The sequence below is a fragment of the Paenibacillus sp. AN1007 genome (genome assembly GCF_040702995.1).
Taxonomy (GTDB): Bacteria; Bacillota; Bacilli; order Paenibacillales; family Paenibacillaceae; genus Paenibacillus.
Map to the genome: position 1 here is coordinate 3014358 of NZ_CP159992.1, position 461373 is coordinate 3475730.

Annotated in this window: 433 protein-coding genes, 6 pseudogenes and 1 other annotated feature (2 of these 440 running past the window's edge); of the genes and pseudogenes, 52 read left to right on the plus strand and 387 right to left on the minus strand. The window is 46.9% G+C overall.

Going from position 1 to position 461373, the window contains the following annotated elements; all coding sequences use genetic code 11:
• The 4 genes from nagZ to ABXS70_RS13230 all read right to left on the minus strand — a co-directional run.
• Window positions 1-820, minus strand: partial view of a beta-N-acetylhexosaminidase gene (gene nagZ / locus ABXS70_RS13215; RefSeq protein WP_342555804.1) — the 5' portion only. 530 nt of this gene lie to the left of the window's left edge; the window shows 820 of its 1350 coding nt (coding positions 1-820); it begins with the start codon at window positions 818-820; the stop codon falls past the left edge of the window.
• A 664-nt stretch (window positions 821-1484) separates the two neighbouring features.
• Complete coding sequence (locus ABXS70_RS13220) at window positions 1485-2588, minus strand: NADH:flavin oxidoreductase (RefSeq protein WP_342555803.1); 1104 nt, start codon at window positions 2586-2588, stop codon at window positions 1485-1487.
• A 320-nt stretch (window positions 2589-2908) separates the two neighbouring features.
• Entirely contained in the window at window positions 2909-4222 is a 1314-nt protein-coding gene (locus ABXS70_RS13225) for a hypothetical protein (protein WP_366296250.1), read from the minus strand.
• Window positions 4223-4393: 171 nt separating this feature from the next.
• Window positions 4394-5443, minus strand: coding sequence for a 2,3-butanediol dehydrogenase (locus ABXS70_RS13230; RefSeq protein ID WP_366296252.1), 1050 nt, complete (start codon window positions 5441-5443; stop codon window positions 4394-4396).
• A 372-nt stretch (window positions 5444-5815) separates the two neighbouring features.
• Here ABXS70_RS13230 and ABXS70_RS13235 point away from each other — a divergent pair, with 372 nt between their 5' ends.
• The gene (locus ABXS70_RS13235) at window positions 5816-6841 is read left to right on the plus strand and encodes a LacI family DNA-binding transcriptional regulator (RefSeq protein WP_342555800.1); all 1026 of its coding nucleotides are present in this window, start codon (window positions 5816-5818) and stop codon (window positions 6839-6841) included.
• A 110-nt stretch (window positions 6842-6951) separates the two neighbouring features.
• Here ABXS70_RS13235 and ABXS70_RS13240 read toward each other — a convergent pair whose 3' ends face one another.
• Entirely contained in the window at window positions 6952-7428 is a 477-nt protein-coding gene (locus tag ABXS70_RS13240) for an SRPBCC family protein (protein ID WP_342555799.1), read from the minus strand.
• 54 nt (window positions 7429-7482) lie between these two features.
• A complete protein-coding gene (locus tag ABXS70_RS13245; protein WP_342555798.1) occupies window positions 7483-8070 on the minus strand; it encodes a TetR/AcrR family transcriptional regulator in 588 nt (195 codons plus the stop codon).
• Between the two features lie 279 nt (window positions 8071-8349).
• Between ABXS70_RS13245 and ABXS70_RS13250 the strand changes: the two genes are divergently transcribed.
• Window positions 8350-9600 carry an MFS transporter gene (locus ABXS70_RS13250; protein WP_366296255.1) on the plus strand — a complete coding sequence of 417 codons (1251 nt, stop codon included), beginning with the start codon at window positions 8350-8352 and terminating at the stop codon, window positions 9598-9600.
• Window positions 9601-9665: 65 nt separating this feature from the next.
• Here ABXS70_RS13250 and ABXS70_RS13255 read toward each other — a convergent pair whose 3' ends face one another.
• The 8 genes from ABXS70_RS13255 to ABXS70_RS13290 form a co-directional block, all read right to left on the minus strand.
• Window positions 9666-10772, minus strand: coding sequence for an HD domain-containing protein (locus ABXS70_RS13255; RefSeq protein ID WP_342555796.1), 1107 nt, complete (start codon window positions 10770-10772; stop codon window positions 9666-9668).
• 382 nt (window positions 10773-11154) lie between these two features.
• Window positions 11155-12990, minus strand: a complete 1836-nt coding sequence (locus ABXS70_RS13260; protein ID WP_342555795.1) for a UbiD family decarboxylase — start codon at window positions 12988-12990, stop codon at window positions 11155-11157.
• Between the two features lie 272 nt (window positions 12991-13262).
• Window positions 13263-15215, minus strand: a complete 1953-nt coding sequence (locus tag ABXS70_RS13265) for an S-layer homology domain-containing protein (RefSeq protein WP_366296257.1) — start codon at window positions 15213-15215, stop codon at window positions 13263-13265.
• Window positions 15216-15294: 79 nt separating this feature from the next.
• Window positions 15295-16347 carry a dockerin type I repeat-containing protein gene (locus tag ABXS70_RS13270; protein ID WP_366296259.1) on the minus strand — a complete coding sequence of 351 codons (1053 nt, stop codon included), beginning with the start codon at window positions 16345-16347 and terminating at the stop codon, window positions 15295-15297.
• Window positions 16348-16546: 199 nt separating this feature from the next.
• Window positions 16547-17839: an amidohydrolase gene (locus ABXS70_RS13275; protein ID WP_366296261.1), complete on the minus strand. Its 1293-nt coding sequence runs from the start codon at window positions 17837-17839 to the stop codon at window positions 16547-16549.
• Between the two features lie 76 nt (window positions 17840-17915).
• Window positions 17916-18212 (minus strand): hypothetical protein, encoded by a 297-nt coding sequence (locus tag ABXS70_RS13280; RefSeq protein WP_366296263.1) that lies wholly within the window; start codon window positions 18210-18212, stop codon window positions 17916-17918.
• A 71-nt stretch (window positions 18213-18283) separates the two neighbouring features.
• On the minus strand, window positions 18284-19387 hold the full coding sequence (locus tag ABXS70_RS13285; protein ID WP_366296265.1) for a saccharopine dehydrogenase NADP-binding domain-containing protein: 1104 nt from the start codon (window positions 19385-19387) through the stop codon (window positions 18284-18286).
• The gene (locus ABXS70_RS13290; protein ID WP_366296267.1) at window positions 19371-20159 is read right to left on the minus strand and encodes a class I SAM-dependent methyltransferase; all 789 of its coding nucleotides are present in this window, start codon (window positions 20157-20159) and stop codon (window positions 19371-19373) included. Before ABXS70_RS13290 ends, ABXS70_RS13285 begins: the two co-directional genes overlap by 17 nt.
• Before the next feature lie 130 nt (window positions 20160-20289).
• Between ABXS70_RS13290 and ABXS70_RS13295 the strand changes: the two genes are divergently transcribed.
• A complete protein-coding gene (locus ABXS70_RS13295) occupies window positions 20290-21405 on the plus strand; it encodes a helix-turn-helix transcriptional regulator (protein ID WP_366296269.1) in 1116 nt (371 codons plus the stop codon).
• Window positions 21406-21629: 224 nt separating this feature from the next.
• Here the strand turns inward: ABXS70_RS13295 and ABXS70_RS13300 are convergent, their stop codons facing one another.
• The 4 genes from ABXS70_RS13300 to ABXS70_RS13315 all read right to left on the minus strand — a co-directional run bounded on the left by ABXS70_RS13300 (window position 21630) and on the right by ABXS70_RS13315 (window position 25594).
• Window positions 21630-22310 carry an MBL fold metallo-hydrolase gene (locus ABXS70_RS13300; protein WP_366296271.1) on the minus strand — a complete coding sequence of 227 codons (681 nt, stop codon included), beginning with the start codon at window positions 22308-22310 and terminating at the stop codon, window positions 21630-21632.
• Window positions 22311-22728: 418 nt separating this feature from the next.
• On the minus strand, window positions 22729-23589 hold the full coding sequence (yidC, locus tag ABXS70_RS13305; protein WP_366296273.1) for a membrane protein insertase YidC: 861 nt from the start codon (window positions 23587-23589) through the stop codon (window positions 22729-22731).
• On the minus strand, window positions 23526-23876 hold the full coding sequence (locus ABXS70_RS13310) for a hypothetical protein (protein ID WP_342555785.1): 351 nt from the start codon (window positions 23874-23876) through the stop codon (window positions 23526-23528). Before ABXS70_RS13310 ends, yidC begins: the two co-directional genes overlap by 64 nt.
• Window positions 23877-23980: 104 nt before the next feature.
• A complete protein-coding gene (locus tag ABXS70_RS13315; protein WP_366296275.1) occupies window positions 23981-25594 on the minus strand; it encodes a DUF4173 domain-containing protein in 1614 nt (537 codons plus the stop codon).
• A 134-nt stretch (window positions 25595-25728) separates the two neighbouring features.
• Between ABXS70_RS13315 and ABXS70_RS13320 the strand changes: the two genes are divergently transcribed.
• Window positions 25729-27522 carry an ABC transporter substrate-binding protein gene (locus ABXS70_RS13320; protein ID WP_342555783.1) on the plus strand — a complete coding sequence of 598 codons (1794 nt, stop codon included), beginning with the start codon at window positions 25729-25731 and terminating at the stop codon, window positions 27520-27522.
• A 34-nt stretch (window positions 27523-27556) separates the two neighbouring features.
• Here the strand turns inward: ABXS70_RS13320 and ABXS70_RS13325 are convergent, their stop codons facing one another.
• Window positions 27557-28933, minus strand: a complete 1377-nt coding sequence (locus tag ABXS70_RS13325; RefSeq protein ID WP_366296277.1) for an FtsW/RodA/SpoVE family cell cycle protein — start codon at window positions 28931-28933, stop codon at window positions 27557-27559.
• Window positions 28933-29268: a helix-turn-helix transcriptional regulator gene (locus ABXS70_RS13330; protein ID WP_342555781.1), complete on the minus strand. Its 336-nt coding sequence runs from the start codon at window positions 29266-29268 to the stop codon at window positions 28933-28935. Before ABXS70_RS13330 ends, ABXS70_RS13325 begins: the two co-directional genes overlap by 1 nt.
• 249 nt (window positions 29269-29517) lie before the next feature.
• On the opposite strand from ABXS70_RS13330, the gene ABXS70_RS13335 reads away from it, so the two are divergent.
• Window positions 29518-30108: an AAA family ATPase gene (locus tag ABXS70_RS13335; protein ID WP_342555780.1), complete on the plus strand. Its 591-nt coding sequence runs from the start codon at window positions 29518-29520 to the stop codon at window positions 30106-30108.
• Window positions 30109-30740: 632 nt separating this feature from the next.
• Here ABXS70_RS13335 and ABXS70_RS13340 read toward each other — a convergent pair.
• From ABXS70_RS13340 to ABXS70_RS13360, 5 genes are all read right to left on the minus strand, one after another.
• Window positions 30741-32435 carry a hypothetical protein gene (locus tag ABXS70_RS13340; RefSeq protein WP_366296279.1) on the minus strand — a complete coding sequence of 565 codons (1695 nt, stop codon included), beginning with the start codon at window positions 32433-32435 and terminating at the stop codon, window positions 30741-30743.
• Window positions 32436-32591: 156 nt separating this feature from the next.
• On the minus strand, window positions 32592-33815 hold the full coding sequence (locus ABXS70_RS13345) for an MFS transporter (RefSeq protein ID WP_366296281.1): 1224 nt from the start codon (window positions 33813-33815) through the stop codon (window positions 32592-32594).
• A 49-nt stretch (window positions 33816-33864) separates the two neighbouring features.
• Window positions 33865-34941 (minus strand): ROK family protein, encoded by a 1077-nt coding sequence (locus ABXS70_RS13350; RefSeq protein ID WP_342555776.1) that lies wholly within the window; start codon window positions 34939-34941, stop codon window positions 33865-33867.
• 229 nt (window positions 34942-35170) lie between these two features.
• Window positions 35171-36550 (minus strand): ROK family transcriptional regulator, encoded by a 1380-nt coding sequence (locus ABXS70_RS13355; RefSeq protein WP_366296283.1) that lies wholly within the window; start codon window positions 36548-36550, stop codon window positions 35171-35173.
• 267 nt (window positions 36551-36817) lie between these two features.
• Window positions 36818-37657 carry a YitT family protein gene (locus ABXS70_RS13360; RefSeq protein WP_342555774.1) on the minus strand — a complete coding sequence of 280 codons (840 nt, stop codon included), beginning with the start codon at window positions 37655-37657 and terminating at the stop codon, window positions 36818-36820.
• Between the two features lie 436 nt (window positions 37658-38093).
• Here ABXS70_RS13360 and ABXS70_RS13365 point away from each other — a divergent pair, with 436 nt between their 5' ends.
• The 3 genes from ABXS70_RS13365 to ABXS70_RS13375 all read left to right on the plus strand — a co-directional run bounded on the left by ABXS70_RS13365 (window position 38094) and on the right by ABXS70_RS13375 (window position 40994).
• Window positions 38094-39152 carry a fatty acid desaturase gene (locus ABXS70_RS13365; protein ID WP_342555773.1) on the plus strand — a complete coding sequence of 353 codons (1059 nt, stop codon included), beginning with the start codon at window positions 38094-38096 and terminating at the stop codon, window positions 39150-39152.
• A gap of 97 nt (window positions 39153-39249) precedes the next feature.
• Complete coding sequence (locus ABXS70_RS13370; RefSeq protein WP_366296646.1) at window positions 39250-40398, plus strand: sensor histidine kinase; 1149 nt, start codon at window positions 39250-39252, stop codon at window positions 40396-40398.
• The gene (locus tag ABXS70_RS13375) at window positions 40395-40994 is read left to right on the plus strand and encodes a response regulator transcription factor (protein WP_154984201.1); all 600 of its coding nucleotides are present in this window, start codon (window positions 40395-40397) and stop codon (window positions 40992-40994) included. The genes ABXS70_RS13370 and ABXS70_RS13375 overlap by 4 nt, the downstream gene beginning before the upstream one ends.
• Before the next feature lie 124 nt (window positions 40995-41118).
• Here ABXS70_RS13375 and ABXS70_RS13380 read toward each other — a convergent pair whose 3' ends face one another.
• From ABXS70_RS13380 to ABXS70_RS13410, 7 genes are all read right to left on the minus strand, one after another.
• Complete coding sequence (locus ABXS70_RS13380) at window positions 41119-42006, minus strand: hypothetical protein (RefSeq protein WP_366296286.1); 888 nt, start codon at window positions 42004-42006, stop codon at window positions 41119-41121.
• 51 nt (window positions 42007-42057) lie between these two features.
• Window positions 42058-42798, minus strand: coding sequence for a polysaccharide deacetylase family protein (locus ABXS70_RS13385; RefSeq protein ID WP_366296288.1), 741 nt, complete (start codon window positions 42796-42798; stop codon window positions 42058-42060).
• 487 nt (window positions 42799-43285) lie between these two features.
• Window positions 43286-43789: a ferritin gene (locus tag ABXS70_RS13390; RefSeq protein ID WP_342555770.1), complete on the minus strand. Its 504-nt coding sequence runs from the start codon at window positions 43787-43789 to the stop codon at window positions 43286-43288.
• Window positions 43790-43958: 169 nt separating this feature from the next.
• Window positions 43959-44078 (minus strand): dihydroorotate dehydrogenase, encoded by a 120-nt coding sequence (locus tag ABXS70_RS13395; RefSeq protein WP_111272660.1) that lies wholly within the window; start codon window positions 44076-44078, stop codon window positions 43959-43961.
• Window positions 44079-44182: 104 nt separating this feature from the next.
• Window positions 44183-44440, minus strand: coding sequence for a YolD-like family protein (locus ABXS70_RS13400; protein WP_090920584.1), 258 nt, complete (start codon window positions 44438-44440; stop codon window positions 44183-44185).
• A gap of 156 nt (window positions 44441-44596) precedes the next feature.
• Window positions 44597-46306, minus strand: a complete 1710-nt coding sequence (locus ABXS70_RS13405) for a DUF11 domain-containing protein (RefSeq protein WP_342555769.1) — start codon at window positions 46304-46306, stop codon at window positions 44597-44599.
• A complete protein-coding gene (locus ABXS70_RS13410; RefSeq protein ID WP_366296291.1) occupies window positions 46303-53079 on the minus strand; it encodes a hypothetical protein in 6777 nt (2258 codons plus the stop codon). Before ABXS70_RS13410 ends, ABXS70_RS13405 begins: the two co-directional genes overlap by 4 nt.
• Before the next feature lie 189 nt (window positions 53080-53268).
• On the opposite strand from ABXS70_RS13410, the gene ABXS70_RS13415 reads away from it, so the two are divergent.
• Window positions 53269-54387, plus strand: a complete 1119-nt coding sequence (locus tag ABXS70_RS13415; RefSeq protein ID WP_342555767.1) for a GGDEF domain-containing protein — start codon at window positions 53269-53271, stop codon at window positions 54385-54387.
• 117 nt (window positions 54388-54504) lie between these two features.
• Here the strand turns inward: ABXS70_RS13415 and ABXS70_RS13420 are convergent, their stop codons facing one another.
• Both ABXS70_RS13420 and ABXS70_RS13425 read right to left on the minus strand, forming a co-directional pair.
• On the minus strand, window positions 54505-55026 hold the full coding sequence (locus ABXS70_RS13420; protein WP_366296294.1) for a hypothetical protein: 522 nt from the start codon (window positions 55024-55026) through the stop codon (window positions 54505-54507).
• A gap of 82 nt (window positions 55027-55108) precedes the next feature.
• Window positions 55109-56749 carry a diguanylate cyclase gene (locus ABXS70_RS13425; protein ID WP_366296296.1) on the minus strand — a complete coding sequence of 547 codons (1641 nt, stop codon included), beginning with the start codon at window positions 56747-56749 and terminating at the stop codon, window positions 55109-55111.
• A 308-nt stretch (window positions 56750-57057) separates the two neighbouring features.
• On the opposite strand from ABXS70_RS13425, the gene ABXS70_RS13430 reads away from it, so the two are divergent.
• The 6 genes from ABXS70_RS13430 to mnhG are packed head-to-tail and all read left to right on the plus strand — an operon-like array spanning window position 57058 to window position 62966.
• A complete protein-coding gene (locus ABXS70_RS13430; protein WP_366296298.1) occupies window positions 57058-60012 on the plus strand; it encodes a Na+/H+ antiporter subunit A in 2955 nt (984 codons plus the stop codon).
• 1 nt (window position 60013) lies between these two features.
• Entirely contained in the window at window positions 60014-60352 is a 339-nt protein-coding gene (locus ABXS70_RS13435; protein ID WP_342555763.1) for a Na(+)/H(+) antiporter subunit C, read from the plus strand.
• Window positions 60345-61823, plus strand: a complete 1479-nt coding sequence (locus ABXS70_RS13440; RefSeq protein ID WP_342555762.1) for a Na+/H+ antiporter subunit D — start codon at window positions 60345-60347, stop codon at window positions 61821-61823. The genes ABXS70_RS13435 and ABXS70_RS13440 overlap by 8 nt, the downstream gene beginning before the upstream one ends.
• Window positions 61824-61829: 6 nt before the next feature.
• Window positions 61830-62306, plus strand: coding sequence for a Na+/H+ antiporter subunit E (locus ABXS70_RS13445; protein WP_342555761.1), 477 nt, complete (start codon window positions 61830-61832; stop codon window positions 62304-62306).
• Window positions 62306-62590: a Na(+)/H(+) antiporter subunit F1 gene (locus ABXS70_RS13450; RefSeq protein ID WP_110896037.1), complete on the plus strand. Its 285-nt coding sequence runs from the start codon at window positions 62306-62308 to the stop codon at window positions 62588-62590. Before ABXS70_RS13445 ends, ABXS70_RS13450 begins: the two co-directional genes overlap by 1 nt.
• Window positions 62574-62966: a monovalent cation/H(+) antiporter subunit G gene (gene mnhG, locus ABXS70_RS13455; RefSeq protein WP_342555760.1), complete on the plus strand. Its 393-nt coding sequence runs from the start codon at window positions 62574-62576 to the stop codon at window positions 62964-62966. The genes ABXS70_RS13450 and mnhG overlap by 17 nt, the downstream gene beginning before the upstream one ends.
• Window positions 62967-63338: 372 nt before the next feature.
• On the opposite strand, the gene ABXS70_RS13460 is transcribed toward mnhG, so the two are convergent.
• From ABXS70_RS13460 to ABXS70_RS13485, 6 genes are all read right to left on the minus strand, one after another.
• Window positions 63339-64514 carry a GDSL-type esterase/lipase family protein gene (locus tag ABXS70_RS13460; RefSeq protein ID WP_366296301.1) on the minus strand — a complete coding sequence of 392 codons (1176 nt, stop codon included), beginning with the start codon at window positions 64512-64514 and terminating at the stop codon, window positions 63339-63341.
• 65 nt (window positions 64515-64579) lie between these two features.
• Complete coding sequence (locus ABXS70_RS13465; protein WP_342555758.1) at window positions 64580-65599, minus strand: alpha/beta hydrolase family protein; 1020 nt, start codon at window positions 65597-65599, stop codon at window positions 64580-64582.
• 117 nt (window positions 65600-65716) lie between these two features.
• Window positions 65717-66469: a hypothetical protein gene (locus ABXS70_RS13470; RefSeq protein WP_342555757.1), complete on the minus strand. Its 753-nt coding sequence runs from the start codon at window positions 66467-66469 to the stop codon at window positions 65717-65719.
• Window positions 66470-66499: 30 nt separating this feature from the next.
• Complete coding sequence (locus tag ABXS70_RS13475; protein WP_366296304.1) at window positions 66500-67426, minus strand: ABC transporter ATP-binding protein; 927 nt, start codon at window positions 67424-67426, stop codon at window positions 66500-66502.
• 250 nt (window positions 67427-67676) lie between these two features.
• The gene (locus ABXS70_RS13480) at window positions 67677-69830 is read right to left on the minus strand and encodes an MMPL family transporter (RefSeq protein WP_366296306.1); all 2154 of its coding nucleotides are present in this window, start codon (window positions 69828-69830) and stop codon (window positions 67677-67679) included.
• Window positions 69831-70010: 180 nt separating this feature from the next.
• Window positions 70011-70631 carry a flavin reductase family protein gene (locus ABXS70_RS13485; RefSeq protein WP_366296308.1) on the minus strand — a complete coding sequence of 207 codons (621 nt, stop codon included), beginning with the start codon at window positions 70629-70631 and terminating at the stop codon, window positions 70011-70013.
• Window positions 70632-70794: 163 nt separating this feature from the next.
• On the opposite strand from ABXS70_RS13485, the gene ABXS70_RS13490 reads away from it, so the two are divergent.
• Entirely contained in the window at window positions 70795-71424 is a 630-nt protein-coding gene (locus ABXS70_RS13490) for a hypothetical protein (protein ID WP_342555753.1), read from the plus strand.
• Window positions 71425-71532: 108 nt separating this feature from the next.
• Here ABXS70_RS13490 and ABXS70_RS13495 read toward each other — a convergent pair whose 3' ends face one another.
• On the minus strand, window positions 71533-72768 hold the full coding sequence (locus tag ABXS70_RS13495) for a multidrug effflux MFS transporter (protein WP_342555752.1): 1236 nt from the start codon (window positions 72766-72768) through the stop codon (window positions 71533-71535).
• A gap of 41 nt (window positions 72769-72809) precedes the next feature.
• Window positions 72810-73556: a GTP pyrophosphokinase family protein gene (locus ABXS70_RS13500; RefSeq protein WP_184191058.1), complete on the minus strand. Its 747-nt coding sequence runs from the start codon at window positions 73554-73556 to the stop codon at window positions 72810-72812.
• Between the two features lie 230 nt (window positions 73557-73786).
• Between ABXS70_RS13500 and ABXS70_RS13505 the strand changes: the two genes are divergently transcribed.
• Window positions 73787-74518 carry a YoaK family protein gene (locus tag ABXS70_RS13505; RefSeq protein ID WP_342555751.1) on the plus strand — a complete coding sequence of 244 codons (732 nt, stop codon included), beginning with the start codon at window positions 73787-73789 and terminating at the stop codon, window positions 74516-74518.
• 54 nt (window positions 74519-74572) lie between these two features.
• Here ABXS70_RS13505 and ABXS70_RS13510 read toward each other — a convergent pair whose 3' ends face one another.
• On the minus strand, window positions 74573-75475 hold the full coding sequence (locus tag ABXS70_RS13510; protein ID WP_366296311.1) for a LysR family transcriptional regulator: 903 nt from the start codon (window positions 75473-75475) through the stop codon (window positions 74573-74575).
• A gap of 174 nt (window positions 75476-75649) precedes the next feature.
• On the opposite strand from ABXS70_RS13510, the gene ABXS70_RS13515 reads away from it, so the two are divergent.
• Both ABXS70_RS13515 and ABXS70_RS13520 read left to right on the plus strand, forming a co-directional pair.
• On the plus strand, window positions 75650-76360 hold the full coding sequence (locus ABXS70_RS13515; RefSeq protein WP_366296313.1) for an O-methyltransferase: 711 nt from the start codon (window positions 75650-75652) through the stop codon (window positions 76358-76360).
• Window positions 76361-76437: 77 nt separating this feature from the next.
• Entirely contained in the window at window positions 76438-77739 is a 1302-nt protein-coding gene (locus tag ABXS70_RS13520) for an MFS transporter (RefSeq protein WP_342555748.1), read from the plus strand.
• A gap of 101 nt (window positions 77740-77840) precedes the next feature.
• On the opposite strand, the gene ABXS70_RS13525 is transcribed toward ABXS70_RS13520, so the two are convergent.
• The 14 genes from ABXS70_RS13525 to ABXS70_RS13590 form a co-directional block, all read right to left on the minus strand.
• Window positions 77841-78107, minus strand: a complete 267-nt coding sequence (locus tag ABXS70_RS13525) for a YkgJ family cysteine cluster protein (protein WP_342555747.1) — start codon at window positions 78105-78107, stop codon at window positions 77841-77843.
• Between the two features lie 19 nt (window positions 78108-78126).
• Entirely contained in the window at window positions 78127-78981 is an 855-nt protein-coding gene (locus ABXS70_RS13530; protein ID WP_342555746.1) for a chemotaxis protein, read from the minus strand.
• Window positions 78982-79215: 234 nt separating this feature from the next.
• Window positions 79216-81219, minus strand: a complete 2004-nt coding sequence (treP, locus tag ABXS70_RS13535; protein ID WP_342555745.1) for a PTS system trehalose-specific EIIBC component — start codon at window positions 81217-81219, stop codon at window positions 79216-79218.
• Window positions 81220-81247: 28 nt separating this feature from the next.
• Complete coding sequence (treC, locus tag ABXS70_RS13540; protein ID WP_342555744.1) at window positions 81248-82969, minus strand: alpha,alpha-phosphotrehalase; 1722 nt, start codon at window positions 82967-82969, stop codon at window positions 81248-81250.
• 301 nt (window positions 82970-83270) lie between these two features.
• Window positions 83271-84626 (minus strand): C4-dicarboxylate transporter DctA, encoded by a 1356-nt coding sequence (dctA, locus tag ABXS70_RS13545; RefSeq protein WP_342555743.1) that lies wholly within the window; start codon window positions 84624-84626, stop codon window positions 83271-83273.
• 239 nt (window positions 84627-84865) lie between these two features.
• On the minus strand, window positions 84866-85558 hold the full coding sequence (locus ABXS70_RS13550) for a metal-dependent hydrolase (protein ID WP_342555742.1): 693 nt from the start codon (window positions 85556-85558) through the stop codon (window positions 84866-84868).
• Window positions 85559-85695: 137 nt separating this feature from the next.
• Entirely contained in the window at window positions 85696-87399 is a 1704-nt protein-coding gene (locus tag ABXS70_RS13555; RefSeq protein WP_342555741.1) for an alpha-glucosidase, read from the minus strand.
• A gap of 132 nt (window positions 87400-87531) precedes the next feature.
• Window positions 87532-87990 carry a VanZ family protein gene (locus tag ABXS70_RS13560; RefSeq protein ID WP_342555740.1) on the minus strand — a complete coding sequence of 153 codons (459 nt, stop codon included), beginning with the start codon at window positions 87988-87990 and terminating at the stop codon, window positions 87532-87534.
• A gap of 45 nt (window positions 87991-88035) precedes the next feature.
• Window positions 88036-88902, minus strand: a complete 867-nt coding sequence (locus ABXS70_RS13565; protein WP_342555739.1) for an effector binding domain-containing protein — start codon at window positions 88900-88902, stop codon at window positions 88036-88038.
• Between the two features lie 280 nt (window positions 88903-89182).
• Window positions 89183-91615, minus strand: a complete 2433-nt coding sequence (locus ABXS70_RS13570; protein ID WP_342555738.1) for a glycogen/starch/alpha-glucan phosphorylase — start codon at window positions 91613-91615, stop codon at window positions 89183-89185.
• A 337-nt stretch (window positions 91616-91952) separates the two neighbouring features.
• The gene (glgD, locus tag ABXS70_RS13575) at window positions 91953-93056 is read right to left on the minus strand and encodes a glucose-1-phosphate adenylyltransferase subunit GlgD (RefSeq protein WP_342555736.1); all 1104 of its coding nucleotides are present in this window, start codon (window positions 93054-93056) and stop codon (window positions 91953-91955) included.
• A gap of 113 nt (window positions 93057-93169) precedes the next feature.
• The gene (locus ABXS70_RS13580) at window positions 93170-94333 is read right to left on the minus strand and encodes a glucose-1-phosphate adenylyltransferase (protein WP_342556316.1); all 1164 of its coding nucleotides are present in this window, start codon (window positions 94331-94333) and stop codon (window positions 93170-93172) included.
• Between the two features lie 626 nt (window positions 94334-94959).
• Window positions 94960-96111: an iron-containing alcohol dehydrogenase gene (locus ABXS70_RS13585; protein WP_366296318.1), complete on the minus strand. Its 1152-nt coding sequence runs from the start codon at window positions 96109-96111 to the stop codon at window positions 94960-94962.
• A 318-nt stretch (window positions 96112-96429) separates the two neighbouring features.
• Entirely contained in the window at window positions 96430-98124 is a 1695-nt protein-coding gene (locus ABXS70_RS13590; protein WP_342555734.1) for a M3 family oligoendopeptidase, read from the minus strand.
• A 677-nt stretch (window positions 98125-98801) separates the two neighbouring features.
• Here ABXS70_RS13590 and ABXS70_RS13595 point away from each other — a divergent pair.
• Together ABXS70_RS13595 and ABXS70_RS13600 are read left to right on the plus strand one after the other, a co-directional pair.
• Window positions 98802-99557: a hypothetical protein gene (locus tag ABXS70_RS13595; protein ID WP_342555733.1), complete on the plus strand. Its 756-nt coding sequence runs from the start codon at window positions 98802-98804 to the stop codon at window positions 99555-99557.
• 121 nt (window positions 99558-99678) lie between these two features.
• Window positions 99679-99891: a hypothetical protein gene (locus ABXS70_RS13600; RefSeq protein WP_342555732.1), complete on the plus strand. Its 213-nt coding sequence runs from the start codon at window positions 99679-99681 to the stop codon at window positions 99889-99891.
• Between the two features lie 113 nt (window positions 99892-100004).
• On the opposite strand, the gene ABXS70_RS13605 is transcribed toward ABXS70_RS13600, so the two are convergent.
• Window positions 100005-102752, minus strand: a complete 2748-nt coding sequence (locus ABXS70_RS13605) for a PAS domain S-box protein (RefSeq protein ID WP_366296321.1) — start codon at window positions 102750-102752, stop codon at window positions 100005-100007.
• Window positions 102753-103057: 305 nt separating this feature from the next.
• Here ABXS70_RS13605 and ABXS70_RS13610 point away from each other — a divergent pair, with 305 nt between their 5' ends.
• Window positions 103058-103882, plus strand: coding sequence for a protein-glutamine gamma-glutamyltransferase (locus ABXS70_RS13610; RefSeq protein ID WP_366296323.1), 825 nt, complete (start codon window positions 103058-103060; stop codon window positions 103880-103882).
• 180 nt (window positions 103883-104062) lie between these two features.
• On the opposite strand, the gene infC is transcribed toward ABXS70_RS13610, so the two are convergent.
• The 7 genes from infC to ABXS70_RS13645 form a co-directional block, all read right to left on the minus strand.
• Entirely contained in the window at window positions 104063-104554 is a 492-nt protein-coding gene (infC, locus tag ABXS70_RS13615) for a translation initiation factor IF-3 (RefSeq protein WP_366296649.1), read from the minus strand.
• Window positions 104555-104720: 166 nt separating this feature from the next.
• The gene (locus tag ABXS70_RS13620) at window positions 104721-105653 is read right to left on the minus strand and encodes a manganese-dependent inorganic pyrophosphatase (protein WP_366296325.1); all 933 of its coding nucleotides are present in this window, start codon (window positions 105651-105653) and stop codon (window positions 104721-104723) included.
• Between the two features lie 198 nt (window positions 105654-105851).
• A complete protein-coding gene (locus ABXS70_RS13625) occupies window positions 105852-106175 on the minus strand; it encodes a (2Fe-2S) ferredoxin domain-containing protein (RefSeq protein ID WP_342555728.1) in 324 nt (107 codons plus the stop codon).
• A gap of 118 nt (window positions 106176-106293) precedes the next feature.
• On the minus strand, window positions 106294-107040 hold the full coding sequence (locus tag ABXS70_RS13630) for a metallophosphoesterase family protein (protein ID WP_366296327.1): 747 nt from the start codon (window positions 107038-107040) through the stop codon (window positions 106294-106296).
• 126 nt (window positions 107041-107166) lie between these two features.
• Window positions 107167-108174: an LLM class flavin-dependent oxidoreductase gene (locus ABXS70_RS13635; protein WP_366296329.1), complete on the minus strand. Its 1008-nt coding sequence runs from the start codon at window positions 108172-108174 to the stop codon at window positions 107167-107169.
• A 194-nt stretch (window positions 108175-108368) separates the two neighbouring features.
• Window positions 108369-110315, minus strand: coding sequence for an LTA synthase family protein (locus ABXS70_RS13640; protein ID WP_366296331.1), 1947 nt, complete (start codon window positions 110313-110315; stop codon window positions 108369-108371).
• 190 nt (window positions 110316-110505) lie between these two features.
• On the minus strand, window positions 110506-112638 hold the full coding sequence (locus ABXS70_RS13645) for a putative PEP-binding protein (protein WP_366296333.1): 2133 nt from the start codon (window positions 112636-112638) through the stop codon (window positions 110506-110508).
• Window positions 112639-113170: 532 nt separating this feature from the next.
• Here ABXS70_RS13645 and ABXS70_RS13650 point away from each other — a divergent pair.
• Complete coding sequence (locus ABXS70_RS13650; RefSeq protein ID WP_366296335.1) at window positions 113171-113989, plus strand: hypothetical protein; 819 nt, start codon at window positions 113171-113173, stop codon at window positions 113987-113989.
• A 304-nt stretch (window positions 113990-114293) separates the two neighbouring features.
• Here ABXS70_RS13650 and ABXS70_RS13655 read toward each other — a convergent pair whose 3' ends face one another.
• The 19 genes and pseudogenes from ABXS70_RS13655 to ABXS70_RS13745 form a co-directional block, all read right to left on the minus strand.
• A complete protein-coding gene (locus ABXS70_RS13655) occupies window positions 114294-115880 on the minus strand; it encodes an FAD-dependent oxidoreductase (protein WP_366296336.1) in 1587 nt (528 codons plus the stop codon).
• Window positions 115873-116826, minus strand: a complete 954-nt coding sequence (locus ABXS70_RS13660; protein WP_366296338.1) for an ROK family protein — start codon at window positions 116824-116826, stop codon at window positions 115873-115875. Before ABXS70_RS13660 ends, ABXS70_RS13655 begins: the two co-directional genes overlap by 8 nt.
• 226 nt (window positions 116827-117052) lie before the next feature.
• Window positions 117053-117886: a MurR/RpiR family transcriptional regulator gene (locus ABXS70_RS13665; RefSeq protein ID WP_342555720.1), complete on the minus strand. Its 834-nt coding sequence runs from the start codon at window positions 117884-117886 to the stop codon at window positions 117053-117055.
• Window positions 117873-118580: an N-acetylmannosamine-6-phosphate 2-epimerase gene (locus ABXS70_RS13670; RefSeq protein ID WP_342556314.1), complete on the minus strand. Its 708-nt coding sequence runs from the start codon at window positions 118578-118580 to the stop codon at window positions 117873-117875. The genes ABXS70_RS13665 and ABXS70_RS13670 overlap by 14 nt, the downstream gene beginning before the upstream one ends.
• Before the next feature lie 38 nt (window positions 118581-118618).
• Complete coding sequence (locus ABXS70_RS13675) at window positions 118619-120148, minus strand: DUF4127 family protein (protein ID WP_342555719.1); 1530 nt, start codon at window positions 120146-120148, stop codon at window positions 118619-118621.
• Complete coding sequence (locus ABXS70_RS13680) at window positions 120135-121841, minus strand: beta-N-acetylglucosaminidase domain-containing protein (RefSeq protein WP_342555718.1); 1707 nt, start codon at window positions 121839-121841, stop codon at window positions 120135-120137. The genes ABXS70_RS13675 and ABXS70_RS13680 overlap by 14 nt, the downstream gene beginning before the upstream one ends.
• Window positions 121842-121859: 18 nt before the next feature.
• Window positions 121860-122678 carry a carbohydrate ABC transporter permease gene (locus ABXS70_RS13685; RefSeq protein ID WP_342556313.1) on the minus strand — a complete coding sequence of 273 codons (819 nt, stop codon included), beginning with the start codon at window positions 122676-122678 and terminating at the stop codon, window positions 121860-121862.
• Complete coding sequence (locus ABXS70_RS13690; RefSeq protein ID WP_342555717.1) at window positions 122678-123559, minus strand: sugar ABC transporter permease; 882 nt, start codon at window positions 123557-123559, stop codon at window positions 122678-122680. Before ABXS70_RS13690 ends, ABXS70_RS13685 begins: the two co-directional genes overlap by 1 nt.
• Window positions 123560-123695: 136 nt before the next feature.
• Window positions 123696-124997 (minus strand): sugar ABC transporter substrate-binding protein, encoded by a 1302-nt coding sequence (locus ABXS70_RS13695; RefSeq protein WP_342555716.1) that lies wholly within the window; start codon window positions 124995-124997, stop codon window positions 123696-123698.
• A gap of 782 nt (window positions 124998-125779) precedes the next feature.
• Window positions 125780-127450, minus strand: a complete 1671-nt coding sequence (locus tag ABXS70_RS13700; RefSeq protein ID WP_342555715.1) for a helix-turn-helix domain-containing protein — start codon at window positions 127448-127450, stop codon at window positions 125780-125782.
• 110 nt (window positions 127451-127560) lie between these two features.
• Window positions 127561-128550, minus strand: a complete 990-nt coding sequence (locus ABXS70_RS13705) for an ABC transporter substrate-binding protein (protein WP_342555714.1) — start codon at window positions 128548-128550, stop codon at window positions 127561-127563.
• A 177-nt stretch (window positions 128551-128727) separates the two neighbouring features.
• The gene (locus tag ABXS70_RS13710) at window positions 128728-129108 is read right to left on the minus strand and encodes a hypothetical protein (RefSeq protein ID WP_342555713.1); all 381 of its coding nucleotides are present in this window, start codon (window positions 129106-129108) and stop codon (window positions 128728-128730) included.
• Window positions 129105-129290 carry a hypothetical protein gene (locus ABXS70_RS13715; RefSeq protein WP_342555712.1) on the minus strand — a complete coding sequence of 62 codons (186 nt, stop codon included), beginning with the start codon at window positions 129288-129290 and terminating at the stop codon, window positions 129105-129107. Before ABXS70_RS13715 ends, ABXS70_RS13710 begins: the two co-directional genes overlap by 4 nt.
• 12 nt (window positions 129291-129302) lie before the next feature.
• Entirely contained in the window at window positions 129303-129899 is a 597-nt protein-coding gene (locus ABXS70_RS13720) for a histidine phosphatase family protein (protein ID WP_342555711.1), read from the minus strand.
• Window positions 129896-132131 (minus strand): annotated as a pseudogene (locus ABXS70_RS13725) (class I SAM-dependent methyltransferase). The gene ABXS70_RS13720 and the pseudogene ABXS70_RS13725 overlap by 4 nt, the downstream one beginning before the upstream one ends.
• A gap of 21 nt (window positions 132132-132152) precedes the next feature.
• Entirely contained in the window at window positions 132153-132986 is an 834-nt protein-coding gene (locus ABXS70_RS13730; protein ID WP_342555709.1) for an aminoglycoside phosphotransferase family protein, read from the minus strand.
• 184 nt (window positions 132987-133170) lie between these two features.
• The gene (locus ABXS70_RS13735) at window positions 133171-133767 is read right to left on the minus strand and encodes a GNAT family N-acetyltransferase (protein ID WP_366296344.1); all 597 of its coding nucleotides are present in this window, start codon (window positions 133765-133767) and stop codon (window positions 133171-133173) included.
• A 6-nt stretch (window positions 133768-133773) separates the two neighbouring features.
• The gene (locus tag ABXS70_RS13740; RefSeq protein ID WP_342555707.1) at window positions 133774-134226 is read right to left on the minus strand and encodes a RidA family protein; all 453 of its coding nucleotides are present in this window, start codon (window positions 134224-134226) and stop codon (window positions 133774-133776) included.
• A gap of 146 nt (window positions 134227-134372) precedes the next feature.
• Window positions 134373-135254 (minus strand): AraC family transcriptional regulator, encoded by an 882-nt coding sequence (locus tag ABXS70_RS13745; protein WP_366296346.1) that lies wholly within the window; start codon window positions 135252-135254, stop codon window positions 134373-134375.
• Between the two features lie 124 nt (window positions 135255-135378).
• Between ABXS70_RS13745 and ABXS70_RS13750 the strand changes: the two genes are divergently transcribed.
• Together ABXS70_RS13750 and ABXS70_RS13755 are read left to right on the plus strand one after the other, a co-directional pair.
• Window positions 135379-136668, plus strand: a complete 1290-nt coding sequence (locus ABXS70_RS13750; RefSeq protein WP_342555705.1) for a Gfo/Idh/MocA family oxidoreductase — start codon at window positions 135379-135381, stop codon at window positions 136666-136668.
• A gap of 268 nt (window positions 136669-136936) precedes the next feature.
• On the plus strand, window positions 136937-137362 hold the full coding sequence (locus ABXS70_RS13755; protein WP_342555704.1) for a hypothetical protein: 426 nt from the start codon (window positions 136937-136939) through the stop codon (window positions 137360-137362).
• Window positions 137363-137541: 179 nt separating this feature from the next.
• On the opposite strand, the gene ABXS70_RS13760 is transcribed toward ABXS70_RS13755, so the two are convergent.
• The 12 genes from ABXS70_RS13760 to ABXS70_RS13815 all read right to left on the minus strand — a co-directional run bounded on the left by ABXS70_RS13760 (window position 137542) and on the right by ABXS70_RS13815 (window position 152765).
• Complete coding sequence (locus ABXS70_RS13760) at window positions 137542-140715, minus strand: bifunctional cytochrome P450/NADPH--P450 reductase (protein ID WP_366296349.1); 3174 nt, start codon at window positions 140713-140715, stop codon at window positions 137542-137544.
• Between the two features lie 413 nt (window positions 140716-141128).
• A complete protein-coding gene (locus ABXS70_RS13765) occupies window positions 141129-141854 on the minus strand; it encodes an LUD domain-containing protein (RefSeq protein ID WP_366296351.1) in 726 nt (241 codons plus the stop codon).
• On the minus strand, window positions 141844-143361 hold the full coding sequence (locus ABXS70_RS13770) for a LutB/LldF family L-lactate oxidation iron-sulfur protein (protein WP_366296353.1): 1518 nt from the start codon (window positions 143359-143361) through the stop codon (window positions 141844-141846). Before ABXS70_RS13770 ends, ABXS70_RS13765 begins: the two co-directional genes overlap by 11 nt.
• Window positions 143358-144086: a (Fe-S)-binding protein gene (locus tag ABXS70_RS13775; protein ID WP_342555700.1), complete on the minus strand. Its 729-nt coding sequence runs from the start codon at window positions 144084-144086 to the stop codon at window positions 143358-143360. Before ABXS70_RS13775 ends, ABXS70_RS13770 begins: the two co-directional genes overlap by 4 nt.
• A gap of 141 nt (window positions 144087-144227) precedes the next feature.
• Window positions 144228-144989, minus strand: a complete 762-nt coding sequence (locus tag ABXS70_RS13780) for a DeoR/GlpR family DNA-binding transcription regulator (protein WP_366296355.1) — start codon at window positions 144987-144989, stop codon at window positions 144228-144230.
• A gap of 2 nt (window positions 144990-144991) precedes the next feature.
• The gene (locus ABXS70_RS13785; RefSeq protein ID WP_366296357.1) at window positions 144992-146488 is read right to left on the minus strand and encodes a rhamnulokinase family protein; all 1497 of its coding nucleotides are present in this window, start codon (window positions 146486-146488) and stop codon (window positions 144992-144994) included.
• A 283-nt stretch (window positions 146489-146771) separates the two neighbouring features.
• Window positions 146772-147296 (minus strand): DUF2500 domain-containing protein, encoded by a 525-nt coding sequence (locus ABXS70_RS13790; RefSeq protein ID WP_366296359.1) that lies wholly within the window; start codon window positions 147294-147296, stop codon window positions 146772-146774.
• Window positions 147297-147404: 108 nt separating this feature from the next.
• The gene (gene pepF / locus ABXS70_RS13795; RefSeq protein ID WP_366296361.1) at window positions 147405-149207 is read right to left on the minus strand and encodes an oligoendopeptidase F; all 1803 of its coding nucleotides are present in this window, start codon (window positions 149205-149207) and stop codon (window positions 147405-147407) included.
• Window positions 149208-149387: 180 nt separating this feature from the next.
• Window positions 149388-149750 carry a helix-turn-helix domain-containing protein gene (locus tag ABXS70_RS13800; RefSeq protein WP_366296363.1) on the minus strand — a complete coding sequence of 121 codons (363 nt, stop codon included), beginning with the start codon at window positions 149748-149750 and terminating at the stop codon, window positions 149388-149390.
• A 313-nt stretch (window positions 149751-150063) separates the two neighbouring features.
• Window positions 150064-150627: a 6-phospho-3-hexuloisomerase gene (gene hxlB / locus ABXS70_RS13805; protein ID WP_342555694.1), complete on the minus strand. Its 564-nt coding sequence runs from the start codon at window positions 150625-150627 to the stop codon at window positions 150064-150066.
• A gap of 4 nt (window positions 150628-150631) precedes the next feature.
• Window positions 150632-151264, minus strand: coding sequence for a 3-hexulose-6-phosphate synthase (hxlA, locus tag ABXS70_RS13810; RefSeq protein WP_111269405.1), 633 nt, complete (start codon window positions 151262-151264; stop codon window positions 150632-150634).
• Window positions 151265-151682: 418 nt separating this feature from the next.
• Window positions 151683-152765: a lactonase family protein gene (locus tag ABXS70_RS13815; RefSeq protein ID WP_366296366.1), complete on the minus strand. Its 1083-nt coding sequence runs from the start codon at window positions 152763-152765 to the stop codon at window positions 151683-151685.
• A gap of 222 nt (window positions 152766-152987) precedes the next feature.
• Between ABXS70_RS13815 and ABXS70_RS13820 the strand changes: the two genes are divergently transcribed.
• Entirely contained in the window at window positions 152988-153917 is a 930-nt protein-coding gene (locus tag ABXS70_RS13820) for an AEC family transporter (RefSeq protein ID WP_366296368.1), read from the plus strand.
• Here the strand turns inward: ABXS70_RS13820 and ABXS70_RS13825 are convergent.
• From ABXS70_RS13825 to ABXS70_RS13845, 5 genes and pseudogenes are all read right to left on the minus strand, one after another.
• Window positions 153895-154492, minus strand: a pseudogene (locus ABXS70_RS13825) (DUF2062 domain-containing protein). The gene ABXS70_RS13820 and the pseudogene ABXS70_RS13825 overlap by 23 nt on opposite strands.
• Before the next feature lie 57 nt (window positions 154493-154549).
• Window positions 154550-155008, minus strand: coding sequence for an OsmC family protein (locus ABXS70_RS13830; protein ID WP_342556312.1), 459 nt, complete (start codon window positions 155006-155008; stop codon window positions 154550-154552).
• A gap of 284 nt (window positions 155009-155292) precedes the next feature.
• Window positions 155293-156060: a DeoR/GlpR family DNA-binding transcription regulator gene (locus ABXS70_RS13835; RefSeq protein WP_366296651.1), complete on the minus strand. Its 768-nt coding sequence runs from the start codon at window positions 156058-156060 to the stop codon at window positions 155293-155295.
• 156 nt (window positions 156061-156216) lie between these two features.
• Window positions 156217-157347 (minus strand): NADH-dependent flavin oxidoreductase, encoded by a 1131-nt coding sequence (locus tag ABXS70_RS13840; protein WP_342555687.1) that lies wholly within the window; start codon window positions 157345-157347, stop codon window positions 156217-156219.
• Between the two features lie 251 nt (window positions 157348-157598).
• The gene (locus tag ABXS70_RS13845) at window positions 157599-158276 is read right to left on the minus strand and encodes an SOS response-associated peptidase (protein ID WP_342556310.1); all 678 of its coding nucleotides are present in this window, start codon (window positions 158274-158276) and stop codon (window positions 157599-157601) included.
• 225 nt (window positions 158277-158501) lie between these two features.
• Here ABXS70_RS13845 and ABXS70_RS13850 point away from each other — a divergent pair, with 225 nt between their 5' ends.
• Complete coding sequence (locus ABXS70_RS13850; protein ID WP_342555686.1) at window positions 158502-159023, plus strand: hypothetical protein; 522 nt, start codon at window positions 158502-158504, stop codon at window positions 159021-159023.
• 61 nt (window positions 159024-159084) lie between these two features.
• Complete coding sequence (locus ABXS70_RS13855) at window positions 159085-159750, plus strand: hypothetical protein (RefSeq protein WP_342555685.1); 666 nt, start codon at window positions 159085-159087, stop codon at window positions 159748-159750.
• A 136-nt stretch (window positions 159751-159886) separates the two neighbouring features.
• Here the strand turns inward: ABXS70_RS13855 and ABXS70_RS13860 are convergent, their stop codons facing one another.
• The 6 genes from ABXS70_RS13860 to ABXS70_RS13885 all read right to left on the minus strand — a co-directional run bounded on the left by ABXS70_RS13860 (window position 159887) and on the right by ABXS70_RS13885 (window position 167436).
• Window positions 159887-160927 (minus strand): ATP-binding protein, encoded by a 1041-nt coding sequence (locus ABXS70_RS13860; protein WP_342555684.1) that lies wholly within the window; start codon window positions 160925-160927, stop codon window positions 159887-159889.
• Window positions 160924-161625, minus strand: a complete 702-nt coding sequence (locus ABXS70_RS13865; RefSeq protein WP_366296371.1) for a response regulator transcription factor — start codon at window positions 161623-161625, stop codon at window positions 160924-160926. Before ABXS70_RS13865 ends, ABXS70_RS13860 begins: the two co-directional genes overlap by 4 nt.
• A gap of 126 nt (window positions 161626-161751) precedes the next feature.
• A complete protein-coding gene (locus ABXS70_RS13870; protein ID WP_366296373.1) occupies window positions 161752-162297 on the minus strand; it encodes a stalk domain-containing protein in 546 nt (181 codons plus the stop codon).
• Window positions 162298-162495: 198 nt separating this feature from the next.
• Window positions 162496-165051, minus strand: a complete 2556-nt coding sequence (locus ABXS70_RS13875; RefSeq protein ID WP_342555681.1) for a glycoside hydrolase family 2 protein — start codon at window positions 165049-165051, stop codon at window positions 162496-162498.
• 240 nt (window positions 165052-165291) lie between these two features.
• Window positions 165292-166428: a LacI family DNA-binding transcriptional regulator gene (locus ABXS70_RS13880; RefSeq protein WP_366296375.1), complete on the minus strand. Its 1137-nt coding sequence runs from the start codon at window positions 166426-166428 to the stop codon at window positions 165292-165294.
• A 96-nt stretch (window positions 166429-166524) separates the two neighbouring features.
• Complete coding sequence (locus ABXS70_RS13885; RefSeq protein ID WP_342555679.1) at window positions 166525-167436, minus strand: DMT family transporter; 912 nt, start codon at window positions 167434-167436, stop codon at window positions 166525-166527.
• A 180-nt stretch (window positions 167437-167616) separates the two neighbouring features.
• On the opposite strand from ABXS70_RS13885, the gene ABXS70_RS13890 reads away from it, so the two are divergent.
• A complete protein-coding gene (locus ABXS70_RS13890; RefSeq protein ID WP_342555678.1) occupies window positions 167617-168507 on the plus strand; it encodes a LysR substrate-binding domain-containing protein in 891 nt (296 codons plus the stop codon).
• 53 nt (window positions 168508-168560) lie between these two features.
• Here the strand turns inward: ABXS70_RS13890 and ABXS70_RS13895 are convergent, their stop codons facing one another.
• The 4 genes from ABXS70_RS13895 to ABXS70_RS13910 form a co-directional block, all read right to left on the minus strand.
• Window positions 168561-169043 (minus strand): tetratricopeptide repeat protein, encoded by a 483-nt coding sequence (locus ABXS70_RS13895; RefSeq protein ID WP_342555677.1) that lies wholly within the window; start codon window positions 169041-169043, stop codon window positions 168561-168563.
• 171 nt (window positions 169044-169214) lie between these two features.
• The gene (gene cyoE / locus ABXS70_RS13900) at window positions 169215-170072 is read right to left on the minus strand and encodes a heme o synthase (RefSeq protein ID WP_342555676.1); all 858 of its coding nucleotides are present in this window, start codon (window positions 170070-170072) and stop codon (window positions 169215-169217) included.
• Between the two features lie 165 nt (window positions 170073-170237).
• Window positions 170238-170804: a hypothetical protein gene (locus ABXS70_RS13905; RefSeq protein ID WP_342555675.1), complete on the minus strand. Its 567-nt coding sequence runs from the start codon at window positions 170802-170804 to the stop codon at window positions 170238-170240.
• A 332-nt stretch (window positions 170805-171136) separates the two neighbouring features.
• Window positions 171137-171490 (minus strand): DUF3243 domain-containing protein, encoded by a 354-nt coding sequence (locus tag ABXS70_RS13910; protein WP_342555674.1) that lies wholly within the window; start codon window positions 171488-171490, stop codon window positions 171137-171139.
• 264 nt (window positions 171491-171754) lie between these two features.
• On the opposite strand from ABXS70_RS13910, the gene ABXS70_RS13915 reads away from it, so the two are divergent.
• A complete protein-coding gene (locus tag ABXS70_RS13915; RefSeq protein WP_342555673.1) occupies window positions 171755-171964 on the plus strand; it encodes a hypothetical protein in 210 nt (69 codons plus the stop codon).
• Window positions 171965-172066: 102 nt separating this feature from the next.
• Here the strand turns inward: ABXS70_RS13915 and ABXS70_RS13920 are convergent, their stop codons facing one another.
• The 27 genes and pseudogenes from ABXS70_RS13920 to ABXS70_RS14050 all read right to left on the minus strand — a co-directional run bounded on the left by ABXS70_RS13920 (window position 172067) and on the right by ABXS70_RS14050 (window position 194441).
• Complete coding sequence (locus tag ABXS70_RS13920; protein WP_342555672.1) at window positions 172067-172981, minus strand: NAD(P)/FAD-dependent oxidoreductase; 915 nt, start codon at window positions 172979-172981, stop codon at window positions 172067-172069.
• A gap of 205 nt (window positions 172982-173186) precedes the next feature.
• Window positions 173187-174785 (minus strand): S-layer homology domain-containing protein, encoded by a 1599-nt coding sequence (locus ABXS70_RS13925; RefSeq protein WP_366296380.1) that lies wholly within the window; start codon window positions 174783-174785, stop codon window positions 173187-173189.
• Between the two features lie 164 nt (window positions 174786-174949).
• Complete coding sequence (locus ABXS70_RS13930; protein ID WP_366296382.1) at window positions 174950-175549, minus strand: nitroreductase family protein; 600 nt, start codon at window positions 175547-175549, stop codon at window positions 174950-174952.
• 154 nt (window positions 175550-175703) lie between these two features.
• Window positions 175704-175952, minus strand: a complete 249-nt coding sequence (locus tag ABXS70_RS13935; RefSeq protein WP_342555669.1) for a hypothetical protein — start codon at window positions 175950-175952, stop codon at window positions 175704-175706.
• 216 nt (window positions 175953-176168) lie between these two features.
• Window positions 176169-177017, minus strand: coding sequence for an AraC family transcriptional regulator (locus ABXS70_RS13940; protein WP_342556309.1), 849 nt, complete (start codon window positions 177015-177017; stop codon window positions 176169-176171).
• An 84-nt stretch (window positions 177018-177101) separates the two neighbouring features.
• A complete protein-coding gene (locus ABXS70_RS13945) occupies window positions 177102-177650 on the minus strand; it encodes a glutathione peroxidase (RefSeq protein WP_366296384.1) in 549 nt (182 codons plus the stop codon).
• 85 nt (window positions 177651-177735) lie between these two features.
• Window positions 177736-178590, minus strand: a complete 855-nt coding sequence (locus ABXS70_RS13950; RefSeq protein WP_366296386.1) for an aminoglycoside phosphotransferase family protein — start codon at window positions 178588-178590, stop codon at window positions 177736-177738.
• A gap of 36 nt (window positions 178591-178626) precedes the next feature.
• Window positions 178627-178884 carry a hypothetical protein gene (locus ABXS70_RS13955; protein ID WP_342555666.1) on the minus strand — a complete coding sequence of 86 codons (258 nt, stop codon included), beginning with the start codon at window positions 178882-178884 and terminating at the stop codon, window positions 178627-178629.
• Window positions 178885-178967: 83 nt separating this feature from the next.
• Window positions 178968-179342: a hypothetical protein gene (locus ABXS70_RS13960; protein WP_366296388.1), complete on the minus strand. Its 375-nt coding sequence runs from the start codon at window positions 179340-179342 to the stop codon at window positions 178968-178970.
• 215 nt (window positions 179343-179557) lie between these two features.
• On the minus strand, window positions 179558-180097 hold the full coding sequence (locus tag ABXS70_RS13965) for a GNAT family protein (RefSeq protein WP_366296390.1): 540 nt from the start codon (window positions 180095-180097) through the stop codon (window positions 179558-179560).
• 219 nt (window positions 180098-180316) lie between these two features.
• Window positions 180317-181519 (minus strand): glycoside hydrolase family 5 protein, encoded by a 1203-nt coding sequence (locus ABXS70_RS13970; RefSeq protein ID WP_366296392.1) that lies wholly within the window; start codon window positions 181517-181519, stop codon window positions 180317-180319.
• Between the two features lie 230 nt (window positions 181520-181749).
• Window positions 181750-182787 carry an alpha/beta hydrolase gene (locus ABXS70_RS13975; protein ID WP_342555662.1) on the minus strand — a complete coding sequence of 346 codons (1038 nt, stop codon included), beginning with the start codon at window positions 182785-182787 and terminating at the stop codon, window positions 181750-181752.
• Between the two features lie 11 nt (window positions 182788-182798).
• The gene (locus tag ABXS70_RS13980) at window positions 182799-183434 is read right to left on the minus strand and encodes a hypothetical protein (RefSeq protein ID WP_342555661.1); all 636 of its coding nucleotides are present in this window, start codon (window positions 183432-183434) and stop codon (window positions 182799-182801) included.
• Window positions 183434-184009, minus strand: coding sequence for a GNAT family protein (locus ABXS70_RS13985; protein WP_342555660.1), 576 nt, complete (start codon window positions 184007-184009; stop codon window positions 183434-183436). Before ABXS70_RS13985 ends, ABXS70_RS13980 begins: the two co-directional genes overlap by 1 nt.
• 42 nt (window positions 184010-184051) lie before the next feature.
• Window positions 184052-184519 carry a GNAT family N-acetyltransferase gene (locus tag ABXS70_RS13990; protein ID WP_342555659.1) on the minus strand — a complete coding sequence of 156 codons (468 nt, stop codon included), beginning with the start codon at window positions 184517-184519 and terminating at the stop codon, window positions 184052-184054.
• Between the two features lie 66 nt (window positions 184520-184585).
• Window positions 184586-185080, minus strand: a complete 495-nt coding sequence (locus ABXS70_RS13995; protein WP_342555658.1) for a GNAT family N-acetyltransferase — start codon at window positions 185078-185080, stop codon at window positions 184586-184588.
• Window positions 185081-185105: 25 nt separating this feature from the next.
• Complete coding sequence (locus tag ABXS70_RS14000; RefSeq protein WP_342555657.1) at window positions 185106-185462, minus strand: NIPSNAP family protein; 357 nt, start codon at window positions 185460-185462, stop codon at window positions 185106-185108.
• A gap of 182 nt (window positions 185463-185644) precedes the next feature.
• Window positions 185645-186723: pseudogene (locus tag ABXS70_RS14005) on the minus strand (transposase).
• Between the two features lie 5 nt (window positions 186724-186728).
• A pseudogene (gene tnpA / locus ABXS70_RS14010) lies at window positions 186729-187111 on the minus strand (IS200/IS605 family transposase).
• Between the two features lie 409 nt (window positions 187112-187520).
• Window positions 187521-187988 carry a DUF2691 family protein gene (locus ABXS70_RS14015; protein ID WP_342555655.1) on the minus strand — a complete coding sequence of 156 codons (468 nt, stop codon included), beginning with the start codon at window positions 187986-187988 and terminating at the stop codon, window positions 187521-187523.
• Between the two features lie 23 nt (window positions 187989-188011).
• Window positions 188012-188539 (minus strand): AAA family ATPase, encoded by a 528-nt coding sequence (locus ABXS70_RS14020; protein ID WP_366296396.1) that lies wholly within the window; start codon window positions 188537-188539, stop codon window positions 188012-188014.
• 99 nt (window positions 188540-188638) lie between these two features.
• On the minus strand, window positions 188639-189688 hold the full coding sequence (locus tag ABXS70_RS14025; RefSeq protein ID WP_366296398.1) for an ABC transporter substrate-binding protein: 1050 nt from the start codon (window positions 189686-189688) through the stop codon (window positions 188639-188641).
• Window positions 189689-189725: 37 nt separating this feature from the next.
• A complete protein-coding gene (gene yjfF, locus ABXS70_RS14030; RefSeq protein WP_342555652.1) occupies window positions 189726-190700 on the minus strand; it encodes a galactofuranose ABC transporter, permease protein YjfF in 975 nt (324 codons plus the stop codon).
• Complete coding sequence (locus tag ABXS70_RS14035) at window positions 190690-191733, minus strand: ABC transporter permease (protein ID WP_366296400.1); 1044 nt, start codon at window positions 191731-191733, stop codon at window positions 190690-190692. Before ABXS70_RS14035 ends, yjfF begins: the two co-directional genes overlap by 11 nt.
• A gap of 4 nt (window positions 191734-191737) precedes the next feature.
• A complete protein-coding gene (locus ABXS70_RS14040) occupies window positions 191738-193270 on the minus strand; it encodes a sugar ABC transporter ATP-binding protein (RefSeq protein WP_342555650.1) in 1533 nt (510 codons plus the stop codon).
• Window positions 193271-193416: 146 nt separating this feature from the next.
• Window positions 193417-194289 (minus strand): ABC transporter substrate-binding protein, encoded by an 873-nt coding sequence (locus ABXS70_RS14045; protein ID WP_366296653.1) that lies wholly within the window; start codon window positions 194287-194289, stop codon window positions 193417-193419.
• Window positions 194190-194441: a hypothetical protein gene (locus ABXS70_RS14050; RefSeq protein ID WP_366296402.1), complete on the minus strand. Its 252-nt coding sequence runs from the start codon at window positions 194439-194441 to the stop codon at window positions 194190-194192. Before ABXS70_RS14050 ends, ABXS70_RS14045 begins: the two co-directional genes overlap by 100 nt.
• A 244-nt stretch (window positions 194442-194685) precedes the next feature.
• Here ABXS70_RS14050 and ABXS70_RS14055 point away from each other — a divergent pair, with 244 nt between their 5' ends.
• Genes ABXS70_RS14055 through ABXS70_RS14065 form a run of 3 tightly spaced genes read left to right on the plus strand, consistent with a single transcriptional unit; the run spans window position 194686 to window position 199075 of the window.
• Entirely contained in the window at window positions 194686-196500 is a 1815-nt protein-coding gene (locus ABXS70_RS14055; protein ID WP_342555648.1) for a sensor histidine kinase, read from the plus strand.
• Between the two features lie 5 nt (window positions 196501-196505).
• Window positions 196506-198092 (plus strand): response regulator, encoded by a 1587-nt coding sequence (locus tag ABXS70_RS14060; protein ID WP_342556308.1) that lies wholly within the window; start codon window positions 196506-196508, stop codon window positions 198090-198092.
• Window positions 198089-199075, plus strand: a complete 987-nt coding sequence (locus ABXS70_RS14065; protein ID WP_342555647.1) for a substrate-binding domain-containing protein — start codon at window positions 198089-198091, stop codon at window positions 199073-199075. Before ABXS70_RS14060 ends, ABXS70_RS14065 begins: the two co-directional genes overlap by 4 nt.
• 91 nt (window positions 199076-199166) lie before the next feature.
• Here the strand turns inward: ABXS70_RS14065 and ABXS70_RS14070 are convergent, their stop codons facing one another.
• The 12 genes from ABXS70_RS14070 to ABXS70_RS14125 all read right to left on the minus strand — a co-directional run bounded on the left by ABXS70_RS14070 (window position 199167) and on the right by ABXS70_RS14125 (window position 211379).
• The gene (locus ABXS70_RS14070) at window positions 199167-200243 is read right to left on the minus strand and encodes a glycoside hydrolase family 88 protein (protein WP_342555646.1); all 1077 of its coding nucleotides are present in this window, start codon (window positions 200241-200243) and stop codon (window positions 199167-199169) included.
• Between the two features lie 35 nt (window positions 200244-200278).
• Window positions 200279-202834: a hypothetical protein gene (locus ABXS70_RS14075; protein WP_342555645.1), complete on the minus strand. Its 2556-nt coding sequence runs from the start codon at window positions 202832-202834 to the stop codon at window positions 200279-200281.
• A 5-nt stretch (window positions 202835-202839) separates the two neighbouring features.
• Window positions 202840-203664 (minus strand): carbohydrate ABC transporter permease, encoded by an 825-nt coding sequence (locus ABXS70_RS14080; RefSeq protein WP_342555644.1) that lies wholly within the window; start codon window positions 203662-203664, stop codon window positions 202840-202842.
• On the minus strand, window positions 203664-204569 hold the full coding sequence (locus tag ABXS70_RS14085; protein WP_342555643.1) for a sugar ABC transporter permease: 906 nt from the start codon (window positions 204567-204569) through the stop codon (window positions 203664-203666). The genes ABXS70_RS14080 and ABXS70_RS14085 overlap by 1 nt, the downstream gene beginning before the upstream one ends.
• A 134-nt stretch (window positions 204570-204703) precedes the next feature.
• The gene (locus ABXS70_RS14090; protein ID WP_342555642.1) at window positions 204704-205975 is read right to left on the minus strand and encodes a sugar ABC transporter substrate-binding protein; all 1272 of its coding nucleotides are present in this window, start codon (window positions 205973-205975) and stop codon (window positions 204704-204706) included.
• A 22-nt stretch (window positions 205976-205997) separates the two neighbouring features.
• A complete protein-coding gene (locus ABXS70_RS14095; RefSeq protein WP_342555641.1) occupies window positions 205998-206879 on the minus strand; it encodes an AraC family transcriptional regulator in 882 nt (293 codons plus the stop codon).
• A 296-nt stretch (window positions 206880-207175) separates the two neighbouring features.
• A complete protein-coding gene (locus tag ABXS70_RS14100) occupies window positions 207176-207739 on the minus strand; it encodes a GNAT family protein (RefSeq protein WP_342555640.1) in 564 nt (187 codons plus the stop codon).
• A 5-nt stretch (window positions 207740-207744) separates the two neighbouring features.
• Window positions 207745-208029, minus strand: a complete 285-nt coding sequence (locus ABXS70_RS14105) for a hypothetical protein (RefSeq protein WP_342555639.1) — start codon at window positions 208027-208029, stop codon at window positions 207745-207747.
• Window positions 208030-208101: 72 nt separating this feature from the next.
• Window positions 208102-208554, minus strand: coding sequence for a GNAT family N-acetyltransferase (locus ABXS70_RS14110; RefSeq protein ID WP_342555638.1), 453 nt, complete (start codon window positions 208552-208554; stop codon window positions 208102-208104).
• 212 nt (window positions 208555-208766) lie between these two features.
• On the minus strand, window positions 208767-209714 hold the full coding sequence (locus tag ABXS70_RS14115; protein ID WP_366296407.1) for a hypothetical protein: 948 nt from the start codon (window positions 209712-209714) through the stop codon (window positions 208767-208769).
• Between the two features lie 14 nt (window positions 209715-209728).
• A complete protein-coding gene (locus ABXS70_RS14120; RefSeq protein WP_342555636.1) occupies window positions 209729-210553 on the minus strand; it encodes a methyltransferase domain-containing protein in 825 nt (274 codons plus the stop codon).
• Window positions 210554-210602: 49 nt separating this feature from the next.
• Complete coding sequence (locus tag ABXS70_RS14125; protein ID WP_366296409.1) at window positions 210603-211379, minus strand: methyltransferase domain-containing protein; 777 nt, start codon at window positions 211377-211379, stop codon at window positions 210603-210605.
• 152 nt (window positions 211380-211531) lie between these two features.
• Here ABXS70_RS14125 and ABXS70_RS14130 point away from each other — a divergent pair, with 152 nt between their 5' ends.
• The 3 genes from ABXS70_RS14130 to ABXS70_RS14140 all read left to right on the plus strand — a co-directional run bounded on the left by ABXS70_RS14130 (window position 211532) and on the right by ABXS70_RS14140 (window position 213508).
• Window positions 211532-211981 carry a DUF1569 domain-containing protein gene (locus ABXS70_RS14130; RefSeq protein WP_366296411.1) on the plus strand — a complete coding sequence of 150 codons (450 nt, stop codon included), beginning with the start codon at window positions 211532-211534 and terminating at the stop codon, window positions 211979-211981.
• Window positions 211982-212257: 276 nt separating this feature from the next.
• Entirely contained in the window at window positions 212258-213106 is an 849-nt protein-coding gene (locus ABXS70_RS14135) for an AraC family transcriptional regulator (RefSeq protein WP_366296413.1), read from the plus strand.
• A 90-nt stretch (window positions 213107-213196) separates the two neighbouring features.
• A complete protein-coding gene (locus ABXS70_RS14140; RefSeq protein WP_342556307.1) occupies window positions 213197-213508 on the plus strand; it encodes a cupin domain-containing protein in 312 nt (103 codons plus the stop codon).
• Between the two features lie 205 nt (window positions 213509-213713).
• On the opposite strand, the gene ABXS70_RS14145 is transcribed toward ABXS70_RS14140, so the two are convergent.
• The 47 genes and pseudogenes from ABXS70_RS14145 to ABXS70_RS14375 all read right to left on the minus strand — a co-directional run bounded on the left by ABXS70_RS14145 (window position 213714) and on the right by ABXS70_RS14375 (window position 252643).
• Window positions 213714-215261 carry a glycoside hydrolase gene (locus ABXS70_RS14145; protein WP_342555632.1) on the minus strand — a complete coding sequence of 516 codons (1548 nt, stop codon included), beginning with the start codon at window positions 215259-215261 and terminating at the stop codon, window positions 213714-213716.
• 180 nt (window positions 215262-215441) lie between these two features.
• Window positions 215442-216455 carry a carbohydrate ABC transporter permease gene (locus tag ABXS70_RS14150; protein WP_342555631.1) on the minus strand — a complete coding sequence of 338 codons (1014 nt, stop codon included), beginning with the start codon at window positions 216453-216455 and terminating at the stop codon, window positions 215442-215444.
• Window positions 216456-216486: 31 nt separating this feature from the next.
• A complete protein-coding gene (locus tag ABXS70_RS14155) occupies window positions 216487-217386 on the minus strand; it encodes a sugar ABC transporter permease (protein ID WP_342555630.1) in 900 nt (299 codons plus the stop codon).
• The gene (locus tag ABXS70_RS14160; RefSeq protein WP_342555629.1) at window positions 217383-220055 is read right to left on the minus strand and encodes a DUF5696 domain-containing protein; all 2673 of its coding nucleotides are present in this window, start codon (window positions 220053-220055) and stop codon (window positions 217383-217385) included. The genes ABXS70_RS14155 and ABXS70_RS14160 overlap by 4 nt, the downstream gene beginning before the upstream one ends.
• 22 nt (window positions 220056-220077) lie before the next feature.
• Entirely contained in the window at window positions 220078-220701 is a 624-nt protein-coding gene (locus ABXS70_RS14165; protein ID WP_342555628.1) for a Yip1 family protein, read from the minus strand.
• The gene (locus ABXS70_RS14170; RefSeq protein WP_366296416.1) at window positions 220688-222127 is read right to left on the minus strand and encodes a gluconolactonase; all 1440 of its coding nucleotides are present in this window, start codon (window positions 222125-222127) and stop codon (window positions 220688-220690) included. Before ABXS70_RS14170 ends, ABXS70_RS14165 begins: the two co-directional genes overlap by 14 nt.
• 17 nt (window positions 222128-222144) lie before the next feature.
• Entirely contained in the window at window positions 222145-223008 is an 864-nt protein-coding gene (locus ABXS70_RS14175; RefSeq protein WP_342555626.1) for a carbohydrate ABC transporter permease, read from the minus strand.
• Between the two features lie 3 nt (window positions 223009-223011).
• Window positions 223012-223917 carry a sugar ABC transporter permease gene (locus tag ABXS70_RS14180; RefSeq protein WP_342556306.1) on the minus strand — a complete coding sequence of 302 codons (906 nt, stop codon included), beginning with the start codon at window positions 223915-223917 and terminating at the stop codon, window positions 223012-223014.
• Between the two features lie 72 nt (window positions 223918-223989).
• Window positions 223990-226902, minus strand: a complete 2913-nt coding sequence (locus ABXS70_RS14185; RefSeq protein WP_366296418.1) for an extracellular solute-binding protein — start codon at window positions 226900-226902, stop codon at window positions 223990-223992.
• Between the two features lie 256 nt (window positions 226903-227158).
• A complete protein-coding gene (locus ABXS70_RS14190) occupies window positions 227159-228550 on the minus strand; it encodes an extracellular solute-binding protein (protein ID WP_342556305.1) in 1392 nt (463 codons plus the stop codon).
• A gap of 41 nt (window positions 228551-228591) precedes the next feature.
• Window positions 228592-229980, minus strand: coding sequence for an extracellular solute-binding protein (locus tag ABXS70_RS14195; protein ID WP_342555624.1), 1389 nt, complete (start codon window positions 229978-229980; stop codon window positions 228592-228594).
• 385 nt (window positions 229981-230365) lie between these two features.
• Complete coding sequence (locus ABXS70_RS14200) at window positions 230366-230950, minus strand: HAD-IA family hydrolase (protein ID WP_342555623.1); 585 nt, start codon at window positions 230948-230950, stop codon at window positions 230366-230368.
• Between the two features lie 114 nt (window positions 230951-231064).
• Complete coding sequence (locus ABXS70_RS14205) at window positions 231065-232006, minus strand: acetamidase/formamidase family protein (RefSeq protein ID WP_342555622.1); 942 nt, start codon at window positions 232004-232006, stop codon at window positions 231065-231067.
• 79 nt (window positions 232007-232085) lie between these two features.
• Window positions 232086-232565, minus strand: coding sequence for a DinB family protein (locus ABXS70_RS14210; RefSeq protein WP_342555621.1), 480 nt, complete (start codon window positions 232563-232565; stop codon window positions 232086-232088).
• A gap of 148 nt (window positions 232566-232713) precedes the next feature.
• The gene (locus ABXS70_RS14215; protein ID WP_342555620.1) at window positions 232714-233187 is read right to left on the minus strand and encodes a DUF5662 family protein; all 474 of its coding nucleotides are present in this window, start codon (window positions 233185-233187) and stop codon (window positions 232714-232716) included.
• 24 nt (window positions 233188-233211) lie between these two features.
• A complete protein-coding gene (locus tag ABXS70_RS14220) occupies window positions 233212-233739 on the minus strand; it encodes a DUF6886 family protein (protein ID WP_342555619.1) in 528 nt (175 codons plus the stop codon).
• A gap of 19 nt (window positions 233740-233758) precedes the next feature.
• Complete coding sequence (locus tag ABXS70_RS14225; protein WP_342555618.1) at window positions 233759-234292, minus strand: hypothetical protein; 534 nt, start codon at window positions 234290-234292, stop codon at window positions 233759-233761.
• A gap of 36 nt (window positions 234293-234328) precedes the next feature.
• Window positions 234329-234886 (minus strand): hypothetical protein, encoded by a 558-nt coding sequence (locus ABXS70_RS14230; RefSeq protein WP_342555617.1) that lies wholly within the window; start codon window positions 234884-234886, stop codon window positions 234329-234331.
• A gap of 109 nt (window positions 234887-234995) precedes the next feature.
• Window positions 234996-235517 (minus strand): AAA family ATPase, encoded by a 522-nt coding sequence (locus ABXS70_RS14235; RefSeq protein ID WP_342555616.1) that lies wholly within the window; start codon window positions 235515-235517, stop codon window positions 234996-234998.
• Between the two features lie 136 nt (window positions 235518-235653).
• A complete protein-coding gene (locus ABXS70_RS14240; protein ID WP_342555615.1) occupies window positions 235654-236382 on the minus strand; it encodes a metallophosphoesterase family protein in 729 nt (242 codons plus the stop codon).
• Window positions 236383-236450: 68 nt separating this feature from the next.
• Window positions 236451-237047, minus strand: coding sequence for a class I SAM-dependent methyltransferase (locus ABXS70_RS14245; RefSeq protein ID WP_342555614.1), 597 nt, complete (start codon window positions 237045-237047; stop codon window positions 236451-236453).
• Between the two features lie 51 nt (window positions 237048-237098).
• Window positions 237099-237404 (minus strand): hypothetical protein, encoded by a 306-nt coding sequence (locus ABXS70_RS14250; protein ID WP_342555613.1) that lies wholly within the window; start codon window positions 237402-237404, stop codon window positions 237099-237101.
• Window positions 237401-237946, minus strand: a complete 546-nt coding sequence (locus ABXS70_RS14255) for an AAA family ATPase (RefSeq protein ID WP_342555612.1) — start codon at window positions 237944-237946, stop codon at window positions 237401-237403. The genes ABXS70_RS14250 and ABXS70_RS14255 overlap by 4 nt, the downstream gene beginning before the upstream one ends.
• Before the next feature lie 14 nt (window positions 237947-237960).
• Window positions 237961-238407, minus strand: coding sequence for a GNAT family N-acetyltransferase (locus tag ABXS70_RS14260; protein WP_342555611.1), 447 nt, complete (start codon window positions 238405-238407; stop codon window positions 237961-237963).
• Window positions 238408-238431: 24 nt separating this feature from the next.
• Window positions 238432-238968, minus strand: coding sequence for a helicase (locus tag ABXS70_RS14265; RefSeq protein ID WP_342555610.1), 537 nt, complete (start codon window positions 238966-238968; stop codon window positions 238432-238434).
• A 51-nt stretch (window positions 238969-239019) separates the two neighbouring features.
• Window positions 239020-239556: a YfiT family bacillithiol transferase gene (locus ABXS70_RS14270; RefSeq protein ID WP_366296424.1), complete on the minus strand. Its 537-nt coding sequence runs from the start codon at window positions 239554-239556 to the stop codon at window positions 239020-239022.
• Window positions 239557-239719: 163 nt separating this feature from the next.
• Entirely contained in the window at window positions 239720-240007 is a 288-nt protein-coding gene (locus ABXS70_RS14275) for a hypothetical protein (protein WP_342555608.1), read from the minus strand.
• A 132-nt stretch (window positions 240008-240139) separates the two neighbouring features.
• Window positions 240140-240676 (minus strand): DNA topology modulation protein FlaR, encoded by a 537-nt coding sequence (locus ABXS70_RS14280; protein WP_342555607.1) that lies wholly within the window; start codon window positions 240674-240676, stop codon window positions 240140-240142.
• Between the two features lie 75 nt (window positions 240677-240751).
• Window positions 240752-240931: pseudogene (locus ABXS70_RS14285) on the minus strand (hypothetical protein); the annotation flags it as partial.
• Between the two features lie 59 nt (window positions 240932-240990).
• On the minus strand, window positions 240991-241443 hold the full coding sequence (locus ABXS70_RS14290) for a GNAT family N-acetyltransferase (RefSeq protein ID WP_366296427.1): 453 nt from the start codon (window positions 241441-241443) through the stop codon (window positions 240991-240993).
• Window positions 241444-241503: 60 nt separating this feature from the next.
• The gene (locus tag ABXS70_RS14295) at window positions 241504-242013 is read right to left on the minus strand and encodes a DUF4937 domain-containing protein (RefSeq protein WP_342555605.1); all 510 of its coding nucleotides are present in this window, start codon (window positions 242011-242013) and stop codon (window positions 241504-241506) included.
• A gap of 72 nt (window positions 242014-242085) precedes the next feature.
• The gene (locus ABXS70_RS14300; protein ID WP_342555604.1) at window positions 242086-242565 is read right to left on the minus strand and encodes a GNAT family N-acetyltransferase; all 480 of its coding nucleotides are present in this window, start codon (window positions 242563-242565) and stop codon (window positions 242086-242088) included.
• A 249-nt stretch (window positions 242566-242814) separates the two neighbouring features.
• Window positions 242815-243543: an ABC transporter permease gene (locus ABXS70_RS14305; RefSeq protein WP_366296429.1), complete on the minus strand. Its 729-nt coding sequence runs from the start codon at window positions 243541-243543 to the stop codon at window positions 242815-242817.
• Between the two features lie 10 nt (window positions 243544-243553).
• On the minus strand, window positions 243554-244297 hold the full coding sequence (locus ABXS70_RS14310; RefSeq protein ID WP_342555602.1) for an ABC transporter permease: 744 nt from the start codon (window positions 244295-244297) through the stop codon (window positions 243554-243556).
• A complete protein-coding gene (locus ABXS70_RS14315) occupies window positions 244284-245207 on the minus strand; it encodes an ATP-binding cassette domain-containing protein (RefSeq protein ID WP_342555601.1) in 924 nt (307 codons plus the stop codon). The genes ABXS70_RS14310 and ABXS70_RS14315 overlap by 14 nt, the downstream gene beginning before the upstream one ends.
• 98 nt (window positions 245208-245305) lie before the next feature.
• Window positions 245306-246229 (minus strand): HAMP domain-containing sensor histidine kinase, encoded by a 924-nt coding sequence (locus ABXS70_RS14320; protein ID WP_342555600.1) that lies wholly within the window; start codon window positions 246227-246229, stop codon window positions 245306-245308.
• 2 nt (window positions 246230-246231) lie between these two features.
• Entirely contained in the window at window positions 246232-246930 is a 699-nt protein-coding gene (locus tag ABXS70_RS14325) for a response regulator transcription factor (protein WP_342555599.1), read from the minus strand.
• Window positions 246906-247607, minus strand: coding sequence for a chloramphenicol acetyltransferase (locus ABXS70_RS14330; protein ID WP_366296432.1), 702 nt, complete (start codon window positions 247605-247607; stop codon window positions 246906-246908). The genes ABXS70_RS14325 and ABXS70_RS14330 overlap by 25 nt, the downstream gene beginning before the upstream one ends.
• Window positions 247608-247640: 33 nt before the next feature.
• Window positions 247641-248096, minus strand: coding sequence for a hypothetical protein (locus tag ABXS70_RS14335; protein ID WP_342555597.1), 456 nt, complete (start codon window positions 248094-248096; stop codon window positions 247641-247643).
• Window positions 248071-249114 (minus strand): aminoglycoside phosphotransferase family protein, encoded by a 1044-nt coding sequence (locus ABXS70_RS14340; protein ID WP_342555596.1) that lies wholly within the window; start codon window positions 249112-249114, stop codon window positions 248071-248073. Before ABXS70_RS14340 ends, ABXS70_RS14335 begins: the two co-directional genes overlap by 26 nt.
• 97 nt (window positions 249115-249211) lie before the next feature.
• Window positions 249212-249652 carry a hypothetical protein gene (locus tag ABXS70_RS14345; RefSeq protein WP_366296434.1) on the minus strand — a complete coding sequence of 147 codons (441 nt, stop codon included), beginning with the start codon at window positions 249650-249652 and terminating at the stop codon, window positions 249212-249214.
• 40 nt (window positions 249653-249692) lie between these two features.
• Entirely contained in the window at window positions 249693-250223 is a 531-nt protein-coding gene (locus ABXS70_RS14350; RefSeq protein ID WP_366296436.1) for a hypothetical protein, read from the minus strand.
• Window positions 250216-250359: an NUDIX domain-containing protein gene (locus ABXS70_RS14355; protein WP_366296656.1), complete on the minus strand. Its 144-nt coding sequence runs from the start codon at window positions 250357-250359 to the stop codon at window positions 250216-250218. Before ABXS70_RS14355 ends, ABXS70_RS14350 begins: the two co-directional genes overlap by 8 nt.
• Before the next feature lie 37 nt (window positions 250360-250396).
• Window positions 250397-250801, minus strand: coding sequence for a DUF4259 domain-containing protein (locus ABXS70_RS14360; protein ID WP_366296438.1), 405 nt, complete (start codon window positions 250799-250801; stop codon window positions 250397-250399).
• Window positions 250802-250864: 63 nt separating this feature from the next.
• Window positions 250865-251476 (minus strand): Type 1 glutamine amidotransferase-like domain-containing protein, encoded by a 612-nt coding sequence (locus tag ABXS70_RS14365; protein WP_366296440.1) that lies wholly within the window; start codon window positions 251474-251476, stop codon window positions 250865-250867.
• Between the two features lie 130 nt (window positions 251477-251606).
• Window positions 251607-252107, minus strand: a complete 501-nt coding sequence (locus tag ABXS70_RS14370; RefSeq protein ID WP_366296441.1) for a 2,4'-dihydroxyacetophenone dioxygenase family protein — start codon at window positions 252105-252107, stop codon at window positions 251607-251609.
• 59 nt (window positions 252108-252166) lie between these two features.
• Window positions 252167-252643: a GNAT family N-acetyltransferase gene (locus ABXS70_RS14375; protein WP_366296442.1), complete on the minus strand. Its 477-nt coding sequence runs from the start codon at window positions 252641-252643 to the stop codon at window positions 252167-252169.
• Between the two features lie 489 nt (window positions 252644-253132).
• On the opposite strand from ABXS70_RS14375, the gene ABXS70_RS14380 reads away from it, so the two are divergent.
• The gene (locus ABXS70_RS14380; protein WP_342555590.1) at window positions 253133-253693 is read left to right on the plus strand and encodes a hypothetical protein; all 561 of its coding nucleotides are present in this window, start codon (window positions 253133-253135) and stop codon (window positions 253691-253693) included.
• 255 nt (window positions 253694-253948) lie between these two features.
• On the opposite strand, the gene ABXS70_RS14385 is transcribed toward ABXS70_RS14380, so the two are convergent.
• The 12 genes from ABXS70_RS14385 to ABXS70_RS14440 form a co-directional block, all read right to left on the minus strand.
• On the minus strand, window positions 253949-254455 hold the full coding sequence (locus ABXS70_RS14385; RefSeq protein ID WP_366296444.1) for a DinB family protein: 507 nt from the start codon (window positions 254453-254455) through the stop codon (window positions 253949-253951).
• 183 nt (window positions 254456-254638) lie between these two features.
• On the minus strand, window positions 254639-255643 hold the full coding sequence (locus ABXS70_RS14390; protein WP_366296446.1) for a phosphotransferase: 1005 nt from the start codon (window positions 255641-255643) through the stop codon (window positions 254639-254641).
• Window positions 255644-255837: 194 nt separating this feature from the next.
• Complete coding sequence (locus ABXS70_RS14395; protein ID WP_366296448.1) at window positions 255838-256008, minus strand: hypothetical protein; 171 nt, start codon at window positions 256006-256008, stop codon at window positions 255838-255840.
• A 3-nt stretch (window positions 256009-256011) separates the two neighbouring features.
• Window positions 256012-256284: a hypothetical protein gene (locus ABXS70_RS14400; RefSeq protein WP_366296450.1), complete on the minus strand. Its 273-nt coding sequence runs from the start codon at window positions 256282-256284 to the stop codon at window positions 256012-256014.
• 241 nt (window positions 256285-256525) lie between these two features.
• Window positions 256526-257065, minus strand: a complete 540-nt coding sequence (locus ABXS70_RS14405; protein ID WP_366296452.1) for a hypothetical protein — start codon at window positions 257063-257065, stop codon at window positions 256526-256528.
• Window positions 257066-257393: 328 nt separating this feature from the next.
• Entirely contained in the window at window positions 257394-257981 is a 588-nt protein-coding gene (locus ABXS70_RS14410; RefSeq protein ID WP_366296454.1) for a YdcF family protein, read from the minus strand.
• Between the two features lie 178 nt (window positions 257982-258159).
• Window positions 258160-258537: a retropepsin-like aspartic protease gene (locus ABXS70_RS14415; protein WP_342554822.1), complete on the minus strand. Its 378-nt coding sequence runs from the start codon at window positions 258535-258537 to the stop codon at window positions 258160-258162.
• Complete coding sequence (locus tag ABXS70_RS14420; protein ID WP_342554821.1) at window positions 258538-258780, minus strand: hypothetical protein; 243 nt, start codon at window positions 258778-258780, stop codon at window positions 258538-258540.
• 405 nt (window positions 258781-259185) lie between these two features.
• Window positions 259186-259278: a putative holin-like toxin gene (locus tag ABXS70_RS14425; protein ID WP_007431380.1), complete on the minus strand. Its 93-nt coding sequence runs from the start codon at window positions 259276-259278 to the stop codon at window positions 259186-259188.
• Window positions 259279-259580: 302 nt separating this feature from the next.
• The gene (locus ABXS70_RS14430) at window positions 259581-260138 is read right to left on the minus strand and encodes a shikimate kinase (RefSeq protein WP_154886303.1); all 558 of its coding nucleotides are present in this window, start codon (window positions 260136-260138) and stop codon (window positions 259581-259583) included.
• A 1037-nt stretch (window positions 260139-261175) separates the two neighbouring features.
• Window positions 261176-261847, minus strand: a complete 672-nt coding sequence (locus ABXS70_RS14435) for a hypothetical protein (RefSeq protein ID WP_366296457.1) — start codon at window positions 261845-261847, stop codon at window positions 261176-261178.
• A 205-nt stretch (window positions 261848-262052) separates the two neighbouring features.
• On the minus strand, window positions 262053-262256 hold the full coding sequence (locus ABXS70_RS14440; RefSeq protein WP_211085345.1) for a helix-turn-helix transcriptional regulator: 204 nt from the start codon (window positions 262254-262256) through the stop codon (window positions 262053-262055).
• A gap of 171 nt (window positions 262257-262427) precedes the next feature.
• On the opposite strand from ABXS70_RS14440, the gene ABXS70_RS14445 reads away from it, so the two are divergent.
• Entirely contained in the window at window positions 262428-262715 is a 288-nt protein-coding gene (locus ABXS70_RS14445) for a hypothetical protein (protein ID WP_366296459.1), read from the plus strand.
• Window positions 262716-262977: 262 nt separating this feature from the next.
• Here the strand turns inward: ABXS70_RS14445 and ABXS70_RS14450 are convergent, their stop codons facing one another.
• The 9 genes from ABXS70_RS14450 to ABXS70_RS14490 all read right to left on the minus strand — a co-directional run bounded on the left by ABXS70_RS14450 (window position 262978) and on the right by ABXS70_RS14490 (window position 270795).
• Complete coding sequence (locus ABXS70_RS14450; protein ID WP_366296461.1) at window positions 262978-264099, minus strand: DUF4062 domain-containing protein; 1122 nt, start codon at window positions 264097-264099, stop codon at window positions 262978-262980.
• 193 nt (window positions 264100-264292) lie between these two features.
• The gene (locus tag ABXS70_RS14455) at window positions 264293-264727 is read right to left on the minus strand and encodes a DUF1643 domain-containing protein (RefSeq protein ID WP_366296463.1); all 435 of its coding nucleotides are present in this window, start codon (window positions 264725-264727) and stop codon (window positions 264293-264295) included.
• Between the two features lie 222 nt (window positions 264728-264949).
• The gene (locus ABXS70_RS14460; RefSeq protein ID WP_366296465.1) at window positions 264950-265288 is read right to left on the minus strand and encodes a hypothetical protein; all 339 of its coding nucleotides are present in this window, start codon (window positions 265286-265288) and stop codon (window positions 264950-264952) included.
• 376 nt (window positions 265289-265664) lie between these two features.
• Window positions 265665-266762, minus strand: coding sequence for a Gfo/Idh/MocA family oxidoreductase (locus ABXS70_RS14465; protein WP_342555578.1), 1098 nt, complete (start codon window positions 266760-266762; stop codon window positions 265665-265667).
• Window positions 266763-267038: 276 nt separating this feature from the next.
• Complete coding sequence (locus ABXS70_RS14470; protein ID WP_366296467.1) at window positions 267039-268211, minus strand: Gfo/Idh/MocA family oxidoreductase; 1173 nt, start codon at window positions 268209-268211, stop codon at window positions 267039-267041.
• A complete protein-coding gene (locus ABXS70_RS14475; protein WP_366296469.1) occupies window positions 268208-269128 on the minus strand; it encodes a sugar phosphate isomerase/epimerase family protein in 921 nt (306 codons plus the stop codon). Before ABXS70_RS14475 ends, ABXS70_RS14470 begins: the two co-directional genes overlap by 4 nt.
• Before the next feature lie 282 nt (window positions 269129-269410).
• Window positions 269411-269908 carry a metallophosphoesterase gene (locus ABXS70_RS14480; RefSeq protein WP_366296471.1) on the minus strand — a complete coding sequence of 166 codons (498 nt, stop codon included), beginning with the start codon at window positions 269906-269908 and terminating at the stop codon, window positions 269411-269413.
• A 17-nt stretch (window positions 269909-269925) separates the two neighbouring features.
• Window positions 269926-270375 (minus strand): Rrf2 family transcriptional regulator, encoded by a 450-nt coding sequence (locus ABXS70_RS14485; protein WP_342555574.1) that lies wholly within the window; start codon window positions 270373-270375, stop codon window positions 269926-269928.
• A 42-nt stretch (window positions 270376-270417) separates the two neighbouring features.
• Window positions 270418-270795, minus strand: coding sequence for a DivIVA domain-containing protein (locus ABXS70_RS14490; RefSeq protein WP_342555573.1), 378 nt, complete (start codon window positions 270793-270795; stop codon window positions 270418-270420).
• A 201-nt stretch (window positions 270796-270996) separates the two neighbouring features.
• Between ABXS70_RS14490 and ABXS70_RS14495 the strand changes: the two genes are divergently transcribed.
• Complete coding sequence (locus tag ABXS70_RS14495) at window positions 270997-271563, plus strand: TraR/DksA C4-type zinc finger protein (RefSeq protein ID WP_342555572.1); 567 nt, start codon at window positions 270997-270999, stop codon at window positions 271561-271563.
• Window positions 271564-271830: 267 nt separating this feature from the next.
• Here ABXS70_RS14495 and ABXS70_RS14500 read toward each other — a convergent pair whose 3' ends face one another.
• The 5 genes from ABXS70_RS14500 to ABXS70_RS14520 form a co-directional block, all read right to left on the minus strand.
• Window positions 271831-272553, minus strand: coding sequence for a helix-turn-helix domain-containing protein (locus ABXS70_RS14500; RefSeq protein WP_342555571.1), 723 nt, complete (start codon window positions 272551-272553; stop codon window positions 271831-271833).
• 89 nt (window positions 272554-272642) lie between these two features.
• A complete protein-coding gene (locus ABXS70_RS14505) occupies window positions 272643-273899 on the minus strand; it encodes an MFS transporter (protein ID WP_366296474.1) in 1257 nt (418 codons plus the stop codon).
• 339 nt (window positions 273900-274238) lie between these two features.
• Complete coding sequence (locus tag ABXS70_RS14510; RefSeq protein ID WP_342555569.1) at window positions 274239-275258, minus strand: Gfo/Idh/MocA family oxidoreductase; 1020 nt, start codon at window positions 275256-275258, stop codon at window positions 274239-274241.
• 2 nt (window positions 275259-275260) lie between these two features.
• Window positions 275261-275635 (minus strand): helix-turn-helix transcriptional regulator, encoded by a 375-nt coding sequence (locus ABXS70_RS14515; protein WP_090921036.1) that lies wholly within the window; start codon window positions 275633-275635, stop codon window positions 275261-275263.
• A gap of 228 nt (window positions 275636-275863) precedes the next feature.
• Window positions 275864-277036, minus strand: coding sequence for an acyltransferase (locus ABXS70_RS14520; RefSeq protein WP_366296477.1), 1173 nt, complete (start codon window positions 277034-277036; stop codon window positions 275864-275866).
• A gap of 85 nt (window positions 277037-277121) precedes the next feature.
• On the opposite strand from ABXS70_RS14520, the gene ABXS70_RS14525 reads away from it, so the two are divergent.
• Window positions 277122-277499: a DUF202 domain-containing protein gene (locus ABXS70_RS14525; protein WP_366296479.1), complete on the plus strand. Its 378-nt coding sequence runs from the start codon at window positions 277122-277124 to the stop codon at window positions 277497-277499.
• A 327-nt stretch (window positions 277500-277826) separates the two neighbouring features.
• Here the strand turns inward: ABXS70_RS14525 and ABXS70_RS14530 are convergent, their stop codons facing one another.
• The 11 genes from ABXS70_RS14530 to ABXS70_RS14580 form a co-directional block, all read right to left on the minus strand.
• Window positions 277827-278429, minus strand: coding sequence for a general stress protein (locus ABXS70_RS14530; RefSeq protein ID WP_342555566.1), 603 nt, complete (start codon window positions 278427-278429; stop codon window positions 277827-277829).
• A gap of 287 nt (window positions 278430-278716) precedes the next feature.
• Window positions 278717-281239: an ATP-dependent helicase HrpB gene (gene hrpB, locus ABXS70_RS14535; protein WP_366296481.1), complete on the minus strand. Its 2523-nt coding sequence runs from the start codon at window positions 281237-281239 to the stop codon at window positions 278717-278719.
• Window positions 281240-281465: 226 nt separating this feature from the next.
• Entirely contained in the window at window positions 281466-282272 is an 807-nt protein-coding gene (locus ABXS70_RS14540) for an SDR family NAD(P)-dependent oxidoreductase (protein ID WP_342555565.1), read from the minus strand.
• A gap of 187 nt (window positions 282273-282459) precedes the next feature.
• Window positions 282460-283302, minus strand: a complete 843-nt coding sequence (locus ABXS70_RS14545) for a hypothetical protein (protein ID WP_342555564.1) — start codon at window positions 283300-283302, stop codon at window positions 282460-282462.
• Between the two features lie 10 nt (window positions 283303-283312).
• Window positions 283313-284065 carry a vWA domain-containing protein gene (locus ABXS70_RS14550; RefSeq protein WP_342555563.1) on the minus strand — a complete coding sequence of 251 codons (753 nt, stop codon included), beginning with the start codon at window positions 284063-284065 and terminating at the stop codon, window positions 283313-283315.
• 34 nt (window positions 284066-284099) lie between these two features.
• On the minus strand, window positions 284100-286154 hold the full coding sequence (locus tag ABXS70_RS14555) for a hypothetical protein (protein ID WP_342555562.1): 2055 nt from the start codon (window positions 286152-286154) through the stop codon (window positions 284100-284102).
• Window positions 286155-286309: 155 nt separating this feature from the next.
• Window positions 286310-286585 carry a WXG100 family type VII secretion target gene (locus ABXS70_RS14560; RefSeq protein WP_342555561.1) on the minus strand — a complete coding sequence of 92 codons (276 nt, stop codon included), beginning with the start codon at window positions 286583-286585 and terminating at the stop codon, window positions 286310-286312.
• A gap of 184 nt (window positions 286586-286769) precedes the next feature.
• Window positions 286770-287318 carry a WXG100 family type VII secretion target gene (locus tag ABXS70_RS14565; protein ID WP_342555560.1) on the minus strand — a complete coding sequence of 183 codons (549 nt, stop codon included), beginning with the start codon at window positions 287316-287318 and terminating at the stop codon, window positions 286770-286772.
• Between the two features lie 6 nt (window positions 287319-287324).
• Window positions 287325-288155, minus strand: a complete 831-nt coding sequence (locus ABXS70_RS14570) for a hypothetical protein (RefSeq protein ID WP_342555559.1) — start codon at window positions 288153-288155, stop codon at window positions 287325-287327.
• A 16-nt stretch (window positions 288156-288171) separates the two neighbouring features.
• On the minus strand, window positions 288172-292176 hold the full coding sequence (gene essC, locus ABXS70_RS14575) for a type VII secretion protein EssC (RefSeq protein ID WP_342555558.1): 4005 nt from the start codon (window positions 292174-292176) through the stop codon (window positions 288172-288174).
• A 53-nt stretch (window positions 292177-292229) separates the two neighbouring features.
• Window positions 292230-292550, minus strand: coding sequence for a hypothetical protein (locus ABXS70_RS14580; protein ID WP_111268942.1), 321 nt, complete (start codon window positions 292548-292550; stop codon window positions 292230-292232).
• A 420-nt stretch (window positions 292551-292970) separates the two neighbouring features.
• Here ABXS70_RS14580 and ABXS70_RS14585 point away from each other — a divergent pair, with 420 nt between their 5' ends.
• Window positions 292971-293210: a hypothetical protein gene (locus tag ABXS70_RS14585; protein WP_110892980.1), complete on the plus strand. Its 240-nt coding sequence runs from the start codon at window positions 292971-292973 to the stop codon at window positions 293208-293210.
• A 186-nt stretch (window positions 293211-293396) separates the two neighbouring features.
• Here the strand turns inward: ABXS70_RS14585 and ABXS70_RS14590 are convergent, their stop codons facing one another.
• The 6 genes from ABXS70_RS14590 to ABXS70_RS14615 all read right to left on the minus strand — a co-directional run bounded on the left by ABXS70_RS14590 (window position 293397) and on the right by ABXS70_RS14615 (window position 298583).
• Window positions 293397-293546 (minus strand): hypothetical protein, encoded by a 150-nt coding sequence (locus ABXS70_RS14590; protein ID WP_342555557.1) that lies wholly within the window; start codon window positions 293544-293546, stop codon window positions 293397-293399.
• Window positions 293547-293792: 246 nt separating this feature from the next.
• Window positions 293793-295274 (minus strand): aldehyde dehydrogenase family protein, encoded by a 1482-nt coding sequence (locus tag ABXS70_RS14595; protein ID WP_366296486.1) that lies wholly within the window; start codon window positions 295272-295274, stop codon window positions 293793-293795.
• A gap of 96 nt (window positions 295275-295370) precedes the next feature.
• Window positions 295371-295889 carry a GNAT family N-acetyltransferase gene (locus ABXS70_RS14600; protein ID WP_342555555.1) on the minus strand — a complete coding sequence of 173 codons (519 nt, stop codon included), beginning with the start codon at window positions 295887-295889 and terminating at the stop codon, window positions 295371-295373.
• Between the two features lie 64 nt (window positions 295890-295953).
• Window positions 295954-296292 carry a L,D-transpeptidase gene (locus tag ABXS70_RS14605; protein WP_342555554.1) on the minus strand — a complete coding sequence of 113 codons (339 nt, stop codon included), beginning with the start codon at window positions 296290-296292 and terminating at the stop codon, window positions 295954-295956.
• A gap of 57 nt (window positions 296293-296349) precedes the next feature.
• On the minus strand, window positions 296350-297474 hold the full coding sequence (rsgA, locus tag ABXS70_RS14610) for a ribosome small subunit-dependent GTPase A (protein WP_342555553.1): 1125 nt from the start codon (window positions 297472-297474) through the stop codon (window positions 296350-296352).
• A gap of 515 nt (window positions 297475-297989) precedes the next feature.
• Complete coding sequence (locus ABXS70_RS14615) at window positions 297990-298583, minus strand: metalloregulator ArsR/SmtB family transcription factor (RefSeq protein ID WP_342555552.1); 594 nt, start codon at window positions 298581-298583, stop codon at window positions 297990-297992.
• A gap of 180 nt (window positions 298584-298763) precedes the next feature.
• Between ABXS70_RS14615 and ABXS70_RS14620 the strand changes: the two genes are divergently transcribed.
• From ABXS70_RS14620 to ABXS70_RS14630, 3 genes are all read left to right on the plus strand, one after another.
• Window positions 298764-299783, plus strand: coding sequence for a YpdA family putative bacillithiol disulfide reductase (locus ABXS70_RS14620; protein WP_366296489.1), 1020 nt, complete (start codon window positions 298764-298766; stop codon window positions 299781-299783).
• A gap of 5 nt (window positions 299784-299788) precedes the next feature.
• Window positions 299789-300232 (plus strand): DUF441 domain-containing protein, encoded by a 444-nt coding sequence (locus ABXS70_RS14625; RefSeq protein ID WP_366296491.1) that lies wholly within the window; start codon window positions 299789-299791, stop codon window positions 300230-300232.
• 183 nt (window positions 300233-300415) lie between these two features.
• Window positions 300416-300928, plus strand: coding sequence for an ADP-heptose synthase (locus ABXS70_RS14630; protein ID WP_366296493.1), 513 nt, complete (start codon window positions 300416-300418; stop codon window positions 300926-300928).
• 97 nt (window positions 300929-301025) lie between these two features.
• Here the strand turns inward: ABXS70_RS14630 and ABXS70_RS14635 are convergent, their stop codons facing one another.
• Together ABXS70_RS14635 and ABXS70_RS14640 are read right to left on the minus strand one after the other, a co-directional pair.
• Window positions 301026-301481 carry an NUDIX domain-containing protein gene (locus tag ABXS70_RS14635; RefSeq protein WP_342555548.1) on the minus strand — a complete coding sequence of 152 codons (456 nt, stop codon included), beginning with the start codon at window positions 301479-301481 and terminating at the stop codon, window positions 301026-301028.
• Between the two features lie 104 nt (window positions 301482-301585).
• Window positions 301586-301885 (minus strand): HesB/YadR/YfhF family protein, encoded by a 300-nt coding sequence (locus ABXS70_RS14640; RefSeq protein ID WP_342555547.1) that lies wholly within the window; start codon window positions 301883-301885, stop codon window positions 301586-301588.
• Between the two features lie 485 nt (window positions 301886-302370).
• Here ABXS70_RS14640 and ABXS70_RS14645 point away from each other — a divergent pair, with 485 nt between their 5' ends.
• Window positions 302371-304116, plus strand: a complete 1746-nt coding sequence (locus ABXS70_RS14645; RefSeq protein ID WP_342555546.1) for an ABC transporter transmembrane domain-containing protein — start codon at window positions 302371-302373, stop codon at window positions 304114-304116.
• A gap of 12 nt (window positions 304117-304128) precedes the next feature.
• The gene (locus tag ABXS70_RS14650) at window positions 304129-306222 is read left to right on the plus strand and encodes an ABC transporter ATP-binding protein (protein WP_342555545.1); all 2094 of its coding nucleotides are present in this window, start codon (window positions 304129-304131) and stop codon (window positions 306220-306222) included.
• A 160-nt stretch (window positions 306223-306382) separates the two neighbouring features.
• Here the strand turns inward: ABXS70_RS14650 and ABXS70_RS14655 are convergent, their stop codons facing one another.
• From ABXS70_RS14655 to ABXS70_RS14675, 5 genes are all read right to left on the minus strand, one after another.
• Window positions 306383-307015 carry a YdcF family protein gene (locus ABXS70_RS14655; protein WP_366288793.1) on the minus strand — a complete coding sequence of 211 codons (633 nt, stop codon included), beginning with the start codon at window positions 307013-307015 and terminating at the stop codon, window positions 306383-306385.
• Window positions 307015-307557 (minus strand): hypothetical protein, encoded by a 543-nt coding sequence (locus ABXS70_RS14660; protein ID WP_342555543.1) that lies wholly within the window; start codon window positions 307555-307557, stop codon window positions 307015-307017. Before ABXS70_RS14660 ends, ABXS70_RS14655 begins: the two co-directional genes overlap by 1 nt.
• A gap of 142 nt (window positions 307558-307699) precedes the next feature.
• Complete coding sequence (argS, locus tag ABXS70_RS14665; protein ID WP_342556303.1) at window positions 307700-309478, minus strand: arginine--tRNA ligase; 1779 nt, start codon at window positions 309476-309478, stop codon at window positions 307700-307702.
• 74 nt (window positions 309479-309552) lie between these two features.
• Window positions 309553-309841: a binding site (T-box leader), on the minus strand.
• Window positions 309842-310084: 243 nt separating this feature from the next.
• Entirely contained in the window at window positions 310085-310420 is a 336-nt protein-coding gene (locus ABXS70_RS14670; protein WP_342555542.1) for a four-helix bundle copper-binding protein, read from the minus strand.
• Between the two features lie 67 nt (window positions 310421-310487).
• Window positions 310488-311585 carry a GTP-binding protein gene (locus ABXS70_RS14675; RefSeq protein WP_342555541.1) on the minus strand — a complete coding sequence of 366 codons (1098 nt, stop codon included), beginning with the start codon at window positions 311583-311585 and terminating at the stop codon, window positions 310488-310490.
• A 182-nt stretch (window positions 311586-311767) separates the two neighbouring features.
• Between ABXS70_RS14675 and ABXS70_RS14680 the strand changes: the two genes are divergently transcribed.
• The gene (locus tag ABXS70_RS14680) at window positions 311768-312286 is read left to right on the plus strand and encodes a molybdenum cofactor biosynthesis protein B (protein WP_342555540.1); all 519 of its coding nucleotides are present in this window, start codon (window positions 311768-311770) and stop codon (window positions 312284-312286) included.
• A 38-nt stretch (window positions 312287-312324) separates the two neighbouring features.
• On the opposite strand, the gene ABXS70_RS14685 is transcribed toward ABXS70_RS14680, so the two are convergent.
• The 106 genes from ABXS70_RS14685 to ABXS70_RS15210 all read right to left on the minus strand — a co-directional run bounded on the left by ABXS70_RS14685 (window position 312325) and on the right by ABXS70_RS15210 (window position 423180).
• Entirely contained in the window at window positions 312325-312927 is a 603-nt protein-coding gene (locus tag ABXS70_RS14685; protein ID WP_366288798.1) for a hypothetical protein, read from the minus strand.
• An 88-nt stretch (window positions 312928-313015) separates the two neighbouring features.
• Window positions 313016-314023 (minus strand): acryloyl-CoA reductase, encoded by a 1008-nt coding sequence (locus tag ABXS70_RS14690; protein ID WP_342555538.1) that lies wholly within the window; start codon window positions 314021-314023, stop codon window positions 313016-313018.
• A 14-nt stretch (window positions 314024-314037) separates the two neighbouring features.
• Window positions 314038-314685, minus strand: a complete 648-nt coding sequence (locus tag ABXS70_RS14695) for a hypothetical protein (protein WP_342555537.1) — start codon at window positions 314683-314685, stop codon at window positions 314038-314040.
• 391 nt (window positions 314686-315076) lie between these two features.
• On the minus strand, window positions 315077-316531 hold the full coding sequence (locus tag ABXS70_RS14700; RefSeq protein WP_342555536.1) for a nicotinate phosphoribosyltransferase: 1455 nt from the start codon (window positions 316529-316531) through the stop codon (window positions 315077-315079).
• A gap of 92 nt (window positions 316532-316623) precedes the next feature.
• Complete coding sequence (locus tag ABXS70_RS14705; RefSeq protein WP_342555535.1) at window positions 316624-317181, minus strand: isochorismatase family cysteine hydrolase; 558 nt, start codon at window positions 317179-317181, stop codon at window positions 316624-316626.
• A 119-nt stretch (window positions 317182-317300) separates the two neighbouring features.
• Window positions 317301-318110 carry an NUDIX domain-containing protein gene (locus ABXS70_RS14710; protein WP_342555534.1) on the minus strand — a complete coding sequence of 270 codons (810 nt, stop codon included), beginning with the start codon at window positions 318108-318110 and terminating at the stop codon, window positions 317301-317303.
• A gap of 84 nt (window positions 318111-318194) precedes the next feature.
• The gene (locus tag ABXS70_RS14715; protein WP_342555533.1) at window positions 318195-318599 is read right to left on the minus strand and encodes a PaaI family thioesterase; all 405 of its coding nucleotides are present in this window, start codon (window positions 318597-318599) and stop codon (window positions 318195-318197) included.
• Between the two features lie 248 nt (window positions 318600-318847).
• Window positions 318848-319297 carry a YlbF family regulator gene (locus tag ABXS70_RS14720; RefSeq protein ID WP_342555532.1) on the minus strand — a complete coding sequence of 150 codons (450 nt, stop codon included), beginning with the start codon at window positions 319295-319297 and terminating at the stop codon, window positions 318848-318850.
• Window positions 319298-319580: 283 nt separating this feature from the next.
• A complete protein-coding gene (gene miaB / locus ABXS70_RS14725; RefSeq protein WP_342555531.1) occupies window positions 319581-321137 on the minus strand; it encodes a tRNA (N6-isopentenyl adenosine(37)-C2)-methylthiotransferase MiaB in 1557 nt (518 codons plus the stop codon).
• A gap of 316 nt (window positions 321138-321453) precedes the next feature.
• On the minus strand, window positions 321454-322026 hold the full coding sequence (locus ABXS70_RS14730) for a phosphate propanoyltransferase (protein WP_110893030.1): 573 nt from the start codon (window positions 322024-322026) through the stop codon (window positions 321454-321456).
• Between the two features lie 226 nt (window positions 322027-322252).
• Window positions 322253-323254, minus strand: coding sequence for a dipeptidase (locus ABXS70_RS14735; RefSeq protein ID WP_342555530.1), 1002 nt, complete (start codon window positions 323252-323254; stop codon window positions 322253-322255).
• 118 nt (window positions 323255-323372) lie between these two features.
• Window positions 323373-323633 (minus strand): stage V sporulation protein S, encoded by a 261-nt coding sequence (locus tag ABXS70_RS14740; protein WP_007430104.1) that lies wholly within the window; start codon window positions 323631-323633, stop codon window positions 323373-323375.
• A 117-nt stretch (window positions 323634-323750) separates the two neighbouring features.
• Window positions 323751-324545 (minus strand): TIGR00282 family metallophosphoesterase, encoded by a 795-nt coding sequence (locus ABXS70_RS14745; RefSeq protein WP_342555529.1) that lies wholly within the window; start codon window positions 324543-324545, stop codon window positions 323751-323753.
• Between the two features lie 80 nt (window positions 324546-324625).
• Window positions 324626-326167 carry a ribonuclease Y gene (rny, locus tag ABXS70_RS14750; protein WP_342555528.1) on the minus strand — a complete coding sequence of 514 codons (1542 nt, stop codon included), beginning with the start codon at window positions 326165-326167 and terminating at the stop codon, window positions 324626-324628.
• A 308-nt stretch (window positions 326168-326475) separates the two neighbouring features.
• On the minus strand, window positions 326476-327240 hold the full coding sequence (locus ABXS70_RS14755; protein WP_342555527.1) for a RecX family transcriptional regulator: 765 nt from the start codon (window positions 327238-327240) through the stop codon (window positions 326476-326478).
• 203 nt (window positions 327241-327443) lie between these two features.
• The gene (recA, locus tag ABXS70_RS14760) at window positions 327444-328508 is read right to left on the minus strand and encodes a recombinase RecA (protein WP_342555526.1); all 1065 of its coding nucleotides are present in this window, start codon (window positions 328506-328508) and stop codon (window positions 327444-327446) included.
• Window positions 328509-328747: 239 nt separating this feature from the next.
• Window positions 328748-330004 (minus strand): competence/damage-inducible protein A, encoded by a 1257-nt coding sequence (locus ABXS70_RS14765; RefSeq protein ID WP_342555525.1) that lies wholly within the window; start codon window positions 330002-330004, stop codon window positions 328748-328750.
• A 109-nt stretch (window positions 330005-330113) separates the two neighbouring features.
• Window positions 330114-330701 (minus strand): CDP-diacylglycerol--glycerol-3-phosphate 3-phosphatidyltransferase, encoded by a 588-nt coding sequence (pgsA, locus tag ABXS70_RS14770; protein WP_342555524.1) that lies wholly within the window; start codon window positions 330699-330701, stop codon window positions 330114-330116.
• A 316-nt stretch (window positions 330702-331017) separates the two neighbouring features.
• Window positions 331018-331509 (minus strand): YajQ family cyclic di-GMP-binding protein, encoded by a 492-nt coding sequence (locus ABXS70_RS14775; RefSeq protein ID WP_342555523.1) that lies wholly within the window; start codon window positions 331507-331509, stop codon window positions 331018-331020.
• A gap of 150 nt (window positions 331510-331659) precedes the next feature.
• Entirely contained in the window at window positions 331660-331824 is a 165-nt protein-coding gene (locus ABXS70_RS14780; protein ID WP_167375816.1) for a hypothetical protein, read from the minus strand.
• Between the two features lie 73 nt (window positions 331825-331897).
• On the minus strand, window positions 331898-332989 hold the full coding sequence (locus ABXS70_RS14785; RefSeq protein ID WP_342555522.1) for a RodZ family helix-turn-helix domain-containing protein: 1092 nt from the start codon (window positions 332987-332989) through the stop codon (window positions 331898-331900).
• 66 nt (window positions 332990-333055) lie between these two features.
• A complete protein-coding gene (locus ABXS70_RS14790) occupies window positions 333056-333823 on the minus strand; it encodes a DUF3388 domain-containing protein (protein WP_342555521.1) in 768 nt (255 codons plus the stop codon).
• A 197-nt stretch (window positions 333824-334020) separates the two neighbouring features.
• Window positions 334021-334284 (minus strand): DUF3243 domain-containing protein, encoded by a 264-nt coding sequence (locus ABXS70_RS14795; RefSeq protein WP_110893047.1) that lies wholly within the window; start codon window positions 334282-334284, stop codon window positions 334021-334023.
• A 178-nt stretch (window positions 334285-334462) separates the two neighbouring features.
• A complete protein-coding gene (fabG, locus tag ABXS70_RS14800; RefSeq protein ID WP_342555520.1) occupies window positions 334463-335212 on the minus strand; it encodes a 3-oxoacyl-ACP reductase FabG in 750 nt (249 codons plus the stop codon).
• A 70-nt stretch (window positions 335213-335282) separates the two neighbouring features.
• On the minus strand, window positions 335283-336563 hold the full coding sequence (locus ABXS70_RS14805; RefSeq protein WP_366288816.1) for a pitrilysin family protein: 1281 nt from the start codon (window positions 336561-336563) through the stop codon (window positions 335283-335285).
• A 2-nt stretch (window positions 336564-336565) separates the two neighbouring features.
• Complete coding sequence (locus ABXS70_RS14810) at window positions 336566-337846, minus strand: pitrilysin family protein (protein WP_366288819.1); 1281 nt, start codon at window positions 337844-337846, stop codon at window positions 336566-336568.
• A gap of 130 nt (window positions 337847-337976) precedes the next feature.
• The gene (sleB, locus tag ABXS70_RS14815) at window positions 337977-338807 is read right to left on the minus strand and encodes a spore cortex-lytic enzyme (RefSeq protein WP_342555517.1); all 831 of its coding nucleotides are present in this window, start codon (window positions 338805-338807) and stop codon (window positions 337977-337979) included.
• A 177-nt stretch (window positions 338808-338984) separates the two neighbouring features.
• A complete protein-coding gene (locus tag ABXS70_RS14820; protein ID WP_366288822.1) occupies window positions 338985-341753 on the minus strand; it encodes a DNA translocase FtsK in 2769 nt (922 codons plus the stop codon).
• 90 nt (window positions 341754-341843) lie between these two features.
• Window positions 341844-342077, minus strand: coding sequence for a YlzJ-like family protein (locus ABXS70_RS14825; RefSeq protein WP_342555515.1), 234 nt, complete (start codon window positions 342075-342077; stop codon window positions 341844-341846).
• On the minus strand, window positions 342074-342847 hold the full coding sequence (locus ABXS70_RS14830; protein ID WP_366288826.1) for an ATP-dependent Clp protease proteolytic subunit: 774 nt from the start codon (window positions 342845-342847) through the stop codon (window positions 342074-342076). The genes ABXS70_RS14825 and ABXS70_RS14830 overlap by 4 nt, the downstream gene beginning before the upstream one ends.
• 236 nt (window positions 342848-343083) lie before the next feature.
• A complete protein-coding gene (locus ABXS70_RS14835) occupies window positions 343084-344766 on the minus strand; it encodes a ribonuclease J (protein ID WP_342555513.1) in 1683 nt (560 codons plus the stop codon).
• Window positions 344767-345245: 479 nt separating this feature from the next.
• Window positions 345246-346124, minus strand: coding sequence for a 4-hydroxy-tetrahydrodipicolinate synthase (gene dapA, locus ABXS70_RS14840; protein WP_366288829.1), 879 nt, complete (start codon window positions 346122-346124; stop codon window positions 345246-345248).
• Between the two features lie 48 nt (window positions 346125-346172).
• On the minus strand, window positions 346173-347390 hold the full coding sequence (gene dapG / locus ABXS70_RS14845; protein ID WP_342555511.1) for an aspartate kinase: 1218 nt from the start codon (window positions 347388-347390) through the stop codon (window positions 346173-346175).
• Between the two features lie 301 nt (window positions 347391-347691).
• A complete protein-coding gene (locus tag ABXS70_RS14850; protein WP_342555510.1) occupies window positions 347692-348288 on the minus strand; it encodes a dipicolinate synthase subunit B in 597 nt (198 codons plus the stop codon).
• On the minus strand, window positions 348285-349184 hold the full coding sequence (gene dpsA / locus ABXS70_RS14855) for a dipicolinate synthase subunit DpsA (RefSeq protein ID WP_342555509.1): 900 nt from the start codon (window positions 349182-349184) through the stop codon (window positions 348285-348287). Before dpsA ends, ABXS70_RS14850 begins: the two co-directional genes overlap by 4 nt.
• A gap of 180 nt (window positions 349185-349364) precedes the next feature.
• The gene (gene dut, locus ABXS70_RS14860) at window positions 349365-349817 is read right to left on the minus strand and encodes a dUTP diphosphatase (protein ID WP_366288834.1); all 453 of its coding nucleotides are present in this window, start codon (window positions 349815-349817) and stop codon (window positions 349365-349367) included.
• Window positions 349774-351054: a pitrilysin family protein gene (locus ABXS70_RS14865; RefSeq protein ID WP_366288837.1), complete on the minus strand. Its 1281-nt coding sequence runs from the start codon at window positions 351052-351054 to the stop codon at window positions 349774-349776. The genes dut and ABXS70_RS14865 overlap by 44 nt, the downstream gene beginning before the upstream one ends.
• Window positions 351055-351154: 100 nt before the next feature.
• The gene (locus ABXS70_RS14870) at window positions 351155-352150 is read right to left on the minus strand and encodes a polysaccharide deacetylase family protein (RefSeq protein ID WP_342555506.1); all 996 of its coding nucleotides are present in this window, start codon (window positions 352148-352150) and stop codon (window positions 351155-351157) included.
• Between the two features lie 173 nt (window positions 352151-352323).
• Window positions 352324-354426, minus strand: a complete 2103-nt coding sequence (gene pnp, locus ABXS70_RS14875; RefSeq protein WP_123064492.1) for a polyribonucleotide nucleotidyltransferase — start codon at window positions 354424-354426, stop codon at window positions 352324-352326.
• A gap of 260 nt (window positions 354427-354686) precedes the next feature.
• Window positions 354687-354956, minus strand: a complete 270-nt coding sequence (gene rpsO, locus ABXS70_RS14880; RefSeq protein ID WP_056700672.1) for a 30S ribosomal protein S15 — start codon at window positions 354954-354956, stop codon at window positions 354687-354689.
• 157 nt (window positions 354957-355113) lie between these two features.
• The gene (locus tag ABXS70_RS14885; protein WP_366296658.1) at window positions 355114-356040 is read right to left on the minus strand and encodes a bifunctional riboflavin kinase/FAD synthetase; all 927 of its coding nucleotides are present in this window, start codon (window positions 356038-356040) and stop codon (window positions 355114-355116) included.
• Window positions 356041-356122: 82 nt separating this feature from the next.
• The gene (gene truB, locus ABXS70_RS14890; protein ID WP_342555505.1) at window positions 356123-357046 is read right to left on the minus strand and encodes a tRNA pseudouridine(55) synthase TruB; all 924 of its coding nucleotides are present in this window, start codon (window positions 357044-357046) and stop codon (window positions 356123-356125) included.
• Window positions 357040-358017, minus strand: coding sequence for a bifunctional oligoribonuclease/PAP phosphatase NrnA (locus ABXS70_RS14895; protein ID WP_342555504.1), 978 nt, complete (start codon window positions 358015-358017; stop codon window positions 357040-357042). Before ABXS70_RS14895 ends, truB begins: the two co-directional genes overlap by 7 nt.
• A gap of 19 nt (window positions 358018-358036) precedes the next feature.
• Window positions 358037-358402, minus strand: a complete 366-nt coding sequence (gene rbfA / locus ABXS70_RS14900; RefSeq protein WP_342555503.1) for a 30S ribosome-binding factor RbfA — start codon at window positions 358400-358402, stop codon at window positions 358037-358039.
• 25 nt (window positions 358403-358427) lie between these two features.
• A complete protein-coding gene (gene infB, locus ABXS70_RS14905; RefSeq protein WP_342555502.1) occupies window positions 358428-361007 on the minus strand; it encodes a translation initiation factor IF-2 in 2580 nt (859 codons plus the stop codon).
• Window positions 361000-361329: a ribosomal L7Ae/L30e/S12e/Gadd45 family protein gene (locus tag ABXS70_RS14910; protein ID WP_342555501.1), complete on the minus strand. Its 330-nt coding sequence runs from the start codon at window positions 361327-361329 to the stop codon at window positions 361000-361002. Before ABXS70_RS14910 ends, infB begins: the two co-directional genes overlap by 8 nt.
• Window positions 361322-361630, minus strand: a complete 309-nt coding sequence (locus tag ABXS70_RS14915) for a YlxR family protein (protein WP_342555500.1) — start codon at window positions 361628-361630, stop codon at window positions 361322-361324. The genes ABXS70_RS14910 and ABXS70_RS14915 overlap by 8 nt, the downstream gene beginning before the upstream one ends.
• 25 nt (window positions 361631-361655) lie before the next feature.
• Window positions 361656-362753: a transcription termination factor NusA gene (gene nusA / locus ABXS70_RS14920; RefSeq protein ID WP_090923835.1), complete on the minus strand. Its 1098-nt coding sequence runs from the start codon at window positions 362751-362753 to the stop codon at window positions 361656-361658.
• A 123-nt stretch (window positions 362754-362876) separates the two neighbouring features.
• Window positions 362877-363338 carry a ribosome maturation factor RimP gene (gene rimP, locus ABXS70_RS14925; protein ID WP_342555499.1) on the minus strand — a complete coding sequence of 154 codons (462 nt, stop codon included), beginning with the start codon at window positions 363336-363338 and terminating at the stop codon, window positions 362877-362879.
• A 260-nt stretch (window positions 363339-363598) separates the two neighbouring features.
• On the minus strand, window positions 363599-367921 hold the full coding sequence (locus tag ABXS70_RS14930) for a PolC-type DNA polymerase III (RefSeq protein WP_366288848.1): 4323 nt from the start codon (window positions 367919-367921) through the stop codon (window positions 363599-363601).
• A 151-nt stretch (window positions 367922-368072) separates the two neighbouring features.
• Window positions 368073-369527: a proline--tRNA ligase gene (gene proS, locus ABXS70_RS14935; RefSeq protein ID WP_342555497.1), complete on the minus strand. Its 1455-nt coding sequence runs from the start codon at window positions 369525-369527 to the stop codon at window positions 368073-368075.
• Between the two features lie 62 nt (window positions 369528-369589).
• On the minus strand, window positions 369590-370825 hold the full coding sequence (gene rseP / locus ABXS70_RS14940) for an RIP metalloprotease RseP (protein WP_342556301.1): 1236 nt from the start codon (window positions 370823-370825) through the stop codon (window positions 369590-369592).
• 123 nt (window positions 370826-370948) lie between these two features.
• Window positions 370949-373885, minus strand: coding sequence for a type 2 lanthipeptide synthetase LanM family protein (locus tag ABXS70_RS14945; RefSeq protein WP_366288851.1), 2937 nt, complete (start codon window positions 373883-373885; stop codon window positions 370949-370951).
• A 194-nt stretch (window positions 373886-374079) separates the two neighbouring features.
• The gene (locus ABXS70_RS14950) at window positions 374080-374301 is read right to left on the minus strand and encodes a hypothetical protein (protein ID WP_342555495.1); all 222 of its coding nucleotides are present in this window, start codon (window positions 374299-374301) and stop codon (window positions 374080-374082) included.
• Window positions 374302-374394: 93 nt separating this feature from the next.
• Window positions 374395-375543, minus strand: a complete 1149-nt coding sequence (locus tag ABXS70_RS14955; RefSeq protein WP_342555494.1) for a 1-deoxy-D-xylulose-5-phosphate reductoisomerase — start codon at window positions 375541-375543, stop codon at window positions 374395-374397.
• Window positions 375544-375616: 73 nt separating this feature from the next.
• Complete coding sequence (locus ABXS70_RS14960; RefSeq protein ID WP_342555493.1) at window positions 375617-376411, minus strand: phosphatidate cytidylyltransferase; 795 nt, start codon at window positions 376409-376411, stop codon at window positions 375617-375619.
• A gap of 16 nt (window positions 376412-376427) precedes the next feature.
• Window positions 376428-377195 (minus strand): isoprenyl transferase, encoded by a 768-nt coding sequence (locus ABXS70_RS14965; RefSeq protein WP_342555492.1) that lies wholly within the window; start codon window positions 377193-377195, stop codon window positions 376428-376430.
• Between the two features lie 89 nt (window positions 377196-377284).
• Entirely contained in the window at window positions 377285-377839 is a 555-nt protein-coding gene (gene frr / locus ABXS70_RS14970) for a ribosome recycling factor (RefSeq protein ID WP_342555491.1), read from the minus strand.
• Window positions 377839-378567: a UMP kinase gene (gene pyrH, locus ABXS70_RS14975; RefSeq protein WP_342555490.1), complete on the minus strand. Its 729-nt coding sequence runs from the start codon at window positions 378565-378567 to the stop codon at window positions 377839-377841. Before pyrH ends, frr begins: the two co-directional genes overlap by 1 nt.
• A gap of 233 nt (window positions 378568-378800) precedes the next feature.
• On the minus strand, window positions 378801-379451 hold the full coding sequence (tsf, locus tag ABXS70_RS14980) for a translation elongation factor Ts (RefSeq protein ID WP_342555489.1): 651 nt from the start codon (window positions 379449-379451) through the stop codon (window positions 378801-378803).
• 117 nt (window positions 379452-379568) lie between these two features.
• A complete protein-coding gene (gene rpsB / locus ABXS70_RS14985) occupies window positions 379569-380267 on the minus strand; it encodes a 30S ribosomal protein S2 (protein WP_024630243.1) in 699 nt (232 codons plus the stop codon).
• A gap of 223 nt (window positions 380268-380490) precedes the next feature.
• A complete protein-coding gene (locus ABXS70_RS14990; RefSeq protein WP_342555488.1) occupies window positions 380491-381117 on the minus strand; it encodes a hypothetical protein in 627 nt (208 codons plus the stop codon).
• 2 nt (window positions 381118-381119) lie between these two features.
• On the minus strand, window positions 381120-381710 hold the full coding sequence (locus ABXS70_RS14995) for a hypothetical protein (RefSeq protein WP_342555487.1): 591 nt from the start codon (window positions 381708-381710) through the stop codon (window positions 381120-381122).
• Window positions 381711-381773: 63 nt separating this feature from the next.
• Window positions 381774-382088, minus strand: coding sequence for a hypothetical protein (locus tag ABXS70_RS15000; protein WP_342555486.1), 315 nt, complete (start codon window positions 382086-382088; stop codon window positions 381774-381776).
• A gap of 51 nt (window positions 382089-382139) precedes the next feature.
• Window positions 382140-383549, minus strand: a complete 1410-nt coding sequence (locus tag ABXS70_RS15005; protein ID WP_342555485.1) for a FapA family protein — start codon at window positions 383547-383549, stop codon at window positions 382140-382142.
• 60 nt (window positions 383550-383609) lie between these two features.
• A complete protein-coding gene (locus ABXS70_RS15010) occupies window positions 383610-384398 on the minus strand; it encodes a FliA/WhiG family RNA polymerase sigma factor (protein ID WP_342555484.1) in 789 nt (262 codons plus the stop codon).
• 15 nt (window positions 384399-384413) lie between these two features.
• Window positions 384414-384854 (minus strand): hypothetical protein, encoded by a 441-nt coding sequence (locus tag ABXS70_RS15015; protein WP_342555483.1) that lies wholly within the window; start codon window positions 384852-384854, stop codon window positions 384414-384416.
• A gap of 4 nt (window positions 384855-384858) precedes the next feature.
• Window positions 384859-385356, minus strand: a complete 498-nt coding sequence (locus tag ABXS70_RS15020; RefSeq protein ID WP_342555482.1) for a chemotaxis protein CheD — start codon at window positions 385354-385356, stop codon at window positions 384859-384861.
• The gene (locus ABXS70_RS15025) at window positions 385349-385969 is read right to left on the minus strand and encodes a chemotaxis protein CheC (RefSeq protein ID WP_366296660.1); all 621 of its coding nucleotides are present in this window, start codon (window positions 385967-385969) and stop codon (window positions 385349-385351) included. Before ABXS70_RS15025 ends, ABXS70_RS15020 begins: the two co-directional genes overlap by 8 nt.
• Window positions 385970-385979: 10 nt before the next feature.
• A complete protein-coding gene (locus ABXS70_RS15030; RefSeq protein WP_342555481.1) occupies window positions 385980-386441 on the minus strand; it encodes a chemotaxis protein CheW in 462 nt (153 codons plus the stop codon).
• Window positions 386442-386483: 42 nt separating this feature from the next.
• Window positions 386484-388562 carry a chemotaxis protein CheA gene (locus ABXS70_RS15035; protein ID WP_342555480.1) on the minus strand — a complete coding sequence of 693 codons (2079 nt, stop codon included), beginning with the start codon at window positions 388560-388562 and terminating at the stop codon, window positions 386484-386486.
• A gap of 32 nt (window positions 388563-388594) precedes the next feature.
• A complete protein-coding gene (cheB, locus tag ABXS70_RS15040) occupies window positions 388595-390055 on the minus strand; it encodes a chemotaxis-specific protein-glutamate methyltransferase CheB (protein WP_366288864.1) in 1461 nt (486 codons plus the stop codon).
• A 32-nt stretch (window positions 390056-390087) separates the two neighbouring features.
• Window positions 390088-390975: a MinD/ParA family protein gene (locus ABXS70_RS15045; RefSeq protein ID WP_342555478.1), complete on the minus strand. Its 888-nt coding sequence runs from the start codon at window positions 390973-390975 to the stop codon at window positions 390088-390090.
• On the minus strand, window positions 390972-392336 hold the full coding sequence (gene flhF / locus ABXS70_RS15050) for a flagellar biosynthesis protein FlhF (RefSeq protein ID WP_366288867.1): 1365 nt from the start codon (window positions 392334-392336) through the stop codon (window positions 390972-390974). The genes ABXS70_RS15045 and flhF overlap by 4 nt, the downstream gene beginning before the upstream one ends.
• The gene (flhA, locus tag ABXS70_RS15055; RefSeq protein ID WP_342555476.1) at window positions 392333-394366 is read right to left on the minus strand and encodes a flagellar biosynthesis protein FlhA; all 2034 of its coding nucleotides are present in this window, start codon (window positions 394364-394366) and stop codon (window positions 392333-392335) included. Before flhA ends, flhF begins: the two co-directional genes overlap by 4 nt.
• Before the next feature lie 24 nt (window positions 394367-394390).
• Window positions 394391-395500, minus strand: a complete 1110-nt coding sequence (gene flhB / locus ABXS70_RS15060) for a flagellar biosynthesis protein FlhB (protein WP_342555475.1) — start codon at window positions 395498-395500, stop codon at window positions 394391-394393.
• A complete protein-coding gene (gene fliR, locus ABXS70_RS15065; RefSeq protein ID WP_342555474.1) occupies window positions 395497-396285 on the minus strand; it encodes a flagellar biosynthetic protein FliR in 789 nt (262 codons plus the stop codon). The genes flhB and fliR overlap by 4 nt, the downstream gene beginning before the upstream one ends.
• A 10-nt stretch (window positions 396286-396295) precedes the next feature.
• Entirely contained in the window at window positions 396296-396565 is a 270-nt protein-coding gene (gene fliQ / locus ABXS70_RS15070; RefSeq protein WP_342555473.1) for a flagellar biosynthesis protein FliQ, read from the minus strand.
• Between the two features lie 25 nt (window positions 396566-396590).
• Window positions 396591-397346, minus strand: coding sequence for a flagellar type III secretion system pore protein FliP (fliP, locus tag ABXS70_RS15075; RefSeq protein ID WP_342555472.1), 756 nt, complete (start codon window positions 397344-397346; stop codon window positions 396591-396593).
• Window positions 397343-397879 (minus strand): flagellar biosynthetic protein FliO, encoded by a 537-nt coding sequence (locus tag ABXS70_RS15080; RefSeq protein ID WP_342556299.1) that lies wholly within the window; start codon window positions 397877-397879, stop codon window positions 397343-397345. The genes fliP and ABXS70_RS15080 overlap by 4 nt, the downstream gene beginning before the upstream one ends.
• Window positions 397880-397890: 11 nt before the next feature.
• Window positions 397891-398256: a response regulator gene (locus ABXS70_RS15085; protein WP_090923862.1), complete on the minus strand. Its 366-nt coding sequence runs from the start codon at window positions 398254-398256 to the stop codon at window positions 397891-397893.
• Window positions 398257-398284: 28 nt separating this feature from the next.
• Window positions 398285-399625: a flagellar motor switch phosphatase FliY gene (fliY, locus tag ABXS70_RS15090; protein ID WP_366288874.1), complete on the minus strand. Its 1341-nt coding sequence runs from the start codon at window positions 399623-399625 to the stop codon at window positions 398285-398287.
• Complete coding sequence (gene fliM, locus ABXS70_RS15095) at window positions 399615-400613, minus strand: flagellar motor switch protein FliM (protein WP_342555470.1); 999 nt, start codon at window positions 400611-400613, stop codon at window positions 399615-399617. The genes fliY and fliM overlap by 11 nt, the downstream gene beginning before the upstream one ends.
• Before the next feature lie 39 nt (window positions 400614-400652).
• Window positions 400653-401111, minus strand: coding sequence for a flagellar basal body-associated FliL family protein (locus ABXS70_RS15100; RefSeq protein WP_342555469.1), 459 nt, complete (start codon window positions 401109-401111; stop codon window positions 400653-400655).
• Window positions 401111-401332 carry a flagellar FlbD family protein gene (locus tag ABXS70_RS15105; RefSeq protein WP_056700597.1) on the minus strand — a complete coding sequence of 74 codons (222 nt, stop codon included), beginning with the start codon at window positions 401330-401332 and terminating at the stop codon, window positions 401111-401113. Before ABXS70_RS15105 ends, ABXS70_RS15100 begins: the two co-directional genes overlap by 1 nt.
• A 66-nt stretch (window positions 401333-401398) precedes the next feature.
• Window positions 401399-402217, minus strand: coding sequence for a flagellar basal body rod protein FlgG (gene flgG / locus ABXS70_RS15110; RefSeq protein ID WP_342555468.1), 819 nt, complete (start codon window positions 402215-402217; stop codon window positions 401399-401401).
• 81 nt (window positions 402218-402298) lie between these two features.
• Window positions 402299-402682 carry a TIGR02530 family flagellar biosynthesis protein gene (locus ABXS70_RS15115; RefSeq protein ID WP_342555467.1) on the minus strand — a complete coding sequence of 128 codons (384 nt, stop codon included), beginning with the start codon at window positions 402680-402682 and terminating at the stop codon, window positions 402299-402301.
• A complete protein-coding gene (locus tag ABXS70_RS15120) occupies window positions 402679-403245 on the minus strand; it encodes a flagellar hook capping FlgD N-terminal domain-containing protein (protein ID WP_342555466.1) in 567 nt (188 codons plus the stop codon). Before ABXS70_RS15120 ends, ABXS70_RS15115 begins: the two co-directional genes overlap by 4 nt.
• Window positions 403246-403264: 19 nt before the next feature.
• A complete protein-coding gene (locus ABXS70_RS15125) occupies window positions 403265-404638 on the minus strand; it encodes a flagellar hook-length control protein FliK (protein ID WP_366288880.1) in 1374 nt (457 codons plus the stop codon).
• Between the two features lie 37 nt (window positions 404639-404675).
• Window positions 404676-405614: a kinesin gene (locus ABXS70_RS15130; RefSeq protein WP_342555464.1), complete on the minus strand. Its 939-nt coding sequence runs from the start codon at window positions 405612-405614 to the stop codon at window positions 404676-404678.
• A gap of 43 nt (window positions 405615-405657) precedes the next feature.
• A complete protein-coding gene (gene fliJ / locus ABXS70_RS15135; RefSeq protein WP_366288882.1) occupies window positions 405658-406110 on the minus strand; it encodes a flagellar export protein FliJ in 453 nt (150 codons plus the stop codon).
• Window positions 406111-406121: 11 nt separating this feature from the next.
• A complete protein-coding gene (gene fliI / locus ABXS70_RS15140) occupies window positions 406122-407441 on the minus strand; it encodes a flagellar protein export ATPase FliI (RefSeq protein ID WP_342555462.1) in 1320 nt (439 codons plus the stop codon).
• Window positions 407428-408285 (minus strand): FliH/SctL family protein, encoded by an 858-nt coding sequence (locus ABXS70_RS15145; protein WP_342555461.1) that lies wholly within the window; start codon window positions 408283-408285, stop codon window positions 407428-407430. The genes fliI and ABXS70_RS15145 overlap by 14 nt, the downstream gene beginning before the upstream one ends.
• On the minus strand, window positions 408278-409294 hold the full coding sequence (gene fliG, locus ABXS70_RS15150; protein ID WP_342555460.1) for a flagellar motor switch protein FliG: 1017 nt from the start codon (window positions 409292-409294) through the stop codon (window positions 408278-408280). The genes ABXS70_RS15145 and fliG overlap by 8 nt, the downstream gene beginning before the upstream one ends.
• A gap of 11 nt (window positions 409295-409305) precedes the next feature.
• Complete coding sequence (gene fliF / locus ABXS70_RS15155) at window positions 409306-410892, minus strand: flagellar basal-body MS-ring/collar protein FliF (RefSeq protein WP_342555459.1); 1587 nt, start codon at window positions 410890-410892, stop codon at window positions 409306-409308.
• A gap of 131 nt (window positions 410893-411023) precedes the next feature.
• Window positions 411024-411335 (minus strand): flagellar hook-basal body complex protein FliE, encoded by a 312-nt coding sequence (fliE, locus tag ABXS70_RS15160; RefSeq protein WP_342555458.1) that lies wholly within the window; start codon window positions 411333-411335, stop codon window positions 411024-411026.
• Window positions 411336-411389: 54 nt separating this feature from the next.
• Complete coding sequence (gene flgC / locus ABXS70_RS15165; protein ID WP_342555457.1) at window positions 411390-411842, minus strand: flagellar basal body rod protein FlgC; 453 nt, start codon at window positions 411840-411842, stop codon at window positions 411390-411392.
• Window positions 411843-411847: 5 nt separating this feature from the next.
• The gene (gene flgB / locus ABXS70_RS15170; protein WP_342555456.1) at window positions 411848-412255 is read right to left on the minus strand and encodes a flagellar basal body rod protein FlgB; all 408 of its coding nucleotides are present in this window, start codon (window positions 412253-412255) and stop codon (window positions 411848-411850) included.
• Window positions 412256-413256: 1001 nt separating this feature from the next.
• Window positions 413257-414663 carry an ATP-dependent protease ATPase subunit HslU gene (hslU, locus tag ABXS70_RS15175; protein ID WP_342555455.1) on the minus strand — a complete coding sequence of 469 codons (1407 nt, stop codon included), beginning with the start codon at window positions 414661-414663 and terminating at the stop codon, window positions 413257-413259.
• Between the two features lie 114 nt (window positions 414664-414777).
• On the minus strand, window positions 414778-415320 hold the full coding sequence (gene hslV / locus ABXS70_RS15180) for an ATP-dependent protease subunit HslV (protein WP_111269998.1): 543 nt from the start codon (window positions 415318-415320) through the stop codon (window positions 414778-414780).
• Window positions 415321-415346: 26 nt separating this feature from the next.
• Window positions 415347-416684 carry an FADH(2)-oxidizing methylenetetrahydrofolate--tRNA-(uracil(54)-C(5))-methyltransferase TrmFO gene (trmFO, locus tag ABXS70_RS15185; RefSeq protein ID WP_342555454.1) on the minus strand — a complete coding sequence of 446 codons (1338 nt, stop codon included), beginning with the start codon at window positions 416682-416684 and terminating at the stop codon, window positions 415347-415349.
• Window positions 416685-416706: 22 nt separating this feature from the next.
• Complete coding sequence (gene topA / locus ABXS70_RS15190) at window positions 416707-418806, minus strand: type I DNA topoisomerase (RefSeq protein ID WP_342555453.1); 2100 nt, start codon at window positions 418804-418806, stop codon at window positions 416707-416709.
• Window positions 418807-418951: 145 nt separating this feature from the next.
• Window positions 418952-420082, minus strand: coding sequence for a DNA-processing protein DprA (dprA, locus tag ABXS70_RS15195; RefSeq protein ID WP_366288893.1), 1131 nt, complete (start codon window positions 420080-420082; stop codon window positions 418952-418954).
• A 244-nt stretch (window positions 420083-420326) separates the two neighbouring features.
• A complete protein-coding gene (gene sucD / locus ABXS70_RS15200; RefSeq protein ID WP_090923883.1) occupies window positions 420327-421256 on the minus strand; it encodes a succinate--CoA ligase subunit alpha in 930 nt (309 codons plus the stop codon).
• 63 nt (window positions 421257-421319) lie between these two features.
• Window positions 421320-422480 carry an ADP-forming succinate--CoA ligase subunit beta gene (gene sucC, locus ABXS70_RS15205; RefSeq protein WP_342555451.1) on the minus strand — a complete coding sequence of 387 codons (1161 nt, stop codon included), beginning with the start codon at window positions 422478-422480 and terminating at the stop codon, window positions 421320-421322.
• A 244-nt stretch (window positions 422481-422724) separates the two neighbouring features.
• A complete protein-coding gene (locus ABXS70_RS15210; protein ID WP_342555450.1) occupies window positions 422725-423180 on the minus strand; it encodes a MarR family transcriptional regulator in 456 nt (151 codons plus the stop codon).
• 487 nt (window positions 423181-423667) lie between these two features.
• Between ABXS70_RS15210 and ABXS70_RS15215 the strand changes: the two are divergent.
• Window positions 423668-425291, plus strand: a pseudogene (locus ABXS70_RS15215) (YifB family Mg chelatase-like AAA ATPase).
• A 471-nt stretch (window positions 425292-425762) separates the two neighbouring features.
• Here ABXS70_RS15215 and ABXS70_RS15220 read toward each other — a convergent pair.
• The 8 genes from ABXS70_RS15220 to rplS form a co-directional block, all read right to left on the minus strand.
• Entirely contained in the window at window positions 425763-426314 is a 552-nt protein-coding gene (locus ABXS70_RS15220; protein WP_342555448.1) for a nitroreductase, read from the minus strand.
• 165 nt (window positions 426315-426479) lie between these two features.
• Window positions 426480-426878 carry a YraN family protein gene (locus tag ABXS70_RS15225; protein ID WP_366288899.1) on the minus strand — a complete coding sequence of 133 codons (399 nt, stop codon included), beginning with the start codon at window positions 426876-426878 and terminating at the stop codon, window positions 426480-426482.
• Window positions 426872-427183 (minus strand): EscU/YscU/HrcU family type III secretion system export apparatus switch protein, encoded by a 312-nt coding sequence (locus tag ABXS70_RS15230; protein ID WP_342555446.1) that lies wholly within the window; start codon window positions 427181-427183, stop codon window positions 426872-426874. Before ABXS70_RS15230 ends, ABXS70_RS15225 begins: the two co-directional genes overlap by 7 nt.
• Window positions 427180-429183: a DNA ligase gene (locus tag ABXS70_RS15235; RefSeq protein WP_366288902.1), complete on the minus strand. Its 2004-nt coding sequence runs from the start codon at window positions 429181-429183 to the stop codon at window positions 427180-427182. Before ABXS70_RS15235 ends, ABXS70_RS15230 begins: the two co-directional genes overlap by 4 nt.
• Before the next feature lie 30 nt (window positions 429184-429213).
• On the minus strand, window positions 429214-429918 hold the full coding sequence (locus tag ABXS70_RS15240; protein WP_342555443.1) for a ribonuclease HII: 705 nt from the start codon (window positions 429916-429918) through the stop codon (window positions 429214-429216).
• Window positions 429919-430333: 415 nt separating this feature from the next.
• Window positions 430334-431197 carry a ribosome biogenesis GTPase YlqF gene (gene ylqF / locus ABXS70_RS15245; protein ID WP_110893198.1) on the minus strand — a complete coding sequence of 288 codons (864 nt, stop codon included), beginning with the start codon at window positions 431195-431197 and terminating at the stop codon, window positions 430334-430336.
• Between the two features lie 35 nt (window positions 431198-431232).
• Complete coding sequence (lepB, locus tag ABXS70_RS15250; RefSeq protein WP_342555442.1) at window positions 431233-431853, minus strand: signal peptidase I; 621 nt, start codon at window positions 431851-431853, stop codon at window positions 431233-431235.
• Between the two features lie 299 nt (window positions 431854-432152).
• The gene (gene rplS, locus ABXS70_RS15255; RefSeq protein WP_024630190.1) at window positions 432153-432494 is read right to left on the minus strand and encodes a 50S ribosomal protein L19; all 342 of its coding nucleotides are present in this window, start codon (window positions 432492-432494) and stop codon (window positions 432153-432155) included.
• Window positions 432495-432842: 348 nt separating this feature from the next.
• Between rplS and ABXS70_RS15260 the strand changes: the two genes are divergently transcribed.
• Complete coding sequence (locus tag ABXS70_RS15260; RefSeq protein WP_366288907.1) at window positions 432843-433796, plus strand: polysaccharide deacetylase family protein; 954 nt, start codon at window positions 432843-432845, stop codon at window positions 433794-433796.
• Window positions 433797-434074: 278 nt separating this feature from the next.
• On the opposite strand, the gene trmD is transcribed toward ABXS70_RS15260, so the two are convergent.
• The 19 genes from trmD to ABXS70_RS15355 all read right to left on the minus strand — a co-directional run bounded on the left by trmD (window position 434075) and on the right by ABXS70_RS15355 (window position 452119).
• Window positions 434075-434836: a tRNA (guanosine(37)-N1)-methyltransferase TrmD gene (gene trmD / locus ABXS70_RS15265; protein ID WP_342555440.1), complete on the minus strand. Its 762-nt coding sequence runs from the start codon at window positions 434834-434836 to the stop codon at window positions 434075-434077.
• A gap of 1 nt (window position 434837) precedes the next feature.
• Window positions 434838-435350, minus strand: coding sequence for a ribosome maturation factor RimM (gene rimM / locus ABXS70_RS15270; RefSeq protein WP_342555439.1), 513 nt, complete (start codon window positions 435348-435350; stop codon window positions 434838-434840).
• A gap of 292 nt (window positions 435351-435642) precedes the next feature.
• Complete coding sequence (locus ABXS70_RS15275; RefSeq protein WP_024630185.1) at window positions 435643-435873, minus strand: KH domain-containing protein; 231 nt, start codon at window positions 435871-435873, stop codon at window positions 435643-435645.
• 23 nt (window positions 435874-435896) lie between these two features.
• The gene (rpsP, locus tag ABXS70_RS15280; RefSeq protein ID WP_056700527.1) at window positions 435897-436169 is read right to left on the minus strand and encodes a 30S ribosomal protein S16; all 273 of its coding nucleotides are present in this window, start codon (window positions 436167-436169) and stop codon (window positions 435897-435899) included.
• 54 nt (window positions 436170-436223) lie between these two features.
• Window positions 436224-437600 carry a signal recognition particle protein gene (gene ffh / locus ABXS70_RS15285; RefSeq protein WP_342555438.1) on the minus strand — a complete coding sequence of 459 codons (1377 nt, stop codon included), beginning with the start codon at window positions 437598-437600 and terminating at the stop codon, window positions 436224-436226.
• Window positions 437601-437667: 67 nt separating this feature from the next.
• Window positions 437668-438018, minus strand: a complete 351-nt coding sequence (locus tag ABXS70_RS15290) for a putative DNA-binding protein (protein ID WP_342555437.1) — start codon at window positions 438016-438018, stop codon at window positions 437668-437670.
• A gap of 291 nt (window positions 438019-438309) precedes the next feature.
• On the minus strand, window positions 438310-438957 hold the full coding sequence (locus ABXS70_RS15295; protein WP_366288914.1) for a hemolysin III family protein: 648 nt from the start codon (window positions 438955-438957) through the stop codon (window positions 438310-438312).
• 148 nt (window positions 438958-439105) lie between these two features.
• Complete coding sequence (gene ftsY / locus ABXS70_RS15300) at window positions 439106-440113, minus strand: signal recognition particle-docking protein FtsY (RefSeq protein WP_366288917.1); 1008 nt, start codon at window positions 440111-440113, stop codon at window positions 439106-439108.
• An 89-nt stretch (window positions 440114-440202) separates the two neighbouring features.
• Window positions 440203-443772 carry a chromosome segregation protein SMC gene (gene smc / locus ABXS70_RS15305; RefSeq protein WP_366288920.1) on the minus strand — a complete coding sequence of 1190 codons (3570 nt, stop codon included), beginning with the start codon at window positions 443770-443772 and terminating at the stop codon, window positions 440203-440205.
• 189 nt (window positions 443773-443961) lie between these two features.
• Entirely contained in the window at window positions 443962-444660 is a 699-nt protein-coding gene (gene rnc / locus ABXS70_RS15310; protein WP_342555433.1) for a ribonuclease III, read from the minus strand.
• A 13-nt stretch (window positions 444661-444673) separates the two neighbouring features.
• Window positions 444674-445912 (minus strand): beta-ketoacyl-ACP synthase II, encoded by a 1239-nt coding sequence (gene fabF / locus ABXS70_RS15315; RefSeq protein WP_342555432.1) that lies wholly within the window; start codon window positions 445910-445912, stop codon window positions 444674-444676.
• A gap of 176 nt (window positions 445913-446088) precedes the next feature.
• Entirely contained in the window at window positions 446089-446322 is a 234-nt protein-coding gene (acpP, locus tag ABXS70_RS15320; RefSeq protein ID WP_024630176.1) for an acyl carrier protein, read from the minus strand.
• 150 nt (window positions 446323-446472) lie between these two features.
• A complete protein-coding gene (fabG, locus tag ABXS70_RS15325) occupies window positions 446473-447222 on the minus strand; it encodes a 3-oxoacyl-[acyl-carrier-protein] reductase (RefSeq protein WP_342555431.1) in 750 nt (249 codons plus the stop codon).
• Between the two features lie 256 nt (window positions 447223-447478).
• Complete coding sequence (fabD, locus tag ABXS70_RS15330; protein ID WP_342555430.1) at window positions 447479-448417, minus strand: ACP S-malonyltransferase; 939 nt, start codon at window positions 448415-448417, stop codon at window positions 447479-447481.
• A gap of 25 nt (window positions 448418-448442) precedes the next feature.
• A complete protein-coding gene (locus ABXS70_RS15335) occupies window positions 448443-449432 on the minus strand; it encodes a beta-ketoacyl-ACP synthase III (protein WP_342555429.1) in 990 nt (329 codons plus the stop codon).
• Between the two features lie 8 nt (window positions 449433-449440).
• On the minus strand, window positions 449441-450436 hold the full coding sequence (plsX, locus tag ABXS70_RS15340) for a phosphate acyltransferase PlsX (protein ID WP_342555428.1): 996 nt from the start codon (window positions 450434-450436) through the stop codon (window positions 449441-449443).
• Window positions 450433-450981, minus strand: coding sequence for a transcription factor FapR (gene fapR / locus ABXS70_RS15345; RefSeq protein WP_240036837.1), 549 nt, complete (start codon window positions 450979-450981; stop codon window positions 450433-450435). Before fapR ends, plsX begins: the two co-directional genes overlap by 4 nt.
• 392 nt (window positions 450982-451373) lie before the next feature.
• A complete protein-coding gene (gene rpmF / locus ABXS70_RS15350) occupies window positions 451374-451547 on the minus strand; it encodes a 50S ribosomal protein L32 (protein WP_090923906.1) in 174 nt (57 codons plus the stop codon).
• A gap of 65 nt (window positions 451548-451612) precedes the next feature.
• Window positions 451613-452119, minus strand: coding sequence for a DUF177 domain-containing protein (locus ABXS70_RS15355; RefSeq protein ID WP_342555427.1), 507 nt, complete (start codon window positions 452117-452119; stop codon window positions 451613-451615).
• A gap of 497 nt (window positions 452120-452616) precedes the next feature.
• Between ABXS70_RS15355 and hmpA the strand changes: the two genes are divergently transcribed.
• Both hmpA and ABXS70_RS15365 read left to right on the plus strand, forming a co-directional pair.
• The gene (gene hmpA, locus ABXS70_RS15360) at window positions 452617-453852 is read left to right on the plus strand and encodes an NO-inducible flavohemoprotein (RefSeq protein WP_366288929.1); all 1236 of its coding nucleotides are present in this window, start codon (window positions 452617-452619) and stop codon (window positions 453850-453852) included.
• A 477-nt stretch (window positions 453853-454329) separates the two neighbouring features.
• Window positions 454330-455574: a nucleotidyltransferase gene (locus ABXS70_RS15365; protein WP_366288932.1), complete on the plus strand. Its 1245-nt coding sequence runs from the start codon at window positions 454330-454332 to the stop codon at window positions 455572-455574.
• A 190-nt stretch (window positions 455575-455764) separates the two neighbouring features.
• Here ABXS70_RS15365 and ABXS70_RS15370 read toward each other — a convergent pair whose 3' ends face one another.
• Window positions 455765-456805 (minus strand): SepM family pheromone-processing serine protease, encoded by a 1041-nt coding sequence (locus ABXS70_RS15370; protein WP_366288935.1) that lies wholly within the window; start codon window positions 456803-456805, stop codon window positions 455765-455767.
• A gap of 247 nt (window positions 456806-457052) precedes the next feature.
• Between ABXS70_RS15370 and ABXS70_RS15375 the strand changes: the two genes are divergently transcribed.
• Window positions 457053-458384: a nucleoside recognition domain-containing protein gene (locus ABXS70_RS15375; protein ID WP_366288938.1), complete on the plus strand. Its 1332-nt coding sequence runs from the start codon at window positions 457053-457055 to the stop codon at window positions 458382-458384.
• On the opposite strand, the gene coaD is transcribed toward ABXS70_RS15375, so the two are convergent.
• From coaD to ABXS70_RS15405, 6 genes are all read right to left on the minus strand, one after another.
• The gene (coaD, locus tag ABXS70_RS15380; RefSeq protein ID WP_342556298.1) at window positions 458350-458868 is read right to left on the minus strand and encodes a pantetheine-phosphate adenylyltransferase; all 519 of its coding nucleotides are present in this window, start codon (window positions 458866-458868) and stop codon (window positions 458350-458352) included. The two genes, ABXS70_RS15375 and coaD, sit on opposite strands and share 35 nt — an antisense overlap.
• 1 nt (window position 458869) lies before the next feature.
• The gene (rsmD, locus tag ABXS70_RS15385; RefSeq protein WP_342555422.1) at window positions 458870-459478 is read right to left on the minus strand and encodes a 16S rRNA (guanine(966)-N(2))-methyltransferase RsmD; all 609 of its coding nucleotides are present in this window, start codon (window positions 459476-459478) and stop codon (window positions 458870-458872) included.
• A 379-nt stretch (window positions 459479-459857) separates the two neighbouring features.
• A complete protein-coding gene (locus ABXS70_RS15390) occupies window positions 459858-460208 on the minus strand; it encodes a hypothetical protein (RefSeq protein ID WP_342555421.1) in 351 nt (116 codons plus the stop codon).
• Between the two features lie 247 nt (window positions 460209-460455).
• Window positions 460456-460899: a hypothetical protein gene (locus ABXS70_RS15395; protein WP_342555420.1), complete on the minus strand. Its 444-nt coding sequence runs from the start codon at window positions 460897-460899 to the stop codon at window positions 460456-460458.
• A gap of 25 nt (window positions 460900-460924) precedes the next feature.
• Complete coding sequence (locus ABXS70_RS15400; RefSeq protein ID WP_366288943.1) at window positions 460925-461212, minus strand: hypothetical protein; 288 nt, start codon at window positions 461210-461212, stop codon at window positions 460925-460927.
• A 97-nt stretch (window positions 461213-461309) separates the two neighbouring features.
• On the minus strand, window positions 461310-461373 hold the 3' end of the coding sequence (locus ABXS70_RS15405) for a hypothetical protein (protein ID WP_342555418.1). It continues 242 nt past the right edge of the window; only the last 64 of its 306 coding nucleotides appear in the window; its start codon lies beyond the right edge, outside the window — the gene reads right to left on this strand; the stop codon is at window positions 461310-461312.

Consider the following 461373-nt stretch of genomic DNA (forward strand, 5'->3'; position numbering starts at 1 on the left):
CTACTGAAGTATCACCGTGACCAGGGAAATGTTTCACTACCGGGATAACGCCTTCACTACGCAGGCCCTTCATCTCGGCAATCCCCATACGTGTAACAAGGTCAGCCGTAGTGCCGAAGGATCGATCCCCGATGACTGGATTCTTCGGATTACTGTTAATATCCAGTACAGGAGCAAAATCAACATTAAAACCCGCAAGTTTGATCTGTCTCGCCAGCAGTGTGCCCATCTCCTCAGCAAGTGCTGTATCATTCGTTTTGCCTACTTTTCGATTAGATGGAATGGACTCGACCGTGTCTGGCATTCGGCTTACCTTGCCGCCCTCTTGATCGACACTCATCAGGATGGGAACCGGATTATGCCCATTCGTCTGTTTGATCGATTGTACAAAAGCAGCCGTTCCCTGAAGCGTTGTTACGTTGCTCGCGTAGAAAATAATGCCGCCAATCTTCTGGTCAGCAATCATTTGTTTCGCCTGCTCATCCAGCGCCGTTCCCTGCACACCAGCAAGAATCATCTGACCCACTTTTTCTTCCAGCGTTAGCTGCTGCAGCTTCTTCTTTACCGGGTCTGTTTCGTCCTGGCTTGCTTCCTGCTGAGCTTCTTCTTCCCCCTCATCCTCAGAGGGAGCCGTATTCTCATCACGATTCTCTGAGGCTGTATTCGGACTCGTGTTAGACCCGTTACTAGAGCCTGCTTCAGGTACTGGTTTCGAGGCCTGTCCACATGCCGCCAATACGAGAATGACCGCTGTAAGCAGCACCAGCACCGGTAATAATTTGCTCTGTCGTTTAAAGCGTACATTTCTATATCCGTTCAAAGGATATTCCGCCTCCTCATCTATTGTGCATTATAGCGATTTTTCAGTTTTCCGTTTGTTTGGCCTAACCTTACCATAAGGTTAGTGATTTTCAAAATAAGTCTCAGGATCCAAACTTTTTCTGTCACTTCGTATTGAGGTGTGGTAGATATATTCGTTTTAACGTGAGCGAGTGCAGCTGTAGCACAATATCAAAATGATGCGCGGCATGGAAGTTTATTATTGTGAATTTTTCATATGTTGAAATAATCATCTATAGGTAGAATCAGCAGCAGTTACGCAAGTTACAAATTTAAAAATCAATTAAAAAAGCCGCCTTGCGGCGGCTTCATTGTGACATCTTACAAATGACTTTATTTACCATTTCAATAACTTTTATTAAGGTTTTGATACGTTTGTTTTGTGATTTTTATACGTTTGCTTTAAAATTTTCGTTGTGGCTGGTTATGGATTAAAGTAATCTTTTTGAATTTTCTTTTATGAATTTTTCATATGTTGAATTTTTAGGGTGTGTCTGAAAACGCTGAGGAAGCCAATTTTGCCGAATTTTCGTTCCCAGCCAGGAAGTTTACTGCAGGCGTGCCGGGGCACGTCAAGGGAAACTGACGCCGCAGGGGGCGAAAAGGGGGTAAAAGATGCACTTCAGCGGGCTTCAAGACACGCCCTAGTATAATTTCGATAACACTTCATTGGAGAACGGAATGATATCCGAGGTCCGCCCCTCCTGAACCTTGAGCGGCCATTCGGGATCACTAAGGAGTACACGTCCAAGCGCAATCAGATCAAATTCCCCACGCTCCAGCTTCTCATTCAACAAATCGAGATGTGCATCACCTGTTCCCTTGTTTTCAGCCGATCGCTCCACAAACTCCGACTCAAGGCCTACGGAGCCAACTGAAATAGCTGGTTTACCGGTGATTTTCCGGGTCCAGCCAGCAAGGTTAAGATCAGATCCTTCGAATTCCGGAAGCCAGAATCGGCGTGTGGAACAGTGGAATATGTCTACACCAGCAGCACTGAGCGGCTGCAGGAACTGTTTCAGCTCCTCTGGCGATTCGGCTAACTTAGCCTCGTAACTTCCCATTTTCCATTGTGAGAAACGAAGAATAATCGGGAAATCGGGTCCTACAGCAGCTCGGCAGGCTTCAATGACATCCACTGCAAACTGTGTTCGGCGTACCAGATCACCGCCATATTTGTCAGACCTGCGATTCGTCTGTGCCCAGAAAAATTGGTCAATCAAATATCCGTGAGCACCGTGAAGCTCAATGCCGTCAAATCCAATTCGTTTGGCATCAGCCGCCGCATGGGCGTACGCTTGTATTAGCTCTTGAATCTCCGCTTCAGTTAACGGTTCATATGCCGCTTCACCAGCCATGCTGATTCCGGATGGACTTACCGGCTGAGCATCTGCATTAGGCAGGTCTCCTGAGCGCCGCGCGGTGCCGACATGCCAGAGCTGAGGCATAATTTTTCCGCCTGCATCGTGGACAGCCTTGACAACTTCACTCCACCCCTGCAGTGCCTGCTCTCCATAGAAAAGCGGAATGCTCTCGCCACTTACCGAGGACGGATGGTTTATGCCCGTGCCTTCCGTAATAATAAGTCCCACGCCGCCAGCCGCTCTCCGGCGGTAATATTCAGCCACATCGGGCCCGGGTACACCGTTCGGTGAGAATCCACGTGTCATCGGTGCCATAACAATTCGGTTCGGCAAGGTAAGCTTGTCGGAAGTGAACGGTTCGAATAAAGATAAAGGTATGTTCATGATTTAGTCTCCTTTGCATTGGAAAGTAGATATTTCGCACTTACCTTGAGATGCAGCATGCTGTAATGAATCCGGCAAATCTCGGCCGCCTAGGACTGTCATGAGTCGTTTCTTTATCCATTTTATAGATTATTATTTTTATTTTCAAACAAATTTCTCACATGAACTTAGGCAAAAAAAAGAACAGCCTTGTAAAAGCCGCTGTCCATTGACCTCGATACTGCAAACTGCTCTGCATTTTATGCATATCGTCTGCATCTCTCCTGGTCACCAACAATGTGGATGCAGCATATAATATAATCCATAATCTTCCTGAATATTTAATTTGATTTTGCGGGAATATCATACCGATTGACCCGCAGCAGCTTTCCAGAAGAAGCAGAACCTACATCGGGGTCCGTTCCCAGACCAAAGTAAAAATCACCATCATGCTCTTCAAATGATTTGGCGTAGGTATCCTGTGTAAAACGTAAGATTTCATCCCATGCTGTTAGATCGCTTGTTTGATAAACCCGGTTCACATACACATTCGCCTGCTTCCGTGTATACGTCAGCACATACACCTTGTCGCTGCGCACGAGAAGATCCGTCGGCAGTGCATTGGCATCTGGCAGATTGACCCTTCTTGCCTGATTGATATCTGTCATCACATTTAATGATTTGGGCAGCAGCTGGCTGTCATTAAAGACACCACCCGCAATATACACCAGCTTATTATTGAAATTAATATTTTTGCCGATTTTATTGTACGGCACCGTACCTTGCTGATACGTCAACCCAGGGAGCATTTTACTGCCATAGATGACCACGTCTCTTTTTTCCAAGCGTTCATTAATCTCCAGAATATTCGTCTTGTCATTCCACAGTTTATTGGCAGGATACATCATGGCAGAAGCATACAATTTGCCTTGGATTTCAAAAAGCGTGTACGCTCTGAACCCAAATGTGTTGATCGTGGCAAAATGCTGCCAGCTCTCCCCTTCATTATGCGAGATTAGAACGGTTGGTTTCGTTTCCGTACCAAGTGCGGCAAACATTTTCCCTTTATAATATGCGAGATCATAGACGTGCACTCCTTTAGGCAGGTTGCGATACTTGGTCCACACTTCCCCATCCAGCCGGTAAAAGTTTCCCCAGTCCCAGCTCTCGCCATCGGAGTCATGGCCGGGAATATAGAGCTTTCCATTCATTACTTTAAAGAGATCAATCTGTTCTTCATCCACATACTTTCTCGTTGAAGGTACTATACTCGGGTTACTGTTAGTCACCGCCTGTGTCTCAAACTGGGCATTCGCAGTATCAAAATAGATGACAGGAATTGGCCCTGCGTTTTGTGCGGGTCCTACATTACTGCTGTTCCCATGACCCAGATAGATTTTACCGTTGTAGAGCTGCATGTCCCAGACGTTGTTGGCGTAAGGCGATTTCTTAAAAGGTTTTCCGAGCAGCTCCAGTCTATGGGTTACATCCACCGATTGGAACGGGGCGTTAGACACCTGGACAGTCCCTCGATCCGCTGTCTCAGGTCTTGCTGCCGGTGTGTTCGTTTTAGGCTTCGAGTTCCCCGTAAACATCCAGCCAGCACCAGCGACAAGAGCCAGTAAGATCGCTGTCCATGTAACTTTCCTTTGCATGTCCACATCCTCCTTTAACATGTTAGCCTGAAATCATTTGAAAACGATACAAATTGTATCTTTTTATAGTATGTAAAAGGTGCTTACACTGCAACAAATTTCGCCCTTTTTAAGCAAAAAAAAGTAGACTCTCACATCCGAAGATATGATGTCTACTATAATAATGAAGATCTACTCTGCTTTAACCAGGATTTTCACCTGATTTTTCTCTTTCAACAGCGCTTCGAATCCATGTTCTACGACCTCATCCAGCACAATTCGTTTGGTCACCAGCTTGTCCGCAGGGAAAAATCCTTTTTCCATCAACCGAATGACAGCCGGGAACACATCACGATAACCGATGATACCATTCACAGTACGTTCTTTCATTACGATCGAGTTCGGCTGAATCGGAGCTTCCTGTTCGAAAATACTTACAATCATCAGCTCGCCGCCGATGCATGTTGAGTCAATAGCCTGCTGCAGCACACGTGGAACTCCGGTTACTTCATAAGCCACATTCACACCGCCATGGGTACGCTTGTGAATCTCCTCAACCACATTACATTCGGTTGGGTCAATCACAACTGCACCCAGCTCTTCTGCTTTAGCTTTGCGTTCCGGTGACAGTTCGACAACATAAATATCTGAAGCACCGGATGCTTTAAGCGCCTCGATCACCAGCAGTCCAATTGGTCCTGCACCGAATACCGCTGCAGTATCGCCAACGTTCAGCTTGCTTTGGCGTACTGCGTGAAGGGCTACTGCAGAAGGTTCAACGAGAGCACCCTGCTCGTAAGAAATTGAATCCGAAATCGCATGAACCATGTTCTCATCGGCTGTCACGTACTCGGAGAAACCGCCTCCGCCTCCGGCCAGACCCAAAAATCCCATCTTGTCACAGAGATTGTATCTGCCCTGTTTACAAGCCTCACAATGACCACATGCATAAATTGGCTCCACAACTACACGGTCCCCCGCTTGAAAACGACTTACCCCTTCACCCACTTCAACAATTTGCCCGGAGAATTCATGCCCCATCACAATCGGTGCTTTCTCCCCTGTTAGCGGATGCGGATCTTGAGCAGGGATAAAAATAGGTCCAGCTGTATATTCGTGCAGATCGCTGCCGCAGATGCCGCACCATTCCACTTTTATTTTCACCTTGCCCTGTTCAGGTTGAGGTTCAGTAATATGTTCCAGACGAAGATCTTTAACACCATGCCAACGCAATGCTTTCATTTCATTCATCTCCCAAATGATTATTACGTGTATATTCGGAAACGTTTCCGTAAATTAAATATGTCACATTTGAGATACCCTGTCAAACATATTTCTCCAGAAATATGTCGATCAAGTGAGTATTATTGCGCTGCAGCCTATTGTTAAATCAAAATTTAAACAGTATATAACAAAAATCTTGCATATAATCGTTCATTTTTAATGATTTATTAGGAAATTAAACATAAAAATGCATAAAATTACATGAATTTCAGTCCGTTGACGAGCTGCAGGCCTGCTCCAATGGTATAATCAAGTTATATGCCTACCTTACAAAACATACATCAGTCGAAAATACGGAATCGTTTCCGATGAAGTGAGGTCAACTATAACGTGAGTAAAGATCAGAAAATCACAATTAAAGATGTCGCTGAACGTGCTGGGGTGGGAATTGCGACGGTATCACGAGCGATTAATAATTCGGACGGGATCAGCAGCGCAACACGGGAAAAGGTGATGCAGGCTATCGAAGAGCTGGGATTTGTGCCAAACACTTCAGCCCAGAGTCTGAAGATCCGCCAAACACACCAAATTGCACTTGTTGTTCCAGACATCCGAAATGCAATCATTCCCGAAATCTCTTGGTCTGTTGAACAGACCGCGAAACAGCATGGATACCATGTTGTACAGATTAATACGGCAGGCAATGCCAGGACTGAGCTTGAAACGATACGTAACGTCAAGAAATTACACGTAGACGGTCTCATTTTTATGCCACTAGCATATCCCAAAACGCTGCCTGGATTAATCGACAAGGCTCCCCTCCCCATCTCCATCATTAACTACGGGAAAAAACTGGAGCCGGGCATCAAAGCGGATATCGTCTCCTTATCACAGCCTGAAGGGAAACTGGTCATGGATCATCTGTTCAAAATCGGAAGAACTCGGATCGCTTATGCCGGAGCCCCGAAAGATATCATCGAAGAACGTTATCGCGCTTATGAACAGGCTGTTGGACATGTGGATATTTCGCTTGTGTATTTCGGCGAAGATTTCTCACTAGCGACAGGAGCAAGTGCGGCGGACTATTTCTACGGACTCACACATATGCCGGATGCTGTTTATGCGATTAATGACATGGTCGCGATTGGACTTGTAAACCGCTTCAAAGCACTGGGTGTGCGCGTTCCCGAAGACGTCGCTGTGGTGGGGGTGGATAACAATCAGTGGACGACCGTTTCATCGCCTCAGATCAGCTCTGTATCAATCATGGGGGAGGAGGTTGCCCGGCTCGCGACTGAACTGCTGCTCAAGCGAATTCGCGAGATGAGCACTGTGGATTATGAACATATCCAGTTTGAGCCGCGCCTGATTGTGCGTGAGTCCAGCGTAGCCATGATCCGCTCTTCTTCAAGCTAGACAATCCAGCTTATACTGCTAAAAGGTGCTCACCAGGTCTTACCTGTGCGAGCACCTTCTTTGGTTTAACTCTATATTTTCATCATTGTTTCATTCTTGCTTCAATTTCTCTATGAATCTTTGTTTCTCACACACTGTTCCAGCATCACTTTGAGTTTAGCATTACGACTTTCCAGAAAAGCCTTCATGTATCTTTTTAATACAAGCCGTTCTGCTGCCCAGCCAAGAAATCCGAGCGGTGCTTCAAAGCGGAGTGTATCTGTCATACAGGTCCCCTTCTCCCCACAACTGCTGAAATGATGTTCATGCCGCATGCTTTTAAACGCTCCACGCTTCATCTCATCAACAAACAGAAAAGGCCGCTCGTAGGCAGTAATCCGTGATGTCAATCTCTGTCTTATGCCAAAATGCACGGCTTCGAACGTTACCGTATCTCCTGACCCAATTCGTCCGCTGGTTACCCCGGCAACAGCTCGTTCTCTTGTATGCTTCCATACCGTCTGTGTATGAACCTCAATGTCACGAGCCAGATCAAAACAATCTTCAATGGGAGCATAAATTTTCGTCACAGTAGTCACTTCGACCATCAGCTGTTACGCCTCCGCTCTTTACGAGTTGAATGGTTAAATTCGCGTTAGCCGTTAAAACGGGCCCATCACGGCTAATGATGCTTGGATGCTCTGCTCAATAAACGAACGCTCCGGCCCTGACTTCATCAACACCGTTAACCCAATCATGGAAACTACCAACGATTGGGCCATAAGCCCCGTGTCTGCATTACCTGCCAACTCTCCGCTCCGCTGGCCTTTTTCAAGAGCCTCTCTGAAAATAACCGCTAAATACATCTGATGCTCACGTGTTAAAACAGCAAATTTGGGATCATGTGGAGCGAGTTCAACCATCGTGTTGATACAAAAACAACCGTGACTGGGTCTGTTTCCATTACCTTCTGATGCAATCTGTTCAAATATTCCCCTAAAAGCCTTCTTTACAGAGTCACCCTGAGTAAGCTTTGCTCTTATTTGTGCTGCATGTGCAGACGTATACCTTCGCAGCACACGTTCAAACAAATCTTTTTTATCGCCAAAAGCTGCATACAAGCTGGGCCGTTGAATCCCCATTGCCGTCGTTAAATCCGTTAAGGACGCTGCCTCAAACCCTTTGATCCAGAATACGTGCATAGCAGCATCAAGTGCTTCATCTGTATTGAACTCCCTTTTCCTAACCATAACACCGCCCCTTTATTTATCGAACAGTATAGATTTATTCTAACTCAACAATGTAAAAAAGTCCAAACGGAAAGGCTCTTTTTTAATATCAGTCTAAAAGATAAAATTATATTTATAGTAAATTTCCATGCTACAAGCGCCTTGATCTTACATACGATCCTTCTTCCGAATTGTCCATCAAGTTCAAACTTTCGAGACTATTGACAATCCATTTCAAAAAATATATTGTTAATCCCGATTATATTATACTGATCAGTACATTAAAGAGAGGAGATACCAATGCACACATCACATCAACATTTACAAGCATCCAATCAAAAGAAAGAGGGCATGACCAGCGCACTCGCTTGGGTTATTGCCGTATGCAGCGGTTTATCTGTCGCAAATATCTATTACGCGCAGCCCTTGCTGGATTCCATTGCCCTTGAATTCGGACTGTCTACTGCTTCAATCGGTTCTGTGATCACGGTTACTCAGATTTGCTACGCCCTAGGTTTGCTGCTGCTTGTTCCGCTAGGAGATATCGTCGATCGTCGAAAACTGATCATTATACAGATGCTTTTCTCGGCTTTGGCTTTAATCTTTGCTGCAGCTTCTGATTCGTATCCCTTACTGCTAATAGGGCTTGCAATCGTTGGATTGTTAGCTGTAATCACACAAACATTTGTTGCTTATGCCGCCCATTTATCGGCCGATTCCGAGCGAGGTACGATGGTCGGCCGAGTCACCAGCGGTATTGTGATTGGCATTCTGCTCGCGCGAACTGTGGCAGGTTCCATGAATGACTGGCTGGGCTGGAGATCGGTTTATCTATTATCTGCGAGCCTTACTTTGATAAGCATACTGGTATTAATACGCATACTCCCTCACCGACCCGTCACAGACAACAAAATAAGCTATTTTCAATTACTTGGCTCCACCCTGCGGCTGTATACATCGTTACGCGTGCTTCGCGTTCGCGGTTTACTTGCCATGCTGATATTTATGGCATTCAGTATCCTTTGGACTGCCATGGTGCTGCCGCTCAGTGCCCCTCCATTATCTTTGTCACACACATTCATAGGTGCCTTTGGACTTGCAGGCGCTGCGGGCGCCTTGGCTGCGGCTAAAGCAGGCAAACAAGCAGACCGAGGTTACGGGCAGGTGACTACCGGAGTTTCCCTTGTCATTTTGATATTATCCTGGATACCGATCGGATTGTTACATACGTCTCTATGGTTTCTAATCCTCGGTGTTATCCTGCTTGACCTTGCTGTGCAGGCAGTACATGTCACGAATCAGAGTTTGATCTATCAAGTCCGTCCCGAAGCTCAGAGCCGATTGACGGCATCGTATATGATCTTTTATTCGATTGGGAGTGCGGTTGGTTCTATCACTTCTACCCATGTCTACGCCTGGTCAGGCTGGACAGGTGTTTGCTGGTTGGGTGCGGCTGTTAGTACAGCAGCTCTACTGTTATGGATTGTCGATCGTCAGTTCGATCGCTCCCTTCAATCCAGGGTTAACCATAATCACCGTAACAACATGTGATTCCACTAAAAAACGAACCCCTTATCGAATGACGAGAGGTTCGTTTCCTATGACTTTTTTGCGGTTCAAATGAGCAGTTCATTAATGGAGAGGGTGCGCTCTTTGGACAGATCCCGATATTCTTCCGACTCGACTTTAATCAGCGGTTTGAAGATATCTGATGCATTGTTCATCACAATAACACCTTTTTCTCCATTGCTGAGCAGCACTTGTTTGCCAATAAAGTTAGGCAGCAGATGCTGCATTAACGCCTGAACCGGTTTCTCATTTAATTTGCCAAATCCCATGCTGTAGATATCTCTGAGGTTGTTAATCAGATTCGGATTGCTCGCGCCATGATTACCGGATCGCATACCTATGTATATATCTGCCACGGACACAATTTGGGTATACGGATGAATCTCACCTTTTCCAAGCTGCATCGGAAAGCCTGAACCGTCTTCCCGTTCATGATGCTGCAGAGCGACCAGAGCTGTGGCCTCATCAGTCATCGAGTTTTTAATGATCTCGTGCCCATAGATGGTGTGACGCTGCAGTTCAAGCTGTTCATCCGCCGTCAAAGGTTCTGTTTTATTGCGAATCCGGTGTGAAACTTTACACTTTCCGATATCGTGCAGGTAACCTCCGCGGCTGATCAAGTAACTTTCTGACTGGGAATATCCCATCCAACTTGCGATATAAAAGGATAAAAGACCTACCTGAATGGAATGGGTGTAATTATTAACGTCATCCCGTTCCAGCATCATCAGGAGATGCACAACATCCTTCTGCTCATCAAGACCTTCGACCATAGGCTGCAGGGCATCATCCACCATTGTGGCATTAAACTTGCCTACCGTCAGCGCTTCCAGAAATGCATTTTGATAATTATGTACAGTTTGAAGGAATTGAGATTTCATCTCTTCTTCAGGAGGTTGTTCTTTACTGCTTGTGCCGTTTGTACTGCTGCTTGATCCCTGTGTCTGTTTCATTGAAGCAGCAAAAAATTCGGCTTCTGTAATGCCTTCGTCACGCAGTTCAATATCTACGTAATCTACACGATGCTGCATAAGCAGGGTGATATCATCGCTTCGAATGACAGTCCCCTTTCCGAGAATGTGCAGCCCTGCATCACTAAACGTATCCGCTGTCAGACGGTCTCCGTCCTGCAGGTTCATAATATGGATTCTCAATCGGAACTCCCCCTGGACAATTGTTTATAGTTAACAGCCCCGGATGGATCGGAGCCAAGACATACTTCTACTTCTTATATCGTTTGAATTCCAACTATTTTACATAGTCCAAATGACCTTAATCATTTAGGCAAATATGAACATCTAAGACTTTATTCTTATAATAAAAATGTTTGTTTGTCCCGGTTTCTGTACGGAATACATTATTTCAACCTACTTCAACATCTTCTATATACCGTTTTCTATAAAAAAGGAAGCCCATGCTGCTGATGGACTTCCTTGTCTTCATGTTCCATTTATACTCGTTCTTCATCTGTCTTATCCACCATGTAAAAAACGACATCCTATCGACGAGATGCTCTCCCTCGACAACAAAATACCGCTAGAGTTTAATGGATTCCAGACTTGCACCCTTCGCGAAAAAGCGTTCGATAGCCTTCTCAACAGATGCATCGGGAACAAGCGGCGGTGCCTGATGTGGTTTGACCCGCGCGTCAATAATGATCTGATCACAGCCCCAGTGTTTGTGATGATAACTGCTGTTCACACCATACATGTCGTGTGACGGGTTACTGCGCGTAAACGCAGCCCACAAGAAATTGCTCAGGTTGGCGCTCAGGAACGAACTGTCGTCACATACAATAATCATCGGACAACTTTCCAGTCCTCCACGTTCCTGCAACAGCTCCGTGAAGTCTTTCATTTCCTGTGCCGTATTTGCATAATTCGTAAAGGCAGCTGTCTGAATCGAAACCATACCCGGCATGATCAGCTGCGGATTGTCATAACCTTGAATACTTTTCAGCGCTTCCGGCACTTCCGTACACAGTTCACGAATTTTGTCACCATAAGCCGCCATAACAACCTTACTGCCGCTGTTCAGTCCGGTTCCCGAGTAATCCAGTGTATCAATCGTCGTATTCGTATAGAAATGAATGTCCCGCTGCAGGTTCATTCGCTCCAGAATATAAGTGAGGAATTCAACTTCTTTATGAGTGTCAAGCGGCTGCTTGTCTTCAGCAGTGATAAACAGATACTTCGCCAAACTGAGCTGTCCGGTTCCCAAAATACGGTTTGCAATGGTCAGCAGCTCGGTTGGCTGTTTCACATCCGTGTAAGGTGTATAACGCTCGCTGCCGATCGCAAACAGCAGTGGATGAACTCCGGCAGCATCAACGGCATGGACTTCCTTTACACCTGGAATTTCCTGTTTGATGGCGTCTCCCGTTATCTCATGAATCAGATCCCCGAATGCCGTGTCCTCTTGCGGCGGACGTCCCACAACCGTAAACGGCCAGATCGCATTGGGCTTGGCATACACTTTATGCACACGCATCAACGGGAATTCATGAGTCAGGCTGTAATACCCCAAATGGTCGCCAAACGGACCTTCAGGCTTCGTTTCGCCGGGATAGATCTCACCCGTTATAACAAAATCAGCATCATTGCTGATACAGTATCCATCCTTATAGCTGTATCTGAAGCGTCGGCCAGCGAGCAGACCTGCAAAGGTCATCTCGCTCAGACCTTCCGGGAGCGGCATCACGGCGGACAGCGTGTGTGCCGGCGGTCCGCCGATGAAAATGCTGACTTTCAGGGGTTCTCCTTTTTTCACCGCTTTGGCTTGATGGATGCCAATACCGCGATGAATCTGATAATGAAGCCCGATTTCTTTGTTCATCTCATAGTCGTTGCCGCTGAGCTGCACACGATACATTCCCAGATTGGAATTCATAATACCCGGTTTGTCGGGGTCTTCTGAATACACCTGTGGAAGCGTTATAAATGCTCCGCCATCCATCGGCCAGTGTTTAATCAGCGGCAGGTCAGAAATCCGGATCTCCTGTGCCGTTACAGGTAGGCTGATGGATTCCTGCTTAGGCAGCGCCTGCCACGCCGCAAGACCTGTACGAATATGTTTGAATGGCGTCTTAAGTGCCTTCATCGGGTCGTCTCGTACAGCCATAACCCGCTGCACACCTTCCAGTGTCTCGCGGAACATGAACTTGCTTCGTTCAACCGTGCCGAACAGATTGGAAACGGCTTTGAACCTGGAACCTTTTACATTCTCAAATAACAGCGCCGGTCCCTTCGCCGCGTGCACTTTCATATGAATTGCCGCCATCTCCAGATTGGGATCAACCTCTTCCTTGACCCTGATCAGATGACCATGCTGCTCCAGATCGTTAATGCAATCTTCCATATTTGAATATTTCATCGGATGGCTCCATTCTGTGTATACTAAATTCAAAGGATTATGTTCATATATTCACATAGACGCTTGACATGAAATACAGCAAAAACATATGTAATCCACTGCTGAACCTTGTCTGTAAAAAATCATCGGGGCGCCTCTTCTATTTTATCAAATGATCTGTCATGAAACAAAGCATTAGTTTAAACTCGAAGCTGCACGCCATCGCAAATATAAAAAACACCTGTCTTCCGTTTAACGATTAGGTTAAACGAAAGGCAGGTGTTTCATTTGGTCTAGATCAATCCGGCTTTGGCTAACAAACGTTTAACTATAGCTGCGGTCTGCGCGCGGCTAACGTCGGCGTCCGCCATCAGTTTGCCGTCTGCACCCTGCACCAGACCTTGTTTAATAGCCGATGCTGCCGGCTCTGCAGCCCACGCCTGAACTTTACTGCCGTCACTGTACGCACCAAGCAGTGCTGCCGTTTCGGAAGCATCCGCTTTGGCCAAGTCTACCAGCTTCATTGCACGTGAAACGATGGTCATCGCTTCAGCACGGGAAATCTCGCTGTTTGGACGGAAGCTGTTATCCGTGTAACCGGAGATCAGTCCGTACGAAACTGCCGTTTGAACTTCATTTTCATACCAGCTGTCGGAACTCACGTCTGTAAATGTTGTCGTTACGTCATTTTCCGGGGAATGCAGGCCCAGACCTCTCAGCAGTACAGCTGTGAATTCTGCACGGGTAATGCTGCGATCCGGTGCAAATGTATGATCCCCTTGCCCTTCTACGACCAGACGGGAAGCCAGATCTTCAACATCGGTACGGCTCCAGTGGCTGGAAATATCACTGAATGTGGTTGGATGGTAGATCAAAGCGTAGGTGCTGTTCGTCAAACTGTTGATGACTGCAGCATCGTTCACTTCACCTTTGATTACTTTGGTCGGCACATGCAGCATCGTTCCATCCGCCTGAAGCACAACTCCCGTTGTAATCTTGGAGCCATCTGTATCTTTAGGCAGCGTAATGGAACGTTCAACATACGCATTGAAACGATTTACGTCAACCTGCTGTCCGTTGTATACGGCTTTGACTTCGAAGTCTACGGGAGCGCCAACTACAGTGGTATTGCTCATTTTACTCGCTGCCGCTTCAAGTACCGCTTTCTTCGTATCACTGCTTGGAGCAATCGTAATCTGAATGGTTACGTCTTCCAAGGGAGCCGAGCCGCCAAGCTGTTTTACAACTTGATCAACTTTGATCTGGCTTGCTGGCAGGGTATATGTTCCTGTATCTGTCTGGATAATAACTTCAGCGTTACTGTCTTCCATAGTTTTAATTAATTTACCGTTCAATTCCCCTACGACTGCGTTAGTGCCAGTCCCCGTAACCGGGAGCAAGACGCTGCGCAGTCCACTGCCCACCTGATTGATCACTTTGTTATTATCCACATGAATCGTGGTCGTCACCTTATTCCCTGATGTGGAAGTAGAAGCGGTTGCGGACTGTTCCTTTTTCTGCCCATTCACATAAATATCTACTCCTTTGGCTGCCGCCGGAGTGGAAGATGTGGTTGGTGCAGAAGACGACACAGGTGAGGACACAGAAGATCCCCCGCCAGAAGAACTGCCCGTGTCAGGTGTCGAAGGTGAACCGGAATTGCCGCCACCCGAGCTTGCTGCTGTAATCGTGATTGTTCCTCCTAACATTTCAGAAGGTGGACTCTCATCTATCGTGTTAACACGCCAGTGCTCGCTGTCCGCTTGGTTAACGGTAAGCTTTGTTTTGCCTGGCACAGCACTGCTTTTCGCCTGAATCTCCAGATCAAACATTTGCTCGCCCGTATCAATGAGATGATTGTTTCCTGTTAAATCAACCCAGATAATGCGCACCCAGCCTTCTTCGTTATTAATATAGTATTGGAATTCAGGCGTCGTTTCTTCCTCAGGAGAAGATGCGATGGTGCTGTACGTTCTAGGTGTAATGCGTACAACTTCTAAAGCAGCTTTATCAAAATCAATCTGCATATTATATGCTTTTACCGGATATTCCGCCTCTTTCAGCGTTACTGGCAAATGGACCGTTTTCCCCGCTTGTACGCTTACATCGGAAAATTCAACTTGAGAGTTCTTGGCAGTATAAGCACCAGCTAAACCAGGCGCAACAAGCGATGATAATAACGTCAGCATGATCAGACCTGACATTGTTTTTCTCATTTTTGGACGTTTCTTTTGGGGTTGAAGCATGTAATAACCTCCATATCTAAATTCGGGTGACTGACAAATTTAATGAGTAATTATAAACAGTGACATAAATATGTTCAGATCATGGCGGAGGTGGTGGACCCTCTACAGCTTGTGTTCCACGAATTACTAAAGTTTTCCCCTCTAACTGCTGATTCAAGTACGAGCGTGGTGTTACCTTGAGAATGAGATATTGATGTTCGTCTATGTCTCTTATCGTGTACTTATCCGAGGTTGCTCCTTGAATGATTTCTTCCCCATTGCCAAGCTCATCTGTGGCTGTGTACCACTGGTACTTCGTATTAGGTGGGTAATTAATAGGATTGTATCCATCAATGTCCAGATGTGTATATGTGCCAGTAATGGTCTGCTGGGTTTGCATAGTGCCTTCTAATTTGCCGTTGAACGCATAAGGAGCATCATATACCTGCTGGAAAGTCAGCACATAGCTGTTATCCTTCGCTCCAAGGGCCCCGCTGACATATCCTTTCAGTAACGCATTCATATCTTCCGCCGCAGGTTGACCGTTCCGATCGATGTCTGCCTGATTCATTTCAACATATGAATAACCACGACGGGACGTCATATCACGCAGATATCTGAACAGCAGCGCTGCATCGGCAGAATCAACCTTGTCGTCCCCGTTTAAATCCCCTTTTTTACTGATATAGAGTTCGATGTTATCTGTAACGGGTTCGAAAACCGGATCTAATGCCTCAGACAACCGATACTGCGCTTTTAACTCGATCTTGATATGACCACTGCGGAAGGGAACAACAACCAGTTTATTTTCATCATTTACATATGCTCGAGCCACTGTAGTATCATTTGAAATGGCGCTAAGTTGAGTAAACTGATCGGTCGGGAAATGAGTGCTCAAATCAATCATGACTGTGTTATCTCCTGCTTCAATGGCTGCAGAAGGTACCAGAGATGGATCCGATGTATAACTTAACCATTCGATACCATCATTAAGTACCGGGCGGGAAATTTTGATTAAGGGTTCAATTTCTCCTGCTTGAACCTGAGGAAGCGCGCCGACTGCGGGCAGGGCAATGCCAAGACTGAGTGCGGCCAGCATGCTTTTTTTCAATATCGGCTTTAATTGCTTATGTTTATTTTTTTTCCCCTTCAATTCATGTTCCTCCTCGTGTATATCTCATATTTGAACAATTACAGACTGAGTATAACGTTCTATTCTGAACCGATTCTGAACAGGTCTTACGAACTACTCCCAGTTGTAAATCGACAAAAAACGCCATGGGATAAGCTCCCACGGCGTTTTGATCCTTAAAAAATTCCCATTTTATATTATATTCAAGAAAAAAATATTTTCAAATGCCTTCAACAATGCGTTTTGCACGCACATTTACCTCACGATACAGCTCATCCTCATCAATCGTCAGCAGCTTTCTGTCCTTCATCAGCACCTGTCCATCAACAATTGTCGTATGCACATCTGCCCCGTTAACACTATAGGCCAGCAGTGCCTCTACATCATGTATTGGCTTCAGATGAGGTTTGGCGAGATCAATCAGAATCAAATCAGCTTTGTATCCGGGAGCCAGCATACCTGCTTCATCCTGAAGCGCCAGCAGTTCTGCACTGCCCCGGGTTGCCATCCGGAGCGCCCGAGGAGCAGGCATACGCGTCGGATCGCCGTAGTCCAGCTTTTGCAGCCAGCATGCCGCCTTAATCTCTTCAAACATATCGAGTGTTGTCGTACTGCCTGCGCCATCTGTCCCGATTCCTACCGTAATCCCTTCAGCCGTCATCGCTTCAACCGGTGCAGTGCCGCATCCAAGTTTCAGGTTGCTGACCGGATTATGAGCTGCACCGCCGCGCATACCTTTCAGTCTGCTAATGTCAGCGGCATTCAGATGAACCGCATGAGCCAGCAGCACATGCGACTGTTCAAACATGCCTGCCTCCTCCAAATATTCGGTCGGAGTCATGCCATAACGGCTGCGTATTTTCTCCACTTCTTCTTTCGTTTCCGCCAGATGGATGTGGAGCGGTACATTCTGCTGAACGGCCATAGCAATCACTTCACGCAGCGGTTCAATTGGACACGTATAAGGAGAGTGCGGCCCGTACATCGTTGTAATTCGTCCATTCGCCGCACCGGACCAGCGCTGCACCAGATCGATCGCTTCCTGCAGCCTGCGTCCTCCATCATCCTCCATAAAAACCATGCCGCGTGTCAGTGATGCACGGATTCCCGTCTCGGTGACCGCTTCGGCAATTTCATTCATATGAATGTACATATCCGCAAATGATGTCGTTCCTGAACGGATCATCTCCGCAATGGATAATTTTGCTCCCCAATAGATATCTTCGGGTGTCATTCGGGCTTCAGCAGGCAGCATTTTACGCTCCAGCCAGTCCATGAGCTTCAGGTCATCGGAAAAACCTCGCAGCAGGCTCATGGGCGAATGCTGGTGGGCATTAATCAGACCAGGCATCGCGAGTTTGTTCCGACCATCCATCACATCATCCCCCGGCTGGGGTCGGATATGGGCAGCAATCTGCACAATCCGATTTCCTTCAATACGAATATCACCCGTAAAGGGGGCTTCGGTTTCCTGCATTGTTAGAATCGTTGCTTGTTGAATTAAAATACTCATAATTATACACAGCTCCTCTGGATTGGATGTAGTTCTTCCAATACCAGCGTAAGCCTTTACGCAGCGGCAAGGTCAATCATTTTAATCGACCGGCAATCGCCACTTGGTGAAAGGTTTGGATGAACGGTCCGGGATCAATCTCCACCATATACGGATATACTCCTGTACTCGTATGCAGATAGAAAAATCCACCCTTATCCCCCATTCGGCGGAAAGACATATCGAACACTTCTGTGATCAGAAACTCCCTGTACCTTGTCACGATCCGATCTGCATAAAGGGTCATGGTTCGGGCATTCCTCTCGACTTCCTGTGCAAGACCAGTCACCTCTCGCTGTACTCTGTAATAAGGCAGTACGGCGATCGCGTCCATGTTATCCCTCCAATCATGCATTGATTACTAGTTTCATCATAGCAGATTGCAGTCTCAAGACAAAAATGACTTTAGGTAATCTTGATCATCACCTTTAACGGCTCGGAAAGTTCCTCCTGAATTTCCTGCAAGGAAAAACACTGCTCCACATGGTATACACCCGGTGCCTGGGAATGGCGGTATATACGCTTCGCCACAGCTGCAGCCACCTCTGCTGTCACAGCGGCTTCCTTTTCCCCAACCACGAGCTGTTCCACGCTCATTCGCTCTCCGTTTTTCCAGCCCGCCGCATCTACTTTCACCGCAAACATCGGCTCGCCACCCGGAACCAGCATAAAAGCCTTCACCACAGCGTTACGAATCCAGCCGAAACGCAGCAGCTTCAACAGCCCTGCTCGTCTGGCAATCGACAGTGTACGGGTTATCCAGCGAGAATCCAGACATAGTCGGGTTGACACCGTGGGAATGTGAAGCGTCTGAGCAGCCGCCAATTGATCCGAAAAAGCAAATCGATAGGCAGGCCGCCGCCCTAATTCCCCACCAAAATCAATCCATTTCCCATCGCTCAGGCTCTGTACTCTCGTCAGCTGCCCTTGCTGCATAACGTCATATGAAGTGTTCATCTGATCCACGGTCCATTCTAAGGCGGCTTTGCCGTGTTTCTCCCCGAGTCCCAGCATCACCGTAATGTTCGCTTCTTCCGTCTTATCCATATGCATGGATGCTTCTCGGACGAGCAGGTTCGTTATACCAGGAGACAATCCGACACTAAGAATTGCTGTTGATCCGGAAGATTGCATTGTTGAATGCAGCCGTTCAACCTGCTTCAAAAAATCACCCTTGGCCGAAATATCGATATAATCTGTTCCAGCCTTCGCACAGCTTTCGACGAACCGTGTGTCGTTCTGGTCCACACACATAATGACAAGTTTCACGTTTCGCAGCACTGCAGGGTCTACTGCTTTCATGATATCCAGCCGCATTGGCTTCACAGCTCCACCTGTCTGGCGGCTGAACTTCTCGGCTCGCTCCAAGCGTGTACCCGCTGCCCACACTTTGCCGGGAAATACCTGTGCGAGCTGCGTGCAGACCATCTGTCCCACCTGACCATATCCACCAATGACCCAGATCTGATCCTTCATGCTGCCTTGTTTCATCTCAGTCTCTGATCGCATAATAAGCCTCCACCCATAAAGCTCCGAAATATCGGGTGATCTGAGAAAAACCACACTCCGCAAGCAGCTGCTCCAAGGTTTCAGATGACACCGGATCGGATTGCTGACCAAGAGAAGCGGCAAACCACTCCCATTCTTCAGCAAGCACACCCGCCTGCAGCATATAATCCTTCCACGCCTGCATCATGACCGCATAGGCTGGAGAAGCAGGGTTTGCATTTACCGCTGCAATAATTAGAGGTGAACCGGGTTTGAGCCTTTTGGCCAGATGCCTGAGAAACGTTTTTTTCGCTTCCAGTCCATGAATAAAATGCAGCATCAACATGCTCGTCGCCCCATCGTACATCAAGTCCACTGGCAGTTGTTCCATCGTTACGGGGAGTAGTTTGACTTTGTTCGTAATACCGGCTTCTTCTGCCCGTTTCTCTGCCAGCGTTAACATCCGGGGAGAAGTATCCATGCCTGTCAGCTGCCAATCGGGATGTCTCGTGCCAAGCAGACTAACCTCTTTGCCCCCTCCAGCTCCTGTAATAAGTATATTAATACTGTTGTTATGGGCTATGGATGCTGTAAGAAGCTTTTCCATCAGATCGTGCATGTGGGCATAACCTGGGATTTTAAGAGCTATGGATTGTTCGTATCGATCGACATCTGCAGTATCCCAGCTGTTTACGGCCGAATTCACCTGATTTCCCGTCTCGATTCGATCCGCTGCTGCACTCTCTTTATGTTTTGGCGTACCATTCCATCTATTGTCCAAGCTGTCGCTCATTGTTACTGCACCCCTCTGTTATGAAGTAAGACTTGACTGTCTATTCGTCTAATTTCATTATAGAAGGATACACACAGGCGACCATCCCACAAGTTTGGGATATAGAGCACTTGGAGAGGAGTTAACTCGTTTGGCTGGTTTATACGGACAACAACATGTACATCGAATAACTTCACTTGAAAAGGGAACCTGGACGTCCCGCTCTTACAGGGAAGCTGTGCTCAGGCACCTGCAGCCCGTCATTCCTTATGATGCATACTGTTTTACCACAGTGGACCCCTCCACACTGCTCTCTACAGGCGCGGTGACGGAAGATGGAGTCGAAGCCATTCATGATCAACTATTTATTAACGAATACATGGAAGAGGATATTCATAAATACGCAGATCTGGTCCAATCCGATCAGCATACAGCCATCTTATATGCCTCCGTTCACAGCAATCCCGAATCCAGTGTACGTTATAAAAACATTCTGCTTCCCGCAGGGTTCGGTGATGAAATGCGCACGGTTTTTATCAGTAACGACTCCTGCTGGGGATACCTGACACTATACCGCAAAGCCGATCGGCCGGCATTTACAGAGCAGGAACGTTCCCAATTAGAAGAATGGACCTATTCTATTGCGAAAATGCTGAGAATAACCAGTTTGACGTTGATTGAAGAAATGAAGCGTGAAAGCCCTGCGGAACCAGGTATCCTGCTCGCATCGAATGCATTGAAACTCGTGTCCCTCAATACGTCTGCCGAATATTGGATTTCGCAGCTGCGTTTGATGGAGGGGATCTCACCGAATACTTTGCCGCGTCCCGTGCGAGCCGTGGCCTCCCATTTGTTGAGTCAGCTGCAGCTTGAACAGTCTGCAGCTTGCAAATCGTTATGTGCGTCCCCTTCTAAAGTGTGCATCCAGCTTCCGGATGGCCGGTATTTGATGCTGCAGGCAAGCCATCTGAAGCAGCTTGACGGATCTGATCAGATCGCGGTTATGCTTAACCAGGCGATGCCTCAGGAACTGCTCTCCGTCCTTGCAGAATGTCACGGTTTATCCCCACGGGAACGGGAAGTGTTAGGATATGTACTGCGCAGCTATTCTTCGAAGGAAATTGCCGCAGCTATGTATATATCCACCTATACCGTGCAGGATCATCTAAAATCGATTTTTGACAAGACGGGTGTATCCTCACGCCGGGAGCTTATATGGTATTTTGTATCTCGATTTCAGTTGACGGATGAACTAACGATAGGCTAGCGATGGGTTTTAACCTTTAAATCCGCTTTGTATTATGTACTTGCAGCCCAAATATCCTCTTGACGCAAAACGCAGTGTGCTGCATGGACTGCGTTTTATGTAAGAGGATTTTGACTGAACGGTGCTGAGCTTCAGATGCTGAGCTTCTAATGCTGATTGTATTATGAACCTTGAATGGAGAACATAGATACAATCTGTTTGCTCGTATATCACGTCCCCTTTTTTCAGACAAAACTTTTGGCGTCAGGCTGATTTTTTCTCATACGAAAAGCCACGAACTGTTCTTCATCAAAAATATTAAAATAGATGTTTCTTTCCAGAACAAGATAGAGTTTCTGCCCGGGTTCAACTCCAAACGAATGTGCCGGGTATACATGTACAGATGGATGGACTCGATTCCGTATGGTTTGCAAACTGTGATACATAAGTGCCGGGTCACCTCCGCGTTCAGAGCATATGCCGCATCCTTCTGCAAACAATGTATCTCCTGTAAAAATACAATTTTTCAATGAAAAACAGATAGAACCTGGTGTATGACCAGGCGTGTGTATGCAGGAAATCAGCGTGCTGCCTAATAAAATAGTATCCTGATCCTTGACAGCATGTAAATTCGCACACTGGTAATTGAAAAATTCAATTTCTGCAGCACCCATATACACTTTAGGATCAAAGCGATCCAATAAAGCCTGTACAAGATGTACATGATCAGGATGGGAGTGAGTCAGCAAAATGTGTGTAAGCTCCGCGCTTTCCGCTTCAAGAATATTGAGAATAGACGCCAGATCCCACGAAGGATCAATAACGGCCGCCTCTTGAGTGTGTGCATCAATAACAATGTAGCTATAATTAATAAAGCCTCCATAACTTGATTTAATAGGGTACACTTTGTATTCACTGGTTGTCATATGCAGTTCTCCTTAGTAGGTAAATGGGATAATTATATAGAGCCACGGATAACCCTCAGTGTCAGGCGTCTCTGGTGAAAACAACTCTGCCAGTGCTGCTGTTATGTACATGAATGAAAACTGAGATTGGATCAGCCTACCGATTAACAGATAAATAGTAGAGATGTGAAGAATTCGTTTTCAGAACAAGAAAATGATCGCTATATTCCTAAAATATTTCTACCAAAAACTTCTAAATAAAATGGTAATTGATGCATAAAATTTTGTCAACAAAACCCAAAAAATTATTTTTTTTCATTTTTCTTTTATTATCTCATTCTCAGGGTCAGGACAAAAGAAAACACCCTGTAAGCAGACGTTATATCCGCTTCACAGGGTGTGATGTTTAATTCATGCAGAACAATCGGTATCGCCAGTCTTAAGACTTGACAGGTTTGACAGACTTGACCTTCATCGCTTCTGAAGAAGCCGTATCCTGAGGATGCTCTAGGGGATACAATTTACGGAACAGCAGCGTCTGTAATACCAGAAATGATCCCCCAACCGTCCAATACAGAGGCATCGCTGCCGGCGCCGATAAAGAGAAAAATGCCATCATGAGCGGGGAAATGTATCCCATAATCGCAAACTGTTTGCGCTGTTCAGGAGCCATATTGGCTTGTGATACCTTAGCCTGAATCAGATAAATAACCGCAACGACAATGGCCAGCACATAATCAGGCGCACCGAGCTTAAACCACAAAAAGGAATGAGATGACAGTTCAGGCGTCAGCCGGATGGCTGTGTATATGCCCGACAATATCGGGAGTTGTATAAGCAGCGGCAGGCAGCCGATATTCAGCGGGTTGAATTTATGCTTTTTATACAGCGCCATCGTTTCTTCGGACTGTTTCTGCCGATTAGCCGCATCATTCTTACCCTCGTATTTTTTCTTGAGTGCATCCAGTTCAGGTTTCATTGCGTTCATGATCACGCGCGTTCCCTGCTGGGATTTGGCCTGGCGCATCATCAGCGGCAGTAGAGCGAGACGAATGGCTAATGTAATCATAATAATCGCAGCACCGTAACTTCCGTGAAATAGAGCGGCAATATGCTGAATCAGGTATGACAGTGGGAAAACGATGTAGTGATTAAAGAATCCCGGCGTCGATGAATTAATCTCCGATACATTGTTACTGCACCCGGCAAGCAGCATGACTGCGAAGAAGATTGCAGTCAGGCCATAGATCCGTCCCCTGCCAGATGTAAGTGTGAACCCCTTGTTTGTCTTATGTTCCATATAGATCCTCCTCGTTGATTGGTTGATTCCAGTCTCAACGAGGAATGACAATCTGGTTCGTCTTCATCCGGTGCTTCTTTTCGTCTGACCATGCGGCTCCCATTATCCGTCCTGTACTGCCTGTGCAGGTCTACAGCCGGGAATACGGGTTCAATTCCGTTTCCAGCGCCGCTCCCCATCCAATACTCCGTCATACCGCAGTGAAGATGCGCAATATAAGCGTAACTGACGGTAAAGATCAAACCAATGGAGAAGATATACGGAAGCAGCTCATGTAATTCAAACAAGAGATTCACCCCCTTCATACGTTTATTTTTACATTATAGCACTTACATATTCGGTTTGCACAAAGGAACTCACTGCAAATCAAAACTTCCGTTAATTCCCTTCTTCATTCGGACAATTCCAGCCGGGCCCTATATCTCGCTGCATTAAAAGAAAACCAAGCTGCACCATCCGCATGCAGATCCAGATACTTTTTACGCTCCACTAGATTTGTTTTCAATTCCGGGTAATCATTTTCCGCAAAATCCTGCAGTAAAGGCAGGGCATCAGCAGATAAACTTGCCAGATAAGCAGCATCAATACTTCCGGTTTGATGATACCGTTCGATGTTCAGCTCCGCTATTCGGATATCCATCCCGATATAGTTGATGACTGTATACGCTGTCAGCCCAAGCACAATATAACAGCGAATCAGGGGCAGCTTGGTGCAGCGAATTCGCAGTGCAGCAATGACTAACAAAAGAGCCAGAAAAATCATAAATGCATGTACAAGGAATCGGATGTACGTATATCCGTAAGCCTGTTCGTACAAGTTCAGACGCACAAAGGCGGAACTTAACATCACGGCAGAGCAGCAGACCAGAATCAGGAGCAGCGCCTGCTGTACGATTACACCTTTTTTGCCTTTTGCATGTGTATACTGCAGTACAACGACCAGCATAAGAAAGTTTAGACTCGTAACCAGAATCAGTTCAGTAAAGCCGTTTCTTGCATACTCGGCGTAAGACAAATCCACCGGAAGATGTCCTTCCCCCGTCCCGAACAAGTATGAAAACTGTACGAGTACAAACAAAATATAAACACTGTTCATGACGGTTAATATCGTTCCCGTAATTACCGGATCGAGCCGGAACGGCTCGCTGTCCGGCGAAGTCTGAATCCGAGAATCCACCGGCGTAAAGGCTGGTGTAATTTTCCTCTCCGAATCCGGGTTCGACGTCAACGGCTCGGCAGCGGGATGAAGCGGCGTTAGCGGGGAGGCTGTACTATTTTTCCAATGCGCATTCTCCCGCTTCTCCGCTTCATACTGCATCGGATGCACATATCCCCACACGTAACTGAAAAATAAAACTCCTGCGACAATAATCCAGATGATTCTTGGCAGCATGGGAGTAACCGCAATTTGATCCAGCCACTCCGGAAAGCCTGATAAGTACTCATTGAAGATACCGTCCGCAGAAGACAATAAAGTCAGAACCACGAGCAGCATAGGTACAGAGGCAAGCAGCCCGATCAGCACTTTGAGTACAACCGCTTTTTGGGTTTTATCCATTTTACGGCCCCCGGCCTGCACCATCATCGACCCGATCGTTCCCCAGTGCCGGATGGTTTGCGGAAGGGCATGGTCTATCGCTGTACCGATCAAACCAATCTCCCACCATGCTCTCTTCTTCCTGCCCATTACATACGTTAGATGCATCATAATCAGCCCCGGAATAACCATAAAGTTAAGCACTTGAAACAGAACATTATCGAACAGAAGATATGTCAGCGATAACAGCAGAATAACAGCTGCGATCCAGGCATCAAAAATCGTCAAAGCTCTCATGCGGTCTTTGGCAAACGTGTACATGAAGCAGTAAAACAAGATGACAAAGATCGGGTACGATACCCCGATATGGAAGTCGTAAAACAAATACTGATGCACGATTGCAAGCAAAAAAGCACTGGTTAAGGTAATGAACGCACGTTGCGGCGAAGACATTATTTTATCAATCATGGGAAATACCTCCATTAATCTATCTACGTTTTATTCTAGGTGATAAAATAGGAATATAAATAGAAAGATTGATCGATAAATTTTCTTATTTTAGATCTTGTACCGGATTCGGTCATCAAGGAGGAAGCTTTTAGATGAAACTTCATCAGCAGTATCTGCAGCTGCACAGCCAGTTGGGAGATACATCAGCACATACAATTACACTGGCGGAGCTTGCTGTACTGCTTGACTGTACCCACCGCAACACCCTCACTATAATTAAAAAAATGGCTGCTCTTGGCTGGATCCATTGGCATTCCCAGCGAGGACGCGGACGGCGTTCGACCTTGTCCCTGCTTGTTCCGGCAGATCAAATCGCCGCTGAATATATGATGGGGGCCATGAATCGCCGCGAGTTACAGGAAGCTGCCGATCAAGTTCGGGCTTTTTCTAATTCTACGTCGATGCATCATGCTCTGAACCAGTGGCTGCTTGGATACTCAGGTCATCATACTGAAGCTGGAGCCAACAATGAGCCAATTGACACGCTGCGTTTACCTGTACGTCAGCAGCTTCATGCGCTTGACCCGCTTTATATTAATCTGCTTGCTGAATCTTTTGTAACAAGCCATGTGTTTGATGGACTTGTTCAGCGGGATGAACACGGACAGATTATGCCCGCCCTGGCGCATACATGGGATGTTTCACATGACCGTCAAACATGGATTTTCCATTTGCGTAAGGGGGTTTATTTTCACGATGGGAAGCCTCTTACGGCTTCAGATGTCGTTCATACGTTTGAGCGTCTGCAGTCCACGAAACGACGAACACTGTACCGTGAGGTTGTTCAACAGATTCACTTGGTCGAAGTGTTAGGTCCCTTGGCTGTACGTTTCCGTTTAGAAAAACCTCAGGAATTGTTTTTGTCTTTTCTCTCGACAAGTCGGGCAGTCATCGTGGCTTCCCCCAATGGCGCTGACATGGCTGTAAAACAGGTTGATCTGATCCAGCCAATGACCAAACCCGTCGGTACAGGGCCTTTTAAAGTAAGTGTATGGGATAATCATCTGTGCAGGCTCGAAGCCTATCCAAGTTACTTTCAAGGCAGAGCTCTCATTGACCGAGTAGATATTTTGCAAATCCCTTGGGGAACGCCAGAGATAGAACGTCGTAAGGATCAACCTCCGGAAGCGGAGGAACATGTGGAATCCCCCTTCTTCCATCTCGTTCATAATCCGTCCAAAAAAGCAGGCACAGACTGGACACAAGCAAGTTCGGGGGTAACCGTTACGAAACTGCTTACGTGTAATACACGAAAAACCGGACCGTTAAACGATCCGGGAGTACGAGCGTATTTGCAGCAGTGCATCCAGCTGGCGAAAGAAAATGTTTCGAAGACAAGTAACGAAGAGAGCGATTCAGATATGGACTCCAATGTACTTGTTCGTGCAATCCCAATTTATGAAGGGGGCATTCCGTTAGACATCGCTACGATTCCACAGTATCGGCTGGACGCGGAGCAGCTGGCACTGGCTCTGGATCAAGCCGGTTTCTCCTGCACCATACGCACAGGCGGCATGGAGCAGTTCAAAGGAGATTGGCGTCTTGATTCTGATCTGATCCTCTTCTCTCTGATTCAGGATCGGGATGTGGAACTTCGCAGATATGATCTGTACGCCACACTGTCCGAACATCTGCAAACCCAGTCTAAGAAACAGGTACGACTCATGCTGCAAACCGCCGCTGTGACTGCACATGCCGCAGACCGAAAGCAAACGCTTGACGACATTCAACGCTATCTGATCCGAGAACATCTCATGTTCAGCTTGTCTCAAAAGCCTGTCGAAACAGCATATCTGCCTTCCGTGCGCGGACTATCGTTCAACAGCCAGGGGTGGGTTAACCTGCGTCACATCTGGTTCCCTTCTGAGAATGTCCAAATGTGGTAATCGATCGTGAACTTTCAGTTTATTTGTTCGATTATCATCTAGGTAAAATCATGCGCTCTCCAGTGTGATTACGTGTGCGACTGCCGCTTAACAATACTGTATCCTTGCGGCGGTAAACACCGAGAAGCAATCCGATCATGGCGTATTCAAGTATCACATGAGACGAGTATCCAATAAGAGGGAATCTAATACTCAAAATGGGCATGATTCCAGTAACGGCAGCAGCGGAATAGATGAGTTGAAGCGCAAGGACTGCCGTTACAGAAACGACGATAATTGAACCAAACGTTTCTTGGATGCGCGGCAGCATTTTAATCATCGTTCTAACAAGCCAGACGATGCCTACAATGAGCAGCACGCATGCTGACCAGCCAAACACTTCAACCAGCATTACGCCTGGAAAATCGAGATAATAATACCTAAAAGGAGAATTTTGTGGAATCGTTATGCCATTTCCCCACCAGCCTGCTGTTCTGACAATATCAATAATCGCGTTATTCGCGTAACCTTCTCCCTTCGAGGCATTATCCAGATTAAATAGAACAGATAACCTTTCGAATCGTCGGTACTCGTCTGTTAACAGGAATATAAGAACTGCCGCGACTCCGCAAGAACATGCAGCGATTACAGTGTACAGCCACTTTCTCGTAACCCAACCAAACAGCAGTAAAGCTGTGAAGCCGAATAAAGATAATCGAACCCAATCTGAGATTTGATAGATGAGCACCATAGGTAAAGCTGCTAGTGCAGTATAAGTACATATCATTTGCTTACTCGGAACCAGACGAAATCGATCCATCATGATTGCGCCGATTGCCAGCGGAAGTATCCAAAGGGCAGATGTAGTCACATCAATGGAAATGCCAAACGGTAAAAATAAGAATCGATTCGATCCGCCGTAAGCCTCTGCTAACATCGGGGTAATCCATAACATGACATTGATCAGAATATAAATCGGCCATGCCCATTTAATCCATTTACGATAATCAAAAAAGATGAAGAACAGCATGGTCATTATCCCCACACTTGTGTACATTAAATGAGTAGATGAATAATCAAACCCCAAGCCTAATGAGCTGTTGGTATAAATCCAGGTCAAAACCATGCCAATGACACCCATCATAATCACTGCAGCCAGCAATCTCCAGTGCATCCGGTGACGGTGAAGCTTATTCATCCTTTTGCCTAACTCGGCCGGATCACCCATCTGTTGAACAGCATAAGCTGCTGCTTCGTCGGGTTTATATCCTTCCTGCTTCTTATCACGTATCATCTCTTCCAAATGGCTGCCCAGCTCTTCACGAAGATCGTTATGTACTTCCTTCACCTTCACCTGACCGCAGATTTGATCCAGATATTCCTTAATCTGACTGTGTTTCTCATTCTGTTCTTCATGCTTGTTCTGGTTCATCAGGTTAAACCTCCTTCCCCGATCACACGATCTACAGCGCGGCGAAATAGAGACCACTCAGCTTTTTTGTGCTGCAGTGCCTGTATCCCCTGTTCCCGAATAGCGTAATATTTTCGTTTTCTGCCCTCCACTTCAGCCCAATAGGCCTCTACCCATCCTTCGATCTCCATCGCATGCAGTATAGGATACAATGTGCCTTCCTTCAAACTGAATACGCCTTCCGACTGGCGGTGCAGCTCTTTAATCAATTCATAGCCGTACATGGGCTGTGCTTGCAGCAGGGTCAGGATTAGCGTCTCTGTACTGCCTTTGATCATTTGTTTATTGATCTGCAAAAGTTTACCTCCTTTAAACTGCATGTAAGTATCTACATCAGATTTCACGTTTATATACCTTGGAAACCTATGCATAGTTAATCTAGGTATGATACTACCTTATTCATCCTTTTATGTCCAGCCTTTGGTTAATTAATTATGTTAAAATAATACTATCTTCGTTTGCTTCTCACGCGTATGAACCGTATTCATCTCGACAATCTTGGCAGTGTACAGATCGTTATCACGAATTAAAGGAGAACTACAAGTATGAGCAAAAGTAAACTTATTTTCTTTCTCGGCGGAGCGGGAAGCGGCAAAACTACGCTTGCCAAAGCGCTCTCCCGCAAATATAAAGCAGCCTTTCTAGACATGGATATCCTGCTTCGTCCTGCCGCGGAGGCCATTATGACGTTACAGGGACTTGATCCGTCAGATCGGGATTCGCCCGAGTATAAACGTTTGTGCCGTGATCTTGGATATCGCATCACCATGGATGCAGCGCTGGATAATGTGGATCTTGGTGTGGATACGATCGTCGTTGGGCCCTTCACCAAGGAGATTGAAACACCCGAGTGGATCGAGCAGGAGCTGTCTCGGATCGGGCGTTCACTTGGTAACACCGACGTTCGAGTGGCATATATTTATTTGCAGGACGAAGCGCAGTATTATAAGCGTATCACAGCCAGACATTCTCCATTAGATGAATGGAAACTTGCAAACTGGGACACCTTTATTACTTCTCTTGCTCGAAAAAAAGTAACCTGGCCGCTCCCGGCGTCATCCATTGCGTATATTGACAACTCTAGTGACAATCCTGCCGTGGCATTTGCTGAACTGGAACGACGAATATATGAGTGAAAGAACGATTCCTTTTATGATCATCTTGGTGCGTTTGCGGCAGTTCGTGTGAAGATACAGCGGGAAGGATGTCAGGTGCGCGGCGTCCAAACTCTAACGATTCAGAGAAGCCTTGTTTAGGCTTTTTTAGAGGATTTAAAGCTCTAACGATTTCACATAACGCTATTTTCCAAAAAACGGCCTAAATACCACTCAAAAGTCACTGTAACAGTGAAATAAGGTATCTGGAGATCGTTAGATTTTTATGTCATTTAATATGGAGGAAATAACGCTTCTGGGAATCGTTAGTGATTCGCCCCCTTGATATTGGACACCAGCTAGCTCGTTCTCAGATTGATTGGCGCAATATAACGCAAGCGATTTGGGATCAGAGGCTTCGCTCTGTATACTACCTCCCGTTTTCAATGTTACGGGGTACGAGGATGAAAAACTACAAAAAGAAAAGGATCGGTCTCATCCAACCTGTGAGGCTGACGATATCGATCCTGTTAGGCCCTGCTCTGCACCTCTGCCATTTTGTATTTAACATAACTTCATATCACTTTTCTTTGCTTTACTTTACTTTACTTCATTTCACTTAACATCAATTTATTTTCTTGCAGCAAATCACTTCCCGCACTTCCATGATCATTCTAGTCGCTGATTCCCAGTTCAAATCTCATCCGATTCTCGGACTTACCCGGGACATAACGGTAAATAATTTCAGCATAATCGGTATACATCAGCATGGTTGGTTCCGGTGCTTCTGCCTTCACCGTACAAGTCAGTCCCGGCAGCTCCCAGCGCTCTGGTTGTATATCCTGATGACGAATAGATGGTCCTTTGATTTCGAAATATACCTCAATCTCTTCCGCTGTATCCAGCTGCACATCAATGTTCAATGAGTCCGGTGTTACCTCTGCTTCAAATGTAATTCCACGCAAATGACTGTTCCAATCCCCGCCAGTTTCGCGCCGAATAAGACGCAGATAATAACGCTCTCCCGTCTCTGTCTGCCAATGAATGGTCGCCGGATGCATCTGACCGTTCGTATTACGGCTGCCTGACATCGCACCCATCATTCGATTTTCGCCAATCCAGGCCGAAGCCGTGCACAGATTTCGATTTGCTTTTGGATCATCGCGTTCACATAATTCCAGGAACTGTTTCTGCACAAGGCGATCTCCTTGATGAGCTTGGAAATACGGCACAGCCTCGGCAGGAACATCAATGCCAAGCAGCGCGATCATCGGGTCATGCCCCGATTCGCAATTCATCCCGGTTAAATGTTCGTACCCTTTTCCCAGCAAAAGATAGAGAAACACACCGATCGAACTGTGCTCCCGCATCTCCATATCATATGCCCGTGCGAATGGACCTGATAAATTCTCCAGCTTCGCATTGTAATACAGCGCGATATTATTCCACAATCCATGCTCAAGCCGATGAGCGATTTCAGTCATGCGCTCCGTGAATGCATACCTCCTGAACATGCCAAGTACAGCCAAATCAACCCCGTAGTAGGTCGTTGTATTAAATTCGGCAAACGTGCCGCCATACTGCTCGAATTCATGCAGCAAACCTTCGGCCTGTTCATCCGCATGCTGCATCCAGTCGGCACGCTTCAATCGATGTCCATAGTAATGGGTGATGAAGATATGCATCAGTTCAATGTTCGTGTTCATCGGGATTGCATCGGATAATCTGCGGTCCACGGAGCCTTGAACGGCACGTTCCATCGCTTCATCCATTCGCTGAATAAGTGCATCCGGCAGAAGCTCCGAAAATGCTGCGGAAGCAATGGCACACACACATGCGATGAACTCGCGCCAGTTTGGATCATAGCTAATCCAGACCGGAGGCAAAACCCCATGGACGGACGCATAAAACAGCTGTCTTAATTGTTTGACATCTGCTTCTTCCTTCAACAAATTATTTTCTTCCTGCAGCTTATGAATGAACGCTTCCGACACCTTCTCAAAGGTGCGTTCCAGGAAATATGCTGTTCCTGGGGCAAATGATTTCCACGCATAATGACCGGCGGGCGGATGCTCGTCAGTCGACTGGGTTGCGAAAGTTCCGTGATAGATTTCTTCGGGAGCATCATATTGGTAGTCAAGTACTTTATGAAGCACACGGACAGCTCGTTCGACATCACCAGACTTTTGACGAATCAGCAGTCCGAGCGCATAATGTGCGCTGCCTCGTGTGCCGTGTGCCGATGATTCCTCCCCAGAACTGCGGAGCAGGCCAAACTCTTCATCATAAAATCGGTCCATCATGTCCATCGACTGCATGACCAGATGCTGCTGTTCTTCCGACATCTTCTTGACCATGGGTTGTGTCATATTCTGAGACCTCCTGTAACGTTACCTTTTAGAGTATGATTGCCTGCCGTTACAACTGCCGTTATTTTTTTGTTGAAATCCAGCATTCATGCATAATATCTCTACTATCTTCCCGTTTACCCTGCTCTTCTCTCTGAACATTAGTTCTTGCCATGACTAAAGGAGTGGGTAAACCCTCCGCTGTTCTTTGGCCTGTCTGCTGACCATATACAAAATAACTGCACCCATCGCGGCACTAATGGTACAAGCCAAATACATGACCGACGGTCCCCCTGTGTCCAGTAAATAACCGTTAAGCATGCTGCCCACGATACCGCCAAGTCCTGCAAACACCATATTAAACAAACTTTGCCCCGTTGCCTGCATTTCACGTCCGGTGACGGAAGCCACATATTCTACAGCCGCGATATAGAAAAATCCAAAGGATAACCCGTGCAGCACCTGAACGCCGATCATCACTTCCGGACTAGGCCACAGCCATTGAATTCCCCAGCGCAGCACATAGGCACCAGCCGCAAGCAGCATGGTTCGCTCATGCCCCCACTTGCGAAGCACATACGCGGCTGCCAGCATCGATGGAACATTCGTGATGGACGCAATTAGAAGAGCTGTCCCCGTCCAAGCAGCCGACCCGCCAGCCATCTGAAATGAAATAACAAAAAACGAGTTAAACGCCGTCAGCGTTTGATTTACCAGGAAACAACCGGTAAGAAAGAGAAGGAACGTACGATTACGAAGCAGTCCTGCCAAACCTACAGAGAACGTTACAGAAGACGAGGAGATGCTCGTCTGTTTGGGGAGAGTGCCCGCCAATAAAGCACTTAAAATATTGAAAAAAAGAAAAGGAAGCCATAACATATGGATTGAAAACTGGGACAGATACATTCCTGCAGCAAATCCGCCAAGCCCTGTCCCCAGGCTTCCAAACAACCGGATCATCCCGTAAGAGGTATTTGCCGCTCTTGCTGCCGTTACCGCATAGGAATCCGCTGCAGGGATTTGTGTGACTTGAAATACAGTGCATAATGTATAAATCAGAATCAATATAATATACACCTGAATATTATAAAAGTAGGCTAGTGCCGCCGGAACAAGCAGGCTGATTACGAGTACAAGACGCGTCTTTTGGAATTTATCCACCAAAACCCCCCAGATTGGCTGGAGAATGACGGATATTAATGTTCCAAAAGCCATAATAAAACCGGTATCTTTACTGGAAAAGCCCTGTGAAACCAAAATCGGATTGATATAAGGGTTAAAGATGCCTCCAGCAAGTCCCATGAACAGATACAGGCCCTGCAATTTAATTAATACGGCTTTTGCTTCATTATCATCGGCTTTTCTTTTTTTAGTATCAGCCTTCATATGTCTATCTCTCATCCGAATCTCCATCCTTCTATTTCGGTGTCTCTGCGTTCGGACCCTACCTCTATCTATCCGTCTGCTTCAGGCTGCGTCTAATGGACGCCAGTGCTCCGATTGCCCCTGCCCTATTACCAAGCTCAGCAATGACAATTTGCACCGGAAGTACAATATAACGTTTCAGTCTGGACTGAACTTCATTTAGATAAAAGCTCGGATTGGACGCAGCGACACCTCCGCCCAGCACAATAATCGACGGGTTCAGCAGCGCCGTAATATTGGCAAGTCCTCTTGCCATGTAGCGCATAGGAAGTTCCAGAATCTCAAGGGCTGTCACATCACCTGCTTCAGCTGCCTTAAAGACATGTCTTGCTTCAATCTGATCCGCCTGTCCTCCGGCGAGGCTCCATATCAGAGATAACGGGTTTCCTTTGCCTGATGTAAAATAACTCCTCGCGTGCTCCGTAATTCCCGTACCAGACGTAACTTGCTCAAACACTCCGAACGCATCGCCATCTGCTGCATATTCGGAAGTCAATCCTTCGTCTCCTGCAATGAAGTGTCCGATCTCACCCGCAGCTCCGTTCTGTCCGCTGTATAACGCTCCATTCAGAACCAGCGCAGCACCAATCCCTGTACCCACAGTTACCATTACACTATGACGATGCCCTTTCGCCGCACCCTGATCCACCTCTCCCATAGCTGCCATGTTTACATCGTTATCCAACACGATACCGCCGCTGTAATACTTTGCAATAACAGGACGGATGTCTTCTTCCGGCCATTGAAAAGCAGGTGCATTGCGCATCACACCTTCATCCTGCAGTACGACACCCGGGAATCCCAGTCCTACGCCAGCCAGCTGTTCCCACGGACATCCAATGTCTTCGCAGAATGTTTTTAATTCAGCAAACAGCCAGCGAAAAAACGATTCCGGTTGATCGGCGGCCTGGGTTTGCAGTTTGCGTTCGTGAATTTCTCCCCCCTCCTTCTGAGTGGACAGCAGCATCAGCGTTTTGGTACCGCCGATGTCCACACCTGCAGTCCATGAAGTCTGCAGCTCCATCCTTTCAACCTGCGCGTTTTCAGTGATGTTAGCGTCTAACTGCTGACCAGCTGCACTTCCATGATCTTTATTTGTCATTCCGATTCCTCCTTGGCGAATATCTTTTTTGGCCCACCTTTTAAAACGCTTTGAGAATGCTCGCTTTGTTCGATATAACCTGGAGAGTGGACGTAAAAGAGCTTATTGGCGTCTATTAAAACCATCTAAGGCACCTACAACATACAGTACCAGTGGTGACTACGGGGTTACTACGAATTAATTTGGACTTGCTTCTTACCTCTATTTCTTACTTTCTACCTCTTACCTTTTACCTCGATTCTACAAGCGCTTCCTGCTGCAGATTCTGCAATGTCTGCTGCAGTGCCACCTGCACAGCACCTGTGACAACTGCCCGTTCTCCAAGAGCGGAACAGATCAACTTCGGCTGCACTGGAAATTGCTCCCCAGCCATTTGCCTTAACAAAGGCAGCAATACATCCCCGTTCCCGCCAATTCCGCCGCCCAGCACGATCAGTTCAGGAGCAAGCACCGTGCTGATCTGTCGCAGTGCCGAAGCAATCGTCCGACTGTACTGCTTCATTACTTCCACGGCCTGAACTTCTCCACTGCGCGCGGCTTCAAAGATCACTTCCGGCGTCAGCAGGGTATCCGAAGTGTCCGATGTATCCAGATTATCTGGCGTCTCAAAACCTGCAGCTGACGAGTTCTCTATATCTGATCTAACAAATGTCTCCAGCCCATAATGCTTCGCCAGATGCATCAGTCCCTCTGCTGACAATACATCTTCCAGGCGTCGGCCATCCTCCAGCAGCATCTCGGCTACTTCACCCGTTAATCCGCTTAGACCATGAAGCAGTTGGCCCCGAACCATGATACCCGCACCTGTTCCAGCCCCAATCGAGAAAAAAACAAACAGTGGCGAGTCTGTCGCCGCGCCGCTCCTGTACTCACCAAGCGCAGCAAGATTGACGTCATTATCCAGAATGACATCGCATGGAAAAGCTTGAGCCAACGCATCGCGCGAGAAACTCTGTTCCAAGCCTGCAAGCGGGTCTACAATCCGGCTAATTTGTCCCGATCCCGGCAGGACAACACCAGGAATCCCAAACCCGATACAGCGAAGATCACCCCACTGCAGATCATTCTCCTGCAGCAGCTGCCCCACATAGCTGTACAGCAGGTGAAGTACAGACTTTTCACACGTTTGAGATGATTCTGACGTTTGGTACATCTCCTCCGCTGCTGCCTCTCCATTGAACTGATTTAATCCAGGTTCTGGACTTGGATATCGTTTCGACTTCGATTCTAACTCTCGTTCTGACTCTGATTCCGGCTCTTCCTTCTTTTCCGGAACAATCGGCGGGTAGACTGCATACGCCGTAATCTGTCCGCTCAGGTCTGATAGAGCAATCCGAATCCGTGTGGCTCCAATATCAACACCGCAGACATAATAAGCTTTTTCATTGAATTGAATAAGCGTAGCCTTGCGGCCTTGGGCATTATCAGCCCTGCCCGTCTCTTTCACCAGATTCCGCTCGATCAGATGTTCGACCGCGGATGACACCGTTGGTTTGCTGAGTCCTGTCTGACGGCTGATGTCCGCTCTTGACATGCTGCCTTGAGTAATCAGGGCATCCATAATCAGATTTTCGTTCAAATTGCGGATATATTGCGGCGTGCCAGCCATTGGATCACCTCCATTTTATAGTTTTTATAGTTAGTTAAGTTTCTTAACGAATTAAATTCAATATATCATTCACTTCGGAGTGTGTACAGCTTCTTTTCTGCCAAAACCTATCTTCATCCTGCCATCTGCAGCCGCGACCTATGAGATACGATAATCACTGAAGATCACTTTCATGGTGTAATGAAAAAACGACATACTTCATAAAAGCAAAGGACGAAGCAGTAATCTTGCTCTGCTTCGTCCCTGAACCGCGGCTCTATGGAAATGTTAAGACTTCGAAAGCTCGATAAAGCCTTCTCCGAATACGTCACGTACATCATGGATCGTGATAAATGCGATCTCATCTTCTGCCCGCACAATTTTTTTCAGCATCGGTACCTCTTGTTTACTGATAACAATATACAAAATCTCTTTTGGATTCTTAGTATAGTAACCATGCCCCGATAGAACGGTTACTCCGCGGTCCATCTTTTCAATAACCTGCTTCGCAATCTGATCCTGTTTGGATGAGATAATCATCACGGCTTTTTTGGGATTCAGTCCTTCAATAATAAACTCCATCATTTTTGTACCGACAAAGAGCAGCACAATTGTACACATCAAACCCTGTGGTCCAATAATAAAGTACGACGAGAATGCCACAATTAGGTCAAAAAACAGCAATCCATAGCTGATATTCCAGTCCAGATATTTGTTCGCAAGCCGCGCCAAAATAACCGTGCCTGCTGTGGTCCCTCCCACTCTGACAATCAAACCAATGCCCAGACCGGCGAACACCCCTGCAAAGATTGTATTAACCCACAGCTCATCTGAAGCAATGCTCCAGCTTTCTGTCAGGTGCAGGAACAGGGAATTAAAGATAACCGCTATAATTGTGTACACCGTCGTTGTTCGATCAAGAAACTTGTAACCTACAATTAACAAAAGACCATTAAGAATCAGGTTCATAAGCCCCGGGGACCAGTGGAACAAGTAATACAGAATGATGGTAATTCCTGTTACGCCGCCCTCTGCGAGATCATTCGGGATGACAAACAAGTTAACCGCCAGTGCAAACAGAAAGGCACCAGCCATAAGAAATAAAATATCCGTAATTCTTTTTTTCATGCAGCGCTCCACCCTATTCATCCAGAATTAAACTCTTACTTATCTAACCTTCGAATAAAATATTTGTGATCTAACTTCATTTAAATAAATCTGTTACTCAGCTTCATCTAAACGCACTGTCATATACACTCAAGGTTAGATTCTACCACGCTCTTCGCAAAATTTGTATACATAATACAAATTGTTGCATCATTTGTACAAAGGAAATTTGTAACCTCCCTCTTTTCGCAGCTCCGTATCATGAATTCTAAGCTATTAACCATGACAAATGTCATGGTCCATTATTGATATTTATCATTACAACAGGCTGACGTTTATGACTTACGATCAAGAACGCTTTCTTTTACAATGATAAAAACGCTTCCCAAAAGGAGAGTCCTGCCGGGAATCGCAAGATACATCTATTACCGTTGTATCGAATTAAGGAGGAACATACATGAGCAGAAGCAAAGAAATGGCTCTGAAAAAAGAAGTCACCCCTTTTGAAAAAAATGATCTCAAACTAAGCATTCGTCAACTAATCAATACATTGCTCCCGCTCTTCTTATTGTGGGCAGCCGCCTACTACAGCTTATCGATATCCTACTGGCTTACGTTTCCGATCGCACTTGTGGCCTCAGGATTTGTCCTGCGCACGTTTATTATTTTCCATGACTGCTGTCACGGATCATTCTTCAAGAGCAAACGGGCCAACGATATTCTCGGCACCATTACCGGTGTGCTAACTCTAACTCCCTACCAGCAGTGGAAGGCTGAACATTCCATTCACCATGCGACAAGCGGCAATCTGGACAAACGCGGTGTAGGTGACATCTGGGTCATGACCGTGGATGAATATAAGTCTGCCACACCATGGATGCGTCTCTTCTATCGTGTATACCGGAATCCGGTTATCATGTTTGGCATCGGGCCGATCTATGTATTCCTGCTTGCTTACCGCTTTAACCGCAAAGCGGCAAGACGTAAAGAACGAATCAATACCCATTTAACAACCGTTTTAATTATTGCGCTGTATGGCTTCATGTGCTGGCTGATTGGCTGGCAGGCCTTTGTTATGGTGCAGGCACCTGTATTTTTCTTCTCCGGTTTCTTCGGCATCTGGCTGTTCTATGTCCAGCATCAATTTGAAGAGACGTATTTCGAACACGAAGATGAGTGGAGCTATGTGAAAGCAGCCGTAGAGGGCAGCTCCTATTACAAACTGCCCAAACTGCTGCAGTGGGTCAGCGGAAATATCGGATTCCATCATGTGCATCACTTGAGTCCGCGTGTACCCAATTACTATCTGGAGGAAGCACATAATGCAACACCGCCTCTGCAGAAGGCAACAACGATTACGCTTCGTTCCAGCCTGGTTGCGCTTCGTTTCCGTCTGTGGGATGAGGACAGCAAACAGTTTATCAGTTTCAAAGACCTGCGTCGTAATACACGCAAAAGCTACGTTCCGAACCCAATTCGTGTAACTAATCAAGCGAGTCTGACAGAGAAGCCTTAGGCTCTGTCAGATTCGTTTTCTTGTATTCAGACGATAGTCATGCTACAGTCAGGCTAAAAGCTTATTACTATTGTAATGATTCAAGGAGGAGAATAATATCCAGAAGTGGTCACAGCTTTTTTATAAAAATACAGGCTTGAATCCGTACGTATGGCTCGTCTTTTTTATTCTGCCCTTCTATTACATCTCTCAATATTCTCAATTATGGACAATGGTGACCGGCATTATTATCATCCTTGTATTCTTTGTCTGTTATCTGCTGGCCTTCATCACCAAAGGATGGCAGGTCTACATGTGGATCGGACTGCTGATCGCTATATCCATAACGATGACGATTGCATATGATTATGCTTATTTCTCATTATTCCTAGCTTTTTTTATTGGCAATATAAAAAATAAAGCCGGTTTCTTCACACTCTATTCGGTGAATCTTGGTGCAAGCTTCCTGACGGTCAATTATGGTTTTATCAATCAAAATTCCATGCTGCTTAGTCAGTTTCCATTTGTCTTTATCAGTCTGATGGCTTCTATCCTACTTCCGATCAGCACGTACAACAAAAACAAACGGGAACAGCTGGAAGGCCAGCTGGAAAGTGCCAATAAAAGACTGGATGATCTGGTCAAAATGGAAGAAAGGCAGCGGATCGCAAGGGATCTTCACGACACACTCGGACAGAAACTCTCTCTGATCGGGCTCAAAACCGATCTTGCCAAACGCCTGCTTCGCAAAAATCCGGACCAAGCCATCGTTGAACTGAACGAACTTCGACAAACAGCAAGTACAGCTCTCAAAGAAGTTCGCGAGATGGTTACGACGATGCGTGGAACGCAGCTGGTCGATGAGCTGTTCCGGGCGGAACAAATTCTGAAAGCTGCTTCCATTGAATTTATTTTAAAGGGCAGCTCGAAGCTGCAGGACACCTCTCAGTTGAATGAAAATGTGCTTGGTATGTGTCTGAAAGAAGCGGTCACCAATGTAGTGAAACACAGTCAGGCCTCGGTATGCACCATTACAATAGAAGAAACCCCTTCCCATAATGTTTTAACGGTCCATGATAACGGGATAGGTATCGAAGGTACGCGCAAGCAGGACCGCCGGGGAACCGGAATTCTCGGTATGAAAGAACGACTGGAATTCGTAAACGGATGTATGGACATTCGAACAGGTGCACAGCTGGAAGGCACAGCAGTAGTCATTCATGTACCCAAGCTGGTACGCAAACCTATGAAGGAGGCCGAAGAATGATCAGAATCGTCATTGCCGAAGATCAGCGTATGATGTTAGGCGCATTATCATCCCTGCTGAATCTGGAGGAGGATATGGAGGTTGTCGGACAAGCCAGCAATGGCCAGGAAGCCCTTGCACTTGTGCAGCAGCATGCCCCTGACATCTGTTTAATGGATATTGAAATGCCTGTGAAGAGCGGGCTGGAAGCTGCTGAGGAACTTAAGGGCATGAACTGTAAAGTCATTATCCTTACCACGTTTGCCAGAACCGGATATTTCGAAAGGGCACTCAAAGGGGGAGTTCGGGGATATCTGCTGAAAGACAGCCCGATTGAAGAACTGGCTGAGGCAATCCGCCAAGTGATGAATGGAAGACGTATCTTCGCTCCCGATCTGGTGGATGAAGCTTATGTGGAGGAAAACCCGTTAACTGAACGGGAACATGCCGTGCTCGGTCTCATGGCTGATGGAAAAAACACAAAAGAAATCGCTGGTCATTTGTTCATTACTACAGGGACTGTGCGGAATTACATTTCCATCATCCTGAATAAGTTAAACGCGAGCAACCGCATAGAAGCGATCACCCGATCTAAGGAAAAGGGATGGTTTAAGTAAGCGGAACGGAAAGATGCTGTAACGAATAGTAAGCTGAGCAGCAGCGATACCCGTTATAGATAACAAAAAAGCTTGGTCCAGGAGTCACTCCCCTGTGCCAAGCTTTTTGTGTTACTCACCTGAATTATTTTACCGACACAACCATCTGCAGTGCATCCAGCGGTACCTGCTCCGTTTTCAGCTGATGAATTTGCTTGCCGTCCTGCCATGAGATGGTCACGCGAACCGTTTTGCCCCCACTGGCATACTCCACGTTAACATATCCTTTGTCTTTAGGAGCAGACAGCATATGTGTCTCCAGGTAGTCGACCATTTTCTTCGCGATCCCCGGGTTATTCATCTGATCTTCGGAGACGGAGCGAATTTGCATCGTCCACCGACCTTCCTGCCACGTCAGGTACTGACTTCCAGCGGCCCCTTCAACCATACCTTTAATACCGTGTCCAAGATCAACCGTCATATCCTCTGGAAAGTTGTCCAGATTCGTTTCCGGAAAGATATCCGTTTGATTCGGATTGGAATATGTTTTCACCTCGTAGCTGGCGAGCCAAGGCACTTTACTATTTGATTTGGTTAGTGATGGATCATTTAACCCAGCAGGTTTGGAAGCCTTGTAGAAGTTCACAAGAAATGCATCGGATGTGTTTGTCGTAATCACCGCGCCCAAATATCGGTCTTTGGGTAGTGGAAAAGAAGTTGGCAGCACAGCGCCGGACATCTTCAACTCACTGCGTACCGACTTAACAACGTCATTGACATCGGATAACTCTGGATGGGAATTACTTCCGTTTGAGTTCGATCCGGCTGTCTCTGTGCTCCCTGACGCGCCCGAATCCCCTGAATCAGAAGCAGCGGTATTCCCTTTTTCGGCCTGAGTAGAATCTCCGGCTGCTGCTGGGGGTGTGCTTCCGGCGGCAGATGTCTGATTCGAGTTTGTTCCTCCGCAGCCAGCCAGAGCAAGCAGAACAGCCGTCGTCACCGGAATCGTCATCCATAATGTGTGTTTTTTCATGATGTGCACCTCCTGAGTTAGAACTGAACTCGTTGTAACGTTAATACAATGTTACCGCTTGTCATTCCAGAAATTCACCGGCTGTACACTCTTCGTTAAAATCTCGAATTGATATCCTTCAGCCTTCAGTGTTTTCAACACTTGAGGCAGTACTTTCAATGTCGCTTCCTGATCATGCATCAGCACGATCGGAGTAATCCCGTTTTTGTTCACCTTGTGAACCTGCGACATCACGTTGTTGTACACTTTCTGATGATCTTTTTTGTATTTCCAATCCAGGGAATCGACGTTCCAGTCCCACAAATGGAATCCGCCTTGACCGAGAAGCGCATTGCGATAGGCCGTCTTGAGATATGGCTTGCTGCCATATGGCGTACGCACAAGACTCGTTTTAACTCCCGCAGCTTTGTTCAGGCTCTCATTAGCCTGCTGCATTTCTTTTAATCCACTATAAGCTGTTTTGTAAAATTTACTAACCTCATGTGTTACACCGTGCAGGCCAAGACCATGTCCTTCCTTTACAATACGCTGCGTGCTTTTTTTATATTGTTCCATATGAGGTCCGAGCATGAAAAATGTAGCTTTGACTTTATATTGATCCAAAATATCGAGAAGCTCTCCGGTATGAGCTGAAGGACCGTCATCAAATGTCAAGTAGATGATCTTGGCGTTAGCCTTGCTGACCGATTTCTCCTTGGATGATGCAGCCGAGGCAGAATGCGGCATGAATAACAGTGGAAACAAAAGTAAGATGGCAAGTGTGGTAAGTAATGATTTACGAATGTGCAGCATAATAATAGTCTCCCTTATGTGTGTTTTTCCCCGGGTGTGTGTAATCGTTTCTACTCGTATCCCATGGCGATTAATTTTAATAGTATCAGAGACACGACCAGCTCTTCTCGCTTCAAAGGCTACGGTAGAGTTACACTTTTGTCAGATAAACTTAAAAATTAAAACGATTTTGATAGATTTGATCTTGTGTATGCGCCCGTAAGAATAGATCAATTCTGACATATACTCTATTACCCTATTTTAGCATTTTGATAGACTTCTATTTATTTTCATTCAGCACAGCAAAAAAAGCCTGCACGTATGCAGGCTTTCTTCCGTGAAGCCGCGACCTGAAGGGACGATGACCATTTTCTCAAACGCCCTCGCTGCTCTTCTTTAAATATTGCAGCTGGTATACGGTATGTACTGTTAATGAAGCATCCGGTTATCGAGTTATTAAGCTGTGCCAAAACCGTAACAGCCATGATATTCGGAAGTTCTGCTCTCCTTACTCCGCAGGAGCCGTAAATGAACGTTTGCCGAACTCTGCATCCAGCATGTAGAAAGCGTTGCTGTCATTTTCGATACGGCGGAGCTTTTGAATGATATTATCAAACAGAGCTTCCTCTTCGACCTGCTCATCAATGAACCACTTCAAGAAATACATTGTAGCGTGTTCACGCTCATTCAATGCGATATCCGCCAGGGCGTAGAACTTCTTCGTGTTCTGCTGCTCATGCGCATAACCGTGTTCAAATACATCCAGCATAGAGCTGTATTCGTTCTTCGGTTCAGGCATCGCCGCAAGGGTAGCGCGGTGTCCGCGATCATTCAGGAACTTATAAATTTTCATACCATGGAAACGCTCTTCTTCCGCCTGCACGATGAAGAAGTTGGCAAATCCATCCAGACTTTTGCTGGAACAATATGCAGCCATCGCCATGTAGACATGAGCGGAATAAAACTCAAAGTTCATCTGCTCGTTCAACGACGCAGTCAGTTCTTGACTCATGAAAAGCACCTCTTTCTTTCTGTGGGAATGCTTTTATTTTAACATAATATGAAAGCCGCTTGCACCCGCTTTTCTACATCATTCGTCAAGGATTGACGAGAACACGCTGGAATAAAAAAAGCTCTGCCGTGAAGGCAGAGCTTCTTTTCATCATTTCGGGTAGAAATGATTATACCAAGAACGCTTTGGAGATGATTACCAACAGGATGAACAGAACCAGAATCGCGCCTACGGAAGTAAAACCACCATAGCCGTAACCTCTTGTTTCTCCACCTACAACTTCGCTCATTGACTGTACCTCCTCTGCAACAGGTATGGGTTATCTTATGCAGAGAAGGATACTTTGACAGGGCGAATGCCCTATTGTTTAAATCCTGTTTACCTATTTTTTAATCAGTAACGCGGCGACTGCACCTGCATAATATCCATAAATGGCACTTTCGCCGTGAATTCTTCTTCCGTATGCTCTACATGAACAAGACGCGTGCGGGAATCCATCTTTACAATAATCCCCTGCACCTGCTCTTCTTTGCCCCAGACCGTGAGCAGCACTTCTGAGCGTTCATGAAAAGCCTCTACTAATTGGTTCCCCAGTTCCTCCAGTTCAAACTCATCCCGTGTGGGTCTTTTTGCAACTTTTGCTTTCGCCAATGCGGCTGCCTCCTCTACTACGACGTCCCGATTCCACGGTTGTGTGCCGAGTGCATATTCAATCAGTATACCATTCATTTACGTTTGTGTAATGTCATGACACCTTTTTTCGGTAAAAACATTCGTATGTTTCCACTTGTATTCGCTCTCCATCCCCTACTCATCCTGGTCTTCTACCAGAATGCTGTATTCATTGGACCTGGTCTCTCCAGAACGCTTTTGTTCGTTCCACTCATACGTGTAGAGAGCCGTCAAATATCCCTGCTGTATACCGGTTTGTTCAGGGGCCAGCTGCACAAGGTAAGCAAGCTCCTTTTCCGAATTCGGACCCAGCTCGCCGATGTGAAGATACCTTGGTGTGGAATATTCCGGAACGTTCAGCTGCATCTGACCGTCCTCCTGTCCCACCCATTTGGCACCCTGAGGCAGAATATTCCCTACCTGCACGCGTGCAGGCAGCGAACCCGTGTTGCTGACCCTTACATTGAAAGTGACTGTTCCTCCCTGCTCTACAATGGCAGGAAAAACCTCCACATAAACGTGAATAACAGGTGCTCTGAATTCCAGAACAGCTTCATTCGAAACAAGTCTTCTCTGAACTACGCGAGAGTCCGGCAGGCGGAATGTATAGAGCAGTACCGCCCGATTCACGTAACTGCGCTGAAAATTATTAACTTCACCCTCTGTACCCGCTGCCCCTGCAAGTTGGGCTTCAAATTGAATATGCAGCTCCGAGCGGGCAGTTAATGTACCCAGATCTATCACTGTGTTCGGGTTTGTGCCTGGACGTTTAACTCCGTTCCAGCTGAGGCTTCCTTCAACAAAGAGCAGCGAGCTGGGAAGGACATCCTGAAGTTTTGCATCCACCGCATAATGACTTTGATTAGACAGAGTAATATGATATCGTACCCGTTCTCCAGGTGCCGCCGCTGCAGGCGCCACCGTTTTGACAATCGATATCCGAGGTTCAACAATAACCAATGTGACTTCGTTCGAATCAACCGTTTCCTGGGCGCCGGCTGTAGCTGTAAAATATCTCAACACAGCCGTACTTGTTAATTGATCCCCCACCTGACCACCTGTGACCTGTACCCGATACTGTACGCGAATAACACGACCTGGTCCAATGTCTCCAAGATCAATTCCAGCATCCGGTGTGACCTGCGGTGCGAACATATCGTTAATCGTCACACTCGCCGGAATAAAAATAACACCTGCTGGCAAAGCCACGATCAACACAGCATCTGCTGCCGCAGCAAAACCCGGATTATTCACAAGAACCGTATACATTAATATATCTCCGGCAAATGTGTGAGTTCGGTCTACTTGAAGACTCACTTCGAGCCGCGATGTTTCGATGTGCACTTCAACCATGTTGGATCTCTCTGAGCCGCTAACCGTTCTGCCTTCTGTAGTAACAAACTCATAATTCACCTCTGCCTGGTTCAGCAGCTTGAGTGCAGATGGAACCCGCACAATAACGACCTGAAAGTGATAGTTCAGCACCGCACCCGGTGCAACTTCTGCAGGAGGCAGCCCCTGTACTGGAGAGACTCCCGGCAGGGGAATGCCGTCACGAAGTACACTGTTCGGTAGAAGTGATGTCTCCGAGGAGATCGGGTCCACTACACGGACAACGGCCGTGCGGTTTCCCGTATTTATAATTTCAATCTGGTACGTCAGAGATTGACCCAGAACGGCTGTTGTTACACTGCATCTTTTGCTTACTTTAATTCGAGGGCCGATCCATGGCGTGACGACCGTGTTGGAATATGCCACCTGTTCCAGTTCAGTCGTACCCGAGCTGAATCGAACCAGTGACTGATTCTTTAACCAGTGGGACAACGTACCTGGAATCTCGCTCATATCACCACAACCTCTACATTAAATGTAACGGTGGTTGAAGCTCCGGCAGCAATGGAACCCAGCGTAATTCCCGTATTCGGATTACCTGTCGGTCTCGCCACGCCGTTAACTACGACACTTCCCGGTACAAATACAGTACCCGCTGGCACAGGGTCAACCATGACCACATTGTTCACCGTTTCTATACCGCTGTTGGTCACCACTACGGTATATGTGATTACATCGCCCACGACAGCATCGATGGCACTGGTGCTTTTAACAACAACCACATTTGGAGCAGATACAGGAATAATCAGTACGTTGGACGATACCGTTCCCGTCAATACGCGTCCGTCTGGCGGACTGAATGTATAGTTCGCGACAGCCTGGTTGCTCAGCTGCTGGTTTTGAGGCAGTGAATCGACAGTAACGCCCAGAGTGACGGTTACATTCACAGAGCCACCAGGAGGAATGCTGCCTACAACGATGCCTGCTTCGGGATTGGCACCAGGCTGCGGTATACCATCGATCAGTACACTGTTCGGGAGCAGCACAGCACCAGCTGGAATGTTATCGGTTAAGGTAAGATTCGCAACCAGATTGCCGCTGTTATTGATCGTAAAGGAGTACACAATATCGTCACCGATGGTCGCATTCGATGTGCTGGCTGTTTTGGCTACCGTAATAATCGGCTGGTAGATCGGAGTAACAATCGTATTGGAATACGCTGCACCAGAGAACACACCCGATGTGAAGCTTACAGAAGATTGACTGCTGACTTGCGGCGGCGTTGGAAGTGAGTTGACACGTACAGCATATGAAACGGCGATGGACTCTCCAGGAGCCAGTGTACCGAGTGCAATACCTAGTGCAGGGTTCGCCGAAGCACGCGGTGTACCGTTAACCAATACACTTCCTGTAACAAAGGTGGTTGCAGGGTCGATTGGATCGGTCAGGACAATGTTGTTCACCGGGTCAATACCGCTGTTGGTCACCACCATCTCATAAACAATCGTATCGCCTACGACCGCATCTGTAGAAGTTGTTGTTTTTACAACAGTCACATTCGGTGCAGAGACCTGAATAATCAGTGCATTCGATGTAATGCTCCCCCCAAGTGTTCTTCCGTCCGGCAGCGTATACGTATACGCAGCTGATGCCTGATTGGTAATGGACTGGCTTACTGGGAGTGTTGTGATAACAATGGAAAATGTCACGATCGTCGTGGTGGATACCACGCCAAGTGAAATACCTGAAGCAGGATCAACGCCTGGTGCTGATGCTCCGTTAATAATGACACTATTAGGTACAAACTCTGTACCCGCAGGAATGGTATCGGTCAGTGTTACAGAAGCACCATAGTTTCCGGTATTCGTTACAGCAATACTGTAAATGACGGTATCCCCCACCGTGGCAATAGCTTGATCTCCTGTTTTGACTGCTGCCAGAATAGGTTGATATACCGGGGTCGAGACCGTGTTAGAGAACGTAGTGGCAGAAAACGCTCCGGATGTAAAACTCACTGTGGATTGATTGTTTAACGCAGCACTCGACGGCAGACTTGTAACTCTTACGCTGAATACAACCGTAACTGTCGCCCCAGGTGCAATGGAGCCCAGTGTAATCCCCGTAGAAGGGTTGGCATTAGGACGCAGCACGCCATCCACAAAAACACCGCTTGGCGCAAGTACTGTACTTGCTGGCAAAGCATCCGTAAATATGACATTGCTGACATTCGCAATGCCATTGTTCGTTACTGCAATGCTGTACGTTACGATATCCCCTACGGATGCTGCTGTAGAAGTGGTTGACTTGACAACAGCCACGTCAGGTGCAGACACAGGGATCGTCAGCACATTGGAAAGTACGGATCGAGTGATACTTCTTCCATCCGGCAGAGTGAACGATAGCGCAACTGAAGCCTGATTGACAAGCTGCTGCGGACTAGGGAGCGTTTCAATCACAACGGAAAAAGTGATGGTTGTGGTTGCTCCGGCTGCAACCGTTCCGGCAGGAATTCCCGCCGCAGGACTTGCAGCTGGCAGGGGCTGACCGTTAACAATGACGCTGTTCGGCACAAGTGCGGTACCCGCTGGCAGATTGTCTGTCAGATTAATCTGTGCTCCGAAATTCCCCTGATTGCTCACACTGATCGTATAACTGACCGTATCCCCAACGGTAGCATTCTGTGTGCTGGCTGTTTTCTGGGCTGTTAATACGGGCTGAAACACCGGAGTTAACACGGTATTAGAGAACGTTGTACCCGAAAATGTGCCGGAGGTGAATGTAATGGTTGAGCGATTGCTCAGCTGATTGTTCGGAGGAATGTCGTTAACAATGATGCTAAACGTAACGGCTGCCGTCCCGCCTGGTGCAAGCGTCCCCAGCGGTATTCCGCCCGATGGACTGGCCGCCGGTTGTGATACACCGTTCACCGTCACACTACCTGAAACAAATGAAGCACCGGATGGGATAGGATCAGAAAACTGCACACTGTTCACAGGTGCGATACCGCTGTTAGTGACCAGTACGGAATAAACGACCGTGTCACCTACGGTTGCGGCTGTAGATGCTGTGCTTTTTACCACACTTACGTTAGGCGATGAAACGGGAAAAGTAAGTGTGTTTGAAGTCGCCGTGCCAGTCAACGTTCGACCGTCAGGCGGTGTAAAGGTAAAGGTGGATGATGCAAAATTACTGAGCTGCTGTGGAGATGGCAGAGAATCCACAACTACAGCAAACGTGACAACCGCTGTGCCTCCCGCCGCTACAGTACCTACCGGAATGCCAGTGCCGGGCGTAACTCCCGGCTGCGGCACACCCGAAACCACCACACTGTTGGGCACAAAGGTCGTCGCAGCCGGGATCGTATCCGTGACAGTAACATTCGCCTGAAGGTTACCCGCATTACTCACCGTTATGGTATACACGACAGTATCACCGACAGTCGCATTTATCGTGTTTGCTGTTTTAACAAGAGCAATCTGCGGCTGTATGACAGGGGTCTGGGTTGTATTCGAAGATGATGATCCCGAAAATGAACCGGAAGTAAAGCTGACCGTCGACTGATTGTTAATCTGGGAAGGAATCGGCATAGTTATCCTCACCTCAAAAGTTACGGTTACTTCAGCTCCCGGGGCCAAAGTACCGATTGGAATGCCGGCGGTCGGATTGGAGAGCGGTGATGCAGTGCCGTTCACCAGGACACTTCCGGGTATAAATGGGGTGTTCGAAGGCAGTGAATCAATAAATATGACATTGTTGACCGCGACTGTTCCGTTATTTCGAATCAAAGAAGTATAACGGATTACATCCCCGACCACCCCATAATCAGCATTATCACTTTTAACGATGCTGACATTGGGCAGGGATACAGGGATCGCGACCGTATTGGATGAAACAAAACCTGCAATGACCCTTCCGCTTGGTAGCGTGTAGCTGTATGAGGCAGCAGCTTGGTTAATCAACTGTCTTGGATCTGGCAGACTTGTAACAGTTGCAAGGAAAGACACCGTCACAGATGCTCCGGCAGCCAAGGACCCGAGACTGATTCCCGAATTGGGACTTACCCCCGGAGCCGGGTTTCCATTAATCAAGACACTGTTTGTAACAAATACAGCTCCTGCAGGAACAGGATCGGTCAATGTAACCAATGCCGTAATATTACCTGTGTTGGTGAGTTGAACATTGTAATTAAATGTGTCTCCGACAGTCAGACTCGATGTACTCGCGGACTTCAATGCTTGAATGACCGGTTGGTAGATGGGGGTGTTCACCGTCACCGATGAAGACACACCGTTGAAACTGCCGGAAGTAAAAGCAGCGCTTGCCCTGTTGCTCACTACACCTGATGCTGGAACAGCAGTGACCCGCGTCTGATAAGTTACCGTGACACTGGAGGAATTGCTCAAGGTCCCCAGGGCGATGCCTGCGACCGGACTGGCATTACTCTGCACCACTCCGCCCACTGTGACCGTCCCCGCTATGAATTCAGATCCTGATGATGGTGTGTCGGAGAGCACCAGATTTTGCACAGCACCCCCGCCGGCATTTGTGATGACTACCCTGTACGTGAGTGCATCTCCGACTGTGCCATCTGTCGTGTTGACCGTTTTGGATACAGTAATATTGGGCGCGGAAGCAGGGATGCGAATGATATTGGAAACCGAGCTGCCGGATAAATTCCGCCCGCTTGGAAGCTGATAGGTGTATGCGGCAGTCCCCTGATTCTCTAATACAGGTGGAGAAGGAATTGTAGTCAGAGTGGCTCGGAATATAACGGTTGCGCTTCCTCCGGGCGCAATACTTCCCAGTGTAATCCCGGTCAAAGGACTCGTTCCTGGTCTTGGAGTGCCATTAACGGTTACCGAATCAGGTACAAAAGTCAGACCCGCAGGAATGGTATCTGTCACATTGACTTGTGCAGCAAGATTTCCGGTATTGCTGACCACGAGTGTGTAGGCAAGCTGATCCCCCTGTGTTGCGTTGGTTTGGCTTGCCGATTTCACAATGTTAATCACAGGCTGGTACACAGGTGTTGTTACTGCGTTAGAGTTCGAAATGCCCGTGAATGCTCCGGAACTGTACGAGACCGAGGCTCGGTTAAGCAGCGAGCCTCCCGCTGGTAGAGACTGCACACTGACCTGAAACGTCACCGCTGCGGAGGTCCCGGCATTGATGGTTCCCAGCGCAATTCCACTTGCCGGATTAGCTGAGGGTACACTTGTACCCCGAACCGTTACGCTTCCAGGCACAAAACTCAGCCCTGACGGAAGACTATCCGTCAGAATTACACTGCTGATCGGTTGTATGCCTCCGTTCGTTGTGACCACCGAATACGTAAAGGTCTCTCCAACTGCGGCATCCGTAACTGTGGCTGTCTTCAGAACAGTAACATTAGGCAGCGTTACCGGAATGGTCAGTGTATTCGATGCCGCTGTCCCCGTAATCGTCCGTCCGTCTGGCGAGTTAAACGAGTAAGTAGCGGAAGCCTGGTCAACCAATGTCGGCGGTGTAGGCAGGCTGGTCACCAGTACCTGAAACGTAATTGTGGTTACACTTCCCGCAGCCAGTGTACCCAAATTAACCCCTGCAGCCGGGTTAGCTCCTGCAATAACCGTTCCATTGACACGAAAGCTGCCAGCGACATACGTACTTCCAGCGGGAATATTATCACTAATAGTGACATTTGCTCCTACATTTCCTCCGTTAGTCACCTGAAGCGTATAGGTCACCTGATCGCCCACTGTAGCATTCGTTGAGTTGGCAGATTTCACAATGGACAGGTTGGGTGAGTATACAGTAAGTGCTGCGTTATTCGAAGGAATAACACCACTAATGACGGGACCCCCGGCAACACTTTGAAACGTAAATGCTGCATTCGCGGAATTGACGAGCTGCAGAATACCTGCATCATTTGTAATCTGGGCACGGTAGGTGACGACCACACTGCTGTTCAGATTCAAAGAACCTAAGGGTATACCTGATGTCACATCCAGCGTGGGCCTAGACACCCCGCCTACCGTAATGCTGCCAGGCACAAACGTTAGGCCTGTCGGCAGCGTATCCGACAGCACTACACTGGCCGCACTTGCCGAGCCGCCATTGGTAATTGTTGCTGTGTACGTCACAATATCTCCGGCCACAGCCCCGGTAGCCGTAAAAGATTTCGCAACAGTAATCCGTGGCGCATTAATGTCCACTTGTATGGCGTTGGCATTGACGATATATGCATCACCGGATGTAGTAAGAGTTAACACTGCCGAAGACTGGTTGTTGATCAACCTGGCAGACACATCCACATTGGTGATATCCCAGCCCTGACGCCCTCCGACAATATTTGTTCCGGGTGCTCCATTGATCTGATTGCGGGTTCCAAACGTACCTGTAGTATTGAGCGCGCCTGTATCGCCATTAATTTGTGACGCAAAAAAGTTAGCCGCCAGATTATTCGGTCCGGAGAGTGCGACTGAGGTAGCTGAAGTCGGCCCAAACAACGCCTGATCCCCTGTCCGATTCGCATCCCCCTCCTGCGCACTGAACAGGGCTCTGCCACCCAGCGCTCCGGATATCGGCGTTGCAAAACCTGTAAGCGTAGTTACTACGGGCGCCGAAGAGGCTTGAACCAGTACCCCGCCCGCACGCAGGGACATATTCCGAAAAGGCAGATTTCCATTTTGGTAGATAACGCCCAATGTCCAGCCTGCATGATTAGCTGTTGAATCATTGGTGATGACGATCGTGCCTACGACTCCACCTGTGATATATGTACCTGCTCCTCCGTTTTGTACAAGGGTGGTGACGTTAGCCGACCGCACATATCCTGCTGCGTTGTTGCCAAGATCGAACTGATTATATGTGGCTGGGTCTGGCGTGACACTGAATGTTCCCGCAGGGGTCGTAAACGAAACCGGATTGTTGATTGCCGAACTGAGGTTAACCGTTCCATTAATATAACTCCCGCCCCAGATCAGCTCCGCATACAGAACTGTACTGCCTGCTGGCAGAACCAGAATTGCTGCTGAACTATTGCTCTGGTAAAGACTGGTTGTTCCCGCAGGATACGTCCCGTATGTCAAAGCTGTATTCGTGGTTGTAAATCCTCCGATACTGTCCAGAGTTCCTGGTACTCCTGCCGTATCGGAACGGCTTAGTCCAAGTGTGTTACCCGTAAACGTAATTGCCCCTGTAGCGTTGACGGTGGAACGAACGACAAGAGGAATGAAATTCACCTGCCCTTCAGCAAAATAATACTCCGGCACGGCAGTAGAGCTTGTTGTTAGTCTATGAAGCATCGCCCATAAATTTGTATGTCCACATCCGAAAGTTTGGTTGTCCTGTGGGTTTGGGTAACCTGTGGATGATTATGTAAGGTTAATTATCATACTTCACATTTTATCGCTTGCGTTTTGCCGATTGTATCTTATAATCAACTTATACGAGAGTTGTCTGTCGTATCATTTTGATGCAGTCAGCGGTGATATATGAACAATACATCAGAACAAAACAACTATATTCCAAGTGAGTATGAGATCAAACATTCCAAATGGATACGTAAAATGCTTCATGCGTACTGGGTTGTTATCGTTTCTCATTTTTTAATTCAGATTGGTTGTTATCTTTTTCTTAAATATGATCTCGCCCCCCTGGATTTTATAGTAAACGTCCTATTTTGGCCCACGGCTATAGCTGCGTTTTGCATCTTGTTTGCCAGCTATGTGGATCGAAAATTTCCTTCCTACTCGTTCTATACCATGTCAATAACCAGTACAGTGATCGCCTGGACCACTATCCATGTCAATTACGACATTCGGATTATGCTCGCCATATGCCTGCTGCCGATCTTTGCCTCTGTGCTGTTTTTTGACCGAAAGCGTCTGTGGTTTGTTTTCGGGCTGCAGATGGCAGGATATGGTCTGCTTTTGTTCGATTCGGCCTACCGAGCCTATCTGAACTCGTTCGACATGGTTTCAATTCCGGCCTTTTTGGTTATTGCAACGTATGTTGCACAGATCATTGTGACCAGCGGCGTCGAAGTGCTGGAAGATCTGCAGGCCAGTATGAATGCCGAAAATGACCTTATTGTCAAGAATGCGATTATCGCCAAACAGTCAAAAACAGACGGACTAACCAACCTATATAATCAAAGCTCCTTCAAAGATTATTATGAGAAGGCACTTGAATATGCGCATAATGGGATGAGCCTGCATCTGGCACTGATTGATATTGATGATTTCAAAATAATCAATGATACGTATGGTCACCGCGTTGGTGACATTATATTGGAGAAGGTGTCTTTGATTATTCAGGAGAGTATTACAGCGAGTGACATTGCTGCACGGTATGGCGGAGAAGAATTCGCTTTGTTAATGTTTGAACAATCCTTTGAGGAGGCCTATGGTCTGGTCGAACACATCCGGCAAAAGATTGCACTTATCAGGCATCTTGAACTCGGTGGATCTTCCATAACAGTAAGTATTGGTCTCAAAGGCTACCGTCTTAATCTGAGCAAAGACAAGTTGTTTGAAGAGGTAGATGCCTGCTTGTATGCGGCCAAACGTACGGGTAAAAATAAAACCGTAACATCAATGGTTTCAGCTTGATTCGATCCATCATCATTCCAGGAAATAAAGTTGTGCTGTATCCGATTTACCCGGGTCTACAGCACAACTTTTCTGTTTGCAGCGATCCGCTTTTTCCTCTGGATTCGCCTTTTTCCACTAATCTGCCCACTCCCAGCGGTGACGATATTGTTCCAACCTTGGGTGCATCTCTCCGGGTTGACCGTCAATGATAAGCCGCAGCTCCTTAATCCAGTCTGTGAAAGAGTCAAAGGAAGCCCATTGATTGGCCATCGCCGCAGTCATATATAGAAAAAGAGGTGCAGGGTATTCGGCTTGAATATGCCTAAGTGCTGTGTCCATGGGAGTATACTTTTTACGTTTCCCTTCCAGACCCTCTACACGGATCATGGAAGAGGACTGATCTCGCCGCCATTCATGAAGACGGTCCTCCCTTTTGTAATACGGCTGTACCGCATCTCGGCTCATTCGTCTCACTGTGCTCTCGTGTAACGGAAACAGCACCAGCTGTGCAAAAGCTCGCGCGTCCATGATCACCGCTGCTCGTTCAAGCTGCTCGTCCGTCACATGCTCAAACGAATCATAGAAGACCAGTGTGCCTTTACGGCTGGGCGCAGCAGGTTCATAACCATAAGGTACATTCGTGTATTTTCCAGTCAATTGAAATCCCGCCCTCCGTTCAAACAGCGTTTGAACAAAATCTGAAGCTCGCTGAATTGAATAGTCACCGCTTTAGTATATGCTAAGGTGTCTCATCCAACTCGGAATAAAAGGTCACTCTGTTCTTGCCCGCACGTTTGGAACGGTAGAGTGCCTCATCGGCCATTCGTATAATATCACTTGGATTGGTACTATTGGTCGGATACTCGGCTCCGCCAATACTGCACCCGATGTGAACCCGTTCGTATTCGATAATAAAGGGTTTATTCAGACTTTGAATCACGTCTTGGGCATACTGGATCGCTTCCTGCCGTGGATCATCTAAAGCAGAGCGAAGTACGATCAGGAATTCGTCACCGCCAAGTCGGACCGTAATGCCATGCTCATGACTCAGAGCGGTAAGACGTTGAGCTACTTTTTGAAGCAGTATATCTCCGGTCTGATGCCCAAGCGTATCATTCACACTCTTGAAACCATCCAGATCCAGATAGAGAAAAGTAAGTGTGTGATCCTCACTTTCCATTTCAAGTGACTCCTCAAGATACACTTCAAGCGCTGTACGATTCTTCAATCCGGTAAGCTGATCATAATGTGCCAAATTTTGCATAACAACCAGTTCCGAGTCCTTATCCAGAATGGAAGATAACATGTTGCGCAGCGAACGTGACAATGCTTCAATCTCCGTTATGCCTTTATTCTCAGGGATATCTACATTCTCTCCAGCACCGAGACGGTCTGCAACTCTGGTCAGCCGAACCAGCGGGGCCGAGATCTTTCTGGATAGAAGCCAGCCAATCAGTGCAAACAGCAGTGTCACAATGAAACCTGAACATATGTTAAACCACATCAGATCCATAACAGAAGCAAATGCAGTCGATTGGACCTGTCGAATAACGATCGTCCACCCTAGTCCCGGATAATCTTTATACCCCTGACTATACGCAAATCCAGTAACATAATCTTTTCCATCCGGCCACTTCTCGCTTGACCAGCCGATTTTGCTCTTATGGCCTTCACCTATTCGATCCAATTCAAGGGGTTTACCTAACCAATCTTTGGGGCCGAGCAGAACCGTGTGCTCTTTCCTGCTAACGATAAAGAATTCAAGATCCTTCTCATCCCGTTCTAACGGAACGAGCACGGAGGACTCGACCTCCTTGGCCCATGCCCAGCTGAGATGTGCTGCTAATACACCACGAATCTGACCGCGGCTGTCCAATAGCGGAAAGCTGATATCCACGAACTGCAGCGGCTCGCCGGACGGGTTGGGCAGCAGTTTGGCCAGCAGCACCGCATTATGTACATCTCCAATAAATTTACCCTTGATTCCCTCCTGAAACACAGGCCGTTCGGACAAATTTTTCCCCAAAAGAATGCCATCGGTAGCTGCGAGCACTTTTCCTTTGGGGTCGATGAATCCAACCCAGGAGAATGAGGGAAAGCTATTCTGGAGCTGATCCAGCAGAATCTGGATATCTGCAGGTTTAAATTGATCATTCAAGGATGCCATGCTGCCCAGAAGATCCATTTCACCTGACCGGGCATACATGAAACGATCCAGCTTGTCTGCTGCCTGTGCGGCTGTACTCTCCAGTGAATGGCCGATTTCGGTTTCCACAGCGTCGAATGATTTTTGACTGAAAAGGGATCCGATTGTCAATATAACTAACAAGGATAATACTGCAAAAATGACGGTAAGCACCGTTCTAAGTTTGAATGACATACAACCTCCTGCATATACGGTGAACCGCTCTAACCATTTTACCAGTCAACTTCTGTTTGATGCAAAAAGGGAAAAACAGCTCTATCTTCTGTTGAACTAATATCGGTATTTTTCACTGCTTTATTAATATATGTATCCATACAATTTCGGGCCAAAACAGCACCGAGTTTCTTCCATTCAAAGAATAGTCACGATTCTGTATATACAAACTTGGGTTATGAATATAGAGAGCAAGCATATCCTTAGGGGATTGCGCCTGTATGTCACAGAGAGAACGACGAGAAAATAAACATTGGGGGTGTAATTATTTGAGCCTGCTTCACGCTGCTGTTATTTTGCCTTTTGCAGCTGGCATCTTTCTGTCCCTGCTGCACAGACTATTCAGTAAAATTCATCTGGGATGGCTGGTACTGCTTGTACCGGCATCGTTATTCGTTTATTTTGCAAATCTGATTCCTGCTGTATCCCAGCGCCAACCGGTATCCGGTCAGATCCCATGGATTCCTTCCTTGGACATCGGATTTAATCTATATCTGGACGGACTGAGCTTGCTGTTAACGCTTCTGATTAGCGGGATCGGTGTACTTGTCGTCTTTTACTCCATTTTTTATATGAGCAAAACAGAGGCACTGAACCGCTTCTACCTCTATCTGTTAATGTTCATGGGAGCGATGCTTGGCGTCGTATTGTCAGACAATATGATTGTACTGTATGCCTTCTGGGAGCTCACAAGTATTACTTCATTTTTGTTAATCGCCTTTCACTACAAGCGCAAAGCTTCAACATCCGGCGCACAAAAATCATTCCTGATTACCGTCTTTGGCGGGTTTGCCATGCTGGCCGGATTCATGCTGATGTATCTGATGACAGGCACCTTCAGCATCCGTGCAACCATTATGGAATGGGGACAGATTCAGGATAGTTCGTTGTTCCTGCCCGCCCTTGTTCTGATTCTGATTGGAGCGTTCACGAAATCGGCACAATTCCCGTTTCACATCTGGCTTCCCGATGCCATGGAAGCTCCAACACCTGTTAGTGCGTACCTGCACTCTGCCACCATGGTCAAAGCTGGACTGTACGTGGTTGCCCGCTTCACACCCATCTTTGGTGGTCAGGGATTATGGTTCTGGTTGGTAACCGGAGTGGGACTGCTCACATTGAGTTACGGATCATTTCTAGCTGTGAAGAAAAATGATCTCAAAGCCATTCTTGCCTATTCAACCATCTCTCAACTGGGTCTGATTATGTCCCTATTCGGGGTCGGATCTGCTGCTCTCTATTTCGGATATGGCGAATCCTCGGCATTGTATACCGCAGCAATCACGGCTGCGCTGCTCCATCTATTCAATCACGGGACATTCAAAGCCGCACTGTTTATGGTTGCCGGCATTGTCGATCACGAGACAGGCACAAGGGACATCCGCAAACTTGGCGGACTGGCAGCATTCATGCCGATCACGTTCAGCCTGGCTCTCATCGGCTCACTCGCCATGGCAGGTATCCCGCCTTTTAACGGATTTATCAGTAAGGAATTGTTCTTTCAAGCCATGGTACAAAGCACAGATCTCCGTATCTTTGGCTTAGGTTCATGGAGTATCCTGCTCCCTGTTATCGCGTGGCTGGCCAGTATATTTACCCTGATCTACGCTCTCATTTTCGTGTTCAAAACATTCCTCGGTCGTAGCCGAAATGAGCTTCCAGCCGAGAAATTACATGAAGCGCCTGCCGGTCTGCTCATTCCACCGATCATTCTGGGAACTCTCGTCATCACATTTGGACTCTTTCCAGACCTCCTGTCGGGGTCGCTGATCGAACCGGCGATGGCAGCCGTTCTTCCTTCCCTCGTGAATGGAGATGAACGCTTTGATGTACATTTCTCTTTATGGCATGGCTGGACTCCCGAATTGTTCATGACCATCGGTGTTGTTGTACTCGGTGTCATGCTTTACAAGCTGCTGCCACGATGGAGGAATATTTATGAGCACTATCCACAGGGATTGACGATCAACAACATGTACCATGTTGTTCTGGACAACGTACAGCACTATGCACGCAGGTGGACCGAAGCTTATATGAATGGCTCCGTTCGTAATTACCTGGTTTATATTTTTTCCTTCACAGTCGCTTTGCTGGTCTACGCATTTTTCCGCTCTGGAGAAAATATTACCTGGAATGTACAGGATCATGCACCTTACTCGTTCTATGAAGTGGTGCTGCTGATTACATTGATTGCAGCTGCTGTCTCTATCCCTTTTGCCAAGAACCGGTTATCTGCCGTCATTATGACCGGCGCTGTCGGTTATCTGGTTACGTTGCTGTTCGTCCTGTTCCGTGCACCAGATTTGGCACTGACACAGATGATCGTAGAGACCGTCTCCGTAGCGCTGTTCCTGCTCTGTTTCTACCATCTGCCTGAGTTACAGCGTGGGAAGTCAAGTCCCCGTTATATAACGGTCAATATGATTGTAGCCATTTCTGTCGGAGTGGTGATGACCATGGTTGCTCTTGCTGCCAGCGGTACAGCTTCACTCGACAGCATATCCGCTTTCTTTCTTCAGGAAGCATACAGTTCAGCAGGCGGGAAAAACGTCGTGAATGTGCTCCTGGTTGACTTCCGCGGCTACGATACGATGCTGGAGATTATGGTTCTTGGTGTGGCCTCTCTATCCATCTATTCCATGATCAATCTGAACCTCGAAGCCAAAGATCTCGGAGCCAGACTGAAATTCCGTAAGAAAGAAGAAAAACAAGACGAAGAAGCCGAACTCGATGACGAGGCAGACAACACCAAAAAATACGGAAACCGCGAGCGCAGTACATTGTCTTGGGACACGGTACCCCTGCAGAGTAATGATGTGCTCCTGCAAACGACGACAAAAGTGGTTGTATTTATCATCCTGACCTTCGCGATGCATCTGTTCTTTGCCGGACACCATAATCCAGGCGGAGGATTTATTGGCGGCCTCGTCACAGCAGCAGCCCTTGTGCTTATCGCTCTTGCCTTCAGTACAGATACGATACGCAAAGCGCTGCCCATCGATTTCCGAAGTTTGACAGCCATCGGTTTGGGCATAGCCCTGCTCACTGGTGCAGGTTCATTCCTGTTCGGTGTTCCATTCCTCAGCCAGACATTCGGATATTTCGAACTTCCACTGCTGGGTGAGACGGAACTTGCCACAGCGATGCTGTTCGATCTTGGCGTATATCTCGCTGTTCTGGGCGTCACCATGACTATCATTTTACAGATCGGGGAGGATCGTTGATATGGAAATTTTGATGTGTGTGGCCGTAGGCATTTTGTTCGCGGTTGCCGTCTTTCTCATCTTGTCACGGAGCCTGCTCCGCATCGTGCTTGGCATGTCCATTCTGACACACGGGGTGCATCTGCTGTTAATTACTATGTCTCGTCTCAAAACCGGTGCTCCTCCATTACTCGGAGAAATGGCTGAGAAATATGTTGATCCGCTGCCTCAGGCCCTAATTCTGACGTCAATTGTTATCAATTTTGGCCTGACTGCTTTCTTCTTTGTTCTGTCTTATCGTTCTTATCTGAAGCTGAAGACGGACGATATGGAAGAAGTAAGGAGGCGCCCATATGAATAATCTTGTCGTGCTGCCGATCCTGCTTCCACTGATCACCGGGGTTCTTGCCCTGCTGTTCTTCCGGAGAGTATATATACAGCGTTTCGTGAGTGTTGTCGGGCTGTTGGCTGCGGCTGCGGCCTCTACGATACTTATCATTCGTGTAGCTCAATCTGGCGTTCTGACGCTGAATATGGGCGGCTGGTCAGCTCCTTACGGCATCGTGCTTGTTGCCGACATGGTCGCAGCTCTGCTTGTGGTGGCTGCATCCATTATTGCGCTGGCCTGCCTGCTCTATGCGTTTCGAAGCATCAACAAGGAACGGGAGCAGCATCATTTTTATCCATTTTTTCATTTTCTGATTGCAGGTGTGAATGCCTCTTTTCTCACCGGTGACTTGTTCAACTTGTTTGTCAGCTTTGAACTGATGCTGATCTCCTCCTATGCACTTATCGTGCTTGGGGGAACGGAAAGACAGCTGCGCGAGACGATCAAATATGTATTGATTAATATAGTATCCTCCGCTTTATTTGTAGCTTCAATAGGCTTTCTCTATTCGATCACAGGTACGCTGAACATGGCCGACTTGTCGGTTCGAATTGCGGAAGTCGGTCAGAGCGGAGTTGTCACGCTGATTGCCGTCCTTTTCCTCATCGTATTCAGTATTAAAGCCGGTTTATTTCTATTCTTCTGGTTGTCCGGCTCTTATGCAGCACCGCCCGCTGTTGTTACTGCACTGTTCGCAGGTCTGCTCACCAAAGTTGGCCTGTATGCCATTGTGCGGACCTTTACTCTGATTTTCTATCATGATCCGGACTTCTTCCATGCCTTGATTGGCTGGATGGCTGGTGCAACGATGGTTCTGGGGGTGGTTGGTGCGATCTCGTATCGTGATGTGAACAAGATTCTGATCTATAACGTCGTGGCTGGTGTTGGATTCGTTGCATTCGGAATGGCCGCGGCCAGCCGTACTGCGCTGGAAGGGCTGCTGTTCTATATGCTGCATGATATGCTGATCAAAACGCTTCTTTTCCTGCTCGGGGGTGCTCTAATTGCCGTAGCGGGTACATCGAGACTCGACAACATGGGTGGACTGATCCAGCGTTATCCGGTGCTGGGGTGGATGTTTTTCATCAGCGCACTTGCACTTGCGGGCCTGCCTCCATTCAGTGGATTCCCCGGAAAACTGCTGCTTTTTGAAGGCGGCCTGGAGGCTGGATTATATGGTTTAACCGGTATAGCCGTGCTCTCAAGTCTGCTCATGCTGTATTCTGTACTCCGCATCTTCATTCAGGCATTTTGGGGTGAGCCTCCTGCGGGTATGGCCAGACGTCCTTACGCGGTGAACGGCCTGCTGATTCCTGCCGGAATTTTGTTTGCATTCATCATCGTCATGGGCCTGGGCGCTGAGGGCATGTTCCAGCTGACTTCCCGCGCTGGCGATATTCTGCTGCATCCCAATATTTATATTGATGCCGTATTGAAGGAGTAGATGTCTATGGCCTTTCAAATTGTACTCAATCTTATCATTGCCTTTGTCTGGATGTTTCTAAATAATGCCTGGAACGGTATTGGTTTTCTGATTGGATATATGCTCGGGCTGCTGTTGATCGGAGGTATGCGCCGTTTCTTCCCGCAGCGCTTTTACATTGTTCGGGTCTGGGCGATCCTTAAGCTAATTATGCTGCTGTTTAAAGAACTCGTTCGAGCAAGCATCGGGGTTATTCGCGAGATTATCAAACCTAAGCTCGACATTCGTCCAGGCATTTTCACCTATCGAACCCAATTATCCTCAGATTGGGAAGTGACCCTGCTCTGTCTAATGATCTCATTGACACCAGGATCGCTGCCCCTCGAAATCTCGGGCAATCAGCGTAAGCTTTTTATACACGCACTGGACATCAAAGATGAAGAAAAACTGAGAAATGACATCCAGAATACCTTTGAAAAAGCAATCATGGAGGTGACACGTTAATGTTATCCTCACTGCTGTTTATCTCGCTGCTCATTCTATCTTTGGCGATTCTGGCCTGCTTGTACCGGGTTCTTCGCGGACCTTCCATGGCCGACCGCATTACCGCACTCGATACGATCGGTATCAATGTCATCGCCATTGTAGCCGTACTTTCCATGATGCTGCAGACACAAGCATATTTGGATATTATTTTGCTGATCGGCATTCTCGCTTTTCTAAGCACGGTGGCATTTGCACGCTATATCGAACGAGGGGCGGTGTTTAAAAATGAAGGAGATCGTTAGCGGAACGGCTGAAACAGCGATTGGTGTGCTTGTACTGCTTGGTGCCCTGCTCAGCGCTCTTAGTGCATTCGGACTCCTTCGCCTGCCTGACGTATACTTGCGTGCTCACGCTGCCACCAAAAGCATGACGCTTGGCGTGTTTTGTGTACTGAGTGGTGCATTTTTCTTCTTTTGGTACTTTGACAACTATATCAGTGCCCGCCTGCTGCTCGGTATTCTGTTTGTGTTCATCACAGCGCCTGTAGCCGGACATCTGAATGGCCGAGCTGCTTACCGAACCGATGTGCCTCTGTGGGAGCAAAGTGTGCAGGACGAACTCGAACCGCTGTTAAAAGGGAAAAAGATGAATCACGAAGCGAAGGACATGATGGAATAGCTTATATAAATTGATTAAACGGTTTACACGGAACACTCCGATGACAGAATAACCTTCCGACCGCTGTTATCCACAGATTTTTTTGATTCCCTTTCCAAAGGGGAAAATCCGGGGATAAAGGCGAAGTGTATGCTTCCGATGTTAGCTTTCTTTCAGAAAGCTTTTAGCTTCGCTTGTTCAGGTTTTTTCTGTCCTCTCCGTTAATTTGTAAAAAATAATTCAACTTATATCGTGGCAAATATAAAGTGAAACAACATACCCCGGAGGATGTATCGCTTCTTTAGCGACTTTCCTCCGGGGTATTTCTGATACCATTTCATTGGGTTAGTATACTCCGATTCAGCTCAAAAGTATCGACTCGTCATTCTTTTCTCAAAAGCCGTTTAAACCTTGGCGTTTCAAATCCGCAGCCACAATGCGAGCAAGCTGCGCAGCTCCCTGACGATTCGGGTGCAGGCTGTCGCCATTCATATACAGTGCCAACGTTGCAGCCGGACCAATAGAAGTAAAGTATGCAGAGCTTAACTTGTTCAAGTCCATGAGAGTTACACCCTCTTCTTGTGCCAACGCACGTGTAGAGGCATTATACCAGCGGTTCTCCGCTTGATGCACATTTGCCGAGTTAAAGTCTGTGGCCCGGCCCTGAGGTGTAGAGAGAACCACCGTGGCTCCTTTACTCTTCGCCTGACGAACCATATCCCGCATAATTTCCTTGAATTGTGCTTCTGTTGTATTGTTTTTGGCATTGGTATCGTTAATTCCAAGCTGCAGTATGAAGTAATCACCCGGTTTGATATACTTCAGAATGGCTTCCATCTGTCCGTCATTACGGAATCCTCTGGCAATCTGCCCGCCTGTCGCCATATTACGAACCTGGAAGGTCGCATTATTCACATAAGATGGGAGCATCTGTCCCCAGCCTCCCTGCACGCTGCTGCCAAGCGGATAATAATTGCACACCGTCGAATCTCCGCCGATATAGATTGTGCGATTGGTCACGGGCTGGTTGGACAGTTTTCTTATTTCAAGTGCACTAAGCGTAAACGCGGTGCCCTCCTTGCCCTCGGTGATCAGCAGATTTAGCTGTCCGTCGGTCACCGGAATCTGAAATTGATCTGATGCTCCGTTTCCCGTCATATTCATGATCTGGTAGACCCCCTCTGCCGCTACACTGGCTCTGGAGGTATTACCCAGAATCACTTTGACCTCATACAACCCATTCGGCAGATCAACATTAAAGGTGTTATCACTTTTTGTTCCAAACTTCAGGAATTGAACTGCATCACTACGAACACCACTGCCTGAAGCGGAAACATTCCTCATATTAGCAGGTGTGTTGAAACCAAAACCCTTTGAAGGGGTATAGGCGGTTGAGGCAGACACTCCGATATATCCGTTCTCTACTGCTCCAGCACCAAAATCAAATTTGTAGTGATCCGATGCAGCCTCGGCTATCTCTCCTTGATCACCGCCAAATCCAACTGCAAGCGTACATGCAGCAAGTACAGTACATAACATTATCCGTAAAGAAGTTGACCATTTCATCATCAAGCACTCCTCTCGAATTAAAATGACACGATTTGTACCCCTAAGGACCCTGATTGAGATAAAAATTATAAGACTTGCTGCAGCCAGTCATAGGCTCTTGCACCGCTAATCTCATGTCCTCCTGCAAAATAATCGGCATCCAGTGCCTGTCCAGCATCCGCATGTGTGTAGATCTTTTTCAAGCGTTCGTGAGCCTCCTGCGCCGAATGAAGTGGAAACACAAGGTCTTCACTCCCAATCTCCAGAAAAAGAGGTCTTGGAGCAATCAGACCGATGATATCCGGCAGCTCGGCTTCCTGTAAAATCCCCGGGATATAGTTATCAAGACAATGATTGCGATCCAGTATACTCCCGTGGAAAGTGCTTGCATAGCCGCTAACAACAGCAGCTTTACATCGTTCATCCAGAGCAGCCGTGAAAGCTGTAACCAATCCGCCGCCCGAAATACCCATACTTCCGATTCGCTCTGTGTCCACTTCCGGACGCGTCAGCAAATAATCCAGTACACGTCTGGTTTCATATACACGATGTCCTGCAAGAGTGTGACCTGACATAAGCAGATGCGCAGCGATCTTGGTGCATGAGCTTGTCCCTGGTGGCGCTTCACGGTCCTCCTCCAACCTTCGATCACCAAAACCCAGCAGTTCCGGCGCCGCAACGATGTAACCCCGCTTCACGAGAGCTAACGCGAAATCTTTGTGTAATCCTGGCTCTCCCTTACGCGGTGAACCATCCGGCTCCAAACCACAGATTTCCCGGCTTCCGTACCCATGGCCATGACAAGCAATAACAGCGGGTATCTCCTTGTAGGTAGCGCTTACATTTTGGGGTGTCAGAATATACACAGGCATACGCAACCCTGCATAGGTTGTAATTTCAATCCTTTCCCGGATGTACCCATCACATACGTTATGCTCCAGTACGACAGGATTTAATGCTGCTGTCACCGTCGGAGAACCACCTAGTCGCTCTTGTACATGTGTGCGCAATTCTTGCTGCCATAACGCCAAAGGCTGCTCCGCGTCATAGGCAGAACGACCCCGAAGATTGGTTTGCTGCTGCAGATAAGCTTCGATATCGGACATCGTCCAGTATCCCTCCTGTATGTGCTGGTATAATACAAATCTAGAATTGAAATATTTGGTAACCTCACTCTATTATAGTACTAGAAGTAAACTCCCCACCACCTTTAGTTTATGACTTCAGACCACTTTTTCAACTTTAAAACACCGTGTCAGCAGGCTTGAAAGAAGTAAAGTTATGACCAGTACGCCGGCACTAAGTAAAGCATAGCGGAAGTCCAGGAAACTGAAATCCATCCGTAAATAGTTGACTGCTGGAAATGCGGCGACGATGCCAACCAAAATCATAACTCTATACATCTTCAGCACCATTTCACTCCCATTAGTGGCCCACACAACAGCATTGGCAAGGTAGAGAAATGCACCGATGCACAGTAATATGGTTAAACCGGAAGAAAAAAAATGGACTGATCCTATAGATCTGAACCCCAAAGCGGTAAATACAAACCAGATGAGAACACCATTAATCAATGCCATCGCGACCACACGAATGAATGCAAATAACCACACAGCAAGCATGATTTTATTAGGCTTCGACACTACTGCCAGCAGAAAACTCAGATTTTTTTCGGCCTTTTCTTTGGTAAAGAACTGCAGTACGTGTGGAATGCCTACATAAAGTGCAAACACTAGTGCAGACGATAGGAAACCGACCGCCATTATAGAATTTGTAAAGATCAAACGATGCTCCTGGCTTTTATTTAACTGATGCAGCAGCGGAATCATCCCATCGATAGACAGGCCCAGATCAGCTTCTATCTCCCCCAGCTGACCTAACGTAAACACAAAAAATATGCCGAACATCAACGCCTGCATCGTCAAAGATCTCTTCCAATTCAGGGTTTTTATATCTTTCCTTAATAATGCGAGCAAGAATAGCCCCTCCCTCTCCAGCAGATTACTTTAAACTTTAGTTTTGACGGCAGCTTGTTTGGTTTCCCTATAGAAATCCTCCAGCGAGCCTTTCTCCTTGAAAAACTCTTTTACTTCAATACCCTCCTGCAGGAGCAGCTGCAGCGGCTGTTTAATAAGCTCTGGCTGGATTACCAAGGTTACAGATTGCTCATCGTGACTCAGGACTTGGATTCCAACCATATTATGAAGAACATTTACCGCCTCATCTGGTCGACTGCATACAGCGATATAACGTTCGGTAACCCCGCTTATGGTCCCCAGTGTCTGATCTGCCACGATCCGGCCTTGATGAATCATCATAACGTGATCGGCAATTTTCTCTAAATCAAACAAATCATGAGAACTGATAAAAATTGAGGTTCCCTGCTTCAAACAGATTTCTTTCAGTTGATCCCGCAAAAATATTTTGGAATCCGGATCAAGTCCCGTAAATGGTTCATCAAGAACGAGCAGCTCGGGCTCATGCAGTAACTCACGTATAATCATCAATTTTTGTTTCATACCCTTGGAAAACCGTGCTGCCTTTAAAGTGGATTTCAGTTCAAAATGCTGAGCAAGGCTGCTGAATCGCTCTGCAATTGTCTCCTTGCGCATCCCGCGAAGACGTCCAAAAAACAACACATTCTCCCAAGCTGACATTTCCCCGTATAGTCCGCCCTCATCAAACACCACACCAAAACGGTTCCTGCTCTTCTGGGTCATATTATAGGCAGGTTCTCCGAACATACTGCACATTCCCCTTGTTGGAGGATAAAGGCCTGTAATGCATCGGATCGTTGACGTTTTGCCTGCTCCATTTTCTCCAATTAAGGCGCTAATCTGTGCCGGACGGATTGCCATGTCAACATGATCAAGTACAGGTCTGCCCTGCAGGCTCAGACTTAATCCACGTAATTCAACAACTGAAGATACCATGATTCCCCTCCTAACATTACAATAATAAGCAAATCATAGATTAAATAGGTTCGTGTTTTATGTAATATACATCACTTTTTTACTGAATAAGTTAAATATTGAAGTTAGTGATGTCTGTTTCAAAATGTCCGTTGAACTAAAAAGGATATTCCTGACCCGTGTACATGCAGCGGGCTGTGGAATATCCGTTCTTTTTAACATAAGCTTTGGAATGGATTCAATCTCAACATGTTTTTCCAGGTGAAGAACATTACTTCTGGCCTGGCAGCCACCAGTTCCACCTACCCATCAATTTCATTAAGGACGGGACAAGCACAAGACGGATTAAAGTAACATCAATGAACACGGCGGCCGTGATTCCGATCCCCAGCTGCCTCACTCCTTCAACTTCAGCAAAAGCAAAAGGGACGGTTACTGCGAGTAAAATACCTGCAGCAGATGTAATTAGACGGCCTGTTGAAGATAGGCCCTGCTGCACAGCCTTGTCACTGTCGCCAGTTCGTCTGTAAACTTCCTGAATTCGGCTTAACATAAATACGCCGTAATCCATCGATATGCCAAATACCAGTCCAGCAATGAACACAGGAATCATTACAGCTACAGGTGACGGTTCCACTCCCAAATGCCCTTCGTTAAATACCCATACCAGTATGCCAAAAGAAGCAGCGAGACTGAGCAGATTCATTACGATTGCTTTCACCGGAATCAGCATGGAACGGAATGCGAGCAGCAGCACCAGATAATTGCTCACGACTACAAATACAAGCACTTTAGGCAGCTGCTGATACATTTCATGCATGATCTCATCCTGATTGACCGCTTCCCCGCCATAACGGATCGGAATACCTTCGAGTCCGCCTGTTAAATCATTGGATCTCGTCTGCCGCAGCCAATCTCTCATCTCAGCCGAACCCGGTTCTCCGTATACGCCCACTGTTAATCGAATGAAAGAAGCAGCGTTAACCTGCGGCAAATGAATGCTAACGACTTTGGAGTTCTGTTGAAGCTCCTCTGCTTTGCGTTCAGCCTTTTTCCGGTGAACGGCCGTTAATGGTACTTCTTTTTCTCCAATGAGGATTTCGACCATAGAAACCCGATCCTGACCAAAACTGCGCTGCAGCTGCTCAGCTGCCTGACGTGACTCCATTCTGGATGGCAGCGAAGAAGCATCCGGAACAGATAGCTCCATCCGAGCCACCGGGGAGACACACCATAACAGAATCATCGTGCCTGTAAGTCCCATCCACACGGGACGTCTCATAATCATTGCGGACCAGCGATGCCAGAAACTTCGTTCAAGCCTATTATGATCTGCTGATTGTTCTGAAGCGCTGGCGTTTGTTAATTCCTCTCCAAATATTCGGCGCGCGCCCAGTGAAAGAACAGAAGGTAATAACGTCATGTTAAGCAGAAAAGCCAGCAGCAGCGCAATCATCGCACCAATAGATACACTGAGAAACATCGGCAGTCTGATCCAGAACAGCCCGAGCAGACCAAGGAACACACAGGCAGCCGAGAAGAGGACAGCCCGGCCCGCTGTGCGAAAGGTTTGGTCCAGAAGCTGACGCTGCTTAACTACACTTCTCGAGCCCCCTATCCCTGTCTGGCCTCCATTTCGCTTAAGTTCTTCTCTATACCTGCTCAAAATAATTAGTGCAAAATCGATGCTGAGTGCCATTCCCACCATCGGAATAACATTAATAATAAAATTGGACAACTCCAGGTAATGACCAAGAAAAGCCGTTACTCCCATCGCTGTAATTACTGAACCAATGCCCATCATCACTGCGATCCATGCTGCATACCAACCTCTGAATGCAAAGCACAGAACCATTAGAGCAATGGGAAGCCCAACAACCTCTGCACGTTCCAAATCCCGAAAGCTCAAGTCATTTACATCCTGCTGCACGACGGCTTTCCCTGTCAGGTGTATGGTTCCCGGAAGGTGAGCATGCTCGTCCCGTATAAGAAGTTCACGCAGCTGCTCCAGCGAAGGGCCTATTCGATAAGACTCGATATTCATATGAATCAGCGCGTAGGCCTGATCTTCACGCAGCATCATTCCCTGTGTATGAGCATCCAGTGGAGAAATAATCGACGATATGGCTGGCAGATTCTGAACTGCCGTGAGACGTTCTTTGATCCACTGCCTGAACGCCGTCAATGAAGTATCGGGATACTTCTGAAACAGCAGTATGACCGGATCAGACGGGGAATTAAATTCCTGCTCCAATATCCGCTCTACTGCTTGTGCCTGTCCCTGAGCAAGCTTTAGTCCGTGATCCTGTACAATGTCAGGCAGCTTCCATGCCCAGGCCCCTGCCACCCCAATGACAAACACCCAGAAGAGAATAATAAACCGCGAATATCGGCTGATAAAGGCAGCTAGGCTTCGGTACCCCATACCCCAAGCTCCTCTGCATATATATTGGAATTCTTGTTCCTTAATCATAGAGCGACATGTTCATTGTGTAGTACAAGTCTATTCAGATCCGGACATGATTATGTTTACAACGAAACAAAGACGAGCCATCCATACCCTGTAGGCATGGGATGCTCGTCTTACTCGATTGGCGGTCCTGATTTATTCTGGTCGGATTACGGTGAAGCGGTCTCCCAGTTTCGCATAATCGTTACCTGCCAGACGGCTGACCGGCTTCAGTTCATCCATCAGTATATAACCTTTGTCTGCGGGATAAACCTGTTTACTAAAATGATACTGCACAATGCGCACCAGCAGCAGATCGCTTACAGGGATACCTGCATCATTCGAGATCGGAATATGCTGATACAGTTTGCATTCCATTCGGATAAGAGCTTCCTGAACACCGGGTACAGAAACCATTGAACTAGGCACCGTAGTAAGTCTAGTTCGTTCCAGCTCACTTTCATGGGGCAGCAAAAGAGCTGCCGTTTCGTTTACCTCTTCAATAATACTCTCGTCACAGATGTGTACAACCAGTTCCTGGTGGGCAAGTACATTGCGAGCAGTATCTTTCATGACCCCATTTTTACGTCCAACCGAGATGGACAGCAGCGGGGGATCCGAGCTGACCACATTAAAGAAGCTGAACGGAGCTGCGTTAATGACACCATCATGATCTGACAGCGTAGTTACAAAGGCAATCGGACGCGGCACTATAGAACCGCTCATTAATTTATAATTATCTTTAGCCGAGAGTTCTTCCGGATTTAGTGAATACATATGTAAGTCCCCTTTTCTGCTCGCATGAAGTTCATTCCACTTTCCCTTATTTATATATTTCATCGTTATTATATCATCCCTTTTCGCTGAATCACACATAGGCGAATGCCATCATATGCTGTTTGCAGAATAAGATAAGATGACAGGAAGGATGTATCTGAACATGAATAACGTATATTCCCCTACAGGTTATTATGATGATCGCTATACAGGTTACGGAGATCAACGCTCTATTCAATTCCCTCCATTCTTTCCCGGTGGGGGCACTCTTCCGGGAGGGCAGACTCCGCCAGGCATCCCTGGAAGCCCCGGCTCGTATCCTCCTTTCATTCCAGGCGTGGGAACACCTCCGGGTCCTTATTTTCCGGGCGGTATTCCGGGCCCCGTTCCGGGTTCAACTCAAGGTGTACCTGCCCAGCTGGCTCAAGGGAATCTGCCATCCCTGCTCAGTGCCTACCCGCGCCCGGTTGGTCAGCCGCCAGCCGAAATGTTGTTCTTATATAACCTGATCAAAAGCAGCCCCGGCCTGCTGCCTCTTTTCCTTCAGCAGCAGCCTCAAAGCCTGACTCAAGCAGTTCAATTTGCGCAGACCGGCGCTGCCGCTCCACGTGACCAGGAGCAGCGTCTACTCCCCAATTTCTGTTATAACCGCTGGTCCCTCGTGTTTACGTATAATGATGTGTATTTGATGTGGCCTGCCATTAACCTCTTTGGTTTTGTCGTTGGCTACTTCTATCCATTCCAGACACCAGGAATTCTGTTGAATACCCAGATTTTATTTGCCCTCTGCTAGAGGCGACGCTCCACTTTTCCATGTTTTCTGTCCTGTTAAACAAAACACTGCCCGCACTCGGAAACTATGCTTCCATGCGGGCAGTTCGTGGTTATACCAAAAAACGTACTATGCAGATGTGTAGTTGTCCAGTTTGGACTTGCTTCTGCCAATCATGATGAAATATAGGAGTAAAGCCCCTAGGTCAGCACATGCGATCACAATTCCCATGGGTACAGCCGTATGATCGCCCCCAAGACCAACGAGGGGAGCGACAAGTCCGCCGAACAGAAAGGTCATGACACCAATGAGCGCTGATGCACTTCCTGCGGATTTGGCCTGATCCGCCATAGCTAATGCAAACGAAGCCGTATTAATCAGACCGACACTGGAAACCACCAAAAATAAGGGAATCAACACCGAAACCAGTCCGCCACCTGCCAGGATAGCAATAAGAAGGGATGTTCCTCCTGCAGCTGCTGTAATCAGTCCCGCAATTAACAGCCGGGTCTCCGACACTTTCCCAGCGAGGCGACCAGCGATCTGACTGGCGAGGATGATGCCAAGCCCATTAATCGCAAAACATATACTGAACAGTTGAGGTGAGACCCCGTATATTTTCTGAAGCACAAACGGTGATCCCGATATGTAGGCGAACATTCCTGCCGAAGCAAACCCTTGTGTGAGCGCATAACCCATAAACCGGCGATCCCTGGCCATTCTGCCAAATGTCAGTAAAGTCTGCTGCAGTCCCCCACTCGATCTTTTGGGTGCGGGAAGTGTCTCTCCCAGACCAAAGATAACCGCAAGAAGTGCCAGCACACCGATAAAGCCCAGTAAAATAAATACGCCCCGCCATGACGTATACGTAAGTATTTGTCCACCTATTATCGGTGCTGCGATGGGAGCCACTCCGTTAATAAGCATCAACAGAGAGAAGAAGCGGGTTAGTTCAGGTCCTTCGTACACGTCCCTGACCACCGCACGTGAGATGACAATGCCTGCTGCCCCTGCGAGTCCTTGAATGAAGCGCAGTACAACAAAGGAGCTCATGGATGGGCTGACAAGACATAATGCGGACGCGATCGTGTAGAGCAGCAGTCCAGCAATCAGCGGTGTTCTGCGGCCTCGTACGTCACTTAAAGGTCCTGCCAGCAGCTGTCCAAGCGCAAGGCCGATCATACATGCTGTCAAACTGAGCTGAGCATATGAAGCGGACGAGCCGAATTCATCCGCCAGCGTTGGCAGGGCGGGCAGATACATATCCAGAGACAGTGGTCCGAATGCCGAAAGTGTCCCTAGAATCAATGCCATCCTGATTCGGGGCGCAGCATGAGTGTGTAATGAAGCTGGTGTACTTTTCATTTAAAAAACATTTCCTTCATATTGCATACCGTTTCCGCTCCTTAATTCTCTCCATCTCCAAGCAGTCTCAGCAGATTGTTCGGCAGCGTAAACTGTTGATTATTAATAATAATCCGGCGCAGCTCCTCTTCATCCCGTTCGTTCTCGGCGTCCTTGATCTCCTGAATCTCGCGGTGAAGCCGTTCCATCTGGTGATCCAATGCATTAGCTGAGTCCGCCGCATTTTTCAATTCTCTTGTCAAATGTTCGGGAACATCTTTGTTGTATTTATAAAAAATTTTATGTTCCAAACTAGCCCAGAAATCCATGGCAATGGTCCGAATCTGAATCTCCACACAGGCACGTTCCTCGCCATTAGACATGTATACCGGAACTTCAACGAGCAGATGAAGGCTCTGATAACCGTTTGGCTTCGGATTTTGGATGTAATCTTTCACTTCAAGTACACGCAGATCGCTCTGATTGCACAGCATATCCTTGATCCGATAAATGTCGGAGATAAAAGAACAGGTAATTCGCACACCGGCGATATCCTTAATATTTTGTTTGATGCTTTCAAACGTCAGCTCGTGATTTTTGCGGAACATTTTGTTCATAATGCTCTCGGGGGACTTCAATCTCGACTTGGTATGCTCAATCGGACTGTAGTCGTGCAGGGACTGAAATTCCTCTTTCAGCACTTCTATTTTAGTTTCCATCTGATCCAGAGCAAATTTATAGATCATCATAAAGCGTGTGATTTCGTATTTGAATTTCTTGAACTGATCAATCGGATGCGGAGCATTCATCATTGGTTTCTTCCTTTCTTTTGACACGTCTTGAGTTTGTTCCTTGAAGTTCACTGCTGCATAAGGACACGGGCCTCAGCGCATCTCTTCTATCCCATTATAAAACATCTGAAACTAATAAACGAATTTTGGGCGTGAAGCGCACGGCTTCTTTTCATTTTCATTTTGATGAGAGCGTGACGATGGCTGTATACTGGAGGAGTTATGTTTGCCTGAAAGGACTGAAAAATATGAAGCAAAATCATCTGCAAAAATACGCTATGCTGCTGCTCTGTATGTCTGCCGGTATGGTCGATGTGATCGGATACCTCGGCCTTGGGCATGTACTCACAGCCAATATGACAGGGAACATCGTGCTGCTCGGGATCGCAATTGCCCGCGCTCAAGAATTTGTTGTACTGCGGGCCATGCTTGCACTTATTGGTTTTATAGCAGGAAATGCTATCGCGGCGCATATGATTGGACATGTCAAAACAAAAAATGGCTGGTCTTCCCGGGTCACCGCCGTCTTCACCGCAGAAAGCGTACTGCTTCTGCTGTTTGCTGTTATTATGGTCGGCCCGTTCTCCGGGCAATTATCTTATCTGTTAATTGTCATGCTGGCAATTGCTATGGGTATGCAGACAACAGCAGCTCGCCGAATCGGCATTGCGGGCATCTCCACTACCGTGCTGACTAATAATCTGGCAGCCGTTATTGAAGATATTACAAGCATTTTGCACCGTTTGAGGCATGCGGATATCCGCTCCCTGCTTAAAGCTTTGTCTCTGGATTCCTATCTTCGTGCAGGCGCAGTCGTGATATATCTTGGAGGTGTTATTTTGGCAGCCCTGCTGTTCCATCACATCCCGATGATCGCTGTCTGGGTGCCTGTTCTGGTCACTGCTGGTGTAACACTTCAGGCTCGCTTTGCTTCCCGGGCTACGACGGAGCACGCGCGTCACAATTCAGATGAGAAATAAGAGGCGCTGGGAAACGCTGAACATATGAATGTGCTCCTTCTGGCGAAGTCGTCCTTATTCATCGTGAATCGCAAGTGCCTCCTGTTTGATCCATTGAACCAGCTGCCCCGCTGCTGGCGACAGACTCTCTCCTGCCCGTGTACAGATCGCGATAACATTCTCCAGCCGAACATCTTGTACGAAGACACGGGCGAGTTTGCGCTGCTGAACGTCTTCTCTCACGACGAGAGAGGAGATGAAATTAGCTCCATATCCTGCCTTAACTGCACTAATTGTTTCATTCAATCCGTTAAACTGAAGCGCAATTCGCGGAGATGGCAGATTGCTGCTTGTGCACAAAGCAGCAAGCCGTTCACGCGTTGCGCTGCCTTTCTCTCGCATAATGAATGGTTCTGCTACCATCTCGCGCAGTTCGATTTTTTGATCTGCATATGGATGGTCTGGATGTACCACAAACCACATTTCATCCTCAAACAGCTTATCCCAATGCACGCCAGGATGGCTGATTCCGCTGCCTCCATAGATTGCAATTTCAGCCTCGTAAGACAGCAGTTGATCAAAAGCCGTCTGTGTATTGGTTGTGCTCACCACAAGCTCCACATCTTCATGGGCCTGTTTGAAACGGGCGATCCAGCTTGGCAGTAAAAAATTGGAGGGCAAATACGTTGCGGATAGGCGAATCAGACCTTTCCTGCCCTCCCTCATATCCTCTACTGCTTGCTCTACTTCCTGCTCCAGCATAAACATACGCTCGGCATATTCCATTAATTGTTTACCGACATCGGTAAGGACCAGTTTTCGCCCTTCCGATCCAAACAGCTTCATATCAAGTTCACGTTCAAATCGCTTAACCTGTGAAGATACCGCGGGCTGGCTGATGTTCAGTTCCTCCGCAGCCCGGGTTACTCCGCCATACCTTACGATGGCATGAAACAATCGCAGACCGTGCAAATTCATATGTTCTCACCTCTTCTGCTTACTGAATACAGCTTACCAATTTTGACTTCCCATCAATACACATAACTTAATTATATATTAACATAAAATATATATATTTTATTTATGCATTAGTTCCGTCTATAGTTGAATTACAAGAAAGCCCAATTCAGCTGATGGAAAGGAAGATGCTTGATGAGTCATTTGAACAACAGCAATACTGCACAATCCGCAATATGGGGGCAAGTCGATGATTATATGAATACACTGCTCATCCCGAATGACCCCATTTTGCAGGATGCCTTACAGGCCAATGCAGAGGCAGGATTACCGTCTCACGATGTCACACCGAATCAAGGAAAATTCCTTCAACTGCTGCTTCAGATCCAGGGAGCTTCCCGTGTACTTGAAATCGGAACATTAGGAGGATACAGTACGATCTGGATGGCCAGAGCCCTGCCCGAGCATGGACGAATCGTTTCCATTGAATCTGAACCCAAACACGCGGAGGTTGCACAAGCCAATCTAACCCGTGCGGGACTTATGCATAAGGTGGATCTGCGTACAGGTCCCGCACTTACGACCCTCCCCGATCTTCAAGAAGACTACCCTGAACTTTTTGATCTGATTTTCATTGATGCCGACAAACCCAGCAATCCGGATTACCTGAGATGGGCACTGCGCTTGACTCGCCCCGGCAGCTTGATTATCGGGGATAACATTGTAAGGGACGGTGAAGTGATCCGTTCGCACAGTGAGGATGCAAGAGTCCAAGGGGTTAGAACCTTTCTTGAATGTATCGGGAGTCACCCCAAGCTTGAAGCCACTGCACTGCAAACCGTGGGCAGCAAAGGATATGATGGATTTGTGATTGCTCGTGTAAAAGATATACCTGTAACAAAATAAACAGTGGTCAATTCTTCCGAAAATCTGCCTTTCCTGTTAAACTGGTATCACTGCAAAGGCAGACTGGAGGGAATCACTTGAGAGCTTTACGACAGATCCATGTTGAGATTCGCGGGTGGTCCCGCAATATTCAACTCTTCTTTCTGGCAAGTCTGCTGTATCAGATCGGAAACGGCATGTTCTCGGTTCTTTACAATCTTTACATTCAAGGCCTGGGGTACGATGACACCATGAATGGTCAGATTGTCAGTATCCAATCGCTAGCTACAGCAATCATGTTCATCCCTATTGGATTCAGCGGTGACAAATTCAGCCGCAAAAAGTTGTTGATTATAGGGGCATTATTCAGCGGCGCTTTTCTAATCGGGCGTTCCTTCGATTATGCCGCAAGCGGATTAATCTGGTTTGCCGTATTTTCCGGCCTGTTCGCTGGTGTATTTCAAGTGCTTGCCATCCCTTATCTGGCAGAGAACGTTAAAAAAAGCCAGCGCCTCAAAATGTTCAGCTATTATTCATCTCTCGTGCTGGCTTCACAAGTTCTTGGCAGTCTAGGCGGCGGCGTACTTGCAGACCTGCTTCATTCCGCCGGCATGGCCAAAGTCACCAGTCTGCAAACGGTTCTGTTTATGGGCGGCGCTGCGACACTTGCCGCATTTATTCCACTGCTGTTTGTAACCGAGAATCCGGTGTCTCAGACGGACGCAAATAAAGGGAGTACGGCAGAAGATGCATCGCTTCAAACCAGACATGCTGTACATGCACCATCCTCAGATCCTGACACGCTCCTAAAAAAAAGAGATACCAAGCTGATTGGTCAGTTTGTAATAACGCAGCTGCTCATCGGATTAGGCTCGGGCCTCGTTGTGCCTTATCTTAACCTGTATTTCACAAACCGCTTTGCGGTATCTTTGAGCGGCATGAGTCTGCTCATCGCACTCGGTCAAATTATGACTATTGTTTCGATGCTGATTGGTCCCACTTTAGCTGCCAAAGTTGGTAGTGTACGGGCTGTAGTCATTTTCCAAGTATTATCGCTTCCATTCCTGTTGTTAACCGGATTTACAAACCTGCTTATTATTGCATCCATCAGCTTTTTGTTCAGACAGGCACTCATGAATGCAGCCAACCCGATTCAATCCGCCATATTGGTGGACCGGATTTCGGATAGACGCCGAGGGATTGCCAACTCCATGATGCAGACCTCATTTATGATTGGCTGGGCCACGATGGGACCCGTGCAGTCTTATCTGGTTACCACATACGGCACGTATTGGGGATATGCTGTCACCTTCAGTATTACAGGCAGTCTTTACGTGATTTCTTCGTTAATGTACTTCTTCATGTTAAAGGAACCCCGGCCTGTGGCTGTACGGCAGTAAAATAAACATACAAAAAGAGCATCCTCCCATGCATGCATGGACTGGATGCTCTTTTTGTGCTCTATTTGTACTTTTATAAATTCGTTTTGCATATACCGTTGTTACCTAACCTCGCTTGGAGCGGTTTGCTCTTCCATTCGGGTCAAAATATCAAATGCTTCCTGATCGCTAAGGCCGCACATATCTTCAGCAGCCTGCAGTTCGCTGCATACAGCGGGGCGGTCTTCTCGCCCAAATATACCGCATCGGTTTTCCTCCGTCAGCTGTACACAGCGTATGCCTGCGGGTTTGCCTTCGGGCATGCCGGGAATGGGCGATGATATGGAAATGGCAATACAACATGCGGCGCATCCAGCTCTGCATTCCATGATGATCCTCCTCTGTGCGTTACATTGAACGGTTCACCCAAGTCCACGTCCTTGCCAGACCTTGTGCTATTCTACGATTCATGCTTTTACTGGTAAAGTAGCCTCCGTGACTCAGTGGATTCCAGCTGGTTACCGGACCGCCCACATGCACTTCAATATCTTCTTTTACCGCAGACGCATAGGCCGGGTCAATGGGACGCAGCGGATAACCTAAAATATCGTTACGTTCATAAAAGTTGATCCATTCCCCCTCCAATCCCGAGAAAGTTCGAGCCGCCTGAGAAGAGGGGACCTGAATTGGACTGCTGAAGTCATGATAACGCAGACTCCACAGCGGCAGGGTTGTACCAAAGGAGTAGAAGTTCGTCAGTGTATCCCCGCGCTCCAATGCCGAAGTGCTGTCAATAATGGCAGGTGTGCGGCTGGATGAAGGATACTGCAGGTCATAAAAGAAGTTGCTTGCGATGACAGCACCGAGACTGTGTGCGATGACACAAAGCGGCGTCTCTGGCCCATTGCGTCTGGAAAGCTCATGCATCGCCCGGTTTAACGTTTGATGCACCGCATCATATAGATGGCCCTGGTTCTCCACAGGCTGATAGGCAACGGCATCGGCGAGATAGTGTATGACAAAACGGCGCAGCGCCTGATAATTCAATCCCTGTGAACGTACCAGCTGTTGGAACAGAGCCTCTTCCCGCTCCTCGAACACATCGGCCCAGAACACGGGTTCTATATCCAGCATCTGTTTGGCGGCTCCCGGCAGCACCATTACACGATCCATTTCTCTGCTTAAACAAGTCATAAGCTTGTCAGCATAATTTTCTTTTTGCATACCCAGTCCATGAATGACCATCACCGCTACCCGAATCATGCCCTTCCTCCTTATCAATCGAATAGGAACGCTCCTTGTACAATTGCTATGGTTTACTTACAGCATGACAGATGTTTACATCAGGGCTGGCTGCCTCACAATGGGTGAATCGCATAAATTGCAATAACTTAGTTGATTTAACTATTTTATCTGATACGCCTGGAAAATAACACCTGCAAACAGCAAAAGAAGCTGCAGGTTGCGCAGCCTCTTGCTTGACATTCAATATATCCTTTAACCTTTCAAATGGATCTTCAGTACACCGTTCCGATTGGAAGTAACCTCTCCCGTCATCACTTCAACCCGTTCGACCATCTCTTGACCATCCGGGATAATAACGGGTGTGATGACTGGGAATCCTGCATCCTCAATCACTTTACGATCGAACTCAAGCAGCTTCTGTCCTGCTCTTACACGATCGCCCGTATTTACGAACATGGAGAAACCTTCGCCTTTAAGTGATACCGTATTAATGCCGACGTGAATTAATACTTGAAGTCCGCTCGCATGTTCCAGAATAACGGCGTGTTTGCTCTTGATAACATGGGCTACTTGTGCGTCAAATGGGGCGACGACCTGATTGCCGGAAGGTTCAATCGCTATACCTTCCCCCATCTGTTTTTCGGCAAAGGCCGGGTCGGGAACTTGTTCCAGCGGCACCGCCTCACCTGTTAATGGCGCCATGACTTCGAGTATATTAACACGAGAAGCCGATGACTTGGGGTTGGTAGAGCTGGCTGCAGACATGTCTTTGGATTTAGCGTCAGTAGAAGCAGCCTTCTGACTTTGGATTTCGGCGGACTCTCCGTTCGCCTCAAGCCGGTCTTCTTTTCTCAGCTTCGCCCGCCCAAAAACGACCGTCAGCAGAAATGGCACAACCAGGACAATGGCCATACCGATGAAGAAAACACCCCATTTATCCGGGAAAATAGACAGGAATCCAGGCACGCCGCCTACACCGATAGAGGTTGCTTGCACGTTATTCATCGTAAGCAGCACACCACCGATGGCAGAACCGATCATACCGAAGATAAACGGATATCGATAACGGATATTTACACCAAAGATCGCCGGCTCGGTTACCCCCAGAAAAGCGGATACGGAAGAGGTTGCCGCGAGCCCTCGCATTTTTTTCTCACGCAGCACCAGCATCATCGCAAGCGCCGCAGAACCCTGTGCAATGTTGGACAGAGCCAGCATCGGCCACAGGAATGTACCACCTTGACTGCCGATCAGCTGTACGTCTACCGCCAGGAATGTGTGGTGCATCCCCGTAATAACGAGCAGTGCATACAAACCACCATAGATCAAACCGCCCAGCGCAGCATAAGAATTATAGACATAGATCAGGCCGGAGGTGATGGCGTTTGCAATTGCAAATGTTACCGGACCGATAATCGTAAAGGCCAGAAAACCGGTAATCAATAATGTAACGGGAGCGACTACCAGCAGTTTGATAGAATCATGCACACGTTTGTTCAGGAAAATCTCCATCTTGGCCAGCAGATATGCCGATACCAGTACAGGCAGCACCTGACCCTGATAACCGATTTTCTCAATCTCCCAGCCAAACAGATTCCAGGTCGGAACCGTACCTTTGTTCACCGCATCAGCGTAACCATAGGCACTCAGCAGATCGGGATGTACAAGAATCAGGCCCAGCACAATCCCGAGCAGCGGACTGCCTCCGAATCGTGTCACGGCTGACCAACCGATCAAAGCTGGCAGGAAGGTAAAGGCAGTGCTCGCAATCGTATTAATAATGGATGCGAGATCTTTCCAAGCCGGGTACACATCCACTAATGATTTTCCATCAAAGAAAATGCCTGGCCCAGTCAAAATATTGTTAATCCCGAGCAGCAAACCCGCTGTAATGATTGCCGGCAGAATCGGAATAAATATGTCCGAAAGTGTCTTGATTGCACGCTGCAGCGGGTTTTGCTTTTTGCCTGCAGCTGCTTTTACATCATCTTTGGAGGAACGCTCTCCTCCCGTAATCTGAATCATCTCATCGTATACTTTATCCACAAGCCCAGGGCCGATGACCACCTGAAATTGACCTTGAGAGGAGAATTGCCCTTTGACCAACTCGTTCTGATCAAGCAGCTCTGTATCCACTTTGTCCTCGTCATATAAAGCAAACCGCAGCCGTGTTACACAGTGTGTTGCTGCTTCAATATTCTCTTTGCCTCCGACCGCCCGGACGATCTCCTCAACCTGTTTTTTATCGATTGCCATAGTGTCACTTCCTATTTATAAAATGGAATTAGTCCTGCTGCTGTACCAGCCACATATAGGACGCGTACGGACTTAGCGAAATCTCCTGCGTCAATTCAGGCTTGGCATCGGTATTTCCAATAAGCAGTTCAGGTATTTTACCTGCAATATGATCATTCCAGACTGCATCAGGCAGCTGGAACACGGTATCCTGTTTACGGAAGTTTGATACGACAATTAACGTCTCGCTGCCGTTAGAACGTGCATATGCAAACACCTCCGGGTGAGCCTCATCCAGGCGTTCATACAAGCCGTCCGTCAGGACATCTACCTCTTTACGCAGAGCAATCAGCTTCCGGTAGTGATGATAGATCGAATTCGGATCGGCCATCTGTGCTTCCACATGAATGTACGGATACCTCTCATCCACCTTGAGCCATGGTGTTCCCGTCGTAAATCCGGCGCTCGCGCTTCCGTCCCACTGCATCGGTGTCCGTGAATTATCACGGGAACGCTCTTTTACGATCTGGAACGCTTCCTCAGCAGATTTACCACGCTCTTCCTGAAGCAGCCGATACATGTTCGTTGACTCAATATCGCGGAACTCGCTGATATCATGCCAAACCGGGTTTGGCATACCAATCTCCTCGCCCTGGTAGACATAAGGGGTACCCTGCAATCCATGCAGCGTTGTCGCCAGCATCTTGGCGCTCTCGGACCGATAATCGCCATCGTCAGCGAAACGGGATAACGCACGGGGCTGGTCATGGTTGTTTAAAAACAGTGCGTTCCATCCGCCCCCGGCCTGCATCCCCGTCTGCCAATCGCTGAACAGCTTCTTCATCTCTTCAAAATCGTACGGCATCAGTTCCCACTTCTGCCCGTTCGGATAATCTACCTTCAGGTGATGGAAGTTAAACGTCATCGAGAATTCTCGTGAAGCCGGATTCGAATACCGTATACAGTGCTCCAGCGTTGTCGATGACATTTCGCCTACAGTGACCATGTTGTAAGGTCCAAACACCTCTTCGTACATTTCAGTAATGTACTCATGCACGCGCGGTCCATCCGTGTAATACCTGCGCCCATCGCCCGGAGGCACGCTGCCGTCGTCGTTCGGAAAACGCTGGTCTTTGGAGATCAGGTTGATGACGTCCATACGGAAGCCATCCACTCCTTTTTCCGCCCAGAACTTGATCATATCTCGTACGGCCCTGCGAACCTCTTCATTTTCCCAGTTAAGGTCTGCTTGTGTTTTATCAAACAGCGTCAGAAAATACTGCCCGGTTTGTTCATCATACTGCCATGCCGGGCCGCCGAATTTGGATTGCCAGTTGTTTGGTACACCGCCGTCCGGCGCAGGGTCCCTCCAGATATAGTAATCCCGATACGGATTATCTTTCGACGATCGGGACTGCTTGAACCATTCATGCTCAGTGGAGGAATGATTGACAACGATATCAATCATGAGCTTCATATCACGCGCTTTTAATGCCGCAACCAATGCATCGAAATCTTCCATCGTGCCGTAGTCCGGATTAATTCGGTAGTAATCCGCCACGTCGTATCCGTTATCCCGCTGCGGCGAGACGTATACCGGCTGCAGCCACACGATGTCGATACCCAGATGCTGCAGATAATCTAGCTTCTCGGTTAGACCGCGAATGTCCCCCGTCCCCGATCCGGTTGTATCGTTGAAGCTCTTCGGATACACCTGATACACCGTAGACTTCTTCCACCACGATGACGGCTCTATATTGTTTAAATCCATGTTAACGCCTCCAATATGCTGTATTGCTCTAACCAGACTCCTCGGCTATTTTCATCATCTATATTACATAACTAAACATGTATATACAAGTTGAATCTAAAAAATGATTGTCCTATTTATTTTCTATGTACACACTGCACTTCGTTTCTTCTACTCATTCCCCATTAAAGGTTTCGCTGTAACATTTATTTTCGGAGTTCTATTTTGCAAACTCCATGATATCTGTATTAGATAGCCAAAAAAACCGTCTGTTCCTCCATACTGAGATGGGAAAACAAACGGTTATGTTTAAGGTCTTTCTTTATAATACCTCGGGCGCCAACAAGCTTTGGCCTTGTTTCTCCCGACCATTTAACTTTAATGCAGACTGTGCTGCCTTTTCTTCTGCTTCCAGTTCAGCGGCGCTAATCTCGCCGGAGAGCACAGCACGCATCCGTTTCTGATCCAGCAGACCTTCCCACTTCGCAACCACAAAAGCTGCCGCGCAGTTCCCCATCAGGTTAGTGAAAACACGCATCGTATCCATAAAGCGGTCTGCTCCAAGCAGCAGAGCCACTGCTGCTACCGGAAATGCATTCACTGCTGCCGCCGTAGCTGACAGAGCAAGAAAAGCTGAACCGGGAACACCCGCCATGCCTTTCGAGCTTAACATCAGCACCAGCAGAATGGTGATCTCCTGCCCCAAGGTCAGATCAATACCGACAGCCTGAGCAACAAAAACCGTCGCTAACGATAGATAGATGGAAGCTCCATCCAGATTAAATGAGTATCCCGTAGGCACCACCAGCCCAACTACTGCACGGTCACACCCCGCCTTAGTCAGCTTGTCCATCATGCGCGGCATCACAACTTCTGAAGAGCCTGTTCCAATCGCAAGCATCACTTCCGAACGAGTGTATCGGACAAACTGCATAAAGTTCAATCCCGTAATCCACCAGGCTGCCAGCGCTAACAGCAGCAGGAACAATAGAGCCGCACCGTAACAAGCCAATATTAGCAGTCCAAAGGACGAAAGGGTTGAAGCCCCGTACGCCCCTATGGTGTAGGCCATTGCACCAAAAGCGCCTACCGGGGCAAGCTTCATAATGTAACCGATCATCCGGAACACAATACCAAGCAGCTGCTCCACCAGATTCAGTACATTTTCCTTGGCCTTACTCTCCGTGGCTGCCAAGGCAACCCCGAACAGACAGGCAACAAGCAGCACTTGCAGCAGGGCATTCTGAGCAAAGGCATCCACGACACTTGTTGGAATAATGTTCATAATAAAATCAACCGTGTGCGGAAGCTCGGACCCCTTCGTTTTGGCTTCAATTCCGCTGGCGTCAATGCTGGCAGGGTCTACATTCATTCCCGCCCCTGGACGAAGCAGATTGGCTGTGCATAAACCAAGCACAAGTGCAACCGTTGTGGCAAGCTCGAACCACAGAATCGCTTTAAGCCCAATTCGACCTACAGACTTTAGATCGCCCATTTTGGCGATACCTGTAACAATGACCATAAAAATTAACGGTGCAATCAGCATCTTGATTAATTTGATAAAGCCTGTACCCAAGGGCTGCAAGAGACTCCCCAGATCGGGCCACAGAATACCTACTCCAATACCGATGATTACTGCTGCAATGATCTGAAAAAATAAAGATTTCACAAATGTCATGAACGCTCCCCCGTTTGCAATCGTTTCGGATGTCCGGTTGGTTTCCGTGTAACTTTTTATATCATTGCTGTCTTTGCAGCTACAATGTCATTCCATTCATTTTGTGATGATGACCAAAATTGCGCTCAAAATTGAATACTCAGCACAAAAAAAGCGAATGACGCATCATATTTCTTGACGCATCATTCGCCTTTTATATTTTTTATGATTATGAAACCTGCCTTAAATCCGCTTCCTTCTTACAGGGAGATGGAGTCGCCAGGTGCGAGCACGCGGCCCTCCAGTCCTTTCGCAGCCAGCTGCTGCACAAACTGCTCTGCATCCTGGCGAATCGCAGGGAAGGTATCATAATGTACGGGAATGGTCAGCTTGGCATTAAACCACTCTGCCGCCTGCAGTGCGTCTTCGGGTCCCATCGTATAGTGTCCGCCGATCGGCAGGAAAGCAACATCAATGTTATGACGATCCCCGATCATTTTCATATCACCGAAGAGACTGGTGTCTCCGGCATGCAGCACCGTTTTGCCACCAATATCAATGATGAATCCGGCAGGCAAACCTGCGTACATAATCCGCTGTTCCTCTTCCAGTACGATACCGGATGTGTGGAACGCCTGAATCATCTTTGCCTTGGCAAATTCAAGATCCACCGTACCGCCCATATTCATGCCAATGGTATCCAGTCCTTTCCACGACATATATGTGGCCAATTCCACGATTGCCACCACTTTGGCATCATTGGCTTTCGCAATCGGTTCGGCATCCAGAATGTGGTCCATATGTGCATGTGTTAGCAGAACCACATCTGTCTTGATCTCCTCCGGTTTGGTTACCGCAAGTTCATTGCCTCGCAGAAAAGGGTCAATAATAAGTGACTTTTCTTCCGTGCCCAGCTGTACACTGGAGTGTCCGTGGTACGTAATATTCAACAATTCGGGTCCCTCCTGACATCTGAATGATTTATTCCTGCTTTAAATTGATTATAATTCAGAACGCTCTGCGAGCGCAAAACTGTCACTTGCTGCTGCTCGAATGCCGATGAATAACCTGTCATCTCGCTGCAAACAGCCTACTCACCGCTCTCGCATTTCCTGCAGTATACCCTAGCTTCGTATGGCTGCAGCAAAATGGCACCTTCATCCGTAGAATAACGTCTGCTCACATTGCCAATCATTAATTTGGCTTGTTTTTCATTCCAACCTTCCGGCCAATTCATCTCGGGCTCATGACTGCTGAAATTCATCAGAATCAACCACTGCTCTTCCTCCAGTGTGCGTGTATAGGCGTAAATTTCCGGATCATCCGGCAAAAGCAGCTCGTACGCGCCATAGATCAGTGCCTGATTTTGTTTGCGCAGGGATATCAATTTACGATAATAATGGAGAATGGAATGTGGATCAACTTCGGCTTCAGCCACATTGATATCCGTATAATTGTGATTCACTTCGATCCAAGGCTCGCCATCGGTAAAACCGGCATGCTTTGAATCATCCCACTGCATAGGAGTGCGTGCATTATCCCGGCTCTTCAGCCAGATTGCCTCCATCACTTCATGCTTGGATTTCCCCTGACCAATATAGTGGTTGTAATAATTTTTGGTCTCAATATCCCTGTACTGGCCAATGTCAGGGAACGCCACGTTGGTCATGCCAATCTCTTCCCCCTGATAGATGTACGGCGTGCCTTCCAGCGTTAACATCCAGGTTGCCAGCATCTGTGCAGAACGCACTCTGTACTTACCGTCATCTCCAAAACGAGACACAGGACGCGGCTGATCATGATTCCCCATATAATTGGCGTTCCAGCCTCTGCCGTGAAGTACCGTCTGCCAGCGGCTCATAATCTCTTTCAGTTCTGTCAGCTTCCATGGCTTGTAATTCCACTTGCCAATGCCCGAAGACTCGGCATCGATAAACATATGCTCAAACTGGAACACCATGTTTAATTCATCCCGATCTGTACCTACATAAGCCAAGGCCTGCTCGGGTCCAAGTCCTGATGTTTCACCAACTGTCATCGGCCCATAAGGCTTGAGGATCATGTTATTCAGCTTGCGAAGGATGGAATGCACCTGCTCCAGATTTGAAAACAGCTCATACGCCTGCACGACAGGCAGGTTATTCGGATTATGGGCATTCGGCAGTCCATCAGCCTTGGCGATATGGGCTACTGCGTCAAAGCGGAAACCATCCACCCCTTTTTGCAGCCACCAATGCACCATCTCATACATCTCCTCCGCCATCTCCGGATTATTCCAGTTCAGATCGGGTTGATGCTCCGAGTATAAGTGCAGATAATATTCGTTCGTTTCGGGATCATGCTTCCACACTGAACCGCCAAAATAAGACTCCCAGTTGTTCGGTACCTGCCCGTTTTTACCCGTGCGCCAGATATAATAGTCACGCCTAGCATTCGTCTTGGAGGAACGAGATTCAGCAAACCAGGCATGTTCATCCGAAGTATGATTCAGCACAAGATCCATCATGATCTTGAGTCCACGTTTATGCGCTTCCGCAAGCAGGCGATCAAAATCCTCCATCGTGCCGTACTTTCGTAAAATAGCGTAATAATCACGGATATCATATCCGTTATCATGGCCGGGTGAATCATAGATCGGACACAGCCAGATCACATCCACGCCGAGGCTTTGCAAATAATCGAGCTTATCATAAATCCCCTGCAAATCACCGTATCCGTCTCCGTCAGCATCCTTGAAGCTGCTCGGATAGATCTGATAGACTACGCTTTCCTTCCACCAAACGATAACGTCCACCTCGCTTTCCTTTCTTGTGAAGCATTTCACCCGTTAATATGTTTTATCCGAAAAGAAACCCTTATAAACACCTGAGCCTGGGTTTTATGCAAAAACACAAAAAGACTCGTAAGCCTCAATCGCACCACGCGATCAGCTTCGAGTCTTTCCTCCCAAACCTGTAAATCGTCGAAATCCGCCAAATCCTATCCAGGCTCCAGCGGTATTGAGAATGATATCATCCACATCAAATGTTCCCACGCGTGTAATGAGCTGTAACGTTTCCACAAGCAGCAGGATGAGAACAACGATGGACGTCAACTTGGCCCAGGAACGATATCTGCGAAACAGCCACGGAATCCAGATGCCCAGCGGAATAAATAACACGATATTTCCAAACAGATTTTTGACCCAGGTATCCGTCGTGAAATGTTCTCTATGCCAGATCAGCGGGCCGATGGTCTCCATAGGTACGAGATTATACTGATAATTCAAGCCTTGTGACCTTCCCCTGAAAAAAAGAAGACTGCACATGATCAGCGCGTATATCACCGCTAATGTTATCATCACTGCACGCATCCGCTTGGAGTGAAGCCAGTCTCTTCTGCTCACGCATGATCCCTCCGACCTTATTTTCCGCCAAGTGAGCGGTAAGGTCTATTTTATAGGGATGTAGATCTTCATGTCCAGCCGCTCGGGCGTTGACTTCCACACATCGGTGACCTCAAAGTCCGGCCCTTCCCGGCGCTCGTATTTGGATGAAGGCAGCCAGCTGCCATAGATCATTTTGCGTACGTCCTGCTCGGAGCCTTCGGTTGTAAATTCCGCGTACAATCCGCCCGGAATCTCCAGACGAGTATATCCCGGCTCCAGCAAATCCCCATTTGCTGCGCTTTCTTCCCCGATAATAAACGAAAATACGCCATCGTCTTGGAAATGATCCGCGGCACCATAGGCCATATCCGGGCGAATCCGGTCTGGAATGCGCATGAACTTCTGTTCACGTCCAAACTCATCATAGAATCCAGGAACGTCCGCATAATGCTGATCATCATTGAGATTCGTCTTATATTCGTAACCGATAATTTGAATCGGCTCCAGCGTTACCATTCGCGGTGGGTTCATATGTAACGCTGTACCAAGCTGTGAACGGTATGCATTAAAGTCAATGCTCCGCTGCATCCGGGACTCGGCATCGGGCTGCTCTGTTTTACGAAACCGGGCGGGGGTGGTTCCAAAATGGATATCAAATGCCCGGGTAAATGCTTCCTGCGACTGATAACCATAGTTCAATGCAATCTCCAGTACACCCTTCGCTGTATTCCGCAAAGCAGAAGCTGCCTCCGTTAATCTCCGCCTGCGCACGTATTCCAATACAGTAAAGCCTGTAATCGCTTGAAACAAACGCTGGAAATGAAAAGCCGAGAAACTCGCTGCCGCTGACACATCGCTGATGTTGAAAGGCTCCTGCAGATGCTCTTCCAAGTGCTCAATCGCAAGTTGAATGCGTGAATAATGATCCATAATGGTCGTCTCCTGTTCATATGTAAGATACGTACTCTTTGCTTCTCTGTTTCTTCTCTTAGTATGACGGAGAAACGGCTTTGTTTTTTGATCTCGGGTGCGGACTTGATGTGTTAAAATGCTTTGGTTTCCTACGAAAACAAAAAAATCTTGTTCAAAGCCGCGCCCTGCAGCAATCCTAACTCACTGCAGGGCGCAGACATTGGAACAAGAGAGAAAATTTCTAAAGGTGCAGCGGGTCTTTGCGCGTACCGGCCTTCATGCTCACAACTTCTGTATACTAACCATTCCAGTGTCCGGACACGGGATGGATGCCCCAGATATCGGTGGCATACTCACTAATTGTTCGGTCACTAGAGAAGATACCTGAATGTGCCGTGTTGAGCACAGCTTTTCGGGTCCAGCCCGAGACATTACGGTATGCTTGATCAATTGCTGCATGTGCATCGGCATAGGCCGCAAAATCACGCAGTACAAAGTATTCGTCTCCATGGGCGAGCAGCGAATCATAAATATCCCAGAACTCCCCGTCTCGATCACAGAATGCCCCTGGATGTATTAACTGCTCCACTACCTGACGAATTCGTTCATCCTGATCGACGATTTCATTGGGTCTGTAGCTGCCGTTACGATAATATTCCATGACCTCATCCGCACGCAGACCATAGATGAACATATTTTCTTCACCTACCTGCTCCGCCATCTCGACGTTTGCTCCATCCATCGTACCAATCGTCAGCGCGCCATTCATCATGAATTTCATATTTCCCGTACCCGACGCCTCTTTACCCGCTGTTGAGATCTGCTCACTCACATCGGCTGCAGGGATAATCTTCTCTGCAAGGGAAACAGAATAGTTTTCCAGGAAAAAGACTTTCAATCGGTCATTTACCGCTGTATCCCGATTCACCGTGTCTGCCACCGTATTAATCAGTTTAATAATTTTTTTAGCAAAATAATAACTCGGGGCTGCTTTCGCTCCAAAGATGAACGTACGCGGTACCATATCAAACGAAGCGTCACTTTTCAGCCTGTTATACAGGTGCATGACATGTAAAATGTTCAGCAGCTGTCTTTTGTACCCATGCAGCCTTTTCACCTGTACGTCAAACACCGAATCAGGATCAATTGCCGTGCCGGTATGATCGAGAATGTAAGAAGCCAGACGGTTTTTATTATCCCGTTTGATCGCACGGAACTGTTCCTGGAATGCGGACTGATCGGCATACTCGGCCAGCTTCTCCAGCTTGCCAGGTTCCGTGATCCATTCATTCCCGATCGTTTCGGTAATGAGATCCGACAGTTTCGGGTTGGCATGCATTAACCACCGGCGATGGGTAATACCATTGGTTTTATTGTTAAAGCGTTCAGGATATAAAGCATAGAACGGCGCCATCTCCCGTTCTTTCAAAATCTCGGTATGCAGTGCGGCCACGCCGTTAACGCTGTGACTGCCTACGATAGCAAGATGGGCCATGCGGACCTGATCGTTTGCTACAATCGCCATATGCTCGATGCGATTCGAATCACCCGGGTAACGATCCAGCAGCAGCGCGCAGAAGCGTTTATTAATCTCTTCAATAATCATATAAATACGCGGCAGCAGCTTGCTGATCATGGCCACAGGCCACTTTTCCAGCGCCTCGCTCAGTGTAGTGTGATTCGTGTAAGATACGGTTCGCGTGGTAATGTCCCAAGCTTCATCCCAGCCGCAGCCCTTATCATCCATCAGAATACGCATGAGTTCGGGGATAACCAGCGTAGGGTGAGTGTCATTGATATGAAACGCCACTTTATCCGGCAGACGATCATACGGCAGCCCCAGCTTGTTAAATGTGCGCAAAGCACTCTGCACGCCAGCCGAGCACATAAAGTACTGCTGCTTCAAACGCAGCAGCTTACCTTCATACTGGGAGTCATCGGGATAAAGGAATTCAGAGATGGATTCAACCGAGCGGCTGTAATCCAGGTACCCGTAATAATTGGAAGGGGTATCCAATGACGTTTCACGTTTCGGCTCCGCACTCCACAGCCGCAGCGTATTAACATGAGGCTGACCATACCCGATAACCGGCACGTCATACGGTACGGCTACAACGGATTCTGCATCCTTCGTGACAAAATGGTAGTGTCCGTCCTGTTCATAGGCTTCGACGCGGCCCCAGAACTGCACTTCTACCTTTTTGTCGGGACGCCGCACTTCCCACTCATTGCCTTTTTCCAGCCAGTTATCCGGCAGCTCTACCTGATTGCCATTGATAATTTTCTGCTCGAACAGACCGTATTTGTAGCGGATACCGCAGCCATGTCCCGCATAACCGAGTGAGGCCAAAGAGTCCAGGAAACAGGCAGCAAGCCTTCCCAGTCCTCCATTACCCAGTCCAGCATCCGCTTCCTGTTCCTCAATACACTCCAGCGAAAAGCCAAGTTCCGCAAGACTGTCGCGAACCAGTTCCAGTTCGTTCACATTGAGCAAATTATTGCCGAGCAGACGTCCAATCAGAAACTCCAGCGAGAAGTAATACACCTGTTTATCCTGACGCTGCTTGAATCCCTGATTCGAGGCCGCCCAATCCTGACCCACATATTCACGAATCATACTGCCGAGTACATGGTACACGTCATCCTGCGTAGCTTCTTCAATTGGTTTGCCCAGTTTGCTGACGAGATTGCGTTGAAAGATCGACTTGAACGTTTCCTTGTTGTCAAACAAAAGTAGGTTCCTCCCGGTGAAACCCTGCGGGTTGAGGGCGGTTCGTGATGCTAAGAACTCAGTACTCAGGCGTTTCAGCAACGTGACCGTTTCGGTTACGAATCATTCTTTCGATCGCTGTTGTCTCTCCATTTCCTCATCACCCTTCACAAGGTAGAAATGGAGAGACAAAGGCGAGCGCTTCGCTTCTTCAGAATTGATTTCGTCCCCTGCACTACGCTGCACGTTAGCAAGAACGCGAGTCATGAGTTACTTCTAATGCATAAGAACCTGAAAACGAACCCGCAGGATTTTATTTTTTTATATCGTTATAGAAAATATCGGACGAATTTCTGCTTTAAATAATAGTGCTTTTCGCCAAAATATACGGATTGGACGGGTCGCCGATTAACGTCTGTCCGCCAGTCAGCTTCACGTCTTTATCCAAAATGACGTTCTCCAGCACCGTGCCTTCGCCAATATAACATTTCTGCATAATGATTGATCCCTTAATCTTAGCACCCTTCGCTACATGGACACCCCGGAACAGGATGCTGTCCTGTACCTCACCGCCTACGATGCAGCCGTTGGCAAGCAGCGAGTGTTTGACATCGGCCGATTCCAGGTACTTGGCAGGCGCTTCGTATTTAATCTTGGTCTGCACAGGATCTTCTTTGAACAGCTGTTCGTACTGTCCTGCATGGAGCAGGTCCATGCTGTTGCGATAGTAGCTGTCAACGGAATTGATCACCGCGTGATATCCTTCGTAAGCGTACGCTGCGATTTTCAAACCGCCCGGATTTCTCTGAATTGCGTCACGGAAGAAATGACTTTCCCCATGCTCAATGCATCGCTGCACCTGTTTGAGGAACAGTTCTTTTTCCATAATGAAAATCTCTGTATATATATTCGTGTGGTCCGCACATTGGTGAATTTCCACCACATTTCCATCCTCGTCATGGTCCACTTTAATGCAGGTGTCGTGTTCAGGCAGGAGTTGGTCTACCTTTTTGCAAACCAGTGTCACGTCGGCTCCTTTACTTATATGATACCGATAGACATCCTGAAGATCAGCTTTGGTCACATGCCGGCTGCCTGCGTGCACGACGTACTGCCCTGCGCCTCTATGGAAGAAGTCCAGATTGTTATGAAAATGCTGCAGGTCACCCTGTGACGTATCGGTCGGGTCGTTCCAGTCCGGTGGAAGGATAAACATGCCTCCGTGTCTGCGGTCCAGATCCCATGGCTTTCCATCTCCCAGATGGTCCATCAGTGAACGGTACTTACGGCGGACAAAGACGCCAATACTTTCAATACCCGCATTCATCATGTTGGACAGTACAAAATCAATCAGACGATAACGCCCGGCATACGGTACCGCGGCACCGCAGCGAAAGTACGTCAATTCCTTCAATTCTTCAAGCTCATGGTCAAGGTTAATTACTCCAATCAATGATTTCATCGCGCGCACCGTCCTTTTGAACCATATTGGAAAAACATAAAGTCGCATCTGCACAAAATGACTGAGGGACCTACGGATAACCTTAAATCAACCTTATTCCTTGAAAACACCATCTAATTCGTGATTCCTTGACGAAGCTGACGTTCCAATTCCTCCTGATCCACCAGTAAAATATCACTTTCGTCTCCCGGTGCAGGCGCAATCCGTGTTCCATCGGGAATCACTAAGCCTTCAGAGATGATCGATTTGTGAATAGATACGTTTTGGCCAATTTTGACCCTCGGCATCACAACCGAATCGATGACTGCACTGTTCTCTCCAACCTCGGTTCCATAGAACAGGACGGAATGATTGACTTCTCCATGTACGATGCTGCCCTCACTGATAATGCAGTTGCGCACCTTGGCGGATGGCGATATATATTGAGCGGGCTGGTTCGGATTGCGGGTAAAAATACGCCAGTTCGGATCATTAAGATTCAGGGGTGTCTCCTCGTCGAGCAAATCCATATTGGATTCCCACAGACTGCGAATCGTTCCAACGTCTTTCCAGTACCCCTCAAAAGGATAGGCGAATAATGATTTTTCATTTTCCAGCAGCAGGGGAATGATGTCTTTACCAAAATCGTAAGAGGTGGATGCCTGCTGTTCGTCCTGAATCAGGAATCGTTTCAGCACATCCCATTTGAAGAGATAGATGCCCATGGAAGCAAGCGTGCTTCGGGGCTGTGAAGGCTTTTCTTCGAATTCATAGATGCTGTAGTCCTCATGGGTATTCAGAATACCAAAGCGGCTTGCTTCTTCCAGGGTCACATCAATAACTGAAATGGTGCAGTCGGCATCTTTTTCCTTGTGATATTGAAGCATCTTGTCATAGTTCATCTTATAGATATGATCACCGGATAGAATCAGCACATGTTCGGGATCGAATTGTTCAATAAAATTCAGGTTGCGGTAAATGGCATCAGCTGTACCCCGGTACCAGTTACTTCCATCTTCCCGTTCATGAGGAGGAAGTACGTATACCCCGCCATTTTTGCGGTCCAGGTCCCAGTCACTGCCAATACCGATGTAAGAATGCAGAACAAGCGGTTCGTATTGCGTTAATACCCCAACGGTGTCGATCCCCGAGTTCGAGCAGTTGCTCAGCGGAAAATCAATAATACGGTATGTTCCTCCAAAATAAACAGCGGGTTTCGCCAGTGATTTCGTCAAACCCTTCAAGCGTTTACCCTGCCCCCCAGCGAGCAGCATTGCGACAACCTCTTTTTTTGCCATCATTACAGCCTCCTCCACGTGCATTCATTCTGATTCATCAGAGCCCATAATCGATATGCTGTTGTAAAACACGGCTGTCTTGATTAAGAGCATGCTGTACAGATGTGTAACGGAACAAGACATCACTCATATGTAACCGGACGTCTTTCGTAAGCAATAACTGGAATAGTGAGCTGGTCTTGCTGTCAAACCACGATGATGATTGTGTTGATGGACTGGATAATACAGATCATGCAGATGGTGTTGATGCTGTAATTCGCGTTGGTTATTCGGACTTCACTTGCATTGAAGACTGTTCAGTGGGTGCAAATAAACAATCCTATTACCCATTAAACAGGAATTCGATCGGGGAATCTTGCGGTAACGGCGACATCGAAATGTTTTAGGGCGCAGTACGTTTGAATCGTACTTTTTTTGCCCAGCCGCTGTTCTTTTAATCTATTCGATAAATAGGAATTAAAATCCTTTTGGTAATAATATGGTAAAATATTGCGGGAGGCAGGATCGGTTTATCCCATGCAAAAAGGCCGGATTTCTCCGGCTCCAAGCTTCATGCATTTATCAAGACAGGTTGGGAGCAGCTCCCGTAATTCAGTATGCATCCATTCCAAGTCATAAGCGATCATCTAGATAATTTTACGGAATAGCTCCATCACTTCATCCTTGGATGGCTGATACGGATTGCCCGGTGCACAGGCATCCTTCATCGCATTGCTTGCAAGCAGCTCCACATCCGGATTTTGCACGCCGAGCTCGGACAGCTTCTCAGGAATACCTACTTCCTTCGTCAGTTCTCGAATCGCTGCGATAACATAATCAGCACATTCCTTGTCCGTGCGTTCCTTCACGTCCATACCAATCGCTTTGGCGATATGACGGAATTTGTCCGGCACATGTTTGGCGTTCATTTCTTCCACATAAGGCAGCAGCATCGCGTTGCATACTCCATGCGGCAGGTCGTACACCCCGCCCAGTTGATGCGCCATCGCATGAACATATCCGAGACCCGCATTATTGAAAGCGATGCCTCCCAAGAAGCACGCATATGTCATATATTCTCTGGCTTCCAGATCCGTGCCATCCTTCACCGCTCTTGGCAAATATTCAAAGATCAACTTGACCGCAGCTGCAGCTGTTGCACTTGTAACCGTAAAACCGCCAGGTGTAACCATCGCTTCCACCGCATGGGTTAACGCATCCATGCCCGTAGCCGCGGTCAGACTGGCAGGTTTGCTCAGCATCAGCTCGGGGTCATTCACCGACAGATCAACAAGACAATTTCGGTCTACCATTACCATCTTCACTCTTCGCTCCTCATCTGTAATGACGTAGTTCATCGTCACTTCGCTTGATGTCCCTGCAGTTGTATTGACAGCGACAAGCGGTACCGATTTAACCTTCGATTTATGCAGTCCTTCATATTCACGGATATGCCCACCGTTTGCAGCAACGATACCTATCGCCTTTGCTGCATCCTGCGGTGAACCTCCGCCTATCGATATAATGGCGTCACAGCCATGGTCTTGGAATACTTGTAATCCTTCATGCACATTAAGGCAAGTCGGATTCGGCTGTACCTCATCATATACGACATAATCTAACCCTGCTTTTCGCAGAGCAGACAATACACACTCAGCAGTGCCTGACGTAACCAGTGTCTGATCCGTAACAACAAGCGCCTTGCGTATACCCATCTGTTCAATCAATGGAGCTGCATCCTGCAAACATCCTCTGCCCATTAAATTCACGGGTGGAACATAATATGCATGTGTTGCCATCTGAACCAGCCTCCTGTAACCCTGATTTACTCCTTTTATTGTAACTGAATCCGTTTCCAGCTATAGTGAAATAAATCACAATTACTCTGATAAATGTTACAATGTTCCTTGGTGTTACAAAGATGTTCCGATTTCATCTGATTATTTTGCGTTTAATTTCGTGTGGATGCTGCTTCGTTAATCTGTTAACTTTCTGTACAAATAGCAAAAAGACGACTCGGATACCCGTAGGTACAAGCCGTCTCACATTTCTTGATTTTAATAGTGTTTACACCTCATAAGAGAATCATTCCGGACTGCGTTCCCTTGTCTTCCTGCTTACAAGGCTTTGTCGTTCACACCATCAAGCCATGCTTCAATCTCGCCAATTACGGACGACACACATCCGTCTTCAAACGGCGACTTCAAACCCGCAAGCTCTACCAGACCTGTGAAGGACAGGCTGCCGCCTGCTCTGCACAATGTCAGATAATCTGCCCATGCTGATTTCATATCTGCATTACTGCGTTTCCAGAACTGGAATGCACAGATTTGTGCCAGCGTGTAGTCGATGTAATAAAATGGTGATGAGAAGATATGGCCCTGTTTGTGCCAAAATCCGCCCTGCTCCAAATATGCATTGTCTTTGTAGTTGATGTGCGGCAGGTAGATCTTCTCAATGTTACGCCAAGCCTGTTTGCGTTCCGTCGGTGTCGCATCCGGATTCGCATAGACAAAATGCTGGAATTCATCCACAGCTACCCCGTATGGAATGAACAGCAGTGCTGAGGACAGATGATCGAACTTATATTTATCTGTATCTTCCTTGAAGAAAAGTTCCATCCACGGCCATGTGAAAAACTCCATGCTCATCGAATGAATCTCTGCAGACTCAAAGGTCGGCCAGTTGTATTCCGGCACAGCAAAATTACGGCTCTCATACACTTGGAAAGCATGTCCCGCTTCATGTGTCAACACGTCAATGTCACCCGACGTACCGTTAAAATTAGAGAAAATAAACGGCACTTTATAATCGTTCAGGAATGTGCAGTATCCGCCGCCCTGCTTGCCTTTTTTGCTAACCAGATCCATCAGCTCATTCTCGGTCATCATCTGGAAGAACTCATCGGTCTCTGGTGAAAGTTCGGCATACATCCGTTTCCCATTCTCAACAATCCAATCCGGATCACCTTTAGGTGTCGGGTTGCCTGTCTTGAAGCTGAAGCCCTGATCGTAAAAATAGAGCGTATCCACACCAATCCGGCTGCGCTGACGTTCTCTGAGTTTGGTAGCAGCAGGTACGATGTAATCGCGGACTTGAGCACGGAAATTAGCTACCATCTCCGCGTTATAATCTGTACGGTTCATACGGTCATAACCCAGCTCTACATAGCTTGCATAACCCAGCTTCTTCGCAATCTGTGTACGCACCTTCACTAATTCATCGTAAATGCGGTCAAATTCTGCTTCGTGCTCAGCCATGAACGTGTAGCGTGCCTTCGAAGCGCGTTCCCGCATGGATCGGTCTGTGGACAGCTCAAACGGGTGGAGCTGAGGCAGTGTGCGCTCTTCCCCTTCAAACGGGATTTTGGCTGAAGCAATCAGCTGGTTGTATTCCGTCGAAAGTTTATTCTCCTTCTGGAGATCTTCAATGATCTCCGGGCTGAATGTTTTCAAAGAAAGGTCAGCGAGCTGGAACAGTTGGGTCCCCCACTTTTGCTCCAGTTCTTCACGAAACTTGGAGTTCACCAGTGCACGATAATAGTCGGTAATATATTCCTGAACAACAGGCTGACTTTCATCCAGGAACTCATTCTCTGCCTTATAGAACTCATCATTCGTATCAATCGAATGACGGATGTAGACCAGCTGTGCCTTCGTTTCAAAATCACTGCGCAGTGCATTGATCTTGTCCATGAATTCGCTCTGCTCTTCCACTGAATTCGCTGCTTCGAATCCCTTCAGCAGTTCACCGAAAGAGGTTTTGATATGTTCCAGATCGGGACGTGTATACGTATATTCGCTAAACTTCATTTATGTACACCCTTTCCTGTTTGACAAATTTCGGGCAATACCCGAGAAGCTATCCCCTATTATACAAAAGTAAAGCCTAAAAATCCCAACTTTACGAAAAATATTTGTCCATCGGTCAAATGGTTTCAAATAAGAACTGAACAGTTTACATCATTACGTGAGAGATCTAAATTTCCAAAAAAATAATAAAGCTGAACTAGACCAATACAAATAAGCCCGCTCCGCAGCAGCGAAGCCAGCTTATAGGCTTGTCTAATTTTCAAGTGTTTACAACAGGTTCGAAGATTAATGTTTATCCTCGTCAACGATCTTATAGAACCAGCCCATTCCAATCATACCCACAACCATAATAACAGCCAGAATAATAATATAAGTCATGAATGTACCCCCCTTGCCCGTATATTCATCTCTTTATCAGTTTACACGCGGAATAGCTGTTTGAATTGACCGAACATTGACAAAAATACGACATCTTTAATTTAAATCAAGGATATATGTCATATTGAATTGCTATTTTCAATTGTTTTTCACCAGATCATATGCTTGTTATGTCACCATCTGCCGTGCATTATACTTCATGTTAGCATCTGCAGATGTTCCGTTGTATACTATAATTCGGATTGGATGGATATGGGTAAACATAATTACAGCAGACATACACAGAAAGGCAGGAAACCATGTCAACTCGCATTCCTATACGTCAATTATTGCTCTCCTCTATGCTTGCCTTGATGCTCTTCATTTTATCCGCCTGTGCGGATGGAGAAGCTCATGTCACCGTAAATATGAACGGAACGGTAGACCTGAATCTCAATCTGAGTGTCACTGATGCAGCGCTTGGCAAGATTGGACAAGATAACCTTATGCCCCTGCTGGCTCAAAGTTTGGAACGAAATAACTTTAAAACGGAAGTTACGAAGCAGGGTGATCGAAACGTGCTGCAGGCAGCAAACCATTACGAAAAAGGCAGTATGACCGGATTTAACACTTCGAATATGCCTCCGGGAATCCGATTCGAACAATCCACGATTCCAGGGTTTTTCACCTCAAAAATGCATATTACTGCCGAGGCTGACCTTATGGAATCCATGCCGGATGGGGATATTAAAGAACAGATCAACAATGTCCCATCTTTTCTCAAACGGCTTTTGCTGAAGGATATGAATTTTGATTTCAAGTTGTCCCTCCCGATCAAAGCCGAAGATTCCAATGCAGATCAAGTACAGGACGGCGGTAAAACGCTGATCTGGAACATTGCTCCCCTGCAAAAAAATAAGATGGATCTCACGGTACAGATTCCGAATATCCGCAATATCCTGCTGGTCGCCGTCATCGGTCTTGTGCTGATCCTGGCACTGATCATCTGGTTCTTCGTTCGGCGCAGACGGACCAAAAAACAGCAACATCCGGGTTCGCATCGTAAAAATACATGACACTCCGCGGACAGTTGGATTTGTGACTTGCCAAACCGTGTTATGGATAGTAGAATACATCCGTACTGTGTGAACGGTTAACATGAAGATTGAGCAAAAGTTAAAGAGGTGAACAAGTTTCATGAATATTCGGGAATGCTCCCTGCCTGGTATCGGGGTAAAGTACCAATTTCATACAAAAGGCGGCAATCAGTTAGTCATCATCAAACATGAGGACGGACACCGGGAATTATATTCCGTGAATCCGCAGGATAACGAAGATCTCACGCTAATTGCCGAATTGGAAGATGATGAGTGTGTAACCCTCTCAGGGTTAATTGGTGGATGGTCTTAACTTCAAAAAAACCTTTATCTCGATGGAGATAAAGGTTTTTTTGAACAAATTTGTAATTCAACATAAACGCTCTACCCTGGTCAAGGGAGAAACCCCTGCTTTTTGTTCCGTTGTCATTTCACCCGCTGAGAATGAATGAAAGGTATCCACGTGTTCAAGACACGAATAATTTCTGCTGAATGGAAAGGTTTACTTATAAAGTCCTGCATTCCACACTGCAAACAAGCTTCCCGGTCACGATCCCCTGCAAAGGCAGTAATCGCAGCAATGACAGGAATCTCGGGATGCGTTTTTCTGATTTCACGAGTTGCTTCAATTCCGTCCATTACGGGCATCTGAACATCCATGAAGATCAGATCATACGGCGTGTTCGCCAGAGAATCTAGAGCCTGTGCCCCATTCCCCACGACATCGCATGCGCCTCCGAATCTGCGCAGCATCTCCTCCAGCAGATGACTGTTGACAGCTTGATCCTCGGCGATTAATATTCGAATCCCGCTTGCAAGATGGTTGCGATCCGGCAGCTCCCCTGCTGCGGCGACCACATGTTCTGCATCTGTAGTTTCTTCGTTCCACTTCTCTAACACAAGGGTGAACTGAAATTCCGCTCCCTTGCCGATCTCACTCTGAACACCGATCGCTCCGCCCATTAATTCTACCAGTTTTTTGCTGATCGCTAGACCCAGCCCCGTCCCTCCGAATTTACGATTAATCGATGGATCCAGCTGCGAGAAGGACTGAAATAACTGATGCTGTTTATCCAGAGCAATGCCTATACCTGTATCCTTCACCTTGAACGACAGCATCAGATGATCTGGACCATGCTCTGGTGAATGATTCATTTCCGCACTGATCGTAACGCTTCCTTTTTCGGTGAATTTAACAGCGTTGCCGACCAGATTGATAAGAATCTGACGAATTCTTGTCTCATCTCCACCTACACGTTCAGGAATCTGCGATGAGATTTCGCTAAAAAGTTCAATGTTCTTCTCCGAGGCTTTAATGGAAAACAGCTCGATTACACTGTTCAGCAAGTCCCGAATATCTACAGGCCCCTGCTCCAGATCCATCCTGCCTGCTTCAATTTTACTGAAATCCAGAATTTCATTCAAAATGTAGAGCAGCGACTCTCCGCTATCAATCATGATTTCTGCGAATCCCCGCTGTTCCTCATTCAGCTCTGTTTCCATTAACAGATGTGCCATTCCCATAATCCCGTTTAACGGTGTACGCAGTTCATGGCTCATAATGGCAAGAAACTCCGATTTCGCACGGTCTGCATGCTCTGCAGCTTCCTTCGCACGAATAATTTCTTTTACCGACGTCATATCACGGAAAACCAACACAGCCCCGCGTGTTTTCCCTTGATCCATAATCGGCTTGAGCTGGAATTCAGCAAGAAAGCTCGACCCGTCCTGACGCCAGAATACCGATTCTGTACGCGGCAGTGCTCTTCCTTCGCGAACCGCCTGCAAAATAGGTGTTCCTTTGGCAGGGTAGGGTATGCCTTCGCTCTGCATCTGAACCATCATTTTTTCCAAAGATTTGCCGTTCATCTCGCTTGGACAGATATTCATTATCTCTGCCGCCGCAGGGTTGGCGAAATTGACGTATCCATCCAGATTCAGTCCGATTACCCCTTCAGACATCCCATTCAAAATCAATGCTCTTTCATAACTCAAATTTTCAATTTCTTCTACATAACGTTTAGCTGCGGTTACATCACTTGTGATGCCGTAAACACCGACCACTTTGTCTTCCAGCAAAATGGGTACATTAATGACACTAGCCTCGATGCGCTGCCCGTTTTTGTGAATCATACCAATCTCGTAGCTCTGGGCTGCACCCTTTACCGACTCCTCAAAGTGATACCGTGTCTTCTCCAGATCCACCGGATCAATCAGATGGTCAAAAGATCCGTTTAACAATTCATCCTTACTATGTCCTGTTAACTGTTCCTGTCCTATATTTGCTTTCAACAAATTCCCGTCCAAATCTAAAGAAGCTACTCCCAGCGGGTTGCAGTCGAACAAAGACTTGTACTCCTGTAAACTTAACTGCTGCTGTTTGCTATCTGTAATATCACGCGTAACCGCAACCATCTCCTGCAAACTGCCCGACTCATCACACACATAATGCGTCAATGTATCTGCCCATACTACAGACCCGTCTTTATGCAGCAGTCGATAACTGATTCGCTCAGGAGTGAGTCCTTCCGTCTGGCCGCGAATATAAGCCTGCACCATCGGGATATCTTCCGGATGAATACAGAACATTCCAGAGCGTCCGAGCATCTCTTCAGGTTCGTAACCGAGCATTTTTCTGCTGGCATCCGATACATATTTGAACGTGCGCTCGGCATCTGCTTCGTGAATGGCAATCAGATCCATGGAGGATTCCGCCAGAATGCGTGAAATACGACTGCTTTCTTCCAGCTGCTTACGCTGTTCAAGGAGTCGTTGTTCGGCTTCTTTTTGCTTGGTAATATCGGCGGCCTGTACAAGCAGGTACAGAGGCTCCCCTAATGTCTCATCCCTTACAATGCAGGCTCTGATCGTGGCCCACAGCAGCGTGCCATCTTTTCGCTTCAGACGCACCTCCGTCTCATACATCGGCTGTTCACCGTTTGTCATTTCCCAAAAATTGCTGCGAAACTCCTCGTACCTGAGATCTTCTTCATAAATCATATGTACAATTGAAGTGTGCAGCAGTTCTTCCTCTGTTGATCCAAGCATCTCGCAAAAGGCCGGATTCAACTGCACCCAAAGTCCATTAACGTGAGAAGCGACAGCAATGCCGATCGGCGCATGTGTGTATAATTGTTCGAACAGAGACCGGCTCTGAGTGATGGAGTTCGACACTACATATCCTCCTTTATCAAAAGTAAGATTGCTTTAATGAGAATATAAGATTCACTATGAGAATGTAAGATTTCTTTAATGAAAAAATGGTGAATGCTGCTCTCATCATAATGTTACTCGTATGAACAGATCAACCTGAACATAACTTTATCTTATAGAGTAGTACCCCAAATGTCACGATAGTTAAACAATGCATCCACACTGCTTCTTACGAAACGAATACAAAATGTTGGACCGCAGTTGATGTGTTTGGATTTCACAGCGTTTTCATATGTAATGTTAATGATGAACGGAGGTTATGCCCCATGATTATTGTTGCGAATCAACCGATTCAGCTGTCGCCCTCCGAATGGTCTGCATTTGAATGGCACTGGTTACAGCAGCTTCAGAATCGCCCGGCACCATATGTGTATCAATCCATGGAACATCTGCATTTTGAATGGAACTTACGTGAATCTCTCGTAGACGCTGCCGAAGGATTGAATCGAAGCGGAGTCAGCTTTGCCTCATTCGAAGACTCCAGGTGCAACCCTGCCTGCTGGAACCGTAATGCAGAAGGCGGATTTGAACTGAGGCCGGATGTAACTCCCGCAGAGGGTATTCGAGATATATGGAGGAACGGGCGTTTATATGCATTTGAGTGCGCAACCGCTGCCGTCATTGTACTGTACGGTGGAGTACTTGGAAGTATCCGTGAAGAAGCTTTTAATTCATTATTTCGCAACCTCCTGCTGTTTGACTGGCATTACGATAGCGATCTGCGTTTGACCGAAAAGAACGGGAAGGAGACGGCACTGCCGGGGGACGTGCTTTATTTCAAAAATCCCGATGTCTCTCCGGAAACCCCCGAATGGCAGGGTGAGAATACAATTATGCTGCGTGAGAACGGGTACTACGGACACGGCATTGGCATTGCAAGTGGTCAGGAGATTATCCATACCTTAAACCAGTTTCGTTTTCCGGGAAGTCGGAACACTGCGTATTTAATGGATATGGTTATATATCCGGACTTCCTCTACTTGTCCCGTTATGCCAAAGACCGACCTGACAGCAATCCAGACGTATCAACACCAGTGCTCCCTGGGCAGCTGTACGTCAGAGTGGGCGGAAGCCGTTATCTCCGTACTTGAATTGTACAGAAAAAGCCCAATAGAAAGCAGCGATGAAGCTGTCTTGATATTGGGCTTGCTTCTATATGAAGGTAGGGACTGCTCTATGCCAAGTATCCATGTTGAATGTCGTCCCGACCACTCTGACTTCCCACCGCGTATGTTCGCAGCAAAAAAAAACGGAGCTGCTCCATTTAAATCTCAGTCAAGCGGGTCAAGCTGCACAACAACCTGCTTGCCGCTAACCTGTACTCCCGTTGATCTTCTGCCGTGCTCTTTCAGTGCGCTGCACAATGCTTCTGCCCAAGCTTTGCCTGCTTCTCCCTCTTTCGCTCCATGAACTTGAATGACAAACTTCACGGAGTCCCCCTTTTTCAGAATCCGCTCTGCCTGTGATTGCTTGACATCCCGATCATGATCTTCCATCTCCAGATGAAGCCGAATTTCCTTCACTTTTCGTTTCTCCGGTGCTTTGCCTGCTTTTTTCTTCGCCTGCTGTGCTTCTTCACGAGCGGCACCGGCACCGATCAATTTACATGGAGGGGGACTTGTCATAAGCGAAATACAGACCAAATCCACTTTGTACTGCCTGGCCAGAGCCAATGCTTCCTTTGTCGGCATGACTCCCAAATCTTCTCCGTTCAGACCGGTGAGCTGCACCTCGGCTGCCTTAATTTTTTCATTTTTAATCATTTGAGCCATAACTTTTCCTCCTTAACATGAAAAGCCTGTCCTGATCACGCAAGATCAGAGCAGGCTTAAGTGAGGTACTCTATATTCATACATACGTTAAAACGTTAGATTACATTAAAGAAACGAGGCTTTCCTATAGATAATATCAGAGAACCTAACTCTCGAATTACAAAGTGTTAAATGCCTCTGTCAGAACTGGTACGATCTGCGATTTGCGGGATACAACGCCTTTGAGCAGTGCCTTGTTGTCTGCCAGTGTTACGTTATAGGCTTTCTCTACCGCTTTTGTAGAAGCACCATAAGCCAGTGCAACAGAATCGTTGTTCAAGATGTCGGTAACAACAAATACGAACAGATCAAGACCTTTACTGGAAATAATAGCTTCAATCGCTGCTTCAAGTTCTGGCTGTTTGACAAGCACATCATTGACGTCAACCGCATTCACCTGTGCAATTTCAACCTTCGCCGTACCCATAGCAAATTCCTTCGCATCCAGGGAGATCAGTTCAGCAATCGTTTTCTGACTTAGATCCGCTCCGGCTTTCAGCATATCCAGACCGTAACTGTCTGCATCTACGCCAGCAATGGCAGCCAGTTCACGAGCTGCAGCCACATCCTGCTCTGTGCATGTTGGAGATTTGAACAGCAAGGAATCCGAAATAATGGCGGACAGCATCAGACCTGCGATCGGTGCGCTGATTTCGATACCGTTCTCTTTGTACATTTTATTCAAAATGGTTGCCGTACATCCTACCGGCTCGGCACGGAAATACAAAGGCTGGCTTGTCTCGAAATTGGCAATACGGTGATGGTCAATAACTTCAACAACCGTCACGTCTTCAATATCACTTACGCTTTGCTGGCGTTCGTTGTGATCCACCAGAATGACTTTATTCACTTCGTTAGCCGCTGTTTTGATCAGACGCGGTGCTTCAACTTTGAATTGATCCAGTGCAAACTGCGTTTCGCCGTTCACTTCGCCCAGGCGCACCGCTTCCACTTCCTGGCCCAGCTTACTTTTCAGGTCTGCGTACGCGATTGCTGAACAGATCGTGTCTGTATCCGGGTTTTTGTGGCCGAAAATTAATGCTTTTTCCATATTCATAGCCCTCCGTCAATTCGAGTTTAAGTTCAATTCTACCCTTGTTTGAATCATACCTTACTGATTATAGCGCTTATACGTCTTAATTCCAATCCCTTTACAGCGAATTAATTATTCATCATGCAAAGAGCAGTTTTCTAAGCGGTAACCACCGGGAAGAGTATACGTCGTTCGCTGCATTCATCCATGTCTATTCTAATTTGCAGTTGTATTAGCTACATTTGCAATTAGATGTTTGCCCAGTTTATCACCTTTACACAGCGCCTGAACAAGCTCGCGGCCTGATTCCGGGGTCATTTTACCGTACCAGTCTCCCTGCGGATACACAATCGTTACACATCCGTCATCACAGCGACCGTTGCATTTTGTACGTGTTGTATGAATGAATCCTCCAGCCTGCTGTTTTGCAATTTCGTCCCGCACCGCCTGAGTGACTTCTTCGCCCTCATTACGCATACATGTTCCACCGTTACATAGTAAAATGTGGTGCTGCAGTTGATCCAGATTATAGATAGCCAAACTCGCTTCATTCCTCTCACATCAATAGGATATGTATCTTCATATGATTGCACAGTGCTGCATTACAACTTTATAAATTAGCACATCGATCCAGGTTCGTGCAACGGATAACTTTAAACTACATCTCCGGGTTCAGCGTATACTGTCCCCTTTTCACAAAAAACGTCCGCAAACAACCTTTATCATCGATCTCCAGCAGGTTTAACTGCGCACCATAAGCACATCCGCCATCTATGCCAATCTTGTCTCCTCGCGGGTCCATCCAGACGCCAGACTCCTCATGCAGATGCTGCACAGGGGTATGTCCAAAAACAACCATTTCCTGAAGCGCTGTAGGTCTGCTGTAAAAAGGTTCACGAATCCAGATGAAATCCTGTTCAGATTGGTTTCTCCAATCCGCTTGGTCGGGGTTGATCCCGGCATGCACAAAGATATAGCCAGGAATTTCATAGTACAGCGGAAGCTCGTCCAGAAATTGAAGATGATTGTTATAATGTGAGCGCATCCATTTTTTGTCATGTGCATAAGCATGCCAGTTCATCTGGTCACCGTCATAGGAAACATCGAGATAGCTGGCTAGTGTCTGTAACCCTCCGTTGCGAATCCAGTGCAGGTCATACTCCTGGACATCATGAGTCAACGCTTTGACCATCATAGCATCATGATTGCCTTTGAGTATGATAATGCCGTGGTCCTGCTTTAACTTCATAATCTGCTCAATGACCTGTCTGCTTTTGGGGCCGCGATCCACGTAGTCGCCCAGCAAAATCAACTCATCCTGCGCCGGGTTGTACTGAACCTGCTCCAGCAGTGCATTGAATTCATCATAACAGCCATGAATGTCACTCATAATACATCTGCGCAAGTGAATCTCCTCTCTTTCCGGGCGAGGCCCAACATATGGACCGGGACCGTACCGGCTTGCAGCAGCTGCCCGCAAGCCAGGCTAAGTTCCAATCCCATCCATACTTATATTCCCGCTCCTATCGGCTCAGACCTGCTGCAGTCCAAAAGCTTCTGCAATCAAACTAAAGGAACGAAGACGTGCCTCAAACGAATGAATCGCAGACGCAATAATCACTTCATCGGCTTCATGCCGTTCAGCCATCGTGATAATTTTGTCCTTTACCTGATCCGGCGTACCAATAATCGAGAAAGAGCGGCGCTGACGGATTTGTTCCATCTCCATAGCCGTGTACGGGTAGTTATGAACCGTTTCCAGCGAAGGGAAGGAGCCCTGTTCCAACCCGCGTCCAAGCCGCAGGAAAAATAGTTCATTGCTGCGCGCCAGTTCAGCAGCTTCCTCTTCCGTATCTGCACAGAAAGCAGAGACTGCGATCATGGAATGCGGCTTGTCGTTTAGAATCGAAGGTTTGAAATGTCTGCGGTAATGCTTTATCGCTTCTTCGCCGCCCGGCGTTCCAAAAAACTGGGCAAATGCATAAGCTGTACCTTGTGCCGCAGCTATTCTGGCTCCTTCCGAGCTGGAACCGAGCAGCCAGACTTCGGGAACAGTAGGCACAGAAGGTCCGGCTACAAGTGAAGCAAAACGATGATCTTCAGGCAGCTGTTCGTGGAAATAACCACCAAGGTCCGCAATCTGCTGCGGGAAAAACTGTACATTCGACGATTTGCCCTCATTCAGCGCTCTGCTGGCAATAGGCATGCCTCCTGGGGCACGGCCGATCCCCAAATCGATACGCCCAGGATGCAGTGCCTCCAGCAGACGGAAATTCTCTGCCACTTTGTACGCACTGTAATGCGGCAGCATGACTCCTCCCGAACCTACCCGTATTCGATCTGTATGCGCAGCCACATGAGCGATCATAATCTCCGGGCTTGAGAACGATAGTGCTCCCCCGCCGTGGTGCTCCGACATCCAAAAACGGGAAAACCCCAGCTGTTCGGCATGACGGGCTAACGTAACAGCTTCATGCAGGGCATCCTGCACTTGGCGGCCCTCACTAATGTGTCCATGCTCCAGTACACTAAGTTTCATATATGTTCATTCCTCTCGTCCGTGAATTAAATATACTTCAAACCGCTTTCTTCTCCATTGTAACATTATAAATTACAGTTTCAAACTTTACGCTAACCTTTCTTTATTACAAATAAGTTTCGAAAAATATAAAGAAACACCGCCAGCATCTCTGCCAGCGGTGTTCCATTATAATGTTATTTCGCTAAATTCCATTATGGTGCTCGTTTGGGTAACAGCTTAACGTATTCGTCAGACAGTTTCATCAGGCTGAGGACATGTTCGTAATCGGAACGGTAAGGTTCCAGATTGGTCACCGGTTCATAGGTTTTGAGCGAATAGGCTGTTCCATCGTCAAAGCCCGCCCCAGGGATAAACATGATGTCATTGTTGACAAATGAGCCTGTCGGCAAATAATAACGAATGCCGAACGCATTATGATCCATATTCAGCAGATCATGCCCAAATGCAGTGAACTTCTCCTGCTGCAGCGATACGCCCATCAGGTTCATGACTGTCGGCAGTATGTCCAGCTGACCTCCCGGCTGCTCGATCACCTGCCCCTTCGTTTGCTTTGGCGTATGAATCATCAGCGGAATATTGAACCGGCTCACTTTTCCATCATACGGAATGCCTAGATTGGCCTGAATCTGCTGTGTAATTTCCTCATCCTCAGGTAATCCGAAGTGATCTCCATAGAGCACAAGCGTGGTATTATCCCATAAACCATTTGCCTTCAGCTCATTAATAAGCTGACCGATCGCATAGTCTGTATAATTGATTGCCTGCAAATAATCATGCAGCAGTTTGTTCGTAATCGCCCCGGGAATCTCGATCCTCGCCCGGTCTGCAGGAACGGTGAAAGGCGAATGACTCGACGCCGTGATGAACTGAGCATAAAATGGCTGGTTCGCTACGTGATGCGCAGTCATTTTTTCCATACCCACCCGATACAATTCTTCATCTGACGGCCCGAAATCGTTAAATTTGTCATTCGTGAAGCTCGGCTTATCAAAGAATCTTGTGAAACCGAGGGCAGGATACATCTTGTTGCGGTTCCAGAAAGTAACATCGTTGACGTGGTATGTCTCGGACTCATATCCGTCTTTGGCCAGCAGCTTCGGCAGGCTTGGAAGGTCACGATCACTGTACCCCGCTGACATCGGCACAACCCCTGTAGGATATATAGACGTGTTCGACATAAACTCGGCATCCGACGTATTTCCTTGGCCGATTTGTTGGAAAAAACGAGTAAAATAATAGCTTTCTTTCGCAAGATTATTCAAAACGGGTGTTAATTCCTGTCCGTTCAGTGAAGCGTTAATCGGAAAATTTTGAAAGGACTCCAGCTGCAGCACAATCAAGTTACTGCCCTTGGCCTGACCAAAATATTTTGCTTTCACCGACGCACCGTTTTTCGCTTTGTCCTGATAAGGATATTGACTGACCAATGCGTTGATCTTGGCAACCGTTTCGTTAATATTGCCATTCGCAATAGCTTCATTTTCCCTGCTTGTCAGAATAGCGGAAGACACTTGGTAGTTCAGAAAACCAAGATTTTCAGCCCGTACCAGTTCATTATCAATCGTTTCCCCTTTGACAATAAAACTGCCGGACAACACGATGCAGAACGCCGCTGTAAGCGCAACCCCCAGTTTGCCCCAGTAGCGGGAGCGGCTTTTGCCAAATGACAGGCTGTTATCGCTGAAGCTGCTGCGATATCCTGCCCGGCTGCGTCTGCTGCGCGCGATAAACCAGATGGGAACGGCAAGGATCATATCGGCAAAAAACAAAAAGTGCTGAGGCCGAATCAGCGGCCCGATACTTCCTCTGACCTGAGCTACCTGCCCCAGCTCACTCAGCGCGGTATACGTAGGAACCGAACTAAAATGTGCATTATAGAGCGCAGCTGCGAACAGAACCAGCGAGAAAAGCACATTAAATGCTCCGTATACCGTCCGCTTCCAGCTCATCGGCACAATAAGATCAAGTACACATACAATCGTGAGCGCAGCGAGTGCATCGGTTAACAACCCTACGCCAGATAATCCATTGAAAAAGAAATACCGCAGAAGAGATAACTTCAGCAGCATTAAAATAAATAAGACGGCAAATAAGACCCGTGAAGAAGTCTGCCTGCTTTTTGTAGTCGATGTAAACATGGCTGCGTTCAACCCTTATCTGAAATTTTTACGTTCATTTTACAAAACGCATATTTCAGTATAACAGTTTTCGGCTTTCTGTTCTATTGAGGTTATGCGGGTATCCCCGGATTTTTTGATCCATCTTCTCATTAAAAGGGAAATCCGGGGAAATACGCATGCTTCCGATGCACTTTATTTCAGAAAACTTTCAGGCAATCGTTGATACATCCTCATTTGCATCCTTCCTGTCATTGCGTAATGCTCGAATCACTGCCTGTGCAGCCGCAAGCCGGAACCCGGGAATCTGCTCCGGTCTGCAGCAAACAGCATCCAGCCCGATATCATGTATAAATGCAATTGACCGACTGTCTTCGATAAGTTCACCGGATATGGAGGTTTTCAGATGCGGCCTGCGGACTCGACCTTGAGCAGCAGCCGTCTTCACTAAGCTGCTGATTTCTTCTATATCAAGCTTGTGCAAAGCATGATATTCGGTGTGAGATATGTGGCCATAAAAATGTTCCCGCTCGTCTGCTTCTTCAAGGGTCCAGCCAAAGGTGGATTGTGTCATCTCATCCACAGCAAACGAGATGAAGTCCGCGCAGCGTGCAAGCTGTGCTGCCATCAATGGCGATCTGGATGAAGCAATCGACACTCCTACCTTGTACACGCAGTGGCGTCTTTCTTCGCCAAGCACTTGCTCTGCCACATGATCGACCAAATCCCTCATCTTCTGCATCTCATTCACATGTTCTACATGCGGAATCATGATCTCAGGACGCACCCACAGCCCTTCTCGGATGCTTTTGACAGCAGCCCGAAAGAGCGCCTCCAGCTGCATTTCATGGATTTCAGACAAAACCGCGTCCAGTTCTTCTTCATGTGCTTCCAGCGCATTTGGACCCGGAAACAGCTCATGCAGCGGGAAATCAAATAATTGAATGGTCACCGGGCGTCCGTCCATCATTTCAAAGAGGCTTTCAATGTCCGACTGCTGCATCGGCAGCAACCGCTCCATCCCGCGTCTGCGGTCTGCTTCTGTATTCGCCATAATCATCTTTTGTACAAAGGGTTTTCTGGACGGACATAACAGCATCGTTTCTGTTGTGCAAAGACCGATTCCCTCCGCACCCCAGGCTCGTGCCTGCACAGCATCTGCTGCATGTTCCACCTTCGCCAAAATGGATAAGCTCTTCACTTCATCAGCCCATTCCAGCACAACTTTCATCTCTGGCAGTTCCTGATTCATACACACTGCCAAATCTTCTGGTTTCAGCCGCAGAAGGGCATCTTCTTGATCTATCAGTCCCTCGTGTACCATGTCGACTGCACTCCTCACTGCAGCAATCGGACTTACATACGCAGGTTTCACAGAATGTATCCAGATTGAACCTGAGTCCACCGTATACGTGATCTCCTGTACAGCTCCAGTGCGCTTCTCCAGATCGATGCAGATCTTCTCAAGGTCTGTATAACGTGCTGGATTATTTCTTTTTAAGTATGAGAGCGCATGCAGCATCCCCGAACGGCTTCTCGCGGGCAGGTAATCTCCAATTATGCCTTTTTGTCCCGTTTCGGGATTACGTGTATAAACGCTTCCTTTCCCCTTATAGTCAGTGTAATTACCATGCACAATGGACTGGATCAGCACAGGTGCTCCCGCTGCCTCGTCTTCTAGATGTTTTTCTTTAGACCATTCCGTTCTATCATTCATCATGTTAGGGGAAGCAAGTACCGCCCGCACTGCTGTTTGAAGTTGAAGATTTACATCCTGGGGAAAAGCATAACCACTTTTGACCTGAATCCGCTCTTTCCACTCAGCAATAAGCAGTTCAAGCTCCATCTCTGTAGAAACGAACCGTTTGGAATTGATGGAATGCACAGCTCTTAGATCAGGAATATCAAGGACCATTTGTCCATAATGCTGTAATGCAGCCAGATAACATTGAAGAGCATATAACCGATTGCCTGTCTGGCGAGCGAAACCTTCAACGGTACTGTCATTCAAACCTACATAAGGTATGCGGCACGCCTCAGCAGAAGAAGCATTCACTGCCTCATCTGACTGGACCTCAAGCAGGAGCGGATTGTCTGGATCACCAAAACTCATACCGGTCTGCTGCTCAAGATACCGTACCGCGCTGCCCAGCTCTTCCATCATTTCACCGGAAAGAGGTCCTGAACGGGTACAGCATGCGCGGCAGCCATCCACTGTGACGACCATTCCCGCTGGAACAGACCATCCTGCTCGCTTCAGTTCTGCGAGAGCAGCTCCGATACTATGAGTCATTCCTTTCATCTCTGCTGTATCTTCCTCGATCAGCATTACCCGTTTAGTCATTACAGCTCTCCCATCTGCCGTCCATGGCTGTGTTCGAAAGTCAGCTTCGCTTGGAACCTATACTGCCTTCACTCTAATGTTATGTTGTAGGAGCGTATTCAAAGACTACAGGTTCAGCATTTTGTAATCGTTATTCCGCTTTTTTGTTATTGTTTAGATTTTTTTGCTGATCATTACTGCTTCGCTTCAAACTTATCAAGAAAAAAAGCCGTTCTTTTAAGAACGACTTTAATGAAATATGTAGATATAACCGCTGCTGCCCAAAAACATATGTTCCAAACCGCCTCAAAATCCCCTATACATTTTTGAATTAAGACATTCCAACATTTAAATTTCCCATAACGAATTGTATCACTTATGAATAAGCTGCAAAGGAAAATAGTAGCAGGAAAATAATACTAAAATATGTCTTCCCCATGACATACTTCCTGAAAACTTTAATTTTAATTAATAAATATTTACTATATCAACCCATTTTTAATTGTGTTAGCATAAAAACAGCAATAAATAAACCAGTTTTTAGGAGGTTAATATGAAAAGAAGAAATATACTGCTCAGCTTTTCGCTAACGACGCTTTTATTTTTAACTTCAGCTGCTGGTGCGTTTGCTTCATCTTCTGAAGTTGAGGTGCAGTCCATTCCTGATCGTCTCCCCGTGCCAGAAGGCTATGAATTAATTCAAGATTTCGAACCAAAGCAGGAAAGTGGTAAAAGCAACGTGCAAATTGAAGCTGCTGTCTCTGCTACGCCAATGACCTTCGGAATTCAATCAACTGAAGCTGCTGATGAATCAGAACAGATTGATTATGAAGTCATCGAGAACACAACCAAGCATTATCAAGATTCGAAGAACGTTAAAACAAACGAAACTCTGTCACAGTATAGAGCTGACGTTACTTTAGCAGCCGTTAATCGCCAAATGGGAGGCAACACTACGGACGCAAACCAATTAATAAAAGTAACGGTGACCGTCTTTTATCATGAAGTGACCAAGGGCTCACAGACTTTTGTAGGTCTAGATAAAGTATATTACAGATATGATAAAGGAAGTAAATACAGCAGTTCTAAAGTGTTCTACGGGAATCGGTATGGTGGCGATCTGCTCCAAACTGGACCTGGAATTAATGGAACCGCCGTTCTTGAAAGAGAACCTCTCGTTTATATTATTGAAAAGATTACCTTGGGTCAGACTTATATGAGACAGCCATTCCCTAATGTAGATGAAGTTCTTGTAGGCGGACTGCTTACGGAGATGGGAGTGAAAACGCAATCCAGATGGTATGATCACAACTCCAAACTTTTGTTTAATCTTGATTTGAATGCCTTGATTCAAGGTAAAGTAACACCTTAGTTATTACGGGGCTGTTTCAAGACTCTTCAAACAAACCTTGGTGAAGAGCACTAACACGGATACATCCAAACCGGACAAAGCAGAGGTTTATCCTCGTTTGTCCGGTTTGGATTTTTTTCTATTGCCGCTTTTTTGAACAGATTGTGAGCAGGGCAAAGCCACCCGACCTCTATGTTTTCTTTTTACAGGTCACGAAGCAGGAATCTTCAGAAGCCCCGATTGTTATTAATTTGCCCAAACACACGTTCATGCTCAATCATTATAGCCGGTTGAGCCTGGCTGGATTATCAGGGAAAGGGTCCACTTAGGCTTCCAGTTCCTCTTTGGTCCAGTGCAGCTGGACGCCGAGGGCAATCAGCTGCTGCTGATAGGCCTCAAGATGCGCGGCTGACTCCCTGACCTTAGCTGGCTCTACCTGCTGCTTGATAGAATAGGCCGCGAGCGTTCCCGCCGCTTCGCCGATATTCCATTCGGTCGGATGCAGACGGTAGCAGCCGTTCGCAATCTGGGTCATGGATATGTTCTTGCAGGCCGGGAGCAGGTTCTTGACCCGCACCGGAATCAAAGCGCCCAGCGGAATCTCGTAAGGATGATTCGGAATATAGAAAGTCCGCTGGCTTACCGTGGTAGGATGTAGATCTAGATGATAGCTGCCTACGCCGACGCTGTCCTCATAACGCTTCGGTCCTTCCGGACCGCGCAGCTCCTTGCTCACATCCTGCTCGGCTATCGTGTACAGGCCGCAGATGCGCCGGGATTCCCGGATGTAAGGTGCCTTGGCCAATCCATCCTCTGTGCCGAGCACATCCCCGCGCAGCCGCACGCCCGGGTAGCCCTTCCCGCCGTCCAGGCGGGGCGCTTCGGTCTGAAGCCAGTACACGAGTGAGAGGGTGAGCTGCCGTGCTCCCTCCAGGTGCCGGTCCCGTTCCTCCGGCGATACGCCGATAATGGGTCCGGCATAATAATCGTTCAGCGCCCAGTTCAGCAGCGTGACTTCGCCATCATTTAACGGCTCGGTCCAGATGGCCGGGTCCACGATCCGCCGATAATCCCACAAAGAGACAATTCCCTGATCATTCGGGAACATCGTGAACTGCTTTAACTTGCGCGTATCTTCAGCATCCGAAGCGAACCAGCTCAAGATCGGATACTGCGAAAACGTTGGGACATATTCGCGCCAGTAATCATAATCTCTTGGGCGCGGAATCGTGTAGTCCCCGCCCTCCACATAGTCTACAGCCGCCACATGAGTGATAGACTGCATATCGAGCGGGTCCGCTGCCTCCAATGCATGAGGCTCCCCTGTCTCGCTGCGGGCTTCTGCGCCGCTGACATGCTCGACTCCAGCAAGCGGCAGCAGATCGCCGCATTCTGTGGCATCCAGATAGTAGTCTCCGCACAACCGGAGCAGGTTCCCCCCCATCCCCTGCCGGACAGTGACTCCAGTAATATGATCCCCTTCAGTATCAGCAGCCACTGGCACCGTATAATATAACACCTCGATCCGCCCGGTGTTCACATACGGAGCCAGCATCTCGTGGAGAACAGCCAGCGCCACCTTCGGTTCATGCGCCAACCGGCTGACCCAGCCGTTCCCGGGATTCAGCACGGGATTACTCCGAGCTTCATCCGTAAGCGGATAATTTCGCCTGTAATAGTCCCTGACCCTGCTTCGAAACTCCTGGTATGCTGCCGTGCTGCCCGATTGCTCAATCCAGCGGTGCTCATCCGGTGGTACAGCCTGCGAAGTTAACTGCCCGCCCAGCCAGTCTGTCTCCTCCGTAACAAGCACGTGCAGCCCTGCCTTGGCAGCGGCCAGCGCAGCCGCCGTTCCGCCGAGGCCGCCACCGATAATAACAACATCCGAACGCATCTCCTCTCCACTAGCCATGTTCCCTGTCCTCCTTGTCCCGGCAGGTATCCCCGCCTCTGCCTACCTCAATTCGGTGCAGCCGCTCCTGTGCCAGACGGACCGCGCCGAAACATCCGGCCTGGCTGCCCAGCTTCGCCGGCACGATCCGGCCAGCCAGTTTTTCGCCTGCCTTAGCCACCAGCAGCGGCCACCAGACGGCGCGGCTCTGGATAACGCCTCCGCCAATAATAATCGACTCGGGGTCTATCGCCGCCCCGATATTAGCTGTCACCTGCGCCAAATAAGCAGTAAAGCGCTCCAGCACCGCCAGCGCAGCTGCATCGCCCTGCTCAGCTGCTGCCATAACCTCACGGCCGTGCGTATATTCCCGGCCGGTCTTCTCCTTTGCCAGCCGCAGCAGCGCCCGGCCGGACACATATTGCTCCACGCAGCCCAGCTTTCCGCAATTACAGGGGCAGCCATCCGGCACCAGCACCGTGTGGCCCCAGTCGCCCCCGCTCCAAGCGGCTCCGCGCAGCAGCAGCCCGTCCGCCATATTGGCCCCACCGACCCCGGTGCCCAGAGTGAGCATGACCAGGTTCGGCCGGCCGCGTCCGGCGCCCAGCCAGGCCTCTCCCAGCAGCGCGGCGTTAGCATCATTATCGGCCGCCGCAGGACGGCCAGAGGCAGCTTCGGCCCACTGCGTAAGCTGCACTCCTTGCCAGCCGGGCAGATTATCGGTGGCGTAAACCACCTCGCCAGAGTCTGTGTTGATCCGGCCCGCCGAAGCAATCCCCACTGCCTTCACCCCAGGATGCCCCGCGAGCAGTTCCTCCACGAGGCTGTAGAGCTGGCCCAGAATCGAATCCCGGCCCAGCCGGGCCTCCGTATCGCGAACGGCTTCCGCTAGAACGGTCCCCTCTTCATCGGTCACAAGCCCCTTGATACTTGTCCCCCCGATATCCACACCTATGAATTGCTGCATTCGCACCGCCTCCACTACTGCGTCTGTATCCTGCAGAAACGGCTTTACAATCCTTTTGGGGATAGTACCGTTTCAGCTCTTAAGTGTCGTCATGAAGAGTAATGATACTCTTTATCCTATTTCTATTCAGTTTTCAGACTCTACGAACTCTAAATTTCTCACGCTGTTCCCTTAACCGGCCGGTATATTGGTGCATCATTTGTTATCGTTTCATTGCTCCCGCACTTTAATATATCCGGTCAATAACTGCCCGGGCAGTCAGCTCCTTCATCCGCTTGGTCTCTTCTCCATGCAGACGCTCCAGTCCCTGGCAGAGCAGGTCAATGATGAACAGTTGTGAGATCTTAGCCCCCACAGATCCGCCCTCCAGCGGCGACTCCTTCCCGGCGGTCAGCAGTACAATGTCGGCAATGGAAGCAATCGGCGACTTCGCATAATTGGTCATGGCAATGATCTTGGCCCCGTTCTGCTTCGCCTTCATCAGCATGTCATTCGTATCCAGCGTGCTGCCGGAGACACTGATCCCCACCGCAACGTCCCCCTCCCCCATCGTAACTGCCATCATCGACTGGATGTGGCTGTCGGAATTTGCTTCAACCCGCCGCCCGATACGCAGGAAGCGGTTCTTGGCTTCCAGTGCTGTAATTCCTGAAGAACCTACGCCGAAGAACTGGACAACCCGCGCCTGGTCCAGATCGTCTACGGCCTGCTGCAGCTGCTCCCGGTCAAGCATGCCCAGGCTGGATTGCAGCACACCAACCATCGAGGCATACAGATGGTCAGCATAGTCACCTTCGCCTGCCCCCTGCTCGCCATGATGCTGGGCCTGACGCTTTGGCAGTCCCTGGGCCAGCATAAGCTTGAAATCTTGATATCCTTTGAAGCCGATCTTGCGGCAGAAGCGCATCACCGTAGTCTCGCCCGTTCCGGCGAAGTCAGCCAACTCGGTGACTGACAGATAGATCAGATTGTCCGGGTGCTCCAGCACACAACGGGCAACCTTTTGTTCTGATTTGGTCATTGAAGGATAATACGTATTAATTCGGTCATTCATTTCCATTGCGGTTCATCCTCACTTTTCTCGCCGCTGCTGCGAACGGCTGGGTAATCAGCTGCGGCCGGGTAATGGCCGAGCCTACCACCACCGCGTAGGCTCCCAGGTCCAGCGCAGCTTCAACCTGGGCGGGCTGGCTGATCCGGCCTTCGGCAATGACCGGAATATTCAGCCGCCGGGCAGCCTGTTCCAGCAGCTCTAGATTCGGTTCCTTCTGCTGCCGCGAATACGGCGTATACCCCGACAAGGTGGTCGAGACACAGCTGACCCCCAGCTTTTCGGCATAGACCGCTTCCTCCAGCGTAGAAATATCCGCCATGGAAGCGGCCGGGCTTCTTCCCAGCAGGTCTATGATCTGCTCCAATGTACACCCCCCCGGACGCTTCTGCAGGGTTCCGTCAAAAGCAATAATATCAGCTCCGGCTTCCAACAGCTCTTCTATCTCCCGCAGTGTAGGCGTAATGTAGACAGCGGAACCAGGGTAATCACGCTTCACGATGCCGATCACCGGCAGCGAAACCGCCTGCTTGATCGCCCTTACGTCTGCCGCCCCGTTCGCCCGGATGGCGATAGCTCCTCCCTCCGCAGCCGCTGCGGCCATCCGGGCCATGATCTCCGACCCGTGCAGCGGCTCACCCGGCAGCGCCTGGCAGGAGACAACTAATCCGAGGTGCAGGCTTTCTATTATACTTTTGCTCAGGGTCCCCACCCTCTCTCTTATATTATAATCAGTCTGCTTCAACCGGACACATACTGTACAGATAAGCCCACCTCAAACATCCGGTTCCACGGCATATAGCAGTCGGTAATCTTTATGCTTCCCTCCGGACTGTCGATCCGCAGCGCCAATTCCTCGCTCAACCTTTCCTGTACACGGGCAGCCACACGGCCGCGCGGCCCGTCAAGCTCATATTTGCCGTAACCCATCTCCTGCACGGGGCCCTCACTAAGCTCTCCCCGCACAACCGAGCAGTAGCAGACATCCTCCGCGTATCGGAGTGCCAGAAAATCCAGATGCGCCTGTGTCCGACCGCATTGCAGATAGATCACCGCTTGGGAGATGACGGTTCCGAGTGAGTTCGAGCTTGTGTTCCAGCCAGCGTAACCGGCCAGGTCGAACAGTATGTTCTTCTGACGCAGCATTTTGACCAGCTTCTGGTCGCCTCCATTGGCATAGCCGACATCGGCTACAGCTACCGGAATCTTCTTGTGCCGCAGCAAGTATGCACCATATTCCACCAGTTCCATCAGGTTCCGGTGTATATCATAGCTGAAATAAGCATGATGCTGCGATACCGCCTCCGCCATCGTCTCGCCCGGTGTGCTGATCAGCAGGACCAGATCCGCCTCTGCAGCGCTGGACGCGATCAGCCCGCCTGCGGCCAGAATCTGATACTTCAGCGTCTCATAGAAGAAACGGTCCTCGAACAGCGGCGTCACGAATGCACCCTGCACAGCGGACAAACGCGGGTAGATCAGCGGCCTCCGCCCTTCGGCCATGTTCAACATCCGGGCAAGCAGCGTACAGCCCACCTCATCTGCTCCCGGATACATATACACCTTAAGCTCCAGATCAAGCGCCATGATCCGCGCCCGTACCTTCTCTTGATCTTTGGCGGTATGCCCGTATGGAGCCGAGTCATCTTGCGGCACAATCATGAAGTCAATCACTCCGTCCCGGACCAGTTCCAGCGCTTGCTTGTTGGCTTCAATATTAACGGCTCTGCGGCCGAGATAATCCTGCAGCACTGCGGCCGGGAGCCGCTGATCAATATCGGCCAGCTCACGGATTTCCTCGTCGGTGGCAATTCCAAGCTCCAGCCGGTGGCCGATAAAGCCTTTGCGGAAGATCTCCCGGCCCCAGTGGGCATAATAATCCGGCTCCTCGTCTGATAGAGAATACTGCGGACAGCGCATAATCAGCTGGAACGCATACAGCTTAAGCTGCGGATAGCGCCGCTTGATCTCCCGCAGCTGCTCCAGACGGGCGTCCAGTTCATCGGGCTTCAGTCCATGCAGCCTTGACGGAATGATCCCGCCGTAGAGCAGCGTATCCAGCGCGACTACTGCGCTGTCCGCTCCTTCACAGGCAGCCTCGAACCAGGACCACAACTGTTCTACATCACCTGGTCGCTTCTTCAGCCCCATGATTACGGCAGGCGGGCGCTCCACTATATAATCTGTTCCCTGGGCCAGCAGATAAGGGAATTCATAATTGCAGGGCCGCTCATCCAGCGGGACCAAGATCAATTTCCTAGGCTTCGTCATGTCCGTTCTCCTCCTTTGTCTCCTCCGGCAGTTCGATCCCCAGCGCCTTAGCCGCGCGGACGGCCGGATCACTGCCAAGCCGTACGCCATAGCTGCGGCAGGCCTCCAGGCATTCATGGACTTCTGCTGCAGCCTGCGGCTCCAGCGGGTCCTCCAACTGCCTGCGGACCGCCCTCCAGAGCGCTGAATCTGCGATAGCCCGGCGCAGCCATGGCCCTGCTTCTTCGCCGAACCTGGCATTGTCTAATTCGCCAAGACGCATGACCGTCTGCTCCAGCCGGCTGAAATAAGCATCCAGCCGCTCGAGATCGCGCTCCGCCAGCGCATCGTCCAGCTCCGGGTAACCACCGGAGTACAGGCGGCTGTTCAGATTCTGGCGGCAGAAGAACAGCATTTCATCCGCCAGTTCCCCGGAGAATTCACGCACGGACAGCTCCCAGGACAGCTCCGGCATATAGCGCTCGCTGTTCCACATATAGTGGGACATGGTGGTGAGCGTAATTTTGGAGCATTCCCACTGGTTCATGGGATTAGCCACGACAGCTGTATGTCCGAGCTGGCCAAGCCGGGAGCTGCGCCCGCGCACCGGGTCAAGGAACAGCCGGTCCTTGTCGCAGTCATTTACCGGAATATTGTCCCACAGCCACAGCTCATGACCATAATAATTGAAGTTATCCGCCGCATGTTTGCGACCGATCTCCGGGGCGAAGACGAAGTAGCCGGTCCAGAAGACTTTGACTGCGGGATGAAGCTGCTCTCGGATATCCTTCTTGTACTCCGTATTCCAATACGACCAGTACTCTGAAGGACACATCGCCAGGGTGAAGTGCGGCAGACATCCGGCTAAGTAATTATAGACCCGGTTCGCCACATAGGCATGGGCTGCTCCGGAGCGCTCCAGGAACTGCTTGTTATCCCCCTTTAGCACATAATCAATGTCATCCATCAGAAGCGCGAAATGCCGCACCCCTATCGTGATCATCGCAGCAAGTTTCTCCTCCAGCTTCGCGAAGTCCTCCCGGCTGCGGAATTCCAGATCATTGCCCGGGCTGATACAATAGTAGAAATCTACCAGATGTTTGTCGCATTCCTGCTTCAGGTCATGAATCTTGTCGAACACATCGTCCGGGTACGGCTCACGCCACAGCTTCCGGTGATAGAGATCATCCTTCGGCGCGTACATGAAGGCGTTCATCCGGTGTTCACTGATGTATCTGACCGAATCCATACGGTCTGCGAAGCTCCATGGTACACCATAGAATCCTTCAATAATGCCCCTCACCGCAAAAGAAGGCTCATCCTCCACTGTAACCACCGGCAGGCGGCAGCAGTCCTCCTCCACAGTAAGCAGCCGCTTCAGCGCATCCAGACCGTATTTTAGCCCCCGTCGGTCCGATGCAGCAATGACTAGCTTCGCATCCTCTCCAATGACAAGGCGGTAGCCGTCTGCAGCAAGCCCGTCGTCGTACTCCAGCATCAGCTGTGCATTCCCCTTGTCGGCGGCAGCTGCACCCGGACCGGCAGGCTCCAGAATTACGATGCCGCCTTCCTCATGCAGCCCGTGGACGTCCTGATTCATCGCATACCGGGAAGCCAGCTCGCAGCGCAGCTGCGGACCCTCCACAATCAACTCTTTGCCTTGCGTATAATAGTCGCGGAACAGATACTGGCAGTCCCGTAACGAAATTCCCATTAAGTTGTTCCCCCTTAGTTACCCTTTAATTGCTCCGGCAATTCCTTCCATATAATACTTCTGTGTGAACAGGAACACGATGATGATCGGAAGCACCGAAATCATCGTCCCGGCGGCAATCCAGCCGAAGTTATAAGAGAATTGCCCGTTCAGATAAGTCAGCGCCGCGGCGAGCGGATACTTCTGCGGGTCGTCCAGGACAACAATCGGCCACAGGAAGTTGTTCCAGAACGCCATGACCTCCAGCAGCCCGATGACGGCAATCCCCGGCTTGACGAGCGGCATCACCAGTTGGATAAAGATCCGCAGCTCGGATGCCCCGTCCATTTTACCCGAATCCCGGATGTCGGCAGGAATGCCCAGGAACGTCTGCCGCATCAGGAAGATATTGAACACCGACACCGCTGCTGGAAGAACCACACCCAGGAAGGTATTGCCCAGCCCAAAAGCCTGAATCGTCAAATAATGCACAATCATAGCGGTAGCCGACGGAATAATCATGGTCGAGATCAGCAGCGTGAACACCAGATTCCGGCCCTTGAACCGAAAGACGGCCAGCGGGTATGCGGTCAGACAGGACAGCAAGATATTGAAGGCGACTCCGAGCAGCGTAATGACGACCGTATTCAGAATGTAACGCGGGAAATCCATGAAGTTCCACACCTGCACATAGTTCTCGAAATCGATGAAGGTCGGCAGAATGGCCGGCGGATTCGCAAACACGTTGCGCCCCGGCATTAGCGATACGCTGAGAAGCCATAAGAACGGCCCCATCATGAACAGGGCGAGCAGTATCAGCAAAACGTAATTAATCAGATAACGTAAACTGCGCGGCATCAATAGGAATTCACCCCGCCTCTTCGGTTGAGCCGGAATACGAGTAAGCTAAGCGCCCCCACCAGCACACTGACGATCAGCCCGAGCGCTGAGGCATAGCCGAAATTGAACTGCTCCAACCCTTTTTGAAAAATATAGACGCTTGAGGTCAGCGTGGACGTCCCCGGTCCGCCCTTGGTCAGTATGTAGACCTCATCAAATACCCGGATTGCCCCCATGACCGAGATCAGCGTGCAGAACAGAATATGCGGGCGCAGCAGCGGCAGCGTCACATGCACAATCAGCCTAACCGGCCCGGCTCCGTCTACTCTGGCAGCCTCATACAGGTCAGTTGGAATACCTTGAAGCCCGGCCAGGTAGAGCATCATGTAATAACCGAGGCCCTTCCACATCGTAATGAACATCAGGACATACAGCGCTGTGCTGCTGGTCGAGAGCCAGGAGACCTGCTCACTGAGAATTCCTACCTTCAACAGCAGATAATTGACCACTCCGTTATTGCCAAGCAGCCAGCTCCAGATCAGCGCCACTGCTACCATGGACGTTACAACCGGGATGTAGTAGGCGGCCCGGAACATTTTGACCCCCGGAATTTTACTGTTTACCAGAATCGCCATCAGGATTGAGAGGATCTGGATGACAGGTACAATCAGCACGTACACAAGTGAGTTCCATAGTGAAATCAGGAAATTAGAATCTTGGAAGGCCCGGGCGAAATTATCCAGACCCACGTAATGCGTCTCGGTAATGACCGAATAATCCGTTAATGAGAGCGGTATTCCGTATATAATCGGCCAAAAGGTAAACACCGCCAGAAACAGCAGGCCCGGTGCCATAAAAGCCCAAGCCGTAAACGTCTCGGACCGAATTCCTTTATACATCCGCTGCACCTCCCTCTCCTTCAAATAACCTCACAAAGTATGTCTTTAGCTTAGATGTTTACTCACACACTTTGCGGCGACCCCAAACGTATTATTTTTTTGAGGGGAATCCCTCATCCAGCTATGCTTAAGCAGCTTAGGAACCCTGACTTATGATGTTGTTAATTTCCTTCTCTACCTTGTTCAGCGTCTCTTTGATATCTGCGCCGTTCATCAGAATCTCCTGCAGTCCCCGCGTCAGCGCAGCGTTGATATCCGAAGCGCTTGGCACACCGACCATGTAATCAGTAGCCTTATCCAGACTCTGCGAGGATGCCACCTTCGCTTCAGCTTCCAGTGAGCCGTCCGAATCGGTGAAGAACGGGTCCTGAATTGAAGTCCGGCTTGACGGCAGTGTATTAGCGACTTTGGAGAAAGCCGTCTGGTTCTCGGCGTTCGTAATGAAGGCGGCGAACTCCACGGCTTCCTTCGGGTTCTTCGACTTCTGGGGCACGACCAGATTCATGGAGTTGGAGAGACGCAGATTTGCCTTGCCTGTCGGCAGCGGGACCGCAATGGTGTTCTTGTAGACATCCGGCGCGGAGGTTTTAATGAAGTTAATGAAGGTCGGTCCGGATAACTGGAAGGCTGTCTGCTCACCGGAGAAATATTGGATCTGCTTGCTGAAATCCGCGTCCTCCTTGAGCACCACGCCTTCCTTCATCAGATCACGCATCTGGGAAATCATCGCTTCGGCTTCCGGCGTATTGAACGCGGCGGCTGTCTTGTCTTCATTCAGAATCGGAATGCCATCGATCGGGAACAACTTGGAGACCAACTGCTGGGCATACCCGGCTGCTCCGGTCTTCTCATGAACCTGACGGGCCCACTCTACCAACTCCTCTCGGGTCTGCGGCGGGTTCGCGGGGTCGAGACCGGCTTTTTCCACCAGCTTCTTGTTCATGAACAGTACCTCGGTGCCTGTATACCAAGGAAGCGCATAAGCTTTGCCGCCGAGCACCGTAGAATTATAGATTCCCTCAAAATAACTCTTCGCTTGTTCATCCGTCAGATACTCACCCAGATTCAGCAGTGCCCCCTTGCTGCCTAACTGGCTGGCGAACTCGGTGTTCAGATTTACGACATCGGGACTCTTGTCGCTGGCCGTACTGGTCAACAGGCGCTGCGAGATGGCATCATACGGATAATCCTTCCACTCGACCTTCACTCCCGGGTGGTTCTCCTCATACTTGGCGATCAGATCATTGAAGTAATCATTGAACGTAGGCTGAAGTGCAATCGTCCAGAATTCGAGAGTCACGTCCTTCGCAGCAGCCGTTGACTGCCCGTTGCTTACTGTATCCGCTGCACCCTGGGTATTGCCGTTCCCTCCACAAGCCGCAAGCAGCATAAACATCGTCAGCAGCGCTGCCATAAAGCCCTTCCTGTTCGTTCTCACACAACATTCCCCCTTAGTATAAGTGTAAGGTGAGCGCTCTTCCCGCGTCAGTATTCCTGACTTGCTGCTCCTCTTCGCAATGAGTATAGCAGAATTTACATCAAAATAAAGTATTTTTTCTAAAATAAATTAAAAAGAGGAATATTTTTTCTTTATTGCGGTAGATTTTACCGCAGCAATTTCGCTAAAGGGTGAAAAATACAGAAAATAACGCAGCTTTCTTATGCCGCTTCTCAGCGTTGTCTCCCTTTTTCCCCGGATGCCTGCTTTCTGGCAGCATACATTCGGACCATGCGCACTCGCTCCCGCCGGCGCATTGTTTTCGATTTTTCGCATCTCGTTGATTCACCATATTGCTGATTTTCATCAGACGATTCAATGATTGAATGAACAGCAAAAAACTCCGTCTGCACCAGATACGTCTCCGGGCAAATCAGAGTTTTTAGATACGAGCCTCAGCATGTGCTTATTGAGCAGCAGCACCTGCTTGTTATCAAGAAATGAAAACTTACGTTCTTAATAAACGATAAAAAAACCATCAGCAATCAAATGCTGATGGTTCGTCATGCATACGTATGAATGGTAGATGAAGCTGAGGTGGAACGAGTCGGACATGACGACGCGAAAAGTACGCTTAATAAATTTGAACTCATGTGACCAACAAAATGAAAGAAACGATTAGATCGACTACAATTCTCAAGTGCATGTCGGTTGTGATTTTGCAGAGTATGTGTTTTTTCGGGACTTTCCAAAATCACATCCCCCAGTAATCTTGGCATAGTCTATCCGATAAACCGCAGGATATCGTCGATTTTCTTGCCATGAGAAATCACCCCGTAGTTCATCCAAGTCATAAAGTCAACCTCATACACGCAGCCGTACTTCACAGCAGAGAGCTGCTTCCATTCTTTTCTGTCCAGCAGTTGACGTTCTGCTCCAGCGGTTAAGGATTCACGGGTATCAAAAGTGATCAGCAGATGGTCCGCATCAAGCTGACTTAACTGCTCCAGTCCAATGCTGACTCTTCGCTCACGATGCGTCCACTTCTGTACATAGTGATGCGGGTTAAGACCGAGATCCCGGTAGATAACTGGCCCTACATAACCGCACTGATCGCCATAAAGCGTAATCCCCGAGGCTGAGATCCGAAGAAAAGCAACCGTTTGCTGCCGTACACGGCCATGCAGGTTCCTTCTGGCCTCGCCAGCTTTGTCTTCGTACATGTCAATCACTTCCTTCACCCGATTGGTTCTGCCAAGCACATCTGCGGCCGACTTCAAAATAGCACGCCAGTCTTCTCCGTTCTGCTTCACATAATATACGGGCGCAACCTGCTCAAACCGATCCAGATTCCATGTCTTGTATCCCATGTCCAGCATGATGAATTCAGGTACACGATCCGTCTGAAACTCGGCATCATGCTGACTGACATCGAATTCGGGGACATCGTCCAGCTGCAGGTAATGCTGTCTTCCCCAGGCATGATGTGAACCCTGCAGTACCGGCTTGACTCCCAGTGCCAGAAGGAAATCCTCCAGATAAGGAGCAAACACCCGGACCTCCTGTCGATGATGACGACGATACACGCCGGGTGTAATGCCAGCATATTGTTTGAAACGCCGGCTGAAATAATATTCATTGCTGAAACCTACATGACTCGCAATATCATGCAGACGGTCATCCGTTAATTGCAAAAGCTGCTTTGACCTCTCTAGTCGAACCGTGTTCACATAATCCAGTGGAAGCTGTCCTGTTAATCGCTTGAAATGCCTTGTGTAACTTGTTCTGGACAGGCCGGCTCTTAATGCCAACTCATCCACTGTAGACACTTGATCATAGTGAACATCAATATAATGTATAGATTGCCGAAGCCGAGTGCGGTCGTTGTGCAGCTGCAGCTCAGGATCATTTTGACGAATGATACTTTGAAACCACTGCTGGAATCGCATCTGTACATCCCATGTTTCATACAGGTCTGTGACATCCCGCTGCCGATACAGATGCTCCATACACTCCAAACATTCACTCCAAGGCGTATACGTAAATTCAAGTACCGACACAGCGTCCTCCAACTTAAGCTTACTTTCATTCATCTGCTGTTCCAAACGATCTGGTGTAGGCCTTGAACCCATCACCATGCGGTCAGACGCCATAGAAGCCCTATCCGCCATACTCATTGTGTAAAACTTCAACGCCTCTCCTTCCCCGCCATCAGCGGTTACAGAAAAAGAGACATCCGCCCGAACCAAACATATGGAACCGGGTTCCACACTTGTTTTGCCATTAGAATACTCCAATACACCCTTCCCCTTCACCACAATGATGAATGTATAAGCATTCTTCCGCTTGGCAGGATTCGTTGAACCTGTTTCCAACGGATCATCGACATATGTTATCCCTTGTAAGGAACAGAGCCACGGCTTGGTGATCATCTGCAGTATTGAAGCATACATTGTCCATCCATCTTCCTTATATGAGAATAGTTATCATTTAGATTCAGTGTAAACGAAAAAAGAAAGCTCTTCAAGCTGGGCTGAAGAACTTTCTCGATTTGAACAGCACCTTATGGCGTCATCTTTTCGAGCAAATCATCTATTTTCATTGAATTCGCGACGACTCCGCCGGACTGCCAGTGGGATCTTTCCATCATGTATACATGTTTATTTTTGACCGCAGGAAGTGACTGCCACAGTTTTCCGTCCAGCATCCGAACAGCCTCCTGATTTTCCTTGGAATCCCACGTTCCGTTGGATGGAAACACGATAATGTGGTCGGCATCCAGACTCGGAATGGCCTCTTCAGACAATATCTCTTGATATTCTTTCATATCACGTGCCAGGGGATGCGGTGTCAGCCCAAGTTCAGCGTAGATAAAACCCGTATATCGGTTGTTAAGCCCAAACAAAGCCAATCCTTTTTCAGCAACGTTTAACCTCACAACCGCCACCGTTTCATTCCCAATGGTCTGCTGTAATCTGGATTTTGCATCAGCAATTTTTTGTTTAAACTGTTCTTCAAACGCAGCACCCTTTTCCGGCTGACCTACAACATCGGCAACCGTAGTCAACACCTGATTGGAGTCCTGAAGAACGCTTTCCGGTAGACGGTAGGTTGGTGCCACTTTGCTGTATTGTTCGTACAGCGCAGCATCTACTCCACCATCCACAATAATCAGATCCGGATTGTACTGCAGGAGAGCCTCGGTGCTGCCCGTAATATCAAACTTCGGTACGTCGAGATTCAAATAGTCCTGTACTCCCCACGTGGGATGGTACCACTGCACAACGGGTTTAATATCCAGAGCTTTTAAATAATCCTCGACATATACACCCGCAATCCGCTGCGGATGAACAGGTATTGTCACTTCTCCATACTCATCCTGAACGACACGTGTCTCGGCTTTCGATGATCCCGTTTCGACATCGGTGTTCTTCTCCGCATCTCCCTGTTGTGCTGACGCTCCCGGTTTTGCACTGCAGCCCGATACCACCATGATAATGAGTAACAGCAGCACTAAGCACCCTTGAAACCCTTTACTCCGTCTTGCCATCATACGCTTCCCCCTATATGTAATCTGTAGATGTCATCATGAGAACACTTCAATTTATAATGATAATCATTCTCAAATAACTCTTTAGGTGAATTGTACATGATATGGACCTGGGCTCACAATACACATTTGAAGCCTCTTTTTTATACAAACGAAGCACCATGAACCAAACAACCCCCGCTATGAACGCAGGGGCAGTGTTCCTTGACGATAACTCTCCAGTAATTGATGCACAAAAGTGTCCTCTATTACTTCTTCCTGAAGCAAAAAATGGCCGATCAGTCCAAAATCATCGCTGACATAACCGGCTATCTCCGGGTCTCCTGTCAAGGATATCGTTTGTTTGAATGCAGTCTCCCTGATCTGCCGCAGCACTTCATCTTCGGCAGCTGCGGGTTCCCCGGCATATCGTTCATACGCCTGCATCCACTCATCTGCAAATGGAGCTTCATCACGCTTATCCAGATACGCCTCGATATCCAGTCCTTCGAAATGTTGATCATGAATCAGACGTCCATCCTGCAGCTCTTTCAGCCATGTGTTCACATCACTTCTGCTCATGATGTCACTCCTTCTTTGTCCTTCTTCAAATACATATCAGGGATTACAAAACGTTTCATCCGCTTGTTAGAAACGGCTGTGAAATGATCCAGTCCCCGTTCCTCGTATTCCTCAAGTACACATTCAAAAATTCGGGCAATGATGCCGCAATCGGCCAGAGCATCGTGTCTGTGGATCTCCATTCCCTCTATTTGCTATACCTCCTGCTCCGCCTCATTCCACAGTCTTGTAATCTGCAGCATATGGTTACCTGTATCCAAATCCATTCTGTATATATCGGGCATGGTGGTGCTCTCCCAGAACTCAAAACCGTATGCCGGATCATAATGCTGCAGAATCAGTGTCATCACATCCCCATGTGTGCCAATCACGATTTTTTCACCTGAGTGCTTGTGTAAAATTTGTTGAAGGATGTGAATGGCTCTGGCCTGAGCCTGATAACCAGACTCCCCACCTGGAAAAGCGAAAGAGGGGTCACGATAGAGCTGGCGTTTGGCTACATGAAAATGTTCATGTTGGACATGGGGGCCTGACAGGGCACGTTCACGTAAATCTTCCTCGGTCATGACAGGCTTTCCGCTTAGATCAGCCAAAGCTTGAATCGTATGCACAGCTCTGACATACGGGCTGGAGTAGAACACATCCATATCCTCCGAATATAACTGCTGGGCGATTTTCTCCGCATCCAGATATCCCTGCTCCGTTAGTCCACGCTCGCGTTCCCGTCCTTCGATGAACCTGGATTCCGCATGTCTTACCAAATACAAACTTGTATGAGCTGCTGTGCTCATTCCTCCACCCTTCCCTTCTTCTCAATCACAATCAGACAGGTACTGTCAGGCAGGGACACAGGTTCACCGTTTTCATCCATGAAAAGGACACGTTCTGCCAGCGCTTCGGTATAACCTTCCTGCAGGAAATGGCGCAGCATGATGATTTCCGCCTGCCGGCCCAGCGTTTCACGTATACACTGCTCATAGGCTTTCGGTGTAAATATGCCAAACTGCTCCTGAATCTCGTGCACATAGGCTTCTTCACCCCATGTATAGGTATAAAGAAACTCCATCGCGTCATTAATAGGCATCAGTACTTCCTGGTCCGAAAGACGTTCAAACGTAATCTCACGGCCTTTGAAATCTGCGGCATAACGTTCCAGCCAGCGCATACCGTCCGGCTCAAGGAACCGAATTCGACGCTTCTGCGTCTCCGGTTCGCTCATAATGCCATCCCGTATAAGGATTCGTCCGCCGGGGGAAAGCACCTGGAAAGCGCTCTGAAGCGCCGCCGCCACCGTATCTGTATTGAATCTGCGTCCATCCCGCTCGATATAAGAGTACAGCTCGTGCAGAATGGAGGAAAATATAACCGTATCCACGGAGCCCGGCTTTACCTCCTCTTTCAGCTCCAGACGCATCCCCTTTCATTACATGCCAGCGATGAGATTCCCGCTGTTTTTTGCGTTCCAGCGCTTCAATCACATTGGTCGAAATATCGATACCAATCGCTTCAACTTCCGGTTTCTCCTGCTCAATCAGATCCAGCAGCACACCGCCCCCCGGACCAATGTCAAGCACACGTCTGCCGACAATATAGTCCAGAAGCACTTTTTTATAATCCCCTGAACTGTTCATATCCGAGAGATATGTCTCTTCGTTGTGGAATCGGTCATAAGCATCCCGGCGCAGACCAAACAGATCAAATAACAGAAGTACAGCCTGCTCATATAGCGGAGATTTCTCTGCTTCAATACAAAAGGCAATCAGTTTCTCGGCCGCAGGCGAGAATTCAAAGGTTATAAATAACGTATCCGGCAGATCGGGATATCGCTCGATACGATGTTCAAGGTGGGGATAAGGCAGCCGTTCACCCGCAATAACCTGTTCCCAGCCATACTGTTCCAAATATTTTTCGATCATACGCTTCTTATAAATATTCAGTTTTTTGACACCCTTGTAGTCGTAATACATCGTGTTCATCAAAGGCTCGAAGCTGATATGACGTATATTCGTAAAGGAAGACATCCCAGCAGGATATTTATTTTCCACGCTCACTGCATTCCATCCTTCGCTGTGTAGGGCAAGCAAAAATACTTTCACCATCTCTTCCAGCGAAAAATCCTTCATGGCTGACTCAACATACCACAACGTGCGTGAAGCAAGAGGAGCCAGCTGCTGCTGCAACGGGAACTGCTGTTCAAGCTTGGCATATGTTTCATCCAGAGCCTCACCCTGCCGGATCGAACTGCTTCTCAGACGAGCTAATCGTTCTTTCACGCTCCAATCCGTATGTTCTACCCCTTCCACGATCCAATCTACAATCTGCTCCACTTCAAGCTGAATTTGTTTCCAAAGCCCGGGATCAACGGCTGAGATGATGCATTCATTCAAAGCCATCAGCAGGTTGCGAAGTTCGCTCCTGGTAATCCAGCCTTCGGTCATTAAAGACTGAAGCGGTGCATTCTCCGCAAACGGAATTTCCCCGCGAATATATTGTCCGATCAGTCCGTGTGTTGAAATTAAAATACGAGTGATCTCATGGCTTGGCGATACAATTTCAGCGGATGCGGTATCCTGTCCCTGAGAAGACACCTGCATCTCAGATGCTGCCTGCACCTGTGATTCCGGCACTCGCGCGAGTTCGTCTCCGCGTGTTTCGGCTGTATACAGGTCATACAGCTGCGCCGAGCCGATATTATGTACGAATAAATTAATGCCCTGATGCTGCCACGCTCTGCGCTGTTCTGGAGAACCCCCTTTTGCCGTTTCCGACCAGGCCAGTACAACTTCCAGCAGCTCACGCATCCAGAATGAAAGCTGAAGTCCATCCAGAACTTGAAGCGTACGCTCGGTGTAGTCCAATACCGCATTGGTATTCTGAAGCTCGGCGATCGAGTGAATGCGTTCCAGATTAATACGCGGCTTCTCAGCCGCCGCCAGGAGCTGAAGCCACTTCGGCTTGTTTTGTAACGACTGTTGTGAATCTCCTGATTGATAGCTTTGGATCGCTTTCAGCGCCTGCAGCATGGACCCTTCCCCCTCTTTATCTCATGATGTTATGGATATCGTTTCATTCAGCTGGCGGAGTCGGTCCCGCACATATTGAAGCAGCTCCTCCGCTTCCGCATCCGGCAGGCTTTCATCCAGCCGTGCTGCGGCTGCAGGCAGTACCCAAGACTCGATCTGTTCACGGGTGATGCCGGAAAGAGCGGTGTAATGCTCTATATAATGCTCCACCATCAGACTTCGAGCCCGTTCAAACCCTTCAAGGATCGCAGGTTCCGCATCGTCCGGGAGCTTGCCGCTCTTTAATATTACCCAGGTCCGGGCCACATCACCCGCAGGATCACCCGCCATTCCCGTCATCCAGTCGATAATACAATACTGCTCGCCATCCCTGCTCAACATCACATTATCAGGATGAAAGTCCCCGTGACAAACTGCTCGCTGCTCGGGCAAAACGGACAAGCAGTGCAGCAGGCGTTCCTGCTCCATATCAGAAAAGCTGCTTACACGTAGAATCGCATGCTCCAGAATCTTTTTCTGAGAAGGAAGTGTACTTCCTTCATCCTTTACAGAGTGCATCCTGTAATGATACGCCGCCATTCTGTGCGATAATAATTCCAGCTGTTCCGGCCGCTGCATCATCAGCGACAGCAGCGTTGTTCCTTCAAATCGTTCGAACACGATCCCTGATCGCTGCGCATCAACTATCCGTTTTACAGCACGAGGAACAGGCAGTCCCTTCGCATGTACCAGCTCACTGATGCAAAACTCATTCTGTACGGCCTCTTCCGAAAACCCTGCCCGGTATAATTTTAGAATCTGATCGTCTGCATAATGGTAGATTTCTGCCGTTCTTCCCTGTCCTATCCGTTCCATCGGTTTATCCCCCTGAGTAAAATCCCGTAATTAAGAACCCACGATTAAAATCCTGGCATCTTGTCATCTTGTATTTTTCTCACCATGTGCAGCTCACAGCACGCGTACACTGCTTTATAATATCTGCTTTATGACTAGAAAGGGCAGCTGTATGCAGCGATCATTCCGCTGACTTCAGATTTTTTCATGATATGAACTCGGTGCCCCTTACTTTGGAAAAAATCATCATATCCACCCCTGCCCCTGTGCGATCCTGCTTTATCCTGCGCAGTACCCCTTCTAGAGTGTATCCCGACCGTTCAGCCACCTTCACACTGCGTACGTTTCGGGCATCACAGCGAATTTCAAGCCGATTGGCCTGCAGGTGCTTGATGGCGAATTGTTCAATGCCGCGCACAGCTTCCGTGACCAAACCTTCGCCCGAACGGGAGGTCCTTATCCAGTAGCCGATTTCGAAGCAGCGCGCCTGCCAGTCAATCCGGTGCAGACCGCTGCTGCCGACAAACTCATCGGAAGCTCTATCACGCAGATGAAGCATCAGGTCACTGCGCTCCAGAAACTGCACTCTGGCTTTTCGAACATTGAATTCAGACTCTTCAATGGAAGGTATGTTCTCGGCAAAAGGAAGCCACGGCCGCAGCTGCTCGGCACTTTCCCGTATCGCTTCATTAACCTGTATGCCATCTCCGGGGCGTGGCGCACGGATCGTAAGACGTTCCGTGTGGAAACTTTCGGGGAAATCCAGCATAATCGGTCGAAATCCCGACGATAAGTCTGTCATGTAAACCTACTCCTCCACTTGAAAAATAGAATCGATAATCAGCGGCAGTTGATCTCTGACGGAAACGGCCCCAAAGACAGACCGGGCGTGCACTCCCTTTTCTCCAAAAACCTCTATCATTAGATCCGAAAATCCATTCAGCACCTTATGATGATTCTGATATGAAGCCGACGCGTTAATGAACCCCTGTACTTTCACTACTCGCTTGACCCGATCCAGTGAACCCAGCACATCCCGCACAGCAGCAAGCACCTCAATCCCCGTATTGCGGGCGAAGTCATACCCCTGTTCCGTCGTAAATTCCACGCCAAGTTTGCCGCGTTCATCCGTTTTTGGTCCTTTCCCTGACACATACATGATTCCGTTCACAATTACTGCATTCGCATATTTCCCAGCAGGAGCACTGGGCTGCGGAAGTTGGATTCCTAATTGCTGCAGCCTTGTTTCGATTGTATTCATAATCAGGACTCCCTCTCCATTTTCCAATAAAATGAAATGCTTCTCACTGTTATTATATAAAACTCTTCATTAAACAGGGAAGTTCTTCATTCTGTACAGGAAAGTTCTTCATTGAGTGAAGCTGGGTCCTGCAGCTCTTTCTTATATCATATTTTGTGAACTCCGTCCCGCTCATTGTACTCCTGTCTATATGTTCTTGGCGACATCTGCACCGTGCGTTTGAACATTTTGCCGAAATGCGAAAAATTGCCGAATCCCGCCAGCAGAGCAATATCCGTTATTGATGCCTCGCTTTCACGCAGCAGACGCTGCGCCTCCTTCACTCTTAGCAAATTCAGATAATCACTGAAGGTGAAACCTGTTGTCTGTTTGAAGAGCCGGCTTAAATAGTGTGGACTGATGCGAAATCTGCCTGCTGTTTCCGGCAGCGTCAGCGGATTTCGGTAGTTTTCATTCAGGTACCGGACAACAACTTGAATTTTGGGGTGCAGAACAGGGTCCGGATCATCCGTGTGGATCCGTCCCATGTGACGATGACGATACGTATGCAGCAGCAGCTCCAACGCCCGATGACGCAGCAGCATTCCGCTTCCCTCATCCGGCTGACGCATTTCTTTCACCATTTCGGCGACGATTGCCTCCGTCACCTTGGCGGCTTGGATTGGTAATCTCACAATCGGATTATCCCAGCAAAACGGCTCTATCAAACCTGCTGCTAAATCACTTGTAACCGCCATAGCTGCAAACAGCTCCGGCTGCAGATACAGCACAATTCGTTCATGGTCAGGCATACCGCTCTCCAGTGTTTTATGCACCGTATTGCGGTCTACGAATACCAAATCACCTGCTTTTACCCGATACGATCGATCCTTGATAAAATAAATACGTTCCCCAGAGAGCAGATAATACAGCTCATAATGATCATGAAAATGGTCAGCCGCCATAGAGTAGTACCCTATTCGTCGATCATATTCAATATGTAATAATTCCGCTGCATCATGGTACTCCGCACGAAGTGCTTCCGTCATATCCCTCTCTCCTTTTCACAATTATAGCAAAATATGCGGTATTTGAAAGCGATTACGCATAAAACGCGGCGAAAGAAGTGCTTCCTTGTTATAGGCTGGATCTATATTCAAGGAGGCGATATACGTGGGTAACAAGAAACGTTATGTATTGGTCGGAACGGGCGGTCGTGCCGAATTTTTCTATGGTGCTTTGACCCGGGATTTCAGTGAAACTTCCGAGCTTGTCGGCTTTTGTGATATCAATCAGGTGCGTATGGATTATGCCAATAAGCTGCTGCAGGAAAAATATAACTATGCTGAGGTGCCTACCTACCTGGCAGACCAGTTTGACCAGATGATTGAGAACGAGAAGCCGGACTATGTTATTGTTACCAGCGTGGACCGGACTCACCATAAGTATATTATTCGTGCCATGGAACTGGGCTGTGATGTCGTTACTGAGAAACCGATGACCACAAATGAGGAGAAATGTCAGGACATTCTGGACGCCGTGAAGCGCACCGGACGGAACGTACGGGTAACATTTAATTATCGCTATGCACCGCATCACACCAAAATACGCGAGCTTATTCTGAATGATACTATTGGCAAAGTCACTTCCGTGCACTTCGAATGGCTGCTGAACACACGTCACGGCGCGGATTATTTCCGCCGCTGGCATCGGGACAAGCGCAACAGCGGCGGTTTGCTGGTACACAAATCCACGCATCACTTCGATCTGGTGAACTTCTGGATTGGATCACAACCAGACACCGTATTCGCTTTTGGGGATCTGATGTTTTACGGTAGGGAAAATGCCGAGGATCGCGGCGTTACTCAATTTTACAACCGTGCTACAGGCAATCCGCTCGCACAGGAAGATCCGTTTGCCCTGCACCTGGATTCCGATCCGCATCTAAAATCGATGTATCTGGATGCCGAGACCGAAGACGGATACCAGCGTGATCAGAGTGTGTTCGGGGACGGCATCAATATCGAAGATACGATGGGTGTACTTGTGAAGTACCGGAACAAAGCCATCCTGACCTATTCCCTGGTCGCTTATCAGCCTTGGGAGGGGTATCGCATCGCGATCAACGGTACCAAAGGCCGCATCGAGATGAATATTATCGAGCAGTCTTACGTGAACTCACTGGGTGACAAGAGCAAGGAAGGCGCCCTTATTGGCAAAACGCTGCGTGTACTTCCCATGTTTGGCGCACCTTATGAAGTGGAAGTGGAAGAAAAGGAAGGTGGTCACGGCGGAGGCGACCCGGTGCTGCTGAACGATCTGTTCGGCGAACCAGCTGAGGACCCCTTCCATCGTGCAGCGGATCATGTGGACGGAGCCCGTTCTATTCTGACAGGTATTGCAGCCAATCGTGCCATTGCAACCGGTCTTCCGGTTAAGGTAGATACGCTGGTCCAGTTCTAAATTTTGCTTTTCACCTTCTCAATTCGGTAGATGGATTCTGTTCTGAATTCGCTGCACGCCGCAAAGCACGACATAAAAAAGGCATAAGCTCTGAGACCTGAAATCTCTGATCTTATGCCTTTCCTGGTTTTCTGTCGATTGTACGTTTCTTTCTGTCGATTGTACGTTTCATATCGTTTCAAACTCGCGTAACATGGGCGGCCAAGTATTCACCTTCCGCCCTGCCCCGTTCATATACTAGGTATAAATGACGAACGGAGGATGACTTATGAGCTGGCAGCATCTTCGCACAGGTAAAACACTCCAGCAGCGCTTGGCCCAATTCCAGGGACATCTCGCTGAGCTTAACACCCCGCGTACCGGTTTGGAGCCAGGACGCATCCGAAAGGTGTTCCCCCGTAATTTTGTTAAAATCAATCATCAATTATTCATTCCACTCAGCCTGAATTCCATTAGAGTATTCAACGTTCCACGAACACAGCGGGGCATCCGGGTCGGCATTCGCACAACATTCCCTTCCCGAAATGCATTCAAGAGTATCAGACTGGTTGGTGTTGGAATTGATTATATTGAACTGCAGGGCAAAGGTAGAGTTCCCTCGCGAATTCTGTTTCCACTCTCCAGTGTGGAGTCGATCTACCGGCCTCGCAAGAAAAGTTACAAGCTGAAACGTCGCTGTGCCCGCCGCTATTAGTTGAAGCCAAAGTGAAAGCGGTGAGAAACGATGGTCTCTGCTTCTCACCGCGAGCCTGCCCCTGCTCCCCGTACAATCTGCCGATGAAGAGGCCTAAGCGCCTGCTTCATGATGCTTTACTTTAAGTTCGGCAGAATACAGTGCAGATATCCCAGCAGCGATCACAAGAACTGTCCGAGTTAAACGCCTGTCCAGACATCTTTGGCATAACGTCCCTGCTCCTGAAGCTGGTTAAGCCAAACATCCGCTTCTTGGGCAGTTTTACTCTGAATATCTGCATAAGCCTGCTTCAGTACGGCTTCTACATCCGGTGCCATTTTACTTCCATCTCCGCAAATGTACAGATGTGCCCCGTTTTCCAGCAGAGGAATCAACAGCTGCGCATCTTCTTTTATCCGATGCTGAACATAACACTTCTCTTTCCCTTGAATTCGGGAGAACGCCGTATGAAGCTGTACAAGCCCCTCCTCTTGGGCGGCTTCAAGCTCGTTTTTGTACAGATAATCATGCTCGGGATTGCGGCATCCAAAGTACAGATGAGCTTCGCCAACCTGTTCGCCCTGCTGCTTCATCACATGTCTCGCCTGCAGGAAACCGCGGAACGGCGCCACGCCTGTTCCGGGACCCACCATAATGATCGGCACTTCTGGACGATCGGGCAGCTGGAAACCGGATTCCGGTGTGCGAACAAACATCACGACTTCGTTACCAGGTTTCAGCCCGGACAGATAATTGGATGCAATACCTTTGTAGATTCCGTGTCCGCTCCATGCAGGCGCCTCTACTACACTTACCGTAATGCTCGCTTGTGCTGCCTGCACCCTAGGTGAACTGGAGATGGAGTAGTATCTCGCCTTCAATGAAGGCAGCAGTTCAAGGAAACGTTCAAATGGCAGTTCACATGCTTCGTATTTCTCCAGGTAGTCCAGCATGGATATCCGTTTACTGCGCACTTCCTTCATATATACCGCTTCATCCAGAAGCGCCTCAAGTTCCTTCTTATGCGGAGGGCATACCGTATATGCAGCAAGCTCTCTCAGCTGCGCACGGGTCGCAGCTTCCTGCAGCTCCACGCTGTGGCTGAGCAGGTCATACAGATTAACAGGCCGCTGCAGCGGAAGGTGAGCCGCACTTCGGCCTGATGTATCCAGTACCAGATGCTCCGTCCCGGTGAATCCATAGCGGTGAAGTACACGCTCCACAAGCTCTGGCGGATTTTGCGGCAGTACGCCCAGATGGTCGCCTTCCCGGTACGTGATACCATCAGGCAGTTTGATCTCCAGATGCCTTGTACTGCGTTCACTGCCTTCGTCATGAAGCTCCCGATTCTCCAGCACTTCAGCAGCATGCGCATCGTACGTTTCGACTAGCGGAGTCACAGCCATTCCGCTCACAAACTGTACAGACAAGGCGCTGCGTTCATTCGTTGAGCCCGTATGCAGCTTCAGTTCCAGCGTCCGCGCCAGATCCGGCCACAGCTGTTCGGTCCAATCCTCCACCTGCTTCTCGAAATCACCACTGGCATCCGATTCACCGAGGGATGACAGCCGCTCTGCCCCCCTTGAGGAGAGCTGTTCATCAATTAAACGCGGAATGCGCTGATACGTGCTGGCCCAGTTGTGATCACCACATCCAAGTACGGTGTATTTCACTCCATTAAACTCGTCTGCATCTGCATGCTGAATCCATTCCACGAATGCTTTGGCGTTGCTTGGCGGCTGACCATTATAGGATGCACTGACAATGACGACAGCTCCCTCCTTGGGCAGCCTGCCTACGCGATCATCCAATGCAGCAACTTCACTGCGAAAACCTTGGGCTTTTGCTGTATCAGCAATTTCACGGGCGATGCCTTCTGCCGTGCCCAGATTGGAGCCATACAGAACAAGCATCGGTGTATCATGTGCATCTACACTTTCCTGCTCACTCTTCTTCACGGCAGCAGGCGGCTCCTGAACGGCGATACCAGGCACAGCCATCACAGGCTGACCTCCGCGTGCGCGTACTTGAATGATAAATTGATCAGGTTTGAGTGTCAGGGTTTCCTTCACCTTCAACTGATAATTCGTATGGTCAATAAAATCAAAGTGTTTCAAAACCATGCCCAGCACCAGAGTGGCTTCCTGAAGAGCAAACTGCTGACCGATACATGCACGCTGACCGTTACCGAACGGTTTATAAGCGTTATGCGGTACTTTGCTTGGATCTTCGAACCGCTCAGGCCGGAATTCCTCAACGTCCTCGCCCCATGCCTCGCGGTCACGGTGAAGCTTGGGAATGAGCACGCTGACACTATCCCCTTTCTGAAGCGGATACTGACCACCAAGCATCGTATCTTCTTTCGCATATAAGGAGAATGCTGGCGCTGTAGGCCATAAACGCAGCGCTTCATTCAGCACCATACGTATATATTTCAAACGGCGAACCTGATTGTACGATGGCACCGGATCTTTCAGAATCTCATCGGCTTCCGCTTGAGCCTTTGCGAGTTTATCCGGATTTTTCATCAGATAGTATACCGCGAACGATAATAAACCACTTGTCGTCTCATGCCCGGCAATCAGGAATGTAATAATCTGATATCGGATGTTCTCGTCATCAAGAGTTTCGCCCGTTTCCGGATCTTTGCCGGTGAGCATATGAGAGAGCAGATCATCTGCCCCTTCCTGAGGCTGGGCTTTACGCTCTGCAATAATATGATCAACCAGGGAGAACATCGAACGAATGTCCTGCTCAAATTGTTTCTTTTTGCTGATCATCAATTTGTCCTGCAGCCGCAGGCGCTGTAAGGAACTCATCGATTCATCCAGCGCCCGGACCATGCTCGTAATAAACGGATGCGGTTCTTCCCGGTAGAAGCTGTTAAAACGGTAGTTGAATCCGCATAGACCAATGGTATCCAGCGTCAGACGAGTCATATCGTCCGGTACATTTACTGTTTCGTCGGGATTAAGTCTGGACCATTTCTGAACGAGCTGCACCGCAAGGTCCACCATCATGTTATGATACCCCTGCATCGCACGCTGGCTGAAGCTTGGGAGCAGCACATTATGCGCCTTTTTCCAGTTCGGCTCATCGGTCCAACTTGTAAAGAGACCATCCCCGGCAAAAGCACGTACCTTCGCAAGTGGTGCCCATACTCTTTTATCAAATTTAGACTCGTCTGTAACTTCGGCAACATACTTTTCATTTGAGATATAAAGCTCGCTTCTTCCCGGGTAATCCATTCGGAAAATAGGTCCATATTCGTCGGCCAACTTCACAAGGGATTGGGTCGGTTCATCAAAATTCAAATGCGGCAGATTGCCTAATGGACCGTACGTTTTGGGCTGAGGTACTGAAACAGGTGGCATGGTTCCTCACTCCTTCTTTTTTCTCAAAATGTAAAAATGTAAATCATGACTTCTGCAGCATGTCAGCTGGTTCGCATCTAAGCTCGCTTGCAAATTCCCCTTCGGCTCGCTTCATCGTATGTTGACTCGGGCTTCATCCAACCCCGGCTTCAACGATGTGTGTACATATGCCATACCCAAAACCGACTGACCACAATCGTAATCCGGTCAATCTTAAGCAAAAAAAATGGGTTTTTCTCTTTGTCTATCTTTACCATATCATTTCCAGTTCCAATCTTCAACTGTCCTAAAGTCATAGGACCTCGAACCGGATGTCCCCACCTCCTGACCAAATAAAACTGCCCTCAGCGAAAAACGACGCTTAAAGGACAGTTCTGTGTTTACCGTTTTTCTCTTAGCTTGAGACGGGTAACCTAACCTACAATTACACCGTAGACCACGCCCGGGCCATGGACTCCAATCGTGAGATCATTCTCAATATCGGAGGAACGGCTGGGACCTGAAATAAAATGAATACCGGCTGGGAGCTGTTCTCTTCCCGCTTCGTCAAAACGGTGCAGCGTTTCACCCAATCGGGTGTGCAGCCGCTCCACCGGGATAATCAGGACCAGCACGGTTGGCAGCAGGCTGACCGAACGTCCTTTCTCCGGGGAAGAAAGGACAGTCACCGAGCCTGTATAAGCTGTGGCATAATCCGCCATCACAATCCCGATATCCGCTTCAGCTGCTCGTGCTTTCCAGTCCACTTCGGGAGCACTATTCCAGACGGAAATCTGTACATCAGGAAGCTGTTCCTCAAGTCCCAGATCGTTTAAAACCTGCTCATTCTGGCGTATCAGATATTTGGCACTTAATTCATGCGCTTTATTGGTAATGAACTGAGCGGCTTCTCCCAAATCCTGCACCCTTACAATATGAGCACCTACACTGACAAAGTTATCGGTAAAGGCCTGAATTCGCTGCTCTTCGTCCCATTCCAGCTCATGCCAGAAATCAGGGGCACCGCGAAAAACATGAGTTGGAGCATGGCGCAGTCTAGGTCGCTGCAGTTTGGCAGCGATATCGTCCATGAACTTCTCCTGTCTGCGCCGTGACTTCTCTTCCATGGCTGCAAGCCACTGCTGATGTTCACTTCCCATGCTTCAAGCCTCCCTTCTCGCGGTTACGAATAAGCTGCTGCATACGCTCACGTACTGCAGCATCCATCACGGTATGCTGCCCATTCAACTCCTGATCCAGACCGTCCCACTGCTGACGGAACGATTTTTTGGCAAGACTTGGAGCGACTCTGTACGAATTCCAGCCTTTTAGCGGGCCGAGCTTTAACGAGATGCCATTGTTCCTCACAACGGCCTTTTGTCCAATCTGTCCAAGCCGAATGGCAGCAGCAAAACGCCTGGAGTTTGCCGCAACCGCTGCAAAACCTTTCATACCAATCGTTTCGAGTTTACTCCCATGCCCTTCTTCCACTTTACGCCTGCGCAAATATACAAGCATGTCATGCAGTGGAATTTTGACAGGACACGCTTCATAACAGGCACCGCAGAGACTCGAAGCGCTTGCGATATCATTCCATTCATCAATATTGCCGTTTAATGCAGGTGTCAGCACCGCTCCGATCGGACCACTGTAAGTTCCGCCGTACGCGTGACCCCCGATATGCCGGTATACTGGACACGCGTTGAGGCATGCTCCGCAGCGAATACAGTTCAGCAGTTCCTGGAACTCGGGATCACCGAGCTGTAGTGACCTGCCATTGTCTACGATTATGATGTGCATCTCATCCGGTCCATCCGCGTCTGCCGAGCGGCGAGGACCTGTAATACCCGACATGTACATCGTGAGTTTTTGTCCGGTGGCTGAACGGGGCAGCAGCGTTGCCATGACTTCGAGGTCAGACCAGGATGGAATGATGCGCTCCATACCCATCAAGGTAATCTGCGTTCTCGGCACGGTAGATACCATACGGGCATTGCCTTCATTTTCAAATAAAACCATCGAACCCGTCTCGGCAATGGCAAAATTGCAGCCGGTCAAACCAATATCAGCCTCCAGAAATTTCTCACGCAGCTTCCTGCGCACAAATCCGGCCAGCACGGTCGTATCGGGCTCCAGCATCTCTCCGGCTTCCTTGGATAACAGTTCAGTAATCTGATATCTGTTCTTGTGAATCGCCGGAATAACGATGTGGGATGGTGCTTCACCCGCAAGCTGTATGATATATTCACCAAGATCCGTCTCTATCGTTTCAATACCTGCCGTTTCCAGCACATGGTTCAGATGTACCTCTTCCGACACCATAGATTTGGATTTGACTACGCTTGAAGCCTGTTTATGCATAGCGATATCAAGCGCAATCGACGCCGCTTCCGCTGAAGTATCAGCGAAATGAATGTGTACACCGTTTGCACGGGCATGGTTTACAAATTCATTCAAATAATAATCCAGATGTGCAATCGTGTGCAGCCGAATCTGTCGCCCACGCTCCCGCCACTCTTCCCAATTCCCATGCTCTTCCGAGGCTGTCTTCTTGCCATTCCGCAGACGTTCTGTCGTGAATTTCACAGCTTTACGCAAAAAATCATCATTTAGTGCCAAACCCGCTCGGGATTTGACCGTTTCATTCATAACTCCAGGTTGACTCATCCTGTCTGCACCCCCTCATATAACAGTTCGGCCAGATGCATCACCCGCACAGGTTCGTTTCTATACCGCAGATTACCTGCAATATTCATCAGACAGGCCATATCCAGCCCAACGAGCACCTCGGCCTGCGTTTCTTTGACATGATCTACCTTCTCAGTCACCATAGCTCCGGAGATCTCGGACATTTTGATGGCGAATGTTCCTCCAAACCCGCAGCAGTCCTCGGCATGAGGCAGCGGAACCAGTTCCAGCCCTTTGACTTGGGACAGCAAAGCCAGCGGTTCATCCTTAACCCCAAGCAGACGGCTGCCGTGGCAGGAAGGGTGGTACGTTACTTTATGTGGAAAATGTGCACCAACGTCGGTTACTCCGAGCACCTGCACCAGAAATTGCGTGAATTCGTAAGCTTTGGCTTCCAGCTGTTTCGCTTTTTCCAACCATTCCGGCTCATCTGCAAACAGTTCGGGATAATGATGAATCATATACGTGCAAGAGCCTGATGGACAGACTACAAAATCACTGTCATCAAACGCCTGCAATATCGTTTTGGCTGCTGTTCGCGTCTCATCCCAGTACCCGCTGTTGTAGGAGGGCTGACCACAGCAGGTCTGCACCTGCGGAAATTCCAGCCGAACCCCGTGAGCGGCCAGCAATCGGACCATCGCCTCCCCCACTCGGGGATAGATCGCATCACTCAGGCAGGTTATAAACAAGGAGACTTTCATGATTACACGCTCCCTCAATTTAACATTGTATTTCTTCATGTTCTTCTCATGTAAAAATCTGTTCACTACTCCATCAATATCTGCACATTCATCGCTTTTCTTATCTCCAATGGCTCGCTGCAGGCCGGCCTCCACTCTTTATCAAACCCGATGAACCCGCAGACCATAAGTTCCGCATAACGAACGCTGCTCTTCATTCAATGGCTGATCCGTAATCATGGTGTGCACGGCATCCAGCCCCGTCACACGAGCGAAAGCCCGAATGCCGAATTTGCTCGCATCCGCCAGCAGGATAACCTGATCCGCTATCCCGACCATCTTCTGTTTCAATCTTGCCTGCAGTTCATTCGATTCACTGATACCGCCGCTTTCCAGATGTACACCTTTGCACGACAAGAACAGTTTGTCGACATGGTACGTCTCTAGAGAACGCTCCGCCAGCGGGCCCACAAAGGATAACGAACGGGCTGCCAGCAGTCCTCCGGTGGAGATGACCTCAATTTTGTCCCGGCTGCTCAGCTGTGCAGCGACCTGAATCGAGTTGGTTAATACGGTAAGCGGGATATCCGGCATGTTTGCCGCCATATAACCTGCTGTTGTGCTGGCATCCAGCAAAATACGGTCTCCTGCTTCGATCAGCGCCAAGGCCGCATCAGCAATTCGTTTCTTCTCTAATGTCTGCGCTGTCTCCCTAATCTGGTAGGGGATTTCCGGCTGATCTTCCTTCACACTGACGGCTCCGCCGTGTGATCTGCGGAGCCGTCCAGCCTGCTCCAGTCGATCCAGATCCCGGCGGATCGTCTCCTCGGTTACCCGGCAGCGCTCACTAAGCTCGGATACACGCATGCTGCCTTTGATATTCACCAGTTCTACAATCCGGTCATATCGTTCTGCCGCGAGCATGTTTACACCCCGCTTCCGGTTTCTGAATCTGGCGGCACAGCTGTTATCTGCATAAATCGTTCATAAGCTTCTGTCCAGTCTGCTCTAAGCTGCGGCTCATATTCCGTAATCGGAAAGGATGAGCGTATGGCGCTGCGTGCCTCCCAGATATCTTTGAACGCACCGCTCGCGATCCACTGCACAGCCATATTTCCGATGGCACTTCCTTCCGCAGGTCCAGCCCATACCGGCTTACCAATTGAATTGGCTGTCCATTGACATAAAAGCTGGTTCTGAATGCCCCCTCCTACCATATGCAGACCGCTGAATGACTGGCCTGACAGTTCTTCTGTCCACTCCAGAACGCTGCGATATTTCAAGGCAAGACTCTCCAGAATTGCACGGGCCGCACTGCCCTGGTCCTCAGGTTCACGCTGTCCTGTCTTGCGGCAGTATTGGCGGATGCGATCTGTCATATCGCCCGCAGGCAGAAACAACTCATCATCCGGATCGAACAGGCTGGCAAACGGCGGCGCCGTTTCAACCTTCGCCAGCAAAGCTGCATAGCTGATCCCTTGTCCTTCGCGCTCCCACTGCCGCATGCATTCCTGCAGAATCCAGAGGCCCATAATGTTCTTGAGCAGACGATACGTGCCTCCTGCACCGCCTTCATTAGTAAAGTTCAGCGCCAGGCTCTTCGCATTGATAACAGGCTGATCCAGCTCGGTTCCCATCAGGGACCATGTTCCGCAGCTTAGATAAGCAAACGATCGCTCCGCTGCCGGAACCGCTACCACAGCCGATGCGGTGTCATGCTCCGCTACAGCAATCACCGGAATGGGTGCAAGACCGAATTCATTACGTATGCTGCCGCGCAGCTGCCCTGCAGTCGTTCCCGGCATCACGACTTCTCCGAACCATTGGTCAGAGATACCGATATGCGCGAGCAGCTCATGATCCCAATGCCCCAACACCGGATTGTATAATTGTGTGGTTGTCGCATTTGTGAACTCATTCACTGCTTCTCCAGTTAGAAAATATCGAAGCAGATCGGGAATCATAAGGAATCGCTGAGCCTCACGCAGTAACGGAAAAGCACTGCGCTTAAGCGCAGCCAGCTGATACAGCGTGTTAAAAGGGAGAAATTGGATGCCTGTACGTTCAAAGATATGTTTTGCAGATAACTCCCGTAAGATCGTATCCATCATGCCGCTGAACTGTGTATCGCGATAATGATATGGATTGCCAAGCAGTTCACCGTGGCCGCTAAGCAGACCAAAATCAACACCCCAGGAATCAATTCCCAGACTCTCCGGCACTTCTCCCTGTTGTTTTACGAGGACTAATCCCTGAAGCACTTCATGATGCAGCCGCAAAATATCCCAGTGCATCCGCTCACCGATCTTGACCGGCTCGTTCTTAAACCGATGAATTTCACGGGTTTCTATCCCCCGATCATTCAGATGTCCAAGGATGGCTCTTCCGCTCCCCGCACCCAAATCATAAGCCAGCACACTCACTGCTTTCCCCACCTTTTCCACAAGTTATCGTGTTTCAACCTCACCCAAAACCAACCCGACCGGGATCTTAACGTGCAGCTTCACTTTTATCTTCACTTGGATGTTTACTTTTATCTTTATTTCATTCTTCAAATTCTCTTTGTTTACATTTGTTTAATACTGTTTATTTTTATTTTTAAAGTATATCACTATTGTAAGCGTTTGAATACCTATAAATTCGGAATCTCATCCCACAGCAAAAAAACGGCTCTCTCCCTTTTCGGGAGGAGCCGCTGCATCCGTTTTATCTGTAGAATTGTTCGCTTTCCGCTCCGGTATATCCGGATTGAGGCTGAATATCCCGCTCGAAGTGTTTGAAGCGTGTCCCTTGATAGGTCAGCATGCCCCGATCTTGTTCCACCAGCATGCCGTACATTTGGCCGCCCACGTTTAATTCCAGACGCTCTCCGTTATCGAATTCAAACGTCGCATAATAACTCGTTCGGGTTCTGCTGTCTCCGCTTCCACCTCTAACCTCTGTTCGCTTCGCAACCACGCTGCAGTGCAGCGTCAATACGGCTGATGCGTTATTGGAGGACCAGGTTCGCACACCCGAGAAGATTGCGTATACGATGCCGCCTGCCACAATCAGAAATATGATGCCGATAAACATAGGGACGAACGTACCCATCGCACCGAACTCATTCAATCCGGAAAAAAAGCCGCTCTGGTTTCCTTCAAATCCCGGCACGCTGCTCAAATCATCCACTCCACCGAATCCGTCCACACTCAGTCGGTTCGCAATTGTGAAGATGCCCGTTAGCGCCATAACTCATCGTTCCTTTCCCACATGCAAAATAACAGTTCACCCTCCCCGTCTAAGGGACGGGGCATGCACTCAGCCCGTCTGCCTTGTCCGTATACTATATGTACCCGTTTACGAATACAGACGTTCAAGTTCGTCGACAAGACTGCCGACGTAAGCGACTGCCGTCCGAATCGGCTCAGGTCCCGACATGTCTACTCCGGCAAGCTTCATCAGTTCCTGCGGTGCAAGACTGCCGCCGGACTTGAGTGCTTCAAGCCAGCGATCTACCGCAGGCTGTCCTTCCTCCCGGATTTTCTGTGCCGCTGCCGTTGAGGCCGTTAAACCTGCTGCATAAGTATACGGGTACAGTCCCATATAATAATGGGGCTGCCGCATCCACGTCAGCTTGGCACCTTCATCTACAACCAGCTCAGGCCCCCAGAATTCCGAGAGAATGGCACCCTTCAGCTCGCTTAACGTCTTAGCCGTGATCGGCTTATCTTCCGAAGCTAGCGTATAAACCCTCCGCTGCAGTTCACCCTCCAGCAGATGTGTTACGAAGTTATGATAATACGTATTCAGCAGCTGCAGAATGACCCAGCGCCGCATTCTTGGATGATCGGAACGCTTCAGCAGATGATCCGCCAGCAGCATCTCATTCATTGTCGAAGGCGCTTCAATAAAGTAGAGGGATGGCCGTGTATTCGTCAGCCGCTGATATTGACCAGCCAGCATAAAGTGGCCTGCATGTCCCACTTCATGGGCCAGCGTAAATGCTCCACGCATGTTATTGGCCCACGAAATCAGAATATAAGAGTGTGCTCCATAGATCGAGGAACAGAATGCGCCGGTGGATTTGCCTGCATTGTCCGCATAATCAACCCAGCGCTCACTAAAGGCACGCTCAACGATCTCTCCATATTCAGGTCCCAGTACTTCCAATGCCTCACGAATCAGCGTGCAGGCTTCATCGTATGTAATGGCCGGACTGAACTCGGGATCAAGCGGGGCCTTGAGATCACAGAACATCAGCTTATCGAGTCCAAGCTCACGCTTTTTCAGCGCTGCCAGCCTGCGCATGTGCGGGGCAAGTTCCTTTTGAATAATATCGAGCACGTGATTGTACATCTCTTTACTGACCTGCTGCGGAGCCAGCAGCATATCTGTTACATCGTCGTATCCCCGAAGACGTGACAGCACCACTTGTTTTTTCACTTCAGCAGCGTACCCTTCGGCAAACGTGTTCTTGTACTTATGCAGCGCTGCATTAAATGAAGCGTAAGCGGAACGGCGCAGTTTGGTGTCGGAAGACATCTCGTAGTTATTCTCGTAAAATGACCATGATAACGGCCGGGATTGATCCTCCCCATCCAGCGCCTCATCAAAAGTCATATCCGCCAGTTTGCCGCGCTGATAGATTCGGTATGGCGAATCCAGCACTTCACTCAGTGAAGCAAGCACTTTCTCGGTTTCAGGCGAGAGCCGATGTGCTTTTTCCTCTAACAGCCTGTCCAGACTGCGTTTGTAGGGTTCCAGACCCGGAAGTTCTTCCAAATACCGCTCGATGGTACCATCCGGCAGCGAAACGATCTCGGAGTTGACAAAAGACAGACGTGAAGACAGGCTCGACAGAATGTCCCCAGCTTTAGATGCATTTTCAATATTGACGGGGTTCGTGCTGTCCTCGGACTGTTTTAAACGTGCATAAGCGGCCGTCCTGCCGATCCGCTCCTGCAGAGCTTCACGGGCATCCAGACAAGCGAGCAATTGCTCGGCATTTTGACCCAGGGTGCCTTTGAATGTCTCGATATCTGCCGCAGCGTCCGGCAAGGATGTCAGTTCCTGTTCCCATTCAGTGTCTGATGCAAACAAATCCCTCAGATCCCAGGTTGCTTCCTCCATGACTTCGGCACGAGTACGTATCTTATCCATCTTAAACGTCATCCTCCCTGCGTTTCCAATATCTCTCATCGTATCATAATCCGCCACTCTATACATGACATCTTCTAATTATGAGACTTTTGGTTTACAAATGCAGAATTCAATCCGGCTTGAAACTAAAAAACGCCAAGCTCTGGCGTGTCCAGCTCACTTGACGTTTCGTTAGATGATTCATTTCGTCTCTTTCCAGATTACATTTTCTCCGTAGTTTTTGCCCCAGTTGTACATTGCGTGCAGCACAGGCATCAGACTCTGACCATGATCTGTCAGCGAATATTCGACCCGGGGCGGCACTTCGGCGTACACCTTGCGCTCCACCAGTTTGTCTTCTTCCAGCTCCCGCAGCTGGTTCGTCAGCATCTTTTGTGTAATATGCGGGATCAGACGTTTCAACTCACTGAATCGTTTCGTGCCTTCAAGACCAAGGTGCCACAGTATAATGAGCTTCCACTTGCCTCCAATCACCGCGAGAGTTAATTCCTTTTCACAGTTGATTTCTTTCAAATTAATACGTTCCTTGACTTCGGACGCCATGGCTCCAAGCCCCCTTTATCTCGTAACTATGGAAGTTGAACTAAAGAGTTACACAGTCCACTCCGCAGACGCAATAACGTGTAAAAGAATCGTTCAACTTCCTAACGTTTATTTTTATTTCTATCTTGAGCCTGATTCCCCATCGGCCAACGTGTGCATGTGATCAAACCCTAATGCATCATTTTACTACAGCATGGACGGAATGCAAAGTTCCTTTACCTTTTTCACAGAAAAGACCGCAATCCCTGCTCACAGCAGAGGACTCCGGTCTACTTCTTCTTATATACAGAGAGGCTTGGTCAGCTCCACGGAGCTACTCCAGGTTCGCATGACGGCTAAACATGTCGGCTCCGGTCATGCCTTTTATCTCCATCATGGTCAGGATCAGAGCATCCATGCTCAGCAGCAAACTCTGCTCAAACAGTGAACCCATGGGCTGTATTGTCACATCTGCTCCGGCATCCGCTGTATCTTCTTTGGCTGAGGCAGGCAGACGAACGACTGCCTGTGCCAGCTGCGCAATCGTAGACTCCGGCTTAATTGTCATTAAGCCTACAGGAGCACCTGCTTGGTTGGCTTTTCGTGCCATCGCCGCAAGGCTGCCTGTCTCCCCCGACCCCGAGCATAACAGCAGGAAATCCGCCGAGCTGATGCCCGGGGTCACGGTTTCACCCACGACGTAGACAGCTAGTCCCATCTGCATCAACCGCATCGCAAATGCTTTTCCCATCAGTCCCGAACGACCCGCTCCAGCTACAAAAATACGTTCTGCTGCCAGCAGTCGCTCTGCCAAGACCTGCATCTCGGCATCGTCGATCTGGCTTAGTGTGCGTTCCAGCTCCTTCAGGATGGCTGCGGTGTATCGTGTGCCGCTCATAAGCTTACCCTTGTTTTACAAGGCGCTGCATTTCAGATGCCACAGCTGCTTTATCTGCTTGTCCTGTGATGCCACCGCCAACAATAACAAGATCAGGCTGTGCTTTGATTACTTCTGGCAGTGTGTCCAATTTGATGCCGCCAGCGACAGCGGTTTTTGCATTTTTCACCGCGCCTTTGATGGTTTGCAGGTCTTCGAACGGGCTTTGTCCCACAGCCTGAAGGTCATAACCGGTGTGAACACAGATGTAGTCTACGCCCAGAGCGTCAACTTCGCGCGCCCGCTGTTCCAGGTTTGGCACGTTGATCATGTCCACGAGAACTTCTTTGTTTTGTTTTTTCGCTTCCTCGACTGCACCTTTGATTGTCATATCGTTGCTTGCACCCAGAACGGTAATCAAGTCTGCGCCGGCTTCAGCTGCTTTCATGATTTCATATCCGCCAGCGTCCATAATTTTCAGGTCCGCAAGCACCTGCAGGTTAGGGTAAGCTTCTTTCATTGCTTTTACGGCATGCAGACCTTCATTAATGATAATTGGCGTGCCAATCTCTACGATATCAATGTATGACTCAACCTCTTTAACCAATGCGATACCGTCAGGGATGTTAACTAAATCAAGTGCGAGCTGTAATTTCATGTTTTATGTCTCCTTTGTTGTTCAAGTATAAGTAAATGATTTTGAATTAAAATATTTCTGCTGCTGCAGCAGCCAATCCTCTGCGTTTTGGATGGTACGACGCTGTATTGCGGCTGCTAGTTCATTGTAGAGCCTGACTATCTATTCAGGAAGTACGCACTTTCAAGTGAGGTAGTTACTTGGGAGAAACTAATGATACTTATTCGTTGTTATAAGAATCATTTAACACTTACAGTTTTGTTCAACTCCCTTAAAATCCAGGCACTCGTGTTCATACATGAGGTTAACCTGAGATTGCCCCGTTCGGATCTTCCTTGAAAAATAAATAAAAAAAGAAAACCCCGCCTTAACAGGCAGGGTCCCTGATCTATACTTATACTGACATGAACAGTACAAAGCAGCTTATTCCATAAACCAATTACAGATATACTGGTTTCACACATACCGGTTTGGATACACCTGTACTATGACCTGTGTATTTCAAGCGTCCGCTTTCCTGATCTACGGTGAAGGTAACCATACTGTTCGTATCACGGTTAGCTGCGATCAGCATTTTACCATTCGGTGTCAATGCAAAATGACGCGGGTGCTGTCCTTCCGCGGAGACATGCTCCACCAGTGACAGCGTACCTTTGTCAGCATCTACAGCAAATACTACGATGCTGTCGTGTCCACGGTTGGAACCATACACAAAGCGACCATCATTGGAAACGGTAATCTCCGCAGTTGTGTTCTCGCTGCCTTCATAACCGTCAGGCAGAGTAGATACATTCGAGATTTCAGTGAGCGTGCCCGCTGCCGCATCGTATTTGTACGTTGTGATGGACGAATCTACTTCGTTGATCACGTATGCAAATTGACCATTCGGATGGAACGTCAAATGACGCGGGCCTGCGCCTGGATGAGTCTTCGTTTCACTATGAAGCACCAATTCATTTTTGTCTGTGTTAAGGATGTAAATCGCAATTTTGTCTGCACCGAGATCCTGTACCATCATATATTTGCCGTCCGGGCTGAAGAAGGCAGAGTGCACATGCGGCTTGTCCTGACGTTCAGGATGCGCCCCGTGACCTTCATGTTTCTTCTCGTCCAGCAGCGCTCCAACCTCACCATTGTCCGTGAGAGCCTGGAGTCCTACCAATCCACCGTGATAGCTGGACAGGATCAAATATTTACCGGAAGGGTCACGCTGAATGTGACATGGCGGAGCAGAGATCGAATCCTTACGGTTAAGCAGTGTCAATTTTCCTGTGGAAGGGTCCACGCTCAGAGCCACCGCTTCCGACATTTTACTGCCTTCGGCAGACGCCGTTTCACCAATCGCATACAGTTTGTTTGCTTCTGCGTCCACATTCACAAACGTCGGGTTTTTCACTCCTGCAATGCCGTCCAGCTTCGCCAGACTGCCTGTATCCTCATTTAATTCATATGCGTAAATGCCCTCATTTTCAGCTTCGGCATAAGAGCCGACCAAGACGAGCAAGCGTTTTGATTCACTCATTACAGTTTCCTCCTCTATGTGTATGTAGTCTCGCTGTACCTCTTCTATAATAAATCTGTCATATCAAAATAGCAATCCAACACCAGCTTACTCCCTCAGAGCCAAGCCATGTTGTAAGCAGCCTGTACGAAGCCTCACATCGAATTACACTATTAGCGTTCAACTGCATGAATTTTCCTGCTATGATAAGATAGGTTTTTCATCCAGAAAGGACTGAACAGATTGTTGACCTCGTTTTTAGTTACACTCTACCATGTATTTCTGCCTATATCCCTGCCAGTGATCGGAGGAATACTGTTAAAACATTTCAGGGACTGGGATACTCGTCCGCTTTCGGCGTTTTCCCTCTATATTCTAAGCCCTGCACTCATCTTCCATACGCTGCTGCATGCAGATATCACATGGACCGACGTCACAGGCACCTTTTGGTTCTCGGTCCTGAATCTGATTGCTCTCTGGGCCCTTGCCGAGCTGCTGAGCCGGATTTTTGGTCTGGGTGCACCGGAAAAAGCAGGCCTTACCCTCGTCTCCACATTTACCAACTGTGTGAATTACGGGCTCCCGCTTGTGCTGCTTGCCTTCGGCCAGCTCGGCTTGGACAAGGCTTCTGTCTATGTCATCGGACAGATGATTATTGTGAATACGGTAGGTATTTTCTTTGCCGCAAGATCGGAATTCACCGTAAAACAGGCAATCCTGTCTGTATTTCGCATGCCCACTATATATGCAGCGGTTATCGCAATCATCCTGCGGGCTTCCAGTATGCAGCTGCCTGAAGCACTCGATGGGGGCATCTCTATGATGGCTGCCGGTTATTCTCCCATTGTTCTCGCGATCCTGGGCGCACAGATGCTCCGCTCCAAAGGGGATGCAGCGCCTTGGAAGTCCAACGTTCGCCGTGCTTTCTGGGCCGGACTTGTCGTACGCCTGGTCGCAGCACCGGTCTTGTCCTGGCTTATTCTGAAGGCACTTCAGGTCGAGGGCGTATTGTTCTCTGTACTGCTTATCCTTGCTTCGATGCCGACCGCAGTCAACGCGGTTATTTTGGCTGAACAGTTCGGCGCTTCCCCGCGGTTTGTTTCCCGCTGCATTCTTTGGACCACCGCTGCATCGATGGTCTTCCTGCCGATTATGATTGTGATGTCTTCCTGATCAGTACAGGCGCTGTACCGGCACTGGAGGCGTTCGCCGCTTGGCGGCGCTTCTCCAGCCGGCGTTCATGCCGCCGATGAAGGGCTCTGACGTAGAAAAATTTGACGACGAAGTACGAAATGAAGCCGAGGATCAGACCAAGCACACTCATGCCTGCCAAAATATCGAGTCCGCCAAGCAGCAGCTCACTCACAGCAGACCAGTTCCCGTGAAACAGTTCCATCCATGCACTCTCATGCATAGGTCCCTGACCCATACTGTGGGAAGGCAGACATCCAAGATCCAATCTGCTTCGCAAGCGGCATTAGAATAATCGGCAGAAACGTTAACTTGCCCACAACGTTACCAACGATGGCCGCTGGCATAGAACCTCCCGAAAGACGCACAATCGGGTAGAATATGAGATAAATCAAAGATGCAGTCGAGATCACGATCAATTCAAGACCGAATCCTATGGCAAATCCGGTAGATACTTTGTGAGCACCGCCCGGAGCACGTAAAAGTTTGAGAAAATTCAGTTTTATCGCACGAGTCAAACGTGCCATTCGATTGGGTTTGCGCTTCTGGTTCTTCATCCTGAATTTCTCCTTATTTTGCACAAATGACGAATAATGTCGTCTGCACCCATTATATCACACTGCGCCAGCTCCATTGGTTACAATCACAGGATGAGTTTCGATCGCCACATTGCCTGCCACAGCACGGGATATCATACAGGATTGCTCCGCCTTATGTGCCAGCCGCTCAGCCTTGGCCGCATCCGACTCGGACGCATCAACAGCAAGCACAATTCGCGGCCGGTGTACAATCCGCTCATACGTAAATACGTTATTCGTCACATCCACCGCAGCCTCCGATTCCAGCGTCAGCTCATCAGGTGTGATATCTGAACGCTCCAGCATCGCGGCGAGGGTGATCAGGTAACAGGTTGCCGCTGCCCCCAGCAGCATCTCGTCGGGGTTAGTTCCTGTACCCGGACCGCCCATCTCCTGCGGGATGGAAATAACCGTTTTTAACCCCCCTGCATCAATCGTGCCCTCGCTGTTTCGACCGCCATTCCATACTGCTTTTAAGTGAAACGGATGTTTCATTGCCATCGATCCTTCCTATGATAAGTTGAACTAAATACTTTTACACTGACACTCCAAGGACGGAATAAACTTCCAATCGCTGTTATCCTCAGATTTTTTTTGATTCCCTTTTCCAAAGGTAAAAATCCGGTGATAAAGGCGAAGCGTATGCTTCCGATGTTAGCTTTCTTTTCAGAAAGCTTTTAGCTCCGCTTTTTCAGTTTTTTTCTGTCCTCTCCGTTAAAGTGTAAATAAAGAGTTTAACTTATAAATATTCCTTTGTAATATTCTGACGTCCGTTACGCTCACACACGTATACACGGAATTTGAAGTTCGTTCAATGCGTGGACATGCTCATCCTGTGCACCCAGATCGGTAATCACTTTACTAACACTTTCCATCGCTGCCACTCTTGTAAAAGCTTGAATGTTAAACTTGCTCGAATCAGCAAGCAGGATCACTTCATCGGCAATATGAATCATCTTCTGCTTCACGAGCGCCTGTAATTCATTCGACTCGCTGATGCCCTTGGTCAGATGCACCCCTTTACAAGATAGAAACACCTTATCCACATGGTACGCATCCAGCGAACGTTCTGCGAGCGGACCGACAAAAGACAAGGATTTGGGCGCAAGCTGTCCGCCTGCAGCAATGACACGAATCTGTTCTTTCGTGCTCAGCTCGGCCGCAACCTTCATCGAGTTGGTCAGTACCGTGAGCGGAATATTCGGCAGTCCAGCTGCCATGTACCACGTGGTTGTACTCGCATCGAGTGCAATCCGGTCGCCCGGCACCACCAACTTCACCGCTTCACCAGCAATGCGGCGTTTCTCGTCTGCATGCGCTACAGCCCGCTCGGGATAAGGGATCTCGGACTGCAGCTCGTCTTTGTATTTCACACTTACCGCTCCACCATGCGAGCGTCTGAGCCTGCCTGCCTGCTCCAGCTTGTCCAGGTCACGGCGGATCGTCTCCTCCGTGACTCCGCAGCGCTCACTAAGCTCGGTGACACGCATGCTTCCATGCACATCGACCCATTCCACTATTTTTTCATATCGTTCCGCAACGAGCATCATCATTCACTCCAAACCGTTATTGTTCCACCTAAATCTGTCATCCCATCATACCATAGAGCGGCTGTCAGGAGAATTTCACCATACGGAAACAGCATTCGTACATTTATGTAAAAAAGGAGGCTTTCGCCCCCTTCATTCAGTCATTTCAACTTTTTATTTGTCGTCTGCCATAGGGAACCAACCCGGTGTATGGATAATCGCATTCCACAATCCGTCAGGGATGACCAGACGCTCCTGATCCGCTTTCGTCAGAATTGTCTCAATGTCCTCTTCCCGTCCGCTTTCAATCTTCTCGACCCAGTCCGGCTCGATAATTAGCTCACGTCCAATAGCCAGCAGCGGGACCCCCGTCTCCAGAGCTGCTGCCGCCTCGTCTGCGGTGTGGATCGCGCCTACACCGATCACAGGCACTTTGCCGCCCACACGATCCAGAATATATTCGATCCGGGAACGTGTATCTTCTTCACCCCGTCTTGGCTTCGACCAGAACTCATTCAAGGAAACGTGCAGGTAATCGAGGTTTTTATCTTTTAAAGCATCGACAAGTGCATACGTATCCTCCATCGTCAGACCCGGCGTTTCAGGCTCTTCCGGGGAGAAGCGGTATCCCACAATAAACGGAAGCTTCGTATGCTCGGCAGCGACACGCTGTACTTCGTCTACCACCGCAAGCGGGAATGCCAGACGTTTCTCTACACTGCCGCCCCAGCGGTCTTCGCGACGGTTGGAGTGCGGAGAGAAAAACTGCTGGATCAGGTACCCGTTTGCGCCATGGATCTCAACACCGTCGAAACCGGCTTCAATCGCACGGCGAGTCGCTTCACCGAAATCACGAATGACGGATGTAATCTCTTCATCCGTCATTTCTCTAGGCTCCGGAGAGCCGGGACGTTCACTTGCAACGGCACTAGGTGCGACCACCTCACCTGCTGGAACGGCTTGTTCCGGTGTCAGACGGCCTGCATGAAACATTTGCAGTACAGCAGCAGAGCCTTGCTGTTTGATCGTTTCAGCCAGACGTTTCAGTCCGGGGATAAAACTGTCGTCGTAAGAACCAAATTGGGCAGGGAATCCAATTCCGTTAGGCGTAACATGAGTTACTGCTGTAACCGACATCCCCGCTCCCCCAGTGCGGCGTGCATAATATGCAAGCTCAGCATCGGATACCGTGCCATCTGAATTAGAGGACATATGAGTCATAGGAGCAAGCACGATCCGGTTTTTCAGCGTAATGCCGCTTGGCAGTGAAACTTGTTCAAACATTTTGGAATACTTTGGATTCATTCGTGGTTTCCTCCCGGTTATATATCTCTTTAAATAGATATATGGATATATGCATTCTTTTACTGTAATTATTATAGTTACGTTTTAATTCAATTGCAACTTTTGCTTTTTCAATGCTCCTGCCTGCACGCGGGAAAAATGACAAACATTGAAAAGGACAGAGCGTCCATCGGACTCCCCATCCTGTTCTTTTAACCATTTCGAAATCTCAGAAACAAGAAATACCACAAGCAGCCTCTGCATTACAATCCTCAGTAGCTCCGAACATATGCCAGCTTCTGTTCCATCTCTTCCACACATTCATAACAATCATGTTCATCATTAGCCACCATCGGTGTGACCGGATATAGATTCATATCTGTGCGATTGTAGGTTTTGAGCAGCGGCAGCAGCTGCGTTACCCGTGTATTGGCTGGATCAAGCCAAGTATTAATCTCGTCCTCTGCAAGAATCGCCGGCATTTTACTGCCGAACTCGCGGGTTACGAGATTAGCACCAGCCATAAGCATCGTGCAGGTACGCAGCGGCTGCTTACGGGTGTCTTTCCAAATCTCATACAGCCCCGCAATGCCAAATAGACCGCGATCCGGCATCACAACACGCACGGCATAACGCTTTTTCCCTTCTTGGCGCCAGTAATACAGCCCGTTGCATGGGATAACGCATCGTTTGGTTTCAACCAATTTGTAATACGCCGGATTTTCATGCACGGTCATCAAGTTCGCATTCACTGCATCCCGCCCCCAGAACGGTATAAACCCCCAACGGAACTCATCCAGAACCCGTTCTCCATCCTGATGCAGAATGATCGGCGTATGCTGCGTTGGACTGATGTTATAACGATTTTTATAGTAATACATGACCCGCTGTACCTTGAAATGATCCCGGACTTCATCCAGGTCCGCCGCGAGTGAAAAGCGTTCGCACATCATCATACACTCCTTTTTTCGTTCAGGGTTGAGTGTATTGTTTGTAAGTAAAGGGAATTTATGCATACTCCCTGGACAGAAAACGACTTGTTGTGACAAGCCTTCCGCTGCGGCACAAGCATTTCCTTTTTTTCACGACAAAAACAACGACTTGAGACTCATTCCAGGTTCGCTTTTCCTTGTTACTATAATAGAGAAAATATACATTTATTGGAGGTTTTAAGCATGAAAAGGAAGTTTTTGATGACCCTGATGCTGTTTTCTGCGCTTGCAATGTTTGGCAGCACGATCTACGCCGCAACCTTTTTGAATTACGGTTACCCAAGCTCCACCATTCCGATCCGTCCTTATACTTACGCCGCTGCATGGCAGGGTCCAATGGACACTTCTCTTGCCAACTGGAACAACGCAGGAGCCAAAGTACAGTTTGTCAAATCAAGCAGCTCTTCCAACACGATTACCGTCGGCAGCTTCAACAATACCGCATATGGTGTCAACTACGCTTCCGTCTCCGGCAATCAGGTCGTTAACTTCCGCATTGAGCTTAACACCTCCACGATCACCACCGATGCCTCCAACCTGACCAACTTCATTCAAAGCGTGTTCGTCCATGAACTCGGCCACTCCATCTGGCTCGGTGACAATCCAACAACCAGCAGCCCTTCGATCATGTCTTATACCCGTAACCGGAATTCTATGACCAAACCGCAAACCTTCGATATTAACAATGTCAAATCCAGATATTAATCCGCGTGACCTGTAATCTTACTTAAGCTGTACAGCCTATTACCAAGGAGGATTCCAATCTATGAAAAAGAACCGAGTATTCACCCTGCTCGTCTCGTCCCTTTTTGTTCTGTCTGTCGTGGGCTGCTCTTCAACATCACCTGCCGCTTCTCCCTCTGATGCGCCGATCACTGTCATTGCTTCCGAAGATTACCCGAATTACAGCAGTATAGATGCTCTAACTGACCGGGCCGATACCATCGTGAAGGGCCGTGTGATCCAGACCCGAATTGAAGCTTTGAATGACAAAGCTAAGACGGACTCTCTGGAACAAAATGAGCTGGGCACTGCTGAAAGCGCGGCGGATGAACAGATTTCTTTTGACAAAATCTATACCATCTATACGGTTCAGGTGGCAGAACCCTATAAGGGCCGTTACACAGCAGGAGATCAGCTTGAAGTCAAGCAGCTTGGCGGCCAACTGGGCAGTACCAAAGTGATTAATGACGATAATCTTCAGCTGTTGCCAACCAAAGACTACGTTCTGTTCCTTGAAACGTATGCAGACACGCCTGCAAGTCTGCTGAACAGCGTCCAGAGCCTTTACGTGGTGAAGCCCGCTCCCGAATCAAACCAGCCAAGTGAACTTTCCGAGACGGAAGTCATCGTCAGTGCACATCCGGAGAATAATCTGACGCTGAGCCTCAATGATCTGCAGCAGATTAAGGACGAGCAGTCGACTCCGTAACCCTTCCATGTTTTCATGCTTCTATATCTGTTCCATGTCCTGCCGCAGCATACTGCTCTACATAAAATAAAAAAACGTGCTGCCCGGGGAACCGATCAGTACGTTTTTTTGCCGCTCGAAAGATATCTGAATAAAGTTAGCGGCTGACATACACCGGAAGGGTAAACCAGAAGCAGCTGCCTGCACCCTTTGTACTCTGCACCCCGATCTCACCCCCATGCCGTTCCACAATCGATTGAGCAATGGCGAGCCCAAGTCCCGCACCTCCATTATTTTTACTGCGAGATTTATCAATGCGATAAAAACGGTCGAAAATACGTTTCGTTTCCTGCACTTCAATTCCCTCACCTTCATCCATCACCGCAATTCGTAAAAATGCTCCCTGCTCAGCTGCAGTAAGCATAATTGTGCCTTCGACAGGAGAGTATTGAATGGCATTTTGCAGTAAATTAGAGAGTACACGCTTCATCTGTGCAGGCACCATCATAACCGCCGGCAATCGATCAGGCAGCTTAATCTCCACGCGCAGCTGTCTCTCGGCAAGATGAAACGAAAAGCTCTCCAGTGTGCTGAGCACTAACTCATCAACATGGCTGGGCTGAGGATCGAACTGATCCCCCTTCGCTTCCAGACTGGATAGGTCAAAAAGGTCCTGAATCAGGCCTCCCAACCGTTTCGTTTCCAGACGAATCGTGTTCAAGTATCGTTGAAAGGTGACTTCATCCTTGATTACATCATCCTCCAGCGCTTCAACAAAAGCCTGAATCGAGGCCAGAGGTGTACGCAAGTCATGGGAAACATTTGCAATTAACTCTCGTCTGGCTGATTCGGAATGATGCAGATCGTCAAAGCTCTCCTTCAGCCTGGAGCTCATTTCATTAAATTGCTGTGCGAGCATCTTGAATTCCTGTGGACCGACGAGAGGGACTTCCGTCTGGAAATCCCCTTCGGCCAGTCGCTTTGTGCGCTCTGTAATACGTGCGATGGACTTCTCTAATGGCTTCGTTAATAAATACTGAAGAACAAAAGAAAGTAAACCTACTCCGCCCGTTACTGCCGACAATAGATAAAACTGTTCGATGGTAAGCAGCATTTTTGAATAACTGATCAATAAACAGATCAGCAGTACGCCAATGCCTGTAAGACTGGACAATACCAAATACGTACGCAGCTTCATGACGAGCCACCTGCAAACTTGTAACCAATGCCCCATACGGTTTTGATATATTTCGGATCCGAAGCATTCTGTTCAATCTTCTCCCTCAATCTCCGAATATGCACGGTCACTGTAGTTGTATCTCCCTCATAGCTGAAGTCCCAAATTTTGCTCATCATCTGGCTGCGTGAAAATACCTGCCCGGGGTGACTTGCCAGCAAATACAGCATCTCAAACTCGGTAACCGTTAAGTCAATGAGCCGTTCGCCGATCTTTACTTCACGTCTCGCAAAATCAATCATCATCCCCTCATAACTAATCGTATGTGTGGAGGCAGCAGATGAGGCCTGTGCTGTTCGCGTCCTCCGCAATACTGCTTTGATACGCAGGACCAGTTCTCTCGGACTAAAGGGTTTGGTCAAATAATCATCGGCTCCCATAGTCAGCCCCATTAGTCGATCCTGCTCTTCCCCGCGAGCAGTCAGCATGATAATCGGTACATCTTCCGTTTGCCGAATCTCATTACAGACTTCCCAGCCATTTTTATGCGGCATCATCAGATCAAGCACAATCAAATGCGGAGTCTGACTGCGCCACATCTCAATCGCCTCCAAGCCATCCCTAGCTGTTACAACCGTATAACCTTCCCGCTCCAGGTACCTGCAGCATACGTCTGTAATATTGCTGTCATCATCGGCCACCATAATACGCTCATTCAATGAACTCACCCCATATTCAAAACAAGCATTTTGCAATATCATATCACAGGGTGATGGTCATGCATTGTCACGTTTATCTTCTTACTTCATTTATCTTCTTTTTATGCTTCCTCTATCTTCCTAATCTTACTTCATCGTATTCATAGGCATCATGTATTTGGAAACGACCATATGACTCACATACGTACTCCCCTCATGTATAGAAGGCATTGAATTCAGACTAACCTGCATGCCGTCGACCATCATTTTTTTAGAACCCACCCACACTTTAATGGTTTTAGCCGCAGGCATCATCATTTCTTCCTTCATTATCTTATCGTCCTTCATCATCTTATCGTCGTCCGTCATCATCATGTCATCGTCCATCATCTTGCTATCTGTATTCATCAAATCGTTATGCATCTTCATGTCGCTGCTCATTGTCATCTCGTCTTTCATCTTCATATCGTCCATCCCGCCATTGTACATCAATGTGACCGAACGATCTTGGCTGTCCCACATAATGCTGTAACCATACATATTTGCAGCCTGCCTCAACTGCACAAGTTCCATGCCATCCTTTTTGATCATTTTCATCTCTGCCGCGCTTGCGCTCGTTAATCCTGAGAACGTTAACGACATCACCAACATCGCTGCTGCAATCATCTTTTTGCTTGTGCCTGTTTTCATCATTTTTTATCACACTCCATCGTTTAGTTGCTTGCATGGACTACGATATAGCGAACAACTTACGATTCTCTAAGTAAAACATTACGAAACCATTACAATGTAAACATTTGGATCATACTGATATAAAAAAGGTTGAAATCCCCTTTTATGAGAGACTTCAACCGTTTAATTAATTTAACCCAAACTTGTTCTTCCCTTAACTTACCCTTTGTCTACTTGAATAAAATCAATCATGGATCGTACCTCAACGGGACCTGGATTCGAGATCACATCCTCACGCTGCAGAGCTTCTCTTGAAGTAAATTTCACCTTTACCGGAATACCAGGGATCAGATCGAAGAAATTGTCCGTGAATATTCCTTCGCTCTCCGAAGACATCCATACCTGCTTGGCAAGCTGATCACTCTCCAGCACCAGATATTTTCCCTCTTCATCAGTCACTTCACTGACTTTAATGTTTGCTTGCTGCAGTGCAAGATCTTTGGCGGGCACAAAATAATGCTCCTGCACGATATCAGCCGCACCGTCCTGATGCAGGTCCAAACGCAGCAGCACAGCTGCCGGATCAAGCCCTTTGAGCCAATCAGCATGCTGCAGCGAACCTAGTTTCTCACCTGAATTCGGTGCCAAGCTGACTTCAAGTGTTTCATCCCGATGCACCTGGCCATCGAATCCGATCAGGCGAAGCTGAAGCTGCCCTTTCACCGGATTCAATTGGTCCGAGATCACATAAATATCCGTGAAGTCTTTCTGTGTACCATCCGCAGATACCAGCACATCGCTGAAACTGCGTTTGGCATAATACTGCAGTGCTTTCCAGCGGCCAAGATAATCCATCCCTGCCCACGAAGCGACAGGCCAGCAGTCATTCATCTGCCAGTACAGCGTACCCATGCAGTACGGCTTGCGGCGTCGATGGGCTTCAATTGCCGTTTTCATCGCTTCTGCTTGAAGCACCTGGCTCATATAGAGAAAGGAAGGAAAATCCTTCGATGCAGGCAAATACATATCCATGTACTGCTTGATCAGCCGATTGCCCGCTCCGTTCTTTTGATGTGCCAGCATGACCTCTGATTCCAGCGCCAGATCTGCTTCCTCGGCATACGTTCGCACCGACTTGTATTCCGGGAACGATTGGAATCCATATTCACTCATGAAACGACCGACATACACATTGTAATTCTCAAAAGGTTCAACGTTGTGCCATACACCCCAGTAATGGATGTCCCCTTCCGATGTCGACGGATGGGCATGCTGCTTCTCGTCTCCTGACAGCGATACAAGCGGTGACGACGGCCAGTAATCCATACCTGGTGCGTAGGCTTCCACAACTTCCGGCAGCAGGTCATGGAAGATGGCCTCATAGTCTGCCCAGATGCGATCACGCTGCTCGGCGTTATAATCCTTTTTCCAGCCCCAGCCTCCGTTCTCAATATAATGCGCCCAAGCCGAATCAATCTCATTGTTTCCGCACCACAGCACAATACTCGGATGGTTGCGCAGTCGTTTCACGTTGTCGATGGCCTCATGCCGGACACTTTCCAGAAATGCTTCATCCCCCGGATACATGCTGCAGGCAAACATAAAATCCTGCCACACCATGATCCCGTACTCATCGCAAAGATCATAGAACACGTCCTCTTCATAGAAGCCCCCGCCCCATACACGCAGCATATTCATGTTGGACTCGGCTGCCGAGATGATCTCATGCAGATATCGTTCACGCGTCATTTCTGTAATGAAGCTGTCATTTGGAATGTGGTTGGCTCCTTTGGCAAACACCGCGACTCCATTCAATTCAAAATAAAAAGTTGCACCGGCTTCGTCCGGATCACGAACGAGACGGACAGAACGAAGTCCTGTCTGGACTTCATAATACGCGACTGCCCGCTCGCCCTGAAGCACCTCGGCTGCAAAAGTATATCGGTAAGGTTCACCCAGTCCACGGCTCCACCAAAGCCTCGGATCTGGAATGGACACGGGCACTTCCACTGTGTGTGAACCAGGCTGCAGAGATACTGCTGTCTCCCAGCGCTGACCATCCGCACCAATGCGAATAACAGTATCTATAGGCTGCGAAGTTTCAACTTCGACCACGGCAGTCACTTGAGCCGATGCGGCAGTCACTTCGTTTTGCCGGATAAACAAGTCTTTAATGGTTACGTCTGTCCAGCCTTCAAGCCTGACTTCTCGCCAGATACCGCTGGTGACAAAACGCGGGCCCCAATCCCAGCCATAGTGATATGGCGCTTTGCGGGCAAAAATACTGACACGTTTATCCCCAAGACCGCCCACATCGGATTGATCATTCGAAGCAGGCAGAGCGTACCCCAGCTTCTCCAGCTTCGGCAAGTCCTCCTGGATGGGAGATCGAAAACGAATACGAAGCACGTTGTCTTGTTCTTTCACGAGTGCTTTTATATCTGCCTTCCATACCCGGAACATGTTGTCCGCAGACAGCACATGAGTGTCATTCACGTATACATCGGCATACGTATCCAACCCGTCAAAAACCAGTTCCAGCTGTTCCTGTGCATAGAGTGAAGCCTCAACATCAAAAGCCGTTTGGTACTCCCAATCCTTCTTGTCGATCCACTGCACTTCCTTCTCGTTCGTGCCGTAGAACGGATCGGGAATTTTGCCCAGCCGCAGCAGATCCGTATGTACACATCCAGGCACTTGAGCCGGCATCCATTCCTGATCTTCACAAGCCTTAAACGTCCAGTTCTCTAAAAGTTGCGATTGTATTACGCTCATGACAGCCTCCCATGTGTTTACATTAGTCAATTCATTTGTTAGGTTTTGTTAGTATAATAGAAAACAATTCACAAAACAAAATTAACATGTTAGCTGCTCGCCAGTCAATGAATTTTGTTAAAAAAAGAACTGTGCACTTAATTCGCAAAAAAAAGACACAGAGAACGGCTTCTCCATGTCTTTCCACTGCATTCCTTTTTCCATTACACACGAACTCGGATAAAGGTGAGCCGCCCCTCATTAAGTTTGTATGGAGTGATACTCATCCCTCATCATTAATGCCGCGTGAATTAACTTTCGTTCATGGGGGGCTTCCGGATTGTTCATCCGCCACAGCAGCTGATCTACAGCCCGCGCCCCGAGATGTTCTTTGGGAATATAAGCTGTAGCCAAAATAGGATCATCCGTCCGGGTATTATCAAACCCCGTGACTGCGCAGCGCTCGGGCACCTCAACCGCACGGTTCCGCAAAGCCTCCATAATGATAAACGCTGTATGATCGTTCGCACATATGACCACTTCTGGAATGTCTTCATGCTTCATGTCTTTGATCGTCTGCTGCATTTCGATATACTCCTGTACCAGCAGTCCCGGATGCTGCTCTGCCTTCAGATTCATCTCCTCCAGTCCCATCCGATATCCCAGCCAGCGTTCCCGGAAGCTGACCGCATCCGGCAGCTGACCGGCAAACTGGAACCGCTTGTATCCCTTCGCTGCAAGCATAAGCACCATCTCTTTCATACACTTTACGTTGTCGGCAAACACGGTATCGGCATGAATGGCCGAATCCTCGTGATCGACCATGACAAGCGGGATGCGCAGACGGTATATTTCGAGCAGTACCGATGTCGAGATCGTACCGACCGTAATTACTCCCCGAATCGCCTCGGGATTCAGAACTGAAAACATATGATCCGAAGAAGGTTCTGTCAGCGTTAAGATGTCCATCCCCATTTCATTCAACCGGGCTGAGATGCCGTCGAATACAGGGCCCCAATACAAAGAAGAACGATTTTGTGAGCGTATGTTAGGAAATAGAACCAGTATGGTGCCCTCACACTTCTTCCTTGGTTTTGCACTGACAGAAAGAGGGTCTGACACTGGATAACGCTTCGGGTCTGTTTTAAAATAACCCAGCTGCCCTGCAGTCCTCATAATCATTTCTCGCGTGTACTCACTAACCCCCGGCTTTCCCGTCAGCGCACGAGAAACAGCGAACTTGGATACCCCCGCTGCATCTGCAATCTGCTGCATCGTCACTCTTTTGCCCATCTGCTCACCCGATTTTCCTGATTTTCCATCCAGTGTAGCATAAAAACCCGGATGAACAAAACAAGTTTTGTTCATCCGGGTTTTGTTAGGCTTCATAATAAGCATCTATTGTATCCCGATCATGGATCGGATTAACATCCACATCCATATCCTTTTTCATAAACTCTGAATTTCAAAAAAATTCATGGAAGCAGGTACATGTTACAGTACCGGGCGTTTGCTGCGTCTGAAGATAGGCAGAGACACTTTGATCTCTGTGATCAGAACGCCTGCCAGCATCAGCGCTGCTCCAACGTATCCTTGAAGTGTAAGTGACTCTCCTTGAAAAATAAAGGCAAACGCTGCCGCAAACAGCGGCTCCAGCGAAAAGATCAGGCTGGTTCTCGTCGGCGATGCATGACGCTGCGCGAAAGTCTGCAGCATGTAACCAAGCCCGCTGCATAATATGCCAAGTCCCAAGATTGATGCCCATGATTCCGGGGTATCCGGCAGCTGCGGCGTTTCGAACAAAAATGCGGCTGCGGTTCCCCATAGTGCCGCAGTCCCCAGCTGAACAACGCCAAGAGTAAGCGGATCATGCTTTGGCGTGTATTTACCTGCAAGCATGATATAAACGGCATACGCCAGTGCTGCGAGAATACACAACAGATCCCCGAGGTGCAGACTCATTTCATGCTGCAGCGTCAATAATCCAAGTCCTGCTACAGCGACCGTAATGCTGATAGTCAGTCGTTTATCCGGCAGCCGCCAACGCAGGATCGTCGTTAATATCGGCACGAAAATGACAGCCAGACTGATCAGAAATCCCGCCTGGGACGCCGTTGTCCGCTGCACACCATAAGTAATGAAGACAAAAGCAGCAAATAAAGCTGTACCGAGAATACCTCCCGCTGCCAGTGTCCCACGATCCACTTTCCACAAACGCCTGTGGAACAGCAGCCCTGCCGCTGCAAAAGCTATGCCGAATCGCAAAGCAATTAGATTAAGTTCCTGAATAGAGGCTAGTCCTGATTTCATAAACAGATAGGAAGACCCCCATATAACGGTTGCGAGCAGCATCTGCACATCTGCTCTTCGTGATGCTTGAATTTGTTTTCCCTTTACCCCGTCCATCCTGCTTCTACCTTCATTCTTCTATATAGTCTGAGCTGTATTGTATGTAATACCAACTAACTCACCTTGGAAAGTATATACGATCTCTTTGCATTATAAAAATGAATATTTATAATAGTTAATATGAAATAAACTCATGTATAACAATGCATGCCGACACAGAAAGGAAGTCTCCCTTCAATGTCTCTGATCAAATATGAGATTCTGAATACTGTCGTCGAATACGGCAGTCTGACCAAAGCATCCGAAGTCCTGAACATTACACAATCTGCCGTAAGCCACGCTATCACAAGTCTGGAGAGTGACTGCGGCTTTTCTCTGCTGCATCGAAGCCGCGCCGGTGTAAGGGTCACTGCTGAGGGGGAACGTATTCTCGGTTATACACGGGAGATTATACGCTGGGCGGAGCTGATGAATCAGGAGATTTCCTTGATCCGCGGCGCCGAGATCGGTACAGTACGCATCGGTACATTTGCCAGTGTCTCCACCCAGTGGCTTCCCGGTATTCTCAAGCAGTTCCGGCTTCACCATCCCGGGATTGAGATCAAGCTGTGGGAAGGTGACTATGCCGAGATTGAGAACTGGCTGGCCAGCGGTGCCATCGACCTTGGTTTTTTATCTCTTGGCGAATCAACACCATTCGAAACCATCACATTGCAAAAAGACAGGATGATGTGCATCCTGCCTCTTGATCATGATCTCGCTTCAGAGGAATCGGTATCATTCGAGCTTTTACTGGAACAGCCCTTCATCCTTCCCAAGTGGGGCGGTGACAACGAGATTGAACGTTTGATCCGGCAGCACGCCGCCAAGTTGAACGTTGTGTACGAAGTTGCCGAGGATCAGGCGATTATGGCCATGGTCCAGAGCGGACTTGGTATCAGTCTGCTTCCGGAGATGGTGCTGCAAAATCATACGCATTCCCTCGCTATTGTACCGCTTGCGGGAGATCCCTATCGAATGATTGGTCTAGCGTGCGCTTCGCTTCGCAATCTGTCACCGGCAGCACGTCGTTATATCGAGGAAGTACAGCAATGGCTAGGCTCTGATCGAGGAATATCACATTCATAAGAGGACTGAGAGGAAAGCGAAGACACGTCCATACTTTTGATTTTGCTTCTTCGTTAATCCCAGACCCGATCCAGCTGATCGGCATAATAACGTATCGCCCGGTTGTAGTCTTTGATTCGCTGATCTCCAGAAGTATCCGCAAGTTGAACGAGCAGCCGCTGCATCGCTTCCGTATGCTCTCCAAGGTTGTAGAGCACCATGGCATAGAACACTTCGAATTCACGGTGCTCTGGAAACTCCGTAATCCCCGTAAGCAACCATGTTCTGGCCTGCTCATATTGTCCGAGCGTACGATAGGTGCTCCCTAGACCTAAAATAGCCCCAGCCCGATCTTCCGCGGAAAGTTTCAGCTGTAGTGCTTGTTCATAATAGGGTACTGCTTCCCGTTCCAAACCGAGTGAATCATGGGCCCAAGCGAGTTGATACCAACCTTCTCCATTTTCCGGCTCCCGTTCCGTAATCTTGTGCAGAAGCTCGATGGCTTCCTGCATTCTCCCTTCCTGACGCCAGTGTAAGGCCTGCTGCAGATCATTCATGCTGTCACATCCTATATCAAAAATGGGTATTCATATACATCCCTTACAATTTTTCAACCAAACGCCGCCTAAAGCCACGCAGAAAAGCACACGTTGAAATGACAGCAGCGCTGCGTTTGAGCAGCCGCACTCCAACATGTGCTTCCTGAAGAGCGTCCCCGCTCTTTTCTGTTAAGTCCAAGTTGTATTTACGACCATGACGATAAATATAAGCATCAAATAATTGACCGAGATCAAAAAGTTCACCTTCGCCCACTTCTCGTCATCCTGTGTGTTTAAACCGCTGAGTGTATGTACAAACCAGATTATGCTGCTGATCAGAGATATGATGAGGAAGATCAGCCCGACGTAATCAAAATAATACAGCAGGAATACCGCAGGAATGAGCAGAAACACATAAGGTATCATCTGGAGCTTGGTTCGTTTCACCCCTTTGACCACGGGTAGAAGCGGAAATCCCGCAGCTCGATATTCTTCAACGCGACGAATACCCAGAGACCAGAAGTGTGGTGGCTGCCACAAAAATAAAAATGCAAACAGCAGCCATGCACCTGCATCAATTTCGTCCGTAACCGCCGTATAACCAATTACCGGCGGCATCGCTCCTGCAATCCCCCCCAGGGATGTACTCCACGTTGAACTGCGTTTCAGCCACATCGTATAAATCACGATATAAGCAAACCAACCAAGCAGCGCCATCCAGCCTGACAGCGGATTCACCAGCAGAAACAATACGGCTAAACCAGCCGCGCCGAGTACCAAACCGTACCCAAGAACGAATCCAGGCTTCAGATGGTTAATGTAGTCCATTCTTTTTTTCGTTCGTTCCATCTTCTGATCCAGCTCACGGTCCCAATAGTTGTTGATGACACAGGCCGAAGCAATGACCAAAGTTGAACCAATTAGAACCATAAGCAGCAATCCCCATGCGATATTCCATTGTGAAGCGACCCAGAAACCGACGGCAACTGCAAATACATTCAGCCTTAACAGTCCGGGCTTGGTTAGTGCAATCATGTCTTTAAGCATCAGAAGCCTCCTGAACGATGTAAAAACGCCATTCCTATAATGATACATGTACCAACAACGAATTACAATCGCTTTCAAGCATTTGTCATAACAAAAAGCATTCTTCCCCTTCTTAGAGAGGAAGAATGCTTTAACTGGTTGGATTAATCTTAATCTATGATTTATTTAAGGGATATACTGCTGTACAATCTTGATGACTTTACCATCTTGAATTGTAAGGTGATATGGGAATACGGAAAGATCCATAATCTGCTTGTTTCCGTATAATGATTCGAATTTGGACAGTGTCACCGGCTCGTTCCACTGGATTTCTGTTCCTTGTACTGTACCATCGCGATCATACAGCTGCATGAGCACTTTGGCGTCAGCATTGACCTCAACCTGTTCCTGCTCTTTATTATCATTAATAATATAGTAACCGTCCGGCGCTCCATCTATGCCCGCATCGGGATTACGCTGTTTGAAAATCTCATCTGCTTCTTCGCCTTGATACCAGCCAATTTTGTCTATAGTCAGCATTAATTTTCCGTCTTCAACACGCATTCCGTCAATATAAGCTGTATACACTTCGGAATTTGCGGGCTGTGCTTTATTCGCAGCTGGTGACTGAACATTCGTACGCTCCTCTGCATTCGCAGGGGTAAGCAAATATGTAGTCAGCACGATGATGCCAAGCAGAGCTGCTGCTGCACCGATCATCCGTAATCTCCATTGTTTCGCCGCGTTCTTCATGCCCATCTCTCCTTCATTTACGTGACTTTCAATAACCTTTAATAAATTTCACTTTCACTAACCAACATTTCTCTTCTCCAATTATTAAACGAAAGCTTTCCTTCTCAAACGAACAACCTGTATTTTTACGAGTTCATGTGCTATGTACTCATCATACGTCATACCGTTTCTTCAAAAGTATCAGCCAGATTAAAAATAGTTACAATCCACGTCATCACTACCGCACCTGTTTACCTGTTAAGATTAGAGAAACCCCAAATGAGATGCATTCGGGGTTTCTGCTTCATCTATCTTAATGTATGCTTGTCCGGTCAGCTTATGCCTGAATATTTCTAGTGACTTGTTCTGGTATCTTGGGCCAAACGAACCAGCATATGAGCCAGCATATGGCGCTCCTGTTCTTTCCCTACATTCCACAGTTCCTGCAGCAGCTTCTCTTCACGATTGCGAGGTTCTTCGTTAGCCGCCAAGTGATCTGCTACTTTTTGTGCGATTTTAGCCATCTGCTCTTCACTTAAACCGATGGATTCACCCATGGCAATCCGTTTGCCGAGGTATTCTTTGAATGCATCAAAATTTTGTAAAATCTGATCTCTTTCTTCGGGTGCAATCTTTTCAATTGCGCTGTCTACCTGATCTGTCGAAACCTGTCCGTTTTTGTGGATCACATGATTTTGTTCATTCATTGGTGTTACCTCCTCAGTTTAATTGCTTATTTATATTGACTGTTTATAACGAGCTTGCTAAAAGCTTCACAAGCAAGAGTCATTTATAATATAAACGTACTGCTGAAGTTTAATCAGTATACGTCAATTTCGTTTTTTTTGAGAATTATATGCGAAAACAGCCGTTTCAAAAATGATCATGGGGTTAATCGTTTTACATATACCATCTGATGTCTGGTTATGTTAGTTAATATGGATAACGACGGAGTTTAAGGAGGAAATCATATGAATGACAAGCCCAAACATGAGAAAACAAAAGATGAACTGAAGCCTGGTGTGAACACCGTTATCGAACCCGATCCAAGAAATCCAGGACCAACGGACATGATTGAAGGTGTTGTCGGTGATATCGTGGATAATATTCGCAAGGATTTTACCCATGACAAACCTGATCGTTCTGCGGAAAAGAACAAAACAGACCATCCCGAAAAATAAATATACCTTTATATTCCGTTAAACATGAGAAAGAGTCCTCCTTTTGCCTGCTGTCCGGCTTTGGAGGACTCTTTTTTACTTGTTTTTATGATGGCGTAACGCTTAACCTTTGGCGATCTGCTGCAGCGTTTTATGAATCCAGATCGCGGCAATAGCGCCTTCACCCATAGCAACCGTTGCCTGCTCTGCATGAACACCAAGGTCCCCTGCAATCCACACCTGTGGTGCGGCCTGCATGCTGCGAGGGTTTGCTTCCACATGTTTATTGTCTGCTATGACAGCACCCAGCTGTTCGGCAAGTTCGTAATGAACCCGGTTACCGCCAAAAGCAATAAATCCACGTTCCGATTCGAAAATCTGCCCATCTTCGGTGAGTACACCAGTGATATGCCCATCCTCCATCTGCTGTACTTCCTGCACAGCCGCTTCCAGATAACGGACTCCCGCCTGCTTCATCTGACGATGAAGCTCGGCAGAGATCTCTGTCTGTTCATGATTGATATATAACAGATCCTCTGTGCGTTCAATCAGAGTCATCGCCATATTTGCTCCAGCTTCACCTGCTCCCAGCAGAATGGTCCGTTTCCCCTGTATTTCATATCCGTCACAATCGGGGCATACGTAGACGGTTCTGCCAAGGGTTGGCTTCAATCCGGGTATATCCGGCACGCGGTCCGTTAACCCGGTGGCCAGCAGCACCGTTTTGGCCTCATATAAGGTTCCCGAAGAACCTTTAAGCCTGATTTTTTCGTCCTTCACACGTACAGCTTCTATAATTCGATCCCGTTCAATAGACACACCTGTTCGTTCGGCCTGCATTCTGCCAAGGTCTCGAAGTTCTTGTCCCGAGATACCATCCGGGTATCCAAGAATATTATGGTACGTTCTACACAGCGTTGACCGTCCTTCTCCGGCATCCACAACCAGTACTTGATGCGCTGAATAACGTCCAAGCTGGATGGCAGCTTGAAGCCCTGCGAGCCCCCCACCCACAATAATGCAATCCATCTCTCGCATGCTTCTTCTCCTCCTGTATATCCAATACTTGATTTTATAGGGTATAACCTACAGGACCATCGTTGTCCTTCTATACATTAAACCGTACAAACAGGCTTAAACGCCCTGACTTATCCCATAGCTTATACCAAAAATAAAAGACCCAAACCTCCGGTTTCAGCCAACGAAGGTTCGGGTTCACTGCTCCATAAGAGCTTGAGCTTGGTCAGAACGTATACGATTCAAACTGCAAGGCGTTAGTAATCGCATTCCATACATCGGAAGTCTCTCCGCCCATGTACCAGTATGCGAGACCTGCAATGTTCTGTTTACGGCTCATCAGTACTTTGGCTGACAGCGATCGGCTATCTTCTGCCCAGATTGCTCTTGCCGTTTGGTTGGAAATATAGTTGATGATGTACTGGTTCAATCGGGTATCCCAGTGTTTGAAAGAACCCGATGCGGCTGCCCGCACCCCCTGCTCGCCCAGCGTAATATCCCAAGAAGCTCCCGCCGGATTTACAGCGGACCAGTCCCTCGTATACAACGGCAGTGCCATTATCGTTTTCGCCCGGTCCACTTCAGACACCATCTTTGCCAGCGCGCTTTCCACCCACGGAAGCGATGCCACGGAACCTGCTTTAGGGTCACCATTCCAATGCTCCTCATAATTCATAAGCACCATGTAGTCCGATACCGCGCCCAGTTTAACGTAATCAAAGGCTGCCGTCCAATCTGAACCCAGATTAGGTGAAACATCGACCGATACGACAGCACCGAGAGTATGCAGCGAAGCCGTTAACGAGGCCACGAAGGAGGTGAAACCTTCCCGGTCGGCAGGGTCCACATTTTCAAAATCCACATTGATGCCGCCAAGTTCATATTTTTTAACCAAAGCACTTATCTCGCGAACAACCGCTTCCCGGTTCACGGAGCTGGATAACATCTGATGGGTCACGGCTGCGTTGGAACGATTACCGAGCATGGGCCAGAGCTGTCTGCCCGAAGCAGCTGCCCAGGAGATCAAAGTCGAATTGGCATGATTCGAAACACTCATATCCTTGTTCAGGAAAAACCAGCGCGGCACTACGGTGTTCACCGGGGACTGCTCTACTTGGTCGATAAACGCTGCCGCCGAAGAATTGTACTGCCACCCCAGTTGAATTCCAACGTCCGGTTTGCGCTTGATTTTCGCTGCCCAAGAAGGATTTTGTAATACGGAATCCAGCATAACCGCTGCTTCTTCACGAGTGACTTGGTCACCCGGTCGGAAAAGTCCACTGCTTCCGCGCATCAATCCAAGCTGGTGCACCTTCTGTACATATGGACGAGCCCAGTCTGAGATATCCGCTGCGTCCTTATATGTATAGAATAAAAGATTATTTTCTACAGGACGCTGTTTCAGCATACGAACAAGCAGAGCTGCCGCCTCTTCACGGGTAATGGAGGCATTAGGCTTGAACATATTCTGACCTTTCCCTTCTAGGATAGATAGATTGGTCATCGCCCCGACATTACCGTAATACCAGGCTTTCACAGGAGTATCCATGTAAGGAGAGATATTGTTCGAAACCGGTTTTAATCCGAGCAAACGTACGGCAAATGATGCAAATTCTGCCCGTGTGACCGCTTTTTTGGGTTCAAATGTATGCTGTGTCGTTCCCGCAACAATCCCTTTGTACACCAGGCGGTCGATGGCTTCTCCTGCATAACTTGTACGTGTATCTTGGAAAACAGGCTTCAAGCTCGCTTCTGCGCTTAGGGTGCTTCCACTACCCATCATGGAACCCAACACGATGGCGCCGCATAAAACAATCTTCCACATTGGACGATATATTCTATTAACATCTATTATTTTCACAGTAAAAAGCCTCACTTCAATAGTTTACGATCTTCATCATCGTATCAAATTGAAGCGAGGCCGTATGTGGTTAAATGTTGGTAATGAAGGATTTACTTGTGTAATTCAGCTTGGTCTCGTGTATATTCTTACTTGTGTACTTTAACGCGCTCTTCGATCGGCTGGAATTCTTTTTCGCCTGGTGTCGCTGTTGGCTTACCAAATGGCATCTGAGCAATAAGTCTCCAGTTCTCCGGAATGCCCCATTCCTGCTTCACTTTCTCATCAATCAATGGATTGTAGTGCTGCAGGGAAGCTCCGAGTCCCTCTTGTTCCAAAGCTGTCCAGATGACCAGCTGCAGCATACCGTTGGATTGATTAGCCCAGATCGGGAAGTTGTCTGCATAGGCAGCAAAATTCTGCTGCAGCTGTGCAATCACATTGTTGTCTTCAAAAAACAGAACGGTACCGTATCCGTTACGGAAACCGGCCATCTTCTCCGCTGTAGATTGGAAGGCCTCTTCATTTCCTACAACTTCACGCAAAATGTCTTCCGTGTGATTCCATAATTGATCATGCTGTTCACCGAGCAGTACAACTGCGCGGGAGGTTTGTGAGTTGAATGAAGTCGGTGTATACTTTACCGCTTCTTCGACGATTTCCTGAATCTTTGCATCCGAGATTGTAGATTCCTTACTGATTCCGTAATAGGATCTTCTGTTCTTTAACGCCTCAAAAAAAGTAGACATTCGCATACGCCTCCTAAATGATTGATAGTTCACTGTCAATACAGTAACTATAATATAGTAACCTACATTAGTCAATAAACTATTTTATTTTCACTTTTATCGACTCAAATAGGTTTACACTTTCCTCTTTTTATGTTTCCACAGCCTGCTTATCTCATTCATCTCTCTTACGGTAATCTGCCCGGTACTTCTCTTCTGTAGAGGAATTACTTTTGGTCTGGTCTTTATTTTTCTCTTCTTGGGCTTCCATATTCAGATCCTGCATCGGAATGGGATCTACGGTTTGTTCCTGCTCATATCGGTCCAGCATGCTTTCTTTTTCCGTCTTGTATTGATCCGGGCGGTCATGCATTTTGTCCTGCGTGCCATCATTTCGCTGCTGTGCTGGTGTCTGCTTTTCCATGATTCTTCGCCTCCTGCAGTTGATTTCTCATAATTCGGATGGTTAATGATCATTTCATCCATTCTTTACCTTTCTTTACCTGTTCGCCTGGATTTCTAAACATTTGCAGCTGCTGTAAAATAAAATCTAAAAAGCCGACCCCATCATTTGCTGGTCGACTTCTGAATAACATATTTACCTTCGCTGTCAAACTTCGTTTGGAAATCTGCCCGGTCCCTACAGCTGCCGATGAAGCTGACTTCGATACAAGTCGGGCGAGCAGCCCACACTTTGTTTAAAAATCCGGCTGAAATGAGACAGGCGCTTGAAACCGGACAATCGGCTGGCTTCCGTCACACTCATCTCAGGCTGAAACTGAAACAGCAGCTTCGCCTGATTGATGCGTCGATCATATAGATATTTGAATATGGTCAGTCCGGTCATTTCCTTAAACATGCCTGCCAAATAGGGCTTCGACAAATGCAGCTCCTGTGCGAGATCATCCAGTCCGATGTCATGCATGTAATGGGTATCGACATACCGGATGATATGCTGCACATGTCTCTCTTTTTCCGATGATAGACGCTGTTCCTGTACATGACCCTGACAGATTTCTGCCACACAATATAACAGATCACAGACCCGGACATGCATGCGTTCCTGCCTGAACTTGGAGGAATGGCTGGATAAGTGATGTAAATCGTGCAGCAGCGCCTCGAATTCCCTACGAATATCACCGGCAAGGTTTACCCGGCAGTTACCCAATTCATCAAACGGCTTCAGCACCTCTTGAATGCGGTCCGGGTGCAGACTGCTGCGAATAGCAGATGGGTCAAAATGAAGGGTTGTACGCACATAGGGTTTGCCGACTTTGGGATGCGGCCGGTGCAGCGTCAGTCCATGCATTAATACCAGATCACCCGGTTCCAGGTTATATACCCGATCCCCAATAATATAATTACATTCTCCGTCATGAAAATAATAGATTTCATAGTGCGGATGCGAATGAAATCCGTCTGACTTCCCGGGATCAAACTGACTCGTGGCTTTATAGGTATACGCCAGTGGAGCGTTAAACTGCATCATGCTGGGCACGTCATCACCTCCTGTCCGTAAGAAAAGCAGGACTGCTCTTTCATAAGGTGCTGTCCTGCTCCTATTCCTCTTATTTTATAACAGTTCTCGGATGCTTGCTTTGATCTCGTCCATGGAATCAATCGGTTCAAAACGGCGAACGACCTGTCCTTCGGCATTAATCAGAAACTTGGTGAAATTCCATTTAATTGCGTCTCCATGCAGCCACTCTGGTGCTTTGTCCGCCACCATCAGCTTCAGCAGTTTGGCCTGAATATCGCTCTCATCAAAACCCCCAAATGGACCTGACTTTTTCAGAAAGTCGTACAGCGGATGCGCCGCTTCACCATTAACGTCCAGTTTGGCAAACATCGGAAATTTCACACCGTAGTTAATCTGGCAGAAAGATTCCGCTTCCGCACTGCTGCCCGGCTCCTGCTCAGCAAACTGGTTGCATGGAAAACCGATAATCTGCAAACCCTGGTCTTTGTATTCATCGTACAGTTTCTGAATATCATCGAATTGGTGGGTGTACTTGCACTTGCTGGCCGTGTTCACAATCAGTACAGGCTTTCCTTCATATTGATACAGCGGGAAGCGCTCTCCACTCGTTCTGGTCACAGTAAAATCATAGATAGTTGGCATAAGTTGAAGTGCACCTCGCAATGGTTATGTAACTGCTTATTTTCGTAGAATCACTTCTCATTATATACGAAGCATAGAGCCTAAGCTATGACCATTCCTGCCAGTGCTGTTCCAAAAAAATGACCTCTTTCTCATAATGAGCCAAATGACCTTCTTCAACCATCATTACAAACGCCGCGTCACCTGCAGCGGCACGATCTTTCAGTGTTTGGCACATAAAGCGGATGCGCGACACGACCCACTGCTGCAGATCGGGCGGAACATCCAGCCCGTAAGCTTCCATAAACAATTCAATCCGTCTCTTCCGAGCGACTGCATGCGATGCACAATCATATGGGATCACTGATTTCTCCCGTCCCTCATCCAACTGAGGCGAAAAAGTCGCAAGTGGAACACAGGTATATAAGGTGTAGGCGATATCCCATAAACGCGGACCTGGACAAGCCAGATCAAAATCGATGATCCCCTTCGGTAAGCCATCCTTGAATACCAAATTGTACAGCGCAAAGTCATTATGACATATGACTTCTGCTTCCTCGTTTACAGCCTGTACGGATTCCATTTCTTCTTCCTTTTTCTTTACTCCTATCCCCGGATAGCTATTGCCGGGACGGGCCGTCGCGCTGAAATTCAGGGTGGCATCGTGATAATCTCTTAACAGGCGTGCGATTGCTGTTAATGCATCATCTGACCACATGTAACTTGCTATCTCTGGATAATCGTTACCCGAGACGTCTCCGTCAAGGTAAGAGAGGATTTCCCTGCCCGCTGCATCAATGCCGAGATACCGCGGCGCCTGATGGAAGCCCTCTTTTTCCAAATGCAGCAGCAGTTCATGTACATACCGATCCGGACGATTACTCCGGCGAACCGTATCTCCAACACGCACCACCTCATTCACATTACCGCCTGTTAACTTCTCCTCCTGCTGCTCGGACACTGGACTCCCTCCTTGTTACAGCTCTTTGGCCGTACCCTATTTGCGTTTATCTTTATTCTTGTAAGTTCCCGGGAAACCGGAAACCAGCAGCACAAATCCGACAAAAAACATGAAATATACGAGCAAACCTGTAGGCACATCCACCTTTCGGCTTACCTCCCTGAGAGCTTGTTCCGAACCGCTGCCCGCCTCCACCAGTGCCGCCGAAAACCGGATGGACATTCGCTCCAGCGTGGATATCAATACACTCGCAATCATTAATACGACACCCAAAATCTTGTTCATCTGATCCAAAACGTAAACCTCCTTCATAAATGTCCAAACGTGCTGTGCACATCAATTTAACAAGCACTCACGACGTAACTGACACACCGCCTTTATTCAAAAAGAACCTCACTGTACACTCCGGTTAACCATGTTTTGAGTGTTTGAGCGAGTGCATAATGGTTGGGCAGGTCTTTAGGAATGACTCCTCCGATATTTCCCGCCTCACCCTGCGTTAAGCAGGTTAGCTGCAGAGCATCCGAATGGCCATAGATGTACGAAAGCAAGTATTCGGTGTACTGACCTGTATGCTGTACCGTGTGATGTTCTGTCTCTTTCGTTCGTTCTGTCCGTTCCATCGGCTCAGTCTGCTCCATTGATGGCATGGGCATATTCGGCGAAATCTCAGCCATTCGAATTCGGGTCCCTGCCCAAATGGGCTGCTGATCCTTTATTTGATCCATGGGTATCCAGATCTCTTTTGTCAACAGCATGTACTCCTCTCTTTCATGTGCTTAACTTCTAGTATAATCCATGTTCTTCCATTAGGGAATTTCTACAGGACCTTAAATAATCGGTATACGCGCACATCAAACAGCGTCGTCATTACGGACGGCGCTGAGGCGTATTGTATTTTTGAGATGAAACTTGGAATCGAACCTTTAACTTAAAATAATAACCCGGATTAGCTGCTTCCAGCTTATCATGTAACCGCGGCAGGATGCAGCTCTGCACGGCTTTCGAGAAAAGCAGACCGCTCGACATGATATAGATCGTATATCGGATGCTTCACATTAATCGCCTCGGCAACCTGTGGATAAAGGTCATTCGCCAGTCTGACGTAAGATAGTTTTTCCACGGCTTTGCGGGAACGCACATTTTGCCTGCGTATTTTCATAAAAACGGTCTGTATGCCTTGTTCAAGAAATAACTCTGTTAAGAAGACCGACTTTGCTTGTTGACTGTATCCACGGCCGAAGTATGGTGCACCGATCCAGGTTGCCAGGAATCCGGTGTTGTTCACGATGTGATACAGATCAATGGTACCGATGGCGGTTCCCGTTTCATCCATAATGGTACGCGAGATCACAGTTCCCTGCTCTTCCTCGGCGATCAGTTGCCGGGTTAAAAACAGCAATTCCTCTTGTGACTGACATGCATAACGAACATAAGGAGCAACCGCGGGGTCCATCATCAAGCTGTACAGTGATTGGCATTCATGCAGCTCACGCTTCTTCAACATTCTGTCTACCACCCAATCCTTAAAGTTCGCTAGATCAAAGTAAAATTAAGTATAACCAAGGATGTGCGGCATATTATGAATTCTGCTTGCTGCTTATGTAAAATTCGCAAACCAAACGTGGAAACTGTTCTCATTAGATGCGATACGCGTGAAACATATTGAAAACGGCATGTTCCTCATAGAGAAACATGCCGTCTGACCTTATGACTGATGATGTTATTACTGCATACCCTGCATAATCGCATTGATAATATTTTGCTGTGTCACCGTATTGTTAAACCGGTTAAACAAAGCAAACCCATGCTGACCGTTAAACCCGTTGTCCCAGTATACCGGAACCAGCTTGTACTTTTTCGCGGCTGCTGTAACAGCCTTGGCGTATACGGCACGATACGTGCTGCTGCTCGAATCATATGAGGATTTATCAATGGAACCGAACTCTCCCATCACGACGGGATAACCTTGTGTCACGAATTTATCGTGCATAGACTTAAACTGGGAATCCAGATAGTCCTCCTGTCCCCATGTTGACTTTTTGGCAGGATTGGTCGCTGTCGCTCCCCACTGCGTAATGTTTCCATTCTCTTCACCGGCAAAATCCCAAGGAGAATAATAGTGTGCCGAGATCATAATTCGTTTCTGCGAACTTGGGATCGCAGCGGATCTGAAATTATCACTTGGAACGACAAAGCCGTAATTTCCAACCGTGTAATCAATGTTTGTATTCCAGCCCGGAACAAGCAGCCATCTGGCATTGTTGTTACCGCCCGTCTTCCGAACCGTATCCACGAAAATCTGATTATACGCGTTCAAATTGCTGTAGTACGATGTATTCGGGTTGTTATAGTTACCATCGAACACTTCATTCATGGATTCAAATACAAGACGTTCGTTATAACCGCTGAACTTGGCAGCAACCTGCTGCCATACCTTTTGATACTTGTCCCGAATCACATTCTGATTGCCGCTGTTTACATGCAGCCACGAGCCGGGAATGGAGTGAAATCCATCTCCATGCATATTGATAATCACGTACAGGCCTTCGTTATACGCATAGTCTACAACTTGCTGTATGCGATTCAGCCATGCCGCGTTTACCGTGTAATTGGGAGCGCTTCCAATATAATTGAGATAAGAAACCGGAATACGAATCGTTTTGAATCCTGCCGCTTTTACCTTTTTGATCAGCTCGGGGGTAATCGTTGGATTGCCCCATGATGTTTCATTAGGTGTACCGTTTACCGTAGCTTCCAGCTGATTACCCAGATTCCAGCCTGCTCCCATCTCCGCAGTGATCTGGGCAGCGGTTAATGATCTCATGTCTGCCGCCGATGCTTTGGCGCTCCACCCAGTGAACGCTGCTGCAGCCATAAAGAGCAGGGCTAAACTCCCAATACCAAGTTTCTTCCATTTTTTCATCATCACTTAACCTCCGCTTATTTGATTTTGAACAAGCAGTTGCAGTTCCTTCAGATTAGTGATTCATCTGGATGAATTCGAATGATAGTATCATGGAATCGAAAAAGGCAATCCTCCCTTCTCTGCGCTATGGATCCTGAAGCGAAAAAGCAGTCTAACAACAACATAATAACACATTTATGGAAAATAAAGTTCATTTTCTCGTTTGTTTTGACATGTTTCTGCATCTTTTTTTAATGCGATTTCAAATGTTCAACCAGCCAAGCCGCGAATTTTTCCTTCTCTTCAAATTGGGGGTAATGCGCAGATTGCTCAAAGATCACGAGTCCTTTCTCTGGTGCCTTCAATCTTTCCAGATAATCGCTGGCTGCCTTCAGGGTTGTCATATAATCATACTTCCCCATCAGAAAATACACCGGAATGTGAACCTGTTCTACAAGTTCGGGCAAAGGATGATCTAACGACTCTCGCACAAGACGATCTTGTGATCGGAGAATTCCAGTATAAAACCGGATCACATCCAGTCCATTGTATTCCGGACTTAACAGAAATCCGGCAGCATAATCGATATTTTCATGAATCATCCTGGCTGATCCACCATACTTTTGCACATAAGTTCGAGGTGTTAGCCCTTCACCCTGCTGGACGGAATCACGCAAAAGCTCCAATTGCTTCACATCTTTCCTGTTTCCTGCTTTCTCTGCCTGCTGTATTGTATAATCCAACGTTACCATTTCGCTCTGAATGGTGTCGGCTGTCTGTCCGATTCCAATGTATGCCTGAAATTGTTCCGGCGCTTTGGCAGCTGCTTTCATCCCGATATATGTACCAAACGAATGACCGACCAAGATCACCTGCTCCTGATCCAGTTCCTTTGTAATATGCTTAGTTAAAGCTATGAGATCATCGACGAGCGTATCTGTTGTCAGATCCGAATAATCTTCTGTAAAATGATACGACTTCCCGCTTCCGCGTTGATCATAATGCACAATTGTAAAATACTGCTCCAACTCACGCTGGTACTTTCTCACGTAAGGAATTTCAGAATATCCCGGCCCACCATGTACAAAAAGCAGCACCGGATTCGCTCGATCCGCTCCTCGAATCATCACTTCATGGCCTGTGCCATTAACAACAACCTGCTCCAGTCGGCTAATACTGTTCTCCCCTTGAATATTCGGAGTCCATGTAGGAAAGATGAGAGATAGCAGTATCATACCAATGATGATGAACATCGTGTACTTGCAAGCCTTGGCTATCTTCTTTCTCATATGCTCTCCTTTTACTTTAACGGATAAATCCAGTCAACCGCTTCATCCTGAAATTCATCATGAAAGATATAATTGTGGTCCGCCCCTACGATACAGAGGATTCGCTTACCTGTGTGATCCTTAATCGCGTTCTTCACTCGCTGCATCATAATTTGGTTGCGAACGAGCCAGCGAACCGTTTGCGATGTGGGGTTGATCTCATATAACCATTCGTATTTCATTCTGGTGATTTGGTCAAACTCATTGGAATTAAACGGGATGTTCCCATAGGTGCTCGTTTCCATCTGCTTCGCAAACCATGCATCATCCTGCTGCTCCAGTGCTTTTCGTGCTTCGGCATCATATCCGTTAAATGGATCAAAATCATTCCACACATCGAGTTCAAACCAATCGATCGGTACAAAGGGAATGCGCTGTTCTTCACACAGCGGAAAGATCATATCCCAATACTCACTTGCAGGTTCTCCCCAGTACCCCTTGTCCTCTGGATCATTCCTATACTTCAGCCAGCTCTGTGGATGCACTTCACCACAAATTACGTCTGGTTGGAAGTCGTTAATGATCCGCTTATATAAAGACAGGGAACAGCTGTACCGTTCCCTGAGTGCTTCATTATGAATCGTTCCTAATAATCCAACGGTTGTCATCAGTCAAGCTCCCTTTTTGCCAGATACTCATCCTTCGTTAATCCGAACAGAATAAAATCCATATATCTCCCATTAATGTACGCCACCTGACGACGAATTCCCTCCTGCACACACCCCAGTTTCTGCATCATTCTTGCTGATCCTTCGTTACCTTCCAGCACATAATCATTGAACTTGTGGAGTCTGCGCTCCAAAAAAGCATAGCTCAGCAAAATATTCATTGCACTTGTGCCGTATCCCCTGCCGCGATAAGGCTTATCAATGACAATGCCGATACTAAACGTTCCGTTACGCTCATCGATGCTGTTCAGATTAATTCCGCCTATGATATCCCCATCAAGATTTTCAACGGTAAACATGATCCGGCCATTCGTTGATGAGAACGCTGCATTCTGTTCCACGAATTGTTTAGCCCCAGATATGGTTGGCGGGAGCTCGACAGCACACTCAAGCAAAATGCGCGCAGGAGAATCAAAGCCTTCCGCATACACGCTCTCCCAATCCTCTTCCTCAATAGCTCGCAGCCGGACCTTGTCATCCTGCCAGTAATACTGACTGTAATCGATCGTTCTCATATGGATCGCCCTCCCTGTAAGCAGGTTTTGTATAACTCTGATTCAATTTACTTTCAGTCGATAAATAACCTCATCATCGGCATTCGTCTGATTCTCACTCACAAATGACACACTTGTATATAGGTGCTGAGCGATGTGATTATCTCGTTCAACAGTCAATGAAATGATACGGCAGGACGGATGCTTCCGGATGATGAAGTCGATCACGGCGCTCAAAGCCCGTTTCCCCATTCCTTGACCTTGAAACGACTTGTCAATCTGGAAGCCGCCGATCCAGTAGTTATCTGTGCTCCCAGGTGTATAACTCAAATAAAAGAAGCCGAAGACTCGGCCCTCCATCTCCAAAACGTAAGGATCAAACGCTTCATCCCACGGTTTGACATAAGCATAGGCGAGGCCCTCTATCACACTTGGAACCAGATGGGTCTGGTTTTCATACAGCGAAATCTGCAGTGCCTCTTCCCAATTATCTCGTGTAACAGGGTGAATCTGGATTATATTTGTTCTCATGTGATCTCCTCATTCAGCGTTCAATACTATCCTGCTGTAAGCACCGATAATGCGGATTTTCACGGCTTACACCTCAATTGAAAATACCGCCACTTGTTTCCCGTTGATACCCACATTTTTCTCATGAATCATGCCATTCTTTTGCGCGATTCGCATAGAACCCGCATTCCCGTGTTGAATCAAAGATATGAGACGTTTATGACCCAGCCGCAGACCGTGTTCTTTCCACGCTTTAGCCTGCTCATATCCGTATCCCTGCCCCCAAAATGGCTCTCTGACCCAGTAACCCACTTCCAACTCTTTCATACCTTCAATGACCTGCGGGATTAATCCCGAAGTACCGATAAGCTGGCCATCTTCTTTGTTAAACGCCAGAAAAAGCCCTTGGCCGCTCTTATTCCACTGCACAAATTTCTCCAGCGACTGCATCGTCTCTTCCTTCGTCCAAGGACCACCATGCCGGATATATTTCATGACATTGGGCTCGCTTGTCATCGTATACAGATGTTCAAAATCATCTTTGGTATATTCACGGAACGTAAGCCGTTTGGTCTCCAGCATTCAGAACACTCCTTGCGGTAATAGTTTAACGTAAAATCGTCCGTTCTCGATCCACCGTTGAAGTGAAAAATTGCTGCCTTATCTCCTGACGAAACACTTCAGAGGATCGATGTCTTCCAAGCTGATCATATCGTTCCTGTACTCGCCGTATATGGTCTTGATCTGCCTTAATCTTTTGTTCAATCTCTTCATACTGTTCCATCGTATCGTATTCCCACATTGCAAAGATTTCACTGTTCTCTTCGTCCAGCTGCGTATGCCATCGGCCTATCAGTCTGGCTCCGTATTTCAGCTGCGCAGGAAGCAGAATATCATTAAAGAGCGCGTTAAATTCATCGACAAAACTAGAAGCAACAACATACGTTTTCCTGCGGTAAATCACCGGTATAACCTCCTCTCATCGAACGATGATTCCACTTTTGACACTCCCACCCCTAAAGGGGCAAGGTCACTAAGGTGACTGGGATTCTTAGCTATCTTAACGTCCTCATTTCATTTCTGCTTTGAACAGATGCTAAGACCAGGGTAAGCCATTACCCCTCCTAAGACAGTGCATATAGCATCTTAGGCTGATTGACTGTTACCGCCAATCACAGTTGCGCAGCGAATATTCATCGCCCCAACGATATCACGATGTTTCTTGAATCCACATGGGCACTTATATCTTCGATCTTGTGCCTTGTTCTTTTTTGAACATTCCGGGCAGGTTTGACTTGTATAGGCAGGGTTCACATATTCTACTTTAATCCCTGCCATATTGGCTTTGTATTCAATGAATTGTGCCAAACGGTTGAATGACCAGGTGTGTAGATTCTTTTCGTTTTTACGACTTGTTCTTGTCGTCTGCCTAATATTTGTTAGCTGCTCTAAGCGAATGACAGAAGCCTTATTCTCGACTGCGAAATGAACAATTTCACGACTAACTTTGTGGTCTTTGTCTTTCATCCATCGTTGTTCTTTATCATCTAACTTGCGAATAGCGTTCACTTTCTTTTGTTTTCCCAGCTTTTGACGAGCACTACGAAACTTCCGTTTCTTGTATTTGTTTTCTCGTCCATTCCCAAAAAAGCGAACTTGATCATCATCTGTGATGGCTACGGCAGGAACTTTTAGCCCTAAATCAACACCTAAAATCCGCACACCCGTTTTTTCAGTTGTTGGCACGGTGACAGCAATTTGGGCTACCCACTTCCCTGAGCTTTTCGTGACACGGAGCGTACCAAGTTTATGCTTCAAAAGGTCAGCGTTTCGATGGTCCCTGCCTATAAACAATGCACAAATTTTTACACGCTTGGATTTTCCCTCTACCAGGAATGGAATAGAAATGTGCTTGAAGTCAAAAGAATAGTTTTGGTTATTCCATACGCAAATCGGTTTCTTTAGGATCGGTATGATTGCGTATTTACTTTTCTTAACTTTGGTAGAGAACACACTATTCGCATCTTTAATCGCTTGATTTTTTACTGCACTTGGTAGATTACCAGGAACGTCTTTTGTTGTCTTCTTCAATCTTTTCTTTTCTTCTGCCATCTCGGCCACGAGTGTATTAACAACTCGGATATATTCATGACTGCTTTGTTGCAATAATCGGATCTGCTCTTTTGTCGGCAGCGCTTTACCTTAACCGTTATGGTCTGAGACATAGGCTTCACCCCCTTGTCTTTTGTTGTTCAACATAACGCTTGATGGTCTCACTTGATACATTTCCAGCAGTAGAGACAAAATAAGAACGTGTCCACAAACTGGGCAAATGCAGAAGGTGTGGAAACTCCTCTCGTAGTTTTTTTGATGTGACTCCTTTTATTTTTGCCATGATTTCGGCAGGGCTTAAAGTTGGAAGTGCATTGAGAAACATATGTATATGGTCTTTGCCGCACTCCATGGCAACAATCACAATTTCAAGCTCTGTACATACCTCATGCACCAATTCCTTGAAGCGCTGTTCTACATCTGATTTGAGAAATAACTTTCTCCTGTATCGAGGGCAGAACACAAATGATAGTTCAACAAAGATACGGTTGTGTTTGTTATTCCATATTATTCCATATCTATATTATATCAGTTTACATAGATGAATTGAAACAAGCTTGCAAAAATTAAAAACACAGACATTTCGGATACTTGAAGCATCACAATAGTGATACTCCGTATCCGACCTCACTTTCATCCCACCTCTAAAGAATTGGGCTTTCTCGTTCGGGGATTCTGTAATAGAGCCATCGCGTCTTTCGCAGATACTCTATCTGGTTATTCCAATAATAATTAGACAACATTTATGCACCCCTTGATTTGTAACCGTATACATACCTACTAAAAATCCCCCTCAACTCCAGCTTTTCGCCTGCGCAGCATTCCAATTCCTTACATTCAATTGTACTCCTAAACTAAATATTGGTCTATCCATCTTCAGGATAATCGCGTCCCATACGGTCTGCTGCGTTTACCAGACGGATATCCGGGTTCGATTGTCGTTCTCATCGGTAATATAATCGAGCCTTTCACAGCCCAGTCGCTGCACATGATTGTATAATTCTTCTCGTATCTCAGCATCTTTCATGTAAACCGCAGTGTAACAACTGTCGATGACAAGAAGTGCGATCTGACAATCACTCTCTGCGTAATCTTTATAGGTCTGTACATCCGGTACTGCATCCCCTCTCGGGAAGGCCTTCAAATCCGCAAAGATCAAATAATACTTCTGATCTTCCACAATGCGCTGCAGCTCTTCTCCCGTCATGCAGGGAGCATGATTTGGGAAAAGACTTTCTCCCAGCGTATCATCAACTACAACATACGACTCTCCCCCGCCAACAAACCAGTCATAATTCGATATCCCGATCGGTTTAAGAATTTCTCCCAAAAAGCTGCCATAAGCATTAGGAATGTGGAATTGTATACCTCTCTTCATATTCAGATTGCCTCCTCAGCTCTTCAGCCTTTGACTTTCTGCAAAATCAGATCTACCACTCCACCCGTATCCAGATGATCCGTGGCAATGCGAGTTTCAAACTGATCCGCTTTGAATGCCTCAACACACTTGGGGGCCTGCTGATACTGCCAGCCGCCGAATGGATCTCCCCGTTTAGCCAAGCGCTCGTAGATTGTATCCAAAGACGCCGTCAGACAAAAATGATGCAGGTCATGGTCGATTTCTTTCAGCCCATTATAGATGTAATCAAAGTTTACATTTTTATAGATCGTCATGGGGATAATGAGATGTTTATTATATTTCTGCTTAATCTCTCTGGCCGTCTTCACTGTCAAAACTCTCCACAGTTCGATATCTTGAAAATCGTCTGTACACTCTTCCTCCTGTCGATGTTCCTCTGGAAGAAGCTTTCTCAGCATATAACCAATCTCTTCCGGATCATAGATCATGCTGTTTTCGATTTTTGGTTGCAGTGCCGCTGCAGCTGAAGTTTTACCGGAACCAAATGCGCCATTGATCATGATGATCATACGATCACTCCTCTATAACGATTATTATTAACTGCGTACTGCGTTACCTTCAATAATCATGCAAAATCCCGTCGGATTTGTCCAACAGGATTTAAACAGTTAAAATTTTCGATTATTCATCTCACGTTTGGCACTTTCTTTAGTAAATATATCCTCCCGGGGCACCATACGTTTGGGCAGCGTGCGTCCGGCAATGATCTCCTTGGTCGCCTGCATAAGCTGCGGCCCCAGCAGAGGGTTGCATTCCACCACTGCGTTAATCTGTCCATTCGCCAGAATGCCCAGCGCTTTTCGCGAGCCGTCTACCGAAACAATGACAATGTCCTCTCCGGGTTTCAATCCAGCCTCCTGGATCGCACGAATCGCACCGAAGGCCATTTCATCATTATGAGCAAAAAGAACCTGCGGCCTTTCCTTTTCCGGCACTTGAAGAAAACCGTTCATAACCTGCCTGCCCTTGTCCTCTGTAAAATCAGCAGGAGCACTTTGTGAAAACAAAATATTTCCTTTGGAACCCAATACACTTCTAAAACCCTCTCCACGCTGGATCGACGGAGTTGATCCACTTGTACCCTGCAGTTCTGCAATGCGAATCGTTCCCGGCACATTTCGCAATCGGTCTTGAATATATTTCCCGGCCTTTACACCTTCTTCATAGAAGTTCGAACCAATCGTGGTTACAAATAGAGAGGTATCCTTAACATCTACAGACCGGTCGACGATAATTACCGGAATTCCCGCCTGCTTTGCCTCCTGAAGAATATCATTCCAGCCGGATTCCACGACCGGTGCAATAGCAATAACATCCACCTTTTGCTTAATAAAAGAACGAACAGCCTCGAATTGTTTCTTCTGAGACTGTTCTGCATTTTTCAAAATTAGTGTAATCCCGGATTCCTTAGCGGCATCCTGAATAGAAGTTGTATTGGCCATGCGCCAGGCACTCTCTGTACCCAGCTGTGAAAAACCCAGTATAATCGACTCTCTTGAAGGTGCACTGTACTCCCGCGACTGCATCCACTCCTCGACGGATGGCAGCGCATCAACGTTGGATGGAACAGGAAGGGGCTTTGGCTCAGGCTCGTATGCAGTGCAGCCCGCAATACACAATAGAAGCAGCACACACAACCAGCTCACAATATTCTTCATGTGTTGTTCCTTCCTCCATCCTGGTTGACGCCCCTCTTCAGTGCAGCGACTTGGCAGATACACGCCGCTCGCTCAGAAGGCGCTGAAATAAAATAAAGACAAACAGCATCAAACCGATCACAATCTTGGTCCACCACGAGCTGAGCGTGCCTTCGAAACTAATTATAGTTTGGATAACGCCCTGGATCAATACACCGAGGAACGTGCCTACCACATAACCGACACCGCCAGTCAGCAGTGTACCGCCAATGACAACCGCCGCAATCGTATCCAGTTCAAGACCCATCGCATGTAATCCGTAACCGGATAACATATAAAATGTAAAGACAACACCTGCAAGCGCGGAACAAAAACCGCTGAACGTATATACCAAGATTTTGGTACGGGCTACCGGCAGTCCCATCAGCACAGCCGATTGCTCGCTACCGCCAATCGCATATACATTACGTCCGAAACGAGTATAGTGAGCAAGGAAAATGGCGAGCAGCAGTACAATCACAGCTATGACCACATTAATAGAAAGGAAGCTGCCGCCCGGCAGCGGGATTTTGGCCTGGGCAGCATTCGTATAGAACGAGTTTGTAATGGTAATGGTGTCTGTACTGATAACATAACACAGCCCCCTTGCCAGAAACATTCCTGCCAGTGTGACAATGAAAGGTTGAATTTTAAAATAATGAATGATCGCTCCCATCAATGTGCCAAACACCGCACCCATAACGAGCACCATAGGAATGACCACGGCGGGCGACCAGCCCTGCTTCTCAACCAAGCTTGCACTAATAATTGTTGTCAGCGCAATGACCGAACCAACGGACAGATCGATTCCTCCGGATACAATTACGAAGGTCATGCCAATCGCCGTAATGATCAGAAAGGCATTATCGATCAGCAGATTGAACAGAACTTGCGTGGAGAAGAAACCGGTGTAACGGAACGAGCCAATGGCAATCATGACGGCCAGCAAGCCAAAGGTGACCAGGACCGGGAGAAGTTTTCGATTAAGATACATGACGATTCACCCCTTGTTCAGCTGGAAACTTCCGCTTTTTCAGTCGGTCTGCCATGGACTTGCGGAAAGCATCGGATTGAATTAAACATACGGCGAGTACAACAAAAGCTTTGACAACCAGCGTAACCTCAGGCGGTACGCCAATCATATAAATCGTTGTGGTTAAGGTTTGGATAATCAGTGCGCCAACCACCGTGCCCATCAAGTAGAAACGTCCCCCATTCAGCGAAGTCCCGCCGATCACGACAGCCAGAATGGCGTCCAGCTCATACCAGAGTCCCGCGTTGTTCCCGTCTGCACTCGAAACGTTGGAACTGAGGATAAGTCCTGCAATACCGGCGCAGAGACCGCAGAACACATAAACGGCGAGAATGACCGTTTTGGAACGAATGCCTGCCAACTGGCTGGCACGTGCGTTATTCCCGACCGACTCAATAAACAGCCCAAGCGCTGTTTTCCGAGTCAGCAGCACGGCAATGAGCAGCACAGTCAGTACGATGAAAATGGAAAACGGCAGGGCAGCAAGTGAACCTGCGCCAATATACCTGTACTGTTCATTGGACACTGTAATAATCTGTCCGCTTGTGATCAATTGGGCTATACCGCGTCCAGCTACCATCAGAATCAGCGTGGCGATAATGGGCTGAATCCGGGCAGCCGATACCAGTGCCCCGTTCCATACTCCCAAAACAATGGAAAGACCAATAGATAAAGCAAGAGCACTCAGGACGAGCCAGAACGAGCTTTGATCTGTTCCTTTGCTGATCGTCATACAAGCCATGGCACCCGAGATGGCAACAATGGAACCTACGGACAGATCAATGCCGCCAGTTGCAATCACCAAGGTCATTCCGATCGATACCAGGATCAGCGGTGCTCCAAAATTAAGAATATCGATTAAACTGCCGTACAGATTGCCTTCACGCATCACAAGCGAGAAAAAATCGGGCGAATAGATCAAGTTAAACAATAAAAGTAAACCAAGCATACACAGCGGCCAAAACAAATGATGTTTTCGCATTCTGCTGATCATTACGTCAACCTCCTGCCATCGCTTTCATAATTTGCTGCTGATGGATCTGTTCTCCGGTGAGTTCCTTTACTTTCTTCCGGTCTCGCAGTACAGCTACCCGATCACTGACCCGGATCACTTCCTCCAGCTCCGAGGAGATGAACAGTACACCCATCCCCTGCTTTGATAGTGAAAGCACCAGCTTCTGTATTTCCGCCTTCGCTCCGATATCAATGCCGCGTGTGGGCTCATCAAGAATCAACAGATCAGGGTTCATCAATAACCAACGTGCAAGCAGTACTTTTTGCTGGTTGCCGCCACTCAGGTTTTTGATCAGCTGTTCCGGGTTCTTAGGATGAATCTGCAGCAGGTTGATATATTTCTCAGCCAATTCATCCTGCTTTTTACGAGAAATCGGTTTGGACCAGCCCCGTGTCGCCTGATACGCAAGAATAATGTTTTCCCTGATCGTCAAGTCGTCGATAATGCCTTCCGTTTTGCGATTCTCCGAGCAGAAAGCAATGTGCTGATCAATGGCATGCCGCGGCGACTTTACTGTATTTCCGGTCTCGGCGACGAGCAGCCTGCCTTCATCCGCACGATCTGCGCCAAAGATAAGACGAGCGATTTCCGTTCGACCGGAACCGAGCAAACCTGCCAGTCCCACAACTTCACCCTTACGAATTGTCAGATCAAACGGCTCTATGGCACCTTTTCGTCCCAGTCCAGTCGCCGTGATCATGACTTCACCCGCGTCTGTGCCCTCCTCTGTCTCCGGTTTCCCTTCACCCGACTGTTTGGGGAGTTCCTCCAGAATCTCAAGCTCTTTGCCGATCATCTTGAGCACGAGCTCCATACGCGGCAGCGCTGCGGCAGTGTACTCGCCTTCAAGCTCCCCATTGCGAAGTACGGTCAGACGGTCGGACATTTCGTATACCTGATCGAGAAAGTGAGTCACAAACAGAATAGCCAGCCCTTCACTCTTCAGCTTGCGCATAATGTGGAACAGCTGCTGCACTTCATTTTTATCCAGACTGGATGTCGGTTCATCCAGTATAAGTACTTTGGCGGATATACTCAGCGCTCTTGCAATCGCGATGAGCTGCTGTACTGCTACCGAATACGTCTGCAGAGGCGCCTTCACATCAATTACGAGATTTAATCTTTCCCGCAAAAGTTTCTCCGCATCGTGGTTCATCTGTTTCCAGTTGATTCTGCCGAACTTCATCGGCTCGCGCCCGATAAAAATATTCTCTGCCACCGTCAAGTTCGGACAGAGATTCACCTCTTGATACACCGTGCTGATTCCCGCTCTTTGAGCTTCAAGCGGCCCGGATATCACAAGGACATGATTGTCCATGGTCACCGAGCCTTCGTCTATCGAGTACACGCCTGTAAGCACTTTGATCAGCGTTGACTTTCCAGCTCCATTTTCGCCCATCAGCGCATGAATCTCTCCTGGAAACAGACGAAAGCTGACGTTCGAGAGTGCCTTGACTCCTGGAAAACGCTTGGTGATGCCTGTCATTTGCAGTATGGGTGCATGCACAGCATCCATGTAATCCTCCCCTTTATATCAAAATCGCACAGCGAAGCACTCATCAGATGAAAAAGTCATGCCGGAAAAATGATACCGGATAGAAAAAAGTCATTTACGACAGTCAGGTCGAAAAATGACTTTTCGGTGTTAACCGCTTGTACTTATTAATATTCGCGTGTCGGGAGCGCTTCTTTGGCCTGCTCGGATGTGAAGGTCGTTTCATCCGTAACGATGCGGGCTTCGATCTCTTTACCGTCCACCACGGCCTGAACAGCTTCCATTAATTGAGGTCCGAGAAGTGGATTACATTCCACGATAAAATTGATTTTGCCATCGGCAGCTGCCTGCATGCCATCTTTCACAGCATCGACGGAGATAATGGTAATGTCTACGCCCGGCTTCAATCCTGCAGCTTCAATTGCTTGAATTGCACCCAGCGCCATATCGTCATTATGTGCATAAAGCACATCGATTTTTTTATGGGCTTTAAGGAAGGCCTGCATGACCTCTTTACCTTTTGCACGGGTAAAGTCACCCGTTTGTGAGGCAATGACTTTCAGTTTAGGGTTGGAACCGATGACCTCCATAAAACCTTCCTGCCGATCGTTCGCAGGTGCAGAACCCGTTGTCCCCTGCAGTTCAACGATATTGATCTCTTCCTGTGTATCCTTATATTGATCGCTCAGCCACTGTCCCGCTTTGCGTCCTTCTTCTACAAAGTCAGAACCGATAAACGTCTTGTACAGCGATTTATCCGGTGAATCCACAGCCCGGTCTGTCAGAATGACAGGGATACCTGCATCCTTAGCTTCTTTTAAGACCGTATCCCAACCAGACTCGACCACAGGAGAGAACGCAATAACCGTCACTTTCTGCTGAATAAAGGAACGCAGTGCTTTAATCTGATTTTCCTGCTTCTGCTGCGCGTCCGAGAACTTCAGATCATAACCGGCTTCTTTGGCTGAATCCTGAATCGATTTGGTGTTCGCTGAACGCCAGCCGCTCTCCGCACCAACCTGGCTGAAACCGAGTGTGATCGTTTTGGCGCTGGCCGGCGCACTTCCGTTTTCCCCTGCCGGTTTACCTGGATCTGTGCCGGCTGCCCATTACCGCTGTTACAAGCTGTGCTGACCATCATAACCATCGCCAGTGCGATGGTGAGTCCCCACTTTTTTTTGCTTCGCATCATGTGATCCTCCCTTGTTATGTTCACCTTATGTGGTGTGACCACATTATAAAACGCTTACAACGTTCACGGACATGGAATGTCATGCGGAATTTATGTAATAATTTAGTAATTGTGGAGGACATGTTATGAAAATGTGTAATTTTTTTCGTTTATCGTGTACTATTTTGCGATGAGCTTCCATCGTTCAAATTCATGTTATAATAATGCTACCTTTTGATCCTGATCCCTTCAGATGGAGTGGAATATGTTGAAAATTGTTCAATGGATTGCTTCAAGCCTCAGGCTTAAATTACTCAGCATGTTCATCATCCTCAGCTCTGTACCGCTAATCATCGTTGGATTGATATCTTACCAAAAGTCCTATACTGTCGTTTCAAATCATAACAAAGCCTCCACACAGCTGGCTGCGGATCAGCTTGCCAGAAACATTGACATCATGTTCGAAGATACCGAGCGGCTGCTGGAATTGGGTAAAAATCCACAAGTTCTTCAGTATTTGTACTCCCAATCCGAGTCATATACCGAAGCCAAAGCCATCCTGCAGACGTACAATCTCTACCGGGAAACCTACAAATATGACAAAGTGCTCAATATTTCATTTGTTAACTTCTATGGCAAAGGGCTCAGTGAACGAAAAGGAGTATTCAAGCTGGAGCGCAACCCGCTTCGAAATCCCTATTTTCAGTATCTGGTCCAGTACCCTGATGCCATTTTGCGGATACCTCATGCAGCACCCTATGCCGAGCACAACCGGTTGGATGGATTCGCATACCCTAAACAGAATGCGCTTTCAATTATATCTACGGTCAAAGAACGCATTACTCATGAAGTGATCGGCTTTATTGTGATTGATATGAATGATGCATTCATTGATGATTTTTTGAGAACAACGACTATCAAAGATTCGGGTTTCTTTTATATTAATGATCAATATGGACAAACACTTTTTAAACCAGCTGCTGACCAGGCTTCTCTGGCTATCATCAACCAGATCAACTCATTTCCTCTCCACGCACAGCAGGACAGCTTTAATCTGTCTGCAGGGTCCAAACCTCAGTTTGTCGTATACAGCACGTCCAAGCAGACCGGGTGGAAAATTATCGGGGCTGCGCCCTTTCAAGAGATTATTGCCGAGGCCAACAGCATTCGCCAGTTAATTATTATCAGTGTTTCATTAAGCGCATTCTTTGCTATTTCTTTGTACTTTTTCCTGAACAACCGGCTTATTCATCCGATTCAGATTCTGATGAATAAAATGCGAAAGGCGGCGAACGGTTACCTTGAGGTGAAGGTTGCTCCCACGGGATCGGACGAAATTGCGGACTTAGGGCAAAGTTTCAACATCATGCTGGAGAAAATTAAAACGCTGATTGACCAAAGCATCAAGGAAAATGAACAAGTCAAAATAGCTGAACTGCGAACGCTGCAGGCTCAGATTAATCCGCATTTTCTATACAATACGCTGGAGTCGATTATCTGGATGGCCGAAGCCGAAAAAAAAGAAAGTGTGATCCAACTGGTTCAAGCTCTCTCCAGGTTCTTTCGTTTGAGTCTAAACAAAGGCTTTGACTGGGTATCCATCCAGACCGAGCTGGAGCATGCCCGAAATTATCTGGTTATTCAGCAGATGAGATATCACGACATTTTAACATACGAAATCAAAGTAGATCTTGAACTTCAGGAGTATCCGATTCTGAAAATGACGCTGCAGCCCCTGATTGAAAACGCCATCTACCATGGCATTAAGAACAAACGTGGTCAAGGGCTTGTGTCTATAGGAGGTTACGCTGACGATACGAGCATCGTGCTTACCGTTCAGGACAACGGCGCCGGCATGACCCCTGAACGATTGGCCCAATTGAGAGAAGAACTGGAACAGCCTGCAGGCTCTCGTTCGCTTCTGGGAAATGAACAGGAAGGCGGATTCGGTCTGCTCAATGTGCATCACCGGATTCGACTCTATTTTGGCCCGTCCTACGGTGTTGAGATGGACAGCACCTATATGGAAGGCAGTACATTTAAGATTCGCATTCCAAAAAGCAAGGAGGTTCGGCATTGAAAAAGGTGATGATTGTCGATGACGAAATCGGTATTCGTGAAAACATACGTAACGGCGTGGATTGGGAAAAGGAAGGTTTTCACTATTGCGGAGATGCACCGGATGGGGAACTTGCCCTGCCTTTAATCGAAGAATGGGCACCTGATATTCTCATTACCGACATCAAAATGCCGTTTATGAACGGGTTAGAGCTGGCCTCCATCGTCCGGGGGCAGAAGCCAGGGATCAAGATTATTATTATGAGCGGTCATGATGAATTCAGTTATGCTCAAGAGGCCATCCGCCTGGGGGTCACCGAATATTGTCTAAAACCCGTCAGCGGGGCAGATCTTCTTCACATTTTGCATCAAGTCAGCCAAAAAATCGATGAAGAGCAGCAGCAGCTGACAAGCCTCACGATGACCAAAGAAAGGCTGCTTGCCGATCTATGCGGCGGACTTATAGGTACAACCGATGCCATCGATTCAGCCAAGCGGCTTTCGCTCCCTCTTTCAGCCAAAGTCTACACCATCGCTATTGTGGATATCAGAACGCAGGATGATGCTCAGCATCCGGAGCTGTTATTGAATAAAGTACGGCGTGTCCTTGAGGACATCTGCGGCACTCATGTCGAACTTCTTCCTTACATTCGGAGCCGAACCGAGCTGGTGCTGCTGCTCAAATCCAATGCGGAGGATCGGATCACGGCTTATCTGGAACAGCTCCGAGGGCAGGTACGCGTGGAACTGGAACAGCAGTTCCACTGCAGCATCACTATCGGTATTGGCAGTAATCAGGAGCGTCTGCAGGGGATTCATGTTTCGTACCTGGAGGCGGATGAAGACAAGTATTTTGCCCGTCTGACCCAGCAGAACAAAGCTTCGCTCCGTGAACTTCATCTGGATGAGAAAACCCATATTTTGCTTGATCGCAGTCGATTTCTTGATTTTCTGAAGATTGGCGACCCGCATTTGGTGCACAGCTTTATACAAGAATTCGCTGCTCCATTACAGTCGATTGACTGGAATTCCTCATCCTATGGCTTCTATCTGTTAAATGATCTAACCCTTGAGTCTTTTCGACTCGCAAATCAGCTGTTTCGAACGAGTGCCAACCCAGACGAAAATATCCGGAATCTGCAGCAGATCATTCAGAGGATTTCAAACTGGGAAAGCTGTACGCAGTATCTATGCTCACTGTTGAATCTATTATGGCAGTGGAGAGCCGAATCCTCTGGTAAATACAGTGATGTCATTGATCAAGTCAAAGCATATGTCTCGCAGCATTATAATAACGAGCAGGTGTCGTTAAAGATGATTTCTGCACATGTACGCATCAGCCCTAGTCATCTCAGTAAAATTTTCAGCCAGGAAACCAGTCAGACAATCACAGAGTACTTAACTCAGGTAAGAATCGGCAGGGCCAAGGAACTGCTGAAAACAACGAACAACAAGACCTTTGAGATTGCTTATCAGGTTGGCTATAATGATCCGCACTATTTCTCGAATATATTCAAAAAAACAACGGGATTTACGCCGAAAGAATACCGCACGCAGGGGGCAACCGTATTCAAGGAACCACAATCAGATCAGAGAAAAGAGTCCGTGTTATGAATAAAGTCAAACAGACCTGCTTGTTCATGCTTGTGATGCTGCTTCCATTAACCATAACTTCTTGTTCAATGGCAGCTTCCGGTTCAGTTGATCTGCATTCCAGGACCAAAGAGATTAATCTTCATGCGGCTTCTCCCGCTGAAAGGCCTGCAGAAAACAAAACATTTGGAATGATCTACCCGATGACACATAGGGCTTACGAGATGATCACGATGGATGCTGCGCAGTCTGCTGAGAAACATCAGATCACGCTGGCCGTGAATGCCCCCGATGAAGCGAGTACGGAGCAGCAGATTCGCATTTTGGAGAACATGATCAAGCAGCGGGTTGACGGCATCGCCATTTCACCTGTAGATGCCGCCGCGCTCACTCCTGCAATTAACAAAGCCAGAGAAGCCGGTATTCCTGTTGTCACGTTTGAATCCGATGCGCCTTCCAGCAAGCGGACTGCCTATATCGGAGCAGACAACTATCGTACAGGGCAGCAGTTCGCGATGACCACAACAAGACTGCTCCATGATGAAGGCATGATTCTGGTCGAAAGCGGTCTGGAAGAGATGCAGGGTCTGCAGCAGCGGCTGAACGGATTCGTTGATTATATTCGCAGTGAAACCGACATTGAAATTTTGGAGGTCAAGTACAATCAGGGCAGCGAAGATCGAGCCGTGAATGATATCGAATCCATGATTGACGCCCACCCCCATTTTAATGCCGTCGTTGGGCTGGATTTTATATCCGTCTCAGCCTCTGCCCTCGTCTGGAAAGCAAAAGGTCTGAATCGGCATCTTATTGCTTTTGGTGACAGCCCGATCAGTGAAAAAGGACTGCTGAATGGGCAGCTGTCAGCCGTCATTTCGCAAAATGAGCGGGTGTGGGGAACAGAAATCATCGAAGCACTACTCCGTGCAGCTGAAGGAATTCAAATCGAGGAATTCACGGATACAGGAATAACGGAAATTACAGAGGCAAACCAGAACCAATAGATCAATAGAAAAACCCCATAGAGCGACCTTAAAGAGTCCACTCTATGGGGTACCGTTTCATCCTTTACTTCATCATTTCCTGACACAAGATTCATCCATTATCGATTTCTGGAGCACGCAGTCCCTCAATCAGGATAAAAAGCGTAAGTGCTTGTCCATAACCCATTGGACTGATCGGTATTTCTTTATAAAACGCAGCATCCTGCCCTACAGGAGTTCCGTATGATACCTGCTGTACAACTCCAGTCGTATCGATCTGCCGCAGCACGGCTTCAAGTGCTCTCATACCGGTATTCCGATAGGACTCATCCAGGTAGCCATAACGGATTCCCTTCAGAATACCGTACCCGAATGCAGCCGTTGCCGAGGTTTCTTTATACGAATCAGGATCATCCAGCACCGTGTGCCACATCCCGTCCTCATGCTGCAGTTTGCTAAGTGCTCTGACCTGCGCCGTCGCTGTATCCAGAAGATAAGCCTTCAGTCCGTCTTCGATGGGAATGATATGGAGGAAATCCATAACTCCAGCCGTATACCACGCATTACCTCTTCCCCAATGAACCGCACCATAGTTATGATGCTCATTGAAATCCCAGCCGTGATAGAACAGCCCTGTTTTTTTATTGTATAGGTATTTAATATGCACAAGGAACTGCCGCTTGGCCTCTTCTACATACGATGCTTTCTTGAAGTGCACCCCTGCTTTGGCCAAAAACAGCACTGTCATAAAAAGCGTATCAATCAGAATCTGACCGTCATTGGCATCCCCCGTAATCATATGCTGAAACGCACCATCTCCGGTTCGCAGCAGTTCCTCCATAATCCAGCTGCTCCATTCTTCACAGACACGTTCGTATTCCTTGTTCCCGGTCAGCTGGCTTAGCGACATTAAAGTGAGAAGCGGAGCGCAGGTATTTACATTTTTTTCGGGCAGCCCTTCCTTCAGTCTTGCATCGTACCAAGATTCAAGAAAACGCAGCACCTCAGCATCTTGGGTCGTTTCATAGAGCTGAAGAAGGCCGTAAAGTCCAACCCCTTGCGGCCATTCCCATAGATGGATGTCGATTAGTCCAATGGGAAATTGTTCATTGATACTTGTGTTTTTCATCGATTTCATCGCATCGGATACTTTGCTTATTTTCTCCAGAAGCAGTTCTTGATTCAGCATGTTAGCCCTCACTCCCTAGATTTATTACGCAGACTTCAACGCGTCATGTTCTGGATCTGCAGCTGTCCCCTTACTCCGTAACCGCCATGTATGATTTCCTCTCCTTGAATAAGAAAAGGCTTGTTCATTCCCCACTCTATCGAACCATATACAGGATCAGTCAAGCTGAGCGTCAGAGAAGTACTGTCGAATTGTGGGCCTGCCGAACGAACTTGGTTTATAAAAGCATGAAATGATCCGAATTGCTGTTCGTTTCCTGCTCTTATGATCCAGGCATTACGCAATCCATGAGAAATAAGCTCACGCTCTCTCGTTACACCGTTCTTCTCCATACTCATCCCGTTAGCTGAATAGAGAGCCGCATATCCTTTATTCAGACGGGCAAAAACCCAGTTCTCATGCTTCACCCACTCTGTGAAAAAGCTCGTCGGAAAATAAGCATGTGTCCAATCCGCAGTCTGATCTGCCGGAATATCAAACATCATCAGAGCTATGCCCTCATGCTGCACAACATTGGGAAGGATGCCATTCCCGGCCCAGAAGCAAGGGCGGCCATCTCCATGCTTGTATATTTCGGCGGGATGATTCACCCAGACCTGCGCTTCAGGCGATAGAGACAGGTGGTTGACATGCTCCTGATACCCCGGCTTGCCTGCTCGAAAGCCTACAATGGAAGACAGGGCATATTCCGCTGTTCGATAATGATAGAGCTTGGCGTACCCTCCCTTACCCTGCTGATTGGTGAACGTCAGCTGCTGATTTTCCCCAAGCGTCAGATGCTCTTGATATGCCGCTGGAGGAATATAATCGGATAAACTTAGCGCCACATTGCTGATCGAATAATTATTGACATGACCGACTCCATAACCGATCCAGCACATGGAAGTTGTTCCCGCAGCATAACTTCCCAGCAGTTCCTTCTCATAGCTGCGGCCGAACGTTGTAGACATCACACCCTGATGCATCTGCACCGTTATATAATAAAATAACAAATCCATTGCCTTTTTCGCCTGCTGCCGGAGCTGTTCATTGTGTGCAAATTCATAGATATGCAGCAGTCCGACGGCATCAATCGGAATGTATGCGCTTGAGTTCCATTCTGCCAAGCCTTCATCCATGAAGCGCTCAAACCATAAGGCAAGCCTCTGTTCTGCTTTTTGACGGTGTACTTCACCGGATTCACCACTGTTCGTGAACACTTCTTCCCCGAACAGCTGTCCCGCTAACAGCTCATTCGTGTGGAACAACAGCGCATGGTTTTCGCTGAAGAACCACATGACATCATCGCCGGGTTCGTCAATCCAGTATCGATAGTTCAAAATACTCGCTTTTACCCGATTCCAGAACGACTCGCTGAACAAACCGCTGTTTCGTTCATCTCTCCATAGGCGAAACAACCCGACCAGATAAAAATCACTGCAATCCTTCCGCTGCTCAATGCCTTCTACACCTTCAAGCAGCATCTTCTCCGCTTCCTGCCTATTACCATTGGTTTTTAACATGGCAATCGCCGTATGAATGTTAGGACTGCCCTTCTCGGCAATACATCGCAGAGCCAGAGATTTGCGAGCTTCAATATCCGCAGCTTCCAGAGCAGCCTCATCATAACCGGTATCGTAGGATTGACAGCCGAACTTCTTCGTCAGTGTTACGTTTGAAACTGAAATGGTCAGCGTGAAGTACACGTAATGATGGCCTATTTCATTGGTATGGCCCAGAACCAGATCTTTCTCCTTCTCAGCGATCTGTATCGTCTTGTTTTCAGTGCCATCAAAGAAGTTCCCATACTGGATATCTATCTCTCTAACGGTATCTGGCAGAGGACGCGGAAGTCTAAGCTTAATCTGCTCACCCCGAAAGAGATCTGAGGGAAAATGAGCCTGTTCCAAGGCACGCTCTGCGGATTGCACAGGCTCCACTAAATGAGAAGCAATAGGCAGCGAAATATGCAGTTCTTCATTGCCAAGATAATCGAGCGCAAAGGCATACATCGTATCTCGCTCGGCCAGGTCCTCCCAGCAGGCATAGATTTCATTGATTCCTGCGGAAAGCTCAGCATCTATAATAATCTCCTGCTCCTGGTTGCGAACGAGCGGCGCAAAGTCAGTCACCTGTTCTCCATTGATCCACAAGGAGAGACTTCCGTACGTTTTGATCCGGAATGAAGCCTTATGGCCGGTCGGAGAGACGAGACGTGTCGCCGCATAACTGCGCAGATGGGTGGGTACAAACCAGAATCCTGATTTCTCTACTCGCGGATTGCCCCAGGGAGAATAAATCTCCCATGGCATCTTAGCTTTCACTCCATTGAATGGGTCTCCCGGGCTCGGAAACTCACTCCATTGTTCAAAAAACCGGGGCGCAGCCTGCGATCTCCTCATTTCAACAAATTCCTGCCTGCACGGGTTCTCATGAATGGCAAAACCATCGATAAGCCAATCATTAATATCTCCCTCCATTGTAGTTGGAACAAAGGCTACAGGCTCTGTATAGATCCCGCTGGTTATCCAGTGATTAATGACCTGACTGCTGCCTATTTTCATTGGCTTGTAATTCAAAGTGTGCATCCCGCTGCGGGTAGATTCTAACATTCAACTCATCCTTTCATTCCTGAAGTAATCATGCCGCTGACAAAATAACGCTGGAAAACCATAAAAACAATCAATACCGGAAGCATCGTGATGACGGACATTGCAAGCAGGCTTCCCCAATCCACGTTGTATTCACCAATAAAATTAGAGAGCGCAAGCTGGATCGTATATTTGGATGGATCGCTAATAGCGATTAACGGCCATACAAAGTCATCCCATCTCCACATAAAAGAAAAGATGGCGAGTACGGCAAGGATCGGTTTGGCTATAGGCAGAATAATGCTCCAATAAATTTTCCATTCTCCTGCTCCATCCATGCGTGCCGCTTCCAGCAGCTCATCGGGTACGGTCAGCAAATATTGGCGCATAAGGAACACACCTGTCGGTGTGGCTGCAGGCGGGATAATGATTGCAAGCAGACTGTTATATAAACCAAGTGCACTCAGCACTTTGAAGATGGGAATCATGATAACCTCAATCGGAATCATAAGTGTTGAGATGAATGCAATTAATATAATCGAGCTTCCCCGGAATCGATACTTCGCGAGTGCAAAACCAGCCATGGAATTGATCAGGAGCAGCAGCAGCGTTGAGGACAGCGTTACGATGGTACTATTCATAAAATACAAACCGAAATCGCCTTTTTTGAAAGCCTCCTTGAAATGTTCGAAGGTGACTGGATCCGGCCATAACTTGGGAGGAAAACTGTACAGATCGCTATTCGTCTTCAGGGCAGAGATCACCACCCACAGCACAGGCAGGAGCCACAATACTGCGGCCGCACTTAACAAACTGTAGATTGTAATTTTGGCTATAGGTTTCATGACCATCAGACAGCTCCTCCTTTCGATAAACGGAATTGAAGTGCCGAGAACCCACCAATGAGAATAAACAGAATCACGGACATCGCGCTGGCCAGACCCAATTCCTGCCTGTTGAAACCAATCTCATAAATGTATTGAACAATGAACGTTGTCTCTTTGCCTGGCCCACCGCCTGTAAGCGCAAACATAAGTGGAAATGCCTTGAACGCATCAATGAGACAAAGCATAACAACAAGTAAACTCGTAGGCTTCAGAAGCGGGAGCGTAATGTAACGAAACACTTTCGAACCTGTCGCTCCATCCAAGCGGGCAGCCTCATAATAATCTGTAGGGATTGCCTGCAGGCCTGCGATGAAAATGACCATGAAAAAGCCCGCGCGTGACCATACTGTCGCAATAATTACAGCTGTGTTGGCCCAAAACGATGACGTTAAGAAACCTACCGGCTCCGCACCTGCCATCGTGAGCAGATGATTCAGAATGCCAAATGAATCTCCGAAAATCCACTTCCAGGTCAAACCTACGATGATGTAAGAAATCATCGTTGGCCAGTAAAATATGGCTCTGAAGAATCCGCGCATTCGAATCTCGCGCGCAAGCAGCAGGGCAATGCCTAGAGCCGCCGCATAAATGAGCGGAACAACTATGACGGCATAGACGCCAGTTCGTCCGATCGTTGACCAAAATTCCCGATCTGTCAATATCTTGAGATAGTTGTCCAGTCCATTGAACTTCATCGGATTCAGTCCATCATAGACATGAAAAGAATAGTACAAGCCCAATAACGATGGAAATACGATAAAGGTGCTGAAGATCAAGAGATTGGGAAGTATAAACAGATATGGAGCGATGACGAGCTTCCTGTTCTGTCCTGCCAATGTTTTATGATTGGATCGTTGTCTTTCACTCATCTGCGTGCTCCTTCCTTATGACTTCATTATGAGAGGGAGGCTTAACTGGAACTGTCAAGCCTCCTTATGTGATTCCGATGTGACTTTATGTTTTGTATGTGGCTTTATGTTTGGCTTGAGTCCGGCCTAGCATTTTATTGACTGCCAATGGCTTCATTAATCTGCTTAGCCATCTGATCCAGTGCTTCCTGTGGAGCTGCTTTATCGGATAACACGTCCATAATATGATTTTTCAAATCCGTTGAAATTTTGGAGATCAGCGTCTGTCTGGACCAGTCGTTCGCTGCAAGCGGCGAACTGTTTTTCAACTCGTCCGAGAACATTTCAAACATGTCCTTCCCAAATTCATAATTCAAAGCAGCACTGTCCTTCCGCGGACTCATGAAGAGCGACTCCTGATTATATTTGGAATTTACTTCTTTGGACGTTAAATATTCGATAAATTCGGCAGCCTGCTGCTCCTGTCCGCTTCCCTTAAAAGCCATAAGAAACTTTCCGCCCGGAACGGAAGAACGCTGTGTTCCTTTGGGCATGTAGGTCACGCCCCACTCGAAGTCGGTAATATCCTTGTAATTGCTGATCATCCAGTTGCCAGCCCAGTGAGCTGCTACCGTACCGGAACGGAACAAGTTATTCGGATTCTCTCCACCCAGCCATACCGAATCAGGCATGATCCCCTCTTGATGAAGCTGCTTGAACATCTCCATGGAACGGATTCCTGCCTCACTGTTAATCGCTGCCGCACTGCCATCCTCCGTTAAGATGCTTCCGCCATGCTGGTACAGCAGCGTGGACCACCGATGTGGAGTGACATCCCAAACCATTCCATATCGTGCTCCACCTTTGTCCATCACCTGTTTTAATGCAGCGATATATTCATCCCACGTCCATACCTCTTCCGGAGAAGTGGGTACTTTGACACCGGCTTTATCAAATAACGTTTTGTTATATATCAATCCATTTGCCGTGACATCCATCGGCGCTGCTGCCAATTTGCCATCCATAACATAATAAGGTTTGAGAGAGTCAATAAATTGATCCTGGAATTGTTCCACGTTCTCCACGTAAGGGGTGAGATCAACTGCCTGATTTGCAAAAGATCCCGTATCCGTCACCCGGGCCAGGGCAGGCGGCTTGCCACCTGATAACATCGTTTTCAATTTGGTCTGGACATCCTTGAAGCCGACTTCAATCAGATTGATTTTCACATTGCTGCCGCTCTGCTCGTATTCTTTAATGATTTCTTTGATCACTTCTCCTTCTTTTCCATCAGAGAACCATAAGAAATCGAGAGCAGCCCCTTTTCCATTTGCGTTGTTACCTGCATTACCGCAAGCAGTCAGCATCATGAGCACTACAGTTAATAGAACACTGATGCGTATTTTAAACTTCATTTTTCTATTCATATCAACATCTCCTTGAGAGGAATTAGTGGTTTTTCACTGCGCTAAGCAGTTCGTTTTTACGAAACAACTGTGGTGAAACCCCCACATATTGTTTAAAAGCTCTGCTGAAATACACAGGGGTATTAAAGCCCAATGTCTCGGAGATCGCCAAAATCGATGCATCCGTCGACAGCAGCAGCTTTTTGGCTTCTGCCACCCTTTTGCGTATGACATAATTGCTGATGGTATATCCCGTCGTCTCTTTAAAAGAATGACAAATGTAGTATTTATTCAAATGCAGTGTTTTGGACAGCTCATCGAGTGAAACATTCTCCGCATAGTTCTGGTTTAGATAATGCAGAACCCGGCTTACACTGGTCTGTTTCTGTGATGAGAGTAAGATGGGATCAACGGACTGCTCGCTGTTCATTTTCCGGTAAATGCGCAGCAGCAGCTGCGTAAGGATCAGTTTCACCATAGTTTTACATCCCGCGCTGCGGGCATCCATTTCCTCTTTAATTCCCTTAAATGTATTGGTAATGTACTCGCGCTCTTCAAGGGACCAGTGCACCAATAGTCCGTTTGGATGGTGAAATATGGATATCAGATTATCCAATTGACTAAGTTCAAGCAGGTCGAGCAGCAGCAGTTCCGTAAAATTAACAAAGCTCCGCTTGTATACAATCTCTCTAGAAGGGTTAATCCGGTGGGGTACGCCTCCTTTAAATATGAACATGTCTCCGGGCTTCGGCTTGTAGATTCGATCACCGATTAGAAAGGTCGCATCCCCTTGGATAAAATAGTGAATCTCATACCCGTTATGCGTGTGAACAGGCCATTCATCCTGAAAATTGTCTGCTTCCGAGCGCACATAAACTTCATTTTCCTGCAGTGCCATATTCGTCGGGGTGTGTATGGTTAACATTCATAAAGATCTCCCTTCTCAGAATATAAATAGCAATATAGTTTAATAATTTAAAATGATAGCGCTTTACAATGAATTGTATCACAGTTATTTCGAACTAATCTGAACAATATTGCTGTATTGTTGATCACAATTGTTGCAAATGAAAGAAAGAATTTCATATGGCGGCATGCCGGAAACAAAAAAACCGCTTTGCAGCCCTAAGGCTGTCAAGCGGTACTAAACTAATATGGACACAGATATTGAGATGGATACTGAGATTTAAGTTTTAGGTTGATATTCGATGCTGATCCAGATTAAGACAGAGCTTCTGTATGCAGTCGATGTTCATATTCGTGCTTCAAAATACTCATCACGATGCTGTCCCGATATGTTCCACTCTTATATATTTTGTTCCGATAGCGGCCTTCTTCTTGAAATCCGCATTGAACATAACACTTATGAGCCGACTGATTATACTCATACGCTTCAAGTTCCAAGCGATTCAGATTGAGTTCTTCGAAAGCGAACTTCTGGAGCATGCGAATCGCTTCGCTGCCGTATCCTTTGCCCAAATACTCTTTTCTTCCAATCACGATAGCTAACGAAGCAAAACGATTTTTCCAATCTATTTTATACAGGTCAATCTGACCTATATATTCAAGTGATTCTCTCGCTCCGATAACAAAACTTTTATTAGCGGCCTTCCCCTGAGCCATCGTTTGAAAAAAGGACTCGGTCTCATAACTCGAATGAGGGTACAAGAAATTGTCTGATAAATTTGCAGTAATGTCCGGGTCGTTGACCCATTGTCTCATATACTGCAGATCGTCATCCTGGTATTCTCTGAGTACGATTCGTTCTCCATATATACGAGCCATCGTCGTTACCTCCCCGATTGTCTTCTCGCCTTATCCTTCTTTATTAACGTATCGATGACCAGACCCAGTCCGGTCCAAAAAAGCAGATGCAATCCACAAATGAGCGGCTTAAACAAGTACGTTGTTTCCGGGTTCGTATTGATGTGAGTCAGCCATCCGTTTAGCAGGGAATTCATTGGATTCGTCAAATAAATCAAAATATTTTTATCATCATTACCGGATAGATTGTTGAAACACACCAGCAGCGAGAAAAGCACAAACCAGAAGGTCAGCTTTTTGAACAATTTCATCTTCGCCTGACTCTCCTTTCTAAAAACCTATCCCATGTGATATCATCAGCCTCAGAACTGTTATTCAGCTGTTTATATACGACAGCGGAAGGCTCGAACCACCTCACCATCGATAAGCTCTTCACTTACACGTTGGAAGCCAAAGGATTCATACAACGCACCTGCAGCCCGATTCTCAGGTCTATGTCCAATGATAATGCGTTCGCAGTTCAATGTCCTCTGCATCCACTGCACCAAAGCAAGGAGGCTTTCTTTTCCATATCCTCTGCCCTGATACTTGCTGTCGATCATCAAAGCTGGAAGCCAGTAGTCTCCCGCGTCATGCACCTGATCAGAGTACACTGCAAAACCGACCAGATTCGAGTCCTTATAGATTGCCATGGGATGAAAGTCTGTAACAAATCTGGATTCAGCCATCCAGTAAACAACCGGTGCCGGGAACCATTTTTTCTGTTCTTCACTTACCTCCAGCCGGGTACAAGCAAACCAATCATCCGTCGAAACAGGTCTTACCTGAATAGTCATTTGAAATTCCTCCTGAATGTTTTCTTATGCACGTATTCAACTGCCGTCTCATACCACATCACTCCTTTCAGGGAATTCAAACCATTTCAACGTCTCAAATCAAAGCATGTTTGCCATTAGTTCAAGCCAAAGCTGGTCTGCAGGGTCCATTTTAATCTTCGCAGCCATTCCTTCTTTCTTACTTCCTCATATTGACAGAAGTTCGCTTCTGGTTAGACTCCCAGCTGATCTTTAAGCTCAGAGAGTACAGGGCTGTGCTGCATAAGCTCAGAGATTTTATGATCATTGGCAGCTAACGTTTTTTGAACCGCTCCCGTCCCTTCCGCCTTCCAGACTCCATATATATACTTGGAAAAAGCATATCCATTCAAGGCATACCCGCTGTCCTGCAGCTGTCTAAACAATTTCACACTTTGCCCGGTCTTATTAATATCTGCCAGAATACATGCCAGATTATTTAAAGCAATATGGATATCTCTCTCTGAGTTTCTTGCAGTGTTAAGGTCTTCCCAGCTGCCTATAATATGATTGTCTTTGACCGGCTTTAATAAAGACCAGTCGATCTTGTCTACCAAATGCATTGTCTCATCCAGAAGCAGATCCGCTTCAGCTCTTTCATCATCACTTGAATGATACAGATAAGCCAGACGCTGTTTGTAATATGTAATCCGGGCAAAAAGAATATTGGACCACAGCTCATCTTCTTCAATGAGCTGTTTCATGTTTTCCAGTGCATCGGCCATCGCACTGTACCTCTCTAATACCCAGAAGGTCCCGCATAATGCCCGGTGGCTCTCAAATCGAACACCCCGGTTACATTCCAGCTTTGGTGCATGAGTACAAGCATACTGATACCAGTCAATCCAATAATCAAAATAATGACCTAGAGACAATGATAGCGCTTGCGTTGAATCGGAAACGATCCAGTGCAGCTGTTCGGGGGCAAGGTATTCTTTGCCCCATTCGAAAAAGGCCCGCTGATTAGTGTACAGCGGCTCCGGCTCTCTTAACAAGGCATAGCCGTCTGAAACATTCCAATATACCCATCCGCGTTCATTAACAGACAGTTTGCTGGATTGTTCATATTTTTTCAATAAGTCGATCATGCCCCTATGATCCCCTCGAACTACTGTATCTTGAAAAGCATGAATGATATTCATCCTGATCCTCCTTTTTACAGCGGCTTCATGCCGCAGGCGGTTATGAAATTCATCATGGCATAGGCTTCAGGCGAGTGATTGATTGCTTCGGAGGCCTGCTGCAGCTGGGCGAACTCCTCCGCGCTGATGATCCCTTTGTCAGCAAAATGTATAAAACGATCGAGATTAAACTGATGTTTGAAACCTTCAATGCCCAGTACATCACTGTGCTGCAGCACAGCATCGATGTCAACATCGACGTAACCATTCTCGGAAAGCAGCCGCGGCAGGCTTCTGCCAATTAAACGATTCCCGCCATGCTGTGAAACATAGTCCGAAATTTTCATTAATACCGTGTGGAGAGCCGGTACATCCGGATTTACCGCTCCAAAAATGCCATCATCCACATCAATAATGGCAAGGCGGCCGCCAGGCTTCAGTACGCGCAGTATCTCCTGTGCAGCTTCGGCAGGATTGTTCAAGTGAAGGAAGATAAGTCTTGCCACGACAAAATCGAAAGAATGATCAGGCAGCTCCATCTCATAGATGGAAGATTCCACAAACTGCAATCGCTCAGTGGGGACATCTTTCAGTCGTTCTTTGGCCTCCGCTTGTAAAGAACGATCAATCTCCAGCGAAGTAATTGCGCTGTGCGGCAGGCTGTTCAACAATTGCTCTGTGATGTAACCAGGTCCGCTTCCAACCTCTAATACGCGCATCCCATTTTTCAAACCATACCACTCTAAGTTCCGGAATTCTTTGGACCATCCCATGACTGCCTGCATCCTTAACCTTTCCAATTCCTCCTCAAAACCTAATACGGCTGTTTGAATATTATATGTTGAACGCTGATCACTCATAATATTTCTCTCTCCTTCTTCATTTGGAATGGTACAGAAATTAATATATCTATACTTTCTTCTTTCCCAGGAAAAGAGCAACCTTGTGCTGTTTATCTATCGTCCCACCTGCATGATCAATCGAATTTTTGATTCGCTCCAGTAGTGAACCCCGAACTTCCTCAGAAAGCTGCTGATGCTTAGAATTAGTATTTAACAGCGCAGCGTACTCCTCACTTGAACAAGACTGAGTCCAGTTGTACTCCTTAACGACAATATCCGTGAACCAACCGGATTGCTCTGTCATTTGTCTGCGCTCCTGAATGACTTCATCAGGTGATGGATACCGGGCATCATCGAGATGAGGAGCCAGTGCTGCGTAATGGGAACGAATTTCGTTGTGCAGCGGATCAAAGCCAGGTACATGAATCGTCCAAAAAAGGCCAATCCCCCCTGTATTCTCAAGCAGTTCCCAAGCACGACGATAACCTATTTCAGGATCAATGAAGTGAAAGGCTGTTCCTGATACGATTAGTTGAAATTGCTTTCCTTCGTTATTCCAGTCCTCAAAAGAAGTGTTAATCACTTGGATCGAGGGATATGCCTTGAATTTGTCTGCGGTGAACTTTGCGAGGTTACTGCCGAGTTCAATACAGGTAATGTTCGTATAATTCTTGCTCACTAATCCGCCTGTCGCTTGTCCCGTTCCACATCCGATTTCAAGTATAGGATCTTCTTTGTTCATCTGCAGGTATGTAAAAATGTCATCAAACATCGCACTTGGATAAACGGGTCTGTACCGATCATATTCACCTGCTACAAAATTAAACGTTTCCTTGTTTTCCATTCCAGCAGCCTCCCATGACTATCAGCTTTGTTTTATTTTATATTGACTAAACTTACCATATCTTATTATTCTTGAACATAAGAGAATAAATCTATTAATAATGGAATCAATCCGGTTAGCAGCATCATTTCGTGAAGAATAGGGGTGCTCCTGTGAAAAGTATTTTTAATCCCGTGCATGCAGCTGCAATTACTGCGCGTATTGATCAGCTTAAGGAAGATGCCGCACCTGAATGGGGAACGATGCAGGTTTCTCAAATGCTGGCTCACTGCTCCGCTTTTCATGATATTCCCTTAGGGAACACGTTTCCGCCTAGAGGACTGCTTGGAAGACTTGTTGGGCGGTTTGCCAAGCCGATGTTCTATAATGAAAAGCCATTACCGCATAATATGTCGACAATTCCGACGATCGTTGTGGATGATGATCGAGTGTTTGGGACAGAGAAAGAAAAACTGAAACAGCAGATTATCACTTTTCAAGTAAACGGCCGGGCACAATGCTCCCGCCACCCCCATCCTTTCTTCGGGAAATTAACCGCCGAGCAGTGGGGTCAAGGAATCTACAAACATTTGGATCATCACCTGCAGCAATTCGGGGTTTAACTGTTATCCCTTCTCCGTAGTCCTTTTCCAGATGCTCATCATCCCCTCCTATACTGTACCAACTTCACTATCTAAAAATAGGATAAGCTTCCTATTTTTTATTTTTATCGTTTATAGCATAAGAAGGCCTGCCTCGCTCCCTTCGTATCATTCCTGTTTACAAAATGATCATTCCGTTCCGCTTGACATTGATAATGATTATCAATAATGTGGAAGCAGTATCACACCATTACTCCAGAAGTAAACGCTAAGCACATTTGAAACGGGGCAGGTCATGTGAACATAGACGTTAATCAACTAGCAGAGCATTTTGCTCATACTCCTTTTCAGGTTAAAGGAATCTATCGGTATGCCCGAATCCCTGGCGTGCCGCACGCTGACTACACAGATTCTTATCCCGGATTTGTGTTTCCTCTCACAGGAAAGATCCAATTCCAATTTAATGAGATGCCTTATATTCTTTCGCCGGGAAAAGTCGTTCACGGTGGTGCCAGAATGAAACTGGCTAAAAAAACATTCCACAACACCCACTGGGAATACATTCTTGTTTTATACGAGACGTATGGTTCAGCGCTTGAAGGATCAAGCTTTTCCAACCAGCATTTTGAATTACCAACGGGGCAATCCCCTCGCCTTACAGAACTGATTATGCAGCTCTGGCAAGTGTATAATCAGCGTGGAGGTCTTTCGAAGTTTCAAACGGAAATGTTATTTCGTGATGTACTGAATGAAACCCTCGTGTCTGCTGTACATCGACAAACCAAATCTGACTCTTCTACCTTGTTTGAGCAGATCTCCCGTTACATCCATGAAAACTATTATTTAAATCATACCACTTCATCACTGGCAGAACAGTTTGGTGTTAATCGCAACCGGATCTCGTACGTCTTCACCAAACATTCGGGTATGGGTCCGGCAGCATATCTGTCCCAATACCGTATCAAGATGGCCAAAAAGATACTGCTTACGAGCCAAGAAGCGATACATCATATTGCACAAGCTGTTGGTATTCATGATGCATATTATTTCAGCAGAGTGTTCAAGAAACTTGTGGGCTGTTCTCCTGCCGTATATCGTCAAAGATTCATCAATAATCCATCCAAACTTCAGCAGCCGTCCATTTGAAATGAAGGAAGAGCTTCGTATACTTATAGACAAGCTTAGAGAACTTCAATGAACAGACAGAAAGTCTAGATAACAGAAGGAGGAATGATGATGCAGTATCAAATTATAAAACCGATGGAGGAACGAACTAAAATTACGGAATATTGGTCTCCAAAATATATTGGTGAGATGAATGACTATCAATTTAAACTCGTCAAAATGATCGGAGAATACGAATGGCATGCTCATGAAGAAACAGATAAATTATTCGTTGTGCTTGATGGAGTAATGATCATTGATCTGCGTGAGGGTCAAGTGAAAATTGCCAAGGGCGAAATGTTTGTGGTTCCAAAGGGACTTGAAATCAAACCTTCTGCCGAGAGCGAATGTCATATCATGCTGATGGAGCCTAAACAGGCATAACATAGAAAGGAGCTCACCATGCTCCTTTCTTTTTTTACTGGACATAACGTCTATATAAACACTCTAATCATTAATCATTTAGAAAACCATGACAAATACGGTTCAATACGCAGTGCTTCTTCTACCCAGCTTCATGATGTGACGATTGGTGTTAAACTTTTACTTTTACTTATACTTTTACTCTTTACTCTTTACTCTCTATTTTTTATGCACAGCCAGTGAGGGTCACAACGGATTTCCCCGGAATATTGACAATAAAAGACTGCTCTTCTTCCGCAGCTGTAATCCTCTCCTGACAATTTAGATCCAATTCTGCATTCGTCACATAGGACTCCATCGTGATAATGGGGCCTCTCAAACCCAGCTGATGAAGGTTAACCTGAATACACTTGTCCTGTTCACCGTGATTCACAAAAACAGCTGTGACTGTCTGTTCTCCCTCATGGATATAGGCCGAGCCGAGCAATCCGCTGTCCGCTTCTTCACCAAGCCCAGTTAAGTCTACTCGCTTCGCGCCAGGCCGAATGAATCTGCTGTAATTGCCGAGCACCCACAGCATTTTAGAAGTCAGTATATTTTGCTCGTCGCCAGTTTCCTTATAGTTCGTATAGATCAATCCATCCTTGTAATCTACTTTGGAAACTGCAGTCCACCACTGCCAAGCAGCTGCACTCGCTTCCACAAGATCAAAATGAATCGTTCTCGCAACATGCAGCGCAGGCTCGATACCCAAATCACGTCCAGGACCATAATCGCCCAGAATGCAGTATTCCGTTACCCAGTACTTGCTCTCTTCATCATAATGTTTCAGGTTGGTGTACAGCAGCTTCCTCAGTCTAACCAACCGATCGTCCCCGGGATTGCTGTAGTCAGACCAGTATGAGTGGGAAGCGATCTTATTTCCTATGGCTTCTTTCACCCGGGGATCACCGATCATGTCCTTTATGTATTCACGATACTTCCCTGTCCCGAGCTTGTTAGCTCCGCTGGAATACGTGCCGCTGCCCGCGAATTGACGATAATATTCATCGTCCAGCAGCGACGTGATTTCCACACCGTCTGGTGCACTGATCCGCGTCTGCAGCTCCGTCTGCTGCAGCTGGCGGTACAGTTCGAGAATCACCTGCTTCAGGTCATCGTTATTGTAACGATTCCCCTCCTGCCAAGCCTGATTCCAATCCCAGGTCGGCTCATTAATGGGACTGATGTAGTCGAAGGCAACCCCATTTTGCTTGAAGTGCTCTAACACATCAATGAGATAAGCGGCGAACTTCCCTTCATAACCTGGCTTCAGATTGGTTGAACCAACTTCAGGATCAGGCTGCGCATGACCATTTTTGGTCATCCAAACCGGAGGGCTGTTGACAAAAGCAATGAGTGTTTCGACGCCCCGCTCACGGGCAGCCTGAAGAAACCACTGCTGACCCGATTGTTTACTCCAATCATATTCATCTTCCTCCGACATTTTGAAAGCCTCTACCCGTCTCCACGGGTCAGGAATCTGATCCTGATCCGATTCTGTTGAGCCTGCGCCTATGTTGAAGCGCCAAGCGGACAACCCGATTCCTTTTTCTCTGGAAAATAACAGATCGGCAATCTGTACTTTGTTCTCCTCGCTCCAGTGTTTCCCGAGCGGTTCCATCGACCACGCATCCGACGCACCAAAATTGTCTACACTCTGATAACATGTCTCCCCATTGATCCTGACTTGTGCATCCAGCTTCACTTCGGATACATGCTTATCTCCCTGCATCTCTCATCCTCCTCTTTTCGAATCTACTTATTTAACATCTGTACCAGCGAGCCGCTGCATTGTAGTGAAATAGAAACCGATTAGAGACTGCCATATACTACTCAGACAGCCTCCTCTCAATTCAATGACCTTACAAATTAACAAGTAAAATCAGCAGTTCGTGACCTGTTCCGTCTGCTCTTATCCTACAAGCCCTGAACGTTCCACACTCTCAACAAAGTGACGCTGCACGAACAGATAGATGATAATAAGCGGCAGAATCGCCATCAGTACACTTGTATTCATCATCATGGACATGAAAAATGGATCCTGCGTATAGGATGCCGCGGCCTGCCCCCCGCCTGTCAGATACGTAGCAATCGTAAATCCGGAGGACGACATCATCGACGACATGACTTTCGGTTCGTTCAGGTACATGTTGGTGAAGAATGAGTCATTCCACTGCCATACGAACGAGAACAGCATGACCGTAACCATGGAAGGTATCGCATTCGGCAAAATAATACGTCCAAACGTTTTGAAATATCCTGCGCCATCCACGTATGCCGCCTCTTCAATTTCACGCGGAATACCTCTGAAGAACTGGCGGAAAATGTAAACATACAAACCTGTTTTCACGCCCATTCCGAGTGCTGCAGAGATCAGAAACGGCCAATACGTATTAATCAGATTAGCCGGACTGCCGCGAAACAGTTCGATCAAGCCCATGACGTCAAAATTTTTAAAATTCAGATAGAGCGGAATCATGATCGTCTGGGAAGGCACCAAAATGGTGAAGATTACGGCAGCAAACAGAAAACCGCTGCCTCTGAACTTGATTCTTGCAAACCCGTAACCTGCCAGCACACAGGTTATCGTCTGAAGCAGCATCACCGCAGAAGACAACCATAGCGTGTTCATCAGCACGCTGGGATAATTCATCGCCGTAAAGACCAGTTTAAAGTTTTCCAATGTAAACGTGCGCGGAATCCAGATCACCGTGGGATCATACAGATCGGACATGCTTTTAAAGGAAATCGATATTTTCAGCAAAATCGGATATAGAATGACAAATGATATGCCAAAGATCAGGACAAACCGAACCAGAATCCACGCCCACTTTTTAATCGCTTCAAACCAGTAGGCCGTGGAACCCAGGCGCTCCAGCCATTCCTTCTTCGCAGGCGGCTGTCCTGCTGCGGTTTCAGTCTTCATGTCAGGCCTCCTTTTTCTTGTTCAGACATCGCTAATTTTGATAAAAGACCTTGCGGGACACAAGAGCAGTCGTTACCCACAGGATCAGGGCAATCACGCCAAAATACATCCAGGACATCGCCGCACTGAGTCCAAAGTTAAAGCTCTTGAAGGCCGTATCCACCACCAGCCGACTCGTCTGATCACTGATGAAGCTGTCCACAATGGTGTAGACCAGATTCGTCAGAATTAATGGGCTCAGCATCGGGAACGTTATTTTCCAAAAGGCTTCATAGCCTGTTGATCCCTCAATTTTGGCCGCTTCATACAGTGATGGAGAGATCGACTGCAGACCCGCAAGGAAAATCAGAATCTGAACGCCGGACTGACTGACAATTTCGTAAATTCGGCTTACCGCACCTGTGAGATATTCTACAATAATGGGACTCATGCCGGATTCAAGCAGCATAATGGTCAGATCCAGATTTTTCATCACGGAAAGTCCACCGCCCGTCATGTCGTTGGCACTGCGCACAACGGATTGCATCAAATCCCCGTTTTCAATACTCGCAATAATTCCCGAGGCCAGAATGACCGGAAGGAAAAAAATCGCTCTCGCCAGCACTCTGCCATGAAACTTCTGGTTCAGAATCACGGCAAAAAACAGGCTGAAAATAATAATTAACGGGGTATTCACGACAATATTGATCACGGATTCCGTTAACATCCTCACATAGGATTCATGAGAGAACAGCGCCTCACGGAAATTAGCCAAACCGATATACTCGAGCGTAAACCCTTCATTGGACACCTGCAGATTGCTGAGACTGTATCGGAACGAAGAGATCAGCGGCACCATGAACAGAAGCAGAAAACCGATGAACCAAGGCAGGATAAAATACAAACCGTAATATCTGTTTTTTTGCTCTAGAGATAGTTTCTTCAGTTTCATTCCGGCATGTCACCTCCTACCTGGTAGCTCTTCGCTGCCACACGTATGCCGTTTAGATCCACAGCGGTGTCATTGTAATTCACAATGACTGTTTTGCCTTTTTCAAAAGTCGTTTGATAAACGCCCTTGCTCAGCTTCTCATGTTTAACGATGCTTTGATTCTGTACATCCTGCAGTACGCTGCTGAGTTCCTGATAGCGGGCAGCAGATTCCTGAATCCAGCGCCGATAATCGGCTGAAAATAACGCATCAAAACTTGTCAGTTTGATCGCGGATGGATCTGCATAAAACCACGTGTAATACGGTGCCGATCCGGTTTCGATGGCCCGCAGCATCTGCATATGGGAGTCCTGATCATCGGCCATGTTCCATGCTTTTCCTGTGTACTGTACATAGCCGTGATATACCATTTGGAAAAAAGGCACCGCTTCATCCGTGATGTTAAACCCACTGCTGCTCACAGGTGCATCCACAATATGTCTGGCATACGGACCTGCATAACTATTGCCGCCTTCCACAAGAAGGGCTGCCCCCGAACTCTGTATCTGCTCAAGCTGCTGCTTCACAACTTCTTTGGCCTGCTCGCGATTGATCACGTTAGCGCGGTTAAAATCGGAATTCAGCTGCTCACCTAAATCCCGAAGGGATAGACCCGAAAGCCCCATTTGCTTGTAATCCTGCAAAAATCCGCTCACAATGCCTGGCACCGCCTCCGGACTGATGACATATCCCGGAGAAACTTCATCATCCCGCGTAAAGGTGGAGATCCGGTAAGGAAACAACTGCGCAAGTTTGCCCGTAATTTGGCGTGAAGCATATGATTTTTTGAATCCTTTTGCTTCCGGGAACGCCTCCAGGAAGGATACATCCGGGTAGAATCCAAAACCATGCTGCTGTGCATAGGCCTGCAGGCTGTGCAAACCTTTAGTGCCACCAAGCTTCTTGTCAACATCGATAGACTTCGGCATATCGTGATGGATGCCTCCGCCAAACCATCCCGAGTAGCGAAGCTGGATGTCCTTCACACCAAGGCTCTGCATTTCTTTCAAAATATCCTGTGCCTCTTCAAACGTCGTCAGTGGTTCATAGGCATTGTACGGGATGCCGAGGAAAAATTTTTTCTTCGGAATACCCCCGATTAGTTCCACGTAGAAAGGCAGTTTAGTGTCATCAGCCAAACGGGTGAGTTTCTTTTGCTCCGTCAGATATTCCCGATAGGCAGCGGCCATGCCGGAATAGCTCGCATGATCTGCGCCCAGAAATTGATAGACCACGGCCATCTCGTTATGAAAAGGCTGCGCCTGAAACCGTTTGACTGTGCTGGAACGCCAGCCATTCGTAAGGGTAACCTCTTCCATGCTGCTCAGCGCAAAGCTTGAATGCACGGTGTTGTACTGATTCAATCTGCCGCTGACATCCGCCTCGACCGATGCGACCGCATCGCCTTTATCGATGACCGCAAGATACCCTTTATCTCCATAACTCATGCCAAACACTGGTATTCTCGCTATCTGTTCCTTCTGAATCTGGGTAAGCTGGTTCACGGCATGATCGCTGCCATACAGGGCTGTGCTGTATGGGGATACCGATGTTTTTTTATTATTAAAATAAATCAGCGATCCCGATCCGTCCGGTACCAGACTATATCCTTTGTCCTTTGGTCCGCTGGCTCCAAAAAACGGAAGTAGAGACAACGATTGAATCTTCATCGTATCCGGGTACTGGATACCGTTCTCCGGGATGGATACACGCAAACGTCCTTCCTCCAGCCGATAGTGGACAGGCACAACGACACTTTCGCTCCCGTTTTCCTCTTCACCGTAGGCCGCTTTGTCTATTGCGATCTGTGCCTCGTCATAGTTGATGGACTCAAAAATTTTGGTTACTTTGGATAAACCTACACCTTTCAGGGAAGAGTCCCGTCTTTCGTAGCGCTTATTCTGTTCATCATACTTAAAGCGCTTCTCGATCTCCTTCTGATCCTTCTCCTCCAGTTTCGCGAGAATCAACGTGTTAAATCGTTCCTCGCTAATATATTTAGGGATGGCTTCAATATCACTTTTGACTTCACCCAGCGTGTAAACGATGTTGAAGCCGTCCTCTACTTTTTCAACTTCAAACTGACCGCTTTCTACACTGTGCGTAAAATTATCGTATTTGAGCGCATTGCCCGTATTATCGTAATACGTCAATTCAAACTGCACATTCAGCTGGGACTTGTTATAACCGGTAGCGATGGCATCCTGTTCACGATCCTGCGGGTTGGAAAACCACATGGCTCCGTTCTGCTTATCCTTGATCGCAATCTCTGTCGTTTCCGGCTTTAAATACAGAATCAGACCGTCATTCTCTGCCGCAGCTTCCATCCCTTCAGGAACAGCTGCGGCTCCGTTCTTCTGTTGATTCGCAGACGCTGTATTCCCTCCCGAGTTGCTTGCAGCAGACTGCTCCTTTCCCTCGTGTTCAGGATTCGCCGCCGTAGACTCCTGCTCCGATGAAGCTTGTTGTGTTTCAGACGACTCAACAGATGTATTCTTACTCGTCTCTTGTGAATCGCCAGATGTGGCTGCCACCCGTTCCGATACGGATTCCGCATAGTTAACATTTTGAGACATGAACAAGCTTGCAGCGAGGATAGCCGCAGCCAATGCAGTACGCTTTTTTTTCATATCAGGCACCTCCTTTCTTCTCCTATTCGCGCAGTGTAATCTCCTGAAAGAGGGTATAACCGAAACTGATAATTTGCTGGATCAGGCTAAAGAAAAGCAGGCCCAGGAAGATGACAACACCCATCACAACCAGCGTAAGCAGCATGGTCATCATCGTTTTCATGACCGAATACTGATGTACCGTCTTGGTTCCGATAAAAAGCAGCCACACAAACCAGATGACACCGAACGAATCAAGCAGGTAATAAAAAGAAGATTCACGCAGCGTGATCACATTACTCAGCAAAATATTGGGAATGTTGACCAGTATAAGCGGAAGCATCGCATATCCCGCTGCAATGACGATGTCTTTGAATTTGCCTTCCCCGTCCATCAGTGTGGTCAGCGACCAATTGGAAATGCACCAGAGAAGGAATGGGAGCACGATATATTTGAACTCGTTAACACTGTTGAGCGAAAGCGGGTAGTTGTCATTGACAACATATCCGGCAAACTGCCGCTTCAGGATCATCGTTACGGTCACAGCAAGCAGCACCAGCAGTGCAACACGAAGTCTTCCTTTATTTTCATATTTCAAATCCCAGTATCCGTCGAAAGGACGCACCGCAACATGCAGCGAGTATTTGAGTTCTTTAATTAACGACATCTCCGATCCCCCTCTCGTTTCTTGCTCTCGCTATTCGGCGCCAGATGATCACACCGACCAGCAGCCCGATGGCTATCGTCATGTACATTCCGAAATATTCCCGCATGTACTCTCTCCGATATTTCGCCAATGCTTTGGAATAATATTCACGGTCATTCCCCAGCTTCAGATAGGTCATCGCTTCTTTGTATTTTCCTTCTCGCAGCATGGATTTGCCGATACCGACGTAAGCCATCTCATAGTTGGCATCAAGGCGCAGTACCTCCTGCCACAACTTGGCGGCTTCTGTATGTTTGCCCGAGCTGTAGAGCCGATTGGCTTCGTTAACCAAACTTCCAAAGGTGGTCGCCTTGAATTCCGTAATCCGGCCGAGATCCCGATCCAGCACATAGACCGCATCACCATAGCTTTCAATGGCAACCGGATTTTTAAACGTACCGATCTGATTGCCAAGCTGACCAATGACATACAGCAGATTGCCATCCTCGTTATACGTGAACACCCGTCCTCTTGTTGAATCCAGCGCGCGATAGACGCCGTTACTGGACACCTTGATATCTACGAAGGAAGAGCGATTGAAGGTCAAGTCTCCGACTGGTGCAAATTCACCGTTGACCCGAAGTACGTCAATACCGGACGGATTCAACCTTTTGACTGCTGAAGCTGTATTTTTGTCCGCTGTTGTGGTGTAGATAAACCCGCCATCATCCACGTCTGCGTTGTTGAACTCGAGCGGGATAAACCGAATCATTTTCTCGCGCTGCTCCTTGGTGGATACGGTTTTCCAGAACAGATCAACCGGATCAAACTGCACACGGTTCGTGCCCATAAATCCCGTAAATCGCCCGTCACTATCAAATTCAATCAGTCCTTCGAAGACACCCCGACCAACGACATAGATTCGTCCGGCTTTGTCCACGATGACCTTTCTAGGGAAATACTCAAACGTATCACTAAGCACTTCCGACTCTGGCGCACCGATGGCACGGACAAATGTACCATCCTGCTTCAGCTCTACAATGCGTCTGTTATCCGTATCGGCTACGTAAATTCGCCCCGCCTCCGTCACAAAGAGCCCTTCAGGATTGTTAAAGTTGTCCTGCTTCCCGTCATGTTTAAAATTCTGGATGACCCGAACCGTTTCCCATTTCTCATTTAAGACAACGATCCGCCCATTTCCAGAATCCAGAACATAGAGCAGGCCATCTTTCGCAGCATATAAATCCAGCGGAGACTGCCAAGCTCCTGTTCCGGCCTCATCACCTGTGATGACTCTAGAGGGAAGAAAAGCAATCGGTGACTTCACCGCATCTCCCCAATAGTTGTAGGTATACCCCTCATACGGTGCCGCATGAGCCTGGTTATGTCCGAGTCCGGCAATCAGCAGGGAAGCTGCCAGAACGATTAGCCATGATTTCACTCTCATCTCTAACACCCTCTCCCTTAATCCTTCATGCCGGATGAAGCCATCGTTTGAATGACATTGCTCTGCGACAATACAAACGTCACGATCGGCACCGTCATCATGATGACAGCAACGGCAGCTCCTACCCCTGCACGAGCAATTCCCCCTTGAACAATCTGTCCCATGGCGTAATGCATCGTTTTGAGCTGCTCACTGTAGATAAAGCTGCCGCCATCCGTTCCCCACAGCATCTGCATCATCAGGATGAGCAGGGTTAACCAGGCCGGTTTAACAAGCGGCATAACCACCTGGAGGAAAATCCGGTATTCGCTCGCACCATCCATTTTGGCCGCCTCCAGCAGTGCATCCGGAATCTGCTCCATAAACTGCTTCATCAGATATAAGCCGAGTGGATAAGCAAAAGCCGGAATAATGATCGCTTGATACGAATCAAGCCAGCCGAGCGTCGACATGATCATATAGTTGGGAATGGCCGTGACATGCGGTGAGAACATCAGGGACAATACAATCACGGTGAACAAAACCTTGTGTCCGCGAAACTTGTGTTTCGCCAGCGGGTATGCTGCCGCAGAGGCCAGAATGATATGACCGAATGTACCGGCTGCCGTAATGAACACCGTATTAAAAATGTATCTCGAAAAAGGAACCCATGAATTTTTCATTACCTGAAATAAATCAGAAAAGTTCTCAAACGTTGGATTCCGAACAAACAAAGTTGGCGGGAATATGAACAGCTCATCCAGTGGTTTAAACGCATTATTGATGACATAGATGAGTGGAACTGCCATAAATGCACCAAATCCGCCAAGCAGCAGGAACAGCAGGATATCGACCTGCCAAGATCGGTTGATTTTTCGTTTCATACGCAGGGCTATCTTCATCTGCTATTCCCCCACTCTCTTCAGAAGCTTTTGTACAAGCAGGTTGGAACCCAGCATCAGACCGAATAACACCGTTGCGATGGCAGACGCATAACCCATTTCGAAGCGGATCGTTCCGTAATCCATCAAGTGAGTGACGATCGTATGCGCACCATACTGCACACTTGGGAAACCGGCCAGCGCCGTAGCGACTTCGGCAACCGCCAAGGACGCGGTAATCTGAATCACCGCACCAAACATCAGCTGAGGCCGCATCGAAGGCAGCGTAATGTACCACAGCTCCTGCCAGCGATTCTGCACTCCATCGATGGCGCCTGCTTCATACAGCGTACGATCCACGGTCTGCAAACCGGCGATGAATGCCAGAAAACTGGTTCCCAAACTGAGCCACAGCTGCACAAGCATAATAATCGCCAGCATATATTTCGGATCCTGCAGCCATAGAATCGGCTCATAGAGAATGCCTGTTTTCATCAAGAAGCCATTCATAATACCGTACGAATCCCCGGAGAAAATAATTTGCCAAATAAAAAACACATTACCCGAAATCGAAGGCGCAAAAAAAATCAGGGTCATAAAGGCTCTCACCTTGGGATTCAGCTCATTGATCAGCCAAGCAAATACGAAACAGGCGATATAGCTGACAGGGCCGGTGACTACCGAGAAAATAATCGTATTTTTGAGACCAATTAAGAACACATCATCATTCCAGAGCAGCTTGGAATAATTCTCCCAGCCGACCCATTGTGGAAACTCCAGCATATTGAAATTGGTAAAACTGAAGAAAATGGAGATGATGACGGGAAACACCGTAAATAATAAAAATAACAACATATACGGAGATAGCAGCACATACAGATGCTTATCCCGCTTCATATCTCTGACAAAGAGTTCCCATTTCCCCGGCATGCCGGCAGGCGTGCGCTTGGGCTGAGAACTAGTTTTGGTCACCATGTCTGCCTTTTGCAAAAGAGTCCCTCCCTAGCGCATTCCGTCCAATTTAAACTCTTTTCGTTTCTGCTGAATTTCATAGTTGATTTCCTGCACGTAATCGTAGATTGCATCGGTCGAATTGGTACCGTTATTCACGACTTCACGCAGTGCATTGTCCAGATGGCGACCTGTAAAGTAACCTCCAGGAACCTCCGGAACACCCTGTACCCAATCCCACTGTTCTTCCAGACTGCGGTAATCGCGAATTGGCCAAGGTAACTCCTGCAGTGCTTCAATGTTGGCCGTCGGATAGCGCGCAGCAGCTCCCATCAGACCTTCCATTTCCCGTCCGAATCGAACCTGCGCATCCTTGCTGACCCACCATTTCATGAATTCCCATGCCGCATCCTTATGCTTGGATTGTTTCAGCATGACCGTCGCCGTGCCGCCGCTCGCCACATCGCGTTTGATGCTTCCATCCTGCTGCTTGATGCCTGGAACCGGGATGAACTCCCACAGCCCCTTGATCTCTGGAGCAGATACGGACAAATAGTTGTAGAAGGTATAATCCATAATGCCTACTGGCATTTCACCTGTTCTAAAACGCATCGGGAAATCAAAGGTGAGCGGAAGCTTATAACTCGTATAAAAATTCGTCCACTCTTTGAACGCCTCCAGTCCCGTTTCGGTATCCATACCACTTCGGGCACCCTGGTCTAAATAGAATGAACCGCCCATCTGATAGAGCAGCATTGCGTATGCCCGGTTCACTTCAAGCACCGGTACCCCTGTCGTTTGGGCAAGCGGCAGTGCCATTTCCATGTTGTGCTTCTGCAGCACCGGAATCATGGCGTACACGTCTTCCCACGTCTGCGGGGGCTCCAGATCAAGCTGCTCCAGAATATCTTTTCGGTAAAATAACATGTTGAAGATTTGCTGTTCCGGCAGCGCGAATACTTGGTCTTCAAATTGATAAGGTACCATGGCACTATCTCTGAACTGTTTAATCAACTCGTGATACCCCGGATAGGTGGACAAATCTTCTGCCGCATGACGCATCCCGAAGTTAACCGGCACATCATTGCCTACCTGCATCGCCACATCCGGGCCTTCTCCCGCAAGCGAAGCACGAAGCAGCACGTCCGCATTGACCAGTTTGAGATTTACACTTATGCCCGTTAGCGGGGTAAATGTGTCATCAATCATCGCTTTTAATACCTGCGCCTGGTCGCGACCTGTACCAATCCAGACGGTAACGGATTTATCCTCATCTGCTGTGCTGCCAATCGTATCGTAATCCTCGAAGAAGGAATGGAAGAAAGACGACACCTCATGTCCTGCTTTCCTGAACGCCGAATCATTTGCTTTTGGCAGCTTTTCATCAGGGGAAGCCAAGAGCAGATAGTCAATCTCCAGCGGCTGCTCCCGAACTTCCAGAAGCCAGGAACCGACGCTGCCGACGTTGATTTTGAACTGGGACAACCGTTTCTGAACGGTTTCCGGCTTGTTAGCGAGATCGGCCAGCTGATAAGCGGTTTTATTCAAAATCGCGGTTTTATCACTTTTTTCACCTGTTAGACGAATCAATTCTTCAGATACAGCATTCAGAATATCACTCTGCTCGTGAAACACATCCACCATATCTGGAATCTGCTTCTCTAATTGATAATCACGATACGGGTCGGGTACATTACCTGTGATCATCAGAATTTTTCGATACATCGCATTAATCTCAAGCACACTGGCTTCAACCTGACGGATCAGAGGCGCAATCGCTCCCAGACTGACCTCAAGCTGCAGGTCATGTTTTCCTTTGGTTAAGTAAAATAGATACGGCTCTTCTTCGCTGCCTAGGACGTTCATCTGCCAATCCGAATCATAGAAAAATGGAATCTGTGTCATCTCTTTGAATGGAATCTTGTTATCAATCTGCAGGGACCGGGTCGAGTAGATCCCCCTCAGCAGTTCCTGTCTGCCTTTGATCGCAATTTTATATAAACCATCCTCTGGTACATCCATTTCCCATGCAATCCACTGCCCCGGCACACGCCAGTTGTTTCCGCCAATCGTGTTCATTCTAATCTTGGAAACATCGTACGGCTCCGTCGATGTGCTGGATCGATCTGTAATCGGGTACAGTGTCGGTGATGACTTGTAAGCGGCCTGCTCCCCTTGAACTTTGATCAAATGTCCGCTGGTTGCCGCGTATCCCTTCTGCTCGTACTCCTGCTTCAGTTCGGCATAGGATGGCGGTTCCTCATAATGATGAAGTTTGATCGAATCAATGACCATCGGTTCCCTCGTCGAGACGAACTTTATGGAGTGTTTCCCTGCTGAAAAATAAAACTGGTACGGCTCTTCATAATAGCCTTCTTTATCTCTCAGGATGGACTCCTGCCACATGGGTGCTTCAATCTGACGCGGACGTAAGTCATTGCCTCTGTTGTCCTGTTCAATTTCGTCTTTTTCATTGACCCATACCCGGTGAAAGCTCATATTCCGCGCTGTCGCGAAGGGCAGATTCCCGTCGATCCATAATTCACGTTCGATGGCAGAGCTCTTGCCCTGAATCGGGTAATAGCGCAAAGTCATGTGATACATTCCTGATTCAGGAACATCCACTTCCCAGGCGACGGAACCACTCTCCTCTGTTCTTATGAACCTGCCCGTTTCGCCGCCGAGCTCCGTAATCATCTCGGGCTTCATCCCTTCGGCAGCTGTGTAATCAGCTCCCTTAATGATAATTTCCCTTGAAGGCCGCTTCTCGTTCCGATACTGCTGCAGGTAATAATCGTAACTGCCCTCAGCAGCCGATTCCGATATCGGCATCACACGGCTCAGATCTGATGTTCGATTTCCGGTTTTGGAATTACCACTTGCCCCGGAACTGGATATCGCATACACCACGACGAGCATTACCATGACGACAACAATCGTCACTCGGGATAATGTGAATTTCACCCAATGCCCCTCCTTTAACTGACTCTCGTAAACGTAATCAGATGGACGGCCCGCAAATTTGTTTCCCGGCTAACCGAGAACAGATATGAGGCCGTCAATTTTTTCAATCGCCTCAATTGATAAAAATTGCTGTATAAATTGAACTCAAAATGTTTACACGGAGCACTACGATGACAAGCGAATGCTTCCGATGCAGCTTTCTTTCAGAAAGTTCTCAGGCGACCGCTTCGTTTTTTCATAGTTCAACTTATACAAATTATTTTTTCTTGTCCTGCTCTCCGCTCAGCACTTTTTTCACTGCAGCCTGCGCAGGGGCAATGACTTGTGCAACACCTGTCGAAGGTGTAATTTCGCCTTTAACAAACTTCTCAGTTACACTGTCCAGCTGCTCCTTGATGCCCAGACCACCGAAACGTCCGCCATACAAGCGCTGCACTTTCCCATCATCGTTCATCGCATTCGCAATCGAAGTCTCATCCGGCAAAATATTTTCAAGGGATAGTCTGCGGTTATCCTGCCAGTTATCAAAGTCCTGGAGATCCTCCCAGATCTTCACGATGACATCCGCATCTTTCACACCCTTGGGAATCACATAAGCTGCCGTCTGACCAAATGGTTCATGATAGGTTTTCGCCTGCGGACCTTTCGGCATGTAGACATAACCCCACTCGTCCTTCATCTTATCGACAATCCGTCCTTCAATCTCCCAGAGCCCGCCTGGATACATCGCAATGGTACCTTCTCCGAAATATTTGGCCGGATCTTCCCAGTCGTTACCTCCATTGGCTTTGATCACTTTATGCTCGTTATACAGACTGTGCAGGAAGTTAAGCGCTTCCATCGCTTCGGGTGAATTAAACGTCACTTTACCTGTCTGTTCATCGTATAATTTAGCGCCGTTGCTTGCGATCAGCATCTCTGAAAGGACATAATGTGCTCCCGCCAAACCGTACTGATCCATTTTGCCGTCCCCGTTGCGGTCAACGGTTAGCTTTTTGGCGGCATCCAGCATCGTATTCCAGTTCCAGTTATCTTCATCCATCAACTGCTGCGGGTCTTTCAAACCTGCTTCTTTAAAAATCCGTTTGTTATAGAACATGCCGCTCTCATTCGGGGTATACCAGCTCTCCAGGCCATATACCTTATCGCCTCCAAAGCGCATGGAATCAATAACATCCTTCTCCACCCGGGTGTCTTTGAGATAATCATCCAGAGGTGTCAGGAATCCGCCCTGCATAAGTCCCCAGATGAAACCATCGGGAATACGGACTATTTCTGCAAAAGGCTCGTTAGCCAGTACCGAGGAAGACAGCTTTTCAGAAGTAGACCAGTATTCGGTGTTCAAATACTTGATCTTCACGTTATACTTTTCTTCCACCATTTTAATCCGCTCACGCGCAAGTTCATCGGACTCCGCATCCCCTTTTGGTGTGGCATCCCACCAGTGAGATATTCGAATGACCCGTCCATTTAAATCAGGTGCTGGCGCAGCCTCTTCCTTTTCTTCCTCTTTCGCTGGCGTTGTGCTCGTTTCCGTTTCAGCTGGTTTGGCAGTTGGCTCGGCTGGCTTGTCAGAACCGCTGCATGCAGACAAAATCGTGATCAATGCGGCAAATAAAACAAACATCATCATTTGGTTAGAAATCATTTTTTTCAACACGGGCTGCCTCCCTTAAATAAATGATTTTTTTACTTGCTCTTTTCTCCCTTGAGCACCTTCTGGATTCCAGCCTGTGCAGGTCCAATGATCTGAGCTACACCTGTTGAGGGCGTCACTTCACCTTTTACAAACTTTTCAGTCACACTACCCAGCGCTTCCTTGACACCTAATCCACCAGCACGAGCACCGTATACACGTTCAACCTGACCATTGTCATTCATCGCGTTAGCAATTGAAGCTTCATCAGGCAAAATGTTTTCTAACCACAGACGGTGATTATCCTGCCAGTTGTCAAAGTCCTGAAGCTCCTCCCAAATTTTCACGATGATATCGGCATCCTTTACACCCTTGGGAATTACAAAACTTTCTGTACTGTTGACTGTATCCAGATAGGTTTTGGCTTTTGAACCTTTGGGCATGTAAACATAACCCCATTCGTCCTTTAACTTATCCAGAATACGGCCTTCGACTTCCCATAATCCGCCAGGGTACATCGCAATGTTACCTTCAGAGAAAAACTTGGATGGGTCTTCCCAATCATTACCGGCGTTAGCCTTTACGACTTTATGATCGTTATACAGGCTGTACAAGAAGTTAAGCGCTTCCAAAGATTCGGGTGAATCAAACGCTGCCTTTTGCGCTGCCTCGTCATACATTTTGCCGCCGTTACTTCCAATCAACGTTTCATGAAGTACGTAGTACGCACCCGACAGACCGTACTGATCCATCTTGCCATCTCCGTTTTTGTCCACGGTCAGCTTCTTGGCTGCATCCAGCATCGTATCCCAGTTCCAGTTATCCTCTTCCAACAGCTGCTGCGGGTCTTTCAAACCAGCTTCCTTGAATATTCGTTTGTTGTAAAACATTCCGCTGTCATTCGGGGTATACCATCCTGTCAGACCATATACTTTATCCGTCCCGAATCGCATGGAATCGATGACATCCGGCTTGATCTGCGTATCTTTCAGATAGTCATCCAGTGGTGTAAGAAATCCGCCCTGCATGAGCCCCCAGATATACCCGTCAGGCACCCGGACAATCTCTGCAAAAGGTTCATTTGCCATCACCGATGAAGAAATTTTCTCGGACGTTGATCCGTAATCTGTATTCAAATAGGAAATTTTAACGTTGTATTTCTCTTCTACATTTTTGATTCGCTCACGAGCGCGTTCGTCTGCTTCCGAGTCTCCTTTGGGAGAAGCATCCCACCAGTTTGATATGCGGACAGCTCTACCTTTCAAATCCACTGCCGGCTCCTGTTTCTCCTGAACGGGTTCGACCGTCGCTTCTTTGTTTTCCTCCGCAGGTGCCTGTGCTGCTGTATCAGGTGGCGCTCCCCCGCTGCAGCCAGCCATGATGGTTACCAGTAAAGTGAGCATCACCAGCGGGCTAAACCTTTTCTTCCTCACAAACTTCATCTTACACACGCTCCCCCTCAAAGTTAGATAAAGATGAATCAAGCTTGCAGAACGCTTGGATGACTTCCTCGAATGACTTAACTCATCACAAGGCTGTCACGTATGGGAACTTGAAAACCTGCAGTCACTCCTTCAGCAGAAAGCGCTTACTAAGTTATCGGGAGTTAATGAAACGGATTTCATGAAACCCATTTCATTATAGTATCATGAAAAGCATCGGGTCAATACATATTCTGTTATTATTTAGAATATTTTGATCGCTGTCGTTTCATTCCGCACAATTTCAGGAAAACATAACACTTAAAGGGGGTAAATCAACAAAACCCTCTAACGTCAGATGAAATGACATCATAGAGGGTTTCATAACAGGTATAGAAAACCGGATTCAGGATGTGATGAACGCTTCCACTTCTTGAGTCCAATCCTCCTTTTCATAAGCCAATAACGTCTTCCAGCCAAGCTGCCGGGCAGCATGCAGATTTTTTTCCTGATCATCAATAAATAAAACTTTTTCCCCATCACCAAGATAGGTTCCGACCAGCTGGTATATCTCCATCTCCGGTTTGCATAAGCCCACTTGATTAGAGATGGTTACACTTTTGGTAAATGGTCTCAAACTTCGCAGATTCGGTTCAATCCATTCCTGACAATGATTGCTCAGCAGATGAATATCCGCAGACTCGCTCCATCGCTCTAGATATTGTGCAGCAGGTAAAGGAACGATCGAATCAAACAAAATGTCCCTCGCTCGGCTGATCGGTAACTCAGGATAACTTTCCCGTAATGTGTCCCAAAACTCTTCTTCTTTCATTGCTCCTGTCCAGAGCTGCCTTTTGACTCCTCCAAAATGCCCTTTTAATTGTTCTGCTGACAGGTTCGATTCCTGAATCATCTCTTTCCAGCACCTTAAAGATATATTACTTAACAGTACACCAGCGATATCGAACACGAGCTGTGGTCTATTCTGCATGGTATCCATCCTCCAAAACTATTTGTTTAATTTGTACTAAAGACCGTTTACGCCCTTATACGCGCACACGATTCAATTGCCCATTTCCTTTTCTCTGGCACCACAGATCTCCATTTATATAAAAGCATCATGCGGCAGAAAAGCATGCACACCTTTCACACCATTGACAATTTGCGTGATGCGCAGATCGATAACCGCACTCCCCAGCGCAATCGCCTCCACGCGCTGCAGGCCGTATAATTCTCCCATCAGGTTTAACATGCCATCCAATGCTTGAACCGTCGCCTCATTCAGATCCTCATGAAAACCAAAGGTAATCCAGCCAGTTGGCGTATGTGCACGAGGATTATCCAATTTCATATTGTCGATGACATTAACCGTGATATCTACAACCTCCATAGCACATTCGATAGCTTGACAGCTGACTTCCCCATCACCTTGTCGTGCATGACCGTCACCAAGTGCAAGGTAACCGCCATCTACTGGAACCGGTAAATACAGTTTACTCCCCTGAACCAATTCCTTGCAGTCGATGTTCCCTCCACAATAGCGCGGCGGCCAAGTGGTATGAATGCCTCCTGACTCCGGAGGCATCCCTATTACACCCATGAACGGGTTTAACGATACGGTATAGGATTTACCCTGCACTTCACAGGTACCTCTCATCGCTTGGCGATCAAGCACCCAATCCAGAGACAGTTCCTCCACCTGTGTTAGATGCAGCTTCTGATTCTGCCAGTTTGGATATCCACCAGCGGAAGTAAACCCGTAACTCCCGGGTACGATTTCATTGAAAATAATCTCCAGCGTCTTTCCCTGCTCCGCTTCTTCAATATGAATTGGACCGATTAAGGCGTGACCTCCATCTTTTTCACCTTGTCGCGGGAACGGTCTCAAACGTTCCGTATACCTTACGCCCATGCCCCAACCGGCATCCAGTGTCTGAAATCGGACTGAATCCCCCGACCGTATGTTCAATATGGGCTTGACCTCATTTGTAAACGAACCGATCAGATTTTCTTGCGTTAATTCAATGATATGTGTACTCACAGCCATTCCTCCCGGGCTTAGATCCATATTGTACGCAGCGCAGAGCAGCATTCCATTCCACAGCCTGCCTGACGCACCATTCCATCTACGTTTGAAGACGATCAAGATATTGTTTTAACGGTTTCATATGATGCTGATCATGCCATATAAAATCTTTGAGGTATTGAGGAATATAGAAGGGGTTACCTTCTGCGTCCAAATACGTTTGATGAAGCTGTTCATCCGTCAACGCTCGAATATCATTCATAATTTTATGGCGGTATGTGATCGCTTTGTCCACGATTTCCGCTGTTTCGGTGCGGCTGCCATACTCCACAGCTTTGCGATTAAACTCATCAAAATCCAGATGTCTCAATGTTACAGGCTGATGCAGCGCAATCTTTTCAATCGCTTCCTTGTAAAAATAACGATCCCATAACATCATATGACTTACGATGGATTTGATCGTCCACTTTCCTTTCTCCAGACTTGAATTCCAGATCTTTTCTTCGAGATGAGTCAACGTTTTGACAAACAGCGTCCATTCTTCAAATGTTTGAAGCAAATGTTCCATTTCTTTATTCACACCAAACTTCCCCCTTCTCTTTTTCGAAGATCCTTTACTATATCTCTATATTCCCTTCGGTTCCGATTCATCCACATCCCAAAGCATAATCCACCATCTCTCTTTGGGGTATCAAATAACTCACAGCCTCTCCTATTTCGATTGTTCATCATCTTGAATCATCACGATTCGCCTTTCTAGTAAGCAGCTGTTCAAGCGATTCTCTCGTCTTTGGATGCAAAATAACATCTTCCGAGTTCATCATGCGTTCTGCCAGATTGGAGTCTTTGACTCTACGGCCCCATTTTCTCGTAAAAGATCTCCAGTCACATACCATCTCTATAATATATTTTTGCGGCATAGGCAGAGCTTCTTTTGTATTTCTGTTTACAATCCAGTACTCCCAATGATGTTTATTATGATTCTGGTGATGCAGCCATGCGTTCTTCCATCTTTGTTCTGTCACTTCATTCTTATGTCCCGAATAAAATTTGACTGCATAAGGGAAAAATTCTTCGGGAGCAAACTTGGACAAATCATGAAGCAGCCCCTGTACATATAAACCTTCATGCCAGCACTCGATTAAAACATTCAGCTTATGTTCCGTTACATATAAGAAATACCTCCAATAGGCAGAAAGCATCTTCCTCTCCCCTAACCTTCTATTTTAATTTTCGGATCTCAACAGTTTCTTGGCATGATTAAAACGATGTATCCCAAATTCCTTGAAATCGGATTGTAATACCGCATCCCTCAAAGGATATAGATTGCTTGTCAGCCGCAGCTCAACACCTCTCGTCAAAAGCCTCTCTACCAGGTGATCTATTTTCTCTACGCAGCTTGGTGTAATCACCTGATCGGAAATGTAATATCCCGCTGTTTCATCAAAAAGTTGAAAAGAGGCTTCATCCAGATGATATCGATACAACGATTGGCCTGCGATCTTGGTGTACCACTCACGCTCAACCGTGACAATAATATCAGCTTCCGTATGTTTGAAAAATAATTCCTGATGTTCATTACTGATTTCGTTGGTTCTCTGAATAACAATACGGGGACAATTTCTCGGAAAATAATAGGTAAATTCATGCTGCTCATCAATCGCCCACACTACAGCCGGAAAATCAGGCCGATTCTGCTTCAATCTAGGAATAAAAATATCAATATCTGCATCTTCACTGAAATGATAGAGCACCCGATACACCTCTGTTCTGTTATGGCTTAAGCAAAGTGGACAACCCTTGTCTGATCTCGTACGTTAGATTGCCGTTATCTAACAGGCTGTTGAGGAGATGTTGATTCACGATTTCATTGTTGGTTTGTAAATATTCTAGGATCAAATCAGATTTTTCTTTTCTACCCATCATGTGATAGGCAGTGTACCATAACTCGGGGCTTGAAATATTCATCCCGTGCCATGTTCGATCAGGAATATGCGACAAAGGTAACTTTAATATGTTTGCTTCAACGCGAAAAGCAAATCCACCAATCACATCCACATTGCACGAACGGATCTCAATTCGGTATTCACTCGCAAAAAGCCCATCGCCACTTTCTTGCTCTGTCCATTCATATCCGTCTATCGCTTCAATAAATGTGGACTTCGGGCAATCTACCATCAGATCCCAATCATTCACGGATTGGGCAAGATTCAAGTAATACAGCATTCCGCTTCCACCCAGTGTAAATGAAATTCCCTTCTGTTCTAATTGTTTGACAAGCGGCATAATGACTTGAGGATTATTCATGGTTTACTCCTTCTGCAGTCGCTATTTGTGTTTGGATCAGTATAGAATTTCAATCTGTTTGTAAACAGCAGCTGGCTCATGATCGATCAGCATATTTACGCGGTTTTGCTCGGTAAGCAGCATATTCACAATATGTATCTCGTAGTACCACTCTCCCGTATCCTGATAGATATGCCTGCCATTGTAAAGGATTCTTCTATATTCGTTCGAAGTCAGTCCAAACGCCTGCTCGGTTAAGGCATGATTTCTTTTGTCATAGCGGACGGGTTTGCCGCATTCTTGGGAGTAAGAGAAGGTCACCTCATATTCGGATTCGAAACCCTTTTTAGCTATTTCAACGCATCCGACTTTCCACTTTTCTGCTCCTGGGTCCAAAATCACAATCTGATCCTGAACCGTCTCCAGACCCTTCTTATTTTGCACGATGACCACCTTGTGGTATGGCTGTCCATAGGACGTGTCATAACTGAACAGATTTTCCGGCAAACTTAGCGCTTTCTCCATGTGGTTTCGTACACCGGCAAAAGGAGCACCTCTCACTTCCTTCTCCCACCGCAAGGTAATGAATTGAAGAAGTAATCGTTCTTTATTCAAGTGCCCGTTCCTCCATTCCCATCAATAGTCAAGAAGCTGGAACATCCTGCATAGACGTCCCAGCTTCACTTTTTCATCATCTGAATCCATACATGGAGTGAACTATCACTCACTTTTTAAAAAGCGTGTTGATGATCCTGTCGGCACATTCTTTAGGCGTGTGCCTGCTCGTATCGATAGTATAACTGTATTGAATATCGGAAGCCATCATTCGGTGCTGCTCTTCCGACTGATCTTCTCTTCGGTCACCACGTTCAATATTGCGCTGACGACAGATCTCCAGAGGACAATACAGCTCCACAATATCCAGTGGATATCCTTCAAAAATCGTTTTGACTTGTTCATAATGCGGCGCAAGCTCCGGTCGTTCCACCAGAATTCCATCGATCAATACATGCTTGCCGTGGTCTGAAAACAGCTTGGCTGTATGATACATCAGCACTATGGCTTCGCTTAAATACTTCCAGTAATCGGTCTGGAGATGTTTGTCTCCGATTGTGTTCTCAAATAAATCATTCGCCACAACGTAGAAGAATGGATCATCGTAAGACTGCATCTCTTCTACGATAGACGTTTTTCCCGAGCTTGTTACGCCATTCAAAAAAATAATTCTGCCTTTGCCTTTTTCCATTATGTTATCTTCCTTTGCTAAAGTCTCATTTCCAAAACATTTCACAACCTACATTTTGCAGCAAACCCATTCTGTTTGGGTTCACTATAGTGAGTAGGTCAAGCGGCGCCAACCCATGGATTGTTCTCCATGATTTCTACGCAAGCGGCCTCATACTTTGATTAACCTGCTGCACAGTCGAGTACGAAGAATCTTGATAAATCAAACCATTCAGCTGCATTCCAAAAGCACATCCACCATCGATGCCAATCTTGTCTGCGGCAAACCAAACATCCGCTTTTCCATGAATATCGATCGTTTTGGTATGTCCAAAGACCACTTTTTTGTATAAATCTGTAAACGTATGCTGGATAAATTTATGTTTGATATACATAAAATCATGCTCCGGCTGCTGCTTCCAATCACTATAATCCGGGTTCAATCCAGCATGAACATAAATATGGTTTTCATCTTCATGGAATAGCGGCAGGCTGCTCAAAAAATGAATATGGTGGCTGTAGTCCGATTGAATAGATTTCCTCGCCTGCTGCAGCCGTGTATCCGAAATTTCATCTTTCAGCTGACAGTAACTTTCAAGCGTTGGAAGCCCTCCATGTTCCATAAATCTGGATTGAATAGCGGAACTCCCCTCTTGTATAAAATCTACGAACCGCTGGTCGTGGTTGCCTTTTAATGCGACCGCATGATGTTCGTGTACTAATTTCATCACCTTATCCACAACTTCTTTACTGCTGGGACCTCGATCTACATAGTCCCCTAGCAGCATTAACTGATCATAGGTCGAATTGTAATCGACATCATGTAATAACTGGTTAAACGTATCAATACAACCATGAATATCACTAACCATGAGCGTTCGATGCATCGAAAACCACCTCCATTTCATCTCTTTGAAGAAGCAAGGAATACCTGAAAGCCGCTGCATCTGCTCTATTAAATTAACTTTCTGATCTTCATACAATAAAAGCTGGCATTCGGGTACCGATTGAACTCTTCGATATGTACTAACTCCAACTTTAACTCATGTAATATTTCAAATAATTCTTCTTTTTTATGATATTTATCAAAATCCATGTACATCCATTGACCATTTGGTTTTAATACATCGGATATTTTTTGCAAAGCTTTACGGTATGCGCCTGTCTCATGAAGAGCTGAACCGATCATCGTGACGAGATCATAATGATGTTGAGGCAGCTTGCTTACTAAAAAGTCTTCACATATTACTGTAGAGGCATTGGGATGCCCCTCCCTATGCTGCCGGTATTTGAATATGTTACAAATATAAGAATCGATATCGATACTCGTCAAACAACCTGATCCGTTTATAAGATATCCGATATAATCATCCCATTCGCCTACGCCAATCCCTACATTAAGCGCATTCATCCCGCTGAACACATCAAAGTGTTTGGCTAAAAACTCCCTCGTCCCCAGTTCCAAATACAAGCCTGCAGGCGAGAGATTCCACTGATAGGCTTCCTTTTCTCTCATATTTAAATAAAAATTCAATAGATCTTGATCATTCATCCCTATCACCCGATCTCCAAATATAATAAAATACCCTCAGCGTACGAATGACTACTGCTGCTTGTACTTTTCATCAAACTCCTTATCTCTCATTTTTATTTCACTGATCGAATTGCGCAGGAAGGCCGACTGACAAATAAAGTAGACAGTACCCGTCAGAATGCAGATGCCTCCAACCCAATAATTCAGATTCAGATCCATCTCATAATCCGTCGGACTATAGCTCCCGGCTCCTGCAAACTGAAATACGGCGTATCCCAATTTCGGAATGACCTCTTCAACCGTTTTGGTAAGCGTGATCACAATAATTCCTACTATGATCAAAATGAACGAAAAAACCATCGGCATGCGTTTCAACTTTGGGCATCTCCTTCCCAAATGAATCTCGGATTGTTTTGAATATCTTCAATAATTTCAGTTAACTGTTCTGTGCTATAATGCTGCGTATAGAGTTTGGTTTGCTCTTTTAAGGTCGGACATGTTTCAAATTCCTCTAGTAAAACCAGACTGCGCTCGCCCATCCTCACTTCTTCGGCTCTCGATTGATCCCTACTCACCAAGGTATTCTGATCAACCAATAAAACGACATAAACGAGTCGGAATTCCAGATCAGTCAGCTGCTGTACAAGCCGCTTTACTTCTGAAGGAAAGGCAACATAGTCAATAACCACATCATAATCCTGTTCTAACAGATTCCGAGTTAAGCTGTATATATTTTTCCATGTTAAATCATACGTCTCTTTACACACCCAGGGTTTCCCTCGTCCATTCACTGGAATATGACTGATTGTATCCCCAGAAATGTATGCACTTTTACTTAATACTTGAACCAGTTGTTGTGAAGTTGTAGACTTCCCGACACCAGGAGGCCCCGAGATCACATATAATGTTCTGTTCATTTGGTTATCACCTTCTATTTATACATCTGGATGTACCACATATGAAATCCTAGTTCCTCGTAAAATGCCGCCGTATCTTTCCATCTTCGATTGGATGATCCAACCAAAGCCCTCTCCACTTGGTGCTCACACGCTTTATCGATTAGACATGTGACAAGCTGCCGGCCGATCCCTTGACTCCGATGTTGAGGGTGAATATAGACTTCATGAATCTCCAAATAAGCGTCTGACTGAGGAATGACCGGCACTGCATTACCCTGCCTGATCTCCCCAAAGGCATAACCAACAATCGCATCCTGCAGTTCGACGACGTAGAAGTAATCATTCAGCTTCTTTTCTAGTTTTTCTGGAGTCCAAGCCACATTCTCGTATCCCAAAGTGAGGTCCTCTTCTGTCCAACTGATCGTGAGATCGGTGACTTGAGCAAGATCTTTCTTCTGGCCCATCCGGTAGTGGTACATATCGCAGTCTCCTAACTATATGTCTCAAGCTTTACCAAAGATAAAACGATCATCGGGGTTCCACACATGCAGATCATCCGCAGCGTACCCACGCAACCACAGCTCGTCGTTTATACGTCTGAGATAAAAACCTTCTGGAAAATAATCATCTTCACTAATAGGCTGTGATGCAATGGTAACCGCCCCTGGAGGGGCCTGATTCCCTTTCGAGGCAGCTGCCGCATTTACTTCGAATTGATGCCAATACTGCATTCCAAGATAGGGGCCTAACTCCAATGGACATAATCTCAGTCCGAGGTCATCCGCTCTTTGAAAGAGCGGCAGCGTCGCAGCTCCCTCCCTAAATCCCAGATGTTTAACGGCTAATTCAACCGTAACCAATCTTTTCTTTGTATGAGATGTAATGAATTCCTCGCTACCTAACAATGTTTTTCCGTATTCATTTATTTGAATTGAGCACTGCCGCAGTTTGATTTGAAGCTCCGATGGGGTTAGGCCTCCAACTTCAACTACCCTTATTTTCACGGGACAGTTAGGGTATATTTCTTCCTGTTCAGGCACTTTCAGTCCCCCTAAAGGTTGATTTCTAAAAATTCAACTCACTATATTGCTTTATTCTAATTGACTCCCTTGTGACGCTTGAAAAGATGTAATTTGAGCAATATGATGCTGTCCATGCCATACAAAACGTTGTAGAGCAGTATCTAGTGAAATTGTACCCAATACTTCTGTCTGGAGTTTCCGACGAAACTGATCAGGATCTAACCCGCACAGCAGCGTATAAAATCGCTTATGGAGTATCTCCAGCAGCATAATCGAGTCCTCCAAAGGTAGGTCTGCATAGTCATGCAATGATGCCCAAGCATCTTCACGATAAGAGCCTGCCAGCGGCTCCTCTTCAGTCAATGCTCTTTTGAATCGGATATAAGCGTTCATATCATTATCAGCAAGGTGATGGATAATCTGTGAGATCGTCCAGCCGCCTTTGCGATAAGGAATATGCAGCTGCTCATCATCGATATACTGTACACTCTCTCTTAATGACTTCGCGATTCCGGGAACTTGATCGATGATGTGCTTTCGACTCTTATCAGTGAACTTGCGAATAGGCTCAAAGTTCCCTATTGGATAACGGACCTTATCATTCAAGTTTCAGCACCTCACCATTCCTCTACTAGAGAACCAAATCATATCCAATATAACCCACAATGTTCCATTTGCGAAGGGTAAAAACAAAAAAAGAAGCAGGCTTCTCCTAAAGCCGCTTCTGCTGAAATTCAGTCCCCATTGTAATACTAACCATCAGAAAGCATCAGGCATAGTATCCTCCTTCTTTTATATACGTGCTTGTATTTACATAATGTTTATAGATTTTACTGAAAGCCCGGTTGGCTTTATGTTGATTTTCCCCATCACTTAAACACGGTTTGGTTACCCTGACAATTTCCTTTATATCTGTATCCATACTGACTTCACCTGATATAAGACGTTCAAGATTCAACTCAAACCGTCCCTCCAGATGCTCGGAGCAGTCTCCATATGCATATACTGCTGTACCAGCATTCACACCAATTAATTGAAAGTCTATACAAAATGCCATTGATCCGACCTCTTTAGTTTAAAGTTTAATGCAGCACTTATATCAAGCTGTTCTAACTGCCCGCTGAGCGGCTCTTTTTGAAATGGATCAGACAAGAGTGCCCCTGCTCGTTTTGTCCTCAATTTGACCTGATTATCGGGCTTCCGTGGTGATAAACCTTCCATCTTCGATGAGATTTTGTATCTCTGCACTCTTTTTTAGGATAATCATTTTCTTCTCGTACGGTTTCAAAAACATAAGGATATCCTGCTTAAATTGGTTCTCAAATTCGTGATTCCATTTTAGCATCTTCAATAAACCTGTAAACGTTTGTTTGTATACTGCTCTTTCCATTTTCAGCTTTTGTCTGATGAAACGCAGTACAATTCTTGCATCTCTCCGAAAAACAGGGATATCCAAAAATATAATTTGTTCAGCCCGCTCAAAACTACTTGCTAACCATTTATAATAGACACCCTCCACAATCCAGCATTCCCGATCAATGATGTCATGGAGTAACTGGTCCCTTTTCTCCGGCGAGTTCTTACCTGCCAATTCAGTCGGTCCGCTCCACATCACCGTATCCAGTTCCCCGTAATATAAGTTAAACTGCCTTGATAACTTCTCGGCTAAATATGTTTTTCCACTACCTGTAGAGCCAACAATATGAATTCGTTTAGGGATGGACATAACTCTCTCCGTTTCTTAAGTTAGAACGACTAACAGCTGGTGCAGTTGATTCGAGGCTGCTGATCTTATTTTTACTCATTCGTCTTTCAGTATTTTCTCCATGATCAGATTTTCATCATTATTCTCAACGATTTGATAATTGAGTTTCGTATACAGCTTATTAGCAGGTTCATTGAATCTAAATACACTAAGTCTGAGCTTACTCATTCCTTTTGCTTTGGCATCCTTCTCAATCCATTTCATCGTTTCTGATCCATATCCCTTATTGCCTCTTCCTGATTGCTGCTCACTATGTTGGAAAACGCCTTCATAATCTACTCACAAATTGTATCTGCAGCATAGATTTTTGATTCTCTGTTCCAAGTATGATATCCATTAGTGATATGGGCCCAGCCATATTTCTCATAGTAATTTTCATGATCTGTGCATAAATACAGCTTTTGAAACCCGAGTTTATGTGCCTCTTTCCGAGCGTGATTTAACAGTATTTCTCCTAATTTTTTTCCTCTTTCTTCTTCCTCAACGTAAAGGTTAGATAAATACGGTCCTAAATCTTGTCTGCTCACAAAATCATTTGTCATTAGTGAAAAGCTGCCGATGATTTCATTCGATTTCATCATAAAATACCATCTAGGCAGCGAATGGTTTGTATTCATACTCGAAGTTATGCAATCCTCAAATATTTTTCTGTTTAATCCCCATCTTTGAGAAACATAATTAATACATTCTTCTAGCAAATTCGGATAATCCCTGAGATTAATGATCATATATTCCAATACATCACCTGATTTTTATATTGTTTTAGGGTAAGATGATTCTTTATTCATTCAATGAGCCGCTGAAACGGTCCACTCTTTCTCCAACTTTACTACAGTTTCAAAATTCTCGATCATTCCCTCTAATTCATTAGTGAATATTAATATTTTGCTTGATTTCCTATCATCTAATGGTTTCATAAAAACAGCCATACTCTTCTCTTTGCCATTCATGTTGTAATCGGCTGCATCCATGATCGTTGTAAACGCAGCGTCTTTAATCGCTGCACGATCCATTCTTTCATCTGTACTCCATAAACTCACTTCTATTTTCCGATATGTTTTCACTTGTTCATTTGTATCCATTATTTTATCGTGATGCTCCGTCATAAAAAGGGTGTATGCTTCCCGAGATTCCCATAACCCTATAATTACAGCATCTTCTTTGTTCAGAAGATTCCATCCACCCCATTGGACAGCAAATCCACTTATGAATTCAAGCTCTTTCCATTTCGTTTGAGCCGCATGAAAAATCTCTTTGGAATCTTCATTCACTTCGCATTTAATCATTTTTATAAGCATTAGTTTTTCTCCCACTATGGCGCCATCGTATCACTTTAAGGACTGGTTATCATTAAGCGGTTAAGATGATCACTAATTTTGTTTGATGTATTTTTCGTAGAATACAATGGTCATACTATCATTAATCACTTTCCTCCTGCCGCCCCGCTTATAACCTAACTTCTCATATAAATAACAATTCCTCTGCTCCTGAAGGACGGTATCCAGTTCCCACTTCTTTGCATCATCATAAAGTTCTTCAATTATGGAAAAAACTTTCTGTGCAATCCCTCGGCCCTGGAATTCGGGTAAAATGAAGATTGGACTTACACGATATACTTTATTCTCTTTTCTGACAATTCTGATGGCGCCTACGTTTACTTCTGAATATTTAATTATGTAATAATCCGTAAATGATTGACTCAAACGAGCTGCGATTTGAGCAACAGTTTCGTTCGCAGGACTTGTCTCATAATCCTGATACTTATTTAATAAAGGTGTAAAAGACTTCACCTGCATCTCATGAACAGCAGCAGCTGCATCTACACCTGACTTCACTAAAGTAATGTCCATAAATAACCTCCTTCAATGAACCTAGCGATATAACAGGTTCCAGCAATCACACATGAAGTAAATATATGCACAAGATTGCACTTTGTTTCTATTCTTGGCTTCAAATCTCTTCTTAATATAACCTAAAATGTTCCATGTGCGAAGGCACGAATTGAAAAAACAGCCCCTGAACTGACCCTATGTTAGAATTCACTAACAATATGCATTCTTAGTACATCAGTGTTCAGTTCAGATATCGTGAATTTCGTTTCATTTGTATTTGTTCATACCAGCAAGTACCGCTGCAGCCAGCCCTGCGCAAAATAGTAAACTAATGCAGCTAAGTATGACCTGCGTTGTTGATGCGTCATAATAGCCAGATATCGTAAATACAGCTGTAATAGGATATAAAGCTTTTAGAGTATTTGATGTACTAGCAAATAATCCAATAAAAGAATAAAATTCAGTGATAACTAATGCAATCCAATACCCTTTTTTCATATAGGATACCAGAGCGATAATAGGGGAAATTGCAATAAATATACATACTCCATCCAGAAAATAAGCTTTCAAATAATTTATAATCATCCCCAGCGATAGATCAGAAAAATGTAAAGCTGCTTCGATTAAAAATGTTAGAACAAAGAGGAACAAGTAAAAAAGAACACTATAAACAAGAGTTATGATCATTTTTGCAGTCGTCAACTTCGCTTCGTTCACGGGGACTAGTCGAAGTGAATCGATTGTACGCTCCTGATCTTCACGACAAATCATATAACTTCCTAGAAGAGCTATAACCGCAGGAAGAACGAAAAATGTTGCCAGTGGTTGAGCCACAGCCATATACCAATCTGCAGTATCTATATCTCGAGTACCGTTATTTTCTTGTAATCCGGATAAAAAAACAATAACGGTAACCATAATCGTTGCGAAAATGGCGATCCAGACAAAACTTAGTCGGCGGATCTTTTGGCGCTCCGCCCAAAGTAGTGTTCCCATTCTTAATACCTCACTTTCTTCTTGCTAATACAGCGTTTGCCAGGAGTACAGAAGCAATCCCCCAGACCAAAATGCTAAAAATCGCCATAGGTATGTTGACTACCTGCGTATTGTTCAGTCCTGGAATATCTCCATTTCGAGCAACGATTACTGCCATGCTGGATAACGGGTGTATATACGTATTGATTGACACGATAATTGAACCAAGAAAAGCATAAACTAGTGTTACAGCAACTGGAAGAATATATCCGTTTTGCGCTGCAGCAATAGCCAGAATCGGAAGCATAGCAAAAGCGGTAATAACACCAATCTCCAAACACTTTCTTATCAAAAATAATACGTGTTGCCAATCAAATGCGATGTCTCCGAGAAGTATACTAAAGATAACGGAACCTATTGCTGTAACGATCATGAAGCAAACGGAATAAATCAAAACCACTAAAAATTTACTGAAGAAATAGCTCATTTTGCTAACGGGTACAATCCAGAGTTGTTTAAGCATGTCGTATTGATTTTCATTGTACATAAGCATCGTGCTTAATATCCCTAAAACAACAGGTAAAATAATAAAAAGTGTAAATCCGAACGCCGACCATTTATAAAACTGTACAGGATCGCCACCAGTATCCCATGCATATTTAAATAATAAGTAGGCCAGAAACGGCATGATAAGCGCTGAAAACATCATCATCCATACAAATGTTCTGCGCCGCAACTTCAGAAATTCAATCTGGAGAAGTTTAAGCAATGCCATCTCCTCCCGTAATTTTCTTAAAATAGTCCTCTAACGTATCATTACAAAGCTGAGAACTAATAACCGATACATCTCCCAATATTAGTGCCTTATTCATTGACCCCATATCCAGAGAATGATTAAAGATTTGCAGCGTATGATCGTCTTTCACAGAATAATTTTTCAGATCGAATTGACGTTCCAGGATCACACTTGCCTTAGCAGCATCAGATACTTGAAGTAAAATGTACTTGCCATTTCTTTGCTTGAGTTCCTGCATACTACTTTCTTCGAGCAGAATCCCATTGTCGATTATTCCAATGTCATCCGCAAGCAGAGAAATCTCAGACAGAATATGGCTGGAAATAAGTATGGTTTTCCCACGTTCAACACTAAGCTTTTTAATGAACTCCCTAACTTCTGATATCCCTATAGGGTCCAGACCGTTTGTAGGTTCATCTAAAATGAGAAGTTCTGGGTCATGCAGAATTGCATTAGCAATGCCCAGACGCTGTTTCATACCGAGAGAATACTCACAGAACAGCTTCTTATCCTTAAACGGTAAACCTACAACTTCCAATGCATTCTGCACAGCGTTAGGCGCAGCCGTACCACGCAGTTTGGAAAAAATAGTTAAATTTTCTGTTCCAGTTAAGTTTGGATAGAATCCGGGTGTTTCGATAATCGCTCCAATTCTGGGATATACCTTCTTTTCTCTACCTTTAATGGGCTCACCAAATACATTTATCTCACCAGAAGAAGTAGATGTTAACCCTAAAATCATTTTCATAATCGTCGTTTTTCCGGCTCCATTGCGGCCGAGCAAACCGTAAATACGTCCTTTTTCCACATGGATATTTACACTATTTACAGCTTTCTGATCTCTATAGTTTTTAGTCAGTTGTTTCGTTTCTATTATATACGTTGTCATATAAATACCTCCTTTATATAAAGGTTATCAAACAAATCTTGCCAGAACCTTGCCGAAATCTTGTTTATTTCTTGCAATTGAAAAAAAGCTCTTATAAATTAAAGAGCTTTCGAAAGTTTCACTATAAATGCTGCACCACCAGAAACTGATTTTTCAGCATGGATTGTTCCTTTATGCAGTTGAACAAGTTCTCGAGCAATTGCAAGTCCTAAACCATTTCCGTTCGTTGAACGTGATTCATCACTTTGATAAAGTCTATCGAATATATGGGGTAGGTCATTCGGACAAATCCCTTTTCCATTATCACTTACCTGAACCATCACGTTTTGTTCATTTTCACTTATTTGTAGATCGATTCTCGTTCCTTCACTGTGTGCAATAACATTTTGAATTAAATTATTAATAATTCTTATATAGGCATTAGAATCTAATCGAATAAAGCATTCTTTTTCGGAAATATCAATTTTATACTCTAAATGCTTTTCCTCAAATGTTGGTATCCAATTGGCTAATATATCACGAGTACATTCGTTTATATCCTGTTGTTCGAGTTTAAACACCTGCTCTTTTGCGTCAAGTTTAACCCAATCAAATAAAACTTCAACAAAGCTCTTCAAATGATGTGCTTTATTTAAAGCAATTTCAAGATATTCTTCTTTTTCTTTGCCTACAACAAATTTCTTTTGAACTGCTTCTAAATAACCAACTAAAGAAGTTAAAGGTGTTCTTACATCATGCGATAAACTCGTCATAAGTCGTTTATAAGCCTGCTCGGATTGCTTTAACTGTATAAGTTGAGTTTGACTTTTCATGGCGATATCATTTATGGAATAACATATGCTTTTAGTGATATCATCTTCATCCACCAAAATACGGCGATTCCAATTCCCCTTTTTTATATCCTCTAAACAGTCCTCAATGATTGAAATTTGTTTAGAAACCTTATTCTGTTTCGTGATCAAATAAGTAATGATCATAACAGAGAAAGCCAACGTCACAAGTAGAATATAGACCCATTCCATAATCAGGCCTCCTTATTAAAACGATAACCTACCCCATGTACCGTTAAAATATAAAATGGCTGTTCTGAACTCGGTTCTATTTTCTTTCTTAACTTACTTATAAAGGACATAATATTGTTATCATCAAATGAATAATCATCGTTCCAAACTTGTGTATAGATTTGTTTCTTCGTAAACACACGCCCCTTATTCGAAGCCAGAAATACTAATAAATCAAATTCCTTTCCTGTTAAATCAATTAGTCTGTCCTCGACCTGAACAGTTCTTGTTTCTTTATCGATAACCATGCCTTTAAGTACAAGAACGCTTACAGCATTCCCGGAATTAAAAGTGGTATATCTTCGAATCAGAGATTGCACTCTAGCAATAAGTTCATTGATACTGAAAGGTTTTGTTAAGTAGTCGTCTGCTCCAAGACCAAGGCCTGTGACTTTATCCGGCTCACTTCCTTTAGCCGTCAGCATAAGTACGGGGATATGGCTATACTTTCTTATCTCAGATAATACTTGAAAACCATCCATCTGCGGTAACATCACATCTAAAATAATAAGTGAATATGAGTCGTTTTTATTCATGATTTGAATTAAACCTGATTGCCCATTATATGCTGTATCGGCTTCCAGGTTAACTTGGGAAACACATTTTTTTACTAGTGAGCACAACTCCACATCATCATCTATGATGAGTATTTTATTTGACATGAGGTTTCTCCACCCCTTTTTTCAATCAACGTGTTGTTAATTTCAGCGGCCTTATTATTTCTGACCCATTCAACTAATCTGTCATAAAGCTCCAGGTCTGATATTGCTTTGGACTTTTTCTCCTCCAAACTCTTTACTATGATTTCAATATTATTACTTCGTGACTCTGCATGAATGAACGTTACTAATGATGGTTCTAACTGATTCATATATTTAAAATAAGCTCTTTGAGGCTTAATAAAATGCAAATGTCTTTCAAAATTATTTCGTTTACTACTTTTGTCGTTCTCCTTGCGTTTACGCAGCTCTTCTTCAGTCGTATACAGGTAAAAATATCGATCTGGAAATTGAATTTGTCCTTCAATGATCATTGCTCGATAAAACTCATCGATTGACTTCAATGAATCCCATCCTTCGAAATCATAGCACCAGTTGTACCAGAGAGGTTGAAATGGGTCTCCATCCAAAATTGTGATTTTATGATTATTATGCTTTGTTTTTGCAATCATCGTCCGCTCAACCTGTTTTTCCAAATACCAAGTACTGGCGGTTCCTTCAGCCTGTTCAAATAATTTATTTACTTCTTGAATGATATAAGCATTTAATCTCTCCTGCATCCACATCGAAGTACTTGATTTACCTACTGCACTTGCTCCTTCTAAACAAATTATAGACATTTTATCTCCTTTAATGAAAAAGTTGTTGAATTATCACGTGCTTCGTCCTTTCCTCACCTTTCTGAACTCATGAAAGATCTCAACGATCAAAATAGCTTCTTCTTTGTACCTTTCAAGATCATTTAATTGAATCCATTCGGGTTCATCATTTCTATATTGATAGAATCTCAGTACGACATTTTCACCATCTGTTGTAGAACTTAAAATCAAAATAAATTCTCGCTTAGGATATGTAAATCTTAAACACTCCTCCCAATTCGAGATGAGCTTTAATCCGGTTTCCAAACTGTCGATATGATAATGATTAATCGAAGCCTCTAAATCCGTGCGATCCTGATAACCAGTCTCATCGATTGAACTTGTATTTTTTAAACTTGAGGCATCCACCAAGATGCAGCGGTCCCATTCATAAAATTCGGGATTAAACAAATTGAAATCCATTGGTTCATTCGACTGAATAGACTTATTCAATAAATTTCTCATCGCCATGTTTGTCTTCATTCTTATCATGCAACCAGCTTTCCAGCATAATAGTCATGTTTTGATATTCTTCAAGTGCATTAAGGGTGTGCATCACTTGTACGGTTCCCATCTCTTGTTCAATTGCATCTGTACATTCAATCCACAGTGAACGCTTAAGGCTGTATTCCAACCAGTTCAGTTTGCTTGAATACCCAAGTACCAAGACCGTTTTCCAATCTGCTTCCAGATCCCCGTATAGCTGCTGATATCCGCTTAAGAAAGCGTCGAACTTGCATTTGTTTACTTTACCCGATTCATCGATCGACCAATAAATGGCCGTTTCAATCAAATCATGTTTGGGATTGATCTCTCCAGCTGACTCCCAGTCAATCACAATGGGGTTATCTTGGACCCACATGACATTCTTAGGTTCCAGATCGCGATGGCTGAATACTTGTTCATCCTCCAACAGCATAACTGATCGGTTGATTTGTTCGGTCCAGAATGACAGCTGTTCGATGCGATTGGATAAGTGGTTTGCCCAAACAGCCCCCTCTGCTATCCCTTTGTGTAAATAGAACTTCCAAGGAATTTGATTTTCGTCGTTCCGAGTTCTCCGAATGCTATCGACCTGTGCAAACTTTGTTTGATGAATCTCAGCAAGGATAAAACCGACCTTCCTGCAGTGTACATCTGTAATTTCGAAAGGCTTTAAACTTCTCCCTTCAATCCAATCAAATACCATATAAAATTGATGATCAATCTCCTGCAAAAATGTATCTCCGTATACATTAGCCGGTTGAGCTGATATACGCTTAGATAAAATACTTACGACTCGTTCTGCTTCTATATAATTGTTCAGTGCAGCAGGTCTTGCCATAATTTTTGGGTTTAAAGCTTTAACTGCGTATCTCCCTGTAGTGGTCTTGATTGCAAAGACCCTATGTAAAAGCCCGCCTGATATCGGTTTCGGAGTTGTCGTCAATTCACCAAGCCCTAATTTCTCACACAATTTTTCAAACTGTAAATGATAAGAATCATTCATTTTAGGAGTCCTTTCCTACATGAATTTTGTTTTTCTAATTTCACAGCATGTTCGTTTCTGTATTACGAATTCACCATCTGGTGGCTCTTTAATAATTCTAGTACATCATTATATCTTCAACTTCTCTAAGCTTCAAAATGTCCTGAGATTCCTTTGTATTAATGGAACCCATTTCTTCATGTGCAGTTGTTATTAACCATTCTTCTCCATTCTTATAAAAACACAAATCTTCCAACAATTCAGGCTGCATCCAAGCATACAATCGATCTGCTCTGGTTAACAAGATTTCTTGCAGTTCATCCTTACAGTCCAAATAATAAACATCTGCATTGAGCCCAAACAACTGTGTCCCTGGCCAATGATCCTGTTTTTTAATTTCTTTTATGTATGGTTTTATTTCTTTAAGAAACTCCTCTCCTTTCCCACTTAATTCAATTTGATCTCTTTTAACTAATATAAACTCATCACAAATGCTAAAAGCCAAAGATATTAATTGTTGATATGTTACTCCTCTTGGTTCTTCTAGTAATTGTATCATTTCATTCTCCTTTGTTAGATCTTGTATCCTTACCCTGGAATCATCTATCAAATACATCTTGAAAATACTTATCCATTAATCTTTTAGAATTAAATCTGTCTTGAATACATTCTTTAGCTCTTAAACAAGCATCCTCATATCCTTCACTTCTCATGTTGTCCGCAAGAAAAATCATCTCAATTATTGGATCACTTGGTTCCAACTCGTATGCTTTAGACAGCATGTTTTTCCCAACGCTTTCCCAATGCTCGTAGTCTCCAAAATGATGAGGAAACAATGTGATCATATAACCGAAAATCAATAAAAACTTCGTATTCCTCGAGAATTTACGTATCCCTTCCTCTGACACTTCTTTTAATGTCGATTCAATCATTTCATAATCGTTCTCGTTAAGCCCCTGAGTAATGAAGGGATTTCCGGATTCGACACTCAAATACCAAGATAAAAAACCTAAATTCAAACATGTATCTAAGTCACGCTTCCCTCGGTCCCAGTCACTTTTCGTTGAAATAAAGACTTCTTGATATTGTTTGGCAGTTTCAAATTCATCTCTTCGATCTCCATCAACCATGCTTTAGCTTCCTTTCAGTACAGATCCTCTCGGCCTTTTGGTTCGTTTCTTCAAACAACTCTCTTACAGCACATTCTCTGCAGGACTCCCCTTCATCGATCATTCCGCCAGGAATTTCCCACTCCTTACTTTCCAGAAATACTTCATCTTGACCGAAGAGCGAATACCCGAACTCACAATCGAGTTTTTAAATCATTTATTGTATTTAACCAGTTCGGATATTCTTCCGATTCTTCCCATAACTCTTTTAGTTCTGAATCTTTCCTAATTTTCTTAACTGCTCGTTTAGCTTTTGTAATGAGTTTTTTTCCTTTACCTTTATGTTTATCGATCCAATCATATAGATCTTCTGTACTGCTTTGATTATTCAATATCTCTTTCCCGGGATTACCTTGTAGTGCCGCAAGGATCTCAATCGCGCCCAGAGCATTGGAAGCTAGATCAGACTCAATATATTCTTCTTCTAATACTTCTTCAATCGTCTCTTCAATCAAATCAATGCCATCAGAATCAAGTAAATCTGCCTTCCAATCTAATACATCATCGTTCTCGAAAATTCCAGTTCCCCATGCTCCCATCAACTTAACCTCCTAGTTTTAATAACAAACCATAAACTTACGACTTTCATTTTTCCTGATTCATTAAAAGATTGAGATGCATTCTTCATCTTTAAGCCTTGTCACCTTACAGTTCTCATTGTATTCAAATTCTATTATTCTCTCTTCAATGGTTTTATTACTCCTATCTTTAAATATGTCCTCTCGATCATAGTGAGGAAAGATAAGCTTGTCGGTTACACCTAATGCCCCAAAATCCGTTAAATTCATTGTATTCATCTCTGGCGTAAAGAAATTGACAATGTTAATATTTGGCCCCAGTAATAACGCTCCCGCACTTACTCCGACTATAATTACATTTTGTGCGGCCAGTGCTTTAATTATTTTATCAGCACCACTTTTCTTAGCGTAATACAGCAATGTAAATGGATTTCCACCATTAATATATATAACATCTCTATGTATGAGAACTTGCGGGTCATCAAATTCTATATCTACAAAATTAATATGCTGAAACCCCATGCCCCTGAAATCCTGCACTGCCCTTTGTGCATATCTATTATTTTCTTTCATAAGGGATCCTGTTGTAATGATAGAGACCTTTAATTGGGAAGTATCTCTATCCATTAAATTCAGAAATTGATTTTTAATATGTTCAGTAATAAACCCACAAGAGGTTAGCAGCACGCTGCTCATTGAGATCCCCGTCCTTTAATGATGATTTATCTAATCTTTATCATTTTATTAACCATTTCCTGATTTCCGCTATTGTTACTGTGTCTAAATGTGTCCCACCGACTTAAGCGACCATTGGGAGTATAGATACTCAATAAATAAGATCTTCACGTACTTCTATTCCCATCTCATGGCAGTAATCCCTATACTTCTTCAATACAGTATAGATATCATCCTGACCAATCACGGAATCATTATTATCGAAATATTGAAGTGTTCCTCCCAATATGAATAGGGTAATGACCTCTTCATCTTGTGTTATCAACGTATGAATATCTCCCGGTGGTTCAAATATAAAAGTTCCAGGTTTCGCAATCCAGTTACGCCCTTCATAACTCCATTGTCCTTGTATATTGTAACCAATAACGGAACCGCCGGTATGACGATGCCGAGTCAGCACTTTATTACTTTTTATCTTAAACAGGTATGTCCAGCTGCCCGTTGATAAATCAAACCTTAGCGGTTTAAAATGACAATTCGCTTCGCCTTCATCAAAGGGTACCCACGGTAAATCTTCAATATCAAATACTCTTTCAGGTAACTGCATGCTTTCTGCTAATTTTATAACAGCATCATTAATCAATTGATTCATATAAAAATCTCCTCTTTTACGTTTAAGTAGGTTTGCGTTATTTCAGACGTCTTCTTGAATTAACTGACAAACGTTTGTATTTTTCTTCCTTTTTCGATCCGCTCTTCAAATTGACCTTTCGTATATTCATTAATTACTCTTTTCCAAAATATTTGTGCTCCTTGATTACTCTCAATTTGGTGCACTTCCCACGGTCCTTGATGTCGGTTGAATACATCGATTGCTGCTGACTTCCCCAGTCCTTCTCGTCTGTACTTCTTTAATATGAAAAATTCTGAAATTGAATAATGTGGAAGTTCAAGTTCTTCTATGAAGCGAACTAAAACAAAGCCTACATACTTTTCTTCTCGTTTAATCAAATAAGCAAATTGCTGGTTTCCTTCTTTAAAATAATCATCTAAAGGGTAAGGTCGATACTTCCCGTTCTCTTCTACATCAAAGTCAAGAAATTCAGAAAAATCATAAATATATAATTGCATAAGATTATCTAACACTTCTCTATACTTTTGATTGACTTGAACGATAGCAACATTCATTTTATATCCCCCGCTCTAATTCTGATCTGCATGATACTATATTAACGGATGTAACCTACTGCTCGAACCACTCTACTAATAATTCTAGTTGTTTTTCTATTTTTTCAATTACATCCTTTTTTAATACAATATTATGGCCTGATATCCATGTTTCCATATCTAAATTTTTGTATATATTTATTGTTTCTCTATAGTGTTTTTATCACAATTCAGAGCTAATTTCTTGGAGTCCATTACAAATTGACAGGAAAATATAATCGCATCAGGACTTATTACTATTGGAATTCCACATATGAAGCATACGAAATTGCAAATACGTTGTTTGGTTAGCTGGGCTGTAAAACTTGACCTAAACTGATCAGATTATACTTAAAGCAAAAGCGTGATTAATATCTAATCTTAAAATATACTTTACTTCTTTTAAGGTAAGGAATATTTTGGTTTAAAAGGTGATTAAAAATATAATATAAAAAAATAACAGGAGTAATCATGAACACTTCACATTGGATTACAATATGTATACTAATAGTACTCCTTTTACTTGCCTTAAACCTGATAATTAATTACATTAGCCGTAAAGATCAGGAAAAAGCACCTCCCATTATAGTTAAGATATGGCTTATTCCCGTACTTGCTGCACTAATTATTATCCCTGTGGCCGTTTTCACAATGGTATACAATCTTTTTTTTTATAGCATTGGGGAGATAAGCAATTTCCTGCATTTTGAGAATTTTGGGGATATCACTGTTTTTTCCATTCTCATCATTACCGGGTTCATCTTGTTCGAAACCTTGGTTCATCCAATCATCGTAACCCTACTAAATTACGGTATGAAGAAACAAGTTTCAATCTATACTCGTAACGCTATTACGATATTGGCTGATAGCGTCATTATTTACATTTTGGCTTCAAGTTTTGTCAGCATTTATATTGCCGATTTCTGGTCTGCCCTGTCTATATCAGTTTTTTATCATATAATTGAATGGGTATTAACACTCTGTTATAAATTATTTAAGAAGAAGAGTAAAAATAATTCCAACTGGATATAAAAACATGATCATATTGCTTTACAAGTTGACAGAATTGGCGGCCTATCTGCCTCATTCCTTTGTTTTAATGATTTATAAAAATCCGAAGAGTCTTATCAACTGATTGGTCAGTTTTTTCTTAGCCATTTACATCGAATTTCTCATAACGTTCTTGTATTCACGACCCAGCATATGCTGGGTGTCCGGCAACCTGCCGGATCAAGGGCGCATGCCCGCAGCCTGAAGACTGTTATTGATGTATCCGCCTTTCCTGGTTCAGCTTTCAAGTAATCTTTTAATTCGCAGTATTTGACTTATATGTCTCGCTTCATGTATATAAAGTAGTTCAATCCATTGTTTTAATGATAATTCTTCAAAGAACGGATGCTTTGCGGCCTTCCTATTAAATATAGTAAGGTCTTCTTCTCCTTCAATTACGTTCAACAAACTTCTTCTTGTTTCGGTCAATTTCTTATTCATGATCTCGTATGTTAATACTTCATCCTTCTGAGGTTTAGCAAAATCAGGTGATTCAAACTTCCTTTTCTCATTAGCTAGTAAATCAATTCGTCTTGAAGGAGCGTTCAGATCATCCGCAGCCAAACCTTGTTTTATAGCCTTTGTAAATAATAATTCAGTCATAACTAAATGCTGACAAACTTGACCTATACTCCATGCTCCTTCTCTCTCCGGAAGATTAAATAAATGAACCGGTACTTGTTCAATGATCTGAGTTAACTCATTTCGTGTCTGTTCTAGTCTTTTTAGAATATCCTGCATCATTGTTTCACCAGCCTTAAATAAGTTTTTTGCGGATATTTCTTATAACGTTGTTGTTTTCCTGACGTTTATGTGTCTGCCTGAATCCGCTTCCTTGAAATGCCTCTGGCAGACCGAGCTGACAGCCGCGAAGCTGGAACATGTTGTTATACGATGTATGACACTTCTTTTAGTTACAATCCAAAATCAATTAAGCCTTGATCTTAACGTTTCAATAAATTCATATTCATTCTGTTCTATCCATTGCTTTCTAATAACCAATTGATGAAGTATGAATCGAAAATATTCTTCTATCTCCCGTCCTGAATAATATTGACCTATGTAAATACATAGCAATGATACATAGTACATCTGCATCAAAAAGGGAATCCATTTAATTTCTTCATCTGTTAATGTCATATGTTGAGAATACTCATCCAAAAATAATTCTAGATTTGAAAGTGAACCATCATCAAATTGAAGAAGATGGTTCATACAAATAGCTAATTCTAATGCACGAACATCATATGAAGCAAAGTCAAAATCTAATACCCCACTCATCTTCCTTGTTTGGTTATCAATAAGCAAATTAAAAATTAATATATCATGATGAACAATCTGCTTTGGTAAATCGTCTACAATAGATTCATTTCTTTGAACAGCTTGTAATGAATGTAGTAATATAGATAATTGATTACTTTCAATCTCAAAAGGTGGCTGATCAAAAAAACGGCTTACGGATCTTTCGTTAGATAATTGATGAAGATTGTATATTTTATAAAACTTAAATTCCTCCATTAATAAGTCACTTTTAAATTTCTTAAATGCAACCGACAGTTCACCAACGGTTTTTCCATATTCCTTAACATCTGATACCCGTGTTAGGTCAGGAACTTCTCCTTCAATAAAACGCATAACTGAACCTAATTGACCATTTGATAGCTGCACAAACCTCCCTCCTGTCTTGGCAATTAAAAATCCAGGAAGCTTAAATGAAAGATTAATATGTTGTTCAAGGAATGTCGTTAATTCAATTTCGAATTTTAATTTCTCTAGATTTTTTGAGTGGTTGTCATATATTCTTGCAACATATTTCTTATTGTTAACGGTTAATACTTGAGAGTAATTAGTAAGACCGAATGGCACTGATTCAATTTTTTCAACTGCCTCATTAAAATAATATGTAATCAGCTCTTTGAGTAAATGTTCCAATATAGTTTCCTACTCTCTTTGTCAAATATCGTTTAACGTTCTGATATTCGCGACATCCATTCCCCTTAGATAGCTCTTATCTTAGGGAAATGGATGTGTCCAGCTGCTTCCTCTTCTTCGAAAAACCTCTGCCTGACCGAGGGGCGAATATATTGTTATCCGATGTTCATGCCTTCGTGAATAGCTTACAAATACTACTTGTTAGATTTCTTTTCTATAACTTTTAATATATTTCCCACACTTCTATCATCCCAAATAATTACATGACACTTTTCTTTATTTAACTTTTGAAGAGCGCCAAGTCGATGATTACCATCCCTCACACTTAAAGAGCCTTCTCTATTTTCAGCAATTAATGGGGGCATATCCTATCCACTTTCTATACGTTTAGAGATTTGATTAATGTTATAATTCCACCAATCTTCATCTTCTACATATTCCATATTTAATTCAGGACCAAGTGCTCTATTTAAATAACTAATATCAATTTCAATTGGCCCTAACCAAAATCGTCTTTTCATTTTTAGTCCTTCTGATAATCCAACATTGTTTCCTTCGCCGTTAAAAAAAAGATGAATCCATGTTTCTAAATCATCATTTGCAGCGTACTCCATTGCAGTATCTAATGTGAATCTCGTCATAGCTACGTCCCGCCCCCAACTCAAATATTGTCTTCTTAGTTTTTAAAATACCCTGCATGAATTTCGTATAACGTTCCTGTATTCACGAACTCCAAAGGGGTTGTCTGCTGAAATCCCTCTTCGAAATCCACCCCGCAGACCGAGGCTCCATCGGAGCCGAGCTTGAATATTATGTTAGGCGAAGATCTAATGCTTCTTTGAATATCTTCCAAAATTCCAATGTCCATTCAATAAAATTAAATTATAATAAATGACTAAACAAATAATACATAGGCAAACCTACAGATACTGTGGCAGCTGAGTAAATGAAAATAGGACTGTTAATTATCTTGAATATACTTAATCTTTTAGAATTTTTATGAGGTTTCAAATATTCAATTCGAGCAGATCCTATATACTCATTGGTGTAGCCAACCACTAAATCTTGGGTTCTATATGTTAATTTAGTAATTTCTAAACTTGAAACAGGGATCGTTACTTTAATCTCTTTTGATGTTATTGCATTTTTAGATAAATTCCATAATGTCGGTTCTCCAACAAAAAACCATAACGTAGGTTTTTTACCGTTAGTATAGTTGGAAACTTCAGTGCCACTAGGCTTTAAATGAACAGTGTGTGCATCAATAATGACTTCCTTAGAACAATATCTAACAAGTTCAGTTCCAGGTAAATCCTTATAACTTGTTATTTTTTTCGTTTGTTTCGATCTGAGAAGTAATAAAAAAATCCAAAACAAAGCCACTAATACCAATACAATTGATATTGAGAGAATATCCTTCATTGAATCCACATCCTAATGTGTATTTATTTCCAGTAGGTGTCACACTTCATATTACAATCCGTCTCAAAAATAATCTTTAAAAGTAAACTCCCCTAAAGAAGCTTGTTCATTTTCAAAACGTTATTGTATTTAACTATTAGATTTTCGCCTAACGTTCCTGTATCCACGACGTCCCACCGACTTAAGCCCCGCCTGGGGCGCCCGCGATGCGGATAGTCGGTGCATATGTGTCCGCCTGATTCGACTCCCCTGCTACTCCCCTTCGGACAGACCGAGGAAACGTAAGGTTCCGAAGCGTGGATATGATGTTAGGCGAAGGATATGCCCTCTAGATCAAACAATCAATAATCTCTTTCGATTTTGTGTATTTAACTAATCTATAAATTTCATTCATTACACGTGTCTTTCCTTTTTCATTTGTCCACCAATTGTCAGGACGTGTATTGGTATCTAAAACTCCACATAAGCTATACTCAATCCATTCAGGCATAAAGGTTTTCATCGATAACAAACAACGTCTTAAGTGAAAATAATTAGTAACTAATAAAATTCTTTTTATATTTTTCAACCCATAGTATTCTTCTAACAGATCTTTTGTGTATATAATATTTTCTGCTGTGTTTGTTGATTTTGTTTCAAGTAAGATATCCGATTCACTAGCCCCTAGACTTATTGCAGCTTTTTTCATAATTAGTGCTTCTGGTGGGTCAGACTGCCCCCCTGACATAACAATTTTTTTCGCTCTACTATCATTTAATAGTTCTACTGCTTTTGGCACTCTGTATTTAGGTGCTGTTATACTTCCAAAAACCAAAATGATATCACCTATTTGTCCATCGTCATCAAGGTTCTCAAAGATAATCTTATTTATAGTTGAGTGTTCTAAATCTTCTAAGTTTAATTGAGATAAATACATATACTCCTCCTTGGTATAATTTGCATAACTTTCGCATAACGCTCCTGTATTCACGACTCAACGCATGTCGAGTGTCCGGCGAATGCCGGACCAAGGACGAACGTCCGCAGCGTGAATATATTGTTAAGTGATGTTCCAGTCTTCATCGAATCACTCAACTTCTTATCTTCTTCATCTCTTATGAACGAAGTAATTTAAACGCCTTTAAATCAATGTTAAATTCTCCTTTAGTCAGTACATCAAGTCCCAAAAGTCCGTTAATGTTGTGATATTTAAATGAAGTAAAGTCGATGTATACATCTTCTAAAATAAAATCTCCCACTTGTATACCCTCAATTTTCTTACTAAAGGCATGCTCTTTACCTCCAATCCCGTAGCTGGTTATGATTTCGTCGTCCATACTCACTTGTATCCCAATCTCGTCTACTTCATCTTGTGAAATTAAGCTGTGACTAGCCCCTGTATCGATCACGATGTTCGATATGACTTTCTTTTGCTTATTAAAATGGACTGTTATTTCCGTAAATAACAGTCCTTCTCGATATTCAATATTCATTTAAAGACTTCTCCTTAACCCTATATTTCTCCTTACCTTCACTACGACTTGATCTTTGGAAGTATGATAAACCAATGTTTTATCTCGGCTATTCAATAATTCGCGAGTCGCTTCTTCATCACTGATCGGACCAATTACGGCTACATCATCAATGACCTCTTGATTGTCAGTTTCTTCTGAATGAAGAACTTCAAATTTTACGAACTGATTCGGAAAAATCTGCTGAACTTCTTGCCATTTCATCTTTGTCCCTCCTCTGTTTTGATGGTTACATTATACCATTTCATAGATCTATAACTCTCATTGGAATTTCATTTAACGTTTCTGTATTCATGAACCCCAAGGGGATTGTCTGCTGATATACCTCTTTGAAATACCTCCTGTAGACCAAGGGTCCAACGGAGCCGCCGCTTGAATATATTGTTATATGATGGAAATGCTTCTTCGAGATTGCTTACCAACATGTCTTCACTCACTTCAATTATTATTTTAGCTTTGATTCATCTTTTCTCATGTGTTATCATATCTTTAAAGAAAGACCAAGTGCGGTCAACACTTGGTCAATACAATTGGCTTGGATGGTCTATCCCTTCTTAAGTCAAGTCAGGATAAAAACCCACCTTCGGCGGTCAACCTTGGGGTGGGTTTTTACTTTCTCTTGTTGTTATTGATATACGTCAAAAGTGCAAGAATGAATGTACCGAATAATAGCATTAGAGTCATCGCATCTTTCACTTCCATGGTTTCACCTCCTTTCGAAGGGAAACCATACCCACCCAAGATTCAATTGTATCTATATTTTACCTGTGTTTACATCTCCGTACAAGTGTTCTTATCTACTTTTTTGTATTATTCCTTTATTCTATTTTCAGCCTATCATTTCTATCATTTCTATCATTTCTATCATTTCTATCATATAACGTTCCCGTATTCACGACCCGACACATGTCGGGTGGCCGGCGAATGCCGGGCCAAGGGCGTATGCCCGCAGCGTGAATATTATGTTATAAGATGTTGGCGCCTTCTTGAATTACTCACACGTACTATAAATTAAATTCATCTTTAATTAATCTTGCGACTTCATCTGCACTTAAATTTGTATTATTGATTCTCAAATAGTTCTCTCTAGTAATTTCTCCCTCTTTAGAATTGAGTCGATGTTCTTCCATCGTTTTGATTAAGTCCATTTCAGAATATTCAATATTTCTTTTTGTTGGTTTTTGATCAAGTCTAAACGCCGTTTTATTTCGTTTTAATCGTTCTTCTATATCTGACTCTAATTCAACAAAATAAATTTCTGCCCCTTTCGATTCAAACAAGTTACATGTTTGCTTGACGAATTCCCAGTCCTTCTGAAGATCAAACCCCCAAAGGTAAGTAAAAATAAGTCCATACTGGTTGCTGCTTGCGAACGATTCAAAAAGCTCTCTTCTTACGATACTTGATAACCTCCAAGTTTCACTACCAAAACCAAAAAAGGGATGAAATAGCTCGATCGACATGTGATTGTGAAACAATTTCAATTCCGTTATTTTCGTTAATTCATGACCAACCGTCATCTTTCCAACGGCCTGTGGGCCAAATATCAATATGAACTTCATAGGTATCACCCCGGTTCTTAATATCTTGCGCCAATGTCTTATAACATTCCCGTATTCACGACGTCCAACGTAGTTGGATGTGTCCGGCGAATGCCGGACCAAGGACGAATGTCCGCAGCGTGAATATTATGTTATCCGATGCTGCTGACTTCTTTGATTAGCTTACAAATCATGTTCTTGTTTCTTCCAGTTTTCACTCTTTTATTAATGTCTTCTTTCATAAGTTCTTGTTATTAAGCTATGCTAATGAATACTATTGATACTTCTTGAGAACAGTTACTTCTATTCAAAAAAGTTACTCTTCGCAAGAAATTAATCTTTAATCTTTTTTTTAGCAAACTTCATAGCAAATAACTGAGGAATCAAATTCAAAATACTAACAAAGATTAATAATTGATACGGTGTTAGTGGCTTAAAATAGACACTCCACTGTTCATTGCTTGTCATATCGCTAATGAAATAAAACGAAACTATTAAAGATATTATGTTACCAATAATAAAAAATATGGAATTACTAAAAAGTTTACCGAAGAAAGCAAGAAGTGTCGTCCCTACAATCATAATTAAGTAACCAATCATTGAATGATTAATAAAATCTTGGTGCATCGAAAAATAAACAAAAGGAAAACAATATAAACAGACTATTAGAATACCAATTGCCATTTTCCTCATATCATCACCTCTCTCAATTCTCTTAATGTCATTTCAAGTTCTTCAACCAAATGTTCTTTTCCTAAATTATAGATCACTTGTTTTTTTATAAAATATCAACTATGTAACATGCTAAATAAAATAACCTTGTATATTTGTGCTCATAATATTCTTCTAGACGCTGCGGTTGACAAATAGTTAGGCTTCATAGATTTTTTTTATTTTCCCCTTGATTATTTATTTTTGTAGTTTTCAGCAGTTTCGGATAACGTTCCTGTATTCACGACTCGATGTATGTCGAGTGTCCGGCGAATGCCGGACCCAGGACGAATGTCCGCAGCGTGAATATATTGTTATCCGATGTTGCTTCTTCATCGTCAACTCATTCAAGTCTGCATTTGCTTCTTCAAAAAATTTAGTAACCCTTTGATTATTATTTTTCTCATTTGTTCATAAGTAATTAATACATAATAACTTCTTTCTTCTTCCTTATCTTTTCCATGTTCCTTCATAGTCAATGAATTTATAATTCTTTCATCATTTTTTTGACTGAAATGAAAATTAGAATAATTCCCTTCATGCACAAAATCGTGTCGAATATTATAAAAAATTGTAGCTATGATATCTAGGTTTAGCCCTGATGAATTTTGGGCACGTTCATCTGACAATGATCTTTCTATGTGTTCTAATAAAAATGCTTGGTCTGCCTCATCTATACACTCTGCAAAGAATCTTCGAATTATTTTAATTTTATCTCTTACTTTTGCACCATGATTTGCTATATGGCTTGTAGCCTCAATACAAACAATCCAATAGAAAATGGCTAAGACATGTCGTCCAGGCTTTATTGATATCATTTCATCTCCTAATGAAATTAATCTTGAAATATTGTTAATTATTCTTCTAGGTATAACATTATCCATTTCGTAGCAAGTTCGCAATAATTTAATAGCCTGTTCTCGATCTCCAAAAAATTCACTGAAAAACTTTATATACTCTTCGCTAATGACTGATACTTCTACAAACCCCTCAGAAGTATATTTTTCTATAATCTCCAAAGCGTTTCCCCCGTAATATTATTTGTTTTAAGCAATTTCGGATAACGTTTTTGTATTCACGAACCCCAAAGGGGTTGTCTGCTGAAATGCCTCTCCGAAATCCATCTAGCAGACCAAGGCTCCACAGGAGCCGCAGCGTGAATATTATGTTATACGACGGAATCACATCTTCGAGTTAACCAACATCCTCTTATATTCTATTCTTTCATTGGTCTGTTAGATGTTCCAAAAGATCTCCAGGTTGGCATTCCAATGCCGTACATAATTTATCAATGACTTCTAAAGATACATACTCATTTGTGTTGAGCTTTGCCATCGTTGCAGATGAAATTCCCGTCATTCTCAATAAATCTTGTTTCTTAATCTCCCTGTCAATCAATAATTTTTGAAATGGTTTATAACTTATCATCTGGTACTCCTTTGTATCCGAATTGAATTTTTCTTTAATTATATGAAAATATATTTTTTTAATCAAAAATATCTTTGATATGTCTTGACTATAATTTTCATTATGATAAAATAATATTCAATAAGTTGAATTTTTGTTCGCAAAATAAAACATAACGGACGGTGATCATTTATGCACAATTCTTTAGAAGTCTTACTTGATTCGTTGATTCGTAATCGAATTGAAGCCTTATATAGCGATCTTCTCAAGAACAACACCATTTATAATCAATTCTCAGCCGATCGAAATCTTTACTTCAAACAGTTACATGAGCTTCTACCTCAGGATATGCATAAAACTCTATTTCTTTACGATGACGCAGACCTTTCTGTTCATACAATATTAGAACGAGAAATCTATTTACAGGGGTTTAAGGATGCTCTTCAATTACATAATGAATTAAATATAACATCTAATTGAGAGCCAAACGGCTCTCTTTTCATTTGATACTATTCTATAAGTTGTTGCATACACGAATCCAAGAACCTTAAGGCGACGTAGTCGCCGGCTGCGCTTGCGCAGTTTGGTTCGCAGGAATTGTCCGCTGATTCCGCTCCCCCGAAACTCCTCTTGTGGACCGAGGGACAGCTTTAGCTGGCCCAGTGCGTGAATGTGTTGTTATCGAAAAGATATGCCTTCTTTGAAAAAACTAAAGAAAAAAAGAATCCCTTAAAAAAGGAATTCAAAAAGGCAACCACAAAACATCTTCAAGTTCTAATTCTAGAGTTTCTTTAAATAAGCTTTCAATACCATTATTATCGTATAACGGGGTGATTTTGCTTTTATACAATTTAAGAACATCAAGAAGACTTGTCGATACGAGTATTTGCAAATTATTTTTCAATTTTTTTAGCTTTTCATTAACCTCTTTTATTACTTCATTACCCAGATCATCCGCGATAATATCACCTTCGCGAATAGAGCCCTTCTTGTCAAATAGCCTAGAGTTATTAAGCAAATCATCATAAATTACTTGAGTTACTTCAAAGACAACAGGTCTTTCTTTCTCCGCCGAAAAAACATAGTCTTCCTGAAATTTCAATAACTGAACAATTTTCTTGGTATACATTGAAATTGTTTTTTCGTTCTGTTTTTTTACAGCATCTTCGTATTGTCCTGTTTCAGATAATACTGTACGACCTATTTCATTTACCATTTCATTCATTCTATTAGAAATGTTTTGGAGCTCAGTAACGGAGTTCAGCACTTCTTTCTTATCTTTTTGAGATTTAAGATCAATGAGGTAGTTAAAAAACATTGAAGCAATTTGGCTTCTTAAATATGTTTCAATATCATCGAATTTTTCGAAAGTGGTTAAAGCTTTCACCTTAACTTCATCAATAAAATCAAAAACATTTGTACTGTCAACATACGCAAAGTTAAACTTTGAGTCCGGTTCATTGATGAGCGTTAAGATTGCATCCTTATTTTTCTTAAACGTATGATATTCCGAATATACGTTCTTATCAATAAAGATAAAGATTGGAATATTGTTACTTACAGCTTCTTTAAACTCTCTTCTAGTTATTGAGATATAATTTTTCTCATAACCCTCGATAAATTCCAGGTGCTTCTCTTCACTGGAAGGGGCACCATAACGCCCACCAATGATTAGTATCATCATATGGCAAAGCTTGACCTCATTGTAACAAGAAATATCCAATTCTTGATTGAATTCAAAATACACATTACCACTTTCAAATAAAACGGGCTCAAACCCATACTGCAAAATAAATCTTTCAATACTATTTCTGATATGTTTCAAGTCGTAATATGTAGAACTTACAAATATCCTAGGCTTCATACCTAACCCCCAAAGGTAATCTATTATATTCAACTAATATATTATAAATTGTAATATAAATGTTGCATATCTTTCCGATAACGTTCCTAATTTCACGACTCGACATATGTCGAGTGTCCGGCGAATGCTGGGCCAAGGGCGTATGCCGCGGCGTGAATATTATGTTATGTGACGGAACTTGCTACCTGAATAATCATCCAAACCTAATCAATTCTTCTATATTATGTCTAAGCCTTGAAGGGTGTCTTGGATGGCCGGTCTTAGCCATCTTCAAACAAAATAGTTCGATTTCCTCGCTTCTCAATAATTCTATTACTTGCTTATCACGTTTATTGAAAAAATGTTTTTCTCCCCACGCTACGATCACTCGATCAGCTCTTAACGCTGCTTCCCTTATATGTTTGTCGTTCTCAGAACCTATAGGGTCTATTAACGATTTTTTCAATCCTTCTGGATCGGTTGATATCAAGCTATAAAGATTAACAATCTCAAGTGAACCGTATTGAAATTTATTTGCAATACTCGGGTTTAACATTATGTACAACAATTTGGGGAGATTTACATCCCATTCTCTAGTCAACAAATATCTATACTTTCTTTCAGGATCAAATATAGCGTCTTGCTTCATTGTATTCACCTTCTTCTTAAATTAAAATGTTTTATCAAAGTTCTGTCGTATAACGTTCCTGTATTCATGAACCCCGAAGGGGTTGTCTGCTGAAATCCTTCTTCGAAATTCTTCCCGCAGACCAAGGCTCCGAAGGAGATGCAGCTTGAATATTATGTTAAGCGTTGCTTCTGTCTTCCTGAGTTAACTTCATTGACCATGTACTGACTTAAATCTAATTTCTTAGTTCTTATTCTTGGCGTACCAATTTAAAATTTCATTATGTGTTCTATCAATCTTTTTATTAAATCGTTCTCTGAACTCTTCTTTCATATCGTTGGGATCATATCCATACCATATACTACAATTGATCAAAAGATCCCGCATCTCATCCATCGACTCTTGAAACAGTAACATTAATAATTCCGTAGTCAAACGATCGTGTTCATCATCCGGAGCACCATGTTCAACTAAATTCACAGGATCAAATTTGTTAACGATTTCTCTTAGTTCTAAAAATGTCTTTGAATCTTTAGCGATTTTTATTTCATGATTCTCTTTAGGATCGTCTTCAGATTCCATCTATTCCCTCCAAATATTTTTAATCTACTTTAATGAGATATAACTTCAGAACAACCATATTCGAAATATGCTTAATCAATTCCTTGTAATTCCTCAACTTTTAATCATTTTTAAATGTGCTCTTCAGAAGTTGCGCTTAACATGATATCTACGAACTTCGTATATACCTATCATTTCAACTTCATATCCCAACTACATCTAATATAACCCAACTTGTTCCATCTGCGAAGTCACTAGTCGACAAAAAGCAGTCCCACAACTGCGTCGTTTGTTAGTAACGTACTAACAAGTGTACCTACAGTTACAATGAGACTGCTTTGGCTTATTTGAAACTGTACTCGTCACACCTAGAATCTTGCTTCCTGTAACTAAATCCTTACTTCCCGCCTACACTCCACACCACACGCTCGCTCATCGCTTTATGCTGTGCGATCAGGCAGAGCTCTGCCGCTTTGAATGCATGCTCCTGCGTCATTGCGGTCTCGGTACGATCCAGACAGTCGCGGATGAGCTGACCGAAGAACGGATAACCGACTTTGCCTTTTACATTGTAGCGGTACTCTCCCTCATGATTGACCAGGTACACCTGATCGCCCTGCGGCTCTCTTGCGATGTCGATGTACTTGCGCAGCTCGATGTATCCATCTGTACCGAGGATTACCGTGCGTCCATCTCCCCATGTGCCAAGGCCGTCCGGCGTGAACCAGTCTACACGGAAGTAACCGGAAGCGCCGTTATCACCGATCAGAGACGCTTCGCCGAAGTCCTCCAGCTCAGGGAACTGTGGATGATTGAAGTTGTTGACCCGGCTGAAGGCTACCTGCGCATCACTGCAGGACGCAAAAGTCAGGAACTGCTCAATCTGGTGACTGCCAATATCACAGAGAATGCCGCCATACTGCTCATGTTTGAAGAACCAGTCCGGACGCCCCCCGGCGTTCAAGCGATGCGGCCCGGTGCCCATCACCTGTACAACTTTGCCGATTGCTCCTTGTTCAATAAGCTGCCCCGCATAAATTGCACTTTCTACATGCAGGCGCTCGCTGTAGTACACCATATACTTTTTACCTGTGCGTTTCACTTCTTCACGTGCCAGATCTAATTGCTCCATCGTGGTGAACGGCGCTTTGTCCGTAAAATAATCCTTACCCGCTGCCATGACTCTCATGCCAAGCGGTGCACGTTCTGACGTAATGGCTGCACTTGCTACAAGCAGTACTTCGTCATCGGCGAGCACTTCTGCTTCCGATACGGCGATCTGTGCCTGCGGGAACTGCTTGCGGAATGCTTCCACTTTGGCCGGGTCCGGGTCATATACCCATTTAAGCGAGGCTCCAGCATCCAGCAAACCGCCAACCATACCGTAGATATGTCCGTGATCCAAAGCTACAGCCGCGATCGTGAACTCTCCCGGTTCACACACGACCTCTTTAGTCACACTTTTGGGTGCGTAGAACATTCCGTCTTTAGCCATGTCATCCCATCCTTTTTTATTGTATTTAATGTATTTCGATCAAGCCTTTTGATTATCCAAGAACCCATTTACACGGAAACGGAGAGGACAGAACCAATCTGGAAAAGCAAACGTTCGTCTAAAAGCTTTCTTACAGAAGCTGCATCGGAAGCATACGCTCTCACCGGATTTCCCCCTTCATAATGGGAATTCAAAAATCTGGGATCACAGCGAATGAAAAATTATTCTGTCATCGGAGTGTTCCGTGTAAATCCCTAGTCCAACCTTATATACATATCATTTAAATGTCTGGCTCAGATCGGCAGGCTGACCGCCCGTATACGCTTTGTCTTTCTTCGTCGTTGAATTCGCAATGCGCTCCTGCAGATGTTCATAAAACAGTTCTTCATCGATCGGCAGATTCACCCAATTATCTGTCCAGGTGGACAGCAGCATCGCGTTGGATAATGTTAAGCCATGAATGCCATCCTGACCGGGAGCGATCAGCGGTGCACCCGTGCGAATTGCGTCCACCCAGTTGCGGATTAAACCCGGGTGGCCTGTTTCTATGCCGGTAATCGGCACATCGCATTTCCAGCATTCGGGCTGTCCAAAGCCTCCCGTAAAACGCCGATTGAACTCCGGCTCGGATTCGCGCAGCCTCCAGAAGATGAGCTGTCCGTCTTCGATGACGATTTTACCGCGGTCGCCGCTGACCTCAAAGCGGTTTGTTCCTGGTGCTTCACCTGTAGTGGTTACAAACACACCCGTCGCTCCATTTTCATATTCCACATAGGCGGTCACGTCATCTTCCACTTCAATGTTCCGGTATTTACCGAAGGAGCAGAAGGCACGCATACGCACAGGCATCATGCCAATCGTCCACTGCCATAAGTCCAGCTGGTGCGGGTCTTGGTTAATCAATACACCGCCGCCTTCGCCTGCCCATGTTGCACGCCAACCGCCGGAATCATAATAGCTCTGGGAACGATACCAGTTGGTAATGATCCAGTTGGTACGTCTTACTTCACCAAGCTCGCCTGATGCAATCAGATCCCGCAGCTTGATGTACAGCGGATTGGTCCGCTGATTGTACATGATGGAGAATACTTTGCCGCTTGCCTCGGCTGCTTCGTTCATTTCCCGTACCTGCTTTGTATATACACCTGCCGGTTTCTCGATCATCACATGCAAGCCATGACGAAATGCCTGGATTGCTTGTTCGGGATGATCATAGTGCGGTGTAGCCACAATGACAGCATCAATCGTTCCCGAACTCATCATCTGCTCCGCATCCTGCCAATACGTTACGGTAGGCGGAAGATTACTCGTTACCCAGCTCCCCATCTCTTCTCTTACATCACACACGGCCACCAGTTCAGCACCCGGCACTTCTCCGGCTGCCAATGTCCTGGCATGCGCCGCGCCCATATTTCCTATACCGATAACCGCTACTCGAACGATACTCATGCCTGCTCCTCCTCATTTACACGACGCTCGATTTCATTAAATACATCTGCAAAATGCTGCAGCATTGTCGTGGATTCCAAAACGCCGCTAAAATCTTCGATGCCGTAATAACCGTCATATCCAACTGCTCTCAGATCACGTACCATCTGCACCCAATCCACCATGCCTTCCGTCAGCGGAGCCCAGTTACAAGTCCATGATGTACTCAAAGATTGTCCAGGATGAATAGTTGAAAATTCTCCCTTCCGCTCAAGTGCCTCTCCCGTTTTCTCCTTGAACCATCCGGCATTTTTCACATGCACATGGGCGAGATAGGGTCCAAGCAGCTCAAGTCCCATGCGATGGTTCTCATACCCTTCATGCACCATATTGCCCGGATCGTAGAGCACCCCAACGTGCTCGGGGTCTAGAGATTGTACGAGGCGGTACGCAAGTGAAGCCGTTGGTGCAATCGTTTGATGATGCGTTTCAATGATGGCCTTGATGTTATACTGTTTTGCCATATCCTGAATTTCGTTTAAATAACGAAGGGCCTTCTCATATAACTCTGGATAAGCCGTACTCCGGTCATAACCCGGAACTCCCACTCGCATCATGGAAGCGCCAAGTTGGGCTGCAGCCTGGAAGGCTTGCTCGGATGCAGCCATGTCCCCACAATTCAGATACGGCACAAGGGCAATAGACTGTCTGCCTTGAGCAGCCGCTGCTTCCCGAAAAACAGGAACTTGTTCCTGCCACCTGCCCGGATCAATGGAGCAGCGATTATTTCTCCAGTATGAAGGCTGTTCAGACAACGCATCCTCCGGTATGCCGCGAAATCTCCATTCGATTCCGGCAATACCCGCCGCAGCTGCAGCAGAGGCCAGTTCGGCAGCACTCAGATCCGGAACAGCGACCGTGAATATAGACAGTTTCATGTTCAATAACCCCCTATATGTAAACGCATTCAATTCATGTCGTAAACGCATTGTATCACTCTCCCGCTCACATCCATAGAGCATAACGCAAACAGATGAATGACAGATAACATTCCGTGCATATTCCCCATCCAGAGATAACGTTTCCAGGCAAAATGAGAAGCTCCACACAAAAAAGCATCTCCAAATCAGATATCCATTCTGATCAGAGATGCTTTTCATACCAGCGATATACAAGTAGTATTCAGGCGGTGTTCAAACTGCTTGTTCATAAAAATCATTCTAGTCCCGGTCAAAAAACACATGCTCTGCCTGCAGTTTCCCTTCCGACACAGTCATAATTCCAAAGGAATATCGTTTCTGAAACCGGCGGTCCGTGGGTGAACCTGGATTAAATACAAGCAGGTTATCTACCGTATGCATCACCGGAATATGCGAATGTCCGTAGACCACCGCATCCAGCTGCTCATCTGCAAATGTCTGAATGGCATTCTGCTCTGTGCCCTTGGTTCCGCGGTGACCATGCACAAGTCCCAGCCGCATCCCTTCCGCCTCAACGATACGTGAAAAACCCAGCTTCTCACCAATTTCGGATGGATCCGTGTTGCCTGCAACGCCCTCGACCGGAGCATACTGGCTGAGCAGCTCGTACACGCTCCAGTCCGACCAGTCACCCGCATGAAGAATGAGATCTGCACCTGATAATGCTTCAACCAGAGGTGCTGGCAAAGTGCGTGCTTTCTTTGGTAAATGCGTGTCGGAGATGACTATGATTTTCATGTGACAACCGCCTTCCCTTAATTTGGCTTTTGCTCCGCCTCTAACTGTGCTGCCTCCATCTGCTGCGAGCAGGAACGTTCCATATCTTCAAGTGTAATTGATGCAAAAAACTGCTCCACTTTGGACTCCGCAATCTGATATAGATTGGTCAGCAGTCCGTCCATCTGGATGCCAACCTCACAATTGGGATTGCAGTTGCCATGAATCGGAAACAAAGGGCCTTCATCTTTGGCTGCCTGATAGACCATATCCAGTGTGATTTCACTGGATGGTTTCGCCAGATAAAACCCTCTTGTGCCTGGTGAAGAATTGACCAGCCCCGCCTTTTTTAGTCCTCCCAGTATACGTCTGACTACGACAGGATTGGTATTTACGCTGCCTGCAATTTCAGCAGACGTGATTCGTTCAGGCGCGCTGAGAGACAATAACAACAAACAATGCACACTGACCGAAAAATGAGTACTCATGGTTAACCACCTTTATTTAATATAATCCCGAATGTACCATCGTTATTCTGTAAACAGATCCTTTTCAGGACGTGCTCTGGCTTTGAGCTGCCGTACGGTATATTCCAGCTGCTTCACGATGTCATCCAGTTGTTTGCGATCAATCTTGGTCGGATCATCGACAGGTTTGACCGAATTCTTCAGATCGCGAATGGTCAGCTGCTGTTCCTGCCATTTGTCCATTAAATCTGCAATATTGGCATAAAATCGCTCGTAATCCTTAATTACCAGATCAAGGTACGCGTCTACCTCGTCCGGGTCATAACCACGAAGTTTATAATTGAACTGTTTCTCATGAATTGATAGAGCATCCAGCTGTACACCCAGTTGTTTGAACAATTGTCTCTGTTTGTCCAATCTTCGTTTCATATGTTCATCCATCTTGACAACCCTCCATTATAGCCGAGCAGCGGTTCTTTTCATTCGAAGAGAACACACGGCAATTCTCTCTCTATTTTTTATAACACATAATTCATCAGATATAAAACGAAACAGCCCGTTCCCGTGCAAAATGATTGCTTCGCTTCCTTTTCGGGTAAGAGAACACTACAAACCCCTCAAGCGGGAAAGGAGCATGCCCCTATGAGTACATTAACCGAAGATCAACGCAAAGAATTAGAGCAGGCGCTGCTGGAACAGCGTGAGGATCTACAGCGTCATTTCGAATCCAGCATGGAAGACGGTGCACCAGCAGAGTCGTTAAAAGATTCCACAGGGGAGCTTTCCTCTTATGATAATCACCCGGCAGACGCAGGAACAGAGACATTTGAGAGAAGCCGTGATCTCGCAATCGACGATACATTAACCGATGAATTCAATCAGGTTAATGATGCCCTCGAACGCATGGAAGAGGGTACATATGGAACCTGCATCACATGCGGTAAAGAGATTCCTTTTGAACGACTGCAGGCTATTCCTTACACAGCCTACTGTATCGACGATACACCAAACCGGGACGTAAGCAGTGACCGCCCTGTCGAAGAAGAGGTCATGACGATGCCGCCAACTGGCGCAGGAGAAGTGAGACAGCGCAATGCTGGCAAGTTCGACGATGCCGAGGCCTGGGAAGCAGTCGAAGAATATGGTACGTCCAACTCGCCTGCCATGGCGGCCAAACGTGATGTACAAGATTACGACGAAAATATGTAGAGCAGCAGATGACTGACTGTGTAAGTTATTCGGCTGCTCCAGCTGCCAAGCAGTTCAGGCGCTCCGAACTGCCTGCTCATTCAACAGTCGGGTAAACTTGGGCATTCGGCCTGATGGACATAGTCCATTCGTGATCTAACAACAAAAGCCGCCATTGGCGGCTTTTTCTCATGTCACAGGATGCTGCCTTATTGTACTTTTATTACTGGAAAATGAAATGATATCTCTTACTGTACATTCGTCCGTCCAGCAGCTTCATACTCTATTTTATTTCACAGAACGTTTAGAGGTCTTGACTGTATCCGATGTCTTGGCTGTACTTGATATTTTCGGTGTTTTCGGTGTTTCGCGGATCTCGGAAGCAGATGGATTCTTCTGCTCGACCTTTTTGTTTTTTATTGTCCCGGCTGCAGCTCGCGATTCAGCCTGTACCTCTTTGGACAGTGCCGTGAACAGCTGAAACACCTGCTGATCGGACTTCTGTCCGTCTTTCGTTAGATAAGGTTTGCAGAGCTCCACAATACGCTGATACAGCTCTTCTACCTCCTCTGCTGTGGCGTACAGCCTCAAATCGGAGATAAAACGCTTTTCCTCATCATCCTGCTCTGCATGATTCATAAAGCGCTGACGGCTCTGCTCAAACATTTCATTCAGCAGTTTTAATGTCTCTGAACGAAACACCTGCTTCAGCGGTGAATTCCCATTCTCTTCATCCTTGTGACGCAGGTGAATTTCACCTGCGAAGGGTTCGTAATATTTGGCAATAATGCCGTTGATCTCACGTGTGGATACTATGCTTAGAAGGCCGATTTTCTCCAGCTTTTTCACATGGTAATGCACCTTCGCCGGCACCTCCCCCATGAGATCCGCAATTTCTTTAACGGTAGAGGGTCTGCCCTGACGGTGAAACATATTCATAATCTGTATCCGGTACGGATCAGAATAAATTTTAATCTCTTCAATCGTTGAAAGCACTTTATGCTGCTGCATACTGGGTTCCTCATTTCCGGGAGACCTGCCTGCCCTTCGTTCCTTATATTATACCGTTCAGACAGGACTGCGGTCAAAACTGCATACACTCACATCTCCTGACGAAAACTTCTGCTGGCAAGCAGTAAAACCGCTGACAATCCAAGCAGTACACCAAAAACAATAAACAGGATCGGCATCGATAACCAGTCTGCAAACATCCCCGATAGGAAGCTGCCAAGCGGCGAAACACTTAATACCAGCATACTCTGCAGCGCAGATACTCTCCCCAGCATATGCGAAGGGGTAACCTCCATCAGGTATGATACCAGCGGAGTAGTCGCAAGCGGTATGCCAATCCCAATAAGCAGACAGAACAAACCAGCGGCCGGGACTTGGAATGACGTCATATAAGCCGGAAGTGCGGTCATTGCATAGCTGCAGCCAAGCATGACAATGCCGGTGATGATCAGCACGCTTTTACGATAACGTGTCCCTTGTTGTGACATCCACAGACCCCCAAGCACGATTCCTCCCACTAAAAGCCCACTAAGCAGACTTAAACCCCAAGCTCCTGCTTGCAATGTTTCCATCACGTAAGGTGTACGCAGCACGTTAAATGGCATCAGGCAGAAGTTAACCCAGGCAAAGAGTACAGAAGAAACCAGTAACAAAGTATGTTTACGCAGAAAATGAAAAGCTTCCGCCATCTCGGAGATCAGACTCCTAGCGCCAGATGACACTGCTTGCGGTGACATCCATTCTGGATAGTCCACCCGGCTCATAAAGATTGCGCTCAGTGCAAACAACGCGGCGTCAATCCAGATGGTCCACGCGATACCCACGGTTGCAATTAAAGCACCTGCCGCAGCCAACCCCGCCAGTTCGGCCAATCGAGTCGCTGAAGAGGTCATTGCGTTACCGGAGAGCAGCATGGACTGAGGCAGCAGCCTGGGAACACTGGATACCTCTGCAGGTGATGTGAAGCATTCCTGCAGGGAGTTCAAGATCGTGAATACGAACAAATGCCAAACTTCCAGCTGATCAAGGGCGAATAAAAGGGCAGTGATCCCCACGATAACGCCGCGTCCGGTGTTGGTCATTACAATCACTTTTTTCGGGGATAACCGATCAACCAATGTACCGGCAAACAGGCCAAAAACAATATTCGGCAGAAAATTAACGGCCAGCAGTGTGCCCATTAAAACCTTCGAACCCGTCAGGATGTATACCATCCAGCTGTACGCAATTGAATCCATCGAATCCCCGAATCGGGATACCATCTTGCTTAACATAAACTGCATATAAGGCCTGATTCGAACTAACTCAACAAGCCCTTGTTTCCCTGCCACAGCACCTTCACTCATGATTTCTCGACTCCTTAACGTTAAAATATTTTTAATGTTAATATTATTTTAACGTGGATCTTGGAAAAATCAATACATACGTGAAAATATTTTTATCGTTGAGATCCTGTAATGGGTTCTATCATATTGAGGTAGTGCTCAATGATCGACTTTTCAGAAAAATGTCCTGTTCGGGCCTTGTCTCCCCTGTGCCTTCATGAAATAATCTGGATAGGCCCTCCAGAGGCTGCTTTGCTGACCTGAACATACCAAAAAAGACTCTCATCAACATCGATGGAGTCTTTATAAGTAATAATTGGATAACTTCGGTTCCATGCTGCACCACTGCCGTTTTAGCCGTTATTCAATCGGACTGCGGTCTACCAGCACGCGCTGCCGGGTGCGGGCAGATTCGAGACAAGCATCAATAACGCGCATGTTCAAGATGGTATTGTCGGGACTGAAGGGTAGGGTTTCTCCCTCAAGAGCAGCCGCTGCAAATGTTTCTACCTGAAGAACATACGAATTGGAAACAGATACCCGTTCTTCCCGGCTGACAGAATCCGTATGAATGATGATCTGCGGCGGTATGTCACTGTTCTCCCAACCGAACACTTTGGGCAGCTCAATTCGCCCTTCGGTTCCGAGAATCTCCATCTCGGCCCTTCCGGAAGCCCACATGCCGCAGTCGAAGGTAAGGGCTACCGAATTGGGAAACTCGATTAACCCCGATGCCATCATATCGACGCCATCATGTTCCTCCGAGAATAGGGCATGTACGGTAACGGCCTCCGGCTCCTGCCCCAGATACATCCTGGCAGCAGAGATCGGATATACACCGAGGTCAAAAATGGAACCACCGCCCATATCTTTTTTAAACCTCACATTTTCTCTGTCATCTGCGGTATTACACGTAAAGTTGCCATGGATCGCTCTGACCGTACCTATCTCGCCGCTCTCGATAATTTCCTGCACACGTCTGTGCTTCGGATGATATCGATACATAATCGCTTCGGCAAACAGTACACGATGACGCTCACAAACCTCGATCATCTCGGCGGATTCCTTGGCATTTAATGCAGCGGGCTTTTCACATAACACATGCTTTCCCGCTTCGGCTGCTTTAATCGTCCATTCCCTGTGCAGATGGTTTGGTAAAGGAATATAAACAGCCTGGATATCCGGGTCACCGATAAGTTCCTCGTAACTGCCATATGATCTGGCAATATTCATCTCCTCAGCCAGTGCTTCCGCCTTCTCCTTTGAGCGGCTGGCAATCGCCAGCACTTCACCACGTTCGGACTGCTGAATCGCAGGAATAATCGCATTTTTGGCAATCGTCGACGTTCCCAGTACACCCCACTGCAGAGGTCTGTTCATGCTCATCTTCCTTTCGTCCCGTAATTATCCGCTTCCGCCTTGTGTAAAATGCCAAGACAGCGATCCAGATCGGCTTTCACCTGCTTCTTGTATAATTCGGCTTTGGCCGCACCGTCATCCGTGAAGTGATAGAGAACAATCTCCTGAAAGTCCACCTTCGGATCATTGCCCTTTAATTTTTTCGTTCGATAAAAAATACCCTGCTGAACCAGCTCGTGTAAAGCCCGGTATACTTCGCTTTGCGGCGGCACGTAACCGTAATCTTTGAATTCCTGCTTCATCGCCTCCAGCATCTCGTAGCCATAGCCTCTGTGCTGCTCAACCATCGTTATAAGATAAACCTTGATAAATGCCCGCTGTGCAATCATAAAAGCCATGCTCGTTCCCCTCCAGTCAGAACCTGTCTACTTCTCATTATAAAACTTATGTTCGGGTTCTGCCATCTTGCTCCTGATCCCTCCTTTATAACATGCTCGCAGGAGGGCAAGCAGGATTAGCGATGGTTGGAAGCAGAATGAAGGAAGAAAATTAATATTTTAAACTATTGTGAATTTTTCATATGATGATATATTCACTCTTAAAGTGCAGCAGCATTAGTGACTCTACTAGTTGGATGCTGGCTTAATGACTTTACTGGCTTGAGTGTGCTTGGGCACTGCGCCTACAATCCATTTCCCCCATTTTAGACGAGAGATCAGCCAGGTCAGTACACACGACACCAGAAGTGCAGTGATCCAGGTGACAATCATACGCACGACCGGATTCCAGCCCCATGCCGCGTAAAACCATTCATCTGGAATGTAACTGTAACGGAGCACCAGCATATGCATCAGATAGCCTCCATACGACATCCCGCCAATCCAACCCAGCCAGTAAAGTGCCGAAGAATGCTGGAGCTTGCTGGCTAACTGATACATCACCATGATGGAAGCAACCAGGAAGAGGATCATATCGGGCCGAATCAGGCTGACCGTATAAAAACGGATCTGAATGCCTTCCGGTTTCTGAAATTCCAGCATTAATAGATAAATAAACCGCAGACCCAGTGTCATAAACACCAGCCAGTATATCCAGCGCAAACGAACAACCCATTCCTTCCAGCGCTGGACGGACAGTCCTGCTGCTGCACCAAGTACAAAATAAAAAAAGAAATAGATAAAATTGCGGTCTGCATAGGTTGTAAAGGCATCCGTCAGCACCGGGATTTGAAGCCGTTCCATCCAGGCAGCAATGCTTCTAAGCTGATTGGCCAGAATAAGGAATAACCCGCCTGAAAGCAGCAGTGCAATCATCTGTCCCTTCGCTTGGTAACGATGAAAGACGTAACGAACGACGCGCAGAAACAACGGGAAAAACAAGTAGAACTGAATCAGCATAATGATATACCAGAAATGCGAAGCCATTTTCCCCGTAATCAGCTTCAATCCCAGGTCAGGAATCTGCTGCCAGCCGAAACCCGTCCAGTTCTGCGGGGTAAGCATAAAATAGAGGAGTGACCACACCACATAGGGTACGATTACGTCCATCACTCTTTTACGCATAAACGATCCGTAATGAAATGATTCTCCTGTGTTGTAGAACAGGACCATCCCGGTTATAAATATAAACAGCGGTACGGCAAACTTGGCAAGCATCAGCAATATGGCCAGCACTACACCATCCTGAAGTCCAGCCTGCGGGACCAATGAATAATGAGCGATGGAATGCTGCAGCACTACGGCTGCAAACGCGATTCCCCTAAGGGTTTCAATTTCGATAATTCGTTCTTTGCGAGGCAAATGGACCAGCCTTCCTTTCTTTATTCATCTCTGCACTATGAAAACAAACCCTTTTACAAACTTCGATTGGAGGTGCACTATACTCATGTCCGACAAAGCATCCCGTATCCCCGAATCCAAATATGTCCAGCAGCATCTGGCGAACGAACGCACGTTTCTCGCATGGGTGCGTACAGGTATTGCCATGGCAGGAATCGGTTTTCTAGCTGCCGGATTCGGTTTTAATTCCTCCGCATATGATCGTATTGCTCACCTTGCTGCAATCATTACCGGAATAACCTCTCTGCTCGGCGGTATCTCTATCATTCTGTTTTCAGCCGCGGCTTATCACCGAAAACGCACACAGATTAATGAGCAGACCTTTCAGGCGACCACCGGACTTATTACGTTTATCAGTCTGATGCTGCTCGTCATTGGGCTTGCACTTGCCGTGCTGTTGTATGTATTGTTATTCCCTGCCTGACAGGGGAACAAACGAAGCCTTCAGGATCATCCGGCAATCCGCTATTAAAATGGTTAGACTTTATGTTATGGGCAAAAACCGGCCTCCTCTGCGGAGACCGGTTAAAGTCCATCCTATCGAATATGATGCATTACAAGCAATCAATTACATAACAAGTACTCCAACACCCTATCACTTAACACCTATCATTCAACCCTGAACCAAGACCTAACCAATCCTGTCTTACTTTCCTCCATGTGCTGATTTTGCGATCTGCATGTTTGAAAAGCACTTCGATATATCGGATCGGATCGTTCTGTTTTTGGTTCGAGGGTATATGGATCACATTTACAAGAAAGTATTGTTACCGAACCGGGCGGCTTTGGTCTGGGCTTCCATTCTGCGTTCTTCCATATCCAGATCCGGACGTGCAGCATTCACATCTTCACCGTGTACTGCTTCCCGACTGGAATAAGCCTGACTGTTCAGGTTAAACACATCATATACGGCGCTGTCCCGATCGGTCGAATCCACGAGCAGCAGAATTTTGCCGTTCTGCACATATTCCTCATACTGTCTGGCATCCTCTTCAGGAATACCCAGTCCAACAAGTCCGCCTACCAGTCCGCCGGCTCCTGCACCTACGGCCGCTCCTGTAAACGCTGCGGCAATAGGTCCTGCAGCCAGAATCGGACCGATTCCCGGAATTGCCAGCGCACCGATCCCCGCAAGTAATCCCGCTACCCCGCCAAGTACACCGCCAGTGGCGGCTCCTGCTGCTACACCTTCCGGTGCTTTCGTACCCGTCTCTTCACGAATGGCTTTCAGTTCATCCCGATCCTGAGTAACGACGGATATTTCATCTGATGAGAATCCTTCCGCTTTCAAACTCTCAATAGCCTGTGATGCCTCACGCTCTGTATTAAACACACCAACGATTTTTTTCTTCATAGTGAATACCTCCTCATGGTTTTGAGTGGTTCGCTATGTTATTACCCGTGAACGCTTCTTTCAAACGGTCGGGGGGCGATAATCAGCCGATAATCATATGCAGTAATGCTAATTTGGGTCAAAAGAACGAGCAGCCCGAGGCTGGAAACGGAATAAACAAAATGGACAAGACAGAGCATTCTGATACGGGAAGATGAGCTGTTCCTATTCTTCCAAATGGAGAATACGAAAGCACCTCCCTTATCATGAAGCAGAACACCCGAAGTGTATAGGACGCGACTGCTTGTTCAGCTATTCCGCGGTTTTGCCCGATTGGTTGCTGCAGCTTCAAGGGGGTTATCCGGCCAGTAATGCTTCGGATAACGTCCTTTCAGATCTTTTTTCACCTCGAAATATGTCTCTCGCCAGAAATTGGCCAAATCCCGCGTGACCTGAACAGGCCGGTGCGCCGGCGATAATAGATGCAGCGTGACCGGAACGCGCCCACCGCCAATGCGCGGAGTCTCCTGCTGTCCAAACATTTCCTGTAAACGAACAGCCAGGACGGGGGTCTCTGGATGACTGTAATCCACCGGAATGCGGGAACCACTTGGAACCTGAATATGAGTGGGTGCCTCCTCGTCCAGCTGCTGGCGCTGCGTCCAGCTGATTCCGCCCAAGAGCACATCCTGCATCGACAGCTTTTTCAAGTCTGCTGCCGAACGCATGCCCGTCAGATAGGGTTCAAGCCGTTCAGCCAGTTCATCTGTGAGATGATCCTCAATCAGATCAGGCCATTCAGGCAGGTGCAGATGCAGAAAACGCATGCGGTCCGCAAGCTGCCGGGAAGATTTGGTCCAAGGCAGGCTATCCAGCCCTTCCATTCGTATTCCTGATAGAAGGGCTTCCCGCACCTGATCTTCCGGCGGCTGCGCAATCGTACTTTCCTTAAGCACCAGCGCTCCGATTCGCTGCCGCTTGTGTGCCCGCACACTTTTGGTCGTGCGGTCCCAGGCGACCTGCACCTCTTCGTGCAGCAGATGCTGCGCGGCACGCAGCAGCGTTTCCTCCCGCAGCGGCGCAGCCAGCAGGATTCGCGCGTCAGCGCCCTGGTCGTCTGCCTCGGCTGCGACCAGATAAGCGGAACGGCTCAGCGACTCTGCCGCCGCGAGCCGAACACCCCGGCCGCTGCTCAGCAGATAGCGGCCATCCTCCCGGCGCTGCCCGATCCGATCCGGATAAGCAAAGGCCAGCAGCATGCCGCAGCTGTCCTCATCCGGCTGCACCGGATCGGGCGCCGGGCTGCCGAGCGCCGAGCGCAGCTGGCGGCTCTCCTGCAGCATGCGCCGCACGGCAGCGCCGTCTGCGCCTGCCGCTGGCGGCCTGGCGCTGCTGCCTGCAGCCAGCAGCGCATCTACGCGCGGGCGGAGATCCGTGCCCGCGCCGCCAGCACCTGCACTGCTGCCGCGGAGGCCTGCAGGCTCCTGCAGCAGTGCCGCCAGCGTGCTGGCGAAGCTGGCCAGCCCAAGCTCCGCCGCGCGGAGCAGCATGCTGGCCAGCCGCGGATGAACGCCAAGCGTGTTCATCCGCCGCCCAAAGGGCGTAATGCGGCCTGCGTCATCCAGGCCGCCCAGCTGGCGCAGCAGCGCCTGTGCCTGAGCGTAAGCCGCATCAGGCGGGATGTCCAGCCAGCGCAGCTCGGCAGGGGACTGGACACCCCAGGCGGCAAGCTCCAGCGCCAGCGGCGCGAGGTCCGCGGAGATGATCTCCGGACGCGCTGTTTCAGGCAGCGCCCCGTGAGCTTCCTCGCTCCACAGCCGGTAACACACACCCGGGGCCAGCCGCCCTGCACGTCCTCGCCGCTGATCAGCGGACGCCTTAGATACCGGCAGCGTAACCAGCCGGCTCATGCCCGTCCTTGGCGAGAAAGACGACGCCCGGCTCAGCCCGGCATCCACTACAACTTTCACACCCGGAAGGGTCAGACTCGACTCCGCAATGGAAGTGGACAGCACGACCTTGCGCCAGCCATCGGCAGCTGGACGAATCGCTTCATCCTGCTTCTCTGCGGGCATGCTTCCGTACAGCGTATGTATATTCACCTTTTCAGGAAGTATGGACTGTATCAGCTCTCGTTCAGTGCGGTGAATCTCTCGCGCCCCGGGAAGAAACACCAGAATATCTCCCTGTTCCTCATCCAAAGCACGAATGATCGTACGGGCAGTCCAGCTCTCCAGTTCGGCCGCGGCAGGTTTAGGTACATATCGGGTCTCCACCGGAAATGTGCGCCCGGCACAGTTCACGACGCGTGTATTTTCACCGAGCAGCGCAGAGACCGGAGCCGCGTCCAGCGTAGCTGACATGACAAGAAGCTTCAAATCCGGACGCAGCATCTCCCTGGATTCCAATGCCAGTGCCAGCCCCAGATCACCATGCAGATGACGTTCATGGAATTCATCAAAGATAATCATGGCTGTATCTTCAAGTCCCTGGTCCTGCTGCAGCATCCGGGTCAGCACACCCTCGGTGACCACTTCAATGCGTGTAGCCGGACTTACCCGGGTATCCATCCGGACCCGGTATCCGATCGTCTCTCCTGCTTTTTCTCCCAATGATGCAGCCATTCTCGATGCTGCGGAACGGGCTGCAAGTCTGCGCGGCTCCAGCATAATAATCTTTTTCCCATCAAGCCACGGCTCCTCCAGCATCGCCAGCGGTACAACCGTTGTCTTACCGGCTCCCGGCTCAGCAATCAGGATACCTGCATCCTGATCGCGAAACAACTGCCGTATTTCCGGAATCATCGCTTTTATCGGTAAATCATTGTACATATCATCGCTCCTATAACAAAGACTTCCGCATTCTTTCTCCAGCAGATATCCATGAAACCCCTAGATTCTGTATTCGAACGTTAGCATTATAACAAAAAAAGCCGTCCCGAAGGAACGACTATACGGCATCCATAGTTTTTTAATTGAGCGCGGTTCATCTTCATGCACGCGTCAAACCTTTATCGAGTTCTGTCTTATACGGTCTGCTGCTGTCTTTCATTTCAGATCAGCTCAATAGAGACTCTGCACCATCAATAACGATTTCTGCACCGGTAATGTGTCGCGATGCTCCAGAAGCGAGGAAGCTGACGAGGTCGGCAACATGTTCCGGTTGTCCAGGTCCGTCCGCAAGCGGCTGCTGACCTTCCGGGAATTCCATCGGAATGATAATGTCCTGAAGATCGTCGGTCTTGATCGTGCTTTGATCAATATTGGTTGCAATCGCACCCGGACAGATCACGTTGACTCTAATCTTGAACTTCGCCAGCTCCAGAGCGGCCATCTTGGCAAAAGCAACCTGTCCGGCTTTCGATGTACTATATGCCGACATACCGAAACTGGAGAAGCGCTGATTACCATTAATGGAGCTGGTAATGATGATACTGCCTCCACCGCGCTTTTTCAGATGCGGCAGTGCATACTTCACTGTAAAAAACGTACCGTCAAGGTTCGTTGTTATAATCTGCTGCCAGTCCTGCACCTGGATTTCCTCAATCGGCGCAGACACTCCGTTAATGCCCGCATTGGCAAACACGATATCCAGTCCACCGAACAATTCCACCGTTTCCAGTACAGCCTTCTCTACCCTTGCAGGATCGGATATATCTACATCGAATGCTCGGGCAGCCCCTTCATGTTTCGCATTAATCTCCGCTTCCGTTTGTGAAATTCGATCATTTACCAGATCAAACAGCGCAACATGCGCTCCTTCGTTCGCCAGCTTGAGGGCAGTCGCTTTACCGATTCCGGAACCTGCTCCTGTAATGATGGCCACCTTGCCTTGAAACTGTGGTTTGCTGCTGTGTTGTGTCATCGCCCATTCACTCCTTCGATTTGGAAATTATGTAGGAAGATTCGATCCAACTTGAAGTTCAATCAATTCTTCACAAGATTACCCAAAACGAGCGGCTTTTAAATCAACACCCGCAACTTTTTTCATTTTCTGGACCATTCTGGACGAAGGCCCAACGGAATGGACATTTTTCTCCAATGGTCCGATTTTACCATTCCAGCTCAATGAAAGCGGCATCATCCTCAAGCCCCCCTGTATGAGCGGCATCCAGCAGCACTTGTATGTGCTCATCTGGTATATACGTACCTATGGCATCCAGATCATTCAGTCCATCCGTATACAATTGAAGGCGAAAAGAATCACTGGCCGAACCTTTCATTTCAAAAACATGCGGTTTGCCGCCTACAGGACCTTCACGTGTAGACCAGCGTTCATTGGTTCTGCAATTTTGCTGAAAGCGCTCCGACTGCTCCTGACCGCTGCGCCAAAACCGGATCCGGGAATCCCCCTGCCAAGCCAGCCACATCCGGCTCTTACGTCCTCCGGAAGTAAGCTCAACGCGGCCGCATACATACATGGCTTGACTGCCCCGATTTCGCTTCTCCATCAGCACTTCGCGGAGCAAAAGGGGAGCATTATCCAAGGGCTGAAACTTATCCAGCTGTTCGGATGCAGTCCCCGTTAACTCATGAAGAAATTGTTCAACACCTTCAGCTGTTAAGGTTGAGGTCGTTTCAAGCCATTCCAGCAAGGAACTGCCGAGAAAGCGCGCAGCAAAGTCACCCAGATAACTCATACCGACTCCATCGCACAATACAAAATGACATACGTTGCCCTGCATGCGAATGGCAACGAAGTCTTGTCCTGCATCGCCTTGAGTCACTGATTCCGCTGCACGCCCATAGCCGTACCTGCATTTCAATTTCCCCTGATATCGAGTCAGCGGCTGTTCTCCAGTCTGCACGCTTACATAGCGAAAATTGTCATGCCGCTGTTTCGCATGACCTCCCCGATCACTGGCAGACAATGTCGCCATACGCATCGCTCGCATGATTCCCCTCCTATCTAACAGGTGTCGCGGCAGACATCTGGAATCCGATGGATACCAGTTCTGCACAGGTGCCAGGCAGCATCATGAGCGCACCAGGTGCAAGCAAATAATCCGCCTCCACCAACATCTCCCGATAGCTCTCAGGCAGCACAGATGACATATTACGCAGCTTCTCTCCATGCTCATCCTGCAGGTTGGTTTCTGGAGAGATGCCCTTCCATCGTCTAGGTTCTGTTATCGGCCCTTCCAGCAGATGATCACTAATAAATATATTTTCAACCAAAACGTTGCCGTCAGGCACACTCATGCCCATAATACGCTTAGCTATAGGCTCCGGGTCCTCTCCGGTTGCTACTCCATCGGTCATATGACATACAAGCGGAGCAGGACAGTCCTGCATATTCGGAATTTCCGCCTGCAAAATTTTTTCGGCCTGCAAAAACGCTTTTGCCGAATCTGAAAAACGTCTTGGTGTCAGATCAGGAAGCGAGCCTACAGCAGCGATTTCATCGATTCCTTTAATTCCGTTTAATACGTCATATACATCGTCACTGTATGCCAGAATGGCAATACGGTAACGCGGCGTCAGCCGATTTCCTTTCGTTGAACGAAACACCATCTGGCGAATCGCCAACGATAAAGCATCATAAACGATGTCAATTCGGCGGCGATTGTCCAAAACCATATTCATGGAAGCGCTGATATCAATTAAATAAATAATAAGTGCAGGTGTCCGCTGTGATGCTTGAATTGTGTAGTTCATCTAGAGTGTGTCACCTCTATTATTCATTATTAAGTTACAGATCGGGCAGAGAATACTTTGAATTGCCCAAAAATTTGTTAATTGCACTCATACGTGCTGCCACTTTCCCTACGCCTTTGAAGTACGAGGCATCGGTATTGTAGAGACTTTTGAAGTCTCGGGCATACGAAAGAGCATTATCCGTTTTTCTTCCTTTTTGTGCGTTGTACGCCTTGTTATAATGTGCGATCAATGTTACTACATTCTGCGCACGCTTTTTCTTGAGAGCTTCCTTCTGCGCCAGCTCCTGTTTACGTTTGGCTTCCGCCGCAGCTTTTTCTCTTGCAATCTTGGCGTCATTTTCTTTCTTCCAGGCTACGTAAGCTTCATATTTTGCCTGCTGGTCATATTTTGCCTGCAGCGCTTTTCGAGCTGCTTCTTTTTTCTGCTGTTCCTGTTTTGCCAGAAAAGCTTCATATTTTGCCTGCTTCTCATACTTGGCCTGCAGTGCTTTTCGCTCTTCTTCCTTTTTCTTTGCTTCCGCTTCCTTTTTCTTGGCTTCAGCGAGTTTTTTCTTCTCCTCCGCCTTAAGCTTTGCCGCTTCTGCCGCTTTTTGCTTTTCAGCTTCTTCCTGCTTGAGTTTGGCTGCTGCCGCATCCTCAGCAGCTTTAGCCTGAGCCAGGCGAGCTTCTTCCTGCTGTTTAACCTCCGCCTGATCAGCCAAAATCTTGACTGTAGGCACGCCGCCGGCAAGCAGCACAATAAGTACAGCCGAGGAAATCATAAACTTTTTGGAACGGTAAAATGGAACGGGCACCGGCTCTGTACTTTCTGTTTTGGCATTCATTTTGGCATCGAGTTCCTTGATTGCCGCCTCTACTTCCATCTGCATCGCACTGTTATTAGGAATGAAGTGATACAGAGAACGGTAGACCTCCAGTGCAGCAGCAGGTTTGTCTTCATCCTCAAGCGCTCTTGCCTGTAAAAACAAACGGTTCACAACGGCTTCCTGATCCGGGGCCTGCTTTGTACCCGATGTGCTGCCTGTGTCCGTATTTCCCTTTATGTCTGCATGTGCAGCGGCACTTTCTGTCACTGCACCCGGCTCGGATTCTGACGAAGCTGACGCATCCTCTTCCGGTTCAGCCTGGGCAGCCAGATAGGCTTCAGCCAGTCCAGTATCTGCAGCGGCCAGGGCAATGTACCATTCGCCAAAGGTTGGACAGCTGCTCAGATCATGACTTTCCCAAGCACGGATGAACAGATCCGATAATTTGGAACCCCATCGTTTTTCCAGAGAACTCCGCATGGCAAAATAACGCTCGCTCGCGGTCTGCATCTCATGCTGATCAAAATAGCTTTCACCCCAGGCTTTTTCTACAATGACGGGGTCCGACCAGCATAACATCTCTGCGATAATAACAGCCCCGGCAAAACGATCTGCATAAGAACTCCACAGGCCGCTGTGCACCGTTCGATGGGCAGCATATCCAGGCGAACCGGCAAGGAGTGCATCCGGCCGATCCATTTTCGAGCCGTACATCTGCTCCACATCTACCAGCTCAACCGCTGAAGTCTGGGCCGAGTTCTGCACTTCGGAAAAAAACGGAATCATTACATTGGGCGCGGACATATCACAATGTGCCAGTCCACGCTGCTCCATTGCAGAACCTGTACCGGCAAGTGCTCTGGCCAGCTTCAGACTTTCCTCCGCTGTCAGCTGCTTTTGATCACTGATTACATCGAACCAGGTTAGACCCTGTACCCATGGCATCAGTACCGCATATAACAGATCAGGATGTTCTCCAATTAGCGCTCCGTTTCTTTCCGGAGTGAGCACTTCACGCTTGCATACCTGAAGACCTGGAAGTTCACTATATGGCTCCATATGCTCAGATTGATACACCATCGCCGGGATACGGAATTTTGGAAAGAATACCTTTAGTGCTTTTGCCCCATGAACGGAGCCGTCGCGGGGTATTAATTGATACACAATCCCCTGCCTTCCGGCTTGGGCATAAGCAAGACCGGGCGCAGCCGGATGCTGACCAATTGTATAGGCCGTATCATTAATCACCACTTCATCCCCGGGATTCGGTTGAAAAGACATGCTCATCCCTCTCTCTGTCTTTGTGTCATAGTTGCAGCAAAAACCGGGTGTTAATACACCCGGTTTTTACTGTAATTGTGCAATCTTCAGCTTGCTGCCCGCATATATTCAGGGCGATCCCAAACATCCTATCGTCCTGAGCTATGTAAAGCAGATTAACGAGCTTGGTCTGCTGTGCGGAATTTATTCGCGATTGCTGAAAGTTCCACGCTAATGCTGTTCAGCGTTTGAACGAATGATTGCATTTGTTTGCTTGCTTCCTGGAACTCTTGGAAGAAACGCTGCTTCGTCATACCTTCCCATTGCCCTTCCATGCTTGTGATGGATTGTGTCAATGTAGATACGATTTGCTGACTTTGCTCTCCGCTTTGCTTGAACTGATTGGATACCTGATCGAGTTGTTCTGGGGTAACTAAAATACGTCCTGCCATTGTTAAATTCCTCCTTGATGTGTGCAATTGTTTTGGTTTGTTCAAATTGTACTATACAAGGATCAATCGGACAAAAGCCGAAGGACCTAATCCTATTTACCCCATTTTCAGCCATTGAAACTTCAACTAACAGACTATTTACAAATGATTTCACGTTCAGCTGTACTATCTGTAACTGGCACTTTTATGAAACTACAGGTTCAGTTCCTCTTCTATCCCGAAACGAGGGGTCTCTGAATCTCCAAGCCACAGGTTCAGGCTGCATAGCCTGAATGAGTGTAGCCGGAGAACCACCTGGCGGAGCAGTATCCTGTATCCGGTAAACAGCTGCCATAGCGGAAAGGGGGTCGGATACCACGGCTGCATCAGCCGCATGTGTAGGAAGAATCTCGTCCCCACGGCTGCTCTGAAGAACATTCAGCATATTGACCGCATTACCATAGGCCGCATTAACATGACTCAGCACGGAACGGTATTCCATATCTGCCTGTTGGAATAACAATGCCTTGCGACCCAGCTGTACACTTAAGTCCATCAAACGGCGAAGAGCTTCTTCACCCAGCCGTTTGCTGCGATTCCATTCGCTCATCACCGCTGCACGGGACTCCACTTCCCAATCCAGCGAATGAATCGCCTGATCCAACACTGTCATTTTTTGCTGTATTTGCTCCGCTGCATACTGAATCTGCCTGCTCAGTGCCCGAAGCACATCCGGTTCCACACGAATGCGCATTTACCATCACCTTTCCTCTTCCCCTGCAGGCTGTTTAAGCCAGTCCAGCAGCATTTCGTGAAACTGTTCTTTTGTTGTCAGCGCTGCAACAAGCCAGTCATCTGAAGCCTTTGTACTCATTCGGAATAACCAGTTTGAGGCTGCACTAGCGGTAAATGCCGCCGATTGTGACTGCCACCCTTCCTGCCCCCATACGAGTAATCTGAGCTCTCCATCCGATTGTTTGCTTACAAGGCAGCGTGCTAATGCGAGTGAGCCCTCAGGATCATTGGTTTCCTGTGAGAGCTCGTCGGCCACGGCCTGTACTTCACAGTCTTCCAGTCCATTCATGACATCATAAAACTTTTTCTTGGAACACATCAGTGCCGGTTTTTCCACCGGAGAATGCCCGCTCCACTTCATCCGCTCAATCAGGATATCAATGGCTTCACGAACATTCCCCAGATCACTTAAACGGAATGAATCAGGAACATCTGCAGTGCGGGTTACTTCAACAACCCGTTCATCCGTGCAGTGTATATAACTTTCATACGACTTGCCGCTAATCGTATAGCGGAGCCAGCATGCTCTGTCGGATAATCCGGCAATGGCTACTCTGGAAAAAACGGTTGGTGTCATGATCAGCTCATTGGTATCTTGATCCTGAATCAAGTAGCCCTTTTCCAGCAATGTGGTCTTAACGCACTCCCACTCCATAGCGATATCTTCAGCCATATAACCACGGAAGGGGTCTTCTACGCCGAGCAGCCGATCCGAACCTAGAATACCGGCAAGGAAAAATAGTTCCTTTTTCTGCAGCGTGACCACCTTTTGCTTAGAATCATGAACCGTCAACATTATGAGCCACCTCCCCTCAAACTACAACATGCCATCGGTCACGAATTTCTGAAATCCAATTATTCATTTTCCAGGTGCTATCGCATGGAACTGCACCTTTAACCCTGGAATATTTGCGTTTTATATAATAACCCTGACCCGGTGGCAGTACCTTAAGCCCACCTGCGGTGCCTCCAGATTCCGAATAAGGTATACGGAAGAACGAGAGATCGTTAGGGTCCAAAGTCCCGAGCAGCAATCCGCTCTGGGAAGCTTTCACGTCACTTACCCAATCGGAACCAAACGTTGGAAAGTCTGCAGGCACACCGGAGATAATAACATGAATCCCCCGGTCTCTCCCCTGGCGAACAATAACACCAAGTTGGTCTTTCACATTAAAATCAGTAAGCTGCTTGGACAGCGTGTCCGCATCATCAATGGCAAGCACGATTTCCGGTCCTCCCGTAATCTCGGCACGTTTCAGAACTTCATCGTACAACTCCTGAACGACAGACGCAAGCTGATCTTCACGGGATACATGTCCGCGGACATGGGGCAAACTGCTGATTTCACCCAAACCGCCTGAGCCGTATCTCATATCTACCGTGTATATTTGCACATCTTCTGGCGAAGCATGATAAGCCAGAGAAAGCATCCAGGTTTGCAGGAAGGTCGTTTTTCCACCTTCCATTGGACTTGTCACCATAAAATGCGGTCCTTCGCGCAGATTAAGCTCAAACGGTTCCAGATCATCGGTAAGCAGCCCCACAGGCACGCTGACCGTCGATGTTTCCCATGCTTTACCAAAGGAACCTGTTCGAACAAGCAGATCTTTAAGGCTGATTTCTTCCGGAAGTGGTGCAATCTGCGGTGCTTCCTCGCCAGTCCATTCTTGACGAATGGCTGCAATAGTCCGCCGAAGTGCGGAAGAGCGTTCTCCTTCATCCGCTCCGGAGGACGGCAGCGCAGCCTGGAACATCAGCGGAGGCACCTGGCCTTTCACCAAACCTCTGCCAGGCGGAAGCTGGCTTGGAGACTTGGAAGGGCGGCCTACAGCATAATAATAATCACTCGGGTCAGACAGTTCAAATGAGACTGCATTCGGAATGTTGCTTCTGAATTTCTCAAATACATCCGTTACGCGGTTGGCGGTGAGCACAAAGGTAATACCTAAACTTCCGCCTTCACGCAAAATAGTCTCCAGCGATTCATTCTCATCAGGATAAGCATTACGAAATGATAAATAACCGTCAATAATGACAATAATCTGTGGAACAGCGGCATGAGCAGTCCGGCGATATGCCGAGATCGTTTTAACCCCTGCCTCCGATATCAAATCTTTGCGCTGCGCTGAAATTTTGAGAATATAGCGGAACAACCGTTTGACCCGGTCTTCCTCCTCAGCCATCATCACACCGCCGATTTGCGGCAGTCCTGCAAAATCTTTCATCATTCGGCCCATATCAATAATGTATCCGTTCCATGGCTCCGTGCGCTCACTACATGCAAGTGACATCAAGAGCGTCTGAACAAAGGTTGTTTTACCAAGCCCAGGCATACCATATACTACGAGATGCCCTTGATCCATAGGCAGTGCCAACGGCAGCTGACGCTGATTTGGCAGATCATCCAGCATACCTACCAGAGGTTTGAGTCCGGCAGCGCCGCCATCAATCAGGTTCTCTTTTTTCCCTTCCTGCTTCCAGTCCTGAAGACTTTCCAGTTCAAGCGTTTCTGGCAGTGGAGGCAGCCAAGGGCCGGGTAAACGCTCGATTCCTGCTTCTGCAGCAGCCTTTGCCACATAATCAATAAACACCTGCAGCTGCTTCGGTACGTCCTCTCCTTTGAGAACAGCTCTTCGTTCTCCTGTCAGCAGCGGCTCACGCTTGCCGTTCAGGCGAACCTCCATCACAGGCAGCACCGTCGTGGTATCCTCCTGCTGGTTATAAGGTGCACCGCTCCAGGCAAACTGCATTTCTTCAAACACTTCGTCGCTGCCGACCTGAAAATAACCTCGCCCAGGCTTGGTAATCCAGGCTGCATTCGGAATTTTAATCATATCTCTGCTGTCTCCCTCGCTCTGTACACGAAGACAGATTCGGAAACGCGAGTTACTCCATATTTTATCATCCACAACGCCGGCAGGCTTTTGGGTTGCCAGGATAAGGTGAACTCCCAGCGTACGACCAATCGCTGCTATACTGATGAGTTCGTCCATGAATTCCGGCTGGTCCCGTTTCAGTTGAGCAAACTCATCGATGATAATAACGAGATGCGGCAGCGGCTGCTCATGTCTCGAACGCAGAATTTTATAATATTCATCGATATGCTGCAGATTCCCTGCATCATTCAAAATTTTCTGTCTTCTGACCAGTTCAGCCCGAAGCGAAATATTCGCCCGTTCAATCAGGTTGCCATCGAGATTCGTAATGGTACCTACAACATGCGGAAGATCAACAAAGGTATTCGACATGCCGCCGCCCTTGTAATCGATCAGCATGAAGGCCAGATCATGTGGATGGAACTCGGCCGCCAGTGAAGCAACGATCGACTGAATAACCTCACTTTTACCTGAACCGGTTGTACCTGCAATCAAGCCATGCGGACCATGGCCCTGTCGTTCGATTTTGTCGTGCAGATTTATCGCAATTTTTTTACCGCCCGCTCTTACACCCATAGGTACCGGAAGTGTATCCGGGTATCTGGTCTGCCCCCAGCGGGAGACCACATCCAGATCTTCCACACGTGAAGTGCTGAGCATATCAAATAACGGGAGTACTTGCGGAATTTCCGATGCAGATGAACGCTTTAGACGAATCGGTGACATGTAGCGGGACAAAGCTTCCGCTGTCTCTTTGGAAATGACATCCGGTTTATATGCCTGCTGGATAACATCCGCATCTTCCGTTTTTTTGAAGTACACCCCTTTACCCTTGGAGGCCTCCATAATTAACTGACAATGCATAGGCAGTGATTGTTTACGATTAGCCAGCACAATCGTGCATACATCAATTTCTTGTGCGGCTTCCAGCAGCAGTGGAAGTAACGGTTCTTCTTCAATCAGCTGCGTATCCGACAGAATCACAACATAACAAGGGGTTTGTACCGCTTTTTTGTAGCGATCTTCCTTATTGTTGCGGCGTCGGTTCAACACGGAAAACAAGCTGTCCGCCAATTGATGCGCACTGCTGTGCCTGTCAGCCATGAATCGCTGTCCCTGATCCTCATCCCAGATGTGAGGCAGCCAGCGGAGCCACTCCCACTCCTTGTTATCTCTCTCTTCATAAAATGCAGCCAGTTTCAACTCATCCGGAGAGTGCCTAACCGCAAGCTGTGAGACGATAACCCGAAGTGACGCCATCACTTCTTCCCGATCACCGACAAGCCCCATCACCTTGGATTCAAATAAAGGCAGGGTTATTGAGGCATCCGGCACGGTCTGAAACTCAGCGGCGAGTCCATGAGCTGCCTCAATTAATTCATCTTTTTCATAACCATCGATGCGCGGAACCTGAAGTTTGATCCGAAACGGAACCTCTCCTGTCCCGATGCGCACCTGCAGAAAATCGTCATCTTCCGGGGATCGCTCCCAGAGGGAACTGTTTCGATTTTTCACAATCTGCAGGCATACCGATGGCTCACCATGAATCTCATACAAGCTTTTCACCTGCTCGGCCTGCGCTTCCTTCAGCTCTTCACGATGTTTATCCAGCTGCGCTAGATACATCGCTTTACGTTCTTCAATCTTTTTGCGATAGGTTTTTTTGTTGCTGAGGTATACAAAGAACGGAATCGTATACGAGGTAAGCATCATCATGACCGTCATCATCTGAAACATCATATAACTGCTGTTGTTCATTTTGCCGGTCATGTTGATATATACGTAAAAACCGATGCTGACCATCGTCATCATAACGGGGACAACGATTGAAATCATAGAAAATGTAGGTTTGTTCGGTTCAGAAGGCGGCCTGAGAATTTCGAGGCTCTCTTCCTTCAGAACCGGTGTCATTCTTGGAGAACGCTGATATAACACATTCACGAAGAAAAGACCTCCTTTAGTCGTTCGATTAATGAATGATACGCCTCAAAGCGCTATTCGTTGCTCTCCTGCTGAAATAAGGATCGTCTTCCATAGATCGGCGCTTCTTCAGATGTTGTTGAAAATGCACGCTGCACACGTACACAGCTTCCCTGACGAAGGCCTGTTTCCATTAACTGCTGCGTGTTTTGCGGGGTAAACCACAGTCCCTCCGGAAATTTGGCCTCCAGTATATACTGTATGCCGTCTCCTGGCGCCTGCCCGAATATTCGTACACCGAGCAGTGTCTTCAGGTGTTCAATGGTACATTCATCCGGAACATCGATGTCGAACCATTCGCCTTCCTCACGGCCGGAATACACGGTTAATATCATGTGAATCCCTCCCAAGGTCTCATATGTAAATTGTCCTAATGTCAGATTAAATCAAAAAAAGGCGGGTGAAACGGTATTCCCCCCTATTTTCTTATATAAAACCCTTGTTGGCAACGTACCCGCTGTAATTTTGTTACATATGACCCACGTATATATTAAAATATCGTCCATTCGACTCAGAACTTTTGTGTCATTGTTCCATTTAAATTTTGCAACGATGCGAAAATCACACTCCTTTTCCCATTTTTTAGAAAAATAAAACAAGAAATATGGGACCTCGATTGCTTTGGACGCAATTGAATTGTGAACACTTTTCAAACTTTATCCACCTTTATGTTTTCATAAGCTGATTTTAAGGTAATTTTAAGCATTGGTATTTATTATTACCTGTATGAAATAACTCTCGTGAGGTGATTTCAAGTGAGAACTCTAATAACATTTCAAAACAAATCAATCCCTGTATATTTTAATCAAGAAAACAAACAACCTGTGCAAAAAACATTAAGACTGCTTAGCAGTGCCCTTGAGCATAAGATCAGCAACGGTAAACGTGCTCTGCAAAAATGTCTGCACTCTTTGATTAGTATTGAAATTGTTGGCGGCGAAGCTATTCTTCACAGCCGCAGTGAGAATGACTCTCTTGCTCTATCTTTATACTAAAGAAGAGTTCATTCTCCTTTGCTTATATGGGACATAAAAAAGGAAGCTTCCCTTCAGGGACAAGCTTCCTTTTTTGACGTGATCCAGCGCCTGGTTCCACACGGGAAGTCAACAGCTTTGCAGTGAGCACCACTTGTCATGCGGCCCAGCCCTATTCACAGCACACGCATACACTTCTTTACATTACTACAGCTTCTCCAGCACATAGGACACATCATGTTCTTCCGCAATCTCTGCTTTCCGGATCCGAATGACAAATAATCGGACCAGATTAGCTCGTGTATGTTCTTCCTGACAGGTATTTAATTTCCTTAGAATAAAACGGTCAATGGACATGAGTTCCAAGCCCCTTTGCCATAATATTTACGGAGCACTTCCTTCCGTGTATCCATAAATAACCAGAACCGGACCTGCCCAAACAGCTTTTTTTACTGTATTCAGCAGGTAACTTAAAATACCAGTGAAAAGATGCAAAAGCCCGTCTCAACAGTGTTAAGACAGGCTTTTGCATCTTTTGCCGTTTTATCACGAACCTGCTCGGATAAACACCTCACTGCATGACAGGATACACGTCTTTCCGACTTATTTCACGCCCGGATACTCCCTGAATCGATGCTGCAGACTGATCCAGCGGGTACGTGTGAATTTGTCAATCGCCCAGTCTCCTCCAAACCGGCCGATGCCAGACGATTTCTCCCCACCAAACATAACATGAGCTTCATCATTCACCGATTGATCGTTCACATGCACCATACCGGATTCAATCTGCTGTGCCACCTGGTATCCCCGCTCCAGATTGCCTGTAAATACAGAACCACTGAGCCCATAAGGTGTGCCGTTAGCCAATTGTACGGCGTGCTGCTCATCACTGGCTTTCATAATAATTGCCACTGGGCCAAACAATTCCTGCTGCACAATATCCTGTTCAGGCTTTACGTCTGCAAGCACCGTTGGCATGAGCACACTTTCCTGATGTGTTCCGCCAAGCATTAATCGTGCACCTTCATCTTTGGCTTGTTTCACCAATTCAAGCAGCCGCTCAACTTCCTTCTTGCGGATCAGCGGTCCCACTAAGGTTTTCTCTTCAGCCGGATCACCTGCTTGTATGTTTTTCGTTTTGCTCACAAAGGATTGAACAAATTGGTCGTAAATATCTTCGTGCACAATAATACGGTTCAGTGCCATGCAGATCTGACCCTGATGCAGGAACTTTCCGAAAACGGCAGCCTGTGCCGCATGCTCGATATCCGCATCGCCCAGAACGATCATCGCATTGTTGCCACCGAGTTCCAGTGCAGTTTCTTTGAGATGTTCACCGGCGAGTTTACCAATGCCCTTACCCACTTCTGTAGAACCCGTAAATGAAATCACCTTGGGAATAGGATGTGTGACAAAATAATCCCCGATCTCGCTGCCACTTCCGGCGACTACATTCAATACACCCTCTGGCAGACCCGCTTGTTCAAACAAATCCGCAATCAGCCAGCCTGCTGTGATTGGAGTATCTGAAGCTGGTTTGATCACCACACCGTTGCCGAGAGCAATCGCGGGTGCGGCGGAACGCAGACATAGATGCAGCGGAAAATTCCATGGTCCAATGACACCGATCACACCTTTAGGTTCACGGACTACCCGATTTTCTTTGCCGGGTGTGTTGGACGGAAGCAGTTCCCCTTTCATTCGGTAAGGAAACGAAGCCGATTCGTCCACAATCCGTTGGGCTGCAGCAAATTCTGCTTCAGCTTTGATTCGTGTACTGCCCGATTCCGTAATGAGAAGCTGGATAATCTCTTCTTTTCGTTCATCCATTAGGGAGGATACTTTACGGAGCACAGCTTCTTTAATGGAAGGCAGCGATGCTTTCCATTCCACTGCACTCTTTTTTGCAGACTCATAAGCTTGATCTATATCTTCATGACTGGAAGAACGCCAAGTTGCGATAACTTCACCCGTATACGGATTGATGTTCTCTATCATTTTCTCACCTGAACCGTCTACCCATTTGCCTGAAATATATTGTTTAGTCCATACTGCCCTTTTATGCTGGTTGTCCACTAAAGTCATTACGCACGCCTCCGATTCTTCAGATTAGAATGCACATTAAAAAACGATGTCTCATTCATTAACCTTGTTCGAAGTTAGGCAAACGAACAGAACAACCTACCCATACGCAGCAAGATCAGACCAGCCATAAGCAATCTCTTCCAGTTCCTCATTCCCAATACGAATCCACTGTGTATGAACAGGGCTGCCACCCATTTTTTCATAAAAACGGCACGCCGGATTTCGCTCCAACGCCCAAATGAGCATACTGCGCATCTGGCATTTCCGGAGGTGTTGAACCACACGCTTGACAAGCTCGCTGCCTATTCCGGACTGCTGATAAAACTGCAGCAGATAAATGGCGTACAGTTCGCCATCATAGGGCAGTTTTCCTTCTCGTTCCTTACCTCCGCAGGCAAAACCGACAATTTCCCCCTCCTCGTTCTCAGCGACGATCAAAATCTGATCTTCTTCGCTAGAACGTAACTGCTGCTCCCACTGAGGTAATCTGGATTCTGTAGTCAAATGATGCAAAACATGATCTGGCACAATTCCTCGATATGTTGTCTTCCAGCTCTCTGTATGTACATAAGCGATACCTTCTGCATCTTCTTCACGCGCCAGTCTAATTCGCATAAGACTCTACTCCTTTTCTCAGTTAGGATGAAATCTCCTTACATATAAAGAAGCACAATCCGGCCTATGGCCGGATTGTAACTCGGGTTCCCACGGATACCTTGGAGGACAAATCAAGCACGTCTGAATTGTACATCCGAATGCAGCCATGGGATACGGACTTACCAATCGACGAAGGATCATTCGTCCCATGAATACCATAATGCGGCTTAGAAAGGCCCATCCAGAGCACACCGAAGGGTCCTCCAGGATTCTCTTGTTTATTTACAATGGTAAACTCTCCACTTGGAGTACTGGTAAGCATTTTACCTATGGCTACCGGATAGCCCTTCACGACTTGATCTCCATCCAGCAGGTACAGCATGTGGTCGGACAAGTCTACGATGATTCTGTAATTTGGCATCAAGACATCCCTCCTGCCTTATCGTATGCAAGACAAACACGGATGGCCCGCTTTATATCAGTCCTGTTCCCAATCTTTGACCCGATGGACATGCTTGGCCTTGCGTGTTTTGACCGGTTTGCTTGAAGCTGTTCGTTTTCTCAAGGCCGATTCTTCCTTGCGCCGCTGATACTGCAGTTCCTTCTGCATTTTGAGGAAATTGCTCAGCCTTTTCTCGTCCAGCTTACCGTTTTCAACAGCCGCTTTAACCGCACAGCCTTCTTCCCTCGTATGGCTGCAGTCCATAAATCTGCACGTACCGGCCAGCTCTTCTATTTCACCAAAAGCTTGGGAAAGTCCGTCTTCCCCTTCGTCCCAAAGATGCAGTTCGCGCATCCCCGGCGTATCAATCAATACAGCCCCTTGCGGCAGCACAAACATCTCCCGGTGTGTCGTTGTATGTCTGCCGCGGCTGTCCCCCTCGCGAACCGATTGTGTGATCTGTACTTCTTTACCCATCATCCAGTTGACCAGTGTGGATTTGCCGCTCCCGGAAGAACCTGTGAGCGCCACGGTTACTCCTGGTTTCAAATAAGTTTCCAGCATGTCCTTCCCTTGTCCCTCTATCGCAGAGATCGCCAGCACTTCAACTCCTGGAGCAATCCCTTCAACCTTACTGACTTTTTCCTGTACGTCTTCACACAGATCGCTTTTACTTAGAACAATAACCGGTCTTACTCCCCCATTCCAGGCCATCAACACATATCTTTCAAGCCTTCTAAGGTTAAAATCATGATTAAGCGCTGCAACGATCAGAAGAGTGTCTACATTAGCAGCAATGAGCTGCTCCTTCGTTACTGGACCAGCTGCCTGTCTCGACACACGGCTCTGGCGAGGCAGCAGCTGATGAATAATCGCTTCATCACCCTGCTCGCGCGTCACCGCCACCCAATCGCCAACGGCTGGTGCAGCACCTGTCTCCAAACTATGATGACGAAGTTTTCCTGACACTTTGCCCCAACATTCTCCATGGGCAGTAATTAGACGCTGCATATGCCCATGATCTGCAATAATTCGGGCAGGCTGTCTCGTTCCCGCTTCAAATTCACCCTCCGCCCAACACTTCTCCCATGCCGCAGACCATCCGTAACTTTCAATTCCAACCTTTTCAATATGCTGATTTAAAATAAAAATTCCTCCCAAATTGGTTTGTTTGCATTTGTCCAATTCCCAAAATTAAATGTTACGTCTACACATCTCGTTTCACGCTTTACATTTCCATCCTGCATTTCATGCTGCATCTCCGATTACAGACCTGAACAAAAAAAGCCGCGAGCATATACAGGCCCGCGGCAATATAGAGTTATCCGAATGAAAAGAAGATTCAGCAGTACACGGCATAACGGTTTTTATACTCCTGTCCGTTGTCCAAGCCCTGAATCTCCCGATCGGCACAACAAAAAAAAGCCGCGGGTGCGTCACCCGTGACTTTGTTCTGAAGGTATAGTCACCACTCACCGTGATTGGATATCTCTATCCAACTACAGCAAGAATGATCATCCTTGATCCGTTCCGGAGACGCTGTTCCTATTCAAGTCCACGTATACTGCCGTTAGATTTGTCATTAACATCGCCTCCCTTGTAGAATATGCCATCATGTTACACAGTCTGCTGCACAGTTGTCAAGCGATTTTTTTAATTTACTGCTGTCATTCCCTTTATTTCACTTGATCCCATCTGGTCCACATCTCGCGTGGGTTCAACTCATATTCCCCGTCTTCACGGTACATGAACTGATGCATAATAAACTCCCTGCGAAGGGTAGCGAAATCTTCGTGATAATTCTGAATAAACGTATTGATTTCTTTCTCGCTGTACTTGCGTCCGAACTCCAACTGCTCCACCAAATATTCAAGCACGACCAGCTTTTTCTTATACTGCGCAGGAATCTGACGAAGCCGGCCATCTTTGGAGAAAAAGTTTCGCATAATGGACGCTTTAAGGCTCTCGTTAATATCTGTCATATCGGACTGCTCCTTTCTGTTAAAAATAAAATCAACCGAAGCTTGAGCGTGTTCACGGATAAAATAAGGGTTCAGGGTAAAATAAACTGTATTTTTTTCTCGCCGTTCCTGAATTAACGCAGCTTCTCTCAGCTTGGCAGCATGATGTGTCACTGTAGGCTGCGACAGGTTCAGACGCTCCGCCAGCGCTTGGCCGTGCAGCTCCCCTTCAGACAGCAGCAGCAGCATACGAAGCCGGGTGGGGTCAGCCAAAGCTTTGTGATAGGCCACGATTTTCTCCAGCTGCATCACTTTTACACCTCACAATAAATTAGATGATCATCTAATTTGATAGTAATCTTTCTTCATTGTGAAGTCAATTGATATTTAATGTTTGAACTTTTATCACATTGACGTTATGTCAGAACTGGCATTGAAGTGTTATTTACGGTAGGATTATATTGCCTGAAATGAAGGAGGATTAAGAACATGGAAGATGTCATTATTATTGGCGGAGGCCCATGCGGCCTGTCCGCGGCTATTGAATGTGAGCGGGTGGGATTGTCCGCTGTCATTATTGAGAAACACAATATCGTACAATCCATCTATCTCTATCCGACTCATATGCAGTTTTTCAGTACGGCTGAGCTGCTTGAAATCGGAAATGTGCCGTTCAGTACCCCGAATGACAAGCCGTTTCGTTACGAAGCACTTGCCTATTATCGCAAAGTAGCCGAACACTTCGGCCTGCGTGTTCATAATTATGAGGAAGCCCGTGAGATCCAGCGTAAGGAAGACGGCACATTCGAGGTACATACGGTTAATCGGCGCGGAGAAGCTGTTCGTCATCAAGGCCGTCATGTCATCGTCGCTACCGGCTACTTCGATCATCCGAATTACCTTGGAATTCCTGGTGAAGACAAAGATAAGGTAACTCATTACTTCCGTGAGGCACATCCTTACACCCGCACTCGCGTAGCCATCATTGGAGGGAGCAATTCGGCAGTCGATGCCGCCCTGGAGCTTGTCCGGGTTGGAGCTCATATCGATATGGTTTACCGTGGTACCGGTCTGTCAGAGCATATTAAACCCTGGGTTCGTCCGTTATTCGAAAGTATGGTGCAGAAAAATCACATTACGCTGCACCTCGGCTCACGTGTGAATGAAATTCTGGATGATTCGATCCGCATTGTTCATACCGATGGTTCAGAGAGCGTATTGGAAAATGACTTCGTGCTTGCCATGACCGGATTCAGACCAGACCGTCAGCTGCTGACTTCCATCGGGGCTGAGATGTCGGAGGATATGGATAAGCCGTTATACAATCCACAGACGATGGAAAGCAGCATACCTGGTATATACGTGGGCGGTGTTATCGCTTCCGGGCGGAATGCAAATGAAGTGTTTATCGAATCAGGCCGGTGGCATGGACGATACATTGCTGAACACATTATCAGCAAAGCACCATACCATAACGGCAAAAAACGCGCTCAGTCTGAGGAGCAATGAAGTCCATGGACATGACCTCCCTCCTGCTGCTTGTGTTTGCAGCGCTCGGCATCATCAGCAGCAACACTCCTGTAACGGTTGCGATGGTATTTCTGCTGCTGCTTCGTGTACTGAACGTAAACCAAGCCTTTCCCTGGCTTGAAAAATACGGACTTACCGTTGGCATCATTATACTGACGATCGGGGTTATGGCTCCTCTCGCCAGCGGCAAAATGAGCCTGCAAACGATCGGTGAGTCGTTTCTGCACTGGAAGTCACTGCTCGCCATCGGCGTTGGTCTGCTTGTCGCTTATCTGGGTGGGCGCGGAGCTTCACTTATGAGCACTCAACCAACGGTTGTGGCAGGACTGTTGATCGGGACGGTTCTTGGTGTCGCTTTGTTTAAAGGGGTCCCTGTCGGACCGCTGATTGCTGCAGGTATCCTGTCTCTGCTGCTAGGCAAATCCTGAACTGTTCTGTCAGCATGTAAGCTTTTGCAAACCGGCTGTATTTCCCACCGTTGTGTGCTATACTTCTATTCATGCAAACAGATACATGCATCAGCACCAGAGAATGAGCATCTTTCTCTCATTGTCAGATGAACTCATCAAGCACTTCACGACGTTTATCGTCCTCAGGAGGATTCAGGAACCATGTCACGTCCCTTTGTAACCGAAGCCGTGATGGTGGCCATCTACGGTCAATTGCTTGCGCCGCCGGCGCCTGTGGAATATATCGTGCCTTATACCACCATCCTTGAACTATATGAATTTCAGAGCAGCGCTGATCCTATGATGGATAACCCGGCAGATGACCAGCACGTTAAATCCAAAATTAATGAATTGATCTCGTATTTCGAGGAACCGTTGAACAAGAAAAAAATCGAGCGTGCCCTCTCCGTCCCATGGGCAAAAAGTCCCTCCATTCTGTTTGGAGATCAAGTATCGATTACAATTGTCAACGCAATGGATACAGCCCAGTATGGGGAGTATTTCGATCCGATTGAGACAGAGCTGATTTTAACATCCCAGCGACTTGGCATTCCTATCCTTACGGATCAAGTGGAGCTGATTGCCCGAATCATCGAGGCAGCATCACCTGTGCAGGTGTTTGATATTGATGATTTTGATTTTGCAATGGACGATGAGCCGCTGGATCAGGTGTAACTTGGAGAAACCCATGCGCAAAAGACCTCAACCTTCGCTTGGCAGCGGTGGTCGAGGTCTTTTGCGCATTCATGCGAGGCACTTGTTTCCTTCTCTGTCAGCATGACTTCAAACCGGATTGTGCCAGCAATGTCTGGCTGATCCTATTCATCGGAGGAAGCGTATCCGGATCGAAAAAGTTTAAACCGGCATCGCTGTTTACCCGTGCTTCTATAAGGGAATCCTGAATAATTTCTGCCTTGAACAAAGCAATAACATAATATTCTTCATCCCCGTTTCCATGCACATGTCTAAGCTCTGGTCCAGAATACAGCGCCTCGAAGCTCATCGATGCTGCAGTCCATCCGGTCTCTTCCCATAGTTCTCGATGCGCAGCCCCTTCAATAGTCTCCCCAGGACGCATCTCTCCGAACGGCAATCGCCAGTGTCCCTGTTCGGCATGCTGGATGAGCAGCAGCTTACCCTGTTCGTTCGCAGCCATTACGGCCGCTTTGACCACAATATGTGCACGTTTGGCAATATATTGGCCTATATCTCTCGCCGGCAGATCCACTCCTCATCCCTCCTTCTTTAACAAAGACGGTGTCCCTTCCATTCGCAGTTCTGGACTTGGCTGTGTTTCATCCTTACATTGATGAATGGATATTCGGTTAGTATTTACTGTACTTCTGTGTATCGGTATTCAATATCCCGGCCTTCATCTACAACATCGACATGAAGTTGATGTCCTTTCAGATACCAGTAATCGTGATCTTCCATAAAAAACTGAATGCCGGACACTTCTGTTTGATCGGCAGGATGTCTCGGTTTTTCCACCGCAATACCTAATGAAAAACCAGGATGAAGACCTCCGCCAGAGCTGTAGCGGGCAAAAAAGCGGATGCTGTCCCCTTCATTCAGGTTTAATTCTTCTTTGTACCAGCGAGCAGCTTGATCGGTTACATGTATGGTACTCATCTGTTGTCAGCTCCTTTTGTATATATATGTTACATCATATCGCTCCAGGGGCCTGAATACAAACCCTGTTAATCCTAGAAGATCATATGATCTTGTGAAAAATGTTTGACAGATTACAAAATCGGGTGGTAAGATGCAAACATACGAGGTCTACATTGCATTTATTTCCATTAACAAGAAAGGGTGATTACGGTGTTTAACAGACATAAGTTGGTTCATATTCACGCACAATTAAATACCGGAGTATCCCCGAAATCATTTTTCCGTTCATAAGACAGCACTTGAGGTGTCTCTTTTTTAACAGACCCCTGCCAAGTTCGCTTACAACACCTTATGTACGGCGGTGGCTCTGCTCTCAGAGTCATGCTGCCGTATGAAGATATAAGACATACCGCCTGCGTGCGGTGTGTCTTTTTTTGTGAGCAATAACAGCCAAACTGAGCGAAAATCTGCATTTCTTGAACATCGAAAGGAAGGGATAACACGTGTTCTCTGTACTTAAAAACCTAGCCTGGTTCTTCAGGCTGGAACGCAAAAGATACCTGGTTGGTGTCATTTTGCTCATCCTTGTAGGCATTGCTGAACTGCTGCCTCCTCGCCTATTGGGGAACGCCATCGACGAAATCGTGCGCGGCTCCATTACCGGCACCTCATTAACGTTTTACATTTTACTGATTCTCGGAACAGTCATTATCATCTATCTGATTACGTACATATGGATGCACAAATTGTTTGGCGGAGCCAATCTCGTAGAACGGCTGCTGCGCTCCCGCTTCATGGACCACCTGCTGCGGATGACACCGCCCTTTTTCGAGAAAAACAGAACCGGTGACCTCATGGCCCGGGCAACCAATGATCTTCGTTCCATCGCAACAACCGCAGGCTTTGGTATGCTCACCTTGACCGATTCTACTGCATTTCTCTTAACCGTACTGTTTGCCATGGGTTTCCTGGTAAGCTGGAAGCTGACACTGGCTGCAGTCCTGCCCCTGCCTTTTATCGCGATCGCCATGATGATCTATGGTAAAGCCGTGCATCAGCGATACACTTTAGCACAGGATGCCTTCGGCGACATGAACGACCAGGTGCTGGAGTCGATTGCGGGCATCCGTGTTGTACGCGCGTACGTTCAGGAACGTCTGGATGAGAAACGTTTTGCCGATGTAACGGAAGACGTATATCGCAAAAATCTCGCGGTTGCCCGGATGGATGCCCTGTTTGAACCCACGATTCGGCTGTTTGTAGGACTCAGTTACGTTATTGCCCTGGCCTACGGCATTTATCTTGTATTCCATAATGAAATCACCCTGGGCGACCTCGTATCGTTCAACATGTATCTGGGGATGATGATCTGGCCGATGTTTGCCATTGGTGAATTAATTAATCTGATGCAGCGCGGCAGCGCTTCCCTCGACCGTGTCAACGAAACGTTATCGGTTGAACCGGCCGTGCAGGACAAAGAACATCCTGTTCATATTTCACAGCCGGATAAAATTGTAATGAAAGATCTCACCTTCCGTTATCCAACCTCCACGGTAGATAACCTCAGTCATATCAACATTACCCTGCAGCGTGGGCAGACGCTTGGGGTTGTAGGACGTACGGGAAGTGGGAAATCCACACTGCTTAAGCAGCTGCTTCACGAATACCCTGCGGGATCGGGTACACTAAGCATTTCGGGGCATTCAATCGAGGATATTGCCAAGGATGACCTGCACAGCTGGATTGGATATGTGCCGCAGGAGCAGGTGTTATTCTCCAAATCCGTTCGTCAGAACATTCAGTTTGGTAAGCCTGGTGCATCGGATGATGTCATTATGGAAGCCATTCGTACTGCTGCATTCGACGGGGATCTGGGGACACTGTCTGACGGTCTGGATACACTTGTGGGTGAAAAAGGTATTGCGCTGTCCGGCGGACAGAAACAGCGGGTTTCTCTGGCCCGGGCCTTTATCGCTGATCCCGACATTCTCATTCTCGACGATGCCTTGTCCGCGGTCGATGCACGGACAGAAGCCAAAATTATTGAAAATATACGCAGCAAACGTGCGGGCAAAACAACGCTGATCTCGACTCATCGCCTGTCCGCCATTGAACACGCAGATCGGATCATCGTGCTGGAGCACGGTAAAATTACGGAAGAAGGCACTCACCAGGAACTGCTCGCCAAGAATGGCTGGTACCGTGAACAATATGAACGGCAGCAGGTGGAGTCCAATCTGTCCACGTAGGAGGTCAACGAATTGAAGTCGAATACAGGTAAAAGGCTGCTGCAGTATGCCTTGAAAGCCAAAGGCACATTTATTGCTGCCTTAATCATGCTGACGATTGGTGTCGCGGCTGAACTTGCCGGACCCTTTATCGCCAAATCTATGATTGATAACCATCTGCTCGCCATTGAGCAGCCATTTTACGAGACTGCTGCTTCGAAGGAAGCCGCAGTCTATCAAGGAAAAAATTATAAGCGTGAAGGGTTACTCGCACCAGACGAACCCAAAGGCGCCGAGGTTCGAGTGCTGCAGGCCGGCAAAAGCTTTTATTTTGTAAACGAGCCGGTCAGTGCCCCGGACGGCGACCGTTCCTACTCGAACGGAACCTTGACCGTGACTCGTGCGGGTGAAGTCACAGGACAGTACGCGGCAGTGCCGCTGTCTGCAGGCGAACTTTTTGCCTTTTACAAACCCGAGATGCCGAGCATCTATCAATTAATTGTGTATTATCTGATCTTCCTTGTCATCTCCGTTATTATGGAGTTCGGTAAAACCTTCTGGCTGCAGTCCTCTGCCAACAAGGTCATTCAGCGGCTTCGCAATGATGTATATGCGCACATTCAGCGGCTGCCGGTGCACTTTTTTGATAATCTGCCCGCAGGTAAGGTCGTCTCCCGGGTCACCAATGATACCGAGGCCGTTAAAGATCTTTTTGTAGCCGTGCTGTCCAACTTTTTCTCAGGTATCATTACAATAACGGGAGTGTATATTGCGCTCTTCCTGCTCGATGTACGTCTGGGTCTGATCTCCCTGTTCGTTGTACCGATGCTTATTGCGTGGATCGTATTGTATCGAAAATTTGCTACCCGTTACAACACCATCATCCGCTCACGGCTGAGTGAGATCAATGCGATTATTAACGAATCCATCCAAGGAATGTCCATCATTCGTGTATTCCGCCGCCAGAAACAGACCCGGCAGGAGTTCGAAGAATTGAACGAAGACTATATGAAACATCAGAACAAAATGCTGAACCTGAACGCATTTACCTCTCATAACCTGGTGAATGTGCTGCGGAATATCGCCTTTGCCGTGGTTCTGTGGTACTTCGGGGCAGGCGCAATCACCGGCACGAGCATTATTTCACTTGGTGTGCTGTATGCCTTTGTCGATGTTCTCGGTCGCTTGTTCCAGCCAATCATCGGTATGGTGAATCAGCTTGCGAATCTGGATTCCTCTCTGGTTTCCGCCGGGCGTGTATTTGAACTTATGGATGAAAAAGGAGAACCGGTTACGGACGGTTCCATGCCAAGATACAAAGGCAATGTTGTCTTTGACGATGTATCCTTTGCTTATAAAAAAGATTACGTGCTGAACAATATCTCGTTCAAAGCATCACAGGGTCAGACGGTGGCTCTAGTGGGTCACACCGGTTCAGGCAAAAGCTCCATCATTAACCTGCTTTTCCGGTTCTATGATCCGCAAAAAGGTAAAATTACAATCGACGGACAGAATGTCAAAGAGATACCCAAACAGTGGATTCGGGAGCATATGGGGATCGTACTGCAGGACCCTTATCTTTTCACAGGCACGATTGCTTCCAATGTCAGTCTGGGTGATGAAAAAATTTCCCGGGCACGTATTGAGCAGGCGCTGCGTGATGTGGGTGCAGAACGTATTTTGGCGCATCTGCCCCAGGGCTTTGACGAGCCTGTCGTAGAGAAAGGCAGCACGCTGTCTGCGGGACAGCGCCAGCTGATTTCGTTTGCCAGGGCACTCGCGTTTGATCCGGCGATTCTCATTCTGGACGAAGCGACCGCCAATATTGATACAGAGACGGAAGCACTGATTCAGAATGCTCTGGAGGTCCTGAAAAAAGGACGTACCACCTTCATCATTGCCCACCGCCTTTCAACCATTCGCTCCGCTGATCAGATTCTCGTTCTGCACCGCGGAAGAATCGTGGAGCAGGGTGCGCATGACGAACTGATGGAGCTGAAAGGTCGTTACTATCAGATGTATCAGCTGCAGCAGGGTGCTCAGGGCGAAGTCATCACCGATAAGTCTGCTCGTGAGGCGGATTCTTTCAGTACAGCTTCGGCATCGCTCGCAGGAGGGAATGTGTAAGAGAACTCGCACCTCTCTGGCCTGCTCCTGTACTGCTATGCTGTGCACTGACAGGAGTCTTAAAACCCAAAAAAAACGCTCTGTGCAGCAGCCTTCCGGCTGCTGTCAGAGCGTTTTTTTATGATCCTAGAGACAGATTATGAAGGGTATCTCTTCCTTATTAATTCCAGCCTTTCAGAGTATATCCCATATACATTACCGTCTCTCTGACCAGAAAAGGGATCTTGCTGCGCCAGCTGCGGTATGCTGTCGTTTCTGTCGGTGATGGAACAGCATCCATGCCAAGTTCGCTCGCCATTTTCATCGATCTCTTCATATGCAGCGGGTCGCTGACAATCGTATAAGTTCGATATCCTTCCTTCTTTCCTATTTCAAGCGAGTACAGCAGATTCTCCCGGGTTATGACTGACTTCGTTTCGATAAGAATGTGCTCTGGTCTCACGCCATGTGAGACAGCATACTGGCGTCCTACCCATGCTTCCGTGGGTGTACTGCTGTCTCTGGAGCCTCCTGTAAAGATCAGATGACGCACCGTACCGTCCTTATAGAGCCGAACAGCTTGTTCAATTCGCTCACGAAATACCGGTGACGGATTCTCCCCTTGTACCGCCGCACCCAGAACAACAGCTGCGTCCGATGGGCGGTGTGAACCTTCGTTCATGTAGGCAAGGATGCCTCCGGCTGTAAACCCTGCCCAGAAAATGATGGATAACAGGACAGCGCCTATTCCCCAATATAAGATTCGCTGCATTGGATGTTTAAGATCAGGTCTGATCAAAGGGCGGCTGCTCATTATTCCTCATCCAGTCTCTGTTCCTGAAAACTAGCGGCATGCATCCGTTCCAGAGCAGCCCATGCTGCGGCAGATTCATCCTTTAGTCCCAGTGCTGCAATCCAGGCGCTTGTATATTGCTGGAGTGTAATCTCCAGTTCCTGAGCACGCTCCTTGAAATCTTCCAGTTCCTTAATCATTCGTGTCCGTCCCTCGGGACTGAATGTTTCATGAATGCGTTCCTTGAAGTAATGATGCACGATTCGGTTTCGCTGCTGCCATAATTCATTCAATCTGGTCGTTTCTTCTTCCGAAAAAGTAAAATGGTGGCGCGCCTCATGGATAAGCTGTCCCAATGAACTGCTCATTTTCCGTTCGTACAGCTCCTCCAGTTCTTCCTCGGATACCACTTTGCCCTGAGACATCTTGGTTAACAAAATGAGATTAACCAGCTGCTGTTCCAGCGCCTGTCCATAATATACGGCCAAGCCGTAGTAGGCAAACAGTTCCTTGGAGTGTTCGCTGTCCAGCATGAAACCATCCTGGAAATCCGTGTTCTGCATATGCGAGCGCTCCTTTCATCCGTGCGTCTTGGCTGTTTCATATGACTCTATCGTAACCAAACCGCAAACAACATTCAAGCTGCCGGACAGGACAGCGCCTAACTTCGTTATTCCATGGATTTTCTTCAGGATCTGAACAAGGTCACATCCGCTCTGGAGCCTGCACGCCAAGCAAAGACAAGCTGTAAGCCAGACGTTCGGCAGTACGCGCTGCCAGTTTTACCCGAAAAGCTTTCGTGCCGGGAGGCGCGTCTGCAATTCGCTCGGCATGATAGAAGCGGTTAAACGCTTGAGCGACATCGATCGTATATTTGGCAATGACCGAAGGTTCACTGCGAAGCACTGCTTTTTCCAGATAGGATGGGTATTCAGCAAGCAGCTTCAGCAGCGCCCACGACGTATCTCCCACAGCATCCGCAGCAAGGTGATCCCTAAGATGCCTATCCAAATGTGATCCTTCAGCCTCAAGCTCTGCATTTACCTCAATGTTCTCCGCAGCAGACCCTTTCAACGGATCTGTCACCTTCTCCCGTTCATCACGCGACACATTCGCGGCTTTGGCAAGCACACTTTGAATCCGGGCATAGGTATACTGCACATAAGGCCCCGTCTCTCCTTCGAAACTCACCGCATCATCCAGCGAGAAATCGATATCATTCATGCGATTGCTGCGCAGGTCACCGAAAATAATCGCTCCCACACCAACGGCTTCAGCTACCTGTTCAGACTGTTCCAGATTCGGATTTTTATCCTGAATGATCTGCTGGGCACGCGCAACGGCTTCATCCAGCACTTCCTGCAAAAAGACAACCTTCCCCCGGCGTGTAGACATCTTCCGCCCTTCAAAGCGCATCAAGCCGAACGGAATATGTTCACAGTTGTCTGCCCATTCGTAACCCATCTTGGACAGCACCGTAAACACCTGACGGAAATGAAGTTTTTGCTCGCCGCCAACGACGTATAACAAGCGATCTGCCTGCATAATGTTCCGACGATAGATGGCTGTCGCCAAATCCCGGGTTGGATATATGGTTGTTCCATCCTTTTTTATGATCAGACATGGCGGCATATTTTCTTCATCCAACCTTACCACGAGAGCACCGTCGCTCTCCTCCAGCAGCCCTTTATCCTGCAGTTCTTCAACGACTGCACCCATCTTGTCATTATAGAAGCTTTCGCCCAGTGTATAGTCAAAATCAACATTTAATCGTTCATACATCCGGTTGAACTCCTGCATACTTACTTTTACAAAGAATGCCCATAACCGCTGAGCTTCATCATCTCCCTGTTCCAGTTTGCGGAACCATTCCCGGGCCTCCGTCTCCAGTGTCGGGTCCTGCTCCGCCTCGTCATGGAAACGAACGTACAGCTCCAGGGAATTGCGAATAGGGTCAGCCTGCAGCGCTTCTTCATTCCCCCACCGCTTATAAGCCGTAATTTGTTTGCCAAACTGAGTGCCCCAGTCCCCCAAGTGATTTACACTTATTGAGGTGTAACCCGCTTCTTGATAGAGACGATACAGCGCTGCACCAATTACAGTTGAACGCAGATGCCCGATGCCGAAAGGTTTCGCAATGTTAGGCGAGGACATGTCGATTAGTACACGCGCTCCTTGACCCAGCTGCAGTTTGCCAAATGTTTCGCTGCCCAGTTCCTGCAGCAGCTCAGGTGCCAGCACCTTCCTGTCAAAACGAATGTTCACATACGGTCCGGCAGCTGCGGCATCTGTTCCGGCAGCCTGCAGTGCAGCAGCAATCTCACCAGCAATAACAACCGGTGCCTTCTTGAGCGACTTGGCCAGTGTAAAGCAAGGAAATGCTGCGTCTCCCATCTGCTCCTGCGGCGGGATTTCCAACAATTTTAATACTTCTTCCTCTGTGAGCCCTGTGAGCGGGGCAATCTGAACTGCAGCCTGCTTCATTAACACGTGAAACACTCCTTCTCCGAATCGTATATAGTTAAAATAAAATGCAAAAAAGCTCTCGTCTCTAAAAATCAAGAGACGAGAGCTGTGTTTACAGTTCCCGCGGTACCACTCTAAGTGAATTGTCAGATGAAATGCTTAAGATGCATGTCAAAACTTACGATTCCGCTCGGTGCAAATAACGGCTGCAGGCCGGATTACCCTCAAATCCAAGATATACAATCCTGCAGGACTATATATATAGCTTCGGATAACCATCTCACGGGTGCGCTTCACTCAGGACATTCCATGCCGGCTTACACCTGCCCCGGCTCGCTGTTATGGTTGAATCTGAGCTACTCTCCCGATCATTGATACTGCTGTATTTTATTCATTGCAGATTATTATACATATCCTGGTATGCCTTGGCAACCTGATAATCTACCTGCCTGCTTGAACATGCACTTTTTCATAAAGGACATCCATAGCAAAAACCCCCTGAATGAACGAATGCAGGCGTCCGAATTCCTGCATTTCTGCTTATTCAAGGGGATCATTACTAACACCATATGTTATTTACATCTATATCCTACATGGTTAAACATGATTTCAATAACGTACAGATTAGGCCACGGCTGCCATTAAACGGCAGGCTTCAGCACATGCACGGCAGGCTTCTGCGCAGGCTTGGCAGTGGTCATGTTCGTGTTTGCCGCATTCCGCCGCACAAGCTTCACATGCTTTGACGCACAATTCACAGATTTCGCCGATAAAGTCACTTCCACGAGTCATCGCTTGTGCAGCAAATGCACATATGTCAGCACATTCGCGGTTAAGACGAATACAATCACGCAGCATAGCCAGATCATATTCTTTCAGACTTGATATGTAACATACATTGCAAGCATTCATGCACTCCAGGCAAGCATCGATACATTGTTGGTATTGTTGTTGTGTCATTTAAAGTTACCTCCCAGGCAAAGTTTGCTATGCTTCTTAATACCCATCCGGAAGGAACTTTGAACCATTACTCTTGTTTTATTGCTTCCAGTTCCAGTAACTGTTCACGAATGACAGTCTGATCAAAATGTTCACCAATGAACACGGCAACATTCGGTACTTCACCTTGCGGTGTGATCTTCATATAATCCGATTCACGATAGGCATATTGAAACCAGAACCGGCTTGCCGTATCACTAAAAGAGAGAATACCTTTTGCCCGGTAGATATCACGCGGCAAACCAGCCACAAACCGTTCAAACGCTTCGCTGTTCACCGGCTGGCTGAAATAATGCGTATATACCATCACATGTTCATGTGACGTATGAGGCCTGGAGGCAAGCTTGTGCTGAGAATCCGAAGAATTACTGTGATGTCCATGTTTATACTCATGTCCATGACTGCATCCATGTGTACGACAGGCATCTGTATGCACATGATGCTCAGCTTCATCGTTTGATTTTCCAATATCTGCACCAGACTGCTGCAGGTGAATCTCATTGCCGCTGTGAAGCAAATGTTCCATCTGCACTTCACATTTGACCGTAGGAATCACCGGGGCAAAGCCGTTCCACTTGTTCAACAGCTGTTCCAGTTCCCGCAGCTGCTCTGTTTGAACGCGATCCGTTTTATTCAAAAGAAGCACGGATGCACAGCGAATCTGTTCCTGCATCAGCTTGAATGTTTTACCCTTCTGCTCCTGATACAGACCCGACAGATGAGCTGCGTCGACCACGGTGATCAGACTTTTCAACTCCAGCCGCATATACAGCGAAGTCTCCGTTACGGCATCCAGTATTTCCATCGGATTGGCCGCACCGGTTGCCTCAATTACGATTACATCGGGCGACTCTTCCTGAACGAGGTCTGCAAGCTGCAGTCCAAGATCACCACGAACAGTGCAGCAGATGCATCCGCCTAACATTTCCGTCATAGGTACTTCCTCATCTACAATCTGCCCATCCAGATTCACTTCTCCCAGCTCATTCATCACGACAGCTGGACGAAGTCCCTGCTGCTTCCAGTATTCGATCAGTTTAACGAGCAGTGTCGTTTTGCCGCTTCCCAAAAAACCGGACAGGATATATACAGGAATGCTTTGTTTTTGCTCCTTAGCCATACTCATCTTACACACACCTTTCTGCCAATCATGCGGCCTAGCCTCAGTCTATTTAGCGAGTGTACACTATCCTGTAATTGTTGTGCAATACGCTCCCTCTGTTCCTCGATCGCAGTCGAAAACTTCATTGCCTCATTCCCATGAATGGTCTATGCTATGAGAACAAGTTATTCAAGGAGGATTTCCCCATGACCAATTCAGTTGAACAGCACCGGCAGGAGGCGCCGCAAACGACTGCCTGTATGATAGTCACGGTCTCTGACACACGTACCAAAGAAACGGACACCAGCGGTCAGCTTATACACGAGCTGCTGCATCAAGCCGGTTATAAAGTCGTGGAGTATCTCATTACACCTGACGAGACAGAACGGATTCAGAGCATCCTGCAGGAAGCTGCTGTACGGGATGATATCGAAGCCGTGCTGCTGAGCGGCGGTACGGGGATCGCTCCCCGGGACAACACGTACGAAGCTGTATCCTCTCTACTGGACAAAGAATTGCCGGGCTTCGGTGAAATATTCCGCTATCTCAGCTATACCGAGGATATTGGTTCGGCTGCCATATTAAGCCGAGCGGTTGCCGGGACAATCGGAAGAACTGCTGTGTTTTCCATGCCAGGGTCACGCGGAGCGGTCAAACTGGCCATGGAGCGTATTATTTTACCTGAGCTGCGCCATGTGATGCGTGAAATATACAAACCCGTCTGAACGATTCAGACGGGTTTGTCGCTTCCTTTTTTGCTTCCTTATTCTCGCTTACTTCCTTTATTTAACTTAACTGCGTGCCCCTCCTCTTTTATTTCGTCCAGTACATGCTGAAATACCTGAAGCACATCCTGTTCATACATATCTTTTTCCCCGCCGGACGCTGTGTAGACGAACGATACATGCCCCTTGCTGCGAATTGTCGTTCTGCCCATTACGTTTTCCAGCACCGCATTGTCTTTACGCTCGCCGTACATCTCTTCCATCTGAGCAGTCCGGGTGTCCGCATCACGGTAGATGTGTACTTTGACGATATGCCGTGCACTGCCATTTAATAAATACATGTAAGACATGCCGCCCTCGCGGTCATCCTCAAACATGTTATTCATTAGTTTAATGTTTTTGGCGGCAAAACCTGCGGTCAGCTCTCTGGCTAACGTTCCATTTAAACCGTGTCCCTGCTGTTTCGCCCTGAAGTTTCCTTCAGCCGCAGCTTCGCGTGTATAAACCTTTCGCTCCTGCTCTATGGATGCTGCCGTACAAGCTGTCAGAGACCCTACCATCACCAGCAGTACTCCACCTAATATCACGCTGCGTCTCGCTTTCCGAACAGCCGGACTCCGTTCCTTTTCATTCAAAGACATACCTATCCTTCCTTTCCATGAGCCCCAATATGGTAACTCTCTCAGGTAGAATTAGGATGTCTTGGAGGTAAACCTTTTATTCCATACACTATTCGGTCAGCATACGTACAACGCTGCGCCCTACCGCACCGCCCTGCAGTATGTTGGTTAAAGTGTGCGGCAGCTGTTTCAGCGTAATTTCCTGAACACCCAGCGCAAGAGCACGATCGGGTTTCCACTCACTCCCCAGCTTGTTCCAGATGCGTTCCCGACGTTCCATGGGACAATACACGGAGTCAATGCCAATCAGCTGAATTCCGCGCAAAATAAATGGATACACCGTCGATTCAAAATTATTTCCTCCGGTTAAGCCCGATACGGCAGCAGCTCCTCCATACTGTATCTGCTTCAAACGCTCCCCAAGTGCCGGTCCCGCTGTCGGATCGATGATTCCAGCCCACTTCTGTTTGCCCATGACCCCCTTAAGCGGAGCATCCGCTTCTTCGCGCGAGATCACTTCGGCGGCTCCCAAACTGCGAAGCAGTGCCTCTTCCTGCTGCTTTTTACCTGTGCTCGCCGTTACTTCAAAGCCCAGCTTCGCAAGAATAGCAATCGCCATGCTGCCCACCCCTCCAGTGGCACCTGTAACGAGAATTTTGCCCATTTGCGGCGTAATGCCAGCATGTAACAAAGCATCAACCGAAAGCGCCGCAGTGAATCCTGCTGTTCCAATCGCCATCGCTTCCTTCTCACTCAGTCCTTGCGGCAGAGGCACCAACCACTCACTCCGCAGACGAGCATACTCACTGTATCCACCGTAATGGGACACGCCTGGTTCAAATCCGGTACTAATTACTCGGTCACCAGGTGCAAAACGTCCGCTCACGGATTCTTCCACCGTTCCTGCCAGATCAATTCCAGGCACGATCGGGTATTCGCGAACGACACCTCCGTTTTCTTTTGACGCAAGCCCATCCTTATAATTCACACTGGAATAATGTACCTGTATGGTCACGTCACCGTTAGGCAGATCCTCCTTTTTCAACTGCTCTATATTAGCGGTTACTCTTTCTTGATCATCCTTACGTATTACATAAGCTTGAAATGGTTCTTTCATCCGGATCATCTCCTTTATTTTCGTTCGGTAAGCAGATAAAGTATCGGTCCTGCAAGCGGCAGCAGCCCTGCCCAAGCCCAGTTTGATGCTCGTCCATTCACTTTGGCATCCCGGAAGGTTGCAATCGTGGACAGCAAAGTTAGTACAACAAAATCAATCGTCATAATATGGACAAACGAAGATTCATTGAATGTTTGCTCGAAACGCTCCGGGTTCCCTAGAAGCAGCGCATAGAGCGCCGCTCCCAGTGTTAGTAACAGCAGGATCAGATGGGTCAGCCTATGTGAAGCCACTCGCGAAATGCCAGATTTGGACTGTTTCAGAGACGACAAAGAATCTGCTGATATCCCTTTTCCTAAAGGGGAGCTTAACGCAAAATAGGGCAGCAGCGCAAACGCCCCCAGACCAAAGGAAAACAAGACGAATGGCCAAGCAGGTATATGCCGGCCCTCACGCGTTTTCACCGGTTTGCGAAGTAACATGCAGGCATACACCGCCGGGAAAATACCCAGCCACGAAAAAACAGTCAGCACCCATGGTTCCTCGCTGCGCATTCTAAGCAGCTCTTTGAAAATCGGATCATTAGCGGGAGAATTTCCCGGTGCAAAAAACAATGCGTAAGCTGTGAAAGCGATCCAAATCAACCCTAGTATGTACCTCATATTGGCAGCCCCCTCTACCTTTCATCCCCTGCTGACAGGTTATTGAAACAACTCTTCTTCGCAGTCTGAATCAAAACGCTTCCTCCTCTCTCTCTTGATTTAAAGTACAGATCAGAACGTGGCGGGATTTGACGTTTCCTGCGGTTTCCCGAGAAATAATCGTTTGAATGCTGCAGCTGAGAAGTTTGGAGAAAAACATGTAAAATGAGGAGGAAGCTGCACTGCAAGCGCAAGTATATCTTAACAAACGAAGTGTACGCCTTCCTTCAGTCATTTTCTATGAAGCTGCACACATCTTGATTCGCATCGAAAGTCGTACCATATCAAAAAGGCACAAGCCCGGACTGACTGTCGGGTTATGCCTTCGTTGATTCGATATCCATTAAAGATGTTACTCTTCTGTTGATTTCACATGTTCAGCAATCAGCTTCTGTTTCATATTCCAAGCTGCCGGGCTGATGTTCACACGATAAATCTCCGGATTCAGCTTCCGCTGGTACTCAGGCCAGAAGAGATTCAGCTGCTCCTTATGGTATGCACGTATCTCATCCAGAGTAGGCAGATCATACACTTTACGTCCATTTACAAATATCGGTTCCAGCATGTTGACTGCCTCATAGCGGGTGACCGTCTTTTTCAGATATGGATGAAGCGGGTTGAACAGCTTGAGCGGACCGCCCTGAAGCGGCTGTTCCTCTTCCGGATAACAGATATAATCTGCAATGGCCTTGCCGTGCTTCGGATCAATGATGCGGAATACTTCTTTTTTACCCGGCGTAGATACCTTTTCGGGATTGGCTGATATTTTAAGCGTCGGAAGCATTTCTCCGTTCACTTCACGCTCTACCAGTTTGTATACACCGCCCAGTGAAGGCTGATCCGAAGCGGTAATCAACTGCGTACCAACACCCCATGTGTCGATCCGAGCACCTTGAGCTTTGAGGTTAAAAATGGTGTTTTCATCCAAATCATTCGAAGCTACGATTTTCACATAATGAAGTCCGGCTTCATCCAGCATCTGGCGCGCCTGAATCGATAGATACGCAAGGTCGCCGCTATCGAGACGAATCGCATTCATTTTTTTGCCCTGACTTTCCAGCCACTTGCCTGTTTTGATCGCATGAGGAACGCCGCTATTCAGCGTATCAAACGTATCTACGAGCAGTGTCACCTGATCCGGCAGTACTCTTGCGTAGGCATCGAAAGCCTCCTGCTCGCTCATGAAGCTCTGCACCCAAGAATGTGCGTGGGTACCCGCTGTGGGAATGCCGAATTGTTCACCTGCCAGCATATTAGATGTCGCATGAAAACCGGAAATATACGAAGCACGTGCACCCCAGATTGCCGCATCAGCTTCTTGTGCCCGGCGTGTTCCGAACTCAAGCAGGGTATCCCCCTGTGCTACCTGTTTAATGCGGGATGCCTTTGTCGCAATGAGGGTCTGATAATTCATGAAGTTCAGAATTGCTGTTTCCACCAGCTGCGTTTCCATAATGGTGCCTTCAACCCGAATGAGCGGTTCGTCAGGAAAAACAACTGCACCTTCCTTCATGGAATGAATCGTTCCCTGAAATGAGAACTGAAGCAATTCCTCTAGAAAGACCGGATCATAGTTCTCTGGTTGTTTGGATAAAAATTTGATGTCCTCCATGGTGAAGCGAAGCTGGCTGATATAATTTACAATGCGCTCCAATCCGGCAAATACGGCATAACCGTTGCCAAAAGGAAGCTTGCGGAAGTAGGCTTCGAAGACTGCCTTCCGTTTGTGTGTACCATTCACCCAGTGCGCATACATCATGTTGATCTGATATTTATCCGTATGTAAAGCCAGGCTTGTTGTCTGCATTTGTCTCATCCTCTCTGACTTCCGCTCGTTTTTCAGGCCACGCCTGAAAATACGGGCTTAAAGCTGATTACACCGCATTCACTGGTGACGAATCAGGCCAAAATCGTTTCGCTTGCCTTAACCACCTGCGCACCCATGCTTGAGCGAAAGTGTGAAAGTGCCCAATCATGTCCCGCGGGGTTAAAGCTCGCTACAGCATCCTCATAAATGGTAATATGAAATCCTTTGTTATAGGCATCAACCGCAGTGTGAAGTACACATATGTCCGTACATACCCCAATCAGAGCGATATCCGTTATGCCCCGTTCGCGCAGCTTTAACTCCAGGTCTGTTCCGCAGAACGCACTGTATCTGGTTTTATCCATCCAGCGAATCTCGTCCTTTCGCTTTTCCATAACCTCAGCCAGACGGCCGTACAGATGTCTTCCTTCTGTCCCCCGGATGTTGTGAGGCGGAAAAAGAACAGTCTCCGGATGGTACGGATCATTTCCTTCATGCAGGTCTACCGCCATAATCACTTCGTCTTTATTGCTGCAGTAAGCCTCTGTAATTGCCGCTACCGTCTCGTCAATCTCCACAGCGGGCTGGCCTACAGGCAGCGCACCTGTGACAAAGTCCCGTGTAAAATCAATAACAATCAATGCTTTCATCGTCCACACTCCCTCTTTTGAATGGGTTGAATGCATTAGCCAGAAATTTGCTTCTCACGCAGCGGATTGGAAATCATAAACCCTGATTTTACAAATTTCGCGTTCAACGATTGTGCGTATTACGTATAGATTGATAATCGAGGTACAAGCTCAGTGAACCGATACAGCTGTGCCGGTCGCTGGGAATATTGATTCGAGCTGACCAGATTGCCCTCATCATCGCGTACTTCCTCAACGATCCCTTTGCGACTGCGTGTGGATGTAATTTTACGAATAAAATTAGGTTCTTCAAAATCGGGTACGACGCTCTGGATCACCTGATATAATTCACTTAACGTGAAATCACGCGGCAGAAACTGTCTGGCAATCGTCGTCTCCAGCATCTGCTGTTGAATCCGTCTGTACGCATCTTCAATGATCGTTCGATGATCAAAAGCAAGTTCCAGTTCCTCCAGCGCTTCCTGGATTGTAAACAGCCCCACATCTTCAGCATCATCTGCTGCCTGACGATGTTCCAGCATCCATTCCTCTACAAGAGCAAAGAAGGCATGAGAGATAATCCATCCTCTCGGATCACGTCCCGGCTGACTGTAAACGTTCAGATATTCCAGATGTCCGCCGTCCACACCCGTTTCTTCCATCAATTCGCGCTTTGCCGCCCCGTAAATGGACTCATTCTCCTGACAGAATCCACCCGGCAAAGCCCATCTTCCTGCAAACGGCCAGCCCTTGCGTTTAATTAACATGACCTTCAACTCCCGAATCGGGAGGGTTTTGGTTACTGTCTTGCGTTCCCTCTTCGTCAGTGTGAACATGACGATATCAGCAGGAACCCCGTCCGGGGTGCGATATTTTTTGGAACTATAGTTACGTGCTTCAAGTTCATCATTCGCTGGTTCAGTATTAACGTATTTGTTATTTTCGCTCATGGGCACCACCGACTATTTTCATTTTGATAATCTCATTATGACATAATAATATCTTTTGTCAACCGTGGATTACAATGCCGCTCTTCAGACTCTCGGTTTCGCCACTCGAAATGTAGCTGTAGCCATACATCCCAAGGTTCCTGACGCGTCTCGAACCTCAGATTGAGTCGTGATGCTGCGTCCCGCCTGATGAAGCACGGTAGACGTTACCCGTAATTCACCCTGTCTCATTGGTGCAAGAAAATGTACATTGAGGTTTGTTGTAACACATCCGTCAACCTCCATGGCTGCTGCCGCGACCATGCCCATCCCCTGATCCATAAGTGAGGTCAGCACACCGCCATGAATGATCCCCATCGAGTTGGTATGCTGCTCACCTGCTGTTAGCGCGATCTGAACTTCCTGTTTGCTGCCCTTGATGTAACGGCATCCAAGGAATCCCCAAAACCGACCATCCCCGTCTTCCACCATTTTGTCCAAAATACTCATGTTTCATTTCTCCTTTGTTTCACATGTTGTCTCACGAACTCTAGATGTGATTATCAATTATTGAGTTGTCCACCGTTTTCAATTATTATGATATGCCCGCACGCTTATCCAGCGAACCCAAACCAAATAACTCCACAGCGTGGAGCCTCGCTTAAAGTACGTTCCCCATATGCCTGCGATTGCCGCTCCACTCCCTGTGTCCCATCATGTCAAAAAGGCGCGGACTGCGTCCGCACCCTTCCGTTCTTTTAACCGCAGCTGGTCGGAGGTGAATCCGTTCCCGCTTCGACGTTGACTTTTTCGGATACTGTATCTCGAATGACGGAGATGACAAGCTGAAGCAGATAATTGATGTCGCTCTGACTCTGCTGGAACTCGGTTACAAGTGGAATGCTGTCCAGTTCATTTTGCAATTCATCAATTTCCTGTTCTATCTTGCTCACCATTCCGCTGTTGTTAAAACTCTCAAAAGCAACAATTTCCTTTTGCTTCTTTTTAATTGTTGCGATCAATTGCTGAATACGCTCATGATCCCGAATTTTGGCTTCGGCCTGCTGGAACTGTTTTACTTCTTCGCTCGTACCGAGCATATCTGCCAATTCTTTGGCCTTTCCCATAATGTCGTCGCGTATGATCAGATTGCGCGTATCGTAGGTAGGCATTCCATAATGGTTGTACTGCACTTCTTCCTGCGCCACTGTGATCGCTCCATTCGTATGAGATGATTATAAGATGAGATTGCGGTTCAATAGATGTTAGGACATCTGCTCGAGCGGACGCTCCGGGTTCGGATCGTTCTTTCGATCGCTGTTATTCCCGGATTTTTTTGATCCTTTTTTCGAAAAAGGGGAAAATCCGGCGACAAAGGCGAACGCTAACGCTTCTTCAGAATCGATTCCGTTCCCTTCGCTGCTTGAGCAGCATGTCCAAACTTCACATTGAACCTTAGGAGATCTCATCTTAATAATGAGTGTTAGTCTATTACTGATTCGCAGCAACGGGCTCGGTGAGCAGGTTACCGCGAATATAAAACGTCATCGGATCGGTAATTTCCACCTGCACAAACGAACCGATCAGTTCCTTAGGCCCTTCAAAATGCACCAGCTTGTTGCTGCGCGTACGTCCAGCTAGGACGGTTGAGTTTCGTTTACTCTCGCCTTCTACAAGCACTTCAACAATCCTGCCACGCTGCTGCTCATTGCTGCGATGACTGTACTCGTTAACCGTTTCATTCAGGCGTTTCAAACGTTCTTTTTTCACTTCCATCGGTACATTATCTTCCATCACTGCTGCAGGCGTGCCTTCACGCGGAGAGTAGATGTACGTATAAGCAAAATCATAACCGACTTCGCGCACCAGCGAAAGCGTATCTTCAAACTGCTCATCTGTTTCACCAGGGAATCCTACAATAAAATCGGTTGTTAGAACCACATCTGGAATCGCAGCTTTGATTTTCGCTGCCAGATTGAGATAGTGTTCCCGGGTGTACTTACGGCTCATACGTTTGAGCACTTCTGTACTGCCCGACTGCACTGGCAGGTGAATATGCTCCACCAGATTGCCGCCTTTCGCAAGCACCTCGATCAAATGGTCATCGAAGTCGCGTGGATGGCTTGTAGTGAAACGCACACGTGGTATATCTATTTTGCGAATATCGTCCATCAAGTCTCCGAACGTATACTTCAGATCGGTAAAGTCTTTACCGTACGCATTTACATTCTGACCCAGGAGCGTGATTTCTTTGAATCCCTGTCTAGCCAGCTCTCTTACTTCTGCAATAACATCCTCTGGACGACGGCTGCGTTCTTTACCCCGAGTAAACGGTACGATGCAATATGTACAGAACTTGTCGCAACCATACATAATGTTTACCCAGCCGCGCATACCTTCCCGTTTCTTCGGCAGGTTCTCAATGATGTCGCCTTCCTTCGACCACACCTCAACAACCATCTCTTTACTGAAGAGCGCTTCCTGAATCAGATGCGGCAGACGGTGTACATTATGGGTCCCAAAGATCATGTCGACAAAACCATGTTTCTGCATGATCCGGTTAACGACGCCCTCTTCCTGAGACATACAACCACAGACGCCAAGCAATAAACCTGGATTTTCGAGTTTCAGCGCTTTGAGATGACCGAGTTCACCAAAAACCTTGTCTTCTGCATTTTCGCGAATCGCACAAGTGTTAAGCAGAATGATATCGGCCGCTTTGCGATCTTCTGTAGCTTGATATCCCATCGTCTCGAGCAGACCTTTAATCGTCTCGGAGTCATGTTCATTCATCTGACATCCATAGGTATATACGATATAATGCTTGCCTTTTCCGATCGTTTTCAATTCTTCAGGAACAGCCGTCTCATACAGAACCTGAATATCTTCCTTACCCCTTTGTTTCTCCTGACGATGGTTCGGTTCCGCTTTGATATTGATCTCACGGCCGCGAATTCTAATTTTTTTGCTGAATTCATCTTGCGAAATTACTTTGGCATCGGAGAAATCAAAATATTGGGAGTAATCCTTTTTTGAGTCTTTAGCCATTTCCTTCGGTCACTCCTTACAGCCTCTATTTCATTAAAAGCGTTCATTTCATCACAAAATACGTCCATTTCATTCTTCATACATCAAAAGAGCATTACAGCAAATTATAACATGAATTGGGCTGTAGTTCCACATGCAAACGGGGTCGCTTTCCGAATGGCCCTCGCCGCTTATATCCGCCCTCTATACAAAAAAACCTGAGCACGCTGATGGGCAGTTTAAACGAACTGCTGCTCTCAGTGTACTCAGGTGTTTTCTTACATATTGCCTTCAAGCACAGCAAACGAATACTGTACTTGAAGACGGCCTAGAGTCATTAGTCGATGATTTCAGCTGTATCGCCGTTACGGGCGCCTGCAGCATTTGCTTCATCTGTGTCGATGTGCATATCCAGCGCAAAGGAGTCGGATACACGCGCCAATACATTTTCCAATACCAGACCACGCGCTCCACCCAAACGGACTTTCAGCATTTGTTTGTCCTCAATGCCCCATTTTGCGGCATCAGACGTGTGGAAGTGAATGTGACGAGCCGCAACGATTACACCTTTGTCGATGGTAACTTCGCCAGCTGGTCCTTTAATCGTGATGCCTGGTGTGCCTTCGATGCTTCCGGATTCACGGACTGGTGCTTTTACACCGATCGCAAAAGAATCCGTCATGGAGATTTCCAGTTGTGTTTCCGGACGAACAGGTCCGAGGATACGCACTTTATCAAACTGTCCTTTGGAACCGATCACCGCAACAGTTTCGTTCGCAGCATACTGTCCGGGTTGGGACAGAGGTTTAAATTCAGTCAGTTCATAACCTTTGCCGAACAAAATGTCAACGTGCTCTTGGGATACATGAATGTGACGGGCGGATACGCCCACAGGTACTGTTTTACTCATCGTAAATTCACTCCTTGTTTATCTATGGCCTGTAGACAGGCTCTTAACAATCCAAGTGGTATTATACTCCTTTTTACTGTGAAATGAAAATAAACTTCCTGAAAATTCATGAAATACACTTATTTCAGCTAAATCATTTCCACTTTCAGGTACTCAACTTAAAAAAAGTGAGATTTATCACATCTTTCATCCTGCTTTATTTTACTTGTCTTCTCTTTCTCTTCTCTCATATTTCAAACTCATTCGTATCCACCCGCGTCCCCTCTGGCAAGTGTTCCCCGAGATAACGCATGGCATTCCCCCATAACCAGCCGCGCACCAATGTTTCGTCATAATGCTTCAGCAATATTTCTGTCAGCTTCGGATAACATCCAGCATGCTCCAGACCTTGGATTTTAGTCGAAATCCCGTCAAAATCAGATCCCATCATCAGATGATGAGCCCCGCCAAGGGAACAGATCTGCTCAATATGCGGCAGCAAATCCGTTATCCTTACCATGTTCTCTTCTTTGACAAACCAAGGCACAAACGTCAAGCCAATGCGCCCGTCCCTCGCAATGATGGCCTGAATCTGATCATCCTTTAGATTGCGTACATGCGGACATACGCTGTAGCTGTTTGAATGAGAGGCGATGAACGGGCGCTCGCTAAGATCGGCCAGTTCCCAGAAACCCTTTTCCGACAAATGAGATACGTCCAGCAGCATGCCGATCCGATTGCACAGGCTCACCAGTTCCCTGCCTTTCTCTGTCAACCCCGCACCGCGCTTCTCCATGATACCATCTGCAGCCCAGTTCGCATGATTCCACGTAAGACCAACAATCCGAACTCCCATCTGAAAGCACAATTCCAGATAGAACAGGCTGCCCTCCAGCCCGTCCACGCCCTCCAGCGTAAGCAGCCCCCATGGAGAGCCTTTTGGCTCCGTCTGCATCTTAAGTGCCTGTTCACGCCAGAGCAGTGTCTTAACCCCACTGGAGCGCTGTGCGCTGTGCGCTGCCTTATTACGATACAGTTCCAACTGCCCCACCACATGTTCAAACTTTCCTCGGCCCAGCACCTCTGGAAGATAGATCGCAAACGCCTGCAGACCCACTCCGCCCTCCTGCACACGCTGTAGGTTAACATCCAGCTCAGGAGCATCCTCAAAGGAAAGCTCAGGCCGCAGAAGCAGTTTGCTCAATGCATCACAATGAAAATCAGCTATAACCCAGTCCGTTCTCGACATACCTAACCCTCCCGCCATGTTTAATTACCCATATCTCTTATCATTCTTCGGAAAATAACGCAAAAAAACCTGTCTACTTCATTCGTAAACAGGCTCATACATACGTTTAATTCATGTATTATCTGGGCTCCACAATCAGCTTGATGGCCGTTCGGTCCTCACCGTCGATCACTATGTCTGTAAAAGCTGGAATACAAATCAGGTCAACTCCGCTTGGTGCTACAAATCCCCGGGCAATCGCTACCGCTTTAATAGCTTGGTTCAGTGCTCCCGCTCCAATTGCCTGCAGTTCAGCATTGCCGCGTTCACGAAGAACTCCTGCAAGAGCGCCGGCTACAGAGTTAGGGTTGGACTTTGCTGAAACTTTTAATACATCCATGGTAAGTACCTCCCTGGGAATGTTGAAAGTTTGTTTCCACTTACTAGATGTTATTCGCGGGAGGCAAAAAAATTCCTTCTTTTTAGCAGGGTATCCCGGCAAAATGGGACAATACCCCTATTCCATACGCCACTCGTCTTCCATTAACCGAATCTTCTCAATCTTTGTGGCCGCCCCGGTCGCTTCGTCAATATCAACGATTACGCCGTGAAAATGCCACTTGCCATCGTCTACCACAAACCGCACCGGAAGCTGGGTGTAAAATTTACGCAGCACCGCTTCACGCTCCATGCCTAGAATACCGTCACGAGGTCCAACCATGCCTGCATCAGTCAAGTATGCTGTACCTCCAGGCAAAATCCGTTCGTCGTTGCTCTGCACATGGGTATGTGTACCTACAACAAAGGATGCGCGTCCATCCAGGTGCCAGCCCATGGCAATCTTTTCGGACGTTGCTTCCGCATGCATATCTACGAGAATGCACTTGTAGTCCCTGCGCAGCTCATCCACAATTTCATCCGCTGCGCGAAAAGGACAATCAATTGCAGGCAAAAATGTTCTGCCCTGCAGATTAACGATCGCAAGTTCCCTGCCTTCGCCCTTAACCACGGTATAGCCGCGTCCAGGTGTACCTGGCGGAAAATTCGCCGGTCTGATCATACGTGGTTCATCATCTATAAAATCAAAAATATCCTTATTGTCCCATGTATGATTGCCAAGTGTGATACCATGCACACCCCAGTTAAAAAATTCATTGGCAATCGCGCCCGTTATACCGCGTCCTGCTGCTGCATTTTCACCATTTACGATGATCACATGTGGTTTATATTTTGATTTCAGGTATGGCAAATTTTCTTTGAGTGCTTTACGTCCTACATTACCTACAATATCACCAATAAACAAAACTTTCATGAACTGCTGCCTCCTCAATGCCTGCATGGCTTATGAACAGGAAAAGTGGCCCACTGAAGCGGCCACTTTTCCAAAATACTCTATTTTGCGTATTCAACTGCCCGGGTCTCCCGGATTACAGTGACTTTGATATGACCTGGATAATCAAGTTCATTCTCAATCATCTTGGTGATGTCACGTGCGAGGCGGAAGGCTTCAGCATCATCGATCTTCTCAGGCTGTACCATAACGCGAACCTCGCGTCCTGCCTGAATGGCGTACGATTTCTCGACGCCTTCGAAAGATTCCGAAATCTCTTCCAGCTTCTCCAGTCGTTTGATATACGTCTCCAGTGTTTCGCGACGAGCGCCTGGACGTGCTGCCGACAGCGCATCCGCTGCACCAACCAGCATCGCAATAACCGAAGTTGCCTCGCAGTCCCCGTGATGGGAAGCGATACTGTTGATAACCACTGGGTGTTCTTTGTATTTCTTCGCCAGCTCCACGCCGATTTCGACGTGTGATCCTTCCACTTCGTGATCCAGCGCTTTACCGATGTCATGCAGCAGCCCTGCACGTCTTGCCAAAGTTACGTCTTCTCCAAGTTCTCCAGCCATCAGTCCTGCCAGATAAGCGACTTCCATCGAATGTTTCAAGACGTTCTGACCGTAACTTGTACGGAACTTCAGGCGGCCCAGAATCTTGATGAGATCCGGGTGCAGACCATGCACGCCCACTTCAAAGGTAGCTTGTTCACCGTATTCACGGATACGCTCGTCCACTTCTTTACGGGATTTCTCCACCATTTCTTCAATACGCGCCGGGTGAATCCGTCCATCCGCCACCAGTTTCTCCAGTGCGGTACGGGCAATCTCACGACGAATCGGGTCAAAGCCCGACAGAATAACAGCTTCTGGCGTATCATCAATAATGAGGTCAATCCCTGTAAGGGTTTCAAGCGCACGGATGTTACGTCCTTCACGACCGATGATCCGGCCTTTCATTTCTTCATTAGGCAGCGTGACAACAGATACGGTTGTCTCCGCTACATGGTCAGCCGCACAGCGCTGGATTGCGAGAGTAATGATCTCGCGGGACTTTTTGTCCGCTTCTTCCTTCGCCTGCTGTTCAATGTCCTTGATCATTTGAGCCGTCTCATGACGGACTTCCTGTTCTACGTTGGACAGTATGATACTGCGTGCGTCTTCCATCGTGAGATTGGAGATTCGTTCAAGCTCCGTCACCTGGTTTTTGTAGATCATTTCGATCTGCTGCTGTGTTTCATCAATACGTTTCTCTTTGTTAGCCACTTGCTCTTCTTTACGTTCGAGTGATTCCAATTTTTTATCCAGCGACTCTTCTTTTTGCAGCAATCGTCTCTCTTGTCGTTGAATTTCGTTCCGACGTTCACGAGTGTCTTTTTCAGCTTCAGCGCGAATACGATGGATTTCATCCTTCGCTTCCAGCACTGTTTCTTTCTTCAGTGCCTCTGCCTCTTTCTTCGCGTTCTCCACGATTTGTACGGCAGCTTGTTCCGCACTTGAGATCTTAGCCTCTGCAAGAGATTTGCGAATAAAATATCCGACTCCGAACCCAATAACGAGCGCGGCCACAACGAGAACGATCGTGATAAAGATGTCCATACTGTTCACCTCCTCGTTGGTTCCTCCAAGGCACGCCTTGGGTCATTTGCTGTTTTCATACCTTACATATGTTTGGGAATAACGAATACTCACGGCGATCCCCCGCCGATTTTCATTTCACATGTACATGACTACATGTACTATTCACTGTTTCCAGTGAACCCATAATCAGGAATGGTATAAATCCGCAGAAACCGAAACCGCTTTTTTGGAAGGAAAAAGGGTTGTCCTTTTCTTACAGACTCATGTCCATTTTAGTATTTGACGAAAGAAATTGTCAAGAGAATGCAGTATGTTAGTCTTCTCGTCTAGTCCCATAACAAGGCTTCGTCATCTTCAGCGTCTTCCGCTCCATCTTCTTCTATTAAACGATTTACAACCCGGCGCACCAGTTCCATGCTAAAACCGCGCCGCATCAAGTAAGGGAACGTTTTACGTTTCTTCTCCTGCACGTCTCCCCGGACCTGTTTCCATTTTTTACGGCCCGCTGTTAATGCAGTGTCCAATTCTGCATCTGCACTCACATCGTCCAGCACCTCTGCAATGAGATCATTAGCGATGCCCTTTTGACGCAGTTCCTGCCTTATCCACAGTTTTCCCTTCCGCTGGCCCTCCATACGCTGTCTCGTCCATTCCTTAGCAAACAGATCATCATCTATGAGTTTTTCCTGTTCAAGCCTGTCCAAAACCTCTTCAATGATCGGTGCCGCGAATTCCTTTTGCTTGAGCTTCTGGCTCAATTCATGCCGGGTACGCTGCTTAAACTCCAAAAAACGTAAGGACTGCACGTACGTTCGCTGACGCTCATCAGCAACAACGATTTCCTCAAGGTCCTTCTTAAGAAAAACCGTGCCGCGTGTCATCCTGTACTTAATCATTACATCTTCCAGAACTGTAATGGAATAAATGCCAAATGAAATGCGGTACCGGGCTTCTCTGCTCTTGGTACGCTCTACCCGGGTAATTACAAGTTCTTCATCATCCGGAAATTGCGAGATGCCGTCTGATGCTGCGTGCTCATGAAGTTCTTCGTCGTGTTCATCATATTCTTGCTGACTTTGGTGAGGCCTCATTACAAACTTCACGCTCCCCGTTATATTTTGATCTTTACAGCTTACTATGGCATAGATGCTAACAGCCTCTGTCCGGAATGGACAGAGGCTGTTTAATTCGCTTCGCGAGAAACCGATCCTATTCAGCTAGATAAGCTTCAACACCTGTTTATTACAAGCGTAAGGACAGGCCAGAAGGCAGGAATCTGCCTCCGGACAGAAGATTACTCATTGATTTCAAATAATTCCTGTTCCTCAGCCGCTTCTTTTTCTTGTTCTTCACTAGTCGGTGCAGGAACAGCAGTTGTCAAATTGCTGGCCTCACGAATTTTCTGTTCAATGATATCAGCAATCTCTTTATGTTCTTTCATGAACTGCTTCGCATTCTCACGGCCTTGACCTAAACGTTCACCTTCGTATGAATACCAAGCACCACTTTTGTTTACGATGTCCAGATCTGTACCGATATCAATGATACTTCCCTCTTTGGAAATACCTTCACCATACATAATATCAACTTCCGCTTGTTTAAACGGAGGTGCAACTTTGTTTTTAACAACTTTAATACGCGTACGGTTACCCGTAATGTCATTACCTGACTTAATGCTCTCAATACGGCGCACATCCAGTCGGACGGTAGAATAGAACTTCAATGCACGACCACCTGGTGTGGTTTCCGGGTTACCAAACATTACGCCAACTTTTTCACGAAGCTGGTTAATGAAGATGGCAATCGTTTTGGATTTGCTGATTGCACCGGACAATTTACGCAGCGCCTGAGACATCAGACGTGCCTGCAAACCTACGTGGGAATCGCCCATCTCTCCTTCAATCTCTGCTTTTGGTACGAGAGCAGCTACGGAGTCAATAACGATGATATCTACTGCACCACTGCGTACAAGAGCTTCGGCGATCTCCAGTCCCTGCTCGCCTGTATCTGGCTGAGACAAGAGCAATTCGTCAATATTAACGCCCAGTTTGCTTGCATAGTTCGGATCCAGTGCATGCTCGGCATCAATAAATGCAGCTTGTCCACCTACACGTTGAACTTCAGCAATGGCATGCAGTGCCACCGTAGTTTTACCTGAAGATTCAGGTCCATATATTTCAACAATACGGCCTTTTGGTAAGCCGCCTGTTCCTAATGCAATATCCAAAGCCAACGATCCGCTGGGAATAATTTCTACATTCATGTGAGTCGACTCACCCAGTTTCATGATGGAACCTTTACCAAATTGCTTCTCTATTTGACGGAGCGCCATATCAAGCGCAGCACGACGGTCTGACAATAAACTCACACCCTTTACTGTTTATAATGTAATGATACCTTGTTTTAACTCGTTTGCCAAGCTTTTTTTCGAACATACATTCGTTTTTTTGTCCAGGCAGAGGCGCCTCTTCCTCATTGAAATCGATAAAAAAATAGAAAAAGAACCGTAAACAGGGCTGTTAAGCCACATTTTACGGTTCTTCCGTCTTCGTTCATTATACTTCGTTAATTAATCAATTGCAATCTGCTTCACACCGCTTAATCGATAGCCACTAATTTTTGCCATAAACGATACAGAATCGCCTTTGCCGAACGAATACGAACCGTTTCCCGGTTACCGTTAATCCGCAGCTCATGAATTTCAGTATCCTTCCCGCGCTCAGCCAAAGCTATAAACACAAGACCCGGCGGTTTGCGCTCTGAATATCCTGGACCGGCTACCCCGGTTACTGCCAGCCCGAAGTCGGCATCGCCGATCATGCGGACCTGCTCAGCAAGCACTTTTGCCACTTCTGGACTAACCGCGCCCGGTGCATCTTCACCTTCAAGATAACTGTGCGGAACATTGAGCAGCTTTTCTTTGATCTCATTGGAGTAACAGACGATGCCGCCTTTCAGCATCGAGGCACTTCCAGGGACGGAAGTGAGGCTCTGCATCACGAGCCCTCCAGTACAGCTTTCCGCCGCACTCAAGGTCAGACCCATATCAGACATCATTGTCACAATCGTGTATTCAATCGGTACATCCTCGTTGGCGTAGAGGTGTTCAGACAACCGTTCGCGAATCTGGACTTCCATGGCATCGAGCTTCAGTTTCGCTTCTCCTTCGCTTGGAGCCTTTGTAGAGACGCGTACCGTCACTTCACCTTCACTCGCGTAAGGAGCAATCGTAGGGTCTGTCTGCCCGTCAATCAGGTCAAGCAGTCGATCCTCCAGAGCAGACTCCCCAATACCTGCGAATTTCAGCATACGAGAATAAATCGGCATCTCTTCTGTAAGAGCATGCTGGAACAGCCAAGGCTTGACTTCCTGCTCAAACATCGGAATAAGCTCTTTGGGCGGCCCAGGCATCACAACATAATATTTATCGTTATCCGCAATCGCGTTGCCTGCAGCAAGTCCGGTTTCATTCGCCAGAGGCGTTCCACCCTCAAGCACAATGGCTTGACGTCGATTATTCTCCGTCATTTCAACATTCCGATCCCGGAAGAAACCTTCTATTTTGTCCATAGCCATACGATCAATATGGAGCTTTCGATTCAATACAGCGGCCAGTGCATCTTTGGTCAGATCATCCTGGGTCGGGCCAATGCCTCCGGAAAATAAAATAATGTCTGCACGTCCCTGCGCGATGCGTATCGCTTCACTGAGCCGATTCAGATTATCCCCGACTACCGTCTGAAAATATACGTCAATCCCCATTGCAGCTAGTTCCCGGGAAAGATATCTGGCGTTCGTATTCACGATTTGTCCCAGCAGCAGCTCTGTCCCAACTGCGATAATCTCTGCTTTCATTTCAGCTTCCTCCTGTGCACTTGTTGAGTAGTCAAAGGGCAATAGGATAAGCTCCTATTGCCCTTTGACCCGATAAGTCTTTCATCATTACCCGTTTAAGCATAATTCATTACGCTTTTGATAAATGAAGCAAATTTTTGTTTTTGATAAAGTAGTCAATTCCCGACCAGATGGTGATCAGAGCCGCTGCCCATACTGCAATCTCGTCGACATGAACGCCTGTGTATGAAAACGGAAAATTGTTCAGCAGCAGCAAAACAATCGCTATAATCTGCACGAATGTCTTCAGTTTGCCCCAGGCACTTGCGGCAACAACCGAACCGTCCAGCAGAGCAATCTGACGCAGACCGGTCACGGCAAATTCACGGCTGATAATAACAACTGCAATCCATGAATCCAGCTTGCCCATCTGAACCAATGAAATCAGAACGGCGGTAACCAGCAGCTTGTCGGCGAGCGGGTCCAGCAGTTTGCCCAAATTGGTGACCATATTGTTTTTCCTTGCAAGATAGCCGTCTATTCCATCCGTGCTTGCAGCAACGATAAAAATAAGAGCAGCAATTAACTGATTATACGGAAGCACAAAGCTCCCAAGATGTAACGGCTCTGGATAAAACGGAAAATCCACAAGCAGGAACACCATCAAAAAAGGGATTAAGCAAATTCGTGCAAGCGTAATCCGGTTGGGTAAATTCACAAGACGCCCTCCCTTTGTATCTCCATTACTTCAAACCTTCATCTTAATCCCGTATTCATCATCTAAAGCAAGTGATGAACGTTTGAAACGTCGACTTGGATTTAAGATCAAACCCTATGTAAAAGCGCAAAAAATAAAGTCTACCGCCCAAACGAAAAACCGCTTTAAACGCTCCGGTGACTTCCAGAAGTGTACTGCTTTTCACAAAGTCAGCAAACGATAAAGACTGGACTTGATGCATGACTGCCAGCAATGCACATTCAGTATAATATACGTACCAATACAGTGTCAAAAATACATTGCTGCAGCGGTACCTTTATTTAAAATTGGTATATTGCAGGTCCAGCGGCAGGTTGGCCCCATTAAGCAGCTGCATAACAGCCTGCAGATCATTTTTACTTTTACCCGTTACCCTAAGCTGGTCACCTTGAATCTGACTCTTCACCTTGAGTTTGGAATCACGAATAAGGATATTGATTTTTTTGGCAGCATCCTGATCAATTCCCTGCTTGAAATTCAAACGCTGACGAACAGTACCCGATGAAGCCGGCTCCACTTTTCCATAATCCATATTTTTCAGCGGCAGCCCCCGCTTTGCCATTTTGGACTGCAGTACCTCAATAACCGCCTTTAACTTGCTCTCATCATCTGACACAATCGTTAGAGCGTCTTTATCCAATTTCAAGCTGCTTTTACTGCCCTTGAAATCATAACGATTGCCAATTTCCTTTTCCGTTTGTGTTACGGCATTAGTCAGTTCCTGCAAGTCCATTTTGGACACGATATCAAATGAATTTTCTGAACTCAAAGCGAGTCACCCTTTCAGTTAATCATATGTTCTGTAACATTATAGAGTAAACTCCAATCAAAAGTCTAATATTAGCTGTGTTTAATCATAGAAAAAAGCATTTTTGGTGTACCTTCCGGTCACCAAAAATGCTTGCAGGTTCAGCTGCCTCTAATATCGGCTGCGGTTAGGCTGTCTGAACATATCGAGCACACCAAGAACGATATGCGCAAGTCCAAAGCCCAGTATTCCGTAGCCCCAGGCATTAGGAGTCAGATAATAACCCAGGAGGCTGACAATGATACCTAAACCCGTTACGATCCAGCTGACTGTCATAGCCATCCACCTCACTTCACCATAAGTTAACTGCAATTGAAGACAAACTTATTGTCTCCTCCAGTCAACCAGGTTATTCGCTTGAAGTACCCGCTTCTGAGGAGTCCGTGGTATTCGTACCACTTGTGCCTTCTGACCCCATCGTGGAAGCTGCGCTGTCCGTATCCAATTTAAGTCGAATCCGGTTTGTCGCTTTCCCGTCCGTTACCACTTGACCTCCAACATCAATTGTCGTGGCAGCCGCATAACCGGACTTAATGTACATTCCTGTACTGTCCAGCGTAAATGTAAATGTGTCACCGTCGGCCGTATTGCCATACTCCAGTTTCTCTCCGCTGGAATTTTCCCCTTTGTACACTTCAAGCCAGCTGTTTCCTGTCGCTTTAATTGTTACAGTAACAGGCTGCCCCGCACTTCCGCTAACTTTGAAGTTTGTAATGTTGCCTGATTTTCCATCCTGTGAGACAGTAACTGAGCCAGGTGTAGCCGGATTCGTTCCCTCTTGATTCTCACCTGTTTGCCCATCGGGTTGCCCTTCGGTTTTCCCATCAGTCTGTCCATCGGTTTGACCATCATTTTGTCCATCGGTCTGACCGTTTGTTTCAGTACCGCCGCCGTTGCCGCCCGCATCACCTTTATTGGGATCCTTGGAACCTGAATCGGTCGCAGGAGGATTAGCCGTCTGTCCTTTATCCGTCGAAGGGTCCGGTTTGTCGTCAGCAGGCTTCTGACTATCCGTAATTTTTGTATCATCCAGCCCCTGCGGATTCGCGTCATCTCCCTTGTTGTATGCCATATATACATACAAAAGGACCAGAATCAATATAGGAAATGTCCACATCAGAGCAACAGACATCCATCGGTTACTGCGCTCCGCCGGCCGGTTTGAGCGTTTCTGAATTACCGGCTCCATCGTTGCCTCCGCGGTTTCTGCAGGTACATCTTTTTTATGTCCTTCCAGCAGCTCATCCGGATTGAGTCCTACCGTTTCCGCATAGGTTTTTATAAATGCACGCACATAGAAGCTGCCGGGGAGTACTTTGTAATCCCCTGCTTCTATAGCCTCCAGATACCTCTTGCGAATTTTAGTCATTTCCTGTACATCGTCGAGACTCATCCCTTTTTGCAGCCGGGCCTCTCTTAACTGCTGACCCAGTTCAGACATGCCATCTCCTCCTTATGTTTATCTCTTTAGTTGTTGCTGATCTATTCCATGATTCCGTACGGGGCTTTACAGTTCGTCGGTGTAGCTTGCCGTAAACGTATCATAAATAATTTCTTCGTTAGGATTGTTGCGCAGTTCGATAATAATATCAAAATGATTATAATCATATTCTGATTCCTGTACAAAAATATCCGGGTGCTCAATCACTTTGGTACTCGGCATCGTCATAATGTCCTGAAGCAGGTTATAATGTCTTTCACTGGACCGAATTGTGCTGACGATTCCATCAATAATAAAAACATTGTTCGGATTCAACTCGTCTTCAGACATTTGACTGCGGATCGTTTGACGAAGGAGTGTCGAGGATACAAAAGTCCACCGCTTCATGGCACATACGCTGCCTGCGATGATCGATTCTGTTTTGCCTACACGCGGCATTCCGCGCAAGCCAATAACCTGATTGCCTTCTCTTTTAAATACTTCACCCAGAAAATCAACAAGTAACCCAAGTTCGTCACGAGTGAAACGGAACGTTTTGCGATCATCCGAATCCCGGTCAATGTACCTGCCGTGACGCACAGCCAGAATGTCTACCAGTTTAGGCTGACGCAATGCGGATACGGTAATGCTGTTGACTTTGCCAAGCATCTCTCCGAGCAGACGAATTTTCTCGTCATCATCCGATTCGAGCAGCATGCCGCGTGTTTTGCCTTCCACACCGTTAATGGTCAATATATTGACTTCGAGCATCCCCAGCATAGAGGCAATGTCCCCCAAAAGACCAGGTCTGTTCTTATGTATTTTATATTCCATATACCATTGTTTAGTTTCCATTTATACACCCCGTAATGCATTATTCCACATTATTCGACAACAGCAAAACACGTCCACAGAACGCAATTCTGAGTCATCTTCTAAAAATGGGTCACGTTAATGATATATAAAATGAAAATGAATTACAAGAACAGCTCTGTAATCCGTTTGTAATCATTAGAGAAAAGCCCCCTTGCGGGAGCTCTTCACCTCTTGCCTTATGCGTTTTGTTTGGCCAATTTGACCATCAGGCACGCAATCGTACGACGCTCATCTGCATCGCCGACATCCCATAGTTCCTTCAATGCCCGGTTGGAATGGTTCGCTGGATCAACTTTCTCATCAAGAAAGTCCCCAATCTCGTATGCCAGTTTGTTGATGGTTTCTTCACTCATTCCCATCTTCTCTGCTTGCAGTACGCGATCACCCAGAAACTTCTTCCATGTGTCAAAGTTGGAAACGACTGTTTTTTCTGTTGACATGATAAATCCTCCTTGGCTGACGCATGAGATTTAAAATCAACAGTTGTAATATGTGCTTTACGGGCATTTTATATACGAACTTTTGAAATAAATCACGGCCGTATGGTCAAGAAGAACAGTCCAAGTTACTTTACACGTCTAAATCCCCATACTTTAATAAAAACTTGTCCGTTTCACACTAAGTCAGCCAGCCGCCATTAGGGCTGATAATCTGACCATTAATATAACCGGATTCAGGCAGCGCAAGAAAATAAACCAATGACGAAATTTCGTCCGGCTGCGCCAGCCGGCCAGCCGGGATTTCCTCCTCCAGCATCTTTAATTCACTCTGATCCAGATGCTCCAGCATGGTGGTCTGAACAGCTCCCGGAGCTACAGCATTTACTGTAACGCCTGATGGAGCCAGCTCTTTCGCAAGTGCTTTTGTAAAGGCATTTACTCCGCCCTTGGTTGTGGAATACAGCACTTCACAGGATGCCCCGGACAGCCCCCAGATCGACGAGACGTTGATAATCCGGCCGTATCGCTGGGAGATCATATGCGGCATCATCTCCTGTGTGCACAGAAAGGTACCTTTTAAATTGATGGCCATCACTTCATCCCAAATTTCCTCGGTTACATCAGACAGCAGGCCATAGTGAGATATGCCCGCGTTGTTTACGAGGATATCCGGCAGAAGCTCATGTGAAGCCAGTTTTTCCCGCATGCGCTGAATCTGCTCTCTGCTGCGGAGATCAGCCGACACGGTCATAATGCGTCCATTGCCCTGCTCCATACAGCGTCTGGCCGCTTCGTTAGCAGCTTCGTGCGATTTCATGTAATGCAGTACAACATTCATACCAACGCTGGCAAAGCGCTCTGCAATCGCGGCTCCGATGCCACCGCTTGCACCAGTAACCAGCACGGTCATTTCCCCAATAGCTTTCATTGATCGTTCCCCCCATAAGCTCTCAATGCTGCTCCTCAAACCTCTTAAACAGTCCCGATTCCTCTCCTGATCAAGGACTCACCACGAGCGATACCGCCAGCTGATCCCAGCGAATATGATCCCGCAATCGTTGATTTACATCGTTCAGTGTAATTGCTTCATATAGCGAAAGCATGTTGAAAAAGTCTGCGCCGCGCAGCTGCAGACGCGTGAATTCGCTCGCAATATTCTCAGGTGAGTTCAGCATACGCAAATAACCACCGATCTTCTTTTTACGCGCACGTTCGAAATCGGAAGCCTCAAACCCCTTTTGCACAATCAAATCCACTTCTTCACGTATCCGTTTCAACAGTTGGTCCGGATCTTTGGTATCCCCGCCAACTGCGGAAAAAGCGTATTGAGGTGAGCTGATATAATTATGTCCAAAGCTGTCCGAGATTAAATCCTCATCATAAAGCTTCTGAAACAAGCGTGTACTGGAACCAAATAAAAGATCCATCATGAGCTGTGTAGTTACATCCCGGCAAGCCAGCTCCTCTCCCGAAAGCCCCACATCCGTCTCTTTGAACCCAAACAGACATTTGGGCAGGGAAACCGATAATCTGGCTTCACGTCTTGCCTCTCCCACCTTCTCGGGTTCAGGATCAAAAAATCGCTGAATTTGACCCTGCGGTTCGTAATTTTTCTGTTCCTGATTCGATCGAACCATGCTGATGACCTGCTCAGGGTCAACGCCCCCTACAACAAATAAAAGCATGTTGCTCGGGTGATAAAAGGCTCTGTAGCAAGTGTAAAGCATTTCTTTCGTAATCGTATTAATGGACTCCACCGTACCTGCAATATCAATATGCACGGGATGTTTTTGATACATCGCTTCAATTAATCCGAAATATACCCGCCAGTCCGGATTATCGGCATACATATTAATTTCTTGTTCAATAATGCCTTTTTCCTTATTAACATTTTGGTCCGTGAAGTAAGGGTTTTGCACAAAATCGACTAATGTTTGTATATTTTCGTTTATATTTTCAGTCGCCGAAAACAAATATACAGTCTGATCAAAACTTGTAAATGCGTTGGCAGAAGCACCATGAGAGGCGAACGTTGCAAAAATATCACCCGTAGGTTCCTCAAACATTTTGTGCTCCAGAAAATGAGCAATGCCGTCGGGCACTTTCACTTCTGCCTGTCCCTCCACTTGAAAGTGGTTATCTACAGACCCGTATTGGGTTGTAAATGAAGCATATGTTTTTTGAAAACCTGGCTTGGGCAAAACATAGACGTGCAGTCCGTTATCCATCACTTCATGATATAACGTTTCCTGCAGATGTTCATACTGAATGCTCTCCACGACTATTCCTCCTTCTCGTCCCGCAAGAAATATATCGTATCCAGACGGAACTGCTCTGCTGCCTCTCGAACATCCTGCTTGCTGATCTGTTCGATTTGTGCAAGCAGCTCTTCGGATGTTCTCTCCTTGCCGGACAATTGACGGTTAAAATCGTAGGCAATCATCTCGAATGCCGCATCCTGCATTTCCTTCAACAGGTTGCGGATCATCGCTTTGGTCTGCGACATCTCCAAATCCGTGATATTACCCCTGTTCATTTCCTCAAGCTGCTGCTTGATAATCATGACTGCTTTTTCGTAATTAGGGATTTCAATCCCGGATTGAATGGTCGCAATACCTTTGTGCCCATCATATCTGGAAGATGCATAATAGGCGAGGCTTTCTTTTTCGCGAACATTTACAAATAACTTGGAATGCGGGTAACCGCCAAGAATACCGTTATACAACAGGGCTGCTGCATAGTTATCATCTCCATACGTAATGGATGTACGAAGACCCATATTCAATTTGCCCTGACCAATATTCAATCGTTCAATGACCGTATTTGGCTCCTTGTCCCCACGCACCGCCTTCTGCGCCTGATAGTCAGCGGAAGCCGTACGTTCCAGATTAAAATGACGCTGCACCAGCTGCTCCACTTCTTCAAGTGTCGTATCCCCCACCACATACAGGTCCATACTCGCTTCCCTCAGCCACTTTTCATAAGCAGACGTCAGTTCAGGAGGTTCTATGGCTGGCAGTGCATCTCGTTCACCTAGCGGATGAAGTCTGTACGGCTCATGCTTGCACATTTCTTCAATACAGCGTTCAGCCGCATAACGCATTTTATCATTGACAATGGACTCCAGCTTTTTGCGAACCGTCTCGCGTTCTGCCTGGACATACGCTGTTCTGAATTGTCCATTTTCCCTGGCCGGTTTGGTCAATACTTCGCCCAGAAACGCAAACGAACGATCCAGAAGCTGTTCTCCTCCCCCGACAAAAGAATCGTTAATGGTATCCATACGGAACTGCACAATCTGGTAATCGCCCCGTTTATAGACGTCAAACCCAAAGCCGGCTCCGTACAAATGTTCCAACTGCTCTCGAAACTGCGTTGTTTCCGGATATGCTTCTGTTCCTCGTCTTAATACAAAAGGTGTAAGAGCTGTATGCGTAACTGAGTCCTCACGCAGAAGAACTCCGGCATACAGGGAAATTGCGAACGTTTTGAAACGTTTGGTCGGAAGTACATGTATTCGAAGCTGTTTCCCGCTCCCCCGTTCAAATGCTGCAGTATTCAAATGTCAAAACCCCTTTACGGCGTCATATTGATAACAGTCTTCATCAAGCCTAAACGCAACCACCATTTTAAACCATTCAAAAGCCAAGAAGCAACCGAAGTCGCTTCTCTCCTGGTTGCTTCCCGTTCCGTTACATACAGAATATATGCTGCCCGATCGTTTTCACCTGCGGACGTGTCCAGATCCATTTGGATGTAGCCGTTTTAGGGTTGAAGTAGTACAAGCATCCGCCTGAAGGGTCCCATCCGTTTAACGCCTGTTCTACTGCTTTTTTCGCCTGCGCGTTTGGTTCCAGATAGATCTGCCCATCCGCTACAGCAGTGAATGCCCCTGGCTGAAAGATAACACCAGAAGGAGTTGACGGAAAACTTGGTGAGTTTACGCGGTTCAAAATAACAGCGGCTACGGCTACCTGACCTTCAAACGGTTCTCCCCTTGCTTCACCATATACAGCATTTGCCATAATTTTAAGTTCGTTCTCCGTAAGCCCCAGCGCATTGGCAGAACCCATATTGTCCTGCTCTTTGTTTGCTGTACCTCCACTGCCGCCCCCATCTCCGTCAGATCCTCCTTTGTGAAGAGGGGGTTCTGTAGGTGACCACTTGGTGCTGGCATTGTACAGCTTCAGCTTTGTTTTGGCCCCAACCACACCGTCAGCTTTCATGCCAAATTCGGATTGAAACCATTTCACCGATTTGAGAGTGCTGCTGCCAAAGCTGCTGTCGATCTTGCCATTGTAGAAACCCAGATACTTCAAGCGCCCCTGAAGTTCGTATACGTCCTGTCCGTAACTGCCATATTTCACGGTGCTGCTGCTGAACGTCGGCATCGCTTTTTCCTCTGCCGGTTTGTCGTTATGGGCGGCACTTGGGGCTGCTGTGTGCTCAGGAAGCAAATAACGGATTCCCAGCACGGATATCAGCAAAATAGCCGTGAAAAGCCAAAGGTTCATTTTTCGCATCAATATGCTCTACCTTTCTCTTGTGGAATTTAACAGAATCGCTAAAGTTATTATGACAAGCAAGCTGCCTTCCTATGCACCAAATCATCCGATCTCTGGAGCAATTGGCAAACCTCAATGACCTGATTACAGCTAAAAGCCTCCAACCATAATGGTTGAAGGCTTTCTAAGGCTTTACTATGAGCTTATTTTGCTCTGTTGATACTGCTCCAGCGACACCAGGACTTCACGCGGCTTGCTGCCTTCGTACGGCCCGATGACACCTCTGGCTTCCATGGAATCAATCAAACGTGCGGCACGGGTGTACCCCACCCGCATCCTCCGCTGCAGCAGCGATACTGAAGCCTGCTTCGCTTCAAGAATAATCTGCACAGCCTGTTCGTACAGCTCATCCTGCACTTCTTCCGCAGCCTGATTGGAGTCGTCCACCTCGGGAACAAGGGACTCGTCATACTGCGCTTCACCTTGACCACGAACGTAATTCACAATATTTTCAACCTCTTCATCACTCATAAACGCACCTTGTACACGAATTGGCTTCGATGCGCCCATAGGCATAAACAGCATATCTCCTCGGCCTAGCAGCTTCTCCGCACCGCCCATATCCAGAATGGTGCGTGAATCAACTTGTGAGGATACCCCGAACGCAATCCTTGAAGGAATGTTGGCTTTGATTACACCCGTAATAACATCGACGGAAGGACGCTGCGTGGCAATGATAAGATGAATACCGGCCGCACGAGCCATCTGCGCCAGACGAGCAATCGCATCCTCTACATCTCCAGCGGCTACCATCATCAGGTCGGCCAGCTCGTCCACAATAACCACAATATAAGGCAGAATCGCCGCCGGATTATCCTTCATCAGATTATTGTAACCTTCAACGTTTCGTGTTCCTGACTTGGAAAATAACTCATATCTTTTTTCCATCTCGACCACGATCTTTTTGAGTGCCAGCGATGCTCTCTTTGGATCAGTTACAACAGGCGCCATCAGATGCGGGATTCCATTATATACATTCAGTTCGACCATTTTCGGGTCAACCATCAAAAACTTGACCTCATCCGGCTTCGCTTTGTACAAAATGCTGGTAATAATGCCGTTGATACATACCGATTTACCTGAGCCGGTAGCACCCGCGACCAGCAAATGGGGCATACGAGCCAGATTACCTATGATCGTCTGACCCGATATATCCCGCCCAAATGCAATCGTTACTTTGGATTCTGCATCCTGGAACGTTGCCGTCTCCATGACTTCACGCATCGTGACAACAGATACTTCACCATTAGGAACTTCAATACCAATAGCCGATTTACCCGGAATAGGTGCTTCCATCCGAATATCCTTGGCAGCCAAGGCAAGAGCGATATCATCCGTCAAACTGACAATTCGGCTCACTTTCACCCCGATATCCGGCTGAATTTCATACCTCGTCACTGCTGGACCCCGAACAACCTCCAGAACTTTGGCACGTACACCGAAGCTTTCCAGTGTTGCTTCCAGCTTGCGTGCAGTCTGCATGTAATCCTTCTGATCTGCACCTTTACCACCGTTATGGGGCTTGGAAAGAAGACGGAAGGAAGGCAGTTTGTAAGGCTTCGGGGGGGGTGGCGGTGGTGCAGCAGATGGAACACCTTCTCCTCCCGCAGTGCCCTGCTCCGTTCCCCCATCCACTGTATCACCTGGAACAGCTTCCCCATTGGATGCATCATGCTCAGCATTGGTTTGAGATATGTTGGCTGCAGCACTTGCATTAGGCCATTCGTCTTCTACCAACTCATCTGTAAATTTAATATCTGCTCTGTGCGTTTGATCTGTAGTGCTGCCATTCCCACTCAGGTCGGCCGGGAACGGATAAGCATCGTCCAGATCATCATCTTTGTCCGGGCCCTCTGCTCTGACATGTTCAAAAAAGTCACGGATGATGGGTGCAGAATCAGCCCTGGTCTGTGCTGCATGTGCTGCCGCACCTACTGCTGCTGCACCAGTTCCTTGGCTAACAGATTCTGATTCGCCATGCCATGGCTCGGATGGCAGTTCCTGTCCCACACGATAAACGATCTGTTCTGATTCCAGTGCATCCATCTCGTGTGAATTGTCAGCAGATTTGGATGTCTGACGATGGGCTCCCCATTTTCCGAACAGCTGAAAAAAAATAGGTGCTTTACGTTTGGGTAAATGCCCTTCTTCGGAATCGTAATCGTCGTCTTCCTCTTCATCGTCAACCGGTACTGGCGCCAATTTCCGTACACTGCTTTTCTTGGTCCCTGCTGTCTTGGAAACTGATCTTCTCGCCGGCCTCGACTCGAGCTTCTTGTACATGGAGCTGCCTGCGTCCCAGACCTTGGTTCTGAATATACGTATCAAATCCACATAGGACAGACTCGTAATAAGCATGAAACTGATCACAAACATGACAATCATAATCAGTCTTGCGCCAAGACTGCCAAACAGCCACAAAAATAACGCAAACTGTCCTGCACCAATATACCCGCCGCTAATATCCTTGCCCAGCATGGAGTCGCGCTCACCTGGTGCAGCAGGCGTCAGTAATTCAGTTTGCATATCATTATGTACCTGAGTCAGAACCGCACCTGGTTCCAGCGCACCAACCGGAATCAGCTTTTGGTGCATGGCGGATATGGTACTCATCAGGGTGAGCGCAAAGACCAACAGGACCAATCCGGTCTTACGAGTAGTCCAGCCAGTCGGCCACTTCCGGTGAATCATCACCATCAGCCCATAGTAAATCCCCACCAGCGGAATCGCAAAATAAAACTTGCCAAGCATGAGTCCAAACATCTTGGAAAGCGAACGTCCCACGGTAGCTTCACCCGACAGCGCTATGACGGCCAGTGTAATTAGCACAATGCCATAAATTTCATATTTTAAGACGCCGCTAAATCCGGCACCCTTCTTTTTCCTCTTTTTTCTTCTGGCCAAAATCAGGTCACCCCCAGAAGAATATTATACCATACAAATATATTCCGTACATATGTTCTTTTTCTGCACCATTTGTCTGAATTCGTCGCGTTATGTTGGACTTGTGTTACCCGAAAGCGGAACCGTTGAACCCGGTTGATTGGCCGGGTCCAGATACGCTTCAAGCGGGCACTCAAGTAAACGCACAATAACAGCTTCGGTATCATTGACCGGTCTGACCTGCATTAACAGACCGTTCATTCGGATCTCTTTCGTATCGCCGGCCTCAGTCCACATCCCCGACCACAGCTGCTCCGGTGGCATTACGGTATACATCGTTGTCATTGCGTGTATCCTCCCGCCTGCATCGTCTGTCTCTTATCTCCCATTAACTTGTTCAATTGTGCGATTGCTTGACCAATGCCACCTACTGCATCCATAAGACCATATTTCACCGCATCTGCACTCCCTACAGCCGTACCGATATCCCGATTCAGCTCTCCTGTCTTGAACATCAGTTCTTTGAACATATCTTCGGAAATATTGGAGTGGGATGTTACAAACCGCACAACACGCTCCTGCATCTTCTCCATATATTCAAATGTCTGCGGCACACCAATGACAAGTCCATTCATCCGAATCGGGTGAATCGTCATTGTGGCACTTCCCGCTATCAGCGAATACGTTGAAGCAACTGCAATCGGTACACCAATGCTGTGCCCTCCTCCAATGACAACGGTCACCGTTGGTTTGCTTAAAGAAGCAATCATCTCGGCAATAGCAAGTCCCGCCTCCACATCGCCACCTACCGTATTGAGAATGATCAGAATGCCTTCAATCTTCGGATTTTGCTCTGCCGCTACCAGCTGCGGGATAATATGCTCATACTTGGTTGTTTTGTTCTGTGGGGGTAAAATCAAATGTCCCTCTACCTGACCGATAATGGTCATGCAGAAAATATTGGATTCGCTGGCTGGTGACTGTGTCTGCCCAAACTGCTGAATGGATTCTGTGACTGGAGAGAGCTGCTTCTCCTCCTGCACCGGAATGTCTGGAGCCTCTGTCTCCGGCTGATTGGATCGTGGTATCTGCTTGTCGTTCATCTGATCATTCATATCACTGCTGTCCCCTTCTCCTGTAAGATGTATTGGTTTTCCATTTCCTTAGTATGGGGAATCTGCCAACAAGCTTATACTTTCCAGGGACAATCAATTCCATCAAGCAGCCCTTGAAGCTCATGCTATCTCTGAAAAAAGCAAAAAAAGCCCCTTCTCTACGAGGAACCGTCCAATATTACTCGTAGAAAAGGGGCGACTGTGTGCCTTAATATATGTTTTTCATGAAACTTATTTTAAACTTCCATAATGATTGGCAAAATCATCGGTCTGCGACGAGTTTGCTCATACAGAAAACGTCCAAGTGCGTCTTTAACATTCGTTTTGAGTGAAGCCCACTCATTTACATTCTCGCTCATCAGCTTCTGCAGTGTGCTGCTAACAATACGGTTAGCCTCATCCAGAAGTCCTTCCGATTCACGTACATATACGAATCCGCGGGAGATGATATCCGGACCGGAAACGATTTTGCCATCCTGCTTGCTGAGAGTCACAACTACAACAAGAATACCATCCTGAGACAGCAGCTTGCGATCACGCAGTACGATATTACCTACGTCACCCACACCCAGACCGTCAATCAGTACATTACCTGCAGTTACTTTCCCTGCTTTACGCGCTGCCCCGCCTTGGATTTCAACAACCTCACCGATATCTGTAATGAAGATGTTGTCCGGATCGATGCCTACCGATTCAGCAAGAACTGCGTGACGACGCTGCATCCGGAATTCTCCGTGAATTGGCAGGAAGAATTTCGGTTTCATCAGGTTCAGCATCAACTTCAATTCTTCCTGGCTGCCGTGACCGGAAACGTGAACTCCACTGTTGGCGCCGCTGTAGTGAACATTTGCTCCCAAACGGAACAGTTCATCAATCGTACGGCCTACATATTTCTCATTCCCAGGTACTGGTGTTGCCGCAATGATAACGGTATCTCCAGGTAGGATGTCCACTTTGCGATGCGTCGAACGCGCCATGCGTGTCAATGCTGACATTGGCTCGCCTTGGCTTCCTGTGCACAAGATGACAACACGATCCGCTGCCATCTTACCAACTTCTTCCGGTTCGATAATCATGCCATCAGGGATGTCCAGATAACCGAGATCCGAAGCAATACCTACAACGTTAACCATGCTGCGTCCGATAACTGCGACTTTACGCCCAGTGACCTCTGCTGCATTGATAACCTGCTGAATGCGATGCACGTTGGAAGCAAAAGTTGCAACAACGACACGCTGGCTCGCTTTGCGGAAAATATCTTCCAGCACGATACCCACATTTTTCTCCGATGGTGTGAAACCAGGCTTCTCTGCATTAGTACTGTCAGACAGCAGCGCGAGAACGCCGTTGGTTCCGATCTGTGCCATGCGCTGCAGATCTGCATATTGTCCATTGACCGGTGTATGATCAAATTTGAAGTCACCTGTGTGAACAACAGCACCTTCCGGTGTTTCTACACATACCCCAACGGAATCTGGAATACTATGGTTAGTAGCAAAGAACGATGCTTTCAGCGTCGAACCCAGCTCAATCTCCGAATCCGCATTGATGAGAATACGCTTCGTCTCACCCAGCAAATTGGCTTCTTTCAGTTTGTTCTCAACGAGACCAAGGGTAAGCTTAGTTCCGTATACAGGAACATTCAAGTGTTTGAGGACATATGGCAGACCGCCGATGTGATCCTCGTGACCGTGAGTCAAAATAATGCCTCTTACTTTGTCACGGTTCTCAGTCAAATACGAAATGTCAGGAATGACAATATCAATACCAAGCATGTCTTCTTCCGGGAATTTAAGACCGGCGTCTACGACAACAATATCGTTCGCGTATTGGATAACATACATATTTTTACCAATCTCGCCTACGCCGCCCAATGCAAAAATCATCAGCTTTTCGTTATTATTATTTTTCTTAGACAAATGAATCTGAACCTCCTATGGTAGTTGGACGTCGTACCTTATTTATTTATTGTAAGTTAAGAAAAGTAGTTCATACATTACACCCTTGAATAGGGATGAATGCAAAAGAACACCTTTATTCACGATATTTGGAAGAAGTTCTTCGAAGTTATTCCCCATCCCCAACATATTGGTTCCGAATTGTCCCTCTTAGCCGTTCCTTCCTTTTTCACCGTAAAGCCACACCACTGAAACGATGTCGCTTTCAATTTCAAAAAAATACCGCACCCAGTCACTTGACATCATTATACATGATTAAAAACAGAAAAAACAAGTCACTCTCTCGTTAACCTGTAGGTTTCCCCTTCCTTCTAAAAAAGAAACCTTACAGCACTCGGCAAAAAAAGAACCGCTGCCTCGACTTGAGAGGCGCGGTTCTTTCGCTAAACAAAGCGTTCATGCTTATAATTAATAAACGATTGCAAAATGCATCTGTTTATTTACAAATGCAGCAGATTTTTAATGTAGTTCTGCTCCTCTATCGTTGGAGGAATCAAAGGCAGACGCACTGAACCTACGTCCAGTCCACGTAAAGTTAATGCATATTTCACCGCTACCGGATTGGGTAATGGCTGCGGGCATTCAAACAGACCCTTGAAGAGCGGGAACAGCTTTTGATGAATACGTGAGGCCTGCAGAGGATCTCCGCCATAGAAGGCATCAATCATTTTTTTCATCTCCGCACCCACCACATGACTTGCCACGCTGACGATCCCGTGAGCTCCAACCGCAATAGCTGGCAGACCCGATGCATCATCTCCGGTATAGACTCTGAAGTGTTCCGGTGCACCCGCAGCAATCAAGGTAACCTGCTCCATAGAGGCACATTCCTTCGTCGCCACAATATTCGGGATTTGTGCAAGCCGTAATGTGGTTGCAGCAGACAAGTTGGCAGCAGTACGTGCAGGCACGTTATACAGCATTACCGGCAGCTTCGCTGATGCAGCAATGGCTTCAAAGTGTCTGTACATCCCTTCTTGGCTTGGCTTGTTGTAATAAGGAACAACCAATAATACACCGTCTGCCCCGACACGCTCAGCTTCCTGAGTCAGATGGATGGAATGCGCTGTGTTATTGCTGCCTGTTCCAGCTATAATCCTGCACCGTCCGGCCGCATGTTTCACTGCAAATTCGAATAATTGAACTTTCTCCGTATCACTAAGTGTCGGTGACTCCCCTGTTGTTCCAGAAACCACGAGAGCATCCGACTTTTGATCAACGATTAGGTAATCGATGAGACGTGCCGTTTCCTCCCAATGAATCTCTCCCTGTGCATTGAACGGAGTGACCATTGCTGTAATCAATCTTCCAAAGTCCAATTCGATTTCCTCCCTCAAAACAGGTCTGGCTCAGCTGACTTCGGTCATTTACAAGTGAAGTTCAAATGAGGCGTGAAGCGCCCTCAGAGCCTGAACCATATCTTCTTTTTTGACAAGCACCCAGATGGTTGTGTTAGAATCCGCTGATTGCAGAATCTGAATGTCAGCCAGTGTTAAAGACTCGACAATACGGGCCATGATTCCAGGCACACCGTTGATGCCTCCGCCAATGACGGACACTTTGGCACAGCCAGACAAACTTTGCGGCTTGAGTCCAATCTCCTGCAGGACATGTATTGCTTTCTCGGAATCACTGTCAAAAACGGTATATACTACCCCGGTAGGGGTAACATTAATAAAATCGACACTGATCGAATTCTCTGCCATTGTTTTGAACACTTTCAGCTGCAGACGATCTGCACCACCAGGTACATCCACCGTGATCTGCGTAACATTGCTTACATAAGCAATACCGGTTACATAACGGTCAATAATACCTGTCTGCACATCCTTGAATCCTTCCGGATGCGTAACAAGTGTGCCTTCCGTATCTGCAAAAGTAGATCTTACCCGTACCGGTATCTGGGACTGCATTGCGATCTCAACTGCTCGCGGATGAATGACCTTCGCCCCATGGTGAGCCATATTGCAGATCTCGGCATAACTCACTACCGTTAAAGGACGGGCATCTTCTACAATCCGAGGGTCAGCAGTCAGAATCCCGTTGACGTCCGTATAGATATCCACCATTTCAGCATGCAGGGCTGCTCCTAATGCTGTAGCAGATGTATCACTTCCACCGCGTCCCAGTGTCGTGAAATCGCCCTTTTCCGTCTGTCCCTGGAATCCGGTTACAATGACTACACGCCCCAGCTGAAGCTGTTCCAGCACACGAACAGGACGGACATCCAATATCCGGGCATTCCCGAAATTGTCGTCCGTCACAAAGCCCGCTTGTGCACCGGTCAGCACTGAAGTTGGAATGCCTTCATGTTCAAGCAGACTGCTGAGCGTTGTTGCAGAGATGATTTCACCACAGCACAACAGTAAATCCTTTTCACGCGGGGATAGTGCATTTCCATTCTGCGCTGCCCAGTCAAGCAGTGTATCCGTTGCATAAGGCTCGCCGCGGCGACCCATAGCTGATACGACAATGACCAGATTAAATCCTGTTTCAAGCTCACGTTTAACATGTCGGAGCACATGCTCTCTCGCCTGAACGGTAGAGAGAGATGTGCCCCCGAATTTTTGTACCATGATACGCATCTTTATTCCTCCATTTGTGTACGCAAGAAGACTGGACACGGGTTAAATCAACAAATCGATCACCCTTGGGAGCGTTCCGATGCGATAATCTCAGCAATGTATAGGGCATGGTATGACATGTATTTTCAATACACCTCTCCTGCCTGCTGCTGGTTGCTGCTGCAAACAGGAATGCCCTTATGAACAGGAACGTATTCAGAGGTAGCTGAACAAATCAACTATCGTCCCCCATGATTTCTTTGTCTCTCGAACCCTTCTTCATATCTCCCTACGCATAACCGTTATTGCCCTACTGCAAGCCTCAGCCCTGTGAAGCACGCTCCACAATCATCGGCTGCAGCTGCCTGCCTTCCAGTGCACTCCAGCAGGCTTCTGGAATCAACTCCATTTTGGCAACTAACGAATTCGGTTTTTTTATTGGATCATCTTGACCAAAAGGCACAAAATACAAATATTTCGCCACCAGCAATTTCGCAATATTCGCTGCATTCAAACCAAGACCGTCATTCGTGGAAATAGCCAGCACAAGCGGACGCTGATTGCGCATCTGCGCTTTTGCAGCCATAAGCACCGGACTGTCGGTCATCGCGTTAGCCAGCTTGCTCGTTGTGTTTCCCGTGCATGGAGCAATAACCAGCACATCAAGCAGCTTCGAGGGCCCTAAAGGCTCCGCCTCAACAATTGTAGAGATGATATCGTTACCCGTTATATCTTTCAACTGTTTTTGCCAATTCTGCGCCGTTCCGAAGCGTGTATCCGTCGTTAGTACCGAGTTCGAAATAATCGGAATGACATTTGCGCCTTCGGCCACAAAGCGGCTAATGACCGGCATAACCTCTTCAAACGTACAATGAGACCCCGTAATTGCGTAACCTACCGTTTTACCCTGCCAGTTCATGATTTAACCTCCCGTGCGTTCTGTTCTTCCAAAAGCAAACGGATTAACGCGTCGGCAATAATGCCGCCAGCCGTTTTGGGAGCAACGATGCCGGGGAGGCCTGGTGCAAGCAGTGCTTTGATGCCGCGCTTGTCGGCATATCTGAAATCACAGCCGCCAGGGGCGGATGCAAGGTCAATAATGACTGCTTTTTGAGGCATTCTGGACAGGATTTGTGCTGTGATAATCATAGTCGGTATCGTATTAAAAAGCAAGTCAACTTCCCCGGTTTGAGCGGCCAAATCCGTTATCCTGAAAGGCTTCCACCCCATAATCACTGCCCAGGCTTCATCCTCATCCCGCCTGATTCCAACCCGTACATTAGCTCCCAGTCCCTGCAGTGTTTTTGCCAGCGTGAACCCTGTTCGACCAATGCCAAGTACGATGCATTCTGAGCCGTGAATCGTGAAATCCGTCTCTTTGATTGCTATGGCGATGGCTCCCTCCGCTGTCGGAATAGAGTTGTACAGGGCGATATCATCGCGGTCAAGCACTTCAACAAGCCGAAGACCGTTCTCCTGGCAAAGTTCACGCAAAAACGGCTTTGCCATCCCTGTAAACACGGTGCAGTGCTCCGGCAAGGCAGCTATATGTTCTTTTTTCAAAACAATGAGATCGCTGCTAAACGAAGAATTTACTTTCCCTTGATCATCGCAGCTTACTACAGGCAGCACAAGCACATCTGCGGAAGCAAACACATCATCTTCAAGTCCGCAGTGTTCAATGCCCGGAATATGTTGTTCCAGTTGGTCAAAACCTACCACACTTACCGCCGCATCCAGCTCGGCACACTTTTTAATGACCTCAAGCTGCCTTGCATCTCCGCCCAGAACGACAATCCGGACTCCAGTCAGCATCGGGACGTCACTCCTTTCACCACATGTATGCCTTATCGTATGCAGCGGCCCACATAGGGGTGAAAACAATAAATGCATGAGTTATAGATTCAGCACAAAAAAAGCCGCCCTGTGAAGGACGGCTGTGATGCTCGATACGTTTACTATTTTCACTGCTGTATACGGGAACATGCCGCGTGCTTATTTCCCCGTGTGACCGAATCCGCCTTCACCGCGCACGGTGTCCGAAAGTTCCGCTACTTCCGTTAACTCGATTTCAGGTACTATTTGGAACACGATTTGGGCAATTCGCTCTCCGCGTACAATGGTAAAAGGTTCCTGGCCCAGATTAATGAGCAGCACCTTCACCTCGCCACGATAATCGGCATCAATTGTTCCAGGTGTGTTCAGACAGGTAATACCGTGTTTGAACGCCAGTCCGCTGCGTGGTCGAATTTGAGCTTCCAGCCCCGCGGGCATTGCCATCGCAAGACCCGTCGGGATCAAAGTACGCTGCCCAGGCTGCAGCACAACTTCTTCTTCCAATGCGGCCACAACATCAAAGCCGGCAGCCAGCTCGGACATTTTTTGCGGCAATTTGATATCCTCGTTACCCGGTAATTTCTTTATTTGAACGTAATGCAACCAAATCATCCCTTCTAAGTCCGGCAATCGTCTTGTCTGAAGCACCTACCATGGCAAGCGCAAACGGCTCAGCAAACATCAGATCAAGCACGGCGTCAATATCATTCATCGTAACCTGTTCAATTTTGGCAATCATCTCATCCAGCGTATGATGTCTGCCAAGCATCAATTCATTTTTTCCGAGACGGTTCATACGGCTGCCCGTGCTCTCCAGACTGAGAATCAGACTGCCTTTCAGCTGTTCCTTGCCTTTACGCAGTTCATCCTCGGATAAGCCATTTACAGCCAGATCATGCAGTACCTCTTTGGTCAGATCCAGCACTTCCTTCGTCTGTTTCGGAGCAGTTCCAGCATAGATTGTGAACAAACCGCTGTCTGCATGTGAACTGTGATACGAATAGACGGAATAAGCCAGTCCCCGCTTTTCTCGAATTTCCTGGAACAGTCTGGAGCTCATGCCGCCGCCAATGACATTGTTCAGAACAACCATGGCGAACTGCAGCGGATCCCCAATTTTGCAGCCCGGGAACGAGATACAGATGTGATTTTGCTCCGTTTTCTTTTTGTGAAAGAGCTGTCCACTTTGGAATGCGGGCAGTTTCACTTCCTCCGTTACCCCTTGAACATCAAACTCACCGAAGTGTTTCTCCATCAGTTCAATCACACTGTCGTCGATGTTGCCCGCAATGCTGATGACGGTGTTTTCGATGGTATAATGTTCCTTCATATATGCACGCAAATGACTGGAATCCATTACTTTGAGACGTTCTTCTGTACCCAGAATTGGATATGCGAGCGGATGCTCGCCGTATGCGGCCAAAGCCATCAGATCATGGACCATGTCGTCAGGTGTGTCCTCATACATTGAGATTTCTTCCAAAATGACGTTTTTCTCCTTCGCCAGTTCACCCTCGTCCATTTTGGAGCGGAAGAACATGTCAGATAACACATCCACTGCGATTGGCAGATGTTCATCCAGCACTTTTGCATAATAACAGGTATATTCCTTAGACGTAAATGCATTCACATTACCGCCAATGGCGTCAAACTGCTCCGCAATGGCTTTGGCATCGAAACGATCCGTTCCCTTAAAGAGCATATGTTCAATAAAATGGGATACTCCGTTATTTTCGGTCCGCTCATTGCGTGAACCTGTTTTGACCCATATTCCAAATGAAACGGAACGACAGGTCGGAATTTGCTCCATCACAACTCTGAGGCCATTGCCCAGCTGAATTTTTTTCACGGTGGCCCTCCTACATCTCTATAATTGTCATGATCTCAATCTACGCAGATTGATATCGACATTTGGTTCCAACTGTTTGATATTAACAAAAAAACGGCGTTCACTCAACCGCATGGCTCTTTACGCGTTCCGAAGACAGCGTCTCACTTACCGTTCCAAGCACCAGTCCCTTGGCGTGAATGGAATCGATCATGCCTTTCAATGCTCCTGCAGAAGATGCTGTAGGATGCATTAGAATTAATGAGCCTGCTTCGGTTTTATTCGCTATTTTGGCAATGACAGAATCAGGACTTGGTTTGCGCCAGTCGACCGTATCCACTGTCCATAGAACCGTTTGCAAACCCAAAGAAGCTGCAATATCCACCGTTTTCTGATTGAAATCTCCCGATGGCGGTGCGAACCAGCGATTCTTTACACCTAGCGTTTGCTGCAGCAGATCCTCCGTTTTGCTGATCTCGAGCCTTGCCCGCTCCGCACTTAAACGGCTCATATTCGGGTGGGAATACGCATGATTGGACAGCTCATGTCCACGCTTTTGGATTTCTTTGGCCAGTTCAGCATTTTTGCTCAGCCAGCTTCCATCCAGAAAAAAAGTAGCCTTTACCTTTTTGGCATCCAGCGTGTCCAGCATCGGAACGAGAAATTCGTTCCCCCAAGCCACATTGATCATAAACGAAACCATCGGTTTATTCGCGTTACCACGATAAATCGGATGTGCTCCCAAGTCTTTCAATTGAATCTCAGGCTCAATCTGGCGGTAGACATACGGAATCTTAGTATTCAGCATTCCTCCCAGAGCCCTGCGATAAGTCTCCTCCACATCGATCTCCAGGCCGTTATAACCAGGAATGGCTTTCCATATTCGATCGACTCTCGCATTCACCGGTGCAATTCGAGTCTCGGCTGCCTTATCCTTAATCGCTGATAACAGTGATTCTTCTCCGGTCGCTTCCTTAAACATATCAAATGCATTCTGCGTGCCCGGGCCATCACGGATCTCCGTAATGTATGTACGTACACTGCCGACTTGTCCGATTAGCATGACCGCTGCCACACCCGCGAGAACAACCGCCAGTTTTTTGGATTGGTTTCTCACAGCTCCATCCTCCTGCCGTCTTTGTCCCCATCTTATGAGGACAAGGGCAGAAATATGATTAATAACCGCAATCTCTTGGTCAATGATCTCTCCTTTAAACGTTAAAAAAAGAGCCAGAAATTCGCATTCTGTCTCTTCTTCAATCTTGCATATGTTATTCGAGCGTCAGCCGCCTAAGATTGTGCAGGAGCTTCCGCTGTTAATACAGCTTTACGGGACAGGTTGATTCGACCTTGCGGGTCAATCTCGGTTACTTTCACCGTGATGGAATCACCGATCGCCACAACATCTTCCACTTTGGCTACACGTTCTGTAGACAATTGAGAAATGTGTACCAGACCTTCTTTGTTTGGCAGCACTTCAACAAATGCACCGAACTTCTCGACACGTTTAACTTTGCCGACATAAATTTCGCCAACCAGTACTTCGCGAACGATCCCTTCGATGATCGCTTTGGCTTTATCATTCATCTCCTGATTAGAAGAAGCGATAAAGACACGTCCATCCTGTTCGATATCAATTTTAACACCGGTTTCTTCGATGATTTTGTTGATAATTTTACCACCAGCACCGATCACATCGCGAATTTTATCCGGATTGATGTGCATAGTCGTAATTTTAGGCGCATACTGGGACAATTGCTCACGAGGTGTTTTCATCACTTCGGTCATTTTACCCAAAATGTGCATGCGTCCTTCTTTTGCTTGAGCCAGCGCCTCGGACAAGATTTGACGGTCAATCCCATCAATTTTGATGTCCATTTGAATCGCTGTTACCCCTTCAGGTGTTCCTGCTACTTTGAAGTCCATATCGCCGAGATGATCTTCCATCCCTTGAATATCACTCAGAATGGATACGTGCTCTCCATCTTTGATCAGACCCATCGCCACACCAGCTACCGGAGCTTTGATTGGTACACCCGCATCCATCATCGCAAGCGTGCTCGCGCAAATACTTGCTTGGGATGTAGAACCGTTGGATTCCAATACTTCAGAGACCAAACGGATGGTGTACGGGAAGTCGGTTTCAGACGGAATGACTTTCGACAGCGCACGCTCACCCAGCGCACCATGTCCGATTTCACGGCGTCCCGGCGCACGAAGCGGACGAGCTTCACCTACGCTGAACGGCGGGAAATTATAGTGATGCATGAAACGTTTGGTTTCTTCCAGACTGATGCCGTCCAAAATTTGAACGTCACCCAGTGCACCGAGTGTACAGATGCTCAAAGCTTGTGTTTGTCCACGTGTGAACAGGCCTGAACCGTGTGTACGCGGAAGCAGGGAGGTATCACACTCAATTGGACGAATCTCAGCCAGTCCGCGTCCATCCGGACGAACTTTATCATGAGTGATCAGGCGGCGCACTTCTTCTTTGACGATATCGTGCAGCACTTCTTTCACGTCTTTGAGCAGTTCAGGTGTTTCAATATACTTCTCTTCGAAGTGAGCAACCGTTTCGTCATTAACTGCATCAATAGCATCCTGACGAGCATGTTTCTCTGCAATTTTAACAGCCTCCACCAGACGTGCGCTTGCAAACTCACGAACGCTGCTGTTCACTTCTGCATTGACAGCATGCAGCTTCACTTCCATTTTTTCTTTACCGGCAACTTGTACAAGCTGTTCAATGACAGTCACGATGTTTTTGATCTCGTCATGTCCGAACATGATTGCTTCAAGCATCACTTCTTCCGGTAATTCATTCGCTTCGGCTTCAACCATCATGATCGCATCTCTAGTTCCTGCAACCACGAGTTCAAGTTCGCTGATTTCAAGCTGTGCAATCGTTGGGTTAATGATGAACTCTCCATCAATACGGCCCACCTTCACACCGCCAATCGGCCCGCTGAAAGGCACATCGGAAATGCTCAATGCTGCTGAGGTACCAATCATGGCTGCAATTTGTGGTTCGCAGTCCTGATCCACACTCATAACAATGTTCAGAACTTGTACATCATTACGGAAACCTTCCGGGAACAATGGACGAATCGGGCGGTCCGTCAGACGGCTGGCCAGAATCGCTTTCTCGGACGGTCTACCTTCACGCTTGATAAATCCTCCCGGGATTTTACCTACAGCGTACAATCTTTCTTCATAGTTCACCGTCAGTGGGAAAAAGTCCAGATCTTTCGGCTCACTTGATGCTGTCACGGTACACAACACTACGGTATCTCCGTATGTTACCTTAACGGCAGCATTCGCCTGTTTGGCCAAACGCCCGGTTTCAAGCGTAAGCTTTCTTCCACCAAGCTGCATTTCAACACGCTGTTCCATGAAATCCCTCCTTTAATTCGTTCCTATCAACAATGGATTCTGCATATTCACAGTATTTCCTGCTTGTCCGGCATTCATTAGCTATGATTGGACGGGAAGCAGGCTGACTTGCAAAACAAAAGCTCCTTGCGGAGCTCTCAGCTACAAATATATGGCAACATGTTCATCTACAAAACAACCCGGCTGTAAGCCCCGCTTGTCCTTTTAGACAAAAGAAAAGCGGATAACAGCCAGGTTGATTTTGAAAACATGTACGATAATTAACGACGCAATCCGAGTTTTTCGATCAGTGCGCTGTAACGTTTAACATCTTTGTTTTTCACGTAAGCCAAAAGCTTACGACGTTGACCTACCATTTTCAAAAGTCCACGACGTGAGTGGTGGTCTTTCTTATGCGTACGCAAGTGGTCTGTCAAACTTCTGATGTTTTCCGTAAGGATAGCAACTTGCACCTCAGGTGATCCAGTATCGGACTCATGAGTTTTGTGCTCGTCGATCAGTTGTTGTTTACGTTCTTGAGTCAATGCCATCCTATTCACCTCCTTCATTATAATCGCCGTTAGCCTCGTCACCGCCGGTGAGAGCGTGTAACCAAGCTAAGGTTAATGTCGTCTTAATCGACAACGTAGTACATTATATCATAGTTGCCCAGACAAAGTAAATGTAAACATCAACTTTGATAAAGTTTTAGGACAACAGACGGGCAGCGGTCAGTGCATCTTCACGGATCTGAGCAATCAAAGCGTCGATTGAATCGAATTTCCGCTCGTTTCGAATGTAGTGCACCAGTTCCACTTTCAGTTCCTGATCATAAATTTGACCGTCAAAATCAAGCAGATGCACCTCATACGTTGGTTTCATACCATTCTCGTGAAAGGTCGGTTTGACACCCAGGTTCATCACACCTGCCAGTTCTTGATCCCCAACATTCACACGAACAGCATATACACCTTTAGCTGGTGTAACATAATGGTCCGCAAGTTCGAGATTGGCGGTAGGAAAACCGATCGTTCTTCCCCGCTTCTCTCCGTGAATAACAGTACCTCTGACACTATAAGGACGTCCAAGCCACTGGCTCGCCTCATCTATCTCGCCCCGCTTCAACAGGGCACGAATCAGCGAGCTGCTTACCTTCTCTCCACCAAGCAAAAACGGAGGAACCGTTTCTACCGTCATTTCTTGACCGCCCAAGGTGCGCAGCATCTGCTCGTCACCTGCACCTTTGTGACCAAAGCGGAAATCAAATCCGACAACGGCTGTGCGAGTCTGAAGAGGAAGTAACAGTTCATGAACGAATTGCTCTGGGGAGAGCTGTGAAAATGATTCATTAAATTCAACAACGTAGAGCACATCAACACCCATACCCTCAAGGATCTCTTCCTTGTCTCTGAGAGGAGTCAGATATCCCTCGTAATCGCCCTTACGCATAACTTCTTTCGGGTGTGGATGGAAGGTCATAACAGCCGCCTTCATGCCCGATTCCTGCGCAATGCGAACAGCGGATAGAATGACACTTGCATGTCCGAGATGCAGTCCGTCAAATTGACCAATAGCCAGCACTTGGGGATGTGTACTCAGTTCCGCGGATTGTAAAGTCTGCGGATAAGTTAGCATTACGGTTTTCACAATCATTCACCTGCATTTCACTTGATGGGCCAAGCTTGAACCTCGTCATCGCTCCAAGCCCGGTACCTCTTTATTCCGGTAAGAAGACTTTAACAGCCCTCACGGTTGGTTTCAATTCATCCCGTTCAAAAATCCCCAGAAACGTTCCGTCCTGAGCATACAAACGCAGCAGTCCCGGCTTCTCCACGGGCGGCTCCAACAGACGTGCAGACAACTTCTGACCCTGAAGGGCTCCTTTTGTCTGCTCTTCAGCAACTTTATGAGCCGGAATGGAAGAGATCGCTTCATCTACAGGAATCAGCGCCTCCGCCAGCGTGCCTTCCGCCATACGCTGCTCCACTTCTTCAATACGAAGACAATGATCCGCAGCTATTCCTGCAGAGATAGTACGCTCCAGCTTCACCATGGTGGACGGGAAACCGAGCTCGCGACCGATGTCCACACACAACGTTCGAATATACGTGCCTTTCGAGCACAACGCACGGAATGATATATCTGTGGTTCCATCGCTGACTTCCATTCCGATAAGTTCCAGTTCATAGATCGTCACTTCCCGGCTCTTACGCTCAACGGTCTTGCCTTCACGAGCAAGTTCATACAATCGTTTCCCATCTACTTTGACCGCAGAATACATGGGCGGAACTTGTGAAATAGTACCTAGAAACTTCTCCAGCACCTGCTGCACCTGATCCTGCGTCACTTCAACAGCAGACTCGGAACGTTCAATGACTTCACCCGTCAGGTCTTCTGTGTCTGTAGCGAGTCCCAGTCTGAGCGTTGCCAGATATTCTTTCGGAAGTTCCTGCATGTACTCCACGACTCGTGTAGCCCGCCCGAGGCAGAGCGGAAGAACTCCGGTTACCTGTGGATCGAGAGTACCCGTATGGCCAATACGCTTCATTTTCAAAATTCGGCGCATTTTGGCTACGACATCATGCGAAGTGAATCCCGCCGGCTTATATACCGGAAGCACACCTTCAAACGGTTTTACCATTGTGAGTTCACCTGCTTCAGTACTTTTTCTACAATGTCTTCAAGCTTGCCTTCCATTCGGCATCCCGCTGCGAGAACATGTCCGCCCCCGCCAAAGGTTTGTGCCAGTGCGGCTACATCAACCCTGCCCGCTGAGCGCATAGACACTTTAACCGCATTCTCATTGATCACTTTGAAAAAGATGCCTACTTCGACCCCGCGAATGTTGCGCGCATAGTTAACGATGCCTTCCAAATCTTCATTAGCTGCCCCGCATACCTGCATATCCTCTGGTGTGATAACCACCCAGGCAATCCTGCCGTCTTCTGACATTTGCAAAGAGGAAAGCGCCTTGTTCAAAACACGGACTTGAGGAAGAGTCACCTCTTCGAGCAGCGTTTGAGCAAGATTAGGCCCATCTACGCCATGCTCCAACAGGCGGGAGGCGACAGCCATCACATTAGGGCTGGTATTCGCATAACGAAATCCACCGGTGTCTGTCAGCAGGCCTGTGTATACTGCCGTAGCGATCTCTTTATTCCATGTAATATTGAAAAGCTGCAGGAAATCAAACAAAATCTCGGCAGTAGCCGCTGCATCCGATTTGATAATGTTCACTGCACCGTATCCATTATTTGTGGGATGATGATCAATATTCAGAATGACTGCATCTTCTTCAAAATAATGACGGGTAAGTCCCACTCTGGCAAAGTCGGCGCAATCAACACAAATGATCGCTTTATACTTGCGCTCCGGGGGATATTCTGTCATGTTCACAATGGCATCCGCCTGCCATAAAAAATGCATGCGCTGCGGAATTTCACCTTCATTGATCATCGTGAATGTCTTTCCCAGACATGACAGCAGCCAGCCCACCGTTACCGTCGAGCTGACTGCGTCACCGTCCGGCTGTACATGCGACACGACCAGGTAATCGTCATGCTCCAGCAGGAATTGTTTCCCTGCCTGGAGCGCCTGTTCATAAGTGTGCATTGCCGTCTCCTCTATTCTGTTACTGGGATTCGTTTTTGTTGTTGTCGGAACCAATATCACCAAGCAGCTTTTCAATCCGGCTGCCGTATGCAATCGATTCGTCAATCTTGAATATCAATTCGGGAACATGACGGAAACGGATACGTTTGCCGAGTTCCGTACGCAAAAAACCGTTTGCTTTGGCAAGAGCCTTAAGCGAGTTATCTTTCTGCTCCTGTTCACCGAAGACACTCAGATAAACTTTGGCTTGCGACAAGTCGCCAGTCACTTCAACTCCCGTTACGGTAATAAAACCGATACGAGGATCTTTCAGTTCTGACTGGATAAGCAGACTCAGTTCTTTCTTGATCTGCTCGCCCACTCTACCTGTACGAATCTTAGCCATTGTTGTTCACCTCATACTTCCCTGCTTATCGTTGTACGCTCTCCATGATGAAGGCTTCAATTACATCGCCTTCCTTGAGATCGTTGTATTTGTCCAATGTGATACCGCACTCGTAACCTTGTGCCACTTCTTTGGCATCATCTTTAAACCGTTTCAGGGAATCCAGCTTGCCTTCGTAAAGGACGATACCGTCACGAATCAGGCGTGCTTCCGCAGAACGAGTGATTTTGCCCGAGGTAACCATACAACCTGCAATGGTACCCACTTTACTGATGGAGAAGGTATTACGAACTTCAGCATGACCAATAACTTTTTCTTTGTAGATTGGATCAAGCATGCCCTTCATTGCTTGTTCAATCTCTTCGATAACACTGTAGATGACGCGGTGCAGACGAATGTCTACCTGCTCTTGATCCGCAGTGATTTTTGCCTGATTCTCAGGACGAACGTTGAAGCCGATCACGATGGCATTGGAAGCCGCAGCCAAGATGATGTCGGATTCCGTGATCGCACCAGCACCGCTGTGAATGATTTTCACGCGCACACCTTCGACTTCGATCTTCGCAAGGGAACCTTTCAATGCTTCAACCGAACCCTGTACGTCACCTTTGATGATTACGTTCAAGTCTTTGATCTCGCCATCTTTAATGTGCTGGAACAGATCATCCAGTGTGACACGTGTATTCGTGCCCAGATCGGATTCACGCTGCGTAATTGCACGTTTATCAGCGATGGAACGAGCTTTACGCTCATCTTCAAAGACCATAAACGGATCTCCAGCGCCTGGAACTTCCGTCAGACCTGTAATCTCAACAGGTGTTGAAGGTCCAGCTTCTTTCAGGCGGCGGCCCTTGTCATTGACCATTGCACGCACACGGCCGAAGCAGTTACCTGCTACGAATGCATCGCCGACTTTGAGTGTACCATGCTGCACGAGGATACGCGCAACCGGACCACGGCCTTTATCCAGTTCGGCTTCAATAACCGTACCACGAGCACGTTTGTTCGGATTTGCTTTGTACTCGTTCACTTCAGCAACGAGCAAAATCATCTCAAGCAGTCCTTCAAGACCCATTCTTTGTTTCGCAGATACGTTTACAAAGATGGTATCTCCGCCCCATTCTTCCGGAACGAGTTCATAGTTGGTCAGTTCCTGTTTCACTTTGTCCGGATCAGCACCCGGTTTGTCAATTTTGTTGACTGCAACGATAATCGGCAGACCCGCAGCTTTGGCGTGGTTAATTGCCTCAACCGTCTGCGGCATAACACCATCATCTGCAGCGACAACAATAATCGTCATATCCGTAACTTGTGCTCCACGTGCACGCATCGCAGTAAATGCTTCGTGGCCAGGAGTATCAAGGAACGTGATTTTCTTATTGTTAATTTCAACCTGATAAGCACCGATATGCTGCGTAATTCCGCCTGCTTCGCCGCTAGATACATTCGTGGAACGGATTGCATCCAGCAATGTCGTTTTACCATGGTCGACGTGACCCATAATCGTTACAACTGGAGGGCGGGATTGAAGATCTGCAGGATCATCATTCTCTTCCACATTTTCAAAACGATCATCTTCAAGAACAATCTTCACTTCAACTTCAACACCGAATTCACCTGCGAGCAGCAGAATGGTATCAATGTCAAGTTCTTGGTTAATGGTTGCCATGACACCCATGCCAATAAGCTTTTTGATTACTTCGGAAGCATCCTTATGAAGAAGTTTTGCCGTTTCACCAACAGTCATATCACCGCGAACGATGATTTTCTTAGGTGTGTTATCGATTTTTTCACGCTGTACGTACTGCTGTTGATTTCTGTTGCGATTGTTCTTGCCTCCGCGATTGTTGCGGAAATTACCACCACGATTGTCATCGAAGCGGCGTCCGCCACCACCACCGCTGTTGGAACGATTGCCGTTATTGCCGCCTGAACTGCCTTGGCCGCCTCTACGCTGGCCGCCTTGGCCTTGTCCCTGACTTTGGCCACCGCTGCGGTTACCACTGTTTCCAGTGCTTCCACCGCTGTTAGGTCCTGAAGATCTGCTAGGACCGCCGCTGTTGTTCGGACGTTGACCCGATCCTTGCGGGCGGGACCCTGTATTTCCTTGACCACCTGAAGCTGGTCTTGGACGATTGCCTGATTGTCCTCCCTGACTTGAGCCTTGGGAAGTTGTTGTTCTGTTACGGCTATCTTGGCCGCTTGGTCTTTGAGTGCCATTGTTATTGTTGGAATTTGGTCTATTGTTCATACCTACCTGCTTTTCCTGTTGTATTTTTGTTTGTACGGGACTGCCGGTTGTACTGCTGCTCTTCGGCGTGTTCACTCCGCCGCCCGGCTTGCTGCTGTCCGCTGGTTTGTCACTGCGCACGGCCGAAGTCGCAACAGACTTGGCTTCGCTGCCTTGTTTCGACGCGGCAGTGGATTTAATATCTTTAAAAAATTGTTCCACCTTACCGACCGAACCATTCTCCATTACACTCATATGATTGTTAACGGGAATATCCAGTTTTTTAAGGATAGTAATAATTTCCTTACTGCTCATGTTAAGGGACTTCGCATATTCATAAACTCGCAATTTTTCCTTGTTTTCCTGTTTACTCAATATACTCCACCTCCGACATTATACCGACTTGCTTGGAGATCATTTTTGCAAACCCAAGGTCTGTTACCGCAAGAACCACCCGCGTATCTTTACCGATGCTTGACCCTATGCGGTCGCGATCCAATCCGATAAGAAGCGGAACCTTGTAAGTAGCACATTTGTCGCGAAATTTCTTTTGTGTGTTTGCAGAAGCATCACCTGCAACAATAACCATCTTAGCTTCACCTGAACGGACTGCTTTGTGCACAATCTCATCACCTGTGAGCAGCTTGCCAGCGCGCATCGAGAGCCCGAGATAAGACAGCACTTTCGTATCACTCATCCTCATCACGCTCCTGTGCAGCCATAAATTCATCCTCTACTGCAATAAAATCAGCGGCCAGCTGTTCATAGATTTCTGGTGAAACTTTCCCCTTCAACGCCCGATCCAAAGCCCGGTTTTTAAGCGCAAGCTTAAAGCAGGACTCTTTGCCGCATAGATATGCGCCGCGTCCGGACTTTTTGCCAGTCAAATCAATCAGCACTTCATCCTCAGGTGTTTTAACGATGCGAATGAGCTGCTTCTTGGGCATCATTTCCTGGCATGCCACACATTTGCGCAGCGGCACTTTTTTTGATTTCATACGTCAGCGCCCCCCGTGCTTTCCTTTAGTCGACGGAGACGGAATCCTGATGCATTTCCGAAGAAGAATCTTTTTCTCTGCCGAATTCCTGCTCCGCCTGGCTCTCGCTCTTAATGTCGATTTTCCAGCCTGTCAATTTGGCTGCCAATCTGGCATTTTGACCTTTGATGCCAATGGCAAGAGACAGTTGATAGTCAGGAACAATCACCCGAGCCATCTTCTCCTCTTCGAACACATGAACTTCCAACACTTTGGAAGGACTCAGTGCATTAGCCACATATTCATCCACTTGTTCGGAATAACGAACGATGTCAATTTTCTCACCGCGCAGCTCACCCACAATGGTCTGCACGCGCATTCCTTTTGGACCTACGCATGATCCAACCGGGTCCACTTCCTCATTGCGGGAATGAACTGCAATTTTGGAGCGGAACCCTGCCTCACGGGCAACGGAGCGAATTTCGACTACGCCGTCGAAAATTTCGGGTACTTCCAATTCAAAGAGACGTTTCAAAAGCCCAGGATGAGTACGGGACAAAATGATTTGCGGCCCTTTAGTCGTATTCTCGACCTTGGTGATATACGCCTTGATGCGGTCACCATGAACAAACTTCTCGTTCGGCATTAATTCGGTGAGCGGAAGAGCCGCTTCGATTTTGCCCAGATCGATGTAGATATTGCGCAAATCCTGACGCTGCACTACTCCCGTAACGATATCTTCTTCCTTATCTACGAAAGCATTGTAGATCAGGCCGCGTTCGGCTTCACGAATCCGCTGGGTAACAACCTGTTTGGCCGTCTGTGCGGCGATACGTCCAAAGTCGCGCGGCGTAACTTCAATCTCCGCAATATCTTCCAACTGGAAGTGTGGGTTAATTTCCCGTGCAGCAGGTAGTGAAATTTCGGTGCGCGAATCCAGAACTTCTTCCACGATCAGCTTGCGGGCATACACCCGAATAACCCCCGTATTGCGGTTCATGTCCACACGTACATTCTGTGCAGTGTTGAAATTACGCTTGTAGCTGGAGATAAGTGCAGCCTCAATCGCTTCAAAAAGCACATCCTTACTGATCCCTTTCTCCCGTTCCAATTCATTCATTGCTTCAATAAAATCCATACTCATGAATGTTGATCCCCCTTTCAAACATGGCATCTCATACGTAAAACGGCGAAAGGCTCGCAACTTGTGAGCACCTTGCCGTTAACGTGAGATGTGTCTTTTTCATTAATCAAGTGAACAAGGCACTTAGAACAAAATAGCCAAACGCGCGCTGGCAACCTTTTCATAAGAAATGGTATGCTGCTTTTTGCCTGCTTCGATGACAAGTTCCCCGTTATCAAAGGATATCAGCTTGCCTTCGAACTCCTTCATTCCATTCACCGGCTCGTAGGTTGTAACAAAAACATTTTTGCCTACAGCTTTGGCAACATCCTCCGCTTTTTTCAGTGGACGTTCCGCACCGGGAGAAGACACTTCAAGGAAATAGACAGATGGAATCGGATCGTTCTCATCCAGCTTGGCGCTCAGCTTTTCGCTGATCAAGACACAATCGTCGATGTCGATTCCACCTTCTTTGTCGACATACACCCGTAAAAACCAGCTGCTGCCTTCTTTGACGTATTCGATGTCAACCAGCTCGAAGCCTTGTTCATTCAAGTAGGGTTGGATCATTTCTTCCACGGTAGATTTAATATTCGTTGTGCTCAAAACCGATAACCTCCAACTTAGGTTACACCAGCTAGAATCGCTGGCAGATGATTAAATACCCAAGATTCATGTATACCAAAGACTAAAGAGTGGGTTTCCCCACTCTTCAGAAATTCGTACTATCTCGTTCACTTCAAAAATTATAACATAGTCTGGTAATAGTGACAAGTAAGCGATCCTCTGCACAGCGGCCCCACTAATGAAGGAAAAATCAGATCGACCCCGGAGCTGTCATTCAAAACACGTTGATCACAGCTCGTCTAGAACAGGGAAAGCTGGTTGCTCTCAGGCAGACCTCGGAAACATCCCATGTTCGTAAGCAGCTCCACAATCGTTTTGGTCGCTTTCGATTTCTGCTGGAAATCCTCAATCGACAAGAATTCACCATGTTCACGGGCAGCGGCAATATTACGTGCCGCGTTATCCCCGATCCCTGCAAGTGCGGAGAATGGAGGAATCAATGACTTTCCATCCACGATGAACTTTGTCGCTTCCGAACGGTACAGATCAATCGGTTTAAGCGAGAAACCGCGGGCGGACATCTCCAGTGCCATTTCAAGAACAGGCAGCATGTTTTTCTCTTTTGGCGGTGCCTGGAAGCCGAGCTGCTCAATCTCTACGATTTTGCGATAGATGGCCTCATAACCTTGGCACACCAACTCGATGTCCAACTCGTCTGCACGAACGGTAAAGTAAGTTGCATAATATTCAATCGGATGATACAGCTTGAAAAATGCTGTACGTACCGCCGAAATTACGTAAGCAGCCGCGTGGGCTTTCGGGAACATGTACTGGATTTTGAGACAGGAATCAATATACCACTGCGGCACTTTGCAGTTCTTCATCTCGTCAATCCATTCCTGCGGCAGTCCGCGCCCTTTACGAACACTCTCTGTAATCTTAAAGGCCAGACTCGCATCCATTCCCGCCTTGTAGATCAGGAACAGCATGATGTCATCCCGGCAGCCGATAACGGTTTTGATGTTACATGTGCCGTTTTTGATCAGGTCCTGGGCATTGCCCAGCCAAACTCCCGTACCGTGAGATAGTCCCGAAATCTGCAATAAATCGGCAAAAGATGACGGCTGAGATTCGACAAGCATCTGACGTACGAATTTGGTTCCCATCTCCGGCACACCAAAGGTCGCAACAGGAGAGCGAATCTGCTCCGGCGTTACACCAAGGGCATCCGTGGAGTTAAACATGCTCATTACTTTGGGATCATTCATCGGAATGGTTGTTGGATCAACACCTGTGAGATCCTGCAGCATACGCATCATCGTCGGATCATCGTGTCCCAGAATATCAAGCTTCAGCAGATTTTCTTCAAAAGCGTGATAGTCAAAGTGGGTTGTTTTCCACTCGGCTGTTACATCATCTGCCGGATACTGAACAGGAGTGACATCTTCCACTTCAATGTAATCCGGAACAACAACAATTCCGCCGGGGTGCTGTCCTGTACTTCGCTTCACTCCTGTACAACCGGAAGCCAGACGATTCAGCTCAGCCCCGCGCCATTTCTTATGATGTTCTTCCTCATATTTCTTCGCAAAACCAAATGCTGTTTTCTCCGCAACCGTACCGATCGTCCCTGCACGAAATACACTCTTCTCACTAAAAAGTACTTTCGTGTAGTTATGGGCATGCGGTTGATAATCCCCCGAGAAGTTCAAGTCGATATCGGGAACTTTGTCCCCTTTAAACCCAAGGAAGGTTTCAAACGGAATATCCTGCCCTTCCCCTTTGAGGCTGCCCCCACAATTAGGGCAAGGTTTCTCCGGAAGGTCGAACCCACTCGGTACACTGCCGTCCAGGAACCATTCACTGTGCTTGCACTCCGGATTCACACAGATATAATGAGCCGGAAGCGGATTAACCTCTGAAATTCCCAGAAAGGTCGCTACAACGGACGAACCTACCGAACCCCTTGAACCTACCAGGTAACCGTCCTGATTCGATTTTTTCACCAATCGTTCCGAAATCAGGTAGTTGGCAGAGAATCCATATTTGATGATTGGCTGCAGTTCTTTCTCCAGCCGCGCCACAATGACTTCAGGCAAATCTTCGCCATAGATCGACTTGGCCGTATTATAACAAGTGTTTCGGATCTCTTCGTCCGCACCTTCCAAAATGGGTGTGAACAGCTTGTCCGGGAACAGCTTGATTTCCTCGAAACGGTCAGCCAGCTCGATCGTGTTTGTGACCACAACCTCATACGCTTTATCTTGACCAAGGAACTGGAATTCCTCCAGCATTTCGGCTGTCGTTCTAAAATGGGCATCAGGTTTGCGCTGATCTTTAAGCGGACTGAATCCTGTTATACCATGAATCGTAATATCCCGATAAATTTTGTCTCTTGGTTCCAGGTAATGCACATTGCCTGTAGCAATAACCGGTTTATTCAGTTTTGCTCCGATATCGACCACTTTACGAACCGCCAGTTTCAGTTCTTCAGGCGTGGCGACAAGTCCTTTGTCCACCAAGTGCATATACATGGTCAGAGGTTGAATCTCCAGAATGTCGTAAAATTCGGCAATCTCCTCCGCCTCTTCCACCGATTTGTTTAATACAGCCTCAAAGAACTCGCCTTTTTCACAACCGGATATGACAACAAGCCCTTCACGCAGACTTACCAATTTGGACTTCGGGATACACGCAACACGCTTGAAATATTCTGTATGAGACAGGGATACCAGCTTGTACAGATTTTTCTTGCCTACATCATTCAAAGCATAAATTCCACAGTGGAAAGGACGTGTATTAGATAAGTCCACACCGACAAAATCGTTCAATCGGTCCAGCATCGTCAGACCTTTTAATTGAGCAGCATCATTGATAAGGCCATTCAGGATACCTGCGAGAGCAATCGTATCGTCAATCGCCCGGTGATGGCTTTCCAGCGCTACTTTGTACTTGTCCGCGAGCGTATTCAACCGGTGATTTTTCATTTTTGGATACAAAAGCCGCGCCAGCTCTAGTGTGTCAAGTACCGGGTTTGGCATCTCAGGCATGTTCAGATTTTTGAGCGTGGCCTGAATAAAGCCCATATCAAACCGTGCATTGTGCGCGACCAATACTCCATCTCCTGCAAAGGTAACAAAGTCACGAATAACCGGTTCAAGCTCTGGTGCATCTTTTACCATCTCATCCGTTATGTTTGTCAGCTGCTGAATGTTGTACGGAATCCGTTCATGCGGATTGACAAAAGTGGCAAATCGATCTATCTCTTTCCCTTCATGCACCTTAACTGCCGCAATCTCGATGATTTTGTTCTGAGTGACCGACAGACCGGTAGTCTCAATATCAAATACGATATACGTGGCCGTTTTCAAATCAATCGCCTGCGGATTCAGAACTACGGCTACGGAATCATTCACCACATTGGCTTCCAGACCATAGATCATTTTAATCCCATTTTTCTTCGCTGCCTTGGATGCTTCCGGGTAAACCTGCACACCGCCATGATCAGTAACGGCAATCGCTTTGTGTCCCCACTCCGCAGCTGTTTTCACATATTTATCAATAGATGTTACGGCATCCATCGTACTCATTGTGGAGTGCAGGTGGAATTCAACCCGTTTCTCCTCGGCTGTATCCTTACGGGACGGCGGTGCCTTGATCTCTGTCAGATCCGAAGGAATCATAGCCAGTTCCGGAATTTGCATGAACCGATCGTACTCTACACGTCCGCGAACTTTTACCCATTTTCCATTCGCAAGCAGGCTGAGAATTTTGACATCCTCTTTGGTTTTGGCAAACATCTTCATCTGCATCGAATCCGTAAAGTCCGTCAGGTAGAAGGTGAACAGCGTATTTCCATTCCGCAATTCCTTGCGGTCCAGACCAAATATCGTCCCTTGAAGTGTGATTTTTTTCTCTTCATCCTGGACTTCCTGCATAGGCACAGCTGGTTCTTTGATCTCATAACCCATCTGCAGCCGCACATCGCCCTGTTCTTCATCTTCCGGCATTTCAGTCTCGATGACTTCACTCATCATCTTCTCGATAACCTGCCGCTCTTCGACCTTCTTCTGAGCCTGGAACTGTTCCATGGCCTCTCTATTGCTTCCTGCTTCACCTACCTGCATTTTGATGCGCAAAGGCAGGTGGAAGTACTTTTCATAGAACCTCGTTATAGCCTGGTCAATCTGTTTCTTGCGTGCCAGTTCCATTGAAGTAGAATCACTCATCGTCAGCTCGAGCAGATCCGCTTCACATTCGATGGTTGCCCGGTTCATCCAGCCATTTACGGACGGAATTTCACGCGTAACCCACTCCAGAAAAAGGTTCCAGTATTCATTCACGATATCGCCCGCGAGTACCTTTTCCGAATACTTAAAGGCAAACGTTATTTTTGCAATATGATTCATTTTCTCTTGAATATGCAGACTGAACGTTCGATAGATTGGTGCAGGCACGAGCGTATCCTTACCAATCTGAATATGCCATTCGCGATTCGTGCGATTTGTCTCGACCTGTTCAATCCAGCCATCCAGGAAATAAGGGTCTGTCAAACCTGACGGAAGCTCTGCCTGTTTCATCAACAACTCAAACCGTTTTCTCTTCTCCTCGAATCCACTCATTGTGTTCCTCCTGTACCCCCTTAAAACATGAAAAGCCCCTGTATTCAAAAATGTCCCCGATCCGAACCCGCACCGATCCATTTTATCCGACAGAAGCTCTTCATTCATGACTTAAACCAGTGAATAAGCTTTCTTTGTCAAGCTCTTCTGACTAGTACGCTCTTGCAAACACAACGGTGTGTTTCGCCTGTTCGCCACAAGCCAGACATGTGTGCTTTTCCTCAGCAGGCTGGAACGGAATGTTCCGGCTGGTTGCACCCGTAACTTCTCTAACTTTATCTTCGCATGATTCCGAACCACACCATCCGGCGAGGGTGAAGCCGCGTTTGTTCTCCATCAGTTCTTTCATCTCATCCAGGGTATCTACCGAATAGAAGTTATCCGACATAAATGTACGTGCACGTTCAAGCATATCAGCCTGTACCTGTGTCAGCATAGATTGAATTTCTTCCAGCAGATTCGCCTGCTCGACCACTTTCTTCTCTCCGGTAATCCGTGAAACGAGCACACAAACGCCGTTTTCCATATCACGCGGACCAATCTCCAGACGAATCGGAACACCACGCATCTCGTATTCATTAAATTTCCATCCCGGACGAACGTCACTGCGATCATCCATCTTCACACGGATGCCCGCTTTTTTCAGCTCCGCGAAGAGCTCGTCTGCACGTCCTACAACGGCATCCCGGGTTTTCGGTGGTCCAATTGGAATCATAACCACTTGAGTAGGCGCAACTTTTGGTGGAAGCACAAGACCGCGGTCATCTCCGTGAACCATAATCAAAGCTCCGATCAAACGAGTGCTGGTCCCCCATGAAGTGGTATGTGCCAGTTCAAGCTCATTGTTACGGCTCAAATATTGAATTTCAAACGCTTTAGCAAAGTTCGTTCCCATGTAGTGAGAAGTACCAGCCTGTACCGCACGTCCGTCCTTCATCATCGCTTCAATCGAGAAGGTATCCACCGCACCGGCAAACTTCTCGGATTTCGTTTTCTGGCCTGTAATGACCGGAATAGCAAGGTATTCTTCAACCACCTCACGATAAATCTCAAGCATTTTCATCGTTTCTTCGCGAGCTTCTTCTTCCGTTTCATGCGCTGTATGACCTTCCTGCCACAAAAATTCACTGGTACGTAGGAACGGCAGCGTTCTTTTTTCCCAGCGAACGACGTTAGCCCACTGGTTGATCAATACCGGCAGATCGCGATAGGACTGAATCCATTTGGAATACATATGCCCAATAATGGTTTCAGACGTTGGGCGAATAGCCAAACGTTCTTCCAGCTTTTCTCCGCCTGCTTCGGTTACCCAAGGCAGTTCAGGGTTAAAACCTTCCACATGCTCTTTTTCCTTTTGGAAAAAGCTCTCCGGAATAAACATCGGGAAGTATGCGTTGCGATGGCCCGTTTCGCGGAAGCGGCGATCCATCTCATCCTTGATGTGCTCCCAGATTTCAAATCCGTCCGGTTTGAACACAATACAACCGCGGACCGGTGAGTAGTCCATCAGATCTGCTTTTTTAATAACATCAATGTACCAGCGAGAGAAATCTTCTCCCTGCGGTGTAATTTCAGTTACGAACTGTTTATCATTTTCCTTTGACATAAGACTCCAGCGTCCTCCCATAACGACCAGCACTGATTCCTCAGTGCGCAATCAAACCGTAATTATCCGTTAATTAAACGTAGTATATCATTATATGTTACAGCCAGCATCAGTACAAAAAGCATCGCGAATCCAACAAAATGCACCATACCTTCCCGATTGGGATCAATCGGCCGGCCGCGAAGGGCTTCAATGCCCAAGAAAATAAGACGGCTGCCGTCAAGTGCAGGGATTGGAAGCAGATTAAATATCCCCAGATTGATGCTGATCATTGCACTCCAGTACAACAGACGATCCAAACCTGATCTAGCGACTTCGCCTGTTAACTCAATGGTTCTGACAGGCCCACCAATATCATCCAGCGCAAAGTTCTGCACAAGGTGCTGCAGTCCTTTGAAAATCAGCTTAGAAGTTTCAACCGTATACTTGCCAGAAAGCGCAAAGGTTTCAAAAAAGCCAGCTTGTCTCGTAGGGAACCCGAGTGAAACACCGACCTTTCCGCCCTCCTGTCCTGGTAATCCGGTAGGAGTAACCGAAACATCAAGTTCCTTCCCGTCCCGAATGATTGTCCAACTCATCGGTTTATCCTTCGACTCGGAGATTGAAGCAATAACCTTCTGCTGGTCTACTCCAACTGAGACACCATTGATACTCTTAATGATATCTCCATCTTGAAATCCAGCCTTTTCTGCAGGAGTGTTTGCTGAAACATCTGCTATTTTTATGTAGGAAGGATTCTCAACAGGAACACCACTCACCTGCACAAATATCGCGAATAATACAAATGCAAGAATAAAATTCATCATAGGACCTGCAAAAATGGCTAAGGCGCGCTGCCCTACAGTTTTACTGTTGAACCAGCGATCTTTAGGCGCAATCTGCATGCTAGAGTTTTTACTTACAATGACAGCCTGAGGATCGACCGAATACAGCGTACGCTCTCCGTCAACATCAAGCTCAATAATCAGAGCCTGTTCAAGATCTGCCCGCAAAACTTCACCTTTGATAACATTTTTGTACTTCTCAAGATTGCTTGTAAAGATCTTTTCGACTTTATCGTCTTTAACTCTTACACATATGGTTTGACCTGCATCAATCCCTAAAGTTTCCGGATCTTCACCCGCCATTCTAGCATACCCGCCAAAAGGCAGTAGCCGAAACGTGAATTGCGTTTCACCCTTCTTATATGAGAACATTTTAGGACCAAATCCGATTGCAAATTCTCGAACCAAAATGCCAGCGCGCTTAGCGAAATAATAATGGCCCCATTCATGAATTGCTACAATAGCAAAAAACATGATGAATATATAGATCGCAATTTTAAGAGTCTCTAACAAACACTACACCTCCTTAACTTATTATGCATGCTCTAGAATAACATTATTCTTAATTAATTACCAAGAAGTTTTTCAGGCTCCTTCCTATACATTAAGTTCTGGAATTTCCAGCGACAGAATAGAAGGAATCTCAGGATTATTCAATCGCAGTAAACCATAACCGAAGCCTGCCATTCCAGTCATAAGCCCTAATGGAAAATCCTTTGCTGAGATTTTATTATACTTCAGGCAAATTTCAAAGCCAAGCTCCTGCGCTGTTTTGGAATCTCTTGCTGAACCGAGTATGTTCTCCATAGATAATAAGATATCTATATTACCCAGACTCCCGTGGCACATAAATGGAGGCAAATGCAGCCCATCTTCTATTATTTTGGATTTTGCCGCATCAATCTCAGCAAGCATATCGGAGTCATCTATTCTTTGTAACATATGGAGCCTTGAGAGCCCAATACCAGGTGCTCCGTGACACCAATAAACCGCTTGAAATTCATTTGGCTGTTCCGATCGTTTGTCACGCCAATTATTATTCGTTCGACTGTAGTCTCTTCGCTCCATCTCCAGTAACAGCTTAGCAAAGCTTTTATACTCTTGCAAACCAGTAATGGCCCATAGTTCAACGAATGCCCAAGCATATCCACTTAGTCCATGTGATAGTCCGTTAAGCAGCACTTTGTTATTTTCCTTACGATCCTCTAATTCACGTTTAAGATGCTCTCCACATTCACAAGCCAGTAGTTTGAATTCGGCATTGGAGGTTTGTGAGTACAGTTGAGTAAGCAGTATTACAGCTCCAGCACTGCCACCAACCACATCAAGCTGCTTGTCATCTTTAATTATGGACCTTATTTTATCTATATATGTTAAAGCTTCTTTATAATATTTCTGCTCTTTCCATAGAAACGAAACCTGAATCAGCGTATACGCGTATCCCAACAAGCCGCTAAAAAGAGAAAGATTCTTCTCCTGCACATCCGTTATCGTATCAAGACAGGTTTGAAGCGCTTCTTTGGCAAAAGCGCTGTATCTTGAATCTCCCGATTCATTGCCGAGATAAGCTAGAAACAGCACAATTCCAAGAGAACCATCATATAAAGAAGGCTCTAAAATCCCGATGTAATGTCCACCATCTGTGATCGGTTTACGATCAACCCATATGATCGTTTTTTTATCCTGATCCCATGCTGCATGTGCAATTAACTCATCGCCAATCCTCATGGCCGCTTTCAAAAAATCCCCATGGCTGTCTACCTGCTGCTCAACAGCATTTGAGTTCATCCCATTTAGAGATTTTCCAAACGAGGTAAGTGACATCTTTAAATATCTTAATTGTTTCTCAAAATCCTGTTTACTAAGTCTGTCTAACTGCTCGTGAACTCTTTCCAGCCCTGCTGCTTTGAAACCAAGGTGTACAATCTCCTTGCTGGACTGAATCGTGATATGTCGAGATTCCATGTCAAAGTTAAATACAGGAATCTCCTGCTGCAGTAAACAATCCATTTCATAAGGGACAATTTTGCTGTAGTAAGGCGTGTATACTGAACTCCTTTGAAAGTGTTCAAACAATTGAATTCTTTTAGACAGCTTTTGGAGGTAATCCGGATGTAAACTTGATTTAAGAAATTCCCCGTAGTCATTAGTCGATCTAAATATCATTCTCACTGAAACATCTTCAAAATCCTTCAACGGTCCATGAACTGATGCGAATTCATCTTTACATGCGTTAATGAATTGATACATCTCCGCAAAACCTTCCTGGATTTGGGTAATATACATCTCAAAGCCTATATACTGTCCTTGAAATTGCGGTCTGTTACGTCCGGGTTCTTTCGTTATTTTCTTGTTTACTAATTTCATTTCATCTGTGAAAGGAGAATCAATCACTTCACTGATCAACTCATTGTTCTGATCTCCCCAATTACCAAGACCGCTCGTGTCCGTATCCTCCTGCGGCGTCCGCTTGAAGGGAATTAACATGCTGCTGAACACTGAACGATCCATCTCATCAAGAAACACTTTCCGCCAATCTTCATTCGTTTCGGACACAACTCGATTGGAAAATAAGGTTTCCATATCGATGAGGATTGGAAACTCTCCATCGGCAATAATATTCTCAAAATGAAAGTCTCTCGAGCCTAAAACATACAATAAGGCCACATATCCTCCATATCGATGGTAATAACGGGCAACCTCTTCTTTGGAAGAACAACTTGTGTATTCTACGTATGACTGCCAGCCATATGCGCCGCAATCCACTGATTTCGTTGTTTTGTAGTTCATCGTATGATTGGTTTCATGGACCCAGTTCATCAGCTTTTCAAAACCTGTATCAATCTTGAGAGAGCGAGGCTTATAGATCAATTTATTTCCATCACCAAAGTAGAGTATGCTTACAGAACGACCCTTAGAATGGGTATCTCCAACCCCTGTTGAAATTCTCTCCAAGAAAAGATATTCTCTATTAAATTCATTTTGTAATGTATTTAAATCCTTATTCAGATTGGTAATGATTTCTGTATGATATTCAATGAATCTTGTCGTTTCTTCAGTCATTAATTTAGCTAACACCGGATACATCATAAAAACCGATTCGACATATGCTTTATCATTCAATAGTACCGTATTATAGTACTGATAGCGGTCACCAGGTGTATCCCCCTGCAAAATTCCAGATAATCTTGCGATATGCAGCTCCTGAATTAATGTTCGAACACTCAAGTTAAACAATTTTGAATAGAGCTCTTCATACCAGCCGTGCATCAATGAATCTCTATTGCGTTGAAGTGATTCGTATTTTAACAGCAAAGCATCAAGACGCATCTGAGCAAACGTGAGAAAAGATTGAAAAAATGAACTGAACAGCTTCTGGGTCTGATTCGGGTAATCTTGAATACTAGACAGATTTAATATCTTGTCAATGGTTTCCACCCAATCCTGACTTGCTTTCGTTCCAGCCTTGGCATCGGAGCCATATGTCTCTATAAGCTTTTTTCTGAAATCTATATTATTTGCACTACTATTCAACAGTAACCCTCCTAATATAACGGACTTATTATACCTTCTAAGGAGCAGATCTTCACATCGAAAGTCAAGCCTGGTCTACAGTGCACTCTGTACATAAGTAAAAAGGTCACTTTTAGATCAATTATTGATCTGGAAAAGTGACCTTTTTCGTTAATATAATACATATAAAATCCTGCTATAATCTCTCAAAAAAATTAGGCCATACATCCTACCGTTTTACAAGAAAGAACGGACTCACAAAAAAGAGACGGGCATCTGTAAATCGTGATTGAAATAAATTCAGGATCGTTTTCTTGGTCAGATACCATGTTAACGAGATTGGCTTCACTCACCGAACCAGACGGATGTTCGAAATCAGCAAAAGCAGCTCTGAACTCAGGATTACGCATAGCCATAATTTGTTCTTGTACGCTCATAATTATAAAACCTCCTAAGAAAGATATAATACACCCATAATATACCACAGAAAAAGATTAATAGCCAGTTTATTCAAACCTGCTGCATACAGCTCAAATAAAACGCAAAGAACTCGCTGCGCTGCGACAAATTTCGTCTGAATGGATGATTTGCTCTACACTAGGATTTTGGATAGTGATATGTTTTTCAAGAATTTCTTCTAAAATATATTCAATCTGCAAAAATGAAATTTCCCCTTTTAAAAACCTCGCCACTGCAACCTCATTGGCCGCATTAAACGCCGTCGTTGCCGTCCCCCCCATTTGCCCACATTCATATGCCATTCTCAAACAAGGGAAACGATCCAGGTCCATCTCTCGAAAATGAAGCTGTCCCACTTGGGCAAGTGACAATCGGTTAGCCGGAGAAGAGATACGATCAGGGTAGGTCAGTGCATATTGAATCGGGACACGCATATCTGGAGTACCAAGCTGTGCAATGATACTTGTGTCTTCAAATTCCACATAGGAATGAATAATGCTCTCTGGGTGAAGCAGTACCGTAATCTGTTCGTAATCAAGCCCAAACAACCAATGAGCTTCAATAACCTCAAGGCCTTTGTTAACCATCGTTGCGGAATCAATCGTAATTTTGGAACCCATAGACCAGTTTGGATGCTTAAGCGCATCCTCAACGGTAACATGCTGCAGCTGCTCTCGTGTAAGATGACGGAATGAACCACCTGACGCCGTCAGTGTAATCCCCGCCACACTTGAGCGATGCTCTCCGTTCAAACATTGAAAGATGGCCGAATGTTCACTGTCTACAGGTAAAATGGAAACCCCTTTTTCCGCAGCTTTTGCTGTAACGATATGGCCCGCTGTAACCAGAGTCTCCTTATTCGCAAGCCCAATCTGTTTGCCAGACTCGATTGCCGCAAGAGTAGACTCCAGTCCTACACTTCCTACGACTGCTGTAACAACGGTTTCTGCTTCCGTTCCTGCCGCAATTTCAATGAGTCCTTCCGAACCGTAATACAGCTTCGTCCCCGCTGGCACATATGGAGCAACCTTGTCAGCCAGTTCCTTGGAGCCTACTGAAATCTTTTTGGGCTGATAACGTCTCGCTTGTTCAATGAGCAGGTCCGTATTACCTCCGGCCGCCAGGGCTTCCACTTGAAAGCGGTCTGGATGCATATCAACAACATCCAGAGTTTGCGTACCGATTGAGCCTGTCGAGCCAAGAATCGCTATTTTTTTCATTGCTGCACCTCACCTCTAATGAATCCCACGCCTGCTGTGCCCGCGCCTGTAAATCCAGACTACTTGTGCTCTTCTAATAAGGCAGTAACATCAGAATATGTACAAATGGAAACACCACGATCCAACTGTCACATCGATCCAGAATACCGCCATGTCCTGGTAGAAGATTACCTGAATCTTTAATGTTGTATACACGTTTGTAGGCCGATTGGATCAAGTCACCCATCTGGCCAACGACTGCACAGGCTATTCCGATCACAATGGCTCTCTCCCAAGAGAGCAAGCCATCAGAAGACAGAGCAAATACAACTGAAGTCATAGTGGAAATGACAATACCGCCAATGGCTCCCTCTACTGTTTTATTCGGACTGATTGAAGGCCAAAGCTTATTTTTTCCGATCCATTTCCCTACAAAATAAGCTCCGGCATCACTCGCCCAGATCGAGCCAAGCAGCAGAAATGTCCAAAACAATCCATGAACTAAATGTCTGGATTCTGCAATGTAATAGAACCCTGTGCCAATATACAGCACCCCTATAAAAAGCATAGCGATTGTATTAATCGGTAGTCTGTTCTTGGTCACCACCGAAGCGGTCATCAGAACCAGCATGACAATCCACAATATTTGAAACAAGGATAACGGTCTTTCATCCCATACCATTTCCCAAGGAAATACGATAGAGATAATTCCAGCATATCCAATCAGGGCTGAACCAGAAAAAGGCCTCACCCCGGTCATTTTTACAAATTCATAATAACCGATGAGAGCCATAAGCAAGACCAACCCGTGATACCAAGGGCCGCCAAGCATACAAAACCCCAAAAACAACACACCTGCTATAATTCCAGTCGTTAATCGCTGTTTCAACGGCTTCATCCTCCATCTATTTCAAACCGCCGTAACGCCTTGTTCTGCGCTGATATTCGGCTACTGCTTCAAGCAGATGCTGTTTGCCAAATTCGGGCCAGTATATATCCGTAAACCATAATTCACTATACGCAAGCTGCCATAACATAAAATTGCTTAGACGCAGTTCTCCGCTCGTTCGGATCAACAGATCCGGGTCGGGCATATCTGCGGTCAGCATATGTTTGTCAATAAGTTCAGGTGTGATATCTTCTGCAGCCAGTTCCCCCGACTTCACCTGCAGAGCGATTTCTTTCACACATTCCGTCATCTCCCGGCGGCTTCCATAGTTCATCGCAAAATTCAACACAAGACCTGTGTTATGTTCCGTAAGACGGATCGCTTCCCGCAAAGCATTAACCGTATGCGAAGGCAAATGCTCCTCATGCCCCATCATGCGGATGCGTACATTTTTTTCGATTAGTTCATCCAGTTCTATAGCCAAAAATTCTTGCGGAAGTCTCATCAGAAAATCCACTTCTTCTTTTGGACGCGTCCAGTTTTCTGTCGAAAAAGCGTACATCGTCAGATATTTGATGCCCAGTTCATCCGCCGCGATGGTTGCACGTTTAACTGCCTTCATACCGTTCTGGTGCCCTGCTATACGCGGGAGTCCCAGACGTTTGGCCCATCGTCCATTGCCGTCCATGATGATGGCGACGTGCTGCGGGATATTATCCTCGGATATAGTCAGCGTTTCCTGCTTGTCAGCCCCATTCCACCACGACCGAACCCGTTTGATCATTCCTGTTCCTCCAAAATCCCTGAAGTTTCTTCATCTGAAGCTTGGAAAAAGAGACAAAACCCCACCGTAATGGAGGGGCTGCGCTTGTCTTACACTTCCATGATTTCTTTTTCTTTGGCAGCAAGTACCTTATCGACTTCAGCGATATATTTATCGGTCGATTTCTGGATATCGTCTTGGTGTCTCCGGGATTCGTCCTCGGAAATTTCAGACTTTTCCATTTTTTTAATATCATCATTCGCATCGCGGCGAATGTTACGAATGGCAACTTTGCCTTCTTCGCCAAACTTTTTAGTGAGTTTGACAAGCTCAGCTCTGCGCTCTTCCGTCAGCGGCGGAATCGCCAAGCGAATCATACTTCCATCATTAGCCGGGGTAAGCCCCAGATCAGATTTCATAATCGCTCGTTCGATATCACTCATTGCGGATTTATCCCAAGGCTGGATCATCAGCGTGCGGGAATCCGGTGTACTGATGTTCGCCAGCTGATTCAAAGGCGTCATAGCCCCATAGTATTCCACTTGTACACGGTCCAGCAGAGCCGGCGTTGCACGACCCGCACGCAGAGTAGCCAGGTCACGGCGTAGTGCCTGAATCGCTTTTTCCATACGCTCTTCAGCATGTTGTTTCACTGCTTGTGGCATTAATCTACACTCCCTTTAACGATTGTTCCGATGCGTTCGCCCAGAACAACGCGCTTGATGTTACCCTGTTCTGTAATGTTAAATACGATCAACGGAATGTTGTTATCCATGCAGAGCGAGGATGCCGTCGAATCCATTACACCAAGGTTTTTGTTAAGTACATCCAGGTAAGTCAACTGCTCAAACTTCTCAGCTGTGCTGTCTTTGAATGGATCTGCCGAATAAACACCATCCACTTTATTTTTGGCCATCAAGATCACTTCTGCCTCAATCTCCGCTGCGCGCAGTGCTGCTGTTGTATCCGTGGAGAAGAACGGATTACCTGTACCTGCTGCAAAAATAACGACACGGCCCTTTTCTAGATGACGAATAGCCTTACGACGAATATACGGTTCTGCAATTTGCTGCATAGCAATTGATGTCTGCACACGAGTTGGCACGTCGATCTGCTCAAGTGCGTCCTGCAGCGCCAGAGAGTTCATCACCGTCGCGAGCATCCCCATATAATCTGCAGTTGCACGATCAATGCCGTTCTCACTCCCAGCAATACCGCGCCAGATGTTTCCGCCGCCACATACGATTGCAACCTGCACACCAAGTGCGACTACATCTTTTACCTGCTGAGCAATGGATGAGATCGTTGCTGCATCAATGCCATAGCCGTTTTGACCGGAAAGAGACTCTCCGCTCACCTTTAAGACAACACGTTTAAATACTGGCTGTTCCAATTGTTCACCCTCCACTTTGAATTGAACACCTCCCAGTGTCCAACCAACAAAACTTCTCGCGCATGGACTCCTGCTTAAAAAGAAAGGAACACAGAAGTGTTCCGCTCTTTAGGAAAAACGATTAACCGATGAGTCATTGTTTTCCTGAGATATAAGGGAGTTTGCGCTTCGAAGTTTCATCATTCTTATATCTTCGAAAAATCAAGGTTTGACTTGCCGGTTTGATAACCGTCTTATTTGTTCACTTGGGACATAACTTCTTCTACGAAGTTATCCACTTTTTTCTCCAGACCTTCACCAAGTTCGTAACGAACGAAACGACGGATGGAGATGTTTTCACCGATTTGGCTGATTTTTTCGTTCAGCAATTGGGAAATGGTTTTGTCTGGATCTTTAACGAAAGTTTGCTCCATCAGGCAGTATTCTTCGTAGTATTTACCGATACGGCCTTCAACCATTTTTTCAACGATTTTTTCTGGTTTGCCTTCGTTGAGTGCTTGAGCTTTCAAAATTTCTTTCTCTTTCTCCAGCTCTTCTGTAGGGACTTCTTCGCGAGTAACGAATTTAGGGTTAGCAGCTGCGATTTGCATAGCTACATCTTTAACAAAATCTTTGAATTGGTCTGTTTTACCAACGAAGTCTGTTTCGCAGTTAACTTCAACCAATACTCCGATACGTCCGCCAGCGTGGATGTAGGATTCTACAACGCCTTCAGTAGCTGCGCGTCCTGCTTTGCTTGCAGCTGCGGAAAGACCTTTCTCACGCAGCAGCTCAGCTGCTTTCGTGATATCACCGTTCGCTTCTTCCAGTGCTTTTTTGCAATCGAGCATACCTGCGCCCGTTTTTTCGCGAAGTTCTTTTACTGCACTCGCATTAACTGCCATTATAAATTCCCTCCAGATTAAGTATTGTACGTACACTCTAAAAAAAGGGCAGTGAGAGGTTATCCACCTACCAACCACCCTTTTCATTTAATTCATGAATGATATGTTCGAAAACTATTAGGCGGAAGTTTCTTCGCCTTGATTAGCTTCGATAACAGCGTCAGCCATTTTACCTGTCAGCAATTTAACAGCGCGGATCGCGTCGTCATTACCTGGGATAACATAATCGATCTCGTCCGGATCGCAGTTCGTATCAACGATACCAACGATTGGGATACCCAATTTGCGAGCTTCAGCAACAGCGATACGCTCTTTGCGTGGATCGATGATGAACAGGGCGCTAGGCAGGCCTTTCATATTTTTAATACCGCCCAAGAATTTCTCGAGACGATCTTTTTCTTTGCGAAGCAAGATAACTTCTTTTTTAGGCAGAACAGCGAAAGTACCGTCTTCTTCCCAAGCTTCCAACTGTTTCAAACGATCAATACGTTTTTGAATAGTAGAGAAGTTAGTCAGGGTACCGCCGAGCCAGCGTTGGTTAATGTAGAATTGACCAGCGCGTTCAGCTTCTTCTTTAACGGAATCTTGAGCTTGCTTTTTAGTACCTACGAAAAGAATAGTACCATTCTCGCCTGCGATTCCTTTAACGAAGTTGTAAGCCTCTTCGACTTTTTTCACCGTTTTTTGCAAATCGATGATGTAAATTCCGTTTCTTTCAGTGAAGATATAACGATCCATTTTTGGGTTCCAACGACGAGTCTGGTGACCGAAGTGTACCCCAGCTTCGAGAAGCTGCTTCATGGAGATTACTGCCATCTTCACACACCTCCTAATATGGTTTTTTATTGTGTCCTCCGCCAGCATCATTTTCCGCCAAGACTCTCCATCAGGAAAGCACCCTCAACAAAATTAGCACAGCGTGTGTTTTAACACCGTTAACTAATATAGCATAAGTGACAACCTGTTGCAACACTAACTGAATCTAAATTTTCATGGACGTATGATATCAAAAAGAACCGTGCAGTCCGAGCATGCGTGCTCAGCTAGACGGTTCTTTTGTAATCTTGGCCATGATCGACTTGAAACTCTCACCCTTTTCAAGAGAAAAGGTACCCACTTGGAGCTTCCTGTTAATGCCTTCTGTTCTGCCAGCTTTGATGAACGCTTGTGCATCTTCAACAATTCCGGCCTGCTTTAGGTTTTCAGCAACCATAGACAGACTGTTCCCTGAACGTATCCTAAACGTTACAGCCGCCCCTTTAGGCTTGTTTGGAGTCTCGGGTTCTGCTGTCTTTGGCTGATTCACTTGTGATTGTCCTTTAACATTACCGGACTCAGGCTGCTGCGGCTGCTTTGGTGCATCTGGCTGGGTCGCATTGGCTGCTTGGTCGGGACTTACCGCGGTTTTCCCCTGCAATTTGCTGCTTTCCTGCTTTTTCTTCTGGATCCACTCCGATTCGGTATAGAGCTCATCTTTAGCCCCGACCACTTTCAGATCCAGACTCTTTGCCGCTGTCTCCAGTTCTTCCTTCGTCCACTTGGCAGTCTGTACCGGTTCCAAATTGCTGTCAGACAGGGCCTTTTGCCCGACTGTGGCCAGTTGAAGCAGAACTGCCCCAACAATCATGCCGCTGCCAATACCAATCCACAATGATCGCTTGTCCATGGTCAGCTCTCCTCCCGCTCTGCAAGCTGCAGTATTAACTGCACTTCACCAAGCTGTATGCCTGTTTGTTTAGAAATAGCGTCCATAGACTTTCCTTCATCATGAAGTCTGAAAAGTTCTGTGTAACGATCTTTGATCGAGTCACGCTTTGACTCTTCTGCATCTTCTGTGACTTGTAACGCTGCTGATTCATGCTGCTGACTCGCTTCTGCTCTTACGCTGTCCAGAAGTCTTTGTGCCTGAAGCCCTTCAGATGCCTGTCCGGTCGTTCTAACAGGTCCTGGTGGTGAACCGACTTCAAAATCAGCCGTTCTTCCTTTTTGCTGCTCTAATTGATCGAGTCGCTCCTGCAGCTGCTGGAGCTGTGACTGCATACGCTGGTCTGCCGCTGCGGATTCCCCTTTTAGTTCAGCTACACGTTGAATCAGAGCGTCATTATCTTGTTCAATCTCTGTCATATAATGTTCGAGTGTTGACTCCATCTCCTGCACCAGTTGATGCGACGGCTGCTGCGGCTTGTCTTTTCGGGGCATAATGAATGCATAAGCGATTGCACAAGCTCCCAATATGACAATAATGATCCATGGTGACAAATTGCTTCTCTCCTTTTATTACGACCACCGGGGGGCGCAATTTTCCAGCCAGTCTGAACTCTTTCACATTGACAGATCAATATGTTTCCCTTTGTAGGGATGCTCTGCAGGTTTGAGGTTCTCCTGTTCTTCCGCCGCATCCCCTGTATCCGTCCCACTGTGGTAGTGATCCCCTTCTGCATGACCGTCACGCACCGAAGTATGCGATGTCTCAGCCATAGCCTCACTGCGCTGCCCTGCCTCTTTTGCTTCTTTTGTTGTCTGTTCTGCGAGCAAATTCTGGTCAGAAATCGGCCTTTGCTGCGCCTCACTTTGATAACGTCCCGCTTCGCTGGTCCGCGGCACTGCAATCTGCAGCTCTACTGCTTTGAAACTCATACGCTCACCTCACGGTTTCGAATGGATTTCCTCAAAAGTCTGCTGCTGGTTTTATACGTACGGCACCATCGTGATATCTCCGTCTTGATAACAAAATGACATTCGACTGACCGGATCTTTAATAAATTTCGTGTATCTGCCGATAACTATTTTAGAGCCTCCATAAATCATCTTCAAAATATCAACACGAGCTCTACTTGTATCTTCAAGTACCTTTTCAATTTCTAAGATACGTGTTTTCATTTCTTCACTCTGACGAAGAGCTGATTTTTGAGTGGAGTTTAGTTTGATTCTCATCGCCATCTTATCTGGCGTCAGCTGTCCAGCTGCAGCCAGCTGGTCAAGCAGGGTCAGCGCTTTCTTCGTTTTGTCCAAAGAATCCATCTGCTCTCTGAGATCCTTGCGCAAATCGTTCATTTCGTTTCGAAGCCTTGGCAGCACGCCCACTTCAATTGAAGTTACTGTAGACATCGTGTTGCCCACAACACGTGCAGATACAAGCTCTCCGGCCTGCGTTGAACCTCCGACAATAAGTCCTTTGGTTCCTGCACAAATGACAGCACGGCCAGCACGAACGTTGGAGTGCATAATACTTTGCGTTACGAGCACATCTTCACCTGCATCAACGTTTCCTTCTTGGATAAATGTGCATTTCACATGATGACCAGCAAGAATCAATCCTTTATTGTAACCAATGATCCCGCCGGTAATCTCGATAGAGCCGCCTGCTTCCAGTTCTGCTCCTTCGACACCTCCGGCCACACGAATATCACCTGCCGCTTTTACTTTAAAGCCGGTTAGTACATTGCCGCGAATGACCACGTTGCCTACAAAGTCAATATTTCCATGCTTGTAATCGACGTCGCCATTGACTTCATATACTGGAAATACGTTTAATTTGTTACCTTCTGTTCTGCTAACCAGACCATCCAGTGCAGCATACATCGCAGATCCGTCAGGGCTGACAACGACATTTTTGCCGACTTTAAATCGGGCTTCCTTTCCTGGACGAAAAGGAATCTCCTCGCCGGTCACCGCCTTACCTGGCAGACCATCAACAGGATCAATGCGTTCCGCAATAATCTGTCCGCTTCGTACATTGTCTAAACGTATCAGCTCTTTGTAATCGACTCTTCCATCTTCCGCTTCCAGCGGCCGCTGCTCGCTGTCATCTTCCCCGCCAATCAAAACATGAATATATCCATCGATTCCCTGTACAGGAGCAAGCCCTTCAGCTATCTTGCATTTCTCTTTCAGATAGGCTGACGGATTATTCACAAAAACCAATAACGCTTCTCGCAGCAGACCATGTTTAATGCCCTTGCTCTCAACAAATTGTTCAAGCTCTTCCGTAGTAAAGGAATAACCTTCTTCTTCGCTGTAATATTCAAGGTAAGCCGTGCATTTATCGTCGGATAAAACAACGTTTAAACATTTTTCCATACTAGTCCGTTGTGTCAACGCGGATCTTCCTCCTTATTTGCCTGTCCACTCCCTGTACATTTGGTTAACTTCTGCTCTCTAGTCTTTACGCATCAGTAAATCTTTTTGTTTATCCAGTGTGCCGCGAAGCCGCAAAATGGCTTTGGAATGTAATTGGGAAATACGAGACGGCGAAAGGGACATGACCTCTGCGATTTCACTGAGAGAAAGGTCTTCGTAATACAAAAGTGAAACCACCGTTCGTTCTTTGACGGTCAGCTTTTCAAGCCCCTGCACCAGTGCTTCTTTCAAATAAAACTCATTAACTTTATAATCCGGATTTTTGGCTTTTTCATCTACCATCAGAGACAGACGCGTTTCCGACTCTTCTTCCCGGATCGGATCTTCCAGCGAGCAGAGCGACATCACGGCCACCTCCTGAAGCATATGTTGAAAATCCTTCGTTGACACGTCCAGGTACTGACTCATTTCTTCATCACTGACAGAACGCAAATAGGTCTGTTCCAATTGCTGGTATGCATCCTCAATCCGCTTCGCTTTCTCGCGAACCGATCGGGGCACCCAGTCCCCTTGACGCAATCCATCCAATATGGCTCCTCGTACCCGCCATGACGCGTACGTCTCGAACTGCAGCCCTCGTTCATAGTCAAATTTCTCCAATGCATCAATGAGACCCATTACGCCGTTACTCTCCAGATCATCTTTGGGAACGTTTTTGGGTAATCCCACGGCCAGACGGCCAGACACGTAGTTAACAATATGAAGATATTTTTCGATCAACATCTTTTTTGCTTCAAGATCTCCGTGTTCTTTCCACTTTTCCCACAGATCAGAATGGTTCAAATGTGAAGCTTTACGCTCGTTCAATTGCTTTCACCCTCCTTATTTGTCTGTCAGGTGACGAACGGCCTGCGCCAATTCCTCCGGGTCTTTGGTCCGGACGAGTTTAGGCGGATCCAAAGGGGCAAATCCCGTTGGAGCTTTCGTCTCAGATGGCGGAAGATCAGCCCCGGCGGAGCTGCTCTCTCCATTCTTGAGCAAATCACTCAGCTCTAGTCCATCGTCTTCGAGTTTGATGTCCACCTGTGAACCTCTTAGATCTTGAGCACCCTCTGAATCATAACCGAATCCATTCTCTCCACGAGGGCTTAACAATATCCCCAATCCCCAACGCAGACCATATGCAAGGACATACCAGGCTGCGAATCCTATTAATCCGCGTATTAAACTGGTCATCAACACATTGCTGCTGAATGCTACAAAAAAAGTCAGAACGAATCCGACTATGCCTGCTCCAAGATTAATGCGGTAGTTTCCTATCATTATATTATAATTCCTTTACACCCATTTGTACGCTGCGAATAGTTAACAGTCCTGTTTCACAATTCATTTCGATAGTCCGTCCGTAATTTCCTCCTGTATCTTCGGCAAGCAGAGGAATTCTGAGCTGCTGCAGCATTTCTCGGCAGGAATCGGCATTCCGAGGTCCAATTCGCATCGTATCTCCTGCACCCGAGAAAGCAAACATCTGCGAGCCTCCAGCCATTTTAGATACAATTCTAGCTTGAGATGCACCCATCTTCAGCATTTTTTCGAGCAGTTCCGGCAGTGCTGTATCCGCATATTTAGCCGTGTTCAGTTTGCCCTCCCGGGCAATCTCAGAACTTGGGAGCATGACGTGGGCCATTCCAGCCAGTTTTAACTGTGGGTCATACATCGTTAGTCCCACACATGACCCTAAGCCAGTTGTACGGATTACGCCAGGAAGTTGAGCGATATTCAGATCCGCCATACCGACTTTAACGATGCTTTTGTCCTCAATCATGGTCCAGCGGCACCCCTAGCGATTCGAAAATCTTGGCAAAAGAAGATGGATCGGGAATCAAGAAAAACTGCCCCTCTACCTGATCTTCACCCTCAAAGAAAGAAGTATCAATTAATAACGCAGCATCGCCCATCTCTCCGAACTGCAGCAGCCCGTAACTCAGGATTGCTCCGGCCATGTCAATGGCAAGTCCCGGAACTGTTGGATACATCGACAGCTTTGTGAAATCCGCCAGAGAAGACAGGTAAGATCCAGCTAGGATGTTGCCAATCTCAGACAGTGCGGAATATTCCATATCGGTAAAGATCAAACCTTCTTTTAATTCAAAACCGGCAAGGCGGTTTAACAACAACTTGGCTGCTTCCGGGGTCATCATAAAAAAGAGATTACCAGGGGCTTCACCTTCTACACGAAGAAATACAGTGACTACGATTCGTTCATCACCGCCCACTTTCTCAGCAATCTCCTCGAATGGGAGCATCTGAACGGTGGGTACACCCATATCAATCGGTCTGTTAAGGAGTTGAGACAACGCCGTAGCGGCGTTGCCTGCTCCAATATTACCGACCTCTTTGAGTACATCCATCTGGAAACCCTCAAATCGGTTAAACATCTCCACAGTGTTAGCCCTCAACACTTTCCAGCTGCACAATCTCGCTTTTGTTTAATACTTCGTTAAGATTGAGCATAATCAACAAACGGCCATCTTCCAATTTTGCAACACCACGCAGATATCTTGCTTTAACGCCCCCAACCACCTCCGGTGGGGTATCAATGGAGCTGCTTTTGATGTCGATGACGTCATTGGCTGAATCAACGATAAAACCAACCTGCATATCATCCACACCGACAATCACGATCCGCGTTTGATCAGTGTACTCCGTTTCCGGAAGGGAGAAGCGTCCGCGGAGATCAATGACCGGAATAACAACACCACGCAGGTTGATCACACCTTTTACAAAGGAAAGTGTTTTGGGAACGCGGGTAATCGGCATCATACGCTCAATCGTTTGAACCTTGTCTACCTCAATACCGTACTCTTCGGACCCCAATTTAAAGACGATGACTTTCAACTCTTCTTCCATGTAAAAAACCTCCCTATTCAATGTAAGACTCAAACAATATGCTTATTTGATAAAAGCGTTAGGATCAAGAATCAGAGCTACCTGTCCATCTCCGAGTATCGTCGCGCCAGAGATTCCTTCTATAGCTGGAAGATACGTTCCCATCGATTTGAGTACAATCTCGCTTTGACCAATGAATTCTTCAACCGCAACGGCTGCGAGACGGTCCCCTTTTCGAATTACAACGATCTCGGTTTCTTTCTCATCTGCATCGTTGAAATCGGGTACGCCGAAAACTTCGCTTAATGACAGATATGGAATCAAGGACTCACGGAACGTGATCATTTTATTTCCATGGATATTACGAACCTGCTCACGCTGCACGATTGCTGTTTCTACGATGGAAGAGAGCGGAACGGCATATTTCTCGGAACCGAGCCGCACAAGCATCGCTGCAATGATGGACAGGGTCAAAGGAAGCTGTACAGAGAAGTTTGTGCCTTTGCCCGGCGTAGAAGTGATGGTCACATTACCGCCAAGCGAAGTGATTTTCGATTTTACAACGTCCAAACCTACACCACGGCCGGAAATATCCGAAATTTTGTCAGCCGTACTGAAACCAGGAGCGAACAGCAGCTGATTCACTTCATCGTCACTCATTTTTGCACCCTGCTCCTCGGTCACAACGCCGCGTTTAATCGCCGTTTGCAGGAGCTTATCACGATAAATCCCTTTTCCATCGTCTTCGATCTCAATAAATACATGGTTGCCGCTGTGGAAAGCTCGCAGATTGACTGTACCCATTTCCGGTTTACCAGCAGCTGTACGCTCCGAGATGGATTCTACGCCATGGTCAACTGCGTTGCGCAGCAGATGCACAAGCGGATCACCAATTTCGTCAATAACGGTTCGATCCAGTTCGGTTTCAGCGCCTGTAATGACGAGATCAATCTTTTTATCCAATGTTTTGGCAAGGTCCCGAATCATGCGTGGGAAACGATTAAATACCGTATCTACCGGAACCATCCGCAGCTTCAGTACAATGTTCTGCAAATCCGTACTCACTCGGCTGAGGTGGGCAACCGTATCGGACAGATCATTGCTGCCTGTCTCGCTTGCCAATTGTTCCAGACGCGAACGGTCGATCAGCAATTCGCTGAACAAGTTCATCAGCACATCCAGTCGTTCGATATCGACACGGATGGTCCGTGAAGGAGCCGCCGCCTGTTTTGGTGCTGCAGCCTTTACCGGAACTGCTTTAACTTCATCTTGAGGCGCAGCTTCCAGAGCAGGTGCATCCTGGACAACCTCAGGGGCTGGCGCTGGTGCATCCTCTACTGCAGCCGCCGCGGCTGTCTGATTCGTCATCTGCTGCAATGTCTCCTGATCCAGCTGAATCAATTTTGCACTCTCAATTTCGGAGATGCTCAGAATGCCCTTTTCCAGTTCTTGCGCCTCTTTGGTTGTTATGTAATACAACGAGAAACTGCGCTCAAACTTTTCCTGCTCGATATCCTGAACCGAAGGATACGCTTTAACGACCTCACCTGAACGCTCAAGCATGTCAAACACCATATATGCCCGAACGCCTTTTAATTGACTATGCTCACTTACAAGAACGTCAACATAGAATACACGGTGTCCTTCTGCTATGGACTGATCAAGCACCGAATATTGAAACTCGTCCAATTCCACAGCATTAGAAGTTGTCGAACTCGTTTGTTTCTCCGCCTTAACCGCAGGAGCGCTGCCTCCGGTCCATTCACCGCTTTCAATAGCCTGGAGCGAAGCAACGATGGAGGTGACATCCGCTTTACCTTCTCCGCCCCCGGTAATATCCTGAACCATATTCTCCAAAGCATCCAAACTCTTGAACATGGTATCAAAAATGTAATCCTGCATTTTCAGCTTCTCGTTACGCACCATGTCCAGTACATTTTCCATTTTGTGTGTCAGTGAAGCCAAATCCTCGAATCCCATAGTCGCCGCCATACCTTTGAGAGTATGCGCAGAACGGAAGATAACCTGCACGATGCCCAGATCTTCCGGATTAGCTTCAAGTTGTAGCATGTTTTCGTTAAGGGATTGCAGATGATCATTAGACTCATCAATAAACATGGATAAATATTGGTTCATGTCCATTGTGAGGCACCTCCTCCGTAAGTTACACTCCGTTATTTCACTGCTTGAACAAGTCTTGGCGCAATCTCCTGCAGAGGCAGAAGATGACGCACGCATTGCAGCTCTACAGCTGAACGCGGCATACCGTAGACAACACAAGTTTCTTCATTTTCGGCAAACGTTGATGTGACTCCGGTATCGTACAATTTTTTCATCATACGTGCTCCGTCGCTTCCCATGCCTGTCAGAAGAACAAGATGTCGCTGTAAAGATGTAAACGGCAGAAGGGACTCAAACATCGTATCCACTGAAGGTCTGTGACCATTAACCTGTTGATCCTCACTCAGTTTCAAGATGAATCTTCCATCTGCTGCCTTGTGGACTCTCAAATGGAAACCACCAGGCGCAATATAAGCTGTTCCTTTTCGAAGTGCCATACCGTCTTCTGCCTCCACCACATGCAGGGGACTGAACGTATTCAATCGCTGCGCCAGTGAACGAGTAAAATTGGGCGGCATATGCTGCACAATAATTACCGGTGCCGGCAGATCTGCAGGCAGCTGTTCAAGCAGGGTCTTGAGAGCTCTTGGTCCGCCAGTCGAAGAACCGACAGCAACAAGTTTGTTAAACGATCCTTCCAAGCTCCCTGAACCTTTGTAAGCCGTGTTAAGCTTCGCAGGCTCTTTCACAGGTGCAGGCGATGGTACAGGCACTGAAGTGGCTGCTGTCTGTTTTGCCGCGGGCTTGGTTGGGTCCGATGTTCTGGCTTCTCTGCTGGCCTGCAGTGGACTCGCAGACGGCTTGACGGTTTTATCCGTACTTGCGGTGCGAGCCGGCTGATCCGGCTTAACTGTGCTTTCCTTTTTGTTAAACGTTCGATCTGTTTTCGGAAGAGATGGCGGTGCACTTGGCTTCTTCTTAATCTGAACAGCCTCAGTATGCTCTTTAACTGCAGGCTCACTGTTCGGGAGCGCAGGCGGAGCCGCTTTATGAATGGATTCATTCATATCTCTTGCCGGAAGCTCTTTCTTCACCGGCTGCATGGGAGGAATCACAGCATTGCGGGAGGCCTCCATTTTTTTGATCGATTCTTTGCGTTCGGCTTTTCGCTTCACTTCGTGCATGGCCGCACGCATGCGTTCAACCAGCGCCTTGCCAACCTGAGCAATATCCTGATCATGCACGACAGAAGGTTTACGGATAAAATCGAACGCGCCGGCTTCCAGCGCCATAATCGTCTCTTTCATGCCTTGTTCATTAATACCAGATAGCATAATTACAGGAATGAAGGAATCTTCCATGATTGTTTTTAGCGCATCCAGTCCATTCATTTCAGGCATTTCGACATCCATCGTGATAATATCAGGCTTCAGCTCTAACGTTTTTTGAATGGCTTCTTTGCCATTCGATGCGGTAGCCGTAACCTTAAACTCTGGGTCCGCTTCAATGAAATCCGTCACAATTTTGCGCATAAAAGCGGAATCATCGACAACTAAAACTTGATAGACCGCCATATTGTGTCACCTCTGTTTCCTTTATTCAGAAATCATGTTGTTCGTTTAAGCCACTTTTTCATAAATCCCCTGATTCCTGACAAGGTTCCGGATTCCGGAGCTGCAGGTACAGCCAGATATCGAAGAGCAAGTTTTTGAATATCCTTGGAAGCTTTGCAATTCGGATAGGCCAGACGGTAGGGCATCTGCTTCTTGACTGCTGTAACGACCTGGGCATCCTCAGAGATATACCCCAAAAGCGGGATATCCGTTTGCAAAAACTTCCTTGCGACTCCAGCTATCTTATCCGCTACACGTTCCGCCTCCCTTTCGTCTTCGACCCGGTTTACGATCATTCGAAAAGGGGTAGCGTGCTCCTGGCTGTGCATCACTTTGACTAAGGCATACGCATCAGTTATTGAAGTCGGTTCAGGTGTAGTTACGATCAGGCACTCATCAGCAGCACTGATGAATCTCATATTTTCTCTGGAAAGGCCAGCCCCGGTATCGAAAATGACATAATCCATCTCCTGCGCAATGTCTTCTACTTGACTGGCGAAAAACTCCAAATCTCGATCAGACAATGAGAATAGTTCTTTCATTCCCGACCCCCCTGCAATATACGGCAGGCCATCAGCACCGAGTTGTATGATTTCCCTTATAGTTTTATGTCGGTATAATAGATGATACAGATTATAGGAAGACGAAGTTCCCATTAAAACATCGATATTGGCCATACCGATATCTGCATCAAACACCAGTACTTTTTTACCCATGGAATGCAGCGTCAGTGCAAAATTCAATGTAAAATTGGACTTGCCTACCCCGCCTTTACCACTGGCCACGGTGATAATTTGGGAGGAACGGTTACTCGCCCTGCTTTCATCGCTCCCCAAAGGTGCACCAGCCAAACTTCGGAGCGAAGCTGCCTGGTCCATCATTCTGCTCCTTCTCCCAACAATACTTTGCATAACCAATCTGCATCAGGCTTCAACAGATCATCAGGAACGTTCTGGCCGTTGGCCACGTAAGCCAGTTTTAGCGGGAAACGATGAAGCAGATTAAATAATGGACCACAGGTCCCTGTCTCGTCCATTTTGGTAAAAATCACTTTGTCCAGCCCGTATTTGCTGAAATGTTCTGTAATCTGTACCATATCCGCACTTTTCCCCGTCATACTCATCACCAGAAAGGTTTCACTGTTCTCCACTGGAGCAAGCAGACTCTGCAGCTCAGAGACAAGCAGTTCGTTTCTGTAGTTTCTGCCTGCTGTATCCATAAAGATCAGATCACAGTGTTCTAACCGGGAAATGGCACGCTGCGTATCTCCAGGCGACTGCACAACTTCCAGCGGCACATTCAAGATGGAGGCATACGTTCTGAGCTGTTCAACCGCAGAGATTCGATACGTATCTGAAGTAATGAAACCAACTTTACGCTGCTTTTTGAACATCTGTTCAGCGGCCAGCTTGGCAATCGTCGTTGTTTTGCCCACTCCCGTTGGTCCAGCCACGTACACGATCCGGGTGTCTGGTAAAATCCCTTCCTGGATACGATCGTTCAGAAAAGTTGTAACCTCTGACCGAAGAGCCTCTGCCGCATCAGGTTCGTGCAGCTCTCCTTCGGATAAACTCCGTTGAATCGGCGCGAGCCAGGACTCCCATACTTCCGGCCATATCTCCTGTTCTGCCATTCGCTCCTGAAACTTGACCAATGGTTCAGGAAGCATCTCCGCAGCCGTACCCTGCTTGGAAAGCTTGGTCATCATCTGCTTCAAATCCTGAATTTCATTCAACAGCATATCCTGCTGCTGATGGGGAGCGCGATCACCCATACTAGAGGTTGAACCCGAAAAATCCGCCCCTTGCGGTCGCGGTTTATGCTCACTGACAACGGAATCCGAGCTGTATTCCATCTTCTCATCTCGATCACTTGATTGGGATACAGATGGAACAGCCGCTGCATTCTCCTGTCCTTTTGGATCAACCGCAGCTGCAGCACCTTCTTCATTGGAAGCTGTTGCAAATGAACGAGCGGTTTGAGCATAAGCTTCGGGAACATACGCACGAGGCACGGGCGTAAACGGTTTTTGCACCTGCTTTGCAGCAGATTCCTTCGCCTGATTGGTCTGTTCCTTATCTACAGCCGCAACCACTTCGATCCGTTTCTTGCGGAACATCCCCAGCACTCCGCCCACCTTGATTTCTTTGGTGGACAGAATGACGGCGTCACTTCCCAGGTCTTTCCGAATCTGAAGCATAGCTTCGGGCATGGTCTCAACAACGTATTGTTTTACTCTCATAAGTTCACCACCCCGATACTTTGAATTTCAACATTCGGCTCCAACTCGCTATAGGAAAGCACCGGAATGTCCTGCATCGTTCGTTCAATCACCTGACGCAGATACATTCGAATGGTTGGAGAAGTCAGCACGATCGGCTGTTGTCCCGATTGTATTAACCGATTAACTTGTTCACTCAGCTTCTGATACACACTCTGAGTTGAGATCGGGTCTAAGGCCAGGTAACTGCCCTGCTCCGATTGCTGCACACTTTCTGCAATTTTCTTCTCAAGCCCTGGTCCAACTGTAATTACGCGAAGCGTTTCGCCTTTTTGGGAGAACTGCTGCGTAATCTGACGTGATAAGGATTGTCTGACATACTCCGTCAACACATCAGGGTCCTTCGTGTAGGTACCGTAATCTGCAAGCGTCTCAAAGATCGTTACCATATCTCGTATGGAGACTTTCTCACGCAGCAGCTTGGCAAGAACCTTTTGCACATCACCAATCGAGAGTACGGAAGGAATCAGTTCATCCACCAATGCAGCATAATTTTCTCTGAGGTTGTCCACAAGCGCTTTTGTTTCTTGTCTACCCAGCAGCTCGTGTGCATGTTTCTTGATCAGTTCTGTCAGATGCGTGGCAACAACAGAAGGCGGATCAACGACTGTATATCCAGCGAGCTCAGCCCGATCTTTCGTCACTTCGTCAATCCACAGCGCAGGCAGTCCAAAAGCCGGCTCTGTTGTTTCAATTCCTGTAACGGACTCTTCATCGTACCCAGGACTCATGGCAAGATAATGATTCAGAAGCAGTTCTCCGCCACCCACTGCATTACCCTTGATTTTGATTACATACTCATTAGGTCTTAACTGAATATTGTCCCGAATTCGAATGACAGGTACAACCAAACCCAGCTCAAGGGCACATTGTCTTCGAATCATGATGATCCGGTCGAGCAGGTCTCCGCCCTGCTGATTATCAGCCAGTGGAATCAAGCCATAACCAAACTCGAACTCGATCGGATCTACCTGAAGCAGGTTAATCACACTTTCAGGACTTCTCACCTCTTCAATCTGCTGCTCTTCTTCCAATTGCTCTTCCGCTTCCTGTTTTAAATTCAGATTATTCTGCATTCGCCAGGCGGCAAAGGCAAGCGCACCTGCCAGCGGGAGCGTTGTAATCACATGAATCGGTGTAAAAAATCCCAGCATCGCAATAACAAAAGCTACGATATAGATGAGTATCGGATATGTAAACAACTGGCCGGTGATATCTTCTGCCAAGTTTCCTTCCGATGAAGCTCTGGTCACAATCAGTCCTGCTGCTGTTGAAATCAGAAGAGCAGGTATCTGGCTAACCAATCCATCCCCGATGGTCAATACCGAGTATGTAGAGAGTGATGTTGCAAAATCGAGACCATGCACCGTCATACCGATGATAAAACCACCGATCAGGTTGATCAGGAGAATGATAATACTTGCTATGGCATCCCCTTTTACGAATTTGCTGGCACCATCCATCGCACCATAAAAGTCGGCTTCGCGTTCAATTTTGGAGCGGCGCTCACGCGCCTGCTGTTCATTGATCAAACCTGCATTCAGGTCTGCATCAATACTCATTTGTTTACCAGGCATGGCATCGAGGGTAAATCTTGCTGCTACTTCAGCTACACGCTCAGATCCTTTAGTGATAACGATGAACTGAACCACAACGAGGATCAAAAACACGATGAAACCTATAGCAATTTCACCTCCGGCAATCCAGCTTCCGAAGGTTGCAACTACCGCTCCCGCATCTCCCTTACCCAATATCAATTTGGTAGTCGAGATATTCAGTGCGAGTCGGAACAAGGTCGTAATGAGCAGCAAAGCCGGAAATATGGAAAACTGCAAAGCTTCTTTGCTGTTCATGGCAACAAGCAGGATCATCAAGGCAATAGAGATGTTGATAACAAGCAGCATATCGAGCAGCCAAATCGGGATCGGGAGAATCATCATCAACACGATGCCGATAATCCCCGCAAGTATAGCTAAATCTTTTGTTTTCAATGAATGTACGGCCTCCGATCCCTTTTATTTCGTTCTGCCCTTTAGTTTATATACATAAGCCAGCACTTCGGCTACAGCTTGGAACAAATCGGCTGGTATAGCGTCACCAATCTCAGCTCTCTGGAACAAAGCCCGTGCCAGTGGTTTGTTTTCCATCGTAATCACACCGTGTTCTTTGGCAATTTCTTTAATGCGCAGAGCGACATAATCCTGCCCTTTAGCAATAATCTGCGGAGCCTCCATCTCAGACCCCTCATACTTCAGCGCTACGGCAAAGTGAGTCGGGTTCGTGATTATCACATCTGCATTAGGTACTTCCTGCATCATACGCTGCATAGCCATTCGACGCTGACGCTCTCGAATTTTGCCCTTGATCAGCGGATCGCCTTCCATTTTCTTGTACTCATCCTTGATATCCTGTTTGGACATCCGTATATTCTTTTCATAATCGTACTTCTGGTACATGTAGTCGAATACGGCAAGCACCAGCAGTGCAACTGCAATTTTGACACCAAGATTCAAAGTAATCGAAGCAGCAAACTGTAAAATAGCATCCATTGAAAAATGGGATAATGAAGCAATATCAGCTTGATAACTGGTAATGGTGCTGTATACCAAATATCCGATAATGGACATTTTCAAAATGGACTTTGCAAATTCAACTAACGAACGAAGGGAGAAGATGTTTTTAAAACCTTTAATTGGATTTAATTTCTCAAGCTTCGGTTTTAAACCCTCACCAATAAGAAGGAACCCCACCTGCATGTAATTTACAATTAATGCAATCAAAGCTGCGCCAAGCAAAACAGGAGCGAGTAAAAGCATCACTTCAATCCCGTAACGTATCATCAGTGCCATCACATTTTCTTCGGTAATCTCCAGGCTGAGCCGATTAATGAAAATATCCGTAAACAACCTGACCATACGTTCTTTATAGAACGTACTGAAGATCATCATGATGAGAAATGTGAACAGGAGAATCGAAGCACCCGATAACTCCATACTTTTGACGACCTGGCCCTTTTTCCGTGTATCCTGTCGCTTTTTCGGGGTCGCTTTCTCCGTCTTCTCCCCTGAAAATAACTGGAGGTCGAGTTGAAGTTTCATCTGAATCCTGTCCTCCATTTCACTCATCCCGGCCGTTGTCCGATCGTTCCAAGCAGTTTTTCCATCGACCGGAACATCACCTCGAACAATTGGCCAAACACAAAGGCAAAACTGGGCACCAGCAGAAGCAAAATAGCAATTCCAACGAGCACCTTGAGCGGCATACCTACAGCAAATACGTTAAACTGTGGAGCCGTTTTTGCTAAAAAGCCCAATCCTACATCTGTCAGAAACAGCGCGACCACGATCGGAGCTGCCATCTGGAAAGCCAGCATGAACGATTCTCCTAATGTTCGTACAAGAAACTCTGCAACACTTCCATCTGCCATCTTCAAAAAGAACACGTTGGAGAGCGGAATCCATCGATAACTGTATACAATCCCGTCCAGCAGGTAGTGATGTCCGTTCATAGTCAGAAATAAAAGCACAGCAAAAGCATATTTAAAGTTACCTGTTAGCGGCGCAGAAGCACCTGTCATCGGGTCATACACATTCGCTATACCGAAACCAATCTGGATATCAATAAACGCCCCCGCTGTCTGGACTGCCGTCATCAAAAGATAGGCAACAAAACCCAGAAGCAGGCCTATCAGAATTTCTCTGATAATCAATAAGATGTAGCTCAAGTCGGTTGGAACGGTCTGATGAATGCCAAACGACATATATACCGTAAGCGTAACAAAGGCAGAGATCCCTACCTTAAACGAAGCAGGTACATTTCGAGCTGAAAAGACTGGTGCAGTTACAAAAAATGAGGCTATTCGACAAAACATAAGCAGAGCGACAGGGAAACTTTGCAGCAATGTCTCCATCGGCTAAAGCCTACCCTATGTATCTATATAGATTGTCGAGTATGTTATACGTAAAATCGATGAGTATATTCAAAATCCAGGGCCCAAATAAAAGTACCGCCAAGAGTACAGCAATAATTTTAGGCACAAAGGCCAGAGTCTGCTCCTGAATTTGAGTCGTTGCTTGGAAAATACTAATTAAAAGTCCTACAACCAGAGCTAGAATAAGCATAGGTGCACTGGCCAGCAATGACGTGTATACCGCTTTTCCGGCCAGACCGATAATAAACTCCGAAGTCATGACCGTCCTCCTTTAACTCTCCGGTTCAAGTGTTAAAACTCAGCAACAGTGACTTGACTACCAGATACCACCCGTCTACCAGCACAAAGAGCAGTATTTTAAAAGGTAATGAGATCATAACCGGGGGAAGCATCATCATACCCATGGCCATGAGCGTACTCGCCACAACAATGTCGATCACCAGGAAAGGAATAAAAATCATGAATCCCATCTGGAAAGCTGTTTTAAGCTCACTGATTGCATACGCCGGTACCATCACTGTAATCGGAATATCCTGATACGATTTGGGCTGTTCCGACTGATTGTATTTCATGAACAGCATAATATCCTTCTCACGCGTGTGCGTAAACATAAATTTCTTGATCGGATCTGCTGCCTTTTCAAGCGCCTGCGTTTGTGTTAAATCTCCCTTAAGATAAGGCTGCAGTGCAACCTGATTAATAGAAGACAGCGTTGGCGACATAATAAAAAGTGTCAGAAAAAGTGCAAGACCAACCAATACCTGATTCGGAGGCATTTGCTGCGTTCCGAGTGAGGTCCGGACAAAACCAAGCACGATAACGATGCGAGTAAAACTGGTCATCAGTACCAGCAATGCTGGCGCTATACTGAGCACTGTAATTAATAAAATGATGGACAATGAACTTGTACTTGGCGTGCTGCCGTCACCGTTTCCTATTTGAATATCAATGTTAGGAATCGGCTCGGCAAAAGCCACCGTAACGGATGCCAGGCTGATAAGTCCTATGAAACAACACGCTAACCAAATCTTTTTCTTCATGAATCCCTCGACCGATCTGTAGTATTGTCTTGATCCAGGAGCTTCTCCATCTTCTCTTTACGGTTTGGCATCTGCCGAAGTTTGGATTCGAACATCTCATGAAAAGAAGCGGTGTCCTCAATTTCCATTTCCCGAGGCGGTTCATCTTTGCGAAGCCGCTGAGTGAGCTTGGCAATGATAGGTGAAAGGCTGCCCTGCTGCGCAGCAGCGTCTCGTTCAAAAGAATCTATAATTTTCTGCGCTTCTTCCAAATCCGAGACCTTATCCAGCAGCTGTATATTCTCGCCCACACCAATCAAATAAACGTTTCCGCCAATCTCCAGAATTTGCAAAGACTTGTTTTGTCCTAATCCGACCCCGCCCAAAATGCGAACGGTTCCGCTTCGAAACCACTGCTGATTCCGTTTGTTCAAAAATCGAATCAGATAGACGATAAGAACCAGGATGACGGCCAGGACAACAATCACCCATACAAGCTGTAAATAATAATTGATTCCCGCGCCAGCTGGTTCTGGAGTATCACCCTGAGCCATCAACATGTTTCTTAAGCTCCCAGTGTTTTGCTGATTGCTTCGATAACCCGATCAGATTGGAAAGGTTTAACGATGAAATCTTTGGCACCCGCTTGAATGGCGTCAATTACCATCGCCTGCTGTCCCATTGCAGAACACATAATTACTTTTGCGTTTGCATCGATTTTTTTGATTTCTTTCAATGCAGCAATACCGTCCATCTCAGGCATTGTAATATCCATTGTAATCAGATCTGGACGAAGTTCCTTGAACTTCTCAACTGCCTGTGCCCCATCTGGTGCTTCTCCTACGACTTCATACCCATTTTTGGACAAAATGTCCCGGATCATCATTCTCATAAATGCAGCGTCGTCTACGACTAAAATTCGGTTTGCCATGTTGGTTCAAATCCTCCCTAGATTGTGCTTATTGTAATTTCTGAATTCGGTCCCATTGGCTTACGATATCTATAACACGAACACCAAAGTTCTCATCAATGACCACAACTTCTCCTTTGGCAATCAGCTTGTTATTAACTAGGATATCGACAGGTTCACCAGCCAACTTATCCAGTTCGACAATCGAACCTTGTGATAACTCCAATATATCTTTAATTTGCTTCTGGGTCCTTCCTAATTCTACGGTGACCTTAAGGGGAATGTCCATCAATAAATTCAAATTGTTCTCGTCTACCTGGCCATAAGTCCCATTTTGCAAATTGGCAAACTGAACAGGCTGTACATTCACATTCCTATTAGGTACACCACCGTAGTGCTGCGGCTCACCGTAAGCTGGCTGCGGCGGCATACTGTACGGCTGCTGCGGCGGCATACTGTACGGCTGCTGCGGCGGCATGCCATATGGCTGCTGTGGAGGCATTCCGTATGGCTGCTGTGGAGGCGCCCCCATCGGAGCTTGTCCGTATCCACTATAGTCCTGAGCAGGCTGCTGTGGAGCTTGTGGAGGCATCTGCTGCTGCTCCATAACCGGTGGCGGCGCTGGTGCGGCGGCTGGAGGTGTTGGTACTGGTGTCGGCTCAGGCTCAGGCGCTGCAGCTGCAGTTGCACTGGATGTTGACTCCTGAGCTCCTCCTATTAACATATCCACCATGTTTTTGGCGAAAGGTACTGGAAGCAGCTGCATCAGATTCGAATCAATCAGATCGCCCACTAATAGACGGAACGAAACTTGTATGAGCGTTTCATCTGGTGGCAGATTAGTAACGCCCTCTCCGCTTTCCAAGTTGAGAATATCAATCCCCGGAGGAGAGATATTGACAAAACGGTTGAAAATCGTCGACATGGATGTAGCAGAAGAACCCATCATTTGGTTCATTGCTTCCTGCACTGCACTGATATGAATTTCGTTCAGCTCTTCATCAGCCGGATTACCTTCACCGCCGAGCATCAAGTCCGCAATAATCTGTGCGTCTCTCTTTTTAATAACCAGTGAGTTAATGCCCTCGAATCCATCGACGTAATTCACATGAACAGCAACATGCGGTTTAGGAAATGCCTCCTCGAACTGCGTCCGGCTTATGATCGATACTTTAGGTGTAGTAATATCCACTTTAAGGCCCAGCAGCGTGGACAACGCCGTTGCCGCACTGCCAAATGTAATGTTGCCAATCTCCCCCAAGGCATCCTGTTCCAGTTCGGTCAGAAAGTCATCTACCGTTTTCTGAGCGGGTTCTGAACTCGCTATCGATTCCGATTGCCGAAGCAAAGCATCGATCTCTTCCTGGGATAAATAATCCTTACTCGTCAAATTCTTCAACTCCTTCGGTGACAACTTGATCTATTTGCACAGCCACACGGTCCTTAATGGTTCCCGGACTGCCGATATACTTCAGCCTGTCACCAACTTTAATGGAAAGCCCCTCTTCCACCGGTTTATTGAGCGTAATGACATCGCCAACCGATAATCCCAAAAACTCGGCTATCGAAATTCTGGATTCACCAAGTTCGGCTACTACAGGTAATTTGGCTTTGTTCACACGAGTTCTCAGCACTTCGTACTCTTCCGGAGCTCTCGTTTTCTTCTCCGAAACAAACCACTGATGCGTTGATAACCGGGACATTATAGGCTCAAGAACGACATGCGGTATACACAAGTTGATCATGCCCGTCGTATCGCCGATTTTGGTGCTGAGCGAGATCAAGGCAATGGTCTCATTGGGAGAAACAATCTGCATAAACTGCGGATTCGTCTCCAGTGCTTCCATTCTTGGCGAGATATCCAGTACCGTCTTCCACGCTTCCTGCAAACTTTCGAATGCACGGCTGAATATCCGCTCCATAATTGTTGTTTCAATCTCCGTCATGCTTGCAATTTTGGTCGGAGCACTACCGGTACCTCCAAGCAGACGGTCAAGCATCGCATATCCCACGTTGGGGTGAACCTCCATTACCATTCGTCCCTGTAATGGCTCTGCTTCGAAAATGTTCAAAATCGTCATCTTGGGAATAGAACGGATAAATTCGTCATAAGGCAACTGTTCTACCTGCACGACATTAATCTGAACGAACGTCCGCAGCTGGGCCGAAAAATAAGTGGTGAGAAAACGCGCAAAGTTTTCGTGAATACGAGTCAGACTGCGAATATGATCCTTAGAGAAACGAACTGCCCGCTTAAAATCATATGCTCTGATTTTTTTCTGAGTTTCTTCCTTTTTCAATTCCTCGGCGTCCATTTCGCCTGAAGAAAGGGCTGCTAATAGGGCGTCAATCTCATTCTGTGATAATACATCCACCATGTTCTCACCCCCTTACAGGTCTACAGCTTGTTCTGTTCACTACAATGGTGTCATTACAAAAGATGAAAAACTCGTGCTGCTCAATTTTCCTTCAGGTAAAGTTTCATTGATCAACCCTGTTAATCTCTCGTTGAATTGGATCCGGCCTTTTGCCGTAGACAATTCCTCAGGCTTGGTGTCGACAAGCGTCTGAATAATAATTGGCTTCACAATAATGTCTTTAATTTTCTCAAAATCTTCTTTGGCTTTCTTATCCGATAACTTGAAGGAGAAACTTACCATTACGATCCGATCTGTATCGGCCAGATTCGTTTTAATGTCTCCCAGCTCTGATGAAACCTCTACAATTTCATCCGCAGTCATCTTCTTTTCTTCAGCAGCCGCCGCTGTATGTGTATTGTCGTTCTTGTTCTGTCCCTGCAAAAATACAAAAACTACGACCACAATGAGTGTGATTGCAAGCAGTATCGTTGCAACCCAGGGCATCATCTTTTTCATCAGGACTCCTCCGTTTGCTGCACTTTGATCGTGGCTGCCTGAACTCCAATTTCACGGTTGTATTCTTTGATTTTGGAAATCACTTCATCGGCCTTTTCAAGAACGATCAGTCTTTTTCCCGTTACCAGAGTAATATACGTGTCCGGCGTCTCTTCCACGATCTCGACCATCAGCGCATTTAACCACATGGGAGAACCATTTAACCGCGTAACTGAAATCATGCTAAGCCCCCTCAATCAGAGTGGAGGAGCAAGCTCCCCCACCATTTCAAAATTACTAATCAGTTATTAACGTTTCAGGTTAACGACCTCTTGAAGCACTTCGTCTGATGTTGTAATGATCCGGGAGTTCGCTTGGAAACCACGCTGTGCCACAATCATTTCGGTAAACTCGTTTGTCAAGTCTACATTGGACATTTCCAGCTGACCGGGGATAATAGCTCCTGTACCTTCTTCTGCATTATTTGCCGTCACAGGCTCAAGCGCACCATCCGGATTGGCGTTCGTTGTCATGCGATACAAGTTGCCGCCAACCTTCTCCAGACCCGACGGATTCACAACCTTACCGATGCCAATCTGTACGCCAGCCTCATTTGTTCCGTCAGCCATCGTTTGGTTGATCGTTCCATCCTGACCAATCGTGAATGAAACGACATCATCTCCAATCTGGATGTTTCCTCCACCGCTATCCACTACAAACAAACCATCAGAAGTAACCAAGTTGCGATCTGCATCAAGCGTAAAGTTACCTGCACGTGTCAAGTATGGCACCTCTTGGTCCTCACTCAGACGAACCAGAAAAAATCCATCTCCATTAATGCGAAGGTCAGTAGGTCTATTCGTAGTCATAGGACTGCCTGCCAAGTGTAACGTGTCAATGGAACCTACCGACACACCTAGGCCAATCTGCTGCGCGTTAACACCACCCGATGGAGTATCCGTTGGAGCAGTGACGCCTGAAGTCGTTTGGCTCATAATATCCTTGAACATCACTCGGCTTCCTTTAAATCCAACCGTATTTACGTTCGCAATATTATTACCAATGACATCCAGCTTGGTTTGAAAACCCCGCATCCCGGAAACGCCTGAGTACATCGATTTCAACATTTTATTAAATCCTCCCAGCCTTAAATTGGTTGCCGCATCAGTCGGTCAGCGGCATTCCGGCTCCCGAGAAGGGCCAGCCGGCTAAGAAATAATGACAGCACTATCGATCTGAGTGAAGACATTGTCTTTCATACTTTCGCTATCCATCGCAGTAACAACAGTGCGATTTTTAACATTAACGATAAAGGCCATATCCTGCATCAAAATCAGAGACTCTTTAGCTCCCTTGGCGGCAGCTTTATCGAGTGCCGAACCAATCTGCTTCATCTGCTCTGTTTTCAACTCAATCCCACGCTGTTCCAGTCGCTTGGCCGCATGGTTGCTGAGTTTCAAAAGATTATCTTCAAGCACCTGCGCAAAAGGTTTAGCGGGGGCACTGGAGACTTCTCCCTGTTGGGGTTTGCGAAGCATATTTGGAGTAACGGGTCCAGTATACAATTGTCCAACCGTTATACGATCACTCATACCGTCTGCTCACGATCTTCAGACTCACTTGCCTCGTCTTTTACATCCGATGGCTCGCTTACATTAGAACCCGCAGCACCATCCTGTACGTTTTGCACATCCTGCACAGGCGTTTTCTCTTCTTCATCCTGCTTCGCACGGTTCACTTGAATAATTTCATCCAGCTTGATTTCGTCCTTGCCTACTTTCGCGTACTGCACACCGTCGCGCACAACAATAGAGTCAACAATACCTTGACGAAGTGCACCACTGTCTGCTTTATCAGAAGAGAGCCAACTGATCTCCATGCCAATCATGCCTGATACGGCCCCAAGTGACTGATTCAATGTTTTAAGCTGTGAAGAAATGTTTACCAGCTGCTCCACTGAACTGAATTGAGCCATCTGAGCAATAAATTCTTTATCTTCCATTGGCTGCATCGGGTCCTGATTCTGCAGCTGGGTGATCAAGATTTTGAGAAACTGATCCTTACCAAGCTCTTTGGTTGCAGCGCTGGTTGTCGCTTTATTTGCAGCCGAGTAGTTTGGCCAAACATTATTAGTAGAAACAATTTCGTTTGCCATATATTCACCTCATTCCTCTTTAAGCCTCTGCACTGAATGAATCGCGCTGCATTTCGCCGCCTTCTACTTGTTCACTGCGCCAGCTGCGCAACTCTTCCTGAAGTCCGGCTGCGGTTACGGCTTCATCCGTATGTTCTCCCCGCTCACGTGAACGCCTCTGCTGCTGCGATTGATTACCTTGCTGACGACCGCCATCCTGATACATCTCGGACCCTAGCGAGCTGTTCTGAGTTACTTCCAGACGTTCTACCTGAATGCCTTGAGACTGCAGCGAGGAACGCAGCTGCATCATCTGCTGTTCAAGCATGTCTTTCGCCATGACATGTTCTGTCATGAACCTGGCGACCAACTGCCCGTTTTGTAACGTAATCTGCACATCCAATTTCCCCAAATGTTCAGGACGAAGTGAGATTGTTGCCTCGGAGAACCCTTTCTGCTGCACGATATCGAGTTTATCCACCACAAATTGCGTCATTTCCTTAGCAAAAAGCGAGGCCTGCATCACAGGCTGGGCCGGTTTGCCTGCGGTTGTGCCCGAGCTTCGTAAGGAAAGTTCTCCTGCAGTTACAATTCCGCCTTGTTGAATCTCTACATCTGCACTGGAAACTGGCGCTGCATCCGCTTTAGCTGTATTCGGCCCTGCTTTGGCTTCTACTAGAACAGTCTGGTCCTTCATGACAGAGATCGTATCCAGTATCGATTTCAGTTCAGACCAGCCTTTCTTGTCTTCCGTTTCAACTCCAGCTTTTTGCAGCTGAGTTTGAAGGTCCTGAAGCAGCTGTTTGAATTCAGGTGCAAGCTCCACTACAGCACGATTCGGATGTTGAACTTTCGCTGCCAATTGAGTCAACACATCCTGTAGAACAAAACGAATTGCAGCAGGATGTTGAGACAAATCAGCGGCAGAAGCAGCGTTAACGGTATCATCCGAATTGGAAACAGTTTCGCCTGCAGATGCTTGCTGATTGCTGTCAGCCCCTTTACCCAACAAAGCATACACTTGCTGGATCAACGTTTGGAGACCTGCAAGCAGTGATGGATCATTTTCCAAAGCTTCATCCAGAGCATCAAGATCACCGAACAGCTTTTTCAGCTTATCACTTAAACCCAACGCATCTTCATCAGCAAAGAGTGAGGTTAACGTGTCAGTTAAAGATGTGTTCTCTCCTTCTTGTTCTGAAGCAAATGTAAACATAAACGGAGAAGCGGATTTGGCTGCTGTACTATTCGCTGTCTCACCTTCACCAGTTCCTCCAGCCATGGACTGTGCCAGTGTCTGCAGAAACTCACCACCTGTTTCCGTAACGGGACCGCTTGATTGTGATCCAGATGACGAAGCTGAACCGGAAGTTTTAGCCGAAGCTGTAGAGTTCATTTGATATACGAGTGACATTTTTTCACCTCCCCTCTATGCATTCACGTCCGTATCCTTACTTATTCCCCATCAGCCGATTCAAAACTTTGGCTGTTTCAACCGAGTCTTCCTTCGACATATTCTCAAGAAGTTGTGAACGAGTGGCATCATTTACTGAATTCAGTATAGTCAGTGTTTTATCCGGACTTATTTTATACGTTTCGAGCAGCAATTTAGCACCGCTGGATGCAGACATAGAGGCAAAAGTCTGACTCAACTGGGTTTTATCCAAATTCTTGCTGTTCGTTCCTGTAGTCGTTGAAGCTGCTGCTGTTTCCTTCTTTAATCTGGATTGGAGCGCATCCAGGGCAAGATCGCCTGAAGGTTTCGCATCCTTCATTAACATGGTTACATCCGCTGCCGTCTTGGGGTCCATCTTCTCCAGCACTTTCGTCCGGGCAGTCGACTGCATCGCATTTAACATGAGCACCATTTCTTCATTCGTCATATTTTGCAAAATCGGTGCAGCTTTACTCGGACTCATATCCGCATACATCTTAGCCAAACTTTTAATCTGCTTCTGATAGTCACTTTCGCTTTCAGGTTGTGCAGCTGCAGCGGTTTCAGCTGTTTGTTTGGCTTCATCCAATTTCTTCTGCAAATCAGCTGTTTTCTGCGTCTCTGCAGCTGCAGCTTCTTTGGCTGCTTTGAGCTCTGTTTCTTTAGCTGTAACTTGAGATTTCAGCTTTTCAATCGTTGCTTCAGCGCTCTCTACCTGCTTCTCGGAGTTTTTCAGTTTCTCCTTCTCAGGGTCCAGAACCGGTTCAGGCACCCAGTTCTTGACAAAAGGGATTTTATTGGCAAGTTCGAGAGCATTATTCCGAATATCCACGTTAAACAGTGTAAGCAGTACACCAAGCAGCACTACGGTAAATACGATCGGGATTGAAATCATGAGAAACTTTTCCCATCCGCTCCCGGATTCTTTTTCGATATCAGTGTCTTTTACAGCCACCGTTCATTCCTCCTTCACGAGACAACTTCGCGCCCGGCTCACATCAATTCGCTCGTCCGGCTTTGGCAGCGAAGCGTACAGTAGCCATCTCGTCCAGATCATTCTGTTCCCGGAGGAGCATCTCCTGTTGAAATCTGATTTTGGCCTTATCTCTCGCTCCAAGCCACACTTTTTCATCAATGACTTTGCCATTTAAAAAGCTCTGATTCCGCTGCACATTGACCTGAGCATGCTTGACATCACTGTTCTTACGCGATATGCACTCGTCAAGGTGATAAGCATATCGCTGCATTTCCTGCAAACTGGATACGGAAGCACAGTTCTCCGTGGCAGATTGGATAATATCCATCAGATTATTTCGATCATTAATCAACTGCAGCAGATGTTCTTCTTCTGTCTGAAGTTTGCCAATGGCTGTAGATAACATCCATTCTGCCTGTGTCTTCTCATTGCTTTTCAGGTCAACAACCTTCTGGAAATGATATCGAAATTTCATCGTTTACCCATTCATCTCCTTGCGAATTCAAGAATCAAACGCTCCTGCACTTCACTTAGCGTCACTTTTTCATCCACTTTTTGCTTTGTAAAATTCCAGATATGGTCAATCTGATCCATCGCTTCATCGATGGCTGCGTTTGATCCTCGCTGGTAAGCACCGATATTGATCAAATCTTCCGATTCTTTGTACACCGCCATCAACCGTTTCATATTGTTAACCGCATCAATCTGCTCTTCAGGAGCGATGTCCTTCATCACACGGCTGATACTTGCAAGCACATCGATCGCAGGGAAATGGCCCTTATTAGCTATGGCGCGATTCAGCACAATGTGACCGTCCAAGATCCCCCTGACTGCGTCTGCAATCGGCTCGTTCATGTCGTCTCCATCAACCAGTACAGTGTAAAAGGCTGTAATGGACCCTGTGGGACCAGTCCCCGCACGCTCAAGCAGTTTCGGCAGGCTTGCAAAAACAGAAGGTGTATAACCTCTCATCGCCGGTGGTTCACCTACAGCCAAACCCACTTCCCTCTGAGCCATAGCGTAACGAGTAACGGAATCCATCATTAACATGACGTTCATGCCCCGGTCACGGAAATACTCCGCAATCGTCGTTGCAATAACCGCTCCCTTGATTCGAATCAAGGCGGGCTGATCTGATGTTGCCACGATGACTACAGATCGTTCCAATCCTTCCGGGCCTAAATCTCGCTCGATAAAGTCACGAACCTCGCGTCCACGTTCACCCACCAGAGCGATCACATTCACATCCGCTGCGGTATTGCGAGCAATCATGCCCATTAACGTACTTTTACCAACACCTGAACCAGCAAATATGCCGACCCGCTGTCCTTTTCCTACTGTGAGTAAACCGTCGATCGCTCTTACACCAACGCTCATCGTTTCAAGCACACGCGGTCTGTCCATCGGATTTACAGGTGTGTTAGAAGTAGAATACGTCGGCATTCTGGATGGCAGCAGTGAACCGTCAAGCGGCTGCCCCAGTCCATCGAGTACTTTCCCCAGCAGCTCTGACCCGACCTGAACACCTAACGGTTTGCCTGTTCCCACTACGTCGCACCCAGGACCGATGGATTGAAGTTCTCCCAGCGGCATAAGCAGCACTTTGTTATCTCGAAACCCTACGACTTCAGCCTGCAGGGGCTTGGCAGATTTGCCCGGATAGATGTAACATACATCGCCGATACTGGCATCAGGTCCCTCTGACTCCACCATCAAACCGATGACCTGCGTCACTTTGCCGTTTATACGCACAGGGTCAAACTGCCGCAGATGTTCCATATAACGCTGTGAACTAAGAACCTTCATGTTGATTTCTTCGCTCCTCATCCTCAAGTGCTATGCGGATCAGTTCTTTTTTAATCTCGGCGAGCTGCGTATCAATTCTTGCATCCACACTTCCAAATGAAGAACGGATAACACAGCCTTTATCTTTAACCGTAGCATCTGGCAAAATTTGCAGATCTGCTTGCGAATCAATGGAAAGCGCCAGTTCTTCCCTAGCAGCTTGTACAAATGAAAACTGTTCCGGCGCGACACAGAGTGTGATCTGGCCTTGTTCTCTTTTCCTGGACAAGCTCTGACGGATCAGTTCCAGTGTATGTTCAGGCTCTACAGTAAGCTGTTTATCTATAACTTTCTCTGCAATACCGCACGCAAGATCAACAAGAAAAGGCTCTGCTTCCTGAATAATCTGGTCTTTGGCAGTATACGCTTCCTGAAGCACTAATTGCGCTTCTTTCATCATCTCTTCGATCCTCACCTGGAGATCCAGTTCAGCTTGTGCTTGTCCTTCTTCGAACCCTTGTTGAAAACCTTGGGCACGGAGAGCTTCTGTCAGATGTTCATCCTGCTCTCGCTGCTCCTGCCACCAGCGATCAATCTGTTCTCGGGCCTCCTGAAGCATTCGTTCCGCTTCTTCCGAAGCTTCGCGCACCTGCTTTTCCGCAAACTCCTTGGCATCTTCCAGCATTTCAGCAGTGAGACGTTCCGTCTCTTCATCCACACGTGCCCGAAGTACTTCTGCTTCGGAGATGGCCTCGCCATCCCCATGCATCCCCGTCTCTTCTTCACCCGCATAATGATGATGATTCTCGAGCTTTTTATGATCTTCAACCGGGACATACTGGAAAGATTTAATCAAATTAGACAATGATATCATCTCCTCCACCACGTGCGATAATGATCTCACCGGACTCTTCCAGTCTGCGGATCGTACCTACGATACGTGTCTGAGCTTCCTCCACATCACGAAGCCGCACAGGGCCCATGAATTCCATCTCTTCTTTGAATGTTTCAGACATCCGTTTCGACATATTACGGAATACAGCTTCACGCACTTCTTCGCTCGCCACTTTGAGTGCCAGCTGCAGGTCGGCATTGTCGATATCCCGGATAATACGTTGAATGGAACGATCGTCCACATTGACAATATCTTCGAAAACAAACATCCGTTTTTTGATTTCTTCTGCAAGTTCCGGGTCCTGAATCTCGAGGGAATCCAGAATCGTACGCTCCGTCCCTCGGTCGACACCATTCAATATCTGAACGATGGATTCGATGCCGCCTGCATTCGTATAATCCTGGGTCACGGTAGATGACAACTTCTGCTCCAGCACTCGCTCTACCTGTGAAATGACTTCTGGTGAAGTGCTGTCCATTACCGCAACTCTGCGAGCCACATCTGCCTGCTTCTCCTGCGGGAGAGAAGACAAAATTGCCGCGGCCTGCTCGAATTGCAGATAAGATAGTACGAGCGCGATCGTTTGCGGGCTTTCGTTCTGAATAAAGTTCAAAATCTGATTCGGATCTGCTTTACGGGCAAAATCGAAAGGTCTGACCTGGAGCGTAGCTGTCAAACGATTGATAACTTCAAGCGCTTTGGTGGAACCGAGTGCTTTCTCCAAAATTTCTTTGGCGTAGGTAATCCCCCCTTGAGAGATGTACTCCTGTGCCAAACAAATCTGATGAAACTCGGACATAATCATGTCTTTTTCGGATGCATCAACCTTGCGCACGTTGGCAATTTCCAACGTGAGCTGCTCAATTTCCTCGTCACGCAGATGTTTGAAGATTTGAGCAGACACTTCCGGACCTAGTGTAATCAACAATATTGCTGCTTTTTGTCTGCCAGTCAATCCTGCACTGCCTGCTTTTGCCAATGTGTTCACCTCTATTCGTCAGCCAGCCACGTACGCAGCAGATTGACGAATTCGTCCGGCTTTTTCTTAGCCAAACTCTCCAATTGTTTGCGCACCTGACTTTCGTTCGTCACACTGTCCAGTGTTATGGACGGGAACTCTGTTGCTACTGGAAGCGGAATATCTTCCTCTTCTTCAAATTCATTTTGTTTACGACGACGACGTACTAACAAAATAACGACCGCAGCGATCAGTACTGCTATCAAAGCACCGCCACCCCACATCATTGCAGGTGTTAGCTGGAAGCCTGTGTTCGTATCTGCAGCTGTCGCAAAACCTTGTGACATAACTGAAACTTTCTTTGTCAGGTCTGCGTCAGTTATTGTAGTGCCTGAATCTGCCAATGAAGCTCGAACGATGTTAACCAGAATATTTTCAATCGCATCTTTAACCGGCTGCTGCAGTTCCGTTTGTCCTGCAGGTGGTTCAACAGCCACATTGATGGTTAAGTCTTTTACAGTATATGGGCTTGAAATGATATCTTTGGCAATCCGATTCACTTCATAGTTAATTGTGCTTGATGATTCTTCTGAGTTTGCATTGCTGTTGGAATCCGAAGACGGATAACCTGGAACGTCCTGTTGGCCGGTTCCTGCAACACCACCTGTTGGGCTTCCCCCGCCGGTGTAACTCTTCTGAATCTGCTGCACACTGATTTCGATTCCCTTCATGTTCTCTTGATCAACAGGTGTAACGAGATTTTCTTTACTGGTCACTTTATCAAAGTTTAGTTTGGAAGCAACAAGTACGTTAACTTTATCCTCGCCTACGATGTTGGAAAGGAACTGCTTTACGTTGTTTCTTACATCACTCTCGAACTTTTTCTGTAGAGCCATGTTTTCCTGCACTTCAGATGACAAGCCGCCACTGCCACCGCGAGCCGTCGGAATGAGTTCAGCTTCATCCGTATTCGTGATGGTAATATTCTCGATCGGAAGATTTGGAACAGCTGTTTTAACTAAGTTAAAGTATCCGTCTACAGCCGCCTGATTCGGATGATACCCCGGTTTGAACTGCAGTGCGACGGAAGCTGAGGCTTTATCCTGCTCTTCCAGACCGGCAAAGATATTATCTTTAGGCATGTTAACAAGGACTTTGGCATCCTGGATGCCCTGCATACGCTGAAGCAGTTTCTCAACTTCTCCATTTAAAGCATTGTTATATTTCACATCAAACTCTTTGTCTGTCATACCGATCGGAGATGATGAACTCTCAAATGCTTTATAACCAAGTGAACCATTTTGAATGATACCTTGTGAACCGATATTTACTTTGGTCAGTGCAACATCCGTACTGGGCACAGAAATACTTTTTCCGTCCGCGCTCAGTTTGTATGGAATATTGGAAGAGTTCAGATAATTGATTACACCAGCCGAATCACTTGCATTTAAGTCAGTGAACGCAACCTCATATTCCGTTTTGGATAACTGCATGGTGAGAACCACTGCGGCCAAAATCAGAAATAGGAAGGTAGAAATAAATAATGTTTTCTGCTTCTTGCTAAAGCTATTCCAGTACTGTGATGCCTTATCCCTGTACTGGGCAATTCTCTCATTCACTCTGTCACCCCATCCGAAACTTTGCTTAGTCCGTCCTTGCACAAGCGTTAGCGTTCCATTGGCCTGTGTCAAGAGCAGCTTCGCAGCTGCTTGTCATTATGATCAGCGCTGCTGTCTGCGCAAACGATCCTTTACAACTGCGTACGCATAATCTCCTGATAAGCCTCAACCACTTTGTTTCGCACTTGAGTGGTAAGCTGCAGACCCAGCAGAGCTTGTTCCGAAGCGATCATCACCTGATCTACATTCGCTTTGCCTACCAAAAATTGATTTGACATTTCATGTGCTTGGGTCTCCTGTGCGGCGACAGACCCCAAAGCATTTTGTAAGTATGTACCGAAGCTCTGAATGCTTTCGGCTGGTGTAGATGGTTTATTTTCGGCAGTGCTCTTCATCTGCAGCGGCTGCACTCCTTGTGTGCTGAACATATTGTTCTGAATCATGAATGTCCCTCCCCTTATCTCCTGTTTTGTTTATTTGTCGAAGGATGCTGCAGTTTAAGCTCTTCCAATCTCCAATGCTTTAGAAATCATGGCTTTGGTTGAATTCAGTGCAGTTACGTTAGCCTCATAGGAACGCGAAGCGGAGATCATATCGACCATCTCTTTTGCAATATCCACATTAGGCATAAACACATAACCTTCTGCGTTCGCATCAGGGTGTGTTGGATCATAGACCGGTTTGAGTGGTGACTGATCCTCTCGAATTTCGGTTACTCTGACACCATCACCTGAGCCACCGCCCCGCATCTGGTTCTGCAGCATCGTACCAAAGGACGTTTTGTTCGGTTCAAGCACCACCATTTTCCTTTTGTACGGAACTGCAACCCCGTTTGACATGCTCGCGCGTGTAGTCTCTGCATTGGCAATGTTGGAAGAAATCACGTCCATCCTCAAACGCTGCGCAGTTAGAGCCGAAGCACTGATTCCAAAACTGCTGCTAATATTCAACGCTGTTATCTCCCTTCTACGCCAACTCGCATCATTTTGATCTGTTCGTTCACTTGCTGGATATAAGCACTGTAACGCAATTGATTATCCGCCAGAAGGCTCATCTCTCTATCGATGTCCACATTATTCTGGTTGTTATTCATGGAAGTGGACTGGTCCATATTAACTACTGGTGTCGGTACAGAAGAGGAAGGACCTATGACAAAATGCCTTGGATCCGTTACTTTGCCTTTAAGAACAGGCTGATCACCGTTCATCTGTCCCTGTAACATTTCTTCGAAAGAAACGTCCGAGCGCTTAAAATACGGGGTATCGGCATTCGCAATGTTGTCCGCTATCGTTCGTTGTCTGATGTTCGACGCATCGAGTGCACCTTGTAATCTTTTAAAGCTGATATCATTCAAAAGATTCACAATATCCCTCCTCTCTTTAGTATTTATGGAAAAAGATTGAATCTTTTCACGCGAAAATGATAATGTTTTTTCGACAAAAACATTCGTCTTTACACGGTTTTCTAGGACTTAAGTAGAATTAACTCTGATGTTGTCGTATAACATAAGTTTCTTCGAGTTTGGGATATATTACAATAAGAAAAAAGCCCTATCTTTTCTGAAAGAGAGAGCTTTTTGTGTATTTTCTGCAAATTTTGATTTTTTTCGTAAATATTCAGTCCCAAATCAAAAATGTGTTAATATTGCTGCAGTGCACCCTTACACATTCTTAAAATAAAACTCATTTTTACAGTCTGCGTTTCATTATTAATTGATTCAATTTCACACTGTTGTAAAAGCAATATCGGTTGTTAACTTTAGCATTTTTTACCGTCACATTAAGGTTTCAAGCCATCAATCAGCTGTAATTACTCGAAGTCATTTCTGTTTATCTCGCCATTTTATGTACAGGAAAAGACAGATTCTAAAATTTATTTCTCAACACTTTCTTAACAATTACACAGATGAATACTCATTTCGCTGTCTAAAACAATTGATCTCCGCTTCCAATTCCACCAAACAGCATTTTGCGCAAATGCGCAAGTTTTTCCAATCTCTATATTGAATGAAGATTAAGATTTAAATAATTAAAATTCTTTTAATGGAAATAGATGGATGGATAAAATGGGAATACCCACTAATCCGCTACCCTTTATAACGATGTTTATGCGGCACAAGTCCTATTTTCCGGTCTAATTTGCATCTCCCCTCTTTATCGGTCTATTCACAAGAAACTGTTATACCACTATAAAAATAAAAGGGCTGTACCGAAAAACACAGCATCTAACACAGCATGATCTGCAGGTTAATACAGAATCATGTTTGATAGATGCTCACTGTTCTTCAGTCCATACCCTTCGTTTTGCTGCTAGTAACTACTGTAGATGATACCGCAGCTCGTATTGAACACAATAATCTGCAGTTTAAAGAATATACTGGCTTAAATCACGATCTGTTGCAATATCGTTTAACTTCTCACGTACGTACTCCGGTGTAATGATCATATGCTCCAGCGTAAGTTCAGGTGCTTCAAAAGACAAGTCTTCCAAAAGCTTCTCCAGAATGGTATGCAGCCTGCGGGCCCCAATATTTTCTGTATTCTGGTTAACCGACTCAGCCAACTTGGCGATCTCCCGAATGGCTTCATCCGAGAATTCGATCTCGATATTCTCGGTACGCAGCAGATCGACATACTGCTTCGTCAGTGCATTCTGCGGTTCTGTCAAGATCGATACAAACTCATCCAGGCTGAGGCTGTTTAACTCAACACGAATCGGGAAGCGTCCCTGAAGCTCTGGAATCAGATCCGAAGGTTTGGCCACATGGAACGCCCCTGCCGCCATAAACAAAATATAATCCGTTTTAACGGGGCCGTACTTAGTCATAACCGTGGAACCTTCCACAATGGGTAGAATGTCACGCTGAACGCCCTCACGCGACACATCCGGACCGCTTCCACGGCCTTGACTGGCGACCTTGTCAATCTCATCAATAAAAATAATGCCTGTTTGCTCTGCACGCCGTATGGATTCCTGAGTTACATCATCCATATCAATCAATTTACCCGCTTCTTCCTGGGTAAGCACTTTACGCGCTTCCTTAATTGCCAGTTTACGTTTCTTTGTGCGGCGCGGCAGCAGACTGCCAAACATCTCCTGCATGTTCATGCCCATTTGATCATTGCCTTGACCCGCAAACATATCCATCATGTTAGGCGTATGATCCTCTACATCAATCTCAATGATGTCTTCCTCCAGCTTGCCTGAGAGCAGATCAAATCGGATTTTGCGGCGACGCTCCATCACACCTGTGTCCGGTTCAGGCTCCTCCTGTTCCTGGGCGGCATTTCCACTGCCGTTGTTGCCAAAGATCATTTCAAACGGATTACGCTGGTTTTTGGATTTGGACTGAGAAGGAGCCAGAATATGTACAATCCGTTCATTCGCCGCTTCTTCCGCCTTATCCTTCACTTTTTCTGTGCGCTCCAGTTTGACCATACGCAGGGATGTTTCAATCAAATCACGAACCATGGATTCGACATCACGTCCGACATATCCGACTTCGGTAAACTTCGTTGCTTCCACTTTGACAAATGGAGCCCCTACCAGTTTGGCAAGACGACGGGCGATTTCCGTTTTACCGACACCCGTAGGTCCAATCATCAATATGTTTTTAGGTACAATATCATCCTGTGTATGTTCTGGCAAAAGACTGCGTCGATAACGATTCCGAAGAGCAACTGCTACTGATTTTTTCGCTTGTTTCTGACCTACGATATACTTATCCAGTTCCGCAACAATCTGTCTTGGTGTTAAGGCTTGAGTATTCATATGCTTCCCTCCTGCACGTATGTTGGTGTCTGTTCACACAAGAACAAAGAATCTCCATAACGTAAACCGGAGCAGATGCAGCATCATGCCCCTTTACGGGAGATTTCCTTGTGATTACAACTCTTCCACGATAATATTACTATTTGTATATACACACAGCTCCGAGGCAACTTGAAGAGATTCGCGCGCGATGTCTTTAGCTTCCATTTGTACAGCGTGGCGTTTCAGTGCCCGCGCAGCAGACAAGGCAAAATTACCACCTGAACCGATGGCAATAATATCATCATCGGGCTCAATAATTTCCCCGCCGCCTGAAATAAGAAGCATGCCCGTTTTATCCATTACAATGAGAAGAGCCTCGAGTTTGCGCAAAATGCGGTCCTGCCGCCAGTCTTTGGCCAGCTCTACCGCAGCCCGCTGCAAATTGCCATGATGCTCTTCCAGCTTACCTTCGAATTTTTCAAACAGTGTGATCGCATCAGCTACAGAACCTGCAAATCCGGCAACAACCTGTCCACGATACAAACGTCTTACTTTTTTGGCTGTATTCTTCATTACAACGCTCTGTCCCATCGTTACCTGACCATCACCAGCAATAGCTGCCTTGCCATTATGACGAACAGCACAGATCGTTGTAGCATGAAATGACATATCCATAAAATCAGCCTCCCCCCACGAATAATTTATACGCGTTCCGGAACGGTTAGACCTTCTGAAGCAGCAAATTTGGCGATGCCGTCCAAGGCACGGTTCGCAAGTGCTTCATTTTTTTCTTTTTTATTGCGAATTTTCGTTTCCAGCTTCGGAAGCAGACCAAAGTTTGCATTCATCGGTTGGAAGTGTTTAAAGTCCGCAGTGGTAATATATTGAGCCATGCTGCCTAATGTCGTTTCTACCGGCAGTACAACCAGTTCCTGTCCCAGTGCTGCTTTGGCCGCATTCATGCCAGCAATCAGACCAGATGCTGCAGACTCAACGTACCCTTCCACCCCTGTCATCTGACCGGCAAAGAACAGGTTTGGACGCTCTTTAAACTGGTAAGTCGGACGAAGCAGCTTTGGCGAGTTAATAAATGTATTCCGGTGCATAACACCGTAACGCACAAACTCGGCATTCTCAAGTCCAGGGATTAGAGAGAAGACACGTTTCTGCTCTCCCCATTTCAGATGGGTTTGGAACCCAACCAGGTTATACAGCGTTCCCGCTGCATTGTCCTGTCTAAGCTGCACTACCGCGTGCGGGAGTTCTCCTGTATGTGGATTAACCAAACCTACCGGCTTCATTGGACCGAACAATGCCGTTTGTTTACCACGTTTCATCATCACTTCAATCGGCATGCAGCCTTCGAAATAGATTTCTTTCTCAAATTCTTTGAGCTGAGCAACCTCGGCTGTAATCAGAGCTTCATAGAAAACATCAAACTCTTCTTCGGTCATCGGGCAGTTCAGATAGGCTGCTTCCCCTTTATCATAACGAGATGCAAGATATACTTTATTCATATCAATGGAATCTTTTTCAATAATCGGTGCGGCTGCATCATAAAAATAGAAATATTCCTCACCCATCAACGCCTTGATCTGCTCGGACAATGCTGGTGAAGTGAGCGGACCGGTTGCTACAACTACGATGCCATCCTCTGGCAATGAAGTAAGTTCCTCGTTCACCACTTCAATCAGTGGATGCTGATGCAGTGTCGATGTGATCTCGCCAGAGAATCCGTCCCGGTCAACAGCCAAAGCTCCGCCCGCAGGAACAGCATGCCGATCAGCCGCACCGAGAACGAGCGAATTCAGCATTCTCATTTCTTCTTTCAAAACACCTACAGCATTGGCCAGTCCATTGGCACGAAGTGAGTTGCTGCAGACGAGTTCCGCAAATTTATCCGTATGATGAGCCGGCGTTTTAACAACCGGTCTCATTTCAACTAATTTCACCCGTACACCGCGGCTGGCGATCTGCCACGCCGCTTCAGACCCAGCCAGTCCTGCACCAATAACCGTTACTTGTTGTTCACTTGTCAAAATCATTTACCCCCATCGTATGCTAATCCGTTGATTCATCTTCCGGCTCTTCCACCGGCTCCTGATGATCACATGAAGTACACTGCAGTCTTGTTCCTTTTTTATTTCGCTTCTCAATCATTAAAGATCCGCAGCTAGGGCAGGGCTTCGCTGAAGGTTTATCCCAGGATACAAAATCACATTCCGGATATTTGTCACAGCCATAGAATATACGTCCTTTTTTACTGCGGCGCTCCACGACATGCCCTTCCTTACACTTTGGACAAGTGACGCCGATATCTTTGATGATCGGTTTTGTATTACGGCAATCAGGGAATCCTGAACATGCGAGGAACTTTCCAAAACGGCCGAGTTTGTATACGAGCGGTTTGCCGCATTTCTCGCAAATCTCGTCCGAAACCTCATCTTCAATCTCGATCTCTTTCATTTCTTCTTCGGCAAACTCCAGCCGCTTCTCGAAAGATTCATAGAATTCAGCCAGAACTTTAACCCAGTCTTCCGAGCCTTCCTCCACATGGTCGAGGTCACCTTCCATGTTAGCAGTAAATTCAACATTCAGAATTTCCGGGAAAAACTCTTCCATCTGTTCGATGACCAGTTCTCCGAGTTCTGTAGGCATAAATTTCTTTTCTTCAATCGCCACATATCCGCGCTTCTGGATCGTCTCCAGTGTTGGCGCATATGTACTCGGTCTACCTATGCCCAGTTCTTCCAACGTTTTGACAAGACGTGCTTCCGTATAACGCGGCGGCGGCTGCGTAAAGTGCTGTTTCGGCTCAATCTCCTGTTTCTCAAGCACATCTCCGCTCTTCAGCGGAGGCAGTAAACGATCTTCTTCAGTCGTACCATCGTCATTGCCTTCAACATAAACTTTCATAAATCCATGGAAACGTACTTTCGAACCTGCCGCACGGAAAATCGTATCTCCAGCAGCTATGTCCACCGAAAGTGTATCCAGAATAGCTGAAGACATCTGGCTTGCTACAAAACGTTCCCAAATCAGTTTGTATAAACGGAATTGATCTCGGCTCATGAATGATTTAATCGAATCCGGTTCACGCAGGATCGAGGTTGGTCTGATCGCTTCATGTGCATCCTGAGCGTTGGAAGCCTTCTTGGAATAATTCCGCGGACTCTCCGGTGCATACGTTTCGCCATATTTGCCGATGATGTATTCTTTGGCTTCTTCTTGAGCGGAAGCTGCGATACGTGTCGAGTCTGTACGCATATAGGTGATCAGACCGACTGTACCTTCTTTTCCAAGGTCCACACCTTCATACAGCTGCTGTGCAACCGACATCGTTTTGGAAGCCCGGAAATTAAGTTTACGTGCCGCTTCCTGCTGCAGTGAACTTGTCGTAAACGGCGCAGAAGGGTTGCGAGTACGTTCCTTCTCTTTAACTTCCTTAATCGTAAAGTCCGCGCCTTCGATCTGTTTTAGAATCGCCTGCACTTCCGCTTCGCTGCCAAGTTCTGTTTTGGTACCGTTCAACTTATGAAATTTCGCTTCAAACGGGTTTCCATCTGCACTAAGCTTGGCCGTAATGCTCCAGTACTCTTCCGGTTCGAATTCATCGATTTCATTTTCACGATCCAGAATAATTTTGACTGCTACGGACTGAACCCTCCCCGCAGACAAACCCTTCTTTACTTTCTTCCATAATAACGGACTGATCTTGTATCCAACGAGCCGATCCAAAATACGTCTTGCTTGCTGAGCATTGACCAGATCCATATTAATTTTACGCGGCGTTTTGAAAGCATCTTTAACCGCCTGTTTCGTGATTTCATTGAATACAACCCGGCAATCTGCTGTATCATCCAGTTCAAGCGCATGCGCTAAATGCCAGGCAATGGCTTCACCCTCACGATCCGGGTCAGCTGCGAGATACACTTTTTTCACTTTCTTGCGTGCATCCTTAAGTTCTTTCAATACTGAACCTTTACCGCGGATCGTAATATATTTCGGATTAAAATCGTTCTCAACCTCAACGCCGATCTGACTCTTTGGCAAATCGCGCACATGTCCCATCGAAGCTTTCACGATGAACTTGCTGCCTAAATATTTGCCAATGGTCTTTGCCTTTGAGGGCGACTCCACGATTACGAGTGCATCCGCCATAGGTTCATCCTCCTCTCAGTCATGAAACTGTTTCCTGCTATATAAGCTCTTGTTGTGTAAATCATCGTTCGACTTATATAGTTAAATGCTTCATATCATTCTTCTTATTTTATATTCTCCACATACTGCACAGGCTGCAGCATCGTCATACCCTCGCATACTTGGTTCCTGGTAATTGGCTAATCTGCTTTTTTATGATTAAAGATAACAGAACTGAATGTAAATGTCCAAAATCCCAACCTAAACGGTCAATCAGCTGATCCAAAGATTGCTCTTCCTGCTCAAGTAAAACGATAATATGCTGTTCATCTGAAGAGAGCTTTATATCCGGAAACAAACCTGGCTCTGCAGATCCTGCTGTTTCTGCCGAACGTCCTCTATTGTAAGGAAGTTGTTCTGCATTTGGCAAGTCCAAACGATACTCTTCCAATAAATCAGCTGCACAAGTGACCAATTTCGCCCCTTGGCGAATCAAATTATGGGCCCCGCGACTTTTTGGAGACGTAATCGGCCCCGGAACTGCAAATACATCCCTGCCTGCTTCCAGTGCTGCATCTGCAGTAATAAGTGAACCACTTCGTATATCTGCTTCCACGACAAGCGTACCGAGTGTTAATCCCGCAATAATCCGGTTTCGCTCGGGAAAAAGACCTTGACGTGCTCTAGTTCCCAATGGATATTCCGACAAAAGAAGACCCGTTTCAGCAATCTGTTCTGCAAGGCTTGTATTTTCAGATGGATACACATGATCAATGCCTGTGCCAAAAACGGCAATCGTCTTCCCACCTGTCCGGATTACGGCTTCATGACAGACGCGATCTATGCCCCTGGCGAGTCCACTTACAATGGTTAACCCGGCATTGCTCAATTGCTCAGCAAGTTTTTCACCAACCTTACGTCCATATACTGTAGGCATCCGTGTCCCCACCATAGCAATCGAAGGCTGATGTAATAAACGACTATCTCCCCGAGCATACATAATCCAGGGCGGCTGAACGGTTTCCTTCATTAATATAGGATAATTCGAATCCAGATAAGTAATAACCTCAATGCCGCGATTATAAACCTGTTCTCTTCTGCTCTCAATCCAGCTGGTATCAAAACCTCTCGCCAAACGAGCTGCCTGATCTTTTCTGAGTCCCGCCGCCATCCAATCTGCTTCCTTATAATACAGAAGCTCCTGCAGTGAGGACTGCGCTGCCATTAATTTCGAAATACTCTTCTTTCCGATCCCTTCCATCTCATGCAGTCCAAACAAAATCCAACGTTCTTCCATACGACCTGCCCCCCGTAAAAGAGGAGAAAAACTCCCCTCATATTGTGTGATAAGACACGATAAATTGCAAGCGTTTGCACCGTTTGTCCTTATAAATTCTTCTGCATTTTGTTAAAAAAACGCAAAAAAAGCAACCCTTCGTCCTGTAAGGACAAAAGGTTGCTTACCTTTACCGTTTCCCTGAAGAAACCGCTCCAACAATGAATGATTCAGGAGCAGTTTCTTCTATTATAAACGGAATAGATTAATGCGTTGTGCACAAATTCAAAATACCGCGTTCTTCAAGCACGCTTACCAAAGTAGAGCCCATTTCGGCCGGTGTTGGAGCAACTTTGATACCGCAAGATTCAAGCTTCGCAATTTTCTCTTTGGCAGTACCTTTACCGCCAGAGATAATCGCACCCGCATGACCCATACGTTTGCCTGGAGGCGCCGTAACTCCGCCGATGAAACCTACCACCGGTTTAGTCATGTTAGCTGCCACCCATTCTGCTGCATCCTCTTCCGCAGTACCACCGATCTCACCGATCATGATCACGGCGTGCGTCTGTGGATCTTCATTGAAGCGTTTCAGGATATCGATAAACTCGGAGCCTTTAACCGGGTCTCCCCCAATCCCTACAGCAGAAGATTGACCAATGCCGCGTGTTGTGAGCTGATGAACAGCCTCATACGTCAGTGTTCCGCTGCGGGAAACAACGCCGACATGTCCTGGCATATGAATGTATCCAGGCATAATACCGATCTTACATTCTCCCGGTGTGATAACACCTGGACAGTTAGGACCGATCAAAACCGTATTTTTGCCGTCCATGAAACGGTCTACTTTGACCATATCAAGAACAGGGATACCTTCCGTAATACAGATAACAAGATCCAGCTCTGCATCGACAGCTTCCATGATGGAATCTGCAGCGAATGCAGGAGGAACATAGATGACGCTCGCTGTTGCGCCAGTCGCTTCCTTCGCTTCCTGCACCGTGTTGAATACCGGCAGGCTGACGACTGAGCCGTCTTCCAGCGTGATGTCAACATTGGTTCCGCCTTTACCTGGCGTAACACCGCCTACCATCTGGGTTCCGTAGTCCAATGCGCCCTTCGTGTGGAACATTCCCGTTGAACCCGTAATGCCTTGCGTAATGACTTTTGTATTTTTATCAATCAAAATACTCACGTTGCTTCACATCCTTACGGTTATTTTTCAATTCCCGGACAGCTCCGGTACGAAGGAATGAACTTATTTTACGAGGGCCACAATTTTCTGTGCTCCATCGGCCATGGAATCCGCAGGAACGATATTCAGGCCGGATTCGCCCAAAATGCGTTTACCCAGTTCCACGTTAGTTCCTTCAAGACGAACAACCAGCGGTTTGGTCAGGCCAAGCTGCTTCGCTGCTTCAACAACACCGTTGGCAATGACATCACAACGCATGATCCCACCGAAGATGTTAACAAAGATTCCGGCTACTTTGGCATCAGACAGAATGATCTTGAATGCTTCCGTAACTTTCTCTGTTGTTGCACCGCCCCCAACATCAAGGAAGTTAGCCGGGTCTCCACCGTAATATTTAATGATGTCCATCGTTGCCATCGCAAGTCCCGCACCGTTAACCATACAGCCAATGTTGCCGTCAAGCGCTATGTAGCTGAGGTCGTATTTGGAAGCTTCGATTTCTTTTTCATCTTCCTCATCCAGGTCACGCAGTTCTTGAATATCCTTGTGACGGAAGAGTGCATTGGAGTCGAAATTCAGCTTCGCATCCAGCGCGATAACGTTTCCATCTCCGGTAACAACCAGCGGGTTGATCTCGGCGATAGAGCAATCTTTTTCGACAAATGCCTTGTACAAGGCGAGCATGAACTTCACAGCTTTGTTCACGAGTTCATTCGGAATATTAATGCTGTAAGCCAGCTTGCGTGCCTGGAACACTTGAAGCCCGATTGCAGGGTCAACAATCTCTTTAAAAATTTTCTCAGGTGTTGCTTCAGCGACTTCTTCGATCTCTGTACCGCCTTCTTCGGAAGCCATCATAACCACACGGCCTGTGGCACGATCCACAACTACACCCACATAATACTCTTTGCGGATATCGCATCCTTCTTCAATCAGAAGACGTTTCACTTCTTTACCTTCTGGTCCTGTCTGATGGGTCACTAATACTTTGCCCAAAATTTCGGAGGCATAGGCACGAACTTCCTCTGTGCTCTTTGCTACTTTCACACCGCCGGCTTTACCCCGGCCTCCTGCGTGAATTTGCGCTTTAACTACAGTCACCGGACTGCCCAGTGCCTCTGCGGCCGCAACCGCTTCATCGACTGTATAAGCAACCTTCCCATTAGGAACGGTAACTCCATACTGTTTCAGTACTTCTTTTCCTTGATATTCATGGATATTCATTCTCGAATCCTCCTATCAACATGACTGCAACAAGGCGGGCTGGTAGACGAACAAAAGACATATGTTGACTATTTTCACTTAAACCCAATTCATTGTAACACGTTTTTAAAACGCTTTCCTTAAAAAAGTAATGGTTAATAGACAGCTTTTTGATATGGGTATGATCCCTTTTTGTGAATGCTTGGATATATATGGAAAAACCTCAGCCGAATTAGCTAAGGTTCTGTATGCGGGGAAGCTGAAATTATTTTTTAGCAGTGTTTAGATTCGTTTCGTGAACCTTTGCCAGTAGACCTTTGAATTGACCAAGCAGTGCTTCAAACTCTGTACTGTTCAAGCAGGCATCTCCCTGAATGGCATCAGGTATAGATAATGCTTTATTTTTGAGCTCGCGTCCCGACTCAGTCAGTGTAATCATCACTTTACGCTCGTCTTGTGCAGAACGCTCCCGATGAATAAACCCGGCTGCCTGCAAACGTTTCAGCAGCGGAGTCAGGGTACCTGAATCAAGGTACAGTGCCTCTCCGATCTCCTTAACCGTACATTCTTGTCGCTCCCACAATACCATGAGAACCAGGTATTGAGAGTACGTTACACCAAGAACTTCCAAGTAGGGTTGATACAACTTTGTAATTTCACGTGAACAAGCGTATATGGCGAAGCATAATTGATTATCCAGCTTTAATCGATCTGTTTGCATATTATCTTTCTCACCTGCCTAATGTACGTTAAATTGCCTATTCCAGCTGTGCGGGAATCTGTATAGGCATTTCACCTAGCTTCCAGTGAAGTGATTCCCCTATTTCTATCTTATCACAAAATACATTAAAAAAAGAATAATTGAGCACAAATTATTTTACTCCGTCATTTAATCACGTTAAATTAAGTTGTATAAAATATAATCATGATTTATCCAAGTGAGACGTGCGGATATATCTAGACGAATTCATCCAAAATAGATAACTCAGGATCGAAAAAACTGCTGCAGCGAAGATAACATAGGTTTAAAGTCAAAGATAACGAAGGTTTAATAATAAATATGATGACGTTTTAACACTAAAGGTAACAACGGGTTGACGCTCTGATTCCTTTTATATAAAATGCTAGTAGAAGCTGAGGAAGCACCTTAATTCGAGACTGGCTCGCCCTGTGCGAAGCTGATTACCCGAGTGAGGTGTTTCTTTGTTATGTACGGAAAATTGTATAGTTCATGTCTCTACGGAATTGACGGTGTATTGATTGAGGTGGAAACGGATTTATCCAACGGTTTACCTCTCACTTCCATTATCGGACTGCCTGACTCCGCTATCCGGGAAGCCGTGGAACGGGTTCGTGCGGCGATTAAAAACTGCGGATATCAATATCCGCTGCGAGCGCATCACTATTAATCTGGCGCCAGCCGACCTGCGAAAAGAAGGTTCTTCCTTTGATCTTGCCATTGCGATCGCGCTGCTTACGACCAGCGGCCAGCTGATGCTTCCCCTACAGGAACGAACTTTGGTGCTCGGGGAATTGGCACTGGATGGTTCAATCCGGTCCGTGCCCGGTATTTTATCAATGGTTGACTTGGCCAAAAGGCAGGGCTTTACTTCTGTTCTACTGCCTTACGATAATGTAGAAGAGGCTCGTCTGATTCGCGGAATCGACATTTACGGAATTCGCCACTTGAAGGATTTGGTTCCTGATATCACGAGCCTATCAGATGCTTCCCGAGATTCCTTGACCAGCACAGCTGGAACTATAACAAGTGCGGGGCCGATTACCTTGAAGGATTACAGCCATCTGCGAATCTCCGGACAGTCCAGTAGTGAAGCATGGAGTAAAAGAAAGAAAAACTCCTCCTCTTCCTCTGAAGACTACAGAGACGTGCTTGGGCAGCACCACGTCAAAAGAGCACTGATGATTGCCGCTGCCGGAATGCACAACATTATGCTGGTCGGCCCGCCCGGTACTGGTAAAACGATGCTGATCAAACGTCTGCCTACGATACTGCCGCCTTTGTCGGAAGACGAAGCGCTTGAAGTAACCAAAGTGTTAAGTGCAGCAGGTCAGTTAAAAGAAGCTCCGCTAGGATTAATTGCAGACAGACCTTTTCGTTCACCTCATCATACGATATCCACTTCCGGTCTGATTGGAGGCGGAGGAATTCCTAAACCCGGTGAGGTCAGTCTCGCTCATCGCGGAATATTGTTTCTGGATGAACTGCCTGAGTTTCAGCGTCAGGTTCTTGAAGTGCTCAGACAGCCGATGGAGGATCAGACGGTAACGATCAGCCGGGCAAGGGCTGCGTTCACCTTCCCGGCACAGTTCATGCTTGCCTGTTCCATGAACCCATGCCCCTGTGGGTATTTGTCAGCTCAAGCCGAAGAACAGCGATGCATCTGCAGTCCCGCGCGCGTCGCTGCGTACCGGGCAAAAATATCAGGACCGCTGCTTGATCGTATCGATCTGCAGGTCGAGGTACCTCCGCCAGGCGACTGGCGTAAGTCAGGAGCTTCCCCTTCTTCTGCCGAGATGCAGGTCAAAGTAATGGCGGCCCATTCCATTCAGGCCAAACGTTATGCAGCGCATTCCGTCCGATGGAACAGTCAGCTCTCCGGCACATTTTTACGAAAAACCATCCGGCTGCCCACTGACGCAGAACAGTTGTTGAACCAGACCCTGCAGACACTGCATCTGAGCATGCGTGCTCATGACCGAATAATGAAGATGGCGCAGACGATCGCTGATCTGGATCATGAAGGAGAGATACTGACCGCGCATGTGGCAGAAGCGATTCAGTATCGCCAGTTAGACTTGAATTTATTTTAATGCCGATATGCAGCTGCCTAAATAAGAAGCCGTATAGCAGCTCTCTTTACTTGCGTAAAGAAGAGCAAATATACGGCTTGGTTGTCGTTAGAAATACATTCACAAGTGGTGAAGCAGATGTACCTTTCATAGGATCGAATCCTACCAGCGCAAGGAGCTGCTCATTAGCGGCTTGATGAAAGCTCCTTATCCCTTATCCATTAGAATAAAGTTCCAAATAAACTTGAACTCCAAAGGAGGGGATATGAATGGTAACATCGAATCGTGAAGGTTTGACCTAACAGTTGATAGACCATCTAAAGGGGTTGGGTTTTATAACCCGAATCGATGTAATTGGAAGTCTTGCTGAACAAACCTCAGACGTATACTCAGATGGGAAAACTTAGTATTTCCCCTCTGAGGGCGCTTCTAATAACCAGATTTTATCGAAGAATTAAAAGACCACATGGATGTGGTCTTGAATGAAGTTTTTTATTCAAATAAAGTCAGCTTGTCCTTGGCCGGCGTACGCTCTTTCGCTGATGGAATGACATCGGGGTATCCCATATAGATCATGCCGACAATTTTCTCCCCAGCCTTGATGCCGAGCGGCTTCCGAAACTTGGGTGCATATAAAAATGGTTTGGTTACCCAAAATGTACCGATCTGTTCACTCCATGCTGCGAGCATAAAGTTCTGAACCATCGCACTGACTGCAGCAAAATCTTCATCCCAGATCGCTTGTCTCGGATCTTCCTCCAGAACTACAAGCAAAATGGCAGGTACCTGCTGCACACTCGCCGAAAATTTGTTATCCTCGCCCATCTCGGCTTCAATGGCCTCTGCCAACTTTTTGCGCCCTTTGCCGTTGAACAATACAAATCTCCACGGCTCACGCAATTTATGGTTAGGTGCCCATACAGCTGTATCCAACAAATCGATGATGCGCTCCGTTGGTACAGGATCTTTTTTAAATTTTTTGACGGTGCGGCGATTCTGGATCGCATGGCGGACTTCGTTGGTTGTCTCCGTCGTTCTACTCATAGGTCATGCCTCCCAATCAACATATTACACGCCAAGTTACAGCTTTTATTATACACTCTTCCAATACACGGATTCAAAGGAATGGAGCATCCAGGACTGCTTAAACAAAGAAGATGGACTTTAGACAAAGGGTATCTAAAGTCCATCTTCTTTCCAAATCATCAGCTAAAATGCATTTTCCACATGATGTACGGAACCAATATTCCCGGCATTGTCGATCATAACCCCAATGACATCAAATCGTATCTGACGATCATGCTCTCCGTTCAGCTGTATGTAAACCGCAGCCGTCGCGCGTACCTGCTGCATTTTACGCTGATTGACGGACTCTTGAGGCGTGCCAAATGCTGCTGCTGAACTTCGGCTCCGCACCTCAACAAAGATTAACAACTCTTCACGGGCTGCGATAATATCCACTTCCCCGCTGCGGCAGCGCCAGTTTCGCTGGAGGATGCGATACTCTTTTTCTTCTAACCAGCGGCAGGCCTCCGCTTCCCCAATCCGACCCTTCTGCTGGCGGCTCAACCTCCCGTTTGGCTTCTGGCCTGAACCTGAACTTACCATGATTCGCTCTCATCACGGCCTGAGGCAAGCCGATCAGCCCGATACACATAGGTGAGCACCTCGGCCACCAACTGATACAATTCCGCCGGAATCTGTTCATCCAGATCCAACTTGGAAAGCACTTCTACTAATGCAGCATCCTCCTGCACGGGTACTCCATTTTCTTTGGCTTTCTCCAGAATGGCTTCAGCTACTTTGCCGCGGCCTTTGGCAGCAACGATCGGCGCCTCGGTCTCTCCAGGAACATATTTTAGCGCAACTGCTTTTTTGGATAACAGATCCGGCTGTGGTGATCCCTCTTTCATACTTTGAAATCCACCCCTTTATACCGCTCAGGACTGTAATCCGCTGCGGTCATTTTGCGATCCGTTCCGGCCTCCTGACCTGCAGGCCAAGGCTCTGCCCTGAAAGTTAACAGCTGATACCCCAATTTATCCAGCGATTGGTGAATCATCTCACGTCCGCTCTCCAGCAAGGTTCCCATGCCCTCACGGTCATTCAACACGCGCAGACTAACAATGTTATTCACCACATGCACATCCACAAGGGTATGCCCCAAACTTTTCATGTCCAGATCAAACAGCAGGCGGCAGTTGGACGCATCCAACTCTCCGCGCTGGCCGCGTCGTGACTGAATCTGCACCGAAGCAGTCTGTTCTCCGTCTGGACCGGTGATGGGGATAAACCAGTGCATCTGTGCAAACGCAGCACTGCGATCCGTAGTAAGCAGCAGCTGCTGACCTGTCAGGTACTGCACCGCTTGAGCGGCGGCCTCTTTCAGCGCCGCCGGGGCACTGTCGCTGCTGGCAAGCTGCAGCAGCAGGCCCTTGAGCGTGTCCGCATTCGCCGGACTCGCTGCTTCCCCCACACGCGGCTGCATCGCCGCGCCGTGAACGGCCTGCTGCTCGTGCTCCGCACCGAGCAGCTTCAGCACGCGCCCCACCCACGGGTCTCCTCCGTGGGTGACAGGCGCGTGCGCCGCTGCTGCTCCCGCAGGTGCAGCAGCACTACCGCCAGCCGGCAGCATATCTGCGCCGGCTGGCAAGGGCTGCGGCGAGCCTGCGGCAGCCGCAGCCCTCTGGCCGCCCTCCTGCGCAGCAGGGGCGGCTTGGCGGGCCGCACCCGGCTGTGCCGGTGCGGCCGGTGACGCGCTGCGCAGCGCGTCCAGCAGCGCCAGCAGCTTCGGCGCCAGCTGCGCTGGCGTTGGCGCCGCTGGCGCGGCCTGGCCTGCTGCGGACTGCGTCCCGGCAGCAGCAGGCGTGTCTGCGCGGCCGTCTGCACGCACGGCCGCACCTTCAAGCTGGCCCGCACCAGCACGGCCAGCCGCAGCCTCTGCCGCCCCTGGTGCACCCGGGCGGCTCACAGCCTGGCCCGCATCAGCACCGCGCGGGCCTTCCGCAGGTATTCCGTTGCCTGCCGGAATACCTGCGCTGCTTCTGCCAGCAGCCTCTGCACTGCTGGCAGAGCCCTTCGCTCCGGCCTCAGTTCCGGTCTGTCCGCCACTTGTCTGGCCTGCATCTGAAGGAATACTGACCTTCACCTGCTGCCCCGTAACACCTGCTCCATCTGGTGAGCCAGCTGTCGTTAATGGCACAGCTGTTCCCGGTATGTTCTGCTGCAGTGCAGCAGGAGATGATACCAACGTTCCAGCTCCTGGCCTAATCGTATGTGCGGCCGCTGCTTCACCGTCCGAAGCCGGTTTGCCTGAGGTCTGTGACAGCATGGACTCGAGCTGATCCGCAAGACTGCTTAACAGCTGATGAAGAGGAGGTCCAAACACCGTCTGATGTAATCCTTTGACTGTTTCCGCCGTAACGGGCAGGCCGCGCTGAAAAGATATTCCTGCTGCCTGCACCCATTCCTCCACTGGGACCTGCGCAGGTTTGGCTGCCATCATATGCTGCACCATAGTTACGTTATCCTTGGTCAGCGGAAGGCCGCTGCGCTGCATTGCCAGAAGCAGATCCCGGTTGTCTTTTGTATCGGTCAGCCCTACCTCCTGCAGCAGCTGGTTCATCGAAGCCTGCGGCAGTTCTGCCAGAGAACCGGCCAAAGGTTTCATTACCGTCATTCCGTTCTCTCCTGGAGGCTGGACCTGCAGAAGAGTTGTCTCGCCGGGGCGGAGCGGAGTCTCCAGTTTGGCGCGCACCTGCACTCCTTGTATCTGCAGTACTGCCTCTCCGCCGTCGTCGGATACACTAACAACGGAGCCCCGGACAACCTGACCTTCCTTTAATTCAAGCTGCTTCGCATTTCCCGGTTTGCTGTCCCCCATAAGACCGCGAATCATGGAGCTGATGTTCAATCGTTTTCCCTCCTTCCCATATCCGGTCCACTAAAACAATGTTTGCTGTTCTCCAAGCAAATTACCGAGAAAACTTCGCCGGTGCATCGGTGTTGCTCCCAGCGCCATGATCTGCTCCCGGTGAAATTGAGTAGCATAGCCTTTATGTACCGACAAACCATATTCCGGGTATAACGCGTCCCACTCTTCCCTGCACAGCCGATCTCTCGTTACCTTGGCAACAATCGAAGCCGCAGCAATGGATTGACTGTTCGCATCCCCTTTAATGATAGACAGCTGCGGGATATTCACATCGACCTTCTCTGCATCCACCAGCATATAGTGAGGTGTTTCTTCAAGCGCCTCTACAGCACGTTTCATCGCCAATCTGGCGGCTTGTTTAATATTCAGACGATCAATCGTTTCCGCATCTGCATAACCTACACCTACGGCCAGTGCGTTCTCCATAATGATGTCATACAAAGCTTCCCGCTTTTTCTCGGACAGCTTTTTGGAATCATTTACTCCTTCCAAAATAAGTCCTTGGGGCAGAATTACAGCGGCCGCAACAACATCTCCAAACAAACACCCACGCCCTACTTCGTCAATCCCTGCAATATATTCAAACCCGCTCCCCCAGTACTCCCGCTCATATGCTAAAAGATCCCGAGGTTCAATCGTTTCTTTTTTTCTTTTTTTCGGCTTGCCTGCCTGATTTGATAATTCCAACTCTGGAATTGCATCGTTTGCTGTCATTCTATTCCTCTCCCTCACACGTGTGTGTTATGCACCTGTGTAATCCCATCTCGTCGTATATACATTAGACGTAAATACTGCATTTTTTGTTCTGCTTAACCATATTCCTATACACCGTTTCATGTTAAAACGTTGATTAAAAAAAGATCTTATGTCTTCATTTATCGGTCGAAATGCAGCTTAATTGAATACATCCAAACTTATGTTCTGCAAATTTACACCGTCATTTATCATATCATGATTTCAATACCCCTTATATACAGAACACATAATTCCACCAAGCGCCCTTTAATTCAATTATTTTCCAAACAAATTACCATTCCTATATTCCCTTCCGCCTGCAAAACACAAAAAAGACCGCTCCCGGTCACCCGGTAACGGCCGCTTCTTTCGGCTCTTGCCATACTTTTTGGGATTAATACGGAGCTTCCATTGAGAAACGTCCCATCTTGCCCGCACGTAATTCCCGCAGAAACGCTCGAGATGCCTTCTCCAGATCGATCCGTCCACCGCTGATTACACACCCGCGGATTCGGCCGACCTGCTCCATAATGGCGATAACGCTGTCTGAATCGTCTGCGTCCCTGGAAAATTCCTGAAGACCATATCTCTCTTCCAGCGCGTCCCAATAATAACGCATCAGATAACTGATTCCAAAAAATGCAATATCTTCTGCATTCAGAATTTCCTCTTTGATCGCACCCGTTACAGCCAGGCGGTAACCTACGTTTTGATCTTCAAATTTCGGCCACAGAATACCTGGAGTGTCCAGCAGTTCCATTTCCTTGCCTACTTTGATCCACTGTTGACCCTTGGTTACACCTGGACGATCACCCGTCGCTGCGATGCTGCGTCCAGCCAGACGGTTGATCAACGTGGATTTACCTACGTTAGGAATACCGACGATCAATCCTCGGACAGCCCGGGGATTAATCCCTTTTGCCAGCTGCCGATCAATCTTCTCCTTCAGCAGCAGTCTGGCCTGAGCAGGAATATCTTTTACATTCGTACCTGTCGAAGCATCCACAGGAAAAGCGGTGATGCCTTCTTTTTTAAAATATTCGATCCACTCTTGCGTCACTTTGGCATCCGCCAAATCCGATTTATTCAGCAAAATCATACGGGGTTTATCCATCAAAATCTCGTCGATCATCGGATTACGGCTGGAGACAGGCAGACGGGCATCCAATAGTTCGATGACCACGTCAATGAGCTTCAACTTGTCCTGAATCTGGCGTCTGGCTCGGGTCATATGACCTGGAAACCATTGTATCGTCACCTTGTCTTCACCTCATTTAATACTTTCTTTGAATCTTAGTGGTTGATCCACTTAATTTCTCCAATTGGCCAGAAAATAACATCTGCACGGCCAATAATATCTTTCAGCGAGACATAACCGATCATCCGGCTGTCCGTACTGTTCGGCCGATTATCCCCCATGACAAACACGTGCCCCGGCGGCACCTTACCATCAGGGAATTGTTCATTCGGGAAATCCTTCACGTTATACGTTCCGCCATTGGCCTCTGCAGCATCTATAGCGCCCTGAATATACGTTTCATTCACCTTTTGTCCGTTCACCGTTACCGTGTCACCTTGAACCTGCACCGTATCTCCGGCTACAGCAATCACACGTTTAATGAAATCCCGTCCTTCGGAAGGTACATGGAAGACAATCACTTCGCCGCGCTTCGGCTCACGAATATCGTACAGAATTTCATTGACAATAACACGTTCTCCTGTCGAGAAATTCGGCTGCATGGACGGCCCGTCCACAACAAATGGTTTAAAGAGCAGCCAGCGAATCAGAATGACCAGCACGAGTGCAATGACAATGGCTTTCAGCCACTCTACAATTTCATTCTTCGCTTTTTTGGATCGGTTATTTTTTTCTTCGGCAGGTATGCCCTGGTCCTGTTGAACTTCTTGTTCCATTCAAGATCTTCCTCTCTTCACAGTACATGTTTACAGCAGTATACATTCAGCTTTTGCATCTTCCCTGCACAAGGCCGAGAAAGCAAAATACCTAACTCAGTTATGTAATTCTTGCAGCCAAGCATTACAGTACATTTAACCACAAATCAAATGCCTTTAATAACTGATGTCACAATCCTCCCGGACTTTACGCCGCATATCCGCCATACCATTTTACTCGGAAGTGTACCTCCGGTTCAACTTTTCCCGGACAAAAACGAAAAGGGCTTGTCTCCAAGCCCTTCCCGGTATCCGTTATATTAACGAATTTCTTTAATTCTCGCTGCTTTACCGCGTAGTTCACGAAGATAATAAAGCTTCGCACGACGCACTTTACCACGGCGAGCCACTTCGATTCTATCGATTTTAGGGGAATGAAGCGGGAAAGCTCTTTCCACACCTACACCGTAAGAAATTTTACGAACTGTAAAAGTCTCACTAATTCCACCACCACGGCGTTTAATCACAACACCTTCGAACAATTGGATACGCTCACGAGTTCCCTCGATTACCTTAACGTGCACTTTCAAAGTGTCACCAGGACGAAAACTCGGAATATCTTTGCGAAGTTGTTCTTGTGTAATCGCTTGAACGATATTCATCTATGACTCCCTCCTTCCGTACAGGCGTTCATACTTCTTCCAGAGATCACCTTGTCTCTTTCATTATCCATAGAGGACCGCCGTATTCCACACAACAGACTTATTGTATCATGCGGTATATCAAAACACAAGCATAATAAACAAATTCCGAACTTCAGCATAATTAAAATGTAAAATATTTCTTTTTAGTCCAATTTAAAAAATCAACCTCTTCTGTGGATAAAATACTGTAACTTTCCATAACCGAAGATCGTCTATCATGTAGTTATATGCCCATTTTCTTAGGCAGTTCATATTAAGAACATCAATTAAGAATTAAGTGAATGTTAAAGGAGAACCAGGAGAAACATGAAGTATTCAAAAAAAATCATACTAGCTGCACTTGCACTGCTCACATGCACCATTACATTATACGCTTACGCTGTAAATCACCCCACCAATGCTTTATCCCACAAGGCTTGTACGTCCTGGAATATCGTACAGCGAAAAATGTTTACATTATCGCATCCTGACTTCTCCATGTATTCCAAGGTGGATCGCTCAAAGATTGTAATTAAAGAAGGCACAGCCGCCGAAGTTCCTGTTCTTATGTATCATTATGTTACGCCTAAGCAGGACAATCGCGAGCCTAACAATAAATCTATTATTGACTTAGAAGTTTTTGAGCAGAACATGAAATATCTATACGAAAACGGGTACCAGACTGTTACTCTCGCCCAGCTTGAACAATATGTTAACGGCGAAATTTCGCTGCCTGAGAAATCTATTGTAATTACCTTTGATGATGGATACCAGAACAATTATACCCTGGCTTATCCTGTACTTAAGAAATATCATTTCCATGCTTCCCTTTTTGTAATCGGAAGTCGCATTCAGCCTGCTCCAGTCGTCTTTGATCCCGCCAAAAAAAGCGATATCTCCAAGCCCGAGATGCAGGCCGGAAGCGACGTATTTGAATATAACAGCCACACCTTCAACCTGCATCACAAAGGTTATACGGTATGCGGAGACGATCTGCCCGTTACGCTGGATACCAATCTGCTGGATCACGATATTGAACAGATCAAACAGATCGGTATTGATACACCATATATCGCCTATCCTTATGGTTATTTCAGCGTTCAGATGATCTATAAACTGCAGCAGCATGGGTATCGAATGGGTTTCACGGTTATGCCCGGATTTGTTCGTCCAGGTGATTCACCCATGGTTCTGCCCCGCTTGACTGTTACGAATGATACCGACCTGCCAACGCTGCTGCGAACGGGAACCAACACACACAGCAGCAGTGAAGGTTTGTAGAAGAACTGTTTCTAATAAAGGATAAGACCTCTGATCATTCAGAAAGCCGATGGGTACAGCCTGAGCTGTCCTCTCGGCTTTTTTACATTTAGGTGATAACCTCATTTGGTATGACGAAAAAAACCAGCCTCAGGCGGCTGGCTTAATGATGAATCATATCACGGCAGTTCATTATTTATTAAAAAAAAGCGCTGCTGCGGTTGAATGAAACTTACTGCAGCTCTATTTGCTATTTACTGCGGTCTGGATCAATGCTGTATATCGCAGAGAGAACATCCCTATTTCTTTTCCTGCTCAGCACGGTACTGCTCCAGCCACTTGCGTTCTTTCTCTGTCAGGTCAGCCGTCTCCAGCAGTTCCGGCCTGCGCTCTAGTGTACGAATCAATGACTGTTCTCTGCGCCAAGCTTCAATATTCAAATGATGCCCGGATAAAAGCATATCCGGTACCTTCATGCCTCTAAATTCAGGCGGACGGGTATAATGGGGATATTCAAGCAGGCCTGTACTGAATGAATCCGTCACTGCACTTGTCTCATTGCCAAGCACGCCAGGAATCAGCCGCACAATACTATCGATAGCCACCATGGCAGGCAGTTCGCCGCCGGTCAGAACATAGTCCCCAATGGACAGTTCATCCGTTACCAGAAACTCACGGATTCGTTCATCATACCCCTCATAATGACCACAGATAAAGATCAGATGGTCTTCTTGAACCAGCTCTTCAGCTTTCTTCTGTGTAAAGGTCTCGCCTTGCGGGCACATCAGAATAATCCGTGGAGCTTTCATCGCTGCTGCAGCTTCACCACGCTGCTCCAATACATCTTCTACCGCAGCAAAGATGGGATCAGGCTTGAGAACCATGCCCCCACCGCCACCATATGGAGCATCATCGACAGTGTTATGTTTATTGGTCGCGTAATTACGGAAATTGACTGCCCTGAGCGACACAATCCCTTTGGCCTGTGCTTTGCCTAGAATGCTCGTTCCAAACACACCGTCGAACATTTCCGGAAATAATGTTAATACATCAACCTTCATGTTACAGCAGTCCTTCCATCAGGTGAATCTTGACCTGCTTCTGCTGCACATCAACATCCAGGACGACATCATCAATGACAGGGATCAGCACTTCTTTTCCTGCTGATGTTTTGACTACCCACACGTCATTAGCTCCTGGTGTCAAGATTTCCGAGATCGTTCCCAGTTGTTCTCCGTCTTCTGTGATGACTGTACATCCTACGATCTGGTGGAAGTAATACTCGCCTTCCTCTAGTTCAGCCAGGTTTTCCTTCGATACTTTAGCCATACCGCCCTTAAACTTTTCCACTTCATTAATGTTACCGTATTCTTTCAGACGAACAATATACATATTTTTATGCAAACGCGCAGATTCCACCGTAACAAGAACGGGATGGTTATCCGGTGTAAACAAAAACAGCTCGGCATCCTTAGCAAAACGCACTTCCGGGAAATCCGTCAAAGGCATGATCTTCAACTCGCCACGAATACCGTGAGTATTCACAACTTTACCTACATTCATAAACTCTGCCATACAATCCTCCTACGAAATTCAATCAAAATGATAACCGATTACACGCACACTCCGCAGTCAGAAACATCTTCCGATCGCTGTTATCCCCGGATTTCTTGAATATATTATCAAAAGGTTGATATCCGGTGCTAAAGGCGAGCACTTCGTTTCTTCAGATTTTTTCTGTCCGCTCCGTTAAAGTGTAATCTCAAAAATAATTTTAATCCTAAATTGCCATTAAACAATTAAATGATAAGTTCAGCATGCACGAAAAGGGGCTAGGACATGCATCCTAACCCCCTTTCGTATATCTTCAAGATATGATATCAACGGTAACCCGTTTATCCATCTTAACTGCTGCTGATGTGACGACCGTACGAAGAGATTTTGCGATTCGTCCCTGTTTTCCGATCACCTTTCCGACATCGTCGGGATGCACCGTTAACTCATAAACGACAAGCCGGTCTTTCTCAACCGTCCGAACCGCCACATCTTCCGGATGATCGACCAAAGCCTTAGCAATTATGCTTACTAATTCTTCCATAGATGACCCTCCGAATCAGCACCTTATTTAGATAATTTAGACTCGTGGAATTTCTTCATCACGCCCGCTTTGCTCAGCAAGTTGCGGACAGTGTCGGATGCTTGCGCACCGTTTTGAAGCCATTGCAATGCTTTATCTTCATCGATCTTAACAACAGCCGGTTGTTCAACCGGGTTGTAGTAACCGATCTCCTCGATAAAACGACCGTCACGTGGGGAACGGGAATCCGATACCACTACGCGGTAGAAAGGAGCTTTGTGAGCACCCATACGTTTCAGACGAATACGAACTGCCATTTGAAAATTCACCTCCTTCAATGAAATCTGATTCTGATACAGCTTCATATCCAATCAACGGAAAGGAAACTTCATTCCTTTGCCGAGACCTTTCAGCTGCTTCATCGCTTTGTTCTTGCCGCCTTTAGGACCCATCATATCCGAGAACTGCTTCATCATACGGCGCATTTCGTCAAACTGCTTGATCAGACGATTCACCTCTGCGAGAGACGTTCCGCTTCCGGTCGCAATACGTTTCCGGCGGCTGTGATTAATCATATCCGGGTTACGTTTCTCTTCGGTTGTCATTGAATAGACAATCGCTTCGATCCGGCCCATCTGTTTGTCATCTACTTTCAGGTCTTTCGCTTGTTTCATCTTGCCCATACCCGGAATCATATCCATGATCTGGTCAATCGGTCCAAGCTTCTTCACCTGATCCATCTGCTCCAGGAAATCTTCAAACGTGAATTCTGCATTGCGCATCTTCCGTTCCATTTCCTTCGCCTTCTCGGTATCGATATTCGATTGTGCCTTCTCAATCAAAGACAGCATATCACCCATGCCGAGAATCCGTGAAGCCATACGTTCCGGATGGAACGGCTCAAGAGCATCCAGCTTCTCTCCAAGAGAAGCAAACTTGATCGGACAGCCTGTGACTGCTTTAACAGACAGTGCTGCACCACCACGTGTATCGCCGTCGAGTTTGGTCAATACAACTCCGGTAAGGTCAAGCTGCTGATTAAAGTGTTCCGCCACGTTAACCGCATCTTGTCCTGTCATACTGTCGACAACGAGCAGTACTTCATCGGGATTCACTGCGCTGTGTATCTGGCGAAGCTCTTCCATCAATTCTTCGTCGACATGCAGACGTCCAGCAGTATCAACGATCACATAATCATTTCCGTTGTCTTTCGCATGCTGCAGACCTTGGCGAGCAATCTCCACCGGGCTTGTCTGATCACCAAGTGTAAATACAGGCGCTTTAATCTGCTCACCCAGTACCTGCAGCTGCTTGATCGCAGCTGGACGATAAATGTCACCGGCAATCAGCAAAGGTCTGCTGTTTTGCTTTTGCAGCATTTTCGCCAGTTTACCGGAAGTCGTCGTTTTACCTGCGCCCTGCAGACCAACCATCATAATCACCGTAGGTGGTTTGTTAGCCTTGGCCAGTTTGGCCTGACTTCCGCCCATCAGATCCGTTAACTCTTTGTTAACAATGTCGATGATGACCATTCCGGGTGTAAAGCTGTCCATTACTTCTTTGCCGACTGCCTTCTCTTTCACTTTGGCGATGAATTCCTTGACCACTTTGAAGTTTACATCCGCTTCAAGCAATGCCAGACGTACTTCGCGCATCGCTTCGGCTACGTCTTCATCAGACACCTTGCCTTTGCCGCGCAGCTTGCTGAACACATTCTGCAATCGGGTCGTTAATCCTTCAAATGCCATGATCCCACCTCCTTTTAAACTTGATTACGCCTTTCAGACCGATTCGTCCCACTTCACTGAACAATAATTATTCAGCGAGCTGTGCAACGAGATCGTGTATTGGTTTGTTGTTATCCACAGTAACGCCAGCGCGTTCCAGTGCTTGTTGTAGATGTTCAAGACAGCGGCTGCGTCTCTCATACTTCTCCAGCAAGCCGAGCTTGCTTTCGTAGTTTTCAAGCACTTGCTCAGCACGCTTGATATGTTCGTATACCGCCTGGCGGCTGATCTCAAACTCGGCTGCAATTTCACCAAGTGAGAAATCATCATGAAAGTAATATTTCAGAAATGTCTGCTGTTTCTCTGTCAGCAGTGATTCATAAAAGGCAAACAGCAAGTTAATCCGGTTTGTCTTCTCAAGCCGGTTTTCTTGACTCATATCGGGGCACTCCCTTCGTCAAGGAAAAACACTTTACACTCTTGCAACGTTCCTAATAATACCTAAAACAAATCAGGTTGTCAAGCAAAAATACTTGTCACAATAAAAAGAGATGCACAGCCCGATCATTAGAGTTTGAAATCGCCATATTTAAGGCTGCGTGCGTCCTTACCTCCATGCTGTTCCCTGCGCTATTCTTCAAGTCTAACATCAACGTTTTGTGACCATAGTCCACTCAAAAACAAAAAAAAACGAAACGTCTCCGGTGAAGAGCCGCTTCGTTTAGCGCTTCTAACGAAGCGGAGTCAGATAAACTATGACGGCAAAGAAATGCAAAATGCTTCCTGCCAGTACGAACAGATGCCAAATCGCATGGTGAAAAGGAAAACCTCTCCATACATAGAACAATGTACCCAGCGTATACATCAGGCCTCCCGCAACCAGCAGTACAATTCCACCTGTCGGAATAGCCGCCACAAGAGGCTGCCAGGCCGTAACGATCAGCCAGCCCATCGCAATGTAGAAGATCGTAGACATAAACAGAAACTTTTTCGTGAAAAAGGCTTTGAAGATCACTCCGGCCAGGGCAATGCCCCAGATAATTCCGAACAGCGTCCAGCCCAGCGTCCCTCGCACAGCGACAAATAAAAATGGCGTATATGTGCCTGCGATAAACAGATATATGGAAGAATGATCAAAAAACTCAAACAAATCTTTCGCTTTTCCCTCTTTGAGGGCATGCACCAGTGTTGAATTGGTATACAGCATCAGCATCGTTATTCCATAGATCGTAAAACTAACCACATGCCAGGCCGTTCCTTTCATACTGGAAAATACAATGAGCAGCACCAGCGCAGCTGCACTAAGCACAGCGCCAATTCCATGTGTTACTGCGTTTGCGACCTCTTCACGGCGGGAGTAGGTATAGGTATTGGCCATATCAACCGTCCTTTCTAACCCAATATCATTTGGGTCCATTTACTCTCCATTATACACGTATTGCCGATGACATTACACGTGAGCTCTCACATGATGCAGCGGCAATACAACGAATCATTCTATTTTGGTTCACACATTGGTGACGAGGTTATTTATTCTCGGTTTCGGTGTCCTCTGTCTGCTGTTCCTGGATTAGTCCGGCGAACAGGGCATGTACAAACTGCTCGGAATCAAACTCCTGCAGATCATCGATTTTCTCCCCAAGCCCAACAAGCTTCACGGGCAAGTCCAGCTCCTGACGAATCGCAACCACGATTCCGCCCTTGGCTGTTCCATCCAGCTTGGTTAGCACAAGTCCTGTCACACCGCTCCTCTCGCCGAACAGTTTCGCCTGATTCAAAGCATTCTGTCCTGTCGTTGCATCCAGCACCATGAGTACTTCATGCGGTGCACTCGGAATCTCACGCTGAATGACGCGGTAGATTTTATTCAATTCATCCATCAGGTTGGTTTTGTTCTGCAGGCGGCCTGCCGTGTCGCACAGCAGCACGTCGGCTCCGCGCTGTTTGGCAGCCTGAACCGCATCATACATAACCGCGGCCGGATCAGAACCCGACTGCTGCTTGATTACATCTACACCTGCACGCTGTCCCCATACTTCAAGCTGCTCAATGGCTCCAGCACGGAATGTATCCCCTGCAGCCATAATCACCTTTTTCCCCTGCTGCTTGAAGCGATGTGCAAGCTTGCCAATCGTTGTTGTTTTGCCGACTCCGTTTACACCAACAAACAAAATAACCGTGATGCCATCCGGATTCATTTTGAGTTCATTATTTTGCTCACCGCGAAGCAGATCTGTCAGTTTCTCTGACAGCACAGGCTCGAGCTTAGCCGCATCTTCAATTTTGCGTTTTTTCACTTCTGCACGCAGGTCTTCAATCAGGTTCATAACCGTGTTGACGCCTACGTCTGCTCCAATCAGAATTTCCTCAAGTTCTTCGTAAAATTCCTCATCTATTTTTTTGCGGCGGATGACCAGATCGGTTACTTTCTCTACGAGCCCTTTACGGGTTTTCTCCAATCCATCCTTGAACTGTTTGGTTACCGACTCCGTTTTACTTGCAATGCTGTCTCTAAGCTTTTTAAAGAAACTCATAAAGCCCCTCCATCGTGTACATAATCAATCGTGAGTGATTGTTGTAAAAATGATATGAGTGTTGTTCTGCTGCTCAGCAGTTGATTCGATCAGGCAATTTCGGCTTCCTCGTCCTCCAGTTTTACCGAAACAAGTTTGGATACGCCGCCCTCTTCCATCGTAACCCCGTACAGAACATCTGCTTCTTCCATGGTGCCCTTGCGGTGGGTAACTACAATAAATTGTGTTTGTTCAGAGAACTCGCGCAGGTACTGAGCAAAACGAACAACGTTGGCCTCATCCAGTGCAGCCTCGACTTCGTCCAGCACACAGAAAGGTACAGGTTTCACATGCAGAATTGCAAAGAGCAGAGCCATAGCCGTCAAGGCTCGCTCTCCACCGGACAACAGCTGCAGATTTTGCAGTTTTTTGCCTGGAGGCTGAGCTACAATATCAATACCTGTTTCAAGGAGCCGCTCAGGGTCCATCAGAACCAGGTCAGCACGTCCTCCGCCAAACAGTTTCGTAAATACGGTGCCGAATTCACGGCGGATCGCATCAAACGTAAATTTGAAGCGCTTTGCCATTTCATCTTCCATTTCCCGAATGACCTGATACAGTGTCGTTTTGGCTTCCACTAGATCATTTTTCTGTTCATTCAGGAATTCATACCGCTCATTCACGCGCTGGAACTCTTCGATTGCACCCAGATTCACATCGCCAAGCGCCGATATCGCACGTTTCAACTTCTGCACTTCTGCCTGAGTACTCTCCACATCCTCCGGCACCGGATAACGCTCTTTGGCAAGCTCATAACCTAACTCATATTCATCCATTAGCTTCCGCAGTATGTTTTCCAGCTCAACATCCAGCCGGTTCACGGAAATTTCGGTTTGACGCATCTGCTCTTCTACCGCTTTGAGCTGTGTGCGCTGCTCCTTCGTTTCACTCTCGGCCAGCTCCAGCTTCTTCGACAGTTCACTGCGGGCTGCACGTTTAAAGTCCAGTTCCTGAGATGCCTTAGTCTTTCTGAGCCTGTACTCGTTCAGATCTTCGATCTGCTTTACACTTTCAGTCTGTGTTTTCTTGAAATCAGCTTCCATGGAAGCAAGCAGCGTGCGATTCTGGCGAAGATCTTTAACAAGTGAATCCACCTCGCGTTCCAACCTGCGCAGCTGCTCCTCATTAGAGAAACGTTCCTGATCCAACTTGCCTTCCCGCACTTTAAGTTCAGTCAGCTGGCTCTGGAGTTCTTCTTTTGCAGACTCATTGGCCTTCCGGGCAAATTCGGCCGCATGAATCGCACGGTGTGTCGCTTTCTCTTCTTCTTCAAGCTGCTCCAGCTTTTTCTCCGCTTCCATCCGGGACTTGTCCAGTTCCTTGATCTCTTCGGTAAATCCGCTTTTCTCCTGGCCTGCTGCAGCAACCTGCTCCGACACATGACGCAGTTCATGTTCAATCTGCTTCATCTCCATGGAGGCCTGCTGTTCTGCATTCCGAGTATCATCGCCAGACTGGCGAAGCTGATCCAGGTTGTCCTGACACTGCTCTAACTGAGCCTTCACATCGTCCACACCGCGGTGCAGTTTCACAATCTGCTGCTCGGTATCCAGAATATCCTGATCCAGCTGATCCAGCTGACGCTTGCGGCTGAGCAGACTGCCATTTTTTTTGTGCTGACTGCCTCCTGTCATGGAACCGCCAGCATTGACGACATCCCCTTCAAGAGTTACTACACGGAAACGATACTGACAGCGTGCCGCGATTTTATTCGCGTATTCGAGGGATTCGGCAATAATGACATTGCCAAGCAGGCTGCCGATGATCGAGGCATATCTTGAATCATACTGCACAAGTTCTGCACCAATACCGACAAATCCGTCCATACCCTCAACCATCGAACGTTCACCCGCACCGATTGAACGAGGACGAATAACGTCCAGCGGAAGAAATGTTGCACGTCCTAATTGACGCTGCTTCAAGAAAGCAATTGCCTGCCTTGATACTGCCTCATTCTCCATAACGATATGCTGCAGCGCGGCACCCATTGCCGTCTCTACAGCAAGCTCAATCTTCTCGGGTACTTTGACGAGTTCTGCCACAGCGCCATGTACCCCGTTCAGGGTACCTTTACGCGACGCTTTGAGTACTTCTTTTACCCCCAGCATAAAGCCGTCAAAATCATCCTGCATCTCTTTCATCGTATCTCTACGAGAAACCTGCGCTTCACGCTTTTGTTCCCATTTTCGAACTGTGCTGCGGCTTTCCTCCAAGAGCTTTTGCAAAGACTGCAGACGTTCACTTTCCGAAATATATCCGCCGCGAAGTTCACTGATTTCCTTACCTAACTGAACGACTTTTTTCTGAATTTCAGCTTTTCGGCTTTCCAGCATTTGTTTCTGTTCTTCCCATTTGCCGGATTCCTCGGATGCGCGGTTCATTCTGCGCTCAAGGGTTTCCTTTTGCTGATCCACGTAACGAATTTCATTACGTGCCTGGGCCATCTGATTCATCAGCTCCAGCAGATTTCCTTTCAGACTTTCCTCCTGCTGCTGACTTATACCACCGGTAACACCAACAAGCTTGGCTTCTTCTTCGGACAAACGATTCTTGACGTCAGCCAGTTCCAGCTCAATTTTGCCAAACTTCTCCCGCAGGGCAAGCAGCTCGGATTCACGTTCGCGATGTCTCTCTTCACTTACTGCGAGCGTTTCCTTCAGCTGCTCCTGATTCGTCTGCAAATGACGCGCGCGTTCCCTCAGCAATTCCCCGAGCCCTTCACTTTTCTCCGTTGCCTCACTGAATTGCAGTAAAGCAGATTGCAGTTCCTCTATTTCAGTTTCCAGCTGCCGCAGTGCGTTTCGATCGTTCTCGAGCTTTGCGTCATGGGTCGATACAACTGCAGCCAGACCCACCTCTTCCTGTTTGAGCGATTCCAGACGTTCACTTGCTTTACTCCAAGAGGCATGAATCTGTTCAATCTGATACACATACATCGAAATTTCTTGCGATTTAAGCTCAGAACGAAGCTGTTTATAATGCATGGCTTTCTCCGATTGTTCTTTCAGCGGAGCAATCTGGTCCTCGAGCTCGGTCACCAGATCGTGGATGCGCAGCAGATTCTGCTCCGTCTCATCCAGTTTGCGTCCTGCATCCCTTTTACGAGATTTATATTTAACGATCCCCGAGGCCTCTTCAAAAATCCCACGACGATCCTCGGAGCGAGTACTCAGAATCTCTTCAATTCGTCCTTGTCCAATGATCGAGTATGCCTCTTTACCGATACCGGTATCCATAAATAATTCCGTAATATCTTTCAGACGGCAGGATTGTTTATTGATAAAATACTCGCTATCCCCGCTGCGATGGACACGACGAGTTACCGTCACTTCTCCAAAATCCAGCGCTAATGCATGGTCTTCATTGTCCAGCGTAAGTGACACCTCACCGTAATTGACCGCTTTACGAGCATCACTGCCTGCAAAAATGACATCTTCCATCTTACCACCGCGAAGTGACTTGGCACTCTGCTCTCCCAGTACCCAGCGAATACCATCGGATATATTACTTTTACCACTTCCGTTCGGGCCCACCACAGCTGTAATGCCGCGAACGAACTCCATTTCCGTTTTGTCGGCGAATGACTTGAATCCACCCAATTCAATTCGTTTTAGAAACATAGGGCTTCTCGTCACCTCCTCTTGCAAATTTCAAAATAATGCATGCTGCACCTAGTTAAAAATCCAGGATTCCCCCCGAGTCTCTTTACAAAAAAAAGAGCAAAAAGCAGTCCGGCCGATTACTTCCGCCGGGGCGGGCCCGCGGGCTGCTCTTTGCTCTTCGTTTGTCTAAGCGCTGCCTTGGTACGATCAGGCTTCCGGAAGCTTCAAACGTTCAAGCGCCGCAGATGCCGCTTGTTGTTCCGCCTCTTTTTTGGAACGTCCTGTACCACGGCCAAGCCGTTCTTGACCCATATGGACCTCTGAGACAAACTCACGTTCATGGGCTGGTCCCCGCTCTTCTACGATTCGGTATTCCAGAGCCCCCATATTGTGATGCTGTGTGAGTTCCTGCAGCTCTGTTTTGTAATCACTCATTTGCAGCTTGCTGCCAACAACAATTAACGGAAACACATGCTGTTTCAGAAATGCCCGCACAGGCTCAAGACCCTGATCAAGATATAAAGCACCAATGAATGACTCGAACACATCCGCCAGAAGAGCTGGACGTGTACGTCCTCCAGTTAATTCCTCACCTTTTCCAAGAAGTACATACTGTCCAAAATTAAGTGCTTCAGCAAATTTGACGAGGGAAGGTTCACAAACAATGGATGCCCGCATCTTTGTCAGCTCGCCCTCCGGACGGTTAGGATACAAATGATACAAGTACTCCGATACAGTCAGCTCCAGCACAGCGTCGCCCAGAAACTCCAAACGTTCGTTATCCTGATGCTGACTGAACCGGTGTTCGTTTACATAAGAAGCATGGGTAAACGCTTGTTTTAGAAGCTGCCTGTTGTCAAATTTGATTTGAAGTTTTTGTTGTAATTGCTTCAGATCTTCACTCAAACGAACTAGCCCCTTATGCTTCAAATTTTTTGAGAATAATGGTGGCGTTGTGACCCCCGAATCCAAACGAATTGGACATGGCTATATTGACTTTGGTTTGACGTGGAACGTTAGGCACGTAGTCCAGATCACATTCCGGGTCCTGATCTTCCAGGTTGATTGTCGGAGCTAGTGTCTGATTTGTCAGAGACAAACTGCAGATCACAGCCTCCACCCCACCTGCAGCACCAAGCATATGGCCTGTCATGGATTTCGTTGAGCTGACGGCAAGCTTGTACGCATGATCGCCAAACGCCTTTTTGATGGCCAGCGTTTCGGAACGGTCACCTACCGGTGTCGAAGTCCCGTGCGCATTGATGTAATCCACTTCTTCAGGCTGGATGCCAGCATTACGAAGTGCCATTGTCATGCACCGTGCTGCTCCATCTGGATCTGGTTCTGTCATATGGTGAGCATCACCTGTCAGACCATAACCGATGACTTCACCGTAGATTCGTGCGCCGCGAGCCTGAGCATGCTCCAGAGATTCCAGAATCAGAATTCCGGCACCTTCACCCATAACAAATCCGTCACGACCTGTATCAAAAGGACGGCTTGCTTTCGTAGGGTCATCATTGCGTGTAGACATCGCGCGCATCGCACAGAAACCTGCAAGCCCTGTTGGTCTGATGGTTGCTTCAGCACCACCGCAGATCATCGCATCTGCATCACCATTTGCAATGAGTTTAAACGAATCCCCAATGGAGTGTGTTCCTGTTGCACAAGCGGTAACGACGTTAATGTTCGGACCTTTGGCACCAAGTGAAATCGACATCTGTCCAGATGCCATATTGGAAATCATCATCGGAATGAAGAATGGGCTGACCCGTTTAGGACCTTTTTGCAGCAGTGCATTGTGCTGATCCTCCCAAGTTCCCAATCCGCCAATACCAGAACCAATCGATACGCCAAAACGCTCTGCATCAATATTCTCGTTAATTTTCAGACCACTATCTTCAACGGCTTTGAAACCGGCTGCCACAGCAAACTGTACAAAACGGTCCATCTTCCGTGCATCTTTTCGATCCATGTACTCTTCCGGGTTGAAATCTTTGATCTCGGCTGCAATCTGTGTCGTGTATTCACTAACATCAAATGCCTCAATCTGAGAAATTCCGGACTTTCCTGCCATTAAACTGCCCCAGAATGTCTCTAAATCTTTTCCGAGCGATGTCATTACGCCCATTCCGGTAATTACGACTCTTTGTTTCAACCGACTCACCTCTATATCGACTGCATTACGCAATTATTTTGTGGGAATATCCGCAAACCCGGATGCATGACGCAGTTCCAAAGATCAGCGCAGCACCCCTGTCTGCGGGATGTGAAAAACCAATGAATGATGAGAAGTCCCGCCTGTTCGAAAACAGGAGCGGGACTGAATTGACTTTAGGTATGAGATTGTATGTAGTTTACAACTTCACCTACGGTCGTAATTTTTTCTGCATCTTCATCAGAGATTTCCAAATCGAATTCATCTTCCAATTCCATGACCAATTCCACTACATCCAAAGAATCAGCACCCAAATCTTCTTTGAAAGATGCTTCAAGTGTAACTTCAGCTTCGTCTGCGCCCAAGCGGTCGACGACGATGCGTTTTACACGCTCCAATACATCGGACATCCGGTTCACCTCCTCCTAGGTATTATACGAGAATCGCAGGCAAAATGCCATAGAAGACATATGCGGCTCCCGGCCGGGGAATCCGGCCTTTTTCCGGCATTTCGGATCGTCCAGCGCCTGTTCCCCGACTTTGACTCAAGTCCAGGAAATTTACATATACATGCCGCCATCGACATGCAGTGTTTGACCTGTCATATAAGATGAAGCTTCTGATGCAAGGAATGTGACCACACCAGCAATTTCATCAGGCTGTCCCAGACGGGATAACGGAATGCCGCTAAGCATACCATCAACCAGTTCTTGTGACAATTCCTTGGTCATATCGGTTTCGATAAAACCTGGCGCAACACAGTTCACGGTGATCCCGCGAGAAGCAAGCTCACGCGCAGAAGACTTTGTTAAACCAATCACACCAGCCTTAGCTGCAACGTAGTTCGCTTGTCCAGGATTACCCAGTACTCCTACAACAGAAGAGATGTTGATAATTCTTCCTGAACGCTGCTTCATCATCGGACGGGTTACTGCTTTTAGACAGTTAAATACCCCCTTGAGATTGGTTTCGATCACCTGATCGAACTCTTCTTCTTTCATACGCATGATCAGATTGTCCCGGGTAATTCCTGCATTGTTCACCAGAATATCAACGTTCCCCCACGCTTCAAGCGTCGTTTTCACCATCTGCTCCGCTTCATCCATCCGGCCTACATTGGCCTGAATGGTTATGGCCTGGACACCCTTTGCACGAATCTCTTCCGCTACTGCTTCTGCCGAAGCCTGGCTCCCCGCATAGTTTACGGCCACGTTTGCTCCCGCCTCAGCCAGTGCAAGCGCAATGCTGCGGCCAATTCCACGGGATGCTCCGGTTACCAATGCATTTTTACCTTCCAACGGTTTAGACATAACCATTCCTCCTCTCCCTGAATCTACACAAGTTGAACTTAAGTTATTTAAACAAGCATTTAGGTGACAGAATAACCTTTCAATCGCTGTTATTCCCGGATTTTTCGATTTCCTCTTATAAGGAAAAATCCGGTGATAAAGGGCGAAGGTTATGCTTCGGATGCAGCTTTCTCTTTCAGAAAGCTTTTAACTTCGCTTTTCCGGTTTTTTCTGTCCTCTCCGTTAAATTGTAAATAAATCGTTCTACTTATGTGATTTAATGCTTTTTCAGATCAGCAGCAGCTGCTTCTAATGTTTCGAGACTGTTTACATTGTATAATTTTACGGTTTTATCTGTTTTTTTAATCAAACCGGTTAATACACTGCCTGGACCAATCTCGATAAATATATCCACACCCTGCTCAATCAGCCATGTCACACTGTCTTCCCATAAAACCGGAGAATAGACCTGGGTTGTAAGTAAATTCTGAAATTCCCCATCTTCAGCAGCTCTTGCAGTCACGTTAGCTGCTACAGGAATCTTTGCAGGTGAGAACGTAACCGTGCTCAGCTTATCGTCAAGTTTCGCCGCAGCACCTTTCATCAAAGAGGAGTGGAACGGTCCACTTACCTCAAGTGCTATAGCGCGTTTGCCGCCCGCTTCCTTCACACGTTCCGAAACGGCAGCCACGCCTTCCTTTACACCTGAAATAACGATTTGTCCCGGACAATTCATGTTAGCCAGTTCAACCACATGACCGCTCTCAGACACTTCACGGCAAAGCACCCCCAGCGCTTCCCGATCCGCACCCAGCACAGCAGCCATCGCTCCCTCACCGCCTGGAACAGCTTCTTCCATATATTGGCCACGTGCCCGAACAATTTGCACAGCATCATGAAAGGAGAGAACTCCAGCAGCCACCAGTGCGCTGTACTCACCCAGACTGTGCCCTGCAGTGTAGTCTGCCTCGATCCCTTTTTCCTTGAATGCCTCCAGCAGTGCGATACTTGCTGTAAGCAGAGCCGGCTGCGTATTGGATGTCTGTTTCAACTCGGTCTCTGGTCCTTCAAAGATCAGGCTGCTCAGCGAGAAACCCAAAGCTTTATCTGCTGTGCGAAAAATTTCCGCGGCTGCAGGCACGGACTCATATGCATCCTTGGCCATGCCTACCTTCTGTGATCCCTGTCCAGGGAATACAAAAGCGATTTTACTCATTTCATTCATCCTCCAGCTGTCTAGATTACCATACGAGTACGGATGCGCCCCATGTCAAACCGCCACCAAAACCAACCATCAGTACTGTGTCTCCAGCTTTCATACGACCTTCTTCTGCAGCTTCGACCAGTGCAAGTGGAATGGATGCTGCCGACGTATTCGCATATTTGTCTACATTGACAACAACTTTCTCTTCAGGCAGCTCCAGCCGCTGCATTGCCGATTGAATAATTCGTACATTCGCCTGATGCGGAACGAACAAATCTACATCGGTACGATCCAAGCCAGCTTTGCGAAGCACTTCAATCGTTGCTGTACCCATGACACGAACGGCAAACTTAAATACTTCACGACCGTTCATATAGATATAATGCTTTTTATTCTCAATCGTCTCCGCACTTGCCGGCAGGCGCGAACCGCCACCTTCGATATGCAGAAGACTGCCTCCCGCACCTTCTGCACCAAGATCAAATGCTTTGAAACCGCGACCTTCCGGCACTTCACCAACAACGACAGCACCCGCTCCGTCACCAAAGAGGACACAGGTATTGCGGTCTGTATAATCTGTAATGCGTGACAAGCAATCTGCACCAATAACAAGCGCATTATTGTACATGCCGCTTTGAATGAAACTGGTTGCCGTTGCAAGACCGTATACAAACCCGGAACAAGCTGCGGACAAATCAAATGCGGCAGCACCCTTGGCTCCCAGCTTATCCTGCAAAATGCAGGCCGTTGAAGGGAAAGAGGAGTCCGGTGTAATCGTTGCAACAATGATCAGATCCAGATCGCTGCCTGTCATGCCAGCAGATTCAAGTGCTTTCAACGCTGCCTCATAAGCCAAATCAGAAGTGGCTTGATCCGGTGCAGCAATGTGCCGCTCCCTAATTCCTGTACGGCTGACAATCCACTCGTCATTCGTATCAACCATTTTTTCCAGATCACTGTTTGTCAAAATTTTCTCTGGCACATATTTGCCTGTACCTATAATCCCTACCGGGCGTAAATTATTCATATCGTCACTCACTTCCCGCGAATTTCCTTAGATATGCTGTCCACCAGCTGGTTTTGTACTGCAATCCGTGCCTGACGCACCGCGTTTTTGATCGCATTGCCATCCGCCGAACCATGACTTTTAACGACCAAACCACTCAAACCTAACAGAGGGGCTCCACCGTGCTCTGTATAATCAAGCTTGCTCTTTAACCCTCGTAATTCCGGCATCAGCACAGCCGCGGCCAGTTTATTTTTGAAGGATGAAGTAAATTTCTCTTTGAGCAGACCAAAAATAGCGCCTGCCGCGCCTTCCAGTGATTTAAGCAAAATGTTGCCGGCAAATCCGTCACATACCAGCACATCACAGGCGCCAGTAAGCACATCACGCGCCTCCACATTCCCGACAAAACGAATCGGAAGCTGTTCCAGAAGTGGATAGGCATGTTTGGTCAGCTCATTCCCTTTGCCTGCCTCTGTACCCACGTTGAGCAATCCCACTCTTGGAGAAGCAATGCCCTGCACTTTTTGTCGATACAAACTGCCCATCAGCGCGTATTGTGCCAAATGTTCAGGTTTAGCATCCATGTTGGCACCCAGGTCAAGAGCAAGCACGCCCACATCATCCATTGTGGGAATCATCGGCGCAAGCGCAGGACGTTCAATCCCTTCCATCCGGCCTACAACAAGCAATCCAGCCGTCATTAACGCTCCCGTATTCCCTGCCGAAATCATGGCATCGGCTTCTTGCTCTTTGACCATACGTCCAGCTACAACCATGGAGGAATCTTTTTTGCGACGCACCGCTTTTACCGGCTCATCATCCGAACCAATCACTTCGGAAGCGTGCCGAATGCTCAAGTTGGCCGGTTTTGCTCCAGACTGACTTAAAAGAGGTTCAAGCTTGGCTTCGTCGCCAACCAGGACGATTTGTGTGTCCGCCCATTCCGCAGCAGCGGCAGCGGCCCCTTCTACGGTTGACGCAGGGGCATGATCGCCTCCCATGGCATCAATGACGATTCTCATTCCAAATGCCCTCCTTCTTTGCTGTCTTCTCCACCTGAATGATAGATTACAAAATTGCCTTGGAACACCATTTCTTCACCAACATAAGTGAAAACTTCAACTTTTGCTTTGCCCTTCTGGCCCGGAATTGATTTCACATAAGCTTTCGCAATGCATTTCTCCCCGAGACGCACGGAACGGACAAAACGTATATCCGCAGAAGCCGTTAGTGCAATCTCATCATTAATGACAGCGACTGCCAGCGAATTGGCTTGTGCGAAGACGTAGTGTCCACGAGCAATACCTGTTCTTGAAAAAACATGTTCTTCTTTGATCTCAAATAAGGATATCCCGCTCTTGTCCAGCTGTAAATCTACGATATCACCGATAATTTCATGCAGGGGAAGTGAGCGCACCTGATCATACGAGCGCTCTGCCATCAATTTCATCCGTTCCCGAAGCTCTGGTATTCCAAGTTCCAGCCTGTCAAGACGGATTGTCTGAATACTTACCTTTAATTGACGTGTAAGCTCCTGATCGGTCACAAACGGATTCTCATCTATCATTTTGGTTAACTGCTGCTGCCTCTGTCTTTTCGGTAAACGCTCGATGCCTGACACCCCCCGCTGTTCATTCCAGGACTGCCCCTACAGTCAGTTCAGTCCTGCAAGTCTTACTTCTCTATATAGCGCAATCCCCGTTCACCCAAGGGCGTTTCTCATAAAAGTGTATGTTCATCTGTATGTAACGTCAAATCTTAGAACCTGGTACTAAACTATAGTATATCTCATCCCGTGTCAAAAAGAAAGGCTGGACTAACAAAAACACCTCACTTCAGCAAAGTGCCGATTAGCGATCCTATTCCTCTTAACAGCTCCAGCATTCGCATGTTATCGACTTGGGTTCACACAAAAAAGCAGCACCTCATCGAAATGAAGTGCTGCTTAATGTCCAGCTATTATTGAGAGATGATCTCTCTTGCTTTGTACGTTCCGCACACTTTGCACACGTGGTGAGCAAGCTTCAATTCGCCGCATTGTTCACATTTCACCATGCCCGGTACAGCCAATTTAAAGTGAGTGCGACGTTTGTCGCGACGCGTCTTGGACGTTCTCCGTTGAGGTACTGCCATTATTCCCACCTCCTTATCAAAATCAACCTTTGCAGGTAGTTGTTACGTTCGATTTTCAATCATGCTCATTTAAAAAAATCCTTGAGTCCTGCAAGCCGCGGATCAATAACCTGGTTATCACAACCGCAGTCACCTTCGTTCAGCTCATGACCACACTTGGGACAGAGTCCCTTACATGTCTCATTGCAGAGCGGTACGAACGGAAGATCCAGCAGAAAAGCTTCCTCGGCATAACCTTTCAGATCAACGCTATCCTCATCCACATAGAGCGTATCGTCATCCTCAGATAATTCCTCAGGCTGTTTTCCCTGCTTGAATTGCTCATGAAAATCAATATGAAAATGTTCACTTAGCGGCTTGAGACAACGGGAGCACAACATGTCCACCCCTACTGTCAGTTTGCCGTGAACATCCACAACGTTTCCCTCTCTGATCTCTGCAGCTAAATCCGCAGTCAGCGGGGTAACGGCTGTGATATCTTGTCGGTTAGAAACCAGATGTTTGATATCCCACTGTTCGTTAAAGCGCAGGGGGCGATCACTGGTTGCCACTTTGCGAAATGGCATTAACATGTTCATCACTCCAAACGAAACCAATTTCATAAATAGTTGTCTAACGAATGGCGGCAGTATACAGTTCAAGACGATCCTAATATGTGCGTTCATTCCTGACTGTATGTACTCTGACTGTCACACGCAAAAGATATTATGAAATTGACTTAACAAACAAAAATCATTATACCGATTTTTCAAGAGGTTTGTCAACACTTTTAACTTTACACCCTATCAGGAAAATAGAAAATCCGATGAAGCCGTCACATCTGATCTATTATAGACCTGCTGCAGCATAACTACAAGTCATCTCTCCTATCTGAATTCTATGCTTTTTCCCATATCTGCATCAGTCACCAATCGTTAACGAATGGTGTGATCTATGTCACACAGGCCGTATTAGCGCGTGCCTATACTTGCTTTATAGCAGAGAATCCCCAGCATAAAGAAGCATTTTGAGGATGATTTTCACAAGACCCTGCAGGCGCTATCATAACTATGATCGGGAGGGAATTTATATGTTAAGCCAACAAACGATTGACGTTATCAAATCCACTGTACCTGTACTTGAAGTTCATGGTGAGGCCATTACACGCCATTTCTATCAAACGATGTTTACAGCTCACCCGGAGCTGCTGAACATTTTTAACCATGCTAATCAGAAACAGGGTCGACAGCAGGCGGCACTGGCAAACATGGTTTATACCGCAGCCATGCACATCGATAACCTCGGGGCCATCTTGCCGGCCGTTCGTCAGGTTGCTCATAAACACCGCAGTCTGGGCATAGTGCCTGAACAGTATAGAATTGTTGGAACTTATCTGCTTCAAGCTATCAAAGATGTGCTTGGTGATGCCGCAACAGAAGAAATTTTGACTGCATGGGGCGATGCCTACCAGGTAATTGCAGATGCTTTTATAGGCATTGAGCAGGACATGTACAGCGAAGCCGCCAATCAAACCGGCGGATGGGATGGCTTCCGATTGTTCCAGGTTGCAAAGAAAGTGCAGGAAAGCGAAGTCATCACTTCATTTTATCTGCTGCCTGAAGATGGCAAATCCATTTCTTCTTACCAACCTGGACAATATATCAGTATCAGAATGCAGGTTCCAGGACAGCAATTCACCCAGATTCGTCAGTATACCCTATCCGATGCACCGGGCAAACCATATTACCGCATATCCGTCAAACGTGAATCGGGTGCTCCCGATCGTCCTGACGGGGTGATCTCTAATTATCTTCATGATCACATAACCGAAGGCAGTCTAGTCGAACTTTCTGCTCCGGCGGGTGATTTCACGCTGGATATGGAAGATCAACGTCCAATTGTTCTCGTGAGCGGCGGTGTGGGCCTAACGCCAATGATCAGCATGCTGAATGCATTGACGGAGTCTGGGGATCAGCGCCCGGTTACATTTTTGCATGCCAGTCCGAACGGGCAGGCCCATGCTTTTCGAGATCATGTAAACCGCCTGGCTCAAGAGCACACCCATCTGATGGTTCACTTTTGTTACACAGCTCCGAGTGATGCGGACCTGCAAAACGAGTTTGTTTACAGACAGGGATATATGGATGCGGCATGGCTTCGTCAGGTCATTCAAGAACCGGATGCCAACTATTATCTATGCGGCTCTGCAGCATTTATGCGGTCAGTCTATGCAGAACTTCTGTCCATTGGCGCCGCATCCGATCGCATTCATTATGAATTTTTCGGGCCAAAGGCAAGCCTGTCTCCTGCTGCCGAGAATGTTTGAGTACGAAATAATGTAAAAGTGTGGAAAACCGCTTAAGTGCATATGGTAAAGAATCCGATTGAATGTGATCGCTCTCTTTGGCTCATCAGTTGATATGTACTTACTGCATATGATTCGTTGTGTATAATCCACCAGACATGGATGTCAGCTGGTTCCTTCAAGGAGTGCTGATGGATGTGCTTCGCAATTCCTCGGGAGATTCAGTTTCGCATGAATAATTCTTTTGACTTAAGGTACAGACAGCATCTGCAGATGCTGTCTGTACCTTTTTTTCATCATTTGCTCTAATTCAAGCTCTCCTCTATGATGAAAGAGAATTGGACAATACGTCGAATAGACTAAGTGCTGCCCTACATTTTGAAAAATGTCTTTACATACAAGAAAAACAGATGGACAGAAGTTTCGAAAGCGAAGTGTGCACCTGAATATTTCTAATAAAAAGGCTGCTGCCTTTAAAATAAGAAAGGGGAAACCTGCATGAAAGCTGTAGGCATAATTGTAGAATATAATCCGCTGCACAACGGACATGTGCATCATCTGAATGAGTCCCGGCGGCTTAGCGGAGCAGACGCCGTTGTTGCTGTAATGAGCGGCCCTTTTCTCCAGCGCGGCGAACCCGCCATCGCCGGTAAAAGGGCGCGCACAGAGATGGCGCTCCATGCTGGCGCCGATCTCGTGCTTGAGCTGCCGGTCGCGTATGCGGTCCAACCGGCAGAATGGTTCGCCTTCGGTGCGGTATCGCTGCTGCACCGCACCGGGGTCGTGGACTCGCTCTGCTTTGGCAGCGAGTCCGGCGACATCCACAGCCTGCAGCGCATTGCGCGCGTGCTGGCTGTAGAGCCCGCAGGGCTGCGCGAGGATATCGCGCGCCGCCTGCGGGAGGGCGCCAGCTACCCCGCCGCGTACGCAGGCGCGGCGGCAGCGCTGGCGCCCGGCGGCGTCGATGCTGACGACGCCGCGGCACTGCTGGAGCAGCCCAACAATTCGCTTGGGCTGCACTACCTCATCGCGCTGCAGCGGCTGGGCAGCGCGATCCAGCCCTTGACGGCGGCACGTACCGGTGCCGCCTACCACGAGGCGACGCCCGGACCGGGGGCGATCGCCAGTGCCACGGCCGTCCGCCGCCTGCTTCTGGCGGACGGGCCCGCTGCCGCGGCACCATACGTGCCGGCGGCGACCCTTGCCATTCTGCATCGCGAATGGCAGGAGGGGCGCGCTCCCATGCACTGGGAGCGCTTTGCACAGCCGCTGCTGCACATTGCGGCTACCCGCCGTGCCGGCGAGCTGGAGCGCATCGCCGAAGTTACGGAAGGGCTGGAGCATCGGCTCATTCGCACACTCGCCCAGCTCCCGGAGCCTTCCATCGAAGCACTACTGAATGCGCTCAAAACCCGGCGATACACACGCACCAAACTGCAGCGCATGCTCGCCCATCTGCTGCTGAACCACACCAAAACCGAATGTTCAGCTGAAGCATTGGCCCCAGGTCCCGGATATCTGCGTGTCCTCGGCTTTACTTCGAAAGGACAGAGCCTGCTCAAACAAATGAAAAAAACGGCCTCTCTGCCCGTTGTGCTGAAGCCGTCGACGTTTGACCACCCTCAACTGGAACTGGATATTCAGGCCCAAGCCGCCTATGCACTCGCACATGATCCGCATGATGCACGCAGCATATCACGCATTATGTACAGCGACTACTATGATTCGCCCGTGAGAATCTGATTCTCATCGGGAATGATGAACAGCTATAATATGTCAAAATACGATATTAACTGCATAACAGCCACACAAAAAAAATCCCTTGTTCACAGCGCATCGGGCTGTCATAACAAGGGATTTATCTATTCAATTATTTTCATACATTTATTAAACATTGCTCTCTGACTCGCTCTTCTGCCTGTTGTATCCAGCCTTATGACTTCACAGACAAGGTATTGAGATAAGCCAATGCATCGTCAAGTGTACTTACAGGTACAAGCTTCATTGGGGTTTTGATTTCTTTTGCTTTAGCTGCAGCTTCCTTGTAATTATCTTTGGGTACAAAGAAAATTTCAGCTTGTTTACGATTAGCAGCCACAATTTTGTGCTGTACCCCGCCAATCGGGCCCACAACGCCCTCTTTGGTTATTGTACCGGTCCCGGCAATGCGATGTCCTTTGGTCAAGTCACCCGGAGTCAGCTGATTGTAAATCTCCAGCGTAAACATTAGCCCGGCAGAGGGACCACCCACCTGAGTGCTTGAAAATGTGATCTGTTTGTTCGGGTCTTCCGGCTTCACCTTCTGTACCGCACCGATCATGACGCCCAGACCCGGTCGTGTTTTACCCGTCTTGCTGTCTTTAACCTGAACCAGCGTCACATCCCGGCTGATGGTCTCACCGCCTCGCTCCAGCTGCATCTCCACCGTATCTCCAGCCTTTTTCCCTTTGAGCTGATCAGCCAGTACGGAATTATCGGGTGTCGCTGTACCGTTCACACCCAGAATAATATCTCCGGGTTCAATATCTCCATCCGGCTTCGGATTTTCCGAGAGTCCAAACACAAAGATATGCTCAGGTACGATGGAATACGCTATTCCCGCTTTCTCATACGCTGCCTCCATGGCGGAAGACTGGGAGTCACTCATGAACCAGACTTGTTCTGCCGAATATTCTGCCTCGCTTTTACCGCGCAGCCGATCTTCCTTTTTATCCACCTGCGCATTCTTGTCAAACCACGAGGTTCCCAGCAAAAACAAATTGGCGTATGTCGCCGACACGGTTGTCATCATGAATACGCCCTTCTCATCCTGGTCACCGTCCTTCACGGTAACCATTGGTTTAACTTCATCCGCGCTGCCAGGCGTATATATAATATACGGCGTTGGCATATACACCGTAAGATAGACGATCAGAGCTACTGCAATTACATAGATCGAAGCTCTGAAAGCACCTGATTTCCGGAACTGTCTCATCCCGTGAGCCTCCGTTCTTTGTATCACTTACAAGCTTATCCAGGCCCTGTACTAATTCAACACTCGTTTCGAGTTTGATGTGGTTTCCATTCTAACACCCTGCCATCCCTGCATACAATGGTACAGGCCGGATAGGCCGCTGCATCCCAACTGTCTTTCCGGTCAAGGCCGAACCGTCATGGGACGTGATTCGGCCGTCCACTTGATTCAAATGCCGTGCAGGCGTTATATGATAGGAGGTGAAACCATGGCCGTATCCAGCGAGGTTCGAAGTCCAGGTCTGCTGCGAACTATATTTCTGAGCAGCAGTGCATTATTGCTCGTGATTACCGTAGTCGCCTCTCCAAAAGAAGCGTTTGATGCCTCGATTCAAGGACTGGACATCTGGTGGAAAATTGTTTTCCCAGCCCTGCTGCCATTCCTGATGTTATCCCAAATGCTGACAGCGTTTGGTTTCACCCACGCCATCGGCGTGCTGCTGGAACCTTTAATGCGGCGCTTGTTTAAATTACCCGGCAATACCGGATTTGCGCTCGCCGTAGGCATGTGTGGAGGTTTCCCAGCCGCCGCTGACGCCGTATCCCGCTTAATTCAGGATAAACAAATAACCACCAGACAGGCGGTTATCGCTGCTGCTGCAGCTCATTTTGCCAATCCGATGATGATTCTGCTCGTTGTGGGAGCGGCTTTCCTTCATCAGCCAGCCGCCGGATATTTTCTGCTGATCATACACTGGACCAGCGGTTGGATTGCTGCCGCTGCTGCCATTCGTCTGCTTCCAGCACTACGCAAAGAACAATCCCTTTCGTCTGACATCACATCACCAAACAAAATCGTCCGTTCACAAACCCAAAGTCAAGCTTCGAAAATGGAGAATGATCCATCCTCTTCGATCCTGTCATCTCCGAATGCTCGTCTAGCGTCCCGTATGCTGCATGCGGCCAGAGAGGCCCATAATCGGGATGCACGAAGCTTTGGCAAACTGCTGGGTGACACTGTATCCCAAGCAGTACAGACGTTGATGTTAACCGGGGGATATATGATCGTATTCGCTGTATTTATCCGGCTGCTCTCCCTCTACCTTACACCCGGGATCTCAACCGGATTCTGGCCGTCGATACTGGAGCTTCACTTGGGTGCATATCACCTCAGCAAGACGCTGCTCGCTCCCGCCATATTGATGGCGCTTCTGGCAGCCCTTCTCGGCTGGGGAGGCGTCTGCTCCCATTTGCAAGTTTTCTCTATATTGAAAACGGCCCTCCCGAAAGGGCAGTCCATGCTGTATTTTGTGATCGTACGATTAGGACATGGATTGACAGCCTTTTGCCTTACCCTGCTGCTGTGGAAGCCATTCAGCCATTACAGCACCGAAGCTTGGGCTGCATGGGCGGCTGATACTGCTGCTCCAACAGCCCCTTTACTATTGCGGCCAATTCTCCATCTACCAGACACAGCAAATACACTTCATGTTACCTGGGTTATATTTCCAGTGGCAGTTATCGGTCTTGCTGTGCTGCTTGGCGTGATGATTAGTCTGTCAGGTCTTACTTTGTGGATGAACCGCCTTTTTTCTCGCTGATTTTCTGACGGAGCGCGGCTTCGACTTCAGGGGATACCAGATCCGTTACAACACCTTCATAGTTAGCAATCTCTTTGACAATACTGGAACTGAGATAGGAGTACTTCGGATTCGTCATCATAAAAATCGTTTCCGCGTCCGGATTCAGCTTGCTGTTGGTGGAAGCCAGCTGCAGCTCATACTCAAAATCCGTTACGGAGCGGATGCCGCGGACGATAACCTGCGCTTCCTTTTGCCGCACATAATTAGCAGTCAGATCACGGAAACTGTCCACCTCTACATTTGGCAGATGGCGGGTTACCGTAAGGATGAGGTCCTTGCGTTCCTCTACCGTAAACAGCGGATTTTTACTCATATTATTCAAAACAGCAACGATAACACGGTCAAACTGCTTGGACGCTCTCGCAATAATGTCAAGATGCCCCATCGTTACAGGATCAAAGCTTCCTGGATATACGGCAATGCGTTCCTGCCGCTGAATCATTTCAGTCATGAGGAGCCTCCCCTTCTGTGATGCTGTTTTCTTCATTCTCTTCTGCACCAGGTACATAATCGTAAATGGATACAGCGGTCTCCCCATACACGGCTTTGCGCGTTTGTTCAAATGGGCCGAACCGCTCAGGGTATTCGTGTTTCGATTCGTATTCCAGCACGATGACTGCACCCTGTGCAAGCAGTTCCAGTTCGTGCATCGTTAACATTAACTCATGCCCATCTTTCATTCGATAAGGAGGATCAAGAAACACCAGATCAAACGTTGTGTTCCGCTTGGCCAGCGCTTTGAGCGCACGACCTGCATCGTTACGATATACGGCCGCCCGATCCTCCAGCTTCGCTGCTTTCAGATTCGCGCGGATCACTTCAATACTTTTCGGTTCCAGATCAACAAAAACAGCCTTGTCCATGCCGCGGCTCAGCGCCTCGATGCCGAGACCTCCACTACCTGCAAACAGATCCAATGCTGCCCCGCCCTCGAAATAAGGGCCAATCATACTAAACAACGCTTCCTTCACCTTATCGGTAGTCGGTCGCGTACCTGTGCCGGGAACAGCCTTCAGCGGCCTGCCCTTCGCACTTCCAGATACCACTCTCACGAATGTGTCACCTTTTCTCTCTATGTAAGATTATTGATAAAGCTATCCTACCATACTCCGGTTCGGTTTGAAAAACACTGCTTCTGCCTATACAAAAAATTGTTGACGGATATGTATAAAAAGGAAACCCTTGGGCCATTCTATAATTATCGACATCACAAGTGTCGTAGACAACCGCGGAGAAGACTTACGTTTCCCCATAAGCTCTTCGTCCGGTTTCTCCTCTCCCATGAAAAGTAGACCCTCGAAAGAGGGTCTACTTTTGTTGTAGGAATGCTGAAAAAAATATCTTCCATTCGGTTATTTGATCTAAAACAAAGGTGAATTTCGTTATTGAGTGCAAATTGGTCTTATCAAGCATTCGTGTTGGAGGTTCCAATCAATTAAACCATCCTTTTATGATATCAAGCAAATTATATCCATACTCTTCAAGCATTAAACTTACCACGTGTAATCCTAGAAATAAAAAGAGTAATCCGCAAAAAAGGCAAACGAGAATAGAATCAAATGCACTAGAAGTACCATAATGCTGCCCGCAGTGCGGACATACATAAGCACTTGTTGAAATCGTTTTTCCGCATGATTCACAACTCATTAATTTACTAGTCGGTTTAAACTTATCAACAATATTCATAACCGCCATATAAAGGAACATAAAAGCTAAAAAAAACATTGCCAAGAGACATAATATACCGATCCCAGCCCCAAATACATCACTCAAGCTATCCATATTTCCCCCTAAACTCTTTATGTACTCTTTATGTAATTGTATAAAACTATTTTATTGTTTATCAAAGAAAATAGTAGATTTATGCATTTAAACTCAATGAGCGCTGTTGAAGTAGCAAGAATGAGACTTATGAATAGTCCTAGAATAAGTCCGGCTACACAATGAAAAATGTCTTTCGATTATAGAAATATCTTTTGATCTATTCTAAAAAGAAGCTCTCAAAAGAGAGCTCTTTTCGTGTTGTATTTCATTTCACATCCGTATACTTCTCTTCAAATCCTCCCAGCTCTGCTTGCTCTTCCGTCTGCAGCCACCCAATCTCTTTAAGCCACATCCCCATATCAGCAATAAATCCATCGGTATCCAGACCATCAATCTCATACTTCTTTATCTTTTCACATAGAAATGTATAAAACGCATGGCTTAATGCATATCGCTGTTTGCTTACGCTCCATGTCTTATAACGGTCTTCACTGACCGTCAGATCGAAGTAGATTACCCCTTCCGCCTTTACGTGCCTGACGGTGGATTTACGTCCATATTCATCAGGCAGGCAGCGGAATACAAAGTACAGTTCAATATCACATGAAGCATACTTTTCAGCGGCTTTGTCAAATACAATCTGCAACTCATCGACTAGCTCAGCAGCTTGGGTCAGCCCTGACGTATCGGTTGTTTTGTCCAGAATCAAAGCGCACCCTCCTTGTCTCGACCATTCAAATAGATTCTTGTTTAATGCGTTCTCTTTGTTTTCGATTCGAAATGCGCATATTGATTAATGGTGCGATCAGCAATACAGACGGTAAGATCGTAGAAGATGATCCCCATCGAATGCCTTGGAAGATGATAAATATCAAAGTAAGCCAAGTTATGATTTCCATAATCTCTAATTTGGTTAACGTCACTTTAAATGCTTTTTTTGAAATGATACGAATCAAGACATAAGCAATCACGCTATAAAAAGCAACCATACCTAATATAGCGAGAAAAACGAGCATCAGCATTTGTATCACCCCATTCTTCTTTTTTTCTAGACTTTACCATACATGCAGACGGATGTCTTCCAAACTTGGCTGCTGTATGCAGTTCGGATGCTCATCTTCACTTCTCTTCCGTCACAATCGTTGCATTATAGATCACAACACGTTTGCCGTTTAAGTCAAAC

Bases quoted from the DNA above. Each gene is read 5' to 3' on its own strand.
- ABXS70_RS13220 (WP_342555803.1), bottom strand. From the start codon at position 2,588: ATGAACATACCTTTATCTTTATTCGAACCGTTCACTTCCGACAAGCTT.
- ABXS70_RS13225 (WP_366296250.1), bottom strand. From the start codon at position 4,222: ATGCAAAGGAAAGTTACATGGACAGCGATCTTACTGGCTCTTGTCGCT.
- ABXS70_RS13230 (WP_366296252.1), bottom strand. From the start codon at position 5,443: ATGAAAGCATTGCGTTGGCATGGTGTTAAAGATCTTCGTCTGGAACAT.
- ABXS70_RS13240 (WP_342555799.1), bottom strand. From the start codon at position 7,428: ATGGTCGAAGTGACTACTGTGACGAAAATTTATGCTCCCATTGAAGAT.
- ABXS70_RS13245 (WP_342555798.1), bottom strand. From the start codon at position 8,070: ATGGTTAGGAAAAGGGAGTTCAATACAGATGAAGCACTTGATGCTGCT.
- ABXS70_RS13250 (WP_366296255.1), top strand. From the start codon at position 8,350: ATGCACACATCACATCAACATTTACAAGCATCCAATCAAAAGAAAGAG.
- ABXS70_RS13260 (WP_342555795.1), bottom strand. From the start codon at position 12,990: ATGAAATATTCAAATATGGAAGATTGCATTAACGATCTGGAGCAGCAT.
- ABXS70_RS13265 (WP_366296257.1), bottom strand. From the start codon at position 15,215: ATGCTTCAACCCCAAAAGAAACGTCCAAAAATGAGAAAAACAATGTCA.
- ABXS70_RS13275 (WP_366296261.1), bottom strand. From the start codon at position 17,839: ATGAGTATTTTAATTCAACAAGCAACGATTCTAACAATGCAGGAAACC.
- ABXS70_RS13280 (WP_366296263.1), bottom strand. From the start codon at position 18,212: ATGGACGCGATCGCCGTACTGCCTTATTACAGAGTACAGCGAGAGGTG.
- ABXS70_RS13285 (WP_366296265.1), bottom strand. From the start codon at position 19,387: ATGCGATCAGAGACTGAGATGAAACAAGGCAGCATGAAGGATCAGATC.
- ABXS70_RS13290 (WP_366296267.1), bottom strand. From the start codon at position 20,159: ATGAGCGACAGCTTGGACAATAGATGGAATGGTACGCCAAAACATAAA.
- ABXS70_RS13300 (WP_366296271.1), bottom strand. From the start codon at position 22,310: ATGACAACCAGTGAATACAAAGTGTACCCTATTAAATCAAGTTATGGA.
- yidC (WP_366296273.1), bottom strand. From the start codon at position 23,589: ATGGAACATAAGACAAACAAGGGGTTCACACTTACATCTGGCAGGGGA.
- ABXS70_RS13315 (WP_366296275.1), bottom strand. From the start codon at position 25,594: ATGATTGATAAAATAATGTCTTCGCCGCAACGTGCGTTCATTACCTTA.
- ABXS70_RS13320 (WP_342555783.1), top strand. From the start codon at position 25,729: ATGAAACTTCATCAGCAGTATCTGCAGCTGCACAGCCAGTTGGGAGAT.
- ABXS70_RS13325 (WP_366296277.1), bottom strand. From the start codon at position 28,933: ATGAACCAGAACAAGCATGAAGAACAGAATGAGAAACACAGTCAGATT.
- ABXS70_RS13335 (WP_342555780.1), top strand. From the start codon at position 29,518: ATGAGCAAAAGTAAACTTATTTTCTTTCTCGGCGGAGCGGGAAGCGGC.
- ABXS70_RS13340 (WP_366296279.1), bottom strand. From the start codon at position 32,435: ATGACACAACCCATGGTCAAGAAGATGTCGGAAGAACAGCAGCATCTG.
- ABXS70_RS13345 (WP_366296281.1), bottom strand. From the start codon at position 33,815: ATGAGAGATAGACATATGAAGGCTGATACTAAAAAAAGAAAAGCCGAT.
- ABXS70_RS13350 (WP_342555776.1), bottom strand. From the start codon at position 34,941: ATGACAAATAAAGATCATGGAAGTGCAGCTGGTCAGCAGTTAGACGCT.
- ABXS70_RS13355 (WP_366296283.1), bottom strand. From the start codon at position 36,550: ATGGCTGGCACGCCGCAATATATCCGCAATTTGAACGAAAATCTGATT.
- ABXS70_RS13360 (WP_342555774.1), bottom strand. From the start codon at position 37,657: ATGAAAAAAAGAATTACGGATATTTTATTTCTTATGGCTGGTGCCTTT.
- ABXS70_RS13365 (WP_342555773.1), top strand. From the start codon at position 38,094: ATGAGCAGAAGCAAAGAAATGGCTCTGAAAAAAGAAGTCACCCCTTTT.
- ABXS70_RS13375 (WP_154984201.1), top strand. From the start codon at position 40,395: ATGATCAGAATCGTCATTGCCGAAGATCAGCGTATGATGTTAGGCGCA.
- ABXS70_RS13380 (WP_366296286.1), bottom strand. From the start codon at position 42,006: ATGAAAAAACACACATTATGGATGACGATTCCGGTGACGACGGCTGTT.
- ABXS70_RS13385 (WP_366296288.1), bottom strand. From the start codon at position 42,798: ATGCTGCACATTCGTAAATCATTACTTACCACACTTGCCATCTTACTT.
- ABXS70_RS13390 (WP_342555770.1), bottom strand. From the start codon at position 43,789: ATGAGTCAAGAACTGACTGCGTCGTTGAACGAGCAGATGAACTTTGAG.
- ABXS70_RS13395 (WP_111272660.1), bottom strand. From the start codon at position 44,078: ATGAGCGAAGTTGTAGGTGGAGAAACAAGAGGTTACGGCTATGGTGGT.
- ABXS70_RS13405 (WP_342555769.1), bottom strand. From the start codon at position 46,306: ATGAGCGAGATTCCAGGTACGTTGTCCCACTGGTTAAAGAATCAGTCA.
- ABXS70_RS13410 (WP_366296291.1), bottom strand. From the start codon at position 53,079: ATGCTTCATAGACTAACAACAAGCTCTACTGCCGTGCCGGAGTATTAT.
- ABXS70_RS13415 (WP_342555767.1), top strand. From the start codon at position 53,269: ATGAACAATACATCAGAACAAAACAACTATATTCCAAGTGAGTATGAG.
- ABXS70_RS13425 (WP_366296296.1), bottom strand. From the start codon at position 56,749: ATGTCATTCAAACTTAGAACGGTGCTTACCGTCATTTTTGCAGTATTA.
- ABXS70_RS13435 (WP_342555763.1), top strand. From the start codon at position 60,014: ATGGAAATTTTGATGTGTGTGGCCGTAGGCATTTTGTTCGCGGTTGCC.
- ABXS70_RS13440 (WP_342555762.1), top strand. From the start codon at position 60,345: ATGAATAATCTTGTCGTGCTGCCGATCCTGCTTCCACTGATCACCGGG.
- ABXS70_RS13445 (WP_342555761.1), top strand. From the start codon at position 61,830: ATGGCCTTTCAAATTGTACTCAATCTTATCATTGCCTTTGTCTGGATG.
- ABXS70_RS13450 (WP_110896037.1), top strand. From the start codon at position 62,306: ATGTTATCCTCACTGCTGTTTATCTCGCTGCTCATTCTATCTTTGGCG.
- mnhG (WP_342555760.1), top strand. From the start codon at position 62,574: ATGAAGGAGATCGTTAGCGGAACGGCTGAAACAGCGATTGGTGTGCTT.
- ABXS70_RS13460 (WP_366296301.1), bottom strand. From the start codon at position 64,514: ATGATGAAATGGTCAACTTCTTTACGGATAATGTTATGTACTGTACTT.
- ABXS70_RS13465 (WP_342555758.1), bottom strand. From the start codon at position 65,599: ATGTCCGATATCGAAGCTTATCTGCAGCAGCAAACCAATCTTCGGGGT.
- ABXS70_RS13475 (WP_366296304.1), bottom strand. From the start codon at position 67,426: ATGGTATCTTCAGTTGTTGAATTACGTGGATTAAGTCTGAGCCTGCAG.
- ABXS70_RS13480 (WP_366296306.1), bottom strand. From the start codon at position 69,830: ATGGGGTACCGAAGCCTAGCTGCCTTTATCAGCCGATATTCGCGGTTT.
- ABXS70_RS13485 (WP_366296308.1), bottom strand. From the start codon at position 70,631: ATGTATTCACTAAATCCGGAAGAACTCTCGGCTAAAGATAATTATAAA.
- ABXS70_RS13490 (WP_342555753.1), top strand. From the start codon at position 70,795: ATGAATAACGTATATTCCCCTACAGGTTATTATGATGATCGCTATACA.
- ABXS70_RS13495 (WP_342555752.1), bottom strand. From the start codon at position 72,768: ATGAAAAGTACACCAGCTTCATTACACACTCATGCTGCGCCCCGAATC.
- ABXS70_RS13500 (WP_184191058.1), bottom strand. From the start codon at position 73,556: ATGAATGCTCCGCATCCGATTGATCAGTTCAAGAAATTCAAATACGAA.
- ABXS70_RS13505 (WP_342555751.1), top strand. From the start codon at position 73,787: ATGAAGCAAAATCATCTGCAAAAATACGCTATGCTGCTGCTCTGTATG.
- ABXS70_RS13510 (WP_366296311.1), bottom strand. From the start codon at position 75,475: ATGAATTTGCACGGTCTGCGATTGTTTCATGCCATCGTAAGGTATGGC.
- ABXS70_RS13515 (WP_366296313.1), top strand. From the start codon at position 75,650: ATGAGTCATTTGAACAACAGCAATACTGCACAATCCGCAATATGGGGG.
- ABXS70_RS13525 (WP_342555747.1), bottom strand. From the start codon at position 78,107: ATGGAATGCAGAGCTGGATGCGCCGCATGTTGTATTGCCATTTCCATA.
- ABXS70_RS13530 (WP_342555746.1), bottom strand. From the start codon at position 78,981: ATGATTCGGGTAGCGGTGATGGTCATTCATGGACTGGGTATGCAAAAA.
- treP (WP_342555745.1), bottom strand. From the start codon at position 81,219: ATGGCAATCGATAAAAAACAGGTTGAGGAGATCGTCCGGGCGGTCGGA.
- treC (WP_342555744.1), bottom strand. From the start codon at position 82,969: ATGGATTTAAACAATATAGAGCCGTCATCGTGGTGGAAGAAGTCTACG.
- dctA (WP_342555743.1), bottom strand. From the start codon at position 84,626: ATGACATTTGTGAAATCTTTATTTTTTCAGATCATTGCAGCAGTAATC.
- ABXS70_RS13565 (WP_342555739.1), bottom strand. From the start codon at position 88,902: ATGGATCATTATTCACGCATTCAACTTGCGATTGAGCACTTGGAAGAG.
- glgD (WP_342555736.1), bottom strand. From the start codon at position 93,056: ATGAAATCATTGATTGGAGTAATTAACCTTGACCATGAGCTTGAAGAA.
- ABXS70_RS13580 (WP_342556316.1), bottom strand. From the start codon at position 94,333: ATGGCAAAAAAAGAGGTTGTCGCAATGCTGCTCGCTGGGGGGCAGGGT.
- ABXS70_RS13585 (WP_366296318.1), bottom strand. From the start codon at position 96,111: ATGGCAACACATGCATATTATGTTCCACCCGTGAATTTAATGGGCAGA.
- ABXS70_RS13590 (WP_342555734.1), bottom strand. From the start codon at position 98,124: ATGAAGTTTAGCGAATATACGTATACACGTCCCGATCTGGAACATATC.
- ABXS70_RS13595 (WP_342555733.1), top strand. From the start codon at position 98,802: ATGTCAACTCGCATTCCTATACGTCAATTATTGCTCTCCTCTATGCTT.
- ABXS70_RS13600 (WP_342555732.1), top strand. From the start codon at position 99,679: ATGAATATTCGGGAATGCTCCCTGCCTGGTATCGGGGTAAAGTACCAA.
- ABXS70_RS13610 (WP_366296323.1), top strand. From the start codon at position 103,058: ATGATTATTGTTGCGAATCAACCGATTCAGCTGTCGCCCTCCGAATGG.
- infC (WP_366296649.1), bottom strand. From the start codon at position 104,554: ATGATTAAAAATGAAAAAATTAAGGCAGCCGAGGTGCAGCTCACCGGT.
- ABXS70_RS13620 (WP_366296325.1), bottom strand. From the start codon at position 105,653: ATGGAAAAAGCATTAATTTTCGGCCACAAAAACCCGGATACAGACACG.
- ABXS70_RS13635 (WP_366296329.1), bottom strand. From the start codon at position 108,174: ATGAAACTTAGTGTACTGGAGCATGGACACATTAGTGAGGGCCGCCAA.
- ABXS70_RS13640 (WP_366296331.1), bottom strand. From the start codon at position 110,315: ATGTTTACATCGACTACAAAAAGCAGGCAGACTTCTTCACGGGTCTTA.
- ABXS70_RS13645 (WP_366296333.1), bottom strand. From the start codon at position 112,638: ATGACTAAACGGGTAATGCTGATCGAGGAAGATACAGCAGAGATGAAA.
- ABXS70_RS13650 (WP_366296335.1), top strand. From the start codon at position 113,171: ATGAAAAGAAGAAATATACTGCTCAGCTTTTCGCTAACGACGCTTTTA.
- ABXS70_RS13655 (WP_366296336.1), bottom strand. From the start codon at position 115,880: ATGGCTAGTGGAGAGGAGATGCGTTCGGATGTTGTTATTATCGGTGGC.
- ABXS70_RS13660 (WP_366296338.1), bottom strand. From the start codon at position 116,826: ATGCAGCAATTCATAGGTGTGGATATCGGGGGGACAAGTATCAAGGGG.
- ABXS70_RS13665 (WP_342555720.1), bottom strand. From the start codon at position 117,886: ATGGAAATGAATGACCGAATTAATACGTATTATCCTTCAATGACCAAA.
- ABXS70_RS13675 (WP_342555719.1), bottom strand. From the start codon at position 120,148: ATGACGAAGCCTAGGAAATTGATCTTGGTCCCGCTGGATGAGCGGCCC.
- ABXS70_RS13680 (WP_342555718.1), bottom strand. From the start codon at position 121,841: ATGGGAATTTCGTTACGGGACTGCCAGTATCTGTTCCGCGACTATTAT.
- ABXS70_RS13685 (WP_342556313.1), bottom strand. From the start codon at position 122,678: ATGCCGCGCAGTTTACGTTATCTGATTAATTACGTTTTGCTGATACTG.
- ABXS70_RS13690 (WP_342555717.1), bottom strand. From the start codon at position 123,559: ATGTATAAAGGAATTCGGTCCGAGACGTTTACGGCTTGGGCTTTTATG.
- ABXS70_RS13700 (WP_342555715.1), bottom strand. From the start codon at position 127,450: ATGTATGCTTCAATACTGCAGATGATCACCAAGCCGTGGCTCTGTTCC.
- ABXS70_RS13705 (WP_342555714.1), bottom strand. From the start codon at position 128,550: ATGATGGCAAGACGGAGTAAAGGGTTTCAAGGGTGCTTAGTGCTGCTG.
- ABXS70_RS13710 (WP_342555713.1), bottom strand. From the start codon at position 129,108: ATGAGCAGAAGTGATGTGAACACATGGCTGAAAGAGCTGCAGGATGGA.
- ABXS70_RS13715 (WP_342555712.1), bottom strand. From the start codon at position 129,290: ATGGAGATCCACAGACACGATGCTCTGGCCGATTGCGGCATCATTGCC.
- ABXS70_RS13720 (WP_342555711.1), bottom strand. From the start codon at position 129,899: ATGAGCACAGCAGCTCATACAAGTTTGTATTTGGTAAGACATGCGGAA.
- ABXS70_RS13730 (WP_342555709.1), bottom strand. From the start codon at position 132,986: ATGGAACGGATAGGACAGGGAAGAACGGCAGAAATCTACCATTATGCA.
- ABXS70_RS13735 (WP_366296344.1), bottom strand. From the start codon at position 133,767: ATGACAGACTTATCGTCGGGATTTCGACCGATTATGCTGGATTTCCCC.
- ABXS70_RS13740 (WP_342555707.1), bottom strand. From the start codon at position 134,226: ATGAATACAATCGAAACAAGGCTGCAGCAATTAGGAATCCAACTTCCG.
- ABXS70_RS13745 (WP_366296346.1), bottom strand. From the start codon at position 135,254: ATGACGGAAGCACTTCGTGCGGAGTACCATGATGCAGCGGAATTATTA.
- ABXS70_RS13755 (WP_342555704.1), top strand. From the start codon at position 136,937: ATGAGCTGGCAGCATCTTCGCACAGGTAAAACACTCCAGCAGCGCTTG.
- ABXS70_RS13760 (WP_366296349.1), bottom strand. From the start codon at position 140,715: ATGCCACCTGTTTCAGTACCTCAGCCCAAAACGTACGGTCCATTAGGC.
- ABXS70_RS13765 (WP_366296351.1), bottom strand. From the start codon at position 141,854: ATGGGAAGTGAACATCAGCAGTGGCTTGCAGCCATGGAAGAGAAGTCA.
- ABXS70_RS13770 (WP_366296353.1), bottom strand. From the start codon at position 143,361: ATGAGTCAACCTGGAGTTATGAATGAAACGGTCAAATCCCGAGCGGGT.
- ABXS70_RS13775 (WP_342555700.1), bottom strand. From the start codon at position 144,086: ATGAAAGTCTCCTTGTTTATAACCTGCCTGAGTGATGCGATCTATCCC.
- ABXS70_RS13780 (WP_366296355.1), bottom strand. From the start codon at position 144,989: ATGCTCGCGGCAGAACGATATGACCGGATTGTAGAACTGGTGAATATC.
- ABXS70_RS13790 (WP_366296359.1), bottom strand. From the start codon at position 147,296: ATGGCGCTAACGGGCATCTTCACAATTGCGAACCGACTGAGTGTGGAC.
- pepF (WP_366296361.1), bottom strand. From the start codon at position 149,207: ATGGATAAGATACGTACTCGTGCCGAAGTCATGGAGGAAGCAACCTGG.
- ABXS70_RS13800 (WP_366296363.1), bottom strand. From the start codon at position 149,750: ATGGCGTCCGAAGTCAAGGAACGTATTAATTTGAAAGAAATCAACTGT.
- hxlB (WP_342555694.1), bottom strand. From the start codon at position 150,627: ATGAGCGGCACACGATACACCGCAGCCATCCTGAAGGAGCTGGAACGC.
- hxlA (WP_111269405.1), bottom strand. From the start codon at position 151,264: ATGAAATTACAGCTCGCACTTGATTTAGTTAACATCCCTGACGGTATC.
- ABXS70_RS13815 (WP_366296366.1), bottom strand. From the start codon at position 152,765: ATGAGTGAATCAAAACGCTTGCTCGTCTTGGTCGGCTCTTATGCCGAA.
- ABXS70_RS13830 (WP_342556312.1), bottom strand. From the start codon at position 155,008: ATGAAACATCCGTTTCACTTAAAAGCAGTATGGAATGGCGGTCGAAAC.
- ABXS70_RS13835 (WP_366296651.1), bottom strand. From the start codon at position 156,060: ATGCTCGTTGCGGAACGATATGAAAAAATAGTGGAATGGGTCGATGTG.
- ABXS70_RS13840 (WP_342555687.1), bottom strand. From the start codon at position 157,347: ATGAATCCAAAGTATTCCAAAATGTTTGAACAAGTTTCACTGCCAAGC.
- ABXS70_RS13845 (WP_342556310.1), bottom strand. From the start codon at position 158,276: ATGTGCGAACGCTTTTCACTCGCGGCGGACCTGGATGAAGTCCGGGAT.
- ABXS70_RS13850 (WP_342555686.1), top strand. From the start codon at position 158,502: ATGAAAAGGAAGTTTTTGATGACCCTGATGCTGTTTTCTGCGCTTGCA.
- ABXS70_RS13855 (WP_342555685.1), top strand. From the start codon at position 159,085: ATGAAAAAGAACCGAGTATTCACCCTGCTCGTCTCGTCCCTTTTTGTT.
- ABXS70_RS13860 (WP_342555684.1), bottom strand. From the start codon at position 160,927: ATGAAGCTGCGTACGTATTTGGTATTGTCCAGTCTTACAGGCATTGGC.
- ABXS70_RS13870 (WP_366296373.1), bottom strand. From the start codon at position 162,297: ATGATGAAAACAGGCACAAGCAAAAAGATGATTGCAGCAGCGATGTTG.
- ABXS70_RS13875 (WP_342555681.1), bottom strand. From the start codon at position 165,051: ATGAGCGTAATACAATCGCAACTTTTAGAGAACTGGACGTTTAAGGCT.
- ABXS70_RS13880 (WP_366296375.1), bottom strand. From the start codon at position 166,428: ATGCTTATTATGAAGCCTAACAAAACCCGGATGAACAAAACTTGTTTT.
- ABXS70_RS13885 (WP_342555679.1), bottom strand. From the start codon at position 167,436: ATGGACGGGGTAAAGGGAAAACAAATTCAAGCATCACGAAGAGCAGAT.
- ABXS70_RS13890 (WP_342555678.1), top strand. From the start codon at position 167,617: ATGTCTCTGATCAAATATGAGATTCTGAATACTGTCGTCGAATACGGC.
- ABXS70_RS13895 (WP_342555677.1), bottom strand. From the start codon at position 169,043: ATGAATGATCTGCAGCAGGCCTTACACTGGCGTCAGGAAGGGAGAATG.
- cyoE (WP_342555676.1), bottom strand. From the start codon at position 170,072: ATGCTTAAAGACATGATTGCACTAACCAAGCCCGGACTGTTAAGGCTG.
- ABXS70_RS13905 (WP_342555675.1), bottom strand. From the start codon at position 170,804: ATGAAGAACGCGGCGAAACAATGGAGATTACGGATGATCGGTGCAGCA.
- ABXS70_RS13910 (WP_342555674.1), bottom strand. From the start codon at position 171,490: ATGAATGAACAAAATCATGTGATCCACAAAAACGGACAGGTTTCGACA.
- ABXS70_RS13915 (WP_342555673.1), top strand. From the start codon at position 171,755: ATGAATGACAAGCCCAAACATGAGAAAACAAAAGATGAACTGAAGCCT.
- ABXS70_RS13920 (WP_342555672.1), bottom strand. From the start codon at position 172,981: ATGCGAGAGATGGATTGCATTATTGTGGGTGGGGGGCTCGCAGGGCTT.
- ABXS70_RS13925 (WP_366296380.1), bottom strand. From the start codon at position 174,785: ATGTGGAAGATTGTTTTATGCGGCGCCATCGTGTTGGGTTCCATGATG.
- ABXS70_RS13930 (WP_366296382.1), bottom strand. From the start codon at position 175,549: ATGTCTACTTTTTTTGAGGCGTTAAAGAACAGAAGATCCTATTACGGA.
- ABXS70_RS13935 (WP_342555669.1), bottom strand. From the start codon at position 175,952: ATGGAAAAGCAGACACCAGCACAGCAGCGAAATGATGGCACGCAGGAC.
- ABXS70_RS13940 (WP_342556309.1), bottom strand. From the start codon at position 177,017: ATGATGCAGTTTAACGCTCCACTGGCGTATACCTATAAAGCCACGAGT.
- ABXS70_RS13945 (WP_366296384.1), bottom strand. From the start codon at position 177,650: ATGCCAACTATCTATGATTTTACTGTGACCAGAACGAGTGGAGAGCGC.
- ABXS70_RS13965 (WP_366296390.1), bottom strand. From the start codon at position 180,097: ATGTTGAAGAAGCGTGAGCTGCATGAATGCCAATCACTGTACAGCTTG.
- ABXS70_RS13970 (WP_366296392.1), bottom strand. From the start codon at position 181,519: ATGATGAAAAAATGGAAGAAACTTGGTATTGGGAGTTTAGCCCTGCTC.
- ABXS70_RS13975 (WP_342555662.1), bottom strand. From the start codon at position 182,787: ATGAGAAAGAAGATAGCCAAGGCTTGCAAGTACACGATGTTCATCATC.
- ABXS70_RS13980 (WP_342555661.1), bottom strand. From the start codon at position 183,434: ATGACAACCGTTGGATTATTAGGAACGATTCATAATGAAGCACTCAGG.
- ABXS70_RS13985 (WP_342555660.1), bottom strand. From the start codon at position 184,009: ATGAGAACGATCGATTACAGTCAGTATTACTGGCAGGATGACAAGGTC.
- ABXS70_RS13990 (WP_342555659.1), bottom strand. From the start codon at position 184,519: ATGAGAACAAATATAATCCAGATTCACCCTGTTACACGAGATAATTGG.
- ABXS70_RS13995 (WP_342555658.1), bottom strand. From the start codon at position 185,080: ATGCTGGAGACCAAACGGCTTACGTTCCGTGAATATACCAAAGATGAT.
- ABXS70_RS14015 (WP_342555655.1), bottom strand. From the start codon at position 187,988: ATGAAGAGAGGTATACAATTCCACATTCCTAATGCTTATGGCAGCTTT.
- ABXS70_RS14020 (WP_366296396.1), bottom strand. From the start codon at position 188,539: ATGATCATCATGATCAATGGCGCATTTGGTTCCGGTAAAACTTCAGCT.
- ABXS70_RS14025 (WP_366296398.1), bottom strand. From the start codon at position 189,688: ATGAAGAATATTGTGAGCTGGTTGTGTGTGCTGCTTCTATTGTGTATT.
- yjfF (WP_342555652.1), bottom strand. From the start codon at position 190,700: ATGTATCTTAATCGAAAACTTCTCCCGGTCCTGGTCACCTTTGGCTTG.
- ABXS70_RS14035 (WP_366296400.1), bottom strand. From the start codon at position 191,733: ATGATCAGCAGAATGCGAAAACATCATTTGTTTTGGCCGCTGTGTATG.
- ABXS70_RS14040 (WP_342555650.1), bottom strand. From the start codon at position 193,270: ATGGATGCTGTGCATGCACCCATACTGCAAATGACAGGCATCACCAAG.
- ABXS70_RS14050 (WP_366296402.1), bottom strand. From the start codon at position 194,441: ATGATGCGAAGCAAAAAAAAGTGGGGACTCACCATCGCACTGGCGATG.
- ABXS70_RS14055 (WP_342555648.1), top strand. From the start codon at position 194,686: ATGTTGAAAATTGTTCAATGGATTGCTTCAAGCCTCAGGCTTAAATTA.
- ABXS70_RS14065 (WP_342555647.1), top strand. From the start codon at position 198,089: ATGAATAAAGTCAAACAGACCTGCTTGTTCATGCTTGTGATGCTGCTT.
- ABXS70_RS14070 (WP_342555646.1), bottom strand. From the start codon at position 200,243: ATGCTGAATCAAGAACTGCTTCTGGAGAAAATAAGCAAAGTATCCGAT.
- ABXS70_RS14075 (WP_342555645.1), bottom strand. From the start codon at position 202,834: ATGTTAGAATCTACCCGCAGCGGGATGCACACTTTGAATTACAAGCCA.
- ABXS70_RS14080 (WP_342555644.1), bottom strand. From the start codon at position 203,664: ATGGTCATGAAACCTATAGCCAAAATTACAATCTACAGTTTGTTAAGT.
- ABXS70_RS14085 (WP_342555643.1), bottom strand. From the start codon at position 204,569: ATGAGTGAAAGACAACGATCCAATCATAAAACATTGGCAGGACAGAAC.
- ABXS70_RS14090 (WP_342555642.1), bottom strand. From the start codon at position 205,975: ATGAATAGAAAAATGAAGTTTAAAATACGCATCAGTGTTCTATTAACT.
- ABXS70_RS14095 (WP_342555641.1), bottom strand. From the start codon at position 206,879: ATGTTAACCATACACACCCCGACGAATATGGCACTGCAGGAAAATGAA.
- ABXS70_RS14100 (WP_342555640.1), bottom strand. From the start codon at position 207,739: ATGGCTCGTATATATGGAGAACGAATCGTACTCAGAGAATACCAGGAT.
- ABXS70_RS14105 (WP_342555639.1), bottom strand. From the start codon at position 208,029: ATGAAATTGTTCAAAAAGCTGACCTTCTGGTTTGTGCTTTTCTCGCTG.
- ABXS70_RS14110 (WP_342555638.1), bottom strand. From the start codon at position 208,554: ATGACTATTCAGGTAAGACCTGTTTCGACGGATGATTGGTTTGCTTGT.
- ABXS70_RS14115 (WP_366296407.1), bottom strand. From the start codon at position 209,714: ATGAATATCATTCATGCTTTTCAAGATACAGTAGTTCGAGGGGATCAT.
- ABXS70_RS14120 (WP_342555636.1), bottom strand. From the start codon at position 210,553: ATGAGTGATCAGCGTTCAACATATAATATTCAAACAGCCGTATTAGGT.
- ABXS70_RS14125 (WP_366296409.1), bottom strand. From the start codon at position 211,379: ATGGAAAACAAGGAAACGTTTAATTTTGTAGCAGGTGAATATGATCGG.
- ABXS70_RS14140 (WP_342556307.1), top strand. From the start codon at position 213,197: ATGCAGTATCAAATTATAAAACCGATGGAGGAACGAACTAAAATTACG.
- ABXS70_RS14145 (WP_342555632.1), bottom strand. From the start codon at position 215,261: ATGCAGGGAGATAAGCATGTATCCGAAGTGAAGCTGGATGCACAAGTC.
- ABXS70_RS14150 (WP_342555631.1), bottom strand. From the start codon at position 216,455: ATGAAGACTGAAACCGCAGCAGGACAGCCGCCTGCGAAGAAGGAATGG.
- ABXS70_RS14155 (WP_342555630.1), bottom strand. From the start codon at position 217,386: ATGAAACTGAAGAAACTATCTCTAGAGCAAAAAAACAGATATTACGGT.
- ABXS70_RS14160 (WP_342555629.1), bottom strand. From the start codon at position 220,055: ATGAAAAAAAAGCGTACTGCATTGGCTGCGGCTATCCTCGCTGCAAGC.
- ABXS70_RS14165 (WP_342555628.1), bottom strand. From the start codon at position 220,701: ATGTCGTTAATTAAAGAACTCAAATACTCGCTGCATGTTGCGGTGCGT.
- ABXS70_RS14170 (WP_366296416.1), bottom strand. From the start codon at position 222,127: ATGAGAGTGAAATCATGGCTAATCGTTCTGGCAGCTTCCCTGCTGATT.
- ABXS70_RS14175 (WP_342555626.1), bottom strand. From the start codon at position 223,008: ATGAAGATAGCCCTGCGTATGAAACGAAAAATCAACCGATCTTGGCAG.
- ABXS70_RS14180 (WP_342556306.1), bottom strand. From the start codon at position 223,917: ATGCCGGGGAAATGGGAACTCTTTGTCAGAGATATGAAGCGGGATAAG.
- ABXS70_RS14190 (WP_342556305.1), bottom strand. From the start codon at position 228,550: ATGATTTCTAACCAAATGATGATGTTTGTTTTATTTGCCGCATTGATC.
- ABXS70_RS14195 (WP_342555624.1), bottom strand. From the start codon at position 229,980: ATGAAGTTTGTGAGGAAGAAAAGGTTTAGCCCGCTGGTGATGCTCACT.
- ABXS70_RS14200 (WP_342555623.1), bottom strand. From the start codon at position 230,950: ATGCAGAATAGACCACAGCTCGTGTTCGATATCGCTGGTGTACTGTTA.
- ABXS70_RS14205 (WP_342555622.1), bottom strand. From the start codon at position 232,006: ATGGCTGTGAGTACACATATCATTGAATTAACGCAAGAAAATCTGATC.
- ABXS70_RS14215 (WP_342555620.1), bottom strand. From the start codon at position 233,187: ATGCTTTCTGCCTATTGGAGGTATTTCTTATATGTAACGGAACATAAG.
- ABXS70_RS14225 (WP_342555618.1), bottom strand. From the start codon at position 234,292: ATGAATAATCCTCAAGTCATTATGCCGCTTGTCAAACAATTAGAACAG.
- ABXS70_RS14235 (WP_342555616.1), bottom strand. From the start codon at position 235,517: ATGGAAAAAGGCAAAGGCAGAATTATTTTTTTGAATGGCGTAACAAGC.
- ABXS70_RS14240 (WP_342555615.1), bottom strand. From the start codon at position 236,382: ATGCATCGAACGCTCATGGTTAGTGATATTCATGGTTGTATTGATACG.
- ABXS70_RS14245 (WP_342555614.1), bottom strand. From the start codon at position 237,047: ATGAATGATCAAGATCTATTGAATTTTTATTTAAATATGAGAGAAAAG.
- ABXS70_RS14255 (WP_342555612.1), bottom strand. From the start codon at position 237,946: ATGAACAGAACATTATATGTGATCTCGGGGCCTCCTGGTGTCGGGAAG.
- ABXS70_RS14260 (WP_342555611.1), bottom strand. From the start codon at position 238,407: ATGTACCACTACCGGATGGGCCAGAAGAAAGATCTTGCTCAAGTCACC.
- ABXS70_RS14275 (WP_342555608.1), bottom strand. From the start codon at position 240,007: ATGGCATTTTGTATAGACTTTCAATTAATTGGTGTGAATGCTGGTACA.
- ABXS70_RS14280 (WP_342555607.1), bottom strand. From the start codon at position 240,676: ATGTCCATCCCTAAACGAATTCATATTGTTGGCTCTACAGGTAGTGGA.
- ABXS70_RS14290 (WP_366296427.1), bottom strand. From the start codon at position 241,443: ATGATCATTAATCTCAGGGATTATCCGAATTTGCTAGAAGAATGTATT.
- ABXS70_RS14295 (WP_342555605.1), bottom strand. From the start codon at position 242,013: ATGCTTATAAAAATGATTAAATGCGAAGTGAATGAAGATTCCAAAGAG.
- ABXS70_RS14300 (WP_342555604.1), bottom strand. From the start codon at position 242,565: ATGGACATTACTTTAGTGAAGTCAGGTGTAGATGCAGCTGCTGCTGTT.
- ABXS70_RS14305 (WP_366296429.1), bottom strand. From the start codon at position 243,543: ATGGGAACACTACTTTGGGCGGAGCGCCAAAAGATCCGCCGACTAAGT.
- ABXS70_RS14310 (WP_342555602.1), bottom strand. From the start codon at position 244,297: ATGGCATTGCTTAAACTTCTCCAGATTGAATTTCTGAAGTTGCGGCGC.
- ABXS70_RS14315 (WP_342555601.1), bottom strand. From the start codon at position 245,207: ATGACAACGTATATAATAGAAACGAAACAACTGACTAAAAACTATAGA.
- ABXS70_RS14320 (WP_342555600.1), bottom strand. From the start codon at position 246,229: ATGGAATGGGTCTATATTCTACTTGTGACGTTGGCTTTCTCTGTTATG.
- ABXS70_RS14325 (WP_342555599.1), bottom strand. From the start codon at position 246,930: ATGTCAAATAAAATACTCATCATAGATGATGATGTGGAGTTGTGCTCA.
- ABXS70_RS14330 (WP_366296432.1), bottom strand. From the start codon at position 247,607: ATGTCTATAATTTGTTTAGAAGGAGCAAGTGCAGTAGGTAAATCAAGT.
- ABXS70_RS14335 (WP_342555597.1), bottom strand. From the start codon at position 248,096: ATGGCGATGAGAAATTTATTGAATAAGTCTATTCAGTCGAATGAACCA.
- ABXS70_RS14340 (WP_342555596.1), bottom strand. From the start codon at position 249,114: ATGAATGATTCTTATCATTTACAGTTTGAAAAATTGTGTGAGAAATTA.
- ABXS70_RS14345 (WP_366296434.1), bottom strand. From the start codon at position 249,652: ATGATACAATTACTAGAAGAACCAAGAGGAGTAACATATCAACAATTA.
- ABXS70_RS14350 (WP_366296436.1), bottom strand. From the start codon at position 250,223: ATGGTTGATGGAGATCGAAGAGATGAATTTGAAACTGCCAAACAATAT.
- ABXS70_RS14360 (WP_366296438.1), bottom strand. From the start codon at position 250,801: ATGGGAGCATGGGGAACTGGAATTTTCGAGAACGATGATGTATTAGAT.
- ABXS70_RS14365 (WP_366296440.1), bottom strand. From the start codon at position 251,476: ATGAGCAGCGTGCTGCTAACCTCTTGTGGGTTTATTACTGAACATATT.
- ABXS70_RS14370 (WP_366296441.1), bottom strand. From the start codon at position 252,107: ATGAATCAATTGATTAATGATGCTGTTATAAAATTAGCAGAAAGCATG.
- ABXS70_RS14375 (WP_366296442.1), bottom strand. From the start codon at position 252,643: ATGAATGTTGCTATCGTTCAAGTCAATCAAAAGTATAGAGAAGTGTTA.
- ABXS70_RS14380 (WP_342555590.1), top strand. From the start codon at position 253,133: ATGAACACTTCACATTGGATTACAATATGTATACTAATAGTACTCCTT.
- ABXS70_RS14385 (WP_366296444.1), bottom strand. From the start codon at position 254,455: ATGATGCAGGATATTCTAAAAAGACTAGAACAGACACGAAATGAGTTA.
- ABXS70_RS14395 (WP_366296448.1), bottom strand. From the start codon at position 256,008: ATGCCCCCATTAATTGCTGAAAATAGAGAAGGCTCTTTAAGTGTGAGG.
- ABXS70_RS14400 (WP_366296450.1), bottom strand. From the start codon at position 256,284: ATGACGAGATTCACATTAGATACTGCAATGGAGTACGCTGCAAATGAT.
- ABXS70_RS14405 (WP_366296452.1), bottom strand. From the start codon at position 257,065: ATGAAGGATATTCTCTCAATATCAATTGTATTGGTATTAGTGGCTTTG.
- ABXS70_RS14410 (WP_366296454.1), bottom strand. From the start codon at position 257,981: ATGTATTTATCTCAATTAAACTTAGAAGATTTAGAACACTCAACTATA.
- ABXS70_RS14415 (WP_342554822.1), bottom strand. From the start codon at position 258,537: ATGAATATTGAATATCGAGAAGGACTGTTATTTACGGAAATAACAGTC.
- ABXS70_RS14420 (WP_342554821.1), bottom strand. From the start codon at position 258,780: ATGAAATGGCAAGAAGTTCAGCAGATTTTTCCGAATCAGTTCGTAAAA.
- ABXS70_RS14425 (WP_007431380.1), bottom strand. From the start codon at position 259,278: ATGGAAGTGAAAGATGCGATGACTCTAATGCTATTATTCGGTACATTC.
- ABXS70_RS14430 (WP_154886303.1), bottom strand. From the start codon at position 260,138: ATGAAGTTCATATTGATATTTGGCCCACAGGCCGTTGGAAAGATGACG.
- ABXS70_RS14440 (WP_211085345.1), bottom strand. From the start codon at position 262,256: ATGATAAGTTATAAACCATTTCAAAAATTATTGATTGACAGGGAGATT.
- ABXS70_RS14445 (WP_366296459.1), top strand. From the start codon at position 262,428: ATGCACAATTCTTTAGAAGTCTTACTTGATTCGTTGATTCGTAATCGA.
- ABXS70_RS14450 (WP_366296461.1), bottom strand. From the start codon at position 264,099: ATGAAGCCTAGGATATTTGTAAGTTCTACATATTACGACTTGAAACAT.
- ABXS70_RS14455 (WP_366296463.1), bottom strand. From the start codon at position 264,727: ATGAAGCAAGACGCTATATTTGATCCTGAAAGAAAGTATAGATATTTG.
- ABXS70_RS14460 (WP_366296465.1), bottom strand. From the start codon at position 265,288: ATGGAATCTGAAGACGATCCTAAAGAGAATCATGAAATAAAAATCGCT.
- ABXS70_RS14465 (WP_342555578.1), bottom strand. From the start codon at position 266,762: ATGGCTAAAGACGGAATGTTCTACGCACCCAAAAGTGTGACTAAAGAG.
- ABXS70_RS14470 (WP_366296467.1), bottom strand. From the start codon at position 268,211: ATGAGTATCGTTCGAGTAGCGGTTATCGGTATAGGAAATATGGGCGCG.
- ABXS70_RS14475 (WP_366296469.1), bottom strand. From the start codon at position 269,128: ATGAAACTGTCTATATTCACGGTCGCTGTTCCGGATCTGAGTGCTGCC.
- ABXS70_RS14480 (WP_366296471.1), bottom strand. From the start codon at position 269,908: ATGAAAATCATAGTCATCTCCGACACGCATTTACCAAAGAAAGCACGC.
- ABXS70_RS14485 (WP_342555574.1), bottom strand. From the start codon at position 270,375: ATGAGTACTCATTTTTCGGTCAGTGTGCATTGTTTGTTGTTATTGTCT.
- ABXS70_RS14490 (WP_342555573.1), bottom strand. From the start codon at position 270,795: ATGGATGAACATATGAAACGAAGATTGGACAAACAGAGACAATTGTTC.
- ABXS70_RS14495 (WP_342555572.1), top strand. From the start codon at position 270,997: ATGAGTACATTAACCGAAGATCAACGCAAAGAATTAGAGCAGGCGCTG.
- ABXS70_RS14500 (WP_342555571.1), bottom strand. From the start codon at position 272,553: ATGCAGCAGCATAAAGTGCTTTCAACGATTGAAGAGATTAAAATTTAT.
- ABXS70_RS14505 (WP_366296474.1), bottom strand. From the start codon at position 273,899: ATGAGTGAAGGTGCTGTGGCAGGGAAACAAGGGCTTGTTGAGTTAGTT.
- ABXS70_RS14510 (WP_342555569.1), bottom strand. From the start codon at position 275,258: ATGAACAGACCTCTGCAGTGGGGTGTACTGGGAACGTCGACGATTGCC.
- ABXS70_RS14515 (WP_090921036.1), bottom strand. From the start codon at position 275,635: ATGGCTTTTATGATTGCACAGCGGGCATTTATCAAGGTTTATCTTATA.
- ABXS70_RS14525 (WP_366296479.1), top strand. From the start codon at position 277,122: ATGTCCGACAAAGCATCCCGTATCCCCGAATCCAAATATGTCCAGCAG.
- ABXS70_RS14530 (WP_342555566.1), bottom strand. From the start codon at position 278,429: ATGAAGAAAAAAATCGTTGGTGTGTTTAATACAGAGCGTGAGGCATCA.
- hrpB (WP_366296481.1), bottom strand. From the start codon at position 281,239: ATGTACAATGATTTACCGATAAAAGCGATGATTCCGGAAATACGGCAG.
- ABXS70_RS14540 (WP_342555565.1), bottom strand. From the start codon at position 282,272: ATGACACAACACAGCAGCAAACCACAGTTTCAAGGCAAGGTGGCCATC.
- ABXS70_RS14545 (WP_342555564.1), bottom strand. From the start codon at position 283,302: ATGCGAGCGATGCGTATGGCGACATTGTCTGCCAGTGATCGGGGAGGT.
- ABXS70_RS14550 (WP_342555563.1), bottom strand. From the start codon at position 284,065: ATGAACTACACAATTCAAGCATCACAGCGGACACCTGCACTTATTATT.
- ABXS70_RS14555 (WP_342555562.1), bottom strand. From the start codon at position 286,154: ATGTCTTTTCAACCGAATCCCGGGGATGAAGTGGTGATTAATGATACG.
- ABXS70_RS14560 (WP_342555561.1), bottom strand. From the start codon at position 286,585: ATGGCAGGACGTATTTTAGTTACCCCAGAACAACTCGATCAGGTATCC.
- ABXS70_RS14565 (WP_342555560.1), bottom strand. From the start codon at position 287,318: ATGCGCATTCGTGTGGAACCGGATGTGCTTCGGGCACTGAGCAGGCAG.
- ABXS70_RS14570 (WP_342555559.1), bottom strand. From the start codon at position 288,155: ATGTTGACGGTTCATGATTCTAAGCAAAAGGTGGTCACGCTGCAGAAA.
- ABXS70_RS14580 (WP_111268942.1), bottom strand. From the start codon at position 292,550: ATGATATTAACCGTGTATTCCGGCCGTGAGGAAGGCGAATGGTTCGAC.
- ABXS70_RS14590 (WP_342555557.1), bottom strand. From the start codon at position 293,546: ATGTCCATTGACCGTTTTATTCTAAGGAAATTAAATACCTGTCAGGAA.
- ABXS70_RS14595 (WP_366296486.1), bottom strand. From the start codon at position 295,274: ATGACTTTAGTGGACAACCAGCATAAAAGGGCAGTATGGACTAAACAA.
- ABXS70_RS14600 (WP_342555555.1), bottom strand. From the start codon at position 295,889: ATGCGAATTAGACTGGCGCGTGAAGAAGATGCAGAAGGTATCGCTTAT.
- ABXS70_RS14605 (WP_342555554.1), bottom strand. From the start codon at position 296,292: ATGCCAAATTACAGAATCATCGTAGACTTGTCCGACCACATGCTGTAC.
- ABXS70_RS14615 (WP_342555552.1), bottom strand. From the start codon at position 298,583: ATGCAGCTGGAGAAAATCGTGGCCTATCACAAAGCTTTGGCTGACCCC.
- ABXS70_RS14620 (WP_366296489.1), top strand. From the start codon at position 298,764: ATGGAAGATGTCATTATTATTGGCGGAGGCCCATGCGGCCTGTCCGCG.
- ABXS70_RS14625 (WP_366296491.1), top strand. From the start codon at position 299,789: ATGGACATGACCTCCCTCCTGCTGCTTGTGTTTGCAGCGCTCGGCATC.
- ABXS70_RS14630 (WP_366296493.1), top strand. From the start codon at position 300,416: ATGTCACGTCCCTTTGTAACCGAAGCCGTGATGGTGGCCATCTACGGT.
- ABXS70_RS14640 (WP_342555547.1), bottom strand. From the start codon at position 301,885: ATGAGTACCATACATGTAACCGATCAAGCTGCTCGCTGGTACAAAGAA.
- ABXS70_RS14655 (WP_366288793.1), bottom strand. From the start codon at position 307,015: ATGAGCAGCCGCCCTTTGATCAGACCTGATCTTAAACATCCAATGCAG.
- ABXS70_RS14660 (WP_342555543.1), bottom strand. From the start codon at position 307,557: ATGCAGAACACGGATTTCCAGGATGGTTTCATGCTGGACAGCGAACAC.
- argS (WP_342556303.1), bottom strand. From the start codon at position 309,478: ATGAAGCAGGCTGCAGTTCAGATTGCCCCGCTCACAGGGCTCACAGAG.
- ABXS70_RS14670 (WP_342555542.1), bottom strand. From the start codon at position 310,420: ATGACACAACAACAATACCAACAATGTATCGATGCTTGCCTGGAGTGC.
- ABXS70_RS14675 (WP_342555541.1), bottom strand. From the start codon at position 311,585: ATGAGTATGGCTAAGGAGCAAAAACAAAGCATTCCTGTATATATCCTG.
- ABXS70_RS14680 (WP_342555540.1), top strand. From the start codon at position 311,768: ATGACCAATTCAGTTGAACAGCACCGGCAGGAGGCGCCGCAAACGACT.
- ABXS70_RS14685 (WP_366288798.1), bottom strand. From the start codon at position 312,927: ATGTCTTTGAATGAAAAGGAACGGAGTCCGGCTGTTCGGAAAGCGAGA.
- ABXS70_RS14690 (WP_342555538.1), bottom strand. From the start codon at position 314,023: ATGAAAGAACCATTTCAAGCTTATGTAATACGTAAGGATGATCAAGAA.
- ABXS70_RS14695 (WP_342555537.1), bottom strand. From the start codon at position 314,685: ATGAGGTACATACTAGGGTTGATTTGGATCGCTTTCACAGCTTACGCA.
- ABXS70_RS14700 (WP_342555536.1), bottom strand. From the start codon at position 316,531: ATGCAGACAACAAGCCTGGCTTTACATACGGATAAATATCAGATCAAC.
- ABXS70_RS14705 (WP_342555535.1), bottom strand. From the start codon at position 317,181: ATGAAAGCATTGATTGTTATTGATTTTACACGGGACTTTGTCACAGGT.
- ABXS70_RS14710 (WP_342555534.1), bottom strand. From the start codon at position 318,110: ATGAGCGAAAATAACAAATACGTTAATACTGAACCAGCGAATGATGAA.
- ABXS70_RS14715 (WP_342555533.1), bottom strand. From the start codon at position 318,599: ATGAGTATTTTGGACAAAATGGTGGAAGACGGGGATGGTCGGTTTTGG.
- miaB (WP_342555531.1), bottom strand. From the start codon at position 321,137: ATGGCTAAAGACTCAAAAAAGGATTACTCCCAATATTTTGATTTCTCC.
- ABXS70_RS14730 (WP_110893030.1), bottom strand. From the start codon at position 322,026: ATGAGTAAAACAGTACCTGTGGGCGTATCCGCCCGTCACATTCATGTA.
- ABXS70_RS14735 (WP_342555530.1), bottom strand. From the start codon at position 323,254: ATGTCGAGAACGGACTGGGTTATAGCTGATTTTCATTGTGATGCATTG.
- ABXS70_RS14740 (WP_007430104.1), bottom strand. From the start codon at position 323,633: ATGGATGTATTAAAAGTTTCAGCAAAGTCCAACCCTAACTCTGTAGCC.
- ABXS70_RS14745 (WP_342555529.1), bottom strand. From the start codon at position 324,545: ATGAAAGTTTTGTTTATTGGTGATATTGTAGGTAATGTAGGACGTAAA.
- rny (WP_342555528.1), bottom strand. From the start codon at position 326,167: ATGGACATCTTTATCACGATCGTTCTCGTTGTGGCCGCGCTCGTTATT.
- ABXS70_RS14755 (WP_342555527.1), bottom strand. From the start codon at position 327,240: ATGAGGCCTCACCAAAGTCAGCAAGAATATGATGAACACGACGAAGAA.
- ABXS70_RS14765 (WP_342555525.1), bottom strand. From the start codon at position 330,004: ATGAAAGCAGAGATTATCGCAGTTGGGACAGAGCTGCTGCTGGGACAA.
- ABXS70_RS14780 (WP_167375816.1), bottom strand. From the start codon at position 331,824: ATGACAGTCAGCTGGATCGTAACGGGTTTAGGTATCATTGTCAGCCTC.
- ABXS70_RS14785 (WP_342555522.1), bottom strand. From the start codon at position 332,989: ATGTCTGAACTGGGTCAGCAGTTAAGAGAGGCCCGGCTGCAAAAAGGG.
- ABXS70_RS14790 (WP_342555521.1), bottom strand. From the start codon at position 333,823: ATGGAAACTAAACAATGGTATATGGAATATAAAATACATAAGAACAGA.
- ABXS70_RS14795 (WP_110893047.1), bottom strand. From the start codon at position 334,284: ATGTCAACAGAAAAAACAGTCGTTTCCAACTTTGACACATGGAAGAAG.
- fabG (WP_342555520.1), bottom strand. From the start codon at position 335,212: ATGAAAGCTATTGGGGAAATGACCGTGCTGGTTACTGGTGCAAGCGGT.
- sleB (WP_342555517.1), bottom strand. From the start codon at position 338,807: ATGCGAAAAATGAACCTTTGGCTTTTCACGGCTATTTTGCTGATATCC.
- ABXS70_RS14825 (WP_342555515.1), bottom strand. From the start codon at position 342,077: ATGACAACGATGTATACCGTAATGCCACCGGAGCAGCTGTGGTCGGGG.
- ABXS70_RS14830 (WP_366288826.1), bottom strand. From the start codon at position 342,847: ATGAATGATCAGATGAACGACAAGCAGATACCACGATCCAATCAGCCG.
- dapG (WP_342555511.1), bottom strand. From the start codon at position 347,390: ATGCGTATCATGGTACAAAAATTCGGGGGCACATCTCTCTCTACCGTT.
- ABXS70_RS14850 (WP_342555510.1), bottom strand. From the start codon at position 348,288: ATGAACTGGCAGGGTAAAACGGTAGGTTACGCAATTACGGGGTCTCAT.
- dpsA (WP_342555509.1), bottom strand. From the start codon at position 349,184: ATGCTGACTGGAGTCCGGATTGTCGTTCTGGGCGGAGATGCAAGGCAG.
- dut (WP_366288834.1), bottom strand. From the start codon at position 349,817: ATGATTTGGTTGCATTACGTTCAAATAAAGAAATTACCGGGTAACGAG.
- pnp (WP_123064492.1), bottom strand. From the start codon at position 354,426: ATGGAACAGCGTGTTGAAATGCAGCTTGGTGGAAGAAAGCTTACGCTT.
- rpsO (WP_056700672.1), bottom strand. From the start codon at position 354,956: ATGGCATTGACTCAAGAACGTAAACAACAACTGATCGACGAGCACAAA.
- ABXS70_RS14885 (WP_366296658.1), bottom strand. From the start codon at position 356,040: ATGCTAACTTATCCGCAGACTTTACAATCCGCGGAACTGAGTACACAT.
- truB (WP_342555505.1), bottom strand. From the start codon at position 357,046: ATGGTAAAACCGTTTGAAGGTGTGCTTCCGGTATATAAGCCGGCGGGA.
- ABXS70_RS14895 (WP_342555504.1), bottom strand. From the start codon at position 358,017: ATGCACACTTATGAACAGGCGCTCCAGGCAGGGAAACAATTCCTGCTG.
- rbfA (WP_342555503.1), bottom strand. From the start codon at position 358,402: ATGGCTAAGATTCGTACAGGTAGAGTGGGCGAGCAGATCAAGAAAGAA.
- ABXS70_RS14910 (WP_342555501.1), bottom strand. From the start codon at position 361,329: ATGAGTGATACGAAAGTGCTGTCTTATCTCGGGCTCTCGATGCGCGCT.
- ABXS70_RS14915 (WP_342555500.1), bottom strand. From the start codon at position 361,630: ATGAAATCAAAAAAAGTGCCGCTGCGCAAATGTGTGGCATGCCAGGAA.
- nusA (WP_090923835.1), bottom strand. From the start codon at position 362,753: ATGAGTATGGATTTTATTGAAGCAATGAATGAATTGGAACGGGAGAAA.
- ABXS70_RS14930 (WP_366288848.1), bottom strand. From the start codon at position 367,921: ATGAGTGGATTCGAGGAGAAGAGAAAACGGTTTGAGTTGTTGATGAAA.
- proS (WP_342555497.1), bottom strand. From the start codon at position 369,527: ATGTCAAAGGAAAATGATAAACAGTTCGTAACTGAAATTACACCGCAG.
- rseP (WP_342556301.1), bottom strand. From the start codon at position 370,825: ATGTTTTTTGCTATTGTAGCAATTCATGAATGGGGCCATTATTATTTC.
- ABXS70_RS14950 (WP_342555495.1), bottom strand. From the start codon at position 374,301: ATGAGCGTACAAGAACAAATTATGGCTATGCGTAATCCTGAGTTCAGA.
- ABXS70_RS14955 (WP_342555494.1), bottom strand. From the start codon at position 375,543: ATGAAAAAAATAGCGATTCTTGGCTCGACAGGCTCAATCGGTACGCAA.
- ABXS70_RS14965 (WP_342555492.1), bottom strand. From the start codon at position 377,195: ATGATCAAACGGGTTCGGTCGTGGTGGAATGGGGCTGACAAGCAGGAA.
- frr (WP_342555491.1), bottom strand. From the start codon at position 377,839: ATGCCACAAGCAGTGAAACAACATGCTGAAGAGCGTATGGAAAAAGCG.
- tsf (WP_342555489.1), bottom strand. From the start codon at position 379,451: ATGGCAGTTAATGCGAGTGCAGTAAAAGAACTTCGCGAAAAAACGGGC.
- rpsB (WP_024630243.1), bottom strand. From the start codon at position 380,267: ATGGCAGTAATCTCCATGAAGCAGCTTCTCGAAGCTGGGGTACACTTC.
- ABXS70_RS14990 (WP_342555488.1), bottom strand. From the start codon at position 381,117: ATGGACAAGCGATCATTGTGGATTGGTATTGGCAGCGGCATGATTGTT.
- ABXS70_RS15000 (WP_342555486.1), bottom strand. From the start codon at position 382,088: ATGAGTTTCAAAGCAGTAGAGCTGCAGATTGCAGTGCCGCGGACCAGC.
- ABXS70_RS15015 (WP_342555483.1), bottom strand. From the start codon at position 384,854: ATGATAGGAAACTACCGCATTAATCTTGGAGCAGGCATAGTCGGATTC.
- ABXS70_RS15020 (WP_342555482.1), bottom strand. From the start codon at position 385,356: ATGATTGAGGACAAAAGCATCGTTAAAGTCGGTATGGCGGATCTGAAT.
- ABXS70_RS15025 (WP_366296660.1), bottom strand. From the start codon at position 385,969: ATGTTTAACCGATTTGAGGGTTTCCAGATGGATGTACTCAAAGAGGTC.
- ABXS70_RS15030 (WP_342555481.1), bottom strand. From the start codon at position 386,441: ATGGAAGAAGAGTTGAAAGTCATCGTCTTTAAATTGGGGTCCGAAGAG.
- ABXS70_RS15035 (WP_342555480.1), bottom strand. From the start codon at position 388,562: ATGGACATGAACCAATATTTATCCATGTTTATTGATGAGTCTAATGAT.
- cheB (WP_366288864.1), bottom strand. From the start codon at position 390,055: ATGGCGGTCTATCAAGTTTTAGTTGTCGATGATTCCGCTTTTATGCGC.
- ABXS70_RS15045 (WP_342555478.1), bottom strand. From the start codon at position 390,975: ATGATGGACCAGGCAGCTTCGCTCCGAAGTTTGGCTGGTGCACCTTTG.
- flhF (WP_366288867.1), bottom strand. From the start codon at position 392,336: ATGAGAGTAAAACAATACGTTGTTGAGACCATGCCCGAAGCTATGCTT.
- flhB (WP_342555475.1), bottom strand. From the start codon at position 395,500: ATGAGTGAAATGGAGGACAGGATTCAGATGAAACTTCAACTCGACCTC.
- fliR (WP_342555474.1), bottom strand. From the start codon at position 396,285: ATGGAGACATTGCTGCAAAGTTTCCCTGTCGCTCTGCTTATGTTTTGT.
- fliQ (WP_342555473.1), bottom strand. From the start codon at position 396,565: ATGACTTCGGAGTTTATTATCGGTCTGGCCGGAAAAGCGGTATACACG.
- fliP (WP_342555472.1), bottom strand. From the start codon at position 397,346: ATGAAGAAAAAGATTTGGTTAGCGTGTTGTTTCATAGGACTTATCAGC.
- ABXS70_RS15080 (WP_342556299.1), bottom strand. From the start codon at position 397,879: ATGGCTCAGGGTGATACTCCAGAACCAGCTGGCGCGGGAATCAATTAT.
- ABXS70_RS15085 (WP_090923862.1), bottom strand. From the start codon at position 398,256: ATGGCAAACCGAATTTTAGTCGTAGACGACGCTGCATTTATGAGAATG.
- fliM (WP_342555470.1), bottom strand. From the start codon at position 400,613: ATGGTGGATGTATTATCACAGAATGAGATTGACGCCCTATTAGCAGCC.
- ABXS70_RS15100 (WP_342555469.1), bottom strand. From the start codon at position 401,111: ATGAAAAAGATGATGCCCTGGGTTGCAACGATACTGCTTGCAATCACA.
- ABXS70_RS15105 (WP_056700597.1), bottom strand. From the start codon at position 401,332: ATGATTTCAGTTACGCGGTTAAATGGTTCTCCCATGTGGTTAAATGCG.
- flgG (WP_342555468.1), bottom strand. From the start codon at position 402,217: ATGTTGAAATCGATGTACTCAGGCGTTTCCGGGATGCGGGGTTTTCAA.
- ABXS70_RS15115 (WP_342555467.1), bottom strand. From the start codon at position 402,682: ATGAGTGATCGTATAACGGTTGGACAATTGTATACTGGACCCGTTACT.
- ABXS70_RS15120 (WP_342555466.1), bottom strand. From the start codon at position 403,245: ATGGCAAACGAAATTGTTTCTACTAATAATGTTTGGCCAAACTACTCG.
- ABXS70_RS15125 (WP_366288880.1), bottom strand. From the start codon at position 404,638: ATGTCACTCGTATATCAAATGAACTCTACAGCTTCGGCTAAAACTTCC.
- fliJ (WP_366288882.1), bottom strand. From the start codon at position 406,110: ATGAAATTTCGATATCATTTCCAGAAGGTTGTTGACCTGAAAAGCAAT.
- fliI (WP_342555462.1), bottom strand. From the start codon at position 407,441: ATGAAGGTTCTTAGTTCACAGCGTTATATGGAACATCTGCGGCAGTTT.
- fliE (WP_342555458.1), bottom strand. From the start codon at position 411,335: ATGATTCAGAACAATATGTTCAGCACACAAGGAGTGCAGCCGCTGCAG.
- hslU (WP_342555455.1), bottom strand. From the start codon at position 414,663: ATGAATACTCAAGCCTTAACACCAAGACAGATTGTTGCGGAACTGGAT.
- hslV (WP_111269998.1), bottom strand. From the start codon at position 415,320: ATGGATATGTCATTTCATGCTACAACGATCTGTGCTGTTCGTCATAAT.
- topA (WP_342555453.1), bottom strand. From the start codon at position 418,806: ATGGCGGATGCACTCGTAATCGTGGAGTCGCCCTCAAAGGCAAAGACC.
- dprA (WP_366288893.1), bottom strand. From the start codon at position 420,082: ATGGAAGAACGTTGGATTTTGTTTGGACTGCATGAGATGGAAGGGATC.
- sucC (WP_342555451.1), bottom strand. From the start codon at position 422,480: ATGAATATCCATGAATATCAAGGAAAAGAAGTACTGAAACAGTATGGA.
- ABXS70_RS15210 (WP_342555450.1), bottom strand. From the start codon at position 423,180: ATGCAAACAGATCGATTAAAGCTGGATAATCAATTATGCTTCGCCATA.
- ABXS70_RS15220 (WP_342555448.1), bottom strand. From the start codon at position 426,314: ATGAGTAGAACGACGGAGACAACCAACGAAGTCCGCCATGCGATCCAG.
- ABXS70_RS15225 (WP_366288899.1), bottom strand. From the start codon at position 426,878: ATGGTAAGTTCAGGTTCAGGCCAGAAGCCAAACGGGAGGTTGAGCCGC.
- ABXS70_RS15230 (WP_342555446.1), bottom strand. From the start codon at position 427,183: ATGAAAGAGGGATCACCACAGCCGGATCTGTTATCCAAAAAAGCAGTT.
- ABXS70_RS15240 (WP_342555443.1), bottom strand. From the start codon at position 429,918: ATGACAGCAAACGATGCAATTCCAGAGTTGGAATTATCAAATCAGGCA.
- lepB (WP_342555442.1), bottom strand. From the start codon at position 431,853: ATGGAACAAGAAGTTCAACAGGACCAGGGCATACCTGCCGAAGAAAAA.
- rplS (WP_024630190.1), bottom strand. From the start codon at position 432,494: ATGAATATCGTTCAAGCGATTACACAAGAACAACTTCGCAAAGATATT.
- ABXS70_RS15260 (WP_366288907.1), top strand. From the start codon at position 432,843: ATGAAGTATTCAAAAAAAATCATACTAGCTGCACTTGCACTGCTCACA.
- trmD (WP_342555440.1), bottom strand. From the start codon at position 434,836: ATGAAGGTTGATGTATTAACATTATTTCCGGAAATGTTCGACGGTGTG.
- rimM (WP_342555439.1), bottom strand. From the start codon at position 435,350: ATGGCAGAGTTTATGAATGTAGGTAAAGTTGTGAATACTCACGGTATT.
- ABXS70_RS15275 (WP_024630185.1), bottom strand. From the start codon at position 435,873: ATGGAAGAATTAGTAAGCATAATTGCTAAGGCTTTGGTCGATCATCCG.
- rpsP (WP_056700527.1), bottom strand. From the start codon at position 436,169: ATGGCAGTTCGTATTCGTCTGAAACGTATGGGTGCTCACAAAGCTCCT.
- ffh (WP_342555438.1), bottom strand. From the start codon at position 437,600: ATGGCATTTGAAGGATTAACGACCCGATTGCAGAATGTGTTCAGCAAG.
- ABXS70_RS15290 (WP_342555437.1), bottom strand. From the start codon at position 438,018: ATGAGTCAAGAAAACCGGCTTGAGAAGACAAACCGGATTAACTTGCTG.
- ABXS70_RS15295 (WP_366288914.1), bottom strand. From the start codon at position 438,957: ATGGCCAATACCTATACCTACTCCCGCCGTGAAGAGGTCGCAAACGCA.
- ftsY (WP_366288917.1), bottom strand. From the start codon at position 440,113: ATGAGTTTCTTTAAAAAGCTTAGAGACAGCATTGCAAGTAAAACGGAG.
- smc (WP_366288920.1), bottom strand. From the start codon at position 443,772: ATGTTTCTAAAACGAATTGAATTGGGTGGATTCAAGTCATTCGCCGAC.
- acpP (WP_024630176.1), bottom strand. From the start codon at position 446,322: ATGTCCGATGTATTGGAGCGTGTAAAACGCATCGTCGTCGACCGCTTG.
- fabG (WP_342555431.1), bottom strand. From the start codon at position 447,222: ATGTCTAAACCGTTGGAAGGTAAAAATGCATTGGTAACCGGAGCATCC.
- fabD (WP_342555430.1), bottom strand. From the start codon at position 448,417: ATGAGTAAAATCGCTTTTGTATTCCCTGGACAGGGATCACAGAAGGTA.
- ABXS70_RS15335 (WP_342555429.1), bottom strand. From the start codon at position 449,432: ATGAATAATTTACGCCCGGTAGGGATTATAGGTACAGGCAAATATGTG.
- plsX (WP_342555428.1), bottom strand. From the start codon at position 450,436: ATGAGAATCGTCATTGATGCCATGGGAGGCGATCATGCCCCTGCGTCA.
- fapR (WP_240036837.1), bottom strand. From the start codon at position 450,981: ATGATAGATGAGAATCCGTTTGTGACCGATCAGGAGCTTACACGTCAA.
- rpmF (WP_090923906.1), bottom strand. From the start codon at position 451,547: ATGGCAGTACCTCAACGGAGAACGTCCAAGACGCGTCGCGACAAACGT.
- ABXS70_RS15355 (WP_342555427.1), bottom strand. From the start codon at position 452,119: ATGTTAATGCCATTTCGCAAAGTGGCAACCAGTGATCGCCCCCTGCGC.
- hmpA (WP_366288929.1), top strand. From the start codon at position 452,617: ATGTTAAGCCAACAAACGATTGACGTTATCAAATCCACTGTACCTGTA.
- ABXS70_RS15365 (WP_366288932.1), top strand. From the start codon at position 454,330: ATGAAAGCTGTAGGCATAATTGTAGAATATAATCCGCTGCACAACGGA.
- ABXS70_RS15370 (WP_366288935.1), bottom strand. From the start codon at position 456,805: ATGAGACAGTTCCGGAAATCAGGTGCTTTCAGAGCTTCGATCTATGTA.
- ABXS70_RS15375 (WP_366288938.1), top strand. From the start codon at position 457,053: ATGGCCGTATCCAGCGAGGTTCGAAGTCCAGGTCTGCTGCGAACTATA.
- coaD (WP_342556298.1), bottom strand. From the start codon at position 458,868: ATGATTCAGCGGCAGGAACGCATTGCCGTATATCCAGGAAGCTTTGAT.
- ABXS70_RS15390 (WP_342555421.1), bottom strand. From the start codon at position 460,208: ATGGATAGCTTGAGTGATGTATTTGGGGCTGGGATCGGTATATTATGT.
- ABXS70_RS15400 (WP_366288943.1), bottom strand. From the start codon at position 461,212: ATGCTGATGCTCGTTTTTCTCGCTATATTAGGTATGGTTGCTTTTTAT.